The sequence below is a fragment of the Paucihalobacter ruber genome, from assembly GCF_006494535.1.
Lineage (GTDB): Bacteria > Bacteroidota > Bacteroidia > Flavobacteriales > Flavobacteriaceae > Paucihalobacter > Paucihalobacter ruber.
In genome coordinates this window covers 1-461,373 of sequence record NZ_VHIQ01000002.1, presented here as the reverse complement: position 1 = coordinate 461,373, position 461,373 = coordinate 1, and the positions used below count along the sequence as shown (strand labels likewise).

At 36.0% G+C, this 461,373-nt stretch carries 423 protein-coding genes and 4 tRNA genes (1 of these 427 only partly in view); 178 read left to right on the top strand and 249 right to left on the bottom strand.

What is annotated here, in order from left to right; translation table 11 throughout:
- From FJ651_RS05625 to trhO, 5 genes are all read right to left on the bottom strand, one after another.
- Positions 1 to 1,721 carry the 5' portion of a penicillin-binding protein 1A gene (locus FJ651_RS05625; RefSeq protein ID WP_140989483.1) on the bottom strand. It extends 613 nt beyond the left edge of the window, so only the first 1,721 of its 2,334 coding nucleotides appear in the window; the start codon lies at positions 1,719 to 1,721; the stop codon falls past the left edge of the window.
- Position 1,722: 1 nt separating this feature from the next.
- Positions 1,723 to 2,217, bottom strand: coding sequence for a gliding motility lipoprotein GldH (locus FJ651_RS05620; protein WP_140989482.1), 495 nt, complete (start codon positions 2,215 to 2,217; stop codon positions 1,723 to 1,725).
- A complete protein-coding gene (locus FJ651_RS05615; RefSeq protein ID WP_140989481.1) occupies positions 2,201 to 3,370 on the bottom strand; it encodes a PSP1 domain-containing protein in 1,170 nt (389 codons plus the stop codon). Before FJ651_RS05615 ends, FJ651_RS05620 begins: the two co-directional genes overlap by 17 nt.
- Before the next feature lie 154 nt (positions 3,371 to 3,524).
- Positions 3,525 to 4,529: a radical SAM protein gene (locus FJ651_RS05610; protein ID WP_140989480.1), complete on the bottom strand. Its 1,005-nt coding sequence runs from the start codon at positions 4,527 to 4,529 to the stop codon at positions 3,525 to 3,527.
- On the bottom strand, positions 4,516 to 5,601 hold the full coding sequence (gene trhO, locus FJ651_RS05605) for an oxygen-dependent tRNA uridine(34) hydroxylase TrhO (protein ID WP_140989479.1): 1,086 nt from the start codon (positions 5,599 to 5,601) through the stop codon (positions 4,516 to 4,518). The genes FJ651_RS05610 and trhO overlap by 14 nt, the downstream gene beginning before the upstream one ends.
- Before the next feature lie 770 nt (positions 5,602 to 6,371).
- On the opposite strand from trhO, the gene recA reads away from it, so the two are divergent.
- The 4 genes from recA to FJ651_RS05585 all read left to right on the top strand — a co-directional run bounded on the left by recA (position 6,372) and on the right by FJ651_RS05585 (position 9,948).
- A complete protein-coding gene (gene recA, locus FJ651_RS05600; RefSeq protein ID WP_140989478.1) occupies positions 6,372 to 7,373 on the top strand; it encodes a recombinase RecA in 1,002 nt (333 codons plus the stop codon).
- A gap of 89 nt (positions 7,374 to 7,462) precedes the next feature.
- Positions 7,463 to 7,876: a hypothetical protein gene (locus FJ651_RS05595; RefSeq protein WP_140989477.1), complete on the top strand. Its 414-nt coding sequence runs from the start codon at positions 7,463 to 7,465 to the stop codon at positions 7,874 to 7,876.
- A gap of 23 nt (positions 7,877 to 7,899) precedes the next feature.
- Positions 7,900 to 8,442, top strand: a complete 543-nt coding sequence (locus FJ651_RS05590) for an RNA polymerase sigma factor (protein ID WP_140989476.1) — start codon at positions 7,900 to 7,902, stop codon at positions 8,440 to 8,442.
- Positions 8,443 to 9,948 (top strand): hypothetical protein, encoded by a 1,506-nt coding sequence (locus FJ651_RS05585; protein WP_140989475.1) that lies wholly within the window; start codon positions 8,443 to 8,445, stop codon positions 9,946 to 9,948.
- Positions 9,949 to 10,001: 53 nt separating this feature from the next.
- On the opposite strand, the gene FJ651_RS05580 is transcribed toward FJ651_RS05585, so the two are convergent.
- The gene (locus FJ651_RS05580) at positions 10,002 to 10,766 is read right to left on the bottom strand and encodes a lysophospholipid acyltransferase family protein (RefSeq protein ID WP_140989474.1); all 765 of its coding nucleotides are present in this window, start codon (positions 10,764 to 10,766) and stop codon (positions 10,002 to 10,004) included.
- A gap of 68 nt (positions 10,767 to 10,834) precedes the next feature.
- Between FJ651_RS05580 and FJ651_RS05575 the strand changes: the two genes are divergently transcribed.
- Positions 10,835 to 11,077 (top strand): GlsB/YeaQ/YmgE family stress response membrane protein, encoded by a 243-nt coding sequence (locus tag FJ651_RS05575; RefSeq protein WP_140989473.1) that lies wholly within the window; start codon positions 10,835 to 10,837, stop codon positions 11,075 to 11,077.
- Positions 11,078 to 11,200: 123 nt separating this feature from the next.
- On the top strand, positions 11,201 to 12,172 hold the full coding sequence (gene trpS, locus FJ651_RS05570; protein ID WP_140989472.1) for a tryptophan--tRNA ligase: 972 nt from the start codon (positions 11,201 to 11,203) through the stop codon (positions 12,170 to 12,172).
- Here trpS and dprA read toward each other — a convergent pair.
- On the bottom strand, positions 12,169 to 13,272 hold the full coding sequence (gene dprA, locus FJ651_RS05565) for a DNA-processing protein DprA (RefSeq protein ID WP_140989471.1): 1,104 nt from the start codon (positions 13,270 to 13,272) through the stop codon (positions 12,169 to 12,171). The genes trpS and dprA overlap by 4 nt on opposite strands.
- Positions 13,273 to 13,373: 101 nt before the next feature.
- On the opposite strand from dprA, the gene FJ651_RS05560 reads away from it, so the two are divergent.
- Entirely contained in the window at positions 13,374 to 14,312 is a 939-nt protein-coding gene (locus tag FJ651_RS05560) for an HU domain-containing protein (RefSeq protein WP_140989470.1), read from the top strand.
- A 48-nt stretch (positions 14,313 to 14,360) separates the two neighbouring features.
- Entirely contained in the window at positions 14,361 to 14,870 is a 510-nt protein-coding gene (locus FJ651_RS05555) for an acyl-CoA thioesterase (protein WP_140989469.1), read from the top strand.
- On the opposite strand, the gene FJ651_RS05550 is transcribed toward FJ651_RS05555, so the two are convergent.
- The 20 genes from FJ651_RS05550 to FJ651_RS05455 form a co-directional block, all read right to left on the bottom strand.
- The gene (locus tag FJ651_RS05550; protein ID WP_140989468.1) at positions 14,867 to 15,211 is read right to left on the bottom strand and encodes a HepT-like ribonuclease domain-containing protein; all 345 of its coding nucleotides are present in this window, start codon (positions 15,209 to 15,211) and stop codon (positions 14,867 to 14,869) included. The genes FJ651_RS05555 and FJ651_RS05550 overlap by 4 nt on opposite strands.
- Complete coding sequence (locus tag FJ651_RS05545) at positions 15,180 to 15,503, bottom strand: nucleotidyltransferase family protein (RefSeq protein ID WP_140989467.1); 324 nt, start codon at positions 15,501 to 15,503, stop codon at positions 15,180 to 15,182. Before FJ651_RS05545 ends, FJ651_RS05550 begins: the two co-directional genes overlap by 32 nt.
- Before the next feature lie 71 nt (positions 15,504 to 15,574).
- Positions 15,575 to 16,789, bottom strand: coding sequence for a murein hydrolase activator EnvC family protein (locus FJ651_RS05540; RefSeq protein WP_140989466.1), 1,215 nt, complete (start codon positions 16,787 to 16,789; stop codon positions 15,575 to 15,577).
- Complete coding sequence (locus tag FJ651_RS05535; protein ID WP_246085311.1) at positions 16,789 to 17,571, bottom strand: DUF4292 domain-containing protein; 783 nt, start codon at positions 17,569 to 17,571, stop codon at positions 16,789 to 16,791. The genes FJ651_RS05540 and FJ651_RS05535 overlap by 1 nt, the downstream gene beginning before the upstream one ends.
- A 6-nt stretch (positions 17,572 to 17,577) precedes the next feature.
- A complete protein-coding gene (locus FJ651_RS05530; RefSeq protein WP_140989465.1) occupies positions 17,578 to 18,939 on the bottom strand; it encodes a tetratricopeptide repeat protein in 1,362 nt (453 codons plus the stop codon).
- Between the two features lie 35 nt (positions 18,940 to 18,974).
- The gene (locus FJ651_RS05525; RefSeq protein WP_140989464.1) at positions 18,975 to 19,994 is read right to left on the bottom strand and encodes a sugar phosphate nucleotidyltransferase; all 1,020 of its coding nucleotides are present in this window, start codon (positions 19,992 to 19,994) and stop codon (positions 18,975 to 18,977) included.
- A gap of 135 nt (positions 19,995 to 20,129) precedes the next feature.
- Positions 20,130 to 20,564, bottom strand: a complete 435-nt coding sequence (gene dut / locus FJ651_RS05520; protein ID WP_140989463.1) for a dUTP diphosphatase — start codon at positions 20,562 to 20,564, stop codon at positions 20,130 to 20,132.
- Positions 20,565 to 20,576: 12 nt separating this feature from the next.
- Positions 20,577 to 22,037, bottom strand: coding sequence for an oligosaccharide flippase family protein (locus FJ651_RS05515; protein WP_140989462.1), 1,461 nt, complete (start codon positions 22,035 to 22,037; stop codon positions 20,577 to 20,579).
- 160 nt (positions 22,038 to 22,197) lie between these two features.
- Positions 22,198 to 23,058 (bottom strand): ATP synthase F1 subunit gamma, encoded by an 861-nt coding sequence (atpG, locus tag FJ651_RS05510; RefSeq protein ID WP_140989461.1) that lies wholly within the window; start codon positions 23,056 to 23,058, stop codon positions 22,198 to 22,200.
- A 50-nt stretch (positions 23,059 to 23,108) separates the two neighbouring features.
- On the bottom strand, positions 23,109 to 24,689 hold the full coding sequence (gene atpA, locus FJ651_RS05505) for a F0F1 ATP synthase subunit alpha (protein ID WP_140989460.1): 1,581 nt from the start codon (positions 24,687 to 24,689) through the stop codon (positions 23,109 to 23,111).
- A 33-nt stretch (positions 24,690 to 24,722) separates the two neighbouring features.
- Positions 24,723 to 25,259, bottom strand: coding sequence for an ATP synthase F1 subunit delta (gene atpH, locus FJ651_RS05500; protein ID WP_140989459.1), 537 nt, complete (start codon positions 25,257 to 25,259; stop codon positions 24,723 to 24,725).
- A gap of 1 nt (position 25,260) precedes the next feature.
- Complete coding sequence (locus tag FJ651_RS05495; protein ID WP_140989458.1) at positions 25,261 to 25,755, bottom strand: F0F1 ATP synthase subunit B; 495 nt, start codon at positions 25,753 to 25,755, stop codon at positions 25,261 to 25,263.
- A gap of 78 nt (positions 25,756 to 25,833) precedes the next feature.
- Complete coding sequence (gene atpE / locus FJ651_RS05490; RefSeq protein WP_140989457.1) at positions 25,834 to 26,043, bottom strand: ATP synthase F0 subunit C; 210 nt, start codon at positions 26,041 to 26,043, stop codon at positions 25,834 to 25,836.
- A gap of 19 nt (positions 26,044 to 26,062) precedes the next feature.
- Positions 26,063 to 27,163: a F0F1 ATP synthase subunit A gene (gene atpB, locus FJ651_RS05485; protein WP_140989456.1), complete on the bottom strand. Its 1,101-nt coding sequence runs from the start codon at positions 27,161 to 27,163 to the stop codon at positions 26,063 to 26,065.
- 125 nt (positions 27,164 to 27,288) lie between these two features.
- A complete protein-coding gene (locus FJ651_RS05480) occupies positions 27,289 to 27,636 on the bottom strand; it encodes a hypothetical protein (RefSeq protein ID WP_246085310.1) in 348 nt (115 codons plus the stop codon).
- A gap of 71 nt (positions 27,637 to 27,707) precedes the next feature.
- Entirely contained in the window at positions 27,708 to 27,947 is a 240-nt protein-coding gene (locus tag FJ651_RS05475; protein ID WP_140989454.1) for an AtpZ/AtpI family protein, read from the bottom strand.
- Positions 27,898 to 28,323, bottom strand: a complete 426-nt coding sequence (locus tag FJ651_RS05470; protein ID WP_140989453.1) for a bactofilin family protein — start codon at positions 28,321 to 28,323, stop codon at positions 27,898 to 27,900. Before FJ651_RS05470 ends, FJ651_RS05475 begins: the two co-directional genes overlap by 50 nt.
- A 22-nt stretch (positions 28,324 to 28,345) precedes the next feature.
- Positions 28,346 to 30,904, bottom strand: coding sequence for a type IX secretion system periplasmic lipoprotein PorW/SprE (gene porW, locus FJ651_RS05465; protein ID WP_140989452.1), 2,559 nt, complete (start codon positions 30,902 to 30,904; stop codon positions 28,346 to 28,348).
- A 119-nt stretch (positions 30,905 to 31,023) separates the two neighbouring features.
- Positions 31,024 to 31,740: an ABC transporter ATP-binding protein gene (locus FJ651_RS05460; protein WP_140989451.1), complete on the bottom strand. Its 717-nt coding sequence runs from the start codon at positions 31,738 to 31,740 to the stop codon at positions 31,024 to 31,026.
- Between the two features lie 11 nt (positions 31,741 to 31,751).
- On the bottom strand, positions 31,752 to 33,233 hold the full coding sequence (locus FJ651_RS05455) for a DUF5687 family protein (RefSeq protein WP_140989450.1): 1,482 nt from the start codon (positions 33,231 to 33,233) through the stop codon (positions 31,752 to 31,754).
- Between the two features lie 146 nt (positions 33,234 to 33,379).
- On the opposite strand from FJ651_RS05455, the gene FJ651_RS05450 reads away from it, so the two are divergent.
- Positions 33,380 to 34,435 (top strand): ferredoxin--NADP reductase, encoded by a 1,056-nt coding sequence (locus tag FJ651_RS05450; RefSeq protein ID WP_140989449.1) that lies wholly within the window; start codon positions 33,380 to 33,382, stop codon positions 34,433 to 34,435.
- An 8-nt stretch (positions 34,436 to 34,443) separates the two neighbouring features.
- On the opposite strand, the gene FJ651_RS05445 is transcribed toward FJ651_RS05450, so the two are convergent.
- Both FJ651_RS05445 and FJ651_RS05440 read right to left on the bottom strand, forming a co-directional pair.
- Complete coding sequence (locus FJ651_RS05445; protein WP_246085309.1) at positions 34,444 to 35,466, bottom strand: glycosyltransferase family 9 protein; 1,023 nt, start codon at positions 35,464 to 35,466, stop codon at positions 34,444 to 34,446.
- A gap of 37 nt (positions 35,467 to 35,503) precedes the next feature.
- Complete coding sequence (locus FJ651_RS05440) at positions 35,504 to 36,112, bottom strand: DUF4254 domain-containing protein (protein WP_140989448.1); 609 nt, start codon at positions 36,110 to 36,112, stop codon at positions 35,504 to 35,506.
- Between the two features lie 64 nt (positions 36,113 to 36,176).
- On the opposite strand from FJ651_RS05440, the gene upp reads away from it, so the two are divergent.
- Positions 36,177 to 36,836 carry a uracil phosphoribosyltransferase gene (upp, locus tag FJ651_RS05435; RefSeq protein WP_140989447.1) on the top strand — a complete coding sequence of 220 codons (660 nt, stop codon included), beginning with the start codon at positions 36,177 to 36,179 and terminating at the stop codon, positions 36,834 to 36,836.
- Here upp and FJ651_RS05430 read toward each other — a convergent pair.
- On the bottom strand, positions 36,825 to 37,751 hold the full coding sequence (locus FJ651_RS05430) for a DUF6427 family protein (RefSeq protein ID WP_140989446.1): 927 nt from the start codon (positions 37,749 to 37,751) through the stop codon (positions 36,825 to 36,827). The two genes, upp and FJ651_RS05430, sit on opposite strands and share 12 nt — an antisense overlap.
- Positions 37,752 to 37,794: 43 nt before the next feature.
- On the opposite strand from FJ651_RS05430, the gene FJ651_RS05425 reads away from it, so the two are divergent.
- Positions 37,795 to 38,022 (top strand): DUF6341 family protein, encoded by a 228-nt coding sequence (locus FJ651_RS05425; RefSeq protein WP_140989445.1) that lies wholly within the window; start codon positions 37,795 to 37,797, stop codon positions 38,020 to 38,022.
- Here FJ651_RS05425 and purD read toward each other — a convergent pair.
- Positions 38,017 to 39,288 (bottom strand): phosphoribosylamine--glycine ligase, encoded by a 1,272-nt coding sequence (gene purD, locus FJ651_RS05420; protein WP_140989444.1) that lies wholly within the window; start codon positions 39,286 to 39,288, stop codon positions 38,017 to 38,019. The genes FJ651_RS05425 and purD overlap by 6 nt on opposite strands.
- A gap of 86 nt (positions 39,289 to 39,374) precedes the next feature.
- On the opposite strand from purD, the gene FJ651_RS05415 reads away from it, so the two are divergent.
- From FJ651_RS05415 to FJ651_RS05405, 3 genes are read left to right on the top strand one after another with little or no spacing between them, the layout of a single operon-like run.
- On the top strand, positions 39,375 to 40,697 hold the full coding sequence (locus tag FJ651_RS05415; RefSeq protein ID WP_140989443.1) for a phenylacetate--CoA ligase family protein: 1,323 nt from the start codon (positions 39,375 to 39,377) through the stop codon (positions 40,695 to 40,697).
- Complete coding sequence (gene wecB / locus FJ651_RS05410) at positions 40,694 to 41,785, top strand: non-hydrolyzing UDP-N-acetylglucosamine 2-epimerase (RefSeq protein ID WP_140989442.1); 1,092 nt, start codon at positions 40,694 to 40,696, stop codon at positions 41,783 to 41,785. The genes FJ651_RS05415 and wecB overlap by 4 nt, the downstream gene beginning before the upstream one ends.
- Positions 41,786 to 41,788: 3 nt before the next feature.
- Positions 41,789 to 42,952 carry a glycosyltransferase family 4 protein gene (locus FJ651_RS05405; protein WP_140989441.1) on the top strand — a complete coding sequence of 388 codons (1,164 nt, stop codon included), beginning with the start codon at positions 41,789 to 41,791 and terminating at the stop codon, positions 42,950 to 42,952.
- Here FJ651_RS05405 and FJ651_RS05400 read toward each other — a convergent pair.
- From FJ651_RS05400 to FJ651_RS05295, 22 genes are all read right to left on the bottom strand, one after another.
- The gene (locus FJ651_RS05400) at positions 42,949 to 44,307 is read right to left on the bottom strand and encodes an undecaprenyl-phosphate glucose phosphotransferase (protein ID WP_140989440.1); all 1,359 of its coding nucleotides are present in this window, start codon (positions 44,305 to 44,307) and stop codon (positions 42,949 to 42,951) included. The two genes, FJ651_RS05405 and FJ651_RS05400, sit on opposite strands and share 4 nt — an antisense overlap.
- Complete coding sequence (locus FJ651_RS05395; RefSeq protein WP_140989439.1) at positions 44,307 to 45,293, bottom strand: UDP-glucuronic acid decarboxylase family protein; 987 nt, start codon at positions 45,291 to 45,293, stop codon at positions 44,307 to 44,309. The genes FJ651_RS05400 and FJ651_RS05395 overlap by 1 nt, the downstream gene beginning before the upstream one ends.
- A 24-nt stretch (positions 45,294 to 45,317) precedes the next feature.
- Positions 45,318 to 46,724: a UDP-glucose 6-dehydrogenase gene (locus FJ651_RS05390; RefSeq protein WP_140989438.1), complete on the bottom strand. Its 1,407-nt coding sequence runs from the start codon at positions 46,722 to 46,724 to the stop codon at positions 45,318 to 45,320.
- A 162-nt stretch (positions 46,725 to 46,886) separates the two neighbouring features.
- Positions 46,887 to 48,020, bottom strand: coding sequence for a glycosyltransferase (locus FJ651_RS05385; RefSeq protein ID WP_140989437.1), 1,134 nt, complete (start codon positions 48,018 to 48,020; stop codon positions 46,887 to 46,889).
- On the bottom strand, positions 48,013 to 49,098 hold the full coding sequence (locus tag FJ651_RS05380; RefSeq protein ID WP_140989436.1) for an O-antigen ligase family protein: 1,086 nt from the start codon (positions 49,096 to 49,098) through the stop codon (positions 48,013 to 48,015). Before FJ651_RS05380 ends, FJ651_RS05385 begins: the two co-directional genes overlap by 8 nt.
- Positions 49,099 to 49,208: 110 nt before the next feature.
- Positions 49,209 to 50,006 carry a glycosyltransferase gene (locus FJ651_RS05375; protein ID WP_140989435.1) on the bottom strand — a complete coding sequence of 266 codons (798 nt, stop codon included), beginning with the start codon at positions 50,004 to 50,006 and terminating at the stop codon, positions 49,209 to 49,211.
- Positions 49,972 to 51,393, bottom strand: coding sequence for an O-antigen ligase family protein (locus FJ651_RS05370; protein WP_140989434.1), 1,422 nt, complete (start codon positions 51,391 to 51,393; stop codon positions 49,972 to 49,974). Before FJ651_RS05370 ends, FJ651_RS05375 begins: the two co-directional genes overlap by 35 nt.
- Positions 51,387 to 52,571: a glycosyltransferase family 4 protein gene (locus tag FJ651_RS05365; protein ID WP_140989433.1), complete on the bottom strand. Its 1,185-nt coding sequence runs from the start codon at positions 52,569 to 52,571 to the stop codon at positions 51,387 to 51,389. The genes FJ651_RS05370 and FJ651_RS05365 overlap by 7 nt, the downstream gene beginning before the upstream one ends.
- Positions 52,568 to 53,482: a sulfotransferase domain-containing protein gene (locus FJ651_RS05360; RefSeq protein WP_140989432.1), complete on the bottom strand. Its 915-nt coding sequence runs from the start codon at positions 53,480 to 53,482 to the stop codon at positions 52,568 to 52,570. The genes FJ651_RS05365 and FJ651_RS05360 overlap by 4 nt, the downstream gene beginning before the upstream one ends.
- Positions 53,457 to 54,776: an MATE family efflux transporter gene (locus FJ651_RS05355; protein ID WP_140989431.1), complete on the bottom strand. Its 1,320-nt coding sequence runs from the start codon at positions 54,774 to 54,776 to the stop codon at positions 53,457 to 53,459. The genes FJ651_RS05360 and FJ651_RS05355 overlap by 26 nt, the downstream gene beginning before the upstream one ends.
- Before the next feature lie 72 nt (positions 54,777 to 54,848).
- Positions 54,849 to 55,622: a hypothetical protein gene (locus FJ651_RS05350; RefSeq protein ID WP_140989430.1), complete on the bottom strand. Its 774-nt coding sequence runs from the start codon at positions 55,620 to 55,622 to the stop codon at positions 54,849 to 54,851.
- 49 nt (positions 55,623 to 55,671) lie between these two features.
- Positions 55,672 to 56,238, bottom strand: a complete 567-nt coding sequence (locus FJ651_RS05345; protein WP_140989429.1) for a hypothetical protein — start codon at positions 56,236 to 56,238, stop codon at positions 55,672 to 55,674.
- Between the two features lie 276 nt (positions 56,239 to 56,514).
- Entirely contained in the window at positions 56,515 to 57,585 is a 1,071-nt protein-coding gene (locus FJ651_RS05340) for a GDP-L-fucose synthase family protein (protein WP_140989427.1), read from the bottom strand.
- Between the two features lie 9 nt (positions 57,586 to 57,594).
- Entirely contained in the window at positions 57,595 to 58,713 is a 1,119-nt protein-coding gene (gene gmd / locus FJ651_RS05335) for a GDP-mannose 4,6-dehydratase (RefSeq protein WP_140989425.1), read from the bottom strand.
- Between the two features lie 90 nt (positions 58,714 to 58,803).
- A complete protein-coding gene (rfbD, locus tag FJ651_RS05330) occupies positions 58,804 to 59,658 on the bottom strand; it encodes a dTDP-4-dehydrorhamnose reductase (RefSeq protein WP_140989423.1) in 855 nt (284 codons plus the stop codon).
- The gene (gene rfbC / locus FJ651_RS05325; protein WP_140989421.1) at positions 59,655 to 60,206 is read right to left on the bottom strand and encodes a dTDP-4-dehydrorhamnose 3,5-epimerase; all 552 of its coding nucleotides are present in this window, start codon (positions 60,204 to 60,206) and stop codon (positions 59,655 to 59,657) included. Before rfbC ends, rfbD begins: the two co-directional genes overlap by 4 nt.
- Positions 60,207 to 61,064: a glucose-1-phosphate thymidylyltransferase RfbA gene (gene rfbA / locus FJ651_RS05320; protein WP_140989419.1), complete on the bottom strand. Its 858-nt coding sequence runs from the start codon at positions 61,062 to 61,064 to the stop codon at positions 60,207 to 60,209.
- The gene (gene rfbB / locus FJ651_RS05315) at positions 61,061 to 62,080 is read right to left on the bottom strand and encodes a dTDP-glucose 4,6-dehydratase (RefSeq protein WP_140989417.1); all 1,020 of its coding nucleotides are present in this window, start codon (positions 62,078 to 62,080) and stop codon (positions 61,061 to 61,063) included. The genes rfbA and rfbB overlap by 4 nt, the downstream gene beginning before the upstream one ends.
- The gene (locus FJ651_RS05310; RefSeq protein ID WP_140989415.1) at positions 62,070 to 63,149 is read right to left on the bottom strand and encodes a hypothetical protein; all 1,080 of its coding nucleotides are present in this window, start codon (positions 63,147 to 63,149) and stop codon (positions 62,070 to 62,072) included. Before FJ651_RS05310 ends, rfbB begins: the two co-directional genes overlap by 11 nt.
- Before the next feature lie 6 nt (positions 63,150 to 63,155).
- Complete coding sequence (locus FJ651_RS05305) at positions 63,156 to 64,844, bottom strand: DUF6909 family protein (protein ID WP_140989413.1); 1,689 nt, start codon at positions 64,842 to 64,844, stop codon at positions 63,156 to 63,158.
- Positions 64,845 to 64,872: 28 nt separating this feature from the next.
- The gene (locus FJ651_RS05300; protein WP_140989411.1) at positions 64,873 to 66,375 is read right to left on the bottom strand and encodes a GH3 auxin-responsive promoter family protein; all 1,503 of its coding nucleotides are present in this window, start codon (positions 66,373 to 66,375) and stop codon (positions 64,873 to 64,875) included.
- Positions 66,376 to 67,239 (bottom strand): M23 family metallopeptidase, encoded by an 864-nt coding sequence (locus FJ651_RS05295; protein WP_140989409.1) that lies wholly within the window; start codon positions 67,237 to 67,239, stop codon positions 66,376 to 66,378. It abuts the gene before it with no gap.
- 113 nt (positions 67,240 to 67,352) lie between these two features.
- Here FJ651_RS05295 and FJ651_RS05290 point away from each other — a divergent pair, with 113 nt between their 5' ends.
- Entirely contained in the window at positions 67,353 to 67,541 is a 189-nt protein-coding gene (locus FJ651_RS05290) for a Sec-independent protein translocase subunit TatA/TatB (RefSeq protein ID WP_140989407.1), read from the top strand.
- A 53-nt stretch (positions 67,542 to 67,594) separates the two neighbouring features.
- On the opposite strand, the gene FJ651_RS05285 is transcribed toward FJ651_RS05290, so the two are convergent.
- The 3 genes from FJ651_RS05285 to FJ651_RS05275 are packed head-to-tail and all read right to left on the bottom strand — an operon-like array spanning position 67,595 to position 71,388.
- Positions 67,595 to 68,569, bottom strand: a complete 975-nt coding sequence (locus tag FJ651_RS05285) for a DUF4837 family protein (protein ID WP_140989405.1) — start codon at positions 68,567 to 68,569, stop codon at positions 67,595 to 67,597.
- Between the two features lie 20 nt (positions 68,570 to 68,589).
- Positions 68,590 to 70,140, bottom strand: a complete 1,551-nt coding sequence (locus tag FJ651_RS05280; protein WP_140989404.1) for a lytic transglycosylase domain-containing protein — start codon at positions 70,138 to 70,140, stop codon at positions 68,590 to 68,592.
- Positions 70,141 to 70,200: 60 nt separating this feature from the next.
- Positions 70,201 to 71,388, bottom strand: a complete 1,188-nt coding sequence (locus tag FJ651_RS05275; protein WP_140989402.1) for a phosphoglycerate kinase — start codon at positions 71,386 to 71,388, stop codon at positions 70,201 to 70,203.
- A 74-nt stretch (positions 71,389 to 71,462) separates the two neighbouring features.
- Here FJ651_RS05275 and FJ651_RS05270 point away from each other — a divergent pair, with 74 nt between their 5' ends.
- Complete coding sequence (locus FJ651_RS05270; protein ID WP_140989400.1) at positions 71,463 to 72,623, top strand: DNA polymerase III subunit; 1,161 nt, start codon at positions 71,463 to 71,465, stop codon at positions 72,621 to 72,623.
- 26 nt (positions 72,624 to 72,649) lie between these two features.
- Here FJ651_RS05270 and FJ651_RS05265 read toward each other — a convergent pair whose 3' ends face one another.
- The 5 genes from FJ651_RS05265 to FJ651_RS05245 form a co-directional block, all read right to left on the bottom strand.
- Positions 72,650 to 73,165, bottom strand: coding sequence for an OmpH family outer membrane protein (locus tag FJ651_RS05265; protein WP_140989398.1), 516 nt, complete (start codon positions 73,163 to 73,165; stop codon positions 72,650 to 72,652).
- 202 nt (positions 73,166 to 73,367) lie between these two features.
- Positions 73,368 to 74,228, bottom strand: a complete 861-nt coding sequence (locus tag FJ651_RS05260; protein WP_140989396.1) for a class I SAM-dependent methyltransferase — start codon at positions 74,226 to 74,228, stop codon at positions 73,368 to 73,370.
- Between the two features lie 48 nt (positions 74,229 to 74,276).
- A complete protein-coding gene (mnmG, locus tag FJ651_RS05255) occupies positions 74,277 to 76,154 on the bottom strand; it encodes a tRNA uridine-5-carboxymethylaminomethyl(34) synthesis enzyme MnmG (protein WP_140989395.1) in 1,878 nt (625 codons plus the stop codon).
- 55 nt (positions 76,155 to 76,209) lie between these two features.
- On the bottom strand, positions 76,210 to 76,617 hold the full coding sequence (ybeY, locus tag FJ651_RS05250) for an rRNA maturation RNase YbeY (protein WP_140989393.1): 408 nt from the start codon (positions 76,615 to 76,617) through the stop codon (positions 76,210 to 76,212).
- Positions 76,610 to 80,008 (bottom strand): DUF4175 family protein, encoded by a 3,399-nt coding sequence (locus FJ651_RS05245; RefSeq protein ID WP_140989391.1) that lies wholly within the window; start codon positions 80,006 to 80,008, stop codon positions 76,610 to 76,612. The genes ybeY and FJ651_RS05245 overlap by 8 nt, the downstream gene beginning before the upstream one ends.
- Positions 80,009 to 80,141: 133 nt before the next feature.
- Between FJ651_RS05245 and FJ651_RS05240 the strand changes: the two genes are divergently transcribed.
- Positions 80,142 to 81,188, top strand: coding sequence for an alkane 1-monooxygenase (locus FJ651_RS05240; RefSeq protein ID WP_140989389.1), 1,047 nt, complete (start codon positions 80,142 to 80,144; stop codon positions 81,186 to 81,188).
- A 44-nt stretch (positions 81,189 to 81,232) separates the two neighbouring features.
- Here the strand turns inward: FJ651_RS05240 and FJ651_RS05235 are convergent, their stop codons facing one another.
- Positions 81,233 to 82,354: an ATP-binding protein gene (locus tag FJ651_RS05235; protein ID WP_140989387.1), complete on the bottom strand. Its 1,122-nt coding sequence runs from the start codon at positions 82,352 to 82,354 to the stop codon at positions 81,233 to 81,235.
- 193 nt (positions 82,355 to 82,547) lie between these two features.
- Between FJ651_RS05235 and gltX the strand changes: the two genes are divergently transcribed.
- Positions 82,548 to 84,065 carry a glutamate--tRNA ligase gene (gene gltX, locus FJ651_RS05230; RefSeq protein ID WP_140989385.1) on the top strand — a complete coding sequence of 506 codons (1,518 nt, stop codon included), beginning with the start codon at positions 82,548 to 82,550 and terminating at the stop codon, positions 84,063 to 84,065.
- Here the strand turns inward: gltX and FJ651_RS05225 are convergent.
- A complete protein-coding gene (locus FJ651_RS05225) occupies positions 84,062 to 84,745 on the bottom strand; it encodes a porin family protein (RefSeq protein ID WP_140989383.1) in 684 nt (227 codons plus the stop codon). The two genes, gltX and FJ651_RS05225, sit on opposite strands and share 4 nt — an antisense overlap.
- A gap of 72 nt (positions 84,746 to 84,817) precedes the next feature.
- On the opposite strand from FJ651_RS05225, the gene FJ651_RS05220 reads away from it, so the two are divergent.
- Positions 84,818 to 85,756: an SPFH domain-containing protein gene (locus FJ651_RS05220; protein WP_140989382.1), complete on the top strand. Its 939-nt coding sequence runs from the start codon at positions 84,818 to 84,820 to the stop codon at positions 85,754 to 85,756.
- A gap of 38 nt (positions 85,757 to 85,794) precedes the next feature.
- On the opposite strand, the gene FJ651_RS05215 is transcribed toward FJ651_RS05220, so the two are convergent.
- Entirely contained in the window at positions 85,795 to 87,822 is a 2,028-nt protein-coding gene (locus tag FJ651_RS05215) for a glutamine--tRNA ligase/YqeY domain fusion protein (protein ID WP_140989380.1), read from the bottom strand.
- Positions 87,823 to 87,890: 68 nt separating this feature from the next.
- Between FJ651_RS05215 and folB the strand changes: the two genes are divergently transcribed.
- Together folB and FJ651_RS05205 are read left to right on the top strand one after the other, a co-directional pair.
- Positions 87,891 to 88,259, top strand: a complete 369-nt coding sequence (folB, locus tag FJ651_RS05210) for a dihydroneopterin aldolase (protein ID WP_140989378.1) — start codon at positions 87,891 to 87,893, stop codon at positions 88,257 to 88,259.
- 67 nt (positions 88,260 to 88,326) lie between these two features.
- Positions 88,327 to 88,397 (top strand) — tRNA-Cys (locus FJ651_RS05205).
- An 803-nt stretch (positions 88,398 to 89,200) separates the two neighbouring features.
- Here FJ651_RS05205 and FJ651_RS05200 read toward each other — a convergent pair.
- The 8 genes from FJ651_RS05200 to rnr all read right to left on the bottom strand — a co-directional run bounded on the left by FJ651_RS05200 (position 89,201) and on the right by rnr (position 98,808).
- Positions 89,201 to 91,858 carry a carboxypeptidase-like regulatory domain-containing protein gene (locus tag FJ651_RS05200; protein ID WP_246085308.1) on the bottom strand — a complete coding sequence of 886 codons (2,658 nt, stop codon included), beginning with the start codon at positions 91,856 to 91,858 and terminating at the stop codon, positions 89,201 to 89,203.
- A 59-nt stretch (positions 91,859 to 91,917) separates the two neighbouring features.
- Positions 91,918 to 92,646 (bottom strand): GLPGLI family protein, encoded by a 729-nt coding sequence (locus FJ651_RS05195; protein ID WP_140989376.1) that lies wholly within the window; start codon positions 92,644 to 92,646, stop codon positions 91,918 to 91,920.
- Positions 92,647 to 92,699: 53 nt separating this feature from the next.
- The gene (locus FJ651_RS05190; protein ID WP_140989375.1) at positions 92,700 to 92,948 is read right to left on the bottom strand and encodes a hypothetical protein; all 249 of its coding nucleotides are present in this window, start codon (positions 92,946 to 92,948) and stop codon (positions 92,700 to 92,702) included.
- Between the two features lie 637 nt (positions 92,949 to 93,585).
- Entirely contained in the window at positions 93,586 to 94,326 is a 741-nt protein-coding gene (locus tag FJ651_RS05185) for a GLPGLI family protein (RefSeq protein WP_140989373.1), read from the bottom strand.
- 3 nt (positions 94,327 to 94,329) lie between these two features.
- Positions 94,330 to 94,563, bottom strand: a complete 234-nt coding sequence (locus FJ651_RS05180) for a hypothetical protein (RefSeq protein WP_140989372.1) — start codon at positions 94,561 to 94,563, stop codon at positions 94,330 to 94,332.
- A 628-nt stretch (positions 94,564 to 95,191) separates the two neighbouring features.
- Positions 95,192 to 95,872 (bottom strand): LysE family translocator, encoded by a 681-nt coding sequence (locus FJ651_RS05175; RefSeq protein WP_140989370.1) that lies wholly within the window; start codon positions 95,870 to 95,872, stop codon positions 95,192 to 95,194.
- 37 nt (positions 95,873 to 95,909) lie between these two features.
- Positions 95,910 to 96,596 carry a head GIN domain-containing protein gene (locus FJ651_RS05170; protein ID WP_246085307.1) on the bottom strand — a complete coding sequence of 229 codons (687 nt, stop codon included), beginning with the start codon at positions 96,594 to 96,596 and terminating at the stop codon, positions 95,910 to 95,912.
- Positions 96,580 to 98,808, bottom strand: a complete 2,229-nt coding sequence (rnr, locus tag FJ651_RS05165) for a ribonuclease R (RefSeq protein WP_140989369.1) — start codon at positions 98,806 to 98,808, stop codon at positions 96,580 to 96,582. The genes FJ651_RS05170 and rnr overlap by 17 nt, the downstream gene beginning before the upstream one ends.
- 548 nt (positions 98,809 to 99,356) lie before the next feature.
- Between rnr and rpiB the strand changes: the two genes are divergently transcribed.
- From rpiB to FJ651_RS05150, 3 genes are read left to right on the top strand one after another with little or no spacing between them, the layout of a single operon-like run.
- Complete coding sequence (gene rpiB, locus FJ651_RS05160) at positions 99,357 to 99,788, top strand: ribose 5-phosphate isomerase B (RefSeq protein WP_140989367.1); 432 nt, start codon at positions 99,357 to 99,359, stop codon at positions 99,786 to 99,788.
- Positions 99,789 to 99,791: 3 nt separating this feature from the next.
- Positions 99,792 to 100,697 (top strand): cation diffusion facilitator family transporter, encoded by a 906-nt coding sequence (locus tag FJ651_RS05155; protein ID WP_140989365.1) that lies wholly within the window; start codon positions 99,792 to 99,794, stop codon positions 100,695 to 100,697.
- Position 100,698: 1 nt separating this feature from the next.
- Positions 100,699 to 101,145, top strand: a complete 447-nt coding sequence (locus FJ651_RS05150; RefSeq protein WP_140989364.1) for a GNAT family N-acetyltransferase — start codon at positions 100,699 to 100,701, stop codon at positions 101,143 to 101,145.
- On the opposite strand, the gene FJ651_RS05145 is transcribed toward FJ651_RS05150, so the two are convergent.
- The 3 genes from FJ651_RS05145 to rnpA form a co-directional block, all read right to left on the bottom strand.
- Positions 101,142 to 101,921 (bottom strand): OmpA family protein, encoded by a 780-nt coding sequence (locus FJ651_RS05145; RefSeq protein ID WP_246085306.1) that lies wholly within the window; start codon positions 101,919 to 101,921, stop codon positions 101,142 to 101,144. The two genes, FJ651_RS05150 and FJ651_RS05145, sit on opposite strands and share 4 nt — an antisense overlap.
- A gap of 99 nt (positions 101,922 to 102,020) precedes the next feature.
- Entirely contained in the window at positions 102,021 to 103,661 is a 1,641-nt protein-coding gene (locus tag FJ651_RS05140; protein WP_140989360.1) for a S41 family peptidase, read from the bottom strand.
- Between the two features lie 87 nt (positions 103,662 to 103,748).
- Positions 103,749 to 104,129, bottom strand: a complete 381-nt coding sequence (gene rnpA, locus FJ651_RS05135) for a ribonuclease P protein component (RefSeq protein WP_317130878.1) — start codon at positions 104,127 to 104,129, stop codon at positions 103,749 to 103,751.
- 121 nt (positions 104,130 to 104,250) lie between these two features.
- Here rnpA and FJ651_RS05130 point away from each other — a divergent pair, with 121 nt between their 5' ends.
- Both FJ651_RS05130 and FJ651_RS05125 read left to right on the top strand, forming a co-directional pair.
- The gene (locus FJ651_RS05130; RefSeq protein WP_140989359.1) at positions 104,251 to 106,101 is read left to right on the top strand and encodes a CBS domain-containing protein; all 1,851 of its coding nucleotides are present in this window, start codon (positions 104,251 to 104,253) and stop codon (positions 106,099 to 106,101) included.
- 4 nt (positions 106,102 to 106,105) lie between these two features.
- Positions 106,106 to 107,311 carry a succinylglutamate desuccinylase/aspartoacylase family protein gene (locus FJ651_RS05125; protein ID WP_140989358.1) on the top strand — a complete coding sequence of 402 codons (1,206 nt, stop codon included), beginning with the start codon at positions 106,106 to 106,108 and terminating at the stop codon, positions 107,309 to 107,311.
- Positions 107,312 to 107,328: 17 nt separating this feature from the next.
- Here the strand turns inward: FJ651_RS05125 and FJ651_RS05120 are convergent, their stop codons facing one another.
- The 4 genes from FJ651_RS05120 to lepA all read right to left on the bottom strand — a co-directional run bounded on the left by FJ651_RS05120 (position 107,329) and on the right by lepA (position 113,821).
- Complete coding sequence (locus FJ651_RS05120; RefSeq protein WP_140989356.1) at positions 107,329 to 109,179, bottom strand: M1 family metallopeptidase; 1,851 nt, start codon at positions 109,177 to 109,179, stop codon at positions 107,329 to 107,331.
- A 17-nt stretch (positions 109,180 to 109,196) separates the two neighbouring features.
- Positions 109,197 to 110,804, bottom strand: a complete 1,608-nt coding sequence (locus FJ651_RS05115; protein ID WP_140989354.1) for a S8 family peptidase — start codon at positions 110,802 to 110,804, stop codon at positions 109,197 to 109,199.
- Positions 110,805 to 110,830: 26 nt separating this feature from the next.
- Positions 110,831 to 111,688, bottom strand: a complete 858-nt coding sequence (locus FJ651_RS05110; protein WP_140989352.1) for an MBL fold metallo-hydrolase — start codon at positions 111,686 to 111,688, stop codon at positions 110,831 to 110,833.
- Positions 111,689 to 112,024: 336 nt separating this feature from the next.
- Positions 112,025 to 113,821, bottom strand: a complete 1,797-nt coding sequence (gene lepA / locus FJ651_RS05105; protein ID WP_140989350.1) for a translation elongation factor 4 — start codon at positions 113,819 to 113,821, stop codon at positions 112,025 to 112,027.
- A 190-nt stretch (positions 113,822 to 114,011) separates the two neighbouring features.
- On the opposite strand from lepA, the gene FJ651_RS05100 reads away from it, so the two are divergent.
- Positions 114,012 to 116,444 carry a TonB-dependent receptor domain-containing protein gene (locus tag FJ651_RS05100; protein ID WP_140989348.1) on the top strand — a complete coding sequence of 811 codons (2,433 nt, stop codon included), beginning with the start codon at positions 114,012 to 114,014 and terminating at the stop codon, positions 116,442 to 116,444.
- Here the strand turns inward: FJ651_RS05100 and FJ651_RS05095 are convergent.
- Complete coding sequence (locus tag FJ651_RS05095; protein WP_140989346.1) at positions 116,441 to 117,556, bottom strand: TolB family protein; 1,116 nt, start codon at positions 117,554 to 117,556, stop codon at positions 116,441 to 116,443. The genes FJ651_RS05100 and FJ651_RS05095 overlap by 4 nt on opposite strands.
- 64 nt (positions 117,557 to 117,620) lie before the next feature.
- On the opposite strand from FJ651_RS05095, the gene FJ651_RS05090 reads away from it, so the two are divergent.
- The 4 genes from FJ651_RS05090 (at position 117,621) to dusB (ending at position 121,591) form a co-directional block, all read left to right on the top strand.
- Positions 117,621 to 118,853, top strand: coding sequence for a M28 family peptidase (locus FJ651_RS05090; protein WP_140989345.1), 1,233 nt, complete (start codon positions 117,621 to 117,623; stop codon positions 118,851 to 118,853).
- 302 nt (positions 118,854 to 119,155) lie between these two features.
- Complete coding sequence (locus FJ651_RS05085) at positions 119,156 to 120,109, top strand: Fic family protein (RefSeq protein ID WP_140989343.1); 954 nt, start codon at positions 119,156 to 119,158, stop codon at positions 120,107 to 120,109.
- Positions 120,110 to 120,157: 48 nt separating this feature from the next.
- Positions 120,158 to 120,547 (top strand): DUF4345 domain-containing protein, encoded by a 390-nt coding sequence (locus FJ651_RS05080; RefSeq protein ID WP_140989341.1) that lies wholly within the window; start codon positions 120,158 to 120,160, stop codon positions 120,545 to 120,547.
- A gap of 48 nt (positions 120,548 to 120,595) precedes the next feature.
- On the top strand, positions 120,596 to 121,591 hold the full coding sequence (gene dusB / locus FJ651_RS05075) for a tRNA dihydrouridine synthase DusB (RefSeq protein ID WP_140989340.1): 996 nt from the start codon (positions 120,596 to 120,598) through the stop codon (positions 121,589 to 121,591).
- Here dusB and FJ651_RS05070 read toward each other — a convergent pair whose 3' ends face one another.
- Both FJ651_RS05070 and rbfA read right to left on the bottom strand, forming a co-directional pair.
- Positions 121,592 to 122,797: an ABC transporter permease gene (locus FJ651_RS05070; protein WP_216746085.1), complete on the bottom strand. Its 1,206-nt coding sequence runs from the start codon at positions 122,795 to 122,797 to the stop codon at positions 121,592 to 121,594.
- Positions 122,798 to 123,190 (bottom strand): 30S ribosome-binding factor RbfA, encoded by a 393-nt coding sequence (rbfA, locus tag FJ651_RS05065; RefSeq protein ID WP_140989338.1) that lies wholly within the window; start codon positions 123,188 to 123,190, stop codon positions 122,798 to 122,800.
- Positions 123,191 to 123,259: 69 nt separating this feature from the next.
- Here rbfA and mce point away from each other — a divergent pair, with 69 nt between their 5' ends.
- The 3 genes from mce to FJ651_RS05050 all read left to right on the top strand — a co-directional run bounded on the left by mce (position 123,260) and on the right by FJ651_RS05050 (position 125,616).
- Positions 123,260 to 123,664 carry a methylmalonyl-CoA epimerase gene (gene mce, locus FJ651_RS05060; RefSeq protein WP_140989596.1) on the top strand — a complete coding sequence of 135 codons (405 nt, stop codon included), beginning with the start codon at positions 123,260 to 123,262 and terminating at the stop codon, positions 123,662 to 123,664.
- A gap of 67 nt (positions 123,665 to 123,731) precedes the next feature.
- A tRNA-Ile gene (locus FJ651_RS05055) sits at positions 123,732 to 123,805 on the top strand.
- Between the two features lie 773 nt (positions 123,806 to 124,578).
- Complete coding sequence (locus tag FJ651_RS05050) at positions 124,579 to 125,616, top strand: helix-turn-helix domain-containing protein (protein WP_140989336.1); 1,038 nt, start codon at positions 124,579 to 124,581, stop codon at positions 125,614 to 125,616.
- A 32-nt stretch (positions 125,617 to 125,648) separates the two neighbouring features.
- Here the strand turns inward: FJ651_RS05050 and FJ651_RS05045 are convergent, their stop codons facing one another.
- Together FJ651_RS05045 and FJ651_RS05040 are read right to left on the bottom strand one after the other, a co-directional pair.
- Positions 125,649 to 125,849 carry a hypothetical protein gene (locus FJ651_RS05045; protein WP_140989334.1) on the bottom strand — a complete coding sequence of 67 codons (201 nt, stop codon included), beginning with the start codon at positions 125,847 to 125,849 and terminating at the stop codon, positions 125,649 to 125,651.
- A 298-nt stretch (positions 125,850 to 126,147) separates the two neighbouring features.
- Positions 126,148 to 126,483: a YtxH domain-containing protein gene (locus FJ651_RS05040; protein WP_140989333.1), complete on the bottom strand. Its 336-nt coding sequence runs from the start codon at positions 126,481 to 126,483 to the stop codon at positions 126,148 to 126,150.
- Between the two features lie 179 nt (positions 126,484 to 126,662).
- Between FJ651_RS05040 and FJ651_RS05035 the strand changes: the two genes are divergently transcribed.
- The 3 genes from FJ651_RS05035 to FJ651_RS05030 are packed head-to-tail and all read left to right on the top strand — an operon-like array spanning position 126,663 to position 128,674.
- A complete protein-coding gene (locus tag FJ651_RS05035) occupies positions 126,663 to 128,027 on the top strand; it encodes an NAD-dependent succinate-semialdehyde dehydrogenase (RefSeq protein ID WP_140989331.1) in 1,365 nt (454 codons plus the stop codon).
- Positions 128,028 to 128,037: 10 nt separating this feature from the next.
- A complete protein-coding gene (locus FJ651_RS15710) occupies positions 128,038 to 128,184 on the top strand; it encodes a hypothetical protein (protein WP_216746084.1) in 147 nt (48 codons plus the stop codon).
- Between the two features lie 46 nt (positions 128,185 to 128,230).
- A complete protein-coding gene (locus tag FJ651_RS05030; protein WP_140989330.1) occupies positions 128,231 to 128,674 on the top strand; it encodes an arsenate reductase family protein in 444 nt (147 codons plus the stop codon).
- A gap of 70 nt (positions 128,675 to 128,744) precedes the next feature.
- Here the strand turns inward: FJ651_RS05030 and FJ651_RS05025 are convergent, their stop codons facing one another.
- The 6 genes from FJ651_RS05025 to FJ651_RS05000 all read right to left on the bottom strand — a co-directional run bounded on the left by FJ651_RS05025 (position 128,745) and on the right by FJ651_RS05000 (position 132,157).
- Entirely contained in the window at positions 128,745 to 129,080 is a 336-nt protein-coding gene (locus FJ651_RS05025) for a hypothetical protein (RefSeq protein WP_140989328.1), read from the bottom strand.
- A gap of 231 nt (positions 129,081 to 129,311) precedes the next feature.
- Positions 129,312 to 129,611, bottom strand: coding sequence for a ribosome hibernation-promoting factor, HPF/YfiA family (gene hpf / locus FJ651_RS05020; protein ID WP_140989327.1), 300 nt, complete (start codon positions 129,609 to 129,611; stop codon positions 129,312 to 129,314).
- A gap of 25 nt (positions 129,612 to 129,636) precedes the next feature.
- Positions 129,637 to 130,278, bottom strand: a complete 642-nt coding sequence (locus tag FJ651_RS05015; protein WP_140989325.1) for an NADPH-dependent F420 reductase — start codon at positions 130,276 to 130,278, stop codon at positions 129,637 to 129,639.
- Between the two features lie 22 nt (positions 130,279 to 130,300).
- The gene (locus FJ651_RS05010) at positions 130,301 to 130,915 is read right to left on the bottom strand and encodes a nitroreductase family protein (RefSeq protein ID WP_140989595.1); all 615 of its coding nucleotides are present in this window, start codon (positions 130,913 to 130,915) and stop codon (positions 130,301 to 130,303) included.
- Between the two features lie 342 nt (positions 130,916 to 131,257).
- On the bottom strand, positions 131,258 to 131,464 hold the full coding sequence (locus tag FJ651_RS05005) for an AI-2E family transporter (RefSeq protein ID WP_140989323.1): 207 nt from the start codon (positions 131,462 to 131,464) through the stop codon (positions 131,258 to 131,260).
- Positions 131,465 to 131,917: 453 nt separating this feature from the next.
- Positions 131,918 to 132,157: a DUF7218 family protein gene (locus FJ651_RS05000; protein ID WP_140989321.1), complete on the bottom strand. Its 240-nt coding sequence runs from the start codon at positions 132,155 to 132,157 to the stop codon at positions 131,918 to 131,920.
- 257 nt (positions 132,158 to 132,414) lie between these two features.
- Here FJ651_RS05000 and FJ651_RS04995 point away from each other — a divergent pair, with 257 nt between their 5' ends.
- Complete coding sequence (locus FJ651_RS04995; RefSeq protein WP_140989320.1) at positions 132,415 to 132,600, top strand: CsbD family protein; 186 nt, start codon at positions 132,415 to 132,417, stop codon at positions 132,598 to 132,600.
- 371 nt (positions 132,601 to 132,971) lie between these two features.
- On the opposite strand, the gene FJ651_RS04990 is transcribed toward FJ651_RS04995, so the two are convergent.
- Entirely contained in the window at positions 132,972 to 133,409 is a 438-nt protein-coding gene (locus FJ651_RS04990) for a pyridoxamine 5'-phosphate oxidase family protein (RefSeq protein WP_140989318.1), read from the bottom strand.
- Positions 133,410 to 134,319: 910 nt separating this feature from the next.
- On the opposite strand from FJ651_RS04990, the gene FJ651_RS04980 reads away from it, so the two are divergent.
- The 3 genes from FJ651_RS04980 to FJ651_RS04965 all read left to right on the top strand — a co-directional run bounded on the left by FJ651_RS04980 (position 134,320) and on the right by FJ651_RS04965 (position 135,854).
- Entirely contained in the window at positions 134,320 to 135,078 is a 759-nt protein-coding gene (locus FJ651_RS04980) for a PRC-barrel domain-containing protein (RefSeq protein WP_140989315.1), read from the top strand.
- Positions 135,079 to 135,195: 117 nt separating this feature from the next.
- Positions 135,196 to 135,375 (top strand): BON domain-containing protein, encoded by a 180-nt coding sequence (locus FJ651_RS04975; protein WP_140989314.1) that lies wholly within the window; start codon positions 135,196 to 135,198, stop codon positions 135,373 to 135,375.
- Positions 135,376 to 135,668: 293 nt separating this feature from the next.
- Positions 135,669 to 135,854, top strand: coding sequence for a hypothetical protein (locus FJ651_RS04965; protein WP_140989312.1), 186 nt, complete (start codon positions 135,669 to 135,671; stop codon positions 135,852 to 135,854).
- A gap of 100 nt (positions 135,855 to 135,954) precedes the next feature.
- On the opposite strand, the gene FJ651_RS04960 is transcribed toward FJ651_RS04965, so the two are convergent.
- Positions 135,955 to 136,626, bottom strand: coding sequence for an FAD-binding oxidoreductase (locus FJ651_RS04960; protein WP_140989311.1), 672 nt, complete (start codon positions 136,624 to 136,626; stop codon positions 135,955 to 135,957).
- A 668-nt stretch (positions 136,627 to 137,294) separates the two neighbouring features.
- On the opposite strand from FJ651_RS04960, the gene FJ651_RS04955 reads away from it, so the two are divergent.
- A complete protein-coding gene (locus tag FJ651_RS04955) occupies positions 137,295 to 138,743 on the top strand; it encodes an ATP-binding protein (protein ID WP_140989309.1) in 1,449 nt (482 codons plus the stop codon).
- Between the two features lie 749 nt (positions 138,744 to 139,492).
- Here the strand turns inward: FJ651_RS04955 and FJ651_RS04950 are convergent.
- The 5 genes from FJ651_RS04950 to FJ651_RS04930 all read right to left on the bottom strand — a co-directional run bounded on the left by FJ651_RS04950 (position 139,493) and on the right by FJ651_RS04930 (position 144,925).
- Positions 139,493 to 140,119: a hypothetical protein gene (locus FJ651_RS04950; protein WP_140989307.1), complete on the bottom strand. Its 627-nt coding sequence runs from the start codon at positions 140,117 to 140,119 to the stop codon at positions 139,493 to 139,495.
- Positions 140,120 to 140,297: 178 nt separating this feature from the next.
- Positions 140,298 to 141,059, bottom strand: coding sequence for a hypothetical protein (locus tag FJ651_RS04945; protein ID WP_140989306.1), 762 nt, complete (start codon positions 141,057 to 141,059; stop codon positions 140,298 to 140,300).
- Between the two features lie 17 nt (positions 141,060 to 141,076).
- A complete protein-coding gene (locus FJ651_RS04940; RefSeq protein ID WP_140989304.1) occupies positions 141,077 to 142,015 on the bottom strand; it encodes a transporter in 939 nt (312 codons plus the stop codon).
- A 131-nt stretch (positions 142,016 to 142,146) separates the two neighbouring features.
- Positions 142,147 to 143,544, bottom strand: coding sequence for a lipocalin family protein (locus tag FJ651_RS04935; protein WP_140989303.1), 1,398 nt, complete (start codon positions 143,542 to 143,544; stop codon positions 142,147 to 142,149).
- Positions 143,545 to 143,749: 205 nt separating this feature from the next.
- Positions 143,750 to 144,925 (bottom strand): helix-turn-helix domain-containing protein, encoded by a 1,176-nt coding sequence (locus FJ651_RS04930; protein WP_140989302.1) that lies wholly within the window; start codon positions 144,923 to 144,925, stop codon positions 143,750 to 143,752.
- A gap of 285 nt (positions 144,926 to 145,210) precedes the next feature.
- Here FJ651_RS04930 and FJ651_RS15810 point away from each other — a divergent pair, with 285 nt between their 5' ends.
- Positions 145,211 to 145,411 (top strand): hypothetical protein, encoded by a 201-nt coding sequence (locus tag FJ651_RS15810; RefSeq protein WP_246085304.1) that lies wholly within the window; start codon positions 145,211 to 145,213, stop codon positions 145,409 to 145,411.
- A gap of 307 nt (positions 145,412 to 145,718) precedes the next feature.
- Complete coding sequence (locus FJ651_RS04920) at positions 145,719 to 146,258, top strand: DDE-type integrase/transposase/recombinase (RefSeq protein ID WP_216746083.1); 540 nt, start codon at positions 145,719 to 145,721, stop codon at positions 146,256 to 146,258.
- 136 nt (positions 146,259 to 146,394) lie between these two features.
- Here the strand turns inward: FJ651_RS04920 and FJ651_RS04915 are convergent, their stop codons facing one another.
- Both FJ651_RS04915 and FJ651_RS04910 read right to left on the bottom strand, forming a co-directional pair.
- Entirely contained in the window at positions 146,395 to 147,489 is a 1,095-nt protein-coding gene (locus FJ651_RS04915; RefSeq protein WP_140989300.1) for a DUF6515 family protein, read from the bottom strand.
- 26 nt (positions 147,490 to 147,515) lie between these two features.
- Positions 147,516 to 148,244: a DUF2092 domain-containing protein gene (locus FJ651_RS04910; protein WP_140989299.1), complete on the bottom strand. Its 729-nt coding sequence runs from the start codon at positions 148,242 to 148,244 to the stop codon at positions 147,516 to 147,518.
- 784 nt (positions 148,245 to 149,028) lie between these two features.
- Here FJ651_RS04910 and FJ651_RS04905 point away from each other — a divergent pair.
- The 3 genes from FJ651_RS04905 (at position 149,029) to FJ651_RS04895 (ending at position 151,866) form a co-directional block, all read left to right on the top strand.
- Complete coding sequence (locus tag FJ651_RS04905) at positions 149,029 to 150,033, top strand: fasciclin domain-containing protein (RefSeq protein ID WP_216746082.1); 1,005 nt, start codon at positions 149,029 to 149,031, stop codon at positions 150,031 to 150,033.
- Positions 150,034 to 150,382: 349 nt separating this feature from the next.
- Complete coding sequence (locus FJ651_RS04900; RefSeq protein WP_140989297.1) at positions 150,383 to 151,273, top strand: alpha/beta hydrolase; 891 nt, start codon at positions 150,383 to 150,385, stop codon at positions 151,271 to 151,273.
- Positions 151,274 to 151,647: 374 nt separating this feature from the next.
- Positions 151,648 to 151,866 carry a hypothetical protein gene (locus FJ651_RS04895; RefSeq protein WP_140989296.1) on the top strand — a complete coding sequence of 73 codons (219 nt, stop codon included), beginning with the start codon at positions 151,648 to 151,650 and terminating at the stop codon, positions 151,864 to 151,866.
- Between the two features lie 151 nt (positions 151,867 to 152,017).
- On the opposite strand, the gene FJ651_RS04890 is transcribed toward FJ651_RS04895, so the two are convergent.
- Positions 152,018 to 152,605 carry a riboflavin synthase gene (locus FJ651_RS04890; RefSeq protein ID WP_140989295.1) on the bottom strand — a complete coding sequence of 196 codons (588 nt, stop codon included), beginning with the start codon at positions 152,603 to 152,605 and terminating at the stop codon, positions 152,018 to 152,020.
- Positions 152,606 to 152,733: 128 nt separating this feature from the next.
- On the opposite strand from FJ651_RS04890, the gene pdxA reads away from it, so the two are divergent.
- From pdxA to FJ651_RS04800, 18 genes are all read left to right on the top strand, one after another.
- Positions 152,734 to 153,798 (top strand): 4-hydroxythreonine-4-phosphate dehydrogenase PdxA, encoded by a 1,065-nt coding sequence (gene pdxA / locus FJ651_RS04885; RefSeq protein WP_140989294.1) that lies wholly within the window; start codon positions 152,734 to 152,736, stop codon positions 153,796 to 153,798.
- A gap of 217 nt (positions 153,799 to 154,015) precedes the next feature.
- Entirely contained in the window at positions 154,016 to 154,555 is a 540-nt protein-coding gene (locus tag FJ651_RS04880) for a YceD family protein (RefSeq protein WP_140989293.1), read from the top strand.
- Between the two features lie 8 nt (positions 154,556 to 154,563).
- Positions 154,564 to 154,767: a 50S ribosomal protein L32 gene (gene rpmF / locus FJ651_RS04875; protein WP_140989292.1), complete on the top strand. Its 204-nt coding sequence runs from the start codon at positions 154,564 to 154,566 to the stop codon at positions 154,765 to 154,767.
- Between the two features lie 175 nt (positions 154,768 to 154,942).
- Positions 154,943 to 155,947, top strand: a complete 1,005-nt coding sequence (locus FJ651_RS04870; RefSeq protein WP_140989291.1) for a beta-ketoacyl-ACP synthase III — start codon at positions 154,943 to 154,945, stop codon at positions 155,945 to 155,947.
- A 14-nt stretch (positions 155,948 to 155,961) separates the two neighbouring features.
- On the top strand, positions 155,962 to 156,450 hold the full coding sequence (gene accB, locus FJ651_RS04865) for an acetyl-CoA carboxylase biotin carboxyl carrier protein (RefSeq protein ID WP_140989290.1): 489 nt from the start codon (positions 155,962 to 155,964) through the stop codon (positions 156,448 to 156,450).
- A gap of 89 nt (positions 156,451 to 156,539) precedes the next feature.
- Positions 156,540 to 157,892 carry an acetyl-CoA carboxylase biotin carboxylase subunit gene (gene accC, locus FJ651_RS04860; RefSeq protein WP_140989289.1) on the top strand — a complete coding sequence of 451 codons (1,353 nt, stop codon included), beginning with the start codon at positions 156,540 to 156,542 and terminating at the stop codon, positions 157,890 to 157,892.
- A 122-nt stretch (positions 157,893 to 158,014) separates the two neighbouring features.
- A complete protein-coding gene (locus FJ651_RS04855; RefSeq protein ID WP_140989288.1) occupies positions 158,015 to 160,273 on the top strand; it encodes a M12 family metallo-peptidase in 2,259 nt (752 codons plus the stop codon).
- Between the two features lie 28 nt (positions 160,274 to 160,301).
- A complete protein-coding gene (locus FJ651_RS04850; RefSeq protein WP_140989287.1) occupies positions 160,302 to 162,590 on the top strand; it encodes a zinc-dependent metalloprotease in 2,289 nt (762 codons plus the stop codon).
- Positions 162,591 to 162,636: 46 nt separating this feature from the next.
- The gene (locus FJ651_RS04845; protein ID WP_140989286.1) at positions 162,637 to 163,752 is read left to right on the top strand and encodes an NAD(P)/FAD-dependent oxidoreductase; all 1,116 of its coding nucleotides are present in this window, start codon (positions 162,637 to 162,639) and stop codon (positions 163,750 to 163,752) included.
- Between the two features lie 4 nt (positions 163,753 to 163,756).
- On the top strand, positions 163,757 to 164,905 hold the full coding sequence (locus tag FJ651_RS04840; RefSeq protein ID WP_140989285.1) for an NAD(P)/FAD-dependent oxidoreductase: 1,149 nt from the start codon (positions 163,757 to 163,759) through the stop codon (positions 164,903 to 164,905).
- Positions 164,896 to 165,600, top strand: coding sequence for a methyltransferase domain-containing protein (locus FJ651_RS04835; protein WP_140989284.1), 705 nt, complete (start codon positions 164,896 to 164,898; stop codon positions 165,598 to 165,600). Before FJ651_RS04840 ends, FJ651_RS04835 begins: the two co-directional genes overlap by 10 nt.
- A gap of 1 nt (position 165,601) precedes the next feature.
- A complete protein-coding gene (locus FJ651_RS04830) occupies positions 165,602 to 166,654 on the top strand; it encodes a type III polyketide synthase (protein ID WP_140989283.1) in 1,053 nt (350 codons plus the stop codon).
- Positions 166,648 to 167,445 carry an SDR family oxidoreductase gene (locus FJ651_RS04825; RefSeq protein WP_140989282.1) on the top strand — a complete coding sequence of 266 codons (798 nt, stop codon included), beginning with the start codon at positions 166,648 to 166,650 and terminating at the stop codon, positions 167,443 to 167,445. The genes FJ651_RS04830 and FJ651_RS04825 overlap by 7 nt, the downstream gene beginning before the upstream one ends.
- Positions 167,446 to 167,898 carry a 3-hydroxyacyl-ACP dehydratase FabZ family protein gene (locus FJ651_RS04820; RefSeq protein WP_140989281.1) on the top strand — a complete coding sequence of 151 codons (453 nt, stop codon included), beginning with the start codon at positions 167,446 to 167,448 and terminating at the stop codon, positions 167,896 to 167,898.
- Complete coding sequence (locus FJ651_RS04815; RefSeq protein ID WP_140989280.1) at positions 167,888 to 169,162, top strand: beta-ketoacyl-[acyl-carrier-protein] synthase family protein; 1,275 nt, start codon at positions 167,888 to 167,890, stop codon at positions 169,160 to 169,162. The genes FJ651_RS04820 and FJ651_RS04815 overlap by 11 nt, the downstream gene beginning before the upstream one ends.
- A gap of 19 nt (positions 169,163 to 169,181) precedes the next feature.
- Positions 169,182 to 169,436, top strand: a complete 255-nt coding sequence (locus FJ651_RS04810) for an acyl carrier protein (protein ID WP_140989279.1) — start codon at positions 169,182 to 169,184, stop codon at positions 169,434 to 169,436.
- Positions 169,433 to 170,008, top strand: a complete 576-nt coding sequence (locus tag FJ651_RS04805; RefSeq protein ID WP_140989278.1) for a 4'-phosphopantetheinyl transferase family protein — start codon at positions 169,433 to 169,435, stop codon at positions 170,006 to 170,008. The genes FJ651_RS04810 and FJ651_RS04805 overlap by 4 nt, the downstream gene beginning before the upstream one ends.
- An 18-nt stretch (positions 170,009 to 170,026) precedes the next feature.
- A complete protein-coding gene (locus FJ651_RS04800; protein ID WP_140989277.1) occupies positions 170,027 to 172,282 on the top strand; it encodes an efflux RND transporter permease subunit in 2,256 nt (751 codons plus the stop codon).
- A gap of 1 nt (position 172,283) precedes the next feature.
- Here the strand turns inward: FJ651_RS04800 and FJ651_RS04795 are convergent, their stop codons facing one another.
- The 6 genes from FJ651_RS04795 to FJ651_RS04770 all read right to left on the bottom strand — a co-directional run bounded on the left by FJ651_RS04795 (position 172,284) and on the right by FJ651_RS04770 (position 178,875).
- Entirely contained in the window at positions 172,284 to 173,195 is a 912-nt protein-coding gene (locus FJ651_RS04795; RefSeq protein ID WP_140989276.1) for an ABC transporter ATP-binding protein, read from the bottom strand.
- Positions 173,196 to 173,294: 99 nt separating this feature from the next.
- A complete protein-coding gene (locus FJ651_RS04790; protein WP_140989275.1) occupies positions 173,295 to 175,457 on the bottom strand; it encodes a prolyl oligopeptidase family serine peptidase in 2,163 nt (720 codons plus the stop codon).
- A gap of 113 nt (positions 175,458 to 175,570) precedes the next feature.
- Entirely contained in the window at positions 175,571 to 176,560 is a 990-nt protein-coding gene (locus FJ651_RS04785) for an aspartate-semialdehyde dehydrogenase (RefSeq protein WP_140989274.1), read from the bottom strand.
- Positions 176,561 to 176,656: 96 nt separating this feature from the next.
- Positions 176,657 to 177,058, bottom strand: a complete 402-nt coding sequence (gene mscL, locus FJ651_RS04780) for a large-conductance mechanosensitive channel protein MscL (protein WP_140989273.1) — start codon at positions 177,056 to 177,058, stop codon at positions 176,657 to 176,659.
- Between the two features lie 70 nt (positions 177,059 to 177,128).
- Complete coding sequence (gene alr / locus FJ651_RS04775) at positions 177,129 to 178,235, bottom strand: alanine racemase (RefSeq protein ID WP_140989272.1); 1,107 nt, start codon at positions 178,233 to 178,235, stop codon at positions 177,129 to 177,131.
- Positions 178,228 to 178,875, bottom strand: a complete 648-nt coding sequence (locus FJ651_RS04770; RefSeq protein WP_140989271.1) for a thymidine kinase — start codon at positions 178,873 to 178,875, stop codon at positions 178,228 to 178,230. Before FJ651_RS04770 ends, alr begins: the two co-directional genes overlap by 8 nt.
- Before the next feature lie 90 nt (positions 178,876 to 178,965).
- Here FJ651_RS04770 and FJ651_RS04765 point away from each other — a divergent pair, with 90 nt between their 5' ends.
- The gene (locus tag FJ651_RS04765) at positions 178,966 to 179,685 is read left to right on the top strand and encodes a hypothetical protein (RefSeq protein ID WP_140989270.1); all 720 of its coding nucleotides are present in this window, start codon (positions 178,966 to 178,968) and stop codon (positions 179,683 to 179,685) included.
- A gap of 41 nt (positions 179,686 to 179,726) precedes the next feature.
- A complete protein-coding gene (gene rsmI / locus FJ651_RS04760) occupies positions 179,727 to 180,398 on the top strand; it encodes a 16S rRNA (cytidine(1402)-2'-O)-methyltransferase (RefSeq protein ID WP_140989269.1) in 672 nt (223 codons plus the stop codon).
- A gap of 30 nt (positions 180,399 to 180,428) precedes the next feature.
- Here rsmI and FJ651_RS04755 read toward each other — a convergent pair whose 3' ends face one another.
- On the bottom strand, positions 180,429 to 181,019 hold the full coding sequence (locus tag FJ651_RS04755; RefSeq protein ID WP_140989268.1) for a carboxymuconolactone decarboxylase family protein: 591 nt from the start codon (positions 181,017 to 181,019) through the stop codon (positions 180,429 to 180,431).
- 51 nt (positions 181,020 to 181,070) lie between these two features.
- Here FJ651_RS04755 and FJ651_RS04750 point away from each other — a divergent pair, with 51 nt between their 5' ends.
- The 3 genes from FJ651_RS04750 (at position 181,071) to FJ651_RS04740 (ending at position 184,560) form a co-directional block, all read left to right on the top strand.
- Entirely contained in the window at positions 181,071 to 181,484 is a 414-nt protein-coding gene (locus FJ651_RS04750; RefSeq protein WP_140989267.1) for an OsmC family protein, read from the top strand.
- 21 nt (positions 181,485 to 181,505) lie between these two features.
- Positions 181,506 to 183,203 (top strand): single-stranded-DNA-specific exonuclease RecJ, encoded by a 1,698-nt coding sequence (recJ, locus tag FJ651_RS04745; RefSeq protein ID WP_140989266.1) that lies wholly within the window; start codon positions 181,506 to 181,508, stop codon positions 183,201 to 183,203.
- A gap of 85 nt (positions 183,204 to 183,288) precedes the next feature.
- Positions 183,289 to 184,560 carry an MFS transporter gene (locus FJ651_RS04740; RefSeq protein WP_140989265.1) on the top strand — a complete coding sequence of 424 codons (1,272 nt, stop codon included), beginning with the start codon at positions 183,289 to 183,291 and terminating at the stop codon, positions 184,558 to 184,560.
- A 2-nt stretch (positions 184,561 to 184,562) separates the two neighbouring features.
- Here FJ651_RS04740 and FJ651_RS04735 read toward each other — a convergent pair whose 3' ends face one another.
- Both FJ651_RS04735 and FJ651_RS04730 read right to left on the bottom strand, forming a co-directional pair.
- Entirely contained in the window at positions 184,563 to 185,315 is a 753-nt protein-coding gene (locus tag FJ651_RS04735) for a UDP-2,3-diacylglucosamine diphosphatase (protein WP_140989264.1), read from the bottom strand.
- 87 nt (positions 185,316 to 185,402) lie between these two features.
- Positions 185,403 to 185,852: a 6-pyruvoyl trahydropterin synthase family protein gene (locus tag FJ651_RS04730; protein WP_140989263.1), complete on the bottom strand. Its 450-nt coding sequence runs from the start codon at positions 185,850 to 185,852 to the stop codon at positions 185,403 to 185,405.
- A 123-nt stretch (positions 185,853 to 185,975) separates the two neighbouring features.
- On the opposite strand from FJ651_RS04730, the gene FJ651_RS04725 reads away from it, so the two are divergent.
- On the top strand, positions 185,976 to 186,617 hold the full coding sequence (locus FJ651_RS04725) for a 2OG-Fe(II) oxygenase (RefSeq protein WP_140989594.1): 642 nt from the start codon (positions 185,976 to 185,978) through the stop codon (positions 186,615 to 186,617).
- Between the two features lie 121 nt (positions 186,618 to 186,738).
- Here the strand turns inward: FJ651_RS04725 and FJ651_RS15705 are convergent, their stop codons facing one another.
- Both FJ651_RS15705 and FJ651_RS04720 read right to left on the bottom strand, forming a co-directional pair.
- Positions 186,739 to 186,912, bottom strand: coding sequence for a hypothetical protein (locus FJ651_RS15705; protein WP_216746081.1), 174 nt, complete (start codon positions 186,910 to 186,912; stop codon positions 186,739 to 186,741).
- Between the two features lie 18 nt (positions 186,913 to 186,930).
- On the bottom strand, positions 186,931 to 188,265 hold the full coding sequence (locus FJ651_RS04720) for an MATE family efflux transporter (protein WP_140989262.1): 1,335 nt from the start codon (positions 188,263 to 188,265) through the stop codon (positions 186,931 to 186,933).
- Positions 188,266 to 188,403: 138 nt separating this feature from the next.
- Here FJ651_RS04720 and FJ651_RS04715 point away from each other — a divergent pair.
- A tRNA-Ala gene (locus FJ651_RS04715) sits at positions 188,404 to 188,477 on the top strand.
- A 257-nt stretch (positions 188,478 to 188,734) separates the two neighbouring features.
- Here FJ651_RS04715 and FJ651_RS04710 read toward each other — a convergent pair.
- From FJ651_RS04710 to FJ651_RS04690, 5 genes are all read right to left on the bottom strand, one after another.
- Positions 188,735 to 189,574 carry an alpha/beta hydrolase family protein gene (locus tag FJ651_RS04710; protein WP_140989261.1) on the bottom strand — a complete coding sequence of 280 codons (840 nt, stop codon included), beginning with the start codon at positions 189,572 to 189,574 and terminating at the stop codon, positions 188,735 to 188,737.
- Entirely contained in the window at positions 189,574 to 192,339 is a 2,766-nt protein-coding gene (locus FJ651_RS04705; RefSeq protein ID WP_140989260.1) for a PD-(D/E)XK nuclease family protein, read from the bottom strand. Before FJ651_RS04705 ends, FJ651_RS04710 begins: the two co-directional genes overlap by 1 nt.
- 67 nt (positions 192,340 to 192,406) lie before the next feature.
- Positions 192,407 to 193,798, bottom strand: a complete 1,392-nt coding sequence (locus FJ651_RS04700; protein WP_140989259.1) for an OmpA family protein — start codon at positions 193,796 to 193,798, stop codon at positions 192,407 to 192,409.
- Between the two features lie 123 nt (positions 193,799 to 193,921).
- Positions 193,922 to 195,115, bottom strand: a complete 1,194-nt coding sequence (gene kbl / locus FJ651_RS04695; protein ID WP_140989258.1) for a glycine C-acetyltransferase — start codon at positions 195,113 to 195,115, stop codon at positions 193,922 to 193,924.
- A gap of 91 nt (positions 195,116 to 195,206) precedes the next feature.
- Complete coding sequence (locus FJ651_RS04690) at positions 195,207 to 198,335, bottom strand: UvrD-helicase domain-containing protein (RefSeq protein WP_140989257.1); 3,129 nt, start codon at positions 198,333 to 198,335, stop codon at positions 195,207 to 195,209.
- Between the two features lie 119 nt (positions 198,336 to 198,454).
- Between FJ651_RS04690 and FJ651_RS04685 the strand changes: the two genes are divergently transcribed.
- On the top strand, positions 198,455 to 199,063 hold the full coding sequence (locus tag FJ651_RS04685; protein WP_140989256.1) for a superoxide dismutase: 609 nt from the start codon (positions 198,455 to 198,457) through the stop codon (positions 199,061 to 199,063).
- 524 nt (positions 199,064 to 199,587) lie between these two features.
- Here FJ651_RS04685 and FJ651_RS04680 read toward each other — a convergent pair.
- The 4 genes from FJ651_RS04680 to purN form a co-directional block, all read right to left on the bottom strand.
- On the bottom strand, positions 199,588 to 201,486 hold the full coding sequence (locus FJ651_RS04680) for an amidophosphoribosyltransferase (RefSeq protein WP_140989255.1): 1,899 nt from the start codon (positions 201,484 to 201,486) through the stop codon (positions 199,588 to 199,590).
- Positions 201,487 to 201,516: 30 nt separating this feature from the next.
- A complete protein-coding gene (locus tag FJ651_RS04675) occupies positions 201,517 to 202,452 on the bottom strand; it encodes a PfkB family carbohydrate kinase (RefSeq protein WP_140989254.1) in 936 nt (311 codons plus the stop codon).
- A 76-nt stretch (positions 202,453 to 202,528) separates the two neighbouring features.
- Entirely contained in the window at positions 202,529 to 203,170 is a 642-nt protein-coding gene (locus FJ651_RS04670; RefSeq protein ID WP_140989253.1) for a ribonuclease H1 domain-containing protein, read from the bottom strand.
- 15 nt (positions 203,171 to 203,185) lie between these two features.
- Positions 203,186 to 203,782 carry a phosphoribosylglycinamide formyltransferase gene (purN, locus tag FJ651_RS04665; protein ID WP_140989593.1) on the bottom strand — a complete coding sequence of 199 codons (597 nt, stop codon included), beginning with the start codon at positions 203,780 to 203,782 and terminating at the stop codon, positions 203,186 to 203,188.
- Positions 203,783 to 203,963: 181 nt separating this feature from the next.
- Here purN and FJ651_RS04660 point away from each other — a divergent pair, with 181 nt between their 5' ends.
- From FJ651_RS04660 to pyk, 5 genes are all read left to right on the top strand, one after another.
- Entirely contained in the window at positions 203,964 to 204,197 is a 234-nt protein-coding gene (locus FJ651_RS04660; protein ID WP_009778413.1) for an acyl carrier protein, read from the top strand.
- A 10-nt stretch (positions 204,198 to 204,207) separates the two neighbouring features.
- Positions 204,208 to 205,458: a beta-ketoacyl-ACP synthase II gene (gene fabF, locus FJ651_RS04655; protein WP_140989252.1), complete on the top strand. Its 1,251-nt coding sequence runs from the start codon at positions 204,208 to 204,210 to the stop codon at positions 205,456 to 205,458.
- A gap of 8 nt (positions 205,459 to 205,466) precedes the next feature.
- Complete coding sequence (rnc, locus tag FJ651_RS04650) at positions 205,467 to 206,204, top strand: ribonuclease III (protein WP_140989251.1); 738 nt, start codon at positions 205,467 to 205,469, stop codon at positions 206,202 to 206,204.
- Between the two features lie 122 nt (positions 206,205 to 206,326).
- Positions 206,327 to 206,806 carry an IPExxxVDY family protein gene (locus FJ651_RS04645; RefSeq protein ID WP_140989250.1) on the top strand — a complete coding sequence of 160 codons (480 nt, stop codon included), beginning with the start codon at positions 206,327 to 206,329 and terminating at the stop codon, positions 206,804 to 206,806.
- Between the two features lie 3 nt (positions 206,807 to 206,809).
- Positions 206,810 to 208,252 (top strand): pyruvate kinase, encoded by a 1,443-nt coding sequence (pyk, locus tag FJ651_RS04640; protein WP_140989249.1) that lies wholly within the window; start codon positions 206,810 to 206,812, stop codon positions 208,250 to 208,252.
- Here the strand turns inward: pyk and dinB are convergent.
- The gene (gene dinB, locus FJ651_RS04635) at positions 208,249 to 209,340 is read right to left on the bottom strand and encodes a DNA polymerase IV (RefSeq protein WP_140989248.1); all 1,092 of its coding nucleotides are present in this window, start codon (positions 209,338 to 209,340) and stop codon (positions 208,249 to 208,251) included. The two genes, pyk and dinB, sit on opposite strands and share 4 nt — an antisense overlap.
- Positions 209,341 to 209,382: 42 nt before the next feature.
- Here dinB and FJ651_RS04630 point away from each other — a divergent pair, with 42 nt between their 5' ends.
- Positions 209,383 to 210,045: an NAD(P)H-binding protein gene (locus FJ651_RS04630; RefSeq protein ID WP_140989247.1), complete on the top strand. Its 663-nt coding sequence runs from the start codon at positions 209,383 to 209,385 to the stop codon at positions 210,043 to 210,045.
- Positions 210,038 to 210,505: a CYTH domain-containing protein gene (locus tag FJ651_RS04625; RefSeq protein WP_140989246.1), complete on the top strand. Its 468-nt coding sequence runs from the start codon at positions 210,038 to 210,040 to the stop codon at positions 210,503 to 210,505. The genes FJ651_RS04630 and FJ651_RS04625 overlap by 8 nt, the downstream gene beginning before the upstream one ends.
- 57 nt (positions 210,506 to 210,562) lie before the next feature.
- On the opposite strand, the gene FJ651_RS04620 is transcribed toward FJ651_RS04625, so the two are convergent.
- The 3 genes from FJ651_RS04620 to FJ651_RS04610 are packed head-to-tail and all read right to left on the bottom strand — an operon-like array spanning position 210,563 to position 213,884.
- Entirely contained in the window at positions 210,563 to 212,476 is a 1,914-nt protein-coding gene (locus FJ651_RS04620; RefSeq protein WP_140989245.1) for an OmpA family protein, read from the bottom strand.
- Between the two features lie 20 nt (positions 212,477 to 212,496).
- On the bottom strand, positions 212,497 to 213,399 hold the full coding sequence (locus tag FJ651_RS04615; RefSeq protein WP_140989244.1) for a PorP/SprF family type IX secretion system membrane protein: 903 nt from the start codon (positions 213,397 to 213,399) through the stop codon (positions 212,497 to 212,499).
- A 26-nt stretch (positions 213,400 to 213,425) separates the two neighbouring features.
- Positions 213,426 to 213,884, bottom strand: a complete 459-nt coding sequence (locus FJ651_RS04610; RefSeq protein WP_140989243.1) for a T9SS type B sorting domain-containing protein — start codon at positions 213,882 to 213,884, stop codon at positions 213,426 to 213,428.
- Between the two features lie 284 nt (positions 213,885 to 214,168).
- Between FJ651_RS04610 and hflX the strand changes: the two genes are divergently transcribed.
- Entirely contained in the window at positions 214,169 to 215,383 is a 1,215-nt protein-coding gene (hflX, locus tag FJ651_RS04605) for a GTPase HflX (RefSeq protein WP_140989242.1), read from the top strand.
- A 51-nt stretch (positions 215,384 to 215,434) separates the two neighbouring features.
- Here hflX and FJ651_RS04600 read toward each other — a convergent pair whose 3' ends face one another.
- From FJ651_RS04600 to FJ651_RS04540, 13 genes are all read right to left on the bottom strand, one after another.
- On the bottom strand, positions 215,435 to 216,358 hold the full coding sequence (locus FJ651_RS04600) for a DUF3078 domain-containing protein (protein ID WP_140989241.1): 924 nt from the start codon (positions 216,356 to 216,358) through the stop codon (positions 215,435 to 215,437).
- A 63-nt stretch (positions 216,359 to 216,421) separates the two neighbouring features.
- Positions 216,422 to 216,928 carry a DUF2480 family protein gene (locus tag FJ651_RS04595; RefSeq protein WP_140989240.1) on the bottom strand — a complete coding sequence of 169 codons (507 nt, stop codon included), beginning with the start codon at positions 216,926 to 216,928 and terminating at the stop codon, positions 216,422 to 216,424.
- 1 nt (position 216,929) lies between these two features.
- On the bottom strand, positions 216,930 to 217,256 hold the full coding sequence (locus FJ651_RS04590) for a DUF59 domain-containing protein (protein WP_140989239.1): 327 nt from the start codon (positions 217,254 to 217,256) through the stop codon (positions 216,930 to 216,932).
- Positions 217,257 to 217,258: 2 nt separating this feature from the next.
- Entirely contained in the window at positions 217,259 to 217,681 is a 423-nt protein-coding gene (locus FJ651_RS04585) for a SufE family protein (RefSeq protein WP_140989238.1), read from the bottom strand.
- Positions 217,682 to 217,715: 34 nt separating this feature from the next.
- Positions 217,716 to 218,165: a hypothetical protein gene (locus FJ651_RS04580; RefSeq protein WP_140989237.1), complete on the bottom strand. Its 450-nt coding sequence runs from the start codon at positions 218,163 to 218,165 to the stop codon at positions 217,716 to 217,718.
- Positions 218,166 to 218,168: 3 nt separating this feature from the next.
- Entirely contained in the window at positions 218,169 to 218,816 is a 648-nt protein-coding gene (locus tag FJ651_RS15700; RefSeq protein ID WP_216746080.1) for a DUF4377 domain-containing protein, read from the bottom strand.
- 68 nt (positions 218,817 to 218,884) lie between these two features.
- Positions 218,885 to 220,126, bottom strand: coding sequence for an aminotransferase class V-fold PLP-dependent enzyme (locus FJ651_RS04570; protein ID WP_140989236.1), 1,242 nt, complete (start codon positions 220,124 to 220,126; stop codon positions 218,885 to 218,887).
- Positions 220,126 to 221,439, bottom strand: coding sequence for a Fe-S cluster assembly protein SufD (gene sufD / locus FJ651_RS04565; protein WP_140989235.1), 1,314 nt, complete (start codon positions 221,437 to 221,439; stop codon positions 220,126 to 220,128). The genes FJ651_RS04570 and sufD overlap by 1 nt, the downstream gene beginning before the upstream one ends.
- A gap of 30 nt (positions 221,440 to 221,469) precedes the next feature.
- Positions 221,470 to 222,222, bottom strand: coding sequence for a Fe-S cluster assembly ATPase SufC (sufC, locus tag FJ651_RS04560; protein ID WP_140989234.1), 753 nt, complete (start codon positions 222,220 to 222,222; stop codon positions 221,470 to 221,472).
- A gap of 1 nt (position 222,223) precedes the next feature.
- Positions 222,224 to 222,619 (bottom strand): hypothetical protein, encoded by a 396-nt coding sequence (locus FJ651_RS04555; RefSeq protein ID WP_140989233.1) that lies wholly within the window; start codon positions 222,617 to 222,619, stop codon positions 222,224 to 222,226.
- A gap of 3 nt (positions 222,620 to 222,622) precedes the next feature.
- Entirely contained in the window at positions 222,623 to 224,068 is a 1,446-nt protein-coding gene (sufB, locus tag FJ651_RS04550) for a Fe-S cluster assembly protein SufB (RefSeq protein WP_140989232.1), read from the bottom strand.
- A 15-nt stretch (positions 224,069 to 224,083) separates the two neighbouring features.
- Positions 224,084 to 224,413, bottom strand: a complete 330-nt coding sequence (locus tag FJ651_RS04545) for a HesB/IscA family protein (protein WP_140989231.1) — start codon at positions 224,411 to 224,413, stop codon at positions 224,084 to 224,086.
- A 151-nt stretch (positions 224,414 to 224,564) separates the two neighbouring features.
- Positions 224,565 to 224,810 carry a hypothetical protein gene (locus tag FJ651_RS04540; RefSeq protein WP_140989230.1) on the bottom strand — a complete coding sequence of 82 codons (246 nt, stop codon included), beginning with the start codon at positions 224,808 to 224,810 and terminating at the stop codon, positions 224,565 to 224,567.
- 148 nt (positions 224,811 to 224,958) lie between these two features.
- Here FJ651_RS04540 and thiL point away from each other — a divergent pair, with 148 nt between their 5' ends.
- Positions 224,959 to 225,999 (top strand): thiamine-phosphate kinase, encoded by a 1,041-nt coding sequence (gene thiL, locus FJ651_RS04535; protein ID WP_140989229.1) that lies wholly within the window; start codon positions 224,959 to 224,961, stop codon positions 225,997 to 225,999.
- A gap of 8 nt (positions 226,000 to 226,007) precedes the next feature.
- On the opposite strand, the gene FJ651_RS04530 is transcribed toward thiL, so the two are convergent.
- From FJ651_RS04530 to FJ651_RS04515, 4 genes are read right to left on the bottom strand one after another with little or no spacing between them, the layout of a single operon-like run.
- Positions 226,008 to 226,223, bottom strand: a complete 216-nt coding sequence (locus FJ651_RS04530) for a hypothetical protein (protein ID WP_140989228.1) — start codon at positions 226,221 to 226,223, stop codon at positions 226,008 to 226,010.
- A 54-nt stretch (positions 226,224 to 226,277) separates the two neighbouring features.
- Complete coding sequence (locus tag FJ651_RS04525) at positions 226,278 to 226,559, bottom strand: hypothetical protein (protein WP_140989227.1); 282 nt, start codon at positions 226,557 to 226,559, stop codon at positions 226,278 to 226,280.
- Between the two features lie 59 nt (positions 226,560 to 226,618).
- Complete coding sequence (locus FJ651_RS04520) at positions 226,619 to 227,407, bottom strand: alpha/beta hydrolase (protein WP_140989226.1); 789 nt, start codon at positions 227,405 to 227,407, stop codon at positions 226,619 to 226,621.
- Positions 227,408 to 227,418: 11 nt separating this feature from the next.
- Positions 227,419 to 228,711 (bottom strand): aminopeptidase P family protein, encoded by a 1,293-nt coding sequence (locus tag FJ651_RS04515; protein WP_140989225.1) that lies wholly within the window; start codon positions 228,709 to 228,711, stop codon positions 227,419 to 227,421.
- A 185-nt stretch (positions 228,712 to 228,896) separates the two neighbouring features.
- Between FJ651_RS04515 and FJ651_RS04510 the strand changes: the two genes are divergently transcribed.
- From FJ651_RS04510 to FJ651_RS04485, 6 genes are all read left to right on the top strand, one after another.
- Positions 228,897 to 231,728 (top strand): WD40/YVTN/BNR-like repeat-containing protein, encoded by a 2,832-nt coding sequence (locus FJ651_RS04510; protein WP_140989224.1) that lies wholly within the window; start codon positions 228,897 to 228,899, stop codon positions 231,726 to 231,728.
- A gap of 125 nt (positions 231,729 to 231,853) precedes the next feature.
- Positions 231,854 to 232,531, top strand: a complete 678-nt coding sequence (locus tag FJ651_RS04505) for a succinate dehydrogenase cytochrome b subunit (RefSeq protein ID WP_140989223.1) — start codon at positions 231,854 to 231,856, stop codon at positions 232,529 to 232,531.
- Between the two features lie 12 nt (positions 232,532 to 232,543).
- On the top strand, positions 232,544 to 234,544 hold the full coding sequence (locus tag FJ651_RS04500; protein ID WP_140989222.1) for a fumarate reductase/succinate dehydrogenase flavoprotein subunit: 2,001 nt from the start codon (positions 232,544 to 232,546) through the stop codon (positions 234,542 to 234,544).
- Between the two features lie 100 nt (positions 234,545 to 234,644).
- Positions 234,645 to 235,022, top strand: a complete 378-nt coding sequence (locus FJ651_RS04495; protein ID WP_140989221.1) for a four helix bundle protein — start codon at positions 234,645 to 234,647, stop codon at positions 235,020 to 235,022.
- 56 nt (positions 235,023 to 235,078) lie between these two features.
- Positions 235,079 to 235,825 (top strand): succinate dehydrogenase/fumarate reductase iron-sulfur subunit, encoded by a 747-nt coding sequence (locus tag FJ651_RS04490; protein WP_140989220.1) that lies wholly within the window; start codon positions 235,079 to 235,081, stop codon positions 235,823 to 235,825.
- Positions 235,826 to 235,906: 81 nt separating this feature from the next.
- The gene (locus FJ651_RS04485; protein ID WP_140989219.1) at positions 235,907 to 237,679 is read left to right on the top strand and encodes a MutS-related protein; all 1,773 of its coding nucleotides are present in this window, start codon (positions 235,907 to 235,909) and stop codon (positions 237,677 to 237,679) included.
- 259 nt (positions 237,680 to 237,938) lie between these two features.
- Here FJ651_RS04485 and FJ651_RS04480 read toward each other — a convergent pair whose 3' ends face one another.
- The 4 genes from FJ651_RS04480 to FJ651_RS04465 all read right to left on the bottom strand — a co-directional run bounded on the left by FJ651_RS04480 (position 237,939) and on the right by FJ651_RS04465 (position 240,126).
- Entirely contained in the window at positions 237,939 to 238,517 is a 579-nt protein-coding gene (locus FJ651_RS04480; protein WP_140989218.1) for a DUF3332 domain-containing protein, read from the bottom strand.
- A 94-nt stretch (positions 238,518 to 238,611) separates the two neighbouring features.
- Positions 238,612 to 238,872: a 50S ribosomal protein L27 gene (gene rpmA, locus FJ651_RS04475; RefSeq protein ID WP_140989217.1), complete on the bottom strand. Its 261-nt coding sequence runs from the start codon at positions 238,870 to 238,872 to the stop codon at positions 238,612 to 238,614.
- Positions 238,873 to 238,906: 34 nt separating this feature from the next.
- Positions 238,907 to 239,578 carry a 50S ribosomal protein L21 gene (rplU, locus tag FJ651_RS04470; RefSeq protein WP_140989216.1) on the bottom strand — a complete coding sequence of 224 codons (672 nt, stop codon included), beginning with the start codon at positions 239,576 to 239,578 and terminating at the stop codon, positions 238,907 to 238,909.
- Positions 239,579 to 239,670: 92 nt separating this feature from the next.
- The gene (locus FJ651_RS04465; protein WP_140989215.1) at positions 239,671 to 240,126 is read right to left on the bottom strand and encodes a DUF4199 domain-containing protein; all 456 of its coding nucleotides are present in this window, start codon (positions 240,124 to 240,126) and stop codon (positions 239,671 to 239,673) included.
- A gap of 222 nt (positions 240,127 to 240,348) precedes the next feature.
- Here FJ651_RS04465 and FJ651_RS04460 point away from each other — a divergent pair, with 222 nt between their 5' ends.
- The 3 genes from FJ651_RS04460 (at position 240,349) to FJ651_RS04450 (ending at position 244,415) form a co-directional block, all read left to right on the top strand.
- The gene (locus tag FJ651_RS04460; protein WP_140989214.1) at positions 240,349 to 241,668 is read left to right on the top strand and encodes a M16 family metallopeptidase; all 1,320 of its coding nucleotides are present in this window, start codon (positions 240,349 to 240,351) and stop codon (positions 241,666 to 241,668) included.
- A gap of 26 nt (positions 241,669 to 241,694) precedes the next feature.
- Positions 241,695 to 243,761, top strand: coding sequence for an insulinase family protein (locus tag FJ651_RS04455; protein ID WP_140989213.1), 2,067 nt, complete (start codon positions 241,695 to 241,697; stop codon positions 243,759 to 243,761).
- A gap of 159 nt (positions 243,762 to 243,920) precedes the next feature.
- Positions 243,921 to 244,415 carry a cation transporter gene (locus tag FJ651_RS04450; protein ID WP_140989212.1) on the top strand — a complete coding sequence of 165 codons (495 nt, stop codon included), beginning with the start codon at positions 243,921 to 243,923 and terminating at the stop codon, positions 244,413 to 244,415.
- Positions 244,416 to 245,013: 598 nt separating this feature from the next.
- Here FJ651_RS04450 and FJ651_RS04445 read toward each other — a convergent pair.
- Positions 245,014 to 246,447: a DUF5689 domain-containing protein gene (locus FJ651_RS04445; protein ID WP_140989211.1), complete on the bottom strand. Its 1,434-nt coding sequence runs from the start codon at positions 246,445 to 246,447 to the stop codon at positions 245,014 to 245,016.
- A gap of 35 nt (positions 246,448 to 246,482) precedes the next feature.
- The gene (locus tag FJ651_RS04440) at positions 246,483 to 249,347 is read right to left on the bottom strand and encodes a TonB-dependent receptor (RefSeq protein WP_140989210.1); all 2,865 of its coding nucleotides are present in this window, start codon (positions 249,345 to 249,347) and stop codon (positions 246,483 to 246,485) included.
- A gap of 226 nt (positions 249,348 to 249,573) precedes the next feature.
- Here FJ651_RS04440 and FJ651_RS04435 point away from each other — a divergent pair, with 226 nt between their 5' ends.
- Positions 249,574 to 250,629: an endonuclease/exonuclease/phosphatase family protein gene (locus FJ651_RS04435; protein WP_140989209.1), complete on the top strand. Its 1,056-nt coding sequence runs from the start codon at positions 249,574 to 249,576 to the stop codon at positions 250,627 to 250,629.
- 4 nt (positions 250,630 to 250,633) lie between these two features.
- Here FJ651_RS04435 and FJ651_RS04430 read toward each other — a convergent pair whose 3' ends face one another.
- Both FJ651_RS04430 and FJ651_RS04425 read right to left on the bottom strand, forming a co-directional pair.
- Positions 250,634 to 251,074 carry a hypothetical protein gene (locus FJ651_RS04430; protein WP_140989208.1) on the bottom strand — a complete coding sequence of 147 codons (441 nt, stop codon included), beginning with the start codon at positions 251,072 to 251,074 and terminating at the stop codon, positions 250,634 to 250,636.
- Between the two features lie 11 nt (positions 251,075 to 251,085).
- The gene (locus FJ651_RS04425; RefSeq protein ID WP_140989207.1) at positions 251,086 to 252,051 is read right to left on the bottom strand and encodes an NAD-dependent epimerase/dehydratase family protein; all 966 of its coding nucleotides are present in this window, start codon (positions 252,049 to 252,051) and stop codon (positions 251,086 to 251,088) included.
- 248 nt (positions 252,052 to 252,299) lie between these two features.
- Here FJ651_RS04425 and FJ651_RS04420 point away from each other — a divergent pair, with 248 nt between their 5' ends.
- Positions 252,300 to 252,818 carry a hypothetical protein gene (locus FJ651_RS04420; protein WP_140989206.1) on the top strand — a complete coding sequence of 173 codons (519 nt, stop codon included), beginning with the start codon at positions 252,300 to 252,302 and terminating at the stop codon, positions 252,816 to 252,818.
- On the opposite strand, the gene FJ651_RS04415 is transcribed toward FJ651_RS04420, so the two are convergent.
- The 3 genes from FJ651_RS04415 to FJ651_RS04405 all read right to left on the bottom strand — a co-directional run bounded on the left by FJ651_RS04415 (position 252,815) and on the right by FJ651_RS04405 (position 256,686).
- Complete coding sequence (locus FJ651_RS04415) at positions 252,815 to 253,501, bottom strand: hypothetical protein (protein ID WP_140989205.1); 687 nt, start codon at positions 253,499 to 253,501, stop codon at positions 252,815 to 252,817. The genes FJ651_RS04420 and FJ651_RS04415 overlap by 4 nt on opposite strands.
- A gap of 85 nt (positions 253,502 to 253,586) precedes the next feature.
- Positions 253,587 to 254,396 carry an NAD(P)H-binding protein gene (locus tag FJ651_RS04410; RefSeq protein WP_140989204.1) on the bottom strand — a complete coding sequence of 270 codons (810 nt, stop codon included), beginning with the start codon at positions 254,394 to 254,396 and terminating at the stop codon, positions 253,587 to 253,589.
- Positions 254,389 to 256,686 (bottom strand): M28 family peptidase, encoded by a 2,298-nt coding sequence (locus FJ651_RS04405; RefSeq protein ID WP_140989203.1) that lies wholly within the window; start codon positions 256,684 to 256,686, stop codon positions 254,389 to 254,391. Before FJ651_RS04405 ends, FJ651_RS04410 begins: the two co-directional genes overlap by 8 nt.
- A 113-nt stretch (positions 256,687 to 256,799) precedes the next feature.
- On the opposite strand from FJ651_RS04405, the gene FJ651_RS04400 reads away from it, so the two are divergent.
- Positions 256,800 to 257,273, top strand: a complete 474-nt coding sequence (locus FJ651_RS04400; protein WP_140989202.1) for a CBS domain-containing protein — start codon at positions 256,800 to 256,802, stop codon at positions 257,271 to 257,273.
- Between the two features lies 1 nt (position 257,274).
- On the opposite strand, the gene FJ651_RS04395 is transcribed toward FJ651_RS04400, so the two are convergent.
- Together FJ651_RS04395 and FJ651_RS04390 are read right to left on the bottom strand one after the other, a co-directional pair.
- On the bottom strand, positions 257,275 to 257,622 hold the full coding sequence (locus FJ651_RS04395) for a hypothetical protein (protein ID WP_140989201.1): 348 nt from the start codon (positions 257,620 to 257,622) through the stop codon (positions 257,275 to 257,277).
- A gap of 148 nt (positions 257,623 to 257,770) precedes the next feature.
- Entirely contained in the window at positions 257,771 to 258,349 is a 579-nt protein-coding gene (locus FJ651_RS04390) for a cytochrome b/b6 domain-containing protein (RefSeq protein ID WP_140989200.1), read from the bottom strand.
- A gap of 390 nt (positions 258,350 to 258,739) precedes the next feature.
- Between FJ651_RS04390 and katG the strand changes: the two genes are divergently transcribed.
- Positions 258,740 to 260,980 carry a catalase/peroxidase HPI gene (gene katG, locus FJ651_RS04385; RefSeq protein ID WP_140989199.1) on the top strand — a complete coding sequence of 747 codons (2,241 nt, stop codon included), beginning with the start codon at positions 258,740 to 258,742 and terminating at the stop codon, positions 260,978 to 260,980.
- A gap of 234 nt (positions 260,981 to 261,214) precedes the next feature.
- Here katG and FJ651_RS04380 read toward each other — a convergent pair whose 3' ends face one another.
- Positions 261,215 to 263,230, bottom strand: a complete 2,016-nt coding sequence (locus FJ651_RS04380; protein WP_140989198.1) for a T9SS type A sorting domain-containing protein — start codon at positions 263,228 to 263,230, stop codon at positions 261,215 to 261,217.
- A 2-nt stretch (positions 263,231 to 263,232) separates the two neighbouring features.
- Complete coding sequence (locus FJ651_RS04375; RefSeq protein WP_140989197.1) at positions 263,233 to 264,396, bottom strand: right-handed parallel beta-helix repeat-containing protein; 1,164 nt, start codon at positions 264,394 to 264,396, stop codon at positions 263,233 to 263,235.
- 373 nt (positions 264,397 to 264,769) lie between these two features.
- On the opposite strand from FJ651_RS04375, the gene FJ651_RS04370 reads away from it, so the two are divergent.
- Entirely contained in the window at positions 264,770 to 265,510 is a 741-nt protein-coding gene (locus FJ651_RS04370; RefSeq protein ID WP_140989196.1) for a LytR/AlgR family response regulator transcription factor, read from the top strand.
- A complete protein-coding gene (locus tag FJ651_RS04365; protein WP_394348080.1) occupies positions 265,510 to 266,982 on the top strand; it encodes a sensor histidine kinase in 1,473 nt (490 codons plus the stop codon). Before FJ651_RS04370 ends, FJ651_RS04365 begins: the two co-directional genes overlap by 1 nt.
- Before the next feature lie 263 nt (positions 266,983 to 267,245).
- Here FJ651_RS04365 and FJ651_RS04360 read toward each other — a convergent pair whose 3' ends face one another.
- Positions 267,246 to 268,334 (bottom strand): formylglycine-generating enzyme family protein, encoded by a 1,089-nt coding sequence (locus FJ651_RS04360; RefSeq protein ID WP_140989194.1) that lies wholly within the window; start codon positions 268,332 to 268,334, stop codon positions 267,246 to 267,248.
- A 412-nt stretch (positions 268,335 to 268,746) separates the two neighbouring features.
- On the opposite strand from FJ651_RS04360, the gene FJ651_RS04355 reads away from it, so the two are divergent.
- Entirely contained in the window at positions 268,747 to 269,079 is a 333-nt protein-coding gene (locus FJ651_RS04355) for a single-stranded DNA-binding protein (RefSeq protein ID WP_140989193.1), read from the top strand.
- Between the two features lie 336 nt (positions 269,080 to 269,415).
- Here the strand turns inward: FJ651_RS04355 and FJ651_RS04350 are convergent, their stop codons facing one another.
- Genes FJ651_RS04350 through FJ651_RS04340 form a run of 3 tightly spaced genes read right to left on the bottom strand, consistent with a single transcriptional unit; the run spans position 269,416 to position 273,246 of the window.
- Positions 269,416 to 269,937 (bottom strand): ferritin, encoded by a 522-nt coding sequence (locus tag FJ651_RS04350; RefSeq protein WP_140989192.1) that lies wholly within the window; start codon positions 269,935 to 269,937, stop codon positions 269,416 to 269,418.
- A 38-nt stretch (positions 269,938 to 269,975) separates the two neighbouring features.
- On the bottom strand, positions 269,976 to 270,878 hold the full coding sequence (locus FJ651_RS04345) for a histone deacetylase family protein (RefSeq protein ID WP_140989191.1): 903 nt from the start codon (positions 270,876 to 270,878) through the stop codon (positions 269,976 to 269,978).
- A 1-nt stretch (position 270,879) separates the two neighbouring features.
- Positions 270,880 to 273,246 carry a hypothetical protein gene (locus FJ651_RS04340; protein WP_140989190.1) on the bottom strand — a complete coding sequence of 789 codons (2,367 nt, stop codon included), beginning with the start codon at positions 273,244 to 273,246 and terminating at the stop codon, positions 270,880 to 270,882.
- A 253-nt stretch (positions 273,247 to 273,499) separates the two neighbouring features.
- Here FJ651_RS04340 and FJ651_RS04335 point away from each other — a divergent pair, with 253 nt between their 5' ends.
- Complete coding sequence (locus FJ651_RS04335) at positions 273,500 to 276,085, top strand: phosphoenolpyruvate carboxylase (protein WP_140989189.1); 2,586 nt, start codon at positions 273,500 to 273,502, stop codon at positions 276,083 to 276,085.
- A gap of 50 nt (positions 276,086 to 276,135) precedes the next feature.
- Here the strand turns inward: FJ651_RS04335 and FJ651_RS04330 are convergent, their stop codons facing one another.
- Together FJ651_RS04330 and metG are read right to left on the bottom strand one after the other, a co-directional pair.
- Positions 276,136 to 276,942: a copper resistance protein NlpE N-terminal domain-containing protein gene (locus tag FJ651_RS04330; RefSeq protein ID WP_140989188.1), complete on the bottom strand. Its 807-nt coding sequence runs from the start codon at positions 276,940 to 276,942 to the stop codon at positions 276,136 to 276,138.
- Between the two features lie 113 nt (positions 276,943 to 277,055).
- Positions 277,056 to 279,110 carry a methionine--tRNA ligase gene (gene metG / locus FJ651_RS04325; RefSeq protein WP_140989187.1) on the bottom strand — a complete coding sequence of 685 codons (2,055 nt, stop codon included), beginning with the start codon at positions 279,108 to 279,110 and terminating at the stop codon, positions 277,056 to 277,058.
- Positions 279,111 to 279,189: 79 nt separating this feature from the next.
- Between metG and FJ651_RS04320 the strand changes: the two genes are divergently transcribed.
- The gene (locus tag FJ651_RS04320; protein WP_394348079.1) at positions 279,190 to 280,203 is read left to right on the top strand and encodes a S66 peptidase family protein; all 1,014 of its coding nucleotides are present in this window, start codon (positions 279,190 to 279,192) and stop codon (positions 280,201 to 280,203) included.
- Here the strand turns inward: FJ651_RS04320 and FJ651_RS04315 are convergent.
- Together FJ651_RS04315 and FJ651_RS04310 are read right to left on the bottom strand one after the other, a co-directional pair.
- Entirely contained in the window at positions 280,196 to 280,552 is a 357-nt protein-coding gene (locus FJ651_RS04315) for a hypothetical protein (RefSeq protein ID WP_140989185.1), read from the bottom strand. The genes FJ651_RS04320 and FJ651_RS04315 overlap by 8 nt on opposite strands.
- On the bottom strand, positions 280,549 to 280,848 hold the full coding sequence (locus FJ651_RS04310; RefSeq protein WP_140989184.1) for a hypothetical protein: 300 nt from the start codon (positions 280,846 to 280,848) through the stop codon (positions 280,549 to 280,551). The genes FJ651_RS04315 and FJ651_RS04310 overlap by 4 nt, the downstream gene beginning before the upstream one ends.
- An 89-nt stretch (positions 280,849 to 280,937) precedes the next feature.
- Here FJ651_RS04310 and FJ651_RS04305 point away from each other — a divergent pair, with 89 nt between their 5' ends.
- Together FJ651_RS04305 and FJ651_RS04300 are read left to right on the top strand one after the other, a co-directional pair.
- Positions 280,938 to 281,297, top strand: coding sequence for a YraN family protein (locus tag FJ651_RS04305; RefSeq protein ID WP_140989183.1), 360 nt, complete (start codon positions 280,938 to 280,940; stop codon positions 281,295 to 281,297).
- A gap of 264 nt (positions 281,298 to 281,561) precedes the next feature.
- Complete coding sequence (locus FJ651_RS04300; protein WP_140989182.1) at positions 281,562 to 282,197, top strand: hypothetical protein; 636 nt, start codon at positions 281,562 to 281,564, stop codon at positions 282,195 to 282,197.
- Positions 282,198 to 282,199: 2 nt separating this feature from the next.
- Here FJ651_RS04300 and nadD read toward each other — a convergent pair whose 3' ends face one another.
- From nadD to FJ651_RS04285, 3 genes are all read right to left on the bottom strand, one after another.
- A complete protein-coding gene (gene nadD, locus FJ651_RS04295; RefSeq protein ID WP_140989181.1) occupies positions 282,200 to 282,778 on the bottom strand; it encodes a nicotinate (nicotinamide) nucleotide adenylyltransferase in 579 nt (192 codons plus the stop codon).
- A 5-nt stretch (positions 282,779 to 282,783) separates the two neighbouring features.
- Positions 282,784 to 283,353, bottom strand: a complete 570-nt coding sequence (gene gmk, locus FJ651_RS04290) for a guanylate kinase (protein WP_140989180.1) — start codon at positions 283,351 to 283,353, stop codon at positions 282,784 to 282,786.
- Positions 283,354 to 283,437: 84 nt separating this feature from the next.
- Entirely contained in the window at positions 283,438 to 284,295 is an 858-nt protein-coding gene (locus tag FJ651_RS04285; RefSeq protein ID WP_140989179.1) for a YicC/YloC family endoribonuclease, read from the bottom strand.
- Between the two features lie 122 nt (positions 284,296 to 284,417).
- On the opposite strand from FJ651_RS04285, the gene FJ651_RS04280 reads away from it, so the two are divergent.
- A complete protein-coding gene (locus FJ651_RS04280) occupies positions 284,418 to 284,897 on the top strand; it encodes an acyl-CoA thioesterase (RefSeq protein ID WP_140989178.1) in 480 nt (159 codons plus the stop codon).
- On the opposite strand, the gene FJ651_RS04275 is transcribed toward FJ651_RS04280, so the two are convergent.
- The 3 genes from FJ651_RS04275 to FJ651_RS04265 all read right to left on the bottom strand — a co-directional run bounded on the left by FJ651_RS04275 (position 284,886) and on the right by FJ651_RS04265 (position 286,927).
- Positions 284,886 to 285,779, bottom strand: coding sequence for a DMT family transporter (locus tag FJ651_RS04275; RefSeq protein WP_140989177.1), 894 nt, complete (start codon positions 285,777 to 285,779; stop codon positions 284,886 to 284,888). The two genes, FJ651_RS04280 and FJ651_RS04275, sit on opposite strands and share 12 nt — an antisense overlap.
- Positions 285,772 to 286,125: an arsenate reductase family protein gene (locus FJ651_RS04270; RefSeq protein WP_140989176.1), complete on the bottom strand. Its 354-nt coding sequence runs from the start codon at positions 286,123 to 286,125 to the stop codon at positions 285,772 to 285,774. The genes FJ651_RS04275 and FJ651_RS04270 overlap by 8 nt, the downstream gene beginning before the upstream one ends.
- A gap of 61 nt (positions 286,126 to 286,186) precedes the next feature.
- Entirely contained in the window at positions 286,187 to 286,927 is a 741-nt protein-coding gene (locus FJ651_RS04265; RefSeq protein WP_140989175.1) for a DUF3298 and DUF4163 domain-containing protein, read from the bottom strand.
- A 120-nt stretch (positions 286,928 to 287,047) separates the two neighbouring features.
- Between FJ651_RS04265 and FJ651_RS04260 the strand changes: the two genes are divergently transcribed.
- Positions 287,048 to 288,187: a cystathionine gamma-synthase gene (locus FJ651_RS04260; protein ID WP_140989174.1), complete on the top strand. Its 1,140-nt coding sequence runs from the start codon at positions 287,048 to 287,050 to the stop codon at positions 288,185 to 288,187.
- A gap of 5 nt (positions 288,188 to 288,192) precedes the next feature.
- Here the strand turns inward: FJ651_RS04260 and FJ651_RS04255 are convergent, their stop codons facing one another.
- The gene (locus FJ651_RS04255) at positions 288,193 to 288,981 is read right to left on the bottom strand and encodes a THC0290_0291 family protein (protein WP_140989173.1); all 789 of its coding nucleotides are present in this window, start codon (positions 288,979 to 288,981) and stop codon (positions 288,193 to 288,195) included.
- Positions 288,982 to 289,193: 212 nt separating this feature from the next.
- On the opposite strand from FJ651_RS04255, the gene gdhA reads away from it, so the two are divergent.
- The 3 genes from gdhA (at position 289,194) to recO (ending at position 293,766) form a co-directional block, all read left to right on the top strand.
- Positions 289,194 to 290,537: an NADP-specific glutamate dehydrogenase gene (gdhA, locus tag FJ651_RS04250; protein WP_140989172.1), complete on the top strand. Its 1,344-nt coding sequence runs from the start codon at positions 289,194 to 289,196 to the stop codon at positions 290,535 to 290,537.
- 121 nt (positions 290,538 to 290,658) lie between these two features.
- The gene (gene porZ / locus FJ651_RS04245; protein WP_140989171.1) at positions 290,659 to 293,043 is read left to right on the top strand and encodes a type IX secretion system anionic LPS delivery protein PorZ; all 2,385 of its coding nucleotides are present in this window, start codon (positions 290,659 to 290,661) and stop codon (positions 293,041 to 293,043) included.
- 6 nt (positions 293,044 to 293,049) lie between these two features.
- Complete coding sequence (recO, locus tag FJ651_RS04240; protein ID WP_140989170.1) at positions 293,050 to 293,766, top strand: DNA repair protein RecO; 717 nt, start codon at positions 293,050 to 293,052, stop codon at positions 293,764 to 293,766.
- Between the two features lie 857 nt (positions 293,767 to 294,623).
- Here recO and FJ651_RS04235 read toward each other — a convergent pair.
- Positions 294,624 to 299,576 (bottom strand): lamin tail domain-containing protein, encoded by a 4,953-nt coding sequence (locus FJ651_RS04235; protein WP_140989169.1) that lies wholly within the window; start codon positions 299,574 to 299,576, stop codon positions 294,624 to 294,626.
- 107 nt (positions 299,577 to 299,683) lie between these two features.
- Between FJ651_RS04235 and FJ651_RS04230 the strand changes: the two genes are divergently transcribed.
- The 3 genes from FJ651_RS04230 to FJ651_RS04220 all read left to right on the top strand — a co-directional run bounded on the left by FJ651_RS04230 (position 299,684) and on the right by FJ651_RS04220 (position 302,518).
- Positions 299,684 to 300,160, top strand: a complete 477-nt coding sequence (locus tag FJ651_RS04230; protein WP_140989168.1) for a regulatory protein RecX — start codon at positions 299,684 to 299,686, stop codon at positions 300,158 to 300,160.
- 646 nt (positions 300,161 to 300,806) lie between these two features.
- Positions 300,807 to 301,373, top strand: a complete 567-nt coding sequence (locus FJ651_RS04225) for a hypothetical protein (protein WP_140989167.1) — start codon at positions 300,807 to 300,809, stop codon at positions 301,371 to 301,373.
- A 167-nt stretch (positions 301,374 to 301,540) separates the two neighbouring features.
- On the top strand, positions 301,541 to 302,518 hold the full coding sequence (locus FJ651_RS04220) for an alpha/beta hydrolase (RefSeq protein WP_216746078.1): 978 nt from the start codon (positions 301,541 to 301,543) through the stop codon (positions 302,516 to 302,518).
- 212 nt (positions 302,519 to 302,730) lie between these two features.
- Here the strand turns inward: FJ651_RS04220 and FJ651_RS04215 are convergent, their stop codons facing one another.
- The 10 genes from FJ651_RS04215 to FJ651_RS04170 form a co-directional block, all read right to left on the bottom strand.
- Positions 302,731 to 303,222, bottom strand: coding sequence for a DUF6646 family protein (locus tag FJ651_RS04215; RefSeq protein ID WP_140989165.1), 492 nt, complete (start codon positions 303,220 to 303,222; stop codon positions 302,731 to 302,733).
- Between the two features lie 62 nt (positions 303,223 to 303,284).
- Positions 303,285 to 303,689, bottom strand: coding sequence for a monovalent cation/H(+) antiporter subunit G (gene mnhG, locus FJ651_RS04210; protein WP_140989164.1), 405 nt, complete (start codon positions 303,687 to 303,689; stop codon positions 303,285 to 303,287).
- Entirely contained in the window at positions 303,682 to 303,957 is a 276-nt protein-coding gene (locus FJ651_RS04205) for a monovalent cation/H+ antiporter complex subunit F (protein ID WP_140989163.1), read from the bottom strand. Before FJ651_RS04205 ends, mnhG begins: the two co-directional genes overlap by 8 nt.
- Positions 303,954 to 304,430 (bottom strand): Na+/H+ antiporter subunit E, encoded by a 477-nt coding sequence (locus tag FJ651_RS04200; protein ID WP_140989592.1) that lies wholly within the window; start codon positions 304,428 to 304,430, stop codon positions 303,954 to 303,956. The genes FJ651_RS04205 and FJ651_RS04200 overlap by 4 nt, the downstream gene beginning before the upstream one ends.
- A gap of 15 nt (positions 304,431 to 304,445) precedes the next feature.
- Positions 304,446 to 305,954: a proton-conducting transporter transmembrane domain-containing protein gene (locus FJ651_RS04195; protein ID WP_140989162.1), complete on the bottom strand. Its 1,509-nt coding sequence runs from the start codon at positions 305,952 to 305,954 to the stop codon at positions 304,446 to 304,448.
- Positions 305,951 to 306,304, bottom strand: a complete 354-nt coding sequence (locus FJ651_RS04190) for a Na+/H+ antiporter subunit C (protein WP_140989161.1) — start codon at positions 306,302 to 306,304, stop codon at positions 305,951 to 305,953. Before FJ651_RS04190 ends, FJ651_RS04195 begins: the two co-directional genes overlap by 4 nt.
- A gap of 2 nt (positions 306,305 to 306,306) precedes the next feature.
- A complete protein-coding gene (locus FJ651_RS04185; RefSeq protein WP_140989160.1) occupies positions 306,307 to 306,720 on the bottom strand; it encodes a Na+/H+ antiporter subunit B in 414 nt (137 codons plus the stop codon).
- A gap of 3 nt (positions 306,721 to 306,723) precedes the next feature.
- On the bottom strand, positions 306,724 to 309,033 hold the full coding sequence (locus FJ651_RS04180; RefSeq protein WP_140989159.1) for a putative monovalent cation/H+ antiporter subunit A: 2,310 nt from the start codon (positions 309,031 to 309,033) through the stop codon (positions 306,724 to 306,726).
- 90 nt (positions 309,034 to 309,123) lie between these two features.
- Positions 309,124 to 309,987: a cupin-like domain-containing protein gene (locus tag FJ651_RS04175; RefSeq protein ID WP_140989158.1), complete on the bottom strand. Its 864-nt coding sequence runs from the start codon at positions 309,985 to 309,987 to the stop codon at positions 309,124 to 309,126.
- 75 nt (positions 309,988 to 310,062) lie between these two features.
- Positions 310,063 to 311,832: a TonB-dependent receptor plug domain-containing protein gene (locus FJ651_RS04170; protein WP_246085321.1), complete on the bottom strand. Its 1,770-nt coding sequence runs from the start codon at positions 311,830 to 311,832 to the stop codon at positions 310,063 to 310,065.
- Positions 311,833 to 312,027: 195 nt separating this feature from the next.
- On the opposite strand from FJ651_RS04170, the gene FJ651_RS04165 reads away from it, so the two are divergent.
- The 4 genes from FJ651_RS04165 (at position 312,028) to FJ651_RS04150 (ending at position 315,323) form a co-directional block, all read left to right on the top strand.
- Entirely contained in the window at positions 312,028 to 312,474 is a 447-nt protein-coding gene (locus tag FJ651_RS04165; protein ID WP_216746077.1) for a DUF2975 domain-containing protein, read from the top strand.
- A 2-nt stretch (positions 312,475 to 312,476) separates the two neighbouring features.
- Complete coding sequence (locus tag FJ651_RS04160) at positions 312,477 to 312,986, top strand: DUF2975 domain-containing protein (protein ID WP_140989156.1); 510 nt, start codon at positions 312,477 to 312,479, stop codon at positions 312,984 to 312,986.
- A 2-nt stretch (positions 312,987 to 312,988) separates the two neighbouring features.
- Entirely contained in the window at positions 312,989 to 313,207 is a 219-nt protein-coding gene (locus FJ651_RS04155) for a helix-turn-helix domain-containing protein (RefSeq protein WP_140989155.1), read from the top strand.
- Positions 313,208 to 313,301: 94 nt separating this feature from the next.
- Positions 313,302 to 315,323, top strand: coding sequence for a lectin-like domain-containing protein (locus FJ651_RS04150; protein WP_246085303.1), 2,022 nt, complete (start codon positions 313,302 to 313,304; stop codon positions 315,321 to 315,323).
- Between the two features lie 89 nt (positions 315,324 to 315,412).
- On the opposite strand, the gene FJ651_RS04145 is transcribed toward FJ651_RS04150, so the two are convergent.
- The 7 genes from FJ651_RS04145 to FJ651_RS04115 form a co-directional block, all read right to left on the bottom strand.
- Entirely contained in the window at positions 315,413 to 315,688 is a 276-nt protein-coding gene (locus FJ651_RS04145; protein WP_140989154.1) for a F0F1 ATP synthase subunit epsilon, read from the bottom strand.
- A 25-nt stretch (positions 315,689 to 315,713) separates the two neighbouring features.
- Positions 315,714 to 317,222, bottom strand: coding sequence for a F0F1 ATP synthase subunit beta (gene atpD, locus FJ651_RS04140; protein WP_140989153.1), 1,509 nt, complete (start codon positions 317,220 to 317,222; stop codon positions 315,714 to 315,716).
- Between the two features lie 167 nt (positions 317,223 to 317,389).
- On the bottom strand, positions 317,390 to 318,904 hold the full coding sequence (locus tag FJ651_RS04135; protein WP_140989152.1) for an SGNH/GDSL hydrolase family protein: 1,515 nt from the start codon (positions 318,902 to 318,904) through the stop codon (positions 317,390 to 317,392).
- A 14-nt stretch (positions 318,905 to 318,918) separates the two neighbouring features.
- Entirely contained in the window at positions 318,919 to 321,693 is a 2,775-nt protein-coding gene (locus tag FJ651_RS04130) for a TonB-dependent receptor (protein WP_140989151.1), read from the bottom strand.
- Between the two features lie 150 nt (positions 321,694 to 321,843).
- Positions 321,844 to 323,691, bottom strand: a complete 1,848-nt coding sequence (gene glmS, locus FJ651_RS04125) for a glutamine--fructose-6-phosphate transaminase (isomerizing) (RefSeq protein WP_140989150.1) — start codon at positions 323,689 to 323,691, stop codon at positions 321,844 to 321,846.
- 6 nt (positions 323,692 to 323,697) lie between these two features.
- Entirely contained in the window at positions 323,698 to 325,311 is a 1,614-nt protein-coding gene (locus tag FJ651_RS04120; RefSeq protein ID WP_140989149.1) for a DUF4270 domain-containing protein, read from the bottom strand.
- Positions 325,312 to 325,319: 8 nt separating this feature from the next.
- Positions 325,320 to 326,129 (bottom strand): glycogen/starch synthase, encoded by an 810-nt coding sequence (locus FJ651_RS04115; protein WP_140989148.1) that lies wholly within the window; start codon positions 326,127 to 326,129, stop codon positions 325,320 to 325,322.
- 108 nt (positions 326,130 to 326,237) lie between these two features.
- On the opposite strand from FJ651_RS04115, the gene panC reads away from it, so the two are divergent.
- The 9 genes from panC (at position 326,238) to FJ651_RS04070 (ending at position 338,040) form a co-directional block, all read left to right on the top strand.
- Entirely contained in the window at positions 326,238 to 327,089 is an 852-nt protein-coding gene (gene panC, locus FJ651_RS04110; RefSeq protein WP_140989147.1) for a pantoate--beta-alanine ligase, read from the top strand.
- 13 nt (positions 327,090 to 327,102) lie between these two features.
- The gene (panD, locus tag FJ651_RS04105) at positions 327,103 to 327,453 is read left to right on the top strand and encodes an aspartate 1-decarboxylase (RefSeq protein WP_140989146.1); all 351 of its coding nucleotides are present in this window, start codon (positions 327,103 to 327,105) and stop codon (positions 327,451 to 327,453) included.
- 4 nt (positions 327,454 to 327,457) lie between these two features.
- A complete protein-coding gene (locus tag FJ651_RS04100; RefSeq protein WP_140989145.1) occupies positions 327,458 to 328,420 on the top strand; it encodes a lysylphosphatidylglycerol synthase transmembrane domain-containing protein in 963 nt (320 codons plus the stop codon).
- Between the two features lie 63 nt (positions 328,421 to 328,483).
- Complete coding sequence (locus FJ651_RS04095; protein ID WP_140989144.1) at positions 328,484 to 329,632, top strand: alpha/beta hydrolase; 1,149 nt, start codon at positions 328,484 to 328,486, stop codon at positions 329,630 to 329,632.
- A gap of 55 nt (positions 329,633 to 329,687) precedes the next feature.
- Positions 329,688 to 331,046, top strand: a complete 1,359-nt coding sequence (gene radA, locus FJ651_RS04090; RefSeq protein WP_140989143.1) for a DNA repair protein RadA — start codon at positions 329,688 to 329,690, stop codon at positions 331,044 to 331,046.
- Positions 331,047 to 331,558: 512 nt separating this feature from the next.
- Positions 331,559 to 335,023: an isoleucine--tRNA ligase gene (ileS, locus tag FJ651_RS04085; protein WP_140989142.1), complete on the top strand. Its 3,465-nt coding sequence runs from the start codon at positions 331,559 to 331,561 to the stop codon at positions 335,021 to 335,023.
- Between the two features lie 3 nt (positions 335,024 to 335,026).
- Positions 335,027 to 335,410, top strand: coding sequence for a TraR/DksA family transcriptional regulator (locus FJ651_RS04080; protein WP_140989141.1), 384 nt, complete (start codon positions 335,027 to 335,029; stop codon positions 335,408 to 335,410).
- 64 nt (positions 335,411 to 335,474) lie between these two features.
- A complete protein-coding gene (locus FJ651_RS04075; protein WP_140989140.1) occupies positions 335,475 to 336,101 on the top strand; it encodes a lipoprotein signal peptidase in 627 nt (208 codons plus the stop codon).
- Between the two features lie 58 nt (positions 336,102 to 336,159).
- On the top strand, positions 336,160 to 338,040 hold the full coding sequence (locus FJ651_RS04070; RefSeq protein WP_140989139.1) for a hypothetical protein: 1,881 nt from the start codon (positions 336,160 to 336,162) through the stop codon (positions 338,038 to 338,040).
- Here FJ651_RS04070 and FJ651_RS04065 read toward each other — a convergent pair.
- Genes FJ651_RS04065 through FJ651_RS04050 form a run of 4 tightly spaced genes read right to left on the bottom strand, consistent with a single transcriptional unit; the run spans position 338,037 to position 340,871 of the window.
- Positions 338,037 to 338,609, bottom strand: a complete 573-nt coding sequence (locus FJ651_RS04065; protein ID WP_140989138.1) for a 5-formyltetrahydrofolate cyclo-ligase — start codon at positions 338,607 to 338,609, stop codon at positions 338,037 to 338,039. The genes FJ651_RS04070 and FJ651_RS04065 overlap by 4 nt on opposite strands.
- Positions 338,578 to 339,573: a succinylglutamate desuccinylase/aspartoacylase family protein gene (locus FJ651_RS04060; RefSeq protein ID WP_140989137.1), complete on the bottom strand. Its 996-nt coding sequence runs from the start codon at positions 339,571 to 339,573 to the stop codon at positions 338,578 to 338,580. The genes FJ651_RS04065 and FJ651_RS04060 overlap by 32 nt, the downstream gene beginning before the upstream one ends.
- Positions 339,574 to 340,449, bottom strand: coding sequence for a 30S ribosomal protein S6--L-glutamate ligase (gene rimK / locus FJ651_RS04055; RefSeq protein WP_140989136.1), 876 nt, complete (start codon positions 340,447 to 340,449; stop codon positions 339,574 to 339,576).
- A complete protein-coding gene (locus tag FJ651_RS04050; RefSeq protein ID WP_140989135.1) occupies positions 340,446 to 340,871 on the bottom strand; it encodes an ATP-dependent zinc protease family protein in 426 nt (141 codons plus the stop codon). The genes rimK and FJ651_RS04050 overlap by 4 nt, the downstream gene beginning before the upstream one ends.
- A gap of 108 nt (positions 340,872 to 340,979) precedes the next feature.
- On the opposite strand from FJ651_RS04050, the gene uvrC reads away from it, so the two are divergent.
- From uvrC to FJ651_RS04005, 9 genes are all read left to right on the top strand, one after another.
- Entirely contained in the window at positions 340,980 to 342,773 is a 1,794-nt protein-coding gene (gene uvrC / locus FJ651_RS04045; RefSeq protein WP_140989134.1) for an excinuclease ABC subunit UvrC, read from the top strand.
- A complete protein-coding gene (locus FJ651_RS04040) occupies positions 342,770 to 344,995 on the top strand; it encodes a patatin-like phospholipase family protein (protein ID WP_140989133.1) in 2,226 nt (741 codons plus the stop codon). Before uvrC ends, FJ651_RS04040 begins: the two co-directional genes overlap by 4 nt.
- Before the next feature lie 434 nt (positions 344,996 to 345,429).
- Positions 345,430 to 346,584, top strand: coding sequence for a homogentisate 1,2-dioxygenase (locus tag FJ651_RS04035; protein ID WP_140989132.1), 1,155 nt, complete (start codon positions 345,430 to 345,432; stop codon positions 346,582 to 346,584).
- Between the two features lie 167 nt (positions 346,585 to 346,751).
- Entirely contained in the window at positions 346,752 to 347,912 is a 1,161-nt protein-coding gene (gene hppD / locus FJ651_RS04030; protein WP_140989131.1) for a 4-hydroxyphenylpyruvate dioxygenase, read from the top strand.
- A 144-nt stretch (positions 347,913 to 348,056) separates the two neighbouring features.
- On the top strand, positions 348,057 to 348,839 hold the full coding sequence (locus FJ651_RS04025) for a DUF3108 domain-containing protein (protein WP_140989130.1): 783 nt from the start codon (positions 348,057 to 348,059) through the stop codon (positions 348,837 to 348,839).
- 8 nt (positions 348,840 to 348,847) lie between these two features.
- Complete coding sequence (locus FJ651_RS04020) at positions 348,848 to 349,777, top strand: tryptophan 2,3-dioxygenase family protein (protein ID WP_140989129.1); 930 nt, start codon at positions 348,848 to 348,850, stop codon at positions 349,775 to 349,777.
- Between the two features lie 12 nt (positions 349,778 to 349,789).
- Entirely contained in the window at positions 349,790 to 351,085 is a 1,296-nt protein-coding gene (locus FJ651_RS04015) for a M23 family metallopeptidase (RefSeq protein WP_140989128.1), read from the top strand.
- A gap of 4 nt (positions 351,086 to 351,089) precedes the next feature.
- On the top strand, positions 351,090 to 352,733 hold the full coding sequence (gene pgi, locus FJ651_RS04010; protein ID WP_140989127.1) for a glucose-6-phosphate isomerase: 1,644 nt from the start codon (positions 351,090 to 351,092) through the stop codon (positions 352,731 to 352,733).
- Positions 352,734 to 352,871: 138 nt separating this feature from the next.
- Complete coding sequence (locus tag FJ651_RS04005; RefSeq protein ID WP_140989126.1) at positions 352,872 to 356,078, top strand: TonB-dependent receptor; 3,207 nt, start codon at positions 352,872 to 352,874, stop codon at positions 356,076 to 356,078.
- Between the two features lie 68 nt (positions 356,079 to 356,146).
- Here FJ651_RS04005 and gldD read toward each other — a convergent pair whose 3' ends face one another.
- The 4 genes from gldD to mutY all read right to left on the bottom strand — a co-directional run bounded on the left by gldD (position 356,147) and on the right by mutY (position 359,753).
- On the bottom strand, positions 356,147 to 356,719 hold the full coding sequence (gene gldD, locus FJ651_RS04000; RefSeq protein WP_394348078.1) for a gliding motility lipoprotein GldD: 573 nt from the start codon (positions 356,717 to 356,719) through the stop codon (positions 356,147 to 356,149).
- Positions 356,720 to 356,752: 33 nt separating this feature from the next.
- Positions 356,753 to 358,075 (bottom strand): gliding motility-associated protein GldE, encoded by a 1,323-nt coding sequence (gldE, locus tag FJ651_RS03995; RefSeq protein WP_246085301.1) that lies wholly within the window; start codon positions 358,073 to 358,075, stop codon positions 356,753 to 356,755.
- A 22-nt stretch (positions 358,076 to 358,097) separates the two neighbouring features.
- On the bottom strand, positions 358,098 to 358,556 hold the full coding sequence (locus FJ651_RS03990) for a single-stranded DNA-binding protein (protein WP_140989124.1): 459 nt from the start codon (positions 358,554 to 358,556) through the stop codon (positions 358,098 to 358,100).
- A gap of 153 nt (positions 358,557 to 358,709) precedes the next feature.
- On the bottom strand, positions 358,710 to 359,753 hold the full coding sequence (mutY, locus tag FJ651_RS03985; RefSeq protein ID WP_140989123.1) for an A/G-specific adenine glycosylase: 1,044 nt from the start codon (positions 359,751 to 359,753) through the stop codon (positions 358,710 to 358,712).
- 134 nt (positions 359,754 to 359,887) lie between these two features.
- Between mutY and FJ651_RS03980 the strand changes: the two genes are divergently transcribed.
- Positions 359,888 to 360,178 carry an HU family DNA-binding protein gene (locus FJ651_RS03980; RefSeq protein WP_140989122.1) on the top strand — a complete coding sequence of 97 codons (291 nt, stop codon included), beginning with the start codon at positions 359,888 to 359,890 and terminating at the stop codon, positions 360,176 to 360,178.
- 321 nt (positions 360,179 to 360,499) lie between these two features.
- The gene (locus tag FJ651_RS03975; protein ID WP_140989121.1) at positions 360,500 to 362,047 is read left to right on the top strand and encodes an Rne/Rng family ribonuclease; all 1,548 of its coding nucleotides are present in this window, start codon (positions 360,500 to 360,502) and stop codon (positions 362,045 to 362,047) included.
- A 119-nt stretch (positions 362,048 to 362,166) separates the two neighbouring features.
- Here the strand turns inward: FJ651_RS03975 and FJ651_RS03970 are convergent, their stop codons facing one another.
- The 13 genes from FJ651_RS03970 to FJ651_RS03910 all read right to left on the bottom strand — a co-directional run bounded on the left by FJ651_RS03970 (position 362,167) and on the right by FJ651_RS03910 (position 372,659).
- Complete coding sequence (locus FJ651_RS03970) at positions 362,167 to 362,535, bottom strand: hypothetical protein (RefSeq protein WP_216746076.1); 369 nt, start codon at positions 362,533 to 362,535, stop codon at positions 362,167 to 362,169.
- 126 nt (positions 362,536 to 362,661) lie between these two features.
- Complete coding sequence (locus tag FJ651_RS03965; RefSeq protein ID WP_140989119.1) at positions 362,662 to 362,883, bottom strand: hypothetical protein; 222 nt, start codon at positions 362,881 to 362,883, stop codon at positions 362,662 to 362,664.
- A gap of 126 nt (positions 362,884 to 363,009) precedes the next feature.
- Positions 363,010 to 363,192 (bottom strand): hypothetical protein, encoded by a 183-nt coding sequence (locus tag FJ651_RS03960; protein WP_140989118.1) that lies wholly within the window; start codon positions 363,190 to 363,192, stop codon positions 363,010 to 363,012.
- A 44-nt stretch (positions 363,193 to 363,236) separates the two neighbouring features.
- Positions 363,237 to 363,665: a hypothetical protein gene (locus FJ651_RS03955; RefSeq protein WP_140989117.1), complete on the bottom strand. Its 429-nt coding sequence runs from the start codon at positions 363,663 to 363,665 to the stop codon at positions 363,237 to 363,239.
- A gap of 94 nt (positions 363,666 to 363,759) precedes the next feature.
- A complete protein-coding gene (locus FJ651_RS03950) occupies positions 363,760 to 364,401 on the bottom strand; it encodes a hypothetical protein (RefSeq protein ID WP_140989116.1) in 642 nt (213 codons plus the stop codon).
- Between the two features lie 59 nt (positions 364,402 to 364,460).
- Positions 364,461 to 364,904, bottom strand: coding sequence for a hypothetical protein (locus tag FJ651_RS03945; RefSeq protein WP_140989115.1), 444 nt, complete (start codon positions 364,902 to 364,904; stop codon positions 364,461 to 364,463).
- 55 nt (positions 364,905 to 364,959) lie between these two features.
- Positions 364,960 to 365,415 (bottom strand): hypothetical protein, encoded by a 456-nt coding sequence (locus tag FJ651_RS03940; protein ID WP_140989114.1) that lies wholly within the window; start codon positions 365,413 to 365,415, stop codon positions 364,960 to 364,962.
- A gap of 80 nt (positions 365,416 to 365,495) precedes the next feature.
- Positions 365,496 to 366,143, bottom strand: coding sequence for a hypothetical protein (locus tag FJ651_RS03935; RefSeq protein WP_140989113.1), 648 nt, complete (start codon positions 366,141 to 366,143; stop codon positions 365,496 to 365,498).
- On the bottom strand, positions 366,091 to 367,791 hold the full coding sequence (locus FJ651_RS03930) for a hypothetical protein (RefSeq protein WP_140989112.1): 1,701 nt from the start codon (positions 367,789 to 367,791) through the stop codon (positions 366,091 to 366,093). The genes FJ651_RS03935 and FJ651_RS03930 overlap by 53 nt, the downstream gene beginning before the upstream one ends.
- A 278-nt stretch (positions 367,792 to 368,069) precedes the next feature.
- The gene (locus FJ651_RS03925) at positions 368,070 to 369,107 is read right to left on the bottom strand and encodes an aldo/keto reductase (protein ID WP_140989111.1); all 1,038 of its coding nucleotides are present in this window, start codon (positions 369,105 to 369,107) and stop codon (positions 368,070 to 368,072) included.
- A 356-nt stretch (positions 369,108 to 369,463) separates the two neighbouring features.
- Positions 369,464 to 370,423 carry an OmpA family protein gene (locus FJ651_RS03920; protein WP_140989110.1) on the bottom strand — a complete coding sequence of 320 codons (960 nt, stop codon included), beginning with the start codon at positions 370,421 to 370,423 and terminating at the stop codon, positions 369,464 to 369,466.
- A gap of 165 nt (positions 370,424 to 370,588) precedes the next feature.
- Complete coding sequence (locus FJ651_RS03915) at positions 370,589 to 371,353, bottom strand: exodeoxyribonuclease III (protein ID WP_140989109.1); 765 nt, start codon at positions 371,351 to 371,353, stop codon at positions 370,589 to 370,591.
- A gap of 202 nt (positions 371,354 to 371,555) precedes the next feature.
- Positions 371,556 to 372,659 (bottom strand): Fic family protein, encoded by a 1,104-nt coding sequence (locus FJ651_RS03910; RefSeq protein WP_140989108.1) that lies wholly within the window; start codon positions 372,657 to 372,659, stop codon positions 371,556 to 371,558.
- A 200-nt stretch (positions 372,660 to 372,859) separates the two neighbouring features.
- On the opposite strand from FJ651_RS03910, the gene FJ651_RS03905 reads away from it, so the two are divergent.
- Positions 372,860 to 376,270 carry a hypothetical protein gene (locus FJ651_RS03905; RefSeq protein WP_140989107.1) on the top strand — a complete coding sequence of 1,137 codons (3,411 nt, stop codon included), beginning with the start codon at positions 372,860 to 372,862 and terminating at the stop codon, positions 376,268 to 376,270.
- A gap of 227 nt (positions 376,271 to 376,497) precedes the next feature.
- Positions 376,498 to 377,076, top strand: a complete 579-nt coding sequence (locus tag FJ651_RS03900; RefSeq protein WP_140989106.1) for a hypothetical protein — start codon at positions 376,498 to 376,500, stop codon at positions 377,074 to 377,076.
- A 193-nt stretch (positions 377,077 to 377,269) separates the two neighbouring features.
- On the opposite strand, the gene FJ651_RS03895 is transcribed toward FJ651_RS03900, so the two are convergent.
- Both FJ651_RS03895 and FJ651_RS03890 read right to left on the bottom strand, forming a co-directional pair.
- Positions 377,270 to 378,811 carry a glycine--tRNA ligase gene (locus FJ651_RS03895; protein WP_140989105.1) on the bottom strand — a complete coding sequence of 514 codons (1,542 nt, stop codon included), beginning with the start codon at positions 378,809 to 378,811 and terminating at the stop codon, positions 377,270 to 377,272.
- A gap of 63 nt (positions 378,812 to 378,874) precedes the next feature.
- Entirely contained in the window at positions 378,875 to 379,723 is an 849-nt protein-coding gene (locus tag FJ651_RS03890; RefSeq protein ID WP_140989104.1) for a hypothetical protein, read from the bottom strand.
- An 87-nt stretch (positions 379,724 to 379,810) separates the two neighbouring features.
- Between FJ651_RS03890 and FJ651_RS03885 the strand changes: the two genes are divergently transcribed.
- Positions 379,811 to 380,470: a ComF family protein gene (locus tag FJ651_RS03885; RefSeq protein WP_246085300.1), complete on the top strand. Its 660-nt coding sequence runs from the start codon at positions 379,811 to 379,813 to the stop codon at positions 380,468 to 380,470.
- A gap of 41 nt (positions 380,471 to 380,511) precedes the next feature.
- The gene (locus tag FJ651_RS03880; protein ID WP_140989102.1) at positions 380,512 to 382,131 is read left to right on the top strand and encodes an Ig-like domain-containing protein; all 1,620 of its coding nucleotides are present in this window, start codon (positions 380,512 to 380,514) and stop codon (positions 382,129 to 382,131) included.
- 53 nt (positions 382,132 to 382,184) lie between these two features.
- Here the strand turns inward: FJ651_RS03880 and FJ651_RS03875 are convergent, their stop codons facing one another.
- The 11 genes from FJ651_RS03875 to FJ651_RS03825 all read right to left on the bottom strand — a co-directional run bounded on the left by FJ651_RS03875 (position 382,185) and on the right by FJ651_RS03825 (position 394,499).
- Entirely contained in the window at positions 382,185 to 383,768 is a 1,584-nt protein-coding gene (locus FJ651_RS03875; RefSeq protein ID WP_140989101.1) for a hypothetical protein, read from the bottom strand.
- 66 nt (positions 383,769 to 383,834) lie between these two features.
- On the bottom strand, positions 383,835 to 384,050 hold the full coding sequence (locus FJ651_RS03870) for a hypothetical protein (RefSeq protein WP_140989100.1): 216 nt from the start codon (positions 384,048 to 384,050) through the stop codon (positions 383,835 to 383,837).
- A 246-nt stretch (positions 384,051 to 384,296) separates the two neighbouring features.
- Positions 384,297 to 385,148, bottom strand: coding sequence for a TlpA family protein disulfide reductase (locus tag FJ651_RS03865; protein ID WP_140989099.1), 852 nt, complete (start codon positions 385,146 to 385,148; stop codon positions 384,297 to 384,299).
- A 152-nt stretch (positions 385,149 to 385,300) separates the two neighbouring features.
- A complete protein-coding gene (locus FJ651_RS03860) occupies positions 385,301 to 387,940 on the bottom strand; it encodes a carboxypeptidase-like regulatory domain-containing protein (protein WP_140989098.1) in 2,640 nt (879 codons plus the stop codon).
- Positions 387,941 to 387,949: 9 nt separating this feature from the next.
- Positions 387,950 to 388,747, bottom strand: a complete 798-nt coding sequence (locus FJ651_RS03855; protein WP_140989097.1) for a GLPGLI family protein — start codon at positions 388,745 to 388,747, stop codon at positions 387,950 to 387,952.
- 109 nt (positions 388,748 to 388,856) lie between these two features.
- Positions 388,857 to 389,078 (bottom strand): hypothetical protein, encoded by a 222-nt coding sequence (locus FJ651_RS03850; protein ID WP_140989096.1) that lies wholly within the window; start codon positions 389,076 to 389,078, stop codon positions 388,857 to 388,859.
- 278 nt (positions 389,079 to 389,356) lie between these two features.
- Positions 389,357 to 390,412 carry a TlpA family protein disulfide reductase gene (locus FJ651_RS03845; protein ID WP_140989095.1) on the bottom strand — a complete coding sequence of 352 codons (1,056 nt, stop codon included), beginning with the start codon at positions 390,410 to 390,412 and terminating at the stop codon, positions 389,357 to 389,359.
- Positions 390,413 to 390,907: 495 nt separating this feature from the next.
- Entirely contained in the window at positions 390,908 to 391,687 is a 780-nt protein-coding gene (locus tag FJ651_RS03840; protein WP_140989094.1) for an amidohydrolase, read from the bottom strand.
- A gap of 3 nt (positions 391,688 to 391,690) precedes the next feature.
- Positions 391,691 to 392,218, bottom strand: coding sequence for a hypothetical protein (locus FJ651_RS03835; RefSeq protein ID WP_140989093.1), 528 nt, complete (start codon positions 392,216 to 392,218; stop codon positions 391,691 to 391,693).
- An 80-nt stretch (positions 392,219 to 392,298) separates the two neighbouring features.
- Positions 392,299 to 393,459 (bottom strand): methionine aminotransferase, encoded by a 1,161-nt coding sequence (locus FJ651_RS03830; protein ID WP_140989092.1) that lies wholly within the window; start codon positions 393,457 to 393,459, stop codon positions 392,299 to 392,301.
- Positions 393,460 to 394,112: 653 nt separating this feature from the next.
- On the bottom strand, positions 394,113 to 394,499 hold the full coding sequence (locus FJ651_RS03825; RefSeq protein WP_140989091.1) for a GxxExxY protein: 387 nt from the start codon (positions 394,497 to 394,499) through the stop codon (positions 394,113 to 394,115).
- A gap of 454 nt (positions 394,500 to 394,953) precedes the next feature.
- Here FJ651_RS03825 and FJ651_RS03820 point away from each other — a divergent pair, with 454 nt between their 5' ends.
- The 3 genes from FJ651_RS03820 to FJ651_RS03810 all read left to right on the top strand — a co-directional run bounded on the left by FJ651_RS03820 (position 394,954) and on the right by FJ651_RS03810 (position 401,218).
- Positions 394,954 to 397,047: a S46 family peptidase gene (locus tag FJ651_RS03820; protein ID WP_140989090.1), complete on the top strand. Its 2,094-nt coding sequence runs from the start codon at positions 394,954 to 394,956 to the stop codon at positions 397,045 to 397,047.
- 232 nt (positions 397,048 to 397,279) lie between these two features.
- Entirely contained in the window at positions 397,280 to 400,099 is a 2,820-nt protein-coding gene (locus FJ651_RS03815; protein WP_140989089.1) for a TonB-dependent receptor, read from the top strand.
- A gap of 90 nt (positions 400,100 to 400,189) precedes the next feature.
- Positions 400,190 to 401,218 (top strand): phytase, encoded by a 1,029-nt coding sequence (locus tag FJ651_RS03810; RefSeq protein WP_140989088.1) that lies wholly within the window; start codon positions 400,190 to 400,192, stop codon positions 401,216 to 401,218.
- Here FJ651_RS03810 and FJ651_RS03805 read toward each other — a convergent pair.
- From FJ651_RS03805 to ahcY, 3 genes are all read right to left on the bottom strand, one after another.
- Entirely contained in the window at positions 401,185 to 402,018 is an 834-nt protein-coding gene (locus tag FJ651_RS03805) for a hypothetical protein (protein ID WP_140989087.1), read from the bottom strand. The two genes, FJ651_RS03810 and FJ651_RS03805, sit on opposite strands and share 34 nt — an antisense overlap.
- Positions 401,999 to 403,306, bottom strand: coding sequence for a purple acid phosphatase family protein (locus FJ651_RS03800; protein WP_140989086.1), 1,308 nt, complete (start codon positions 403,304 to 403,306; stop codon positions 401,999 to 402,001). Before FJ651_RS03800 ends, FJ651_RS03805 begins: the two co-directional genes overlap by 20 nt.
- A 155-nt stretch (positions 403,307 to 403,461) precedes the next feature.
- Entirely contained in the window at positions 403,462 to 404,778 is a 1,317-nt protein-coding gene (ahcY, locus tag FJ651_RS03795) for an adenosylhomocysteinase (protein ID WP_140989085.1), read from the bottom strand.
- 62 nt (positions 404,779 to 404,840) lie between these two features.
- Between ahcY and FJ651_RS03790 the strand changes: the two genes are divergently transcribed.
- From FJ651_RS03790 to FJ651_RS03765, 6 genes are read left to right on the top strand one after another with little or no spacing between them, the layout of a single operon-like run.
- The gene (locus FJ651_RS03790) at positions 404,841 to 405,467 is read left to right on the top strand and encodes a 4'-phosphopantetheinyl transferase family protein (protein ID WP_140989084.1); all 627 of its coding nucleotides are present in this window, start codon (positions 404,841 to 404,843) and stop codon (positions 405,465 to 405,467) included.
- A 9-nt stretch (positions 405,468 to 405,476) separates the two neighbouring features.
- Positions 405,477 to 406,238: a geranylgeranylglyceryl/heptaprenylglyceryl phosphate synthase gene (locus tag FJ651_RS03785; RefSeq protein WP_140989083.1), complete on the top strand. Its 762-nt coding sequence runs from the start codon at positions 405,477 to 405,479 to the stop codon at positions 406,236 to 406,238.
- Positions 406,239 to 406,248: 10 nt separating this feature from the next.
- Positions 406,249 to 406,509 (top strand): hypothetical protein, encoded by a 261-nt coding sequence (locus tag FJ651_RS03780; protein ID WP_140989082.1) that lies wholly within the window; start codon positions 406,249 to 406,251, stop codon positions 406,507 to 406,509.
- Positions 406,493 to 407,131, top strand: a complete 639-nt coding sequence (gene pnuC / locus FJ651_RS03775) for a nicotinamide riboside transporter PnuC (RefSeq protein WP_140989081.1) — start codon at positions 406,493 to 406,495, stop codon at positions 407,129 to 407,131. Before FJ651_RS03780 ends, pnuC begins: the two co-directional genes overlap by 17 nt.
- A complete protein-coding gene (locus FJ651_RS03770) occupies positions 407,086 to 407,655 on the top strand; it encodes an AAA family ATPase (RefSeq protein ID WP_140989080.1) in 570 nt (189 codons plus the stop codon). The genes pnuC and FJ651_RS03770 overlap by 46 nt, the downstream gene beginning before the upstream one ends.
- Positions 407,652 to 409,217 carry a DUF4301 family protein gene (locus FJ651_RS03765; RefSeq protein ID WP_140989079.1) on the top strand — a complete coding sequence of 522 codons (1,566 nt, stop codon included), beginning with the start codon at positions 407,652 to 407,654 and terminating at the stop codon, positions 409,215 to 409,217. Before FJ651_RS03770 ends, FJ651_RS03765 begins: the two co-directional genes overlap by 4 nt.
- 204 nt (positions 409,218 to 409,421) lie before the next feature.
- Here FJ651_RS03765 and FJ651_RS03760 read toward each other — a convergent pair whose 3' ends face one another.
- Positions 409,422 to 409,799, bottom strand: a complete 378-nt coding sequence (locus FJ651_RS03760) for a GxxExxY protein (protein WP_140989078.1) — start codon at positions 409,797 to 409,799, stop codon at positions 409,422 to 409,424.
- Positions 409,800 to 410,051: 252 nt separating this feature from the next.
- Here FJ651_RS03760 and arfB point away from each other — a divergent pair, with 252 nt between their 5' ends.
- Both arfB and FJ651_RS03750 read left to right on the top strand, forming a co-directional pair.
- On the top strand, positions 410,052 to 410,456 hold the full coding sequence (gene arfB / locus FJ651_RS03755) for an alternative ribosome rescue aminoacyl-tRNA hydrolase ArfB (protein ID WP_140989077.1): 405 nt from the start codon (positions 410,052 to 410,054) through the stop codon (positions 410,454 to 410,456).
- Between the two features lie 355 nt (positions 410,457 to 410,811).
- Positions 410,812 to 413,037 carry a TonB-dependent receptor gene (locus tag FJ651_RS03750; protein WP_140989588.1) on the top strand — a complete coding sequence of 742 codons (2,226 nt, stop codon included), beginning with the start codon at positions 410,812 to 410,814 and terminating at the stop codon, positions 413,035 to 413,037.
- A 26-nt stretch (positions 413,038 to 413,063) separates the two neighbouring features.
- On the opposite strand, the gene FJ651_RS03745 is transcribed toward FJ651_RS03750, so the two are convergent.
- Entirely contained in the window at positions 413,064 to 413,492 is a 429-nt protein-coding gene (locus FJ651_RS03745) for a hypothetical protein (RefSeq protein ID WP_140989076.1), read from the bottom strand.
- A 155-nt stretch (positions 413,493 to 413,647) separates the two neighbouring features.
- On the opposite strand from FJ651_RS03745, the gene greA reads away from it, so the two are divergent.
- Both greA and FJ651_RS03735 read left to right on the top strand, forming a co-directional pair.
- The gene (greA, locus tag FJ651_RS03740) at positions 413,648 to 414,121 is read left to right on the top strand and encodes a transcription elongation factor GreA (protein ID WP_140989075.1); all 474 of its coding nucleotides are present in this window, start codon (positions 413,648 to 413,650) and stop codon (positions 414,119 to 414,121) included.
- A gap of 100 nt (positions 414,122 to 414,221) precedes the next feature.
- Entirely contained in the window at positions 414,222 to 414,611 is a 390-nt protein-coding gene (locus tag FJ651_RS03735) for an HIT family protein (RefSeq protein WP_140989074.1), read from the top strand.
- A 130-nt stretch (positions 414,612 to 414,741) separates the two neighbouring features.
- Here FJ651_RS03735 and FJ651_RS03730 read toward each other — a convergent pair whose 3' ends face one another.
- Entirely contained in the window at positions 414,742 to 415,899 is a 1,158-nt protein-coding gene (locus FJ651_RS03730; protein WP_140989073.1) for a sensor histidine kinase, read from the bottom strand.
- Positions 415,900 to 416,019: 120 nt separating this feature from the next.
- Between FJ651_RS03730 and FJ651_RS03725 the strand changes: the two genes are divergently transcribed.
- The 3 genes from FJ651_RS03725 (at position 416,020) to aat (ending at position 418,160) form a co-directional block, all read left to right on the top strand.
- The gene (locus FJ651_RS03725) at positions 416,020 to 416,901 is read left to right on the top strand and encodes a flavin reductase family protein (protein WP_140989072.1); all 882 of its coding nucleotides are present in this window, start codon (positions 416,020 to 416,022) and stop codon (positions 416,899 to 416,901) included.
- 33 nt (positions 416,902 to 416,934) lie between these two features.
- On the top strand, positions 416,935 to 417,312 hold the full coding sequence (locus FJ651_RS03720; RefSeq protein WP_140989071.1) for a DUF3127 domain-containing protein: 378 nt from the start codon (positions 416,935 to 416,937) through the stop codon (positions 417,310 to 417,312).
- Between the two features lie 218 nt (positions 417,313 to 417,530).
- Positions 417,531 to 418,160, top strand: a complete 630-nt coding sequence (aat, locus tag FJ651_RS03715) for a leucyl/phenylalanyl-tRNA--protein transferase (RefSeq protein WP_140989070.1) — start codon at positions 417,531 to 417,533, stop codon at positions 418,158 to 418,160.
- Here the strand turns inward: aat and FJ651_RS03710 are convergent.
- The gene (locus tag FJ651_RS03710) at positions 418,157 to 418,720 is read right to left on the bottom strand and encodes a DNA-3-methyladenine glycosylase I (RefSeq protein WP_140989069.1); all 564 of its coding nucleotides are present in this window, start codon (positions 418,718 to 418,720) and stop codon (positions 418,157 to 418,159) included. The two genes, aat and FJ651_RS03710, sit on opposite strands and share 4 nt — an antisense overlap.
- Before the next feature lie 128 nt (positions 418,721 to 418,848).
- On the opposite strand from FJ651_RS03710, the gene FJ651_RS03705 reads away from it, so the two are divergent.
- On the top strand, positions 418,849 to 419,469 hold the full coding sequence (locus FJ651_RS03705; RefSeq protein ID WP_140989068.1) for a thioredoxin family protein: 621 nt from the start codon (positions 418,849 to 418,851) through the stop codon (positions 419,467 to 419,469).
- Here the strand turns inward: FJ651_RS03705 and FJ651_RS03700 are convergent.
- The 6 genes from FJ651_RS03700 to FJ651_RS03675 all read right to left on the bottom strand — a co-directional run bounded on the left by FJ651_RS03700 (position 419,466) and on the right by FJ651_RS03675 (position 423,510).
- A complete protein-coding gene (locus FJ651_RS03700; protein ID WP_140989067.1) occupies positions 419,466 to 420,146 on the bottom strand; it encodes a hypothetical protein in 681 nt (226 codons plus the stop codon). The genes FJ651_RS03705 and FJ651_RS03700 overlap by 4 nt on opposite strands.
- A gap of 58 nt (positions 420,147 to 420,204) precedes the next feature.
- Positions 420,205 to 420,753 (bottom strand): hypothetical protein, encoded by a 549-nt coding sequence (locus FJ651_RS03695; RefSeq protein ID WP_140989066.1) that lies wholly within the window; start codon positions 420,751 to 420,753, stop codon positions 420,205 to 420,207.
- Positions 420,754 to 420,783: 30 nt separating this feature from the next.
- Complete coding sequence (gene truB, locus FJ651_RS03690; RefSeq protein ID WP_140989065.1) at positions 420,784 to 421,473, bottom strand: tRNA pseudouridine(55) synthase TruB; 690 nt, start codon at positions 421,471 to 421,473, stop codon at positions 420,784 to 420,786.
- A gap of 3 nt (positions 421,474 to 421,476) precedes the next feature.
- Positions 421,477 to 422,271 (bottom strand): undecaprenyl-diphosphate phosphatase, encoded by a 795-nt coding sequence (locus FJ651_RS03685; protein ID WP_140989064.1) that lies wholly within the window; start codon positions 422,269 to 422,271, stop codon positions 421,477 to 421,479.
- Positions 422,272 to 422,298: 27 nt separating this feature from the next.
- On the bottom strand, positions 422,299 to 422,565 hold the full coding sequence (locus FJ651_RS03680; protein WP_140989063.1) for a DUF3098 domain-containing protein: 267 nt from the start codon (positions 422,563 to 422,565) through the stop codon (positions 422,299 to 422,301).
- 66 nt (positions 422,566 to 422,631) lie between these two features.
- Positions 422,632 to 423,510: a cell division protein FtsX gene (locus tag FJ651_RS03675; protein ID WP_140989062.1), complete on the bottom strand. Its 879-nt coding sequence runs from the start codon at positions 423,508 to 423,510 to the stop codon at positions 422,632 to 422,634.
- Between the two features lie 205 nt (positions 423,511 to 423,715).
- On the opposite strand from FJ651_RS03675, the gene FJ651_RS03670 reads away from it, so the two are divergent.
- The 3 genes from FJ651_RS03670 to FJ651_RS03660 all read left to right on the top strand — a co-directional run bounded on the left by FJ651_RS03670 (position 423,716) and on the right by FJ651_RS03660 (position 428,831).
- Positions 423,716 to 426,721 (top strand): leucine--tRNA ligase, encoded by a 3,006-nt coding sequence (locus tag FJ651_RS03670; protein WP_140989061.1) that lies wholly within the window; start codon positions 423,716 to 423,718, stop codon positions 426,719 to 426,721.
- Between the two features lie 201 nt (positions 426,722 to 426,922).
- Positions 426,923 to 428,017: an alanine dehydrogenase gene (gene ald / locus FJ651_RS03665; protein ID WP_140989060.1), complete on the top strand. Its 1,095-nt coding sequence runs from the start codon at positions 426,923 to 426,925 to the stop codon at positions 428,015 to 428,017.
- A 127-nt stretch (positions 428,018 to 428,144) separates the two neighbouring features.
- A complete protein-coding gene (locus FJ651_RS03660; RefSeq protein ID WP_140989059.1) occupies positions 428,145 to 428,831 on the top strand; it encodes a zinc metallopeptidase in 687 nt (228 codons plus the stop codon).
- Positions 428,832 to 428,882: 51 nt separating this feature from the next.
- Here the strand turns inward: FJ651_RS03660 and FJ651_RS03655 are convergent, their stop codons facing one another.
- Positions 428,883 to 429,353 carry an Lrp/AsnC family transcriptional regulator gene (locus FJ651_RS03655; RefSeq protein WP_140989058.1) on the bottom strand — a complete coding sequence of 157 codons (471 nt, stop codon included), beginning with the start codon at positions 429,351 to 429,353 and terminating at the stop codon, positions 428,883 to 428,885.
- Between the two features lie 189 nt (positions 429,354 to 429,542).
- Positions 429,543 to 430,925: a saccharopine dehydrogenase family protein gene (locus FJ651_RS03650; RefSeq protein WP_262710585.1), complete on the bottom strand. Its 1,383-nt coding sequence runs from the start codon at positions 430,923 to 430,925 to the stop codon at positions 429,543 to 429,545.
- Positions 430,926 to 430,986: 61 nt separating this feature from the next.
- On the opposite strand from FJ651_RS03650, the gene FJ651_RS03645 reads away from it, so the two are divergent.
- Both FJ651_RS03645 and pckA read left to right on the top strand, forming a co-directional pair.
- Entirely contained in the window at positions 430,987 to 431,376 is a 390-nt protein-coding gene (locus FJ651_RS03645; protein WP_140989056.1) for a DUF423 domain-containing protein, read from the top strand.
- Positions 431,377 to 431,443: 67 nt separating this feature from the next.
- The gene (pckA, locus tag FJ651_RS03640) at positions 431,444 to 433,057 is read left to right on the top strand and encodes a phosphoenolpyruvate carboxykinase (ATP) (RefSeq protein WP_140989055.1); all 1,614 of its coding nucleotides are present in this window, start codon (positions 431,444 to 431,446) and stop codon (positions 433,055 to 433,057) included.
- 68 nt (positions 433,058 to 433,125) lie between these two features.
- Here the strand turns inward: pckA and FJ651_RS03635 are convergent, their stop codons facing one another.
- Entirely contained in the window at positions 433,126 to 433,875 is a 750-nt protein-coding gene (locus FJ651_RS03635; RefSeq protein ID WP_140989054.1) for a uroporphyrinogen-III synthase, read from the bottom strand.
- A gap of 15 nt (positions 433,876 to 433,890) precedes the next feature.
- Positions 433,891 to 434,544, bottom strand: a complete 654-nt coding sequence (locus tag FJ651_RS03630) for a DUF4271 domain-containing protein (protein WP_140989053.1) — start codon at positions 434,542 to 434,544, stop codon at positions 433,891 to 433,893.
- Positions 434,545 to 434,657: 113 nt separating this feature from the next.
- On the opposite strand from FJ651_RS03630, the gene FJ651_RS03625 reads away from it, so the two are divergent.
- The 3 genes from FJ651_RS03625 to FJ651_RS03615 are packed head-to-tail and all read left to right on the top strand — an operon-like array spanning position 434,658 to position 437,204.
- A complete protein-coding gene (locus FJ651_RS03625; RefSeq protein WP_140989052.1) occupies positions 434,658 to 435,380 on the top strand; it encodes a polyprenol monophosphomannose synthase in 723 nt (240 codons plus the stop codon).
- Between the two features lie 4 nt (positions 435,381 to 435,384).
- Positions 435,385 to 436,731, top strand: a complete 1,347-nt coding sequence (locus FJ651_RS03620) for a dihydroorotase (RefSeq protein WP_140989051.1) — start codon at positions 435,385 to 435,387, stop codon at positions 436,729 to 436,731.
- A complete protein-coding gene (locus FJ651_RS03615; RefSeq protein WP_140989050.1) occupies positions 436,728 to 437,204 on the top strand; it encodes a DUF4296 domain-containing protein in 477 nt (158 codons plus the stop codon). The genes FJ651_RS03620 and FJ651_RS03615 overlap by 4 nt, the downstream gene beginning before the upstream one ends.
- Here FJ651_RS03615 and FJ651_RS03610 read toward each other — a convergent pair.
- On the bottom strand, positions 437,188 to 438,219 hold the full coding sequence (locus FJ651_RS03610) for an NAD-dependent epimerase/dehydratase family protein (RefSeq protein ID WP_140989049.1): 1,032 nt from the start codon (positions 438,217 to 438,219) through the stop codon (positions 437,188 to 437,190). The genes FJ651_RS03615 and FJ651_RS03610 overlap by 17 nt on opposite strands.
- A gap of 86 nt (positions 438,220 to 438,305) precedes the next feature.
- Here FJ651_RS03610 and tyrS point away from each other — a divergent pair, with 86 nt between their 5' ends.
- Positions 438,306 to 439,610, top strand: a complete 1,305-nt coding sequence (tyrS, locus tag FJ651_RS03605) for a tyrosine--tRNA ligase (RefSeq protein WP_216746075.1) — start codon at positions 438,306 to 438,308, stop codon at positions 439,608 to 439,610.
- Positions 439,611 to 439,707: 97 nt separating this feature from the next.
- Here tyrS and FJ651_RS03600 read toward each other — a convergent pair whose 3' ends face one another.
- Positions 439,708 to 440,688: a LuxE/PaaK family acyltransferase gene (locus FJ651_RS03600; protein WP_140989048.1), complete on the bottom strand. Its 981-nt coding sequence runs from the start codon at positions 440,686 to 440,688 to the stop codon at positions 439,708 to 439,710.
- A 69-nt stretch (positions 440,689 to 440,757) separates the two neighbouring features.
- Positions 440,758 to 442,548 (bottom strand): T9SS type A sorting domain-containing protein, encoded by a 1,791-nt coding sequence (locus FJ651_RS03595; protein WP_140989047.1) that lies wholly within the window; start codon positions 442,546 to 442,548, stop codon positions 440,758 to 440,760.
- A 243-nt stretch (positions 442,549 to 442,791) separates the two neighbouring features.
- On the opposite strand from FJ651_RS03595, the gene FJ651_RS03590 reads away from it, so the two are divergent.
- Together FJ651_RS03590 and FJ651_RS03585 are read left to right on the top strand one after the other, a co-directional pair.
- Complete coding sequence (locus tag FJ651_RS03590; RefSeq protein ID WP_140989046.1) at positions 442,792 to 443,475, top strand: response regulator transcription factor; 684 nt, start codon at positions 442,792 to 442,794, stop codon at positions 443,473 to 443,475.
- Complete coding sequence (locus FJ651_RS03585; RefSeq protein ID WP_140989045.1) at positions 443,475 to 444,515, top strand: sensor histidine kinase; 1,041 nt, start codon at positions 443,475 to 443,477, stop codon at positions 444,513 to 444,515. Before FJ651_RS03590 ends, FJ651_RS03585 begins: the two co-directional genes overlap by 1 nt.
- On the opposite strand, the gene FJ651_RS03580 is transcribed toward FJ651_RS03585, so the two are convergent.
- Positions 444,489 to 445,544 (bottom strand): glycosyltransferase, encoded by a 1,056-nt coding sequence (locus FJ651_RS03580; protein WP_140989044.1) that lies wholly within the window; start codon positions 445,542 to 445,544, stop codon positions 444,489 to 444,491. The genes FJ651_RS03585 and FJ651_RS03580 overlap by 27 nt on opposite strands.
- Positions 445,545 to 445,643: 99 nt before the next feature.
- Here FJ651_RS03580 and trmB point away from each other — a divergent pair, with 99 nt between their 5' ends.
- The 7 genes from trmB (at position 445,644) to FJ651_RS03545 (ending at position 450,294) form a co-directional block, all read left to right on the top strand.
- Positions 445,644 to 446,324, top strand: coding sequence for a tRNA (guanosine(46)-N7)-methyltransferase TrmB (gene trmB / locus FJ651_RS03575; protein ID WP_140989043.1), 681 nt, complete (start codon positions 445,644 to 445,646; stop codon positions 446,322 to 446,324).
- Positions 446,321 to 446,950 carry a LysE family transporter gene (locus FJ651_RS03570; RefSeq protein WP_140989042.1) on the top strand — a complete coding sequence of 210 codons (630 nt, stop codon included), beginning with the start codon at positions 446,321 to 446,323 and terminating at the stop codon, positions 446,948 to 446,950. The genes trmB and FJ651_RS03570 overlap by 4 nt, the downstream gene beginning before the upstream one ends.
- The gene (locus tag FJ651_RS03565; protein WP_140989041.1) at positions 446,944 to 447,282 is read left to right on the top strand and encodes an MGMT family protein; all 339 of its coding nucleotides are present in this window, start codon (positions 446,944 to 446,946) and stop codon (positions 447,280 to 447,282) included. Before FJ651_RS03570 ends, FJ651_RS03565 begins: the two co-directional genes overlap by 7 nt.
- A 151-nt stretch (positions 447,283 to 447,433) precedes the next feature.
- Positions 447,434 to 448,576, top strand: a complete 1,143-nt coding sequence (locus tag FJ651_RS03560; protein ID WP_140989586.1) for an Mrp/NBP35 family ATP-binding protein — start codon at positions 447,434 to 447,436, stop codon at positions 448,574 to 448,576.
- On the top strand, positions 448,573 to 448,812 hold the full coding sequence (locus FJ651_RS03555) for a NifU family protein (RefSeq protein ID WP_140989040.1): 240 nt from the start codon (positions 448,573 to 448,575) through the stop codon (positions 448,810 to 448,812). The genes FJ651_RS03560 and FJ651_RS03555 overlap by 4 nt, the downstream gene beginning before the upstream one ends.
- A 69-nt stretch (positions 448,813 to 448,881) precedes the next feature.
- Positions 448,882 to 449,937 (top strand): NAD(P)/FAD-dependent oxidoreductase, encoded by a 1,056-nt coding sequence (locus tag FJ651_RS03550; protein ID WP_140989039.1) that lies wholly within the window; start codon positions 448,882 to 448,884, stop codon positions 449,935 to 449,937.
- A 27-nt stretch (positions 449,938 to 449,964) separates the two neighbouring features.
- Complete coding sequence (locus FJ651_RS03545; protein WP_140989038.1) at positions 449,965 to 450,294, top strand: 2Fe-2S iron-sulfur cluster-binding protein; 330 nt, start codon at positions 449,965 to 449,967, stop codon at positions 450,292 to 450,294.
- 4 nt (positions 450,295 to 450,298) lie between these two features.
- Here FJ651_RS03545 and FJ651_RS03540 read toward each other — a convergent pair whose 3' ends face one another.
- The 5 genes from FJ651_RS03540 to FJ651_RS03520 form a co-directional block, all read right to left on the bottom strand.
- On the bottom strand, positions 450,299 to 451,027 hold the full coding sequence (locus FJ651_RS03540) for an SGNH/GDSL hydrolase family protein (protein ID WP_140989037.1): 729 nt from the start codon (positions 451,025 to 451,027) through the stop codon (positions 450,299 to 450,301).
- Between the two features lie 34 nt (positions 451,028 to 451,061).
- Positions 451,062 to 452,240, bottom strand: coding sequence for an acyl-CoA dehydrogenase family protein (locus FJ651_RS03535; protein ID WP_140989036.1), 1,179 nt, complete (start codon positions 452,238 to 452,240; stop codon positions 451,062 to 451,064).
- 80 nt (positions 452,241 to 452,320) lie between these two features.
- Positions 452,321 to 453,034 (bottom strand): tRNA1(Val) (adenine(37)-N6)-methyltransferase, encoded by a 714-nt coding sequence (locus tag FJ651_RS03530; RefSeq protein ID WP_140989035.1) that lies wholly within the window; start codon positions 453,032 to 453,034, stop codon positions 452,321 to 452,323.
- Positions 453,035 to 453,075: 41 nt separating this feature from the next.
- On the bottom strand, positions 453,076 to 453,600 hold the full coding sequence (gene rimM / locus FJ651_RS03525) for a ribosome maturation factor RimM (protein ID WP_140989034.1): 525 nt from the start codon (positions 453,598 to 453,600) through the stop codon (positions 453,076 to 453,078).
- 85 nt (positions 453,601 to 453,685) lie between these two features.
- Positions 453,686 to 454,282: a 30S ribosomal protein S16 gene (locus FJ651_RS03520; RefSeq protein WP_140989033.1), complete on the bottom strand. Its 597-nt coding sequence runs from the start codon at positions 454,280 to 454,282 to the stop codon at positions 453,686 to 453,688.
- Between the two features lie 219 nt (positions 454,283 to 454,501).
- Here FJ651_RS03520 and FJ651_RS03515 point away from each other — a divergent pair, with 219 nt between their 5' ends.
- The 5 genes from FJ651_RS03515 (at position 454,502) to FJ651_RS03495 (ending at position 461,166) form a co-directional block, all read left to right on the top strand.
- Entirely contained in the window at positions 454,502 to 454,999 is a 498-nt protein-coding gene (locus FJ651_RS03515; protein ID WP_140989032.1) for a DUF6252 family protein, read from the top strand.
- Between the two features lie 180 nt (positions 455,000 to 455,179).
- Positions 455,180 to 459,562, top strand: a complete 4,383-nt coding sequence (dnaE, locus tag FJ651_RS03510; protein WP_140989031.1) for a DNA polymerase III subunit alpha — start codon at positions 455,180 to 455,182, stop codon at positions 459,560 to 459,562.
- A gap of 122 nt (positions 459,563 to 459,684) precedes the next feature.
- On the top strand, positions 459,685 to 460,002 hold the full coding sequence (trxA, locus tag FJ651_RS03505) for a thioredoxin (RefSeq protein ID WP_140989030.1): 318 nt from the start codon (positions 459,685 to 459,687) through the stop codon (positions 460,000 to 460,002).
- Positions 460,003 to 460,083: 81 nt separating this feature from the next.
- Positions 460,084 to 461,013, top strand: a complete 930-nt coding sequence (locus FJ651_RS03500; protein ID WP_140989029.1) for a DUF58 domain-containing protein — start codon at positions 460,084 to 460,086, stop codon at positions 461,011 to 461,013.
- Between the two features lie 76 nt (positions 461,014 to 461,089).
- Positions 461,090 to 461,166, top strand: a tRNA-Asp gene (locus FJ651_RS03495).
- The last annotated feature ends 207 nt before the right edge of the window (positions 461,167 to 461,373 follow it).

The window sequence follows — 461,373 nt, the reverse complement described above, 5'->3', positions numbered from 1 at the left end:
AAATCTGGCGTACCAAGTGCTATGGCAGGTACCGGATCTATAGTTTGTTCGACCCCTAATTTTTTGGCCATATCTACCACAAGTTGCGGGCCTATTTGATCCATCAACCTGGCAGTAATAGTGTTTGTAGAGTTTGCTAATGCGGCTTTTAGGGTTTGGAATCCGTCGTATTTCCCATCAGAATTTCTGGTAGTCCAGGGCTCTGGATTTCCAAATTTACCAGCTTCTATAGTAATAGGTGTTCTTGGCAGCGAATCGCATGGTGACAAATGTAGTTCGTCCATAGCCGCGGCATAAACAAAAGGCTTAAAAGTTGAACCAACTTGGCGTTTACTTTGTTTAACGTGATCATATTGAAAATGAAAATAATCCATCCCACCAACCCAAGCTTTTACATGGCCTGTTTGCGGCTCCATGGCCATCATACCGGGATGTAAAAACGACTTGTAATACCTCATGGAGTCTATAGGTTTCATAATGGTATCTATTTCGCCCTGCCACGAGAAAATTGTCATTTCGGTTGGCTGGTTGAAGGACGCTATAATTTCATCATCAGATTTTTTTAAATCGTATTTCATCTTTCTCCATCGCTCACTGCGTCTCATACTCTGTGATAGTAGTTTTTCTACATCGTCTTTTGATAAATCTAAAAATGGTTTGTTGGGGTTGATGCTTTTGTTATTTTGATGGTCAAATTCAGCTTGAAGTTTTGGCATATGCTCTCTCACAGCTTCTTCGGCATATTGTTGCATTCTGGAGTCTAAGGTGGTATAAATTTTTAAACCATCGTTGTACAAATTATATTTTGTGCCGTCGAGTTTGGGATTTTCTTTAATCCATTCTTTCATAAAATCAGACAAATAAGCCCTAAAATAGGTTGCCAAGCCTTCTCGGTGAGATTCCGGTGAGTAATTAAGATCTAACTCGGTTATTTTTAAAGAATCTTTTACGCTTTTATCCAAATAGCCGTATTTATACATTTGCTCTAGTACCACATTACGTCTATTTTTAGTGCCAACAGGATTTTTGTGTGATCTTGGGTTGTATAAAGATGAATTTTTAAGCATGCCCACCAACATTGCAGATTCCTTGATGTCTAATTCCATAGGTTCCTTGCCAAAATATATTTTAGAAGCCGATCGAATACCATCCGCATTATTTCCAAAATCATAAATATTAAAATACATGGCAATTATTTCCTCCTTAGTGTATTGGCGCTCTAACCTAGTGGCAATAATCCATTCTCGAATTTTTTGAGATAACTTTTGAAAGATATTAGCTCCTTCACGTTTATTAAATAAATTTTTTGCGAGCTGTTGCGAAATAGTACTTGCACCACCGCGTTTGCCCAAATAAAAGGCGGCTCGCATTGTTCCAACAGCATCTATACCTGCATGTTTATGAAAACGTGCGTCTTCGGTGGCAATAAGTGCATCAACTAAGTGCTGTGGTAATTCGCTATAGTCTACCGGGGTTCTGTTGTCGTTAAAGTAGTATTTACCAAGAGTTTTCCCATCTGACGAAATAATTTCGGTGGCCAGATTGGTTTTGGGGTTTTCTAAAACGGTATAATCAGGCATTTCTCCTAATAAGCCCCAAGATGCAAATAAAAATATTAGCGCTATGACGGCTATTACACCCGCAAAGGCCATCCAAAACCAACGAATGTATTTACTGAAATTACCTGTTTTGTTAGGGGTTTTACGCTTTGCAGTTGCCATATTACTCTGAAATATTTGGTTCTATTCTAAAGCCAACATCGGTGACGCCATCTAATAATTTTACACCATCAACACTACCATTTTGACGCATGGCCTGAAATATTTTTAACTGATAGTTTCCCAATTCATTAAACACAAATGGTTCTTTAAATCCTTTATACCAAAGTTTGTTTTCTTTTAAGCTAAAGGCACCGGTGCCTAAAAATTCGCCAGAAGGTTTTGCCATTTGATATTCCAAAGTATCTACCAATGTTTTTCCGTTTGGATAATTGAGTTCTGCTATTAAAAATAAATTGCTGAACTTATAATTATTGTTATTTCTTAGATTGATGAACAAGTTATATGATTGAGTAGAATCGGGAGCTGTAAAATTAAATTCAATAGGGTTATCTTTATCCCATACATCTCCAATTGACTGATATTTATCAAAAACAACATTTTGGTTACATGAAAACCACAGAACAACAATTAATAAACCACTAATCTTTTTTAGCATTATTTCGGCGTTTTCTGTTTCTATTATTAGACTTTTTATTAATACGTTTTCTTTTTGGATCTAGACTATCAAAACGTGTTAAACTATCTTGACCAACTACATTTTCAAAATTCACCTTAACTTCTTCCTGATCTATTGCGTAAGCTTCCAGGCTTGGTACTTTAATGTTCTTTTTGTTCTGATCAATGATTTCATTGGCTTGTGGTGCAGTAATTTTATGCCAGTTCATCCATTCACCGTCATAAGCATACCAAAGAATACCTCTAAAAATATCTATTTTTTGGCAAACACCTACACCTTTTTCGGTTTGTAATTTAACGTCGATTTTGGGGAAATCTTTTAAAGCATCTAAGTAGGCATCTAATTCATAATTCAAACAACATTTTAATTTGCCACACTGTCCGGCAAGTTTTAAAGGATTTAGCGACAACTGCTGATATCTGGCAGCCGAGGTACTCACCGATCTGAAATCTGTTAGCCATGTTGAACAGCACAGTTCTCTTCCGCAGGAACCAATACCTCCTAGTCTGGCAGCTTCTTGTCTAAAACCTACCTGTTTCATTTCAATTCTTATCTTGAATTCGCGTGCAAATACCTTAATAAGTTCTCTAAAATCAACACGATCTTCGGCCGTATAATAAAAGGTAGCTTTACTTCCGTCTCCTTGAAATTCAATGTCTGATATTTTCATTTGAAGGTTAAGATCTATGGCAAATTGCCTTGCTCTAACCTTCATGGGCTCTTCCTTATCTCTGGACTGCTGCCAAATATCAATATCCCGCTGCGAAGCTTTTCTGTAAATTTTTAGAACGTTTTCGGGATCATTAAGCTCTACACCTTTTCTTTTCATTTGAATTCTTACTAATTCTCCTGTAAGTGTAACCATACCTATATCATGGCCAGATTTGGCCTGTGTAGCTACAATATCTCCAATACTTAAGGTGAGATTTTCGGTGTTATTAAAAAAGTGTTTTCTGCCGTTTTTGAAGCGTACTTCAATTCCGGGAAATTTAGTTTCACCTTCTGGAAGTGACATATTTGCCAGCCAATCAAATACAGTAAGTTTATTGCAGCTGTCTGTACCGCAAGTTCCGTTATTTCTGCATCCTTTTGGCTGTCCATCCGCACCGGTTGAACAACTGTTACAACTCATAAAAAAGTATATTTTTTTTCTGAAATATTGCTGATCATACCTCAGAAATGGGGTTCGTAATTAATTAGTAGCTAAGATAAAATTAAATATTAAGATTAAAGAGTAATTCTTAAAAGTTTAAAGATATCGTACCTAAATGAAATTGCTTTAGTATTTAGCTAAAACTAATTTCATAGTTTAATCTGTTGGATAAAGACTTCAAAGTTTTTTTAGATCTAAAAATATTTTTAAATAATTGTTCCCCCCAGCCGATACGGCTAGAGTAAGTATTAAAGCTTTCTGTTTTCCAATTAAAATCTGGCTTCCAGAAATTATTTGGCGAAATATAACAAAAGGTGTAGTTAAATATTAAACTTGAGTCGTTTGATTCACCTTTCGTTGGTAATTCTTTTGCGGCTAAAAGTGTAATTTTATAATTTTTGCATTTCTCTTTTATATCCTTAATAATATATTTATAATCATCCCTTAATGGCTCTAAATCAAAATCGTTGTATTCTGTATCACCAATTTTTTGAATGGGTCGTATCTGTAAATAATCAAAACTATTACCGTCAAAGACATTAAAAAATTCTGATAATTCGTAAAAATTATCTTTGTTGAAAGTATAATTAATTCTTACTGCAAAATTATATTTAGTCTTTAGCTTGGTAAATATTTGAAATACTTCTAGAAATTTTTCGTGACTAGCGTTCTTCATGAAATCTTCATAAGAACTTTTCGTAACACCGTGCAGAGAAATTGTAAACTCATCTAGACCTGCAATTAATAGTTCTTCGATTTTATTTTCATTGAGAAGATTGGCATTAGTTGTTAATGATATGTAAGGAACTTTGTAAGTCTTACCTAAACTAACCAGTAATGGTAAATTTTTATACAAAGTTGGCTCAGTTCCGCATCCAATTTGTAGTTTTAAAGCTCTGTTAAAAATAGTTTTCGCAACCTGTTTTATCTCTTCCTCTTTAAATTGCCCTTTTAAGGTTTTAACATAGTTTGCATCGGTAAAATAACACATTTTACACCTTAAATTACAGGCCATAACAGGATCTAAATTAACTGCTAAATAACGCTTGTTAAATTTATGCAACAGAAAAAGTGCAAAAAATTTAATTCTGTGATTATTAATGTTTCTATTTAATTTTAATAACTTATAAATATTCACTTATACCTGATTTAGAGAATTTTTCAAAAATATTCCTCAAATCCTTTTTGTAAGGTAAATGGTCTGCTCTGCCTTTTTTAAAGATATCGTTGCTGTTACCCTGGCCTTTTCTCAAAGCTTTTTGTTGTTCATAGGGCAATCGGTTAATTTCCATACAATAACTGGAACAGCAATTTTCCATTTTTTCTTTACATTCATCGCATTGTATAAACAATAAATGGCAAGCTTCGTTAGCACAGTTAACGTGGGTATCGCAGGGTTTTCCACACTGGTGACAATTGGCAATAACATCATCGGTAATTCTTTCGGCACGACGTTCATCAAACACAAAGTTTTTGCCTATAAATTTGTTTTCAAGTCCTTTTTCCTTCACCTGATTGAAGTAATTAATGATACCCCCTTCAAGCTGGAAGACATTTGTAAATCCGCGGTGTTTGTAGTACGCACTTGCTTTTTCGCATCGAATACCTCCTGTGCAATACATTACCAATTTTTTACCTTCTTTATAATCTTTTAAGTCTTCTTCAATTATTGGTAATGACTCTCTAAACGTATCTACATCGGGTGTTACAGCATTTTTAAAATGCCCTATTTCGCTTTCGTAGTGGTTACGCATATCAACCAAAACCGTATTAGGGTCTTCAATTAGATTATTAAATTCTTCGGCATTAACATGTAAACCTTTGTTAGTGACATCAAAAGTTTTATCATTTAAGCCATCGGCCAAAATTTTAGGACGTACTTTCACTTTCAACTTCAGAAACGAAAAGTTATCATGCTCTACAGCAATGTTGAGTCTTACGTTTTCTAAAAAAGTGATGCTGTCTAAATGATTTTTAAAAGGTTCAAATTTTTCGGCCGGCACCGAAAGTTGTGCATTGATGCCTTCGTGAGCAATATGTATTCTGCCCAACATATCCAATTCATCCCATGCCAGAAACATATGATTTCTAAAAATTTGCGGATTGCCAATTTTGGCATATTTGTAAAAAGAGATGGTAAGCCTGTCTTTCCCGGCTTTTTCAATAAGTTCTGCTCTCTCTTTACTGCTTAATTTATTGTACAGTTGCATGCTATACTAATTTTAAGGTTAGAGATAATTTTTAGCAAAAGTAAACTTTTAAAGTTATTTAATAAAAAATTGCTTGAAACTAACTATCCTTTAGGTAGGCCATACAGGTTTTCCCGATTTCCTTTTGGTCTTGAGTCCAAAAGCCGCAATTTTATATTTTACCTCACCCGGAACTGCCTTTTGCAGTTCCGACCTCTCCACCCGCCTGCCGGACGGGCAGGAAGGAGAGGTAAAGCGGAAACCCTGAGGCAGAGCCTTCGGGGAGATATTTAAATTAAAAAGGCGCCTTGAAACCAATCAAAGCGCCTTTTATAAGACTAACTCGTTTATATTAATTTTAAAACATTATACTTTTAAAATTTTAAACGAGCTAACCACCATCGGTTTTACAGCAACTGTTTATCAAAAAGGTTGCAGTATCACCTAAATTAATTAAGATTAACTTTCTTAAAAATTTCATTGTTCATCATTGCATTTAGAACCTGGTGAAATTATTGACCACAAACATTAAAGTCCGTTTCTAAAACTTTTAAAACTAATCACCACAAAAAATTTTAAATCGTTTTAGTCGACCTAAAGAAAAAAATTATCGCTTTTTAAATAATACCCAAAACTCATGGCCATTACGGATATTGTTTTGGGTATTCACAGCAATTTTTCCCTCTTTTATGATGTAGATGCAAAAACAAGAAAAAGGTTGCGTGATAAAATTGTAATATGCTAAAAGTTGTAGTATTTTAGCAGTCATTTTGAACTAAAAAAGACCGAGTATGAGCAACGAAAAAGAAGCCAAATTAAAAGCCTTAAAATTAACCTTAGACAAACTAGATAAAGCCTATGGCAAAGGCACCGTCATGAGAATGAGTGATACCGCAGTGACCGATGTTGAAGTCATTCCGTCGGGCTCATTAGGGCTTGATATTGCCTTAGGTGTTGGCGGTTATCCCAGAGGAAGAGTTATAGAGATTTACGGGCCTGAATCTTCGGGTAAAACCACACTTGCCTTACACGCCATCGCCGAAGCGCAAAAATCCGGAGGCATTGCAGCATTTATAGATGCTGAACACGCTTTTGACCGTTTTTATGCTGAAAAATTAGGTGTGGATTTAGAAAATTTAATCATCTCTCAACCCGACCATGGTGAACAAGCTTTAGAAATAGCCGAAAATTTGGTTCGCTCGGGAGCTATAGACATTGTAGTAATAGACTCTGTGGCCGCCTTAACACCTAAAAGCGAAATTGAAGGTGAAATGGGCGACTCAAAAATGGGCTTACACGCCAGATTAATGTCTCAAGCCTTACGAAAACTTACCGGAACCATTAGCAAAACGCACTGTACCATGATTTTTATTAACCAGTTGCGTGAAAAAATAGGTGTGATGTTTGGCAACCCTGAAACAACTACGGGTGGAAATGCGCTAAAATTTTATGCTTCTATAAGATTAGATATTAGACGCTCTACCCAAATTAAAGACAACAACTCTGATGTAACCGGAAATAAAACCAAGGTAAAAGTGGTTAAAAATAAAGTAGCCCCGCCGTTTAAAACAGCCGAGTTTGACATCATGTACGGGGAAGGGATTTCTAAAGTTGGCGAGATTTTAGATTTGGCAGTAGAATTAGATATTGTAAAGAAAAGCGGCTCATGGTTTAGTTATGAAGACACCAAACTAGGACAAGGTCGAGATGCTGTAAAAGACCTCATCAAAGACAATCCGGAACTCATGGACGAGCTGGAAGCTAAGGTCAAAGAAACCATCAAAAAGAAATAACAACTTAAAAAATCCTGAAAAATCAGGATTTTTTAAGTTTCGAACGCAACCATTTTATGAAATATGTATCTATTCAAAAAACACGATCAATGAAAAAAATATTTTTACTCGTATTATCTCTGTTTGTTTTAAATGGATGTCTCCCTGATGACGATGATATAAGAGACATTAGCATTGAGTTTTTACCAATTGATAGCTATGAAATTCCCGAAGAATTTCATAGTGGGGAAACTTATGAAATTACAGTTGGTTATACCAAACCTAACGATTGTTATCAATTTCGTGATATATTCTTTGCTGCTAACGGAAATGAGCGAATTGTTGCTGTTACCAACACCATAGATAACGCGTTAAACTGCGATTTTAGTCCCGTTCAAGACGAGGCCACATTTAACTTTTTGGTAAATGGCTTTTTTGACCATTATGTTTTTAAGCTATGGCAAGGCAGAGATAATAACGGCAATGATTTGTATACGATTGTTGAAGTACCGGTAGTAGAATAATTACATAAGCTAACAGAAAACATGTGAGTTTAGATCAACTCATACAGCAATGTAAAAAAAACGATGCAACAGCGCAGAGTCAGATATATAAGCTTTATGCAAGCAAATTATTTTCGCTCTGTCTGAAGTATTCCAATAGTTATGTTGATGCAGAAGATACACTGCAAGATGCCTTCTTAACTATTTTTAAAAAAATTGAACAATACAGGCATCAAGGTTCTTTTGAAGGTTGGATGAAACGCATTACCATTAACACAGCGCTTCAGAAATACAGAAAAGAAGGTGTGTTCGATTTGGTAAATGAAAATCAAATAGAAGATGTTAGCGTTGAAATTGATGACGATGACATTGCTATTGATTTTCTGTTGAAAATTATACAGGAACTTCCAGACAGGTATCGCCTGGTTTTTAACCTGTATGCTTTAGACGGCTACTCGCACAATGACATTGCAGAAATGCTCAATATCAATGTAGGTACCTCAAAATCCAATCTGGCCAGAGCCCGGATGATATTGAAAGAGAAAATTGAAAATTACCATGTGAACCAACGTTCACAACACAGTTAAATGAAAGAGAAAAAGAACATAGACAGATTGTTTCAGGAAAAGCTCAAAGATTTTGAGGTGCATCCGCAACCTCATGTTTGGGATCATATTGAAGCAAATCTTAACCAAAAAGAAAAAGATCGAAAAGTAGTCCCATTTTGGTGGCGACTTGGAGGTATCGCTGCTGCTTTGGTGGTAATGTTGGGGATTGGTTTCAATATTTGGAACCGACAAAATAATACATCAGGCAACACCATTGTTGATCAAGAAACTGAAACATTGGTTAAAGATGCCTTGAATTCTCCCGGTAAAAAATCAACTGATGATAGCGTTGCTTTTGAAGAGGTTTCAAAAAATGAAACTCTACAAAATGAATCAGCAACAACAACTTCTGGTTCACCGAACTCATCAGAAAATATCATGAACGGTAGTTCTAAATTAGTTTCAAACAGCAACCGAAATCGTCAAAGTGAAGTTAAAACCAATGAGTCATCTTCTGTAAATCAAACAAATTCTCAATTGGAAAAAAGTAAGGTTGCCCATGCCGAAATATCTTCCGAAGAAAACAAAACAATCATTAATCAAACTGGTATTGCCCAAAACAATAATGACTTGAACAAGGATGAAAGTAGTAAGGGTTTGAATAATATCAAGCAACTATCTACAGCTACTTCAATAGTTGAAAATCAAATAAATAAAGATTTAGAAAAAGATATTGTGTCAGAAAAGATTAAAGAAGAAAAAAGCATAGAAGAAGCCATAGCCGAATTAGAAGAAATTACAAATGAAAAAGAAGAAGAAGTATTAAACAGGTGGCGCATTTCGCCCAATGTGGCGCCTGTTTATTTTAATTCTTTAGGTGAGGGCTCCAGCATACACAGTCAGTTTAATGAAAACGGAAAAAGCACCAATATTAACATGAGTTATGGTATTGCCGCCAGTTATGCCATTAATAAAAAACTTAAAATTAGAACCGGCGTTAGTAATGTTAATTTTGATTACCGCACCAACGATGTAATGACAACCAATGGCCTTGCAAGAAGTGCCGCTAACAGTCAGAGTAGTATTCCAAACATTAAACTCAACCAAAATGCGGGTACATCTAATTTTATGAGTGGAAAGGCTGTTTCGTTAACAAGTGCTCCTGAAATTGTGAAGTCGTCTAATATGGTGTCCTTAGAGCAACAATTTGGGTTTATAGAAGTACCTCTCGAATTAGAATATAGTTTGGTTGATAAAAAATTAGGATTGAATGTGATAGGTGGCTTTAGTACCTTTTTCCTCAACAATAATAACTTGTTTTTAGTTGAACAAGGCGGCAGCAGCTTAATTGGCGAATCTGCCAATCTCAACGACATAAGTTACAGTGCCAATTTTGGATTAGGTATGTTTTATAATTTCTCCAAAGCGTTTCAGTTTAATCTGGAACCTATGTTTAAATATCAAATAAATACATTTAATAATACTTCCGGAGATTTTCAGCCATTTTTTATGGGTGTTTACACCGGATTAAGCTTTAAGTTTTAGGTTTTTTAGTTGGTTAGATTAGTTATTGCTCTAAAGCAATGATGACGAAAAAGCTACTTTGTGTCAAGGTAGCTTTTTTTATTTGTTTTGTCTTCTAATAAAGTGGATAATATAACGGTTCTCGCTTGTTCATTAATTTGTTTGGCAAAATGAAGTGTTAAACCTGTTGTATCAATAAATTGATGTACCACTGCTCTTAACCTTCCGGGACCACCACTAAAGAATGTATATGAAAAACGCTTTTTACAATCTAAAAAGGTCATTGGTACAATAGGAATTTGATGGTTGATAGCCAATCTAAAAGCACCATCCTTAAACGTATCTAAATCTATGTGCTCTTCAGGAACACCACCTTCGGGAAAGATACAAATACTCAATCCTTGTTTTAAACGGCGCTGCGCTCTTAAAAAAACCGCCTGTCTGCTTTTGGCACTGTTGCGGTCTACTAAAATACAAGTGCGCTTGTAAAAAAAACCGAATAACGGAATTTTAGCCAATTCCTTTTTACCCACAAACACAAACGGATTTTTTATAGTTTTTAACATTAACATAATATCAATCATCGAAGTATGGTTAGCAATAAACAAATAACTTCTACCTAATTCAGGTTTTTCATGATATTTAATTTTTGTTTGAAATCCCATTCCTATGAGAATAAACTTGGCCCAAATACGCGCTAATTTAAAAAAATAAGGATACCAAGATTCTTTTAAAATGGAAATAACCAATAACGGAAACAACACAATAATTGGTAGGGCTACCAAAAAGTAGAACCAAATGCGATATAACAACCAAAACGGATATTTAAATAACTTCATTACGGTGTAAAAATAGCATTTAATAAATATTTATTAAATTTAGAGTACAATTTTAAACTTAAACAATCATGGGACTATTGTATTCATTACTTATTGGAGCACTTGCCGGCTGGATAGCAGGTAGTTTAATGAGAGGTGGCGGATTTGGACTGCTGTTAAACATTATTTTAGGCATTATTGGCGGTTTGGTAGGTAATTGGGTGTTTGGCCTATTGGGCATTTCGGTGTCTGACGGGTTTATTGGAGACCTTATTACCGGTGCTATTGGCGCCATTGTTCTGCTTTTTATTGCAGGATTATTTAAAAAATAAGCCGAAAAAGTCTGAAAAAGCTTAAAAGTGATTCAGCATTGAGTCACTTTTTTTTGTTGCTAAGTATGGTTACATTTGTGGCTTGTTTAACATAATAGATTCCCGCTTTCGCGGGAAGTGGACATGGCAAGAATACTTACAGGCATACAAAGTACCGGTACACCGCATTTAGGCAATATTTTAGGGGCGATTATCCCGGCTATTAAACTTTCTGAAAATAAAGACAATGAGTCTTTTTTATTTATAGCCGATTTACACTCGCTTACCCAGATAAAAGAGGCGCAAACACTCAAGCAAAATACCTTTTCTACGGCAGCTGCGTGGTTGGCATTTGGCTTAAATCCAGAAAGAACGGTATTTTACAGACAAAGCGATGTGCCACAGGTTACTGAACTGTCTTGGTATTTAAGTTGCTTCTTTCCTTACCAAAGATTAACGCTGGCACACAGTTTTAAAGATAAAGCAGATAGGTTGGAAGACGTTAATGCGGGTTTATTCACTTACCCAATGCTCATGGCAGCCGATATTTTATTATACGATGCTGAAATTGTTCCCGTTGGAAAAGACCAGCAACAACATCTTGAAATGACCCGCGACGTGGCTTCGCGCTTACATGCCAAAATGAATGCAGAGGTATTTGTATTACCCGAAGCCGATATACAAGAAGACACCATGCTTATTCCCGGTACCGATGGCGAAAAGATGAGTAAAAGTAAAGGTAACATCATTGACATTTTCTTGCCCGAAAAACAATTGCGCAAACAAATTATGAGCATTCAAACCGATAGCACACCTTTAGAAGCGCCAAAAAACTGGAAGACCTGTAATTGTTTTGCCATTTACAGTTTGTTAGCCACACCAGAAGCTGTAGCAAACATGAAATCCAATTACGAAAAAGGTGGTTACGGTTACGGTCACGCCAAACAAGCTTTGTTTGAATTAATTTTGGACAAGTTTGCCAAGCCGCGAGACACTTACAATTACTACATAAATAATACCGCTGCTATTGATGCTGTATTAACCTCCGGGGCGGAAAAAGCTTCTAAGGTTGCCAATGAGGTTTTAGGGAGAGTGAGAGGTGTTTTGGGTTATTAAACCACCTCAAACAGTTTACCCGGCAGCGGCCTTATCACACCTTTTAATTCCATATTGAGTAATATGCCGGCAATTTTAAAAGTTGGCATGTCGCATTTTAAGGCAATCACATCTAACAATTCTTTACCGTTATCTTTTAGAAAATTATAGATGATTTTTTGTTCAGTATCTAATTCTACGAACAATTGTTTTTGAATAATGGGTTGTTTCTCTTCTTCCAGTTTCCAATTCAACATTAAGGGAATATCTAAAGGCGTAGACAACAAATGCGCCTTTTGAAACTTGATTAAATTGTTACAACCAATGCTCATGCTGTCGGTAACTCTTCCGGGAACGGCAAACACATCTCTATTGTAACTATTGGCAATATCTGCTGTTACCAAACTACCACCTTTTTCGGCCGATTCAATTACTATGGTGGCTTCGCTTAAACCGGCAATAATACGATTGCGTTTTAAAAAATTGTTGCGATCAAACACATCACTACTCCAAAAATCGGTTAAAAAGCCGCCGTTGGCTTCAATGTCTTTCATGTATTTTTTATGAACCTTGGGGTAAATCTGGTTTAAGCCATGTGCCAAACAGCCTACAGTTTGCAAATTGTGTTTTACCGCAGCTTTCTGGGCCGTAATATCGGTACCATAGGCAAATCCTGAAACGATTACAGGGTTAAACGGCGCCAATTCTTCTACCAGTTTTTCGCAAAAGGCAATCCCATTAACCGTAATTTTTCTGGTGCCAACAATACTTATCAAACGTTGTTTTTTGAGATTGATATTACCTGCTTGAAATAATAATATCGGACTATCGATACAATGTTTTAATTTTTCGGGGTAGTTGGCATCTGTAAAATAGTGGTAAATAATTTGATGGTCTTCAATAAACTTAAGCTCATCTTCGGCTTCTTTTAAATGGTTAGTATCCTTTAGTGCTGATAACATGGTAGTGCCAATACCGTCTATTTTTTGAAGTTGATGCTTTTTTTCCTTCCAAACAGCTTCGGCACTACCACAGTGATTTATTAATTTTTTGGCAGTAATAGCGCCAATATTGGGCACGTGCTGTAAGGCGAGTGTATAAAGTAATTGTTCTTTAGTCATTTAAAAAAGCTAATCTAACTGCAATTAAATAAATTTCCCGATGTTAATAACTATGAAGCTTTAAATTTAATTCATTTTCAAAAATTTTTAACTTTGTTTTTATGCGATTAGATACTTACATAAGCGATTTACTTTATAGATACGACTGCGTTACAGTGCCCGATTTAGGTGCCTTTGTAACCAGCAGAGTTTCGGCAAAGGTGCACAGCGGCACCGATACGTTTTATCCGCCTAAAAAAATCATCACTTTTAACGAGCAAATTAAAACCAACGATGGTTTATTGGTAAATTATTTTTCTGAAGTTGAAAAAATACCCTTTGAAGTTGGTGCCCAAAAAATTGAGAAACAGGTTAAAGTCATCAAGTCCTTTTTAGCGCAAGGCGAAGTAATTAATTTACAAGACATCGGCGAGTTAAAACTCAATGCTGAAGGCCGTATGTTGTTTGAACCGTCGCAGCATATTAATTACCTTACCGATGCTTTTGGTTTGAGTCATTTTATTTCTAACAGTATTTCACGAGAAGTTTACAAAGAAGAAGCTGAAGCTTTAGAAAAAGTAATACCTATTGCCATAACACCTGAAAAACGCAACAACAAATCTTACTTAAAATACGCAGCCATTGCTGTATTAGGTCTTGCTATTGCCGGTACCGTTTATACCAATCAATACTTTAACAAAGTTGAGCAACACAATGTAGCAGCCCAAGAAGAGGCGTATGAACAAGTCGATAAAAAAGTACAGGAAGCTACCTTTGTAATATCTAATCCGTTACCGGTAGCTACGTTAAAACTCAACAAACAAACCGGACCGTATCATATTGTAGCCGGTGCTTTTAGAGTTGAAGAAAACTCCGTTAAAAAAGTACAACAACTCATTGATGCCGGTTATAAAGCCAGAAAAATTGGGGTCAACAAATACGGACTTCACGAAGTAGTTTACGACAGTTACTCAGACCGTGTGGAAGCTTTAAATGCTTTACGGAATATTAGAAACACGCATAACAAAGAAGCCTGGTTGTTGGTGAAGAATTTGGATTAAGCCTGCTATTTTAAATGTATCTTTGCAAGCGTAAATTGATTATATCTCATGCAACCCAAAACAGCCGAAGCTTCTAAAACTATTATGACCGATTTGGTTTTACCCAGTGAAACCAACCCCATTAACAATCTTTTTGGTGGCGAATTGTTAGCCCGTATGGATCGTGCAGCCAGTATTGCGGCACGCCGGCATTCGCGCCGCATTGTGGTAACGGCCTCGGTTAATCATGTGGCCTTTAATCGCGCTATTCCACTAGGTAGTGTGGTAACTGTGGAAGCTAAGGTATCGCGCGCTTTTACAACTTCTATGGAAGTGTTTTTAGATGTTTGGATTGAAGATCGGGAATCGGGTAATAGAGACAAAGCCAATGAGGCCATTTATACTTTTGTAGCAGTCGACGAAACCGGCAAACCGGTAACCGTACCTGAATTAATCCCCGAAACAGATTTAGAAAAAGAACGCTTTAACGCTGCGCTACGCCGAAAACAACTAGCGCTTGTATTGGCCGGTAAGATGAAACCACACGATGCTACGGAATTGAAGGCTTTGTTTGTTTAAAAACCTTCATTTAGAAGATTATTTACATTTTCTTTTAATTTTGGTAGGCTGTTCAGGACGATGCTCCAGACTAAATCGTCTGAAACGCTATCATAACCATGTATAATTCTATTGCGTGTTGCCACAATTTTATCGGCATTCTCTAAATTGATTTGGCTGTCGCTTTTCCTTATTCTATTTACGGCTTCTCCTATAATTTCCAAATTGCGCTCAATGGCACGTTTTGTTTTAATATCATTTTGGTAAGCTTCATATAACTTGGGTTTATCAAGATAATAGCTGTCTATTTCGTTAATAGACTGTAGTATATCAAATAACCAAGTTTTTATCTCGTTGTTCATAAACCAACTGTTTTGAAAGTTCAATAGATTGTTTTAAAAACGGATTTTTTAATGCCTGCTCTTCTAATAAATCTACTTCTCTTTTTAAAAGCTGTTCCAGTGCATTTTTTAAATTAAAATAATTATCTGCATAATCGTAAAGGTCAATATGCTCAAATTGAACCAAAAAATCCACATCACTAAATTTGTTAAAGCGTTCTGTTATTACAGACCCAAAAACAAAAAGTGTCTTTACATGAAATTTTTCACATAAATCCTTTATGGAGTCGGCATGTTTATCGATTAAATTCACTTTATAAAGTTAACAACTTTTAACCACATTTAACAGAATTTATGCCATTTACGCAAACCTTTAATAAATAGCTATTTAGCCAACCACAATTCAGGGTTTTCGGTTTGGTCTTCTTTGAAAATGGAAAAACGCAGTAAACTTTCGCCACCTGCATCTGTAAAAACTTCGCCTATGGTTTGTCCGGTACTAACTTTATCGCCCTTTTTCACGAAGATTTTTGACAAATTGGTATACACCGAAATGTAATTACCGTGCTTCACATATACCGAAGGATTACTGTATTTTGACAATTGAACTGCAAATACCTCACCATCAAAAACAGATTTTACAGCAGCGTTTGGCTCTGTGGCTATTCTAACACCATTACTTTTTATAGTCACATTCTTATCTATTAAAGATCTCTGGTTGCCGTAGCGCATTTTAATAACACCGCGCTCCACTGGCCAAGGTAATTTACCTTTATTAGCCACAAAACCGGCTGCCAATGCTTTTCCGGCAGGCGTTAATACAAATTTGCCTGTGTTGGTAGTATTGCCCGATGCTTTGTTAGAACTGGCAATGGCTTCTCTAATTAACTTTTTAATTTCGGCATCAATTCGATCAATTTCCTGCTGTTTGGCTTTAACCTGCTCTGAAAACTTCTTCAAATCATTTTTAATACTCGCCATTAAACTGGTTTGGGCCTTGAGGTCTTTTTCAATTTCGGCCTTGGCTTTACGGTTATCCTCAATTAATTTTTGTTTGTCTTCTTTCTGTTGCAAGAGCGTAACGTTTAAGGCTTGTAAAGTTTGGGTTTTTTCTTTAATGGCTTCGCCTTGTTGCTTTTGATAGTCGGCATATTGCTGCATGTATTGCAACCTCTTGTAAGCTTGCTTAAAGTTGTTAGACGACAATAAAAACATGACCCTGCTTTGTTGAGATTTGCTCTTATACGACTTAACTATCATGGCAGCATAATCGTCTTTTAATTGCTGTAATTGATTTCGTAGGTTTGAAATCTGATTTTGATTATTGTTAATTTCTCGTGTTAGAAGATTGGCTTGCTCATTGGTAATTTCAATTAAATTTTGCCTTACGCTTATTTTGTAATTGAGATCTTCAACCATGTTTAAAACCGATTTTTCTTTTTTCCTATTCGAAAATAACAGGTTGTTGATTTTTGTGAGGTCTTTTTGCAATTGCTGACGCTTAGCTTCCAGTTGCTTTTGCTTATCGGTTTGTGCCAGCAATGCTGTGTTAAAACACATGACCAACAGTAATATCGCTATTTTAAATACTCTTATCATTATTGCAGTACAATTTCCTTAAACCCATTTGGTATTCTAAATGGAAAACGCAAGTCTTCGTTTAAGCTTATGGATTTCATTTCCAGTTTAATTACAACCTCTTCATTATCTTGGTTGGCTAAAATTTCAATTTCTTCAGGGAACAATTGATTTTTTACAATTTGATATTTTTTATACTGCGCATTTAGCTGCCTGTTTTCTAATGGTTGAGAAATCATAAATCCATCCATTTTAAAGTGCGAAGGATTAAACAGCAGCATTAAATTGTAAAGTGCTTTTTGTTTTTTTGGAGATAAACTATACGAATTATTTGTGCTGGAAAGCATGTAAGTGTCTTTGCTTAAATTTAAAATAGACTCGCCTAAAAGTAAACTTTGTACCTGAAAAAAGTCTAATTCTGTGCCTAAAATTTCACTTAATATTTTATAGTCGCCATCAAAAAACTGATTGTTGAGTTTATCGTAAAACTGAACTTTATCAGGAGTAATTAAGGCTCTTGCCAGACCTAAGGTGGCACTGATCCAAATTGCTTTATCTTTTTCTATGCGAAGGGTAAGATTAAAACTCTGAGACTTTTTACCTTCGGTATATTCTAAATCTAATTTAGACTGAAGGGTTTTAAAATTGGCTTCTTGTTTTTGGGTTGATTTAATAAGCTGCTTAACAGACAAATCGCTGTCTATTTCTCCTGATGACAACACCGTTTTAGCCGTCTTGCAAGAACTTAAAACAGTCAAAAAAAGTACGACCATAAGTTTTAAGAAAAATGAAGCCTTTGTCATAAGTGATTATTGTGCTTTGTTAATGGCTGCTGCCTTTTCAGCAAACGCTTTACTTTGTTCAATATTATTAAGCTGCTTGTATGCTTCACTAAGCTGTGAATAAATATCGGCTTGCATTTTGGGGTTATCTATTAAAAATTCGAGCCCCATTTCTAAACTGTCAATAGCCTTTTGTGATTGTTTTAGTTGGTTATTGGCTACTCCATTAATGAGATACAGCAACGATTGCGCCGGAAACAAAGCCAAAGCCTCTTCTGATGAATCTGCCGCAGACTCAAACTGCTGTAGGTCTAATTTGAGCAATAAACTGTTTTTTAACAAATTGTAGTCAGTTGGATTTTGTTGCAAGGCTTGCTGATAAGTTTCTAAGGCTTTTTGTTTATTGCCTAATTTTAAATAATATGCTGCCAACTCAGTTAAAGATTCGGGTGTTTTTTCAGAATCAATTAAAGCGGTTAGCTGCACCAGCCTACTTTCGTATTGTGGATTATTGGCTACGAACTGTAATAAATTTTGAAGAATGGTGGTTTTGTCGTTATTATTAACCTGAGTACTTATTAAAGCTTTTTCAGCCGAAATGAATGCTTGTTCGGCTTGGTTGTTTTCAAGATAAAATTTGTACAAGGCTACGTGCACCAATTCTGAATCGGGCATTTCTTTTAGTAATTGCTGAGCGGTTTGAAAAGCGTTTTCGCGTTGGTTGTTTTGCTCATAGCTATAGATTAAGGCCAGATAATTGGCTTCGTTTAGGGGATTACTTTTGATGCGCTGTTGCAACTGTGAAATCTGCTCGTCTTCGCCGGCTGTTTGTTTAAAAATTTCGCTGCGCATATTTGTTCTTACGGGCGAATAGCCAAAGTTATTATCTAATTCATCTAATAACCTCAAAGCGTCATTAAACCTTTTTTCTCTTATAAACAATGAGGCTAAATCCTGTTTGTAATCGGGATGTTTGTCTTCTAACTGAAGTAATATGTCTATGGCTTTTGCATTGTTATTTTGTTGCACGTAAACTTCATAAAGCGGATCGAGCAACCAAAGTTCATTGGGTTTAAGCTTTAAGCCACTTAAAAAAGCAGCTTCGGCTTTTTCGTAATCTTTTAAACGTGTGTAATTTTTACCTAATTCCAGGTAAACTGCGGGTTCCTGATCGTTTAGTCGCTCGCATCTTAGTAAAAATTCTACAGCTCTTTCGTAGTTTTCAATACCGCTTTGTTTGAGTGCTTCAAAAAAGAATTCCTGGAAGTTATCTTCAACATTACCCAGATCGTCATCGGGTCTTTGATTAAAATCTATTTGGGCATAATTTATCCATGGCATTAAGAAAATACCTATGATGACAATGGGGATATAAATTGATAGCCTCAATCTAATGTTGTTTTAATTTTAATTGGTAGCAATAACTATTCCAAGGTGCTGTAATCTCCTATGCTAATCTGTTTAAACTCGCCATTAAAAAATACGTTATTGCCAATCATGGCTTGATTTAATTTAGCATTTTTAATGGTGCTGTTGTTTTGAATTAAACTATTGCTAAGTGTTGCATTTTCAATCACACAATTAGCTCCTATAGATACATATGGTCCAACGGTGCTGTTGACCAATTTCACATTATCACCGATAAAACATGGCTCAATAATCGTCGCGTTTTGTTTTGTTACGTTAGGAGATATTAGTTGCTCTTCGCCATCTTGGGAAATAAAGTCTAACATTTTGCCATTGGTTTCGAGCGTAACGTTTTTGTTGCCGCAATCCATCCATTCGTCAACCGTTCCGGTTTTAAAAATACGGCCTTCGGCCATCATACGCTTAATTCCGTCGTTGATTTGATACTCACCTCCATTGGTGATGTTTTCATCTAAAACTTCCTGTAATTTATGCTTCAAAACAGACACATCTTTAAAGTAATAGATACCTATCACAGCCTGATTTGAGACAAAGGTTGTTGGTTTTTCAACCAATTCAACAATGTCTCCCTTTTCGTTTAATTTTACAACGCCAAATGCTTCGGGGTTGTCAACTTCTTTGGTCCAGATGACCGCATCGGCTTCAGAATCTAAATTAAAAGTTGCGCGGATTAAAGTATCGGCGTAAGCAATAACAGCCGGACCGGAAAGTGATGGTTCAGCACACATAATGGCATGACCTGTTCCTAGTGGCTGATCTTGGCGATAAATACTGGCTTTGGCTCCAAGCGATTGGGCCAGTTTTGTTAAACTTTCAACTACCTCATCACCAAAAAACGCCGGATCACCCAACACGAAGGCTATTTCTTCTATGGGTTGCTTTAAAACTTTTACTATATCTTTTACCAATCGGTGTACGATTGGTTGACCTGCCACGGGAATTAGTGGTTTTGGTACTGTTAATGTATGTGGTCTTAATCTGGAGCCGCGACCGGCCATGGGTACTATTATTTTCATCGAAAAACTTGTTTTTCGTTTCCACGGAACTGGAAATCTATTTGTTATATAAATTTATTTGTGATTCAGTACTTAAAAAACACCCCTAAAGCGCCTCAAGGGGACCATTCAAAATCATCAATCATAATTCTTTTATCATTTAAAACCAGTACTCCCAAAACCACCTTCACCACGCTCAGTCTCTGTTAGCACTTCTACTTCAACCCACTCTGCGCGTTCGTGTTTGGCAATGACCAATTGGGCTATGCGCTCGCCATTCTCAATTATAAACGGTTCATTAGACAAATTTATAAGAATTACACCAACTTCACCACGATAATCGGCATCAATAGTGCCAGGTGCATTTAAAACGGTAATTCCTTTTTTGGCAGCAAGGCCACTACGCGGTCTTACCTGTGCTTCGTAACCTATTGGTAACTCAATAAACAAACCCGTTTTGATGATGGCTCGTTCTAATGGTTGTAAGGTAATTGGTGTTTCAATAGATGCGCGTAAATCCATGCCTGCTGAGGCTTCTGTTTCGTAATTTGGACTGGGATGCTTGGATTTATTAATAAGTTTTATTTTCATTATACAAAGTGTTTATCTTTTTATAAATTGACGAATTAAGTTTTTCTCGAAATGAATCACAACACCCAAAAATACGAACAACATGGCAATTCCTACAAAGTAATTGGTTCGATATAAGTAAAAGGAAATGAATGACAAGGTTGTTGATAAAACCAAGTATAATCCTATTTTATTTAAGTTATAGGGAATAGGATAGTATTTTCTTCCGAAGAAATAAGACAACAGCATCATTAAAGCATAAGCCGAAAGTGTTGCAATGGCAGAGCCGCGATAGCTCATGATTGGGATGAGCCAGAAGTTTAAAATCAAGGTAACAATAGCTCCAACCACCGAAATATAAGCGCCAAATTTGGTGCGGTCGGTTATTTTATACCAAACCGACAGATTGTGATAAATGCCTAAACAAAAATTGGCTAATAAAATGAATGGCACAACCCACATGGCTTCCCAATAGGCTTCACTTCTAATAATAAACGGCTTAATAATATCGGCAAACACCACTACCGATAGTAAAATAACAGATCCAAAAGCAACGAACAATTCCAAAATTTTGGCATAATTTTTCTGCGGATTTTGAGTGTTGGCGTGGCTAAAGAAAAAGGGTTCAATGCCCAATCTGTAAGCCGTTGCAAAAAGTGTCATAAACAAGGCCAATTTATAACAGGCCGAATACATGCCGATTTCGGTTTTGGCAATGTCTGGCGGTAACAAATAATCCAACAAAATTCTGTCGAAGGTTTCATTTATTGAAAAAGCAACGCCGGCAATCAGCACCGGAATAGCGTACTTCAACATTTGCTTCCACAATCTGGTATTAAAACTAAACTTAAGCTTAACATAAAATGGCGACATTAATAATAAGGTCACTAAACTTGCTATAAGATTGGCTATAAAAATATAATTGACTTCAAAATTGGGTTTATAAATAGCTTGAAAAAAGCCGGAATTAGCGGCTAAATCTTCCAACGCTAGCAAGAAAAATAAGTTTAAGCCTATATTGATAGCCACGTTTAAAATTTTAATAACCGCATATTTCATAGGTTGCTGCGTAGCGCGTAACCAGGCAAAAGGGACGATTACCAAAGCATCTAACATTAATATCCAAATAACCAAATTGATATAACTCACATTTAGATTGATGGCGTTAGCAATTTGATTTTGAAATAACAGCGCTATCATCACAAAAGCCAATGTTGAAAGCATTAACGAAATGCTGCTAGTACTAATTACTGTTGCTTTGTTAGATTCTTTGTTATAAAATCTAAAAAAAGCCGTTTCCATTCCGTATGCCAAAACCACATTAAATAAGACAAAATAGGAAAAAATAATAGTGACTTTGCCATACTCAGCCACCGAAGATAAAACACCTTGTGTTGTGTATAGCGGCACGAGCAAAAAACTCAGCATCCTTGGTAAAACCGTTGCCAAGCCGTAGATGGCTGTTTGTTTAAAAAGAGATTTGAGTGCGCTCAAGCTTTAGTTTATTGATTGCTAAAAGTAGGTATTCTAACAGTTTTTAGCAAAGCATTTTATATATTGTTATGTTCAGTATAACTGTTGTGTGTTGTGTTATATAAAATGAAAAACCCAACTTGTTTAAGTTGGGTTCATCTAAATTTTTTATCACCTAGACCTAGTTATTCAGCGCTTCTGCACCACCAACAATTTCAAGAATCTCATTGGTAATAGCAGCTTGGCGTGCTTTATTGTAAGTAAGTTTTAACTGATCTCTCAATTCGGTTGCATTATCTGTTGCTTTATGCATGGCCGTCATACGTGCACCGTGCTCAGCCGCGAAAGAGTCTCTTATGGCCTTATAAATTTGTGTTTTTAAAGACTTCGGAATTAAGGCTTCCACTATTTCAAGTTTTGAAGGCTCGAAAATGTAATCTAAATTTACATTGGCATCGGCTTGTGGTGGAACTATTGGCAAAAATTGCTCAGTCATCACAATTTGCGTAGCTGCGTTTTTAAATTGGTTGTAAACCAACTCAATTTTGTCTGCTTTGTGATTGACAAAAAGATCCATTAAAGATTGCGCAATATCTGCTGCGTTATTAAAGGTTAAATCGTCAAAAATATCACTTTTATTAGCCAATAATTTACCTGATTTCTTAAAGGCGTCATTCGCTTTTTTACCAATGGCTACGATTTGAACTTCAGCATTACTGTAATCGTTATTAATTAAGTGGTTGGCCGCTTTTATAATATTTGAATTAAAAGCACCACATAAACCTCTGTTTGAAGTAATAACAACCAATAACACCTTTTTTACTTCACGTTGTTCTGAGTAAACACTACCTGAATCTACATCTAAGGTAGCACTTAAGCTTTGTAACAACTCTGTGAGCTTATTGGCATAAGGTCTCATTGCCGTGATAGCATCCTGAGCTTTCTTCAATTTTGCAGCCGACACCATTTTCATGGCACTGGTGATTTGCATGGTTGAAGAAACTGAGGTGATTCTGTTTCGTATTTCTTTAAGGTTCGCCATAATCCTATCCTAAATCCTTTCCGGAGAAAAGGAATTTCTGGTTTTTAAAATTAATTTTTGTACTTCTCCGACAACTCTCCAGCTACTTTAGTTAAAGTATCTGTAATTTCATCGGTTAATTTTCCGGCTTTTAAATCGGCAAGAACATCACTATGTTTTGCTCTTAAGAACTCTAAATAATTTGTTTCAAACTCTTTAACTTTATCAACCGGTACATTTCTCAATAAGTTTTTAGTACCCGCGTAAATAATAGCGATTTGATCTTCAACAGTAAACGGATTACTTTCGGCTTGTTTTAAGATTTCAACGTTGCGTCTACCTTTTTCTATTACGTTAAGTGTAACAGCATCCAAATCTGAACCAAATTTTGCGAAAGCCTCTAATTCGCGGAACTGTGCCTGATCTAACTTTAAAGTACCTGCAACTTTTTTCATGGATTTAATTTGCGCATTACCACCAACACGCGATACCGAAATACCTACGTTAATAGCAGGACGTACACCGGAGTTGAACAAATCACCATCCAAGAAAATCTGACCATCTGTAATAGAGATTACGTTTGTTGGGATATAAGCGGAAACGTCTCCGGCTTGTGTTTCGATAATTGGTAATGCAGTAAGTGATCCGCCTCCTTTTACCATTGGTTTTAGAACGTCGGGTAAATCGTTCATGTTTTTGGCAATTTCATCGTTGTTGATGATTTTAGCCGAACGCTCTAACAAACGAGAGTGAAGATAAAATACGTCACCCGGATAGGCTTCACGACCCGGTGGACGACGTAATAACAACGATACCTCACGGTATGCAACAGCTTGTTTAGATAAATCGTCGTAAATAATTAATGCCGGACGACCAGTATCTCTAAAGTACTCACCAATTGCAGCACCTGCCATTGGAGCGTACACCTGCATTGGCGCAGGATCTGAAGCATTGGCAGCAACAATAGTAGTATAAGCCAAGGCGCCTTTGTCTTCAAGCGTTTTAGCAATGTTAGCAACAGTTGAGGCTTTTTGCCCAATTGCTACATATATACAATAAACCGGATTACCGGCATCGTAAAATTCTTTTTGATTTAAAATGGTGTCGATACAAACCGTAGTTTTTCCGGTTTGACGGTCGCCAATTACCAACTCACGTTGACCACGGCCAACGGGAATCATAGCATCGATTGATTTAATACCGGTTTGTAATGGCTCGGTTACAGGCTCGCGATAAATTACACCGGGCGCTTTACGCTCCAAAGGCATTTCGTAAGTTTTACCTTCTATGGGACCTTTACCATCAATAGGGCTTCCTAAAGTATCTACAACTCTGCCAACAATACCTTCACCAACATTTATCGAAGCAATTCTGTTAGTTCTTTTTACTGTTGAGCCTTCTTTAATTACTTTTGAATGACCTAATAATACAATACCAACATTGTCTTCTTCTAAGTTAAGAACAATACCTTCCAAACCACCTTCAAACTCAACTAACTCGCCGTATTGCGCATTTGATAGTCCGTAGGCTCTAACAATACCGTCACCAACGGTAAGTACGGTTCCAACTTCATCTAACGAAGCGTTTGATTCAAAACCTGATAATTGTTTTTTTAATATTGCTGAAATTTCAGCGGGTTTTACTTCTGCCATCTTGTTTTATATTAGATAGATAACTTCTATTTTTTAATTTAATGTCAATTGTCTTTTTAGTTTGTTGAGCTGGTTTGATACGCTGGCGTTATACTCAACATCGCCAACGCGCAAGACAAATCCGCCAATGACCGATTCATCAATCACATTTTCAATAACCACCTGTTTCGGCGTTAATTCTTTAACCTTTTTAAGCACTTTAGCTTGTAATTCGGGTGTTAAAGCTACTGCTGTGGTAACCGTAACTTTTTCAACACCTATATGTTCATCATACAAATTGGAATAAGCACCGGCTATATTCCCTAAAATTTGGATTCGATTATTAATTTGTAATACATTGAATAACTGTATGGTAAGACTATCGGCATTTTTAAAAACCTGCTCAAGAATTGCTTTTTTATCCTGAGTATTCACAACAGGACTCAATACCACATTCTGCAAATCAGGGTTGCTTCTTAAAGTATCGGCAATGTGAAGCATATCTGTGTTGACTTCGCCGGCCTTTTTATTATCTAAGGCTAGCGATAACAGTGCTTTTGCGTATCTTATTGCTGCTCTGGTTCCTGCCATTTTAGTTTAATTTTGCGTCGCCTAACATACTTTCAACCAAAGTCATTTGCTTGTCTTTGTTAGAAAGTTCTGCTCTAACTACTTTTTCAGCTATTTCAACTGAAAGGTTTGCCACTTGTTTTTTAAGCTCAGCCATGGCTGATTTCTTTTCACTTTCAATGGCTGCTTGCGCTTGAGCAATCATATTGTTTGCCTGAACTTGCGCTTCTTCTCTTGCGTCGGCGATCATTTTATTCTTCATGTCGCGGGCTTCTTTAAGCATAGCTTCGCGCTCTGCACGGGCTTCTTTTAAAATACGCTCGTTATCGGCTTGTAGGTTTTCCATCTCTTTACGCGCATTTTCAGCAGATGCCAAAGCGTTTTTAATGCCTTCTTCTCTTTCGCTTACGGCACCAAGAATTGGATTCCATGCAAATTTTCTAAGGATAAAAAGCAATACTAAAAAAGTAATTACCGACCAAAAAACGAGTCCTAAACCAGGAGTTACTAAATCCATTTTATAAGTTTTTAATCAATTAAATTTTAATAAAACACAGAAGCAACCAACCGTTACTTCTGTGTTTAATTTAGATAATTATCCTTGTAATAAGGCCACAACCACACCAAACAGAGCAACCGCCTCAACGAAAGCTGCAAGAATAAGTGCAGAAGTTTGAATCTTACCTTGGATTTCGGGCTGACGAGCCATGGCATCCATTGCTGAACCACCAATACGTCCAATACCCATACCAGCTCCAATAGCTGCTAAACCAGCTCCAATAGCCGCAATTCCAGTAATAGTCATAATATAAAATTTAAATTAATTAATGATGTTCTTCTTCTGTTGCCATTCCAAAATAAAGGGCAGACAATATTGTAAATATATAAGCTTGAATTGCGGTAACCACAATCTCAATAACTGTTATAAATAATGAAAATAAAACCGACACAGGCGATACCCAAACGGTTTCGAAAATGAAAATAAGCGACATTAAAGCTAAAACAATAATGTGACCTGCAGTAATATTTGCGAACAAACGAATCATTAGAGACACGGGTTTAACAAACATTCCAACAATCTCAATTGGCATTAAGAATATCTTCATTGGCACCGGCACGCCCGGCATCCAAAAAATATGTTTCCAATAATTCTTGTTACCGCTAAAGGTGGTAATCACGAAAGTGAACAAAGCCATTGTCATAGTAAATGCAATGTTGCCACTTAAGTTTGCGCCATTTAAAATTGGAATTAAGCCAAAGATGTTATTAATCCATATAAAGAAAAATATGGTCAACAAGTAAGGCATAAAGCGTTTGTACTTATGCTCGCCAATCATTGGTTTGGCAATTTCGTCTCTAACAAATAAAACTAGTGGCTCTACAAATCCGGCAATTCCTTTCGGGATTTTACTGTCGTTGTTTTTGTATTTTCTTGCAGCCGTAATAAATATAAGTAAAAGTACAATTACCGAAACCCACATCATAAACACGTTTCTGGTAACTGAAAAATCCAATGGTTTTTCGGCGTTTAGCGGATGGTGTTCTTCGTCAAATTTCAAGGCAGTTGCACCGTCGTTTAACTGGTAAATTTTTTCGTGAAAATTAACAAACTTTTTGCCGTTTTTTTCTACTACAACTTTTCCGTCGTAATCGTGATGAAATTCTGAAGAAGAAAAGATGGTAAGACCATTATCTGTCCATAAAATAACCGGTAATGGAATGGTGATGTGCTTTTCGTTTTCTTTACCTTCGTTTAAAGTTAAAATGTGCATGCCGTAAGCATCTTTTACGTGATGCATGATCATTTCTTTGGGATCGAATCTTTCTCCTTCGTTTGCTTCTTTATTGTTTATTGCAGAAACTGTTAAAGAATACGCAGAAAATAATACAAGTAAAAAGAAATGTTTTAAGGGGTTAAACGCCATTATTTTTTTATTAAAAATACCTTTCGTTAAATTCGGTGCAAATGTACATACATAAAATGAATTGGCAAACAATAATTTTTGCATTGTTTTTAATCAAAATTAAGCGCCTATTTAGCTCTGAAAATTTACTTTTTCTGAAGGAATTTTGTCACGAAAAACACTTCTAAAAACAAATATATAAAATAGGGAATGAAGAAGTTAAAAACATCCGGTTGTTTTTTTTCAAAATCCGAAAGCAGTAATGGCAATAAAAAAACAATTGCCAAAATCATTTTGACCAAAGTAATACCCATAAACAAGGTAAAAATTTCAGTTTTACCGTTGGAATATCTATAATTAATAACGGTATAAATTACCACAGCTACCAAAATGTGGAACACATAAATATGCCAAAGCGGAAAGAAAAAGTTAACTGATGCAGCAAAATAATGCAGAATGTATTGATGAACACCAAAAAGAACCAGTGAGATCAAACATATTTGAAGCAAAAAACTTATCTGTCGGTTTTTAAAATCAGCATTCATTTCGGTGACATCAATTTGTATTATTTTGAAAGTGCAATAATACGTTTTACCACATAAAAAACTGACAAAACCACAGATAATAATGACAGAACCACGGTAAAAAGCTGATGCTTATTGGGATAATTTTCGTCTAATTTGAAACCCACAAAAACACCAATGCCAATAATTGCCATCATTTGAAATATTAAACCGGAATAAATGGCGTAGTTACTAAGCTGTTTTTCCTGCTTCTGAATTGGTGTTTTGTTTGCCTTGCTCATGGTTTAATGCTTTTACGGCGCCTTTCATACTGCAAGTAGCATTAAATGTTGCTCCGGGATCTACAGCGAGCTTGCTAACAATTACTTCGCCTTCAATATGTGCGGTAGATTTTAGTGTAAGCGTACCGGTAAGCAATAATTTACCGGAAAACTTTCCTTCAAAATCGGCATTATCGCCTTCTAATGTACCTTTTATAATTCCTGATTTACCAACGACAACCTTTTCTTGAGTTTTTAGGTTACCGTCTAAAGTGCCATCGATTCTAAATGGCCCTTCGCTTACAATGTCTCCTGTAATAACAGTTCCTGCAGCAATAATGTTTTGTTGAGATGTTGTTTCCATGGTGATTGGTGTTTTATTTTTAGAAGTAAACATTTTATGGGGTTTTATGTTTGACCTATTGTAAATCGAGGTATGCGTTTAAATTTTTATGGCGTTGAACTATGGCGTAATTTTCTGAACAAATTGAAAAATAAGGTCTTGTTATTTTAGTTTTATTTTTTTTGTCTTCGTTTAAAATTTGAGCAAAGCCTTTGGCGCCATTGATGCTTTTTAAACCGTGAACAACCACAAAGGTAGTATTTCTATCGTAAACATCTTTAGAAACAGTAAGGTCGAAATAATTAACATTTTTTACCTTTTGCTCCATTAATTCTGCAAACTTCTTTATGTTTTCTTCGGTTTCATTTTCAAATTGATATACAATATAAAAGTTTTCTGAGTCTTCTTCGTTATACCAATCTTTTTTTGCCATGATAGGAATAGCAGTATTTAATAGTTCTGAAGCTCGTTTGCCTTCCTCGCTATTTGGATAGGTTAAAGCCACATAATTTACGGCCTCTTTATAAGCTTCAAATCCTTCTAGTCTGCCTTTAGCAGCGGCTTTTAGTATTTCAAATTTAGGCACCATATCATCTCCGTCGTAATCTAGCACAGCTTTTTCGCATTGTGTTAGCACCTGCTCATAATTTTGATTTTCGAAAGCTTCAAATAGTTTTTTGTATAAATTTTCGGCACTATTAGCTTCCTGGTCTAAGGCTGCTCTCGGATTTCTGATTAATTCCGCATAACGAGAATCTGGATAATTTGAAAGAATGTCCTGCTTGGCAATATTAGCTTGGTCTGTTTGACCTAATAGCTCGTAAATTTTGTACAAGTTATATTTTGCCGGCAAAACCAATCGCTCCTCAGGGTTATTACCTAAAAGAATTTGTAGCTTATCTTTTGCCAGATTGAGCTCATTAAACTTTTCCTTGTAAATTAGGCCCAATTGGTAGTAAGCATAATTTCGGTCTTTGGCAATGCTGTCTATTTCTTTGGGTTCTGACGGAATTTTAGACAGATAGAAGTTAATATCATAACGCTCTTCATCGGTTGCCGTTGCCAATAATTCGTCTTCGGCCGAAATACTTTGTTCTACACTACGCCCCTTTGTAGACCAACGCCAATTGTCTTCAAGTGGCCTGTCTCCCCAAATTTTTAAGAATTCGTTTTTACCAAAAGCGACCGATGTTGGATTGTAAAAATAGAAACTGCTTTCCTTTTTACCGGTATCTCCAACTTCTCTAACCAGTGGCGCCATGTTTTGTCCGGCCTGGGTCAACCCGGAATTATCGCGTTTAGCAGCATCTTCCAGCTTTTCTCGCTCTTCGTCCCTTTTCTTGATTTTTTCAACAATATCAGTAAATACCAAAGCACGTTCTTCATCGCTCATTGAAACCAATTTCAAAATACTGTCGTTGCGCTGGGCTACACCTTCATAAAAAATAACATCTTGCAAGTTGTCTCTTTTGCGTTTGTACAATCGATACATTTTACTACGTTCTTCGTGATTGGTCATGGTACTATCGTAATAAGCACCGGCAGTTCTATAAACAGACCTATCAAAATACATGTCGCCCAAAATACTGTAATTGATGGCCTTTAGTTTTTGCTCTGTAGTTTGAGAGCGCAGCGATTTGTTATAGTAAACTTCGGCTACAGAATCTGATTCAATATTTTGGTAATACTGTGCTATTTGGTAGTAAATTTTGCCTAAAAATGGTCTGTTTTCTCGGTCTTCTTCGAGCTTTGTGAGGTATTCTTCATATTCCAGCTTATTGTAATTATTTAAATCCTGAAGTCTAATTTTAGAAAGATGTGCGTTGATATAATACGGTCTTGGTATTTTACGATGCATTTCAATTATTTCAGAATAATAGGCTTTGGCGCTATCTATTTCTTCAAATTCTTCATGTAATTGTGCAATAATGTATTTGTATCGTGCTCTATAGCTGTTTGATTTGGTGTTTTCTAAAGCAATTTTTATTTGTTCAAGGGCCAAATCTTTAGCATTCATGTTCACGTAGGCTTGCGCTAAAATAGCGGTGGCATCTGCCATGTCTTGCTGACTTAATTGCTCGGTTTCTATTAACTCATTGAGGTTTTTGATGGCCAACTCATTATTATCTAAGCGAATATTGGTTTTCTCACGCCATACTTTTGTTGTGTTTATTTTATCGCTGGTTGGATATTTAAATAAGATGTAGTTAAAAGCTTCCAGAGCTTGAATAAACCGCTGATCGTAATATCTTGCCTGGCCAAGCAACAGGTAGGCTTCGTCTATTTGCGGATTTTTTTCTTTGCCTTTAATCACCATATCATGAGTTTGTACGGCCTTAATGGCTTTTTCTTCGGCGCGTTGGAAGTCGGCATTTTGAGACTGTCCGGGTTTTATCACGTCTTTATCTACCTGCATGCGTTCTACAGGTAATAACTCCCAAAAATTTTCGGAATAGGCATCGTTAATGGCATCTAAGCCAGACTGAAGTGCCAGATTACCATTATACAACACATTGTACTTGGTGCCCATGGCGTGGAAATTTCGGTTAAGCCATTTGTCCTTCTTTCTGGAGCAACTTTGTACTACCAGTAATAAAACAAGGCAAAGACCAAATATTTTTACGACTGCTTTCAAAAATGTGTTTAAATTGGTGTTGTTATAACTAAAATATTAACATTTTAGTATGTTTTGGGGTAAATTTAAACATCTTTTTGATTAGTGAAAGTGATTAACACAACGAATAAAGTAATTTTTTAAAATAATGAAACTTCGTGTGTGCCGGCAAAATGAGCTTCCAATTCTTTTAAGGTAGCTTGATTGGTTGCTAGATCTTTAACTAATTTACCTTTTTCGAGCACTACAATGCGTTCGCACACGTCTGTAACGTGAAGTAAATCGTGGCTTGACACCAGTACCGTAACACCTTGCTTTTGAGCCAAGTCTTTGATAATACCTTTGAGTCTTATTTGGGTGGTTGGGTCGAGATTTGCAAAGGGTTCATCTAAAATAATCACTTCAGGGTTGCCTATAAGCGCTGCTACTATACCTGCCTTTTTTTGGTTACCTTTACTTAAATCTCTTAAATACTTTTTCTGATTTAGAATTTCGCCATGAAAAAAGTCTTCAAACTTGGCAATAGTAGCATCAACATCGGCTTTATTTTGACCTCTTAGCTCACCAATGAAGTAAAAATATTCTTCGGGAGTAAGATACCCTATTAAAAAACTTTCGTCTATAAAAGCCGAAGTAAAGGGTTTCCAGTCTTCGCTTTCAGAAACAACAATTCCGTTTGATGCAATACTGCCTGTGGTAGGTTTAATTAAATCTAACAACAACGAAAAATAGGTTGTTTTTCCGGCACCATTATTGCCAACAAGTCCGAAACTTTGGCCTTTTGGAATTTGTAATTCTTCAATGTTTAAAACGGTAACACCGTTATATTTTTTTGATAAATTATTGGTTGTAATCATAGCTGTATTTTTTAACTGTCCTGACTAAAGGCGTTTATCATAATATGTTTAGAATGTAAATATTTTGCAGTAATGTGGTTCATTAATTTTTTGTGTAAGGCTAATCCCGTAATACCCATAATAATCAAAACTGCTAATCCAACTTCAAAGCTAACCAGCCAGTTTAGTATGGAGAAAATAATAACCGGAACAATCATAAGTGGAATACCAATAATCCACTGTACAGCACCGGTGCCTTGATAATTAAATGCCGCTCGTTGGTTTAGGTCTATTTTTTTTCGGTTGAATGACCCGCCGTAAAGCATCACATGTGAGTTAACACCAATATTATAGATGGCTGCGGCAAAATGTGCGGCGAGAATTTTCCATCCAAAATACACATATGGAATACTCAGTACAAAAATAATCACCACGCTTAATGACATTAAAACAAATTTAGAACGCAGGTATTGTTCGTATTTTATGTTCTGACTCATTAGCAATTTATAATAACCACTATCCCAAGCCGGAATGAACTGCCCAAAACTTATTAAGAAAATTCCCGTTACAAATATTCCTATAAATGGAAACAACCAAACCATATCTCTATACATAGGTTGCGGGTAAAAAAACAAGCCGTACAAAAGACCAATAATCATTAAAAAAGCCATTGATTTTGTGCGTTTATTGCGCCAAATAAGTCTTAAATCTAACTGCATAAATGGTGCAATATCTCCAAAGCGCTCGGTCCATGCCAAATTGGCTGCATTGACCTCTTGCACTTTAGATTTTAAAGAGCTGTCTAAAAACAGTTTTTGTTTTAGTATTTTAAAATTGTAAGTGTAAACCAAAACTAAAATAAGAACCAGAACCAACAGATACAATGCATTGTTAGAAATGGCCAAAATGGCACTACCCAAAAGGCTGGTGAATGAAATAATGTTGAAATAATTTAGGCCATACAACGCTCCAACTATCAAAATTGGAGGCAAAAATGAAAAGTCTGTCTCGGCCGAAGCGCTTTCAATGATAAAGTTTAGAAAATTAATAATGAAAGATATCAATACCAAAGCCACAATCCATGTTAAAATCAAAGATGTTGCATAACCATCTCTAATTAACATCACACCACAAGGAATGGTGGCAAACAAGGGCAGAATATTAAAAAACGATGTGGCCGATTTCCCTAAAACGTAATGAACAACCTTTGATCGCTTAACATTTAATGTGAGTAAAGGCTTAACGCTCATTACGGGTAGCTTTTGAAAGAAAAATCTAAAAAATAAATCGGCTAAAACCCAGTAGAAAATGTAGTTGTTGATGACTTTAAATACGTCTTCTCCCGGCATAGTGTCTTTTAAAATAGGAACGATGGCTATTCCCATAATTAAAAAAACTACCATAAAATAAATGGCAAAGAATATAAGCAAAATATTAAGCGCAATACTTTTTTGCCAGTGAGATGAGCGAAAAAATTGTTTCCACTCCAGTTTTAGAAATTGTTTAATGGTCATAATTTGGTTAGTTTGACTTTAAAAACACCAATATGTAACGATTTGAAGTGAAATGTTACAGCTAAATATTTAAAAATAATTCTTTTTAATTCAATTTTAGCATTCTTACAATCAGAGCTTCTTTATTTTTGCAAAAAAAAATTGACATGTCCAGATACCATACGCTAAAGATAAGTGCCATTGACAGACTTACCGATGCCGCCATAAAAATCACTTTTGAAGTCCCTGGAAATTTAAAAGAAACATTTTTATTTAAAGCCGGACAATACCTAAGTTTAAAAACCAACATTGACGGAAACGAAATTAGGAGAGATTACTCCATTTGTTCATCGGTTAACAGTGGTGATTTAAGCATTGCCGTAAAAGCTGTTAAAGACGGTACTTTTTCAAATTATGCCAACCAAAAACTAAGTGTTGGTAGTGCCATTGAAGTGATGCCTCCGCAGGGCCGATTTATTTTTGAGCACCACCCAGATAAAACCAGAACGATTGCTGCATTTGCCGCAGGAAGCGGAATTACGCCAATTTTAAGTATTGGTAAAACCTTGTTGGAAGAAGAACCATTCAGCAATTTTATTCTGGTTTACGGCAACAAAAGTGCTAAAGACACCATGTTTTTAAATGAGCTTATAAAGCTGAAAGATACTTACGGTAACAGATTTCATTTACATCAAATTTACAGCCAAGAACGCGAGCCCGATTGTTTGTTTGGTCGAATAGAAAAAAGCACCGTCAATTTAATTGTGAAAAACAAATACCAAGGCGTTAACATTGAAGGTTTCTACCTGTGCGGGCCAGAAGCCATGATCAATACTGTTAAAGATGTTCTGGTTGAAAATGGTGTGAGAAACCAACAAATCAAATTTGAATTGTTTACGGCTTCAACCCCAATAGACAACGTAACCCAAGCAGCTTCTTCCGAAGAAACTACCATCAAAGTTATTGTAGATGAAGAAGAAACTGAGTTTGTGATGCAAAAATCTCAAACTATTTTAGAGGCAGCTCTTAAAAAAGATATCGACGCACCATACTCTTGCCAAGGCGGTATTTGCAGTAGTTGTGTTGGCCGAATTACCGAAGGTAGCGCCACCATGAAACAAAACAATATTTTAACCGATAGTGAGGTAGCCGAAGGCTTGGTGTTAACCTGTCAAGCTTGCCCAACCAGCGACTATATTGTGGTGGATTATGATGATGTGTAATGGCTTTATTATCGATTTAAAACTGAATAAACTTTATCGATAATAGATTTAGGTAGAATTGAACCTGCAACATCCTTATAACCTTCAGGGTATTTATTACCATAAACCGAAGTTGGAATTAAGGGATATTTATTTTTATCAGGAAGTATTTGATGTGGTTCAGGCTGATTAAACGGCGCAAATCCCGAGTAAGGATGTGTTACGCCCCAAATAGTCATAACTTTTATTCCCAACATGGCAGCCATATGCCCGTTACCGGAATCCATGGCAAGCATGAGTTTACAATTAGATATCACATCTATTTCTTCGGAAAGTGAGAGTTTACCTGCCAAATTAATAACATTTTCGAATTTTAAAGCTGCTGTTTCTAATAAATCTGCTTCTTTTTTTCCTCCGCCAAAAAGCAAAATATAATAGTTTTTAGACAGTGTTTCAATCACCTGAAGCATTTGCTCCCAGGGATACATTTTACCTTCATGTGCTGCAAAGGGTGCAATGGCAATACAAGGTTTAACATTGGTTTTGATGATGTCATTAATCTTTTGATTGAGCGCAGCGGGTTGAGGAAATTGAACTTTTGAAAAATCTATAGGGTAACCTAGTTTTTCAAACACATCTGCATAGCGTTGGTGTGTTGTTTTTAGTTGCTTAAATATGTTACCGGTAGTTAAGGCCTTTTTTTCAGCACGTCCTTTATCTAATTGAACGCAATGGATTCCACCTAAAAAAAACTTCAATAGTTTACTTCTAAGTACGTTGTGACAATCAGCTACCGCATCAATTTGTAAATTTTTTAAACTTTTGGCCAATTTATAAACTCCTAAAATCCCTTTATGCTCGGCTTTTAGATTGGCATAAAAAACTTCTACTGTTGGTAAATGTTTAAAAAATGGCGCAAAAAATTCTCTGGTGAGTACTGTAATTTTAACGCCTGGATATTGGCCGGTAAATGCTGAAAGCACCGGTACCAACATAGCTACATCTCCCATGGCAGATAGCCTGATAACCAATATGTGTTTGGGTTTGGACATTGCATCTTAGTTGATGAGATCCATGCTTTCGCAGGGATTATTTTTGAGATCGCAGCACCGGATTCAAATCAACGTCGTTGTACATTTTCATTTGCTTGTACACTTTCATGTATTTGTCACCGTTTTTAATATCGTTTAACAAGGTGTCGATTGCTGTCGATAAATCTACGCGCTGTTCTAGTAAAATATTCAGCTTTTGCTTGCAAGCATCGCGGTGCTGTGTTGAGGCGTCGAGCCTATTAGCCTCTTCATTCATGTGATAAATTTTTAGTGCTAAAATAGAAAGCCTGTCTATACCCCAAGCCGGACTTTCGGTGTTGATAGTAGCGTTTTCTTTTGGTGTGACGTCTTTGTAAAGTTCCAGAAAATAGCTATCGATATATTCAACCATATCGGTTCTGTCCTGGTTTGAAGCATCAATCTGACGTTTTAATTTTAAAGCAGCTACCGGATCGATATTAGGATCTCTAATAATGTCTTCATAATGCCATTGTACCGTGTCAATCCAACATTTTCTGTAAAGTAAATGTTCAATTAAATGAGTTTTTCCTTCGTAAATGTTACTGAATGGCTGATTAACATCATCTTTAACATGGTAAGTTTTTATTACTTCTTGAAAAATGGCGTTGGCTTTATCTGAAAACATAGTGTAGTATTTAAAATGCAAATATACTTGTAATTACTTAAATTTACATTTCAATAACTAGTCTATGCATATTCATCATTTATCTGAACAGAATTCCATTCTCAATACTTTTGTAAAAGAAATCAGGTCTGTAGATATCCAAAAAGACCGCATGCGATTTAGAACCAATATTGAACGCATTGGTCAGATTTTAGGTTATGAGATGAGTAAATCATTTCAATATCAGTCTGAAAAAGTAATAACGCCCTTGGGCGAAAGTCATATCAACTTAGCAACAAACAATCTTGTATTGTGTTCTATTTTAAGAGCCGGCGTACCACTCCACAACGGATTACTGAGTTACTTTGACCATGCCGACAACGCATTTATATCGGCTTACAGGCATCATGCAAAAAATCCTGAAACCTTCGAGATTATGGTAGAATATTTAGCTTGCCCAAATTTAGAAGGTAAAACACTGGTTTTAGCAGACCCTATGTTGGCTACCGGTCAGTCATTAGTAGCTACTTTTGAAGCGCTTAAACCATTTGGAAAGCCCAAAGCCCTTCATTTAGCCTGCGTTATTGCTGCTCAAGAAGGTATTGATTATATTTCTAAACACTTTAACAGCGATACACATTTGTGGGTTGCCACTGTTGACAAACAACTTAACCATAAAGGTTATATTGTTCCCGGTTTAGGTGATGCCGGCGATTTGGCATTTGGCGAAAAGTTACAATACTAAGCCTAGAAAAGGTAATAATAAAAAGGCGATGATTAAAGATTCTTTAAACCAAACTTCTGTTATATCCTGAATGTAATTGGCCATGATAATTGAAAACGGCATGAAAAAGAACAGCCATTCTGCACCTGATTTATCGGGCACAATCAAGGTTAATAAAATGCTTAAGACCGCCACTATAAACATTAGATAATATGGTGCTTTAAGATTTCTTGAAATAGCTCTAATCTTTCCGAAATAAAACACAGAAGCCCATAAAAAATAGGCCAGCATTAATGCCAAGGAAATAATAGTTCTCTGATTGGCCCATCCCGAAAAATCAAAACTAAACAGTGGTTTTTCACTGTAAAAAGTAATCACGTCAATTTTATAGATGATGGCATAACAAGCATATAAAATAGCAACAGTTAAAACAGCCGTTATTGGGATGATCCAATATTTAATATTACCAATTTTAAACAGTAATAAAGCTATAGGAATTAACAGTAAGAACAATAGTGACCAAAGGTAAAAAAGACTTGCTATGCAAATCCAAAACGTGGCATCGAATAACTTTTTTATGATTTCTTTTTGTGAACGCAAGCTAACTAATCTTCTTACAGCGAATAGTATAAAAATATTAGCCACTATAACATCAATATTTAAAACTATTGCAGGTATGGCTACTATTGACAGTGCGAAAAACAGCAAACTGAAACTGTTTTTAGAGGTAAGTTTATTTCTTGCTATGATAAAATCGACTACAAAAACAGTGAACATAAGCACTAAAAAAATAAAAACCTGCTGAAAATACCAATCAAATTGGTGATTCTTGGTCTTAAATAATGAGAACTCAACCAATGCAAAAACAATTGTTATCAAGCCGCACACCAAAGCAACATGTATGGGTTTAGATTTATTAAAAAAACTTGAAAACATAGTTATTGTTTGTATATTTGCCTAACAAAATTAGTGATTAAAGATGAAGGATTTCTTTTACGCCATTGAAGATTTATTTGTTAATGTATTATTTGCACCACTTGATGCTCTTAGAAGTTTAGAGCTTGAAAGCTGGTGGGCTGCAAATGCTGCCTCTTGGGTTTTTATTATTATTGGTTTTTCGTTTTTTATGTTTTGGATGAGACAACTTAAAATTTTCAACAAAACTGAGGCTGAAGATAAGAGTATTTCAGCTCATTCTTATTTATAAGTCGAAACCTATATCTGTTCTATAATACATCTTATCAAACTTGATATTGTCAATGCTTTGATAAGATTTTTTTATGGCCTCTTGATACGTGTTACCATAGCTGGTAATGGCCATAACGCGGCCACCGGAAGTTAAAATTTTTCCGTCCACAAGATTGGCCCCTGCGTGAAAAACAATAGATTCGTTTACTGAGTCAACACCTGTGATTTCTTTACCTTTTTCATAAGCTTCGGGATAACCACCAGACACCAACATAACTGTGGTAGCGGCACGATGGTCAATTTCAATCTCTACATTATGAAGTGTCTGGCTGTGTATAGCATTGAATATTTCAACCAAATCAGTTTTAAGTCTTGGTAATACCACTTCGGTTTCGGGGTCGCCCATTCGCACGTTGTATTCTATAACCTTTGGCTCATTTCCAACCTTAATCAATCCAATAAAAATAAATCCTTTATAAGGCAAATTATCTTTTTTTAAACCTTCAACCGTTGGTTTTACAATGCGCTCTTCAATCTTAGATTTAAAAACTTCATCAGCAAATGGCACGGGAGATACGGCGCCCATTCCGCCTGTGTTTAAACCGGTATCGCCTTCGCCAATGCGCTTGTAATCTTTGGCCATTGGCAAAATTTTATAATGTTCCCCATCAGTTAAAACAAAACAACTTAATTCAATACCATCTAAAAATTCTTCTATTACCACCGTTGTACTCGCTTTTCCAAATTTCTTATCAAGCAGCATGTATTTAAGTTCGGTTTTGGCTTGTTCTAAGTCGTTCAAAATTAAAACACCTTTTCCGGCTGCCAGACCATCGGCTTTTAGAACATAAGGCGCGTTTAAGGTTTCTAAAAATTGATATCCGTCTTCAATAGTATTGGCATTAAAACTGCTGTAAGCAGCCGTTGGAATACTGTGACGCATCATAAACTGCTTAGCAAATTCCTTACTGCCTTCTAATTGCGCAGCCGCTTTTTGTGGACCAATAACAGCTATGTGTTTTAGTTGCTCATCCTCAAGAAAAAAATCGTGAATACCTTCAACCAAAGGATCTTCAGGACCTACCACTACCATATCAATGTTGTGATACAATACCAGCGCTTTTACAGCAGGGAAATTAGTTGGGCTAACCGAAAGATTTTCAGCGATATTAGCCGTTCCTGAATTTCCAGGTGCCACAAAAAGTTTAGTACAGATTTTACTTTGATTGATTTTCCAAGCAAAAGCGTGTTCTCTTCCACCCGAGCCCAATATTAAAATATGCATAGTGTTAGGTTGTTTTTAGCAAAAATAATTGCTTTTAGACTCAAAAAATAATTAATTTACCAAAACATCTGTAAAAGCAACATCTCGTGAATATTTTTGATTTAACACTGCAACTAAAAGGTTATCCGCTTCAAAAAGCGCGATTAACACTGCAGCGTTTAAGCAAACTTGATGAAGCCGCTTTTTCTGCTTATGCAGAAGAGCAAAGAACAACTATTCTAAATTATCACCTTAACAACAACAATTTTTATAAAGAATTCACCAATAATTCAAGCGGTTTTGAAAATTGGGCCGATGTACCTGTAATGACCAAAAAAGATTTACAGCAACCATTAAATAATAGGCTAAGTAAAGGTTTTAGCCCCGAAAACTGTTATGTTAACAAAACCTCAGGTTCATCTGGCGACCCATTTATTTTTGCCAAAGACAAATTTACACATGCCCTAACTTGGGCCATCATTCAACAGCGGTTTGGCTGGTATGGCATTGATTTTAACAGCTCTTTACAAGCGAGATTTTATGGTATCCTTTTGGATTTTTGGGGCTATTCAACCGAAAAAATAAAAGATTATTTGAGCATGAGAATGCGGTTTTCGGTTTTTGACTTAAGTGACAAGGCCTTTGAAAGCCTTCACAAAAAATTTGCAACCGAAGCTTTTGAATACATCAACGGCTATACCAGCGCTGTAGTGCAATTCGCTAAATATTTAAAACAACATAAACTTCATTTAAAAACAATTTGTCCTACTCTTAAAGTTTGTGTGGTGACTTCTGAAATGCTTTTTGACACCGATAAAGAACTTATGGAAAGCGTTTTTGGTGTTCCTGTTGTTAATGAATATGGCGCATCAGAGTTAGATTTAATAGCCTTTGAAACCCCGGCAGGGGAATGGAAAATCAACACTGAAAGTCTTTATGTAGAAGTTTTAGATAGTAATAATAAGGTATTACCATTTGGAGAAGAAGGCAGAATTGTAATTACTTCTCTTTATAATAAAGCACACCCGTTTATAAGATATGATATTGGAGATACAGGTATCATCTCTGAAAGCAGTACTGCAGTAGATTTAATTCTTGAAAAGTTAACCGGAAGAACCAACGATATTGCGATGCTTCCCAGTGGAAAAACCGCTGCCGGTCTTACCTTTTACTACATTACCAAAAGTATTATAGAAGACGACGGCAATGTAAAAGAATTTATTATAGAACAGCTCAACCCGAGCACCTTTAAAATAACTTACACCTGCGAACAACCTCTTGAAGCCTCTCAAAAAGCTAAAATTAAAACCGAAATGGAACGTTATTTAGAACCCGGATTGGTAATTTTGTTTGAACAAACCAAATGCTTAGACCGAAGCAAACGCGGAAAATTAAAGCAGTTTTCATCACAAGTTAAATCCATCTCATGACAGTTACCATAGTTGCCGGTGCCAGACCAAATTTTATGAAGATTGCGCCCATAATTCATGCCATTCAGAAAAAACAGAATGAAGGTAAAAACATCAATTTCAGATTGGTACATACAGGACAACACTACGATAAAAATTTAAGCGATCAGTTTTTTGAGGAGTTAAATATTCCCCAGCCACACGTAAATTTCGAGGTTAAAAGCGGTACACAGGCAGAACAAACGGCTTCCATAATGATTGCTTTTGAAAAAGATCTTGAACAAAATCCAACCAACCTTGTTTTGGTAGTAGGCGATGTTACCTCAACCATGGCTTGTGCCATCGTTGCTAAAAAAGCAAGTGTTGATGTGGCCCATGTTGAAGCCGGTATCAGATCGGGAGATTTAAAAATGCCCGAAGAAATTAACCGAATGGTGACAGATAGCATCACCGATTGGTTTTTTACCACTTCTACGCACGCCAACAATCATCTCAAGAAATCAGGAATATCAGATGACAGGATTTTTTACGTTGGAAATACCATGATAGACACACTATTAAAAAATTTAAACAACCTGAAACAACCGCATATGTGGGATGATTTAAATTTAAAGCCCAAACAATATTTTGTACTCACCCTACACAGGCCGAGCAACGTAGACGAAACCATTCAACTAAAACAACTTATTTCTCTTATATGCGATTTGAATAACGGTTTACCCATTATTTTTCCGGTGCACCCCAGAACGAAAAAGATGTTGGACAATGCCAATATAAGTCATTCAAATTTGCATTTAATTGAACCTTTGGGGTATTTAGAATTTAATTTTTTAGTGAAAAACGCTTTTGCAGTTTTAACAGATTCCGGAGGAATTACCGAAGAAGCTACCATCATGAACGTGCCGTGTATCACCTTTAGAGACAATACCGAAAGACCTGAAACTTGCGAAATTGGCACCAACGAACTTGTAGGTTCAAATACCGAAAAAATAAAGAACGCGTTTAGAACTTTATTTGCAGGCAAATGGAAACAAGGACAAACACCAGATCTTTGGGATGGCAAAACATCTGAAAGAATTGTAAATATTTTATTAGAATTATACGATTAAAATATGAGTTCCATTTTAATCATTACGCAATACTTCCCACCCGAAACCGGAGCAGCTTCAAACAGAATCTCTCAACTTGCCAACGGACTTCAGAGCACCGGTTTTAATACAACCGTTTTAACACCACTACCCAATTACCCAACAGGAAGAATATTTGAAGACTACAAGCACCACAAACAACCTGAAATTAATGAAAAAGGTGCTAAGATTTATAGATTATGGATATACCCAAGCAATTCCAAAAATAAATTATTAAGGTTATTTTCAATGTTGTCGTATAGCTTGAGTTTAATTTGGTTTTTTATAAGTCATAAAATTCCCAATAAAGTTATTATACAATCGCCACCGTTAATTGTGGCTTTTACTGCAGTGTTATTTCTAAGAAAGAAAAAGCGAAAAATTATTTTAAATGTGAGTGATTTGTGGCCTTTAGCAGGATTGGAATTAGATGCTTTAAAGCGAAATTTCTCGTATAAAATTTTAGAGCAAATAGAGCGTTTTAATTATCGGAACTCAGATTTAATTCTTGGTCAAAGTGAAGAGATTATAGCGCATATAAAATCTATTTCACCACAAACACCCGGTATTCTATACCGTAATTTCCCTGATTTTGAAGCACCTAAACTTCATGATCAACCAGAAAAACACCATAAAATTAAATTAGTATACGCCGGGCTGTTAGGCGTTGCACAAGGCATATTAGAGTTGTGCAGACATATTGATACTACAAATATTGAGTTTCATATTTACGGCTCTGGTCAAGAGGCAGAAGCCATAGAGTCTTACATTCAACAGCAAAAAAACTCGGCCATTTTTTACCATGGTCATTTATCCAGAAATGATTTACATAAGGTTCTTATTCAATATGATTTAACCATCGTGCCATTACTTACCCGAATTTACGGTAGTGTACCTTCAAAAATATTTGAGTTTGCCAAACTTGGTTTACCTGTTTTATATTTTGGTGGCGGTGAAGGCGAGGATTTGGTAAAAAAACATGAATTAGGATGGGTCGCGGCGCCGGGAGATTACAAAGGCTTGAATGCTATTATTAACTCATTTGATAAAAACCTTATAAGTAAAGAGAGAAAGGAAAAATTAAGAATAGTAAGTGAAATACATTTTGATTTTAAGAAGCAACTTCAACAGCTTGTTAATGTGATTTAATAGGCTTTATCTTCGCCTTTTACAGCGTTTAAAAATGTTTTAAAAATAATTTTAAGGTCTAATAGTAGTGACCAGTTTTCGATGTAAAAGATATCGTATTTAACACGTCCAATAATATCTATATCAGATTCAACTTCGCCGCGATAACCACTTATTTGAGCCAAACCGGTAATACCGGGTTTAACAAAATGTCTTACCATAAATTTGTCAATTCGTTTCGCATACATGGTTGTATGGCTTACCATATGTGGTCTGGGGCCCACTACCGACATATCACCAAAAAGCACATTAAAAAATTGGGGCAGCTCGTCAACACTGGTTTTACGCATAAATTTACCAACTTTTGTAACACGATTGTCACCTCTTGTGGCCTGATATAAATGTGCATCTTTATTTGGTGTCATTGATCGGAATTTATAACAGTCAAATTCTTTATAATTAAAGCCGTTTCTAGCCTGTTTAAAAAAAACCGGGCCGCGGGATTCTAATTTTATTAAGATAGCTAAAATTGGTGTTAGCCATGAGAGTATAAAAATTATTACAAAGCTTGAAAAAACAATGTCGAAGCCACGTTTAATAAATTGATTAATAGGTTCTTCTAACGGAATGCTTCTTAGTGTTAAAATTGGGATATAATCATAATACTCATACTTCAACTTTTTACTGTAAATTTCTTTATTATCGGGCAAAAACTTTAAAATTTTTAGGTTGTTATCTGCAAAATCGACTACGTTGTTTATCTGGTTGTTGTTTAATTCTGATATCGAGCAGTATATTTCATCTATACCGTTATCTAATATGAACTCAAAACAAGAATTTAAATCAAAATCATTGGTTTTTTTTACGTCAAAAGTCCTTCTGTGAGAATAACCATATTCTTGCTTGTTTTTAAAGAAATTTTCTAATGCCAGTGTTTTTTTGTTATATCCAAGAATAACCACTTTTCTAACATTACCTCCAAATTCTGAACGGTACTTTTGAAGTAAGTAGTATATAGAAAACTTAAAAACAGCTATTAACGCAAAAGAAGAGATACAATAATTAATTATGGTCCCCGGATTTAAATCATATTCATTAAAAACCCCGGAAAACGCATATACAAGCAAAAGAAATAATACCAATTGCTTAAAAATTAAGGAAAGAATATACACTTCTCTTGTATACCTGTAAACTTCGTAAAATTTTGATCCCAGTGAAAGAATTACCCAAGTAATAGAGATATAGGAAATAAACACAAAAGGGTTTACTTCATTTAAAAAATATCTGGTAGCAAGCAAATTAATAATTAACAAGTCTATTCCATAGGAAATAGGTCTTAAAAATCCAGAGTATCTGCCATGTTTAAATAAGCTCACTACCGTTTAATATGATTTGTAAAGTCTTTATGTTCGCTCCTGTATAGTTCTTCTTCAGAAAGATTTTTAAAGTAATCAAAAGTAATCTTCATTCCTATTGACCTGTCTACTTTTGGCGACCAGTCTAATAATTTTTTAGCTAATGTTATATCAGGTTGTCTTTGCATGGGGTCGTCTGCAGGAAGATCTTTATAAATAACTTTTTGGTTAGTGCCTGTTAATTTAATAATTTCCTCGGCAAAATCTCTAATACTAATTTCATGAGGGTTGCCAATATTTACGGGATATGAATAATCGCTAAACAGCAATCTAAAAATACCTTCAACCTGATCGTCGACATAACAAAAAGATCTTGTTTGTGAACCATCTCCAAAAATAGTTAAATCTTCGCCTCTTAAGGCCTGACCCATAAATGCCGGAATTACTCTACCGTCGTTTAATCTCATTCTTGGTCCGTAGGTGTTAAAAATTCTAACTATTCTAGTCTCCAAACCGTGAAACCTGTGGTAAGCCATGGTAATGGATTCCTGAAAGCGTTTGGCTTCGTCATAAACCCCGCGCGGGCCAATGGTATTAACGTTGCCATAATAGTCTTCGCTTTGCGGATGCACCAAAGGATCGCCGTAAACCTCAGAAGTGGATGCGATTAATATTCTGGCATTTTTCACCTTGGCTAAACCCAATAAATTGTGGGTGCCTAATGATCCTACCTTTAAAGTTTGAATAGGAATTTTTAAATAATCGATAGGGCTAGCCGGAGAGGCAAAGTGTAAAATGTAATCTAGCTTTCCGGGCACATGAACAAATTTAGACACATCATGATGGTAGAACTCAAAATGTTCTAAAGGAAAAAGGTGCTCTATATTTTTAAGGTCTCCGGTGATAAGATTATCCATTCCTATCACTTTAAACCCTTCTTTTATAAATCTGTCACATAAATGCGACCCTAAAAACCCGGCGGCACCTGTTATTAAAACTGTTTTCATTTTTTTTCTGTAAGAGTTGGTAATTTATTGGCTGGCGTTTCCGGTGCCAATTTCGTAACATTCAAAACCAATAGATTTTAGCATTTCATGGTCTAATAACCTTCGGCCATCAAAAATAAATGCCGGTTTCAACATATGATCGTATATTTTTTGCCAGTTGTATGCTTTAAACTCATCCCATTCTGTTAAAATTGCAATGGCATGGGCATCTTTCATAGCTAAATAAGGATCTTTTTCTACTTTCAATAGCGCTCTATTCTGTTTGGGATCTCTTGAATTTAAATACTCTAAATCTGAGAAGATTTGCTCTTCGCTAACTTTTGGATCATAAACCGTTATTTTGGCGTGTTCATTTAACAAATTATCAGCTACAGTAATTGCCGCAGATTCTCTGGTGTCGTTGGTGTCTTTTTTAAAAGCCCAACCCAAGAAAGTAATCTTTTTTCCTGAAACTGTATTGTAGAGCGTATTGATAATATTATCTGAAAATCTGTTTTTTTGATGGTTGTTCATTAAAACTACCTGTTCCCAGTAATTTGCTACCTCATCAAGGCCGTAAGACTTGGCGATATATACCAAATTAAGGATGTCTTTTTGAAAGCACGAACCACCAAAACCAACAGAGGAACTGAGAAATTTTGGGCCAATTCGGCTATCCATACCAATGGCTTTGGAAACTTCAGCAACGTTGGCGCCGGTTTTTTCGCAAATTTCAGACATGGCGTTGATTGATGACACCCGTTGCGCTAAAAACGCATTTGCTGTTAGTTTAGACAATTCTGACGACCACACATTGGTTGTTAAAATATGATCTCTATTTACCCAACTGGCGTATAAATCAACCAATGCTTGCATGGCCTTTTCACCTTCAGCTGTCATTTCACCACCAATCAACACACGATCGGGTTTTAATAAATCTTCAATCGCCGTTCCTTCTGCTAAAAACTCGGGGTTTGACAGTATTTGAAATTGCACACCATTACCTGTGTTATCTAAAATACTTTTAATGGCAGAGGCAGTTCTAACGGGTAAAGTAGATTTTTCAACCACTATTTTATCTTCTTTGGCAACACGTGCAATTTGTCGGGCGCAAAGTTCAATGTATTTTAAGTCGGCAGCCATGCCTTTACCTTTACCATAGGTTTTAGTAGGGGTATTCACCGAAATGAAAATGGTGTCTGCCTCATCAATGGCAGCATCTACATTAGTTGAAAAGAAAAGGTTTCGGCCTCTGGCGTCTTTAACGATGGCATCTAAACCCGGTTCGTATACCGGAAGTTTACTTAAATCTTCATTATTCCAGGCAGCAATCCTGGCTTCGTTAATATCTACCACGGTTACCTTAACATTAGGGCATTTTTGGGCAATAACTGCCATGGTTGGGCCGCCGACATATCCGGCGCCTATACAGCATATTGATTTTATTTTCATTTAGTTAAATTTTTAAAAAGGTAAAAGTAGTGTAAATCTTGGTGTTTGCAAATAGATTGTTTAGAAATGCAAAACGATAATCCAATTTGAGATTATTTTTATGTTAAAGAATCTTCCAAAATGATGATATATTAAAAAAGTATCCGTTGTCCATGTATTAATTCATAAGTATCTCGCAGTTTTTTTATAAATGTTTTCTAATTGATTAATATTATTTAAAATATTAAAGTTCTCATTAAATAATTTTAATGAGTTGAGTGAATATTTTTGCTTTAAATCCTCAGAGTTTATTATCTCCATAACAGATTTTGATAATGCACTAACATTTTCATTACGTATTAATCTTCCGTTATAATTATCGATTACTAGGTCTCGATTCCCATCGACATTAGTTGCCACAATTGGCTTTGCAAGTGCTAAACTCTCTATTATTGAATAAGGTAGACCTTCATATCTAGCTGTAGATAGATAGAGTTGCGAATTTTTTATAATATTAAAAATATCCTCTCTAGACGTCCATTCTAATAAGGTTATATTGCTTTCTAAATTTAATCGTCTTATTTTATTCTTAACAATTCTCAGATTGGGAGAATGAAAACCAACCCCCATCAAAACTAGGTGAATATTATTCTTTTTATTTTTAAGATTGACAAGAACATCCAGCATCAACTCAATATTCTTTTGATAAGATGGTCTTCCAACAGAGCATATGTACTCATCTGGCCAAGTTTTATTAATACTTAAGGATTGAATTTTAACTATCGGTCGTATCGAATTATTAAATAACAGCACTCTGTTTTCAGGATAACCAACCTCAAATAAGGCTCTGTTTTTTTCTGAATTAGATGAGGCTAGTATTTTGTTTCCTCTAAATGAAATCATTTTTTCAATCAATAGATAAACACTCTTCTTGAGTTTATTAGAGGCTGATAAATAAGAATATGCCTGTGGTGTATGTAATACTGGAATTTTTAAATTATATCCAACCAATTTAGCGATTATCCCGCCTTTTGCACTATGTCCATGAATTATATCCGGTCTATGCCTTTTTAATATTTTAATTGTGTGGATTAAACATTTACAATCCCTGATTATACTAATATTTCTTTGAAGTGGGAGTTTAAATTCTGAAATTGATTTGCCATTTTTATCTATGAATGCTGACTTTGCATCGCCTGTGCCATGAATTACTATACTTTCAAAATTACAAGGATCAATACTTTCTAGAATAAGCCTTAAAGAAACATCTACCCCTCCAACAGAATGTACTATGTGAGCGATTTTTACTTTATTCATTTAAATTTAAAGCAATTTTTTTGTTAATAATGAACATAATAATAAGTGAAAACAAATATACCCCGATTTGGCGGTGAAAAAAATTTTCTACAAATCCAAAAAACAGCAAGAGGAACAAAAGGGATATTAGCCTAAAATTATTTTTTGCTTGATAAAAGAGGGCTGATAAAAACGCAAGGAAGATAAAAAGCGCTAAAAGGCCGTAATTCAATGTTAAATCTATAAATTGGTTATGTGTATTATATTGTTTTTCTAAAAAAAACTTTTTCCTATCTTCTTTCTCTATAGTATAAGAATAACATTTTACAAGATTATTTTTGGTGTAATAAAGGCCTTGCCCAAGAAAAGGATTGTCCATGTTATTAAATATTTTGTAGCCGCATTCCCAAATCACAATTCTGGGTTCCCATTCCTTTAATTTAAAAAAATAATTTTCATGAATGTCGTTGCTGTAAAAAACCCTATTTCTTAAATTATGATTAAACTGAAATACAACAATAATAGAAGTAACAAGTAAAATTGTTGCAAAAATGGCTTTTCTTATACTAAAAAGGCTATAAAAGTAGTATAAACTTATAAATACAATTGATATAAGCCCTATCCTCGCTGAAATAATGACCAAGAACGAAAAACATATAATAATATTAAATACTAATAAGCTTTTTAAGTTTTGACTGGATTCTTTATATAATACAAAGGATAATGCAAAACTAATACAGCATAAAAACCCAAGATAGAGTCTTTCTACGATTAAAACATCATTAATAATATCGCCGTTTGTGAAATTAAAGCTTTTTGATTCTGAGATATATACTATCAGATTGAAAAAAGATATTAGGACACAAAAAAACACGCTAAAAATAAAAGCTTTTATTATTGGCGATTTATCTTTCACAGGAAGAAAAACAATTGGCAATATGAGTGCTAATAAAATTTTTTTGATAAAATTGATATCGTCAGCATTCTCAGCAACAAAACATGAACGAATTCCAATATAAGCAATTAGGACCAAAAGCATGATATAAGCCTTGCTTTTTAAGACTTTAAAGTCGCTTTTCTCTATATTAAAAGGAAACAAAATGCATAAAGTGATGAGTAATAAATTTGGTACTATCCTTATGTGATTTTCAAATGGTATGGAGGCACATAATAGACATAAGATTACAATATAAATTTTATTTACAATCTTCACTTCTTAAAAAAATTCTTCTTTATTAAAATTAATAAACTATGTGGCATATACAACAGTATACTGTTTCTTAGAATCCCATAAATCGGGCAAAACCCAATGTAAAAATTATCTTTGATGATTTTAATTTTACTTTTTATTTGGGTTTTTCTACTTTTAAACGAAATACCATTTTCATCAAAGATAACATCTACAAGAACCTCATTGAGATTTTCAACTTTATATTTCTTAAGGATCTTAAAAAAGAATGCATAATCCTCGGCGGCCTTATATTCTGTCGGGTAGAATCCGGTTGTGTTAAGAATTTGAGTCCTAAATACCACTGTTGGATGGATTATAACACAATTTACATAGAACTCCTTTTTAATTTTTTGGTAGGTAGTTGGTAAGTTTGATTTGTATAAGATTTTTTTATTTTCTGAACCTATAAAATTCACTTGGGTCCCCAACAGCATAATGTCTTGATTTTGGGACAAATAGTTAAGTTGTATTAAAAATTTATTTTTGTGACACAAATCTCCGCAGTCAAGCCTTCCGATGTACTTATAGTTTAAGTCTACTATTTTTTTTAAACCATAGTTTAAAACCGACTCTATACCTTGATTAACGGGTAAGGCCTCGAAAATGATTTCACCCTGATTGTAATTTTTCTTTAAATCGATAATGGAAGGTTTTATCTTGCTGCCATCATCAACAACCATTAGATCAATTTTAAAAGATTCCTCAATAGACCTTATTGAGCTATATAAACCTTCTATGTTATTATAATGAGGTATTAGAATTATTAATTCTTTCATTATGCTTTTTTTCTTCTTTAAGATAAACCCATAATATAGCTAAGGTAATCCAAAAACCATAGATCCTAGGTGTATCAATTTGCATCCAGTTAATTGCAAAGCCAACAAAAATCGTAAAAAATAACAAATAGTGAATGTCTTTCGTAAAAGAATATCTTTTAAAACAAAAGAAAATCAAATAGAAAATAAAAAGGGAAAACAATAAGAAGCCTACTATTCCCGTTTCTGAAAGCAGCCTCACATAAAAGTTAAAACCGGGTGGATAGTTTGGTTCATCTTCATTAAGGTATCTTTCTATCTCCCAGTTGCCCTCAACAGCCCATACTGGGTATTTATCGATTAAATAATATCCTTGCTGACCATAACCTACTCCAGCAATTGGATGCTCAATAAAAGTTTCTAATCCTGCAATTATCGTCCCAAGTCTTGTTTTATTTGAATTGTTGTCCTCTAGGTTTTTTACTATTTTAAAAGAATCTATTCTGTCTCCTATATCTTTAAAAATCGCATCTCCCTTCCACAAAAACAAAAAAGGTGTGATGAGTAAAAAGAGCATTGTTGTAAGTATGAATTTTTGGAGAAAAGATTTTTTACTTAGAACTAATATGACCGTGAACAAAAGTATTTCTATTAAACAGAATAATTGCGCCGCTCTTGATTTAGAAATCAGGGCCAATATTAAAATCATGATTAAAAACAATGTGTACTTCCATTTTTTTGAATTGGTTACCAGCCCCTTCAAAATCCATGGAGTAACAAATATAAGATACATACCCAGAAAAGGAGGTTCATGTGATATTGAAGATACTCGTTTAAGATATATATCTTCACTAATAAATACAAGAGGAAAATTTCTGTTTATCCAAACAATAATGCCATGAGCCGCATTGCTGTTTAAAACTATAGATGCAAATTCAATCATTGCGAAGCAAAAGACTACAATTAAACTTGCTTCTATTACCTTTTCAATTTTTTTAAAAATAGTTTTTGTTTCATAATTGTTAAAAATATTATACAAGACCACGGGGGTTAATATTATTGAAAATATCGCGGAAAAATATTGCCTTAAGAACCTGGCTATACCGTTTATTCCTTTAAAATCATTGGTTGCAATACTTGGAAATGAAATAATAAATGTAGCCAAAAACCATAGAGACAGCAAAATTAAGATTTGAAAAAAAATGGATTTTAAGGGTAAGTTGATTACGCCTTTTAACAACAAATAAAATCCAAAGCATATAAACCCAAGTAACAATGGATATATATATGTTTCATTTCTAAACTCCCCTAAATTCAAAAACAACCTTTTATCTGAGATTGTCAGGGGAATTAAAAAAATGGATAGTAATATTAACTTAAATATCGTGTTACTAACGGCTTTTAACATTCTGTGCTTTTATATAAATCAAGATGTTTTTGTACAACCCTACTTATGTTGAAAGTGTTTTCAATTAGTTTTCTTCCCTCTATTTGAAGTTTCAGCCTTAAATCCTCATCATTTAGCACCTTTAGTATTTTCTCGGCTATTTGCCCTTCGTCATACGGGTTAACTAACAAGACGGCATTTTCATTTACTTGCAATTCTATTCCTGAGGTTGCAGTGCTATAGATTGTTGCGCACCCTGCCATCATGGACTCCATAGGCCCCAGAGCAAAGGCTTCGGCAAATGAAGGAAATACGGCCAACTTTGCAGAAGTATATTCATTTATTAAGTCTTCTTTGTTTATGTGACCTAAAAATTTTACCCTATTCATATTCTTAGGGTCAATGTGTTTTGTAAAGCGATGCTTTACACCTTTACCATAAAGTTTTAAAACCGCAGAGTCGTTTTGCTTACAAACGATATTCCAAGCCTTCAAAAGCGGAACTATTCCCTTTTTTGGCACTAAAGAACCAGAAAAAATAACGGTATTCTCTTTTATAGCTTCACCCTTATTTATAATCTCAAGTCCATTATGAATAATTTTAATGTCCTTTTTTAAATCATAATATAACATCATTTTTCGCCTTGTATAATCACTAACAGAAACCAGTTGATCTGCATATTCATACAGCGACGTTTCATATTTCAATACCTTTTGATCAATTTTTAGGTTAGCTTCCAAATTAAAATAATTAATGCTTCCGTGAAATTTAACGATTTTAAATATGTCAATATTTGGCCAGACATTGTTTTTAAGGGTGAGGTGTTCGAAAGCAAAGCGATAATCGGGGAACTCAATAACGTCTATATTATACTCGCTGACAAGGTTTTCGATTAATCTATTTTGCTTTTTCCAAACCGAATTAATATTTAAAAAATCAATTTGAAAAATTTTGTTTAATAATTTATAAAGTAGTGTGTTTCTTGATAAAAAAGGCAGTAATATCCCATGATCAAGTCTCCATATCTTAACTCCATTTACTTCTTCGTATTTTTCACCTTTGTAGGATTTTGGTAAAATACCCACGATAAAAACATTGTGATTTTGCCTAACTAGTTCTTCGGCAATAGACTTTGTTACGGTTCCAATTCCGCCGTGTGATACAGGTGGATATTCGTCACAAATAAAGCATAAATTCATGACCAATTTTTTAGCTTAATTTCAAGGAGTTGCTCTAGTTTTTTTTTATCGTCCTTATAATAGTCTATTAGCATCTGTTTAGTGTGTTTTTCCATCACTTGATTGTAATTAGAGATATTAAACCCTTCTAATTTTTCTCTCATAAAAGATCTTGTTTTCTCGTTAAACGTTTTTTTTAAAACCTTTCTCAGCCAAATATTGGGGCTTCCTTTTAATAGTTTTTGCAGTGCTTTGCTTTTAGGTTTACCGGTAACATTGTATTTCTTCTTTAACAGCGGTGTAAATTCTGAATCAACCCCCAAAAATGAATATAATTCTTTTAATGTGTTTTGGGTATTGTTAATAAATTCTTCAAAGATTATTACTTTGACATTTGGGAAAGCTTCTATGTAATCTTTTACATTTTCATAATACAACCCTGCCTTTTTATAATGCCAAATAAATTCATAATTGGATTTAATTCTATGGTCTTCTAACTTTAATCCTTCTTCGAAGGTTTCATTTTCTCTAACATCTCTAATTAAATGCTTGTAGGCTGAAAAGGCCCTTATGGTTGGGTCTCTCAGAACAATAATGATTTTAGGCAGGCCAATATTCTCTTTAATTAGTGGTATAACATCTCTACTGTAATATAAATAGTCAACACTAGCCTCACCACATATTTGAGTTGAAGATTTGCTGCTAAATAGCCTAAAATAATCTGTCTGGCTTTTTATCATTAGCTCATGAGTCAAATCATCACCCTTTCCGTTTTGCGGTAGATTCAAGATTTTACTCATAAAATATTTTGGCTCCTTAATCTTAGGCAAAAAGATTTCCGGATGCTCCTCTAAATAGTAAAATAACGAAGTTGTGCCTGCTTTTGCAGCGCCAACTATTAAAAAATCAGGTAGTGTTTTTTCCTTTGTCATAAATTCTGAAAGACGTAACAACTTTGTCTTTGTAATATATAAAGATTAAACCCAATATATTCCAAAAAGCTAAACTAATACAGCTTGATATTGCTGCACCATTAATGCCATATTTAGGAACTAAAATAACATTAAAAATTATATTGAGTATTAATGCTAATAAAAGTAAAAGCAATAATTCATTTTGTTTGCCGGTCATGTTTAAATACAATCCAACCGAACCACAAAATGAGTTTACAATTTGGCCAACGCAAAGAATAATGAGGGCAATTTTTGCATTGGTGTAATTATCACCAAAAAACCCTAAGATTGTATTTGGAAAAAGCAATAAGCACAATAATAATGGAATGGACAAAAGAAAGTTTAATTTACTAGCTTTAAATATAATTTCTCTTAGTTTTTTGAAATCCTTTTTAAAGAAATTTTCTGAAATTTCAGGGGCAATGATGGTATTTATTGATGTTAATACAATGGATACTAATGTAGTAATCCTAATAGCGGTGCTATAATAAGCTAGTTCTTTAAATGAATTATATTTTATTATGAAGAATGAATCAATGCTCTGCATTAAAAGTATAAAAAGGGCACTTATTGACATTGGCAAGGAGACTTTAATGATTTTCTTATAATTGATTGAAAGATCTAGCTCATTTTTCGAATTCTGGTTTAATAATTTTAAGACCGAATAAGTAGTTACTATTGAAGTTAATAAAAAAGAGGTTAAAAATGCTTCAACTAAATACGATTGATAATCTAAAAAATAAATAATCAAAACACCAATAAAAAATATCACCAACCTAAAAATACTTCGATAAATTTCCGAGGCTTTAATTTTATTTAAAATCCTAAACATTTCAAAATTTAGAGAGGCCAGAAAATACACAAAGGCAAAAGAAACTGTTTTTGTTATTAATGGATATATGTTTTCCTTTCCTAAAATCTTTTGGTATAAACTTTCTGGAATAACAAAGGTTAAAGTCAAAATAAAAAGATAAATACAAAACGATATCAGCATGTATTTTATGTATAACTTTTTTAAATTAGCTGTATTACCATCTACGAGTATTTTTGATCCCAGTTGATAAATTGATTGATTTGCCCCAAATAAGCAAATTGTGCCGAAAATCAGGAGTATATTATTAGCAAAATTGTATTCGCCAACTAATTCTTCAGGGAAAAAATTAGTGATAAAAAGAATAAGTATATAAGTAATTAATATTCCTAAACCTTTAATAAAAATAACTTGAAAACTATTAAAATTGAATTGATCTAAATTGGATAATTTAAATTTCATTAAATGCAAAAGGTTTAATTATTTACAGGTTATTAAAAATTAATTGAACCATTATATAGACGGTTTCAAAATTCACTTCTTTTTGATTACACAAACTTTTTCTGAATCCTTTTTATAATAATATTTTTTACCAATTGGGTGAAAAATGCTTTTTCCTAACTTGTATTTAATAGACTTTTCTGGTGCATGAAACCGAATCCATTCAATATTCGATGCAAGGTAGGCCTCATCAGATAACATATTTGGAGTCGAAAATTTACCTGTTAAATAAAATTGTTTTAGAACATTTCTAGTATTGACTACTTTATTACTCGACATTCTTCCGGATTTATTATCGCCAATACCATTGTCTAATAAATCCTCAATAATATACAACCCTCCTTTTTTTAGTTTTTTAAAAAAATAACTGAGAGATGTTTGCTGGTGGTCTGGAATATGGCTCCCATCATCAATAATTATATCAAATTCATCGATTCCTGATTTCTCCATAAAGTAGTCCAGTTGCTTTATAGTTCCCTGATCAATAACAAAAGTTTTAATTCTATCATTGTCCAGGTATGAACATTCATTAATATCAATTCCAAATATTTTAGCATTACTGAAGTATTCATACCACATTTTAATTGAAGCGCCTCCTGAATTTTTGCCATGTACTATATCGGCTCTCCAATTCTTTCCGGTAACTCCCAAACCAATTTCTAAAAAGTTAATATGAGATTCCCTAAAATTATCCAAATATGGTTCATAAATATCTGTATAATTATGAGGATTCCATTTTTGACTTGGGCCTTCGGTTCCTTTATCAGTTCCGAAATGATTGGCTATTTCTGTTAGAGATTTTTTCATTTTATATGTTTTTGCAATCGGGTAAATTTATTTGATAATAAAAAGAATTTCAATAATTGGTCAAATTCTCCAATTTCCGATTTAACCAGACTCTCCCAATTATATAAGGATCATATTTGCCTTCAGCATCAGCTTTTAGTCTAATAATTTTAGTGTATTCTTCTGGCTCAACATTAATATTTGGTTCAAAATATTTTGAAAATATAGAATCTGAAATTATTAAATTCTTGTCTTCAAATATAAATTTGATTGCAATTAATTCGATGTTTTTTTGTTCAGAATTATTACCAAAATCTATTCTAAGCCTAGTCGGGATTGTATCCTTAGGAAGTTCAATTCTAATGTTTTGAATTGTTTCGCTCCCTTTTACTGACACTCCAATAGCTTGCTCTCCAATAAAATATTTCTCAAATGAATCAGTTAAGTAAAAAACACTGAAAACATCGTCTTTTGATACTTTTACCTCTAATTCAACATTAAAGTTATCTGAAAAATCACTAGTATAAAATTGTTCGTTTATTGGCTTTTCAACCTGAGGAGGTTGATTTTTTGTGTTGTTTCTGCAACTAAACGAAATAGAACATGTCAAAAGAATATAAATTATTAGGTTTTTCATTTTGTCGATATTATAACACCATTTTTGCTGCACCTGTTTTGTAAGAAACAGGATCAAAAAGAGTTAAGTTGTTTGTAAAATAATTGACGCAATAAATATCTGTCATTGATGGTTATGGTTACTTTAATTTATTGCTTTTGAGTGATCAGATTGATAATTTATTTGTTTTATTCTACGTAATTTGTCGATGTTTGTTGGTTTTAATTTTAGATTCTATTTCATATATTTAAAATTCAAATAATAATATGTGTAATCTCAGCTTAAATTGGAGATTTTTTATTTATTAATATACCAATTATATATATTCTCAATTCCATCCGCTAATGAAAGTTTATGCTTCCATCCCAAACTATTTAACTTTGAAACATCTGTTAACTTTCGCATCGTCCCATCGGGTCTATCGATATTAAAAACTAAATTTCCTTTAAAACCAACGATGTCTTTAATAATTTCTGCTAAATTTTTAATGGAAATATCTTCACCGGTTCCAATATTAATATGCGTATTTCTAATCTCATACCCACTGCCTTCGGCATCTTCCCTAGGGGAAGAGTTTATTATGTCTTTAAAATCTCCTTTTTCCATTAAAAACACGCATGCATCGGCCATGTCTTCAGACCATAAAAATTCTCTTCTAGGTTTACCACTCCCCCAAACCTCTACACTGTGCGCCGTTACTCCAAACTTCGAGAGGTAATCTGTAGCTTCTTCCAGATTTTTTAAGCCTAAATCTTTTAAAACTTCTTCTGTTTTATTTTCGCTTAGCAATTTAGCAAGGTGAATTTTTCTGAGAAGTGCCGGTAATACGTGCGATTTCTCTAAATCAAAATTATCGTTAGGGCCATAAAGATTGGTTGGCATTACCGATATGAAGTTGGTACCGTATTGTAGATTATAACTTTCGCACATTTTAATGCCGGCTATTTTAGCAATGGCATAAGGTTCGTTAGTGTACTCAAGTGTATTAGTTAATAGATACTCTTCTTTCATGGGTTGGGGACAATCCTTAGGATAGATACAAGTACTCCCTAAGAAAAGTAGCTTTTTAACACCGTTTAAGTAGCTTTGATGAATAACATTATTTTGAATCATCAAATTTTCATAGATAAAATCTGCCCTGTAAATGTTGTTAGCAACGATTCCTCCTACTTTGGCTGCGGCTAAAAAAACGTATTCTGGTTTTTCGGATGAGAAGAATTTCTGAACGGCCACTTGATTGCTTAAATCCAATTCAGAGCTAGTTCTACCAATGACATTAGTGTAACCTTTACTTTGAAGCGTTTTTAAAATAGCGCTTCCTACCAATCCGCGGTGACCGGCCACATAAATTTTTGAATCTTTGTTCATCACAAATGTTTATTCGAAGTAATTTTTAATCTTGTACCCGCCTTCTTTTAAGTACTGCTGCTTTTCCATTAATTTTAAATCACTGGTCATCATGTCTTCAACAAGATTTTCTAGGTTGTATTGTGGTACCCAGCCTAATTTTTCTTTTGCTTTTGTGGCGTCTCCTATTAGCAAATCTACCTCTGTTGGTCTAAAATATTTTGGATCTACTGCTACCACTTCTTTTCCTATTTCTAATTGATATAAAGGGTTATTACAGGACTTAACATATCCCCTTTCATTTTCGTTTTTACCTTCAAAAGTTAATTCAACACCAATATGTGCAAAGCTCATTTTAACAAAGTCGCGCACTGAGGTTGTTTTTCCTGTGGCAATTACCCAATCTTCGGGTTGGTCTGCTTGTAAAATCATCCACATCATCCTTACATAATCTTTAGCATGACCCCAATCTCGTTTGGCATCTAAATTCCCTAAATAGAATTTATCTTGCAAGCCTAGCGCTATTTTCGACGTGGCTCTGGTGATTTTTCTGGTAACAAAAGTTTCACCTCTTATTGGAGATTCATGATTGAAAAGTATGCCATTACATGCGTAAATACCATAGGCTTCCCTGTAATTAACGGTAATCCAGTAAGCGTACATTTTAGCTACAGCATAAGGACTTCTTGGATAAAATGGCGTGGTTTCGGTTTGTGGAATTTCTTGAACCTTGCCGTAAAGCTCAGAAGTTGAGGCTTGATAGATTCTTGTTTTCTTCTCCATGCCCAACAACCGAATGGCTTCCAAAATTCGCAATGTCCCCAAAGCATCGCAATTTGCGGTATATTCTGGCATTTCGAAAGAAACCTGAACATGACTCATGGCCGCCAAATTGTAAATCTCGTCTGGCTGTACTTCTTGTATGATTCTTGTTAGATTGGTACTATCTGTTAGGTCTCCGTAGTGTAAAAAGAAATTCTGATTTTCTACATGCGGGTCTTGGTATAGGTGATCTATTCTATCGGTATTAAACATTGAAGATCTTCTTTTAATACCGTGGACTACATATCCTTTTTTCAACAAAAATTCACTTAAATAAGCGCCATCTTGTCCGGTTACTCCCGTAATAAGTGCTGTTTTTTTATTCATAGTATACCTTAAAACTATAATTTAACGTCGTGATTTGCAAATGTATTGTTTTTGTTAGTTTAATCAAGCCCTAAGTTTCATTAAAACTTCCTAAGAAAGGCCTTCTTTATACTTAATGACAACGTCATCTACAGCGATTTGCCAATTTCTTATGTTCGCACCTATTGCCTTGACCTTTGAATTATCTAGAACACTATATTGGGGCCTTCTGGCCTGAGTTTTAAAAGACCCTACTGGTTGAATCAAATCACTTTTATAATGACTCGCAATGTATGAAGCAAAGCCAAACCAAGAGGTTTCGCCGTTTGGTGCAAAGTGATAAAGTCCGTAATCTCGACTTTGCGAATAGATTAAAAAGAATATGAATCTAGCCAAATCTTCGCAACTTGTAGGAGTGCCAAGCTGAGAGTTGACAACACTCATGGTCTCATTATTATTTATCTTTTTGACTACTGTTTTAAAAAAATTATGTCCGAAAACCGAATAAAGCCATGACGCCCTGATGATAAAATATTGTTCTAAATTGGCCATAATGTGGCGTTCACCTTCTAATTTAGAACTGCCATAAACGTTAATGGGGTTAGTTGGGTCTGTTTCTTTGTAGGGTTTGCAACTTTCGCCGTCAAAAACATAATCGGTTGAGATGTGGATGAGAACAATACCTTGTTTCTTACAGGCTAAGGCTAAATTTTTAACAGCATCTGAATTGATGGTAAAGGCTTCTTCTTTTTTTGTTTCTGCCAGTTCTACATTAGTAAATGCTGCACAGTTGATGCAATAATCTAGTGTATTGTTGTCGAAAAACTCATGAATATTGCCACTACTAGTTATATCTAATTCGGTTTTAGATTTAAAAATAAAATTGATTCCTTTCTTGTTTTCGTCAAACAACGCTTTTATGGTTAAAGCTAACTGTCCGTTACTTCCTGTTACCAGTACATTCATCTCTGCTTCTGATATTTTTGTAGGCTTGGTAAGACCTTATCTTTATCTGAAATTAATAGTTGTGAATTCTCGAATCGCCAATCAATTGCCAAATCAGGATCATTGTATATAATACCTCTTTCTGATTCTTTATGATAATAATTGTCGCATTTATAACTAAAAATGGTGTTGTCTTCCAACACTAAAAAACCATGTGCAAAACCTCTGGGTATAAATAATTGTTTCTTATTTTCTTCTGAAAGTATCAGCGTAAAGTGCTTTAAATAAGTTTCTGAATTTTCTCTTAAATCCACACAAACATCTAAAACACTACCTTTAATGACTCTTACCAGTTTTGCCTGCTCATAATCTCCAACTTGGAAATGTAATCCTCTTAATACACCTTTTGAAGATTGCGATTGGTTATCTTGAACAAAATCTATGTCTAATCCTGTTTTTTTTTTAAAGCCTTGTTTATTATAACTTTCATAGAAATAGCCTCTGTCGTCCTCAAAAACTCTGGGGTGAATGATAAAACAGTCTTTTAAATTGGAGTTCTCTACTGTCATCTATTTTAACGTTAATAGGTAATTACCATAACCACTTTTCAACAATGGCTCAGCTAAATGGTGAAGTTGTTTTTTATCAATAAAACCCATGCTATAAGCAGCTTCCTCAATAGAGCCTATTTTTAGGCCTTGACGTTCTTCAATTACCTGAACAAAATTGGTGGCCTGTACCAAAGAATTAAATGTTCCTGTATCAAGCCAGGCTGTCCCTCTATCGAGTATACTAACACTTAATTTGCCTTGTTTTAAATAAGCCTTATTAACATCTGTAATTTCTAATTCACCTCTGTGGCTTGGTTTAATTTCATTGGCAATTCTAACCACATCATTGTCGTAAAAATAAATACCGGGAACTGCATAATTTGATTTGGGGTTTTTTGGTTTTTCTTCAATAGATATGGCTTTACCTTCATTATCAAAGTCTACAACACCATAACGTTCTGGGTCTTGCACATGATACGCGTAAATAATACCACCATCGGGATTGTTATTGCTCTGCAATAAATTGGATAAACCAGAGCCATAAAAAATATTATCTCCTAAAATCAAGGCTACTTTATCATTTTCAATGAAACCTTCGCCAATTAAAAAAGCTTCTGCTAAGCCATTGGGGTGTTCTTGTGAGGCATAATGAAATTCACAACCCAATTGAGAACCATCACCCAACAATTTTTGAAATAATGGTAAATCCTGAGGTGTTGAAATGATTAAAATTTCCCGAATTCCAGACCAAATCAAGGTTGAAATGGGATAATAAATCATGGGCTTATCGTAAACAGGCATTAACTGTTTACTTACGGCTATTGTCAATGGATGTAATCTGGTTCCGGAACCTCCGGCTAATACGATTCCCTTCATGATTTATTGTATTTTTTTAAGTACCAGCTTACGGTTTTTTGAATACCCGATTCAAAGTTTTCGTCGGCCTTCCATCCTAATTCGATTTCAATTTTTGTGGCATCAATAGCATATCTAAAATCATGGCCCGGTCTGTCTTTCACATAAGTTATTTGATTTCTATAAGACTCATTTTGGGGAACCAACTCATCTAAAATATCACAAATTTTAGAGGCAATATACAAATTGTTGCGTTCGTTTCTACCTCCAATATTATAGGTTTCACCTGAGGCTCCTTTAAAAAAGGCTAATTGGATACCCTCACAATGATCATTCACAAAAAGCCAGTCGCGCACATTCTTTCCGTCTCCATAAATTGGAATGGATTCATTGTTAATTGCTTTTCTAATGATGGTTGGAATTAATTTCTCGTCGTGTTGTCTAGGACCGTAATTGTTAGAGCAGTTGGTGGTGACTACGTTCATTCCGTAAGTGTGAAAATAGCTTCGAACAATAAAATCTGATGAAGCTTTAGATGCGCTATACGGACTGTTGGGTGCGTAAGGTGTTTCTTCTGTAAACAAACCGGTTTCCCCTAAGGTGCCATATACTTCATCGGTACTGATATGAAGAAAACGCTTGTGCTCACAATTTTTATTAAATTGAAACGGTGCTGACATCCAGTGATTTTTAGCTATGTTTAATAAATTAAACGTGCCAAAAACATTGGTTTGAATAAACGCGTCAGGATTTTCGATAGAATTATCAACGTGAGACTCTGCTGCAAAGTGGATGACACCATCGAATTCAAACTCTTTAAATAAATCTTCAATTAAGGATCTGTCACAAATATCTCCTTGAATAAACCGGTAATTATCAAAATTCTTAATCTCATCTAAATTAGAAAGCTCACCCGCGTAAGTGAGCTTGTCTAAATTAATAATTTGTGTACTTTGATGTTTTTTAAGAAAGTCTATAATAAAATTTGACCCAATAAATCCCGCGCCACCTGTTATAAGCAATGATTTATGCTTCATAGTTTTTGATAAAAATAAAAATATTGTAGGATAAAAATGATAAGATCATTAGTCCTAAAGCAATCAAGGGTAACATCACTATTCTGTTTTTTAACAGCCCTGTGTCTAGGCTTCCTTCTTCTTCAAAACCGGCGATTATGTCATAGAAAACACTTTCTTTAATTAATTCTTCATCTAAAGCTCTAATGGCTCGTCTAACTTTTAGTTCTTCCTGAAATAAATCGTACTCTTTGGTTTCAGTTCTTTCTAACTGCATTGGAAAAGCACCATTACTACCCAATTTAAAGGCACCACTTTCAGCCTCATTTTTCTTTAACTCCAAATAGATGCGCTGCAGTGTATCCAATCTTTCAAGTTCTTTACTAAATGACTCTTTCTTTATTTGAATTGTAGAATCTCTAACTTTTTTTAATTTTTTAGAGTAAGGATTTTCAAAGGTTTTAGCAAAACCTTTTTCTAGTCTTGGAAAAATATTATTGTCTTTTGATCTTGCTTTTACAACAAAAATGACTCCTGACAAGATATCTCTGTTCTTAGCATAATCCTCAAAGCTCACAACAGATGTAAGAGAGGTATCAATGGTTTTTATATAATCATTATATTCTAGCAGAATAGTATTTGAGGTTTCAGGCCCCGCAGTTAACTCAAAGTTGATTAACGAAGCTGCTTGAGCAGAATCAATCTCAAATATTTTTGATAATTCATTAATCTTTTGAGATTTTATAAGACCATTAAAATAATTAATGTTATTTGATAGCTTATACTTGGACTCAAAATGAGGCTGCACCAGCATTTCAGAGTAATAAACAGGTGTCTGGGCTCTTTCTAAAAAATAACCAATAATCGCTGATATTAGAATGACAGCTGATATTAATTTAATATTTTCAACAAAAGGTTTTAAAACTAAAATTATAAGTTTGAAAATCCCTTTGAAGATACTTGCAATGAAATTAAAAAACTTCTCAAACAATCTACCTATGGCATTAAACAATTGACCCAAATCTATCTCTTCATTGTTAGAAGACTGTATCGGCTTGTTATTCGATTCAACAGGTAATTTATGGCTCATATTAAGTTAGTTAAGTATTTGTTCTATTATTTTTCTCGTGATGACGTAAGTTGGTTTTACGCCGGTAGTTCCTAATCCGCCGGAGGCTAAAGTACTGCCGGTTTCTAATGGGTTGTCACTAGCGTAATAGGCGTACCTTACTTTAACATTTTCGTTGATGCTAGACCTTATTTTAGAAGCCGCCTGAATGGCCTTTTGGTAGTGTACACCTTCCATTTCAAGACCTATTACATTCCATGTAGAGTCTTTAAAGAATTTTAAAATATCTTTATTTTGAAGTGATGTACCCAATACTGTTACCATGGTGCCTTCAAAAATATCAACATCACAGGCTTGCAAATCGTTTTTGGAAAGTTCGTTTTTAAACGGGTAATTATCGGCTGTACCTTCAAAAATGTGTGCCGAAGGTATCATCACATCTCCTTTTTTTCCATCTAAAATACCGGCTTTCCCCATAATTGAAATAGACTCTATATTTAAATGGGTTTTTACACCATTGTTTTTTACGGGCTTTAGAAGCTCGTCAATAGTCTCATAGGCTTGTTCTCCAAAAGCGTAGTCCATTACAATGATAACTGGTTGGTTTTTTGAAACTACTTTTTCGCTCACCGGCAAATCTAAATCACTTATCTTCAATTTTGAAGTGTCAAAAATTTGCACGTCTATATTAGTCCCTGATTGATCCGGGATAAACGTCATTCCATTCTGCAACGCTACTTTTTTTACTTTATTGCGAAGCGCTTCATTTTCTTCTAAACTCAAGGCTTCATACATTTTAAAGTTGCTTTGGTTTTTTAAAACAGCTTTCAATGCTTCAGGGGCAAAAAATGCATTCATCACACTATGCATATTAGCGCTAATAATGTGTACTGGCCTGTCTAACAAATTAAGTTTTTTAAGCTCACTTTTAATGTTGTCGGCCCATATTTCTCCATGGATATGATGCCCTAAACGTTCTCTTAAAACCGGACTAAATGTAATGGTTCGTTTTTTATTCTCTATTACTTCTTCAATGGCTAGTTTTCCTAACCAATATATAATTTGCAATAGCCTTTCTGGTTTGTCTTTAGTGGCAAATTGCGCATGACTTACTTTTAATTCATGAAAAGTTCGGCCTAAAATATTACCTGTGTGTGTTAAGGCAACTTCGCGCTCTTGCAAAGTGAGTTTGTTGCCTGAGGCAACCGCCTGCTCCAACTTTATCCAATCTCTGGTGGTGGCACCATCTTCTGAAATAATTACTTTTTTAGCAATTTTATGCGATTCAATAAACAAGAATGTGAGATGCGTTAGTATGTCGTAAATTTCAGATCTGCCTCGGGTGATTTCAATATTCATTTGCTCATCGTCTATGCGATAGCAATTTCTTCTTCTTTTAGGTGGAATAATGGCTTTAAAATGCGATTCTGAGTAGCCCTCATCACTGGTGAGATTGATAAACCGGCACTCTTCTATACCTTCCGGAAGTCTATCTATTACATAAAGTAACCCGTCTAACTCTGTTTTTTCTTCTGCTATGGTACCATAAATTTCAGGTCTAAGCAGCAACAAGGCTTCTCTTAATGTTTCCCCAGAAATACCCATGGGTTTGTAAAACCCGCGATTAAACAAGTGTCTCATAGTAATGTACATACGCTCTATGGCGCTGGTACTTTCCTGTGCTCTTGTTCGTCCGTTAATTTTTTGTTTAATCATTGTAGATTTTTAACCCGCAAATATACATTTATTTGATTAATTGTAAACGATGTAAAGCATCGGCAATCTGTCGATCATTGGATAATCTTGGCAATTTGTTTTGCCCTCCTAATTTTCCAACCGATTTCATATAAGTTTGAAAACCGTCGCGTTTCACAGAAGTAATTTGAAGGGGTTTCAACACTTTCCCCTCTATCAAATCTTTATAATAACTATTTTGAAGTTGAATTGATTGATCTAAAATTTGAACTAATTGATGAACATCCTCGGGTGTTTTCTCAAATTCAATCAACCACTCGTGATAAGGCAGGCCAGATTCCGGATTAATTTGCGGTGCCACCGTAAACTCGCTAATTTGAAAATCGATTTGCTGTAACGCTTCATTCATGGCCTGCTCAACTTCTTTGCCTATAACGTGTTCACCAAAGGCCGAAATAAAGTGTTTTATTCTTCCTGTTACAATCACACGGTAAGGTTTTAATGATGTAAACTGAACTGTATCACCTAAATTATAGGCCCATAAACCGGCATTGGTAGAAATAATTATGACATAATTGGTGTCGACCTCAACCTCTGAAATAGTTAAACGCTGTGGCTTTTCAGTATAAAATTCATCTGCCTTGATAAACTCGAAAAAAATTCCCGAATTCAGCAATAACAACATACCTTTTACATTTTGCTTATCTTGATAGGCAAAAAAACCTTCGCTTGCGGGAAATAACTCTATACTATCTACTTTTCTGCCAATCAAAGCCTCAAATTTAGCTCTGTATGGTTCGTAATTTACGCCGCCATAAATAAACAAATTGAAATTTTTAAACAGTTCTCCAACGGGTTTTTTACTGCGTTCAATTAGTTTTTCAAAGTACATTTGTACCCATGACGGAATACCTGAAATCACCATCATGTTTTCTTTAATAGTTTCGTCTACAATGGCATCTACCTTAGTTTCCCAGTCTTCAATGCAATTTGTATTCCATGATGGCAATCGGTTTTTTTGTAAATACTGCGGAACGTAATGCGCAACAATACCAGAAAGTCTTCCCAACTGCACTCCATTTTTCTCTTCTAATACGGGACTGCCCTGAAGAAAAATCATTTTGCCGTCAACAAAATTTGTGTTTCCCGTTTCGTTGATGTAATGAAGAATGGCGTTACGAGCGGCCTCAACATGAAAGGGCATGCTTTCTTTGGTGATTGGAATGTATTTTGCTCCCGATGTAGTGCCCGAAGTTTTTGCAAAATAAATAGGCTTCCCTTTCCAAAGAACATCTGCTTCTCCCGAAACAACTCGATCTATATAAGGCTTTAAATCTTCATAATCTCTAACAGGAACTAAGGTAGCAAAGTCTTTAAAGGTTTTAATTTTTTCAAACTGGTGATCATTTCCAAAAGCAGTATTACGAGCATTATCAATTAGGTTTTTAAAAACGCGTTCTTGAGATTTTGCCGGTTGATTGACCCATTTTTTGGTTTTATAAACAATGTATTTGGCAAATGGTTTTGCAAGTAATGCTTTAAGACTGCTCATTTATTCAAAATCAATAAAATTGGTTGGGTTTACCGGGTAGCCCTTGCTCCACAACTCAAAATGCAGGTGCGTACCGGTTGAATATTCGCCTGTACTCCCGGCAGTGGCAATAACCTCGCCGGCCTTTACCAAATCTCCTTGAGATTTATTGAGCGATTGGTTGTGCTTATACACCGAAATAAGTGCCTGACTGTGTTCTAAAATTAACACATAGCCTGTATCAGCTGTCCATTCTGCAAAAATAACGGTACCGTCGGCCACTGCCTTAACCGGCGTGTCTTTTGGCACAGAAATATCTACTGCAAAGTGTTTTTCTTCTATATTATACGGTGCAGAAATAGTGCCATTTACGGGTGGAAAAAGTACAAAATTTGAAGCAATGCCTTCGGTTTCAAAAACATTAAATTTATCTTCTTTACTCACCTTTTCTCTCAATAATGAATCTTCTTTACTGCGCAAAACCTGCTCTATGAGTTCTTCATTTCTTGCAGCTTCTAAAACAGAATCTTTGTTGAATTCTACCATGGCTACATCGCCTGTAAGAACTTTTTTAATAGATGCGTAATATTGCTCATTCATACTCAAAACACGCTGCAGAGAATCTGTTTTGTAACTGAGTTCTAATGCTTGTTTTTTTAGTGTGGTTGATGAATATCCCGGTATATATTCTCTTAGATTGGTAAAGGCAATGAGTAAGGTTGTAAGTACGATTAAAATAATGGCCGACAAAGATATCAACACAAAAACATTGAGCCTGGTTAGTTTTATGGCAAAGCGCTCTTCAAAAGTATCTTCGTTCAAAATAACCAAGCGGTATTTTGAAAACAGCTTTTTTAATATTTTTCGTCTTTTTTTTCCTGCCATAGATTTACAAAATTAGCCAAAATAACCATTTATTATTGCGAAAGCTAAAGTTTAGTTGAAAACGCATAGATTCAACTATAATTGTTAACTTTGCATCATTAATTTAATTGAAGATGATAGCATCAAACATTTTTTTAGCGTTGGGCCCATGGCAGGTAGTTTTAATAATTGTTGCCGTATTACTTTTGTTTGGAGGAAAGAAAATTCCTGAATTAATGCGAGGCTTAGGCAGCGGTATCAAGGAATTTAAAGATGCCAGCAAAGAAGACAAAGACACATCAAACAGCGATGTGAAGAAATAATTTTTCTTTAACGGAATTTAATAAACGTCAACTTGCTTCAAGTTGACGTTTTTTTATTTGAATTTTATTGATGTTAAAATGGCTTCTATTTCATGCACATAGTCTCGCTTTTTAACAGATGGCGCATAAACATAGCCTTCGGCAATGATATAGCGGTTGTTTGCCTTGTCTTCTATAGCGTAGTTTACAAATGGCCCGCCCATAAAATCGTTCTTCATGCGCCAAACACCTCTGGTTTCAATAGTTGGTTTGCCATCTATATTAGTTTGAAAGATGTAAGGTGAATAAGCCATTTCTGTACTCATATAAGCCTCAGGTTTATCACCTTCAATATATTTTTCACCGTAAAAATCTCTGATTTTTATAATATCTATCACCGTACTATCACCGGGTCTAATACTGTCTAAAGGCACTTGATAAAGTATAAAATCTAAGGTTCCTGTGGTTAGGGTTTTTCTTATCCAAAAGAAATTATCTTCATTTTTGGCATATCTGTAAACCGATGGGAAATTAAGTGTAATGCCCAGTTGCTCTTCTATCTGAGTTGTTTCTTTTAACGAAATGCCGATGCGGCCTTGCTTCTCAACCAATTCTTGTTTTTTAAGCGCCTCCAAAATGATTGTGCCGTTTGTGGATAATTGCTCTAAGATTTCTCCTTCATCTTTACCACCAACCACAACAACAGTTTGAGGTTTTGCAAATAAATTGAGTTTAACAACCGTCTGTGGCTCTTTATTAGTTTCAATTTTTAGAACAATTCGGTTTTTTGCGGCAAAACCGCTAAATACTTCGGGTGGCATTTGATTGATAGAAAACATAGGTTCGTCTTGTGGCAAACCAACGTAAGGTGCCGCTAATAAATCTCTTATGGCCTCGCCAACAGCACCTTCCCATAGATCATTGTCGGCAATGACATTTAAATTATTAATGTTTCCTGATGAGGCCGTAATGGTGCGCTGTTTAGGATCTTTTTCTTCACAAGAAAACAACAGCAATAGGATTAAAAACGAATAAGCTAGCTTAGACATATATGATGGATTTATTAATTTTACTCAGACACCGCAAGAACCATACCTACTTTTAAGTTATTCCCTGAAAGATTGTTCCATTTTTTTAAGTTATCTACCGACACTCCCGGAAACTTTTGCGAAATACTCCAAAGTGAATCGCCTTGTTTTACGGTGTATGTACTTTTAGAGGTTGTGTTGGCTTTAGTAGTACTATTAGCGTTTGGGGTCGTAACTTTTTTAGCCGTGCTGGCAGGTGGTGCGGAACCACGTGGATAAATAGTTAATCGTTGGCCAACTCTTAAATCGTTATTGCGCAAACCATTCCACTGTTTAATTTGGTTTATCCCTACGCTATATTGTCTGGCTATTTTCCCTAAAAACTCACCACTTCGAACTACATGGGTAATTTTAGTATCATTATTAAATAATTGTGGTAGTGGTTTTTCTCGTCTATTAAATTGCTCTTCGGCATAGGCATAAATAGCTTCTTCGTTACTAACAAATAACCCAACAGCCTCAAGGGGCAATTCTAGCACATAAGGCTGGCGTTCAGTTTTTGGTATGATATCGAGCTTGTAAGACGGGTTTAAAAATTGAATGGTTTCTATGTCAATACCGGTAATTTCGGCAATATGATCAAATGAGATCATTTGTTTCACATGAACAGTGTCTGTTTCAAAATGCCTGAATTGAGGTTTATGTGGCACAAATCCGTGATCTTCAGCATATTCATAAATATACATGGTTGCTAAAAAAGCAGGCAAATAACCTGCGGTTTCACGTGGTAAATTATTTCTAATATTCCAATAGTTTTCATATCCACCAGAGCGTCTAATGGCTTTGGTTACATTTCCCGGGCCCGAGTTGTAAGCCGCCAGAGCCAAATCCCAATCACCAAATATTTCATACAATTTAGCAAGGTATTTTGCTGCTGCGTTGGTTGATTTAATCGGGTCACTACGCTCATCAACATAACTACTTACATTTAAATCGTACAGTTTACCAGTTTGAAACATAAATTGCCATAGGCCCGTAGCGCCAACTCTTGATTTGGCTCTTGGGTTTAATGCAGACTCTACAATGGCTAAATATTTTATTTCCAATGGCAAATCATGTTTGTCTAAAACTTCTTCAAATAATGGGAAATAATATTCGCTCAAACCCATTTGTCGTTGAAGTGAGTTGCGTCTGGTTTTTAAAAACCTCTTAATAACGGCTTCCAGCGACGGGTTATACTCTACATTAAAAGGTGTTTTTGCGTTAAGACGCTCTAAACGAGCTTTCAAGGTGTCTGTTGAAAGTTCCGGGTATTCTATAACTTCGTCATCCAGATTTGTAACAGCACTATAAATAGAGTCAAATGAAGATGTACTGTATAATTCCTTAAACCATCGGTTATCAAAATCCAGAGATAAGGAATCGTCAGCAAACAATTTGATATTTATACTGTCTTTAATTGGAGGTATTTGTTTTTCGGTAACAGACTTACCATCTAAAATGGTATCCTTTTTGGTCGCAGTTTTATCGGTTTGGGCAAAAGACCAGCAACCAAAAAGGACAACAATTATAAAAATTTGGGGTTTAATCATGATATATGCTTTCCATAACAACGTATTTTACGTGTTATATTGTTTTTCGAATATAAGAAATTATTCCATGATTGCGGCTATACCCGGTAAAGTGATACCTTCTAAACTTTCGAGCATAGCGCCACCGCCTGTACTTACATAACTTACTTTATGTTCAAAACCAAATTGTTTTACTGCAGCCACAGAATCACCGCCACCAACAAGAGAGAATGCGCCATTTTTAGTGGCGTTGGCAATAGAGTTTCCTAAGGCAATGGTACCTTTTGCAAAATTTGACATTTCAAAAACACCAAGTGGTCCATTCCATAAAATAGTTTTACACTGGTTAACAACTTTATCAAAAATTTCGAGTGTTCTTGGACCGGCATCTAAACCTTGCCAGCCATCTGGAATTTTGTCAACGTCTACTACTCGAGTATTGGCGTCGTTTGAAAAACTATCAGCGGCTACAACATCAACCGGAATGTGCACCTGAACGTTATGGGCTTTGGCTTTTTCAAGAATTTCTAAGGCCAAATCTGTTTTGTCTGTTTCACAAATAGAATCGCCAACATTGCCACCTTGTGCTTTAATGAAAGTATAAGTCATACCGCCGCCAATAATTAAATGGTCTACCTTACTTAAAATATTTTCAATAACGGTAATTTTTGATGAAACTTTTGCGCCTCCTAATACGGCTAATACCGGTTTTTCGCTGTTGTTTAAAACTTTGTCTATACTCACAATTTCCTGAGCTAATAAATAACCAAAACATTTAGTGTTTGGGAAAAATTTAGCCACAATAGTAGTTGAGGCATGGGCTCTATGAGCTGTTCCGAAGGCATCGTTTACATAGATATCGCCTAATTTAGATAGCTTTTCGGCAAAAGCTTCATCGCCCTTTTCTTCTTCTTTATAAAACCTTAAATTCTCCAGGAGAATAACGCCACCGGGCTTAAGATTAGCTACTGCTGCTTCAGCTTCAGCACCAACGCAATCATTTACAAATTGCACCTGTACGCCAATTTTGTGCTCAAGTTCCTTTACAATATGTTTAAGTGAAAACTCTTCCTGAACTCCTTTTGGCCTCCCTAAATGCGACATTAACACACAGCTACCGCCATCTTCTAGAATTTTTACAATTGTTGGCTTGGCTGCGGTTATTCTGGTAGCATCGGTTACTTCAAATGCTTCGTTTAAGGGCACATTAAAATCTACTCTAATTAATGCTTTTTTATTCTTAAAATTAAAATCGTCTATTGTTGTCATTTGGTATGAGTTTAAAACACAAAGATAAAGTTTTCCGTTTTATTAAACTTGGTCATTTCTATTATCTTTGTGCTATGTTGTTTTCAGAAATTTTAGGCCAAACCCACATCAAAAATCACCTTACTAATAGTGCTGATCATGGCAGAATTCCACATGCGCAGTTATTCGTAGGAAAAGAAGGTGTTGGCACTTTACCAATGGCTATTGCTTATGCGCAATATGTTATTTGTAACAATACTTCTGAAAACAATTCCGGCAACGAAAGTTGCAACCTAAAGTTTAAAAATTTTGGGCATCCCGATTTGCATTTTGCCTTTCCGGTTACTACCACAAACAGCGTGAAAAACCATCCGGTATCAAATAATTTTATGGAAGAGTGGCGCAAGCTTTTAAATGAACAACCTTATGGAAATTTATTTGACTGGTACAAAATTTTAGGCGTTGATAACAAACAAGGGCAAATTGGCGTGGACGAAGCACAGGATATTGTTAAAAAATTATCTCTAAAATCATATGAAGGCGGATACAAATTCATGATTATCTGGATGGCAGAAAAAATGAATATCGCTTGTGCCAACAAATTATTGAAACTTATTGAAGAGCCGCCAGACAAAACAGTTTTTATTTTAATTGCTGAAGACGAGTCACAAATTATTAACACTATTAGGTCTCGCTGTCAGGTGCTGCATTTTCCGCCGTTATCGCAACAAGTGATAGAAGATGGTTTGGTTAATCAGTTTAATATTGAAAAATCGGTTGCTGCTAAGATTGCCAATCAGGCCAATGGCAATTATAACAAGGCCTGTGATTTGGTATATCAAGACAGCGAAGATTTACAATTTGAAAATTGGTTTGTGTTTTGGGTTAGAGCGGCCTTTAGGGCGAAAGGCAATAAACAAGCCATACATGACTTGATAGGTTGGAGCGAAGATATTTCAAAGACAGGGAGAGAAACACAAAAACAATTTCTAAACTTCTGCATTGAGCTCTTTAGACAAGCCATGCTTCTCAACTACAACGCCAAACCGCTTGTTTATATGGAATCGAAAACTGAAGGATTTAAGCTTTCTAATTTTGCGCCATTTGTTAATCAAAATAACATTTTGGAAATCATACAATCTTTAGAAGAGGCCATTTATCATATAGAACGCAACGCCAATTCAAAAATCGTACTCACTGATTTATCAATAAAATTAACGCGCTTACTGCATAAAAAAAGTCAGGCAACTACCTGACTTTAAATTATATATTTTAATTTTGATTATTTTTTAGATTCGTATTTGGTATTTAGCGCTTCCAAAATAACTTTTGTTATGTTTGAAGATTCTTCTCCATAAATCACGCTACCGGCTTCGTTACTTCCTAATATATATTTGTATTTATTGTCTTTGCCGTATTGCTTTACAAAATCTTTTACTTGAGAAATAACGGTATCGATTTCGGTTTGAAAGGCCTTTTCAAGTTCTTGTTGCTCAACTTGATACTGCTGTTGTAATTGCTGTTGTTTTTGTCCTAACATTTGATAGATCTCTTCCAATTCCTTTTGAGACATACTTTGTTGTTTTGATTGAAACTGCATTACCTCTTTTTGAAACTCCTGACTTAAACTATCCATTCTCTTAGTGAAACTTTGATTGATGCCTTCGTATTTAGCTTCAATATCAATTTTCATTTGATAGCCATTAATCAATTCGCCGTTATCTACAAAACCGACTTTACTCTCTTGCTGGCAAGAAAACGATAAAGCCAAGGCAAGTACTATTAATATTTTTTTCATTTGGTTAAAATTTTTGCAAATGTATAAAAGTTAACAGTCAAAACAACTAAAAGTTTTATATTGACATGTTTTATGGTTTCAGAAACTATCATTAACAAAACTTATTAAAATCGGCTTGCATAGTTTTTAATTACGGGCGTTTTTAAAATTTTTCAGGTCATTGTTCATCTAGAAGCCAAAATAGCGCTTAAAACGCCTTATTTTAAATTTTGTTCTTTTTTACAACATAAATGAGTGAAGAATACTCGCCGGTTTTTAAAGCCGACATGTTTGAGCGCAATCCTATAAAAAAAGACTTGATATAATTATGCTTTCCGGTTTTGTAATACTCAGATAGTAAACTCACATAAAATGCATCAAAATACATAGGCTTGGTTTTATATACTCTCATATGCAATTCTTCGAACAATTTTGAAATTGAAAACTGAGAAAAATGCCAAAGATGTCTGGGTACGTCCCATGCCGCCCAAAAAGATTGATAGTATTTTGCGTCGAAACTTTCAAAATTTGGAACCGCAATTATCAAAACGCCTTGGGGCTTTAAAAGCTTTTTTAATATTTCCAAATCCTGTTTATAGTTTGGTAAATGTTCTAAAACATGCCAAAGGGTAATTACATCAAAGCTATTGTTTTTTAATTGGCTTAACTGAGCAACATCAAATACTTTATTTTTTAATTTTTGATTGGAAATATCTCTGGCCTTTTGATTAGGTTCAATTCCCGTAACTTCCCAACCGTTCTTTTGGCACACTTTTAAAAAATCTCCAGTACCGCAACCAAAATCTAATAAGGCTTTAGCTTCGGTTTGAAAATTATTGATGAGCTTTAATTTCTTCTTTAAAGCAAATTGCTTAACGGTGTGATATAGTTTTTCCTTTAAATCTCTCTTATAATCTGTATGAGAAATATAATCATCACTCTTATAATATTCGGGTAATTTTAAATAATCTGGTTGTGGGGTGGTTTTATAAAGACAGTAATTTGCATCGAAAACCAATAAAAAGTCTTCACCTGAAACAGCGTGATCTTTAACTTTGATATGGTTTTGCTTTGTTTTCGACACCGCTTTAAAGGGTAATTTTAACCACTTGTTCCACGTGGAACTTATAAATTATCTTCCCATGTACACCAATAATACCGAAACATCATTAGGTGAAACACCACTTATTCTAGATGCCTGAGATACGGTAATCGGACGAATTTTACTAAGTTTTTCACGAGCTTCATAACTCATGGATTTTATTTTTGAGTAATCGAAATTCTTTGGGATTTTTATATCTTCGAGCCTATTCAACTTATCGGCATTATTCTTTTCTTTTTCTATATAACCCGAATATTTTACCTGAATTTCGGTTTGTTCAATGACCTCATCGTCTAATTGATGCGCTACCACATAATCCTTAACCGATGGTATTTTAACCATATCGTCAAATGAAATATTAGGTCTGGAAAATATTTTAAACATTTTATCAGATTGGTTCATTGTTGACGAATCCTTTTCTTCTAAAATTGGGTTGATCTCTTCAGGTTTAACGCTGGTATCTTTAAAGAACTGTACAAACGCTTCAGAATTGGCTAGCTTTTTTTCCATGCGTCTTAAACGCTTTTCTGAAGCCAATCCTAACTCATACCCTTTGGGCGTTAATCTAAAATCGGCATTATCTTGTCTCAACAAGGTTCTATATTCCGCACGTGAAGTAAACATCCTATATGGTTCCTCGGTTCCTTTGGTGATTAAATCATCTATTAAAACACCTATATAAGCTTCATTTCGTTTTAAAATAAACGGCTCCCTTTCTTTAACTTTTAAAGCAGCATTAATCCCTGCCATTAAACCTTGTGATGCGGCTTCTTCATAACCTGTAGTGCCATTAATTTGACCTGCAAAATACAATCCTGAAATTAACTTGGTTTCTAATGTATGCATCAACTGTGTTGGCGGAAAATAATCGTATTCTATGGCATATCCTGCCCTAAAAAACTTCACCCGTTCAAAACCCTTTACGCTTCTTAAGGCTTTAAACTGCACGTCTTCGGGAAGAGATGTTGAAAAACCGTTGACATACACTTCAATGGTATTCCAACCTTCAGGTTCTACAAAAATTTGATGGCGTTCCTTATCAGCAAAGCGATTAATTTTATCCTCTATTGAAGGGCAATATCGCGGACCTAAACTCTGTATTCTTCCATTAAACATAGGCGAACGGTCAAAACCTTCGCGCAACAAATCGTGCACCTCCGGACTTGTGTAGGTCATATGGCAAGAGCGTTGATGTGTTAGTGGCTTAGTGATATCTAAAAATGAAAACTTAGCCGGATGCTCATCACCGGGTTGTTCTTCCATTTTGGAATAATCTAAAGAGCGTCCGTCAACCCTTGGTGGTGTTCCTGTCTTCATTCTGCCCGAATCAAAACCAAAATCTACCAGTTGCTCGGTAATACCCGTTGCCGCTTTCTCGCCTGCTCTACCACCACCAAAATTCTTATCCCCTATATGGATCAATCCGTTTAAAAAAGTGCCATTGGTAAGAACAACACTCTTTGCTTTTATTTCAATTCCAAGGGAAGTTCTAACACCAACTACTTTATCCTTATCAACCAGTAAGGCCGACACCATTTCCTGATAAAAATCAAGATTTGGTGTTTTCTCCAATAACAACCTCCAGTCTTCTGCAAACCGCATTCGGTCGCTTTGAACTCGCGGACTCCACATAGCCGGACCTTTACTTTTGTTCAGCATTTTAAACTGTATTGCCGAAGTATCACTAACAATGCCGCTATAACCACCCAATGCGTCTATCTCGCGAACAATTTGCCCTTTCGCAATGCCTCCCATAGCGGGATTACACGACATTTGGGCAATGTTTTGCAAATTCATTGTAATTAACAGAGTTGAACAGCCCATGTTGGCAGCAGCCGCAGCGGCTTCACTACCGGCATGACCAGCGCCAACTACAATTACATCGTATGTGTCTTGAAATAAACTCATTTTTGTTTCACGTGGAACATTAAATTTGGCTGCAAATATACGCCAATTAAATTATTTATAATCTTTCCAAATAATGATTTTCGCGGGCTCGCATAACCGCCACCTCATCATCTGTTTTATCTCCATAGCCAGCTAAATGAAGTACGCCGTGTATCATTACCCTGTGCAGTTCTTCTTGAAAACTCACCTTAAAATCCGTTGCATTATCCTGAACTCTTTCGGTTGAAATATAAATATCGGCATGTAATATATTTCCTACTGAATTGTCAAAGGTAATAATGTCGGTTAATGTATCATGATTGAGAAACTTTTCGTTTAAGTCTAATAAATAATCGTCGTTAACGAAAATGAAATTAATCTCGCCTTCAATCTTATTTTCAGCGGTAATGGCGTTATTGATCCAAGCTGAAATTTTATCCTCGCCCTTCAATTGGAATTCGGTTTCAGCAAAAAAATTAATCATTTCTTTTAAAATAATCCTGTACGCGTTTTTTATAAAACTCGCGCAAAGGTAAGGCTTGTCTGTTTAAAATTTCAGTGGTATTGAAATATTCTCTAGCGGTTGGAATTTGATTAGTCGCGCTATTATTAAAAGTATTTCTATTGGTTTGAGACTCTCTCTTATCGTCTTCACCTTGTTGAAAAGTGGCGTTTTCAAGCTTTAGTAATTCGTATTTTAGAGCCATCATTTTTTGTAAAGTTTGATTGGTAAATCCTTTGTTGATTAAGTCTAATTCAACCTCTTCCATTTTTTCGATGAGCTCGCTAATTTTACCGCTATTACCGTCTTTTCCTATTTTATCTTCAAGTGCCTTTCTAAGCTTTTGTTGCTGCTGATATATTTCAAACAGTTTACCGTTAAGTTCTTCGTTACCGTTAATATCATCTCCTTCTCCCTGTCCGTTTTGTTGTCCTTCGCCTTGCTCTCCTTCTTTACCTTCACTGCCTTCTTTGGATTCACCTTCTTTACCTTCTTCACCGTTTTCCCCTTGATCGGGTTTGCCCTTTTCGCTTTCTTTTAAGCCTTCTTCCATCATTTTGTTAAGCTCTTCCTGACTCATAATAATATCTGGTAAGGGCTCACCCTGATCTTGTCCCTGACCACTCCCCGAAGCATTCATTTGAGACTCCATGTTATCTAAAACATCACTTAAAAAATTTGCCAAATTATTTGTGGCTGTAACGGCATATTGCTGCGATGCTATTCCTTGGTATAGCTGATTTTCGCTCAAGGCATCCAAAGACTTGTCTATATTAAAGTAAACATCAGTGATTTGTTTGTTTATTTCTTCTGAAAGCGCTGGTTGTCTGAGAGATAGCGCAAACAAACTATCGTCTACATGTTCAAAATGTTCGCGTAAATTCTTTTGATTGACAACAAATTTTCCGTAATTGTTATGGTTGGTTTCAATGCCCCTGAATCTCTCCATTAAATCTTCCTGTCTAAACGAAAACAACACCACATTGTCTAATATTTGTCTTAACACCCTGATGTCTTCAGACATCTGTTCGCCGCCGGCCATTTGCATGGATTGCATCATTTGCTCGGCCATTTGCTTCATTTTTTTGGCTGCCTTCTTTTGCTGTTGCTTTGCCTTTTCTCTGCTTTGTTCAGCACCTTGCTGATCATCTTTTTCCTTCTGTTCTTGTTGTTGCTCCAGGTTTTTTTGGGCTTCTTTTTGATCTTGCTTAATACTTTCCTCCTCGGGCTTGTTCTGCTCTATTGGCATTGGTTTTTTGAGTTCTTGATTTTCTTTGATCAACTCCTCCATTTGCTTTTGAAATTCTTCAAAAGACTTATTTAATTCCTCTTGCTTTTCCGCGTTATTTTCCTTGTCAGGCTTGTCGGCTAATGATTCTTGCTCTTTGGCCAATTTCTCAAGATCTTTGGCCAATTTTTCCTGTTTTTTAGAAACATAAAAGCGCTTGGTCAGTTCTAATAATTGCTGAAGACTTCGTTTTTTGTTTTGATTTTGCTTAGCCAGCTCTTCGAGTTTCTGATTAAACTCTTCTTTATTGATTTTATCTTTTAGCTCCTCAAGTTCTTTGAGTAGCTTTTCGTCTTGTTTGAGTTTATTTTCGTTTTCTTTGAGGCGTTCCTTCAACGATTCTTTAAAAAGATCCTTTTCCTGATTGTCTTGTTGAAATTCTTCGAGGTTTTTCTGCAGCTTTTCGTTAAAATTTTGCATCATCTGTTCTTGCTGTGCCTGACGCTCTAAAAACTCTTCCAGCTTCTTTTTGTCGTTAAAATTTAGCTGGTCTTTTTCAATTTGGGTTTTGGTAATTTCCTGAAGCTTTTTGTCTTGTTCCTGAAGCTTTTCAAAAGATTGATTTAATCCTTTTATGGTTTCATTCTGTTGCTGCAATTGCTTGTCTTCTTCTTCATCTTGGGTGCGTTTTCTATAAGTAAAAGTGCTGCTTTTTGCACTTTTAAAATTATTAACTGCATCGTTATCAAACACCTCGAAATATAGCTCGTAACTAATACCGGGTTCTATTTGAAGCTGATTGGGAAAAGCACTTACAAACTCACTAAAATTGGAAGTACCGACGGCGATAGTCTCAATTTTCTTAATGTTTTCTTCACCTGAAGGATAGTATACCAATTGTAGTTTTCTAAGGCCATAATCATCACTTACCTGGCCATAGAAATACAAACTTTGTCCGTCTAAACTATCAATTTCGTGCTTCAGGTTAATTTCGGGATAGGCATCTCTTACTACTTTTAAGTTAAAGGCTAGACTCTCGTAATTTTTTAAGTTGTTATTACTTATACTAATGTTATAATCGTAATTTTTAAATACACGCCTCTCGGCAGTGAAGGTATTGTTACCTTCTCGGTTAAAATTCAAAGTGTCTGTACTATAAATACTAATAGCGTCTGTGGCTTTTGTTTTCATCTGCCAAGTGACTTTGGTGCCTTCGGGGATAACGGCATTTCCAGTACTTTTGAGTGTTTCTGAAGGTTTATTAGTGTGATTGGGATAATTTAAAACCATTTCGAACCCGGTTAAAGCGGGTACGTTTAAAACCGACAGATTGTAGCTTTTAGATTGCACATCGTTTGCCGAAAAATAAAATTCGGTACCAACCTTGGGTTGAGTCATTGTGAACTCGAATTCCCCGGGAGACAGTTGTTTTAAAAAATAGGCGTTTCCGTTAAAGTGAATTTGCGGATTTTCAGGTACTACATCGCCTACCGTATTCACTTTAATGGTAAATGGTTTAGATTCTAAAGCCTGAAGCGATTCGTTTAAAACAAAAAACTGAAATGGCGCAGGCGGTTCATAGGCCGTTTTATAATTTACAACACGCTCATAACTGTCGCTAAACCAGTTAAACTTACCCGTAGCATACGACAGTAAAACAATCATTACCGGAATGATGGCATACTTTAAATACCTAGTATTGTTTTTAAAATTAACTGCGAAATGAAACGGTACCGGACTTAACTCTGCCGATTTCTGATTGATACTTGCCAAAAGTAATTCACTTTCTTTAGGTTGACTTTTTAGCTGGAGAACATTAAGCAGTTTGTCGTTAACCTCAGGAAAATGACTGCCAATAATTTTAGAGGCTTGCTCGTAATCAATGCCTTTTTGAAGTTTGAAAAGCTTGAGCAAAGGCCAAACTATAAACTTTGCCAACAGCGCGATCTCTACTACTACAAATAACCAAAACAGCAAGGTTCGCAAACCCGTATTCAACCATAAAAAATACTCGATGAGCAGCGTTAAAATAAAATACATCAATCCGGCGGCAAAAAACAAAATAGCACCTTTGATAAGTTCATTAACGTAATACCGTTTTATAAACTGCTCTAATTTTGACTGTATGATTTTAAAATTGTTCAATTTGGGTCTTAAGTGGTTTTATACAAACTACTAAACTACAATTTTATTTTAAGCCTAAATTACTTAAATTTGGTAAGATTCTGTTAATTTCGAGTAAACGAACTACTTTTAAGACCATTGTAATTGTTTATTTATGCGCGACTTAAAATATTTAGCGGCTTTCTCTATTCCAATAATTTGTTTTTTGGGAATAAGTCTCAAGGGTTTATGGACCTATGCAACTCCTGTTTATGCTTTTGTGTTGATCCCTTTTTTAGAGGTATTACTTCCGTTAGACCACGAGAATTTATCTCGAGAATCTGCCGAAAGTAAGTCAAAACAACGCGTTTTTGATTGGCTGCTGTATCTCAATGTACCTATTGTATTCGCGCTGTTATTTTACAGTTTTAACGCAGTTGCTAGCCATCATTTAATGACTTACGAATTGGTAGGATTGGTGTTTTCGGTTGGAATTGTTTTGGGCGTTAACGGCATTAATGTAGCTCATGAACTTGGCCATCGGCAACAAACAAATGAACGGTTTTTAGGTAAGCTATTATTATTGCCTTCGCATTATATGCATTTTTATATAGAGCACAACTTTGGACATCATTTACATGCCGCAACACCTGAAGATCCGGCAACCGCCAGATACAATCAAAGTGTTTACAGTTTTTGGTTAACTTCAAGCATTAGACAGTATTTTAGCGCCTGGAACCTTCAGTTAAAGTTGCTAAAAACCCAAAACCGCTCATTCTTCTCAGTATATAATGATATGTTGTGGTATGCCATTTTTCAAATTGCGTATTTACTGACTGTGCTGTTTGTTTTTGGACCAAAAGTGCTATTGTTTGCGTTTGCAGCCGGAATTGGCGGATTTATTCTTTTGGAAACTGTTAATTATATAGAACATTACGGTCTTATCAGGCTTAAAAAATCCTCAGGCCGATATGAGCGCGTTAGCGAAATTCACTCCTGGAACTCCAATCACGTAGTTGGCAGAATTGTGCTTTACGAACTCACACGTCACAGCGATCATCATTACAAATCTTCAAAAAAGTATCAAGTTTTAGATTGCCACGAGGAAAGTCCGCAAATGCCTTTTGGTTATCCAACCTCGATGGTATTGGCTTTAGTGCCGCCGCTTTGGTTTAAAGTCATGAATAAACGAATTCCCAGAGAAATGGTTCTTAAAAACTAGATTGGGGAATTACCCTTTCATGTTTCTGCAGAAGCTACTTCATATCAAAGCACAAATTCATCAAAATTTGTTTTGTTCACAACTTTAAAAGTACTGTTAGGATAACTTTTTTGGAAAGCAATAGGTAATTTTGCCTTTCGTTTGTCATTCCATTTAAACTCATAGGCATGATAATTTCCGTTTTGGTCTTCCACATAATCTACTTCTTGACCATAATAATTTCGCCAAAAATATTGCGATACGTATAAAGGCTGATAAGCAATTTTTTTAATACGCTCAGCCATTAAAAAATTTTCCCAAAGTGCTCCGGTATCATTTCGAAGGTTTAAAGGATTAAAATTATTTATAATAGCATTTCTTACTCCGTTGTCGAAAAAGTAAATTTTTCTTGAATTTTTAATTTCATTGCGTTGGTTTTTATTAAGTGCTTGGAGTTTAAAAATCACAAAGGACTTTTCTAACAAATCAATGTATTTTTCTACTGTGGCTCTATCTACCTGAAGTAATTGCGCTAATTCATTAAAAGAAACTTCGTTGCCCAATTGAAGTGCTAATGCTTTTAATAAATCGTTTAGTAACTTAGTGTTTCTAATACCGTCATATTGGAGTAGATCCTTGAACAAATAGCTTCCGGTTAGTTCCATTAATATAGCAATTTTATCAGCCTCGTTCGATACAACATCTGGATACATACCAAACAACATCCTGTTTTCTAAATCGCCATAGGCTTCCAAAAAGTTATTGTGATTAATCCACTCTTCCCATGATATAGGATACATAGAAAACTCCCATTTCCTTCCAGTTAATGGCTCTTTAATTTTTGAATTGATGTCTATCGCTGAAGAACCTGAAACAATCACTTTTACACCCGGTAATTCGTCATAAATAATCTTTACCCCTAATCCAATATTCTCAATGCGTTGAGCTTCGTCTATAAAAACCGTTTTATTTTGTCCTAACAAATTTTGCCACTTTGTCTTAGAAAAGTCCTTTAAATAATTTTGTACTGTGGCATCATCACCATTCAAAAAAAGAAAGTCTCCTTTATCTTTACAAATTTTCTTTAATAAAGTGGTTTTACCAACCTGTCTGGGACCTGTTACAATAATGATTTTATTGTCGTTCCACCTATCCAAGATTTGTTTTTGTAAGGTTCTATAAATCATCTTTCCAAAATTTAAAAGCTCTCATATTCTACAAATTTAGCCAAATTTGTCGATTTAAATCGCATTATTTAGCTAAATATGTAGAATTTAATAAAAAATAAGGGGTTATTAGATATTTTGCAAGTAGTAAAAAACTAAAAAACCGGATTAACTATCGCTTACTTATTATCTTTGCCACCAAAATCTAATAAGCATGACAAAAGCTGTAAGAGTGCGCTTTGCGCCAAGCCCAACCGGACCATTACATATTGGCGGATTGAGAACGGCCTTATTTAATTATCTATTTGCGAAAAAAAACAACGGTACTTTTATATTACGAATTGAAGATACCGACCAAAACAGATTTGTACCGGGTGCAGAACAATATATCGTTGAAGCACTTGAATGGTGCGGTATCACTATAGATGAAGGACCCAACAAAAATGGCGAATTTAGTCCATACAAGCAAAGTGAGCGCAAACACATTTACAGTCGGTATGCCGAGCAACTAGTTAAAGAAGGTAAAGCCTATTATGCTTTTGATACTGCCGACGCGCTTGACGAGCACCGAAAAAATCATGAGGCACAAGGCAAAACCTTTATCTATAACTGGCACAATCGCGCAAAAGGCAAGCTGGTGAACTCTTTGATTTTGGAAAAAGAAGTGGTTGAAGCCAAAATTAATTCGGGTGAAGACTATGTGATTAGATTTAAATCGCCCGAAAACCAAAAATTGCATTTGCAAGATATCATTAGAGGCGATATTGAAATCGATACTAACATATTAGACGACAAAGTTTTGTTTAAAAGCGATGGTATGCCCACCTATCATTTAGCCAATATTGTAGACGACCATTTAATGGAAATTACCCACGTAATTCGCGGTGAAGAATGGTTGCCATCTTTGGCCTTACATTATCAGTTATACGATGCTTTTGGCTGGACACCACCACAATTTGCACACCTGTCACTTATTTTAAAACCAACAGGAAAAGGTAAACTTAGCAAACGCGATGGCGATAAAATGGGCTTTCCGGTGTTTCCTTTAGAATGGAAAGACCCGCAAACAGGCGAAGTCTCTTCCGGTTATAGAGAAAGTGGCTTTTTTCCTGAAGCCGTTGTTAATTTTTTGGCGTTATTGGGTTGGAATCCCGGTACGGAGCAGGAAATTTTTAGTATGGATGAATTAATCGCAAGTTTTGATTTGGAGCGTGTTCATAAATCCGGTGCCAGATTTGATCCCGATAAAACCAAGTGGTTCAATCATCATTATATGCAAACACAAAATAATGAAATACTTGCCGAACAATTTAAGCAATCACAAGCCGAATTAAGTACGGTCGACAACGCTTATATTACCATGGTTGTGGGATTAATTAAAGAGCGTGCCAACTTCACTTCAGATTTTTGGGAATTGAGTCACTATTTCTTTCAGGCACCATCAAATTACGATGACAGTGCCGTTAAAAAAGCTGTGAAAGATGACACTAAATCGCTGTTAACAGAAGTGATGTCAATCATTAAAAATGTAGAATCAGATACCGCCGAAGCCTATCAATCTGAAGTTAAAAACTGGATTACCCAACAAAATATTAGTTTCGGAAAGGTGATGATGCCTTTGCGAATCAGTTTGGTTGGTGCCTTGCAAGGACCCGATGTGTTTCAAATTATTTTTATGATTGGAAAGCACGAAACCTCAAAGAGAATTCAAGCGTTTATCGAAACTATTTAAAACAGAAAGAAGGCACCAAAAACCAGCATAGATTGGTTGCCCTTGAACTTGTCGGTACTGTTTCCGCTTACATCTAAACCATCTTTATTAAGGTTGTTGAGCATGTTGGTAAAACCGTAAATATAATGCGCCCGAAGTCTAAAATTGTCGAATCCCGCCGTTAATCCAACCACACCGTTAGCATTAAATTTATTGATGTTTGAAATATCTTTAGCCGTTAAATTGGTGTAACCGGTGAGCACGTAATTTTCCTGACTTTTATCTTTTAGTTCCAGCTCGCCACTGTATTGCAGCATGGGGCCAACATCAACTGTTAAATAACGGTTTGCCAGCTTAATATGCATAAGTAAACCTATTTGTGCGGCTGTCATTTTGTACTCCACTTCTTCAGTCGTCAAGTTACCTTGTGGTGACGCGCTGATATTTACATTATTTTCAGACAGTTGAATAACATAACTCACATTATACCATTTATGCGGAATATCAACATTGGCCGATAAACCACCAATCCATCCTGAGCTGGCTTTTGTTTGAAAATTATCGGTAATGATATCAAATTGTGTAAGCCCTCCAAAAATTCCAATACCATTTTGAATAGCATAGCGTTTGTGTTGTGCATTGGTATTTGTAACAAAAAGTATACATCCTACTACTAATATAAAACGAAAGATATTTGCCATTTAATCCTGTTTAATTGGATAAATATAACGTAAATTAGTCATCTGTTCATAAAACACTAAAATTTATAAGTTATGAGTATTATTATTTATGTGGTTCTATTTCTATCCGTTGTTATTTTACTGTCGTCTCTCTTTGTTGTAAGACAGCAAACTGCCGCCATTATTGAACGCTTTGGTAGATTTCACAGTATTAGACAGTCTGGCTTAAATATAAAAATTCCTTTGGTAGACCGAGTTGCCGGTAGATTGAGTTTAAAAATTCAGCAATTAGATGTGCTTGTTGAAACTAAAACACTTGATGATGTGTTTGTAAAACTGAAAGTCTCTGTACAATACATGGTAATTAGAGAAAAGGTTTACGATGCCTTTTATCGCTTGGACTATCCTCACGAGCAAATCACCAGTTTTGTATTTGACGTGATCAGAGCCGAAGTACCTAAAATGAAATTAGATGACGTATTTGTTAGAAAGGATGACATCGCCAATGCGGTTAAGGCTGAACTGAACGATTACATGACCGATTACGGCTTTGATATCATCAAAACGCTAGTAACCGATATTGATCCCGATGCGCAGGTAAAAGCTGCCATGAACCGAATTAATGCTTCTGAGCGCGAAAAAATTGCGGCTCAATACGAAGGTGATGCGCAACGCATTCTAATCGTCGAAAAAGCCAAAGCCGAAGCCGAAAGCAAACGATTACAAGGCCAAGGTATTGCCGACCAGCGTCGTGAAATTGCACGTGGTTTAGAAGAATCGGTTGAGGTTTTAAATCGGGTTGGTATCAACTCACAAGAAGCTTCCGCATTAATTGTGGTTACTCAACATTACGATACCTTGCAATCTTTAGGTGAAGAAACCAATAGTAATTTAATTCTACTACCAAATTCGCCACAAGCCGGTAGCGATATGCTCAACCAAATGGTGGCCAGTTTTACGGCCAGTAACCAAATTGGTGAAATTATTAAACGCCAGGAACGAGAGCAGGGATTAAAAAATAAAAAACAATAAAAATCGTACTGGCAGGTCGCGACCTGCCAGTACGGAAATTAAAAAATATTATTCAGCATCGAATTTTCGTCGGCCTTACACGATGCAATAAAGGCCTCTATGTCATCATTTTTGACTAAATTTTGTTGTAACATTACACTTAAGGTAAGTGCTGCCGCAATACGCGTTCCCGTTTTTTTTGCGGCCGTATTAAACAGTGGTTGCACATCTTCGTAAATGACGGATTTAGCAAGTTCCAAAATTTCAGCCTTGGCTTTTTCCTGCTTTTCTTCAGGCAAATTGGTGTACTTTTTACCTAGTTGTTTAATAATCTCAATAGCCGGTCTTTCTGGTTGTTTTGAAACATTATTTTCAGATTTCTGTGGCTGCTCTTGCGCTTGTTCCTGTTTGGCCCAGGTATCGCGCAAGCCTACTGTTTTGTTGAATACTAAATTTTCGGGTGAGCTATCGTCATCAACATTAAAATAACCCAAACGCTGAAACTGAAATCTATCACCTACTTCAGCCTCTTCTAAACTAGGCTCAACAAAGGCTTCAATAATATTTAACGAATTAGGATTGATAAACTCTAAAAAGTCCTTATCGGCATGTGCGTCTGGTGCCTCATCCATAAACAATCTATCGTACTCACGCACTTCGGCTTTTACGGCATGTGCTACAGACACCCAATGTAAGGTGCCTTTTACTTTACGTAAACTGGCTTCGGTACCACTGCCGCTTAAACTGTCAGGATCGTAAGAACAATGTATTTCGGTAATGTTACCTTGGTTATCTTTTACTACGCTTTCGCCTTTAATAATATAAGCGTTTTTTAACCTTACTTCCTTGCCTAAACTCAATCTGAAATATTTACTATTGGCTTGTTCTTTAAAGTCTTCTCTTTCAATATAAAGGGTTTTTGAAAAGGGAACTTTTCTAAAGCCGGCACTTTCGTCTTCTTGACTGTTCTCTGCCTCTAGCCATTCAACTTTGTCTTCAGGATAATTGTCAATTATTAGCTTTACGGGGTCTAAAACTGCCATCACCCTTGGCGCGGTTTTATTTAAGTCTTCGCGAATACAAAATTCTAATAACGACACGTCTATCACATTTTCGCGCTTGGCAACACCCACGCGATCAATAAATTCTCTTATTGCTGCCGGTGTATAACCGCGACGTCTTAATCCAGAAATGGTTGGCATTCGCGGATCGTCCCAGCCATTCACATAATTTTCTTCAACCAATTTAAGCAGCTTACGCTTGCTCATAATGGTGTAGCTTAAATTCAAACGCGCAAATTCCCTTTGTTTTGGCAACATGGGTAATGCATCTTTTGAATATTCAAACACCTGTTCTTTAAACCAATCATATAACTCTCTGTGAGGTTTAAACTCTAACGAACATAAAGAATGCGAGATTTGCTCAATATAATCGCTTTCGCCATGTGTCCAATCGTACATGGGGTAGATACACCAATCGTTTCCGGTGCGGTGGTGATGCTTTTTCAAAATGCGATACATAATAGGATCGCGCATGAGCATATTGGGATGCTTCATGTCTATTTTAGCTCGTAATACGTGCGTGCCTTCGTCGAACTCACCGTTTTTCATGCGTTCAAACAAATCGATGTTTTCAGCTACACTTCTATTTCTGAAAGGTCCGTCAACACCGGGTTCAGTTGGTGTACCTTTTTGCTCGGCCATGGCTTCGCTGCTTTGCGAATCTACATAAGCCTTGTTTTCTTTTATCATTAAAACCGCCCAATCGTATAGCTGCTTGAAGTAATCTGATGAATACAACTCATTTTCCCACTGATATCCTAACCAGGCCACATCGCGTTTGATGGCATCTACATATTCTTGCTCTTCTTTAGCCGGATTGGTATCGTCAAATCTTAAATTAACAGGTGCATTGTATTTTAAACCTAATCCAAAGCTAATTCCAATGGCTTTGGTATGCCCGATGTGTAAGTAACCATTAGGTTCGGGTGGAAATCTAAATCTGAGTTTAGACTGCGGTAAGCCGTTTTTAAGATCTTCCTCTATAATTTGCTCTAAAAAATTGAGCGATTTGTACTCCTCTGACATAAACAATAGCTTTAAATAGCACGAATGCGAGTGCAAAATTAGGTAATTTTGTATTCTAATTTTATGATATGGGAATAATTAAAGTTGAAAACATCCGCATCTACGCACACCACGGTTGCTTGCCGGAAGAAACCATTATTGGCAGCGATTACAGGGTTGATTTAAAAGTAAATGCCGATTTACAACCATCGGCCAAAAGTGATGCTTTAGAAGATACGGTTGATTACGTGTTGTTAAATGCCATAGTTAAAGAAGAAATGGCCAAACCATCTAAACTATTGGAAACCGTAGCTAAGCGAATTTTAACTCAAATATTTATTAAAGACCAGCGCGTTACAAAAGCAACGGTAAAAATTAGTAAAATAAATCCGCCTATTGGTGGTGATGTTGAGATGGTAACGATTAAATTAACCGAAGGACGAAAAATTACTCAGTAAATAGTGTTAACTACTTATTTTTTTTAATTTTGCAGTCGAAATAGATACCCGCGTACGCGGGTAGTTTGGCATCATGGCCGAGTGGCTAGGCTCAGCTCTGCAAAAGCTGCTACAGCGGTTCGAATCCGCTTGATGCCTCTGGAACCTTCAAGGAAACTTGGAGGTTTTTTTATTTCAAATTTTTAAGAAAAATTAATTAAAGATATACTCTGCAAAAGCTGCTACAGCGGCGATTAGTCCCGACTTTGGTTGGGATTATCCCGACCTGAAAGGTTGGGACGCTTGATGCCTCTTAAATTAACCCGTTAACTCGGGGTTTTTTATTTCTAATTTTTATGAAAATTAATTAAAGATATACTCTGCAAAAGCTGCTACAGCGGCGATTAGTCATGTCTTTAGTTGGGATTTGAATAAGCTTGATGCCTCTGGAACCTTCAAGGAAACTTGGAGGTTTTTTGTTCTAATTTTTATGAAAAATTGATTAAATATTAAGTCTAAAAAAAACGATTCCACCAAAATATTGATATGGTTTTACCGCAAAGACGCAAAGGGCGCAGAGAATTTGTTTTGCGTTTTTAGCGTCTTAGCCGTGATTTTAAAGAACGAATGCCTATCAGTAAAAGTGATTTGACACCACTGGGGTTTATCCCGCGGATTTCGCAGATTTTCGCAGAAACAATTAAGGTAAAAAAATCATGCTGTAACTATCTGCAAAACCTAATTCAGCCGCTATATTAATACAGTTTTAACTAAAGGGCGCAGAGAATTTGTTTTGCGTTTTTAGCCTCTTAGCGGTGGGTTTTATTAACCACAGAGATCACAAAGTATTGCAACAAGAACACAGAGTTGTGTTTTGCCTTAAGATGATTGTTTTATGCTTTGTGAACTTTGCGCCTTCTTTGTGCACTTTGCGGTAAAAAAAATCAAGCAAAAAATACTATTTACAACTTATAAGCCACCTTAAACATAATAATTCGCGGCATAATAAACGTACGACTGTCTGAAATTAAAAAATCTGTAAAGCTATTGTTTTGCCTAAACTTAATATCGAATAGGTTGGTGGCGTTGATCTCAAATCCCCACGGACTGTCTTCTACCTGGTAGAATAGAGAAGCATTTGCGGTGTCGAAAGTATTGGTGATATTGTTGGTTTTATTGTTGTAATTATCGTAGCTATAATCGGCTTTAAAGATGAAGTGCTTTAAAAAATCGTATTCCAAATTCACAAAAAACCGATCGTTTTCAAATTGGTTATCATTACCGAAGGATTTGTAATTATTGAAATCTTTGGTGTAACCTATTTCTAAATTTGGGAAGTTTTTAAATAGGGTTTCTACGCTGCTAGTTCCTGAAATGGAGTTTGAAGTATTCTGACTAGTGAGCTGGTTTACTATTTGGTAAAAGTCTGAATAATTGTAATTACCACTTAAATTATAGCGTATTCTATTGATTTTTTTAGAAATTCTTCCGCTGATATTAAAATTATGCTCCGGTAAATCGAGTAGTATTTGGGTTCTAAACTGATCGATACCATCTAACTCGGTAACTGCTTTAAAATTTTTAAGCCGTTTGTTAAACGATGCGTTGATGTTGTAGTTTAAGTTTCTAAACAAACTAAATTTATAATAACTCAACCTAGCCGTATGATACAAGGTGTTTTCAAGAGTCTCATTGCCTTTAAACACCGAGTTAAAATTGGTGAGCACAAAATTATTCGCCAACCTGTCAACACTTGCAAAACGCGCGTTAAGACGATAGTCGAAGTTTAGTTTTTGACTGTTATTAAATTCAACTTTTATATTAAGCTGTGGCAACCACAAGTTTTTTTGTTGATTGTTTACCTCGTCTTCTTGCTGGGTGCGCCATACATAGGTGTTGTAAAATAAGCCAGGTTTAAAAATGGTTTTACCAAATTGAAACTTGTATTCCATACCAATGTAGGTATTTACAAAACTGTACTTAAAATCGTTTCCAAATCCTGCGGTATTAAAATTATTAATGTCGCCATTGGAGAGTTCTTGTACATCTTCTGTAAAAAAGTTTGAAAAGGCGGTATTGACGCCTGCGCTCGTGTAAATATGGTTGAAGTTATTGAGTACCCAATAGTCTTTTACAATGGCATTAAAACTATGAGAATTAACACGTTTGCGTTGCATAATATTGAACACCTCATCGTCTTCTAAGGGAATTAAGCCTTGTAATATTTGCTGATTGGTAAGCCAATTGGCAAGTGGTTCATCGTTTTTAAAATTATAGGTGGCTTCTAAGGTAGCTGTATGTGCTTTAGAAAATTTCCGGCTGTAATTAAGGTTTTGTTTCAGGTCAATGCCTCTTACATCGGTGTTGGTGGCGATGGTATTAGACTGCGTGGGATTGATGGTGCTAATCACGCCGGTGGCATCGTTATTGGTGGCTTTTATAAAGGTGTTGTATTCTAAATCTTCTGAAAAATCGGGTTTGTAATTCACCGTTAATTTGCCAAGGGTAAAAAAGCTATTGGCCAAGTTGCTATTGCTGCGTTCTTCTGTAAACGGATTGCCAAAATTAAGGTAATTGTTAAGCGTTTCTTGTTGGGTTTGGGTTTTGCTGTTTGAGCTAATCACGTAACCGCTTATATCGGTTGATTTACTAACAGATTGCCTAATGTTTAATGCGCCAAACTGGTTGGTATTAGCGTTAAAATTATTGTTGTTAAGGTATTGCGAAAAATCGCTGTTATACAAGCTAAAATAGCCACTTGCGTCGCTTAGAAGTTTACCAAAACCGCCTTCAAACTCTAAATAATCTCTAAAAGTGAAACTTTTTATGCCTGTATTATTAAGGTCGCCAATAAAATTGATGTTGGTTTTTGGGCTGTAGTAAAATAGGTTAGGATGTATAACATAACGCTCTTTGTAGCCCGCGCCCACTTCTACATCGCCAAAGGCAAACTTTTTCTTATCTTCTTTAAGTTTGATGTTCATGGCCAGGTCTTCGTTATCCTGAAGGCCTTTAAGCATGGGCACATCGTTGTAGTTGTCTAAAATCTCTACCTCGTTAACGGCATCTGCCGGGATGTTGTTTACGGCCAACTTGCTATCGCCGGTAAAAAAGGTTTTATTTTCAACCAATACTTTGGTGATTCTGCGGCCTTGCGAGGTTACGTTACCGGCTTTATCTACCTCAATACCGGGTAGTTTTTTAAGAGCGTCGCGCAGTTTGCGTTCTTCGCCGGTGGTAAAGGCATCTAACCTGTAAGTAAGCGTGTCTTTTTTAACGGTAATAGGCGGCGTGTAATTAAGGGTAATCTCGGTAAGCTGGTCTGTGCTTTCTTTTAAGATGAAGTTTTTAATAAGGTTGTCTGTACCGGTGGTAAGTGTAAGTTTTTGGCTTATATAGCCTAAAAAACTAATGGTAAGCTCGTAGGTTTGGTTTTTTGCCAAGCCTAATTGGTAGCTACCGTTATCTGTGGTAATAGCAAAACGCACCTCTTGGTCGTCTGCCTCGGGCATGGCTAAAATATTGGCGTAGCCCAATGGGTTTTGAAGGCTATCGGTAACTTTGCCTGTGACTTGGATTTGTTGGGCGTGTGTCTTACTTAGAAAAAGACATAGTATCAATAAAAAGAATAAACGAATGAAATATATAAAATTCAAATTTTAATATATGAGAAAGTTATTTATTGTCTCTTTTCAAAACCATACTCATAAATTTTCTCCATGACAAGATTGTGGTATTCTGGCAGTGTTAGTTTAATGCCTTTTGTTGGCGCATTGATTTTAACTTCGTCTTTATTCTTGAAAGTTATTTTATTTGCTACAAAATCGATATCATCTACTTGTAACTCGAGTATTAAGCCTGGTAATCCAGCAAATCCTCGTGGTCCATGCGAAACAGGTATTTTATTAGTGAACCATGCTGTCACTTGTCTGTCTTTTGTGTGCATTTTATCAGCTTTAAGAATTACTTCAGCCTTAAAACATTCATAACCGTTTATTTCTTTTGAGTTGTTAACGATCTTCCAATCAATTTCAAGGTTGTCACTCACCAAAAAAACATCACTGAATAATTTTTTAATGATTAATCTTTTGCTTTCTGCCAAATTTAAATAGGTTGTTTCACCTTCTACTATTGAAATTGCTTGACTTACAAATGCTTTCTCAGCGCTATTATCACTTTTCAATATGGTATTAAGTTCAAAAATTGACTCATTAGCATTAAATTCAAGCCTAAAACTAAGTTTCTCAAATTGGTTTGTAATATTTTCAAATATTGCAGCTGTCCTTTGGTTTGAAATGGTGTCGGTTGTTATTTGGCTTATCACTTTGTATTCAACGATGCCACTTAAGTTTTGTGAAAAACTCAGTTGTGATAAAATAATGATAAACCACTGAAAAATTCTCTCCATATAAAAAGTATTAAGAAATAGCCACGATTAAAAATCGTAGCTATTTAAATTTTTTAACATCCACAAGGTTCAGGTATGAGTGCTTCAGCTTCCCATTCCAGACAATCCTCATAATAATCGGACCCTGCTTGCAATGCAACCTCTCTACTTCTTCCATGAGCAAGATATAAATTATATAATTCCATGGCATTTTCAAAACAATCAGAAGATATGTCTTCAAAACTATCAACATGATTATTAGCACTATTTAGACTACCTAATAAAAATACCGACATAAATACACTAAAAATTGTACGTTTCATAATTTTTAAAATTTAAACCGCCATAAGACGGCATGATTAATACTTAATTTGTTTTACAAGATTTAAAAATTACAAGGATACAAGGCTTTACAAGGATACAAGGCTTTACAAGGAGATTTTTAAATAAACCGGTACCGGATATTTAGATTAATCTATTTGTTCAATGCCATAATAAAAAACCTTGTTATTTTCTCACTATTAGCAAAGAACCTCACAAAGCAAAAAAAAAAAACGATTAAAACAAACCTTTTTTTAAATATTTTTTATCTAACTTATTAAATGTTAAATTTTTACGTCTCGCACACCGCGTTATTACTAAATAGTACGGAAAAACCGTAATGGTTTGGGGTTTTATGGTTTAAATTTTAACGTTTTATTAAGAGTTTGTTTGGTATTTAGTTGTTTGTTAAAGGGTTGTGTTTTATGTTTGGCTTGATCTCCCACGGTTAAAACCGTGGGTTGGTAAACGTCTCTATCACTTACTCTGGCATGGCTAAAATGTTGGCATAGCCCAGTGGGTTTTGAAGGCTATCGGCGACTTTGCCTGTGACTTGGATTTGTTGGGCCGAGGCAAAAAAAAAGAAAATCCTGTATTCAAAACAGGATTTTCAAAATAATGATCAAAATGACTTTATTATTAATTTCCAATATGCTCTTTAAAATTATCTGTTGTTATTGTTGGTTTTAGGTTAAAAAAATCTTCCTTAAAAATTACTTTACCTTTCACGGGTTTGTTAATTGAAACATCATCTAAGTTAAAATTTAAAGCCTTTACATAATAGGTTAATTTGCCTTCCTTTAGTTCCATAATTAACCCCGGTAAACCGCCATATCCTTTTGGCCCAAGTTTTATAGGGATCTCCGGACAAAACCACGCCGTTAACATTTTTGTATGCAGTCCTTTTGTTAAACTATGACTTTTAATACTACCTTCTGCTTTTATACATTTATAATTTCCAATGACTTTGGTTTCGTTAGTGATCTTCCAAGAAATTTCAGAAGCTTTTGAGGTGACTAAATAAATTTTGTCTGAATTAACAACCTCTATAAGGGTGTCTGTATTATCGTTACGGTAAAAGACGTTAAAAGAATTAATAATACCTTTATAACCTTTTAAATTTGATAATCCCAGATTAGTCTTGGTGTCAACATAAAATATTGATGCATTGTCTTTAAAATCTAGATTCAGTTGAATGCTGTCTCTTATAACACTCATATTGTTCATTAACAACACGAAAGTTTTTCTAGATTCAGATTCAGAATTATTTTGTGTTAATTTTTCTGAATTTACTCTATATACCACTCTTCCATATTTCTGTGAAAAAGATGAAAGTTGAAAAAATAAACAAACATAAAGGATAAAAGTTGATTTTTTCATTGATCACAGGTCAAAACATATTTCCGCCTCTTCAATTGTAACAGGCCATCCTTGACATGCAGCTAACACAAAATTACCCATACATGAAGCAGCTAAATCCGAATAACCCAAATCATCCATTTCATCCATTGCGTCAAAAGTTTCTTCAATACAATCCGTTGAAGTTGTTAATTTATTCGAACCGATAACAATACAAAAGCATATTAAACAAAGTACACTAAAAACTTTACGTTTCATAATTTTTAAAATTTAAATTGCCATAAGACGGCATGATTAATACTTAATTTGTTGTTACAAGATTTAAAAATTACAAGTGATACAAGTTAAAATAAAAAACCAACGTTGGTTTAGGTTAAAGGCCTTTAGTTTTGTTGTTGCCTGTAATTAAACTACTTGTAAAATTTAATTGCGCTTAACAACATTACAAATCTTAAAAAAAAAATTTTACTCTACCTAATAAAATTTTAAAAATTTTTTAGTTAACTTATTAAATGTTAAATTTTTACGTCTCTCACACCGCGTTATTACTAGATAGTACGGAAAAACCGTTACGGTTTGGGGTTTTATGGTTTAAATTTTTACGGTTTATTAATAGTTGGTTTGTTATTTAGTTGTTTGTTAAAGGGTTGCAATATTTCTTTTTTACCGCAAAGGCTCAAAGGGCGCAGGGAATTTGTTTTGCATTTTTAGCGTCTTAGCGGTGGGTTTTATTAACCACAACGATCACGAAGTATTACAACAAGAACACAGAGTTGTGTTTTGCTTTGTGCACTTTGCGCCTTCTCAGTGCGCTTTGTGGTTAAACAAAAAATGCGCTGTTTTAGTTTACTAATAAAAGTTGCTAAATTTTAAATAAAAACAGATGTTAATCGATTGGTTTAATAGTTTCAATGCGCTGTTTGTTTTTCTCATAAGCTTTTGGAAACAAACCTTGTACTAATAACAACACTCCAAAACCTAAAATAACCAAGGCGATAATTTTTTTTGTTTTAAAAATAAGTCTGGGTGTGAGTTTATTTTTAAGACGTTTAGCGGCTGCCATCTTAAATAAATCTACCACAAAATAGGTCACCAACATGGTGATGACGAATACCATGACGCCGTCTTCGCTGGTGGTAATTGAATTGGCTACCACAATAAAACCCAACCAACCTAACAACACGCCTATATTGATAAAATTGAGTAAAAATCCTTTAATGAATAGTTTGGCATAGTCTTTTTGAATGGTGACTTTACGGTATTCTCTAACAATCATTTTAAACGAATTAGAGGTTTTTATAAAGGAAATGATTCCGTAAACTACTAATAACACACCCCCAAACACCAAAAAATTTGGGTCGTCTTTTACTTTTTCGATAAGGTTGTTGGTACTGTAAAAGGCAATAGCAATAAACACAATATCTGCGAGCATCACGCCTATATCAAATACCAAAGCGCTTTTAAAACCTTTGGTGGCGCTGGTTTCGAGCAATACAAAAAATACCGGACCAATAGTAAAGGCAAGAATAATCCCAAATGGAATGGCCGCTAAAATATCGTCAATCATTAAAAAGCCGGTTTTTTACAAATTTAGCAAAGTATCGCTAATTCACGCGTTTTAAGCTGCCACCCAAGGCAATATTCTCTGAAATTGTTTTTGGATTGCCATAAACATAGACGTCGCCTCCTGCCCTGATTTTAGCATCTACACTTTGGTTTGCGTTTACGTGCGCTTCTCCGGCTGCGTTGATTCTAACAGTTGTGGTTTGCGTTATTAAATTTTCGGCATTGTAGATGCCTCCTGTATAAATACTGATATCTTGATTCGTGGCTGTGCCTTTTACATCAACAATTCCACCGGTGACGGCACGAATTTTTAAGTCTTCAAGCTCCAGATTGGCATCAACTTTGGCGCCTTCCTGAGTTCTTATTTCAAGACTGTTTTGTTTGATGAGATTATTGGCTGTAATGATACAACCTTCGTTAGCGTCTATTATATTTAGATTGGTGTAATACACATTCACTTCAACATCGGTACCTTTAAACAACTTTTTAAGTTGCATTCTAATTTTTAAGGTACTGCCGTTTTGTACTACTTCAACCTCTTCAGTATTACTTCCGGTAATCACAACTTTGTTTTCGGTTGAAGGAATCAAGTTGAGCTCAATTAAATCGTACACCTTTATGGTTGAGAATTCTTTAATTGATGTTTCACGCGTATTTTGTGCTGTCACACTTCCGAAGAAAGCACACAAAATAACAATAGCTATCATTTTAATTTTCAGGTTCATGTTTTCCAAGTAATTCAAAATCTAAATGTTTTTTAACTAAATCGGCATTTTTAACCTTTACCACAACTTCGTCACCAAGTTGATACATATTTTTGGTTTTTCGGCCAATAACGGCGTATTCTTGTTGATCAAAGATATAGTGATCGTCTTTTAAATCTTGCAAACGCACCATGCCTTCGCATTTGTTTTCAATAATTTCAACATAAATACCCCAATCGGTGACACCGGATATAACGCCAACAAAAGGTTGATCCTGGTGATCTTGCATAAAGCGTATTTGCATGTATTTAATGGAATCGCGTTCGGCTTTGGTGGCTAAATATTCCATATTGCTGCAGTGCTGACATTTTTCTTCGTAAACCTCGTTACTAGGCGCTTTTCCGCCATCTAAATAATGCTGAAGCAATCTGTGTGTCATTACATCGGGATAGCGTCTGATAGGCGATGTAAAATGACTGTAATAATCGAAAGCGAGTCCGTAGTGACCTATATTTTGGGTTGAATATTCTGCCTTACTCATACTTCGAATGGTAAGCGTATCAACCAAGTTTTGTTCTTTAGTGCCAACAACGGCCGTTAATAATTTATTAAGTGAAGCTGCCGTGGTTTTTTTATCCTGAAAATTAAGTTTGTGGCCAAATCTGCCCACAATATTTTGAAGCGCAGCTAATTTGCTGTCGTCAGGTTCGTCGTGAATACGATAAACGAAGGTTTTTTCGGGTTTTTGTTTTCCTATAAATTCGGCTACTTTTTTGTTGGCCAGCAGCATAAATTCTTCAATTAATTTATTGGAATCTTTACTGGTTTTAGCATAAATACCAACCGGATTATTGGCTTCGTCTAAATTAAACTTCACTTCAACTTTATCAAATGAAATAGCTCCGGAAGCCATGCGTTTACTGCGCATTTTTTTTGCCAGGTTATCTAAAATTAAAACAGCCCGGGCAATCTCGGGTTTGGTTTGATATTCAATACCTGTTAACGATACTTCTTTAGGAATGGTCGTTTTAATTCCGCCTAAATTTAAAACATCGCTGTTAGGATTGTTTTCTATGATAGCCTGAGCTTCTTCGTAAGCAAAACGCGCATCGCTATAAGTTACCGTTCTACCAAACCATTGTTGTTTAACTTCGGCTTTTTGATTGAGTTCAAAAATGGCCGAAAAGGTAAATTTTTCTTCGTTAGGTCTCAGCGAACAGGCGTTGTTGGATAGAATTTCAGGTAACATTGGTACGACTCTATCTACCAAATAAATAGAAGTAGCACGCTCGTAGGCTTCTTCATCGAGAATGGTATTGGGTTGCAAATAGTGCGAAACATCAGCAATATGAATACCAATTTCGTAATCGCCATTGTCGAGAATTTTAAACGATAAGGCATCGTCAAAATCTTTGGCATCTTTAGGATCTATCGTAAATGTTAAGGTATCTCTTAAATCTTTTCGCTTAGCAATTTCCTCTTTATTGATAGAAGTATCAATTTGATTGGCGAATTCTTCAACTTCAGGTGGAAACTCGGCCGGTAAACCGTAATCTGCTAAAATAGCGTGAATTTCGGTGCTGTGTTCACCGGGTTTACCCAATACTTTTATCACCTTTCCGTAGGGTGAATCAGCTTTTTCAGGCCAATCTTCCAACTGCACCAGTACTTTATCGCCGTCTTCAGCATTTAAAGTTTTGTTGATAGGTACAAAAATGTCTTTGTGCATTTTATTACTGTCGGCTATTACAAAGGCAAAGTTTTTTTGCAATTGAATCACTCCAACATAGTCGTTTTTAGAACGCTTAACAATGTTTACAATTTCACCTTCTAACCGACCGTTTTTTCGTCTTTTATACAGATAAAATTCTACTTGATCGCCGTCTAAAGCTTTATTGAGATTATTGGAAGCTACAAAAATATCGTCATCAAATTCTTCTGAAATAATATAGCCACTGCCTCTGCCCGATAAATCTAATATTCCTGTATAGTATTGTGTGTTAATCACGGCTTTAAATTTACCGCGTTCCACTTCTTCAATTTCTTTTTTAGCCAGCAATTTATGAAGTGTTTTAATAATTTGATTTCTGCTACTGGCATCATCAACATTAAGTATTGCGGCAATTTGTTTGTAATTAAAACTTTTGTTTTTTTCCTTTTTTAAAATTGCTAATATACTGGAAGTAAGATTATTTATTTTGTTAGAAGATTTTTTCTTTTTATTTCTACTCATTAAATTTTATTTCATTAATAACAAAGCTACGGTTTAAAAAAATAACCTGCATGGCTAAAACTAAACTTTATGAACATTTAATATAATAATCATTATTTCTTTTTGAAATTTTAAATAAAAAATGGTGTTTATGATGGTTTGTTAATAGTGCGTATAACTTTTTATGTGATTGTTATGATAGTATTAATTTTACATTCTATTAATATTTAGTTAACATAACTTAATTGAATTAAACTATTTAATTACAGCTAATTTATATATTCTATTAACAACTGTTTATAACCTAAAATAGTTCGAGTTTTATAATAACTTTTATTAAAAATAGTGTTGATTTAAATACATTTTAGTCTGATAAATTACTCAAATTTTCACGCTAACTTTTTTGGTTATTAATAAATAGTTTTGGTTTGTAAATTTGATTGATATATCAAAATTTTTCTATCAGATTTTAGCGAACAGTTATTAACAAGCTATTAAAAACTTATAAGCACTACCTTATTATTTTTACAATGTATTACCTTTGTTTAACTTCAAAAAAACATAACATTATGACTATTGCTATTGGTAACGATCACGCCGGAACAGACTACAAAAACGCTATTGTTAATCATTTAAAAAACAAAGGTATTACAGTTATTAATCATGGTACTGATACCAACGACAGTGTTGACTATCCAGATTTTGTTCATCCTGTAGCAAAAGATGTAGAAATTAATAAAGCCGAATTTGGTATTATTATTTGCGGTAGTGGTAATGGTGCTAACATGACGGCCAATAAACATCGGGACATACGTTCAGCTTTATGTTGGAATAAAGAAATAGTAGCTTTAGCCAGACAACACAACAACGCTAATATTTTGAGTATTCCGGCGAGATATACAGCACAACAACAAGCTATTGAAATGGTGGATGTATTTTTATCAACTGCTTTTGAAGGTGGACGCCATGCCAATCGCATTTCAAAAATTCCGGTTTGTTAACAAATGTCTCACTCCCATCAGCATCATACCGGTAAGGTCAACGAAAATAAATTGTTGCTCGCCATTGTATTAAACATTGGTATTACTGTTGCTCAGGTTATTGGTGGTTTTATATCAGGAAGTTTGGCATTGCTAAGCGATGCACTTCATAATTTTAGTGACGTTATTTCGTTGTTAGTAAGCTATTTTGCTTCTAAATTATCAAGAAAACAGGCCTCTACCAACAAAACTTTTGGCTATAAACGAGCCGAAATTTTAGCCGCTTTTATCAATGCTTCAACCTTAATAATTATTGCTGTATTATTGATTATTGAATCTGTAAAGCGATTTAACAATCCCGAAGAAATTAATTCAAATTTGGTTATCTGGTTATCAGCTTTGGCTATTGCATTTAATGGCTTTAGTGTGTTGTTGTTAAAAAGTTCGGCTGAAAAAAACATTAATATGAAATCTGCTTATTTACACTTACTAACAGATATGTTAGCAAGTGTTGCAGTTTTAATAGGTGGTTTGTTAATGAAGTTTTATGAAATTTATTGGGTAGATAGTATTTTAACGCTTGCCATTGCTTTATACTTAATTTGGGTAGGTTATGATTTACTTAAGACCAGCACAAAAATGCTCATGTTGTTTACCCCAGATCATATTAAAGTTGAAGACATTGTAAACAGAGTCAACAGTTTGGAAAGGGTTAAGAAACTGCACCATGTTCATGTTTGGTCACTTAACGATGATGAATTACATTTGGAAGCTCATGTAGATTTAAATGAAAATATTTCGGTAGAAGAATTTGATGGTGTTTTAAAATCAATTGAAAAGTTATTAAGCGAAGAGTTTTATATCAATCACATCACCCTGCAACCCGAATACAACAAACAAGATCCAAAAGATATTATAGTACAAGATTAATATGTTAACTTACAGTATTAAAGAATTTAATCAACTTAGTTTAAAGCAACTTTACGATGTTTTACAGTTGCGCAGTGAAGTTTTTGTGGTAGAGCAAAATTGCGTTTATCAAGATTTAGACGGAAAAGACAGCAAAGCATTACATGTATTTGGGTATGATGAAGATGAGCTTGTAGCCTACACAAGGTTATTTAAGCCAGGCCATTATTTCACCGAAGCCAGTATAGGTAGAGTTGTTGTAAAGGCCAATTACCGAAAGTTTGGTTATGGTTACGATGTTATGAACACTTCAATAGACGCCGTAAAACACTACTACAAAACAAATGATATAAGAATTTCTGCTCAGTGTTATTTAAAACAGTTTTATTCTAACTTAAATTTTAAAATTGAAGGTGAAGAATATTTAGAAGATGGCATTCCACATGTTAACATGTTATATAGAGGTTAATCAACAGGAACAATTCTGTTAATTACAATTTCCACACGTCTGTCGTATTTGGCTTCACCGCCAAGCGGAAATTTTCTTCTCATTCCCATGTAACGCATTCTACGAGGATTAACACCTTTTCTGGCTAAATAATCATAAACATATTTGGCCCTCGCCACCGAAAGATTTGGTTTGTTGGTTTTACGATCTAGAGCATCGCGCGTACCTTGCGTACAACATACATGACCTTCTATGGTAAAATACAATTCTTTGCGCTCTACAAGAACTTCGGCGATTTCGTCTAAAACCTTTTTAGATTCGGGTAGTAAATAACTATAGCCTGTTTTAAAAAGGAGATTTTCAATCAGAATTTTATCACCTTCTTTAACATCTCCTTTTAAGATATCTTTGGTTGAAGGCTTTTTGTTTTCAGTTTTTACAACTTCGGGTTCTTTAATTTTTGGAGTAACTATAATTTCAACTTTTCTGTTTAAACCACGAATTTTTTGAACATCCGATTCTTTGATAATTCTCAAAAGTATTTTACCTTTTCCATCTACGTTAGTAATGAGAGATTCTTCAAATTCGTTTTCAGCAATTACTGCTTTGATGGCATCAGCTCTTTGTTGCGAAAGTCTTTCGTTATAAGCATCACTACCGCGGTCATCAGTAAAACCGTAGATTGAAATTTTTTCGATGTCTAGTTCTTCTAATTGGTTTAAGAAGAGTAATAATCTATTGAGCTCGGTTGATAAAATATCGTATTTATCAGTTTCAAAATAGACTTCATGCTTCAAATTTTGTTGTGAAAATGAGACACTTAAAACAAAGAATAATATATAAGCTATCCTGCGCAAACTGTTGATTTTAGTTTAAAAGTAAAAAATATTTTTTATCTAAGGTATTAAATATTTACTGTAAACACTGCTATTACTAACAATCGCCTTAGCTTTAGCAACTTCGGGATTTTTTACAGTGTAATATTTATAAAGGCCTTCTTTATAAAAATAGCGCGTAATAATTTCGTCTGTTAACAGCGACATTAATTGCGATTTATTGGCTTCTATAGCTATGTTTTTATAGGCTTCAATGTCTTTTTTAAGCTGATTGTAACTGTTTAATACTACTGCATCCATTTCCTCTTCTTTTGCTTTTTTTAGGGCTTTTAAAAAAGCCTCTTCTGTTTGGGTTTCAAACTCAAAATTGTTCGATGCCAAATATTGTTTAAAGTCGTTAAAGTCGGCATCGCTCAATTTAAAGTCGTTTAAAACGGTTACCTTGTTTTTATAATAGTATTGGGTTGCGTAATTAAATATAAAGTCGTTTTCTAAAATGGTTTTGGAAATAGGTGTAAGAGCCGATTCTTTTAATTTTTCGTCAGGATCAACACCACCACCGTCGTAAACTGTTCGACCGTTTTTGGTGTTATATGCTGTAAATTGTGATTCGCTTAATCTGGTAGCCTTACCTTGTTCGTCTTTATTCCAATAATCTAATGCCTGGATACATCTTCCTGAAGGCGTGTAATATCTGGAAATAGTAATTTTCATTTGAGTACCGTAGTTGAGCGGTTTTGGTCTTTGTACCAAGCCTTTACCAAAACTTCTGGAGCCAACTATTACACCGCGGTCTAAGTCTTGTAGCGCGCCGGAAACAATTTCGCTGGCCGAAGCACTTCGGTCGTCAATAATGACCACCACAGGGATTTCAGTATCAAAAGCTTCACGTTGTGTGAAATAGGTTTGGTTATACTTTTTAATTTTAGATTTTGTGGTAACGACCAAGGTGTTTTGCGGTACAAAAATGTTTACGATGTTCACAGCTTCCCGCAACAGACCACCCGGATTTCCACGTAAATCAAGAATTAACTTATCTGCACCTTGATTTTTTAAATCTCGCAATGCATTAATGGTTTCGGCTGAGGCCTTTTCGTTAAATTTTCTCAAAACAATATAGCCAACGTTGCCGTCTATTAAGCTGTAATGCGTTACAGCTTTATCTGCGCTTCCAGATCTGGTAATGGTTACATTTTCAGTTTTTCCTTGTCTTAAGTAGGTTAAATTTACGGTACTACCTGCGGCGCCTTCCAGTAAATTTCCGGCATCGTCGTTAAAGTCGGCAACGGTGATGTTATCAACTTTAATTATTTCATCTCCGGCTTTTAGTCCGGCTTTATCTGCCGGCATATCTCTGAAAGGTTCAACAATGATAAGTCTGTCTTTTTTGGTTTTTACCGTGGCACCTATACCTGTAAAATCATTGGTTTGATTGAGCCTTGCTGTTTGTACGTCTTGTTCGTTATAGAATTGTGTATATGGATCCAGTTCATTCAACATGTTTTTAATGGCTGTATCCATCAATTCTGCCGGATTGGTTTCGTCAACATAATTCATGTTGATTTCCTTGTAAAGGGTGGTGAAAATTTCTATTTGTTTGGCTACTTCAAAAAGATTGTTTCTAAACGCAGTTCCGGTGAAGAACACCACAACAAGAAGAACCGGCATCAAGAACTTAGTTTTTAAAATGTATTTTTTCATCTGTTTGGTTTCTTTTATATGACTTTGCTTCAAATGTCTGATCCATTTTAGCTAATGTGATTTTTAGTCAAAAATCACACCATAAATTTAAACAACCTTTTCTTTAAATTTCTTAAACAGTAATTTCATTTTTGAATCTAGAAATTTAAGATTGGGCATTTCTTTGTCTATATACAAAATCATAAACGCATAATGTTTTGAAGTATTGCTAAAATAATGAGCCTTATTAAGTCTGTAAGCCTCGCGCATGAGTCGTTTAATACGGTTTCTGTCTACCGCTTTTTTAAAGTTTCTCTTGCTTACATTCACACCGGTTTTTAACAAAGCATTGTCCTCAAATTGCGTTTCTAAATACACTAATTTTAAAGGATATATAGTAACTGTTTTACCCTTTTCAAAAAGCTGCGTTATAAGTTTTTTGCTTTTGAGTTTTTCGATTTGGCTATAAGATGTATCTATAGGCTTCATGGATGTAAAAGTAGGAAAATGTAGCTATATAACCCTTTAATCTATCACATGACCCAAATCATAGTTTAAACTCAGCTTTTTATATAATTTAACCCTTTACTAATTAATAAATTAAAATATCATGGGAAGTTTAGACGTATCTGTGCTTAATAAAAAGAAAGACAAAGCCCATTATATTCATCAGCTTTTAAAAGATATAGAAGCATTAGATATGATGATTGATCAAAACTTAATTGAGAAGACACCCATAAGAATTGGGGCAGAACAGGAATTTTGTTTGGTAGATCATGAATTCATGCCTCAAAAAAATTCACTTCAGGTACTTGAAACCATAAATGACGAACATTTTACAACAGAAATAGGACAGTACAATTTAGAAATCAATTCAGACCCTATTTTATTTGATAAAGATTGTTTTTCAAAACTTCATAAACAATTAAAAGAGTTGTTAGAAAAGGCAAAAACTGCAGCGGCCGAGCACGATACCAGAATTTGTTTAACAGGTGTGTTACCTACGCTCAGAATTCCGCATGTTTCTGAAGATTATATGACCAAAATTAAGCGCTACGCGGTATTAAACGAAGCCATAAAGGATTCGAGAGGGCAGGATTTCTACATTCACATTAAAGGGGTTGATGAACTGAATTTTTTAAGTGACTCGGTGATGCTTGAGGCTTGTAACACTAGTTTTCAAACACATTTACAAGTTAATCCGGATAATTTTATAGATACCTATAATTGGGCTCAGGCAATTTCGGGTCCGGTTTTAAGTGTTTGTACCAATTCGCCCCTATTATTCGGTAAAGAGTTATGGGCAGAAACGCGAATTGCTTTATTTAACCAAAGTGTTGATACCCGAGCCAACTCATTTGTTTTAAACGAAAAACAATCTAGGGTTAGTTTCGGAACACATTGGGAAAAGGGAACGGTTTCCAGTATTTTTAAAGACAACATTTCAAAGTTTAGAAGCCTCTTGACTTCGGAATTTGAAGGCAATAGTGTTGATGTTTTAAAAAGCGGGACCATTCCCAAACTGAAAGCTTTAAACCTTCATAACGGCACGGTATACCGATGGAATCGCGTTTGTTATGGTGTTGGAGATGGAAAACCTCATCTTAGAATAGAGTGTCGTTATTTACCATCCGGCCCAACTTTAACAGACGAAATAGCTAATATGATGTTTTGGGTTGGCCTTGTTGTTGGTCAATCTAAAGAGTATGAGAAAATTCAGGACAAAATGGATTTTAGAGATGTGCGTTCTAATTTTTACAAAGCGTGTCGCTATGGTGTAGAATCTATTTTGACCTGGAATGGCAAAAAAATAGCAGCGAAGGATTTGATTTTAGATGAACTGTTACCAATGGCTTATCGCGGATTGTACAAAGCGGGGATTTCACCCAAAGATGTAGAACATTATCTCACCATCATTGAAAACAGATTAAAATCATGGACAGGTTCTGAATGGATGGTAAAAAGCTATAGAAACCTTCAAAAGTCAAAAAAATCTTTCGAAGCCTTACAGGTGCTAACTTCTTATATGTATGAAAAACAAGAACACGATTACCCGGTAGATAGTTGGACCTTGTTAGAAGAAGGCATGATGTCTCACTTCAACATCAAACGTATTGTAAAGCATAATATGAACGCCAAAATATTTTCTGTAGGAGAAAAAGACAGTCTTGAATTAGTACTTCATATTATGCAATGGAATAACATTCATCATATACCGGTAATCAATAATCAAAAAGAAATTATTGGTATTTTAAGCTGGAAAGACATTCAAGGTGTAGAAAACGATGAATTGCTTGTTAAGCAAACCGTAAAAGATTTAATGAAAACAACAATCATCACTGTAAGACCAGATCAAACCATTAAAGAAGCCAAAGATCTTATGAAGCTAAATAATATCAGCTGTTTACCGGTTATTTACAAAGGTAAATTGGTAGGTATTATAACTAGCAATGATATTTAGATATATGACCCAAATCACAGAAATTGACATACCAATAAATACGACGATTGACAGAATCTTACATAAAATTGAAGGTGATCAATCAGGACCGGTTATTGTGCTTTTTGGAGGCATTCACGGTAATGAAAAAGCAGGTGTAAAGGCTATCAAAAGCGTATTACCTCAACTAAATTCTTCAAAAATTAAAGGCACAGTTTACGGTATTGCCGGTAACATAGCTGCGCTAAAAGAAAATAAACGTTTTATTATAAAAGACCTGAATAGGCAATGGACCCGAGAGAAATTAAAATCTTTAGAAAAACAAATAGATTATAAAAATGAAGATGCCGAACAAAAAGCACTTTACAGGCTGCTATTGGAGATTCTGAATAATCATACCGGACCATTTTATTTCATTGATTTACACACCACTTCAAGTAAAACAATCCCGTTTATAACCATCAACGATGCGCTCATTAACCGAAGGTTTTCTAATCTGTTTCCGGTGCCAAAAGTGTTGGGAATTGAAGAATATCTTGAAGGTCCTTTATTGAGCTATATCAACCAACTAGGATACGTTTCGTTGGGTTTTGAATCAGGTCAGCACGACGACGAACTTGCTGTTACCAATAGTATTGCTTTTATTAATTTAGCATTGGTTCATACCGAAATTTTAGAAGCTGAAGTCGCAGAAAATGTATCAGTTTACAAAGAATTATTAAGCCAATCAGCAGAAAATAACACAAAAACTTACGAAGTTACCTACCGACACAAGATAGAGCCCAACGAAGATTTTAGAATGTGCGAAGGTTATAAAAGTTTTCAAGATGTGGATGAAGGTATTGTAATTGCTGTAAGCGACGGCGTGTCTATTGCTTTAAAAGAAACCGCAACTTTATTTATGCCACTGTATCAAAAAGCAGGAGAAGACGGTTACTATCTTATTAGGCCTATACCTAAGTTAGCACTAAAACTTTCTGCTATTTTAAGGAAAATAAAATTTGATAATATGCTGGTTTTATTTCCCGGAGTTAGTTGGTACGACAAAACCAAAGAAATTTTGTTGGTCAATACCAGAACCGCGAAATATATGGCCAAACAATTATTTCATTTATTGGGCTACAGAAGTTATCAGTTAGATAAAAACAATATCAAGTTTTATAATCGTGAGCGCATGAGCAAAAAGGCCATGTATAAACATTTGAACTGGTACAAGAGCAGCAGTTTTTAATTTAATCATCTAATAATTTAAAGACTCTTTTTGTTATTATTTTTATCCACATCAGCCATGTGATTTTTTGGATCAATTTCTACGCTTTTCACTTTTTTGGTGGTTTCAAAAGTGTAAGTTGGATAGGCCCATGCCCAATTTTCAATAACAGTTGCGATCGTTGGTTTGTGTCCTCTTGCCATTCTAAGCGGAATGTGAAACGCTTCAGAGCTGTTATCATCGTAAGTAACCATAACATCTAGCGGCATTGGCATCAAACCAATGCGTTCAAGCGTAACTTTGTTACCGTCAATATTGTTTACGGCATAATCTATAGTGTTGGTAGTTTGACCAAAATCTATTAAATACCAGCCCAAATGCATCCCCGAAACTTTTTCGGCAGTTCTAATAAAATCGTTGGGTGTTGGATGTTTAAATGCAAAGTCTTTGAAATATTTTTTAATGGTTTTTTTCAGAGCTTCTTCGCCCATAATATAACCCAACTGTGCCATAAAAACGGCACCTTTACTATAGGCAGATGTACCATAAGCCCCATTGTATTGATATCTGTCTGCATGTGTTGTTAAAGGCTGTTCTACTCCAGAGGTTGCCAATCTTATATATCCGTTATAAGATCCTGCAATTGGATTTTCACGGTTTTGATTCATTACTTCATTCATAGCCATTGAGCTGATGTAAGAAGTAAAACCTTCGTCCATCCATTCGTGTTTAGATTCATTAGTAGCAAGCAAAAACTGAAACCAGGTATGTGCCAATTCATGTGCAGTAACACTAACTAATCCTCCAAAACTTCCTTCTCCAGTGATAAGCGTACACATGGCGTACTCCATACCGCCGTCACCACCTTGAATAACAGAATATTGTTTGTAAGGGTATTCACCAATATGTTTACTGAAATACTCCATGAGTGCCAATGTTTTTGGTTGAAGATTTTTCCAATTCTCTAAATATTGGTCTTCCATGGTTTTCTTGTAAAAGAAATGCAAAACAGGACCATTGGGTACCTGCAATAGATCATGTTTAAAATCTGGATCTGCTGCCCAAGTAAAATCGTGAACATCGGGTGCTATAAAATGCCAAGTCAATTTATTTCCTGATGGTTTTTTAACATTGGTAGTTTCGTAACCGTGTCCAATCTCGTTGGGATTTTGTAAATAACCGGTACCGCCAAGAACGTAGTTTTTATCTATGGTGATTTTAACGTCAAAATTTCCCCAAACACCATGAAACTCTCTGGCAATGTAAGGATCGGCATGCCACCCTTCAAAATCGTATTCGGCTAATTTAGGATACCACTGCGTCATGGAAAGTGCTACACCTTCGGCATTATTTCGGCCGGAGCGTCTAATTTGAACAGGAACTTGACCTTTAAAATCCATATGAAAGGTGGTACTTTCTCCTGGCGCTATCGGTTTGGCCAAGTCAACTTCTAATATGGTACCAACAGTTTTATGAACAATAGAATTACCATCTTGTTCAAGTTTTATAACATTGAGATAACCAATTTCACTAGGTTTTAATTTTGAAATTCTATCACCAACGCGGCTATCAGGATCGGCAATAGTTCTTGAGCGCACATCCATCTCGCTTCCCGGTTGAAAAGCATTAAAAAATAAATGGTAAAAAACACGCCTTAAGGTATCGGGAGAATTGTTGGTGTAAACTAACTCTTGTTTTCCAGTGTATTGATAAGACTTTACATCTACATCAATCTCCATTTTATAATCTGCATGTTGCTGCCAATAACAGTCCTTATTTATGTTTTTTAAATAATGATGCAATTCTTTGTTACTTGTAGCTGTAGTTACAGAACTACCACAAGAAAAGATAGTTAAAAAGAGAAATAAAACGGAGATTCTAAAAGTCATGATTATCAAGTTTTGTTTTACTTAGCCATTTGAGCTGCTAAAATAAGTGCGTTGTAGGCATTGGCAATTCGACCGGTTTTTGATAACTCTTCAAACGCACGAACATCGTTGGCATCGCCACCCACAATAACCTTAAGGTTTAATTTAAGTCCAGATTGTAAAATGACGTCTTTAACCTGGGCGGCAGTTAAGTTCGGATAATAAGAACGAACAAGTGCAGCAATACCTGCAACACCTGGTGCAGCCATTGAAGTACCGCCTTGATGTTTGTATTCATTTTCGGGCATTGTTGAGTAAACAGCGCTTCCCGGCGCAAAAATATCAACGTTTATTTTTCCGTAGTTTGAAAAGTCAGACACCATATTTGATCCGTATTTAGAGGTTAATGACCCAACAGTAATAACGGTATTGGTTATTTCGGGGCCATTATTAATGGCATCGTTAGGGTAGTTGTAGTTGCTGTCTAAATCTTTTCCATCGTTGCCTGCCGCATGCACAAAAACCACATCATTATCACCAGCGTATTTTAGCGCGTCCATTACCCATTGGCTATGAGGAGAGTACGACTTACCAAAGCTGGCATTAATTACTTTTGCACCGTTATCAACGGCATATCTAATAGCCAGAGCAATGTCTTTATCGTATTCGTCGCCGTTAGGAACTGCACGAATGGCCATGATTTCTAAATTGTTGGTAACACCTTGTATACCTAAACCATTGTTTCGGTTGGCCGCAATAATTCCAGCAACGTGTGTGCCGTGACTTTCGTCTTTAACCGATGGTTTTACATTGCCGTTACCGTAGCCGGTATCGTTGATGTTGTTTATATCGTCTCCGGTAGTTCGGCCTCTGAAATCTTTGTTGAGGTTGTAATTTAAGCGGTCGTTAATTTGAGTAAGACCGTCGTTTAGTTCTTTAATAAATGCCGTCATTGATTCCATTTCAAGACTATAAACATATTTAGCTAAACCAACAGCTTGCATTAAATTTTGGTCTTCTGTTTTAACCGCGTTTACATCTTCTTTTGTATAATCTTCTTTTTTGAAATGGGCTGTTAAAGTTTCGTGAGCGCTGTTGACCTGAGTTGCAATTTGATCGTATTGAGCTTTGTAACCCATGTATTTTTGACGCTCTTCTTCATATTCTTTTTGAGCATCGGCGAAGCGTGGATTTGAAGTGTCATTACCTGCTAAAATTCTAACAAATTCTAATTGTTCGTTGTAGGCATCACCCAGAAAATTCCAGCCGTGAATATCATCTACATAACCGTTTCCATCATCGTCAATACCATTATTGGGTATTTCTTTTTTGTTTGTCCAAATTAATCCGCTAAGGTCCTCGTGGTCAATATCAATCCCTGAATCAATTACAGCAACAATCACTTTCGTTCCCTTTTTGTTTTTTATCAGTTCTTCATAAACCGTGTTAACACTCATTCCTGGAATGGTGTCTTTTACAAGGTCTTTATGTTGCCAGTTATTTTTTTCGGCTTCAGTAAGTTCTGATACTTTAAGTGGTGAAGTATCTATGTTTTCAAGTGGCGTTGAAATAATGTTTCCGGCACCGCAGCCAAATAGTAATCCTGTAACGACCAGGCTTAATAAAAATTGATTCAGTTTTGTCATGAGTTGTTATTCAAATTTTGATAATGTTATAAAATATCTTCGCAATTAAATACTTGGTTGAGTCTTACACCTTTTTCTGTGTGTTTAACGGTAATAATTTGGTTGTGAGCGTCATGCTCTAAAAACAGATAGTAGTTGTTATCAGCCGCAATGTTTAAAAACAGTTCTTTTTCGTTTAAAGTTAGCAACGGCCTTGTATCATAGCCCATAACAAAGGGCAATGGAATGTGACCTGCTGTTGGCAATAAATCGGCCATAAAACAAACGGTGTTGCCTTTGTATTTAATGATAGGAATCATTTGTTTATCGGTATGACCGTTGGCAAAGAAAATATCGAATCCTAATTCTGAATTTTCAAGAAAATGGCTATCGGGTAGTGAGGTAAATTTTAATTGACCACTTTCCTCCATCGGTAAAATGTTTTCCTTTAAAAACGACGCCACCTCGCGTCGGTTAGGTTTGGTGGCCCAGTTCCAATGGTCTTGATTACTCCAGAAATGTGCGTTTTTAAATGCGGGTTCTAATATGGTTTTATCTTTGTTCCATTGAACGCTTCCACCGCAGTGGTCAAAATGAAGATGTGTCATAAATACATCGGTAATATCATCGCGGTTAAAGCCGTATTTAGCCAAGGATTTATCAATAGAATCGTCGCCCCATTGATAGTAATAACCAAAGAATTTATCAGATTGCTTATTACCCATACCGGTGTCAACTAAAATTAGTTTGTTGCCGTCTTCAATTAACAAGCATCTGGCGGCAATATCAATCATGTTGTTACTATCGGCCGGATTGGTTTTTTGCCAAAGCATTTTAGGAACAACACCAAACATGGCGCCGCCATCTAATTTAAAATTTCCGGCTTCTATAGGGTATAACTTCATATTGATAATTCAGGCTTCCAAAATACTAAAACTCGCTTAACTTTAAGAGAAAACCGTGTAATTATTAAAATGCTTTTAACATTTTTTACTTCTCAAAAGAACGCGCAGCGAATCGATTAGGAATGTTGCTGTAAAACTATAATGTTATGACTTAATTATATGGAATGTCTTTTTTGTTTATTTAATTTTAAGTGATTTACCCATTTATAGTTTTATCCCGATTCACACTGAAAGGGTTGTTTCCTAAAAAAAATTATTCCCTCTGGCAGAAAAGCAAAATCTTTTGAAATACCTTTTAATTTCCAATCTGAGATTCCCTTTTGCAAAGGCATTGGGCTAATCATTCAACTTTAAAACCGCCATAAATGCTTGTTGTGGAATTTCTACATTTCCAACCTGACGCATGCGTTTTTTACCTTTTTTCTGCTTTTCTAAAAGTTTACGCTTACGCGAAATATCACCGCCATAACACTTGGCTGTTACATCTTTTCTAAGTGCTTTTATAGTTTCTCTAGAAATTATTTTAGCACCAATAGCGGCTTGAATAGGGATATCAAATTGTTGCCTTGGAATTAATTCTTTTAACTTTTCACACATTTTTTTACCAATGTGATAGGCATTATCTGCATGAATTAAAGCCGAAAGCGCATCAACTGTTTGAGCATTCAACAAAATATCAACACGCACCAGTTTTGAGGCACGCATACCAATAGGTGAGTAGTCAAACGAGGCATAACCTTTTGACACTGTTTTTAAACGGTCGTAAAAATCAAAAACTATTTCGGCCAGCGGCATATCGAAGTTAAGTTCTACGCGTTCGGGCGTTAAATAGGTTTGATTGGTGATTTGACCTCTTTTATCGATGCACAAACTCATGACATTACCAACAAAATCGGCTTTGGTAATGATAGACGCTTTTATGTAGGGCTCTTCAACACGGTTTAAGGATGAAGGCTCGGGTAAATCTGTTGGATTGTTAACAATAATGGCTTGATCAGGATTTTTAGTCGTGTAAGCGTGATAAGACACGTTCGGTACCGTGGTGATCACCGTCATATCGAACTCGCGTTCTAATCGCTCCTGAATGATTTCCATATGAAGCATTCCCAAAAAGCCGCATCTAAAACCAAACCCCAAAGCAGCTGAGCTTTCGGGGACAAATACCAACGAGGCATCGTTGAGCTGAAGTTTTTCCATAGAGCTTCTAAGCTCTTCGTAATCTTCTGTATCTACAGGATAAATTCCTGCAAACACCATTGGTTTTACATCTTCAAAACCGGCAATGGCATTTTGTGTAGGATTTTTAGCGTCTGTAATAGTGTCACCAACTTTTACTTCCTTGGCTTCTTTTATTCCGGTTATGAGATAGCCAACATCACCTGCTTTTATCTCGGTTCTTGGAAATTGCTTAAGACGTAAAGTACCAACTTCATCAGCATTATAAGTGTTACCTGTGGCAATAAATTTAATCAACTGATTTTTTTTAATACTGCCATTTAATACTCTAAAATAGGTTTCAACACCGCGAAACGGATTGTAAACCGAATCAAAAATCAATGCTTGTAAAGGTTCGTCAACATTTCCTGTTGGTGGCGGAATACGTTCAATAATAGCCGCTAAAATCTCATCAATTCCCAGTCCGGTTTTTGCACTGGCCGGAATCACATCTTCCGGTTTGCAACCTAATAAATCAACTATATCGTCTGTAACTTCTTCCGGATTGGCACTGGGTAAATCTACTTTATTGAGCACAGGGATGATTTCTAAATCATTCTCTAAAGCCAAATACAAGTTAGAAATGGTTTGTGCCTGAATGCTTTGTGCGGCATCAACAATTAACAGCGCACCTTCGCATGCGGCAATAGACCTCGAAACTTCATAACTAAAATCTACGTGACCCGGAGTATCTATCAGGTTAAGTACATATTGTTCGCCTTTGTATTCGTAGTCCATTTGGATGGCGTGCGATTTGATGGTGATACCGCGTTCGCGCTCCAAATCCATATTATCAAGTAGCTGCTCTTGTTTTTCTCTGTCGGTAACTGAGCCGGTTGCGTCTAAAAGTCTGTCGGCCAAAGTACTCTTCCCGTGGTCTATATGTGCAATTATGCAAAAGTTTCTTATATGCTTCATGTGTTTTTTAAGATGGCAACACCAATATTTCTTGGCAATTTTTTGAATGCAAAGATACGCAAAGCCAATCAATTATTAAGAGAGATTTCATCAGACTAAAATGAACCTTAATTCATTTATTTTGTGCATTTTATCGAATGTGCGGAAAAACCGTAACTCAAAGTAAAAAAGTATTTTTACTTTAGCCGAAATGAAAATGCACACCAATTTGCTGATTCGTCTTATATATTTTAGTTTAATTTTCTCCTTTAACTGGGTTTTTGCACAAGAATACTCACTTTCAGGAAATGTTTTTGATGTTGATAATCAGCCTGTTTCGTTTGCCAACGTTGTGTTATTAAAGCAGAGCGATGCATCGTTTGTTGCAGGAACAATTACAGATCATAAGGGCTTATTCGAATTTAAAAACATTACAAAAGACAAATACATACTCAATATAAGTTTTATTGGATTTAAATCTGAAGTGATTGAAATTGATATTACAGAAGATTTAGTTATTGAAGCGTTGACGCTCCAAGAAGACGCCGAATCACTTTCCGAAGTTAATTTAATTTACAAAAGGCCAACGGTGCAAAAACTCCCAGACCGACTTACCTTCAATATTGCTAACACACCTTTGGTAGAAGGCAACATTTTACAAGTTTTAAAAAGTACGCCCGGCGTTTTGGTGATGGATGGCAACATTATGATAAAAAGTAGTAGTCCTACGGTGTACATCAACAACCGCAAAGTGCAACTCACCAACAGAGAATTGGCGCAATTGCTTGAAAACTCCTCGGCTAACAGTGTTAAGTCAATTGAAGTGATTACTAATCCTTCGGCAAGATACGATGCCGATAGTGGTGTTGTACTCAACATTGTCATGGCCAAAAATTTAGTAACAGGTTACAGAGGTGATGTTTTCAACAACTTCACGCAAGGCGTTTTTCCACGCTACAATTTTGGAACCGGACATTTTTTCAAAAGCGACAAAATCAACCTCAATTTAAACTACAGTTATACCGGCAATAAAATTGATAGAAGAAACGACGATTTTGTTAATTTCTTAGATGCCAATAACAATGTAGAAGAACAATGGCGGTCGTTAATAGATAGAACTACCTGGTCTGAAAATCATAACATCAATTTAAATTTCGATTATTACCTAACCGAAAAATCCACTCTAAGCCTAACATCCACAGCGTCCGTAATGCCTTATTTTAAATATAAAATTAACAATAACACGAGCATAAGAGATAACACCAATAATTTTTTAGGTGGCTTTACCGCCAACAATCTTTCGCGAGACGACAGATTTAACATTGGCACCGATGTAGATTTAAAACACAATTTTGAAAACGATGCGCAATTAACCCTAAATGCTCATTATACCAATTATGATTACAGCCGAAATCAAAATGTGTTTTCAGAGTTTTTTGATGCTAATAATGACTTTGATCGCGCCTCTGAATTTAGAACCTTAGCCAACCAAAACACTGAAATTATTAGCAGTCAGGTAGATTATGAATTGCCATTAAGCGAAACAGCTAGTTTTGAAACAGGTGTTAAGTTTTCAAATGTTCAAACTAATAGTGGCTTGGCACAATTTGACCGTGACTTATCAACGGGAGACGAAACTTTAAATACCCAAAATTCAGACGATTTTGATTATGACGAAAAAGTCTATGCAGCTTACGCCAATTATAGCAAAAGCTGGGAAAAGTGGAGTTTAAATTTAGGATTGAGAGTAGAACAAACCAATATTGAAGGTATTTCTGATTTTGGAAATACCACCAATACTCAAAACTATTTTGAGTGGTTTCCAAATTACAGCATTCAATATGATGCCTCAGACAATTTTAGTATTTACACAAATTATAAGCGCAGTTTACAAAGACCCAGTTATACCAACCTCAATCCGTTTAGGTTTTTCTTAAACGAGAATTATGAAGTCACCGGAAACCCTAATCTGTTACCAGCTTTTAAAAATCATTTTGTGATTGGTACTACCTTGTTTGGCTTATTTACAGTTGAAGCCTATTATATTAGGTATGATGGTAACATTGTTGAATTACCACGACAGGATAACGCTACTAATATCATTTCGTTTGTACCGGTTAATCTTGATGAAACCGTAGACTTTGGGTTCGATTTTTTAACGTATTTTAATGTTACAGACCGTTGGAGTATTTACTTTGTTAACTCCATATTCAATATGAGAGAATCTACCAATTTTGGTGACGGATTTGTAGATATTAATCAATGGACCAATTATACAGTGTTGAGTAATGATTTTACCTTTTTAAAAGACGATAGTCTATCGGTTAATTTTGCGGTGTCTTTAATCACAACCGATTTACAAGGCTTGAGATTAGTAGAAGAAAGACTTTTTTCTTCCCTTAGTTTTTCGAAAACTCTATTTAAGAAGAAAGCTATTTTGAGTTTAACTTTTGAAGATTTATTTAATTATCAAAACCAATTTACAACTACGCAGTATCTAAATCAGTTTAATCAAGACAACACGCTCTTAGACAGCCGCACCGTCACCCTTGGATTTAGATATAAATTTGGAAACACAGGCTTACAAACCAATGAACGCGGCATGAGCAAAGACGAACGAGATAGAATTAAAGATTTTAACTAATCTTGCCATTCGGCAATAAATAAGTTGGTATCTCTTGTGCCACCGTTATTGCGATTTGAAGAAAACACCAAATATTTACCATCGTTTGAAAATACCGGGAAGGCTTCAAAAGTTTTACCGTAGGTAACGCGTTTTAAATTTTTACCGTCAATATCAATCATGTATAAATTAAAAGGAAATCCCATTGGTGCTTCAAAGTTTGAAGAAAACAGGATTTTCTCCCCGGATGGGTGAAAAAACGGACTCCAATTGGCATTGCCCAAAAAGGTAAGTTGCCTTAAATCGCTGCCGTCGGCGTTGCAAATGTACAGCTCCATATCGGTGGGCTCTACCAAACCTTTGGCTAATAAGTCTTTATATTTTTTAACTTCGGGTTCAGTTTTTGGTCTTGACGATCTAAATATGAGCTTGCTACCATCGGGCGAAAAGAAAGCACCGCCATCGTAACCTAACTCATTTGTTATTTGTTTGACATCGCTACCGTCAATATTCATGGTATACAACTCCAAATCGCCACTGCGCATTGAGGTAAACACAATTTTATCACCTTTAGGAGACACCGTTGCTTCGGCATCATAACCAGGTTCATTTGTGAGTTGCTTAACTATATTGCCTTGTAAATCGGCCACAAAAATGTCGTAGGTGTCGTAAATTGGCCAAACATAGTTACCGTTTTCTCTCAATGGTACTTCAGGGCATGATCCTCCTCCTAAATGCGTTGAGGCATAAACAATATGTTGGTTATCAGGCAAAAAATAGGCACAGGTGGTTCTACCTAATCCGGTGCTAACCATTGGCGGTTGGCTGTTTTCAAAGGTGTCGTCAACATTCATAACAAACATTTGGTCGCATGCAACACCCCATTTGTCGTAGTTAGATTGAAACACCAGATGCTTATCGTCAAAACTCCAATAAGCCTCGGCATTATCGCCACCAAAAGTTACTTGTCTTAAAGACTTAAAATTTGTTTCACCGGGAAAAATAAGCGAGGCTTGGCTACTTACAACTTCTAATTCTTCAGGGTTTGAAGAAGTTTGTTGTTCATTTAAATTGTCTTTACAGGCATTCATTGAAATTAATAATGCAATAACCAGTAATTGTGTTTTCTTCATTATGAATGGTCTAAAAAAAATGGTAATTATTCTCTAATTTTGCACAAAAATAAATATTAAACCTATGAGACTTATACTCCTTGTTATTTTTTTCGTTTCACTTTTTTCTTGTAAGCAAAATCCAACCTATAAAAACCTTCTTGAAACCGATGTTGTTTTTTTAGCCGATGACCAATTGGAAGGCAGACAAACCGGTACCGAAGGCGAAATAGCAGCCTCCAACTATATCGTTAAACGATTTAAAGAAATAGGTCTTCAACCCAAAGGAACTGAAGGTTTTTTGCAGCCTTTTTCATTCAAACCAAAAACAGATCCGCATAAAGAAGTAGAGTTTACAACCAACGAAGACGGCACCATTACAGGCCGAAATGTTTTAGGATATTTAGATAACGGAGCCGAAAATACTGTGATAATTGGTGCGCATTATGACCATTTGGGTTACGGTGGCGAAGGGTCTCTTTTTAGAGGCGAGGAGAAAGCCATTCACAACGGTGCCGATGATAATGCCAGTGGCGTAGCAGTGATGCTGGACCTGGCATCAAAAATTGTATTAGACCCCATCAATTTTAAAAATAACAACTACCTCTTTATGGCCTTTTCGGGAGAAGAAATGGGGTTGTTAGGTTCTAACTACTTTGTTAAAAATGCGACCGTAGATACCAAAACGGTTAATTATATGATTAATATGGATATGGTGGGCAGACTAAAGGCAGACAGTACTTTGGCTATTTATGGTACGGGTACATCACCTATTTTTAAACAAGTAATTAATGCGCATAACAAAGGATTTAAAATAGTTGAAAACGAAAGTGGCGTTGGTCCATCAGACCACACGTCTTTTTACTTAACCGATATTCCGGTATTGCATTTTTTTACCGGTCAACATGAAGATTATCACAAGCCAAGCGACGATTCTGATAAATTGAATTATGAAGGGATGAACATGATTTCAGAATATATTTTTGACATTATTAAAGACCTTGACGACGACGAAAAGTTAGCCTTTAGAACCACCAAAAACGAAAGTGAAGAAACCCCAAGATTTAAAGTTGGGTTAGGCGTTGTTCCCGATTATTTGTATGATGGCGAAGGCATGCGTATTGATGGCACCAGAGAAGACACTCCCGCATTTGCAGCAGGTTTACAAAAGGGTGACGTGGTTACCAAATTAGGCGACAGCGCCGTGACTGATATGATGAGCTACATGCGCGCACTTTCAGTTTTTGATAAAGGTGATGAAACGACCATCACAGTTACCAGAGGAAACGAAATTATTGAAGCTGTGGTGAAGTTTTAAATTGTTGATTAATTATTTTAAGACTAAAATTTTTATATCCGATCTTCTTTAGACCTCACAGGTTTTGAAAACCTGTGAGGTCTTTATTAGACAATGTTTATCCCTAAAAAACAGAATTTTATAAAATTATTTTTATCAGGAAACAAAAGTTTCTATTCATAAATTATTCAAGTGCTCGCAACCCTTTCAGGGTTTCAAACCCTGAAAGGGTTTAATAACAATAAAACACAGGGTTCAAAATCATTGCAAGTTGTTTTTTACAATTAATCGTATATTTGATACTATCAAATGATACTATCAAAATGAAACCACCATACGAGATATCCACGAAAATATTATATCTTATCACTACTATTTCAGAAAAGATAGGAGAAATAAATGCTCATTATTTAAACAAACCCTCACCAACTTTAAGAAAACAAAACAGAATAAAAACAATTCATGCATCGCTAAAAATTGAAGGCAATACTTTAACCGAATCACAAATTACAGCCATACTTGATGGCAAAAGAGTTATTGGCCCTAAACAGGATATTATTGAAGTTTTAAATGCCAATAGCATTTACGAAAATTTAAAAAATTACAGTCCATATAGCGAACAATCTTTTTTAAAGGCGCATCAAGATTTAATGAAAAATCTTATTGAGTTCCCCGGCGCGTATCGTAAGCAGACGATTGGAATTTTAACAGGCTCAAAAGTTGAACACGTAGCACCACCGTTTGAAAATGTGCCCTTTTTAATGAAAGAACTTTTTAAATATCTGAAGCAATCAAACGATATAGAACTTATAAAAAGCTGTGTGTTTCATTACGAACTGGAGTTTATTCACCCGTTTTTAGATGGTAATGGCAGAATGGGCAGACTGTGGCAAACACTTGTATTAATGAACAAATATCCAATATTCGAATTTTTACCCTTTGAGACCATTATTAGCCAAACCCAAAAAGACTATTATCGCGCATTAGCACAAAGCGATAAAGCGGGAAATTCAACTGCTTTTATCGAGTATATGTTAGGCGTGATTAACAATGCTATGGTTCAACTTTTAAATTTCAACAACCGAACTCTTACTGAAAATGACCGTTTAGAATACTTCATTTCTCTAAACATAAATGAATTCTCCAGGAAGGATTATATGAATATTTTTAAAGATATTTCATCGGCTACCGCAAGCCGAGATTTGAAAAAAGGAGTTCAGTTAGGCTTGTTCAAGAAAACAGGTGCTGTGAATAAAACAATATACTATATAATTTAGCTTTACAACGAACAATGAAAAATAAGTCTTAAAAAAGTCCTCACAAATATGATAAAAACACCTAATGGCTTGATTACCAAAATTCACCTGATTATTTCAATAGTTATTGTCATTCCTGTTGCCTTAATTTATGGTTTTAACCCCGAATTATTGTTTGATGTTTCAGTTAAAACCAACGACGAACATAGCGTATTCAAGGCCATTTCAGGAATATATTTAGGGTTTTCATTATTGTGGATCTTAGGTGTTTTTAATTCGTCTTACTTAAAAACAGCATTAATTTCTAACGTTATTTTTATGTTGGGTCTGGGTTTTGGAAGGTGTTTCAGTATAGTAATTGATGGCTTTCCGGGCACATTCTTTTTATATGGAACTATTGGTGAAATGATTCTTGGCATTTATGGCCTTTGGGTATTGAATACGATTTATTCTGAATAAAAGTCAGTTATCTAAAAATGTTTTAGCTTTGCACCAAAAGTTATTGACTTGGTTAAAATAGGCAACATAGAATTACCCGATTTTCCATTGCTTTTGGCACCAATGGAAGATGTGTCTGATCCGCCATTTCGTGCCTTGTGCAAAGAGCAAGGCGCAGATGTGGTCTACACAGAATTTGTCTCAAGCGAAGGCCTGATTAGAAATGCTGCTAAAAGCGTGATGAAGCTGGATATCTACGACAAGGAACGCCCTGTTGGAATTCAGATATTCGGTGCTAACCTCGACAGTATGTTGCAAACCATTGATATTGTTGAAGCCACAAAACCAGATATTATTGATATTAATTTTGGTTGTCCGGTAAAAAAAGTGGTGAGTAAAGGCGCCGGTGCCGGTATTTTAAAAGATGTCTGCCTGATGGAAAGCCTAACGGCCGAAATGGTAAAACGCACTAATATTCCGGTAACTGTAAAAACCAGATTGGGCTGGGATCACGATTCTATTAGAATTGTTGAAGTAGCCGAACGTCTTCAGGATGCCGGTATCAAAGCCATTTCAATTCACGGTAGAACCAGAGCGCAAATGTACAAAGGTGAAGCCGATTGGCGACCCATTGCAGAAGTTAAAAACAACCCGCGAATGCACATTCCTGTATTTGGTAACGGAGATGTTAACACCCCCGAACGCGCAGTAGAAATGCGTGATATTTACGGTTTAGATGGCGCTATGATTGGTCGTGCCAGTATTGGTAACCCTTGGTTTTTTAAGCAGGTGAAGCACTTTTTTAAAACCGGAACACATTTGCCACCCATAAGTTTAGAAGATAGGGTTGAAGCTGCCCGCAGACATTTACAAATGTCTATTGACTGGAAAGGCGAAACCTTAGGCGTTTTTGAAACCAGACGCCATTATACCAATTACTTTAAAGGCATTCCCGATTTTAAAGAATATCGCACTAAAATGGTAACCAGTGATAAAGCCGAAGATGTTTTTGCTGCCTTTGATGAGGTACTAGAAGTATTTGCAGGCTATCAGTTTGCTGAATAATTACAGACTTTGCAATAATTTTTTATTAATTCTGGCCGAAGCAATTTTTGCGGCAATTAGCCCAAGAATAGTAATGGTTAATAAAACAATTACCAAATTCCAGACTTTAATCTCAACCGGATAGGGTAGAGAAGGTGTGATCATAACGAGTTCAAGCGTATGTTGTAACCACACTATGATTAAACCTAAAACCAGTCCGATAATACCACTAATTAGCGTCATTAAACTCCCTTGAATAAAAAAGATGCGTTTGATGGTGGACGCATTAGCACCCAGATTAAAGAGCGTATTAAGCGATTTTTTCTTGTCTAAAATCATCATAATAATGGCGCCAATAACGTTAAACAGTGCAATAATAATTACCAAGGTAAAAATGAGATATACTGCTAAATTTTCGGTGTTGAGCATTTTGTATAAAGCGTCGTTGAGTTGAACCCTATTTTTAATAACCACTTCGTCTTTAATAATGTTTGTAAGCGCACTTCTTATAGAAGTTTCTTTGGCATTGGGTTGGAATTTTACTTCAAGAGCGCTAATGATATCTTCAGAATAGTTTAATAGAATTTTGGCCGTATTAATATCGGCAAAAATATATTTTTGGTTCATTTCTTCATTAATATCAAACAAACCAACATTCACTACATTAATGGAGTTAAAAGCACCTTTAACCGAAGTAATTTGGCCGCTTCCGGGTTTAGGTACGTAAATTTCTAAACTTCGGCTAAAATCCAGCACCCCAAACGATAGTTCGTTTGAAATGCCCCAACCCGAAACTACCTGTAAGCTGTTGTTTTCAAGCCAACTACCCTGAGCTACCATTTGTTTAATTCCCGTAACTTTATGGTAATTAGAATCGACCCCTTTTAGAGTGGCCAAAACATTTTTGTTGTCTACCGAAATAACCACGCGCTCCTCCACAATTTTAGAGATGTTGGCCACGCCATCAAGGGCTTCAATTTTATTTAAGGTGGCCTTATCTAAGCTGAAGGTTTTGCCCTGTGCTGGCATTACTTTTAAATCCGGATCCACAAACGAGCTAAAACTTAAGCTAAACGTTTTTAATCCGGCAAAGCCTGAAAGCACAATGAAAAGTGCTGCCGAAGCAATCACAATTCCTGCCGACGCAATAAGCGTCATGATGTTAATAGCATTGGTGCTGCTTTTAGAACGCAGATAACGTTTGGCTATATAAAATGAAACACTCAATTAAGACTTTTTTCGTTTGTCGAGTAAATTGGGATTTTTAATAGGGTTGTCCTCGCCCTTAAGCGAACGGTCAATGCGGTCCATATATTCTAAGCTGTCGTCAATAAAAAACTCCAGTTGTGGCATGCGTCGCAATTGATGTCTGGTGCGTTGCGCCAGTTCGTGCTTAATAAGTGGGGTTTTGGTGCGAATCTCTTCAATTAAACCTTTAGCTTTATCATTTGGGAAAATACTGAGATAGGCCTTGGCAATAGACAAATCGGAGGTGACTTTAATTTTACTTACCGAAATGATAATACCTTTTACACCACCGGCGTTGAGTTCAGCCTGAAGCACCTCGGCCAGATCTTGTTGTAAAATACCCGCTATTTTCTTTTGTCTGTTACTTTCCATGCTGCAAAATTAAGGCATTTGTGCAATTTCTGTGCTATCTTTGTAAAGCTAAGTTAAAATTACCGTATGATGTTAAAAATTGAACATATCGGCATTGCCGTAAAAGATATAGAAAGCTCTAACGCGTTGTTTGCTAAATTATTTGGCGAACCCCACTATAAAACCGAAGCGGTTGAAAGCGAAGGTGTAAAAACTTCCTTTTTTAAAGTTGGCCCCAATAAAATTGAATTGCTTGAAGGCACTAATGAAAACAGTCCCATTACTAAGTTCATCGAGAAAAAAGGCGAAGGCATTCATCACATTGCCTTTGATGTGGCCGACATTAACGCCGAAATTAATCGTTTAAAAAACGAAGGATTTGTAGTATTAAACGAGATACCTAAGAAAGGAGCCGACAATAAACTGGTAGTATTTTTGCATCCCAAAGGAACCAATGGTGTATTGGTAGAATTGTGCCAAGAGATAAAAGATTAAAAAAGTTTGCTGTATTAGCAACTTAATTATAAATTTGCCAACGCTTCTAAAACTAACGTCAAGAAGAGGTCCTATAGCTCAGTTGGTTAGAGCACCTGACTCATAATCAGGTGGTCCCTGGTTCGAGCCCAGGTGGGACCACAGATAAAATCCATAACGCACTGTAAATATATGTGTTTTATGGATTTTTGCTTTTATTATTTGTACCGTTTATGTACGATATTGTAAATGTTTATGCTAATTTAAAGTTGTATATGGTGCCTTTTATAAGAAAATAACGGTGATTTTTTAGTCCCTTTAAAAGCAATAATTTAATGGTTTAATTCTTCTTTCTCCGCAAAAATCCTTGTAATAAATTGAAATAAAGCATTTTATTTTTTAGGTGTAAGTTTTTATATATTTAGATATAAAAACCGTCCTTTAACAAATTATAAAAATAATGTAAAATATTGAAAAACAATAGTAAACATATGAAGTAAGTTATGTTTACTTAAAAAAATGTTTGGCGACCTATTTCTCATTCAATAAAAACATTAACTATTGTTTATCAATTGGTTATAATTCTTTATTTTATAAATATCCCCACAATATCCTTACTTTTGTTAAAAAAATTAGAAAACAAAATGTATTTTAGTCAAGTATTGTTGAATGAACAGAAAAAATGTCAATTCTTTTAATATTAGAATTAGAATAATTTGATTTAATTTTATAAAGCTTCACGATTAGGTTTAGATATTAACATTAATCAATTTTAAAGGTCATAGTCAAATTTTAAAAGCATAATTTTATTAATTTATTATGTTTATTATATTGATGGGTGTAATAGAAACAAACATTTTATCAATAAAATTTAAAAGCAAACTCTTAGGCATTTTTTAGCTATTTTTATAATGAATTAATAATTAATCTTATTAATGAAAGAAATCAACCTTACTGATTCTAATATTCTAGAAAATGTCAAGCAAATGCAAAGGCATATTGGGGGTAGCATCAGCCAAAAATGGGGCGAATATGTTTTAGAAGTGGACAATAGACTAGCAAAAGGATGCATAAAATATATAACTTTTGATTGGGGAGTAAGCTTGGTAGATTTTAACATTATCTTTTTTGAAGATATGGTTTTAACTACTGGACCTTTAAATTATAATCCTATTCATTTTATTTATTCTACAAAAGGTTTTTTTGAACATAAATTTAGTGACGAAGAAAATTATAAAAAAATTGAGCAATTCCATTCAGTTATAACTGCCGGTAGTTCAAAATGTGTTCATCAATTCTCTTTCCAAAAAGACGTTCACATTCAACTTAATATTATTAGTATTATTAGAAAGCAATTTTTAAAAAAAAGATTGAACATTTCACATATGCTAAATGATAAGCTTCATAACGTATTTGTAGATACTCAACACAATAAACAATTTTTATATTATGGCCCAATAAGCCTTAAAATGGCTGATCATATAGATGAATTACAAAATATAGAGTCTGGAGGAATAATAAGAACTTTACAAATAGAAGGTGAAGTTTATCAATTGTTATCTATGCATATAAAAATGCACAATACCTATGAGAACTCTAAACCCTTAAAAATATCCCTTTTAAAATCTGAATTGAAAAAAATTAGACAGTTGGCAAAAAAAATAACACAGGATTCTTCTAAAAACTATTCTTTAAATGAAATTTCAAGAAATTCTGGCTTATCACAGGCCAAATTGCAAGAGGGGTTTAAATTTTTGTATGCCAGAACTGTAAATGATTACATAAGACATGCTAGATTACAGGAAGCTAGAGATTTAATGTATAATTCCAACCTTAATATTTCACAAATAGTGTATTCAATTGGCTTTACGAGCAGAAGTTATTTCTCAAAAATTTTTAAAGAAAAATATGGAATACCTCCAAATGAATTTAAAAAACAAATAATTGTTAGCTTGGATGACGATTTAAAATAGAATAAAGATTGGTAAAACTCACCAATCTTTTTTTATCTAATAATTTTCTTTAATAATTTAAACATTCCAACTTTTCCAATTACTTTAAGTACAGCTACAATCAAATTGATAGGTTGTAAATCTTTTTCAACTTTTCCTTGAACAAGCTTTAACTCTTCCCGGGCAATTTTGCGTTCAAGATCGAAACGTTTTAAATCTGTATCAACATCATCAAATGTGTTATATACTTTCATTTTTTTAATCAAAAAATTTAATTCAAATGGCTTTAATAACTATCCGCTCAATAGCTTTTCTCATATAGTAAATCAAAAACACCAATAAAATCAAAATTATGGCCACCATTAAACAGCCCATGGTTAAACTCTCAAGCGCATTACCTATTGCTATAGCTGCTGTAAACACAAGAAACACAAAAGCCAAAAACACAAAACTACCAATATTAAAAAATTTTATGACTAAACTTTATGACAATGTTAATTGCTGAAATATTTCTAGCTTTAGTTGAAGAGTTATCTAAAGATTTAAATAGACTCATTTATTATGATATTTTTTATTTTTCTCTTTCAAATCTTTCAGTTTCTTTTCTAGTGTTTCAATAACATCTTCAGCCTTATAACTTGCGTCAGATATCAAAGTTTCTACTTTTTCATCTAAAGTTTGTTTTTGTGTACTAGCTGCATTTACAACTCTTTCTTTTAAATCAATTGTGGTGTCAGCTATTTTGTCTTTCGCAGCAATAGCCTCATCGGCAATTCTTTGCCTAGTATTAATGCCTTTATCTGGAGCAAATAAAACACCTAGTGTCGCTCCAATTGCTGTTCCTACCAGTATTCCAATCAATGTATTATTATTATTGCTTTTACTCATAATTTTTTTATTTGTATTAAACGTTATGAAGTCAATATGCAATTAAATTTGAGATTCTATTAATTCTTTTGCCTTAATTATTATCGCTAATAATAAATTTTGATTACGTTAATAATTATATCTATATAGTTAATTTATAAGCTTTAATTGCTGTTAATTTATATAATAAAAATTGTAAAATGACTAAAAAAGTATCATCTATAAACCCATACAATGAAAAAGTAATTAACGTTTATAATTTGGATACACCATCAAAAATTAAATCTAAACTTGAATTAGCAGATGAGGTATTTATTAAATGGAAAGAAAAAGAAATTATTGAACGAACAACTTTATTATCTAAAGTTAGTAATTTATTAGAAAAGCGTATTGATTATTTAAGTGAGCTTATTACGCTTGAGATGGGTAAGCCCATTAATGAAAGTATAGCCGAAATAAACAAATGTATATTCCTATGTAATTTTTACGCAGTGAATGCCGAAACATTTTTAGCTGATGACATTATAGAAACTGATGCCAATGAAAGTTTTATTAGTTATGATCCTTTAGGGGTTATTTTAGCTATAATGCCTTGGAATTATCCTTTTTGGCAAGTTTTCAGGTTTGCAGTTCCCACGTTAACATCTGGAAATACAGTACTATTAAAACATGCTTCTAATGTAAGTGGTTGCGCAATAGCCATTCAGGAAATATTTGAAGATGCTGGCTATCCAAAAGGTTGTTTTCAAATACTTCTAACCGATCATAAAGTTATAGGAAATCTTTTAAAAGATGATATCATAAAAGCAGTGTCATTAACCGGTAGTGAAAAAGCCGGAAGACATATTGCAAAAATAGCTGGTGAAAACCTTAAAAAATCCGTACTTGAACTTGGCGGAAATAACGCCTGTATTGTGCTAGACGATGCTAACTTGGATGCTTATTTAGATATTATGGTTAAATCCAGAATGCAAAATACAGGTCAAAGTTGTATCGCGGCAAAACGCTTTATAGTAACTAAAGGTATATATGATGAATTCATTGGAAAATTCACAAAAAAAGTAAAAAATCTAAAATTTGGAAATCCAATAGAAAAGCATACTGAAATCGCAACTATGGCTCGTGAAGATCTTGCTTTGAAATTAGAAAAACAAGTTAATGATGCCATTGCAAAAGGAGCTAAAGTTATTATGGGCAACAAAAGAGACAAAGCATATTTTGCTCCAACCATTTTAACTAAAGTAACTGAAGATATGACTGTATTTAACGAAGAAACGTTTGGGCCTGTAGCACCCATTTTTAAAGTTAATAATTTAGAAGAAGGACTAAAACTTGCCACAAATTCAAAATTTGGATTGGGAACCATGCTATTTACAGAAAATATTGAAGATGCTAGGCGAGTAATTTCCAAAATTCCAGATGGCGCTTTTTTTATAAATGAGATGGTAAAGTCTGACCCAAGATTACCTTTTGGAGGCACAAATGCATCTGGTTTTGGTAGAGAATTATCATTAGAAGGTATCCGCGAATTTGTAAATATAAAAACTGTTTATATAAATAATTAAAAATAAAAGTATGAGTTTAATTAAAGATGAAGATGAAAAAAGAAAAGATTACCTATTTAAGAAAGATCGAATCACTAGAAATGGAGCAAAAATTATAGTGATTGTCCTTGTGGTTTGTGTCATAGCAGTTATAGTATCGGGTATAATTTTAAAATGATTCTATTTAAACAAAAAACACTTTAACACATTAACTTAATAAAAAAATGTCAATATTAGCACGCAACAAAAGGCAACTTACTTACATTTATAGTTCATTATCTCATTTGGGGAAACAGGTTTTGGGATATGTTCAGGGAACAAAGAAAAAAATAGAGGTTATAGATATTGCCAAAGAAAAAATAAGCGATACCATTTGGGTAGAGTTAGCAGAGGAACTTAATTTACCTTTCAAAAAAATCTTTGAAACTCAACAAATACACAATAAAAATGAAGATAGCTTCAGTGCTGACGATTGGCTTAAAATGATTGAAAAAAATCCAGCACTCCTACAAAAACCAATAGCCATAAATGGTGATAAAATTATATTGATTTCAAATCGATCTGAAATATTAAAATTTTTTGGTGTTGATTCTGCTGGACTTGAAAAAGGATTTAATCATGAGCCACCCACAACCTTTTCAACAACAGAAGGCGAAAATTTCGTATAAATAAATTTGTACTGCCATAACTTAAAAGTAGACATTTTAACACCGATTATTATCAAACCAATTTTGAATCTTACTTATTTATATTTTCTTTATTAGAAATATTTTTTTCGGGTATCTTTTTGAAGAATTCAGCTGTATCAAAGTCTGCTGTCGGTCCATAATCCATTAAAAATGTGCCTTTTTCATTCTTGTTTGTTTCTATAACATATAATATAGACATATCAGACGGATTACTCATACCCTCATATCTGTTTTCTGCTACTATGTATACATCTTCTGGGTTATATTGCTTTTTTGTTCTGTTATTGACAAGTTTGCCTTTTTCAAAATGAAAGTTAGAAACATAACCCTTTTCTTGATAGACTCTTATATAGTCTTTTTCGTTCTTTGCAAATTTGTTATCCATTGTTTTTTATATTTAGAATTAGACAGGATTTTTTATACTAATCAAGAACAAACAAATTAATGATTGTCCTTTCATTAAACTAGTCTTAAAAATTTGGGTAAAAAACAGCATTTAGGTTGACACTATAAATAAGCATCTTAGCACTAACGGATTGATATCAAACAAAATCAGATTATAAAAGAGTATAGACTAAATTAACCCCATTATTTTCCAATCCAAATCTCTGTTTTTTTAATAGTGTTTCATTTTCTGTTTACGCTTTTCTAATTGATCTTCAAGATCCTTAATTGTTTCTGCTAAAGCAGCTTGAAAAGTGTCGGCATTTGTAGAGGCAAAAATACGCGGCCCTGGCATGCTTAACCTTATATCACATATCATTTCCTTATCATTAGTGCGGTTCTCTGTTTTTAGAAAAACATCGGCACGGTGCACAAAATCGTATTTTTTCTCTAAGGTTTCTAATTTTTCTTTTACCAAATTCTCTAAACCTTGGCTTGCCATTACATCATCGTACTCATATATTATCTGCATGTTTTATAATTTTATTTAACTTAATTTAATAAGATTTTGTAGCGTCTACCAACTCTTTAAGTTCGTTACACTTTAAGGACTTACCATAAATGACTTGATCAGGATCCATTATTTGTGTATCACTAAGATTGCCAATATAAAGAGAATCAAAACCTATATCTTCTATAAGTTGTTTTACTACAGCCTTACTTTCTTTGTCTTGAGCTGCATAAGGAATTGTCAATTTGTTTACATTACGAAATGCTCTGTCTCGTAAATGTTCTGCATGGATGGTATTAAACGCTTTTGCAGTTTTTGCTGTTACAAATTTCATGGCTGTGTATTCTGAAGCATTGTAGTTAGCGTTCCTAACTTTTAGGGCCATTTCACCATCTCGTTCTGGGTAAGGATTAGTTGCATCTATTATGACCTTGTTACCATACTCACCTGCATAGAGTTCTGATATTTTATCGATAGCCTTAAAAGGTACTGCCAATAAATATGCATCGGCATTTGCCTCAAATGTATCATTCACACTTAATGCTTCTGCATTTTTACCTGCTTCTTTAACTAAACCTTTAAGTTCTTCGGGATGTCTTGAACTGAACAGTACGTTATGACCTGTTTTGGTCCAATGTTTTCCTAAATTCCCTCCCATGTTTCCACTTCCTATGATTCCTATTTTCACAATAATATTATTTTAAATATGTTTATTTTTTATTGTTGCTCCATGCTTCTTTAAAAGCAAATTGTTTGTAAGGCATTCTTTCACGTTTTGAAGTTTCTTGTTTCTGTAAATCTTCAGGTAGTTTATCTAGTTTGCCACCATAATACCCTGCTGCTACTGCGGTCGTGATATGAAATCCATTTGGAACATCAAAAACATCTTGTGCCTTTTTCCAATTAACGCCAGCCATGTGGTGGAGGCCAATACCCATATATTGAGCCTGAACTGTCATACTGCCCATGCATAAACCCAAATCATGTAAAGCATGAAAATTTTCATCTCCGTTGTCCTTCTTTTCCTTATAAGCTGTTAACATCAATAGAGGAGCATTATCTGCCCATGTTTGATTAAAATCACTAAGGCAATTAAAAATTAATTGGTAAGCTTCTGTGTCTTTTTCTGCATAAATAATTCGCCACGGTTGCAAATTATTTGAACTTGCCGACCACCTAACAGCCTCAAAAAGTTGTAACAAATGCCTTTTCTTTATCTTTTCATTTTTAAAAGTTCTTGGACTATATCTTTGTTTTAAAAGCGCAAATATTTCATGGTCAGTATCTGCAATATTATCTAGCTTTACTTGTTCTTCCAAATTCATCATTTTACAATTCTTTTAAATTTAAATTTCCATAAACTATCTGTTTTTTTGCAAAATTGTTAACGTTAATACAAAAAATTTTAATTCAATAAAAAAACAGTATGAAACAAATCACTAATTTGCCGATTGCACCAATAACAAAGCTTTAAGATTAAATGAATACCCGCTTATGAAGGGTTCCAAAGAAAATTAGGATTAATAAGAATAGATTTAATACCAAAACATAAAAAAACATGTTTTTAGTTTATTTACAATGTTTGCTTCTCCTTTGTTCCGGATTCTTTTTTATAAACACGAATTATTACTATGACCGCCAAAAAAAAGAGTTTTCAATTCCAAAAATCAAGAAGCTATTAGGGCAACAAAGCCTTGTGCTATGGTAACTAAAGGAATTCCTAAAGCATTAGCTCGCACCATTTCATGTATTTCTTTACCCAAAATTTTGAAATTTTCTTTGTTTATTGGCAAATACTCAAATAAATACTCACGAACCTGATTTCGATTAGCCAACATGTAAAACAATAAAAAACACATTATACTAATAGCCATAACAAAAGTTAGTGTAATTCCTGCAAATTTTGTAATTTGTTAGTTAGCCAAACTGAAATTGTCGAAACATCAATTTGAGAAGTTAAATCATAGTTAAAACGGTCTCTAAATTACCCATTTGCGTCTTAAAAGCATTTATTACCCTTTCAGAATTTTTTGCTGTTTTTCCTATTCTATTGCCAAACATAAGTATTGCACCAGTTACAGGAATTAAAATGGCAAAAACGAAATGAACATCAAAAAACCAGCAGCTAAATTAGGATGCCAACCTTTTTCTAAAAGTTTTCTCATCGGCTTTTTTAATAATTCATAAATAGTGATAGCTCTCAGAATAACAGATAAGTATGGGGCCATTTCAATAAAAATAAGACCTCCAATTAAAATAATTAATAATAGAATAAAAAATTGGCGAATAATTAGGGATTATCATATTATTTTATAAAAGGTATTTATTTAACCATTCCTTAAAGCATGAATTAGCGACTCTTTATCCATTTTAGAACGCCCTTTTATATCAACCCGTTTTGCCTGTTCATATAATTCATCTTTAGTCCACTGTTCATATGGCTTAGCTTTACCACCTTTTTTTCCTGAATCAGGCGTATTGGCTATTCTTGCCGATTTTTCTTTGCTATATCCTTTTTCACGAAGCGCTTCATACTGATCTTCATTTTTTATACTTGGTATGTCCATGAGTTTAAATTTTATTAATTATTTAAAGCTTATATCTTCTTATAAGCTTACTTAATGTTTATAAAATATTTTTCCCTGTTTAACACAAAAATTTATAAACAAAATAAAACCCCTTAACCAGATTACTAAAATTATTAACGCTAAAGAGTTTAATACAAATGCTGTTTTTATTGAGTCAATAAATTATTTTTTTGAGGTATTTAGACCCACAATTTTTTAATAATTTAAGTTCATTGTATAACTATAAATTTAAAATTATGAATAAAGATCAATTAGAAGGTAAGTGGAAACAGATTAAAGGAAAATTTAAACAAAAATATGGAAACGTTACTGACGATGATATCTCTTTTGCCGAAGGTAAATTTGATGAAATGTTAGGTAAGATACAAGTAAAAACAGGAAAGAAAAAAGAAGAAATTCTTGAAGAAATTGAAAATTGGTAATCAGTTTTTCTTAATCAAAAAGACCCTTGAAATAATCAAGGGTTTTTTTATAATTAAAAATAAAAACTCATACATTCTTTTCTATTCGCTTTTTGAATTTGATTGAATGCCTAAGCCATATCTTTTAGAAAAAACCCAAGTAAACTCTGCACAAAAAATAAATTGAATCATTAAATAAATGGACCCTTTCAAAATTTGCAATAACCAAATCTTAATTGGATTGTTTGTTAAACCATATATTGTTAAATTGGGTTAAACTTATTCCATTAAAAACAAGACATGCACGCAATGTGTTCGCAGTTAGAAAGATAAACACAAATTTTTCTTAAATCAGAGATGCAATTAAAAATAGAATCATAATTCATTTTATTTTAAAAAAAGGAGACTAGTTTTTTTTCCTCAGTATCCCAATAATAAGTGTTTTTAATATTTATGTTTAGCAATACCAAATCAGGATCGTCTTTACCCTCAAACCAGTTAGTTAACAAGGGGTCCCATAACTCATCTCTTTTTTGGTCGTCCACAATATGAGAGGCATTGCCATAAATGGACAAGTATTTTTGTTTTTCCTCATCGGAATAGATAATTTGCACCCTGTTGTCGTGCTCAATATCAGCAAAGTGACTACTTTCTTTTGAAGAAAAAAACCAAAGGTCTCCTTGCTTATCGATTTCCTGAAGCATCATAGGGCAAACTGAAAAAGGGATTTTGTCTAATCGAGTTGCCATCATCACCACTTTTGCTTCATCTATAAGACTTTTTATTTTCTCTAACTTTCTTTCGTCTTTTGTATTATTTTTATTGCTCATTTTTATAGTATTTATAAATTAATATTCTTTATTTTCCCTATTCCTTATGTTTAAGCCATTCTTGCAAATAACTCTTCGGTTAATTGTACATATTTCACATAATCACTTTTACTTTGTTTCCCTCCATATGCATTAATGCTTAACAATCAATCAAAGATTGTTCACAGACTATTACTTTCACATTTCTTAATATTGTTTCAGAAAAATAAAAGAAAAACTTCATATGCTTTTGCTCTTAAGATAAAATTTTTAACCCTATTGAAAAAGTTACCTAAAAAGTAAAGAAATATGTTATAATGTCTCAATGATGCTATTCAAAAACTAAGTGAAAATAAATTGAACAAGAAAACATATGTGTTTAAATTTATTCTTCTAACTGTTATGAAAACAATCAGGCCTATACAATTAAAAAAATTTAGTTCCGTTTTTTGATATAGTTGCTTTGATTTGTTGCATGGCTTTTATAAGAAACACTTAAACAAGGCATGAACAGCACATTTTAATTCTTATCCTTCTTCTGCTTCTTCCAAAGGATGTAAAGAATAATAACTTCTACGAGCAGAATGATATATACAATGACATTAAAGGGCTTTGTAAAATCGACAGGGTTATTGTCATCTGGGTTTCGTATTCCTATCGGCAGTTGTATTAGAAAAGGGTATAGTTCGTTTAGCATTGCTTTATTTTTGCATGGCTATTATGCAATTTACAAAATTAAACAGAGGCCTCTTTAGGTATCATTGCTTTTACTCTACTGTAAATGAGTTTGCGTACCTTTCTTTTTCTAGCTGGTTTACTTTAAAATTAGCCTTCATCATATTTATTGAGTTAATAAACAATCCTATTGAGGTAATTTATTCATCAATCTTTAAATACTTTCCTGTTAATATTAATTAATAAATATAAAATTATGAAACATGCACTAAATGATCTGATAGGTTATAGTATAGAAACAAATGATGGGATAAAAGGAACTGTTAAAGATTTTTTATTTGATGAAGAAAGATGGATAGTTCGCTATTTAGTAGCAGATTTAGGATTAATTCTTCCAGGAAAGAAAGCAGTGATTCCTAAAGCACTGTTGGAACAACCAGATTGGACAACCAAAAACTTTCTTGTTAATTTATCAAAAAAAGATTTAGAAAACAGCCCTCCTTTAAAATCAGCACCTACTATATCTAGAGAATACGAAGAATCATTAAATAGGTATTATAGAGTAGAAAACTTTTGGGCATACCCTCAGACTTATGCTACACCAATAGGTGGAAACCCTGTTATATTCCCAAAAAGACCACTAAAAACACCTAAAAAAGTAGGTGTTGAAAAAAACACTAAAACTAAAGTAAGAAGTTTTAATGAAGTAAGAGGCTATCGTATTCAAGCTACAGACGGAAAAATTGGACATGTAGACGACTTGCTGGTAGATGATTTAGATTGGCAAATTGTGTATGCCTTAATGGATACCAAAAACTGGGTTCCTTGGAGTAAAAAAGTCCTTGTAGGTACTCACTGGATGCAAGAAATAAACTATGAAAAAGAAGAAATAAAAATAAACCTGGATAAAGAAACTATACAATCGGCACCAGAGTTTGATTTTTCAGAACCAATAACCGATAAGTATGAAAAAGAGTTGTTCAATTACTATGAAAGTTCAACCGTTGAACACTAATCAAATTATTAACCTAAAAAAACGATTTATATTATGAAAACTAAAATATTAACCGTATTGTAACTTTTTCTATGCGCAAATTTTAATTATGCACAAGAAAAGACAGAATTAAACTTTATGGAAATAGTTGATGCTATTGAAAATCAGTTTAGATTTGACAATGCTATAGACGTAAACAAAATAAACGTAATCGTAAACGAAGGCATTGCAGAACTTACAGGAACTGTGAATAATATAAAAGCCAAAGAACGAGCAACTAAACTTACCGAGGATATAAAAAATCTTAAAAAAATATAATTAATGCCTTACGAACTACTCTCCGATTTACCCAAAATTGTGAGAAGTGTTATACAAAACATGCACAAGAAATATATCAGGCTGCATATAACGACGCTTGGGATGAATATAAAAAAGCTGAAGACGCTCTAGGTTAACTAGCTATATTACTATTATTAGTAAAGCAAGTGATGGTTGTGGAAGAAAAAGCTTAATTATAGTAAGTTTAATTTGCCAGATTCCGATTTTGTTTTTAGAAGGTATAGTTATACAACCTTGACAAATGATTGCTGCGCGTGCCTTACACTTTATAATTGTCGCTATGGTTTTTTGCACTGGCGCTTACTTTAGATGGTGATTTAACTGACTCAAACCAAACAGGATCCCAAATTGTAGTGGTGACCATGGCTTTTGGATTAGGCCTTTCTTCAGGATCCTCCCTTACGGGTTATGCGGTCAGATTTGGTTTTGTTGTAGATTTTAGTGTGGCGCCACATTAGGAGCTATAGGTATTATAATTGTAACCACTCAAGTTCCTAAAAAAGAAACCAGTTCAACTTAAGTAATCCTTAATTTTAGCCATTGTTCACCTCAATAGGTTTATTGTAAATCCTCGGTAACAAGAACAGATTTAGGCATACCCATTTCATATAAATCAGTCTGTAAAGCTTCCATCATAGCTGGTGGACCACACAAGTAAACGGGCTCTGAAACTTCAACTTTATTTCTTTCAAGAAAAGCTTTATCAATAAAACCTTTATGATAATCCTCGTGCTGTTCCTCAGACAAGGCTATATGCAATGCGTCACCTAACCAAGCTTCTAAACGGTTTTTATAGATAATATCTTTCTCCTTTTGATTCCCAAAAAATAAGCTATTGCCTTCCAATGCATCTTTCTGTAATAAATCTTTGAATATTGCTATAAAAGGTGTTATTCCTGCTCCACCGGCGATAAAGGTTCCCGGACCTATGTAATTGATAGCACCCCAAGCGTCGCCAATTAATAGATGATCACCAACTTGAAGTTGTTCTAATTGTTCAGTAACACCATGGTGAGAAGGATACACTTTAATAGTAAATTCCAAGTCCTTATGTTCAGGTAAGCTAGTGAACGTAAAGGGCCGCTTTTTACCCGACCAGTTTTCTTTGTCTATTGATACCTCTGTGGCTTGACCAGGCTTAAAAATGTAACCTTTTGGTTTATCAGTTACCAAATGCAATACATTATGATTAATATGCTCTATTTTTTTTATTTTAATTCTATGTTCCATCGATTATAATTTTAATTAAAGGTTTTAATACTTCTGATTACGGTTAATATTAGAGCTTCCAAAAGAGTTTTATTATTTATTGAAGTTCAGGAACTTTACTATCCACCTTGTCTAAATATAGCTTATACAGTATAATTTCATTGATTTGAAAAGAAAAAATATTAACTCAATGCCTAAAACTAGTTTTGAATACTATGAAAATTTGATACTCAAAAGACACCCACGAAAGCGACATGCTTGGGTTATTACAGATTCCAAAAAGATTTCATACTATTTGAAAAACCTCATGCTTTTTTCAGTTAAAGTTATTTTTTTAGGATTAAAAATAACGCCGTCCATTCCATACCTTTTATAACAATTACAATTTAAAAAAAAAGAATATGAAAATTTATGAAGCTATTATAGAAGATCATAACGCTCAAAAAGACTTATGTGAAAAAATAAGGAAAACAGGGGAGACCACGAACAATTGTAAAGCCTTTCAATAAAATGAAAGGCTTTGTTTTTTTAAAAATGTTTCGTCTTGGCTGGGATTGTATCAGTGGGACAGGTCTTGACCTGTCCCACAAATACAAAACGAATTAGCCATCGCTTAAAACAACATTTACGTAAAAATAAGTAAATATATAAATACTTATTTGTACATTTGAGTCATAATAAGCAATATTATGAGTTTTGATACCGTTATTCCAACAGCTAAAAGAATTGAGCGCCTACAATATGAAAACCCTTGGTGGACCACCGGTAACGTCCAGCAAGTTTATCGAGATATGTCCAAACGCTTGTATTTTAATTCGTTTTATCCATTCGTAAAAGAAACAGATATTAAACGCGCGGTGGTGCTTATGGGGCCACGTAGGGTAGGTAAAACGGTCATGATGTTTCACAGCATTCAAGAGCTCATAAAAGAACACATCTCACCACAAAAAATCTTTTTTATAGGCATAGACAATCCTATTTACATGCACTTAAGTCTAGAAGATATTTTGTTATTGGCAAAAGAAGCTGTGCAAGTAGATAGTCTAGAGGGTTGTTTTGTTTTTTTTGACGAAATCCAGTATCTAAAAGATTGGGAACGCCAACTTAAAGTATTGGTAGACAGGCATCCAAAAACAAAGTTTGTGGTATCTGGGTCTGCTGCTGCTGCTTTGCGATTACAAAGTACAGAAAGTGGTGCAGGCAGATTTACCGATTTTATGTTGCCACCGCTCACCTTTCATGAATACATACATTTAAAAGGCTTGGGGCATTTGGTGCAGGCCAAAACCATAGTTTACAACGGAAAACAAATTCCTTTTTTTACAACCCACGATAACAAAGCATTCAACAAAGAGTTTTTTCACTATCTCAACTTTGGTGGCTACCCAGAAGTGGTATTATCCGAAAAAATACAAAGCGATATGGGTCGCTATGTCAAAAGCGATATTGTTGATAAAGTATTGCTGAGAGACTTACCCAGTTTATACGGTATAAAAGACGTGCAAGAACTAAACAGCTTTTTCACCTATGTGGCATACAACACAGCCAATGAATTTTCATTCGAAAAATTATCTAAAGACAGTGGCATTGCAAAAGAAATCATTAAAAAATACTTAGAATATCTTGAAGCGGCATTTTTAATTAAAGTCATTCATAAGGTAAATGATACGGCCAAAAAATTTAAAAGAATAACGAGTTTTAAAGTCTATTTAACCAATCCTTCTTTACGAACCGCTTTATTTTCGCCCATTACAGAAACCGATCACGAAATGAGCAATATGGTGGGAACAGCCATTTTTTCGCAATGGATGCATCGAGAGCAGCTCGATTTAAAATATGCCCGTTGGAAAATGGGACGCTCAGAAGGTGAGGTTGATATTGTACTGCTAGACAATAAACTATTTAAACCCCAATGGTGCGTAGAAATAAAATGGACTAACCGTTATTTTGAAAAACCACAAGAATTAAAAAGCTTACTACATTTTTGCAAACAAAATAAGTTTAGCGCGAGTCTTGTTACAACCATTGATGTTTTAGGCAATAAAACCATTGAAGAAATCAATCTAACCTATGTTCCTGCTGCGGTTTATGCTTACAACATAGGGGTGAACACACTCGAGTTAAAATCCAATTGGTGAATAGATTCAACCGAAATGTCACAGAAATTACTTTAATGCATCAAATGGTAAAACTGCCCGGAAAAACCCAGTGATGTAAAAATTTAACGGTTTTACGGAATCCCGTAAAACCATTAACAAAAAATCATTTATATTTATCTAATAAGTTGAGCCATAACAATTTTGCTGGGTGGTTTTTAAAAATATTACTAAGCACATTTCAATTTAGAGGGTGAAATCTGCGCTGTTGTTCCTCAGGTCTGGGATTTGTTTGCTAAATTAGTTGCTCAAAGTGCGTAACATCATATGGGAAAGAAATTTTAGCCGTTGATGCCTAATCACGTTTGTTAAACTCTTTTCCTATTAAAGTGCAGCTATTAATTATAACGCTTTAACGAATCTTAAATGCCGAATATTACCGAAATAGTAGAGCCTTCTGTGTCCACATAAGACGTTCTAATACAACAAAAATAAACTTCAGCTTAAACACAAATAGTGCTTTAAAGCGCATTTTAAAGCACTTATTATCTAGTGATACGCACCAAATTTACCGAAGTATGTTTTCCTACAGTGCGCTCATAACTAAGCGTGTAAAACCCATTAATAATATCTGTAACATAAAAATTGATTTGATTTTTTTCTACCTTGGAAAAAATTTCATCTTGACTAAAAGTGAGCTAAGAAAAGAAAAAGTCAAAGTAAAAATGAATAAGTTTTTCATTGTAACAAGGTTTTTTTGAAATTCATTACCTTACAAACACATAAAATGCTTAATTTTTATCTATTCTGAATACTAACCCACCGCTAAAACCGCCAAGTATAACAGTAGATCCGGTACTAATACTTGCACCACCTGGACCTACATATACGCCAGCCCAGTTTACAGGAAAGAATAAATCACCTTGTAATTTAAAACCAACTACTTCAGAAACCATTATATTAACACCGGCTTTAAAGTTAAACGCAAATTTGGTAGTACTACTTAAACCATTTGATAGGATTTCTAAATTTTCATTTTTGGGAGAAACCACCACAAGTCCCAATCCAGCTCCTGCGAAGGGTTTAACTTTACCTTCTTTAAAATAGCGCGTTGCCCCTATGAGAAACCAATCTATATTTAGATCAGCGAGTCTACTTTCAAAAGGCGCGAACACAAAATCTTTAATCCTTAGCTCTGAACTCATGTTAATGTATGTGAACTCTGCCATCAAACCTGAATAAGTTTCCACTCCGAGAGTAATTCCAAATTGACCGCTATCTTGAATTTTTAAATAATTTGGGCCATAGCCTAATTTAGCGCCAAATTGATATCCGTATGTGGGGGTAAGTTCAATTACCTGGCTATTTGCATTAAAGAATAAGATAGACATTAAAAAAATTAGTGAAAGTTTTTTCATATTAGTAAGATTTATTAATTTTCATGCTAATCTATGAGCATAGCCCAGCCCCGAATAGAGTAACCTTAATCGTAAAGGTTTTCTAAGGGAATAATATCATTGGCTAGCTCCATTTTGGAGATCCAGCGCATATAATATTCGAAGTCCAGCAAAAACCCTTTTTATTTTAAATTGGATTTTATAAATAAAGTGTATAACCTGCATTGATTGTTGTTTGACTGCGTGTAAATTCTTGTCTTAAAAAAACTTGCACTTTACTGGTAACCGTGGGCATATATGACATTTTAAACTCAGTAGTAAAACTATCCCCACCTCGGCTTAAATCGTTGATGGCATATATAGGAGTAACCTGCAGAAAGGTTTTTTTACTGAACGAATAGTTGGCAATGGTCTGGAAGGTCATACCGTGTTTATCATACCTCAATTCCTCGGGGACTAAGTTGCTTCCCGGTTTGCTTATATGTTGATAAGATATAATTGGAAATACTTGCGTCCTTTCGCTTAAAAACCAACCCCACACCAGCCCCGGGGAAATTACCAGACTGCTGGTGCCGATACCTTTTTCGAAACTTCCAGTTGGCAACACTACATCCACTGTAGGAGCTATGGCGGCTATTTTAGGAAACGTTTTACTGTAATCCTTTTTAATAACACCAAAATACCGCAGCCTGATATCACCCAAACCTCCTGCATCGCGGTTTAGGTTGTACAAAATGGGGACTTCAAATAATACCAGATTATTAGGGTTGAAGGAATATTGTCCATTGATACGGGTACCTATTAATTCATCTGATTTGCCAAAACTGTATTCAGCTGCCACATTTACCTGTGTATAAAAATTGGTGGGCTTTGATGGATCAATTTCTTCAGATTCTTGTGCTTGAATACCGCAAATCGACAAAAAAAAGATGATTACACTACCTATTTTGTAAAGATTCATTTTGTTTAAGATTAAAATTATTTAATGGGGTCTTTTTTATAAGATTTTACGTTTTTGTATTGTATAAAGTGTATGTATTGTAAGGTAAATGTTTGAACATCGGCAGAGTTTGACGGCGCAAAAATTGTTCGATTATAACCTACATAACAGGTGCCTCCCGGCCACGCCGGGAACGAAGCCTGTAAGACATACCTGAGCGAATTTTGCGCCTGTATGGTAGGAGTAGTATCCCATTCCTGTCTGCCACCAATTCCATAAATCAATCCTCCACCTATCCATGTTCTATTGGCAATGCCATGGGTGTAGTGCCCTTCAAAACCCAATAATGGTTTTTGACTTAGGATTTGACCGGGCTGTTGACCGAAAAAGTTATTGTTCTTGCCAAAGAACCTTATGCTGGTATAGAGGTCAATCCAGTTTTTTCCGGACTTTAGCGGCACTCCATAATTCAATAATATTTTAGCGGTAAATCGATTGCTGCCGAGGTTAGTTTGTTTACCTGGGTCATATTCACCCAAGGGTAAACTCCAAGTAGTATGAATACCAAAATAATCTTCTGCAGGAGTTTCTTTGAATACTTCAGGTAACATTGATGCCGCTCCAAAAATATTCATGTCAAAAATAATCGAGGGATCAGCCATACCCGAAGCGGAGTTGAACACCTGCCTGGCGGCGATATTATAACTCAAAATATTACCCATAGGCAAGTTGAGACCAAGCCCAACCGTTCTGTCCAAAATACGCAGTACATGCGTATAATTAAAGTTTATATTGTTGATTCGGGATTGAAAAAGATCGTTAGATATGGCTTCATCCCATGAGGTATTGCTGCCGGTATTAGAATAAGTAGCCGCCAATGCTCCTGAGCCTCTCGGAGCATTGATGTAAATGCGACCAAACTGTGCATTTACAACCAATGATAATAGTAAGAAGCCTCCATTTATTATTTTATTCATTTCTTATATGGCTACCAGACAATTTTAATCTTGGAAATATCTAATACAAAAAGGTTAAATACATCATCGGCGCTAAGTGCGCCGATGATGAATATAAGTGCAGTGTAGTAACCCTCCCTCTACCTCTACAATTAATTTTTATTCATTGGTTTCCATGGACCTTTAGGATCTTCAGGTAAACTGCGAGAGATTGGTGGGCCCATTGATGGGTCGGAGCCGTCTTCAAATGGCTCTGTGAGCATAATCATTTCGGTGAAACCAGTGGCCACAATCGGTCCATCCGGAGCACCCTCCCGTAACTGGATAACGCCTTCAATGTATGCGCCTGCGAGTGCATACCCTTCCTGCTCCGGAAAAGTTGGCTCGTAGTAATAGGTACCATGCGGAGTTTCGATCCGCCCATACCATGGGTACTCCTTGCCAGACTTGGGCGATTTCCACATTTTCGATGGAATAACCTTGATATTCTCTCCAAAGGCATAAGACCTTTTATGGGTATCACCATCCATAAACAGGTAACGGTTCACTTCATAATTTGGATCCATGAAACCTGCCTCTTTGTAATATTGCCTGAATGTCATCATATCGCCGTTGTTGAAACGGAACCATGCCCAGAAATATCGGTATTGATAAGTATTGCGGAAATTCCCCCATTGGTGTTCGAACCAGCCATTTGCTTCAAATTGAATGGTGCGGCCACCTAATTCAACATTGCCCTTCACGGCCATCTGTGGTGCAGTGTAATAGTAAGTTAGTCCGTACATTGACTCGGGATTTTGTCGATCCTGCGGATCTACTCCAATGCTTTCCAAACCCCAATAAGCCATAGGAACATAACCGGGCGCAGCCAAGGTTGCCGTCATATCCAGTTTAAATGGTTGATTCCATTTGTCATTTTTGGTGTTGTAACCGGAAAATCTCCATGTTTCAGTCGGGTAATCATATTCAGTGGTGAACCCGTTCTTGCTATCGTCGATAGAATATTTGAACGAAAAATCTTTTGCATCAGCCGCTGAACCTTCTGTAGTTAGCGGTCCCGTAATATAGCATAACGAGCTACTAAACTCACCGGTATCAAGATTATGATAGGCGAATAGAACGTTGTGCAACGGACGACCCTCATCTGCCATCCAGCCCTGGGCAAGAGGTACCCAAAAAATGGATATCCGGTCGCCCGATTTAACATCCTTGCCTAATGCGGTAATATAATGCCACTCGTTGTAGTCGTTGCTTTGATAAAAGGCGCCACCATGCCAGGCATGGTCACGCGGTAAGTCGTAAATTGCCTGTCCTGTTACAGTCTCAATACCAGGACCTGTAACTTGTGAATGTCCAGACTGGAACATGCTGATAAAGAAAAATAAGACCAAGGCTAGACGAGACGTTTGAGAAAAGAGATTCAAATTGGTCTGTTTAGATTGTTTTGAATCCTGTTTTGTTAGGCTTGAAAAAAATGACCTATTGCTGATTAAAAAAGCGTTAAAACTCTTTAATCCAATTCTTTTTTTGTAACTACTAATTTGATTCATTGATAATGAGATTTTAAAAAATTACACGTAAAGCCAAACGGCCAATAAAAATTCAGGTGAGACAGAAATTTACCTAACTTCATATCTGGAGCAAATATATTTGTTAGGTGCAATTCAAACTAAAAGCAGATGGCTCTAATTTGATCTGATTTATAAAGTAGGACAACATTGTTTGAAGAAAAGACCAAGATTAAAGGGTTCTTGGTCAGAGTTGAGATGCTTTATTCAAGAATTCAGAAGGTGTCATACCGGTTTGTTTCTTAAAAACTTCTAGAAAAGTAGATCTAGATTTGAAGCCTGCTTCTATGCCAATACCTTCTATTGAGAGATTCGTCCATGCCTTACTGTTAATGTTTTTCTCTATGTAGTTGATTCTGTATTCATTGATCAGGCTACTGAAGTTCTGCTTAAAAGTGGTATTAATCACGGCTGACAGATGATGCCGCGGAATGCCCGTATCCTCTACCATATTTTGCATTCTAAAATCACAATTTAAATAAGGCTTTTTTGATTCTAGGTATTCCTCGATATTGTGTTGGTAATCCTTAATTTGATTTATTGACAGAGAAAGGCTAGGTTTATTGGCTACTTTAGAAAAAATATCCTCAGCTAAATTCTCCGATTCCGAAAAATCAGATAAACCGTAAAGGATTTGTGGCTGGAAAAACAGAAAGCCTAAAATGATGAGAAGGGCTATTCCTATTAATACCGTAAGGAAATGTTGGACAGTATTATTTTCATCATTTATGAGTAATCCAATAAATAGTAAAGTATAAGAAACGGTTAGAATCAATGTAAACCACATTAACCAATTAACGACTTTTGCTTCATAAGAATCCAAGGGGGTATATTTGCGTTTATACTTACCGATAATGTAGAATTGAGACAGAAAATAAACCAATCCAATCCCAGTTTTGAGAAAGGCATGTACATTAGTGGGGAGTAAACCTTCGTACATAGCAAGTGAATAATCAGGGTCTATAAAGATACTCTGAAGAATACCTATTTTTATTTCAGCAGATTGAAAGAAGAACGGTGCCATTTCTAAAAAATGTAAAAGTGCTGGCAAAAAATGAATTATGTCTATTAATTTGAACTTTTCTTCTTCCTCTAATATGGCTCTGACATAAAGAAAAGCTGCTGGCGCAATTAGATAAATAACGGGACTTGCCGTACGAAAGAAGTGAGGAACTTCAATAATTAGCCCACTCCATATTAAACCACTAACAAACATTAAATATGTAAAGCTAAAGATGCATAATGAAAGGAGAAAGTTGTAATAAGGGCGCTTACTATTGGCAAGAATGAGAATTAGTAAAATAACCACCCCAAGTAAAAATCCCGAGAAACAAATAAATGAGGCAATGTCAGCACTAATCAAAATAATAAACGAATTTAAAAGTCTTAAAAGTGATTTTTACTACAAGTGTACGTCCCTGATATAGGTTCACCACTTAAAGTCAATTTATATGAAAGCAAATGTAAAATTAATTAGTAAACAAAGTAAGTATTCAGAAGAATTTAAAAGTCTATTGTTAATGATTTTGAAAGTGGTAAAGTTAGTCTACTCGAATTAGAGTGATTACATAAAATTAAAGGTCAGGTTATTTATAGATGGATTTATAAATATTCTTGTTCAAACGAACGAGGTCAACGTATAGTAGAGATGAAAGACAGTACCACACAAAAACTAAAAGCCCTTGAGCAAAAGATTAAGGAGTTAGAGCGTACTGTGGGTCAAAAACAGATACAGATTGATTATTTAGAAAAGATGATTGATATCGCTAAGGATGAGCTAGATATCGACATTAAAAAAAACTCCAACACCCAACAATCGAGTGGTTCAGCAAGAACCAAAAGAAAATAAATTTCTCCACCAATCACTTATATCAAACCATAGGCATTAGTAAGCAGGCTGTTTATCAGTATGCCAGACGCCAAGCAATCTTTAACAAAAAGATTGAAAATTTGATTATAGAAGCTAATCATCTAAGAGAGGAGCATCCCGGTTGTGGGGTTGAGAAAATGTACTATACATTGCGTCCCGATTTTATAGGTAGAGAGACTACTTTGTAGAGACTTTTATGGAATTAGGGTGTCGTTTAAAGCGCAAGAAGAACTTTAGAAGGACTACCTACTCATCAGATATATATTATCCTAACCTGATTAAGGGCATGAAGTTAAATGCACCCTCAGTAATCTGGCAGTCTGATATTACTTACATACGTGTTGGTGAGAAGTTTTATTATGCAGTATTTATAATAGATGTTTATACCAAAAAAATAGTAGGTTATCAGGTGTCAGATCATATGAGAGCAATAGCCAATGTAAAAGTGCTTCGAATGGCTTTAAAAAGTAAAAAAGCTCCTGAGATCCATCACTTAGACAGAGGAAGCCAGTATATTTACAATGAGTACATTAATCTTTTAAAGGACAAAAGTTTTAAAATGAGTATGGCCAAAACAGCCCAGGACAATGCTTATGCTGAGCGTATAAATAGAACCATAAAGAACGATTATATTGAACATTGGAAGCCTAAAAGCTTTGAGCAGTTAAAGCAAATGGTAAAAAAGGCACTTAATCAATATAATACAGTAAGATCATATAATAATATAGGAAAGATAAGTCCAATGCAATTTGAAAATAGATTTTGGATGAAAAGTGCTTTTCATCCAAAATCTATTACTATTTTTAATAATGAAATTAATGTTTAAAAACGGTCAACTCTATTCAGGGAAGTTCAAAACTGGAAAAACAAAATAAGTAAATGGAAGTTGTTTTTTAATAAAAACATTTAAAATGACATCTGTTTTAAGATTATAAAAACTAATATTTTTATTCAGTACAAATTTATTCTTCTTTAATTTCTACAATTTCATACATGTCCTTACCATCAATGCTAATAGGTTGGTAATAGGTTTCTCCGAACTGCACATAAGTTTGATCTCCAATCTTAACCTCTTCTCCCCCTTCTGGTAAACCGGGCACTATGGTACCAGCTGAAGCTGGCACTACAATATAGCCTTCGGCATTTTTTTCATAAAAAGCACCACCATAGTAATAATTTTTGGTCTCATTAACTATTACAGTTTCGGCTTCTTTTGGTATTGAGGGAACTTGGGCGCCAGTTGGCGCTTGAACTGACACAAAACCGTCCTCTGTTTTTAAATAATACGTCCCGTTTTCATAATGATATTCTTCTTTAGTTTCATTCGAGTCATTATTTTCACTTACTATTGCTACAATTATGGCTGTCGTAGCCAATGATGTTATAAAATGTCCCCATGGACGATAATAAGACCCCCAGTAATAAGGCCTGTAAGGGTGGTAATAGTAAGGCCTATGACAATAATAACCGCGGCCTCCGTAACGGTATGGTGGCCTAGAGTAAGGTCTAGTGCTCGTTCTTACTCTTGTGTTTCTAATGTTGGTATACCTACGATTATCAACATTAATATTAATATTATTGTTTCCTAAGCGGTTGCTATTACCTGCCCGGTTATTACTAACACGATTTGTGTTATTTTGTCGTGTTTTAGTCTTGTTCTGGACTCTATTCGTATTATTATTATTATTATACTTAATTTTAGAAGTCTCACGTGTCTTTATGTTGTTAGAAATAGGTCGGTTATTAGGGGCCGTTTTGTTTCTTGCTATATTAGGGGTTGTTGATGCTCTATTTGCGGGTGTTTTAGGCCGTGTTGTAGGTCTATTTGTAGCTGTTGTGGGTTTTGAAAAATTCCGGTTTGGCATAGCTTTATGACCTCCATTTATTGTTCTTCCTGGTGTTGCGCGAGAGGCACTAGGTCTAGACATTGTGCGACCTCCGCCTCTTGACGCGCCGTGACTTATTCTTTGCGCTAATACTTCTGTAGGAAGAATTAAGGCTAAAAAAACAAATAAAATACCTAGTTTATACTTTATATCGATTATATATTTTGTCATGATATATTATAGCTTTATGGTTAAGACTAAGACTTTTTTAGAATGCTTATTAATTTTGACCCTGGTGGTGGTAAAAAATTGAATGCAGAATCTGGAATAACAGGATTTAATGACCAATTACTAAATGTAGATTCGTATTGAAGATTTGATTTGGATGTATTAATGATTACAAAATGTTTTGGAAGTAAATAGGTCTTATCTGAAATCCATAATTGCACGTTTAAATCTTTGTTGATTGCCATTATATGGTAACATTCTTCTCCGTCTATACTTTTCTTACCTAAAAACTTAATACTCGTAAATTGTTCTATCAGATCGTCTGTAAACGACGGGTAGAAGAAATCTGCAGCAGGGAATTGAAAGTCATAATCAAGATGCATTTGATCAATCATTTCTAAAGTTGATTCTGGAGCTTCAAGGGTAATATGATTATTTTCATCATAGTTGTAATAAGACAAATAAAAACCATCATAATAAAAACTGCTTTTACCTCTCGTTCCTTCAGTACGAATTTGTAGCTTATTAGCCCCAGAGAGCAAGATTTTATTAGTAGAATAGTGTTTGATAATATTTTTTTGCGCATCTAATTTATCTATGGAATTACTTAAATTGAAGCTTACAGCTTCTAAATCTCCAATAACATCTGCCATTTTATCTAGTATAAATAGCGCCGTTGAATCGATGTCTTTAATGTCTTGCGAAAACCCCAAAAAAGAAGTAAATACAAATGAAAGTGTTAAGAAGGTTTTTTTCATGCTTTTAAAATCACTATTTAAAGTTAAAATTAGGCTTTATAATTTTTACGGATACTTTACCTTTAAATTAAGCTCTGGCTCTTAGTTGATGTTGCTTGATAACGGCTTTATCAAATAGTCATAACATGTAATACAGAAAAATTTGCTTAAAATGCTTACAGGCTAATAAGGGTTAATGTGCGGCCGATATTTGCCATTACAATATCTTGTTCAAATGTATGAGTTATATGCAATCTAAATTAAAAGCAGAAGGTTCTAATTTGATCAGATTTATAAAGTAGGACCACATTATTAAATGAAAAGTCTAAAATTGGACAATTCTTGGTCAGAGTTGAGACGTTTTATTCAAGAATTCGGAAGGTGCCATAGCCATAGCAATTTGTTTCTTAAAAAAGACCTTAATTATTTAATGCGGATAAAGACAAGTTTTGGATGTCTGTTTAAGGGTTTAAAAAGCAGCAAAGAAAATCACTGAAGATAGCAATCTGTCCTAAGAACAAGGTAAAACTTGAAAATAAGGTATACTAGATGGAGCTAAAGCTATAATTTATTTATGAGAGGGAACAATGTGCCGGCCTTATTTAATTAGTGCCAATTATATTTTATTTTGTATAGTTATGTTTATTTTTTACAAATAATATAGAAATATCAGAGGTTTAATTGGAATTAATATTTCTGTGTTTTTTAGAAATCTTTAACAAAACACGTTAAATGTTTAATAAAAAGTTATAAATAGTTAAACAAAACAGGTAAATTTGAGATGTTTAATTTAAAACCAGAAGCAATGAAATTAGCTATTAATTTACCAAAACCCCAAGTTTATTATTTAAAATTACCTGCGCTTCTTTTATTTGTGTTAACGCTAATTACTTCATGTAATACAGAAGACACATACCTTGATGAAAATGCTGATTTACAGCGCACAATTGTAGAAGTTTTAGACAGTTATGGCTCAGAATCAGAAGGTTCAGATAATGAATCTACTCAATCTAGAATGAACAGACCAACATTTAGAACCTTAAATGTTGCACTTGCTCGAACCGGTTTAGCGGGTACAGTTTCTTCAAACCGTCTTACTGTTTTTGCGCCAACCGATGCTGCTTTTGAAAAATATGGATTGAATCAAAGAAATATTGTTTCTACCTTAGGAGTAGAAACCTTAAGGTCTATTTTATTGTACCATGCTGTCGCCGGTACGGTTTTTAGTGGAGATTTACCAAGCAATGGATTTGTGGCTACTTTAAACGGTGCCAGCGTTGAAGTAAATGTTGGTTCTAGTGTAACTATAAATGATGCTACGGTAGTTATTGCCGATATAGAAGCTCGAAATGGGGTAATACACGCTATTGATGATGTCTTATTTCCACCTACACAAAATTTAGTTGAATTAGCAAGTAGTTTTGATCCGGAATTTTCTGTTTTATTGGCAGCAGCCATCAAAGCAGAGTTAGCTGCTACTTTGGCAAATGACGGACCTTTTACTGTTTTTGCTCCAACAAATCAAGCATTTATGAACCTTTTAGGGGTAAATACAGTTCAGGAAGCTATTGATGCTGTAAACGGACTTGCCCCTGAAGATTTAGCACCAATCTTATTATATCACGTTGTGCCCGGTCGTGTGTTTTCAACCGATTTGTCAAGTGGCCCGGTTGAAACGCTTAACGGAAGTTTCGATTTGGATCTTGAAACGTTAACTATAGACGGTAATGCAATGTTAGTACCAAGTTTGTTAAATGTTCAAGCAACAAATGGTGTGATTCATGTAATTAACAGCGTATTAATACCATAATTGATTTCTTAAAAAAGTTAATTTAAAATTTATAAAGCAGGATTGTTATTTATTTAGCAATCCTGTTTTTTTATGCAATCCAGCTTTTTATCAAAAATAGAGGGAACTGTTAGACTAGAATTAATTACGTAGTTTAACAACGAGTAAAATAATGCGTTAAGCCCTCAAACAAAATCACACAATTTTATATAAGAGGCCCTTTATAAGTTGAAATAGACATTAATTGCCAGATTTTTTTTATGTTATATTGCATTAACAAAAGCCATTAAATAAAAAAGAAATTTAACTATTAAGTTAATAAATAACATAAACCTTATTTCTGCTCGTTTAAGTGTAAAAACATCTAATAATGAAAAAACAACTTCTCTTATTCATCGCGTTTTATATGTCTATTTTTCTTGTTACTTCCTGTAGCACTAATGACGATACCGCGGATGAAAACCCAAATCAAATACTGGAGGCAGAAACGCTGCTTAATGTATCATACGGCACTAATTCTAAACAGGTCTATGATCTATACCTTCCGCAAGGACGTACACAAGAAAACACTAAAGTTATTATCCTCGTTCATGGTGGTGGATGGACCTCAGGAGATAAAAGCGACATGAGTCAATTTGTAAATCTCCTAAGAGAAAACCATTCGGATTATGCCATTGCCAACATCAATTATGTGCTGGCTGGGTTTGGCGTTCCGGCCTTTCCAAATCAATTTTTAGATTTAGGCCGGGTTATTAGTCAATTAACCGCGCAGCAAAACGAGTTACAGATTCAACCACAATTTGGACTCATAGGCACCAGCGCAGGTGCGCATATTTCGCTTATGTATGATTATGTGTACGATACGAGTAATCAGGTAAAGTTTGTTGCAAACATTGTTGGTCCAACTGATTTTACCGATCCATTTTATGCCGACGACCCTAACTTTCCACTGGCATTACAATTCTTGGTCGATGCAAGTGCTTATCCTCAAAATGCCAATTTAGCAGAGACCGTGAGTCCGGCACTTCAAGTCTCGGCATTGAGTTCTCCTACAATTCTGTTTTACGGAGATCAAGACCCAATTGTGCCACTAAGTAACGGCCAAACCTTAGCTGCTTCATTAAACACACAAGGCACCGCAAACGAATTTACGGTCTACCAAGGAGGTCACGGCGATGACTGGAGCCAAGCAGATTATCTGGATTTACAACTTAAATTAGAAGATTTTATCCAAATACATTTACCATTAGAAATAAATTAATAGCAGTGTAACATTTTAATCACCACTTGTCTAAATCTATGTCAAAACATTGGTTTTTAGCGATTTTTAAGTTTGTATATTTGAGCTTAACTTAGATTTTTTACAACTCTGCCACTTTGATTTAAGGTGTTTTATGATAATTTGCGCTTCTCATCGTTATTAACCATTAATTAAACTATATAATGCTTTAACATTTCCTTAAAAAGTATATATTTGCGCCTAACTAGCTATTTTCAAACAATTTATTTAAGTAATCCCTCACGAGTTTGAATATGCAATGCGTCTTAACGATAAAAATGACATTTTAAGGACAAAACAATTAAAATTAATTTTTTAAGTATGTCTTTTTTAATACATTTACGTGCCCAAGTACGATGAGATTACTAAAAATAAAAAAAACCTTTATGTTGTTGCTGTGTTTTACGCAGTCTCTTACCGCATTTTCGCAAGCCATGCCACCTCCGCCTGTACCACCACCACCACCCGGTTTACCTATTGATGATTATTTACCGTTTATGATATTACTGGCTTTGGCAATAGGGGTGTTTTATTTTTTGAAAATTAAAAACGCCGCAAAATCTTCTAATAATTAATAACTTAATTATTAAATGATGTTTTCATTTTAGCCCCGATTGCAGCGACATCCTTTTGTGAGGCACGAGCAAAAGACCTGCCTACCGGCAAGGCAGGTTTAGCAGAAAGCGGGAAGCAGCTTCTACTAATAATTTGAAAGGATATCGAGAACTAGTATAATTGCTGCAATTTTTGAATATACTTACCAATCATATCAAACTCTAAATTAACTACCGTACCTTCTTTAAAAGTCTTAAAATTGGTATGCTCATAAGTGTACGGAATAATAGCAACACTAAAATTATTCACACCAGAATCAACAACAGTGAGGCTCACACCATTAACGGTTATTGAACCTTTTTCGATGGTGATGTTTCTTGGAGTTTTATCATAGGTAAAAGTGTATTTCCAACTGCCATTTAAGTCTTCAGCTTTGGTGCAAATCGCCGTTTGGTCAACATGACCCTGAACAATATGACCATCTAAACGCTGACCTAATATCATCGCTCTTTCTAAATTTATAAGGTCACCAATTTGCAATAAACCCAAATTACTTTTATCTAAAGTCTCCTTGATGGCTGTCACAGTATAGGTGTCTTCCGTAGTTTTTACCACAGTAAGGCAAACACCATTATGAGCCAAACTTTGGTCTATTTTTAACTGAGGCGCTAAATCGCTTTTAACCGTGATGTGTAAATTATTGCTGTCCACTTCAAGGTTAGATACCATACCAATTTGTTCGATAATTCCTGTAAACATTATTTTTAGATTTTTCTTTTTCTTAATAATAAATTACATCAAGCTGCTTTCTTGTTAGAATTGACTTTCAATGAAAAAATTCACGTAATTTTGTTATTGCAAAAATACGCACTACAAATAGCATTTTAATGAGAAAGGAACATAAAATACGCGTTGGCATTTCAATAGGCGACTTAAACGGAATTGGACCTGAAATAGTTATTAAAGCTCTTGAAGATAAAAGAATGCTCGACTTTTTCACGCCTGTTATTTTTGCTTCGATTAAAACCATGTCTTTTTTTAAAAATCACATGAATAGTGATATTAGTTTTCACGGTATAGACAAGTTTAATCAACTAATAGATAGTAGAATAAACGTTTTAAATGTTTGGAAAGAGCCCGTAGAAATAAATTTTGGAGAAGAGAATAAAACCATTGGCACATATGCCGTAAAATCTCTTGAAGGTGCTGTTGAAGCATTAAAAAGTAACGACATAGATGTTCTGGTAACTGCCCCAATAAATAAGCAAAACATACAATCAGATACATTTAACTTTCCAGGTCACACCAACTATATTGCAAAACAACTTAATGGTAAAAGCCTGATGTTTATGGTAACCGACCATTTAAAAGTAGGCCTACTTACAGATCATGTACCGGTTGAGGTGGTAGGAAAATCAATCACTCCGGACTTAATTAAAGAAAAAATTGATTTGATGTATCAATCGCTTATCATGGATTTTCAGATTAGAAGACCCAAAATAGCAGTATTAGGAATTAATCCGCATGCAGGCGATGGTGGTGTTATTGGCAATGAAGACGACGATGTTTTAAAGCCAACATTGTCTCAACTTAGAGACGACGGTAAGCTGGTATATGGCCCTTATGCAGCCGACACTTTTTTCGGCACCGGAAATTATAGAAATTTTGACGCCGTTTTGGCAGCTTATCACGACCAAGGCTTGGTGCCTTTTAAAACCATTTCGTTTGGCGAGGGTGTAAATTACACCGCCGGTCTTAGTAAAATTAGAACCTCTCCAGACCATGGAACAGGTTACGATATTGCCGGTAAAAATATGGCAGATGCCAGTTCATTTAAGCAAGCAATTTTTACTGCTCTTAAAATTTACAACAATCGAAATTCGTATCAAAAACTAACGCAAAACCCATTAAAATTATCTCAAAAGTCGTCTCAAAAGTCTTTTGATGCTTAATTTTTATTACGATGAATAAACAAGATTGTAAAATATTTAAATATTAGATTAAAATTAAGGAATAATTTAGCTTCAAATTATGTCAATAATTAATTAATAATCAATATTATATTTATCTTAAAGCTCAATAATAAATAAATATTAACTTATTAGCGGCATTTTTATGCTACACTACTTATAAATTTTATATATTTGCAGGCTCAAAATGAGTGTGCAAATGAAGGCTTTAAAAGATTATAACATACAATTTGTAGGTTTAAAACTTGGAAAGCATCAGTTTGAGTACAACATAACAAAAGCGTTCTTTGATTGTTTTGAATACGACGAGTTTAACGAAGTAAATGTTAAAACCAATCTAACATTTGACAAGAAAACAACTTTAATGGAGTTGAATTTTCAAATAGAAGGTTGGGTTAATGTTAATTGCGATTTAACCAATGAACCCTATAACCAGGAGGTTCAAGGAAGTTTTGATCTGGTTGTGAAATTTGGTCAGGAATACAACGATGAAAATGATGCGATTTTGATTATTCCTCATGCTGAATATGAAATGAACGTTGCGCAATACATTTACGAGTTAATTATCTTATCTGTGCCATTAAAAAGAATCCATCCGGGAGTCAAAGATGGTACCTTAAAAAGTGAGGCACTCGAAAAACTCGAAGAACTAAGTCCAAAACAACAAGACGAAAAAAATAATACCGATGAGGTTGACCCTCGTTGGGATAAATTAAAAAAATTAATAACGGATAAATAACATATAAAATGGCACATCCAAAGAGAAAAACCTCTAAAACCAGAAGAGACAAAAGAAGAACCCATTATAAAGCTTCTATGCCTCAAATCGCTACCTGCCCAACAACGGGAGAGCCTCACTTATTCCACAGAGCTCACTGGCACGAAGGTAAGCTTTACTACAGAGGTCAAGTATTGATTGACAATTCTGAAAAAGAAGAAAACGCAGCATAAGTATTATGCACGCATACAATAAGACGCTCGATATCGAGCGTTTTTTTTATGATTTATTTTTAAGTCTTCTAAAAACAACTTAATTTGCAGAGAAATTAGGCCAAAATGATAAAAAACAATAAAAAATTTATCAAAAATGGCCTGTTTTTGCTTAAAGTCAATCTAAATATTTACAATGAGTAAAATCACTGCCGCTATAACTGCTGTAGGTTCTTATGTTCCTGATTTTGTACTTTCAAATAAGGTTTTAGAAACTATGGTAGATACCAATGACGAGTGGATTACAACCCGCACAGGTATTAAAGAGCGAAGAATATTAAATGTTCCCGGACAGGGTACTTCTTACTTAGCCATACAAGCCGCTAACCAACTTATCACAAAACACAATATTAATCCAAAAGAAATAGACTGCGTAATAGTAGCTACCGCTACGCCCGATATGCCTGTGGCCGCTACTGCTGTTTACACGGCTACACAAATTGGAGCAGTTAACGCTTTTGCCTATGATTTACAAGCAGCCTGTTCCAGTTTTCTGTACGGCATGTCAAATGCTGCCGCATACATAGAATCCGGTCGATATAAAAAAGTATTGTTAATTGGTGCCGATAAAATGTCTTCTATCATCGACTATACAGATAGAACCACCTGTATTATTTTTGGGGATGGTGCCGGAGCAGTTTTATTTGAACCCAATAACGAAGGCTTAGGGTTGCAAGACGAATATTTAAGAAGCGATGGCATAGGAAGAGCTCATTTAAAAATAGATGCCGGCGGATCTATATTACCAGCAAGCATAGAAACAGTAACAAATAAGCAGCATTTTGTTTTTCAGGATGGTAAAACAGTATTTAAATTTGCTGTATCTAATATGGCAGACGTCTGCGAAAAAATATTAGATCGAAATAATTTGTCAAAACGAGATATTGATTGGTTGGTACCTCATCAAGCTAACATGAGAATTATTGATGCAACCGCCAACCGATTAGATTTGGAAGAATCAAAAGTTCTTAAAAACATTGAAAAATACGGAAATACTACTTCAGCAACCTTACCATTGTTGTTGGCAGAGTTCGAATCCCGTTTTAAAAAAGGAGATAATCTTATTTTCGCTGCCTTTGGAGGTGGTTTTACATGGGGTTCGGTGTATTTAAAATGGGCATATAATACTAAAACTAACTAAAATAACTATAACAAATGGATTTAAAAGACATTCAAAATCTAATAAAATTTGTAGCTAAATCAGGAGCTAACGAGGTGAGATTAGAAATGGACGACGTAAAAATCACTATTAAAACCGGAGGTGAAGTCAAAGGTGAGTCTACTACAATTGTTCAGCAAGCGCCTGTTGGTCAGCCAATAACACAGGTTCCCGTGGCTACACAATTGCAGTCGGCGCCTCAAGAAGCACCACAAGCAGCTTCGATTGCCTCAGAAGATGGTAAGTATATCACAATTAAGTCTCCAATTATAGGAACCTTTTATAGAAAGCCTTCGCCCGACAAACCTGTTTTTGTTGAGGTTGGAAAAGAAATCAAAGAAGGAGATGTGCTTTGTGTGATTGAAGCCATGAAATTATTCAACGAAATTGAATCTGAAATTTCAGGTAAAATTGTAAAAATTCTTGTAGATGATTCATCACCTGTAGAATTTGACCAACCGCTATTTTTAGTAGACCCATCATAACCAATTGACAATTGCCAAAAAGTAAATTCCAAAATTCCAGTATTTTGGAATTGGGCACTTGGAATTTGAAAAATTTAATTTTAGAAGTTATGTTTAAAAAAATATTAGTAGCCAACAGAGGTGAAATTGCGCTTCGTGTCATTAGAACATGTAAAGAAATGGGCATTAAAACAGTAGCGGTTTATTCTACTGCCGATGCAGAAAGTTTGCATGTTAAATTTGCCGATGAAGCCGTTTGTATTGGCCCGCCTTCAAGCGCAGAGTCTTACCTTAAAATGTCAAATATTATAGCCGCAGCCGAAATTACCAATGCAGACGCTATCCATCCCGGCTATGGTTTTTTATCAGAAAACGCTAAGTTTTCAAAAATATGCGCCGAGCACGGTATTAAATTCATTGGCGCCTCAGAAGAAATGATTGCGAAGATGGGAGATAAAGCAACAGCCAAAGCAACCATGAGAGCGGCAGGCGTTCCATGTGTTCCAGGTAGTGAAGGTATTATTCCCGATTTTGAAACTTGCGAAAAATTAGCAAAAGAAATAGGTTATCCTGTAATGCTTAAAGCCACGGCAGGCGGCGGCGGAAAAGGTATGCGGGCCGTTTGGAAACCCGAAAACCTGAAAGCGGCATGGGATTCGGCCAGGCAAGAATCTAAAGCTGCTTTTGGTAATGATGGTATGTATATGGAGAAACTTATAGAAGAACCGCGACATATCGAGATTCAAATTGTAGGAGATTCAACAGGAAGAGCTTGTCACCTTTCCGAAAGAGATTGTTCCATACAGCGACGTCATCAAAAATTAACTGAAGAAGTCCCTTCACCATTTATGACCGATGAGCTTCGCGATAAAATGGGGATGGCGGCAGTTAAAGCAGCAGAATTTATTAAATATGAAGGTGCCGGCACGGTTGAGTTTTTGGTTGACAAGCACCGTAATTTCTACTTTATGGAGATGAATACCCGAATTCAGGTTGAACATCCAATTACAGAGCAGGTCATAGATTTTGATTTAATAAGAGAACAAATTTTGGTCGCTGCCGGAGTGCCAATTTCAGGTAAAAATTATACACCAAACTTGCACTCTATCGAGTGCAGAATCAATGCCGAAGACCCGTTTAACGATTTCAGGCCTTCACCGGGAAGAATTACAACCCTTCATGCACCCGGTGGTCATGGAGTACGATTAGACACTCATGTGTATGCCGGATATTCTATTCCGCCTAATTATGACTCAATGATTGCCAAACTCATAACAACCGCTCAAACCAGGGGAGAAGCCATCAATAAAATGAAGCGCGCATTAGATGAATTTGTAATTGAAGGGATTAAAACCACGATTCCATTTCACAGACAGTTAATGGAACATCCAGATTATTTGGCAGGTAATTACACCACTAAATTTATGGAAGGATTTAAAATGCAGCCAATTGAAGAAGATTAAAAAGAGCTCCGACAAACAGTCGGAGTTTTTTTTGATTATGTCAAATTTTTAAATTCTTAGAATTTTTTTAAGCTTATTGTAATTTTAATGGTTTGGCCGTAACTTTAGCAAAAAAAAATTATATGAATAAAAAAGTTACCCAAGCCTTGGCATCTTTTACTTTTATTGTTTTTTGTGTTTTTACAATATCAGCGCAAAATATATGGCAAGCAGTCGATACTAACACTTTAGACGCTAAAATTCTGCAAAATCGCCCAGATTTACCAATAAAAGAACAGTTTTATAAGTTAAATTTAAATAGGTTAAAGACCCTATTGGCTGATGCACCAAGCCGTTCCTCAAATGCCAGAAGTCATGTTGAAATAGGATTCCCTAATGCATTTGGTAAAATAGAAAAATTTCAAATATTTAATGCACCTGTAATAGACGAGTCCCTACAAGAAGTCTATCCTGAATTGGGTTCTTATATTGGTAAAAGTTTAGAAAATCCTTCTAAAATAATTCGATTTAGTATTTCAGAAAATAGTTTTAAAGCCATAAGCTTAAATGATGAAACCGGTACAGAATATATTGAACCGGCTATTAAAGAGCAGTTGGTTTTTTCGGTTTTCAATAGAAAAAATCTACCCGAAGGAACAGATTATTTTGAGTGTGGTTTTGATGACGACGGACTTGATTTTAACAGAAACTTCGGTAGCTCCTTTGAGAGAAACGCTAATGACGGCCAAATGCGAGAATATAAGTTGGCCATGGGTTGCACTGAAGAATACGCCGCCTTTCATGTAAACCAAGCTGGCTTAAATGACGCTACCGATGCGCAAAAGAAAGCTGCTGTATTAGTAGTAATGAATGATTTAATGACAAGGGTAAATGCTGTATACGAAAATGAAGTTTCACTAACCATGATACTTGTGCCTACCAATGAAAATGTTATTTTTCTTTCTTCACCTTTTTTAAGTAATAATAATCTAACTAATCTTATTAGTGAAAGTCAGCAATTTATCGATGCATTCATAGGAACAGTTTATGACATAGGTCATATGCTTTGCACAGGACCGGGTGGTTTGGCACAGTTAAATTCACCTTGTACTTCAAATAAGGCAAGAGGTGTGTCAGGGTCGGGTGTACCAGCCGGAATCGGATTTGAAGGAGTATTAAAACATGAAATAGGGCATCAATTTGGCAGCAGACATACCTTTAATGGAAATACTAATGCTTGTGGTAACCCCAACCAAAGAGATCCAAATTCGGCTTATGAGCCAGGCAGTGGGTCAACTATTATGGCTTATCCCGGTATTTGTGGTGTACAGAATGTACAAAACAATCGTGATTTGTATTTTCACCAACGTAGTTTAGAAGCTATATGGGCCAACATATCTGCCGGTACTGGTTCTGCCTGTCCAAACTTAGTTTCTTCAGGAAATTCAAGTCCAATTGCAAATGCAGGCCCTAATTACAACATTCCAATAGGAACGCCTTATAAACTTACCGGTTCTTCAGCAGATCCCGACGGTACTGAAACACATACTTACTCTTGGGAGCAATATGACTTGGGTCCTTCGGGCGTGCCTTCAGCAACTACTGCAGAAGGACCATTAGTTCGATCCTTTTTACCAAGTGCTAGCCCTGTTAGATACGTGCCAAGATTATCGAATATAATAACAAGTGGCGCCTCTAATGTTCAATGGGAACAGCTACCAGTTTTAGCAAGAGTCATTAATTATAGATTTACGGTTAGAGATAATGACACTCGAGGTGGAAATAACGCATTTGACGAAATGACAATTAATACAGTTGCTTCGGGCTTTTTCAGAGTTACTTCCCAAAATACCTTAAACTTAGTTTACGAGGGCGGCTCTGATCAAACAGTCTCATGGGATGTAGCTGGTACAACCGGCTCGGGCATTAATACTTCAAATGTTAATATATTATTATCTATTGATGGGGGTCAAAACTTCAATATTGTTTTAGCCTCTAATACACCAAATGATGGCACTGAGGTTGTTACCATGCCAAATGTTGTCGCCACACAATGCCGCATTATGGTTGAGGCAGTTGGTAATATTTTCTTTAACGTTAATAACAGGACATTTCAAATTCAAGAACAGCTTAGTATTAACGATGATACATTAGCGGCTAATTTTAGAATTTATCCTAATCCGAGTGATGGCAATTTTGAAATACAACTACTTAACACGTCAGGAGAAACAATAAATTTACAACTTTTTGATTTAAAAGGTAGAGTTGTTTACACTGATATAGTTAAAGAGTCAGGAGAAATAAGCAGGTCTATTTCTGTCAATAACCTAAGCACCGGGGTTTACTTGTTAAAAGTTTCTGAAGGAAATAAACAAGTAACCAAAAAGGTAGTAATACAGTAATAAGATGCTCTAAAAACAAACAGTCGATATGAGAAATAATTACTTAATAATATTGAAATTGACTTTAGCTATTTTGATATTTACATCAACAGTAATTGCTCAAAAGAGTAATAATTACTGGAAACCTATAAGTGCCGAGAAAGTTGAATCTTCAGAGCGAGAGTTCAGAAAGACCATACCCAATCAGTCTTATTATTATCAGTTAGACGTTAGAGCAATCAAAGAAGTTTTACAGAATGCTCCGCAACGTGTGAGTGGTAATGTAAATTCTAATATTGTAATAAATTTGCCAAATTCCAGTGGTGGGTTTGATAACTTTAAAGTTATGGAAGCAAGTGTACTGCATGAAGAGTTACAATTAAAGTATCCATCAATAAAATCTTATGTGGGACAAGGTGTAGATCATCCTTCGCTTTTTGTTCGACTTAGTATTTCAGATTTTGGACTACACACTATGACATTAGGAGGAAATGCAGGGGCACAATATATTGATCCTTATTCGAAGCATGGCGATATTTATATTGTATACGCCAAGCGTAATTTGAGTGAGTTAGACAACCCTCATGTTTGTGAAGTAGAAGACGAATTACAAGGATTTAACAGATCAGAAATTGTAAATCTTGAGCAAGCCAGAAATGCTAACGACGGGAGACTTAGAGAATACAGACTTGCCTTGGCATGTACCGAAGAATATGCGGCTTTTCACGTAAACCGAGCAGGATTGAGCGCAGCAACCGATATTGAAAAAAAGGCTGCTGTTTTAGCCGCAATGAATGTTACGATGACTAGAGTTAATGGAATTTACGAAAGAGACCTATCTTTAACAATGACCATTATTCCCAATAACGATATCATAATATTTCTTTCCAACGACCCTTTCGATAATAACAACGCTGGTGTTCTAATAAACCAGAGTCAGGCGGTAATTGACAGCAACATTGGCAATACAAATTATGACATAGGCCACACCCTTAGTACTGGAGGAGGAGGTTTAGCATCTTTGAATGTGCCTTGTGTGAACGGTCAAAAAGCTAGAGGGATAACCGGTTTGCCACAGCCGGTGGGAGACCCTTTCGACATAGACTTTGTGGCACACGAAATGGGGCATCAGTTTGGCTCAACACATACATTTAATGGTAATGAAGGCTTTTGTGGAAGCGTAGGACAAAGAACTGCTAATTCTGCCTACGAACCCGGAAGTGGAACTACCATAATGGCTTACGCTGGTATTTGTGGAAGTCAAAATATACAGCCACTGAGTGATGCGTATTTTCATCAAAGAAGTTTAGAACTTATTTGGGCGAATATATCTGCAGGAAATAGTAGTACTTGCCCTGTTCAAACTTTATCAGGTAATAGCGTTCCATCTGCCAATGCAGGAGCAAATTATACAATACCAGTTGGCACTCCTTATAAACTAAACGGATTATCTTCAGATCCGGATGGTACAGCCACTCACACCTACACCTGGGAGCAATACGACCTCGGTCCTGCTGCAGGAATGCCGTCTGAAACAGCAACTGAAGGGCCGCTAGTTCGATCTTTTGAAGGCTCAAATAGCCCCACTAGATTTGTACCAAGATTATCAGATGTATTACAAAATGGTGGAACTTCAACAAATTGGGAAAAACTAACATTAGTCAGTAGACAGATTAATTATAGACTTACTGTGAGAGACAATGACTTAAGAGGCGGACAAATAGCAGTAGATAACATGATTATTACAACTAATACTGGCGCGGCATTTTTTAAGGTGACTTCTCAAAATACAACAGGGTTAATTTTAGAAGGAGGTACTTCCCAAACGGTAACATGGGACGTTGCAGGTACGGCTGGATCAGGAATTAATGTTTCTAATGTAAATATTCTATTATCTTCAAATGGCGGACTAAGTTTTGATACGGTTCTAGTTTCCAATACTCCAAATGATGGTTCTCAAACTGTTATGTTACCACAAATAGACGCAACTAATTGTAGAATTATGGTGGAAGCAGTTGGCAATATATTTTATAATGTTAATACTCGAGATTTTGAAATACAAGCACAATTAAGTGTAAATGAGAATCAATTTTCTAATCTCAAAATATATCCAAATCCCACAATTGACAAAGTTAATATTAGTTTTGAGCCTAAATCAAATGAAAAAATCGTATTGGAAGTCTATGATATTCGTGGCAGAGCCATTTTAAGTAAAACATACCAATCCAACGGTAGATTTGAAGAAACCCTCACATTAGACAATGCGCAGTCTGGAATGTACTTATTGAGCATCACCAACGGCAATCAAAAAGTAACTAAAAAAATAATAGTAGATTAACCAAAATCACTTAAATTAAAGCTCCCAAAAAACGGGAGCTTTTTTTATGAATTTATCTTATTGGGAAATAAAATCTTGGCTTCAAAACATCGATTTTACTGTTATTGGCAGTGGTATTGTTGGATTAAACTGTGCCATTCACCTTAAAGAGAGATTTCCTGCCGCTAAAGTCTTAGTTCTCGAAAAAGGCATCTTGCCACAAGGTGCCAGTACCAAGAACGCCGGTTTTGCATGCTTTGGAAGTTTAAGTGAGATGATAGCCGATCTTAATCATCACTCAGAACAAGAACTTTCAAATCTTGTGAAAAACAGAATAGAAGGCTTACAATTATTAAGACAAACCCTCGGAGATAAAGCTATTGATTATAAAAAACACGGAGGTTATGAGTTGTTTTTAAACGGCCAAAAGGAACTGTTCGAGAAATGTCAAGCCAATACTTCCAAAATTAATAGGTTGCTTAAACCCATATTTGGTGCTGACGTGTTTTCGTGGGTAGATAATAATCAAGGTTTTGAAAAGGTGATTCCTCAACTTAGTTTCAATCCGTTTGAAGGTCAAATCGACACTGGAAAAATGATGGAAGCCTTATTAAACCTAGCTTATAAAAAAGAGATCAAAATTTTAAATAATATTACTGTTGAAGATATTGAAGATAGCCTAAATGGTGTAAACATTAAAACCAATCACTTTGAATTTAAAACTAGTCAAGTATTTGTTTCAACCAACGGTTTTGCCGCCAAATTAATGGAAGTTAATGTAAAACCCGCACGCGCTCAGGTATTAATTACCAAACCTATAGATGCTTTAAAAATTAAAGGTACTTTTCATTTAGACGAAGGTTACTACTATTTTAGAAGTATCAACAATAGAATTTTGTTTGGTGGCGGCAGAAATTTAGACTTTAAAACCGAAGAAACAACAGAATTTGGCCTAACAGAAATAGTTCAAAATCAGCTTGAAAACTATTTAAAGGAAATTATTTTGCCTGACACACCATTTGATATTGATCACCGCTGGAGTGGCATCATGGGAGTTGGCTCAGAAAAATCCCCAATTGTAAAACAGTACTCCAACAATATTTATTGCGGTGTAAGATTAGGTGGCATGGGCGTAGCTATAGGAAGTTTGGTTGGGAAAGAATTGGCCAATTTACTACCTTAGACCAATGAATAATTCCCCAAATTTCTACCCTGTAATTATCATTGGCGGTGGCTTGGCCGGATTGGTGAGCGCTATTCATTTAAGCAAGTTTAATATCCAGGTTTTACTCATTGAAAAAAATAGTTACCCCAAGCACAAAGTTTGTGGCGAATACATTTCCACCGAAGTATTACCATACCTCAAAAGTTTAGGATTTAATCCTTTTGATTTTGGAGCAAAAGCCATTTATAATTTTGAACTCACTACCAATAGCAACAAAAAAATCAGCTCTAAATTACCTTTGGGTGGCTTTGGAATTAGTCGATACAAAATGGATTACGAGCTCTCTAAACTTGCTCTTCAAAACGGGGTGCAAATTCTTCAGGATTCAGTAACCAATGTTATTTTTTTGAACAATCAATTTACTATTTCCACAAAAAATAACGGGGAATTTTCAAGTGCAATTACCATTGGTGCCTTTGGTAAACGCGCTAATTTAGACGTTAAGCTCAACAGAAGTTTCATCAAACAACAATCGCCATACCTAGCTGTAAAAACGCATGCAAAAATCGCTTTCAAAGAAGATTTGGTTGCTTTACATAACTTTAAAGGGGGCTATTGCGGCGTTAGTATGGTAGAAGAAGACCGTGTTAACCTCTGTTACATTACCAATTTTAAAAGCTTTAAAAAACATAAAGACATAGATGCCTTTCAGCAACAAGTGGTATTCAAAAACAAGTCTTTAAACTATATTTTTCAAAATGCCGAGATGTGTTTTGAACAGCCATTAACTATCAGTCAAATTTCGTTTCAAACTAAAAAGACCATCGAAAACCACATGATCATGTGTGGTGACACAGCCGGAATGATTCATCCTTTATGCGGTAACGGCATGGCCATGGCAATAAGAAGCGCACAAATGGCTTCTTTGGTGATAATTGATTATCTTCATAAAAAAATTAGCAGTAGAAGTGAAATGGAAAAGCAATATTCCAAAATGTGGGATACAGCATTTAAAGCACGACTTAAAACAGGTCATATATTGGCTTACTTATTCCGTCAGGAATGGTTAGCCCCAATGTTGTTAGGATTAATTAGTTATTTTCCGATACTACTTCCGTTAATTATTAAACGCACACATGGTAAACCAATGACAGCTGTTGAATGCTTATAGATACCACATATAGAAGTGATGAGATAGAACTTATGGACGACTTCAAACTTGAAGGCGAAACACTAAGAGACACGCTTAATAAGTTAGGCAACATTAATAAATGGTTGGGAGGTAATTGCATTACAGTAAATGGCGTTGCAAACCTGCTTATAGACAAGCCGAAAGATCAGATATATCACATTATTGACCTTGGTTGTGGGCATGGAGATATGCTGAGATTAATTGCAAAATGGGCCAAAAAAAACGGATATCGGTTAGAATTACTTGGGGTTGATGCTAATTTAGATGCTGTTAATTATGCAAATGAATTATCTATTAATCACCCCAATATTTCATTTTTATGCGAAGATGTTTTTTCGGAAGCATTTAAAAACATGAATTGCGACATTATGTTAGCAACATTGTTTTTACATCATTTTAAAGACGAAGAAATCATTAAATTACTTGAAATATTTCAGCAAAATACTACCATAGGAATTGTGATTAACGATTTACAAAGAAGTAAATTAGCCTATTTACTCTTTCAAGGTTTAGGGCTTTTCATCTCAAATAAAATGGTGAAAGAAGACGGTCTTACTTCGATAAAAAGAGCTTTTAAAAAAGATGAACTGGTGAGGTTTTCAAACCGGCTTCAATTAAAATCACAAATTAAATGGCGATGGGCATTTCGTTACCAATGGATTATTAAATTATAATATGGCAGTAAAAATAACAACAGTAGCCAAGGCGCTTCCAAAATATACCAGACATACCAAAGATATCTTGCCTTATGTAGAACAATGGCTTGATGGTCAGGACGAGCGTTTTAAGCGGAAGGTTCTTAAAATATTTGAAAATGCCGCCGTTGACAAACGTTATGCCATTATGGATGCAGATGAGGTGTTTTTAAAAACCTCTTTCGAAGAAAAAAATAATATTTACATAAAAGAATGCACCAATTTGGCTCAAACCGCTACATCGCGGGCACTAGAAAAAGCTCAATTAAAACCCACCGAAATTGACTTTATAATTACAGTGAGCTGCACAGGAATTATGATTCCGTCGCTTGATGCCTATCTCATCAATCACTTTAAGATGAATCAGGACATTGTGCGTTTACCTGTTACCGAAATGGGATGCGCGGCGGGTGTTTCGGCTATGATTTATGCCTATCATTTTTTAAAATCTATACCCAACAAACGGGCACTGATTATTGCCGTTGAATCGCCAACGGCTACCTTTCAGCACGACGATTTTTCTATGGTAAATATTGTAAGTGCTGCCATATTTGGCGATGGTTGTGCTGCCGCCATTTTATCGTCTTATCCTGAAGAAACCGGTCCTGAAATTTTAGACCAGGCCATGTATCATTTTTTCGACGCCACCCATATGATGGGATTTAATTTAACCAACTCAGGTTTGCAAATGGTCTTAGACCAGTCGGTTCCCGAAACGATTGCCAATCATTTTCCCGACATCATTTATCCGTTTTTAGAGCGGAATGGTATTGATATCAATGCCGTAAATCATTTGATTTTTCATCCCGGCGGGAAAAAAATTGTGCAAACCGTTGAAGAATTGTTTGGCGCTATTGGAAAAAACATAGACGATACCAAATCGGTTTTAAAAGAATACGGCAATATGAGCAGTGCAACTGTACTCTATGTTTTAGAACGATTTATAGACAGAAAACTACCCGAAGGCGACTTGGGCTTGATGCTAAGTTTTGGCCCCGGTTTTTCGGCGCAACGTATTTTATTACAATGGTAAAAGAATTTGAACATAAAAATTATTGGGCACTCATTTTGGGTGGTGGCAGTGGTTTGGGTTTAGCATCGGCGAAAAAACTGGCACAACACGGCATGAATATTTGCGTGCTTTACAGAGCACCCAGAAATATGGAACATGCTATTCAAAAAGAATTTGAATCTATTAAAAAGATAGGTGTTGACTTTTTATCTTTTAATGCCGATGCCTTAAATCCCAAAAATAGAGTTGAGATAATTCATCAATTAAAAGCAAAAATGGCCAATAACGGCAGTGTAAAAACCTTGGTCCATAGTATTGCCAAAGGAAATTTAAAGCCCATGACCCACACCGAAAACCCAACTTTAAAAACCGACGATTTTTTGCTCACCATCAATGCCATGGCCATTAGTTTATACGATTGGACGAAGGCTGTTTTGGACTCCAAATTATTTCATAATGATGCTCGGATTATTAGCTTTACAAGTGAAGGTAATATCAAGGCATGGCATGGTTATGCAGCGGTTTCTGCTGCAAAAACCAGTTTAGAAGCCATCACAAGAAGCATGGCATTAGAATTGGCACCGTTTGGCATAAAAGCCAATTGTATTCAGGCCGGCACTACTAATACACCTTCTTTTAGAGCCATTCCCGGTAGCGAAGCATTGGAAAAAATGGCCGTACAACGAAACCCGTTCAATAAACTTACCACGCCGGAAGATGTTGCCAATGTGGTGTATTTATTGTCTAAGGATGAAGCAGCGTGGATTAATGGAAGTATCATTACCGTTGATGGCGGAGAACATTTGAGATAGATGACAGATAAAGAAATCATTGCAAAATTACCGTATCAAGCACCGTTTTTGTTTGTTGATGCTATTGAAGCGCTCTCAGAAAATGGCCTAACCGGAAGCTATACTTTTAAATCTGACGAATATTTTTATAAAGGACATTTTAAAAACCATCCCGTAACGCCGGGCGTTATTTTAACCGAATGTATGGCGCAAATAGGTTTGGTAAGTTTGGGAATTTATTTATTAAGAAACGAACATGTATTAAACAGCAACATTCAGGTGGCCTTAACGTCTCATCAAATAGATTTTTATTTACCGGTATTTCCAAACGAAAAGGTAACGGTTATTTCAGAGAAGGAATATTTTAGATTCAATAAGTTAAAATGCAAGGTGAAGATGTTTAATCGAAATGACGAATTGGTTTGCCGTGGTGTCATTTCAGGAATGCTAAAGGTTTTGCAAGATGAAGAATAGAGTAGTGGTTACCGGTTTGGGAGTAGTGGCACCAAATGGTGTAGGCATTACTAATTTTTCTGAAGCTTTAAAAAAAGGAACTTCCGGTATTGAATTCTATCAGGAATTAAAAGATCTTAATTTTTCTTGTCAGATAGGCGGAATTCCAAAAATTTCCGAAGCCTTAAAGAAACAATATTTTACCGATTTACAACTGCGAGGTTTTAATAGCTCCGGTATTCTATATGGTTGCATCGCAGGAATAGACGCTTGGAAAGATGCCGGTTTACCAACGGATAATTTTGAGCATTACGATCCTGAAACCGGACTTATTTTTGGTACAGGAACTTCAGGTGTCGAGAAATTCAGAGAAGCCATTTACCAGTTAGATGATAAACAGGTTCGACGCTTGGGCAGTACCGTTGTGGTACAAACCATGGCTAGCGGTGTGAGTGCATATTTAAGCGGAATGTTGGGATTAGGCAACCAAGTCACAACTAATTCTTCGGCCTGTAGTACCGGCACCGAAGCCATTATTATGGGTTATGAACGCATTAAAGCCGGAAAAGCCAAACGCATGTTAGTGGGTAGTTGTAGCGATCACGGACCCTATGTTTGGGGTGGTTTTGATGCCATGCGTGTATGTACTTATAAGCATAATGATTCACCTGAACAAGGGTCAAGACCAATGAGTAACAGCGCTTCAGGATTTGTACCCGGTAGCGGCGCAGGTGCTTTGTTGCTTGAAGATTTAGAAAGTGCTTTACAACGAAATGCTATCATCTATGCCGAAGTTTTAGGCGGCGATGTCAATAGTGGTGGTCAGCGAAATGGCGGCACCTTAACGGCTCCAAACCCTGAAGCCGTGCAACGTTGCATTAAAAATGCTATTGTTAACTCTGGAATTAAATCTCATATGGTCGACGCAATTAACGGTCATCTAACGGCTACTTCAAAAGACGGCCTAGAAATAGAAAATTGGAGCAGGGCTTTGGGTCGAAGGGGTAAAGATTTTCCTTATGTTAGCGCCACCAAATCTACTATTGGTCACTGTCTGGCGGCGGCTGGGGCTATTGAAAGCGTCGCTGCAATTCTTCAGTTAAAGGAACAATTTTTAGCGCCAAATATTAATTGCGAAGATTTGCATCCCGAAATCCTGATGCTTGTAGACTCCGAAAAAATTCCGAAGTCATTTCAACCGCAAGGCCTTGACATTATTGCTAAAGCCAGTTTTGGATTTGGAGATGTCAATGCTTGTGTTTTATTTAAGCGATTTATAGCTTAACTTTAGGCAAAAATTAAATATGGAAAAGACTGTGTTAATTGAAAAATTAAAGGTCATTATTGAACCCTACATTCAAGATGAAGACGCTTTTAAAAACCTCACTGAAACCACCGATTTTGTAAAAGATTTGAAAATAAATTCGGCTAATTTGGTTGATATCATCCTCGATATCGAAGACGCATTTGATATTAGATTGGAAAACGAAGACATGGAGCAAATGCTGAATGTTAAAGCCGCCATTGAAATAGTTCAATCCAAACAAAACAGCAAATGATTGGTAATGACATTGTTTGTCTTTCAACTGCCAATCGCTCTAAGCACATTGGTTCGAAGCGCTTCTTGGACAAGATTTTTACAGTTGAAGAACAAGTAATGATAGTTAATTCGGAAGATCCAAATTTAATCATCTGGAAATTATGGGCAGTTAAAGAAAGTGCATATAAATTGTTTGTACAGCAAGGTTTTCAACCTGAATTTGCTCCTAAAAAAATTATTTGTAAAAAGGCAAATGAGCACTTTCAAGTTTCTATGGACAATTTTAAAACAAGTGTTGATTGTATTGCGAACACAAAATTCGTTTATGCTCAAACCATTTTAGAAAAGTCAAAAGTTATAAGTAGTTGTTTTGAGTTAGACAGCAATATCTATTATAATCAATCGCAACAAGTATCATTGGCTTTAAAGAAAAATGCTTCATTATTTTTTCAAATTGATGTCAGGCTTATTCAGCTTAATAAAGCCAAGAACAATATTCCTAAACTGTCCTATAAAAACACCTTTTTACCAGTAAATGTATCACTAACACATCACGGGAGTTTCGGTGCGTTTGCAGTGGTTTTGGCTTAGTAACATATATAGAAAGTTGTGAAAATCTTTCAAAACATTGTAGAAACTTTACTTATAACCAAATGGCTCATAATTGGCTTACTGCTGCTGCTATTGGGCTTTTCAAATTACAGTACATTAAAGAACCTAAAAGTTGATAATAGTCTGGCTATATGGTTTTTAGAAGATAATCCGAAGTATAATGCCTATATAGCCTATCAGGAAAAATTTGGTTCAGACGAAGTTTTTATTGCAATGCTTCCGGTTTCTAATGCCTTAGATAGTATTGAGGTCAAAAAGTTAGAACGTTTACATCAAAAGATTGATAGTCTTTGGTATGTAAACACTTCGTTTAGTTTATCCAAAGCCGAATATCCTGTTTATAACAACGGAGTTTTCGTTTTTTCGCCTCTTTACAACCCGCAAAGAAGTGAAAACGCTATTAAAAGTTTGATGTCTAAAATTCCAAGCATTAGCCATCAACTAGTTACAGCCGATTTCAAAAACCTCTTTTTTTACATTCAGTTAAAGCCAACACCGTTAATTGAATCGCAACGTGAAATTATTTTACCTGAAATAGAACAGTATTTTAATGAAATAATAGGAAATGATTATCACCTATCCGGCGCACCTGTTCTCAATGAAGCCTATAGCAGAGGTATCTATAAAGAAAGTTTAATTTTCGCCGTTTTAACCATTGCGGTAATTGGCTTAATGTTGTTGTTTTTATTGCCTGACAGGCGTTATTTAATTATTGCTTTATGCGCTGTAATTGTACCGGTTTCGCTTTTGTTTGGTATTATTACAGCCTTTGGATTTGCGCTTAATATGATATCTATGCTGATACCAACCATTTTGCTGGTGTACAGTGTGAGCGATGCGGTGCACATCATTAATATTTATCATAAAGAAGGTATTATTAACTCCAATCTTAATAAACTAAACCTCATGGCATTGGCGTTTAGAAAAAGTCTAACGCCATGTTTTTACACTACACTAACCACCATTGTTGGATATTTTGCCTTGTATTTATCACCGCTTCCGGCATTTAAAAACATGGGTGTTTTAACCTGTATTGGTTTGTTGCTTTGCTTTGTTTTAGTTTATGTAATTGTGATAATTGGATTGAGTTTTTACAATATAGATTTTAAAAATTCAAAGCCTGTTTTAAGTCTTTCAAATATTAATTATCAATTATTAATTCAAAGGTTAAATGAATTTACTTCTGAAAGAAAAAGCGGCATAATTTTAGTTTCAACTATTTTAATGATGGCCGGTATTTATTCGGTTTTTAATCTTAAAATAGACACCGATTCTCTAAATCTTTTAGCTGAAGGGAAAGCTAAACAAGATCTTCGGGTGATTGAATCACATTTAGATGCCAGTTCGCGATTACAGATTAATATAACAACGACCTCTGAAGATAATATGTTTTTAGATGATGGCGTTGCATCTCTCGAAAGGTTTCAAAAGCAATTAGATGAACATCCATTATTGTCAAATCCGGTTTCTGTAATAACTATTAAAGATTTTTTAGAGGAGCGAACACCGGTATTATTTCAATCTAATATTAATAAAACTAAACTTCAATCGGCTTTGACTTCGTACAACGAACATAGCAATTCATTTTACACCTTTTTTTCAAAAGATTTGAAAACTTTGGGGATTACCGTTGGGGTTAAAGAATTAAAAACTTCAGAGTTAGAAACTATTATGAATGATATTGAAACTGCTTTCGAATCGAGTTTCAATACGGAGAAATTCAGTCTTGATATTCAAGGCTTTTCCGTGGTGTTTTCTCAGCTTAACAAGTTTATCTTGCAAACACAGTTCAGGTCGTTTTTTGCAGCTTTTATAGTTGGTTTTTTGGCCCTATTGTTTTTTATTAAAAATGTAAAGACTACAATTTTGGTGCTTATCCCTAATATTTTACCCTTATTAGTTTTGGCATTGGCCATGTGGATTTTAGAAATCCCGCTAGATGTTACTACCGTTATGATCACTCCTATAATGTTAGGAATTGCTATGGACGATACCATTCATCTAATTTATAAATATAAACGCACAAAAGCGATAAAGGGTAATGCACAGCAGCGGATTGATAAATCTATGGTTTACACCGGTAGCGCACTGTTCTCAACTACCATTGCTTTGGTAGCCGGATTTTTAATTATTAGCACCAGCGCGGTACCATCGGTAAGCGAATTCGGAATATTATGCGCATTAACTATTGCAATTGCCTTTATAAGCGATGTGGTTTTTTTACCGGCGCTTTTAAAACGGTTTGATAAGTAGATTATTTTTTTTCAAATGAAATGTAAACGCCAGTGTTCAGTTTATTTTCATTTTCTATAAAAATTGATTCTGATTGATAAACAGCTTCAATCAAATAGTTTTTCCCATTGAAATAACAATCTTTTACTTGAGCTTCATACTTTGAATTTTCTACTATTTTTAATTGATGTGCGTAGACAAAACCGAATGGTTCTATGTAATTATATTCACCAAAGAATGCGGCTATTAACTTGTTTTTTGGGTTGTTGTATAAATCTTCAATATTTTTATCAGCTATAATTTTGTGGTTGTCCAGAACCAAAACCCGATCGGCAAAACCTAGAACATCATCTTTGTCGTGCGTAGCCACCAAACAACCGATGTTTTGTTCTTTTAAGAATTTAAATACTTTTCTACGGAGCGACTGTTTTTTAAAATTGTCGATGTTGCTAAAAGGTTCATCGAGCAGTAAAATTTCGGGTTGTTTTGCTAATGCCTGCGCCAGAGCCACACGCTGTTTTTGTCCACCACTTAAAAATTTTACTTTGATGTCTGCAAATTCTTCCAATTCAACCACCTTAATAAGTTCTTTGGTACGCTGTTGTTTTTCTTCAGGATAAAAATTGGATAAGTATTTCCCGATATTTTCCCTTACGGTGGTAAATGGCATTAAATCAAACTCCTGGGCTACATATTTCATAAACTCATATCCAACTACAAGATTAAATTTTGGCCCCAGAATTTGTTGTTCTTTCCAGTAAATTTCGCCATTTGATAAATCGTATTGACCGTAAATTAATTTAATTAAAGTGCTTTTACCTGAACCGCTTTCACCGATAAGTGCGACATTTTCTCCCGGTTTTATTTCGAAACGAACTTTTGAAATTACAGGAGTTTTATTGTAGGAGAAGCTTATGTTTTTAACTTTTAGCATTCGACAAAAATAACGCAAAAAAACTTCTTAACTGAAATAGCCCAGGGTTTAGAACCTGGGCTAAATCGGAAATTGGAAAATCCAAATTTTCTTAAAAATTTAATCCTTTACTTTTTCACCAACTTCATTAGGCAATACCTCAAACCCCATATTGTATAGTGTAAAGGCAAAAATATCGGCAGTTTCTTCAATTGTTTTGCTTATTGGGGTTCCTGCGCCGTGTCCTGCATCGGTTTCAATTCTAATAAGGGTTGGGTTGGTACCGGCTTGTTTTGATTGTAACTCGGCTGCAAATTTAAAACTGTGTGCCGGTACCACGCGATCGTCATGATCTCCTGTGGTTATAAGTGTTGCAGGATATTTTACGCCTTCTTTAACATTGTGAACTGGCGAATAGCCTTTTAAGTATTCAAACATTTCTTTACTGTCTTCGGCTGTACCGTAATCATAAGCCCATCCTGCGCCAGCTGTAAATGTATGATACCTCAGCATATCTAAAACACCTACTGCCGGTAACGCTACCTTCATTAAATCGGGACGTTGGGTCATAGTGGCACCAACCAATAGGCCGCCGTTTGATCCACCGCGAATGGCTAAATATTCGGAAGAGGTGTAGTTATTTTCAATTAAATACTCGGCCGCTGCTATAAAGTCGTCAAAAACGTTTTGCTTTTTCATTTTAGTGCCGGCATCGTGCCATGCTTTTCCGTATTCACCGCCACCGCGTAAATTGGGAATGGCATAAATTCCGCCTTGCTCCAACCAAATGGTATTTGCAGTACTGAATGATGGCGTTAAACTGATATTGAAACCACCGTAGCCGTATAAAATAGTTGGGTTTTTTCCTGTTAATTCTAAACCTTTTTTGTGTGTAATAATCATGGGTACTTTAGCGCCATCTTTTGAGGTGTAGAAAATCTGTTTGCTTTCGTAAGCATCAGAATCAAAGTCAATTTTAGACTTTTGATAAAGTTCAGAAGTACCGGTTTCTATATTGTATTTATAGATGCTACCCGGCGTTACATAATTGGTGAAGTTGTAGTAGAGTTCTTTTTCTTCCTTTTTTGCCCCAAAACCACCTACAGTGCCAATGCCGGGCAATTCAACTTCTCTTATTAGATTTCCTTGATAATCGTATTGCAACACTTTAGAAATGGCATCTACCATGTAAGAGGCAAAAATATAATTACCTCCGGTTGAAACGTTTAAAACATGATTGGTTTCAGGAATTAGGTCTTTCCAATTTTCTGGCGCAGGATTAGAAATGTCTACGGTTACCACACGTTTGTTAGGAGCATTTAAGTTGGTTTCTAAAATAAGTGTAGTTCCTATATTGTCTATAACATTAGTATCACTATCGGTGTGACCAAGTATTTCAATAAAATCTGAATTTGGGTTGTTCAAATCTTTCACATACAATTTATTACCTGATGTTGAAACCCTTGGAGTAATTACCAAAAAGCGGTCGTCGTCTGTTACGCCGCCATAAATATAGCGGTGTTTTTCTACAGGAGTACCACCAAAAACCAATTGGTCTTGAGACTGTTCAGTACCAAGTTTATGATAGTAAACTTTATGCTGATCTGTTTTAGCTGAAAGCTCACTGCCTTTAGGCTTCTCATAACTAGAATAGTAAAAACCTTCATTTTTATACCAAGACATACCGCTAAATTTGATGTCTACCAAGGTGTCTTCTTTTATTTCTTTGGTTTCGGCATCCATAACGATGATTTTTCGCCAGTCGCTGCCACCTTCAGAAATTGAATAAGCCATCAATTCCCCATTTTTAGAAAAGCTTAAACCACCCAACGATATGGTGCCATCTTCTTTAAAGGTATTGGGATCTAAAAATACTTCAGCCGTTTCTTTAGCTTCTCCGGTTCTAAACCTGTAAATAACCGATTGGTTTTGGAGTCCGTCATTTCTGTAAAAATAAGTGTAATTACCTTCAACAAATGGTGCGCCGCTGCGTTCATAATTCCAAATTTCGGAAAGACGTTCTTTTAATTGCTTTCTGTAGGGTATTTGATTCAGATAACCAAAGGTTACCTCGTTTTGAGATTTAACCCAAGTTTCAGTTTCGGAGCTTCGGTCGTCTTCAAGCCACCTGTAAGGGTCTTTAACTTCTACACCAAAATAGGTGTCTACGGTATCAACTGTGTTAGTTTTTGGATAATTCACGGCTGTTTCGGCTGTTTTAGAGTTTTGCTGACAACTTAGGGTTATAGCTAAAACTGTTAATAGAATAGAGAGATGTTTCATTTGTTATCCTTAGTTTTAAGTGTTTTTACTGTATTATTTGAAATAGCACATAAAGATAAAAAAAAAGCCTTCACTACTAATGCGAAGGCTTTGTTAATCTATACAGTTAATTATTAAACTAAATTATTTTTTACTAAATATTCGGCGATTTGCACAGCATTGGTAGCTGCACCTTTTCTTAAATTATCGGCAACAATCCATAGATTTAGCCCGTTTTTAACGCTCGTGTCCTTTCTTATTCTTCCCACAAAAACCTCATCTTTGTCATGCGCAAATGCCGGCATTGGATAGGTGTTGGTGTCGGTGTTGTCCTGTAAAACAACTCCTTCGGTATTACTTAAGATGTTTCTTATTTCTGAAAGGTCAAATTCTTTTTCAAACTCTAGGTTAACAGATTCGCTGTGACCGCCCGAGGTTGGAATTCTAACCGCCGTTGCTGTTACAGCTATTGATGGGTCTTGTAATATTTTTTGGGTCTCATTTACTAATTTCATTTCTTCTTTGGTATAACCATTTTCAAGAAACACATCGCAATGCGGAATGGCATTACGGTGAATAGGATAAAAATAGGCCATGTCTCCTTTAACGCCATTCATTTCGTTTTCTAATTGTTGAACTGCTTTAAGACCAGTTCCTGAAACCGATTGATACGTCGAGACTACTATTCTTTTAATTTTAAAAGCTTTATGTAAAGGCGCTAATACCAAGACCATTTGAATGGTGGAACAATTGGGATTAGCGATAATCTTGTCTTCTTTGGTTAGCAAATGAGCGTTGATTTCTGGTACGATAAGTTTTTTACCTTCAACCATTCGCCATGCCGACGAATTATCAATTACGGTAGTACCAACTGCTTCAAATTTTGGAGCCCATTCTAAAGAGGTATCTCCACCTGCCGAAAATAAGGCAATATCGGGACGCTTTTCAACAGCTTCACTTAAACTATGAACGGTGTATAATTTGTCTTTAAAACTTATTTGTTTACCAACGCTTTTTTCTGATGCTACAGGTATTAATTCGTCAATTTTAAAATTGCGCTCTGCAAGCACTTTCAACATAACTTCGCCAACCATTCCGGTGGCGCCTACAACGGCTACTTTCATATCAAAAAATTTGTGCAAAAGTAGCCAATAATTTATTTGATAAAACAAAAAAAGACCACTTAAAAAGCGGTCTTTAACTTAATATTATCAATTGTTTTATTTTTTGAGTAAATCTCTTATTTCTGCTAAAAGCTCTTCTTGAGACGGACCTTTTGGTGCTTCCGGTGCCGGTTCTTCTTTTTTCTTCATTCGGTTAATACCTTTTATAATCATAAACATTACAAATGCAACGATGACAAAATCAATAATATTGGTAATAAAATCACCGTAAAGTACTGAGACTTCTCCAACAATTTCGCCCGCATCGTTAGCTACGCCTTCTTTAATAGTGTATTTTAAATCCTTGAAATCGGCATTAAAAATTAATCCTACTAAGGGAGAAACAATTCCACCGGTAAAAGAAGTAACCACTTTGTTAAAAGCGGCACCCATTACAAAAGCAACGGCTATATCAACCAAGTTGCCTTTCATTGCAAATTCTTTGAATTCTTTAAGCATAATAGTGTTATTTAAGTTAGTATTTGTAATTGCAAATTAAGTAAATTTTGTTAACATTACAATTGGCAATTTATTTGATATAGCATCTTTTCACACGATTAGAAATTGCTGTTAGAATTTCATAGGAAATAGTCCCTGTTGATGCAGCTAAATCATTTGCTGTATGATTATTGTCAAATACAATCACCTCATCACCTTCGTCACAGTTGATATGTGTAATATCTACCATAATCATGTCCATGCAAACGTTTCCTGCTATGGGTGCTTTTTGGTCATTGATAAAAACAAACCCCTTTCCTTTGCCGTAAATTCTGCTAAGACCATCGGCGTGGCCAATAGGAATTGTTGCAGTTTTCATGTCATTTTCGGCAACGAGTGCTCGGTTGTATCCAATACTTTCTCCTTTTTTTATTAAATGAATTTGAGATATCACCGATTTTAAAGAAGCTATTGGTTTAAGATATTGATCATATTTGGGGTTATTTCCAAAACCATAAAGGCTTATGCCGCACCTTACCATATCAAGATGAGCTTCGGGATAGTTTAACACGCCTGATGTATTACAAATATGCAACCATGGTTGATATCCCAATAACTCTGAGAAATTTTTAGCAATTAATTTAAACTGACTGATTTGGTTTAAAGTAAACTCAGATTCGTTTAAATCTTCGCTGGCCGCTAAGTGTGAAAAAACAGATTTTATTTTTATGCTTTCATTGGTTTTTGCTTTATCTGAAACAGCTTCAATGTCGTCTGCCGTAAATCCCAATCTGTTTAATCCGGTGTTTATTTTAATGTGAACAGGATAATTACTTTGATTTAAGTTTTTAGAAATTTCTATAAATTCGTTTAAAACTTTAAAACTGTATAAGCTCGGTTCGAGACATCTATCTATGAGGGTTTTGAAATTTACAGGTTGTGGATGCAATACTAAAATAGGCAGAGTAACGCCGGCATCTCTTAATGCAACACCTTCTTTTACATAGGCTACGGCCAGATAATCTGCCCCTAAATGCTGCAAATGTTTAGCGACTTCTACAGCATCGCTACCATAAGCAAATGCTTTAACTACACCTAAAAATTTTGTTGTTGGCCGGAGCTTAGATTTTAAATAATTGAAATTATGAGTTAAAGCTTTTAAATCAATTTCAAGAGTTGTTTCAAGTACTTTAGACATCGGTTTTACCGGGTTTTGAAATCACTTCTTCGGGATCTGTTACTTTCAGATTCCTAATTTTATCGCGTTGCATAGCCTTGTAAAAAGCGCCTCTGCTTAATGGCTCATACTCATCTACTTCGCCCAACATTACCAAATCGTTGTTGTTGGTTTTTCTATAGCTGTATTGTGCCAAATTACCTGTGCGGGTGCATATGGCGTGCACTTTCGTTACATATTCGGCTGTGGCCATGAGGTAGGGCATTGGACCAAACGGATTGCCTTTAAAATCCATATCCAACCCCGCAACAATTACCCTTACACCTTTGTTGGCAAGGTCGTTGCATACACGTATAATTTCGTCATCAAAAAACTGGGCTTCATCTATGCCAACCACATCGCAGCCATCGGCCAAAATAGGAATATTAGCGGCCGCTGGTACCGGTGTAGATCTAATTTCGTTATCATCATGAGACACTACTTTTTGCTCGTCGTAACGCACATCTATTGCCGGTTTAAAAATTTCAACTTTTTGCCGAGCAAACTGCGCACGCTTTAACCTGCGTATCAATTCTTCGGTTTTTCCGGAGAACATTGAGCCGCATATCACCTCAATCCAACCAAATTGTTCTTTATGATTAACAGTATTTTCGAGAAACATTTTGTACTTTTAACACTAAATTCGTGGCGTTTTTCGTTTGCCTAAAGGTGGCATAAAAATAGTAAAAAACAAAAGTTTAAATTGGAAAAGATGAAAAAGAAATTAGAATCAGAATTGATAAGTATTGCACATCGGATTCTAAAACTAAAAGGAAAAGAAGATGTTGTAAAAATGCACAGCGAAGTAGCACAGTTGTATGAAAAACTTACAGTTTTAAAGTTTGCTGAACAAAACTTTGAAGGCGACTTGCCAACGATTGGAAGCGATTCATCCTTTTTTGGGATGTTAGATTCGGCTTTTAATAATCAGGTAAGTGATAATATTGAGGTTGAAGACAAAACGTATATTAATGTAGATGAAGTTGAAGATGATGGCATTATGGAGCCCGTAATGGAAAAAATAAAAGATCTGGTGTCGCAAATGCCACACGAAACCCAGCAAGTAGATACCTTGTTTGGTTTCTCGGAAACCAGAATTAAAAACGATTTTGAAGAAATCACAGCCGGATTTGATCAAATACCCGAATTTGAACCTGTTAGCGAAAAAAATCAAAATAAAAAATCCCTTAACGACCAGTTAAAACCAAAAATTATAAAAGTTGGACTTAATGATAAAATAGCGTTCATTAATAAACTTTTTGAAGGCAAAGCCGAAGATTTTGAAAGAGTTTTATCACAACTAAACACCTCAACTTCCAAAGAAGAAGCCATTAATTTTATACATAATATTGTAAAACCCGATTACAATTGGACCGGGAAAGAAGAATTTGAAGAGCGATTGATGCAACTCATTGAAAATAAATTTAATTAAGAAGTTATTTCTTTGCAATGATCTCTTTACTATTTTAACTCATGAGCAAGCTATACCTGGTACCAACACCCATAGGAAATCTTAAAGATATTACCTTAAGAGCGCTTGAAGTTTTAAAAAGTGTAGATTTAATTCTTGCCGAAGACACCCGTACTTCAGGAAAACTATTAAAGCACTACGAAATTGGTACACCAATGCAATCGCACCATATGCATAACGAGCATAAAACGGTCGACACTTTAATTTCAAAATTAAAAAGCGGAAATACCATTGCCTTAATTAGTGATGCCGGTACACCTGCCATTTCAGACCCCGGATTTTTATTAACCAGAGCTTGTGTTGAGCAACAAATTGATGTTGAATGTTTACCCGGAGCAACCGCATTTGTCCCGGCTTTAGTTAATAGCGGATTACCGTGCGATAAATTTGTTTTTGAAGGGTTTTTACCTGTAAAAAAAGGTCGTCAAACCCGACTTCAACTACTGGCGGAAGAAACCAGAACGATGGTTTTTTATGAAAGCCCGCATAAACTCATTAAAACCCTTGCCAACTTTTGCGAATATTTTGGTGAAGAACGCCAATTGTCGGTATCAAGAGAACTTACCAAACTATACGAAGAAACGGTCCGAGGTACAGCTAAACAAGTTTTAGACTATTACACCAACAAACCACCTAAAGGTGAAATTGTGATTATAGTAGCTGGAAGGACATAATATTCTTTTGTATTGATGTCAATTAAAATTTTATAGGTGTTTCCCTTTGTTCCATCCATGTTTACCAAGATATTTATCGCCACTTTCAATAGCATCGTCTTCGAGCGTTGTTCCCATGCTATCGTTCCAGCGATTTAAAAACCCAAAAAGCGAAATAACACCTAACATTTCTACAATTTCGCCTTCATCCCAATATTTATAGAGTTCGGTTTTTATTTGTTCATTCACCGCATTCGGAATTTGACTAGCCGCAAGACTAAAATCAAGTGCCGCTCTTTCGGCTTCAGAAAAAGCAGGATGTGTTCTGTATTCCCAAACATGGTCTAACTGTTCTTGTTCGGCGCCATAGCGCTCGGCGGCTCTAATGGCATGTGCTTGGCAATATCTGCAGCCGGTTGCATTGCTACTTACCCAGGCTATCATCCTTTTTAAGGCAGAAGTCACACCACCATCGTTTTGCATGACCGCTTTATTCAAGTTGATAAATGCTTTTGAAATGGCTGGCCTATGTTGCATGGTTAAAACCGAGTTGGGACAAAATCCGAGGGTTTCGTTAAAAAATTCAGCTAACTTTTTGGTTTCTAAATCGTGTTGAGCAGATAACGGATTTACTAATGGCATGGTAATAAATTTTGTATTTTTGAAGTTACAAGAAACAAAAAATAAATGGATATGTCTCATATAGTTACAACAGTTTGGGAAGGCGGCGTTCAGTTTGAATCTGATAACCCGAGCGGAAAAACCGTTAAAATAGATACCGATGTTGAAGGGCAGGAGCGCCAAGGTCTTTCGCCTAAGGCTATGATGTTAACTTCGCTTGCCGGTTGCTCCGGTTTAGATGTGGTTTCAATCTTGGAAAAAATGAAAGCCCAACCTGAAAAATTCAAAATAGTTACCAAAGGTCATCTCACCGATGAACATCCAAAATATTACCACACGGTTGAGGTTGAATATCACTTTTACGGCAATAATTTAGAGCCCGCTAAAATTGATAAGGCCGTTAATCTTTCAATTGAAAAATACTGTGGAGTTATGGAGATGTTCAGACGCTTTGCTACAATTAAAACGTCTATTCACTTTCATTAATAAGTTTGAATTTTTTAAATAATGCGCTGGACTCTAAAACCAAAACTGCCGATAGACAAAGTTGAAGCTCTCAAAGAAGCGCTACAAGTAGACGATTTTGTGGCAACTTTATTGATACAGCGCGGTATTGAAACTTATGAGGACGCCAGAAAATTTTTTAGACCAAGCCTAAAAGATTTACATAATCCATATTTGATGAAAGATATGGACAAGGCAGTACAACGCATTGAACAAGCTTTAAATAACAACGAAAACATTTTGGTGTATGGCGATTATGATGTAGACGGTACCACCGCTGTGGCCTTAATGGCAAGCTACCTCAAAACCCGAACTACCCAAGTTGCCACCTACATTCCCGATAGATATGCCGAAGGATACGGTGTTTCTTACGCAGGTATTGATTTTGCACACGATAATAATTTCTCTTTAATAATTGCCTTGGATTGTGGTATTAAGGCCATCGATAAAGTAGCATATGCCAATGAAAAAGACATTGATTTTATTATTTGCGATCACCACCGGCCGGGCGACGAAATTCCTAATGCCGTTGCTGTTTTAGATCCTAAAAGACCCGATTGCGATTATCCTTATAAGGAACTATGCGGTTGTGGTGTTGGTTTTAAGTTGGTACAGGCCTTAGCAGAAAATCAAGGACAAACACCCGAAGATTTAACCGAATATCTCGATTTATTAGCTACGGCCATAGGTGCCGATATTGTTCCGGTTACCGGCGAGAACAGAGCGTTGGCTTATTTTGGTCTGCAAGTCATCAACAGCAATCCTCGCCCAGGATTTAAGGCCATTATTCAACAAATTAAAAAAGAAGAACTCAATATTACCGATGTAGTTTTTATCATCGCGCCCCGAATTAATGCAGCAGGAAGAATGAAACACGGCAACCATGCAGTCACCTTGCTCATGGAACAGGATTATAACGAAGCGATTAAGTTTGCCATAGATATCGAAACTTTTAATGCCGATAGAAAAGAAGCCGATCAATTAATTACCCAAGAAGCTTTGATCCAAATTGAGGTAGATGGCGAGCAAGAACGTTTAACAACCGTTGTTTATAACGAAAGCTGGCACAAAGGCGTAATAGGTATTGTAGCCTCAAGACTTACCGAAACCTATTACAGGCCTACCATTGTTTTTACTAAAAGTGGAGATAAATTAGCGGCATCGGCGCGTTCTGTTTCCGGGTTTGATGTGTATAATGCCATTGATGCTTGTTCTGAATTTATAGAACAATTTGGAGGTCATAAATACGCTGCAGGATTAACGATTAAAGAGGAAAATTACGAGGCTTTTAAACAGGCCTTTGAAGATACCGTATCTAAAACCATAGACCGAAACTTACTCACACCAGAAATTAAAATTGACGCGCAAATTCATCTGGCAGATATTACGCCAAAATTCTATAGAATATTGAAACAATTTGCTCCTTTTGGCCCTGGAAATATGATTCCGGTGTTTATGACAACACATTTAAGAGATACCGGTTATGGCAAGTGTGTAGGTGAAGATGACAAGCATTTGCGCGTTACTGTTAGGCAACCCAATGCGCCAAATATTGTTGGAATAGGATTTAGTTTAGGTGATAAATTCGATTTAATTAATGACAAAAAATTATTTAACGCCGTTTACAGTATCGATGAAAATCATTGGAATGGTAATGTAAGCTTACAGTTGAAATTGAGGGATATTAAAGAATCGTTTTAAAATGACACTAAATTTGAAAGTTACTAACCAATCTTCCATAAATTTGTGCCTATTAATAAGCTTGGCTAATCCTTTATTAAACTAAATGTCTGCACCCAAAAACGATCCTTACGCAGCGCTACGCATTAAGGAATTCAACATTTTTTTATTAGTTAGATTTGCACTGGTGTTCGGCTGGAGTATGCAGTTTATTGTGATTGAGTGGCAGGTGTATTCTCTTACAAAAGATCCGCTATCATTGGGATTAATTGGCTTGATGGAAATAATTCCGGCATTATCTATGGCGCTGTTTGCAGGCCATATTGTAGACCAGCGCGAAAAACGAAATTTACTGGCCTTGTGTATTGCGCTTTTTTCGTTAATAAGTTTTGGTTTATTCTGGATTACTTCGCCAGAAGTTACCGAAAGTTGGTCTACCCAACATATATTATACGCCATTTACGGATTGGTTTTTTTTGGCGGATTTTTACGGTCGTTTTTCGGGCCAACCATTTTTTCGCTGGTAGCCTTAATTGTTCCGAAGAGAATTTATCCCAATGCCGCTACCTGGAGTAGTTCAACCTGGCAAATGGCATCAGTTTTAGGTCCGGCAACTGCCGGATTGTTTATTAACTGGTTTGGTGTGCATCATACGCTCATGGTGGTATTTGGCTTGGTGAGTTTATCTTTTTTAATTCTTCAGAAGATTAAACGCAAACCAATTCTAAATCCAAAAATTGGCGAACCGGTTTTTCAAAGTTTAAAGGAAGGTCTCAATTTTGTTTTTAAAACTAAGGCCATTTTAGGCGCTATTACCTTAGATATGGTAGCCGTGTTGTTTGGTGGTGCTGTTGCCTTATTACCAATTTATGCTCAAGATATTTTAAAAGTTGGTCCCGAAGGTTTTGGTGTTTTAAGAGCAGCCCCGGCTGTTGGTGCCTTTTTAACAATGTTGGCAACAGCTTACTTATCTATAAGTAAAAAAGCAGGAATTAAATTATTAGCCGCGGTATTTGGTTTTGGGGTTTGTATTATTGTCTTTGGAGTTTCAACCATATTTTGGGTCTCTGTAGTAGCCTTGTTTTTTAGCGGTGTAACCGATGGCGTTTCAATGGTCATTAGGCAAACCATATTACAAATTAAAACACCCGATCATATGCGCGGTCGCGTGTCGTCAGTAAACTCTATGTTTGTTGGTTCTTCAAACGAGTTGGGGGCTTTTGAAAGTGGCATTACTGCCAAATGGATGGGAACGGTAACAGCAGTTGTTTTTGGTGGAACGATGACGCTACTTACGGTAATAACTACGGGCATTGTGTCTCCGGCGTTTAGAAAATTAGATTTAACCAAAGACCTCGAAGACCACCAAAAAGACTAGAACTAATACTTTTTTAGCTGAAGATTTTCACCATCAAAAACGGCATAGGTGTAGTGCTGTATCCAGTCGCCTAAATTGATGTAAGTAGATTTTTCATTTAGTTGAATCTCTAAAGGTAAATGACGATGCCCAAAAACAAAATAATCAAAGTGTTTGGTTTCAAGTTTACGCTTACAGTACTGAACTAGCCATTCGTTGTCTTCGCCTAAAAACTTGGCATCTTCATCACCCGAAATCAGCTTGTTCTTTACAGAAAAATAGTGGCCCAGGCGCATGCCAATATCGGGATGTAGCCATCTAAATAACCATTTTGAGACGGGATTGGTAAACAATTTCTTCATGCGTTTGTAACCTTTGTCTCCAGGGCCCAAACCGTCGCCATGACCTATAAAAAATTGTTTGTCATTAAAAGTAAACACCTGTGGTTCGTGATAGACAGGAATATTTAATTCGGTTTTGAAATAATCTTTCATCCACAAGTCGTGGTTGCCAACAAAGAAATAAAGGGGTATTCCGGCATCCGATATTTCGGCAAGTTTACCTAAAACACGTGTAAAACCCTTTGGTACAACCGTTTTGTATTCAAACCAAAAATCGAATAAATCACCGAGTAAAAAAATGGCCGCTGCGTCTGATTTCACCGCGTCTAACCAAGCCACAAACTTTTGCTCTCTGGGCAATGATGCCTGAGGTGTTGGTGCGCCCAAATGATTATCGGATGCGAAATAGATGTATTTACCCTTTGGTACATTCACATGGTAAATATAATGAAGTTTGTGATAAGGTCTTAGTTTAGATTTACCGCATTGAGCCGAAAAATAAATCCAATAAATTTATACAATTTAATTATCGGCTGCGTGCCACTCAGCAAAACTGGTTTCAGTTTCTTGAAGTTTTAAAGAATGAAGCTGTATATGTTGTGGTAATAATCGCTGAATTTTTTGAGCAAAATCAATTACCATCATTTCACTGGTTGGTTGATAATCAACTAATAGTACATTATGGCCTCTGGTTTTTAATTCCATAGCTAACTCAAAGTGCGGTGTATTTTTATTAAAAACTGTGGCATGATCAAAAACATCTACAATTTCTTCTTTTACAATTTTTTTTAGGTCGCCAAAATCTATTACCATGCCGTATTTAACATTTCCCGAATCTGATATTGGTTCGCCAATAACCGTTACATATAACTTGTAGCTATGTCCGTGAATGTTTTTGCACTTGCCATCGTAGCCATAAAGTGCGTGTCCGGTTTCAAATGAAAATGATTTGGTAAGTCTTATGTTACTCATGCCGCTAATTTACGCTGCAAAAATACAGTAATTTTTCAATAGCCTGTTAAGCCAATCTTATTTACTTCTGCGTGTAAAACCGATGCGTTTGTGGCGTATATTTGCGCACTTTTTTCTGAATTAATGTCTGAAATATTTGAACAACTCGATTTTGTTGAAAATCCGCTTTACGAGCGTATTATCAATGATTTACTAGAACATAAGCACAGTGTTGTTGAAGATTTCTTTTCAGCTGAATTAGTCCAGGGTTTAAGAAATTCGTTGTTGTTAAAATACGAAGAAGACGAATTTAAAAAGGCAGCCATTGGCAACAAACTCAATGAAACTATTGAGAAAAGTATAAGAGGCGATTTTATTTTATGGCTCAATGAAAAGGAAGCCAATTCGGCAGAACAAGAGTTTTTTAAAAACATCAATGATTTAGTTTCTTACTTAAATAAAACTTGTTTTTTGGGAATTCTCCAAAAGGAATTTCATTATGCGCTGTATCCCCAAGGCACTTTTTATAAACGCCACTTGGATACCTTTCAAAACGACGACAGGAGGAAACTTTCAATGGTATGTTATTTAAATGAGGAAGATTGGCAGGTAGATTATGGAGGCGAATTGGTGCTGTATTTCAATGAAAATGGTATTGAAACCGAGAAGCGTATTTATCCGTTTCCCGGCAGAATGGTCATTTTTGAAAGTCAGTTTTTAGAACATGAGGTGAAACCCGTAGTTCAACGCAGATTAAGTATTACCGGCTGGTTAAAAACCAGGTAGATTATTTCCGTTTGCCTTTACCTTTTCCTTTGTTTTTATTAATGAGGTATACAACAACCAACACTACTGCTAATAAAAGAAAAAGTCCATTACCACTAAGAAAGCTTAATAGATCCATATCTTATTGATTTTGGTTTCGTTTTTTATTGTAATAATAAATGAGATAGGCCAATAGTGCTAAAATCAAAAAGGGAAGCATAGAGCCTATAAACACACCAATGCCATAAGCACTATCTGGCGCATGTTCCATTTTTTCTTCAATATTAACCTGACTAATAAGAAACATTCTAAACATTTTTTTAAAAAATTAAATTTAGGGGTTTTTGCTTAACGGTATAAAAATAGCTCTAAATTTTATAATGAGGGGCAGACCTCTGGCGATGATCCATAAATAAAATGCTGAGAAAACCGCATATAATTTTAAATTGTAAAAGTCCATTATGAAGATTGTTGGCACAAACACCAGTAATGTTGAAAATAACAATACGTTTCTTAAAAACTTCATTCGGCCTAAACCTTTAAACATGCCGTCAAAAATAAAAGCAACTGCACAAAATGGTTGCATGGCCAACACAATCCAAAACACCTTATAAAATTCTTCTAATACCATGGGTTCTTTGGTAAATACACTTCCTATAAATTCGTAAAACAAAAATCCAATTGCAGTCAAACCCAATCCTACTAAAATACCATAAACTATTAATTGGTTACTCAATTTAATAAGCTCGTTATAGCGTTTGGCACCGTACAGCTTTCCTGCTAAAATATTTCCGGCGCTGGCATAACCATCGATAAAAAAGGCGCCAAAAAACCATAAATTAATTGCAATGGTATAAGCAGCAATGTAATTTTTACCAAAGCTTGTTGAGAACGCGCTGGCAAAATACAAGGCTAAATTAAGGGCTAAAGTTCTAACAAACAAATTGGCAATCATGAGTAAAAAGCGTTTAATTTCATGATTAAAAGGTAAAGTAAACCTAAGTGGAATAACGGTTTTCCTGAGCAACAATACAGCCGAAAGCAAGGCCATGACAAATTGAGCTATGATACTGGCGTAAGCGGCACCTTTTATGTGCTTAGCAGGTATAACATTATCTATACCGTAAACAAAAATAAAATCTAATACAATGTTCAACGAAGCCCCAATAATGGCAATAATCATAGGATAGAAAGTGTTTTGCAATCCTCTGAACGCTCCAAAAACAGCAATGGTAAATAAGGTAAAAGGAAATCCGAATACACGTATTTGGTAATATTCAACGCTAAGGTCTAAAATTAAGTTTGACGCATTATACAATCTAAAAATGTGCCTGGCAAACGGGAAAGTACACAAAATAATAACCAGACTTAAAGAAGTAATAATGAAAATAGCCTGTGCCGGTAAATTTTTAACTTGCTCTAAGTTATTGGCTCCTAAATATTGAGAAACAATAGACGAGATGGCACTGCGGGTTTGCCCCAAAACCCAAACAAGCATTGAAATAAAAGCCCCAACAATACCAACAGCCGCCAATGATTCGGTGGCATTTTCGCTCATATTTCCGATAATAGCGGTATCTGTGATAGATAAAATTGGCTCGGCCACACCCGCAATAAGTGCCGGTATTGCTAATTTGTTAATGGCTTTAAAGGTTAAGTCTGTTCCCAATTACTTAATAATATTGATAGTTTAAAATAACAAGTCTAGCAGTTTGTAATGCTTTATAGAATGTATTAATTTTGATATAATTTGGCGTGAAAATAGAAAATTTGTACTATTTTCGCAGCCTAAATAGATTTTCTTTTTGGGGATGTAGCTCAGTTGGCTAGAGCGCTTGACTGGCAGTCAAGAGGTCGTCGGTTCGAGCCCGATCTTCTCCACAGTAATTAGCAAGACCTTCGATATTATTGGAGGTCTTTTTTTATTTTATCTAATAATCGGGTGAGAAGTTTATCCTGAGCGGAGCCGAAGGTAGCCCGATCTTCTCCACGCTAAGCAGGAAGACCTTCAATGTTTTTGAGGGTCTTTTTCGTTCAATAAAATATCCGTTTCAGAATTTTATCTTTGTTGGAACTGAGAAGGTTGGGTCTTATCCACAATTAATAAAGAATACATGCAATCTTTTTGAGGATCTTCTCTAAAATATGAATTTAGTGGTTATATCAACCACTTGTTTCATTGATTCAGAAAGTTCTATCGATTCCCAAGGATGATGAGTGTTAAAAACATGATCAGCACTTTTTAATCGGATAAAGTTGCTGTCTTTATTCCATTTAGATAAATTTTCTGCTTCAGAAATTTGAACAGTGCTGTCAGCTTCCCCATGAATAATTAGATGAGGAATTTTTAAATTTTTTAGTGCGCTCTTTATATTGAGTCTGGTCTCATTTTTTAAATAGTCTTCATAAAATTGATAATAATGAGGCATTTTTTGTTTTGTTCTACCGTTTTCAACGAATTTAACACCGTTAGCCTTCCATAGACTGATTTCATCTTCAGAACCGAACCTTGACTTAAAATCGCTAACGCCGGCAAGTGTTATTAACTTTTTGATACGTTGGTCTTCCTTAGCTTTTATGGCGGCAATACCGCCGCCACGACTGTGCCCCATTAAAACGGTATTATTAACATTAATGTTTGGGTTGTTTTTTAAGTTTTGATGACACCATGTTATTACATGTTCTAAATCTTCCAACTCCTTACTATAGTTATTATTACCAAAAGCCTCCAAATCCGGAAAGTCTATTGGTTGATCAATAGTTCCACCATTATGTGAAAAATTAAATTTCACAAAACAAATACCGGCCATGGCAAACTTTTTGGCCATTATATTCCAGGCTCCCCAGTCTTTAAAACCTTTATAACCATGGCAAAATATAGCTACGGGTTGATTAGACGTATGACTATCATAAAAAACATCTAATAAAATCGCCTTATTTTCGGCACCACTGATAATGTTGTTTTTTAGTAACTGCATTATTCTATAATCTTTTCAGTAAAATCAATTTCAGGATTAAAAATTTCTAAAATTAGATTTTTTAAGACTTCAAAGTAAGCATCGAGTGTTTCAGTAGTAATCTTTGGATCTTTGACCGCACCATTTCCGGCTTTATTCTTTTTAGAAAAATTAAGCACAAAGTTGTCTTGTAAATTTTTAAACGAAATAATTCCGGCGTTTACAGGTAGCTGTATGACGTTTGTTTGGTGTAACATATAAGCGTAAGTTAACAGCTGGAATGATTTACTGTACTTTTTATAGTCTGATGTAAGATCTTCCCAGTTCACAATTTCAACCTCTGATTGGTTTACTTTGCCACTTTTATAATCTATAATTCTCCAATCATTATCAACGGTATCAATTCTGTCAATTACACCTTTGAGGTGAATAGGAAAACCTAATTCAGGGATATCTAACGTAACTTGTATGGGCTTTTCTAATTCTTTAATTACAATAATTCTACCGGCTTTTATTTGTTCTAATTCTCGCTGTAAGAAATTATAAATATACCTTTTAGCGACTTCAAAACTAATTAGGTTTTTACCCGAGGTAAAATTGCCGTCATAAAAATAAGTCTTAAAGTGTTTTGCAACGATACCATCAATGCTTTTAAACATTGTTTTGATGTGCTTTTCTTCAAGAATTTCTCCCACATAAGGCTTGTACATTTCTTCCAGAGTTTTGTGCAAAACATTACCCAAAGTGTTGGCAGCGATGGTTTCTTCTACTTCGTCGTATTCGTTAATATTGAGCACCTTAGAATAGTAAAAATCAATTGGATTTCTAACATAGCTACTAAGAGAAGAAGGCGAAAAACCTTTTATTGCCAGATCCTTTAAGTCGTCTAGAAGTGTGGCTGTCTTTGAAACAGATTTTAACTCTACAGCTTTTATTTGTGCATTCGGAATCGATAACGAATGCGTTAAATGATGTATGCCGTCAATTTCGAGTTGTTTAATAAATCTACTGGGTTCACCTCCTGATAAAACATCTGGATCGGTATTGTAAATAATGTAGATGTTTTTTGCCCGTTGGAGTAATCTGTAAAAATGATAGGTGTAGATAGCGTCTTTTTCTTTAAAAGTTGGCAAGAGGTTTTCAAGTTTAACATCGAAAGGGATAAAGGAGTTGTGTTGTTTTCCGGCGGGCAGTACACCTTCGTTAACCCCAGAAATAATGACGGTCTCAAAATCTAGCAGCCTCGATTCCAAAACACCCATTATTTGAAGACCTTTTAAGGGTTCTCCTTTAAAATCAACACTTTCTATGTTTAAAAGTTCTTTGTAAAGTCCGAATAATATTTGAATACTATTAATAAAACTAAACTGCTCTTGTAAACCAATAAGTTTATTAAATATTGTGTAAAACTTATATAAAAAGGATAATTCTACCAGATGAGCACTAGAGTTTTTGTTGAGAACTGTCTGAATTTCAAGCACCATATTTCTACAATTTTTTAACGCCAGCACCGGATTGTTTTCCCATGAACAAAACAAGGCATCTATAATTTTTGCCGCTGTGGCAATATGTTTACTAATTACATCATAATCGAAATAACTAAGATTATTTTTAGAAATATATTGAATGAAGTTTTCAATTTCAACCGCCTGAATTTTCGAGTAAATAGGTTTAAGGCTTGAATGATTTAAAATGGCAATAACATCTTTGTAATAATATTTTTCGTTATTGCTTTTGTGAAGGTTAAACAGTAGTTCAAAAAACGAACTCAGCGGTACCGATTTTAACGGTAAGCCCATTGTGATGTTGATGTGTTCTATTTCTGTGGGTAACGAGTTAAGTAAAGGTAAGAGTTGTTGCTCATCTCCTAAAACTACAGCAGTATTTTCTAGATTGGTTGCATTATTAGTATACAAATCCTTTAAAAGAGCTCCTATTTGTTTAACCTGACCAACTGTTTTTATGGCGCCAATTACTTGAATGTTTTTATTATTTCTGAAGTTATTTGAAACAATTTCAAAAAGGTGAGTTCTAAAGTAGGGCCATTTTTCTTTATATTTTCTTACGAAAAATCCAGCATCATGGTGATTATTATCTAAGAAATGAATGTCGATATCCCAAAACACTTTTGCTAAGTTTTGAGATAATAATTCTTGTATGATAATCTCTTCAGCTTTGTTTAAAGCATTGAAACCGATAAAAAAATGTTGTTTATTATTGTTTTCAATATAATTCTCAATGTTATTAACTGCTTCACGATATTGTAATCCTTGATGACCAACTCCTTCTGAAGTCAATTTATGATTAAAATGGGTGTAATAAGTTTTTAGATGATTCCAAAACTGAAGGTAATTTTTAACATGTTCTGTTTTGTTTGGTTCAACAGACCAGTGGTCTATTTCTTTTATGGCACTTAAATAATCAAAAATTTTATTGGGGTCTATTAAATAACGGTCTAATTCTATAAAATCATTAATCAGAATTTGTGCCCAAGATGAGAATTGGTCAAAAGATTCTGTTTGTTCCGATGAAGTGATTTCACAATAAGTTTCATAAAACTTAAACAGTACATCAATATTGTTTAATTCTTTAAGTTCTGATAAATTAGTTACAAACTCTTGTGAAGATATTATTTCTGGAGAAAATAGAGTTTGTTTTAGTTGTTTTGAAAGTGCTTGTTTTAAAAATAGCCCTGCACGCTTATTGGGCAGAATGAAAACTGAATTTTGAAAGTCAATACCTTCGCTAATAAGTTTTTCTATAATTTCATGAAGAAATGATTTCATATTATAAAAATAAAAAACGCCCCGTTTATCGGGGCGTTTTTAAGCTTTTATTTTATTATTAATTCGCTTAGTTAGCTAAATTAATTTCAACACGTCTGTTTACTGATCTACCAGCAGCGGTTTTATTAGAGGCAATTGGTTTATCTTGACCAAATCCTTCTGAACTTAATCTGCTTGAACCAACACCATTTTGAATAAGGTATTGCATAACAGATGCTGCTCTTTCTTTAGATAATTTTAAATTATTAGCAGCACTACCAACACTATCAGTGTGTCCTTCTACGCTAAATTTAGCAGTAGGGTACTCGTTAATAATAGCAATTATATCTTTAAGAACTTTTTCAGACTCTGTTTTGATAGATGATTTACCGGTATCAAATAAGATAGTTTTAGCGTAGTCATTAAGAGTTTTCTTAACCTCTTCAGTTACTTCTGGACATCCTTGGTTAGAAGCAGGACCAGCTAAATCAGGACACTGATCGTCTTTGTCTAACACACCGTCTCCGTCTCTATCTGGCCAAGGACAACCATTGTTTTCTTTTGGACCGGCTTCGTTTGGACACTTGTCGTCACCATCGGCAATACCATCACCATCAGAATCCGGACAACCGTCAAGTGCTTTAAGACCGGCTACAGTAGGACATTTATCGTCTTTATCTGGAACACCGTCACCATCGGTATCAGGACAACCGTTAAATTCGGCTAAACCTGCTTCGTAAGGACAAGCATCCTCAGCATCTGGAATACCATCGCCATCAGAATCTGGGCAACCATCAAATTGAGCTAAGCCGGGAACGTCTGGACATTTATCATCTTTGTCGTAAATACCGTCACCGTCAGAATCTTTACCACCGAATTTTAACATAATACCGGCACTGTGCTGAAAATGATTAGGCAAATAATCTTCAAATGCGTGTTTGTATACAGTTTGAACATTAAAACCAAAGTTATCGTTAAACCAGTATTTTATTCCGGCACTACCATTTAAAGTTCCGGCACCGATGTCATCTACCCAAGTGTAACCACCACCAACACCAAGATAAGGATCTACTTTACCCCAGCTTAAGGCTTCACCAATGCTGTAGGAAATTAAACCATCAACAGCAAAGTAAGTTAAATCGGCTACTCTATTTGTTGTTTCTTCGCCCGTAATTGGATTTGTATTAGAGCCAAATTTACTAATAGTATTTAATGACCCTGTAGCTGTAAAAGAAAAGCCATCACCAATGTAACGACCAACACCAAGCACTGTTGGAGCAGGTAAAATATTCCAATGATCGTTGGCATTGAAAAATTCATCAAAAAATGGGCCTTGTGGAGCCGGTTGACCAACAGGGTATACGTCTACGGCGTTTGTACCAATAAATACAGCCCATGGGTTGTTTTTATCCTGAGCATTAGCTGCGCTAAAACTCAATAAAAATAACATAGCGAACAAAAATCTGCTAAGATGTTTCATATTCAAAAAATTTAATTTTTAAGTGTTAATTGTTAGCAAAAGTAAGTTGTTAAGAAATATTAACAAAGACAAATATATAAAAATATTGAATAATGCCTAATAAATAAGGTAATTATAGTGAATTTAGACTATTTCTAAAGCTTTACCCACCTTAATAAAGGCCTCAATTGCCTTATCTAAATGTTCTTTGGTATGGGCAGCTGACAACTGCACTCTAATTCTTGCTTTATCTTTTGGTACTACGGGATAGAAAAATCCAATCACATAAATCCCTTCGTTAAGCAACAAGTTAGCCATAGTTTGTGATAACTTGGCATCGTAAAGCATTACCGGGACAATGGCCGAGTCTCCATCAATAATATCAAACCCTGCTTTTTTTAATCCAGACTTAAAGTAATTGGTATTCCACTCGAGCGTATCTCTAAGCGTTGTGTCGTTTGAAAGCATCTCAAAAACCTTTATTGAAGCGCCTACAATAGCCGGAGCTAATGAGTTTGAAAACAAATAGGGTCTTGAGCGCTGTCTGAGTATTTCAATGATTTCTTTTTTGCCGGTTGTATAGCCACCCATGGCGCCACCTAAGGCTTTGCCAAGTGTTCCGGTTATAATATCAATTTTCCCCATAACCCCTTTTTCCTCCAGCGTACCACGACCGGTTTCGCCGATAAAACCTGTGGCATGGCACTCGTCTATCATAACGAGTGCATCGTATTTCTCAGCGAGCGCACAAATTTTATCAAGCGGGGCTACCAGGCCATCCATTGAAAAGACGCCATCGGTTACAATAATTTTGAATCTTGCACCGTTGCTATTGGCAGCTTTTAATTGAATTTCTAAATCTCCCATATCGTTATTTTTATAACGATAGCGCGCAGCTTTACACAATCTAACACCATCTATAATTGAAGCGTGATTTAAACTGTCTGATATAATGGCGTCTTCAGGCCCGAATAGTGGCTCAAAAACTCCGCCGTTGGCATCAAAGGCTGCTGCATATAATATGGTGTCTTCGGTGCCGTAGAATTCTGCTATTTTTTCCTCAAGAGTTTTATGAATGTCTTGAGTACCGCAAATAAACCGTACAGACGACATTCCAAATCCATGAGAATCTAAGGTGTCTTTGGCGGCTTTTACCACATCAGGATGTGACGATAAGCCCAGATAATTATTGGCACAAAAATTTAAAACAGTGCTGCCATCTTCTAAAGTAATTTCGGCACCTTGGGGTGATGTGATGATGCGTTCTGTTTTGTATAATCCGTCATTTTTAATCGATTCAAGTTCTTTTGCTAAATGTTGTTGAATAGCACCGTACATATTTATAGTTTTAAAATTGAATGTATTTTATTGCAAAGATAATTATACTAGCTCAAAACACCGTGGTAAATACCAAGTATAAAATATTCTATCAGGCTGAAATTTGAACAATTTTAATGTCGTCATTCACATATACCAAATACAAGTTTTCAACATAAAAACCTAATTCATTGACTGCTTTTGAATAGGACTGAATTTGTAATTTGTGATAGTCTTTTTCAGACCCGGTTTTATAATCTATAATTACTGCCTTATTATCGGTAGTTATAACGAGTCGGTCAGGACGTATGAGCTCTCCATTTTTAGTAATTATTTCCTTTTCGTTGTATATGGTACAGCTAGAATCGAAGAATTTTGCAAGTTTATTGTGGGTTACAATATTCAATAGGGTTTCTTTTAAGGGAGATAATTGACCAATTTCCAACTTACCTTCATCAAGAAAAAGTTGTAAGGCAGTTTCTATATCAGATTTAGATGTTATTTCTTTTAAAATATCGTGAATTAAATTTCCTTTTTCAATAGCATTTTTAATGGTTGTATTCCATAGTAAGGCAGCATTATTTACAACAGAAATATTTAATTCAGATTTTAAATTTCCAATAAATGCTGGTTGAATAGTTTGAGCTCTTTCCGATTTTGTAATGGAAGTTCGTTCAGGAAAGTCGCCAAATTTATATATCATTTTACCATCTTGCCAAAGTTCCGAATCTTTTAAATAGTTGATGAAAAATCTAGCATAACCTTCATCGCCCTTAGCACTGGTTAAAATATACAGCTGATTGACTGCTCGCGTTAGAGCTACATATAAAACATTTACAGCGTCTAGTTCTTTTTGAGAGTTATGATCGGTGTGTAAACTACTACCTGTTTCTCCAAAATTAGAGATGTCTTTGTTGAAATTGAGGTAAGCAAACTCAAAACCGTCATACTCTGTTGGATTTAAAGGAAACCAGATTTTGTCGTTCATCGTCTTGTAAACAGAACTATCGGCAAAAGGATAAATAACGGTATCAAACTCTAAACCTTTAGATTTGTGAATGGTCATTATTTTAATGGCCTCTTGTCCCTCTGGCATGCTTATGGAAACATCGCCAACTTTAACTTCGAAGTATTCAAGAAAACTGCTTAGACTTGCGTTTTTTTTGTTTGAAAAGCTCAATACTTCATCTAAAAAACATTGTAAATAGGCGTTAGAGTGTTGAATTAGGTGAAACGTTTTGATTAAGTTTTCAATGAGCTCATAAATCGGGAGTGAACTAAGGCCGTAATAATCTATATGATAACCCATATTTGAAATGGCCTTAAAAAATGACATTTCATCTAATTTCATCAAGGACTTGTTAAACCAATGGGAGTCGACTATTTCTTGCTGAGATGCCAAAAACTCGATGACCAAAATTTTTGCCTCCTCATTATTTGGAGTAGTTATATATTTCAGGAAATTAATAATAAATTGAACTTCAGATGAATTTTTTAACAGCAAAGATTCTGAAGAAACTACCGGAATACCTTCAGAAATTAAATGATTGGAAATGGCTACCGCTTCCTTGTTTTTTCTTACTAAAACACAAATACCGGATAGAGGCTGCTTATTGGCAATGCAATTTTGAATAATCTCAAAAGTTGATGCTATATAAGCTGCACTGCGTTCTTCTTGGTTATCACCTTCAACAAAATGTATTTCAACCAGACCGGTATTGTTGTTATTGAAATGCTGCTTACTATCTTTATATAGTTTGCCGTAGTCGGGATTTGAAAACACAGAATTTGAAACATATTCAAAAAACGAATTGTTAAACGAAACAATCGTTTGACAGCTTCTGTAATTGGTATCTAAGTTTAATGATGTACAATTAGTTTGAAACGGATTTTGTGCACCGCTATACAAATCGATAAATTGCTCTGGTTTTCCGCCGCGCCAACGATAGATAGCTTGTTTAGCATCACCAACCAATAGCAAAGATCCTAAACTGCCCTCTTTTTCCTGAGAGATGGCATTATCTATTAACGGAATCATATTTTGCCATTGTAAAACTGAAGTGTCTTGAAATTCGTCTAAGCAATAATGTCTAAATTTTTCTCCCAAACGTTCGTATATATAAGGCGTTGGCTGATTTTTGATTTCGTCGTTGATTAAGGTGTTAAATTCTGAAATCAATAATTTATTTTGATCTTGTTTAAGTTTGGTCAATTCCGCTGAAATAGCATTTAAAACCGATATAGGAGTGATGTTTTTATATAAAGCAAACAAAAATTTTATTCTAAATACTAAGTTTTTAGAAGTTTGAAAAAGAAAGGCCAGTTCTGGTTGAATGCGGTCTAAAACTTCTTTAGTGCCATTATTTAATGATTTTGCATATAAGGGCTCTGATTCTAAATTTGATTGCCAGGCAGCATCAAAACTTACGGAGAAATCTTTTCTTTTTAGTTTGTCGAAATATTTAGGGAAATAACCACCTTTAAAATTTCCGGCTTCAATATGCTCTTGATGAAGCAAATTAAAAAACGAATTACATACATTGTCCAGGTTTTTCTCGGCATCTATTTGTTGAGTAATGAGCTCTAATTTAAATTGGTTAAATTCATCGAGCGTTTTTTCTGAAATGTTATCAATGTAAGGTTTGTCATTTTCGTTGGTGATAAGTTTGGCAATTTCATACAAATCTCGTGACACATCAAAACTTTTGTCGTCATCGGCTTTTTCAAGTGCAAAGTTTATGATAACTTCAGTGAGTTTCTCGTCGGTTCCGGCCTTTGTTATTAGGCTGTCAACAGCCTCAACCAACATAGAATTTTGGTCAATTTCAACCTCAAAATTTACCGGTAGCCTTAGATCGTGCGCAAAAGTGCGAATGATTCTGTGGTTAAATTTATCGATGGTAGAAATTTCAAATGCTGCGTAATTATGCACCAACTCTTCTAAAAGATCCTTTGATTTTGATTGAAGCAATAATGGCTGCCACCCTAATTCTTCGCAAAGTGATATAAACATGGCGTCATTGGCGTTTAATATTTCGGGTTTTGAAAATTCTGAAAGATGCTTCAAAATACGCTCTTTCATTTCGCCAACAGCCTTATTGGTGAAAGTTAGTGCCAGAATATGTCGGAAAGGAAGCACATTCCCTGAAATAAACAATATTTTTAAATAATGTTTTACCAAGGTGAAGGTTTTACCACTTCCCGCTGATGCGTTGTAAATTAAAAAACTAGACGACAGCATTGTTTTTTTGCATACAATATAAAAACTATCAATGACTTAATTGGTAATAATTATTTTTTATTGCCATTAGTATTCAGTAACTTTGAAATAAATAAAATTAACATTAAAAACTTAAAATTATGGCATTTGAATTACCGAAATTAAAATATGCATACGATGCGCTTGAACCTTATATTGATGCGCGCACCATGGAAATACACCATTCTAAACACCACGCCGGTTATACTAACAATTTAAATAACGCTATTGCTGGCACCAATTTAGAAGGGAAAAGTATAGAAGATATTCTTGCTAATCTGGATATGTCTAATGCTGCTGTAAGAAATAATGGTGGCGGATTTTACAATCACTCATTGTTTTGGGATGTGATGAATCCTGAAGGCAAAGGCAGATTATCCGGTGAACTTAAGGCGGCTATAGAAGCAGCTTATGGCAATTTTGACGAATTTAAAACAGTTTTTTCTAAAGCTGCTGCGACTCAATTTGGCTCAGGTTGGGCGTGGTTATGTGTTCATAAGGGTGGTAAAGTTGAAGTTTGCTCTACACCCAATCAAGATAATCCTTTAATGCCCGGTGTTTCTTGTGGCGGAACTCCAATACTTGGTTTAGATGTATGGGAACACGCTTATTACTTAAACTATCAAAACAGACGTCCGGATTACATTGAAGCATTTTTTAATGTTATTAATTGGAACGAAGTTGAAAGACGCTACGCCGAGGCAAAGTAGTTTATAAATATTTTGAAATGAAAAGAGCGAACTGAGAGGTTCGCTTTTTTATTGCAAAGATTTCTACGAAAGTGGGAGTCACAAGACGGGATACCTGCTTTCGCAGGTATAAAAATGAAAAGAGGCGAACGAATGTTCACCTCTTTTGCCCCAAATCTACCATAAACTTAACCTACTTATGTTATGGTGGGTCAAATATAAAGGGATGAATTTTCTCTAGTCCAATTTTTTGGACAAACGGCTTAGAAATTAGTCTAACAGAGAAAAGCGTAAAAAATATCGGTTAAATGGCTTCGGAATAATTAATTATAATATAGACTTATAGAGAGCTTATTTAAATAAAAAAGGGTGAACAGTTGTTCACCCTTTTTTGCCCCAAATCTACCATGAACTTAACCTACTTATGTTATGGTGAAACTAAATTAGATTTATTTTATCAAGTAAAATTAAATATTAGATGAAATGCATATTTTTAAGATGAAAAACAAATATTTCGGATAAAATGCTGATTTTAAACAGTTGGTCTAGTAAGCACGTTCGTTGTTACCTTCGTAAAAGTTAATAAAAGCTCTGTTAACAACTTTGTTGCCGCCAACAGTGGGATAATTACCCGTAAAATACCAATCACCTAAATTATGTGGACAAGCCTCATGTAAGTTTTCTACTGTTTGAAATATGGTTTTTACTTCGGCCTTTATGTCGTCATCGCATATTAATTCAGAAATTTTATTTGATATTTCTTCTGTTGTGAATTGATTGTATAAATCACTTACAAAATTTTTAACCTCTGAATCTGGTAAATTAGTTTGTGCCTTACATTTTTTATAAACCTCTTCAATTAGATGATATTGATTATTTTCTTTTAGGAGTTCCAGCATGGCTCTAAAGGCGATCAAATCTTCGAGTTTGGCCATATCAATTCCGTAACAATCTGGGTATCTAATTTGCGGAGCTGATGAGACTACAACGATTTGCTTTGGGTTTAACCTATCAAGCATTTTAATGATGCTCTTTTTTAAGGTGGTACCTCTCACGATACTATCGTCTATAATTACCAGGTTATCAGTTGGTTTGACCACGCCATAGGTAACATCGTAAACGTGGGCTACCAAATCATCTCTGCTGCTGTCTTCTGTAATAAAGGTTCTTAGTTTGGCATCTTTTATGGCTATTTTTTCAATTCTAGGTCTTTCACTTAAAATTGAAGTTACTTTTTCTTCAGAAAGCGTCCTCTTTCCTTCTAAAATGGATTTGGTTTTCTGTGCGTTTAAAAAATCTTCAACGGCTTCAATCATTCCATAAAAAGAAGTTTCGGCGGTATTTGGAATATAGGAGAATACAGTATTTTTAGTGTCCTTTTTGATGGCCTCCAGTACCTTTGGCATTAATAAGCTGCCTAGTTTTTTTCTTTCGGTATAGATTTCGGCGTCACTTCCACGAGAAAAATATATGCGCTCAAAGGAGCAGGCTTTGCGTTCTAGTACAGGAAGAATTTTTTGAATTTTTGTTTTGCCTGACTTTTTAGTAATAATGGCGTGCCCCGGTGGCAATTCTTTTACTTCCTTAAAAGGTACATTAAATACAGTTTGTATCACAGGTCTTTCAGAGGCAACCACTACAATCTCTTCATCTTTGTAATAATAGGCAGGTCTAATTCCTGCAGGGTCACGTAAAACAAAAGAGTCGCCATGACCAATGAGTCCGGCCATGGCGTAACCGCCATCCCAATTTTTGGAAGCTCTTTTTAAGATTTTGGCCAAATTTAATCGTTCGGCGATTAATGGCGAGCATTCCATTTTACTATAGCCTTCTTTTTTGAGATCCTTATATATTTTAGCAACAGCATCGTCCAGAAAATGACCAATTTTTTCCATGATAGTAATGGTGTCGGCTTTCTCTTTCGGATGCTGGCCAATTTCAACCAAGTTGTTAAACAATTCGGATACGTTGGTCATATTAAAGTTGCCCGCTACAATAAGGTTGCGATGCATCCAATTGTTTTGTCTAAGAAAGGGATGCACATTTTCTACGCTGTTTTTACCAAAAGTACCATATCTCACATGACCTAAAAACAATTCACCTATATAAGGGATGTGTTTTTTTTGAAGTGCTACGTTATTTTGGTATTCTGGATTTTGTTTGATCTCCTCTGAAATTCTTGAGTTTATTTGACTAAAAATATCTTGAATAGGTTGTTGTGCTATAGATCTAACTCGGCTAATGTAACGCTCACCGGGATTGGTGTTGAGTTTAATACTGGCAAATCCGGCACCATCTTGACCACGATTGTGCTGTTTTTCCATCATTAAATACATTTTATTGACCCCGTAAAATGCGCTGCCGTATTTCTCTTTGTAGTACTCAAGTGGTTTTAATAGCCTGATCATGGCTATACCGCATTCGTGTTTTATTGCGTCACTCATGGTTGTTTTTTAAATAAAAACGCACTCAAATTAGAGCGCGTTGGTAAGTGATATATCAAACTGTGTAAGATTTTTAAATTGTTTTAAGCGTTTTAACACTTCTTGCTGTGTAAGATCTTGCATGCGTTCGGTTCCAAATTTTTCAACACAAAAAGAAGCCAGAGTTGAGCCGTATATAATGGCGTTTTTCATGTTTTCAAATGAGGTGTCTCCAGTGCCTGCTAAATAGCCTATAAAACCGCCTGCAAAGGTATCGCCCGCGCCGGTTGGGTCAAATACTTCTTCTAATGGCAAAGCAGGAGCAAAAAACACATGCTCATGATGAAATAACAGGGCGCCGTGCTCTCCTTTTTTAATAACAACATACCGTGGGCCCATTTCATGAATTTTTCTTGCAGCTACTACCAAAGAGTATTCACCGGTAAGTTGCCTGGCCTCGGCATCGTTGATGGTGATCACATCAACTTTTTTTATGACTTCGTGTAATTCTTCTAAGGCATTATCCATCCAAAAGTTCATAGTATCTAAAACTACTAATTTTGGGTTTTTATCCATTTGTTCTAAAACACTTAACTGTACAATTGGGTGCAAATTACCCAACATAACATAGTCGGCATTTCTAAAGGCCTTAGGAACTACAGGATTAAAATTGGCCAATACATTGAGCTCGGTAGCCAAGGTATCGCGCGAGTTCATATCATTATGGTATTTACCACTCCAGAAAAAGGTTTTCCCGTTTTCTACAATTTCAATACCGTTGATATCTATATTTTTATCTGAAAGTAATTTTAGATAGGCTTCCGGAAAATCGCCTCCAACAACAGATACAGCTGCCGTATTAACACCAAAATGAGATGCCGCCAATCCAATGAAGGTCGCAGCACCACCCAAAATTTTATCAGTTTTACCAAAGGGTGTTTCAATGGCATCAAAGGCAACTGTGCCAACAATTACAAGTTTATTCAAAGCTTAAAAAATTTTGATGCAAAACTACACAAATTTTACGCCTTAAAAAAGTGTTGATTTTAATAGGATGATAAGTTTATTTCCTCCCAAAATCAGCGGGAATTTCTCCCCATGCCTTTGTTTCCCATTTGACTATTGGAGTAGTATAACTATTTGTTTTGAGCCAATTTACCGCGCGATCAACCAATTCAAACAATTTTTGGTTTTTAGCATTGCGCTCTAATTTGGTGTTACACATTTTCTTTTTTACCCAACTAATGGCAGTTTTAGAATCGGTGTAAATAATTTTTTGACTATTTTGTTTTTTAAGAAGCGCCAAAGCATGTACAATGGCTAAAAATTCACCTATATTGTTGGTGCCTTCTTCAAAAGGGCCTTGATGAAAAATTAGTTTTTTGGTTTGTGTATCTACTCCTTGGTACTCCATTTTGCCGGGATTGCCGCTAGAAGCCGCATCAACCGCGATGGAATTTAAATTGGGCTGTCCAATTTTTTCTATTTGTGTCTGGGAGAGCTCACTTTTAAAAGCGCCCTTTTTTGAAATATAATCAAAATAATTGCCTTTGAGCGCTTGTTTGGCGGCTTCAAAAGTTTCGAAGGACTTGTATTGAGCGCCTTCAAAATTTTTGATTTGTGCTTTACAGTCGTCCCAATTTTCAAAAATGCCGGGATGATGGCCTTTCCAAACAGTATAATATTTTTTCTTCTTTTTTGACAAGGATTCCGATGAGATTTATGTGTTGAGGTTTTTTGAATGGTTTTTTTGAGATTTTAATATCCCTGAAACGACCTTCGGAAAGTGTTCCATTTCCAAATCATGTATTTTAGTTGCTACATCATCAGCGGAGTCAGCGCTGTCTATTGGGCAGGATGCCTGAAAAATAACGGCACCTTCGTCGTAATTTTCATTCACATAATGTATGGTGATGCCACTTTCCTTCTCCCTATTATTAACTACCGCACGATGTACATTCATACCATACATGCCTTTTCCGCCGTATTTAGGCAATAAGGCCGGATGAATGTTAATGACTTTTTCCGGAAATAGCGTTAAAAGTTTTTCAGGGAATTTCCATAAAAATCCGGCTAACACAATTAAATCGGGTTGAATGCTTAGTAATAATTGTTCAACGTGGTTTTCTTCATAAAGGCTAAAGCGGTTAAATGACATTGCGCTTGTGTTTAGGAGTTTACAGCGCTCTAATACCTTTGCAGACGCATTGTTTGTAAGTACCAATTCAACCTTAGCGAGATTGCCTTGATTAAAATAATTAATAAGATTTTCGGCGTTGGTTCCCGAACCCGATGCAAAAACAACAATGCGCTTCATCATTTTAAATATAGGTGGTTTCAAAGAACAAAAAAAAGAATTTATTAACAATTAAACACTAAATAATAAATACTTAAAATGAAATTGATTAAATTACACGTACATTTTAACGGCAAGAGTGTTAATTACAAATAAGTTTTTTATTTTTGCCTCCTAATAAATCCTTAAAAAAATTAAAGTTATGTCAGACATTGCATCAAGAGTAAAAGCGATTATCGTAGACAAATTAGGCGTTGACGAAAATGAAGTTGTAGCAGAAGCAAGCTTCACCAACGACTTAGGTGCTGATTCATTAGACACTGTAGAATTAATCATGGAGTTCGAAAAAGAATTCGACATTCAAATTCCTGATGATCAGGCCGAAAATATCGCAACAGTAGGTCAGGCTATTTCCTATATAGAAGAAGCAAAATAATTTTTAATTCATGGAGTTAAAGCGAGTTGTAGTAACCGGTTTAGGTGCACTAACACCCATTGGCAACAATATTTCTGAATATTGGGATGCGCTTGTTAGTGGCAAAAGTGGTGCGGCACCTATTACTTATTTTGATACTGAAAAGTTCAAGACCAAATTCGCTTGTGAGATTAAAAATTTTGATCCAACAAATTTTATAGATCGAAAAGATGCTCGTAAAATGGACAAGTTTACTCAGTACGCAATGGTAGCGTCTGATGAAGCCATTGCCGATGCTAAATTAAATCTCGATACTATAAACAAGCTGAGAGTTGGTGTAATTTGGGGGGCCGGAATTGGTGGTTTGGAAACTTTTCAGGATGAAGTATTAAACTTTGCTGCCGGCGACGGTACACCAAGGTTTAATCCGTTTTTTATTCCAAAAATGATTGCAGACATCGCTCCGGGCAACATATCCATAAAGCACGGTTTTATGGGACCAAATTACACCACTGTTTCAGCATGTGCATCATCAGCCAACGCTATGATTGACGCCTTAAATTACATTAGGTTAGGTCATTGTGATGTAATTGTAACCGGCGGAAGCGAAGCTGCCGTAACCATTGCCGGTATGGGTGGTTTTAATGCCATGCACGCACTTTCTACCAGAAACGATAGTCCTGAAACTGCCTCTCGGCCTTTCGATGCTACAAGAGATGGCTTTGTTTTAGGTGAAGGCGCGGGCGCTATTATTTTAGAAGACTATGAACACGCAAAAGCCAGAGGCGCCAAAATTTATGCTGAAGTATTAGGTGGTGGTATGTCGTCTGATGCCTATCATATGACCGCACCGCACCCTGAAGGCATAGGCGTTATAGCAGTAATGAAAAACTGTTTGGAAAATGCTAATTTAAGTGCCGAGGAGGTAGACCATATTAATACCCACGGTACATCAACACCACTTGGCGACGTAGCCGAATTAAAAGCAATCAAACAAGTTTTTGGTGACCACGCAAAAAATATCAACATCAATTCAACAAAGTCCATGACAGGCCATTTACTTGGTGCAGCCGGAGCTGTTGAAGCTATTGCCTCTATTCTTAGCATTGAGCACGGCATAGTGCCACCAACTATTAATCATTCAGTAGTAGACGAAAATATTGACCCTGAACTTAATTTAACACTCAATAAAGCTCAAAAAAGAGACGTAAAAGTAGCAATGAGTAATACGTTTGGGTTTGGAGGTCACAATGCTTGCGTACTTTTCAAAAAACTAGATTAAAATATTGAATGAATTTCATTCGAAACATATTTAATTCCCGTGCCAATGGCGACGGGAATTTTTTTTTGGAAATGGAAAAGATCACAGGCTTTAAAATTAAGGATAAGTCATTGTATGTTAAGGCATTTACCCACAGGTCAATGAACATAAAAGACGATGAAGGTAATGCACTTAATTACGAAAGACTCGAGTTTGTAGGTGATGCAATGCTCGGAGCCGTTATTGCCTATTTTTTATTTAATGAAGCACCTCAAGGAGATGAAGGTTATTTAACCAAAATGCGCTCTAAAATTGTGAGCAGAGAGCATCTTAATGAATTGGGCAAAGAATTAAATCTTATCAATTTTGTTGAGTCTAAAATCCCAAAATCCAATTTTGGCAATAATATTCACGGTAATTTATTTGAAGCCTTAGTAGGTGCAATTTTTCTTGACAGAGGTTATAAAGATTGTGAAAAGTTTGTTTATGATAAAGTTATTATTCCGCATGTTGATATTGAAAAATTAGAAGGCAGAGTCATAAGCTACAAGAGTTTGTTGATAGAATGGTGCCAAAAAGAGAAAAAAAGTTTTGAATACCATATTTACGATGATACCGGAAACGATAACCTCAAACACTTTGCGGTGAAATTATCTATTGATGGAAAAGTAATTACAAAGGCTAGAGCAACTTCAAAGAAAAAAGCTGAAGAGAAAGCCTCAAAAAGAGCCTATTTTGTTTTTCAAAATCATATGAATCGCAACTGAAATATTCTTTGGGGAAACCCCGCAACTATAACGTTTTCGTAGAAAAACCTTGCTAACAAACGGAAAAATTTAACTTATTCTATTGCTATTATACTATCTTTACCTTGTGTAAATAATTGTATATGGCTTTGCATAGACTGGAATTGGACGAATTCTATGATGATTCATTTACCCTTATTGCTATCCATAGTCAAATAGAAGATTACAGGTTGGCCTATTTATTAAATAAAAATCTGAATCTAAAACTTAATCGTTGCGAAAAAGACTTAGATTTTAAGTATTTTATGGCATCGTATCCTTATTTTGAGTTCAACGAAACCTTACAATGCAGAACCTGGTATTTAATTGCAAATAGTTGTGTTACAGAGACTGAAAGTATACAAAGTTCTGGTTCATTATTTGATTTTTCGCAAAAAGCCTATAAAACCCATTTTTTAGTGCCTGAATATAAGTCGGTTAATTATTTTCTGAAAGTCGAAGAAGAGGCCACACATTTTGACGAATTAAGTACAATAAAAAAAATAATTGATATACCAAAAATAGTTACATCCTATAAAGTTGATGCTAATCAACTTAAATCAAAAAACCATCTAATATTTTAGTTCATGTTACAACTTAAAAAAACAAAAATAGTGGCCACTTTAGGTCCGGCAACCAGCACAAAGGAAGTGCTAAAGGCAATGATAGAGGCAGGAGCCAATGTTTTTAGAATCAACTTTTCTCATGCCGATTATTCGGGAGTAGAACAACGCATTAAAATGATTAGAGAACTCAACGAAGAGTTTGGATTTAAAACCGGTATTTTAGCCGATTTACAAGGCCCAAAACTAAGAGTGGGTGTTATGAAAGAAGACGTCGTTGTAAACGTTGGCGACGAAATTATTTTTTCAACCGGAGCGCCATTTGAAGGAACTAAAGAGCGTGTGTACATGACCTACGAAACTTTTCCACAAGATGCCAAACCGGGAGAACGAATATTATTGGATGATGGTAAGTTAATATTTGAAGTTGTTTCAACCGATAAAAAGTCGGAAGTTGTGGCCAAGGTGGTTCAGGGCGGACCATTAAAATCTAAAAAAGGAGTTAATCTGCCGAACACAAAAATATCTTTACCGGCACTTACCGAAAAAGACATTGAAGACGCCATTTTTGCAATTAAACAACAAGTAGACTGGATAGCTTTATCTTTTGTTAGAAATGCTGAAGATTTAATTGAATTGGAAGAATTGATTAAAGAATACAGCGACCATAAAATCCCTATTATTGCCAAAATTGAAAAGCCTGAAGCTGTCGAAAACATTGATAAAATTGTTGCTTACTGCGACGGTTTAATGGTAGCCCGCGGTGATTTAGGAGTTGAGGTTCCGGCAGAAGAAGTACCTCTTATTCAAAAGCAATTAGTTTTAAGAGCAAAACGCGCCAGAATCCCGGTCATCATCGCAACACAAATGATGGAGACCATGATTACAAGTTTAACACCAACGCGAGCAGAGGTTAATGACGTTGCCAACTCGGTTATGGATGGTGCCGACGCTGTGATGCTTAGTGGTGAAACTTCGGTAGGTAGTTATCCCGTTCAGGTGATTCAGCAAATGACTAAAATTATAAGAAGTGTAGAAGATTCACCTCTTATTAAGGTGCCACAATCACCACCACATATTCGTACTAAGCGCTACATAACAAAGTCGATTTGTTTTCACGCTGCAAATATGGCCAACGAAATTAAAGCAAAGGCCATATCAACATTAACTAATAGCGGCTATACGGCGTTTCAAATATCGGCCTGGAGACCTTCTTCTTATATATTGGTATTTACGTCTAACAAACGCATCCTAACCCAACTTAGTTTGCTTTGGGGTGTACAAGCTTTTTACTATGATAAATTTGTAAGTACAGACGAAACCATTGAAGATGTTAATACCATGGCTTGTAAAGAAGGTTTTTTAGAAGTAGGAGATATGCTTGTTAGTTTAGCGGCAATGCCAATACAAGATAAAGGTATGGTGAATACATTGCGAATTACCGAAATAACAAGTTGTAGTTTCTAAAACTTAAAACTCAATTGCGAACTCACATTGTCGTTTTTTGGAGTGGTAGTGTTATTTAAATTTGAAATAGAGATACCTAAAAGCCGTACAGAATTATTGAGTTCATTAGATAGTAGAAGCGTTTTTACGGTTTGATATATTACATCGTAATTAAGTGTGTAATCATCCAATGTTTTGCTGCGAGTTTGAATGTTAAAGTCGCTATATTTAATTTTTAGCGTAATGGTTTTGCCGGCTGTATTTTGGTTTTTTAACCTTTTAGAAACTTCTGTTGTGATGCCTTTAAGTTGTTCTAGCATATAAATTTCTGAAGCTAAGTTGTTTTCGAAGGTGTGTTCTGCAGCTAAAGATTTTCTTATTCTGTCGGGTATAACCGGATTATGATCAATGCCTCGTGAGAGTTCGTAGAACCTTACTCCCGATTTTCCAAAATGGTCTTCGAGTGTGGCTAATGATTGATTTTTTAAGTCTACACCTGTAAAAATTCCCATTTGATACATTTTTTCGGCAGTGACTTTTCCAATTCCATGAAATTTTCTAACATCTAAACTTGCAACAAAACTTTCAACTTCTTCAGGAGCTACCGTTTTTTGTCCGTTAGGTTTGTTGAAATCACTGGCTATTTTGGCCACAAATTTATTGATGGATATACCTGCTGAAGCTTTTAAATTTAATTCATTAAAAATTTGCGCTCTTATTTCTTGTGCTATTAATGTGGCGCTTGGGTTTCCTTTTTTGTTAAGGGTTACATCAAGGTATGCTTCGTCAAGTGATAATGGCTCTACTAAATCGGTATATTGGTTGAATATGGCTCTAATTTTTTTTGAAACTTCTTTATACCTGTCAAACCTTGGTTTTACAAATATTAAATCAGGGCATAATTTTTTCGCCTGCATACCACTCATAGCACTTCTTACACCAAATTTACGGGCTTCATAACTGGCCGCTGCAACCACGCCGCGCTTTTCACTTCCTCCAACGGCTAATGGCTGGTTTTTTAGTTCAGGATGATCTAACTGCTCAACCGAAGCATAAAAGGCATCCATGTCTATATGAATGATTTTTCTAATTTGAGATTGAGACGTCATATTGCAAATTTATGATATCTTTAGTGTTGAATTTATTGCTAAATGGAAAGAACTGCAATTGTTTTAGGTGCAACTGGTTTAACGGGGAGTTTGTTATTAGATAGCCTCTTGTGCAATGACCATTATTCCAAGATTATTGTTTTTGTACGTTCTCAATTCCATTTATCTCATCCCAAGCTTATAATTGAGCAAATAAATTTGCTAAAGCTACTTGATTATAAAGAACATTTTGTTGGCGATGTGCTTTTTTGCTGCATAGGTACCACCAAAGCAAAAACTCCCGATAAAAATTTATACAGACAAATAGACTATGGCATACCAACAAATGCTGCAAAAATTTGTGAAATGAATGGCATTCCTAATTTTATTGTAATGTCCTCTATGGGAGCCAATGTTAAGAGCTCGGTTTTTTACAGTAAGTTAAAAGGCGAGATGGAGCAAGCCGTTTTAAACACAGGCATTAAAAATATTTACATTTTAAGACCATCACTTATCGCAGGAAAAAGAAGTGAATTTAGATTGTTTGAGATGATTGCGAAAATGGCCATGAAAGTGTTGAATGTGTTTTTAGTTGGAAGTTTTAAGAAGTATCGATCCATTAACGCCAAAACTATTGCTAACGCTATGATAGCTTTGGATTTAAAAGGTAGCGCTGTCAAAATTATTGAAAGTGAAGACATACAGAAAATTGCCGACAATGCTTGAAATCGAACGTAAGTATCTGGTAAAATCTTTGGATTTTATTCAGGAAGCCAAAAGTATTAAAAGAATAACACAGGGCTTTTTAAACACCAACCCCGAAAGAACGGTACGTGTAAGAATATCTGGTAAAGAAGCCTTTATTACTGTGAAGGGTATCTCAAATAAATCAGGAACCACCCGAATGGAATGGGAGCAAAAAATACTTTTAAAAGACGCGCAAAAACTTCTTGAAATTTGTGAACCCGGGATCATTGATAAAACCAGATATGAAGTCTTATTTCGTAATTATTTGTTTGAAGTTGACGTATTTCATGGCGAAAATGAAGGGTTAATCATAGCTGAGATTGAATTAAGTCGCGAAGATGAATCTTTTGAAAAACCTCCATGGCTAGGTAAGGAAGTTACCGGCGAAAATAGATATTACAATTCGCAATTAAGTAAAATATCTTTTAATAAGTGGTAAAAAATAGCCGTCTCAACAATTGAGTTGAAACGGCTATTTATATAAGTGTGAAATTATTTATTCTTTTGGGTTTCCGCTGGTAATTATAAATTCAGAACGTCTGTTTTCCTGATTTTGTTCTTTGGTACAATTGGTGCCACATTTAATCTTTAATTCGCTCTTACCTTTACCAATTCCCAATATTCTGTCTTCATTGATACCTTTAGAAATAACGTATTGAACGGTTGATTTGGCTCTTCGGTCTGAAAGCTTATTGTTATAGGCATCTGAGCCTTTGTTGTCGGTATGGCTTTCAACTCTTATCGTCATTTGAGGATATTTGTTCATCAAAGCAACTAACTTATCTAACTCGAACGCTGCTTTTTCGGTGATGTTAGACTTATCAAAGTCGAAATAAATAGGGTCTAATTTAATTTTGCTTAATTCAATTAAATCGTCGAGAGGTAGTAGGTTGATGTTCATGCTGATTTCCTCTTTTCGGGTTGAAGGAATCTGGAGTCGCTTACCCGAGTAACCTTCCGCTACCGCATCGACAGCATTATTGGTATCGCATTCAACAAGAAACTCTGTTAATCCTTGTTCATTAGTTTGTTTCGATAATACTTTATTACCTGCGGCATCAAATAAAGACACGGTTGCATTTGAAATTGGTTTACCGGTTTCATCGTCTTTTACGGTTACTTGAACCAATACATCACAAAGCGGCTGAATTTTTTTGATGGCGTAGATATCGTCGCTGCCTTTTCCGCCTGCACGATTTGACGACACATAGCCAATTTCGGCCTCCTCATCAATAATGAAAGCAAAATCATCTGAATTACTATTTACGGGGACACCTACATTTCTTACATCGGCCATTTCCCCATCAATTTCTATGGTGTAAAACACATCCAAGCCACCTAGGCCTAAATGGCCGTTAGATGAGAAATATAATGTGCCATTACTGCTTATGAAAGGAAACATTTCTTGAACCACAGTATTTACTTTAGGACCCATATTAACAGGAGTGCCAATGCTACCATCATCGTTTATTGCAGCCTTATAAATATCAAAGCTACCGTAACCACCTGGCATGTCTGATGCAAAATATAAAGTTTTTCCATCTGCACTTACACTTGGGTTTTTAACAGAATAGTTTTCACTGTTTATATTGAGGGCTTCAATTCTATCCCAATCTGCTCCAAGTTTGGTAGCTCTAAATAAATGAATGACGCCGGCTTTATCTCTTGTAGTGGAATCTCTCATAAAAACTTGTTCGTAAAAGCTTTCTCTACCAAAATACATAGCTTTGCCGTCCGGGCTGAAAGATACCAGACCTTCATGATGGCGGGTATTTATTTTATCGTTCATTTTAACAGGCGTTTGAAAACTACCGTCGCTATTTTGTGTAGCTGCATAGATATCTAAAAAAGATTCCTGATTCCAACCATATTTACGTCTGTCTTGATTACGGGCTGTTGTAAAATAGAACACACCTTCATGTATAATTCCTCCAAAATCTGAAGATTCTGAATTAATATCTAAATTCTTAATATTAAACTTTTTACCTCTTTCAAGAATTTTTGGCAGGTAATTGGGATTTTCTAGAAAAGCTATTGCTCTTACATCGTTAGGGCGTTTTTCGGCAAATCGTTGCATCCATTCATTAGATTGCTTGTATTTTCCGTTAGATTTTAACATTTGAGAATACTTAAACATCATTTCGGGATCATCACTTCCGGCAAGTGCTTTCGCATACCAGCGTTCTGCTTCAACAGTGTTAAATATGTTGTAATAACATTCTGCTAATTGGCTGTAAACATAATTATCCCCCTTGCCCTTTTCAATAAGTTTGTTGTACTGTTTGGCTGCTTCTACAAACTCTAACCGTGAAAAGTGCTGATCGGCCTTGCTGGTGGCTTCATTTTGAGCTATTAAATTTAAAAAGCTAAATAATGCAACAAATAAAATAATATTATTAATTTTTTTCATAATTGTTTTGGCTTAACTAGTTAGAAAAATCTTGGAGAACGCGAAACTTTTTTCGTGAAATTTAAGTCAAATAACAGCATAAATTCATGAGAAGCCGGTGCAAATGTTCTAATATCCGAGTTTACCGCATCGTAAGCATATCCAATTCTTATAGATGGTGATAGGGCAAAATTAATGAGTCCTGAAAAAGAATCGTCTAACCTGTAAGAAGCACCTAGTTCTAGTTTTTCAAAAAATAAGAAGTTGGCGTTAACATCAAATGAAGTTGGCGCATCAAATGCGGATTTAACTAAAAAAGAGGGTTTGAATTTTGTGTTTTCTGAAAGGTCAAATACATAACCCCCCGATAAGAAATAATGTGCCACTTCAGTTCCGAACTCGGTGCCATTGGCATCCAATTTGACACCACTTAAGATATTTGGCACAGAAAAAGACAAGTAATATTTATCGGTATAATAGAATACACCTGAGCCTATATTTGGCGTAACACCTGTTAGATTTTGAAAGAAAGGGTCTCCAGGATCTATCAAGTCTAGGCTTCCCAATCCGCGATCGTGAAAAGTAGCACCAGCCTTAATACCAAATGCTAATTTATGAACGCCACCTAAATTCAATGTATATGAGAAATCCGCATAAGCATTGGTTTCGTTAATAGGGCCAATTTGGTCTGCAATGACAGACAGTCCTAAACCTATTTTTTCACCAACCGGTGTGTGCCCAAAAAAGGTACCTGTTTTAGGTGCTCCATCTATACCCGACCATTGTGTTCTATATAGCACACCAAATGATAATGCGTCATTAGAGCCGGCGTAGGCTGGATTAATCACGCTCATATTGTACATGTACTGAGTATATTGAGGATCTTGTTGACCGAAAGATTCTACGGCTACCAGCAGTATAAAGGCTACAATTAATTTTTTCATTCTTTTAGTTTGTATTGGTTAGTGAATTAACGGCTAATGTATACCCAGCCACTGTGTTTCTTTACAACTCCTTCTTCTTCGTAAATCATAGTGTAGAAATAAGTGCCTACCGGTAAATTATCTCCTTTATTAGTTTGACCAAACCATTCATCTGTATAGTTCTCTTTGGAATAAAGTAAGGTGCCGTTACGGTTGAATATTTCTAGTTTCGTAACATTAAAACAGCTCAAATCAAATTTGTCATTTAAGCCGTCATTATTTGGTGAAATGCCTTGAGGGATAATACAATCTTCAAGTTCAGCTATTTCTAAGAAATATTTATTTACAATTTCAATCTTGAAATGATTTGAAAATGTAATCTCAGGGTTAGTGATTTTTATTTTTTTTTCAAGATTTTCTGAATTAGGAGATGTAGAAATACGTGCCTCTCCATTGTACCATAAACCAAAAAATAACAGTGCAAATAAATAAGTAATTCTATTCATGTTAAATTAGTTAAATTAGTTAGATAACAGCTTAGCGTGAACTAAGTCATAATTTCTTTACAACCAACATTTTTTTAATCTATTGTAGGTGTATAAATAAGCTCCGAAGATAAAAAAAATGAGCATTATCAGTATGTTAACATTGCTATAATAGATTAAAAGCACGTATCATCGATAAAAAGTTTTAAACCGTTGAACTTTATTTATTTCAGTAAGTTAAATGAGTAATTAATCAATTCATCAATAATTAAACTATTGCTTACCTTTGGGTATTATTTTGATTTATGATAGAAAAGAAAGATATTTCGCTAGAAAGAGTTGTTTTAGTAGGAATTATAAATAAACAACAAGACGAAGAAAAGTCTAAAGAGTATTTAGATGAACTGGAGTTTTTGACCTACACTGCCGGAGGCGAGGTCATTAAGCGTTTTGTTCAAAAAATGGATATGCCCAATCCCAAAACCTTTATTGGAACAGGTAAAATGGATGAGGTAAAGCAATTTGTGGACGATAATGACATAGGCACGGTTATTTTTGATGATGAATTGTCTCCCGCTCAAGAGCGTAACATCAGCAAAATACTTAATTGTAAAATTTTAGACAGAACCAATTTAATTCTCGACATTTTTGCACAAAGAGCGCAAACTAGTTACGCTCGTACCCAGGTAGAATTAGCACAATGCGAATATTTACTGCCAAGATTAAAAGGTATGTGGACACACCTTGAGCGTCAAAAGGGTGGCATTGGTATGCGTGGTCCCGGTGAAACCGAAATTGAAACAGACCGCCGAATAGTTCGAGATAAAATCGCGCTTTTAAAAGAAAAAATAAAAATTATCGATAAACAAATGGCCGTGCAACGGGGAAATCGCGGGCAGTTGGTAAGGGTTGCCTTGGTTGGTTATACCAACGTGGGAAAGTCAACCTTGATGAATGTAATTAGTAAGAGTGAAGTGTTTGCCGAAAACAAGTTATTTGCAACACTAGATACCACCGTAAGAAAAGTAGTGATTGGTAATTTGCCATTTTTAATTAGTGATACTGTAGGGTTTATTAGAAAATTACCAACCCAATTAATCGAATCTTTTAAAAGCACGCTCGATGAGGTAAGAGAGGCTGATTTATTATTACACGTTGTAGATATTTCGCATTCTAACTTTGAAGAACACATAGAGTCTGTCAATAAAATTCTAGATGAAATTCAAAGTAAAGATAAGCCAACCATCATGGTTTTTAATAAGATTGATGCCTACAAACCGGAATACTACAATCCAACCGACTTAGATATTGAACGCACAACGTTGCACTACAGCCTTGATGAATGGAAGCGAACCTGGATGAGTAAAACACAAAACAATGCCCTGTTTATTTCGGCGTTGAATAAAGAAAACCTCGACGAATTCAGAAAAAGAGTCTATAAAGAAGTTAGAGAAATTCATGTACAAAGGTTTCCTTATAACAATTTTTTATATCCAGACGTTGAAGATATTGAATTATAAAAAAAGCCTCCAAATTAAAGGAGGCTTTGTTTTTATAAATGCATATGCTTTTTAAAACTTATAACTTAAACCAAGTGTCCAGAAAGTTTGTAAATCGTTATCGATGTTATCAAATGTTGCATTTGGGTCGCCAAGCGTGTTAACTGCATAATTTAGTGCTTCTTGTCTGCTGTCTCTTAAACCAAAATCAAACCCAACACCTATGGCTTTCCATAATGAGTATGAAAATGAATTAGTCCAGGTCCAGTTAGAAAGGTTTGAACTCTTGTAACTTTGAAACATAGAAAGGTTAGACTTAAAATTAACAGCACCAATAGATCTGGTATAATCGGCCATAATTTTAGCACCAAGTGAAGACTCAAAAATATCACCACCACTGCTAAACACAAAATTGTAGTTGAGCGGGTGTACAACTACCAGTAGGTTTTCAACCGGTGTCCATGTAAAACCTACTCCAAGATCTAGATATCCGGGATCATTAAAATTATTTAAAATAGTAGTTCTATATTCCATCAAAGCCGAAGCAGCTATTTTTTTAGTAATGTTTCTTCCATATAATGAGGATATATTAAAAACATCGGTAGTTGGTTCAAAACTATCGTTGTCATTAGGGTTGTCTTTATTGTCTAATTTAACCCAGTTTAAATTTGTAGTCAGGGCATTTCTCCAGAAAAACTTCTCTTCAATTAAGTTAGCGTAGGCATTAAAGGTAAAACCAATGTTACCTGATGCATTATTTGGTACACCTTGAGCATACCAATTGCTAAATTGTGATAGGCTTCCTCCAATGGTTCCGAAAGCACCAATTCTCCAACCTGGAAAGGCATCTATTTGAGATTGGAGCCCATCTACGCGCGACTGAATGGCGGCGATAGAGTCTTTCTTTTCCTGTTGAAGTGCTTTAAGCTCATCTAAAGTTTGGGCATTAACAAAACCGAAGCTTAAAAGTGTAATTAGAATACCAAGTTTTTTCATTTTATACCAATTTTATTGTCAAATATTTGGCAAAAATAAAATAACTTTTAAAAAATCCTATTTTTATTTTCTTTTGTACAAAGGTACTGATGAACAGGCCTCACCAAACATAATTGATTTCGCAACCGTTTGCAGTTTTTGGGTGAGTTGAACGTAAGCGTTTAAAGGAATAGGTTTGTGAGAACACCCTTTTACAATTACAGGGCAGTTCTCGTATACAGAGACGTCTAATTCTGAAATTAAATCCTGAAAAATAAGTGTTTCAAGAGTTTTCAGATTCCCTTCCACAATTTTTTTGGCGTAAGGTTGAAGATGTACGGTAACCAGCATGAATGCCCAATCGGGAATAATGGCATCATTAGAGCAATTTACAGCAACGAAGCAATTTTGGTATTGAGTCCAATTGTGGTTGGCTAAGTTTGTTCTAAAATCTTTCTCTTTTAACACAATGCCTTCAAACAACCAGTCTTTTAAATCTATAATTAAGCGAAGATTTTTGGGGTAAATTTCCTCTAAATCTATTACCTTAAGTTTGCTTTGGGCAACTCTATTAATAATTTCTTCGGCCATGTTATAACATTCCTAATTCTAATTTTGCCTCTTCACTCATTAAATCTTGAGACCAAGGCGGATCGAAGGTAATCTCTACTTCTGAGGATTTAACCTCGTTGATAGACTTTATTTTTTCTTCAACCTCTAAAGGTAAGGTCTCTGCTACCGGGCAATTGGGTGAGGTTAGGGTCATGAGAATTTTAACGTCGTAATCTTCGTTTACGAAAACGTCGTAAATTAAACCTAATTCGTAAATATCAACCGGTATTTCAGGGTCGTAAATGGTTTTTAAAACCTTCACAATTTTTTCTCCAAGTACTTCAGTATTTATAGTAGTATCGCTCATAATTAGTTAAGTTGTGTTTGGTACGCTATGGCGTATAATTTCAATTGCTTAATCATACTCACCAAACCGTTGGCTCTGGTTGGTGATAAGTGTTCTTTTAATCCAATTTCGTCAATAAATTGGGTGTCGGCGTCAATTATTTCTGCAGGTGTATGATTAGAAAATGCTCTAATTAAAATAGCAATAATGCCTTTTGTGATAATGGCGTCGCTATCGGCTGAGAATACAAGTTTATCGTCTTTCATCTCGGCATGTACCCAGACTTTGCTTTGGCAACCTTTAATGATGTTGTCTTCTGTTTTGTACTTGTCTTCAATTAAAGGCAATGATTTTCCTAACTCTATCATGTATTCGTAACGTTGCATCCAATCGTCAAACATTGAAAACTCGTCTACAATTTCGTGTTGAATTTCCTTAATGGTCATGTTGTAATCTTTTGTTACAAAGTTATAACATATCTTAAGGTTGTAAATACTTTTCGCTAATTGTTAACATCTTATTTACCAACGCGTCTATTTCGGCGGGTGGATGACCTTCATCAAAACTTGAAGAAACGTATGATTTGCCATCTATAACAACACTCACGGTTGTGTGGGCAGCGCCGTCGTATAAGCGTTTTTCGGTTGGGGCTACAAGGCTTTCTAAACCATCTAAATTTAATTGAGCCACCAGTTGCAAAACATCACTCCATTCTTTTTTGTTAAGTTTGAAAGTGTTTATCGCTTTTACATTTGGGTCTTCTGAATACATCATTTGAGCATCTTCAAAAGATATTTCCTTAAAAAAGCCTCTAGAAATAACTTGGTAACTTACTTTCAAATTATTGATATTTTGAGGTTTTCCAGTTTTTGTTTGTGTGCATTCATCTGAAATGATAAAAACCGAAAATAAAGCAATAAGTAATTTCATTGATTATTCTTTACGTTCAATATTCGTGGCTTTTATTAGGGTGTTATTTTGATTGTTAAGCAACATTAAAACACCGTCTTGTATTTGATAGGCGGAAACAGTTTCTAAAGCTTCAAGAAAAGCTTGTTCTAATCCATCGTCATCACAAGCCATTCTTGTGGTGCCTATATTTTCTAATCTCAAATTATTATTTTCTTTGAATATTTTTCCAAAAAGCCTGTTACAACCGGTATTTCCGGTAACCTGATTTTGTTTGGGTGAAAAAGTTAAAACCGGTTCTCTATTAAACGGCTGTTCAAAACTCACAATACCCAAAACCAGCCAGGAGCCATCTTCTAAGTCGATTGGCGTGGGTTGCTCTTCTAGGATTTCAACCAAAATGTATTTAAAAGAAGCAGCATCGGCAGGTGGATTTTTAATGTCTTCACGCTTCACTTTTAAGGTAAAGTCTGTACCTTCTTTATGGGTAAAACCATCGATGCTGTTGTAGAAGTACATCCAATCATCATCTTGATTAAATTTAATTTGAAGGCATTTTTGCGGTGCAACGCCGGTGCAGTCTGCCAACCTTCCGCTAACAAATATGGTTTCGGTTTTATCACTCGAACATGATACAACAATAAAAACCAAACAAATAATAAGTAACCTCATTTGATTAAATTTTTTCTAAAAGTATAATTTTTTAAGAAATGAATGAAGTGATTTAGAATTGAGTTTATTTAACTCAGCATCATCACAGCTTTTTTCAGAGCAGTTACAAACAAGTCTACTTCTTCTTTGGTGTTGTAAAATGAAAACGATGCTCTTACTGTTCCCGGGATGTTGTAAAAATCCATAATAGGTTGTGTGCAATGATGCCCTGTTCTTACGGCAATGCCTAATTTATCCAGAATGGTACCGATATCGTAAGGGTGTATGTTATCCACATTAAACGAAATTACCGAAGTTTTTTCAGCGGCTGTACCGTAAATTTTTAAACCATCTATTTGCAGTAGTTGCTCGGTGGCATAATGAAGTAAGGTAGCTTCGTATTGGGCAATATTTTCAAAACCAATGCTGTTCATATAATCTAGGGCTACACCAAAAGCAATGCCTCCTGAAATATTTGGGGTTCCGGCTTCAAATTTATGAGGTAATCCGGCATAAGTAGTTTTCTCAAAAGTTACTTCTGCAATCATTTCACCACCACCTTGATATGGCGGTAATTTGTTAAGCCATGCTTCTTTTCCGTAAAGCATACCAATACCTGTTGGGCCACAAATTTTATGGGCGCCGCAAACGTAGAAATCTACGTCTAAATCCTGAACATCGGGTTTGATGTGCGGACAAGCCTGCGCGCCATCAATAAGAACGGCCGCGCCGTTTTTATGGCTTTCGGAAATGATATATTTTATAGGGATAATGCTTCCCAAAGCATTGGAAATATGTGTTACAGCAACTATTTTGGGTTGTTTGGAAACCAGCTTATCAAATTCGCTTAAGATTAATTCACCTTTAGTATTCATGGGAATTACCTCGAGCGTAGCATCGGTTTTTTCGCATAGCATTTGCCACGGTACAATATTACTATGATGTTCTAAGGCCGAAATTAAAACAATATCGCCTTTGCCAATTTGGGACTCAAAAGCACTGGCTACTAAATTAATACCATGTGTTGTCCCCGAAGTAAAAATGATTTCGTGCGGATGCTTGGCATTAAAATGTTGTTGAATTTTTTTTCTGGATGCTTCGTAAGCTTCGGTGGCTTCTTGGCTTAGAGTATGAACGCCGCGATGGATGTTGGCATTGTAGTTTTGATAATAGTCAACGATACAATCAATTACCACCTGTGGTGTTTGTGAGGTAGCGGCATTATCGAGATACACCAGCGGCTTGCCGTTGACTTCTCTCGACAAGATTGGGAAATCTTTTCTGATGCGTTCTACGTTTAATTGATGATATGTTGAAGTTTCTACAGCCATTAAAGATCAAATCCTAATTTAACATTCAGTTTTTCTGCGATGAGTTTGGTGATGCGTTGTTTTACCTCCGGAATTTTAACCGAGCTTAATATGTCATTGCTAAAAGCAAACATTAACAGCGCTCGCGCCTCTTTCTCCGGAATACCGCGAGAACGCAAGTAAAACATGGCGCTTTCGTCTAACTGGCCAATGGTGCAACCATGAGAACACTTGACATCATCAGCAAAAATTTCCAGCTGTGGTTTGGTGTTCATGGTGGCTTTATCGCTCACAATTAAATTGTTGTTAGCTTGAAAAGCATTGGTTTTTTGAGCAATTTTATCTACAATTATTTTACCGTTAAATACTCCTGTAGCACTATCACCAACAATACTTTTGTAGTCCTGATGACTTTCGCAATTGGGTTGTTGGTGGTGTACCAAGGTGTTGTGATCTACGTGTTGTTTATCACCAATAATCGTAACTCCTTTTAATGTTGAATTGATGCGCTCTCCGTTTTGGTAAAAGTTGAGATTGTTTCTGGTGAGTTTACCACCAAAAGCAAAGGTGTGAACAGACACGTGGCTCTCTCGTTTTTGACTTATATACGTATTGTCAATAAGCGAAGCCGATTGACGGTCGTTTTGTACTTTGTAATAGTCTACAATGGCGCGTTTATTGGCGAAAATTTCAGTAACGCTATTGGTTAACACCGGATTTTCAGTGAGACTTTGATGTCTTTCAATTACCTCAAGGTGTGAATTTTCGTCAACAATAATCAAGTTTCGCGGTTGTAGCATCAAACCTGTTTCGGTGCCTGTAGCCAGATGTAAAATTTGGATAGGTTTATCAACTAATTTATTCTTTGGAATATGAATGTAAGCACCTTCGTAAGAAAAAGCAGTATTTAATGCCGAAAGCCCTTCGTTTTTTGCCGCTTTGTTGAAATAATTTTCAATAATAATGCGGTATTTTGGTTTGGTAAGGGCAGAAGACATTAGGCAAACATCAATACCATCGTGTGTTGTTTGTGATAGATACGACGAGTATTTTCCATCGACAAATACAATTTTATAAGTGTCAATATCATGCAGAAAATACTGTTTGATATCGCCGTACTGAAGTTTGGGTTCTGTTTTGGGAAATACGCTGTAATCAAATTTTAAAACAGGATTTAGCGAAGTGTATTTCCAGGCTTCTAATTTCTTGGTAGGAAATCCTTCAACTTCAAACTTTTTTATAGCTTCTGTTCTAATATCATGAACCGGCGCATCTACATCTACCTGGTCTTCAAAAGCCATAAACGATGCCACCAATTTTTCTTTTAATTCCATAATTGCTCTTTTTGCAAATAGCGGTTAATATTATGCCGTTACTTCTTCTTTAATCCAGTCGTAACCTTTAGATTCTAACTCATGAGCCAATTCTTTAGTGCCGGATTTTACAATTTTACCGTTGTGAAGTACATGCACAAAATCAGGGACTATATATTCTAGCAATCTTTGGTAATGCGTAATAACAATCACCGCATTGTCTTTAGATTTTAGTTTGTTAACACCATTGGCCACTACGCGTAAGGCGTCGATATCCAATCCGGAGTCTGTTTCGTCTAAAATAGCCAGTTTAGGTTCAAGCATGGCCATTTGAAAAATTTCGTTCCGCTTTTTTTCACCACCTGAAAAACCTTCGTTAAGAGAACGCGACAAAAACTTGCGATTAATTTCAAGAAAATCAGATTTTTCTCTAATTTTCTTTAGCATTTCGTTAGCCGGCATTTCTTCCAAACCTTGTGCTTTACGGGTTTCGTTAATGGCTGTTTTAATGAAATTAGTAACCGTTACTCCAGGAATTTCAATAGGATACTGAAACGATAAAAAGATACCCTTATGAGCGCGCTCTTCAGGATCTAATTCTTGTATATCTTCGTTTTCAAACAAAATACTGCCTTTGGTAACTTCAAACTCATCTTTGCCTGCAATCACCGATGCCAAGGTGCTTTTACCTGAGCCGTTTGGCCCCATAATAGCGTGAACTTCGCCCGGTTTAACTTCTAAATTAATGCCCTTTAAAATGGCTTTATCGTCAATTGAAGCGTGTAAATTTTTTATTTTTAACATGTTATTCTCCTAATTTAATTACGTCTATACTATTTGAATCAGGTTCTTCAACCTTTAAAACTTCTTTAATCTCTACTCTGTATGGCCAGCCTTCTTCATCGGCTGGTTTTTCAAACTTTCGCACTCTTACAGTTACAGGAACCATATCGGTTGCATTGGCTTGAAAGGGTTTTACGGCCTTGTGCAGTTCTTTCATTTGATCGTCAACAACAACACCGTAAATATCTCTGCTGGTTTGAAGAACAGCAGCATTGTCGATATAAATAAAATCGCCTTTCATGGTAATTAAGCCGTCTTCTTTACTGTAAGAAGATGAAGACGAGTCTGTTTTAACATCTTGTTTGCAACCTAATAAAGTTGCAGCTAATACCAATATGGCTACAAATCGTAAAATCATTTTTTATCCTACAGAGCCTTCTAAACTTATTTCTAATAATTTCTGTGCCTCAACCGCAAATTCCATGGGTAATTTATTGAGCACTTCTTTACTAAAACCATTTACAATAAGTGCAATAGCTTTTTCGGTATCGATACCGCGCTGATTACAATAAAATATTTGGTCTTCGCCAATTTTACTGGTGGTTGCTTCGTGTTCTACCTTGGCACTTTTGTTTTTAACTTCTATGTACGGGAAGGTATGCGCCCCACATTCGTTACCCATCAACAAACTATCACACTGCGAAAAGTTTCTGGCATTATCGGCTCGTGCGCTAATTTGCACCAAACCACGGTAGCTGTTTTGTGATCTTCCCGCAGAAATACCTTTTGAAATGATGGTTGATTTGGTGTTTTTACCAAGGTGAATCATTTTAGTACCTGTATCGGCTTGTTGATACTGATTGGTAACCGCAATAGAATAAAATTCGCCTACTGAGTTGTCACCTTTTAAGATGCATGATGGATATTTCCATGTAATGGCACTTCCGGTTTCAACCTGAGTCCATGAAATTTTAGCATTGGTTTCGCACAAACCGCGTTTGGTCACAAAGTTGAAAACACCACCCTCGCCTTTTTCGTTTCCTGGATACCAGTTTTGAACGGTTGAGTATTTTATTTCGGCATTGTCTAAAGCAATTAATTCTACAACCGCGGCGTGTAATTGGTTTTCGTCACGGCTTGGCGCAGTGCAACCTTCGAGATAGCTAACATAACTACCTTCATCGGCAATGACCAGGGTTCTTTCAAACTGTCCGGTACCTGCTTGATTGATCCTAAAGTAAGTAGACAATTCCATTGGACATCTAACGCCTTTTGGAATGTAACAGAAACTACCATCACTAAAAACAGCGCTGTTTAATGCCGCATAAAAATTGTCTTTTGGCGGTACAACACTGCCAATATATTTTTTAACAAGCTCAGGATGTTCTTTGATAGCCTCACTGATTGAACAGAAGATTATACCTTTTTCTGCCAAAGTTTTCTTGAACGTTGTAGCAACTGAAACCGAGTCTATTACCACATCCATGGCCACTCCTGCTAATTTTTTTTGTTCATCAAGAGAGATACCAAGCTTTTTAAATGTGGCTAACAACTCCGGGTCAACCTCGTCAATGCTATTGTACTTAGGTTTTTTATTAGGCGCTGAATAATAGGAAATGCCTTGAAAATCTGGTTTTTTATAACGAACGTTGGCCCACTCGGGTTCAATCATTTCAAGCCAACCTCTAAAGGCTTGCAAGCGCCATTGTGTCATCCATTCGGGTTCTTCTTTTCTTAGAGAAATAGCTCTTACAATGTCTTCATTTAAACCCACGGGAAATGTGTCAGATTCTATATCTGTATAAAAACCGTATTCGTATTCTTTGGTTTTTAATTCTTCTCTTAAATCTTCTTCTGTGTACTTCATAACAAGTTATAAGTTTTATAATGAAAACGATTCGCCACAACCACAAGTGCGATTGGCATTTGGGTTGTTAAACACAAAACCTGAACCGTTCAGCCCACCCGAATATTCTAAAGTCGTTCCAATGAGATATAAAAAGCTTTTTTTATCAACAATAATTTTTACACCGTTATCTTCAAAAACTTTATCTTCTTCTTGGGTTTGGTTGTCAAACTTTAAATCGTATGACAAGCCGGAGCAACCGCCGCTTTTTACACCAACGCGAATAAAATCGGTTTGAGGATTAAAGCCGTCTTCTTCCATTAATTGAACGACTTTTTTCTTTGCTTTTTCAGAAACTTTAATCATAAAATTTAAATAGATTATTTCTAAATAGTATGCAAAGATACAATTTAGCTTGCTAATTTTAACATGGTATAACATTAAATTAGCATATCAGGAAATAACAAAAACTTATTATTAAGATTCTTAAAGAATGACAGTTAATTAAATTTTGTTATCAAATATGTTTAAGAGAAAATCTTTGTGGTTTAAACTTTCTTTGTAAGCTAAATAATCTTCGCATTAAGAGTTGAAAATCGTCGTTTTTAGTAGATTGACTTTCAGAGATAATTAGTTGTTCTTCGGTTGTAGTGTGTCCGCAGCAACGACATTCAATATCATTTGGAAAATTTAACTGATTTGGCTTAAAATAATTATGACCAAATACAGCACAAGGCATGCTGTGTGGTAGGTTAGCTTTCATGGTTATTTTAGATTAGGGACGTGTAAATTATTAATTTGATTTCAAATTACAGACGAAAAACATATATTTTCGATGAAATGCATCCGGATAGTTTTTTGTTTGTTCAATAATTCGTCTGTTAAATTATTTATTCGCTTAATTTTGCAGTATGATAGAAGATAAAAGCTCACAAAGAACACCTTTAAGCCAATTAGGCGAATTTGCCTTGATTGACCATTTAACTAAAGATTTCACATTAAATCAAAATTCATCTGTTTTAGGAGTTGGAGACGATGCGGCTGTAATAAAATGTATCGATGAGAATTTGGTTGTTTCAACTGATATGCTAGTTGAAGGTGTCCATTTTAATTTGGCATATACACCGTTAAAACATTTGGGTTATAAAGCAGTTGTCGTGAACCTGTCTGATATTGCCGCGATGAATGCCACACCTACACAAATCACGGTATCGGTGGCGGTTTCTAACAGGTTTCCGGTTGAAGCACTAGAAGAATTGTATGCCGGTATTCAAACAGCCTGCAATTATTATAAAGTTGATTTGGTTGGTGGCGATACTACCAGCTCTACTTCAGGTTTGATCATTTCTGTAACCGTAATAGGGTTTTCTAATTCTGAAAACTTAGTTTACCGAAGCGGCGCTAAACCCAACGATTTGTTGGTAGTTACCGGAGATATTGGTGGCGCTTACATGGGTTTACAAGTGTTAGAGCGAGAAAACGAAGTTTTTAAAGTAAACCCCAACAATCAACCCGACTTATCAATGTACACTTACATTGTTGAAAGGCAATTGAAGCCCGAAGCCAGGACAGATATTGTTGAACTACTTAAAAAATTGGAGGTGAAACCAACTGCTATGATTGATATTAGTGACGGATTATCTTCAGAAATTATTCATCTTTGTAAGCGAAGCAAAACCGGGGTTGACTTATTTGAAAATAAAATTCCTTTAGATCCGCAGGTAATTTCAACTTGCGAAGAGTTTAATTTAGATAGTACAACAATCGCCTTAAGTGGAGGTGAAGATTATGAATTGTTAATGACCATTGATCAAAAAGATTACGATAAAATTAAAGGCAACCCAAATTTAACAGTTATTGGTTACATGACAGAGCCATCAAAAGGGATGCATTTGGTAACCAGAGGCGATACTAAAGTAGAGTTGATTGCTAAAGGATGGCAATCGTTTTAAACCAAATTTTAAAAAGCTAGTTTTCTTTCCTTTTTTACGCGATACATGCGTTGTAAAGTGTTGTTAATTTCTTTGCGCTTGTCATTAAGAATTGTCAATTGGCCGTTGCTGGATGTAGTAACTTGGTGTTGACAGTGTTTGCAGGTGTATTCTTTAACATGTTCTGTGACATCCTTAGACAGAACATAGTCATGACCATAAATGGTGCAGTGAACTGATTTCATAATTTTAAAGTTAGCTATTAGTTTAGAGGACTCTAAAATTAGAAATTATTATGTTCACGCAATATTCCTTAAAGGATAATTCGACGAAGTGAACGATTTGTTCTTTAAACGCATCATTCTGTTGCGGTATATGCGCTCAAGGTCTTTATTGATTTCCTGAAATTTTGGTGTTAGCTCTGTTAAATTGCCTTTGCTATCGGTGGTTAATTGATGATTACAGCAACTGCAAGTATACACTTTTACATGGGAAGTTACCTTTTGAGTCACTTTGTATTTATGACCTAAAAGGTCGCATACAAACTTAAGTGCGTTTTGTTTTGAAGTAGCGTTTTTCATAATGGGGTAATTTAGAATGCTTAAATCTACTTAAAATCACTGATTAAGACGTCTAAAAGCTATAACTTTTCGACATAATGTTTAATAATGTAAGATAATTCTTCATTATTTTCTAAATAACTCATATGGCCGCCTTTAAGTTCATAACATGACAACAGTTTGTTTTCGCAAATTTTATTTAAATGTTTGTGGTCAATTACATTATCAAACTTGCCTTTTACCAACAAATTATGAGTTGCATTACTTAAAAAAACCTCAGTTAAATCGGGCCTTATTTTCATGCCTTCTAAAGCGGCAATAATTCCTTGAACGCTTGTTTTGTGTGCTTCATGAATAGTTTGAGCAATCACATTTTTTAGCTTTAAGTGATTGTCTTCCCAAAATAATTGTTTAATCGAAGCAGAAATAAAACTTTTTTTATGCTGTTTAACCGCTACTATTGCTCTTTCTCTGTTTCGTTTCTTTTCATCAGAATCGGCTGCCGGGGTTGAATTAATAAGTCCGATGCCGATAACATTCTGCCGATATTTTTCGGCAAAAAATAAAGCCACATAACCACCCATAGAGTGACCAAAAACTACATATCTTCTTAATTTAAGATTGTTGAGAATAGCTTTTACGGTATCGGCCATATCGCTCATGGTGTGGAGATAAGACAGACACGGTGTTTTACCATGACCGGGCAAATCCACACAAACAACCCGATATTTTTTAATCAAATCAACCTTGATACAATTCCACATTTGGAGATTTTCTAGAAAACCGTGTAAAAACACTAAAGTGCGACCTTTACCTTCATCTGTGTAATGAAGTTGAATGCCTTTATATTCCAAATATTTAGACTCCAAAAGGCGACGTTTTAAGCATTCATGATTTCCTCAATTTCATCAGCTTCAATAGGAATGTTTCGCATTAAATTAAAAGGTTCACCGCTGGCTCTAACCACCACATCATCTTCAAGCCTTATTCCAAACCCTTCTTCTGGAATATAAATACCGGGTTCTACCGTAAATACCATGTTGGGTTCAATAGGCTCATAAAGTAAACCGTAATCGTGGGTATCTAAACCAATATGGTGGCTTGTGCCGTGCATAAAGTATTTTTTGTAGGCAGGCCAGTCAGGGTTTTCGTTTTGAACATCGGCTTTGTCAATTAATCCAAGTCCCAACAATTCCGAAGTCATTAATTTACCAACTTCAACGTGATAAGATTCCCAAAATGCGCCGGGAACCAACATTTTGGTGGCTTCATTTTTAACCCGGTTTACTGCATTGTAAACTTCTTTTTGTCGCTTTGTGAATTTTCCGGAAACAGGAATAGTTCTGGTCATATCAGAGCTGTAATTGGCATACTCTGCAGCAACATCCAATAGTAATAAATCGCCCGTTTTACATTGCTGATTGTTTTGAATGTAATGCAAAACATTAGCGTTATTTCCTGAAGCAATTATGGGCGTATAGGCAAATCCTTTTGAGCGGTTTCTTAAAAACTCGTGGATAAATTCAGCTTCAATTTCATATTCCCAAACACCCGGTTTTACAAAGTTGAGAATACGTCTAAAGCCTTTTTCGGTGATATTGCAGGCGTGTTGCATCAAATCAATTTCAACCTGTTTTTTAACAGACCGTAATTTTTGTAAAATGGGATTGCTTTTAGCAACCTGATGTGCTGGATATTTATTTTTGAGCCATTTAGTAAAGCGGTCTTCACGTGTTTCGGTTTCAACTTTAGCTCTGTAATGTTCGTTGGTGTTGATGTAAACTGTGCTGCATTGGGTCATTAATTCAAACATGACCTTCTCAAGGTCTTGCAGCCAGTAAATAGTTTTGATGCCCGAAGTTTCGAAGGCCATTTCTTTGGTTAGTTTTTCACCTTCCCAAACCGCAATATGGTCGTTGGTTTCTTTTAAAAAGAGAATTTCTTTGTGTTTTTCTTTGGGTGCATCAGGAAAAATCACCAAAATACTTTCCTCTTGATCAACGCCACTCAGATAAAAAATATCGCGATGTTGTTGAAAAGGCATGGTGCTATCTGCGCTTATGGGATAAATATCGTTTGAGTTGAAAACAGCCAAACTATTGGGTTGCATTTGAGTAGCAAATTGTTGACGGTTTTCTATAAAAAGTGAGTTTTTGATGGGAGCGTATTTCATGATAAATAGTTTAATTGATATACAAATGTAAGGATGTTAAAAGGATTACTTATTTGGAAGAGAAAAAAATTCCACTTCACTTTGTTTACTAAGCTCTTTTCTGTTTAATTAAAAAAATTAACAAAATAATAAGTTTAGAAAAAATTCTTAAATTGTAAATTCAGCAACCTAAATAATTAACCAACATGAAACGTTTATCATTTTTTTCTTCTGTTTTTTTCTTGTTTGTTTTCAGTGTTTTTTCACAGCCAAAAGCAACACCCGCTCAGGATATTGAAAAGTCGCTAATTGAACTCGAAAAAGCAGCTTCAACATCTATTGTAAAGCAACTTCCTTTTGAAAACATTGGCCCTTCTGTTATGAGTGGCCGTGTGGTTGACCTGGCCGTGAATCCTGATAATCCAACAGAATTTTATGTGGGTTACGCTTCAGGTGGCGTTTGGCATACTACCAATAATGGCACCACCTTTACCCCAATTATGGATAACAGTCCTACTCAAAATGTGGGTGTTTTGGCCGTTCACTGGCCTACCAGAACTATATGGGTTGGTACCGGTGAGAATAATTCGTCTAGATCCTCTTATGCCGGTATTGGATTGCTAAAATCCTCTGATAACGGTAAAACCTGGCAAAACATGGGTCTGCCCGATTCTCATCACATAGGCAAAATAGCCATTAATTCGGCTAATCCAAATGAAGTGGTCGTTGGCGTCACAGGTCATTTATATTCACCAAACAAAGAACGCGGTATTTATAAAACTTCCGACGGCGGAAATACCTGGCAACAAACTTTATTTATCGACGAAACCACTGGAATAATTGATTTACAATTCAACCCTAAAAATTTCAACGTTATGTACGCAGCGGCTTGGACCAAAGACCGAAAAGCCTGGAATTTTGACGGTAGTGGTAATAATTCCGCAATTTATAAAAGTACTGATGCCGGTGCCACATGGACTAAAATTTCTGTTGAAAAAAGCGGTTTCCCAACGGGAGATGGCGTGGGTAGAATTGGCTTGGCTGTTTATAATGATGATATTTTGTATGCCATTCACGACAATCAATTCAGACGACCAAAATCTTCGGAAAAATCAAAATCTACCGGTTTGCAAAAAGACGATTTTAAAAACATGTCTAAAGACGCTTTTTTAAAGTTGGATGATAAAGAGCTCAATAATTTTTTAAAAGCCAACGGTTTTCAGGAAAAATACCGAGCTGAAAATGTAAAAAATCTCGTGCGAAACGACAACGTAAAACCGGCCGATTTAGCAACTTATCTTGAAGATGCCAATTCTCTTTTGTTCGATACAGAAGTGATAGGAACAGAGATTTACAAAAGTACCGATGGCGGACAAACATGGGCAAAAACGCATAAAGACTATTTAGATGGTGTGTATTACAGTTACGGCTATTATTTTGGACATATTTATGTGTCTCCGGCTAATCAAGATCATATTTATTTTTATGGGGTTCCCATTTTAAAATCTAAAGACGGCGGAAAAACCTTTAAAAGCATGGATGCCGAAAATGTACACGTAGATCATCATTCACTTTGGATTAATCCCCAAAACCCTAATCACTTGATTAATGGCAATGATGGCGGTGTAAATATTACTTATGATGACGGAAACAATTGGATTAAAAATAATTCGACCTCTGTGGGGCAATATTATTACATTAATGTCGATAACCAAGAGCCTTATAATGTTTACGGAGGTTTGCAAGACAATGGCGTTTGGGTTGGCCCACATAATGCCAGGAATGATTTTAGATGGCATCAATCCGGAGATTATCCTTGGAAATCTATCATGGGTGGCGACGGCATGCAAGTACAAATAGACAATCGAAATCCCAACATCGTATACACCGGATTTCAGTTCGGAAATTATTTTAGAATAGACCGCGAGAAAGGCAGTCAAACTTATATACAGCCTAAGCACGAGCTTGGCGAAAGTCCGTATCGATTTAACTGGCAAACACCCATTTTACTGTCTGCGCACAATCAGGATATTTTGTATTACGGCGGCAATAAATTAATGCGCTCAATGGATCAGGGTAACAACTGGCAAGCCATAAGTCCAGATTTAACCAAAGGCGGCAAAAAAGGTAATGTGGCTTATGGAACCTTAACCACCATAAGCGAAAGTCCGTTCGAATTTGGATTAATCTACACAGGTAGTGATGATGGGTTAATTTATATCACCAAAAATTCGGGAGCGAGTTGGGACAATATTTCTAAAAATTTACCCCAAGATTTGTGGGTGAGTCGCGTTGTGGCTTCCCAACATAAAAAGGAGCGTGTGTATGCTGCCCTAAATGGTTACCGATGGGATAATTTTGAAGTTTATATTTACGTGAGTGAGGATTACGGAAATACCTGGAAGTCTATCACCAATGGTATTGCACTATCGCCAGTAAACGTCATTAAAGAAGATCCCGAAAACGAAAACATTTTGTATGCCGGCACTGATAATGCTGCTTATGTTTCTTTTGACAAAGGTGAGAATTGGCATATGTTTTCAGAAGGATTGCCAAAAGTTGCCATCCATGACTTGGTAATTCAGCCTAAGGCCAAACACTTATTACTTGGAACACACGGGCGCAGTATTTACAAAGCAGACATTAGCAATTTGCAAAGCTTTAAAGCAGATATGCTTACTACTTCTACTACAGTGTTTAATTTGGATGAAGTAAGATTTTCACCACGCTGGGGTTCGCAACGCAGTTCATGGTCTGATGCCTTTGAGCCTAATATTCAAGTGTCGTTTTTTAGCAATTCAGAAGAAACCAAAACTATTACCATTTTAAATGAACAGAATGAGGTTTTATTTACGCAGAAGTTTGATTCTCAAAAAGGTTATAACGTTTGGAATTACAATTTAAAGGTAGATAACGAAGCGGTTAAAAAATTAAAAGATAATAATGTTCACACAGGTGCTAATGGTGGCCTATATCTTAATAAAGGAACTTATATAGTAAAAATTGGAGATTCTAGAACTACGATAACTATCAAATAATGCTAAATACAAAACTACATCAGTGCATTGTTTTTATCAATTATAAATAAATAAGAAAAATAGCCATGTGTTGTAAACAAATAGTTTGCAATGTATCTTTGTGCTATAAATTTAAAAAATTAGAAATGAGCGGAATTTTAAATTCTTCGGTTGGTAGAAAGTTTGCTATGGCACTTTCGGCTTTCTTCCTTATGATATTCTTACTTCAACACTTCGCTATCAACATTACTTCAACCTTTAGCGCAGAGAAATTTAATGAAATTTCTCATTTTATGGGAACCAATCCGTTGGTTCAATTTGTGCTGCAGCCGGTATTAATTTTTGGCGTCATATTTCACTTTGTGATGGGTTTTGTGTTGGAATACAAAAACAACAAAGCCAGACCGGTTAAGTATGCTGTTAATAGCGGCAATGATAATTCAACTTGGTTTTCAAGAAATATGTTGTTAAGCGGTGTCGTGATCTTAGCGTTTATGGTTTTACACTTTATAGATTTCTGGATTCCGGAAATCAACACCAAATATATTCAAGGTGATATGAGCGGCGTTTTAGCCGAAGGTGAAGGCTATCGCTACTACGAAGAATTGGTTCATAAATTTGAAAGTCCGGTAAGAACTGCGGCCTACAGCCTTGCATTTATCCTGCTATCAATGCATTTATTGCATGGATTTAATTCGGCCTTCCAATCGGTTGGGGCTAATAATAAATATACTAGAAGCTTAAAGGGTTTTGGTAAGGTTTATGCCATTGGTATACCGCTGGGTTTTGTTTTTATAGCCTTATTTCACCATTTTAATCATTAAAAAATTGTTGCTATGTCTATATTAGATTCTAAAATACCTGAAGGTCCGTTAGCCGAAAAATGGACCAATCATAAAAGCCATATTAATTTAGTAAGTCCGGCCAATAAGCGAAACATAGATATTATTGTAGTGGGTACCGGATTAGCCGGAGGTTCGGCTTCTGCAACACTTGCAGAATTGGGATATAACGTTAAGGCGTTTTGTTTTCAGGATTCTGCCAGACGCGCACACTCAATTGCAGCGCAAGGCGGTATTAATGCTGCTAAAAACTATCAGGGCGATGGCGATTCAACTTACCGCTTGTTTTACGATACCGTAAAAGGTGGTGATTACCGCTCGCGCGAGGCCAACGTGCATCGCTTGGCTGAGGTATCTACCAATATTATCGACCAATGTGTGGCTCAAGGTGTTCCTTTTGCCAGAGAATACGGCGGATTGTTAGACAACCGTTCGTTTGGTGGTGTGTTGGTATCAAGAACTTTTTACGCCAAAGGCCAAACCGGTCAGCAGTTGTTGTTAGGAGCTTATTCAGCAATGAACCGTCAAATAGGTCGCGGTAAAATAAAGATGTATGCCCGTCACGAAATGTTAGACGTGGTCATTGTAGATGGTAAAGCACGAGGTATTATTGCCAGAAATTTAGTTACCGGAGAGATCGAACGTCATTCTGCCCACGCGGTTGTTTTAGGAAGTGGCGGCTACGGAAACTTATTTTATTTATCTACTTATGCCATGGGTAGTAATGTCACAGCAGCATGGAAAGCACACAAACGCGGTGCGTTTTTTGCAAATCCTTGTTTTACTCAAATTCACCCAACATGTATACCGGTTTCAGGCGATCATCAGTCTAAGTTAACTTTAATGTCGGAATCTCTTAGAAACGATGGTCGTATTTGGGTTCCTAAAAATATGGAAGACGCCAAGGCTATTAGAGAAGGCAAATTAAAACCGGTAGACTTACCGGAAGAAAAAAGAGATTACTATTTAGAAAGAAGATATCCCGCGTTTGGTAACCTGGTGCCAAGAGACGTCGCTTCACGAGCAGCCAAGGAGCGCTGCGATGCCGGTTACGGAGTTAATAAAACAGGCGAAGCGGTATTTTTAGATTTCTCAGCAGCCATTGTACGCTACGGTAAAGAACAGGCCCACGTTAAAGGTTTAGATGAAAATGATATGGCGCTGGTTAAAAAATTAGGTAAGGAAATAGTTGCCAATAAATATGGTAACCTGTTCCAGATGTACGAGAAAATCGTAGACCAAAACCCATACGAAACACCAATGATGATTTATCCGGCTGTACACTATGCCATGGGCGGATTGTGGGTAGATTATAACCTTATGACAACCGTGCCCGGCTTATATGCTATTGGTGAAGCCAATTTCTCAGATCACGGTGCCAACCGTTTAGGGGCTTCAGCATTGATGCAAGGTTTGGCCGACGGTTATTTTGTGTTGCCTTATACTATTGGAGATTATTTGTCTGACGATATTAGAACCGGTAAAATCTCAACCGATTTACCCGAATTTGATGCTGCCGAAAAGCAAGTTAAAGACGACATCAGTAAGCTAATTAATAACAAAGGCTCTAAATCTGTAGACTACTTCCACAAAAAATTAGGTAAAATTATGTGGAACAAATGCGGAATGGCCAGAAACAGAAAAGAACTCGCCGAAGCCATTGAAGAAATCAAAGTGTTACGCGAAGAATTCTGGAAAGATGTCTTTATACCGGGTGCTGAAAATGAATACAACGAAGAACTAGCCAAGGCAGGCAGAGTAGCCGATTTCCTTGAACTGGGAGAATTGTTTGCTAAAGATGCACTTGAACGCGAAGAATCCTGTGGTGGTCACTTTAGAGAAGAACACCAAACAGAAAACGGTGAAGCTTTAAGAAGACCGGAGTTTCAGTATGTATCGGCATGGGAATACAAAGGACAGCCAAGAGAGGCTGTGCATCATAAAGAACCGTTGGTTTACGAGAATATTGAAGTAAAAGAAAGAAGTTATAAGTAATTGTTGGGTTATTGAGTTATTAGGTTATTAGGTTATTGGGTTATTGAGTTATAAGGTTATTGAGTTATTTGTAGATAACATAATTAAAAAACAAATATAGATGGCAGGTTTTAAATCATTTGAAGATTTGCAGTGTTGGAAAAAAGCACGTAAACTCAGAGTATTTGTAAGCAAACAACTTATAGCAAAATTTCCTGACAACGAAAAGTATAACTTAACAAGTCAAATTAGAAACTCTTCGCGTTCTGTTGGCAACAATATTGCCGAAGGATTTGGGAGATTTCATTATCAAGAAAATATTCAGTTTTGTAGAATTGGCAGAGGTTCCTTGTTTGAAACATTAGACCATGGTATTACCGCTTCAGATGAAGGATATATCAACGACGATATTCTTATTGAATTAAGAATTCATCACGATAAAACACTTTTAGTTTTAAATGGTTATATTAAATATTTAAATGAACAGAAAAACACGTAGTTACGGATCTTGGTAATAACCAATAATCAATAACTTAGTGATCAAAAAAGAAAGCTATGAATTTAACATTAAAAATCTGGCGCCAAAAAAACGCTAGCGAAAAAGGAAAAATGGTAACGTATGATATAAAAGAGGTATCGCCAGATATGTCTTTTTTAGAAATGTTAGACGTACTTAACCAAGAATTAATTGAAAAAGGACAAGAACCAGTGGCATTCGACCACGATTGTCGCGAAGGTATTTGCGGTAGCTGCTCTATGTTTGTAAATGGCAGAGCTCACGGTCCTGATACCAGAATTACCGTTTGTCAATTGCATATGCGAAGCTTTAAAGATGGCGACACCATTCATATAGAACCATGGAGAGCTTCGGCTTTTCCGGTGATTAAAGATTTAATTGTAGACCGTTCAGCATTTGATCGCATTCAGCAAGCCGGCGGATTTATTTCAGTAAATACATCTGGCAATACCATAGATGCCAACGCTATTCCTATTGAAAAACACGATGCCGATCGCGCTTTCGATGCGGCTACCTGTATAGGTTGTGGTGCCTGTGTGGCCAGTTGTAAAAACTCTAGCGCCATGTTGTTTGTTTCGGCTAAAGTATCGCAATACGCTTTATTGCCTCAAGGGAAAGTAGAAGCTACAGAGCGTGTGATGAATATGGTAAAACAAATGGATGCCGAAGGTTTTGGTAACTGCACCAATACCGGCGCTTGCGAAGTAGAATGCCCAAAAGGTATTTCACTTGAAAATATCGCCAGAATGAACAGAGAATACCTTGCTGCCAGCTTTAAAGGATAATTCGCTGTTTTAAGCATATTATTGAATAAAAATCCCATGATTTCAATGGGATTTTTTATTTTAAGCACCTAAAATCAACTTGTGAGAACACCCATTTCAACATACCGACAACTTTTAAAAAGTCACAGTGCCTCGTATCAAAATATAAAAAGGCAGATTAATTTGCTGAGTGCCGTCAGACTGGTTTGGTTTTTGGCAGTTGTTGTTTCGCTTTATTTAACCTTTAATCAAACTTATGTTTTTTCGACCATTGGGGTCTTAGGTCTGATAGTATTTTTATGGTTGTTGTCTAAACACAGCAATTTAAAACACCGTAAGGATTATTTAAGCGCTTTAATTACCATTAATCAAAATGAAATTGAAATAGCTAATGGCAATTATCACCATCAGCCCAATGGACTTGCATTTCAAGAAGAACAGCATGCCTTTAGTTTAGATATCGATTTATTCGGAAGAGCATCTTTCTTTCAGTATATTAACAGAACAACTACTCAAGACGGACAAGAATTCTTGGCCAATTTGTTACTGTCTAACAACATTGAAGATATTCCCAAAAAACAAGAAGGCATTAAAGAATTATCGGAGATGACCTATTGGCGACAAGATTACAGCGCTAATGCCAAAATTATTGAATCTGAAAGCCATTCGGATGAGATTCTAAAGTGGTTATCTCATCACGGAAGTACGTTTAGCAAAACCCATCGAACTTTGGCCGTAATTTTTAGCATGGCATCTTTAGCGATTTTTAGTTTAGTGATTTTTAAAGCGCTCTCGTTAATATATCTAGGCTACTGGTTGTTATTTGGGTTATTTGTTTCAGGGATTTTTATTAAAAAAGTGAATGTACTGTCTTATCAAAGTTCAAAGGCTAAACAGCTCTTTAAATCTTATGCAGTTTTGTTGGGCACTATTGAAAGTACCAACTTTAAATCTGAATGGCTGCTTGAGCATCAAAAACATATTCAAAATCAAAACCAAAAAGCTTCGGGTTTGGTGAAGCAGTTTTCACAATTAATCGATAGGTTAGACAACCGCAATAATTTAATCTGGGCCATTGTGGCTAATGGATTTTTCCTAGTTGATATCTGGCAATCCTTTCTTATTGAACAATGGATAGTAAAACACAAAGCCAATATATCGCAGTGGTTCACAACGGTGGCGTTTTTTGACGCTTACAATAGCTTTGGTACTTATGCATTTAATCACCCTGAGTTTGTTTTCCCAGATATAAATAGTAACGACAACAATATAAAAGCTATGGAGCTAGGGCATCCATTAATCAAAGCCGATAAGCGGGTTTGCAGCGATGTAACCATTCAATCGCAGCAGTTTTTTATAGTAACCGGTGCCAACATGGCAGGTAAAAGTACCTTTTTAAGAACCGTTGGCTTATGCATTGTTTCGGCTAATTTGGGTTTACCGGTTTGCGCAAAAAATGCAGGCTACAAACCCATAAAACTCATCACCAGTATGCGCACCACGGATTCTTTAACAGATGATAGCTCGTATTTTTTCTCTGAGTTAAAACGACTACAATACATAGTGAACCAGTTACAAAATGAGCCATATTTCGTCATCTTAGACGAAATATTAAAAGGCACCAACAGCACCGACAAAGCCATTGGTTCAAAAAAATTTATTGAACGATTGGTAAAATCTAAGGCCACAGGCATTATTGCCACCCACGATTTAAGTTTATGCGACATTGAAGCCACCCAAACCGCAGTAAAAAACTATTTTTTTGACGCCGAAATTAAAAACAACGAGCTGTATTTTGACTACAAATTAAAGCAAGGCATTTGCGAAAACATGAACGCCAGTTTTTTGTTAAAGAAAATGGGGATTGTGGAGTAGGTTAGTTTTATTATAGTTAAAAAGACAACTATCTTTTTCTGATTTTTAACACAAAGCCCACAAAGGAGGCACAAAGTTCACAAAGGATAAAATCAACACCTTATAAAAAAGCTTGGTGTCCTTAGTGTAAAACTTAGTGCCCTTTGTGGTTAAATAGAGATGATTTTCTCCTAAAAAAACCGTTGACAAATTACCAAGCCTAAAAAAAAATCCCCTTTCAATATTGAAAGAGGATTTTATAATTCTTGTTATTTCAAAATTATGGCATGGCCAATAAACATTCTCTGTAGGTTATTACGTTTTGGTTCATAATGGCTAAACCTTCTTCTCTTGGTGTATCCATATCCATTTTTACTTCATCACCATTTGGCATATGCATTACAACTAAACCATCTTGTAAAGAGGCTAACTTAATAATTTCGCCATTTTGTTTTACGGCATTCCAGGATTTGTCGTGAGGCTTGTAGATAAGATCCATTTTTTGACCTTTGTCTTTACCATCAACGACGGTTACCTGAATACGGTTTTTAGTGGCAATCATTTCAAAGATGTTACCATCTTTTTCAATCATTTGTTTCTCCATATCGCCTTCTTCCATGGCAATTGGATTAGTCCCCGACCAAAATTCAATAACATTAAAAATAATAGCATCACCTATAAAAAATAAGCCGTAAACCGGTACAATGTTGAGTGCCCAAAATATCACATTGTCTAAAAATTTACTATCGGTTAAACCGTCGTTCCAATCTCTTAAATTGTTAAAAGCACTAAATGAGCCCAGGCAGTTGTTAAATAAAATGGTGCTCGATAAACACACGTACATAATGAATCTTTTCATGATATAATGTTTTAAAGTTGAACTTCTAAGTTAAAAAAAAATCCGCTTCCAAACATTTTGGAAGCGGATAATATTCAATTTTTTTCTACTAAGGTTAAGCGCTAAAAGGCTCTACAGACACAAATGATTTGTTATCTTTCTTTTTAGAAAATTTTACAACGCCATCAACTTGAGCGTGTAAAGTGTGATCTTTACCTTGGTAAACATTATCACCCGGGTGGTGCGTGTTACCTCTTTGTCTTACAATGATATTTCCGGCAACAGCAGCTTGTCCACCAAAAATCTTAACGCCTAATCGTTTCGATTCTGATTCTCTGCCGTTTTTAGAACTACCAACTCCTTTTTTATGAGCCATTGTTTTAAGATTTTATTGTTATACTTTGGTGTTGTTATTTTTCAACGCCACCGTCTAATTTGTCTTGTAATTCTTTTAATTCATCCCATTTGCCTTCAGCAGCTAGTGCGGCTTGCTTTGGCCAGGTTTCAGTTACAATATGAGACAATCTTGAACTGGCTTCAGTCAAAACAGTACTCAATTGCTCTGGTGTAGCTTCTGCTATTTTAGCAAAAGTGTCAAGTCCGGCGTTTACTAGTGCTTCAGCAGCTTTTGGACCGGCACCTTCAATTTTTGTTAAATCGTCAGCTTTAGCAGCAGATTTTTTAGCAGCTTTTGGTGCTTCAGTTTTTTCAACTTTAGGAGCAGCTTCTTTCTTTGGAGCAGCTTTTTCAGCTTTAGCTTTCGTAGCACCTGAAGCTACAATGCTTTCAATTAAGATTTCGGTTAAGGCTTGTCTGTGACCATTTTTAACACGGTATCCTTTACGTCTTTTCTTTTTAAATACTATCACCTTATTTCCTTGAAGGTGTTTTAAGACTTTAGCTCCTATTTGAGCGCCGTCTATAGCCGGGGCGCCAACAGTTACTTCGCTACCGTTACCAATTAAAAGAACATTATCAAAAGATACTGAGGTTCCTTCTTCTGTGGCCAAACGATGAACAAAAACTTTTTGGTCTTTTGCAACTTTAAATTGCTGCCCTGCTATCTCTACAACTGCGTACATAGCGTAACGTTTTTATTAATTAATTTGTTTTTGTGCTTTGGTTTATCCTAAAGCGGGTGCAAATATACTGCTAATTGTGTAATTTACAAATCTTATTTTTGGTTCTTGGGAAGATTCCAGCTATTTTTAAAGTATTGCATACAAGTTAGTGTAATAACAAGAGTTGTAGCCAAGCCCATGATAGCCACAACAACTACTACCAAGCCCACATGAATGGTTTTACCACCACTCATAAAGTCTACCAGTTGCGCAACAAATTCTTTATTAATTTCGGTGGTATACAACAGGAAGAAGATTGTAAATATTATTGTGCTTACACTTCCGGTTATAACACCGGTTGTAAAACCTTTGCTATAAGTGAAATTTTCACCCTGTTCATATTTGTAAAACCTTATGGCCTCAAAAATGCCAAAACCTACTATAATGGCATTAAAGATACTAAATGCAGGTTTGATATGTAAATTAAATAGACTTAGGAATAAAAAATATCCGATTAAAGAACCACTTATGGCAATTCCGAATCTAAAGGGAAGAATAATGTTTTTCATGGTTTTGGTTTATAATTTAAAAGATTAAGGATGTTCTGGCAAGGACTGATAAATTTTTTCAAAAGTTACTAAATATTAATGGTTTATTAAAAATTTTAATATTGTTTTCACATTATTAAATATTACTTTTCATTCTAAAAGATTTATCTTTACGCTGTAACAAATTCTTTAATTGTTATACTAACACATTGTTAAACAAAAAATAACTAAAACCCACTCAATATGAGAAAATATGTATTAATCGTAAGCTGTTTTATGCTAGCGAGTTTATTTACTTATGCACAAAAAGTAGATTTTGAATTGTATACCTTAGAGAATGGTATGGACGTAATTTTGCATCAGGATAATACTGCTCCTGTTGTAATTACAGCTGTAATGTACCATGTTGGTGCTAAAGATGAACAACCGGACCGTACCGGAATGGCTCACTTTTTTGAGCATTTACTGTTTGAAGGAACTCAAAATATTGAGCGTGGCGAATGGTTTAAAATTGTGTCGGCTAGTGGCGGCTCAAACAATGCCAATACTACAGACGACAGAACTTATTACTACGAGATTTTTCCTTCAAACAATGTTGAATTAGGTTTATGGATGGAATCTGAAAGATTGTTACATCCCGTGATTAACCAAATAGGAGTAGATACTCAAAACGAAGTTGTTAAAGAAGAAAAAAGATTACGTGTAGACAATCAGCCTTACGGCAATTTATTAGCCGAAGTAAAAAAGCTCATGTTTTACAAGCACCCTTACAAAGGTACTACCATTGGCGAAATGGAGCACTTAGATGCCGCAACACTTGAAGAGTTTCAGGCTTTCAATAAAAAATTCTACGTTCCTAATAACGCAACTTTGGTAGTAGCCGGTGATATCAATCCGTCTGAGGTTAGAAAAATGATAGATAAGTATTTCGGCCCTATTCCTCGTGGTGAAGACATTGTACGCAAAAAAATTGAAGAAGATCCTATCACCGAAGTTAGAAAAGGTACTGCTTACGATTCTAATATTCAAATACCGGCTATCATAGCAGCTTACAGAACTCCAAGCCAGAAAGAGAGAGATTCATATGTGTTAAACATGATTTCTACCTATTTAAGTGAAGGTAAAAGTTCTGTGCTTTACAAAAAATTAGTTGATGAGAAAAAAATGGCACTTGCCGTTCAGGCAGTCAACATTAGTCAAGAAGATTATGGTACTTACGCTTTGTTTGCTTTACCATTGGGTGAAGTAGAACTATCCACTTTATTAGCTGAAATAGATACAGAAATTGAAAAAATTCAAACCGATTTAATTTCAGAGCGCGACTTTCAAAAAATTCAAAACCAGTTCGAAAACAACTTCGTAAACTCAAATTCAAGCATTGCAGGTATTGCAGGCTCACTTGCAACTTATCATGTGTTGTATGGCGACATCAATTTAATCAATAACGAAATTGATATTTACAGATCTATCACTCGCGAAGAAATTAGAGAGGTTGCTAAAAAGTATCTCAATAAAAACGCACGCGTAGAATTGGAGTATTTACCTAAGAAAGACGAACAATAAAATTAAAAACACATAAAATAAGAAACATGAAAACTAAAATATTTAGTCTAATTACATTGTTTTTGATGTCGGTTGGAGCAAGCGCCCAAGTAGACAGATCACAACAACCTAAACCGGGACCGGCACCAAAAATAACCATTGAAAAACCTGCCGAGTTTAAATTGAATAACGGTTTAAACGTATTAGTGGTTGAAAATAACAAATTACCAAGAGTGTCTTACTCTTTAACACTTGATAACGGTCCAATTAAGGAAGGTAATAAAGCCGGAATTTCCAGCTTGTTAAGCGAAATGTTAGGTAACGGTACCACAAGTATTCCTAAAGATGATTTTAATGACGAAATAGATTTTTTAGGTGCTACTTTATTCTTTGGTTCAACCAGTGGTTACGCCAGCTCATTGTCTAAATATTCAGATAGAATTATCGAACTTATGGCCGATGCTGTTATCAATCCCCTGTTTACCGAAGAGGAATTTGAAAAGGCAAAAGAAAGACTCCTAGAAGGTATAAAAGCCGATGCGAAAAGTGTAGATGCTATTTCCGGTAGAGTTGGTAGTGCCTTATCTTACGGTAAAGATCATCCTTATGGTGAGTTTGAAACAGAAGAGACTATAAAAAACGTCACGTTTCAGGATGTTGTAAATTTTCATAAAACCTATTTTGTTCCAAATAAAGCTTATATGGTAGTGGTTGGTGATGTCACAGTCGATAAGGTAAAAGAACAAATCGAGAAAAATTTTACACCTTGGGCGAGATCTCTGGATTTTGAAAGTTTTGTTACTACACCGTCCTCTAACGTTGCTTTTCAACAAATTAATTTTATTGATATGCCAAGTGCGGTGCAGTCCAACATTTCGGTAACTAATAACGTTAATCTGCAAATGGGTGATGAAGATTACCATGCAGTGTTAATGGCCAATACAATTTTAGGTGGTGGTTTTGAGAGTTACTTAAACATGAATTTACGCGAAGAACACGGCTACACTTACGGAGCCAGATCTAATATTGGTACTTCTCGTTATGGAGCAGCCAGATTTACAGCCGGCGCTTCTGTTAGAAATGCCGTTACAGATAGCTCTGTAGTTGAAACTTTAAAAGAAATTAAACGCATAAAAACAGAATTAGTTGATAATGAAGCTATAAAAATAGCTAAGGCGAAATACACAGGAAACTTTGTTATGGCACTTGAAAGACCTCAAACCATTGCCGATTATGCTTTAAACATCAAATTAAATAATTTGCCTAATGATTTCTATGAAACCTATCTGGCAAAAATTAACGCTGTAACTGCAGCCGATATCAAAAGAGTTGCCAACAAGTACATTAAAGATGAAAATGCCAGAATTATTGTTGTTGGCAACGGTAATGATGTACTTGAAAATCTTGAAAAAACAGGTATTCCAATCAGATATTTTGATACCTACGCCAATCCCACCGAAAAACCTAAAAAGGCCGAAGTTGCCGAAGGTGTTACAGCAACATCAGTATTAAACAAATATCTACAAGCTATTGGTGGCGAAGAGAAATTGAGTAAAATCAGTTCATTAATTGTTAAGTACGAAGCGAGCGCTATGGGTGCCACAATTTTAAATGAAGAAAAAAGAATGAAGGGAAAAGTAGCTCAAAACATTTTGATGAATGGTGCACCAATGATGAGTGCGGTTGTAACTCAAGAAGGCAGTTTTGTAAAACAAGGTGGTGCTAAGCAACCATTTCCCGGTTCTATGGGCGAAGATATGAAAAACACAACCGGTTTATTTGTAGAGCAAACCATTCTTGAAAATGGTACAGCTAAACTGTCAGGCACCGAGAGTGTTGATGGTAAAGACGCTTACGTTGTTGAAGTACCGGGCGAATCTGTGTCATTGAAATTGTACTACGATATAGAAACCGGCCTTAAAGTTAAAGAAGCACAAATCATTACTATGGGTGGCCAATCGCAAGTGCAGGAAGCCTTACTAAAAGATTATCAGACTTACGAAGGTATTATGTTCCCAACTGTTAAAGAAGCAGACCAAATGGGTATGACCATTGTCTCGAAACTTATTGAAGTTGTTTTCAATAAAGACGTAAGTGATGCAGATTTTGAATAAATAGAGAAAATGAATGTCATTAAAAAACCGAGGTGAAAGCTTCGGTTTTTTAATTTAACGGTTATTTCAAAGTTATGTTGACAATGTAAAATATTAACTTAGTTTTACTAACTTTGTTAATCAATTTTTAAATGAGATAATCAGTAAAATTTAAGCATAATGAAAAAATTAAATGTTATTCTAACTGTATTTGCTCTGGCTGTAATGATGTCGGCTTGCAAGAATGAAACTGCTCCTGAGGTTAAAACTCTTGAAACAGCTACTACCGAAACAGCTCAGGTAGATGTAAATGCCAAGTTTGCAAAAGTAGAGTTTGGTATAGATGGGATGAGTTGTGCCATGGGCTGCGCTAAAACCATTGAAAAGCAAATGGCTAAAATGGATGGCGTAAAATCTGCCGTAGTTGATTTCGAAAAAGAATTGGCAATGGTAGAGTACGATGAAGCAAAAGTAACGCCACAGTCTTTAGAAGAAGCCGTAGCCAGAGTTGGTGATGTTTACAAGGTAAGAGATTTTAAAGTTTTAGGAGACGAATCTGCTAAAACACCTTGCAAAGAAGATTGCGATAAGGCCTGCTGTAAAGACATGACAAAAGAAGAAAAAATGGCTTGCGCCGAAAACTGCAACAAACCTTGTTGCGCTGAAAAAGCGTAAAGACAATAGACAATAAATAAATTATTAAAAAATGCCAATCAAACCGATTGGCATTTTTTATTAGATTAGTTTTAACCAAAACATTACACACAAAAAAATCAAAGCCACAGGTATTAACCAAAGTACAATTATAGAGTGCTCTGAGTTCTTTTTTAATTTAGTTTTGAGCACATTTCGTTTTCTTCCGGTGTAGGTCATCCAGTTTTTAAAATAAATGACCACGCTTCCAAAAATCATTAAAAAAAGAATTTTCGACCCCGATAAAACAGAGAGAGAGAGATTCATTTGTTTACTAAACACTATAAAGAATTCCATTATCAATATAAAAAGAGCTATTTGAATCAACGAGATATAGAATACGGCCAGGTCACCCGCTTTTTGCTTTATACGTGGTTTATAATAATTAAATAGGTTGAGATAGAGATTATCGAACATAGTTACAAATAACGGTTTAATTTATTGTCTTTTATTAATTATACACAAACTTCGATGTGTAAAATATTTATGAAGGAATATGAATAAGGATGATTTATCATGTCTGCTTCATTAAAAAAACCGCCTTTTCGGGCGGTTTTTTAATTATTTAAAGGTCTAATAATTAGTTACCGGTAACTCTTACGTTAGTGATATGATATCTTGTCGTGGCATCGGGGTCTGATCCTTGGTAGAAGAAACCAACGTGCATGGTGCCATCAACGCAAGACACATTTATTGGTCCAACAGTTGTAAACGACGAAGCAAATCCACCTGATGGCCCGGTTGGAATATTGGCATCTAACAGATTCCAGGTGGCTGTTGTTGGATTGCCGGTAAAGTCGGTGGAGACATAAGCTGTTAGAATAGTACCATTATCAAAATTAGCTTGTACATCAAAGCGTAATTCTTCTCCTGTTGTGTTATCCATGTTGATAGGTGGCGATACCAACCAAACATTGATTTCGCTGGTGCCTGCATTAAATCCAGACACTTGAGCGTATTTAACACCCGAAAAACTACCAATTGTAAATCGGGTAGAGCCGCCACTAACATTCACATTGGTCCATCCTGCTGCTTCTGCTGCTGCTATATTAGCATAAGGCTGAAAATCGTCTTGGTAAAATACAGCACCACCACCTGAGGGCGTAGTACATTCAAAGAAATCTGGGTCGCAACGTTCTTCGATGTTGAAGTTTATCGTTTCTGGGGTGCTAACCACTAAATTAAAAGCATCGCCAAAGAAGTTTTTGGTTAACACGGCATTAATACTTCCGCGATTAGCTGGTAGTCTTAGCGCTTTAAAGTCGGCAAATGTGCTTGTTTTTAATATAACGGAAGCACCAGAAGCACAGCTCTCAATTGGACGCTCACCGTCAAACTGATCACCACTTTCAGAAGCGAAGGTTTTAACCGGAGTAGTCAAAACATCAGCCCTATTAAATTGAGCATCTTCCAATTGTATAAACAGGTTAGTCTTAGAATTAGAAAATTGGTTTATTTCCATTACCAAAGGCACTATTGTTTGTACTTCTGCCGAACGGATGATTGTTTTTTCTTCGAAAGAAGCAGCAATTCTGCCTACTCTATTGCCGTCTAAGCTACCCAGTGCCAAAACACCATTTCTAATACCAACAGTTAAACCGTTGAGTTTAACATAAACCTTTCGTCCAACTTCATAGCGTACAAAGGTTGGATTAACATCTATTAAAATCTTTAAACCTACCGTTGGATTTTCAAAATTATCCTGAATCACCATTTCTTTAAAGAAGTTACCACCTTCATCAGAAGAAATCACAAAACCTTCCATATACTGATTTTGACCTTCTATATTAAATGTGAAAATGGTGTTTTCATTGGTGTAATCTAACGGAGATGTTCCGCCTTGAGCCTGCGCAAGTGCTCCTGCAACTGAGTTTATTGATACAATAGGGCCGTCTAAAGTTGGCTCGGTAATACTTAAATTAGGGGTGTTGAAATCGTCATCTTCTACACAGCCGTTTAAAACTACCAATCCGAAGATTAAGAGTAGTATGTTTTTAAATTTGATTGTTTTCATGGTTAAAAATTATATGTTGTTCAGCAATTGTTTTTTTAGAATCTTATATAGGTATTTAGGTAGTAGGTAGTGCCATTTCCAAAGAAATATCTTGGGCCAAAAAGTGGTCCGTATTCTCTTGACTGGTCTTCTAAAACGCGGTTATAATTGGCATTTCTGCTTTGTTCAAAACCACCGGTTTTAAATTGGGTGTTAAACACGTTGTTAATAGTGGCAAAAAAGCCGATAAAATAATCGCCTACTTTCCAGGATTTACCACCAATAACATTGAACAGGGTGTAATCATCAAAACGCTCTTGTCTTAATAATTGTCTGGCAATTTCAGGATCGTATTGGTTATTGGGGTTACCGTCAAAATCTAAGCTAAAGTTAGCAGATCTTGCCAGGTTACTAATATTAATGTAGGCGTGTGAAAAATAGTTTGCGGTAACTCCAAAATTCCAAAAATCAGGATCACGATATTCAAAACCTAATTGAAAAGCACGTTCCGGTCCACCAGATACATGGAAGTTTTTAAGTTGCGTAGTGCCATCGCCAAAGGTCAACGCACCATCAAAATCTACACTAGTTAAATACAAGTTGGGGTCGTTAGTAAAAACGTATTGACTAAAAGAACCGGCAGCTTTCAATTTAATGGTAGGTGTAACTTGTGCATCTAAACCAAATTCAACACCAATATTTCTACGGTCTACATTTGTGGTGATTTCTTGTACAAATGCATCGGCGTTATTTAAACCTAAGCCGGCTAAACCCTGGGTAAAGTAAAATCCAATATTTGTGCCGTTTTGAAAGCCTGCATAGTAAGCACTAATTCTACCATTTACTAACGGACTTCTATAAATGTATCCAAAGTCTACAGAAGAAATAGTTTCGCTATCAAGTCCAATTACAGTGGCGTTGGTTTGGCGAGCGTTGCTAAAAGAAGATCTAATTCCGGGAGCTTTTGTATAATGGCTACCATTAAATTGTAATAAATGTCTACCTGTAATTTTATAAATACCACCGCCTTTTACGCCGTAATTCGTAAAGCTTAATTTGTCACTTTTTCCAAAAGAGCCATCATTTCCTTCGCCAGGGAAAAATCCGTTTTCATACAAACCAATTCTTTGGTAGGTGGTGTTAGACACATTGGCACCAATATAAAAATCTATTTTATTGTAGTTAAACTGCGCTTGTACAAATGAGCTCACAACATCAGAATTGATTTCGTAATTATATTTATAACGTTCACCTTCACGCACAATTCGGTTTCTGTTTCTTAGATCTGATTGCGCAAGGTTTGCTGCGATTTCATCACTAATATTATTGTCATTTTCGTCGGCAAAGAAATCAACATCTAAATACCCTGTTCCGCCTAACAAATCGTTTAGTCTTGCAAAGTTTTCGCTTCTTAAACTGCGATAATTTAGGTTGGCATTAAGCCTGATGTTTTGATTAATTTCATGATCTAGGATGGTGTTAATAGTAAATTGTTTATCGGCTATTACATCTTCTAAAATGGCATATAAAGAATTTCCACCTTGATTTGCCAATAGTTGATTAGCGCCATAAAGCCTGTTCCAATCTAATTGTCCGTTTTGTCTAAATTCTTGTTCAGACAAATAGGCTAACTGGAAATTTAAAGGTGTAGGATTTGGAAATCTAAGTTGGTAGCTGGGTAGGTTTTGGTACCATGCAGGATCTGGGTTTCTGGCACCTCCAATGAATACCTCTTGGTCATTAAACTCTACTAATCTCGTACCACCATTGTCTATTCTGGAGTTGGCTATTTCACCAAACTGATAAGAGACATTAGTATTTAAACGTGTTTTGCTAGAAATATCCCAATAGTGGTTAAGCATTAAAACGGGTTCGTTTATTTCGCGCATTCTTGAGTTTCTAATTTCGCCGTTCAATTCACCCCAAAAAGGGTTGTATTCTCTACCTTTAAGTCTAAAGACTTCATCGGTGATTGCTGTAGATCTACCGCGACGGTTCTGCGCGTAAATTCCTGTAAAGTTGATACTGTGTTTGTCGTTTATTTTTTTCTCAACAGCAGCAAAAGCCGAGTTGGCATCGTACATAGTACCTTCAACAAATCCTTCGTCTCCAAATCTTCTGGATATTAAAAGCGAGTAAGACCACCCATTGTTCAACAAACCGGAACTATAGCTGCCCATAATACGGCCGGTATAACTTCGGTTAGCTGAAGCATAAGAAATTCTACCACCTTTTCTGTAACTTGAAGCGCGCATTAAAATATTATTAGTACCTGCTAAATCACCAAAACTGTAGTCGTTAGCTGTCATGCCTTGAGTAAATTCTTGATTTCTTTGAACATCATTTAAACCGCCCCAGTTACCCCATTGAGGTCTGCCATCAAATTGCTTGTTCATCTCAATACCGTTAATTAAAACTTTACCGTTGGCATTGTCCAAGCCTCTTGGTCTAAAAAATGTAGCACTAAAATCAAAGGCTGCAGCATTTAAAAAGACGTCTCTTGAAGACTGAAGTAGACCAGAAATATTGTCTACCAAACCATTGTCGTCTCCTAATAAATTATCGTCTGAAATGGCGATAATAAACATGTCTTTTTTGTCGCTGGGGTCGTAATCTAAAGTGATGGTATCAAGATCTATTAAACCGCCTTCGTTGATAACAATTGGAAACCTTTTAGTACCATAGTCAATCATTTCAACTTTTAAAATTTGCTCGCCCAACGGAAGGTTTTCAGTAAAAATAAATTCCCCAACGGCATTGGTTTTGGTTGTTAGCAAAGTTGATTCAATAGTAATGGTTGCGTCTGGGATAGGCTCACCTGTTGTTGCATCCCTCACAGTTCCTTTAACGGTGGTTAACTGTGCAAAGGCAGATGCAGTTAAGCTAATTCCAAACAGAAATAATAAAAACTTTTTTTTCATCTGTTCAAATTTATTGTTTTTTTACGGTCAGATGTAATGAGCAATTAAAATATCGGTTGTTAACAGCATAATTGTATTGGCTCATTTCATGCTTAATTTTAAGTTAAATGTTGGTGTAGTTTAAATAATTATTATTTAAGCGGTCAAATTTACATTATTTATTATAAATCCATACTTTTGGTTCGCTATTTGTATAGTGCATAACAATAACATAATATTAACAATAATGAAATTAGTTAAAATTGCTGTTTTAATACTGTTTGGCTTATCATATCTTAACAGCGTTGCTCAGGAAAAAAAGTTCACCATACATACTGTTGCTTTTTACAATTTAGAAAACTTATTTGATACCATTAATGATCCTACCATAAACGATGAGGCGTCTCCTATTATGGAAGCAAGCGAATCGCTTAGAGCCGAGATTTATATTAAAAAACTAAATAATATGGCCAAAGTGGTTGCTGATATTGGTAGCGATCTTTCTAACAATAGTCCGGCAGTTCTTGGTGTGGCCGAAGTTGAAAACAGACAAGTTTTATACGATTTGGTTAATCATCCTGCATTATTAGACAAGGATTATGGTATTGTACATTATGATTCACCAGATCGCCGAGGTATTGATGTAGCATTACTATACCAAAAGCGTTTATTTAGGCCTATTAATACCAGTAATCATGAGCTGGTGCTTTTTGATAACATTAGCAGACAAAGAAGGTACACTAGAGATCAATTATTAGTAAGTGGCGAATTAGATGGCGATTTAATTCATGTTATTGTCAATCACTGGCCATCCCGTGGCGGTGGTGAAGCCCGCAGCAGACCGGGTCGTATAGCCGCCGCACAATTAAACAAACGCATTGCAGATTCTTTATTTGCGTTAGACCCATATGCAAAGATCATCACTATGGGAGATTTTAACGATAACCCAACCGATTACTCTTTTAAAAAAGTTTTAAAAACAGAGGCAGATAGAGATAAGGTTGAGCTAAAAGGGCTTTATAATCCTTTTGAAAACATGTATAAATCTGGACTTGGTTCTAATGCCTATCGCGATACATGGAGTTTATTTGATCAAGTTATCATTAGCCAATCTTTAACCAAGAGAGATTATTCATCTTTTAGATTTTATCAAGCTGGGATTTTTAACAAACCTTACTTAACTAATAAACGCGGCAGATGGAAAGGGTATCCTTTTAGAAGTTTTGCTGATGGTGGTTTTACCGGTGGATACTCAGATCACTTTCCTTCTTATATTTATTTGATTAAAGAAATAACAGATTAATTGCTTAGGCTAACCAAGTTTGCCATGGAATTTTTGCAATTATTAAAACCAAAGCAAGCGTATAAAAAATAGCCAACATCTTAAACTTAGGTTTAGATGTTAGCTTCTTCTTGTGTTTAGAATAGCCAATGGTAATAAGCGCTATAGCAATGATCATGGTGGTTGGATGCTCAATTATTTTATCTCTAAGCGAAGCATTTTTCATAACTTCACCCATGCCGGTTTCTTTAATGATTCCTAAATAATCGCCCGCAAAAAACAACACTACTCCAATTAATAATTGTAAGTGAGAAACAATTAAGGTAAAAAGCGAAATTCTAAAGTCGAAAGCTGAAAATTCTTTTCCGCCAAATAATTTAAAAAGTGCATTAATAGTGGCAATCACCAAAATAATAAAAACTAAATAGGCCCAGTAAGAATGTAATGCTTGTAATGTTGCGTTCATGATGATTATATTTATAAGGGTTGTTGGTTTTGAAAAGTCGCTTTCAATCCGTTAATCATTTCTTTTGTAATGCTATCCAAATTATAACGGTATTGCCAATTCCAGTCGTTTCTGGCAAACGAATCGTCTATAGAATTTGGCCAGCTGTTGGCAATGTCTTGTCTAAAGTCTGGCTTATATTGAATTTCAAATTCAGGGATGTATTTCTTTATGCTATTGGCCAATTCTTCAGGATTAAAACTAATAGCCGCCAAATTATATGATGAGCGCAAGGAGACTGCATCTTTGTTAGTTTGCATCAATTTGATGGTGGCATCAATGGCATCATCCATATACATCATTGGCAAGGTGCTTTCGGCATTTAAAAAACATTCAAACTTCTGTTCTGAAATGGCTTTGTGGAAAATATCGATAGCGTAATCTGTAGTGCCGCCACCCGGCAAAGTTTTATAACTTATAATACCCGGATAACGAAGGCTTCTTACATCAACTCCAAATTTTTGGTAATAATATTCGCACCAGCGCTCCCCGGTGAGTTTACTAATACCGTAAACTGTGGTTGGCTCCATTATGGTTTGCTGAGGTGTATTCACTTTAGGAGTTGAAGGCCCAAAAACAGCAATACTACTTGGCCAAAATACTTTATTGATAAAACCGTCTTTTGCTAAATTTAAAACATGAAATAATGACCCCATATTCAACTCCCATGCACTCATCGGGTTTTTTTCGGCCGAAGCGCTCAACATAGCGGCCATCAAATAAACCGTGTTAATATTGTGACCGGTAATGCAGTTTTTTAACTCATCGTAATTTTTAGCGTCAATAATCTGAAAAGGTCCGCTTTTAACCAAACTTTCATTATTAGAATTGATATCGCTTGCAATGACATTGTATGTGCCGTAAATGCTTCTGAGCTTTTCAGTTAATTCAGAGCCTATTTGCCCTGCAGCACCAACAATTAGTATTTTTTCAGACATAAAATAAGCCAAATGCGTTAAAGCATCAAAAATAAGAAGATTTTTAGAGCGTTAGATTTAAATTCTTATTAATATTTTAGTGGTGAATTTTAATGGCTTCACACACTTTATTGTAACAGTGATAATCGGGCTCTGCTTAAATTAATATCTTTACTGCGTTTTAGATGTTAAAATAAAATAACCCCTTTGCCAATAATATTATTATATGAACAGGCGAAAGCCAGATCTTACTTTTTAAAAATTAATCGATGAAATCTAAATTGCTTTACATAATTGTTATTTCTTTAATTGTGTTTACATGCGAAAAGAAAACAGACAATACAGAAAGCCAAGCACCAAAAAATGTTGCTGATTTAACCAGTAGTGACATTAAAAATTTGAAATACACAGATTATATTTTAGGTAACGACGGCTCTAAATTATTTATTAATTGGAAAAAGTTTCAGGAACTCAATATTCAAATGGGATATTTAAAACAAGGTGACCTAAGCTTTTTTAAAAACGAAAAAGCCGAAGTTAAAGCGTTATTCGATTCGTTAAAAACAACTGTACCAGATACTATTAATACCAAACCAATAGTTTCGAGATTTGCTGTTCTGGAAACAAAATCGTTAAAGTTGCAAGACAACTTAAATATGGATAATATAGAAAAGGCAACAAAGCTAACTTCTGTTAAAGAGGTGCTTGTTGCCTTTGGAAATCTTAACCTTCAGATTAATAAAAAACTAGAGTTTGATGCCAACGAATATTTTAAACCTGTAGACTAGTTCTTAACTCTGCGAGCCTCAAGAGCTTCTCTACTAATTTTTGCTAAATTAAAATTTGGATCAATATCTAAGGCCTCATTCATTAATTTTAATGAAGCACCTAAATTTTCATCTTGATTTTCGTTAAAAACAATCAATCCTTTTAAATATAAAAATGCCGCCTTTAGCGAGGTTTGATAAGGTTGTTGTCTTTCGTAAAAGGCACGCTTCATATCGTCTTTAACGTTGGCCAAGCCGTATTCTACATCTTTTTTTGCGCCGGCTATATCGTTTAGTTGCACTTTTAAATCTGCTAATTCGTAAGCTAAATAGGCGTTGGGCTCTCTTTTAAACAGTTCATTAAAAAACGGCAATGCTTTTTCTCCTTGATTAATAGATTTTAAAGCAATGGCCTTTACTTCAACATTGATATCAGAATCTGACGTATTTAAATCAATACCAATAGTATTTAATGCTTCCATGTGTCTTCCTTCAGAGACGTAAACATAAGCTAAAGTGTCTCTTCTGGACTGAGATGGCTCAAGGGCTTCTAAATGTGTCATGGCACTAATAATACCCTGAATATCGCCATGTGCTTTCATTAAAGCATAATATTTTTCAAAGTGTTTTTTAAGATCTGAATTGGTTTGTGCATTAATTGTGTAACCAAATAGCACAAATGCGATGACGATTAATTTTTTCATTTACGATGTTTTTGTTTTAAACTTCTGTTTCAGGCGCCAAAACTAAAAAATTTAAATGTATTAAACTCTAAGTTCTTATTAAATTCTAGATAGGCTGCTTGAAGGTGTAGTTCAATTTGCGTACCAAAAACCAGGAATTGATGATTTTCCCCTTGCTTTTTTCTAAAAAACTAAAGGTTGGTGGTTCCAAATTTAAGGCTTTGCATTTGTTTGTATAGTAGTTAAATTTTGTGGGATGTTGGTTAAAAGCCGCATTAAAAGTCAACCCGAAAACGTCGTTTTTAATAATCAAACCACTAATGTTGACACAATCATTTAGGTGAATTAAATTAACGGGAGCGTTGGGATTAGCCACATCAATTTTTCCCGAAAGATGGTAACAAGGGTGTCGGTTGTCTCCTATAAGTCCGGCAAATCTCAATATAGTAGTTTTAAAACATTTGCTATTTCTGAAAAGTGATTCTACAGCTATTAATTGTTGAGCTGATTTGCTTTGTGCATTGGGCAAGGTATCACAAGAAATTTCAGGAATTACTGTTGTGTCTTCATAAACCGATGTAGAACTTATAAGCAACACATTTTTAACTTTAGATAATTCTACTGCTTTTAAGAGGTGTTTCATTTCGGTGACAAAGTCCTTCTTGGGATCTTTTTTAAAACCGGGAGGAATATTGATGACCACAGTATCGCTGTTCTTTAGAAAATTTGTGATGTCACCGATAATGCCTTCTCGAGATAAATTAATTAGAAAAGGGTCGATTTCTTCTGAAGAAAGTACAGCCAATTTATCGTAGCTTGTGGTGCTGCCCTTTATGTTAAAACCTTCTTTCTTAAGATATTTCGCTAAGGGTAAGCCAAACCAGCCGCAGCCAATAATAGAAATTTGCTTATTCAACTTTTAATGTTTTTTTAATCATAATGGCATCGTTCAACACAAATGGTTTTGGAATCATCCAATCTTTTCTGGGCTCCAGTTTAAATAGTTTACTTGTGAGTAAATCAAACGACGACTCGTAAATATCGATACTTGTTTCTTGATTAGCCGGGATGGTAAACTCTAAATCTAAAAATTTGTCTTCGCTTACAAAATAGGTCAATAATCTGTTGATTTTTCTGTTTTTAAAATAAGGGTTTTCAGAAGCATTTAACTCTGTGCCATTTATTTTAAAACTCGTAAAGGTTACGTTGGTATTGGCAAAAAGTTCGTACCTGTTAACTTCGGTTTGAGGTGACAAAAAGTATTTAAGATATCTTAAATCTCCAATAACAGTATCGGTTATTTTATTGATTACGGGTGGTAGTATTTCAGACTTTACCTTGGTTGGATTGAAATAAGTAAAACCGGTTTTGTATTTGCTGTTAAAAATGCTGTTATTGGCATCAACAGGCGTTGGATTTATAGTGAGATATTTTTCAGTCCATTCATCTGTAACACGGTCGTAAGTGAGCCATTGGGCCTCATTAGCATCGGCATTGTAATAATATATTAAGCTATTTGGTTTAGGGTTTTCAACTGTAAAGTTTGAATTATTATGAGCTTTGGCAAAAAAGAACAGCCCTATAATCAGCGACAGTGCGCTCCATCTTTTTTTGTGCTTTACAAAGCCAAATATACCAATGAACAATGTAAATAACATACTTACAATAATAGCAGAAGCTACCAGCATTTTTAAGCCCAGTCCAACCGGAAGCATTTGCACCAAAGGCGCTGTAATAAAAATTGCCGGAAACGATAGAAGACTCAGCAATATTAAATTGGGTTGTCTCTGTCTTGTAAAAATGGCTAAAGTACCAAGTGCAAATATCACCGGGATGATAAAGTACGAAGCACCTTTTAATTTAAAAGCTGCTGCTGCCGCAATTAATAGCCATAATAAAATTGGCGCAACCATTAAACTTCCCGCGTTCTCGGGTTTGTAAAACCAGCTGTAAGTCAATAACGAAATGGCCAAACTTAAAAACGTAAAAGCCCAAATATAATCGTGACCGTTATAGGTAAAACCGTGCAAAATTTCGTTGTATTGCGGATATATTTTCCCAATTAATTGCCATCCAATAAATGCAAATAAGGCGCTTATTGCAATACTCATAATAGCAGGGATAAAGCCCAATCCAATTTCTTTGTTACTAAGGTGATGTTTCTTAATGCCAATGTAAACCAATAATAAAAATAACAGAATTGTAAGTACTAATATCGGAATAATCCAGCTAAAAGGATAATAGACCAAATTAAATAATGGCATGCTAAAATAAACGTGGTCTTTATAGGAGGTAAATTCGTTTAAATTGGCATTTGAAAAATATGCCAGCAATGGCATTAAGTAAGTGCCTTGATGCTCAAGACTATTTTTGTCAAGCCGGTCATAATTGTCTAAAACGGTGTGATAGTCGTAGTGGTCGTCAATAAAGGCAAAATTAAAACCGTCTATATTACCGTCTTCTCTAAATCTTGTTAGGTCGGTATCGTTTGGAAGCATTTTGTAAATGCTATATGCCAAAGAATTTCCTGTTGGAAATTTCACACCGGCATGGTCAAGAGCTTCAATTAATTTTTTATTTCCGTTATTGGTTTCAATTAAAAAATAACTTGGTCCACCACTGCCACGAGCTTCAAAATTAAGTACCAGTCCAACCTGATTAGACCATGCGTGTTTATTAACAAATAAATTGGCGCCATGTAAACCAGTTTCTTCGGCATCGGTAATAAGTACAATTACATCGTTTGTGGGTAAATTGCCTGATTTTAGATAGGCTCTCAATCCTTCAAGTATGGTGACGACACCTGCACCTGCATCGCTGGCGCCTAATGATGAGTGCGGATTACTATCGTAATGCGTAGCCAAAACAAGAGCTTTATCACCCGAAGTACCTTGTAGCTTGGCAACAATATTTTTAACCTGAGTTAAATTGCTGCCTTTTTTGCTGTAACTGTAGCCCTCCTGGATGTGTACACTTAACCCCAAATTTTTTAATTCTGAAATAATATAATCTCGTACCGTGTTGTGCGCTTCGGTTCCCGGATAGTGAGGCTCGGCGCTTATCACTTTGAGATGTTTTAAGGCGCGTTCGGTTGAAAATTCTGTTTCAGGCGTGTTTAAGTTGGAGATTGTTGAAGGGATTAAAGACCTATAACTCCAGAAAACAGCAACTACCAGTAGCAGTACTGGAGCGAGTTTTTTAATCATAATGAATAGTGTTGGTTGTGAAATAAAAATACAAAAAAGAATCTGTAATTGTTAATATTTAGTATTTATGGACATTTTTTCTTAAATTTAAAAACACTTAAATCGTCAGTATTATGGGAATCAAGAGTTTTCAAGGCGCCAGAAGACAGCAGGAGTCTGTGTCGGTAGCGCTAACAGTAAAAGACTATATGTCTAAAGATTTGATAGTTTTTAAGCCCGAGCAAAGCATTGAAGAAGCTATTCAAATACTTATAAAGTTTAAAATTTCGGGGGGACCTGTTGTGAATGATAAGTATGAGTTAGTGGGAATTATTTCTGAAGGTGATTGTTTAAAACAGGTAAGCGAAAGCCGTTATTACAATATGCCAATGAAAGAAAATAAAGTTGAAAAACGCATGGCCACCGAAGTAGAAACAATTGATGGCAATATGAACATTTTTGATGCGGCTAATAAATTTTTAAATGCCAAACGTCGCAGATTTCCCATTGTTGAGAATGGTAAGTTGGTCGGACAAATAAGTCAGAAAGACGTTTTAAAAGCAGCCTTAAAATTGCAACATGAACGTTGGAATAGCGTTACCAAATAGTTTACTCCCTTTTCACCAAGGCATAATAATCACCATCTAAGGGTAAATAACCCTGGTCATAAACAAAGTAATAAACATTGCCGGTTTTGGTGGTGTAGATACTTGTGAAATAATTAAAATCAAACCCCTTTTCAATAAGTTTAGATCTGCTTACTTTGGTTTTTTGTTCGGGGTTGAGTTGCTCTAAAATTCTGTAATTTTTTCGCAGCCAATTATTCGTGTTTCTAATAAGGTTTTTCGTGTCTTTATTGTTTCTGTTGTTATAACTGTTACGACAGGCATCATCGCAGAATTTTTTGTCAACTCTACCTAAAAGTTTGGCACTGCATTCTAAACACAATCGTTCCATTAGTTGGTTTTCATATACCGATAAACCTCAGTTATTTGTTAATGAGATAAATATACAAAAAATTGATTAATTTTCAATTTTATGGTCATTTATGTTTTGTTGAATCACAAGCTATTATTATACGCCAACTAAAGGCTGTAAATAGATTCTAGTTTTTATTACTACCGCTAATTATACGCGATACCAAACCCTTTTCCTTTGTCAACTCAGCTATTAAAATGCTTGTTAAATGTATCACCATATAAGCCACCAAATAGTAAATAGAGAGTTTATGCCAATCTTCTACCTGCTTGCGCAGAGTTTTTGGGCCTAATTCTATAATTAATCCGGTGATTAATGACGCGGTAACGCACACATAAAAAACAATATAAACCCAAAATTGAAATTTCTCTTTGACAGAAAGCAATTTGTTAAACGGATTCTGAAACTTCATTTCACCAAATATAGGTAACATAAATCTGATGGCGAATAGGCCAACAAGCACATAACCTATATAGGTATGCCACTGCCACATGGGGTGCCTTATTTTTTTAGCTAAAACAATTAAGTCGTCTTGTGGTAATGAGGTGCCGGCGTCGGTTAGATAAACTCCAATAATATCGGCCATGTGGTTTTTATTCATCCAGGTAAGCCTCAATAATATGGTTACTAATAAAAGCGTAAATGATACAGCTATGGCCCAATGCATAATTCTATAAGTTTTTGAATAAGATTTTATGGCGCTCATGTTCTTGAAGACAGACTAAGTGTTAAACATAAAAACAAATGTAAAACGTTTTTTTACGATTTCTACATGATTTTCGATGTTTAGTTTGTCTGCGTTCTTTGCGCCTTTGCGTGATAAAAATTACTGTAAAGACACGGATTACAGGGATTAGCACTAATCCTTTTTTTATAAAAATTAACACACAAAACTTCAGCGGAGGTATAAGATTTCGGTGGGATAAAGGATTTTTAATTGTTTAGAATAAATAAATTGAAGCGCTGTTTTTTATTTTGAAACACATCGGATTAATTTTTTAAGCTATAGTTTTTATCTATTGAAAATTTAATTTTATACGAATTCTTTTATGTAAATTTGTGAGAATCTGAAATCAATATTAAAACACTATAAATTATGAGTGATCACACAACCAACGCCCACGGCGACAAAGTTTACAACATTAACGGTCAGGGTAAATGCCCTGTGATGCATGGGTCTAACACCAAAATGGGAAGTGGCGGAACCATGAATAAAGATTGGTGGCCAAACCAACTTAACTTAAATATTCTTCATCAACATTCACCAAAATCAAATCCGTTAGGGGAAGATTTTAATTACGCTGAAGCTTTTAAATCGCTAGACTTACCGGCGGTTAAAAAAGATTTAGTTGAGGTGTTAACAACCTCACAAGACTGGTGGCCTGCCGATTACGGTCATTATGGTCCGTTCATGGTGCGTATGGCTTGGCATGCTGCAGGTACGTATAGAACAGGCGATGGACGCGGTGGTGCCGGAACCGGCAATCAGCGTTTTGCACCTCTAAACAGTTGGCCTGATAACGGAAATTTAGATAAAGCCAGGAGATTACTTTGGCCAATTAAACAAAAATATGGTAACAAGATTTCATGGGCAGACTTATTTGTTCTTGCCGGAAATGTAGCCATGGAATCTATGGGCTTTGAAACCTTCGGTTTCTCAGGAGGTCGCGAAGACATTTTCCAACCCGAAGAAGATATTTATTGGGGTGCAGAAGATACCTGGTTAGGCAACAGCCGTTATACCGGAGAACGCAATCTTGAAAATCCGTTAGCCGCCGTGCAAATGGGGTTGATTTATGTAAACCCTGAAGGACCAGACGGAAAACCAGACCCACTGGCATCAGCAAAAGATATTAGAGAGACTTTTGCACGTATGGCCATGAACGATTATGAAACTGTGGCTTTAACAGCCGGTGGTCACACCTTTGGTAAAGCTCATGGTGCGGGAGATGCGGCTTTATTGGGTGTAGAGCCCGAAGGTGCACCTATTGAAGACATGGGCTTTGGCTGGAAAAGTAGTTATAAAAGTGGCAAAGGTAGAGATACCATTACCAGTGGAATAGAAGGCGCGTGGACGGCAAACCCAACCCAATGGGATATGGGTTATTTTGATGTGTTATTTGGATATGATTGGGAACTAACTAAAAGTCCGGCCGGTGCTTACCAATGGGCAGCCAAAAACTTAGCTGAAGGCGATCACGCTCCAGATGCTGAAGATGCCAACATCAAAGTTGGTTTAATGATGACTACTGCCGATATGGCCATGAAAATGGACCCAGAGTACAGAAAAATCTCCGAACACTTCCACAAAAACCCTGAAGAATTTGCCGATGCTTATGCTCGTGCCTGGTTTAAATTAACGCACCGAGATATGGGTCCGAAATCAAGATATATTGGCCCAGAGGTTCCTGCTGAAGATTTGATATGGCAAGATCCAATTCCGGCGGTTGATCATGAATTGGTAAATAGTGGAGATATAACAAATCTCAAAGCTGTTATTTTAAATTCAGGGATATCAGTTTCAGAATTGGTTTATACTGCCTGGTCTTCGGCTTCAACTTTTAGAGGCAGCGATTATAAAGGTGGTGCCAATGGTGCCAGAATTAGATTAGCACCACAAAATAATTGGGAAGTGAATCAGCCTGATCAATTGGCTAAAGTGCTTGATGCATTAGAAGGAATTCAAGCGTCCTTCAACAAAGCACAATCAGGAAACACAAAAGTTTCAATGGCCGATTTAATTGTTTTAGGTGGATGTGCAGCTATTGAAAAGGCAGCTAAAGATGCCGGTTTCAACATAGAAGTGCCATTTACACCAGGCAGAACCGATGCCACTGCCGAACAAACCGATGCCGAATCGTTTGATTGGTTAAAACCAGAGGCTGATGGTTTCCGTAATTATCGACGCGCTAAGTTTACAGTATCCGATGAGGAAATGTTAATTGACAAAGCGCAGTTACTTACCTTAAGCGCACCCGAAATGACTGTATTAGTGGGTGGATTAAGAGTATTGGGCGCTAACTATAACGGTTCAAAACACGGTGTATTCACCAAACGTCCCGGAACATTAACCAACGATTTCTTTGTAAATCTGGTTGATATGGGCGTGGCTTGGGCACCATCTCATAAAGAAGTTGATGTATTTGATGCACACGACCGCAAAACAGGCGAAGTAAGATGGACCGGAACCAGAGTAGATTTAATCTTCGGTTCTAATTCTCAACTACGTGCCATTGCTGAGGTTTACGCACAAGACGATGCCAAAGAAAAATTTGTAAAAGATTTTGTAAAAGCATGGAATAAGGTGATGAATCTTGATAGATTTGATTTGAAATAATTTAATTAAGAAACAATGAAAAAAAGCAATCTGGAAACAGATTGCTTTTTTTTTTGAGCCAATTTTGTTTACCGTTAAAGCGACTATTTTAAATAATCTTTGCTTTGATAACTGAGTATTTCATAATAACACCAAGGTATCAAAATAAAAAATCCCCATTTCTGGGGATTTTTGAGGATAGTCTAGTAAACAAATCTCCTCTAATTAATAGCATAGAAGACTATCCTAAACTAACTAATTTTTCACAAAACGCTTGAGAATTGATTGTCCGCTATCGGTTATAAAACGAATAAAATATACACCATGAGATAACTGCTCTACACCAATTTGGTTTTGTGGATTTGGTTGATTTATGACCAACTTTCCTGTAACGTCGATAATGCTAAAACTCGCGATAGAGATTTTAGTTTCAAAATACAAGACATTTGTTGCCGGGTTTGGATGAATTTTAATACTGTTATTTTCAATGTTATTGTCATCTACACTCAAAGCACTATCAGTAACGGTTACGGTAACTGTTACAGAGGCTAAGTTACCTACGGCATCTTCTACCGAAAGCACAACTGGAAATTCACCTTCTTCTGTAAAAGTATCTACGTCTATACTTAAGTTAATACTTCCGCAGTTGTCTGAAGAGCCATTATTCACATCTTCAGCTGTAATGGTCACCGATGGGTTCCCTGCCAGGTCAACTGTAATATCTTGACCAATAGCTATGGGGTTTAAATTATCTTCGACGGTAACAATGGCTGTTGTGCTATTGGTATTGCCACCGGCATCTTCAACGATAAAAGTAACGGTATTAGCTCCCAGATTATCGCAACTAAAACTTGAAACGTTCACACTTTTATTGACAATACTGCAATTGTCGGTTGAACCATTGTCGAGGTCATCTCCTGTAATTGTAGCTATACCATTTTCATTTAATGCTACTGTAATGTTTTGAGCGATGGCTACAGGATTGATGTTATCAACAACCGTAACTACAACCTCTTGTGTACTTACCTTGGCTTCAGCATCTGTTGCAGTGATGGTTACGGTATTACTCCCTAAATTATCGCAGGTGTAATTAAACACAGCTTGGTTGAGTTCTACAGATACCAACTCGCAATCGTCAAAAGTGCCATTATCAACATCGGCAAGGGTTAAGCTACCGGTTCCACTGGCATCCAATTCAACAGTGATATCTGGAAAGACAACTATTGTAGGGGCTTCATTGTCAAACACATCAACATCAATGAGAATATTGTAAATAGAATATCTACCGGCTTCGTTTTTAACGCTTACCCAAATGTCGTGAATATCGCAGCTTACCAAATCGGTTGGTATTTCTACTAAATATTCGTCTGGATTTCCGGTAGCTATTATAGGCGCGGTTTGTCCGGTACCATAACCCAACTCTTCATCGAATAAAAACTCCATTTCAGAAAGAGGCGACACTTCAAAGTCTTCATTGTCAAAAATGTAAAACAACTTTTTGTCGTAAAGACTCCAAGTACCATCAGTGTTTTGAGTTCGAATTCCTAATTTATGAAATCCGGGTTCTAAACTACCTAAGGGTATTACAAAACTTTCGGTTACTTCACTTGGCGACCCAGAAATAGTGAGTGCTGTACCATTACCAAAGCCGGGATCTGTATCAAACCAGTATTCTGCGCCGGTAATATTAGAAAATGAGTTGCTGCCGTCTATTTCTTCGGTTATGTAGAACACATTATTATCGTAAAGACTCCATACGCCATCTGTATTTTGAGTGCGTATTGCAAGGGTATGAAAACCCTCGGCCAAATTACCTAAAGGTATTACAAAACTTTCGGTTACCTCACTTGGGGTATCAGAAATACTAAGTGCGGTTCCGTCGCCAAATCCGGGATCGGTATCAAACCAGTACTCTGCGGTAGCAATATTGGCAATCGATTCTGCTTCACCGTCTGTTTCAGTAACATAAAAAAGTACTTTTTGATACAATCCCCAAGTTCCTTGGTCATCTAAAGCTCTTATGTTAAGCTGTTGAAATCCTTCATTTAAACCTGTGGCAGGTAAGGTAAATGACTGAGAGACCTCGCCAGTATTAGCTGTTACACTTAAGGATGTAGCATTACCAAATCCGGGATCGGTGCCAAAAAAGTATTCTAATTCAGTAATACTTTGAGACCATATAACTGTGCTTATAAAACTTAAAAAAGTAAAAATAAAGAATTGTTTTTTAAGAAATAACAAGCACAATTTGTCTTGTTGTAAAGCGTTCATAATTAATGAGCTTTAGCTTTGATGATAACGTTGATATTGCCGTTTTTAGGCACAGAAGGATCATAACTTAACACGTCTAAGGTTGGAATACCCCTTGGCACGCCCAGTGGTTTATAAACAAATCCATTAGCAAAAAGTCCAATTTCAGAACCACCGGTACCACCAGTAAGCGCTGGAGATCCCGCTTGTAAACTCAGGTCATCGGCTAATCTAAAACCTGGATTGTAGCTGCTTGAACCCGCAAAGCTTTGAGTTGAAAGTCTGTCTACATTGGTAAATTGCGGGTTGGTATTGGCTAAAGTGTTATTTTGGGTTATGTTCCCATTGCCCGCAATGCTTACATTACCACCACCAAATTCATAAGAAAGATTATTATTCAACGTATAGCTGCCGCTATTTAAGTTAACACTAGCGCTACCTGCCGTTGCAAAAGTGAAAATAAACATGTTGTTAGACAGTATAACCGGATTAACAGCATCAAAATTATTGAACGTTATTGGGCTACTTTGAAATCTAAAAACATTGTTACCAATAATTGTTGATAGTGCGTTGTAGATGTTTAGAGGAGAACTTCCTGCGAAGATGTTGTTAGTAATTATAACATTTTTAGCATCGTTAAAAATGGAAATATTACCAAATATTGCATTGCCCCTCAGTATGATATTGTTGGCTGTTGTTACAGCTACTCCGGCTTGTATACCAAAGCTCGCCGATGAAAGAATTGCACAATCAAAAATACTAAGGTCAACAAATGGAATAGGGTTTGGCCCACTGGTGTTATGAGAAATGGAAAAGATGTTTAAACCTTTTAAAGTAACATCAGAAGATCTTACGCTAACACTACCAATAATTGATAGTTTAGATGGTTCGCTATGAGAACGCCCCGTTAGAGTAATAGCCTTGTTTATGATGATATTGCCATAGCTAATAGCAGATGGTTGTACGTAAATAATATCGCCGGGGGAGGCGCCATCAAGTGCAGCTTGTAAACCTGTGAAGGTTGCAGTAGATCCCGGGTTGTTGTCAACCGTAATAATGTTCTGTGCCATGGCTTTGCTTGCTAAAAGCAACAGTGTACAAATCATTAAAGATTTGACTGTGTTTAATGTTCTACCCACGTTATTTTTGTTTAAAAAGTGGTCGTGGAAATTGTTGTTGTTTTTCATGTTTATAAAATTTATGGATTAATAGTTAATGTTGTTCCAAACGTTCAGCGCGTTGCAGTAATAAACGGCCTTGCTCTTGTAACTGAATGATGGTGTTTTTTTGATTAATGTTTTAAACATCACTTAGAGTTTGTGAGTTAAAATTATATTTTTCAATGACTTGAAATTTTTGATTTTGAAGATTAGCGGTTAAAAATGTTTTTTAGGTATCTTTTTCACGAAAAACAGTTAATTATGTTTTTTTGCGTCAAAAAACATTAATTCGTCAATTATCCTTAAAAACCTACTTTTTGTTGTCAAAAAATCGCCATTGATGTAAAAATTATATATGCGAAACTATTATTTGCTATATTTATACTACTTAATAATCAGGATGATTACGGCTTTACTTATAGATGACGAACCTAAAGCTTTGCAAAGCTTACAATGGGAGTTAGAACAATACTGCCCGGAAGTTAAGATTATAGGGTCCTTTACTAACCCTTTGGAAGCACTTCTTTTTTTAAAAAAACAACCTATAGATTGTATTTTTTTGGATATTGAAATGCCGGAAATGGACGGTTTTCAGTTTTTAAAAAATTTTCCAAACCACAAATTTCATGTCATTATTACTACTGCTTTTGATCACTATGCTATCAAAGCTTTGAAGGAAAAGGCATTTGATTATTTGCTCAAGCCGGTAGAATCAGAAGATTTGACAGAAGTTATAGCCAAAGTTTCTCAACAAATAGAACAGGATAACCAAAAATCAACTTTAGAAATTGCATTAGATCAACTTGGAAGACAACTTCCATTAAATTCTCAAAAAATTTCGTTTTCTGCTGATGGCAAAATATTTTTTTTGCATCCAGATGAATTGGTTTATTGTGAAAGTGATGGTAATTATTGCACGCTTTTTTTGATCACAGGTAAGAAAATACTACTGACCCATAATCTTAAATTAGTTGAGGAAAAATTATCACAGAACTCATTTTTACGGGTACATAATTCTTATGTTGTCAATCTTCATAAAATAAGGGAATACCATAAAGCAGATGATTTACTCGTGCTTGAAGGTGGTATCAAAATTCCGGTGTCACGCCAAAAGAAATCCATCTTTTTCGACAAAATATAGTGTTAGACCATTATTTATCGTATAAGTTACTGTGGTGTTTTGTGACATCAGGATTGATTATTTACTTTTTATTAAACACCTTGATTTTTTCACAAACCCGGAAGAATACATTTCTGTATTACGGCTTGTATAATTTCTTTTTATTAACCTATCTAATTACCAAGTCGCCTTTTTGGACGGAGGTAACCTATAGCTATCTCACCACAACTCGATTCGCTTCTTTTAATTGGTATATTCAGATTGTTTACAACTCTGTGCTGTTTCTTTTCTACAGTGAGTTTCTAGATTTAAAATTGCACCATCCTCGTTTTCATCGTTTTATTAAAAACTACCTTTCGATACAATTGGTAATTGGCACCTTGTTTTGGGTCTATTGTATCGTCACCAATAACAATTTACTTTACCACTCCTTTTTCAACTTTATTTTTTTACCGGTTTCTTTTGCAGTGTTACTTTATGGTCTTTATATCGCTCTATCCATTCCAAAAAAATTAGGGTATTTCATTATCGTTGGTATAGTATTGTACTACGGTTTTGCCATGTTGGCTTATTTGCGGTCTAATCCAAATAGCATAGCGGAATTTCCCATTAAATACTTTTATATAGGTATCATCTTAGAATCCTTTGTGTTTTTATTAGGACTAGGATACAAAATTAAAATGGTCTATTTAGAAAAACTTGAAGTCCAACAAGCTATCATTAAAGAACAAAGAAGTTTACAAATTTTGCGTGAAAACACTCAAAAAGAATTAAAACAAAAACTGAATGAGCAAGAAATTGAGTTGCGTGAAGCCCTATATGAAGCAGAAGACGAAAAGCTGAAATCTTTACAACTGCACTACGAAAACGAGATCTCAAAACTCAAATTGGAATCATTGAGAAACCAAATGAATCCCCATTTTATTTTCAATGCTTTGAATTCTATTAAGGCATTTTTGGTGACTAATGATAAGGTACAGGCATCTCATTATTTGGGTAAATTTTCAAAGCTCATTCGAAAAATACTCGAATCCTCCCGAAATGAGGTTATTAGTTTAGAGGATGAAATTGAAATTTTAGATTTATATGTAAACATTGAAAATATTAGATTGGAGCCTCAAATTGCTTTTGAAATTATCAATAAAGATTCAAGATCGCATAGAGGTATCAAGCTTCCTGCTTTGATTTTACAGCCCTTTATTGAAAATGCTATTTGGCACGGACTTATGTTAGTTAAAATGGATAGAAGATTAACTATAGAGCTATCTCATGTTTTGAAAGTACCATGTCTTATAATTACAGACAATGGCATTGGGAGAAGAAAAGCTGCAGAATATCAAAAAAACAAACTAGTGAAGAAATCTTCTTTGGGTCTAGTGTTTGTTCAAGAGCGTTTAGATTATTTTAATCAAAAACACCAAACACACTATCGCTTCGAAATTCAAGATGTTGAAGAATCGCGTGGAACTAAAGTCGTTTTTTACTTTGAATGAAAAAATGTCACTCTTAGCAAATATTAAGATAATTAGAAAGTATTTTACGTTCTGATGTTGTTATTTAAATAGGGTTTATAAACAAAACGATTCTAAAGAAAAATTTGTAAAAGATTTTGTGAAGGCATGGGATAAAGTCATGAACCTTGATAGATTTGATATCAAGTAAAAAGAAAAATTCTTTTTAGTAATTAAAAAGCGGCTCATTTACTGGGGTCGCTTTTTTATTATGAGGTCATAAATAAAATATATTTCAAGGTAGTTTAGTCTCTCACCAATCTAAATCCTACGTGATTCATTCCGGTATCAAAAGAAGCACCTTGTCTGCCACTGGGCTTGTAATTGCTGCAGTACTGTTCACTACAAATAAATGAGCCACCTTTAATGACATTTTTAATAGCAAGTGGGTCGTTTGGGTCTATGGTTTGGTTTGGTCCTTTTGGATTGCTTTGAACAGGCAGTGTTTTACAAATTGTTGGATCAAAATTAATGACGCCATAAAAATCGCTGCAAAGTTCCCAAACATTCCCAACCATATCATATAATCCAAAACCATTTGGCGGAAACGATTTTACCGGCGCAGTAGCGGTAAAACCATCGTTTGCGGTATTATTATAAGGAAAATCACCTTGATAAAAGTTGGCCAAATATTCGCCGTTAGGCGTTAATTCTTCACCCCAGGCAAATTCTTTTTCGGTTAAACCACCGCGTGCGGCTAGTTCCCATTCAGCTTCTGTGGGTAATCTTTTGCCGGCCCATTCGGCAAAGGCTTTGGCGTCTTCAAGTGCAATGTGTACAACCGGATGATTATCGAGTGCTTCGATGGAACTTTCCGGGCCGTTGGGATGTTTCCAATTAGCACCATTCACCCATGACCACCATTGTGAGTAATCGTTTAACGCTACAGGGTGATTAGGCGGTGTAAATACCATAGAGCCAGGCTGTAAGCTTTCGGCAGGTGGTTTTGGGGTGCCTTCGGGCAGCAATTTTTTGAGTTCTTCCCAGTCAACAGGTCTTTCGGCCATGGTAATATAACCCGTGGCATCGGTAAATTTTTTAAAATCGGCATTGGTTACTTCGTGTTCGTCTATCCAAAAACCGTCCACTTTTACCCTTTGCGCGGGTAGCGCATCGCGGGTGTTGCTTTGCTCGCAAGTGCCCATGGTAAACTCGGCACTTTCAATATAGATCATTTTGGTGGTGAGCTCTGCCTTGGTCGAAACAACCTGGTTGATGGGTTCCTCTTTTTGTTTTACTTGTTGGTCTTGATTGCAACTAACAAATAAACCCGTCCCGGTTATTAAAAGATAGAACGAGAATGGTATTATTTTTCGAGGTGAATTAACGAACATATTTATTGTATTGATATTTATAAAGTGATTTTCATCATTATTAAGCAATCAAATTTACAATAATGCCGTGCATAAATAGACATCATTTTATAGTTTCTAAGGTAAAATTAATAGTCGCTCTTAGAGGTGTTTGCTCATTGTTGTTTTAAAATGAAATAAATCCTTGAAGAAATATCATGTCTGTATATTCAATTAAAATATTGTAAATAAACAGCATAAAAGTTTACAAACGGTTACAATCAATTACAAATGCAAGTAAACGCGTAGTAACCGAATAAATTTTGACAGTTGTTAAATCTTTGCATCGTTGAATGAAACCAATTGGTAGAAACAACAACCTGCCCGCCACATTTTTTGAAATTGTTAAGGCAGGCGGGAATGTATTAACTGTTTAATTTAAATTTTTATTATTATGAACGCACTTAGAAACAAAGTACAGTTGATTGGAAGATTAGGTCAAGATCCTGAAATTATCAACTTTGCCGACGGCAACAAAATGGCTAAATTTAGTTTGGCCACAGACGACAGCTACAAAGACAAGAACGGCGCTAAGGTAGAGCGCACAGACTGGCACAATGTGGTGGTGAAAGGCGGTTTGGTAAACATCGTAGAAAACTATGTCAACAAAGGTAAAGAAGTTGCCATCGAAGGCAAGCTAACTACCAGAAGCTACGAAACCAAAGAAGGCGAAAAGCGCTACGTCACCGAAGTAATTTGTAACGAATTACTGTTACTAAGCAAGTAACCATAAACTGTATAATTAAAAATCCCGGCACTTGACGTGGCCGGGATTTTGTTTTTTAGTCTGTTTATATAAAAGCAAGGTAGTACTTTGGTTTGTAATATTTAGGCAACCTTTTTAATTAAATCAAAGCAAGGGCATTTTTTACAACGCTTGGTTTCGCACTTTTTAAATTTTTTGCAACAATTAGACTTTACTTTGCCCAAATGGTCTGTGCCTAATTCTACTAGTTTGTTAAGACGTTTTTCTTTTAGTTTTTTAGCCTTTTTGTCGCCCATAGCTATGAAAATAATGGGACAAATATAGCTATTTTTAATTATTCTAAATAAAGTTTAACATCTATTTTTGCGGTGGCTCTCCGGCAGAGCTTATCACTGTTAGTTGTTTAATGTCTCTGTCAAACAGGTATAATCCGCCTTTATCGTCGCCTATTAAATTAATTTTATCTAAGATGGTTCTGGCTACCGCTTCTTCTTCTATTTGTTCGGCCACGTACCACTGTAAAAAGTTATGGGTGGTGTAATCTTTTTCCTGAAGTGTGATATGCACCAGCTCGTTGATACTATTCGACACAAATTGTTCGTGTTCAAATAGTTTCTCAAACATTTCTTTAAATGAACTAAAGGTTACATTAGGTGCATTTAATTCTGAAATAAATGCTTGTCCGCCACGCTCGTTGATAAACTTAACCAGTTTAAGCATATGTTCGCGTTCTTCGTCTGATTGTGCGTACATAAAATTGGCCACCCCTTCTAGGCCTTTAACTTCGGCCCAAACGGCCATTGCCAGATAAATTTGAGACGATTCGGCCTCTATTCTAATTTGCTTGTTTAAAGCGGTTTCAATAGTTTTATTTAACATGGTTGTAATTTTTTATCAAAGATACAATTGCTTCAGATTTAAAAAAAGATTTCTTGTGCAATTCTAAAGGTGTTGGCATGGGCTTCAACAATGGTTTTTATTTCAGGAGAATAGCCACCGCCCATTGAGCACATCACTGGAATATTTAGGTCTTTACAAGTTTGTAGTACATATCTGTCGCGCTCGGCACAACCTTTGAGGCTACAAGCTAATTTGCCTAATTTATCAGATTCTAAGATATCAACGCCGCATAGGTAAAAAATAAAATCGGGCTGCACGTCATCAATTAACCTTGGTATGGTGTTTTTTAAAGTGCTTAAATACTTCGTGTCATTAGTGCCATTTGGTAATGCGATATCTAAATCTGATTGTTCTTTATGAAATGGGTAATTTGATGCACCATGCATAGAAAAAGTAAAAACCGAGGGGTCATTTTGAAAAATCTGTGCGGTACCATTACCCTGATGTACATCTAAATCTACAATTAAGATTTTATTAATCTGTCGATGCCGTTGTAAATATCGTGCTGCAATGGCTTGATCGTTATACAAACAAAAGGCCTCACCGCGATTGGTATAGGCGTGATGTGTACCACCGGCAACATTCATGGCCACGCCAAATTGTAAGGCAAAATCGCTGGCTTTGATGCTGCCATCAGTAATGATTTCTTCTCGGTTCACCAATTCTTTAGAAAGCGGGAACCCGATTTTTCTAATGGCTTTTTTGTCTAATGTTAGTTGTTTAAGGGAACTGATATATGCGGTGGTATGAACAGCAGCAATATGAGCTTCCTCAGCATTTTCAGGTTCAAAAAAATTAGCTTGATTGCAAGTGCCTTCATACAGCAATTGTTCGGGCAATAGCTCATATTTTAACATCGGGAATCTGTGACCTTCAGGTAAAGGATGCGTATAAATGTTGCGGTGAGCAATTTTGAGCATTTTAGTTCAGCGACATACTTTTCGCTGAGGATATCAGTTGTTGACCATTAACAACACCCTCGATAAAGAGTTTAATTTCAGAAGTATTGGTATTAGGAAATTTTAATTCCACTCGGCCGTTGTCATCAGGAATCACCTTATCAAACCAGCCAATTACGCCTAATTCTTCAAAGAAAGTGGTATTGTAATATTTGTAAACCGGAGTATAGAACTTCTGATCCTTGGCGAAAGTCAGTGGGAAAGTTTGTTTTAATAAATTAGCCGAGGTTTTTGAGTTCAACATGACTGCAGGATCAGTAAAAATTTTAATATAGCCCGCATTACCTCTTATGCCGCCGCCACTGCCATATAAGTCATATTCGATGATATCTATTACCTCTAAATTCATATTCGATAATATAGTGTAATCGGTTAAAAGCGCATCATCTAAAAATACTAAAGGGGTATCAGGACCCCAATTAACTCTTGGGTTGCTGATAGTGAAATTTCCTGATCGTTCTTCTGCAAACCAACCAAGTCTGTTTAAATAAACAGAGAGCCTTATATTGGTCATTCTGTCCCTGTCGCTTACCACATCAACTCTACTATTAACAGCTTTTTTATTTAGTCTTTCGGCACGGGTAAATTGTCTGCTACCTGTTAAAACTATTTCATCAAGCTCAACGGCATTGTTCCATGATTGTGTGGCAATGTCTATATTATTTGAATTTAGTTGATTTTGCAGGTTGGCTGATAAAATTTGTGTTTGTTTTGTAAACATAGGGATATTGGACGGATGGAACCTTACATACAATCCGGGTGAACCTGTTTTACCTTTGTTTTTCATTAAACTGGCTTTAAAGCTTTCGCCTTCAATAGGAACCAGATTTTCTTGAGAGAATTTAGCTTGATTTGACTTTAATTCAAAAATTTCGGTGTTATTATTTTTAAGCGGATACACCATGTAGGTGCCACCTTTATTGTTGTTATTAACAGTCGCCACCACATCAATACCACGCTCAAAGGCATGGTTTAGAAGTGGCTCACCCTTAAAAATGTTATTCCAGTTATAGCTACTCCAACCCTGAGACATTAATAATAAATCTAAATTATATCTGGTTTTTTGATCCCTGTTTTTGAAATAGGTTGCTCCGTTTTCAATAGCGCCGTTAATATAGGGTTGAATATAAAGTGATGAAAAGATATTATTATGTTGATTATAAGATTTTGTTTTTCCGGGGAGTACGGACACGCTGATGTTGTTAAATGTTTCTTTTTTAAAGTCTTTAATATTTAATACAACTGTTATTGAATCGGATTTTTTGATAACATTTTCCGGGGTTACATCACCGGTCAACACACCGTTGTAATTAAAGTATAATCGCTCTAAGATAGGGTTGTTGTTTTCGTCGAATAGTGTAAAAATATTAACGCCCGTAAACAGGTTGGTGCTTTCAAAAGCAATAGCCGCTTCGTGTTGATTATTTAAGCTAAAAGGAACGGTATTTATTTCGCCGCCATTATGGATGGCCAGATTAAAATTGCGGTTTCCGAAGGTTTTTAATCCATTTTCGTTAGTGCTTATTTTGAAAATAACTTTATCCTGCACTTCGGTTAATGACAGTGCAAGCCCGGTTGGTTTAATATCAGAAATATTTATTTGGTGGATATGCTCGTTGGTGACTAATTTTAACTTATAGCTCTCACCCATCATAGGTTTAAAAATGGTTTTACCTATACCAAATTCGTTTAGTTTAAATTCTGAAATCAATTCATCATTAAGGTTTACTATAGAAACAGAAGCATTAGGAATCCCTTCACCCTTTTCATTTTTTGCTATAACGGCCACATTATTAAAAACATCTGTGATTAGATGACCGCCTTCGGGTAACAATTGTAAATCAATTTTAGCGCTGTTAGAGCTTAACTTTATTTCTTCTTCTTTATCGGCGTAAATCACTTTAAATTTCTGTTCAAAATGATTTTGCTCGTCAAAGTTCAGCATGTAGTTGGTAAAGGCCTTAAAGGTGTATTCATCTTTTGTAAAGGTACTGTCTATATTAAACACATTACTTGCAATGCCGTTTTGCATCAGCACCAGTTTTTCTTTTATGACCTTACCATCATTATCGGTAATGGTACAATAAAGGTTAGAGGTCATCATGGAGCGTTCTTTGGTAATTTTATCGAACACATAGGCCTGAAACCCTAGCATTTCACCTTCAACATAAACCGACTTATTCAGGTGCGCGTAGGCAACTTCACGAGGAGCATCCACATAATCGACATATTTATCGATTAATTGGTCAACGGTGTTTTGAGAGAATGCTTGATGTGTTAAAAAAACGAGAATAATTGTTGATGATAAGGCTAGTTTTTTTGCTATCATTTTAGAGGATTTTAGATGAAACATATAGATCTATGAAATTGTATCGTTTTTAAGACTATTATTCCCGATGTTGGTTTAATTTGCTCATATATAAAAAATTAAAAACAAAAATAGTGCCAAAATATTGATTTTAAGTTTGTTTTGATTATATAATTTTTAATCCTATTACCTAAACATTGAATTATTCATAAAACTACAGCTCTTTCTTCTTATTGTGAAACAGCTTTAGTAATTTTAAACCAAACTTTAACCTATGTCTATACAACCAAAATTAGTTAGATTTAATCAAAACGTACTGTCTAAATACCGCATTTACAACAGCATATTTATGACACTGCCTTTTGATGCGGTAACAAAAACGGGAGTTTTATTACCGTTATTTCACGAAACTTGTGTTAAAGGTTTTCAAGCCGGAGACGATCCTACTACCATTGTTGAAACTTTTTTCAAAAAATATCAGGCCAGACGTAATGAGCAAAGTCAGATTAATTTGTTTTTTAGACTTATACAATATATTGAAAGACAAGTAGTTTTGTTTGATGCTATAGAAGATGCCTCATTTTCTATTGTTAATAATATGGAAGGTATTGGTACCTTGAGAAGTATTAAAGAGAAAGCTGCAGCGCAAGACAAGTTTAAGGAATTGCGCAGTTATTTAGAAGCAATTAAGGTACGTATTGTACTTACAGCGCATCCTACCCAATTTTATCCCGGTTCTGTTTTGGGGATCATCACAGATCTCTCTGAGGCACTGAAAACAGATAATTTAACCGAAATAAATAATCTGCTCGCGCAATTAGGTAAAACCCCATTTTTTATGGACCAAAAGCCAACGCCTTATGATGAAGCGGTAAATTTGATTTGGTACCTTCAAAATGTGTTTTATTTTTCTTTTGGCTCAATTTTCGACTACATTCAACAAAATATTTTTGACGACCAAGACATTGAAAACAACATTATAAATATTGGTTTTTGGCCGGGTGGCGATAGAGACGGCAATCCGTTTGTAACTCCTGAAATCACACTTAAAGTGGCTCAGCGACTGAAAAATGCCATTTTAAAAAACTACATAGCCGATTTAAAAATACTGAGACGAAAACTCACTTTCACTGGTGTGAGACTAAGACTTAAAGAGCTTAATAACCTAGTGTACAACACCTTTTTACAAAAGGAAAACGAGCCTCAAATAACCTTGCAACATTTTAGAGACGAACTAATTGCTTTGAGGAAAATTGTTAAAGAAGAGCATCAATCGTTGTATTACAACGAAATAACAAGTCTTATCAACAAAGTGCACTTGTTTGGGTTTCATTTTGCGAGTTTAGACATACGTCAGGATAGCAGAGTTCACGATAGCATGTTTAGAGCGTTGGTCGAAGAATGTATTGCCTCAGGAAGCGATGTATTTCCGGCAGATTTTTTAAACCGAAGTCTCAAAGATCAACAAAACTATCTGGCAAAAATTACCGGTACTGTTGAAGGTATTACATTTAAAGATGAGCAGGTTGTAAATATTGTAGAAACTATAAAAGCCATTAAAACCATTCAAACCAACAATGGTGAAGTGGCCTGTAACCGATACATTATTAGTAACAATCAAACTACGATGAATGTGTTGCAGCTATTCGCCATGCTAAAAATAATAGCATTTAATGACGAACTTACCGTAGATATTGTACCGCTATTTGAAACTGTTGACGATTTAGAAGTTTCAGATAAAGTTATGGAGCAATTGTATACCAACCCAAATTACAAGGCTCATCTCGCCAATCGAAACAACAAGCAAACCATTATGCTGGGCTTTAGTGATGGCACCAAAGATGGTGGCTATCTCATGGCCAACTGGGCTATTTTTAAGGCTAAAGAACGCCTTACCAAGATTTCAAGAAAGTATAAAATTGATGTGATATTTTTTGATGGTCGCGGTGGACCGCCGGCACGTGGTGGTGGAAAAACCCATCAGTTTTACGCGTCTTTGGGTCCAACAATCGAGGATAAGGAAATTCAGTTAACCATACAGGGGCAGACCATCAGCTCCAATTTTGGAACCACAGAATCTTCACAATACAACATGGAGCAACTTATAAGTTCGGGTGTTCTCAACAGAATAAACGACACTAATTTAAAGATGTCCCGCGAGAATAAAGCCGTCATGGATAAGCTGGCCGATATTAGTTATAAGTCTTATGTTGATTTTAAAAATCACCCGAAGTTCTTGCCGTACCTAGAACGCATGAGTACCTTAAAATACTATGCCAAAACCAATATAGGCAGTAGACCATCAAAGCGTGGAAAATCATCTGAGCTCGTGTTTTCAGATTTAAGAGCCATTCCGTTCGTAGGCAGTTGGAGTCAATTAAAGCAAAATGTTCCCGGTTTTTACGGTGTTGGTACCGCCTTAAAATGGTATGACGACAAAGGACAATTTAGAAAGGTAAAGCAGTTATATAAAGATTCCAGCTTTTTTAGAACATTGATTGAAAACAGCATGATGTCGCTTTCAAAATCCTTTTTTGATTTAACCAAATACATGGCAGAAGATGAAGAATTTGGTGAATTCTGGAACATTATTTATCAAGAATATCTTACAAGCAAGAGACTTATTTTAAAATTAACCGGTTACAAAGAGCTAATGGAGAATGAACCCACAGGAAAGGCCTCTATCCAAATAAGAGAATCTATTGTTTTGCCCTTGCTAACCATACAGCAATATGCACTAAGAAAAATTCAGGAGTTACAAAAAGATCCCAATCCCGACACCGAAAAGATTGCTGTTTTCGAAAAAATAGTCACCAGGTCTCTGTTTGGGAATATCAACGCCAGCAGAAATTCGGCATAAAAAAAGCGGCTTAGAAATTCCGAAGCCGCTTTTTTTATTTTAAAATCTTTCTAGTACAAATAAACCACTTCAAATCTGGCTAAAGGTGCCATTCTTGCTTTGTTCAAAACCAAAGTGGTTTCGGTGAGGTTATAATTGTCGGCTGTTTCGAGTACATTCATGAAATTTCGTTCGGTTTCCATATCTTGGCAGGCCATTAATGTAGAGGCCATTTTAGAAAATTTAATCCTGTTACCTTCCATTAACTCGTAGTTACCGTTAAACATATTACAGCTGCCGTTACCGTGTGCACGGTTGTTTTCTGATTTTAAAATTAGATAGGCTTCTCTGTTACCTTTTCCCGTAGTAACAGGCTGACCGTTGAGTTCTACTAATTTCCAGTATTTCTCGGTAATTTCAACCTGGTCTTTTTTCAGGATGTATTTTTCGGCTAAATCACCCGTAATTCGGTTACCTTCCTGATCTAACATAAACAGCTGATTTTCGCCAACCTTGAATTGTTTGACGGTACCGTCGGTATCGGTTAGAGCGATGTCAGAACCTTTGTCATTCCATTTAAAACTTCCGGTACTTACAAAAATGCTGTCGCTTTTTCCCAGATATTTAGATTGGTGTTTAAAGGTTAGGTCGTTGTTAAGTGTTAATGCTGTGGCTATGCCTTCGCAATCTGCGCATGGCAATGTGCCTTGATAAGTGCCGTTCCAATCTAAAGAATTTTTGCTGGTGGCAGCGTCAGGCACTGGTGCGGCTTCCATTGCAGGTTCGGCAGGTTGGTTTTCCTGTTTTGCCTTGTCGTTGCAACTCATTACAAGCAACAAGCCAATTAAACTGAAGTTTAAAATTTTTCTTGTATTCATTGTTATTAGTGATTAATTCGTATTAAAGATACAATAAAAATTGAATCTAAAAAAACTCAATCTGTTGCTTTACATACGTTTAAAAATAACAAAAGGATGTTTTGCGATAAAATTTAACTAATGCTTAGGCCGTTGGGAACATTGGTATCATCCGGGTTAACAAAAACCAGTTTGCCGTCGGCATCCTCGGTCATTAAAATCATACCTTCGCTATCGATACCTCTAAGTTTTCGAGGCGCTAAATTAACCAATACAGTTACGCGTTTACCTATTATTTCTTCGGGTGAAAAGCTTTCGGCTATGCCCGAAACAATGGTTCTAATATCAATACCCGTGTCAACTTTTAAAACCAGTAATTTATTAGCCTTTGGCATTTTTTCGGCTTCTAAAATGGTACCGGTTCTTATATCGAGTTTGCTAAAATCATCAAAAGTAATCGTTGGCTTTTGAGGTTCGGCCTTTTTACCGGCAGCCTCATTAGCTTTTTTGCTTTGAAGTAATTTGTCTAGTTGTTGTTGAATGGCATCGTCTTCAATTTTTGAAAATAGCAACTCAGCTTCATTGATTTGATGGCCATTTTCAATCAAAACATCTTTTTCAGAAACATCATTCCAAAGTATCGCATTCAGATTTAAAATATGTTTTAATTTTTTGGCTGTAAAGGGTAAAAACGGTTCACTTAACACGGCCAATGCTGCTGCAATTTGAAGTGCTACAAACATAACAGTCTGGGTGCGGGCTTCATCGGTTTTAATCAACTTCCAGGGTTCTTCGTCGGCCAAGTATTTATTACCCAGTCTGGCTAAATTGATTAATTCCTGACTTGCTTCTCTGAAGCGATAACGCCCTATGGCGCTGCTGAGAACTGCCGGATAGGCTTTAACGGCTTGTAAGGTTTCGTTGTCTATTTCGCTGAAGTTGGTTGCCTGTGGTATAATACCGTTGTAATATTTGTGCGTTAGCACGACCACACGATTGATGAAATTCCCAAAAATAGCCACCAATTCACTATTGTTTCTGGTTTGAAAATCTTTCCAGGTGAAGTCGTTATCCTTAGTTTCTGGTGCATTGGCTGTAAGTGCGTAACGCAATACATCCTGCTGATTTGGAAATTCTTCCAGATAATCAGGTAGCCAGACAGCCCAGTTTTTTGAGGTAGATAATTTGTTGCCTTCCAAATTTAAAAATTCGTTGGCCGGTACGTTGTCCGGTAAAATGTAGCTGCCTTCTGCCTTTAGCATTGAAGGAAAGATAATGCAGTGAAACACAATATTGTCTTTGCCGATAAAGTGTACCAGCTTGGTGTTTTTGTCTTTCCAGTACAGTTCCCAGTTTTTGCCTTCGCGTGCTGCCCATTCTTTAGTTGAAGAGATGTAGCCAATTGGCGCATCAAACCACACGTAAAGCACTTTTCCCTCGGCACCGTCTACTGGTACGGGAATGCCCCAATCTAAATCACGGGTTACGGCGCGCGGTCTTAAACCATCGTCAATCCAGGATTTAACCTGACCGTACACATTAGGTTTCCAATCTTTTTGATGGCCCTTCAAAATCCATTCGGTTAAAAAATCTTCATATTGGTCTAATGGCAAATACCAGTGTTTGGTTTGTTTTAAAGTAGGCACATTACCTGTGATGGCCGATTTCGGATTAATTAAATCAGTGGCATTTAAACTGCTCCCGCATTTTTCGCATTGATCGCCATAAGCTTCAGGATTGCCGCATTTTGGGCAAGTACCGGTGACAAATCTATCGGCTAAAAACTGATTGGCCGCTTCGTCGTAAAGTTGTTCAGAAGTTTCTTCAACAAATTTGCCTTTATCATACAGAGTTTTGAAAAATTCTGAAGCCGTTTCGTGGTGAACCTTTGCGGTGGTTCGGGAATAATTATCAAAGGAAATACCAAAATCTTCAAACGATTTTTTAATAATGGCATGATATTTATCTACGATATCTTGGGGTGATACGCCTTCGTTTTTAGCCTTGATGGTAATAGGTACACCATGCTCATCGCTACCGCAAATAAAAGCCACATCATTGCCTGTGAGTCTTAAATATCGGACATAAATATCGGCAGGCACGTAAACTCCCGCCAAATGCCCAATGTGAATAGGACCGTTGGTATATGGCAAAGCTGCAGTAATAGTGTAGCGTTCAGGCGTATTCATAATAAAATAAGTACTTAAAATTTAAGGCACAAAAGTAATCAATTAAAGCCCATTTAGAAAAAAAATGTACTTTTACGCTATGCAGAAGATCCAATTAACAACGGGCATTATTTTGGGGTTGATGTTGATATCAATTCAAATTCTTTTTGCCCAAAACAACGCCCATACCAATACTATGAAACTCAAACAACCACCCTATTTAAAGGCAGGTGACACCGTTGCTATTGTAGCACCTTCAGGAATTCTTAACGGGCGCAGTGGAGAGATTGAGCGAGCCAAAGCGTTATTGAAAAGCTGGAACCTTCATGTGGTGATTGGAAAACACGTATTTAAACAAAACAATCATTTTGCCGGTACCGACGATGAACGCTGCGAAGATTTTCAAAATGCATTAGACGACCCAAAAATTAAAGCCATTTGGTGCGCGCGCGGTGGTTATGGTACCGTGCGAATTTTGGAAAAATTAGATTACACAAAATTTAGAGAAAAGCCAAAATGGATAATTGGATACAGCGATATTACAGCTTTGCACAATCAATTTCACAACGAAGGATTTGAAAGTATACACGCCATCATGTGTACCAGTTTAATCGATAAGCCCGAAGAATTAGAGCAAAGCATAGAAACCATGAAACAGGCAGTTTTTGGAGAAAAGTTGCAATACAAGTTAAAAGGGTCCAATTATAATAGATCGGGTAAAGTGAGCGCCCCAATTGTTGGCGGTAATTTAACCATGCTACACACCATGCTGGGTTCTAATACCAGCATTGATACCTCAGGCAAAATTTTGTTTATTGAAGAAATAGGTGAGTATAAATACCATATTGATCGCATGTTACAAAGCTTAAAGCGAGCCGGTTATTTCGATAAATGTGCGGGTTTGATTGTGGGTGATATGTCTAAAATGAGAAAAAACACAACGCCTTGGGGTAGCAGTATTGAACAACTCATTATCGATGCTTTGGCCGAATATAACTTCCCGATAGCCTTTAATATGCCGGCCGGCCATGAAAACGACAATAGAGCTCTTATTTTAGGCAGAACCATTGATTTAGAAGTTACCAAAGAAGGCAGTATCATTAACTTTAAATAAGTTTTTTCTTCTGAAGCAGATAGAAAGCTGATGCACCTATGGCATACATGAGTACATCTAACCAATCGGCTGTGTAGCGTTGACTAATTTTTGGCAGTAGCCACTCAAAAAATAAGGCGTAATAAATGGTAAGCGAAACAATGGCCGAAATTGGAATTATAAAATGTTGGTTGCTATAAAAGTATCGTAATAGTGCCAAAATTACAATTAAAACTATGGGCATGCACAGTAAATCGGCTGCGTAAAAATGTACCCAATTGGGCAGGTTGAGCTGAAATAGTTTTGCCAAATACAATAATAATCCGAAGACTAAAATACTTATTGTTATGGGATTTGAGAAGGTTTTCATGCGGCTGTCATTGCAAAAAGCCAGGCAATAAAAGCACCAATAGCCATAACGGCCGACCAGACATAGTAAATCAAATATCCAAAAACGCGCACGACAAAAAAACGATGATTTTTGTATTTATCCACCACCGAAAAACTGGTTTTTTCGTCGTGGTCGTGGTATTCTTGACGGCGTTTTTCAGATTTTTTATGCTCTAAATCTCTTCTTATTTTAAAGTTGATAAGCGTACCGCAATTGGTGCAATAGTCTTGATTGACATTATAAGTACCGCATTTTGGGCATTTAATTTTTCTCAAAGCTTATCTTGTCTTGATTGATTTACAAAGTTAGGGTATAATTTTAAAAGCCTGTGAAGTGTAAAAGCCTATTTTTTGTAATTTTAAGCATGGCAGAACATAATAAATTGGGCGACTTGGGCGAGGAGCTTGCTGTGGCGCATCTGGTTAAAAACGGTTACGATATCTTAGAACGCAATTACGCCTACCAAAAAGCCGAAGTTGACATAATTGCTCAAACAGGTCAAACCCTTGTAGTGGTTGAAGTAAAAACCCGGTCAACTGCCGATTTTGGAAACCCCCAGGATTTTCTAAAACCAAAACAAATTAAACGCTTAGTAATGGCCGTTGATGCCTATATTATTAACAACGATTTAGACGTTGAGGTTAGATTTGATATCATTGCCATTGTAATGGATGGCAATAAAATTAACCTGGAACATATCGAGGATGCCTTTTATCATTTCTAATTCCCACGAAAGTGGGAATCTTATACACGAAAGTGGGAATCTCATCATTATAAATGGCAATTCTTCCTACAAGTAAGTGTCAATATCAAGTGGAGATATTATAAACAGAAGTATTTCAACTCTCTGAAATCTTGATGTAGTTCATCGAAAACTGTAAGAAAAAACAACAAAAATGAATTAATTTTTGTTGTTCAACGATTATATTTTGAATTAAGCCGACATTCTTTATACTTTTCGAGTATTAAACCCCAAAATACTAAAATTATGAAAAATGCACACCTACTGCTAGCTTCATTTATTTTTTGCATACTCGCATGTACGCAAGAACCAATAACTGAAGATCAACAAATGTTTGAAAGAAAGGTTAAAGACGTCACATTACCATCAGAGGCTCCGTTAGAAGCTACAACTGAAACTTCTTCAGAAACCAATTTAGACGGTCATTGTTTCTCTACAAATCTTATTGCAGGACAGCACTATGTTGCCGGATCTGTTACCATTGACATAGACGGCGATAATTTAATTATTACTTACGCAACCAACGAGGACTGGACTATTGGAATAACACATTTACATATTGGAAATTGCGAGGAAGACTGGGTGCCACTTACCGGCTCCGGTAATCCGCGTATCGGGCATTTTGAATATACCGAACCGTATTCTTCAAGTGCTACAGAAGTTGTTTATGTGATTAGTTTAGAGGGCATCGGTGACACATTTTGTTTCGCTGCGCATGCCGAAGTTAAAGGTCCTACAGGAGGAGAAACCGCCTGGGCTGAAGGTATTCAGTTTTCGGGTAAAAGCTGGGCCATGTATGCTGAGGTTGATTTATCAGACTGCACAGCACAAGATGATGATGAAGATGATGAAGAGGAAGATGATCCTTTTACAGCATTTTAAAATTACTTGTAAAAATTCATCTCATCAAGATACTTCCAAACATTTTCGGGCAACATTGGTCTAACATTGTTGCCCGATTTTATTTGTGACCTTATTAGGGTTGAAGACAATTCAATCACCGGTGCTGTAATGTGATGTATGTTTGGATGGCTGTCAAATTGGGTTTCTATCTTACCATTAGAAATTCTGGGATAACAATAAATCTCATATTCCTCTAAAATGACCTCGTAATTTTTCCACTTGTGAAAACTTTTCAGGTTATCCTCACCCATAATCAGAGCAAATTGGTGCTCAGGAAATTTTTCTTTTAAATAGACCAAGGTGTTAACGGTGTAATTGGGTTGTGGTAAGTTAAATTCAATATCGCTTGGCTTGATATTGGCGTAATCTTTAGTGGCTAAATGTACCATTTCCAGCCGTTGGTAATTGTCGAGCATAGATTGTTTCACCTTAAATGGGCTTAATGGCGTAATCACCATCCATATTTGGTCTAAGTCGCTGTTTTCGGCCAAGTGATTGGCAATGATCAAATGACCCACATGAATGGGGTTAAAAGTGCCAAAAAACAATCCAATTTTCATCTTTACTAAGGAACAAAGTTTGAGACCAAACCGTAGGCTTCTTCTAAAGCGTGTTCTAAGGTGTCGTTGATGATGACGTGATCAAACAACGGTGCTGTTGCCAATTCTGCCGATGCTTTGGCAATGCGCATGTTGATTTTATCGGTGCTTTCAGTTTGACGATTTTTAAGTCTTATTTTAAGCTCGTCAATGCTGGGTGGTTTTACAAATATGGCGAGTGTTTGTTCAGGAAATTTTCGCTTAATACGCAATCCGCCCGATACGTCAATGTCAAAGATTACATTCTTACCTTCTGCCCACAGGCGTTCAACTTCGCTTTTAAGCGTCCCGTAAAAGTTATCCCGGTAAACTTCTTCCCATTCTAAAAACTCGTCGTTTTTAATTTTCTTTTTAAAATCTTCAAAACTTAAAAAATAGTAGTCTTTGCCGTTTTCTTCTGCACCTCTTTTTTCTCTCGATGTGGCCGAAATAGAAAATGCCAGATTTAATTCAGGTTGGGCCAGTAAGTGCCGCACAATGGTAGTTTTACCTGAGCCTGATGGTGCTGAGAATACAATGAGTTTGCCTTTTGTCATTATAATTGATTAATCTTCAAATCTAGTATTTTGGAATTTGGTATTTGATACTTGGAATTTGGAACTTGTATTTTAGTTTTAACCCTACAACACATTCAGCAATTGTTCTTTAATTTTCTCAAGCTCGTCTTTCATTTGCACTACCAGTTTTTGCATGGGTGCATGGTTTGATTTTGAGCCTATGGTATTAATTTCTCTACCTATTTCCTGAGCGATAAATCCTAACTTTTTACCGTTGGAATCGTCTGATACCAGTGCTTTTAAAAAATATTTCAGGTGGTTATCGAGCCTCACTTTCTCCTCAGTGATATCGTATTTTTCAAGGTAGTATATAAGCTCTTGCTCAAAACGGTTTTCGTCTACTTTTTCTTTTAAATCGGCCACGGCTTTTTCAAGGCGTTGTCTTACTGCTGCCATCCTATCGGGATCCATTGCCATGACCTGTTCTAAAATATCGGCAATGGTGTTGATACGGTTTTCAAAATCTTTTAAAAGCACCATTCCTTCATCATTACGGTATTGAATAATATACTGAAGGGCTTGTTCTATACCGGCTTGTATGTCATGCCATTCGTCTTCGTCTATATCTTCTCTTTCGGTGGTAACCACATCCGGTAAACGCATAGCAATAGTTAACAACTCGGCTTCAGTACCAATGGCCACTTCCCTGAGTTGTTTTATGTAAGCTTTTACTACTGCCTGGTTAATTCGTGTAGCTGTTTCTTCGCCGGTTAGCTCCATGTACAAGGAAAAATCTACTTTGCCTCTTTCCAATTGGTTGGCAATGCGTTTTCGAATGTCGAGCTCTTTTTCTCTGTACAATGACGGAATTCGGGTATTTAAATCTAAGCTTTTGCTGTTAAGCGATTTAATTTCAATAGAAATTTTTTTATTAGGAAGCTGAAGCACGGTTTTTCCGTAACCGGTCATGGATTGAAGCATACCAAAAGTATTTATAATGAAGTGCAAAGGTAATTAATTAACCTGAAGGATGAAGGGCTTTTTTACCTTTGAGATATTATGCGCGCATAAGAAAATATGTATCTTTGCATCAAACCAATATTATGTATAAAAAGGAGTTTGAAATTAGATGGAGCGATGTTGATGCCAATGCGCATTTGGCCAATTCTGCCTACACCAATTTTATGAGTCATGCCCGAATGTCGTTTTTTAACGATAACGGATTTACCATGCCCGAAATTGCCAAACATCAAATTGGCCCTGTAGTTTTTTACGAACACATGTACTACTTTAAGGAATCGTTTTTAGGTACGCCCATAACGGTGACCATTGAAATGGATGGTTTGAGTGAAGATGGCATGTTTTTTAAATTTCACCACGATTTTTATAATCACAAAGGAGAACATTTGGCGCATTGCGAGATGTTGGGCGGTTGGATTCACCTAAAAGAAAGAAGGTTAACTGCCTTACCAAAAGTATTATTAGATTTGGCACATCAATTCCCCAAATCTGATACCTATAAAACGCTCACTAAGGAAGATACCAGAAAACACGGTAAGAAACCGCAAAATTTAGTCTTGTAATTTAGGTTTTTTAGTTACCAGATATACCCCTGAAAAAATAAGTACCGCCGAAATAATTTTGATGAGATCAATGCTATCGGCACCCATGGTTATGGCAAAAATAGTGGCAATTACCGGCTGCAGGTAAATAAAAATACCCACAGTTGAAGCTCTTAAGTGTCTTAATGCTAGTGGGTTTAATAAAAAAGTTCCAAAAGTAGCCCCAACTACTACAAATAATAAGGAGGCATAGGCAGCCGGTGTAAAAATGGTCCAATCTATTTGCTTCACATCTCCAAAACTAAAAGGTAACATCATGATGGTACCAAATAAAAATAACCATTTTATAAAGGTAAACGGATGGTATTTTACGGTAAGTTTCTTTATCATAATGATATAGATACTGTAAGAAATGACATTAACCAAAATGAGTAAATTTCCTAATAGTACATTGTCACCAATTCTAATAGATTTGCCGTAAATACTCAGGATAAAAGCACCGGCAAAGGCCAATATAACCCCAGCAATTTTCAGTTTGGTGATAGCTTCCTTTAGGTAAAAGGAAGATAAAATAATGATGATAATAGGAGTAATCGATATGATTGCCGCGGCATTAATAGGTGTTGTAAGCTCCAATCCTTTTAAGAAAAACAACATGTTAATCACCACACCAAAAAACGCCGCAAACACAAAGGTGATAAAATCTTTAGGGGCTATTTTTTCTTTGGGAAAGAACGCTGTTACCACCCAAAATAAGGTTGTAGCACCGGCAATTCTTAAAAGTACCAATGCCGTAGACGATACAAAATTGTCGTTAATGAGATTTTTGGCAAAGGTAAAATTGATACCATACAATAACTGAACAGTAAAAAGTGCCAGTAAAGCGAAGGTGCGGTTAGACATGAAGTGCTTGTTTGGCGGCTTCCACTACCTTAGGGCTGTTACCAATAAAAATTTGTTGTTCTAACACCAACACGGGTCTTTTTAAAAATGTGTAATGCTCGAGAATGTAATGCTTAAAGTCGGCCTCTTTTAACGGGTTATCTTTTAACCCCATTTCTTTATAAAGTTTAGCACGTTTGCTGAAAAGTGTTTCATAGCTTCCGGCTAAGTTTTTAAGATTCTCCAGTTGTTCAACGGTTATAGGTTGTTCTTTAATATCCTGTAACTTTACATCTACCGGTAATTGTAAAGATTTTAAAATTCGTAAGCAGGTATCGCAGGTTTTAAGATAGAAAAAGTGCTTCATAACAGGTTAACAACTCAAAATTTTGACGCAAAAGTAACATCACTATTTTAATCAACCTAATTTACCGCACTTTTAAAAACTTTTCCAGTTCGTTAAATTCAATTAAAAACTCGGTATAGCCTTGGGCATAGGAGGCAATTTCGTATTTATTGTAGACAAAAATCAAACCCTGGTCGTTTAGCCCCATGTTTTCGGGCAGCTTAAAATCATCACCAAAAAAGTAGTCGTTTACGTTGCCTTCGTTTTTTATGACTTCAGCCTCAAATTTATTTTTAGCGAGTGTCATAAATTCTGCATTGAGGTCTAGAACATCGTCCACCTTTAAAATTTCACCTGTTTCAGTATTAAAATTAAAAAGCTTAATGTAATCGTTGCCATGGGCGCCACCTGTAAAAAGATAGGAATTGATAGCAATAGTGGTGATTAGTGGGGAGTTGTATAGCAATTCGCCCTCAATATAAGCTTCCCACGGAACGATATCTTCAGGAAAATCGGCTTTAAACTTTTGAAATTCTAAATTAAAATCTGAGATGGCCTTATTAACGTCGGTTTCCGGTGAGGGCTTTTCCGCAAAACTTATAGCGTTGACTATATAATTATTCACGGTTTGGTTAATTCGTTCGGCGGCAATATTATTATTGATAATAATAGGATAATCTACTTCAACCTTAACGCCATCTTCTAAGGCAAAGTGGGTGGTTTTAAAATCTAAACCTGTTTCGGTTCCGCAGGAAACGGTTAATATAGTGGCTACAAGAATGAGAACAAGTTTCTTCAACGGTTTATCGAGTTTGTTAAACATAGCTTAAAGATATTACATACATTTGACATCATCTAAGATACACGTAAATTTGTTTATGTTTTTTGATTTTTATCAGTTTTCAAAAACAGAACATTTTTAACTTAATTTATAAATAATATCATGAAATTTAACACCAAAACCATTCACGGTGGTCAACATCACGATCCTGCTTACGGTGCCGTGATGCAACCCATATACCAAACTTCTACTTATGCGCAATCAACGCCAGGCGGCCATAAGGGTTACGAGTACTCACGCACTCACAACCCTACGCGTAATGCCCTCGAGAGTGCCTTTGCCAGTATTGAAAACGGTAAACACGGATTGGCTTTTGGCTCTGGATTAGCGGCCATTGATGCTGTTTTAAAATTGTTACAACCGGGTGATGAGGTGATTTCTACCAACGATTTATACGGTGGTACCTATAGATTGTTTACTAAAATTTACGAAAACTTTGGTATAAAATTCCATTTTATAGGAATGGAAAACACCAAGAAAATTGAAGATTATATCACACCAAACACCAGATTGATTTGGGTTGAAACGCCTACCAACCCAATGATGAATGTGATTGATATTCGTGCTATTTCGACTATTGCCAAAAATAACAAACTGTTATTAGCGGTAGACAATACCTTTGCTACCCCTTATTTGCAACAGCCTTTAGAATTAGGAGCCGATATTGTGATGCATTCGGTTACAAAATATCTGGGAGGTCATAGCGATGTGGTGATGGGTGCTTTAATTGTAAAAGATGATGCGCTTGCCGAAAAACTATACTTTATACAAAACGCCAGTGGTGCTGTTTGCGGTCCGCAAGACAGCTTCTTGGTATTGCGTGGCTTAAAAACTTTGCATGTAAGAATGCAGCGTCATTGTGAAAACGGTCGTGCCATTGCCCAATTTTTAAACAATCATCCCAAAATAGAAAAGGTCTATTGGCCCGGTTTACCCGAGCATCCAAATCACGATATTGCAAAGGCCCAAATGAAAGATTTTGGCGGCATGGTATCTTTTGTCACCAAAGGAAACAATTACGCTGAGGCCATTAGAATTGTTGAAAATCTAAAAATCTTTACCTTGGCCGAGTCATTGGGTGGTGTGGAGTCGCTTGCGGGACATCCGGCCAGTATGACGCATGCCAGTATTCCAAAAGAAGAACGCGAAAAAACTGGTGTTGTAGATTCTTTAATTAGATTGAGTGTAGGTATTGAGGATATTGATGATTTAATAGCCGATTTAACTCAGGCCATAGGATAAATCTACTAATCTAAATAATAAATATACCCAAAGTTTAACCAAACCAACCAGTCGTTGGCCCTGTTAGAATCTAATTGGTGGTTGAGGCCGTCTACCCAGTTACTGCCGTAATATTGCCATCTTAAGTCGAGCATTAAATCGGATAGCACGGTGAGTTTGTAGCGTACGCCAACACTCCAAACAACAGACCAAACGGTTCCGTTTTCGTCGCTTATGGAACCTGGTCTCCAAAAAGAGTAAAAATTACTGGGATTGTTAATGTTATTATCTCCAAAAGTGGTAAATGCTTTAGGATTGTACCAAGTATGGTGCACACCTAAACTAACAAATGGCGCAAAAGAGTTAACTCTCGCGGCAAAAGCCCTAATACTATTTGGAAAATATTCCAGCTGCATACCCACATCAAAATTGTTGGCCTCTCCCGAGTGGGCCCTTAACCTATCGGCATTAACACTGGTTCTTGATTCGTCTACCCATTTTCCAAAATGGTTAAGTTCTGTTTTATTCCATGAAACTTCACTGCGTAATTTAAAGTGGTCGTTGAAATAAGTGTCAGTTGAATAACAGTTACAATCTGCTCTGTATGAAAAGTTAATATAGTGAATGATACCAATACCAATACCGGTATTTCCGGCGTTGGTTTCTAAATCATTTCTTACACCAAAATCAGATTGAAAGGCAACCGGACCAGCAATAACGCCAATTTCATGAGAAAAACCAAATTGGGCAAAAAGGTTATTTAAACCCAAAATAATGGCTAAACATGTAAATAACCTCTTCAAATTTAATATCATATGGTTTATTAGTTGAGGCAATAAAAAACAAATATATGAAAACGCAGTGAACCTCAAAATATTATTAATACAATCGCATATTTTGTTTACTTTATGCAGGCTTTAAAGTATTTTTATTATTTTAAAGAAATTTTGAGAATTTCAAAAAAAATGCATGCCGAAATTAAAGATACCTTATCTTTGCGCCGTGAAATTCATAATCATTAAATTTAATGGAAGATAAAATTAAATCCTTTCTTGATCTCGTGGCCGAAAGAAACGGTCATGAGCCGGAATTTATGCAAGCTGTACAAGAAGTTGCCGAAACGGTTATTCCTTACATAGCTCAGCATGACATTTACAATGGGAAAAATATATTACTAAGAATGGTTGAGCCCGAGCGCGTTATAACTTTTCGAGTTTGCTGGGTTGACGACCAAGGCGAAATACAGGTGAACCGAGGTTATAGAATTCAAATGAATTCTGCCATTGGTCCGTATAAAGGCGGTTTACGTTTTCACCCAACTGTTAATATGAGTATTCTAAAGTTTTTAGCTTTTGAACAAGTGTTTAAAAACAGTTTAACCACCTTGCCTATGGGCGGTGGAAAAGGTGGCGCCGATTTTGATCCTAAAGGAAAGAGCGACGGTGAAATTATGCGTTTTTGTCATGCCTTTATGAGTGAATTATTTAGACATATTGGTAATGATACCGATGTACCTGCAGGTGATATTGGTGTAGGTGCTCGTGAAGTGGGTTTCATGTTTGGGATGTATAAAAAACTAAGAAATGAGTTTACAGGTGTTTTAACCGGTAAAGGTTTATCATGGGGTGGATCTTTAATCAGACCCGAAGCAACAGGTTACGGAAACGTATATTTTGCACAAAGTATGCTCAATACCAGAGGCAATAGTTTTGAAGGAAAAACAGTTGTTATTTCAGGTTCTGGTAATGTAGCACAATACGCTGCCGAAAAGGCCATACAACTCGGTGCTAAAGTAATTACGCTTTCAGACTCTTCTGGTTATATCGTAGATTCAGAAGGAATTGATGCCGAAAAACTGGCCTATGTGATGGAGCTTAAAAATGTTAAACGCGGCAGAATTAGCGAGTATACAAAAAAATATTCGTCGGCTAAGTTTGTAGAGGGAAAAACACCATGGGGCGAAAAATGCGATATTGCACTTCCGTGTGCTACGCAAAACGAGTTGAACCATGAAGATGCTCGTACTTTAATTGCCAACGGCTGTATTTGTGTAAGCGAAGGTGCTAACATGCCGTCTACAAATGAGGCGATCAAAGAGTTTCATAAAGCCAAAATTTTATTTGCCCCCGGAAAGGCGTCCAACGCCGGCGGTGTGGCTACTTCAGGTTTAGAAATGACTCAAAACTCCATGCGTTACAGCTGGACCAGAGAAGAAGTAGATAGTAAATTGCAAGATATTATGAGCGATATTCATAAATCTTGTATTAAATACGGTACAGACGATGACGGTTACGTAGACTATGTAAAAGGTGCTAATATAGCCGGCTTTGTAAAAGTGGCCGATGCCATGTTAGCTCAGGGTGTGGTGTAACATTTTCAAACAACAATAATCCAAAGCTTCTGCATCCTGTGCAGAAGCTTTTTTTATAAATACATATCAATACAGCTTATATTTACGTTAGTTATAAATATCTTTGAAGTTTAATTTTAAAATGAAAAAGGCATTCTTTCTCGGTTGTTTTGTGGCGCTTTGCTTCAGTGCATTTGGGCAAAATTTCTCTAATCTTTGGGAAGCGCATTTTTCATATAATAAAATTGTTGGTGTTAGAGCAGGAGACAGTAAAATTTACGCAGCTTCAGAAAACGTGTTGTTTGTTTACGACACACAAACCAACGAGACCTTTAACATCACTACGGTCGATGGACTTTCGGGCGAGTTTATTTCGGCCATTGAATATAGCGAAGAATTTAGACTATTAATCATTGGTTATACCAATGGCTTGATAGAAATATATTCTGAGGCAAACGGTACCATCTTGCCGGTAGTTGATATTTTGGAAAGAGAAACCATAAGCCCAGGCCTAAAAACCATTAATCATTTTAACGAGCACGAAGGCCTCATGTATATTGCCACAGGATTTGGTATTGTGGTTTATAATTTAGAGAGCCTTGAGTTTGGAGATACTTACTTTATTGGTTTGGGTGCTTCTCAAGTCGCAGTTGAACAGACCGCTGTACTTAATGGGTTTATTTACGCCGCCTGCCGTGATAACGCTGCCATTAAATTTGCAGATTTATCCAATCCTAATTTGATAGATTTTGCCCAATGGCAAACCATATCGTCAGGTAACTTTATTACCATGGATGTGGTGAACAACCGTCTTTATACAACCAGATCCAATAATACTTTTAATGAGATTGTAAACAATACCTTACAATTGCGGTTTAGTTTTCCTTCGGTACCACGTGATACTAAGGCAGCTGGTGAGATACTTGTTGTAACTATTAATAACACAATTCTCCTTCTTGATGGTAATGGTGTAGTAACTTCGAGTTTTGGAGTCAACCCCGATTTCCAAACCACCTATAACAGTGCGGTGGTGTTCAGCGAATTTTTATACATCGGTACAGAAAACTTAGGACTTTTGAAAATTCAACTTTCCGATTTTAATAATATTCAAGCCATTTTACCCAATGGTCCATTAAGAAATGATCCTTTTAAAATCAATGCTTTTAGCGGTCAGGTTTGGGTAACTTATGGAGACCACACTGCTTTTTACAATCCATTTCCATTAAGATCACGCGGTTTAAATTATAGGATAGATGACACCTGGAATTCTATTCCTTTTGAAGGTTTACAAAACGCCAGAAACCTAACTTATATAGCTGCTAATCCTTTTAACAATAGGCAAGTGTTTATAAGTGCCTTTCAAGATGGGCTGTTGGAGCTCAACAATTTTGAGTCAACAGTATTATTCAACCAGACTAATAGTGGTTTAGAATCGCTCATCGACCCTAATGCGCCTAATTTCGTTAGCATAAGAGTTAATGGACTTTCTTTTGACAGAACCGGGAAATTATGGTCTATTACCAGTTTGGTGGAAAGACCTTTAAAGAGTTACGATCCTGCCACAGGTAACTGGCAAAGTTATAGCTTCGCTCAGTTGATTGAGAACCCCATTACAGGTGAAAACGGTTTTGGCGACTTGGTAGTAGACAACAACGGCACCAAATGGATTGGTTCTAAGAGAAACGGACTAATTGCCTATAACGAAAACGTAAGCGGTACTCCAATATTAAAAATTGACTCGCAATCTCAAAACATGCCAAACATTAGTGTTGAAGCCATTGCTTTAGATAACCGCAACCAGTTGTGGATTGGCACTGTAAATGGATTAAGGGTACTGTTTAACACGGCTAATATTTTTAATACACCCAACCCCAGTGTCAACAGTATCATCATCGACGAACGCGGTGTGCCAAGAGAGTTGTTGTTAGATGAGTTAATTACTGATATTAAAGTAGATGGTTCTAACAACAAATGGGTTGGTACATTATCTTCTGGAGTATTTTATTTTTCTCAAGACGGTCAACAAACCATTTTTCATTTTACCAGAGACAATTCGCCGTTGCCTTCAAATCAAATTAATGATATTGCAGTAGACGATGTCAATGGGGTGGTTTATTTTGCAACCAGCAGAGGTTTGGTAGCCTTTACATCAGGAAGTTCGGCACCGGAGGAAACTCTGGGTGAAGCCTTTGTGTACCCAAATCCGGTGAGGCCCGAATACGACATCCTGGGCGATAACAACTTAAACGATATTAATCGCGGTGTTAAAATTAAAGGACTCACAGAAAATGTCAATATTAAAATAACCGATGTAGAAGGCAATCTTGTTGCCGAAGCCCAATCGCGCCGAAATTTGCGCAACTCTCGAGCAGGATTTAATATGGCTATTGACGGGGGTATTGCTATCTGGAATGGCCGAAATCTGGCCAACAACATCGTAGCCTCGGGCGTGTATTTAATTTTAATAACCGATTTAGACAGTTTTGAAACCAAGGTGTTAAAACTGCTTATTATTAGAGGAAAATAGCCCGCTATGTTATCTAAAAATAAAGCCATTGTTCTTTCAAAAGTAAAATACAACGACAACGATTTAATATTAAAATGTTACACTGCCGAGCGCGGCTTGATAAGTTATCTGGTGCGCGGCGCCTATAGCAGTAAAAGCAAATCGGGTAAAATGGGTTATTTTCAGGTGCTGTCTCAGCTTCAAATAGAAGAAGATTTTAAACCCAACCGAAGTTTACAATACATCAGAGAAATTAAATCGCTCTTTATTTACAACAGCCTTCAAACTAATTTACACAAAAGCAGTTTGGCCATGTTTTTAGCCGAAGTACTCACCTCTGCTTTAAAAGAAGAATCTAAAAACGAAGACTTATTTAACTACATTAGTGGTAGCTTAGATTATTTAGACCATGAAACTGAGGTGGCTAATTTTCATTTGATGTTTTTGCTTCAGCTTACCAAATATCTGGGCTTTTATCCCGAATTACCACAAGAAACCACCACGTATTTTGATTTAGAAAGCGGACTCTTCACCAATCAGGCTGCGCTGTACACCATTGAAGGGTTGCAGGTTGAATTACTACAGCAGTTACTAAAAATGCCCTTTGAAGCCTATCCGCAAATAAAGCTCAATGCGCAAGGCAGAGTGGCTTTTTTAAATGTATTGCTCTTGTATTTTGAATTGCAACTGGGATATTTTAAAAAACCAAAATCGGTGGAGGTTTTAAATCAGGTTTGGCATTAAACCAAATCGCAAATAAGTATTAAAGTTTGGACTAAGCAAACAGAAGAATTGATTTTCCTCGTTCTTTCGCCCCAACCCTGAAGGGAGCGCTCGAGGAAAATCAATCCCTAATATTAGAGTAAATTAATTGTAATACGGTTAAATGACCTCTATAAAATGTAAGTTGTATTTCAAGCTTTGTGAAAATCTCAGTGGTTTATTTTTTCACCACCGAGGCACTAAGGGCACAGAGGCTTTTCTCTGTCTACCCTGTGTCTCCTCCATAGGCGGACACGTCTGTGTTATATTTTTTTACCACGAAGAGTAGCAAAGTCTCAGAACGAAGGAGTTTTTATATTTGAACACATAAATATATCTTCACTTTTTTTTTGCGTCTTAGCGTCTTGGCGAGCAACAACTAAATAGTCGGCGCATAGTCTTGTTGGTGTTAGGTTGTAGGCTGTAGGAGGTAGGTAGGTTTTTGAGTTTATGAGTTTGTGAGTTTATGAGTATTCACCACTCACCACTCACCTCGTTTTAGGTGGTAGGTAGGTTTGTGAGTTTATGAGTTTATGAGTTCATGAGTTTGTTAGTATTCACCACTCACGACTCACGACACAGAGTCGCAAAGTCTCAGAACGAAGGAGTTTTTATATTTGAACACATGAATATATCTTCACATTTTTTTGCGTCTTAGCGTCTTGGCGAGAAACAACTAAATATACCGCGCAAAGTCTTGTAGGTGGTAGTTGGTCGGTATTAGGTTGTAGGCACTAAGTAGCCACAAAATACACGAAAGTTTTAGTTTTCAATATAAAGTTACAGTTAGCTTATATCAAGCTCAGCCCGAATTTTTTAAACATTGGAAGAATAACTAATTAAAACCGCTTAATCGCTTTTTTGTGTAATGTTTGTCCGTTAGCCAAAGTTACTTTAGCGATGTAAGCTGCTTTGCTTAATTGCGATAAATTGTAAGTTTCGGTGTGGTGATTACCTTTAAGCTGATACACCACACGTCCCATTAAATCTACAATAGTAACTTCTTTAATTTGGTGTTGTTGCGACACCATAAATTGTACGTCGCCATTAGGAAGTTCAATGATAGATAGCCCCTGAGGAGTTAAACTCTCATCACCAATGTTCAAGCTTTCGCGGTTAAATACAATTTCAAAACGCTGATTAAATTCGCCTACTTCGGCAGTAAAATTGTAATTAGATTGGGTTAAATCGTGAGTTAAGTTTAATAAGTTATCCTTTAAAAAAATAGTGTTTGTACTCATAAATTCACCTTGTAACTGCGCAATGCTTATGGTAAAAACCGTTGGCACGGTAATGCTGTTGGTAAAACCTAAGGCAATCACTTCGTCCGGTCTTAAACTGTTGGGGTCTTTACCTTGGATGGCAAAAGGTTTATTGCTGTTCTCTATGGTTGAGTATAAACTGGCAAAAGTACCGGTTGATAGATTTCTTGGGGCGTCGTAGTACATGCCATCGTCAGCATTGGTAGCGCCATCTACATAAGCCACTAACATCTGGTTAAACACACCGTTGTCTGAGGTAAGATTGAGCCAGAGTTTGTCGTGTTGAATAATGTTTGATGCTCTAAAAAACTGGGTGTTGTTGCCGGTTTCTCTCATACTGTTGTTAAAGGTAACCGTTCCGTTGCCGGTGGCATTAACAAAAAAGCCCTGTCCGGATCCAATATAATTAGACGGTGGACCTCCTGAAGCACCGCCCGCTATATTTCCCGAACCAACGTTAATAATAGCATAATCATTTTGACTGAAATTTAAACCTTCATTACCGGGATTACTTGCCAAGGGTGGCGAAGCTTGAGACCATAAATAGGCTGCACCTGCAATGGTGCTAGAATTTTCATTGTATAATTCAATAAAATCAATTGCCGATGGATATGGGTTACCAATGAAGTTCCAATTTCTTCCGCTTTCATTTGCAGGATTACTAAATACATTTGCCACAATGTCGCCAGTATTAAAAGCGCCATTAAAAACTACTTGATCTTCTCTAGGAAATGATGGTGCATTAAATGAAGTGGCCGCATAACCAACCCCAGGTATTAAAATACCGGATGCTAATTGCCAAACATTGCCATCGTCATCAATGTCGTTATTTTCTGTATCCACGTAGTTTTGTGCTTCAAAATGAAATCTGCGATTGGCTGGGGTTAATCCAAAGGCATTCTCTGCCGTTTCATTAACTACGGGCGATGACCAATATGTATAATCATACCAGAAGTTTTTTACAGCGGTAAATTTTATAACAGATGAGCTTCCGCCATTAAGCGAAAAGCTTCCTGTATTATTTCGTTGTACAAAAGCACCACGAGTTTGAACAATTACATTACCACCAGTATTTATTACTGCATCATTAAAAACTTCAACGTAATAATTGTCTGTAATATCTAATTCGGCATTGACAATTAGGTTACAGGCAGAGAAACTTGGTGTTGGTGCGGCTGTAGCGTAATTAGCGTTTAAGACAGCTACCATACCTGAATCTGGCACTCCATTACTCCAGGTAAAGCCATTCCATATAGTTTGCTCAATTTCTATCCTAACAGCATCACTGGCCTGGGAGCAGGTTGAGGTGTTCTCACGAACTTCGCAGTAGTATTGGTAATTGTTGAGGTTAAAGGTGTTATTGATGATTAATTCATTGGTAGCAACACCAGAATATACAGCGTCATTTGATAATGGGGACCAAGATGTATCACCTGGAGCTAATCTAAACCATTGATAAGTTATAGAATTACCTGCTAAAAAACCTTCGGTGGCGGTTACTGATATGATAGCTTCTAAGCAATTGGTGTTTGTTAAAATGGGTGCTGTAACGCTTGGTGGTGTGCCTAATGAGAAATCGTAGTTGCCAATATCAGAATAATCTAAATCAGCACATGTAAAGCCCCAGTTTTGTATAACCCAGTCATCATTACTGTAGACGATATTAGGTTTAGTTGAATCTGTAGAACGAATAAAATTGGCGCCTCTGCCGTTTAAATTTAATGATGTTGCCCAACTCTCATTTTCATATTCACCCCAACTATCAATATGAGTTGAAATGTTATATAATCTGATATGATCATGACCAATATTGAAATTTCCATCATTACTAAAATTGATACTCACGCCAATTGCATTGTATATTTGATTTGCTCGGTTCGTGATATCATGTTCATCAGGACAATCCATGTTATTTGTACCCGTTGCGATAACATATGTTTGTTGATCTAACAAATCAAAGTTGCTTAAATTTATAATATAATTACTGTTCACAGGGGTTGAGCGTCCGTTGTTATAAAGTCGAACTGAATAATCACTCAAATTAACTGTGCTTCCAGTACCGTTGTAAATTTCTATAAATGTTAAGGAATCATCGCCGGAATCTGTTACTTGGCTTATAAAAAGTTCAGACGGTAAGGTTCCAGCCGAACCTTCGCAACTCGAAATATTATTATCAAGAAGAATAAAGGAAGTACTAAAACTACAACCGTCATTTAATTGAACAATTATAGAACCGCTGGTAGTAAGTGTCGTTGGAATTTGAACAACCAAATCCGTAGTTGACGATGACTCGACATCTAAAGATATACCATTAATTGAAGCCGTAGCGCCTGTTAAATTGCTTGGAGAGTTAATTGTAACATAAGTTCCTCTTGGTCCCACATTAGGAGTAATGGTTCCGGTTAACACTGGACATCCCGCAGTACCTTGCACATTAAATATATATGGATTATTACTTATGTCATTACTGTTGATGGTTATAGAACCAGTTCTAATTTGCGGTACTGTAGAGGTAGGTGAGAATTCAATTTCAAAAGAAATAAACTCTCCTGGTAAAAGCGTTAATGGAAATGAAGGGATGTCAACAAAACTAAATTCTGAAGGATTAGATGATATAATCGAGTTTAACTGAAGATTTGCAGTTCCAGTATTTCGCACAAAGTAAACTTTAGGATCAGATGTGTTTCCTAAATCTGTAATTCCAAATATAGTATTAAAGCCATTATTTGGAGCAGCACCGTTTGGTATTAATGCATTTGTATTTCTTTCAACTCTAATGTTTGGCACAGGCGTAAAACCTTCACCCGTAAGTTGCACATTGCAAGAGCCTTCATCTGCATCGTTATTGTTGATGGTTAAGGACCCGGTTCTTGTACCGTTAACGCCTGGAATAAATCTTAAGGTAATGGTTTGCGAACCGCTTGGCGTAATTGTAAATGGCGTTGCAGGTGGCGTAACCAATGTAAAATCTCCTGTGATGACTAAATTATTAATATCTAAATCTAAGCTACCGATATTTTGAATTTCAAATGAAATATCTGTGTTGGAAGCTAATGGTTGATTTCCGAAGTCTATAGTGTAACCACAATTTTGGTTGTTGCTATCTGCATCAACCAATTGTATTTCCGGTGTTGGACCTTGACAGTCGCTTGTATGCGAACCAAGATTAGTTACTGTGTCAATTGGGAACGCTTCCCATTCAGAAAGAGTAAATGAAGTTATAGGAGAACTTACATTTGCTCTGCGTCTTAAAGTAGTATTTTCCGCAAAATTTGCGTTACTACCAATTGTGCCGAAAACGTCGATATTAGTTCCTGAATTTGTTTGTAAAGCAACAACATCATTGCCATTAAAGTTTGTAACGGCGTTGTTAGTTACATTCGCTCCGCCGTAAATAGTTGCTTCAGTATTTGCTATAACGTAAGTTCCAAAAGAACCAAGAGTTCCCATGAGATTGTAAGATGCAGTAACAGTTGCACTGCCGTTTGAATATAGGGCAATTCTATAATTTGTTAAATCAATATTGTTTGTCGATGGGTTATAAATCTCAATATATTTATTATTACTGCTGCCTTCAACATATTCCGAAATAAAAAGTTCGGTACAATCGCCAGAATTACAACTTCCAGGATCAGCAACCACTATATCCAAAGTACAAGTGTTATCGGTAGCATCTGTGATGGTAACCGTCACATCACCATTACCTGCTGAACCATTTTGTAAGGTAAATGAACTTGTAGAACCATAGCTCGCAGTTGTTGGATTGATTGTGCCGCTACTTACACTTACAGTATAGCTTGTACCCAAGTCTGAACCGCTTGGATTTAAATCGAAAGTGATAAAATCGTCCGAAGCATCTGTATTGGTGCCGTTATCATTGCAGGCAATATTTGATAAATTGGCATTGGTGATGTTGCAGCCAGGGGTGCTCGGAATTAAAACTCCTCCTATTGCTAAACCATAATTTCCTGTTGTATTTGAGAAGAATCCCCAGCCTCCAGTAGTTGTTTGACCACTAGCGTAATATCTAAATGTGACTGTTGTTGTTTCATCAATGTTTTGTAAATCGACAATAGTACTTAAATTAATTTGAGGCAGCACTCGATTAGTTCCAATGGTAACCTGCGGACTGCCAATTAAAGTAAAGTTGACTCCATCCAAACTATAGGCAAATTGAGATGAAACACCAGGAGTTTCCACAAAAGTAGCTGTACCCGTTAATCTTGCGTCAATAGTTGATAATGATAATAAATAACCGGCTTCTGGTCTTAATTGAAATTGAAAATAATCAGTATTTGCTGTAGAAATTCCGTTGTTTTGAAACCCTTGAGTTCTAAACGAATTGGCTCCAGCACTTGCAGGAGCACCTTCACCTCTTGTTAATGTTGGAGACAGGTTTAGATTCGAGTCGAATATTTCGGCAGTTGAAGTAACAACACTACTTTCTCCAGTAAAATCCCAAGCAGCTATCTGCCCAAACCCCAAACCACAGGTCAACAGCCATACTAACAACAGTAATTTTAATCTCATGAGGGAACACGCTATTAATTAATTAAAAAAACAAGTTCACAAATATAGTAGAAATATCTAATAGTCAGATAAGTAAGTTATTAACAAAATGTTATTATTTTTGCCCTATGCAAGGCCCAAGAACCTATACAGTTGATGAAGCGCACAAAGCGCTGGAGCACTACTGTGCTTACCAGGAACGGTGTCATCTGGAGGTGCAAAAAAAGTTACAAAGTATGGGGATGATTCCCATAGCCATCGATACCATTATCAACAGACTTATTGAGGATAATTACCTTAACGAAACCCGTTTTGCCATGGCTTTTGCAAGGGGTAAGTTTAAGATTAAAAAATGGGGCAGGCAGCGAATCACCAGAGAATTAAAAATGCGGGATATTTCGGCGTATAATATTAAAGTGGCGTTACAAGAGATTTCAGAGGATGATTATCAAAAAACCCTTTATGCATTAGCCGAAAAACGTTGCGCCGCCATTAAAGAAACCAATTCTTTTAAAAAGAAAAAGAAACTGGTCGATTATTTGTTGTATCGCGGTTGGGAATCGCATTTGGTGTATGAGGTGGTGAGTGAGTTGGTGGATGGGTAAGGAGTTGTAGTTATTGAGGGGTGGAGGTTCCTTCGGTCGTACCTCCCTCGGAATGACTGCAATTTAAAGTTTGTTATGCCATGCCTTTATTCATTCGGTGGGCGAACGGCTGTAAAATTTGAACAGGCTCAATATTATATGTACACTGCAATAACTCTAACGAAACTATTCCCCTCTTGGGAGGGGTTAGGGGTGGGTATTGGTGTATGAGGTGGTGAATGAGTTGGTTGATGGGTAAGAAGTTGTAGTTATTAAGGGGTGGAGGTTCCTTCGGTCGTACCTCCCTCGGAATGACTTCAATTTAAAGGTTGTTATGCCCTGCCTTTATTCATTGGGTGGGCGAACAGCTGTAAAATTTGTACAGGCTCAATATTATATGTACACTGCAATAACCCTAACGAAACTATTCCCCTCTTGGGAGGGGTTAGGGGTGGGTTTTGGTGTATGAGGTGGTGCGGGAGTTGGTGGATGGGTAGTACTTTATTATTTAAACCGTAAATAAGTTTTAAAAATTTGTGTTGCCAATAAACGGCTAACAATAACAATAATCTGACAGTAAGAGCAATACATATAAACAACGCGTATTTAACTTTTAAAGGTATTTACCATTAAAAAATTATGCTATCTTGTTACAAATAACGCTACAATGAAAACATTAACATTTTATAGCATTCTGTTAATTTGTCTTACAACACAATCTCAAGATAATTTACCATCACAACAATTTTGGTCTCAGTTACAAAGTCTTTGCGGACAATCGTTTGAAGGCAAATTGATGACTCCCGAAAACGATGCACAGTTTGCCGGTAAAACTTTGGTAATGCATGTGCGCAGTTGTAGTGATACGGTGATTAAAATTCCTTTTTTTGTAGGTGATGATAAATCGCGTACATGGGTGTTAACCTATACTAACGGACTCATAGAATTAAAGCACGATCATAGACATGAAGATGGCACAAGCGATGCTGTTACCATGTACGGCGGTTTGGCCAGTAATACCGGTAAAGCCGGTTTACAAATGTTCCCGGCCGATCCATATACGGCATCACTTATTCCTGCGGCCGCTACTAATGTATGGTGGATAGGTTTGAAAGACAATGAATTTACTTATAATTTGAAGCGCGTGGATACGCCCCGACAATTTACGGTAGCATTTGATTTAACAACGGCGGTAGAAAATCCCGGTCCGCCATGGGGTTGGACAGAGGATTGAGTATTTTCAACCATTTCCCGCGATATAAACTACCCTGAGATAACGGCGAAGCACAGTCTATATTAATTAGTATAGCCATTATTTGATCATACCAGTTTCCTATTTTTAATGAATTAGTTATCTTTAGCTATTGTTATTGAATTCATTATTATTAGCTTATGAAAAACATGATAACAAAGACGCTTATTGTTTTAAGTGTTTTGGTGTTAACATTGGCAGCTTTTTTCTATGTGTCGCCATATCCGGGCGTATGGGTGATTAGATATTCATTTAATAAAATGGCTGTTGAAACCAATGAGAAACTCGAAGCATTTGTTCCTGCTCATATTAATTCTAAATTAGATATTTCGTACGATGATAATGATAGCGATGCCTTATTAGATGTTTATTATCCGGCTGATGTTTCTAATGACCAACTGCCGGTGATAGTTTGGACACACGGTGGTGGATTAATTTCAGGTAAAAAAAGCGATTTGGCAAATTACTGCAAGATACTTGCCTCTAAAGGATACACCGTTGTATCTATTGATTACACCATTGCACCGGAAGCTAAGTATCCTACACCTATCAGGCAACTCAACAAAGCACTGAAGTTTATTTCGGCCAACCCGGGCAAGTTTAAAGCAGATGTGTCTAAAATAATTTTAGCAGGCGACTCGGGTGGCAGTATGATTGCGGCTTCGGCAGCTGCTGTTATTACCAATAAGAGGTATTCAGAAGCAACTAAAGTGAAACCCGGAATACATGCCCGGCAACTAAAAGGGTTGCTATTGTATTGTGGTATTTATGATGTGAATGATTTAAATATGGAAGGTGATTTTGGCAAATTTCTAAGAACTGTTATGTGGGCTTATTTTGGGGAAAAGGATATCACCAACGATGCTTATGCAAAAACTGCTGCTGTTATTGATTATGTTGACAGCAATTTTCCTCCGGTGTTTATTTCGGCAGGTAATAAAGACCCGTTGTTGGAACAATCCCTACAATTCTCAAATGCACTAAAATCAAATAATGTACGTGTAGATACTTTGTTTTTTACTGATGAACAACTTAATCTCGGGCACGAGTATCAGTTTACCATGGACGCATACGGAGAACTCGCTCTCGAAAAATCGTTATTGTTTTTAGAAAGCATAACCAAATAGAGTGTTTGTGGTTTCTTCGGTTTAATTAGGAATGTTGTTTCGGCTTATACAACTTGAAGGTCTTTTGAAATTAAATTCAAATTATTCTACATCGTTAAAACTTATTTTGCTAAAAACAAGTGATAGATTTGACCTTAAATCATTTCCACTTCAAAAAAATGTGACTTGGAATATGAGTTAGAATATAAATAAAACCACCTTATAATAAACGTCTACAGATTAAAAACAGCGCCAAAATTAAAATAGAACTGGTTGTGAATTTTTTCGGCCGGGGTCAAGGTTCCGGTGTCGTATCGGGCAATGGGAGTACCAATTTCAGAATAAATTCCAAAGCCATTACTAAAAAAGTATCTGGCCCCAATATGGCCGCCAAAGTTTTTTAAACCAAAACTAAGTCCGGGATAAAAATCAAAATTAGGGTCTATATCCAGAACATTACCTATGTTGGCATTAAAACGCGCGCGTACATCTATTCTATCTCCAAAATCGGCATCAATGCTTTCGTTTACACCAAGGGCATAAGTACCTACAAAACCAAAGGAGATATTGTCGCCAACACCAAAATCGTAGGCGGCATTAATACCGGTGGCGTTGTCTTGAAGGTTTAAACCTATTTGAAATTTATTGTCACCTTTTCCGGTAAATGCCTGCGAGTACACTAAGGAGGCAGAAGCCAGCATGGCTATAAAAAGCAAGTTTTTCATAATGTGTATTGTTAAGGGGTTAAAATTATCTAACTGTTTCAATAAAACAAAGATAATATATTTTAGTCTTTTGAGCTATTTTCGTTTTGAGGCTCCTTATGGGTGTCATTTTCATCGTCGCTCATAAGCTCGTGTGTTACCTTTTTGTATTTGCCTTCCAGCTCGTCTATCACCGACTTATGCCACATTTTAACGCCAATAAAATAAGAGGCTCGTCCTATTAAGTGAGCGCCTACAGGTGCCGTTAAAATAATAAATAAAATAATGGCCATAACGCGCGTGGTTACCGAGGCTTCTTTAAAATAGAATGCCGCCGATATTAAAATAAGGCCTATACCTAAAGTAGCTGCCTTTGTAGTAACCGAAATACGCAAATAGGTATCTGGCATACGCACCAAACCAATGGATGCCAGCAGCACAAAAACGGCGCCTAAAGTTGCAAAAACTGCTATAAAGAAATCACTCATTTTTATTACGTTTTTCTAAATAATATGAAAATGCCACTGTGCCTAAAAATGCGATAAGTGCCAAAATCATGGCGATATCTAAAAATGTAGGCTGGTTGGTAATAATGCTATAAATACTAATGATACCAATACCTGTGGTAATTAATAAGTCTAAGGCAATCACGCGGTCTGCAATACTGGGACCAAGTAAAAACCTTACAAAGAGTAAGACCATGGCTACAGAAAGCACCGGTAGTAAAATATAATATAGATAATCGTATAAACTCATCTTAAAATTTCCAGCAGGCGTTTTTCAAAACCTTGTTTGATATCTTTTATAAATTTTTCTTTGTTAGAAAGGTACATGGCATGCACATACAGTACTTTTTTATCGCTTGAAACGTCCAGACTCAGCGTTCCCGGTGTAAGCGAAATAAGGTTGGCAAGCAGTGTAATTTCTATATCGGTTTTAGCATCGAGCGGTACTTTTACAATGCCGGGTTTCATGTAAAATTTGGGTGTTACCACATCAAATGCCACCTGAATATTGGCTTTGATTAACTCGTATGAAAAAAAGAAAAAGAAAAATACAATCTTGGGTAAAATTTTAAAGTACTTTGAATCGTTGCTGCTCAGAGAAGTTACCCAAAGAATAATAAAACTCAATATAAAGCCAAATAAGAAGTTAAGAAACACAAAACTACCTGTAAGGGCTACCCAAACAAAGGTGAGGAGTATATTGCTTAAAAAACGCTGGCTCATCATAACATTTAAATTCTAAGGTTTTAAAACCGCATTAATATAGGCCTGATTGTCTAACAATTCCTGCGCAATTCTTATCGACAAACGTTGAATATGTTCTGCGCCAAAACCAATATAAAGCGATATAAAAGCCAAAAATACTATGGGTACAATCATTTGTCTTTTTTGATGTTTGCTAAGAAGGCTGAAATATCTAAAATTGGCAATTCGTTTTAATTTTGGGCCTTCTTTCCAGAAAACTTCAGTCCAAAGTCTTGCTATTACAAATAATGTAATAAAGGTAGCAAATAAAACAGCACCAATAAGCCAGTAATTATTGGCATTAAAACTTTCGGTAATTAAGGCCAACTTGGGCCAAAATCCTGATAATGGCGGAATACCAACCAAAGACATTAACGGAATAATCATTATGAGCGACAGGAGTGGATTATTGTTATAGAGTCCGCCCAAATCCCGCATACTAAAAGTGCCTTTAATTCTATATATTAAACCACTCATCATAAAGAGGTTGGTTTTTACTACAATATCGTGAATTAAGTAGAAAATGGCTCCGGCAATAGCTGCCTCGGTATACAGACCAAGTCCGAGAATCATATAACCAATATGGCAAATGATGAGGTATGAAAATACTTTTACAATATTATTGTGTACCAATGCGCCAATTCCTCCCGATACCAGGGTTAAACCTGCCACAGATAAGATTATGAGTTCCAGAAAATCTTCGCCGACAAAAATAACCGTAAAAACTCTTATAAGAGCATACACACCAACTTTGGTGAGTAAGCCGCCAAAAATGGCCATGACAGCCGGCGGCGGTGTGTGGTACGATGCCGGTAGCCAGAAGTATAACGGGAACAATCCAGCTTTAATACCAAAACCAATAAAAAATAAAATGGCAGTGATTTCAACCAGACCTCGGTTTTCGATTTCGGCGACTTTAATAGCCAAATCGGCCATATTTAAAGTGCCTGCCAAACCATACAGAACTGCAATGGCTGTTAAGAAAATCATTGACGCCAAAATATTAAGGGTAAAGTACTTGATGGCGCCTTCCAGCTGTTTCTTTTCGCCGCCTATAGTAATCAATACAAACGAACTAATAATAATAATTTCGAACCAGACGTAAAGGTTAAAAATATCACCTGTTAAAAATGCGCCGTTTAAACCCAGTAACAAAAAGTGCAATATGGGTAAAAAACCAAATTTTAAACGGGCTCTTAAAATAGTCCCAACCGAGAAAATGGACACGGCAAATCCTGAAATAGCGGTCAGTAATACAAGTGTTGCAGCAAAGGTATCGGCTACAAAAGTAATTCCAAAAGGTGCTTCCCAATTGCCGGTCTGTATGGTTAAAGTACCCTCTTGCCAAATGGTAATAAAGAGCCAAACAGATACAATTAAAGCAACAATATTGCCAAAAATGCTAATACTTTTTTGAGCTTTTACACTGTTCCAGAAAAAGAGCAGGACAATAGCAAAAAACAGTTGTACAAGTATGGGATATAAAACAATATGCTGAATCATGAATATGGGTCAATTGAGTTCATTTGATCTAAATCGTCTGTTCTAACTACTTTAAACGCGCGCTTAATTAAAACAATGGCAAAAGATTGCAGACCGAAACTAATTACAATAGCAGTTAAAATTAGTGCTTGCGGAACCGGGTCGGCATAGGCCTCTATAAATACTTTAGACTCTTCAGGGATAATTGGTGGCAAGCCTTTGGTGATGCGGCCCAACAAAAATATAAGGATGTTGGCGCCATTGCCAATAAGTATCAAACCTATAATAAGTTTTACCAAACTTCGGCGCAGCATCATGTACAATCCTGCCGCATAAAGTAAACCCGTAACCACTGCCAGTAGAAATTCCATAATTAAGCCGATTCAGTTATGGTGAAAATGATAGTTAGCGACACACCAACCACAACAATATAAACGCCGGTATCAAAAAACAAAGCCGAACCTACCATTCCAATTACGGGTAAAGGGTCTGCAAACCATTCGCCGGTCATAAAAGGCAAATTAGAAATAAAAATAGGGGAAATGGCAGCAATAAACGCAATGATAAGTCCTACAGGCATTAAATAACCGGGATGAATGCGTAACAAATGTTTGGTCTCTTCAAGGCCGTTGGCAAAGGCATGCAACACAAACGCAATAGAAGCGATGAGTCCGCCTACAAAACCACCGCCCGGTAAATAGTGACCACGCAGTAAAATAAATACCGAAAACAATAGCAGCAGAGGCAGTAAATAATCAGAAGCGGTTTTTAATATTATGGTTTTCATCTATTATTTATTTCTGAATCGTTTAGCCAATCGTAATTTAATAAGTGAAAATACGCCAATAGCGGCAATTGTTAATACCGAAATTTCCATAAAGGTATCAATTCCTCTAAAATCTACTAAAATTACATTCACTACATTTTTTCCCTTGGCCAGCTTATAGGCGTTTTCTGCGTAAAAGCTACTAATTTCTGTGTTTTGTGGCTGACTTAAAACTTCTAATGCCAATACAGTAATCAATAATCCAAAGGTCAGCGATAATACTCCATCTTTAATTCTAACTACATTATTAGAGATGTTAAGGTATTTGGGAAGTTTATAAAGAATTAATACAAACAAAATTACCGTTAGTGTATCAATAGAAAATTGTGTCATAGCCAAATCAGGCGCACTGTAATACACAAATATCAAGCTAATTGCCAAGCCTACTACGCCCATCGACGCAACGGCACCAAGGCGCGACCTGCTAAAAACGGTGTAAATGGTGCCAACCATTAATAATAGTACTGTAAGAATTTCGTAAACGGTTAATCTTTCGAATGAATCGTAGTCAATTTCAAAACTAGTATGGTTGATGAGCGTATAACCCACCAAAACTATCAAGAATACTATGATGGTAGTAATGTAATGTCTCAAGTAGCCATTTTGGACGATCTTAGACCAGTAAATCGAAAAGTAACCAAAAGCATAAGCAACGGATTCTATAATATTTTGGGGTGAGATAAATTCAAAACGTTGCGCTAGTTTTTCAAGTTTTTCCGAAGGTTTCAGCAAAAAGTACAATAACAAGCCAATGGCAATAGTTGTGCCGCTTAAAGCCAGAATGGTATTAAAGCCATGCCATAGCTTTAAATGAACTTCACTACTATTGGCACCAAGAGCAGTAACAGCAGGTTTAATAAGTGCGCCTTCTATAATAATTGGGAATAACCCAATTAATATACCACCAACTGCTAAAATTAAAGGTGGTACATACAGTAAGTAACTTGGTGTATGAACCTTTTCAAATTGCTGTGGCAAACTACCCGTAAAGGGTTTTACACCTGCAACAAATCCGGCATATAACAATAAAATATTGGTAATAACAGCAATGGCTGTTAGAACCATGGCCCAGCTGCCAAAATGTAAAGTAGATTCGTAAATAAGGTCTTTACCTAAAAAGCCAAAACTAGGCGGAATCCCGGCATTAGATATAGCAGCCAGAATACCTGCAATGGCAACCGGCAGCATTACTTTGCGTAAGCCACTTAAAACAGCAGTATTTCTGGTGCCGGTTTCGTGGTCTATAATTCCGGTAACCAGGAATAAGCAGCCTTTATATAAAGAATGTACCAGAATAAAAACACATGCAGCCAATAAGGCGTCGGGTGTTCCAAGTCCAATCAAAAAAACCAAAATACCCAAAGCGGCTATGGTAGAATATGCTAAAATGCCTTTTAAGTCGGTTCTAAATAAGGTGTGAATGGCAGCGTATAACATCGTCACCGCACCAACAATGATAAGACTGGTTTGCCACAGCGGCGTGTCGCCTAAAACAGGTGTAAAACGTAATAATAAATAAATTCCGGCTTTTACCATGGTAGCCGAATGCAGATAGGTTGATACAGGTGTGGGTGCTTTCATGGCACCGGGTAACCAAAAATGAAATGGGAACTGGGCCGATTTGGTAAATGCTGCGCCAAAGATAAGCAGCACAATAATGATGTAATGCGGACTATTGGCAATGATGTCTCTAGAGCTCAACATTTCTGCAATACTGTAGGTGCCACTTACATTTGCAAGAATTAGTGCACCGGTTAGCAGTAACAAACCGCCAAGACCCGTAATGGCGAGCGCCACCATAGCCGACTGTCTTGAAGATTGTTTATTGTTGTTAAACCCAATCAGAAAAAATGAGCTAATAGAGGTTAATTCCCAGAATATGAATAATGACAAAACATTATCAGACAACACCAAGCCCAGCATGGCTGCCATAAAAATACTGAGGTAGCCGTAAAATCGATCTAAAAATACATGCCCTTTTAGGTATGCAGCTGTATAGGCATACACTAAAAAGCCAATACCTGTAATCATTAATGAAAATATCAACGAAACGCCATCCAGGGTAAAACCCAAATTAACATTGAGTGAAGGAATCCAGTTGTATTGTGTGCTTATAATTTCGCCATTGCCTATTCTGCCAACAAATTGAAGAAAGTAAACAAACAAACCCAGCGGTAATAAGGCCGACCAGAGCGCATACTTTTTTTTAAAGTACTTGCCGGTAAAAACCAATACCAACGCAAAAATAAAACCTGACAGTACTGCTATAAGCATATGCAAAATTATAGCAACAAATATAAAAGAATTATAAATGTTTTACCGAAGAGATGCCTACAATTGTGTTATAACAGCTTAATTAATGCGTTATGAATTAATCAAATTTTTGTTGGTGTTAATAATGGCGCGGTTGTTTTTCCAGTCAATCCAATGCTGACCTTTAAGCCTTCTCATTAGGTTATCAACATTTCGCATTACAAAAATGTTATAAATGGCTTTGGAAAGATTTTTAGGATTTCTGGCGATGGCTCTTAAACTCATTGAAAATCCCGGAGTGATATACCGCATGTAATGCCAATAGCCTTCGGGCATGTAGAGTACCTCGCCGTGATTTAACTCGCAAATCCAACCTTGAGCCTTTTTAAGTGCCGGCCATTTGCTGTAATCGGGATTGGCAAAATCTATGTCTTCTCTGGTTATTAATGAATGTGGCACTTTGTACAGATGCTTATTTTGTTTTTGGTCAAACAACAGACACTGCTTTTTACCTTCAAAGTGAAAATGGAAAATATTGGCCAAATCAATATCGTAGTGCATAAAAGTGTAGGAGTCTTTGCCGCCAAAAAACAGCATGGGTAAACCTTTCATTAGTTTAAGCCCGAAATCGGGAAACGAAAAATCTTTTTGAAGTTGCGGGACTTCTTTTAAAATGTTCCAGAGAAAAATACGATATTTGGTTGGCTCGGCTTTAAGTAAGTCAACGTAATCGGCCATTTTCATTTTGGCGTGGGGTTCGTTAAAACCATCTTTGTAATCTACAGGTCTGTCGTCGTAAAGCGGAACGGTTATTTCACCGGCCACTTCTTTCATATAATCTAAATTCCATTTAGAGTAGGCAGGCCAATCTTCAATAAAGCGCTCAATTACCACCGGTTTTTGTGGCTTAAAATATTGCTTTATAAACGCCTCTTTACTAAGCGTTTTAACGCGAGGAATTTCTTGTAGATTCAACTTTTAAAAAATTAAAGTTAAGCAAACAAAGTTAAGAAAAGGTTACCAAATTGTATAAAATTGTGTCTTATAAATTTACTTAAAATTATATCGTAACCCGAAAAGTACATTACTGGGAGGCATGGGCACAAAGCCGGTTTCAATGTAGTCGGCATCAAAAATATTGCTGGCGGTAATGCTTAACTCTACATTTTTTAACTGAAAAAACACAGAAGCATCCCAAACATTATAAGTTTGTCCTGTGGTACGTTCGGCGTATTTATAAACAATGTTTTGGCGCACATTTTTAGATAATTGTGAGCTAAATCTTGTGGTATATTGGTGTCTGAGTGTGTTAAGTGAGTATCTGGATAAATCTTCATTTTGATCCAGAATATTATCGTCTAAATAGGCATAACCAAAATTGATACTTTGTGTAAAACCTTTTAATTTAAAATTGTAGGCCGCATCAAATTCGAAACCTTTGGTATTGACCTCGGTGATGTTGGTGGCCGTAAAAACAGCGTCGTCTACATTAGGTCTAATATAATCGATGAGATTAGTAGCATCGCGGTTAAAAACAGCTAACGACACCGAAAATATAGGAGTTACATATTTAATTCCAATTTCCTGCGCAAAAGCTTCTTCGGGTTCAAGATCAGGATTGCCCTGCGTTGCGGGATCGCTGTAAAACAAATCGGTGTAGGTTGGGATGCGATAGGTATAACCAAGGTTTCCGTAGGTTCTTAAGTCTTTGGTAATTTGAAATCCGACGTCGATACCAGGAAATGCATGAAAGTTGAAATCCGAAAAATAGGTTAAAGCCACTCCCGGCGTGATGTCAAGTTTGTCGTTGGCCAATTTGAACAGATGTTCTACAAAAATATTAGCCATAAACCTCTTGCGTTCACCTAAATTGTTACTGCTAATTGATATGTGCGATAGATCTACCCCAAAACCTGTAACACCTGCTGTTGAAGTATAAGAAGCATTGGCTTCGGCACCAACTTTATGGGTGATGTGAAAGTTTCTAAAAAATGTGGGGTCGTCACGTCTTAACAAGAACATATCTTGGTTTCGTTTCCAGTAAACTCTGGGTTGAATTTTTAGTTTTTCTGACTGGAACTTGGTGGTGAAAGCAACAAGACTATTCTGGGTTTCTTCGTATTCAAAAAAAGTGGGATTGGTGGTGTAGAAGTTCTGAGCTCCAAATTTCCGATCAAAAAAGGTGGCAATCATTTCAATGGGCTGATTGTTTTTGTTGAATACACTTTTTAAGAAATAATTTGAATTATCATAATCTGAATTGATACGATAACCATCCGAAGTGACTTTACCGGCATGTACCAAATGCGATGTATTGTTAAGCTCACTACCCACAGTAACCGAAGCATTCAACTGACCGAAAGATCCGGTTTCAATATTGGTTGAAACTGTGTTAGACAACTGGTTTTTGGTAACGATATTAATGGCTCCGGTAAAGGCATTTTGCCCAAAAATACGAGCGGCAGGACCTTTAATTATTTCGATGCGTTCAATCACCTCTATTGGCAAGGCAGCATTCATGGTATGATGACCGGTTTGCGAATCGTCCATTTTAATGCCGTCAATCAACAGCAAGGTTTGATCAAAACCGCCACCTCTAATGTGCAGATCGGCCTGGCTGCCACCGGTACCTCTTCTTCTAATGTCGACACCGGCAAATTGTTGTAATAGATCGGCGACGTTAACGGCCGCACTGTTTTTAATATCGGCCGCGGTAATGACAGTGATGGTTCTGGAGTTTTCTTTAAAAGGTATATCGATACGGGTTGAGGTAATGGTGACAGAATCTAAACTTTGTGAAGGTAGATTTTGGGCCTGTATTTTTAAGACAGAAAAATTAAAGATAAGCGCTGTACCAAGTAAGATTAGTGATCTCAAGTGTTGTTGTTTTTTTGGCAAAGATAGAATTAATCTAAACAAGCAAAAATGTATTGGTTTGAAATTAAATTGTATAAAAATTATTGTTTTACGATAATTTTATTACATTTGTTATCGTTAAACGATAATTTTAGTATTATGAAAATAAAAATGTTTGGAAAAAAATCTGTTTCTGCGGTATTGTTTTGGTTGGTTATCTTGTGTTTGTTTGGGGTGTTAATGTTAACTATTAATTATTTTCCAAGACTTTTACAAAAGGAATCTTCCCTTTTATTGTTAAGTCTTCAACCCTTAATTAACTATTTTGCCTTACTTATTCCGTTGGCATTGCTCTTTTACTCATTTCAAAGAAAGACTTTGTTTACGCGACAAAGTATGAGGTATTTATATTTATTCGCTTGGTGTAGTCTATTTGCAGCCGTTTATAATTTTTACGTTGCATTATCTTTTTTTGAAGTGGGATTCTTGGAAGCATTTTTTCTTCATTCATTTTCAAATTTAGTGTTGATGGTTTTTGCATTGTTTGTGGCTGCTATTTTTCAACAAGGTTTTCAAATTCAAACCGAAAACGATTTAACCGTATAGACATGAAAACTTTTAGAATTATTATTTCAGTACTTTTTTCATTATTGGTTTTAGCCATTATAAGTAATTTACTCATATCAACATTAGGATTGTTTTTTAATATTGATGTGTTATTTACAGGAAATTATTTTAACCAGAGTCCTTCATTAAATATTAAGCTAATTTTTGTTTTTAAAGCTATCGCCTTATTAGCTTTTGTTTTTGGAGTATTCGTTCTTATTAGTAAAATCAATATTGTAGTAAAGAGAGATTTTTTTAATGATAAATTAATAAGTTGCTTTGAAACATCCGGAAAATTATTTTTAGGGGCAGGAATTTTAGGAATAATTACCTCAATAACCGAAATTGTTAATCGGGTTCTTTTAAATGATCTTAGTCACCAAGTTTATTTGAATATTGATTCTAAAGGTTTATATATAATGCTCATGATTTTGGGTTTGTTTTTTATACTTTTTTCCAAAGTTCTGGATAAAGGAAGAAAGATTCAAACCGAAAACGATTTAACCATATAAGTATGCCGATTGTAGTAAATCTAGACCTAATGCTCGCCAAACGAGACATGAAAAGTAATGAATTGGCTGAAATAGTTGGTATTACAACCGCAAATCTCTCCATTTTAAAAACCGGAAAAGCCAAGGCCATGAGGTTTTCTACGCTTGAGGCCATTTGCAAGGCATTAGATTGTCAGCCAGGAGATATTTTGGAATTTGTTGAAGAAGACCCTATCAAATAAACCAATGCTGTAAAACAGAGGCTGAACTTAATTTTTTGCTCATAATAAAGGCATTTGCGGGATTTGTTATATTTTTAAGCAAAAAGAATAAAAATTGCAATTTAAAATTTACAATCTTGTTGTAGCGGTATTGCTTATATCAAACACTGCTATGGCGCAATTAAACGCCACACTTATTGGAGATGCCATAGATCAAGGCAATAATTGTTACACGATTACTCAAAATTTACCAGACCAAACAGGTGGTGTTTGGTATGATAATCCTATTGATTTTGATTCGGATTTTACCATTAGATATCAAAATAACTTCGGATTTTTAGATGCCAATGGTGCGGACGGTATGGCTTTAGTTTTTAAAAGAAATTCTAATCCGCAACTCGGTTTTTCTGGTGGAGGATTGGCATATGCAGGAATATCACCATCTTTGATTATAGAATTTGACACTTACCAGAATACCGATTTAGGAGATCCTGCCTGGGACCACATTTCTATCATGAAAAACGGAGATCCAAATCACAATAATAGTGTGAATAATTTATCTGGACCTATTCAAGCGAGTGCTACAAGTTTAAATATTGAAGATGGAAACTTTCATGAAATAAAGATAGAGTGGCTAGCCGCTAGCAATACTTTAATGGTTTATTTTGATTGTGTTTTGCGTTTAACTTTGAACCAAGACGTAAAATCAACTATTTTTTCTGGTGACGATACCGTGTTTTTTGGCTTTGTAGGTTCTACAGGCGGATTAACTAATGTTCATGAGGTTTGCTTTAACAGTATTTCGTTTGTAGATAATCTGCAACTTCAAGACGATTTTATTTGTTTGGGATCTTCAAAAGTAATTGATGCCACGATTCCGAGTGGTGATTCTTACTCATGGACTCCAACAACGGGAATTAGTAATCCCAACATTGCAAATCCTGAATTTTCTCCAACCACCACCACCACGTACACAGTAACCATAAGTGATATTTGTGGAGACACCACCGTTGAAGAATTTACGTTATCTGTATTTCCGGTTGAAGACCCTGTTTTTAATCCTGTGTCACCTATTTGCGAAGGCGCTGCTATAGCGGCACTGCCTGTTACTTCGTTAAATGGTATTTCGGGTAGCTGGTCGCCCCAATTAAATAATACCCAAACTACTACTTATACATTTACGCCAAATGCCGATGAGTGTGCTGTTGAGGTTGAATTAACCATTGTAGTTATTCCTAGCATTGCTCCGGTTTTTGATTCTGTTGCTACCATTTGCCCCGGAGAATTTTTAGAGGCGCTTCCTACCATTTCAAATAATGGTATATCAGGGACCTGGTCGCCCGAGTTAAACAACACTGCTACCACTATTTATACCTTTACACCAAATCCAAATCAGGGTTGTACAACTACGGCTACCTTAGAAATTACTGTATCAGATCCTATTATTCCAGTCTTTAATGAGGTTGATGATATTTGCCAAGGACAATCATCAAACGGTCTTTTACCTATAGTTTCTAATAATGGCATTAGCGGTTCTTGGTTTCCTGATTTTAATAATACAGAAACGACGACTTATACATTTGCACCAGATGCCAACCAGTGTTCGATTGAAACAACGCTTACCATTGAGGTTTTACCCATTGCTGAACTATTTGTAGAAGTCGAAGTTATTTCGGCACCGTTTGATGATAATCAAAGCGTTAGAGTTGTGGTTAGTGGTGGTACAGGAAATTATGAATACAAATTAGATAACGAAACATGGGTACAAGAACCGGTTTTCACGCGAATTTCAGGTTGTGAGGATCATTTTATTGCAGTTAGGGAAACTTCAGGCTGTAGTAATACCGCCATAACAACTTTCCTTATTTTAGTATACCCAAAATTTTTTACGCCTAACGGTGATGGGTTTAATGATGTTTGGAACATTGCCTGTTTGAGAGACCAACCCAATGCAACCATTAGTATTTTTGATCGATATGGTAAAATTCTAAAAGTTGTTAACCCGGCGCTTTCCGGTTGGGATGGCATGTATAATGGCGAGTTAATGCCAACTAACGACTACTGGTTTGAAGTTAGGTATTTTGGTGAAGATGACTTGCCAAGGTTATTTAGATCTCACTTTACTCTAAAACGCTAATATATTCAATTTTATGGCTGAACATGAACAGTTTAAATAAAAAATGCGAAGTATTTACTTCGCATTTTTTATTTATGATACCTAAGTTTTTATTCTGCCAGAACAATGACTTTGTTATTTTTCATTTCTATTGTTCCGGAATTGATTTCGAGCCAGTAGCATTTATCTTTTTTAATAAATTTTCCTTGATTTACTTGATCAAGCTGAATGTCACCTTTTATTTTAACGTATCCGCTTTTTAAAATTGACACCACCGGTGCGTGATTATTAAGCATCTCAAATTCGCCGTTTAATCCGGGTACTGCAACCGAGGTTACTTCTCCGTTAAACAAGGTGGCTTCTGGTGAAACGATTTCTAAATTCATAAGCTTAATTTAACAACTGCTAATTTTAGTTTTCAGCCAACATTTTTTCGCCGGCTTCGATGGCTTCTTCAATAGTTCCTTTTAAGTTAAAGGCTGCTTCCGGCAGGTGATCTAACTCACCATCCATAATCATGTTAAAACCTTTGATGGTTTCTTTAATGTCAACCAATACTCCTGGAATACCGGTAAATTGTTCTGCTACGTGGAATGGCTGCGATAAGAAACGCTGCACTCTACGTGCTCTTGATACGGCCAGTTTATCTTCTTCAGATAATTCTTCCATCCCCAAAATGGCAATGATATCTTGTAATTGCTTGTAGCGTTGTAATAATTCTTTTACGCGTTGTGCGCAGTTATAATGTTCGGCACCTAAAATATCGGCCGTTAAAATTCTCGATGTAGAATCCAATGGATCTACGGCCGGATAAATACCTAACTCGGCAATTTTACGAGATAATACGGTTGTAGCATCTAAGTGGGCAAATGTTGTAGCAGGAGCTGGGTCTGTTAAGTCATCTGCAGGTACATACACCGCTTGTACAGATGTAATAGAACCGCGTTTTGTTGAGGTAATACGCTCTTGCATGGCACCCATTTCGGTTGCTAAAGTTGGTTGATAACCCACCGCAGAAGGCATACGTCCAAGAAGTGCAGATACTTCAGATCCTGCCTGAGTAAATCTAAAGATATTATCTACGAAAAACAGTACGTCTTTTCCCTGACCTTCACCGGCACCATCACGGAAATATTCGGCAATTGTTAAACCTGACAAGGCTACACGCGCACGTGCTCCTGGAGGTTCGTTCATCTGTCCGAATACGAAAGTTGCCTTAGATTCTTTCATTAATTCCTTATCTACTTTGGTCAAATCCCATCCACCTTCTTCCATAGAGTGCATGAATTCTTCACCGTATTTTATAATGCCTGATTCTAACATCTCGCGCATTAAATCGTTTCCTTCACGAGTACGTTCACCTACACCGGCAAAAACCGATAAGCCACCGTGACCTTTGGCGATGTTGTTGATTAATTCCTGAATCAATACTGTTTTACCTACGCCGGCACCACCAAATAAACCAATTTTACCACCTTTTGCGTATGGCTCAATTAAGTCGATTACTTTAATACCTGTAAACAACACTTCGGTAGAAGTTGATAAATCCTCAAATTTTGGTGCTTCTCTGTGAATTGGTAAACCGTTTTCACCTGCTTTGGGTAAATTTCCAAGGCCATCAATAGCGTCTCCAATTACATTGAATAATCTTCCGTACACTTCTTGACCAATAGGCATTTGAATAGGAGCACCGGTGGCAATCACTTCTGTACCTCTGCTTAAACCGTCAGACGAATCCATGGCAATGGTTCTAACAGTATCTTCACCAATGTGAGATTGTACTTCCAAAACCAATAAAGAGCCATCGGCTTTTTTTATTTCTAAAGAATCGTAAATTTTTGGAAGATCAGTACCGGAAGCAAATTCAACATCAATTACCGGACCTACAATTTGGGCAACTTTACCTGTAAGTTTAGACATTACTTATTTGTTTATTATTATGCTAATTAATTAAACAAAACCCGTCTGGATTTCGCGCTGCAAAGATAGCAGTTTTTAGTTTATAATAAAGTGTTTTTTATTTTTTTGAAACATAAAAAAACACCTCTGGAATAGAGGTGTTTTATACTTGTATTTTACACTGAGTTTTATTGTAACAATGGCGAATAGTTTGTAGGGAAATCTCCTACATTAACTAAATTACCCGATGCTTCAAAATTTGAACCGTAGGCCAGGTCAATGGCTTTCATAAACTCGTTAGCTATTAAGGCGTAACCTCTGGAGTTTGGGTGAACACCATCTAAAGAAAAAGCACCACCGGTAACCAAACTGGCATTAAGTATAAAATTACCTGAAGCAATGCCGCCTTGCGAAAGTTGTGTAAGCAGTGCATTGGCATCTACAAGCGCCAAATTGTTTTGCTGAGCAATATTACTAATGGTGGTATTAAAATTTTGAGTAGCAGTTGCCACTAATTGTTGCTCATTAGGAGTTAAGACCCATCGATCTGCCAGTGGAACGGCCACTCCGTTAACAGATAGAGGGTTGTTAGGGTCTGCTAAAGTGCCAATAAAACTTGCCGCCGGAAGCACTACCAAATCATTTGCTGTTGCTTGTCTGAAGTTTGGTAGACCAAGACCACCTAAGTTTGTGAGATCTTCATCTACAATTACTACTGCATTACGGCTAGAGGCTGTAAAATTGATGGTTCTCGCTGCTCTTTCATCTGCACTTATTAATCCGAATTGTTCGGCTTGTAATAAGCCACCGTTATATGGTGCATAAGCATTATTAACTGCCGCGGCGGTATTGGCATCCAAAGGTATTGGGTTATGTGGTACTGTTGTAAAATAGGGAATGGTAGTAACATCAGGAATGTTAGCTACTACACCTTTGGCGCCATTGGCCGTTAAAGCAGCGATGTATTGGGAGTAAACACTTGCAAAAACATTACTATCGGTGATATCGTTACCGCCGTAAGTTGCCGGATTTAAATTTCCTTGCTGACTTACGCCAGAACCACCTGAGGTGGCAAATCCAAGCACATCATTATTACCTATCCAAAGACTGAAAAATGTTGGATTTTGGCCAACTGCATCGGCGATTACTGTGCTATTTGGGCTGGAAGCCATTCTAACGAAATAAGGATTAGCGGCTCCCATAGCAACACCGGCAATATTACCGTAGCCAGGAGCAGCCAAATGAAAACTTTTTGCTCCCGGAACTCCCATATTATTGAAAGGTCCGGTTGGGTTATTCACGGCTAAATCGGTAGTAACGGTTACTGGACCAATAATAGATTCTAATGGTACCGGGCCGGCACCGCCAAAAACTAATCTGGGTTGCAAAATTCGCTGCCCGCCAATAGCTATACCACCAAAGTTGTCGTTCATAAGTGGTTGTCTAAAGTTGCCACCACCAACAAGCGCAAATTTTTCGGCTAGCGTATTTGGAAATGAGTTATTTTGACTCGCTATAAAGAGTGCGTTATCTTGAAATCCTGCAGTAAGAGAATTTCCAAGCGTTACAAAGTTTGAGAAATTTGCTTCTCCCGCGGTTAAATCGGGCAAGGTTACTATTGGTTCACCTGAGTCGTCGTCATTACTACATGCTGTTAAACCTATAAAAATGAGTAACAGCCAGATATATTTTACTTTAAACATGATATTCAATTTTTTTATAAGTTGTTAATGGTTAATGAAACATAGTATTGAGAACCTATAAAACCGGTACCAAAAGCGGTGAAGTACTCATCTTGTAACAGGTTAGTGGCACCAACCTTTATAGTCGATTTTAGCGAAGGAATTCTGTAATTTACCTGCGCATCTATTACATGGAACGCAGGGACATCGCCATCACCAAATGACGCTTCCCAGAAGAAAGCATCACTCCATCTCCAGGCCACATTAAATCCGAAGTTTTTAAACAAATCTGTATTGCCAAAACTAGCTTTTACTCTATGCTCTGGTGTGTTAAAACTTGTACGGAAGTCCGGATTATTTTCTCTATCGAAATCTAATTTGGCGTAGGTATAATTAACACCTAAATCGTAGTTTTTGAAGATTTTTGTACTAACACCAACAGCGGCTCCGTATGATTTAACCTCAGCGTCAGAATTGGTATAGGTTTGAAAAGCTTGAAAATCTCTGTTTGCTATTGCAGCTATGGCCAAAGGTGTACCATTAGGTAATGTTTGCGTTAAAGCAACGTCGCCATAGAATGGTGCAATTACTGTTTCATTTGCTAAGAAGTCCTGATACTGGTTGTAGTAAGCAGAAGCGTCAACGATTATATTATCTAACTTACCACGATAACCAACTTCAAACGAAGTTACTTGTTCCGGTTTCACAAAATTTGAATTGGCAACTTCTAAGTCGGCCGGATTTGTCGAAGCTCCAAAGGCTTGTACAGAAGAGAGAAAAAATGAATTGGTATAAGCGCCTAATCCACTAAAAGCAATATTAGACTGACCTGTAATGGCGGTACCTGCCGGACTTAAATCGTAGTTTCTAATATCTCTTTCAGGATTGTTACTAGCACCACCCACAAGAATGGCTCGACCTACATCCAACCCAATAAATAAATCCTGGGTTGTTGGGTTTCTGAAACCTGTTTGGAAAGACGCTCTAATGTTATGGTTGTCGTTGATGGTGAAACCAGCCGAAAGTCGAGGAGAGAAGAAGCCATCAAATAGCTCTGATTTGTCATAACGAATAGAACCGGTAAGTTTTAGCGCAACATTATCACTTAGGTCTAATCGCTTTTGAATTTGCGTATACACCCCCAATTCTGAATAGTCAATTGGTCCATCATTGTCGGTATATATGGTTCCAAATGAGTTAAGCACGTATTCTCTAAATGATCCACCAACTTGAATTTCGGCAAAGTCAATCAGGTGGCTAAAATTGTAATTATAGTCTACGTGATAAAACTTAGAATTGTCTTGAAATTTAGACCCGGTTAATAAATCAGGATCGTTAGTAACCTGATTAAAAGCAGCCTGGAACTCCGGAGTACCAGGTATTAATCTGCCTGTATCGGCTTGTGCTCTTGCCGCTGCATGTGCCTGAGTTTCGGTAGCACCGCCAAAGGTAGCTGCTGCAAAGGTTTGAATGTATTCGCCAAACCATTGTTGGTCTGGTTTCCACTGGCGGTTAATGTTGATACCGGTAAATACCATATCGTATGAATCTCCTGCTTTGTCCTCGTTTAGATAAGCGCGAACAAAGAAGTTGTTATTTTTAACTTCAATCTTGTGTTGTTGAAGGAAGAAACCGGCTATGTTATAGCGGTTGGCACCCTGGTAAATGGTATTACCAGAACCTACTTTACCTACGTATTGAATTTCGAAATCATTAGCCCAAGGTCTAAAATACAAACCCCAGTCTGCCTTAATACTCTCGGCATTATAGTTGGTTAGATCTTGTTCAGCGTATCCAGTTCTGCTAACCTCTACATCGGGAATAACACCAAGTCCACCAGAAGCCGCTCTTATGTTTACACCAAAGTCATCACCGTAAATATTTATACCGTCATAATTAGGGTCAGACCTAGTTAAACCTCGGTTCAATTTATCTTCTTCACTGGTGGCATGCCAATCGGTTCCTTTAAGCCATCCAAAGTTAACTTTGGCGGCAAAATGCTCGCTAAATTTGTGCGCCATTCTAATACCAAAGTCGGTATAAGAGTTATCTCCGGCTGCTTCTTGCGAGGTTATACCCTGTTTGATGTAGGCGCTGATACCGCCAAAATCAAAGGGGTTTTTACTTTGCATAAACAAAATACCGTTAAATGCGTTAGCACCGTACAGCGCAGAAGCTGCACCAGGCAGTATTTCTACACTTTGTACATCGGTTTCTGTCATACCCAACAAGTTCCCTAGCGGAAAGTTAAGTGCCGGAGCAGCGTTGTCCATACCATCTACCAATTGCATAAATCTGGTGTTGGCAAAGGTGGCGAAACCTCTTGTATTGATGGATTTAAAAGTTAAACTGTTGGTGTTAATGTCAACGCCTTTTAAATTTTCAAGACCATCATAGAAGTCGGATGAAGCGGTGTTCTTGATTTCTTTGATACCAAATCTTTCAACAGTTACCGGAGATTCAAAAATTCTTTCAGGTGTTCTGGAGGCAGAAATTACAACTTCATCTAACTCGGTTCCTTCTACTAAAATAAAATTTAAGATTTGGTTTTTTTGAGTCACTTCTTGCCTGGCAGGTTGAAATCCTACACTGGTTACCTCTACCAAAAAAGGAGGATCTTGAGCGTAATTCAAAATGAAGTTTCCATCAAAATCTGAAATGGCACCGGTTGTTGTGCCTGCTACTACTATGTTAGCGCCTGGTATGGGTTGCCCGCTATTATCGGTAACAGTACCTTTTACAGTGGTTTGACCATACGAAACGGTAGCAACAAGTAATGCAAAAAGCTTTACAATTGTTTTCGTGTTCATAAATTAGGGAATGTTAATTAAACGTTAGCAATATAATAATAATCTATTAACACATTGTTAAAAGTATAAAAATTATATACTAAAATTAAGAAATCGCCATTTTGAGATTCAAAATTTTAGAATCTAACAATAAAATTCAATAAAATAATATCATTCTACGGTAACGGCCTTTGCCAAATTTCGGGGTTGATCAACATTTTTCCCAAGCATAACCGCAATGTGATAGGACAATAGTTGAAGCGGAATTGTAGTTAACATGGGGGTTAGTGCTTCCATAGTTTCGGGAACTTCAATTACATGGTCAGCAATATTTCTAACATCCACATCACCTTTGGTAACTACAGCTATGATTTTACCGTTTCTTGATTTAATTTCTTGGATGTTACTAACTATTTTATCGTAGTGACCTTTATTTGTAGCAATAACAACTACCGGCATAAATTCATCAATCAGCGCAATAGGGCCGTGTTTCATTTCGGCGGCAGGATAGCCTTCTGCATGAATGTAAGAGATTTCTTTTAGTTTTAACGCACCTTCTAAAGCTACAGGAAAATTGTAACCACGACCTAAATAAAGGAAATTTTTAGAGTCTTTATACGAAGCGGCAATTTCTTTGATATACTCGTTAGATTCTAATACTTCTCTAACTTTATCAGGAATAAGTTCCAATTCTATTAGATGATGTCTAAATTCTGAACTGGTGATGGTTCCTTTGGCTCTGGCCAGTCTTAACGCCATTAATGTTAACACGGTAATTTGTGTGGTAAATGCTTTTGTTGACGCCACACCAATCTCGGGTCCGGCATGTGTATAGGCACCGGTGTGAGTTTCTCTGGCTATCGATGATCCCACAACATTGCAAACACCAAACACGAATGCACCTTTACTTTTGGCCAGTTTTATGGCTGCCAGTGTATCGGCTGTTTCACCAGACTGCGATATTGCAATTACAATATCTTTATCTGTAATAACCGGGTTGCGGTATCTAAACTCAGAGGCGTATTCAACCTCAACAGGAATTCTGGCTAAATCTTCAAAAATATATTCTGAAACCAATCCTGCATGCCAGGAAGTTCCGCATGCTACAACAATGATTCTGTCGGCATTGAGAAATCGTTTCATATTGTCTTCAACACCGGCCATTTTTATGATGGCTTCGTCTGCTTTTAGTCTTCCTCTAAAAGTGTCGAGAATGGCTTCGGGTTGCTCATAAATTTCCTTTAGCATAAAGTGCTCAAAGCCACCTTTTTCAATTTGCTCTAGATTGAGTTGAAGTTCTTGAATGTAAGGATCTATCAAGGAATCGTCTACTATTTTTCTAACCTTGATACCTTTTTCGCGTCTAATGATGGCCATTTCCTCGTCTTCAAGATAAATGGCATTTTTGGTGTATTCTATAAACGGAGAGGCATCACTGGCTATAAAAAATTCATTTTCTCCAACACCAATGGCCAGAGGGCTTCCCAATTTGGCAACTACAATTTCATTGGGTTTGGTTTTGTCAAAAACAGCTATAGCATAAGCGCCAACCACCTGGTTAAGTGCTATTTGAACAGCTTTGCCAAGTTTATGTTTTTCTTTGATTTGTATATCTTCAATAAGGTTAACTAAAACTTCGGTGTCTGTATCTGATTTGAAAGTATAACCTCTTTTGATTAATTCTTTTTTTAACGACTGGTAGTTTTCAATAATACCATTATGAATCATTATTAAATTACCTGAATTTGAATAATGTGGATGAGAGTTTACATCGTTTGGTACACCATGAGTTGCCCAACGTGTATGGCCCAAACCCATGGTGCCGTTATTTTTGATTTCAATATTGGCGCGTGCCTCTAGGTCTGAAACTTTTCCTTTTGTTTTAGAAAGTTGAATATCAGTTCCGTCAAATATTGCAACGCCGGCGCTGTCATAGCCTCGGTATTCTAATCTTTTTAATCCTTTTATTAAAACCGGATACGCATCACGAAATCCAAGATAACCTACAATTCCACACATAAATATTTAGTTTTCAGGTTCAGTATAAAATATTTCCAAATATAAACGTTTTTCTGATACTGGCGATTGGCTACCATGGAGTACCGTACTTCTGGGCGTAATTATGGTACTCACCGGAGCATTTTTCACTGTTACGTCATTTGTTAATACAGCGTATTGATTACCTGTTTCCAGATTTACATTACCCGAAACGGCTAAACCTAATCGCACATTTGTTGAATCATTAAACAATATATTATTGATATGTTGTGTAATTTTAAACTTGTATTTACCTCCATTTGACGCATTAGGATCTTTTTCAAGTGGTCCTAAGTGATTTAGAATAGAAACTTCAGGAAAAGTATTATTATTAGTATCTAAAAAATAATCTAAAAGTGTTCTCTTATTATTTAAATCGTATAGGTATAACCTTTGCGGCTGAGCTAAACTGGAACTACCGATAGCATCAACATGAACTACTAAATTAGCTTCGTTTATTAATCGTTTTCTTTCACCACTAACTTGATCTTTAAAGGTTTCTCGCAGCTGGTCCAAAAGCTGGGAGTTGCCGTTTTCGTCACGTTCAAATAGCTCGAGTATTGCTATAGAACCTTGCGTACCTTGTAAAAATAGCCGCTGGTCGCCGGTACTTGGATTACCATCGGGAATTGGGAACAAAGGTGTGCTTTCGATTAAATTAACTCTATTGCCATTAAAATTTAAACTAAAAGTAGCGTTATCACGGTCATTACCTTCAATAAAAGGTTCTCTGTTATAAAACAGTGTGACATTCGCATTTACCTGGTTTAAATTCAATAAGGCATAATTTCCTGAGTTGCTTATGGGTTCGGCCTTAAAATAGAGGCCCCTAAAATAATTTACAAAATTGCTGCGGTTACTGAGTTCTGTTTGACCTTCTTTATCAAAAATTTTAGTTTTCCAAAAATTAAGTTCATCTTCAGCGGTCATTACTATTCTAATGGCGGGTGTAAGAGTTTCGCGTACTTCGCCTTCTTCATCAGTTAACACTATTAAATTTCGGTCAGGGACAATGGTGTCAATAACTTTTAGTAAATTGTATTCAAGGTCAGATTGACTAATGTTTTCAGACAATGAAGTGCTGCCATTTGAAAAATAGTTTTGTCTCGCATTGAGTCCTTCGTTGGGGTCAAAATCTCTTAGGAAGAAGTTGCTTTCGAAAATACTTAGTTTAAATGGGTTGCTGCCAAAAACCGAATCTAATTCGTACTCAACAGCATTATTTTGAGTAATTCCAATACTTCTGCTAAAATACGGAATGGTAATAACAACCGAATCTAAAACAGGATCTGTCCCAAAACTGGGGTTAACCGCAACCGAAGATATTAATTGAGTTAAAATACTTGAAGTGGTTTTTCCGTAAACTGGGTCATTATAAACTCCCAACGCATAAATTGGCAGATTACTGGTTTGAACGGGGTCTAATTTTTTGGTATAGGCTTTAACATTAAAACGCTGACTATTGTTGTTGAAATTGGTGGCTACATTATTATTAACCACATCAGAGTCTAAACTAATAAACTCTTTTTCACAACCTAAAGCCATTAATAAGATAACGGATAATACAAATAAATGTATTGAAAAATTTTTATTGAACTTCATTGGGGAGATTAAGCTAGTACTTTTGTTTTGTAAAATTCGGTTAAGGGCTCGCTAAATTCTTCTAAAGAATAATAATCCATTAAGGGTTTTTTTGAGGCTTTCATGTAATTTAATAATTCTTGAGGTAGTTCTTCTGAACCTTGAATAATTGCATCTGAATGATCTACAGCCAATTTCATAATATTCACAAAATTTGGCTCAGCCAGCACAGCAACAGTATCTTGCGGGATATTGTCAAATTTAACTTTATCAATCATAGACTTATTTAACGTTCCTTCAAAGTTTTGATTGTATACAGAGGTAACAATTTTACTTTCGTTAAATAAAGGCTCATCTTTAAAATAAAACTTTAGATAAAGCGGCAATAGGGCCGAAAGCCATCCGTTTACATGAATAATATCGGGTGCCCAGTTTAATTTCTTTACAGTTTCAATAACACCCTTTGCAAAAAATATGGCGCGTTCGTCGTTGTCGGGAAACAAAGATCCATCTTCATCGGTAAGGGTTGCTTTTCTTTTAAAATAGTCTTCGTTATCTATAAAATATACCTGTATTCTTTCTTTTGGGATAGAAGCAACTTTAATAATAAGCGGCATGTCTAAATCATTTATCACTAAGTTGATCCCCGACAATCTAATTACTTCATGCAGCTGATGCCTTCTTTCATTAATGTTACCAAATCTTGGCATAAAAATACGTATCTGTCCGTTTTGCTTATTTACCATTTTTGGAGCTTCAAATGACATTGATGAAATTTCGGTCTCCGGTAAGTAAGGTACCACTTCAGAAGATACATATAATATCCTCTTATCCTTCATATGGGTTTTGTATTTACAAATTCAAATCAAAAAACATGCAAAAGTACAAAATTTTATGCAGTGTGGCATTAAAATATTAGATTTGCAGCCCTTTAAACTATTTGGGTTTTGAAAGTTTTTGAATTAAAAAAGAATCTGGAAGCTTATTTATTAGATTTCAGAAAGTCAGCTAAAACAATAGGTTTGGTGCCCACTATGGGTGCACTTCACAGTGGTCATTTGGCTTTAGTTAAGCAGGCATTGTTAGACAACCATGTAGTAGTTGTCACCATCTTTGTTAATCCAACACAATTTAATAATAGCGAAGATTTAATCAAATATCCCAGAACTTTAGAATCTGACTTAAAAGCGCTGAACACCTTAACACCTGATAACATTGTTGTTTATGCGCCGCCGGTTAAAGACGTATATCCTCAGGGGATCGTTTCAAAACAGTATAATTTAGGATATATTGAGCATGAAATGGAAGGTAAATTTAGACCCGGACATTTTCAGGGTGTAGCCACTATTGTTGAAAATTTATTCGATATTGTAAAACCTAATAAGGCCTATTTTGGTGAAAAAGACTATCAGCAACTGCAAATCATCAAAAAGTTGGTTGAAATTACCGGTCAGCCAATAGAAATTATTCCGTGCTCAATTTTAAGAGAAAGCGACGGTTTGGCTATGAGTTCAAGAAACCAAAGATTAACACCTGCACACAGGGAAGCAGCCCCGTTTATTTATAAAACACTCAAAGCTGCTAAAAAAAAGTTTGGCACAAAAAGTGCAAGTGAAGTGACCAATTGGGTTGTCAACGAATTTAAGAAAAATAAATTTTTAGAGTTAGAATACTTTGCTATTGCAGATCAATCAACTTTAAAACCCGTAATGAGAAAACAAAAATTTAAAAAGTATAGAGCCTTTGTCGCGGCTTTTGCCGGAGACATTAGGTTAATTGATAACATAGCACTAAATTAATTATCTTTGCAACATGCTAGTTCAAGTAGTAAAATCTAAAATACACAGAATAAAAGTTACAGGTGCAGACCTTAACTACATAGGTAGTATTACCATTGACGAAGACTTAATGGATGCTGCCAATATTATTCAAGGTGAAAAAATACAGGTTGTTAATAACGACAATGGCGAAAGACTTGAAACCTATGTTATTCCCGGAAACAGAGGCAGTGGCGAAATCACCTTAAATGGGGCCGCAGCCAGAAAGGTAGCTGTTGGGGACACGCTGATTTTAATCACCTACGCCTTTATGGATATTGAAGAAGCTAAAACCTTTAAACCGGCTTTGGTATTTCCTGACGAAGCAACTAACTTATTAAGATAAACATTTGAATATTTCAATAAGAAAAATATTAAAAATAGCACTCCCAATTTTATTGGGAGTTTTTTTAATAGCTTATTCTTTCTCTAAAATGTCGCTGACCACTTTGTGGGATTACGCTCAAAATGCTGATGTTAAGTGGATTTTTATAGGCTTGTTATGCGGTTTATTAAGTCATTTTTCGCGCGCTTACCGGTGGCTATACATGGCAGAACCTTTGGGGTTTAAACCAAAATTAGCCAATAGCTTCATGGCGGTATATTCGGCTTATCTTATCAATTACACCATACCCAGAGCCGGTGAAATAGCCAGAGCCACTATTTTATCAAATTACGAAAATGTACCCTTCGATAAGGGTTTTGGAACCATTGTTTCAGAGCGCATTGCAGACATGATGATGTTGTTTATTATCATTGGTGTTGCCATGGTTTTGCAATTTGAATTTATAGCAAATTTTTTCCTAGATAAGTTTAGCTTACAAAGCTTGGCGATTGGTTTAATTCTGGTTTTAGCATTTGTGGCATTTCTAATATTCATTGGAAAATATAAATCAAACTTCACCATAAGAATTAAAAATTTTTTAAAGGGAATTTTAGAAGGCGCCTTGAGTATTTTTAAAATGAAAAACAAATGGCTTTTTCTGGCACACACCATTTTTATATGGGTGATGTATGTTACCATGTTTTACGTTACAACACTGGCCATACCAGGGCTGGAACACATTCCGTTTGCCGCATTGTTGGTAGGATTTATTCTGGCCAGTTTTAGTATAGCCGCCACCAATGCGGGTATTGGTTCTTTCCCTGAAGCCGTAGTTATAGGGTTTACACTTTTTAATCTACCCGAAGATCCCAGCAGAGCATTTGGATGGATCATGTGGGCATCGCAAACTGTTATGATTATTGTTATTGGAGGCATGTCGCTTTTACTGCTACCTGTGTATAATCAAAAAAAGCATCAAAATAAATAATTTCTTAATTCTTAAACTACCTTTTATTTTATAACTTGCTGACCGTTATAAAATTTCCGGGCTATGAAATGTTTTTTATCAGTTTTTGCCATATTCATGAGCTTAAATCTTTGTTTAGCTCAAGTAATTGTTGAAGATTTTTATTCTGAAAAATTAAAACAAGACCGAAAATTAAAGATTTTATTGCCCAAAGGCTATTCTGATAACGATAAAAAAACATACCCAATTGTATTGGTTTTAGATGCTGATTATTTATTTGAATTGGTTGCGGGTAATACAGATTATTACTCGTACTGGGATGAAATTCCGGAAGTAATTGTTGTTGGAATCAATCAGTCTGATACAAGATATCAGGATATTACGTTTGGGGCACAAAATTCTTTACCAATTGATGAAGGTGCCAATTTTTACGAATTTATCGGCATGGAAGTTATCCCATATATTCAAAGTAAATATAAAACCGAGATATTTGGAGTTGCAATAGGACATGGCGAAACAGCTAATTTCATCAATTATTTCCTTCTGAAGAAATTCCCGCTTTTTAATGCTTACATCAATATAAGTCCTGATTTTGCACCAGATATGGTTAATTATTTATCTGAAAGACTTCAGTCAACAAAATCCAAGATTTTTTATTACATGGCAACCTCTGCTTACGATGTTCCACGCATTAAAAAACAAACTGAAGAACTCAATTCGAAATTGACGCAACTAGAAAACCCTAATTTAATCTATAAATTCGATAATTTTCAAGATCATAGTCACTTTACCATGCCTTCTCAGGCTGTTCCCAGAGGATTAGAAAACGTGTTTTCTATTTATCAGCCAATTAGTAAAAAAGAATATGAGGAAATTATCTTGAAATTGGAAGATTCCCCGGTAGATTACCTCGTTGAAAAATATAAAACCATCAATGATTTATTTGGAATAAAAAAACAAATTAGGCTTAATGATTTTACGGCCATTGAAAGTGCCATTGAAAAAACAAAGAAATACGAATATTTTGAACCACTAAGCAAGATAGCCAAGAAAGAACATCCGGAAACTATGTTAGGGCATTATTATCAAGCCAGATTTTATGAGCAAACCGGTGAACCTAAAAAAGCTATGCGTACCTATCAAGCGGGCTATGGTTTAGACGAAATAGGTAGTCTTACCAAAGATTTAATGTTAGAAAAGGCAGATGCCATAAAAACTGATTTTAGATATTAATATGAATCAAAAAACAGAACTAATTCCTCTCCTTTTGAGAGGTTAGGAGAGGATAATGGCAAAGGTAAAAACTACTTTTTTTTGTCAGAGCTGCGGCTCACAATACGCCAAATGGCAAGGCCAGTGCAATGCTTGCAAGCAATGGAATACCATTGTAGAAGAAATTATTCAAAAACCTGAAACCTCCGGTTGGAAATCAGAAAAAGGCGAATCCAAACGCGTTTCAAAGCCTTTAAAAATAAAAGATATTGACACCTCTCAGGAAATTAGAATTAATACTCTTGATGCCGAATTTAACCGGGTGCTTGGTGGCGGGATTGTGCAAGGCTCATTAACGCTGTTAGGTGGCGAACCCGGCATAGGTAAAAGTACCTTACTGCTACAAATTGCGTTAAAATTGCCGTATAAAACTTTATATGTTTCGGGAGAGGAAAGTCAGAAACAAATTAAAATGCGCGCTGAGCGTATCAATCCCAATAGCGAACATTGTTATATACTCACCGAAACCAAAACCCAAAATATTTTTAAACAAATAGAAGCAATAGAGCCAGATATTGTGGTGATAGATTCTATTCAAACCCTTCACAGCGACTACATAGAATCTGCTGCCGGAAGTATTTCACAAATAAAAGAATGTACGGCCGAACTTATCAAATTTGCCAAAGAAACCAACACACCGGTGGTGTTAATTGGTCATATCACTAAAGATGGTAATATTGCCGGACCCAAAATTTTGGAGCATATGGTTGATACGGTTTTACAATTTGAAGGCGATCGCAACTATGTTTTTAGAATTTTAAGGGCCCACAAAAACCGTTTTGGCTCCACCCACGAATTGGGTATATACGAGATGCATGGGGCAGGATTGCGGGAAGTGTCTAACCCCAGCGACATTTTAATCTCAAAAAAAGACGAAGAACTTTCAGGCAATGCCATTGCAGCCACGCTCGAAGGTATGAGGCCATTAATGATAGAAGTTCAGGCGTTGGTAAGCACCGCAGTTTACGGCACACCACAGCGCAGTGCTACAGGGTTTAATGCCAAGCGCCTTAATATGTTACTGGCTGTTTTAGAAAAACGCGCCGGTTTTAAATTAGGTGCCAAGGATGTGTTTTTAAATATAACCGGTGGTATTACGGTAGATGATCCGGCTATAGATTTGGCGGTAGTTGCCGCTATTTTGTCGTCTAATGAAGATGTGGCCTTACCAAAAGATTATTGTTTTGCGGCCGAAGTTGGACTCTCGGGCGAAATAAGACCCGTTCAACGTGTTGAACAGCGAATACTAGAAGCCGAAAAACTTGGCTTTTCTACAATTTTTGTTTCTAAATACAACAAAATAACCCTTAAAAATCCAATAATTAAAATACAATTAGTTGCTAAGATTGAGGATTTGGTAGGTGTTTTGGTATAGTTTTTTACTAGATAACAAGGGTTATTAAAATTCATTCAAAAACTGACAGATTCAATTTCACTTAGAGTTGATTGTACTATTTTCGGGAAATCCAAAAAAGAGGCACGATGTAGTTAATGTATTGAATCCATATTATTTTGTAAATCTAAATTGCGTAAAGTTAGGCCAATAACAATGTCGCTAATAACAAAATCAACAACGAAATAATTAACTTTTTCATGATGATATGTTTTATAAAATCGGTTTCGGAAGCGTCCATTAAAGGTGAAATAAAAAAAGATTTTTATCTATGATAATCATCATTGTACGGTATTTTGATGACCTGAATTTTTAAAATATTTTGATTTAAATTTTTAACTCATCATCAATCAAAAGGATAGTAAAACAAGAAAACCACTTTCGGGTTGTTATTTTAACATTCTACTGAAGATATTTCAGAATAAACCAAGATTTTAGCGTCTTAAATTTATCAAAATTCCTTAATTTCGCGGTCTTAAATGAAAAATGACAGCATGAGTGTTAAGTTTACTGAATACAAAGGTCTTGACCTGCCCAACGTCACCGAAGAAATTCTTCAGTACTGGAAGCAGCACAATATCTTTGAAAAAAGTGTAACCTCCAGAGAAGGTCATCAACCTTTTGTGTTTTTTGAAGGTCCGCCTTCGGCCAATGGTTTGCCGGGAGTTCACCATGTGTTAGCGCGTGCTATTAAAGATATTTTCCCCCGTTACAAAACCATGAAAGGTTTTCAGGTAAAACGCAAAGCCGGTTGGGACACCCATGGTTTACCGATAGAGTTGGGAGTTGAAAAGGAATTGGGCATCACAAAAGAAGATATAGGTAATCCCGATAGTCCTCGTGGTATCTCGGTAGAAGATTACAACGCTGCTTGCCGCAAAGCCGTCATGCGATATACCGATGTTTGGAACGACCTCACAGAAAAAATGGGTTACTGGGTAGATATGGATGATCCGTATATTACCTACGAGCCTAAATATATGGAGAGTGTTTGGTGGTTGCTTAAGCAGATTTACAATAAAAATTTGCTCTATAAAGGCTATACCATTCAGCCATACTCGCCAAAAGCAGGAACCGGTTTAAGTTCTCATGAACTCAATCAACCTGGAACCTATCAAGATGTGACCGACACTACCGTTGTGGCACAGTTTAAAATGCATCCTGCCAAACAACAAGTAGTTAAAGTTCTTCCCTTTGGGAAGGATTTAGAATGGGATACAGATATTTATTTTTTAGCTTGGACAACCACACCTTGGACCTTACCAAGTAACACCGCATTGACCGTTGGCCCTAAAATAGAATATGTACTTGTAGAAACTTATAACCAATACACTTTTAAACCGGTAAAGGTAATTCTTGCCAAGGCCTTGGTAAACTATCAGTTTGCAGGCAAATATGTACAAGTAGAAAATGCATCTGAATTAAACAATTATAAAGCTGAAGACAACCAGCCTGACGGCAAGGCAGGGAAAATACCCTACAGAATTATTGCCTCTTGTTTAGGTAAAGATTTAGAAGGCATTACCTACGAACAACTACTACCATACGCTTTACCATATCACCATCCTGCAAACGCTTTTCGCGTTATTTTAGGCGATTTTGTCACTACCGAAGATGGTACCGGAATTGTTCATACCGCGCCAACCTTTGGTGCTGATGACGCCGTGGTTGCCAAACAGGCTGTGCCCGAAGTGCCACCCATGTTGGTGAAAGATGAAAACGATAATCTGGTGCCTTTGGTAGACCTACAAGGTAAGTTCAGGCCCGAAGTTGGCGATTTTGCAGGTAAATACGTCAAAAACGAATATTACAACGATGGCGAAGCACCCGAGCGTTCTGTTGATGTAGAGATTGCCATAAAATTAAAAGAAGAAAATAAAGCCTTTAAGGTAGAAAAATACAAACATAGCTATCCAAACTGCTGGCGTACCGATAAACCAATTTTATATTATCCGTTAGATTCCTGGTTTATCAAAATTCCAGAAGTGAGAGAGAAAATGGTACAGCTTAACGATACCATTAACTGGAAACCAAAATCAACCGGCACCGGTCGTTTTGGCAACTGGTTGGCCAATGCTAACGACTGGAATTTATCGCGTTCGAGATACTGGGGAATTCCCTTGCCAATTTGGAGAACCGAAGATGGTAAAGAAGAAATTTGTATCGGTTCGGTTGAAGAACTGAAAACCGAAATGCAAAAAGCTGTTGCCGCCGGTGTGATGGCGCAGCCTATTTTTGAAGACTTTGAAATTGGCAATAATTCCGAGGTCAACTACAGCAAAATAGACCTTCATAAAAACATCGTTGATCAAATAGTTTTGGTATCGCCCAATGGTAAACCCATGAAGCGCGAAGCCGATTTAATTGATGTTTGGTTCGATTCAGGTTCTATGCCATATGCGCAATGGCATTATCCTTTTGAGAATAAAGATTTAGTAGATCAACATAAAGCTTTCCCTGCCGATTTCATCGCAGAAGGTGTAGACCAAACCAGAGGGTGGTTTTATACCTTACATGCCATTGCCACTATGGTTTTTGATAGTGTTGCCTATAAAAATGTGGTGTCTAATGGGTTGGTGCTTGATAAAAACGGTCAAAAAATGTCCAAACGATTGGGCAATGCCGTAGATCCGTTCGACACCCTTAAAACTTATGGCGCCGACGCCACACGTTGGTACATGATTTCTAATGCCAATCCGTGGGATAACCTCAAGTTTGATGTAGATGGTATTGAAGAAGTGAAGCGCAAATTCTTCGGAACCCTTTACAATACCTATTCATTCTTCACTTTATATACCAATTTAGATGGTTTTAAATATGAAGAAGCCGAAATGCCAATCAACGAGAGACCCGAGCTTGACCGCTGGATTCTTTCAGAATTAAATACTTTAATTAAAAAAGTTGATGAATATTACGCCGATTACGAGCCTACTAAAGCGGCGCGTGCCATTTCAGATTTTACCCAAGATTACCTCAGCAACTGGTATGTGAGATTAAGCAGAAGACGTTTCTGGAAAGGCGATTATCAGCAAGACAAAATTTCGGCTTACCAAACGCTCTATACTTGTTTATTAACCATTGCTAAACTTGGAGCGCCAATTGCACCATTTTACATGGATAGGCTGTACTTGGATTTGATTAGGGCGACTAAAACCGAAGAATTTGAAAGCGTTCATTTAGCCCAGTTCCCGGAATATAATAGTGATTTGGTTGATAAATTGCTTGAAAGAAAAATGGAAGCCGCTCAAACCATTTCATCTTTGGTATTGTCTTTGAGAGCAAAAGAAAAAATTAAGGTGAGACAACCACTTCAAAAAATATTAATTCCTGTCGACTCTCAGGCTCAAAAAAGTGAGCTGTTACAGGTGGTAGATTTAATTGCTTCTGAAGTAAATGTAAAAGAAGTAGAGTTACTTGAAGACGCTTCAGATATTTTGGTGAAACAAATCAAACCTAATTTTAAAACGTTGGGTCCGAGGTTTGGTAAAAACATGAAGGCTGTTGCTCAGATAATTAATGGTTTTAATGCTCAGGATATCAAATATATTGAACAAAATAACGAAATTGATATTGTAATTAATGGAGAAAGGATTACCTTAGAACGTTCAGATGTAGACATAAGCTCTCAGGATATTGAAGGTTGGTTGGTAGCATCTAACGATGGTTACACTGTAGCATTAGATATTAGTATTAATGAGTTGCTTAAAAATGAAGGGATTGCAAGAGAACTCATCAACCGAATTCAAAATTTAAGAAAAGACTCCGGATTTGAGTTAACCGATAGAATTGAAGTACAAATGCTTAAAGACCATCAGTTAATAAATGCAGTAAAAGAAAATAGTGATTATATAAAAACAGAAACTTTAACCGATAAATTAGAAATAGTAAATGACTTAGACGGTGGTGTTGGTATTGAATTTGATGATATTTACACCAAGTTGTCAATTAAAAAAGTATAGATTATGGCAGTAGAAACCAATAACAGATACTCAGATAAAGAACTCGAGGAGTTTAGAGTATTAATTAGAGAAAAGATTGATAAAGCAGAGCGTGATTTACAATTAATAAAGAGTGCTTATATGAACGATCATAACAATGGTACCGACGATACTTCACCAACATTCAAAGCTTTTGAGGAAGGCAGTGAAACCATGAGTAAAGAAGCCAACTCGGCTTTAGCCATTCGTCAGGAAAAGTTTATTCGCGATCTTAAAAACGCAATGATTAGAATTGAGAATAAAACTTATGGTATCTGCAGAGTAACCGGTAAACTTATTGGTAAAGAGCGTTTAAAATTAGTACCTCATGCTACTTTGAGTATTGAGGCCAAAAACATGCAAAAGTAAATGTTCTAATTCAAAATACATTAAAAGCCTTGCATTTAGCAGGGCTTTTTGTTTTTAATCACCAATGAATTTAAAACAGACATCAATACTGATTGCGGTTATTCTGCTGGCGGACCAAATCAGTAAATTTTATATCAAAACCCATTTTTTACTGAACGAAGAAGTAGAAATTTTATCGTGGTTTAAAATTACATTTGTTGAAAATGATGGGATGGCTTGGGGTGCAAAAATTAGTGACCTCATTACCTTTATGTCTGAGCGTACAGCCAAGTTGATTCTTACTTTATTTAGAATTGTTGCACTCGCCGGAATAGGGTATTGGCTATGGATGAGTATCAAAAATAAGGCTAAAAGATTATTAATTATATCGGTTGCCGTGATTTTTGCCGGCGCTTTGGGCAATATTTTAGATTCTGTGTTTTATGGAATCTTATTTAACGATAGTTTTAATGAGGTTGCCACATTTTTGCCTGAGCAAGGTGGCTACGACAGCTTGTTTCACGGGAAAGTAGTGGATATGATTCACCTGCCTATTTATAGTGGAATATTACCAAGCTGGGTGCCTTTTTTAGGAGGTCAACATTTTAGCTTTTTCGATCCGGTTTTCAATATTGCAGATATAGCCATTAGCACCGGTTTTTGTTTGATTATTTTTTTCAATAAAAGGATATTTGATAGAAAAAGTGCTTAGAGTTTATAAATCAATCTAAAAACTGTTAACTTTAGAGTTCAAAATCAATCTGTTCATAATGAAATTTCACTTCTGTATTTTAATGGGTTTAATGGGTTTGTTTGCTTTTGAAATTAGCTTGGCTCAAAACCAATTCAACATTAATTTAGGCAATAATCAGCAATTGTGTGCCGCTTTCAATCAGGCCTTCCAAAACAGGCCTAATGAAAGCAGCTTTTCCGTTAAACGAGAAGGCAACAATTTGTATTTTGAAACCAACGACGAGCGGTGGTTTAATAGCTTGTTTAGAAGTGCTGAAGATGGTATAGCTATTGATATCGTTGACAAAGAACGATATAGCTGTGAAGAAGTTTCAATTATTAAACAACAAATAAGAGGGCAGCTACAAAAACCTGTATATACCAAACAATTAAAATCCACATTAAAAAAGATTGATGACAATAGGTTTAGAGCTCTTGTTGGTCGTGTGCCTGAGAAATGGCAAGATCGAGAATTAGAGTTTAATATTTTGTTTTTAAGTGATAACAGTTTATGTCAGTACTTTGTTATTTACGACTTAAAAGCCTACGCATGGGATTTACTGGACATGGGCATCTATTTGGATACGCTCACCTACAGCAACAAACAAATTAGCACTAATGATGATGGTTATGTGTTAAAAAACAAAACTTTAAAATTTTCAATACCTTTTAAGAAAAATAAAACAGCGTATTCTTCTGAAGACATTAAACCACTATACGACTCGTTAAGGCTTACCGATTTTAATATAAAAACCATCAATATTAAGGCTTATGCATCGGTTGAAGGACGTGAAGACCGAAATATTGAATTACAAGAACAACGAGCTAAGAATATTGCGGTGGCCTTACAATCTTTTCAAGCCCCATCTATCGAAACTTCCATTTCATCTTCTGAAAATTGGGTTGAATTTTTAAACGATATTCAAGGCACCAAATATGAAAAATTTGCAGCCCTTAGTAAAAGAGAAGTTAAATCAAAGATAGTGGGTGCCTTGGCTGATGAAATGGAACCCATTTTAAAAAGACACCGAAAGGCGGTTGTTGAGTTAGAACTGGAAAAAATTGATGCTTATAATAATATTTCACCTCAAGAATTATTGGGTAAATTTAATGCTGCCTTGGCCGTTGCCGATATAGATGAAGCCTCGAAAATTCAAAACACCATTTTTGAACGACTTAATGGCAAAGAAATTTCGCCTGATTTTTTGATGAAAATGGAAATACCGCAACAAGACTTATTTGTTCAATTAATCAATAAACAAACCTCATTTAATTACTATTTAGATGAAAGACAGGTGCTTATTACCCATAATCAACTTAAAGAGCTGGAAAAACTGGCGCCTAAAGATCCAAGAATTAAATACAATCTAGTTGCCACTAAAATTAAATTGTGGCGTTATAAAGCAATTGAAGTCGATGCTAATAAATTTAAAACTGACATATCAAATTTAAAAAATTATGGTATTGATGCTGTTTTAATCAATCGCATGATGATTAATTATCACATTATTTTAGCCGAAAATTATATGCGCGCCCGCGACTTTAAAAATAAAGATAAAAGTGTTACTTATATTAATAATAATTACAACAGCGTTAACCTTTCTAACTTTGATTATTTAAGTTTGGCCCAATTTTTTAGTTATTACGGCAATACGGAAATGTCTAGAGAACTATTAACTCCTAAGGCTAAAAGTATTGATATTGACGAAGATTTATTGTTTTACTATATAAATCTTACCGTAGTAGACAGATCACTTACAAAAACACCAGACTACCGTACAATCATGCTTAATGCCTACAATTTAAATCCTGATAGATTTTGTGGTTTATTTAATCCATACGGGCAAGGTGGTGTGACTTTTCAGTTGTTAGAGGACGATTTTTTAAGAACTACCTACTGCGAGAATTGCAGAAATTAGATGTAATTAAACTTGTAAATTTTTTCCGGAGTCACACAGAAATTGAGAAGGACATCATTACTGTTAATATCTTCAATTTCAGCTTCTGCATTAAAAAAGCTAAGGCCAATTTTTAAACAATCGGGCCTGCAACCGGATAAAAATCGGTCGTAAAACCCTTTGCCATAGCCAACTCGGTTGCCTTTTTCGTCAAAAGCTAAAAGCGGTACAAAAACTACGTCTATTTGTTGTTCATTTATCAAAATACCATTTACCGGCTCAGGAATTCCATAGCTGTTAACTGCTAGTCTGGTGTTATCATCCAATAAATAATGCTGCAAATTTAAAGTTGAAAAATCGGTTTTAGGGATTACAACAGTTTTGTCTTTACCCTGTAAAATGTTGAGTAAATAGGTGGTGTTAATTTCCTTATGTCGTTCAATACTAAGGTGAATGTGATAACAGTTAAAATCCCAAATATCGAGATTTAAACACCTGTTGGCAATGGCCATGCTTAAACTGTCAACCTCGTCATCTGAAAGTCTGGCGCGTTTGTCTTTATATAGTTTCCGGAGTTGTGTTTTGATCATTGGCCAGTTGGGTTGAAATATGAAACAGCGCATCGCCTTGATATACAATTGGTGAATGGTTAACGTTAAGTACATAACCACTATGAGAAGCGCGTACAAAGGAATTAAATTTACCATAAGGATCGGTGATGTTGCCTATCACCTCTTCGGCATTGATAAAATCGCCAATGTCTATCGAAGCCTTAAACAATCCTGAATATTTAGCACGTATCCAGCTGCTTTGTGCAATAACAACTGTTTTCTTTTTTGGGTCAGACGCTTTAAAATTTTTCTTCAGCATACCCAAATGTGCCAAAAGGCGTTTGGTGCCGTTAACGCCGTGATTGGTAATATTTTTATCAATAAAAAATGACTTGCCACCTTCAAAAAGCAAGATGGGCAAATTGAGTTTGAAACAAGCGTTTCTAAAAGACTTATTCAGGTTTTTAGAATACAAAATAAAAGGCGCGCCAAAAACACCGGCCAGTTCAAGCAATTGCGGATGGTCTTCTACAATGCGTATTTGTGGTGCGTTAAAGCGCCTGGAACCTCCGGTATGAAAATCTATTACCAAATCGGCATGAGGCACAATTTCGGTCATTAGTTGGTGTGCCACTCTACTGGCTAAAGAACCGAATGCACTTCCCGGAAAAACTCTGTTTAGATCACGGCCATCGGGAAATTCTCTGTTCATTTGTATAAACCCAAAAACATTGATGAGCGGCATGCATATAATGGTTCCTTTTTTGGGTATATTAATACCCTTGGCAATAATTTGTCGAACAATTTCTACGCCATTAACTTCATCACCATGTATGCCAGCTGTAATTAAAATGGTTGGCCCCGGTTTTTTAGAGCGGTTGATAATTACAGGAATATCAATAGAATTTTGAGTGTGAAGTTTTGCAACATTAAAACTTACTTCTTTTCGCTCACCGGGCTTTATTACCTGGCCAAGAATGGTTAACGGTGCAACTTTTCCCATTTATTTTCTGTTTCGTTCTATATAGGTAATGATGGCTCGGGCAATATTTTTTTGAGTAGCTGCTTCAATACCTTCCAATCCGGGTGATGAATTTACCTCTAAGATTAATGGGCCACGTTTAGACTGTAACATATCAACACCGCAAACAGGTAACTTAAGGGCTTTTGCAGCTCTGATAGCAAGTTGAATTTCAGGAACGGTTAATTTGATGAGATTGGCACTGCCGCCCCGGTGTAAATTTGAGCGAAATTCGCCTTCTTTGCCCTGACGTTTCATAGCACCAACTACTTGATGGTCTACAATAAACACGCGTAAATCGGCGCCTTTAGATTCTGCTATATATTCCTGTACCAATGCTCGGGCCTGTAACCCATTAAAAGCTTCTAAAACCGATTCTGCGGCATTTTTTGTTTCGGCCAACACCACTCCCAAACCTTGCGTACCTTCTAATAATTTAATCACCACTGGTGTACCTCCCACATGCGAAATCACCTCTTCAACATCTCGCGAGTAGTTGGTGAAAACGGTCTTAGGCATACCAATATCGGCTTTTGACAGTCTTTGAAAACAGCGCAACTTATCTCTTGATCTTAAAATAGAATCTGAAGTTACGGTAGTAAAAGCACCCATCATTTCAAATTGTCTTACCACGGCACAACCAAAAAAAGTAATCGAGGCACCAATGCGTGGAATAATGGCATCAACGTAATCCAGATACCTGTCTTTGTAATAAATGGTTGGCTTTTCACTTTCTATAATGATATCGCATTTTAACGGGTCGATGACTTCTATTTCGTGACCTCTAATTAAACCTTCTTCTACCAAACGCTTGGTTGAGTACAAATGTGGATTTCGCGATAGAATAACTATATTCATTGATGTTTTTGATTAAGGGAAACATTTTGCAAATCCACATCCACAACAAACTTGCGCTTTAGAAATTGCCTGCCAATTAACACGGGAAATCGCATATCGTCCCGAGTGCTTAAAGTTAAGTTAATCTTATAAATTTTACCAAAAATAATAACAGTCGATTTTATTTTAAATCGGTTTTCCTTAAACCCATTGCTGCTTTTTACACCTGTGGTGCTGTAAGTGTCAAAAATTATCGGTTTTTCGGCGTATTCGGGATGAGATTCGTCGTAAAATACGCAATGCAACCTGCCATCTATTTCTTCAATTTTAGAACAGTGAACGGCCGACGTATATGCGCCCGTATCTATTTTAACTTCAATATTATAAAGCCCTAATCCCGGGAAGTCAACAACATCGGTTCTGCCTATAATTTGTTTGTTCATTATTACTTATAAAATTGTGCGAATGTAATCTAAAGTTAAATACGCATGGCAACCGTTAATATTTTTTTTAGATAGAATGATTACTCTAATTATTCTTAATTTTACCTTATGCAACCTACATCAGTACAATTACAATTGCAAACTTTGCCAGACGCGCCCGGTGTTTATCAGTTTTACGATAAACAAGGTAAGATTTTATACGTAGGAAAGGCAAAAAACCTCAAAAAACGCGTAAGCTCTTATTTTACCAAAACCCATGAATATGGCAAAACAAGGGTTATGGTTAAGAAAATTACCGAAATCAAACACATTGTTGTAGAGACAGAAACCGATGCATTACTGCTTGAAAACAATCTCATAAAAAAACATCAGCCGCGCTACAATGTAATGCTGAAAGACGACAAATCATATCCCTGGATTTGTATCAAAAACGAACGGTTTCCCAGAGTCTTTTCAACCAGGCGCGTTATTAAAGACGGATCGGAGTATTTTGGTCCGTATACTAGTATGAAAACGGTTAAGACTTTACTCGATTTAATTAAAGGTCTTTATCACATCAGAACTTGTAAATACGATTTATCGGCAGCCAAGGTAGAAGCCGGCAAATACAAGGTTTGTTTAGAATTTCATTTAGGCAATTGTAATGGTCCGTGCGAAGGATTGGAAACAGAGCAGTCTTATCATTCAAATATTGATGCCATCAGAGATATTTTAAAAGGAAATTTTAAAAATTCGCTTCAAAACTTCAAGCAACAAATGCAGAAATATGCCGAAAACATGCGCTTTGAAGAGGCTCAAAAGGTTAAAGAAAAACTCGATATTCTACTCAATTACCAGGCAAAATCTACGGTGGTAAACCCTAAAATAAGCAATGTCGATGTATTTTCAATTGTAAGTGATGAAAGCTATGCCTACATTAACTTTTTGCAATTGTCTTACGGTTCAATTATTCGTTCGCATACTTTAGAACTGAAGAAAAAACTCGACGAAACCGATGAAGATTTACTGCAATTGGGCATTACCGAAATTAGACAGCGATTTCATTCAAAATCAAGAGAGTTGTATGTGCCTTTTCCGGTAGAATTGGGCGAAGATGTGAAGATTACCATTCCAAAATTGGGCGATAAAAAACACATTTTAGACCTGTCTAAGCGCAACGCCATGTATTACAGAATGGAACAGTTAAAGCAGGTAAAAATTGTTGATCCGGATAGGCATATCAACCGAATAATGGCGCAAATGAAAGCCGATTTACGTTTAAGCACAGAGCCCAGACATATAGAGTGTTTTGACAACTCTAATATACAGGGAACCAATCCTGTTGCGGCTTGTGTAGTGTTTAAAAACGGTAAACCCAGTAAAAAAGATTACAGACATTTTAATATTAAAACAGTAGAAGGTCCCGATGATTTTGCCTCTATGGAAGAAGTAGTGTACCGCAGGTACAAGCGATTGTTAGACGAAAATCAATCATTACCACAACTTATAGTAATAGATGGCGGTAAAGGTCAATTATCTTCTGCGGTTAAAAGCTTGGATGCTCTTAATTTAAGAGGAAAAATTGCCATCATCGGAATTGCGAAACGTTTAGAAGAAATATTTTATCCAAACGATTCAATTCCCTTATATTTAGACAAGAAAAGCGAAAGTTTAAAAATCATTCAGCAATTGCGAAACGAGGCTCACAGATTTGGCATAGAGCATCACCGAAATAAAAGAAGTAAAACAGCTTTAAATTCTCAATTGCAAGAAATTAACGGCATAGGCGACCAAACCATTGTAGAACTTATGAAAAAATTTAAGTCGGTTAAGAGAATTTCAGAAGCGTCTGAAGAAGATTTAGCAGCTGTGGTTGGTGCGTCGAGAGCGTCTAAAATAAAAGAATTTTATTCTAATAAATGAGGTACATAGTTATCATATTAAGCCTGTTTTTGTTCTTTCCTGCACTACATGCGCAAGAAGATCAAGAGCCAAAAATTGGCTTGGTATTAAGTGGTGGCGGTGCCAAAGGCTTTGCTCATATTGGTGTATTGAAGGTTATTGACAGTTTAGGCATTAAGGTTGATTATGTTGCCGGTACCAGTATGGGGGCCATTATTGGGTCTTTGTATGCTTCGGGTTATTCGGGTAAACAATTGGATTCTATTTTTAATAGTACAGATTTTGATGTACTTATCAATGATAGGTTTCCACGTGCTTCAGCTTCTTTAACCGAAAGAGATAATTTAGAGAAATATGCCGTAACCTTACCATTTGAAAACTTTAAAATCAACTTACCAAGAGCGCTTTCAAGAGGGCAGAATGTTTATAATTTACTATATCATTTAACATTACATGTAAGCGATGTTAGAGATTTTAAGGATTTGCCCATTCCTTTTTTTTGTATGACTACCAATATTGAAACCGGACAGTCGGTACTGATGGAATCGGGTAATCTGGTGGAGGCCGTTATGGCCAGTGGTGCCTTACCGTCTTTATTTCAGCCGGTAAATATAAATGACGAACTCTTTATTGACGGTGGCGTGATTAACAATTTTCCCATTGAAGAACTTAAAGCCAAAGGTGTTGATGTGATCATTGGCGTTGATGTACAAGACGATTTAAAAGACAGAGAGCAATTGACCGCCGCGCAGGATATTTTGCTTCAAATTAATAATTTTAGAACAATTCAGGCTATGAAAAACAAAGCCATTTTGGCCGATGTATACATAAAGCCGGATATCGCCTCGTTTTCGGTGATTTCTTTTTCCGATGGATTTGAAATTATTGAAAGCGGTCAACTTGCAGCACTTGAACAGCTCGATGCATTGAAATCACTTGTGAAAACCAAGTCGCCTGTAAACAAACCTAACATAGTTATACAAGACAGTATTACTATAAAAGAAAAGTACTATTACGGAAACAAGCGTTACACCAGAGCCTATCTCAACGGAAAATTAAAGTTAAGACAGCCCGAAAGAATAAGCTATCAAAGATTTTTAGATGGTGTTACCAATTTAGTGGCAACCAATAATTTTGACTGGTTTAGGTATACCTTAGAGGCCGAAGATGCCCATAATGATATTTATGAGCTTAAAGCTAACATACAAGAATCGGCAGAAACTACGTTTTTAAGGTTTGGATTGCATTACGACAATTTATACAAAAGTGCGGCTTTAATCAATTTTACTAAAAAGCGTTTTTTAACCAATAACGATGTGTTGTCTTTAGACGTCATTCTGGGTGATAATAGCAGGTATAACTTTGATTATTTTATCGATCAGGGGTTTTATGTGAGTTTTGGAATAAATTCCAGATATAATGAGTTTGATAGAAATGTAAGTGCAGATTTAATTCTGGATGAAAACGACCCATTGCGCGCCAGTCTTAATAAAATTGATGCCGAATTGCACGATTTTACCAATCAGATTTATATTCAAACTTTACTGGCTCAAGACTTTGCACTTACCGGTGGATTTGAACATAAAAATCTGAGAATAGAGTCTGAAACCTTATTAGATGCAAATCAAAACGATGAATTTGTTTTTGAAGACACCAACTACTACAGTATTTTTGGGACTTTAAAGTTAGACACCTACGATAACCGATATTTCCCTAAAAAAGGTGTTTATTTTAATGGCGATTTTCATTGGTATATTGGTGCTACCGGCTTAAACGACGATTTTTCAAACTTTTCAATAGCTAAAGCCGACATTGGTTATGCCTTCAGTTTTTCAAAACGATTTGCGATGTTGCTGGAGTCTTCGGGCGGATTTCAAATTGGGAGTAAGCCCACCAATTTTCTCGATTTTGCCATTGGTGGTTATGCCAATAACTTTATCAATAACTTTTCTACATTTTACGGATATGATTATATCTCCTTAACAGGAAATAGCTTTGTAAAGGGCACCATTACCCTAAATTACGAAGTCTTTAAAAAAAGCTATTTGATTTTTGCCGCCAACTATGCCAATATAGACGATAATATTTTTACCACCGGCGCATGGATTGAGTCGCCAACTTACAGTGGCTACACTTTGGGCTGTGCCACCGAAACGTTTTTAGGCCCAATAGAAATAAGATATGCACGTTCGCCGCAGCTAAGTCAGGGGTTTTGGTATTTTAATGTGGGCTTTTGGTTCTAACAATTTCCTGCGAACGCAGGAATCTCAGGGAGGTAACTCCAAGATTTCCTTTTACTCACAAAAATGTCTTGGAGGAATCTGTTAGCATTTTTCCAATATAAATAAATTCCCGATATTTGTAACACTATGAAACCATTCTGGCAAGACATATTACTTTATTTGCACTTTCTCATCAAGAGAAACCCGGAATAAATTCCTGCGAACGCAGGAATCTCGTGCAGGTAAACTCCAAAAATTTTCTTGTATTCAGATAACCATCAGAAAGGAATCCAATTCAAGTAATCTCTTTTTTCCTGCCATATCCCGCAGTCAACACTAAGGAATCTTTAAATTCCGTATCTTTATAAAACGAGTTTAGACGCTCATAATAAAGTTCATTTTTTATAACAGTGCATATATCGTAAATCATATATCGTAAATCTAATATTAAAACTATGCCTTTTTATCATAAATTAGGAAACATTCCACCAAAGCGTCACACACAGTTTCGTAAGCCTGACGGCAGTTTGTATAGCGAACAACTCTTCGGTACCATTGGTTTTGATGGTATGTACACCAACAGTTACCACGAACAAAGACCCACGCAGGTAAAGGAAATTAGAAAGCAATACAGCGTGGCACCAAAAATTGCCAAAGCAAATTCCATTCAGTCGTATCGCTTACGCGGATTTCAAATCAAACCCGAAAACGATTATCTGGAAAGCAGAAAAACCGTACTTACCAACAGCGATTGCAGCATTATTCTGGCAGCGCCAAAGCAGTCTACCAAAGATTATTTTTATAAAAACACCGATGCTGATGAGCTTATTTTTATACACAAAGGCACAGGCAAATTAAGAACACATCTTGGTAATCTCGATTTTAAATATGGGGATTATTTACTGGTGCCGCGCGGTATCATTTATAAAATAGATTTTGACACCGAAGACAACCGATTGTTTATTGTAGAATCACGCCGTCCTATTTATACGCCTAAGCGCTATAGAAACTGGTTTGGACAATTGTTAGAGCATTCACCATTTTGTGAGCGCGATCTTCGCAGACCACAAGAATTGGAAACATACAACGAGAATGGCGATTTCTTAATCAAAGTCAAAAAACAAAACGATATGTTTGAAATGGTGTACGCCTCACATCCGTTTGATGTGGTTGGTTATGACGGATTTAATTATCCTTATGCCTTTTCAATTCACGATTTTGAGCCGATTACAGGACGCATTCATCAACCGCCACCGGTACATCAAACTTTTGAAACCGATGCCTTTGTGGTGTGCAGTTTTGTGCCGCGACTGTATGATTACCATCCGCAATCCATTCCTGCGCCATACAATCACAGCAATATAGATAGTGATGAGGTGTTGTATTATGTTGACGGCGACTTTATGAGCCGAAATGATGTGGCTGCAGGTCATATTTCGTTGCATCCCGCAGGCATTCCGCACGGGCCGCATCCCGGTGCCGTAGAACGCAGTATCGGCAAAGTAAAAACAGACGAGTTGGCAGTAATGGTAGATACCTTTAAACCGCTACAAATTACAGAAGACGCGCTTAAAATAGCCGATGAAGACTATTTTAAATCGTGGTTATAAATGCCCACCTCAATCCTCCCAAAGGGAGGAAGCTAAAAAAGCCAAATGCTAGTTGTGGCATTTAAAAGAAGAAAACGTTCATTAAATTAAAATTAAAACTAAAACAAAAAATTCAAAGTTTCCCGCTTTGAGTTTCTCCCCTTTGGGGAGATTAAGAGGGGCTTATTATGAGCAAACAAGTAACATCAGTAAATTACGGATTAGAAAAAATATTTGAGGGCGCACAAGACTTTTTGCCCTTGTTAGGCACCGATTATGTAGAATTTTATGTGGGTAATGCCAAGCAATCTGCCCATTATTACAAAACAGCTTTTGGCTTTCAGTCTTATGCCTACAAAGGATTGGAAACAGGTTCGCGAGATCACGTGAGTTATGTGCTAAAGCAAGACAAAATAAAACTGGTTTTAACAACACCACTTAACAGCCAATCACCTATTAATCAGCATCTAGAAAAACACGGCGATGGTGTTAAAGTGATTGCACTCTGGGTTGAAGATGCCACAGCTGCCTTTAACGAAACAACGCAACGCGGTGCCAAACCTTTTATGGAACCTACGGTCGAAAAAGACCAATTTGGCGAGGTAGTCCGTTCAGGTATTTATACCTATGGCGAAACTGTTCATGTTTTTGTAGAGCGAAAAAACTACAAGGGCTTGTTTTTACCGGGTTTTGAAGCGTGGACATCAGATTACAATCCGGAGCCAGTCGGTTTAAAATACATCGACCATATGGTAGGTAATGTAGGTTGGGGTGAAATGGATACTTGGGTAAAATGGTACGAAGAGGTGATGGGCTTTGTTAATTTCCTGTCGTTTGACGATAAACAAATTCACACCGAATATTCAGCTTTGATGAGTAAAGTGATGAGTAACGGCAATGGCAGAATCAAATTTCCCATTAATGAGCCGGCCGAAGCTGCCAAACGTTCTCAAATTGAAGAATATTTAGACTTTTACGAAGGTCCCGGCGTTCAGCATTTAGCGGTTGCCACCGACGATATTATCCAGACTGTGGCGCAATTAAAGGCCAGAGGCGTTGAATTTTTACCACCACCGCCACAAGCTTATTATGACGATATACCCAGAAGATTAGGAACGCACATGGACATGATGAAAGAAGATATTTCAAAACTTCAAGAATTATCAATTCTGGTTGATGCAGACGAAGAAGGTTATTTGCTTCAAATTTTCACCAAACCGGTTGAAGACAGACCAACCTTATTCTTTGAAATCATCCAGCGTATGGGCGCTAAAGGTTTTGGAGCCGGTAATTTTAAAGCATTGTTTGAGTCCATTGAGCGAGAGCAGGCAAAACGAGGAACGCTTTAATTGATAAATATTTAACGTAAAAAACTCTGTAACCAACGTTGCGGAGTTTTTTAATTTGATATTTTTGGAACGGTAATTGTAATTTCTGCTTGAAATGTATGTTTTATCATATAATCAGTTTTTCAAATTACAATACTTAAGGTGATGAATAAAACCATTAAAATATTACTATTACTTTTCTTGCTCCAAACGGCAATGGTTGCTCAAACCAAATCTGCTTTTCAGGATGGTGAGTGGTTTAAGTTTAAAATGAGCTATAGCGGTTGGCTTAAGGCAGGTAACGCCACGTTAGAGTTAAAAACTACGCAGTTAAATAATAAAGAGGTTTACCATGTAATTGGTAAGGGCTGGACCACAGGTGCCATTAAATGGTTTTTTAAAGTGAAAGACAGATATGAGTCTTATTTTGATAAAACAACAGGCTTGCCTTATAAATTTATAAGAGATATAGACGAAGGCGGCCACACCAAAAACATTGAAATTACCTTTGACCAGAAAAGCCGATTGGCGCATGTTCACAATAAAAAACACAATACCAAAGGGTCGTATGCTACCGAAAAAGACGTTCAGGATATGGTATCGGCATTTTACTACCTAAGAAATAATTACGACACCAAAAGTATTAAGCCCGGCGATGAGGTTAAACTCAACATGTTTTTTGACGAAGAAAATTACGAGTTTAAACTTAAATTCCTTGGAAGAGAAACAATTAAAACCGAATTTGGTAAAATCAATACCCTTATTTTTAGACCTTACGTTATGGCCGGTAGAGTATTTAAGGAGCAAGAAAGTTTAACATTATGGGTAAGCGAAGACGAAAATAAAATACCTTTGCGAATCAAGGCAGATTTGGCGGTTGGTTCGTTGCGAGCAGACCTCGAAGCTTTTAAAGGCCTAAAATACGCCATGCCGATAATTTTTGATTAATTCAATTAATGAACGACCAAACTTATCATCACATCATCAAATCACTGGAGCACAAGTACGGTGAGATCAATCAAAAAACAGACGACCATTTAATGGGTTTGCTATACAGCAAGCCAATTACTTACTGGGATTATATTCAAACCGATGCTTTGCTATCGCTTCAAATTCAGCGTACCACCTTACCGGACGAAATGGTGTTTATTGCCTATCACCAAATTAACGAACTCATCTTTAAAATGATTTTATGGGAAATTGAACAGGTTGCCAACAAAGACGACCTAACTGTTCAGTTTTTTGAAGATAAATTAATGCGAGTTAGTCGTTATTTTGATATGTTGACCACATCTTTCAACATTATGCGCGAAGGCATGGAAGTAGAGCAATACATGAAATTCAGATATACCCTAACACCCGCCAGTGGTTTTCAAAGTGCACAATACAGACTCATTGAATTTGCCTCAACAGAGCTCATCAACCTGATAGATTACAGATTTAGGCATAACATAGACCGCAACACGCCTTACACGCATGCTTTTGAGCATTTATACTGGCAGGCGGCAGGTAAAGACCACAAAACAGGTAAAAAGTCAACTTTACTTGTTAATTTTGAAAACCGTTACAAAAGCGAGTTTTTAAATTTCATGGAAACCTATAACAGTAAAAATTTATACACCCGTTTTAAAGAATTGCCCAAAGCAGACCAAAATAACCCAAAACTAGTAGCGGCCATGCGCCATTACGATTATACGGTTAATGTAACTTGGGTAATGGCTCATTACAATACTGCTAAACATTATATAGACAGTGGTATAGGCGATGGTGAAGCCACCGGCGGCAGCGACTGGAAAAAATACATGCATCCAAAATATCAAAAACGCATTTTTTTTCCTGAACTTTGGACTCAGGAAGAACTTGATAATTGGGGCAACGACCAATAAAAATTTAATTTAATGCAACAACAATTGAGATTAATAGCACTAATTCTAATTACTTTAAGCCTTTCATGCGGCAACAAAAATCCCGAAAAAGAACACGATCAACTCGAAGCCATTGCTGAGCCCGAACCTAATATGCGGTTTGGGTTTGATTTCAATAAATACATCGTAAAAAATGATACTGTAAAAAATGGTGAAAGCTTCGGGTTAATTCTACAAAGAAACAATATTGGTTATCCCGATATTTACAACATTGTTGAAAAGTCTAAAGACACCTTCGATATCAGAAAATTGCAAGCCGGGAGACCATACACCTTGCTTTGCTCAAACGACTCAATTCAAAAACCGGTGTGTTTTATTTATCAACCCAATCTTACAGAATATGTAGTAATTAGGTTTGAAGATTCTATACATGCTTATAGAGAAATCAAACCAATTACTTACAAAAGAAGCATTGCAACCGGTGCTATCTCTGATGAATACAGTAGCATTCTTGGCGCATTGTACGCTCAAAATGTTCAAAACACTGCCAATTTGGTATTTGAAATGAGCGATGTGTATGCCTGGACCATTAACTTTTTTAAACTGCCGGCCGGCGATGAATTTAAGGTGATTTATCAAGAACGTTTTATTGATGATACAGTAAGCGTGGGTATTGATAAAATTGAAGCAGCCTATTTTAAACACCGAGACAAAGAGTTTTACGCCTTCAATTATACGATTGACAGCGCCAAAAATATTGCTGATTATTTTGATGAACAAGCCAATAGTTTACGAAAAACCTTTTTAACGGCCCCTGTTCAATTTAGACGCATATCATCACGTTATAACTTAAACAGAAGAATTGCACTTTATGGCAATAAAGTTCGTCCGCATTTAGGAACAGACTTTGCCGCACCAATCAACACACCAATTGTTGCTACTGCTAATGGTGTGGTGATTGAATCTACCCAAAGAGGCGGCAATGGAAAATATGTAAAAATAAAACACAGCGACACTTATAGCACTCAATATTTACATATGAGCAGGCAGGCTGTAAGAAAAGGACAGTATGTAAAACAAGGCGATGTGATTGGTTATGTAGGGATGACAGGTAATACCAGTGGTCCGCATGTATGTTACAGATTTTGGAAAAACGGTAAACAGGTAGACCCTTTTAAGGAGAAATTACCGGAGGCCGAAAAAATTCCTGACAATTTAAAAGAGGATTATCTAAAATTCATTCAACCTCTAAAAGTGGAATTAGATAATATTCCAATCTACAAAACCGAAGTTAAATCTTTAGACGAAAACAAAAATTTTATCAGTTAAATTAATGGCTTTACCTTCAATTAACCCAACCCAAACCAAGGCGTGGACTGCGCTTCAGCAACATTTTAATCACATTCAACAGCAGCATTTAAAAGATTTATTTAAGGAAAACCCAAATAGAGCAGAAGATTTCACCATTAAGTGGGAAGATTTTTATGTAGATTTTTCAAAAAACAGAATTGATGCCACTACCAAACAGCTTTTATTGCAATTAGCTGAAGAGGTAAAGCTGAAAGAAGCCATGCAGCATTATTTTGAAGGTGAGCGCATCAACCAAACCGAAAACAGAGCCGTATCGCACACAGCCTTGCGCATGCCAGAAACGGCTAAAGTTTTAGTTGACGGTAAAAACGTTATCCCCGAAGTTTACCAAGTAAAAGAAAAAATAAAAACCTTTTGCGATGAGGTCATTTCGGGAAAACGAACTGGCTATACCGGTAAAACTTTCACCAATGTTGTTAATATTGGCATTGGTGGTTCAGATTTGGGTCCGGCCATGGTGGTAGAATCTTTGACTTTCTATAAAAATCATCTGAACACACATTTTGTGAGCAATGTCGACGGCGATCATTTTAAAGAAGTTATTAAAAACTTAAATCCTGAAACCACTTTATTTGTAATTGTTTCAAAAACATTCACCACTCAAGAAACTTTATCTAATGCCAACTCTATTAGAGATTGGTTTTTACAATCGGCACCTAAAGATGCAGTTGCCAAGCATTTTATTGCTGTTTCAACCAATATTGAAAATGTTCAGGATTTTGGAATTCACCCCGATAATATTTTCCCAATGTGGGATTGGGTTGGCGGTCGTTTTTCTCTGTGGAGTGCTGTTGGTTTAACCATAGCGTTGGCTGTGGGCTTTGAACATTTTGACGATTTACTGAAAGGTGCTCACAAAATGGATAAGCATTTTAAACATACCTCTTTCGATGAAAATATACCGGTATTAGCTGCTTTATTGACCATTTGGTATAACAACTTCTTCAATGTACAAACCGAAGCGGTTATTCCTTATACGCAATATCTCAATCAGTTTGCTACCTATTTGCAACAAGGTATCATGGAGAGTAATGGTAAAGGCGTCGATAGAAACGGTAATAAAGTAAACTACCAAACCGGAACAATTATTTGGGGTGAACCCGGTACCAATGCACAGCATGCATTTTTTCAATTAATCCATCAAGGAACCAAATTAATTCCGGCCGATTTTATTGGTTTTGCCAAACCGCTTCACGGTAATAAAGATCATCAGGATAAATTAATGTCTAACTTTTTCGCCCAAACCGAAGCTTTAATGAATGGTAAAACCGAAGCTGAAATTAGAAAAGAATTAGAGCAAAAAGGGGTGTCTAAAAATGAAATTGAAAAACTTGCGCCATTTAAAGTTTTTGAAGGTAATAAACCAACCACCACATTCTTCATAAACCAATTAACCCCTGAAAGTTTAGGTAAGTTAATTGCTCACTACGAACACAAAATATTTGTTCAAGGTATTATATGGAATATTTTTAGTTACGATCAATTTGGCGTTGAACTGGGTAAAGAGCTGGCTAATAATATCTTAAAAGAATTCTATAACGATGGTGCGGCCAATCACGATAGCTCAACAAACCAACTTATAAGTATTTATAAATCAAAAAGATAACAATCTTTAAACTTTATTTTATTTAGAACGGGTCCAGATTGAGCTCAAATTTGTAATTTCTTAACATTAGCTTAATGTTTTAGGATTTACAAAGTGTAAATTTGCGCCATAATTTAAAACCAAAATTAATTAATAACAATGAGAAAAATTACTCAAGTTTTAACTGTTGTGGCTGTAATGTTATTTACGGCTGCCGGTTTTGCTCAGGGTGTTACAACTGCCAATTTAGGTGGTAAAGTAACCGATGCCCAAGGCGAGCCGTTACCTGGTGCTAATGTAGTGGCCGTGCACACACCTTCCGGTACTACTTATGGTGCTGCGACCGATTTTGACGGATTTTACCGTATCTCGAATATGAGAGTTGGTGGACCTTACAAGGTAACCATTTCTTATGTGGGATATCAAGATTTTGTAGATCAAAATCTTTACCTTCAATTAGGGGACTCGAAAAAAATTAATGTGGCACTTTCTGAAGATGCCAATGTACTTGATGAGGTGGTTTTAACCGCTGTTACAGATGGTATTTTTGGAGCCGGTAGAACCGGTGCAGAAACAAACGTTTCGAGAAGACAAGTACAAGGTTTACCTACCATCTCTCGTAACATTGCTGACTTCGCGAGATTAACGCCTCAGGCTAAAATCTCTGGTGATGATGTAATTTCTGTTGCAGGTCAAAACAACCGTTACAACGCTATCTATATTGATGGTGCTGTTAATAACGACGTTTTTGGTCTTGCTGCCAGTGGTACTAACGGTGGTCAAACAGGAGTAAGTCCTATTTCGTTAGACGCTATCGAATCTTTTAGAATTAACGTAGCACCTTTTGACGTTAGACAGTCTGGTTTTTCTGGAGCAAGTATCAACGCTATTACCAAATCAGGTACTAACACCTGGGAAGGTTCTGCATATACGTTTTATAGAAATCAAGATTTTGCAGGCAAAACACCTGTAGATTTAGCCGGTGATGATGGTCGTCAAAAATTAGACGATTTTACATCTCAAATTTATGGTGTGAGACTTGGCGGACCAATTATTAAAGATAAATTGTTCTTCTTTGTAAACTACGAAAGACAAGATGAAGAAACGCCACAGCCTTTTGATATTTCTACCTACCGTGGAGATTCTGGAGCATCTGATATAACACAGTTAACTAACTTTTTATCAAATAACTTCGGATACAATGCCGGAAGTTTTGCCAGCAACACCGGTTCTTTGGTGAGTGATAAATTAATTGCTAAACTTGACTGGAATATTGACGAAAACAATGTGCTTTCGGCTAAGCATTCGTATGTAAAGGCCTTACAATTAAATGCACCGTCATCTAATACCGGTACTATCAACTTCTTTAACGGAGGTATCAATTTTGAATCTATTACCAATTCTACTTCTATAGAGTTAAACTCTAAAATTGGTAACAAATTTTCTAACAACTTCGTTTTTGGTTACACAGCAGTAAGAGATAACAGAGACCCGATAGGTCAAAATTTCCCAAGAGTTGAAATCCAAGATGGTGCTGGGAGCATTTTCTTTGGATCTGAACCTTTTTCGACTGCTAACCTTTTAGAGCAAGATATCATTACTTTAACTAACAACTTTAATATTTATTCCGGTAGACACACCATTACTGTTGGTGGTAACGTAGAATTGTCGAGTTCTTTAAACGTTTTCTTTAGACAAAACTTTGGTGATTATCGTTTTTCTAATCTAGCCGACTTTTTAAACGGTAACAGACCTAACAGATACCGTCATGGTTACTCATTAATAGGTGGTTTTGGAGATGAATCGCAAGGTGCTGCCGAATTTGATTTCGCTCAAGTTGGTTTCTACGTTCAGGACGAAGTTAACGTTACAGATAATTTCCGTGTAACCTTTGGATTGAGATTTGATATTCCTTACTGGGAAGATGGTCTTGTTAACGAAGACTTTAACAACAGAAGTATTCCATTGTTTGAAGCTGCCGGTAAAGATTTACAAGGTGCTTCAACAGGACCCGGTATCGATCCAAATGTGAACATATCTCCGAGATTAGGTTTTAACTGGGATGTTAAAGGTGATAGCAAAACCCAAATTAGAGGTGGTTTAGGTATCTTTACTTCTAGAATGCCGTTGGTATGGCCGGGTGGTGTTTACAACAATAATGGTTTAACCAATGGTTTTGTTCAGTTAACAGGCAACAATGCGCCGTTCTTTAATCCTGATCCTTTTGGTCAATTCCAGAATCCAGCTGCCGGTAGTGGTGCTGTGGGTGGCGAAATCAACTTGTTTGCTAAAGACTTTAGCCTACCACAAGTATTCAAAACTAATATAGCTATCGATCAAAAATTACCCGGTAATTTAACGTTCTCTGCTGATTTTATTTGGAATGATAATATTAATGCCATTACTTACGAAAATATTAACCTTGAAGGACCACAATTTGAAACTACAGGTGCCGGATCTAGACCTAACTACGGTTTTAGACGTATTGATAATACTTACGACGCCGTTTACTTAGCTTCAAATACTAGTTTAGGTAGCTCTTTCAACGTAAGTGGTACATTATCTCATGCCCTTATCACGGATAAAGTTGATATTAGAACGGCAGCCACTTATTCGTATGGTGAATCTACAGTATTACTTGATGCAACTAGTTCACAAAATAGTTCTCAATGGAGAAACCTAGAAACAGTTAATGGTTCTAACAGACCAGATTTATCTGTTTCTGATTTTGATCCCGGTCACCGAATTATTACCAACTCAACAATTGAATTTAAGTGGACAGATAAGATCAAAACCAGATTAGGCTTATTTTACGAGGGAGCTGAAGGTGCGCCATTTAGTTATGTCGTACAAGGTTCAGGTTTGTTAAGTGATACAGGTTCAAACTCTGCATTGGCTTACATACCAGCAAATCAATCTGAAATTGTTCTTGTTGACAGAGGTGGTTTAACGGCATCTCAGCAATGGGTTGCTCTTAATGAAGTGATTGAAAACAATGATTATTTAAGAAACAGAAGAGGTCAGTTTGCAGAAAGAAATGCCGACAGATCTAATTGGTCTCATATTGTTGACCTTAAGTTTGCTCAGGAATTTGGTGTTAACTTCGGCGGAGAAAAAATTCACAGATTTGAATTTACTTTTGATATCTTCAACTTTACTAACTTAATTAATAAAGATTGGGGAGTAAGAACCTTTGCAGGATTTAACCAAGTAAGTTTATTAGACTTTAGAGGATTTGCTCCAGATGGAACAACTCCAACCTTCTCATTTAACCCGGGTGTTGAAGAAAACGCTAACTTAATTGATGATTCAGGTTTGAACTCTTCAAGATGGCAAGCACAAGTTGGTTTAAGATATACTTTCTAAAATCAATTATATATAAAACTAAAAGGCTGCTAAATTTTAGCAGCCTTTTTTATTTTAACAGGAATAAGTTAATCTTTCCATTCCAAGGTTTCCATAATGCGTTTGATATCTTTTTTTAAGTATTCAGAAGCAGGGAAAATAGAATCGTAATTGGGTTTAGCGTAAAAGTATAGCGAGCCGCTTAAAAAGTGTTTGGTGCTGTCTGTTACATAAAATTGTGATTGAGATGCGGCGTTTCCGCCAATTTCATAAAACATTCCATAAACATTGTTATTTGGGTTTTCAAAAACAACCTCGGCTATTTCGTCTGCTTTTACTGTGTGTTTCTGAGTAAGGTTTTGAGCGTCTTTAATTAGGTCAAATAAATTATTGTTAACAGCTTTGTAGGTTAGATAGATCGTTCCTTTAAGTTGTGGATATTCTATATTGAGACCAATACTCTTACCATCACTTTCAACAACTATGGTCTCGATGTCTTTAGACGCTAAATTTTTTTCAAAATTAAAAGGTAAATCAAGGCTTGAAGGTTTGTAAACGGGCTTAGGGTACTCTAACCTTAGCATGGCATTGGGTTTTGGTTTGTATTCTTCGGCACAACCTAATATGGCTACGGCACTAATGGTAATTAATAGATTTTTCAAAATTATAACTATTGATAGATTATAAACTACTTCTTAAACGGGTGGTGTTATTTGAAGTTTAACTTGCTTAATGCGTTTTTTATCTAAGGCTTCAACCGTAAAAATGTAATTTTTAAATTTTATGTTACTGCCAATTCTGGGAAAGGCTTTGGAAATTTCAAGTATGAAGCCCGCTATGGTTTCGGCTTCTCCTTTGTAGGTTTCAAAAATGGTATCGTCTTCTAACGAAATTATTTTATAAAAGTCTTTAAGATTTGTTTTGCCTTCAAAAATATAATTGTAGTCGTCTATTTTAGTGAAAACTAAATCATCATCGTCATATTCATCACTTATATCGCCAACTATTTCTTCAATGATATCCTCTAGCGACAATAAACCCGACGTACCGCCATATTCATCTACCACTACTGCTAAATGTACTTTTTTAGATTTGAATTCAATCATTAAATCGTCTAATTTTTTATTTTCAGGAACAAAAAAAGCAGGCCTGATGATGTCTTGCCAATTAAAAGTAGTTTTGTTGATATGTGGCAACAAATCTTTGGTGTAAAGTATGCCTTTAATATTGTCTAAAGTGTCTTCATAAACAGGAATTCTAGAATAACCGTGCTCCACAATGTCTTTAATAACCTCTTCAAATGAGCTTTCAATTTCAATCGCAAAAATATCTACTCGAGGCCTCATCACCTGCCTGGTTTCGGTGTTACCAAAAGTTACAATGCCTTCTAAAATTCTTTGGTCTTCAAGTTTTGTGTTGTTTTCGCTGGTTAATTCCAAGGCCTGAGATAACTTTTCTACCCCAATATTAGATTTTTGTCTTCCCAATTTATTTTGAAGTATAATGGTAACATACCTCATAGGCATACTAATGGGCGTAATTAAGGTGTCTAAAAAATTAAGCGGCACTGCCATTTTACGCGCAAACAGTTCCTTTTTTCTACTGGCGTAAATTTTTGGGATTATTTCCCCGAACAATAAAATGAGAAATGTTGCTAAAACAACTTCAAGAATAAATTTTACGACGTAAGATTCAATATTTACGAACAAAGTTTCGCCTAGACCCGCAAATAACAGCACAATGGCAATGTTGATAAAGTTGTTGGCCACCAGAATGGTTGCCAGTAGCTTTTTAGGCCTGTCCAGTAATTTTTCGATGATTTTAAATGCGCCGGGATATTTTTCAAGACCTTGTTCTATGTTGGCTTTTGTTAAAGAAAATAAGGCTACTTCAGATCCGGAAATGAGACCTGAAAAAAACAGTAATATCACCATTAACACCGTACCCACAATGAACGGTGTATCTACCATTAACAAGTATTGTGATATCAGCTGTAAACTTGGAGGTTCTGTGTCCAATGTAAAATGAAATTATATAAATTTAAAAGGGTAAATCGTCGTCGCTTTCGGAATTGATGTTTGGCGGATTATTGATTGGCTCGGCATGGTAAACCTCATTGGGTTCTGATGCATTGTTGGAAGTATTACCGGAATCGCCTTGATTTTTATCACTCAAAAAAGTAAAATCGGTGCACTGAATTTCGGTACTGTAGCGTTCCATTCCTTTATCATCGGTCCATTTTCTGGTTTTAATTCTACCTTCAATATAAACTTTATCGCCTTTTTTGAGGTATTTTTCACAAATTTCGGCGGCTTTGTTTCTCACAACTATATTATGCCATTCTGTATTTGAAATACGTTCGTTGGTACTTTTGTTCACGTAAGTTTCATTGGTAGCAATAGGAAATCTGCCTATACAGCCGCCACCTTCAAAATAGTGCATTTTAACATCGTCGCCCAAATGGCCAATTAACATTACTTTATTTAAAGTCCCAGACATAACATTTCAATTTTAGAATACAAAACTACATCAATTTTTTTCAGGACTATTCATTCAGACTAATAATATGGGTGTTGCTAAATAATGGTTTCAATCCTTTTCATCAAACTGTAATTCAGTTTAAAAATAACAAAAAAAGCTGAGTTTTAAAAGTTATTTTAGATTGAAGCTGTCTAGAAAATTACTAATGAGCTGTGGCGTTGGATATTTCAGGATATCCTCTAACGATACCGCGTTTTTGCTTAGTTGGTTAGTTTCTATGATCCAAAAGTGCGTGTGCAGATGTCTATGCGTTAATTTATGAATAATTGGTTTCTCGTTATATAAGGAGATTTCAAATGCATTATTTTGAACATGTGTTGCAAAGACCTCATGCTTGGTAATGTCTTTTTCATTTAACACATGAAGCGATTCAATCAACGGAAACTGATACAGATTTTGCCAAATGCCATTTCCGGTGCGCTTTTCAAATACACTTTGACGATTACTTGAAATAAACACCAAATAATTAAAATGCCTTATTTGAATTTTTGTTTTTTTAAGTTTTACCGGCAGTTCTTTTACCTGATTATTTTTAAGTGCCGCACAGGCGCTATTTAACGGGCAAACTGAACAATCTGGGTTTTGAGGTTTACACTGCAAGGCACCAAATTCCATAAGGGCTTGGTTGTAAATTCCCGGGTGATCGTTATTGATTAAAGATTGGGCCAATAATTTAAAGGTTTTAAGGCCTTCGGTTGAGTTGATGGGCGTATCAATTCCAAAAAACCTGGATAATACTCTGTAAACATTGCCGTCAACAACTGCTTTGGGCTCATTAAAACAAATAGAGGCAATGGCGCTTGCTGTGTACTCGCCAACACCTTTTAGAGTTAGAAGTGATTTGTAATCTAAAGGAAATATACCGTTTAAGTCATTCCAGACAAATTTTGCAGTTTTATGCATATTTCTGGCTCGTGAATAGTATCCCAAACCTTGCCAAAGTTTTAAAACTTCCTCTTCTTTGGCCAAAGCAAGGTGTTTTACAGTTGGAAATTTCTTAACAAAAACTTCATAATATGGTAACCCTTGCTTAATCTGAGTTTGTTGCAAAATAATTTCAGACAACCAAATATTGTATGGCTTATTGGTTTTTCTCCAAGGTAAATCGCGCTTATTTTTTGTATACCAATCTGTTATAATACCAGTGAAATTCATGCTTTATTAGAGTAGGTTGCAAAAATAATGCTTTACAAGGTTAAATTTTAATTAATTACGCTTGAAAGTTTGAAATTAATTTACCTATATTTGCAGTCCTTATAATTAATAATTAACCCTAAAAAACAAAAACAATGACAAAAGCTGATTTAGTAGCTAAGATTTCCGACAAGTTAGGATTGGAAAAAGGCGACGTACAGGCCACTGTAGAATCATTAATGGAAGAAGTTAAAAACTCACTTGAAAGCGGTAACAACGTGTATTTAAGAGGTTTTGGAAGTTTTATCATCAAGAAAAGAGCTGAGAAAACCGGAAGAAATATCTCTAAAAACACCACTATCAAAATTCCTGCACACAACATCCCGGCATTTAAACCTGCTAAAGTGTTTGTAGAAGGTGTGAAAAAGAAGGTTAGCGTCAAATAATTAAAACGTATTATTAAAACACTAAAAATTTAATTATGCCAAGTGGTAAAAAAAGAAAAAGACACAAGGTAGCGACGCATAAGCGTAAAAAACGTGCACGTGCAAATCGTCACAAGAAAAAGAAATAAAAATGAGAAAGTAGTTTTCGGACTACTTTTTCTTTTTTTTCAAACGTTCTTTGATATAGAATCTGTTATTAATCTGAGTATTAATAATTATGATTTGTTGGATTTCTTATAATTACTAAATAGAAATCCTGTGTCAATTAATTAACAGTAACGCCATCTGTTTTATTGATTAAAACAGATATAAATTAACATCATGGAAAAAGAACTGATTATTAGATCATCTTCCGATATTGTTGATTTTGCCTTACTAAAAGATGGAAAATTAATTGAACTTCACAAAGAAGAAGAAAGCAACAAGTTTGCGGTAGGCGATATTTTTATTGCCAAAGTCCGCAAAACGGTTCCCGGATTAAACGCAGCCTTCGTCAACGTTGGCTACGAAAAAGATGCATTTTTGCATTATCACGATATGGGTCCGCAATGCGCTTCTTTACTGAAGTTTGTTAAGAACGTAAGCACAGGTAAAATGAGAGATTACTCTCTAAAAAACTTTCCCTTTGAAAAAGATATTGACAAAAACGGCAAAATTGCCGATGTGTTAAAATCTAATCAATCTATTTTAGTACAAGTAGTAAAAGAACCAATCTCTACCAAAGGGCCAAGAATAAGCTCAGAGCTTTCAATAGCCGGTAGATACACAGTTTTAGTGCCTTTTTCCAATAGAATATCAATTTCTCAAAAAATTGAATCTGCCGAAGAAAAAGAACGCCTAAAACGATTGGTAAAAAGCATTACACCTAAAGGTTTTGGTGTGATTGTTAGAACCGTTGCCGATGGTAAAAAAGTAGCCGATTTGGATAAGGATCTTCAAAATTCCTTAGAAAAATGGAACAATATGTGTAAAAAGCTTTATAAGGCACACCACCCAACCAAGGTGATGAGCGAAATGAACAAAGCTTCTTCTATTTTAAGAGATATTTTTAATGACAACTTTACCAGCATTGTTGTAGATGATGACGTGCTGTGTGTTTCAATTAAAGACTATCTGCACGAAATAGCGCCACACAAAGAAAATATTGTAAAATATTTTAAAAACGGCATTCCCATTTTTGAAAAATATGGAATTGAGCGACAAATAAAAACCTCTTTTGGTCGCACCGTTTCAATGGCTAGAGGTGCTTATTTAATTATTGAGCATACCGAAGCCTTGCACGTTATAGACGTTAACAGCGGAAACAGGTCTAACAAAGAAAAAAACCAGGAAGATACGGCATTAGAAGTTAATTTAATCTCTGCCACAGAAATAGCACGACAGTTGAGGCTGCGCGATATGGGTGGTATTATAGTGATAGATTTTATTGACATGAATCGGGCCGAAAACCGAAAAAAATTGTATAATCACTTGCGTGACGAAATGCAAGATGACAAAGCAAAACACAAAATATTGCCTCCAAGTAAGTTTGGTTTGGTTCAAATTACCAGACAACGCGTGCGGCCTGAGCGCAATATTAAAACCCAAGAAGAAAATCCGGATGCTGTTTTAAACGGCGAAGAAATTGAAGCACCAATAAAAATTATTCAAAAAATTGGTATGGATTTAGAACGGATTTTCAAAAAAGACTATAAAAAGATAACGCTTAATGCGCATCCGTTTATAGCCGCATTTTTAACAAAGGGATTTCCATCCATTCGTACTAAGTGGTTTATGGAATATAAAAAGTGGGTAAAAATTATACCCAGAGATGCTTACACCTATCTTGAATATCATTTTTTTGATAAAAATGGTAAGGAAATTAAATAATATCCAGTAAAAACCCCTTTTCAAATTATGGAAAGGGGTTTTTTGTTGACTTGCTTTAGTCTTATCTTTCTATTAATCTAAAAGTTTAATACTTGAGATTTTTTGTTTAATCGCAAATATTAATGAGTTTTAACGGTTTCCCAACCTCTTTGAGTACTTAAATAGATCAGCCTGTATTTTACTAAATCATCATTATTTTGTGTTACCACAAATATATTTTGTGTGTCCGCCAAAAGAAAAAATATCTCACAGTCTGATAATACTGTTAAATCTTCTAGACTTTTTAATTTCATTTTTTCATATTCCGGTTTTGAAACGAAATCATTTATATGATCAAATTTTTCATTTTCAAAATCACTATTCAGGTTATCGATTAGAAAATTATAGGTTGTTAATCTTGAATTTGGGGCTTTATTATTACTCTTAATAGCGAAGCTTAATTTAATCTGATTATAACCTAAAACATCTAAAGATTCTTCTATTTTCATATTCTTGTCTAACTTTAAGTAAAGTGTGTCTCCAGTTGTTTGCGCGTTTATTCCTAATGAATAAAGGAGAAGGATATATAAAAAGTTTTTCATAATCAAGCAGTAATGTAATTTCTATTGATACAATTAATATTCAATCAGACTAAATGTAATTTCGCTAATGTTTTGATTATGTCTTAATAGAGCCTTAATCATGTATTGCTCTTTATTCCAAATGATGTATAACGGGTTTTCTTCAAAAGTTCCTTCTCTCAGTTCTAATTCACTTTTTCTCAGATATTGTTTAAAACCATACATTTCATCTTCTCCACTATTTTCACTTAAAACAGTTCTTTTTTCGACTACCAATATACTTATAGGTTTACCATAGATTTGATTAAAGTCCTCATAAATTTTACGATTTATTAGTTTATGAGCATAAATCGTAATAGACTGTACTTTGTCATTTTTGTCTGTTTGAATGAAAAGAAATTTCTAAGGTATGCCGTATAAATTTCTAACTTCAAAAAGACTGTCATCTAGCTTAGATTTAATACTATAGTGCCTGTTTTCAGAATTATGGAATTTAACATCCGTTTCTTCAAAATCAAATCCCGTGATTTTTTCAGTAAAGGATATATGTTTTCCTAATAAATCTTCAAAATTAATACAAGTCATACCATAGAAATTTAAATGGAACAATAAAAACATGTCACTCTATTCTAATGAAGTGAAGGTATTAAAAAGGTTTGAGTCTGATTTTTGAATTGCTTATCTTGAAATTCAATTACAATTTTAATCTTTTCATAATTTGATACTTCTTCAACCTCTAATATAGAAGGCGCTATTAAACCTTTAATAAAATAAAGGTTTGAATACGCAAATTCACCAGTATTTCTAATTGAAATTATTAAGTTAGAAATTACACCGCCGTATCCTTCAAATAAACCTTCAGGAGTATTTAGTGGATCAGATTGTTCTAAAATCGTAACCCTAGAACCGCTAAGTTCTTTAGTAAAGATTTTATCCCACCAGATATTACCTAAAATATAATTAAAATCTTCATTTGGATAATCTTCATCCAATTTAAGAGTTTGACCGAAAGCCATATTGCTCAATATAAACAAAACTGTCAAGAATATCGTTTTCATTTGTTTATAATTTAGGTTGTTAAGGGTAATATCAATACTTATCGGTTTTTTGTTTATGACCGCAATAAACTTTAAATCCGCTCAATGTTTTAAGTTAATCATTTAACTTTTTTAATTTCCAAGCTTTTAAAATACTATCGGCTTGTTTTTTGTTTAATTGCTCTGTTTTTCTTTTCCAATAACCGTTTTTGTTTTTTTCAGATCTGTTCGATGTAACATTTGTTATTTCAATTGGATATTCATAAATATACTCCCAACCTTTAGATACAGTAAGACTATCTTTGGTCTTAAAATCATAATAGTTGTAATCTTCGAAAACATATCTAAATTTTAACGTTTCAAAAATATCCGTTTCTTCAATATAGCCATATTTATAAAAGCCACTTCTATATATGTCTTGCTCATATTGAGGTTTCCCTTTATCTCTATTTAGTTTTGTATGTTTTTCCCAATATAATGACTGTGTTTTAGGTTTTCTATCTCTATCTTTAGTTTTCATATACGAGTCACAATAGAGGTCATTCACCTTATCGAACGTACTAACACTTTCAAAACCGTAAGGGCCTTTGTAAAATGTAGAATCAATAATTCTTAACCCAATTTCTTTTCGTAACGGGTTCAATTCTATTTTATATGGGTAAGGTGCTTGCTCTTTTTTTGGTAAACAGCTATTTAATATAAATAGTATTCCTAAAACAGCAATTGGTAACACTTTTAATCTACTATTTCTGTCCATATCCAAGTCTGATTTATAGTTCCTCCTAAATTAATTGTGGTCGGGTCATTTCTTGGGTTTCAAAAATCAACTTGTAAAATAAAGGATTTAGTTGTTCTTTTTTTGAAAGGACCGCTCTCTAAAGTGATTTCAAAATTGGGGTATTGCTGTTCTTTAATGGCTATTAACTTCGGTGCTTCAAGTCCTTCAATTTTGAAAAGTTTGCTCTTTGTATAGTAATCTCCATCAGGAGTTATAGTTATCAGTACACTTTGAAGCACGCTATCATAACCTTCAAAATAGTTGTTCGGTGTAGCTTTTGAGTCATGAACCGTAAAAATATTGATAAATATGGCATCTGAGAATAAGCTATAACTATTGGCATTTATTTCTGCGATATTCGACAAATAATAATTTAAGTCTTCATTAGAAGTCAACTCTATTACGTTGCCTTGGGCTTTGCAGCAGAAAATATTGGTTAAAGTAAATGCTATAAGTACTATTGATAAAAGAATACGTTTCATATCGTATATTTTAAGTTATCTTACAGAAAAATGAATGAGGCATTGATATAAACGATTAGTTTTTTTTCTCTTTGACTTGTTCATATAAAAAATCAACATATTTTAATCTTCCTTGAATTAGATAATCACTTTCGTTTAAAAGTTGCCAGCGATTTTCAACTTTTTTAAAGTTAAAATTGTAGATAGTATTTAATTTATGATTTGTAATTATAACTCGCGTTATTGAGTTTTCAAAAGCAATAAATTCAACATCGAGATAATCATCTATCAAATTTGAATATAGGTCATTAGCCGTGAAAAATTTCACTTTATTGTTATGAAATTTGGTTAGGCAACTAGAACTAATACTTTTTCTAAAAGCTAAGGAATCTTTGTGTTTTAGTAGTTTTTCATATATAACATTACTAATAATCTGCTTATCACTTTGGTCAAGGTTTTCGCACCACTGCCCAAAACTTGAAAATGCACATAGATATATTAATAATAGAACTGGTTTTATTTTATGATTCAATTGCACTAAATTTTATTGTTGATTTATCATGATGTTAATAAAACACTTTTTTATCCCTTAATAAACGTATATAGCTATCATTACCAACCAACATCTTCTATTTTTTCTATAAGAAGCCAATCATCCTCCTTCTTTTGGAAGATATATAAATCAACATATCTTCTATTATTATCAATATGGCTCGACCAAACATAGGCATGAGTTTTGGTATAATTATAATAAGCTTTTGAAATGGAATTTTTACAGTAAAAACCGGTACACCACTTTACAAGATAATTATTTTTATTAAAAATGAGATGAGAAGTGTCCCATTTCTTTTCAGGTTCATTATCATTTAGCGCAAGTTTAATATCATTCTCACTAAACAAACTATCTAAATATTTGTATTTGTCTTTCCAACGCACCATGTCTTTTTTTAATTGGATACTATCAAATTGAATGCTATCAGAAGCATTATCTACAGCGAAATATTTAAAAAAGGGTTTGCCTTGGGTTCTAAATTCATAATATTTTTTTAAAATATGTTTGTTTACTACAACGCTCTGGTTTAACTCATACTCCATATCATTGGGCTGAGAAGTAAGATTCATGATTTGCCCAGCATAAACATATGCATCACTATTAACCTGAGCAACTGAACTGCTTAGAACAAACAGTGAAACTAAAAAGACTATTTTAATCACAAGTTTTTGTGCCTTTTGCATTAGAGGTGTTATTGGTGTTTTCATGAGCTAATAATGTTTGCGCCTCATTTTGCTGTTGTGGCGTTAAGTTTTCAAAAAATATATCGTTACCATTAAGACCACCCCAAACTAATTTTTTAGCAAACGCTAAATCTACTCCATTAATGTTGTTTGAATCCGCATAGGAAACTATGCTTTCAGCAATTTGATCTATGAAATCTGTAAAAATATTATGCATTTCTTGATTATAAGAATTAGCATATGACGGATTAGTACTGTTATTAAAAAAGTCTGTTATCGCGGTATTTAGATTTGTATAATTAGGATATTCTATTAGTAATTGACCACTGTGAAATAAACTAAGTATGTATGCATGTACTAATTCATGATAAAAAGTATTAACAATGCCAAGTGTAGTTGCAGTATCTAGGTGGTCATTATTAAATTGCATAATTATGGTGCCATCTGAACTAGGTTCTGGTAGTACTCTGCCTCCAACATTAGCGGTCATACCTGGCTCGTTGTCTACAGATTCTCCATTTGCTAAATCTTGTAAATTTAAATTGTTTTGATTGGACGATAAGAAATGGTTTTTAATTTTGTTTGTGAACGTTGAATTTATTCTGTAAACAGATTTAAATAGCTCCATTGCTTGGCAATCTTTATCCATTCCATTTATAAGCTTAATCATTACAATAATTTCTAATTTAGCCTCCTCACTAATCGCATACCCAGTACTGGCAGTTGGGCTGTCTGCAGGCTCAAAACCATCAAAGCCATCTAAAACCGGGTATTCGTCTCTAATTTTAAATCTATGGTCGTTTAAAAAATTGGCTATTTGTTGCAATTGGTCTGTAGTGGCTTCTGTCATCAGCCATTGTGCTATAGGTGTAAGTGGGTGAATTTCTAACCACAGAGAGATATTGAATCCATTGGCGGTTACGCTTTGCGTATACCAATATGGTACACTTAAACCTGCTGGATTGTTTGAGTTTGTCTCTAACGCTGGGATGTTAATTGAAGTAACTATTGCAGAATCTAAAGGGCTGCCACCACCAGTAGAATCACCGGCATCGATTGAGGTGTTAGAGCCATAAACTACTACAGTATCCAAACAGCCATGCCAGTTGCTTAAACTCCCACCACCGTCTAAGAGCATTATCAACATATCAAAAATGGTTTCGTTGTCACAGTTAGTTCTGCTCATGCCTTCACTGGTGTTGTCTTGTGGGTTAACAATACTACCATTTTGATATTTACGTGCTTCTAGAAGTGCCCCGTTTAAATCAAAACGTAAAATGTAACCTGAAAAGGTGGTGGTGTTTTCTAAATCTGTATAAATTAAACAAAATATATTGGATTTAATTTCACCATTATATTCTACAGATCCAACAAACATTTTGGCATCTGCATCGTTGTTGATGTAGATAGGTGTATAGAGAATATCAACCTGCTGCTCAGGTTCGTCTTTGTATTCTTTTATGCCTGATAATTCCCAGTCAACAGTAAGACTACCTTCCAAATCTCTGCTTTGTAAGAAATTGTTAGGGTCTTTTAAATTTAAGGTGGTATGCTGCTCTACATGTTGTTTGGCTTGGGTAATACTTGGCGCATTAAATTTTGCCTTGGTTGAGATATCAATTTCTTCATCCCTTTCGCAACCATACGGCAGTATTAAAAAAGCCACAAGCATTATTAATCCAAATTTAAATTTTAGAAAGTTGTCAATAAAGATAGATGACAGAAGCCAGATGCCAGATGCTGTGCGTTGTGCGTTGTGCGTTGTGCGTTGTTTTCATATTATTTTAGATTTAATGGATTTAAAGGCTACAAATTAGCATTAAAAACAAAACGGCGCAATACGTATTTATACGTATTTTTTGGTAACAGCAATCCAACGGCGTGTCAGAGGGTGTTTTTCTATATTTCTTTAAATATGCAATAATTTTTAGTTCACGTGGCTTCCAGTTTTTAAGGCGCAGGATTAGGTATCTCAGCATGAACGGCATTGATACTTTTAAGTAAGTCTTCAGAAAGTTCTACATCAATACTCTTAATGTTTTCTTCTAACTGTTCTAAATTGGTAGCACCAATAATATTGGCGGTGACGAATGGTCGTTGGTTAACAAAAGCCAAAGCCATTTGCGCTAGGGTTAATCCGTTAGCCTCTGCCAATTCTAAATACCTTTTGGCCGCTTCGGTAGATTGAGTGCTACTATAACGTGCAAATCTTGGGAACAGTTTTAAACGAGCATTATCTGCGGCCGTACCTTTGATGTACTTGCCTGATAGCACACCAAATGCCATTGGAGAATACGCTAACAGCCCAATATTTTCACGATGTGACACTTCTGCTAAATCGCCTTCAAAAGTGCGGTTTAATAAAGAATAGGAATTTTGAATGGTAATCATTTTAGCTAACTGGTGCTGTTTGGCCAGTTCTAAATAACGCATGGTGCCCCAGGCTTTTTCGTTAGACAATCCTATATGCCGCACTTTGCCGGATTTGATAATCTCATCTAAGGTTTGTAAGACTTCAAGAAAGTTTTCCTGCCAAGGATCGGTCGTGTCGTATTGATAATCTCTAATACCAAAGGTGTTGGTTTTGCGCTCGGGCCAGTGCAATTGATACAAATCTATATAATCTGTTTGAAGGCGTTTAAGACTATTGTCAACCGCTTCGTGCAAGGCTTCTTTACTAAAACCTGAGGTACGAATGTGCGCCGTGTAATCTCCCGGGCCAACAATTTTTGTAGCGAGAACCACCTTATCTCTGTTGCCTGTTTTTGCAAACCAATTGCCTATAATGCGTTCGGTCTCTGCATAGGTTTTGGCTTCGGCAGGTACCGGATACAATTCGGCACAGTCAAAAAAATTAACGCCATAATCTAGGGCCAAATCCATTTGAGCAAAGCCTTCTTCCTGGGTGTTTTGGTTGCCCCAGGTCATGGTGCCGAGACATATCTTACTTACTTCAATGTTAGTATTTGGTAATTTGGTATAACGCATGGTTGGGTTTGAAAGTTAAATGATAAGTCAAATTTAACATGTCGTTAATTGTTAAGACTACTTTTTGCAATATTTATATTTCATTTAACAGTGCTAATTCCTGCGCAGGCAGGAATCTCATGGTTAAATAATCCTCATATCAGTTTATTTAGATTCAATTTTTAACCGCTGGGTAACATTTATAAATTAATCTGTCATTATTATTGCACGCAAAGGCGCAAAGTTCGCAAAGGTTTTGTTCTCACAGATTTCACAGATAGTACAGATGTAATGCCGAACCAAATTCTGTGAAATCCGTGAAATCTGTGTGAGAGAAAAAAGCCCTATTTTTTTAAATACTTCGTTGCTTGCTCTCCCTAAATCTCATTCAACAACTTAGAAATCTCATCCAATTTTGGTGTCAATATCACTTCTATTCTTCGGTTTTTGGCCCGACCTTCGGGTGTGGTATTGGTGGCTATAGGTGCATATTCGCCACGACCGGCAGCAGTTAAATTTTCGGGATTGATGGCTGCGTTTTCTCTTAAAATGTTGACAATGGCGGTAGCGCGCTTGGTTGATAAATCCCAGTTGCCACTTAAAACTGCATTACCTTTATAGGGCACATCGTCTGTATGACCTTCAATTAAAATGGCAATTTCGGGGTTTTCGGCTAAAACGGCCCCTAATTGCTGAACCGCTTTTCGGCCTTCACTGCCAACTGCCCAACTGCCCGATTCAAACAACAATTTGTTTTCCATAGAAACGTACACCTTGCCATCGCGTTGTTCAACGGTTAAGCCTTTGCCTTCAAAATTAGTAAGTGCTTTTGAGATGGCGTCTTTTAGCCTAGTCATGGCCGCATCTTTGCTGGCTATTAAATTTTCAAGTTCTGCCACGCGTTGCGATCTGCTTTCTAATTCTGATTTGAGTTTGTTGAGTCGGTCGTTTTCTGCGGCTAATGCTTGTTCTTTAGCTTCTAATTGTGCCAGTAATTCGCGATTTTTCGCAGCGTTGTCTGCAATGGCGCTGGCGCTGTTTTTTTCTAAGGCGTCGTATGAGTTTTTAAGATTGTTTAGATTACTCAATGTGGCGTTGTAATCTTGTTGCAGTCTGTCGCGTTGCGCTACAGCTGCATCGTAATCTTGCTGTAATTTTTCTAACTGATTTTGAAGTTGGTTTTTGGCTTGCTCTAATGTGGCGTTTTCATCGGCCAGGGCACGACTTTCTTTTTTAAGTTGGGCGTATTTGTCTTCCAACTCTGTGTAGATTTTTTTGGATACGCAAGAACTTGCGGTAACCATCACTATGGCGATAAATATCAATTTTTTAATCATGGCTATGTGTTTTCTAAAGTTAATTTTTAAGTTCTGTTGTTTCTTTTGCGTTAGGGATTGCAGTGTAAATCCTTTTTTGAGGCCTTAAAGCCTTAAAAAAGATTGTAACGTAAAGCCCGACCCCCAAGTGCGCTTGGGGGTAACGCCCAACCAATACATTTTATTTTATACATCGAGTTCTAATAAAATTGGGCAGTGATCGCTGTGCACCGCTTCTGTGAGTATAACGGCGCGCTTGATATTTTGTTGTAAGGGTTTTGCCACCATAGCATAATCTAAGCGCCAGCCTTTATTGTTGTTGCGGGAATTGGCACGGTAACTCCACCAGCTATAAGTTTGGTTTTCGGGGTTGAGGAAGCGAAACGAATCTACAAAACCGCTGTCTATAAAGTTTCCAAGCCACAAGCGCTCAACGGGTAAGAAGCCTGAAACATTACTAAGACCTTTGGGATTGTGAATGTCTATTTCGTTATGACAGATGTTGTAATCGCCGCAAATAATTAGATTTGGAATGTCTGTTTTTAGCTGATTGATATACTCCTGAAACATATCCATATAATCAAATTTGTGCTGCAAACGGGCGTCGTTAGTGCCGGATGGCAAATACAGACTCATTACAGATACCTGATCAAAATCTGCTCTGAGGTTTCTTCCTTCGTCATCCATCGAGGCAATTCCGGTGCCGTATTCAACGTGGTTAGGTTGGGTTTTGCTTAAAATGGCGACGCCGCTGTATCCTTTTTTTTGTGCGCTAAACCAGTAATGGTAAGGATAACCGGCTTTTTCGAACAATTCTAAGTCTAATTGATCTTTGTTGGCTTTTATTTCCTGAAGGCAAATTACATCAGGATTGGCGGCTTTAAGCCAGTCTAAAAAACCTTTGTTGAGCGCAGCGCGAATGCCGTTAACGTTATACGAAGCTATTTTCATTGGGATGCATCTTTGTTAAGCCACGAAAATAATTATATTGGTACATTTACACCCTATATTTTAGGTTGTTTTAACTGTAATATAAGATAAAATGTGTTTTATATGAGGAAATAAGCTGCGTCATAATTCTCACAAAAATACAGGTGCTTATCATATTTTATCATTAAGGATAAGTTGATTACAATCTGAATGTTAATGATAACTAATCCGCTCGATAAGTCAATTCATAATTAGTACTTCTGCCTTTTTCAGCAGTTTCCTGCAAGATACCCTTTTCTACTAAATCCTTGATATCACGCAGTGCTGTGTCAGTTGATACTTTCGTAATCTTTGCCCATTTAGATGTTTTTAGTTTTCCTTCAAATCCGTCAAGAAGTTTATTGAGCATCAAACGTTGTCTTTCGTTGATGGGTGTTTGTTCATTTAATTTCCAAAATTGGGCCTTGTGCAGGATGTTTTGCGTGGTATGTTCGGTGGCCATGATGGCATTTTTAAGGCAGTGTAAAAACCACTCGAGCCATTCGGTGATATTGCCTGTGCTGTGTTGTACTTTTTGCAAGATGTTGTAATAACCTTGTCGCTCAATTAAAATTTGACTAGACATACTGTAAAAACGCTCACTACTATGTTCGGCGCGTGCTAAAAGCATATCGGTGATGGCGCGGGCAATTCGACCATTTCCGTCGTCGAAAGGGTGAATGATTATAAACCAAAAATGAGCAATAGCAGCCTTTAAAACAGGGTCAAGACTATGATTGTTGTTAAACCAAGTCAAAAAGTCATCCATTTGCACTTTAACCAATTTAGGTTCGATGGCTTCGTAATGGACTTTTTCTTTACCCATACCACCTGAAACTATTTGCATTCTGCCCGTACGGTATTTACCTACTTCTATCTTGTAAGGTCCGCTATAACCTGTAGGGAAAAGGGCTGCATGCCAACCAAACAATCGTTCTTCGGTGAGTGGTAACTCATGTCTCTGCGTGGCGTCAAGCATCATTTCAACAACACCTTCAATATATCGGTTACTCGGGATCAGACCTGCCGTATTAATACCTAAACGTCTGGCAATTGACGATCTTACTTGTTGGTAATTAAGCAATTCACCTTCAATTTCAGAAGATTTAACTACATCTAATGTTAAGGTGTTTAATGTAGCTTCTTCTTTTGCCGAAAAGCCCAAGGCGTTCATTTCTCCAATGATTTTACCTTGCATTAATTTTACCTCACCAAACAGGGCATTAACGACTCTGTCATCCCAGATAAAATTGGGCCATATCTTATATTCGTAAATGTATTTTGCCACTGATCAAATAAATTATGCGGTAAATATACATATTAATTACCGTAAAAATGCGGCGAATATATTATTTTTCACTGCAAAAGGAGTTGTTAGGCTCATCCTGATGCTTTCAGTTGCAACCAAATATATTGGTACATTTACACCCTATATTTTAGGTTGTTTTAACGGTAAAATATTTAAAGGCTTTTGTAGTTTTATAATCCATGAGGTTATTGTTGTGTTTAGGTTTGTTTTTTGGTGTCAACCTGCTTGGCGCTCAAGATGTACCTTCTAACTACCGAACTAAAAAAATGGCTGTTACCGATTCAGTTCAAATTGATAGTACCAGTATTAATCCGGCTGTTTTTGAAGTTAAAACCAAAACTAACATATTGCTGGATTCTAGTTATTACAGTGTAGATTTTGTTAGAGCCATTCTCACATTTAAAAAACCTGTTGAAACCGATTCTATTATCATTAACTACTTAAAGTACCCTAATTTTTTCACCAAAAAATATCAACAGCTCAGTAAGGATTTAATTGTGGCCAATCAGTCAAATCTCAATAAGTTTTATCAAATTAATCAGCAAGGTGACGCCCGAAATTTTGTTCCGTTTGAAGGGTTAAATACATCGGGTAGTATTTCGCGCGGTGTGACTATTGGTAACAATCAAAATTCGGTGTTAAACAGCGAGCTCGATTTACAGATTTCAGGAAAACTGAGCGATAAAGTAACGCTAAGAGCTTCCATTCAAGATGCCAATATTCCCTTGCAACAAAGCGGTTACTCACAACGTTTGGACGAATTTGATCAGGTCTTTATTGAGATTTTTAGCGATACCTGGAACATCAGAGCCGGCGATATCGATTTGGTAAATGCCAACAGTCATTTTGCCAATTTTACCAAGCGTGTTCAGGGATTGGCGGTGAATTTTAAACTCGATCACGATGAATCTCACACCAACGTCTTTGCATCGGGTGCTTTGGTACGTGGGCAATTTACCACTAGCCGGTTCACGGCTCAAGAAGGTAATCAGGGTCCGTACAAATTGCGTGGGCAAAACGATCAACTTTTCGTACTAATTGTTTCGGGTAGCGAAACTGTGTACGTCAATGGTGTGCCTTTAAGGAGAGGTGAAAATGAAGATTACATCATCGATTACAACGCAGGAGAGATTATTTTTAATTCTACCTTTCCCATCACCTCCGAAATGCGAATTACGGTAGATTATCAGTTTAGCGAGCGCAATTATTCGCGATTTATAGTTTATGGCGGTTCTAATTACGAAAGCGAAAAACTCAAGTTAAATGCCACCTTTTATTCTGAAAGTGATGCTAAAAATCAACCCTTACAGCAAAATTTATCGACAGAGCAAATAGAGATTTTAGCCAATGCGGGTAACGACACTTCGCAAATGGTAGCGCCATCGGCCATAGCTCAGGATTTTTCTGAAAACCGCATTTTATATCGAAAAGAAATTATTGACGGCGAAGAAATATTTGTGTTTTCAAACAACCCAAACGACGAGCTTTTTAGCGTTCGTTTCACTTTGGTTGGCGAAAATCAAGGTAATTATGTGTTAAGTAATATTCAGGCCATCAGTAATATTTTTGAATATGTACCACCGGTAAACGGTGTTCCTCAAGGTAATTATGAACCTGTTGTACAGCTAATCGCACCAACTCGATTACAAGTGGCTGTGGTTAACGGATTGTACACGCCATCTGAAAAAACCAATGTATTTTTTGAGCTGGCAGGCAGTAAAAACGATCGGAATTTGTTTTCAGACATCGATAATGACGATAACGACGGTTTTGCGGCCAAGCTAAAACTACAACAACAATTGGTTAAGAACGACAGTCTTTGGAATCTCGCCGCCATTGCCGATGCCGACTTTATTCAAAAGAATTTTAGAACTATCGAGCGCTTGTATCAAGCCGAATTTATACGAGATTGGAATCTAGACAATCCGATTGGAAATCAGCTGTTGTTTACCAGTGGTTTGCAATTATCGCACGCTAAAAAAGGCAATGCCTTTTATAATTTTCAGCATTTAAATTACTCGGGAAGTTTTAACGGTAACAAACACAGCTTATTTGCCGATTTACGGTTGGGGAAGTTTAATATTTTCAGCAACAGCAGTTATTTAAATAATACAGGTGTTATCAACAGTTCTACCTTTTTTAGAACTTTTAACCGATTGGTTTACAATATGAAAAACCAATATATAGGAACTAAAATTGCAGCCGAAGATAATGTGCAAACTCAAAACGCTACACAGCTGCTAACCAATTTGAGTCAGCGTTTTACTTCTGGTGAAGTGTTTACGGGCATAGGCGATAGCACCGGAGTTTTTGTGGAAGTTGGTGCCATTTTAAGAGCCAACGACAGTTTGCGGGACAATAATTTAAAGCGCGTGAATACTTCCGAAACCTACTATTTAAAATCTAGGATGATTCAAAATACCAAAGCCACCTTACAGTTGTTCGTTAACTACCGAAGTTTAAAGGCTCGAGACGAACTGGCTCAAAATGAGCAATCGTTGAATTCGAGATTAACCTACAATCAAAAGTTGGCCGATAACATTATTCTTTTAAACACCATTTTCGAAACCAACGCCGGAACTTTGCCACAGCAGGATTTTACCTATGTTGAAGTAGAACCCGGACAAGGCACCTATACCTGGATTGATTATAACGGTAATGGTATTCAAGAATTAGACGAATTTGAAATTGCCCAGTTTCAGGATCAGGCGAGTTTTATCAGGGTATTGTTACCTAATCAGGTTTTTGTAAGAACGCATCAAAACAGGTTTAGCCAGTCGGTTACTATTAATCCGCAGCAATGGAATGTATCAGAGTCTAAATCCAAACAATTTTGGTCGCATTTTTACAATCAAACCTCTTTTTTAATAGACCGAAAAACCAATCGCGAAGGCAATGTGCTTAATTTAAATCCGTTTAGTGGCGACGAGTCGGATTTGTTAGCCCTCAATCAGAGTATCAGAAATGTGATTTTTTACAATCGTGGACAACAAAAATACACCACGTCTTACACGTTTTTGAGTAACGCCAGCAGAAGTTTGCTATCGGTTGGCATTATTGAAAACACGGTTAAAAGTCACCAAATCAATTTTAACCATAAATTTGCTAACAGTTGGCTGGTAACCTTACAATCTACTTTCGACAATAATGAAAGCTCTAACGAAAACTTTGCGGCACGCGATTTTAAATTGGAAGAATTGAGGTTGCAACCCCAATTGTCGTATATTTTTGATGAGAACGCCCAGTTTAATGTATTTTATAATCACGTTACCAAAGACAATACCATTGGTAATTTAGAAACCTTAGTTCAAAACAATTACGGCGCTTCATTCACCTTTAATAAAGCCGATAAAATAGCACTTACGGGCGAGTTTAATTATTTTAAAAATGCCTTTAACGGCAATTCCAATTCTCCTGTTGCGTACCAGATGCTAGAAGGTTTACAACCGGGTAATAATTTTACTTGGAGTTTATTGGCGCAACGCAAGCTTACCAAATTTTTAGATTTAAATTTAAATTACTTCGGAAGAAAAAGCGAAAGTTCAAGAACCATTCACACCGGAACCGTCCAATTGCGCGCTTACTTCTAAATTCCTGCGAAAGCAGGAATCTCCAAATTGAAGAGACAAAATGCTTCATTATTATTAATTTCTAAAACGCGATACATATCACAATAATTCTTAAAAATTATTTCAACCAATGGATTCAATGAGGTATAAAAATAAATTTTAAGTATTTTCTTACGCAACTTTTCGATACTTTTCGCATCTTTGACAAAAACTAAGAATTTACAATATAATTACTTAACTTAAATTTTATGAAAAAAACTCTTGTATTATTATTGGCTCTTATGTCGTTTGTTTCTTTTAGTCAGGAAAATTTAGAAGAACAAATAAAGCGTAACGAAATTTCATCAAACCTTTTTGATTTGGTTGTTGCCGGTTCTTTTAATATCACTTACGAACGATTATTTGAAGGCAACCAATCGTTACTGGTTTCCGCTACCTTTTTTGATACCTTCGCCTATTATGATGTTGGTTATATAGAAGATAACAGTGCCTTTAGTTTTAAAGCGGCGTATTTAATTTACTTTTCAAAGTCTAAAGACCATGCCGGTTTTTTCTTTTATCCGCAGTTAAAAATTAGATCAGGAGAGATCACCACTGACGAAGGTTGGTTTTTTGATGGTAATGGAAATTTTACACCATATGAATTTAGTTATGACATTGATGGCTTCTCTGCCGGTTTTGGTTTAGGTCATAAATGGATATTCAACAATAAATTTTCTCTAATGATATTTGGAGAAATCGCCAGAGATTTAGGCGGGAATAATAATGATGAGTATATCGATAATGTTGAACCTAGATTTGGGGTAAATTTAGGGATACGATTCTAGTAATTTTCTAAAGCGAAATGAAAAAACCCAAGTTTGCGCTTGGGTTTTTTATTCAGAATTATTTGGGATGAATGTTGTTGTAGCTGGACGAAGACTTGGTTTCTTTGCCATGCTTTTCTCACGGCAGCAAAAATTGGAATACAAGGAAAATCCGTCTTTTGAATCATGAGATGCCTGCTTTCGCAGGCATTGGTTACATCTTCATTAACCAGTGTTTCATATCAACCTCTTGCTTAATTAAATCGCGCAGTTCGTCAATTTTTACACGTTTTTGTTCCATGGTATCACGGTGTCTAATGGTCACGGTTTGGTCTTCTAAAGTCTCGTGGTCTACCGTGATGCAAAATGGTGTACCGTTGGCATCTTGTCTTCTGTAACGTCTTCCTACAGCATCCTTTTCGTCGTAATCTACGTTAAAATCCCACTTCAACTGGTTCACGATGTCTTTGGCAATTTCGGGTAAACCGTCTTTTTTAACCAACGGCAACACGGCCGCTTTAAACGGCGCCAAAACAGCGGGTAGTTTTAAAACGGTTCTAGTAGTATTGTTGTCCAGTTCTTCTTCAACCAACGAGTTTGAAAACACAGCCAAAAACATACGGTCTAAACCAATCGAGGTTTCTAATACATATGGCACGTAACTTTTGTTTTCTTCCGGATCGAAATACTGTAATTTTTTACCCGAATATTTTTCATGCTGACTCAAATCGAAGTCGGTGCGCGAGTGAATACCTTCCAATTCTTTAAATCCGAATGGGAATTTAAACTCAATATCGCAGGCCGCATCGGCGTAATGGGCTAATTTTTCGTGATTGTGAAAGCGGTAATTCTCGTCACCCAAACCAAGCGACTGGTGCCATTTAAGGCGCGTTTCTTTCCAGTAATCGTACCATTCTTGCTGGGTTCCAGGTTTGATAAAGAACTGCATTTCCATCTGTTCAAACTCGCGCATTCTAAAGATAAATTGTCTGGCAACGATTTCGTTTCTAAAGGCTTTTCCGGTTTGAGCAATACCAAATGGTATTTTCATACGGCCGGTTTTTTGTACGTTTAAAAAGTTAACAAAAATACCTTGCGCGGTTTCCGGACGTAAATAAAGGTCGGTACTATGCTCGGCCGAAGCACCTATTTTGGTACCAAACATCAGGTTGAACTGTTTCACTTCGGTCCAGTTGCGGCTACCTGTTAATGGGTCGGCGATTTCAAGTTCTTCAATCAATGCTTTTACATCGGCTAAATCTTCGTTTTCTAAGGATTTGCCCAAACGCGATAAAATGCTTTCAATTTTTGCTTGATAATCTACCACACGTTGATTGGTAGTTATAAATTCCTGTTTGTTAAACGCATCGCCAAAGCGTTTGGCAGCTTTTTCGACTTCTTTGTCAATTTTAGCTTCAATTTTAGCGCAGTAATCTTCTACCAATACATCGGCACGATAGCGTTTTTTAGAATCTTTATTATCTATTAACGGGTCGTTAAAGGCATCGACATGGCCCGAAGCTTTCCACGTGGTAGGATGCATAAAAATGGCTGCATCTATGCCAACTATATTATCGTGCATTTGCACCATGGCTTTCCACCAGTAGTCGCGAATGTTCTTTTTGAGTTCTACACCGTTTTGCGCGTAATCGTAGACGGCACTCAGGCCATCGTAAATTTCACTGCTGGGGAACACATAGCCGTACTCCTTGGCGTGAGAGATTACCTTTTTAAATTGATCGTCGTTGTTTACCATGCTGCAAAAATAAAAAACCGCTCCAATTAGTGGAACGGTTTTGAAAAATAATTACTTAGCTAGTTACTCTAAATGTAATTCTGTACTACCAATTAAGGTAAAATCGTTGAAAATGTTTATTTTATAGTTGCCTTTTTGAAGCGGTTTATCGTCTCTGTCGGCTTCAACAGCCACACAAACTTTGGTGTTTTGGTTGTAATATTCTACATTGGTTTTAAAGCTGTAAACCAACGAATACTTATTATTTTTAACCACGCCCTTATCGGCCAGAACATTATTATCAGGATTGATAATTTGTACATACACAGTCTTATTGCCCGGTGTAATTTGTTCGTTACCTGCTAAGTTAAAGCATACTTCCAAATTATTAATACGTTTGGCCTTGTAAGTGGCATAGCGCGCGGCCGAGTTGGTTTCAAACCCCTGAACCGAAATAAAACTGGTAGCAAGTACAGCATTAGATGCCATTACTGTAGGTTCTGATACAGTTTCAATAACTGTTTCTTTAGCCTGCAGTTCTTTTTGTAATGCTAATACCTGATTAGAAGTTTGCGCTAATACATTATCGGCTTGCGCCAATTGTTGCTTTAATCTGTAATTTTCGGCTTTAACACCTTGTAACACCGATAAATTTGAAGTTAATTCAGCAATTGAATCCTGCGCATTTTGTAACACCGCGTTGGCCTGTTCCAAGTTTTCTAAAATAACCGACTTTTCATTTGAAAGCCGATCATTTTGCCTTAGAACTTCAGCAAGCTCGTGTTCAATTAATTTGTTTTCCTGTTCTGTGAATACATTTTGTGCTTCAATGGATTGATATTTTAAGTATCCAAGAACGCCGAAAACCGCTAAAACAATTACTAAAGTACTTTTAATTAATCTGTAGTTAAATAATTGAGGGTTAACTATCATTATTAATCGTAAATTTAGGTGCGAAAGTAAATATTATCTTATTGTTAAATTATTTTTATCGATAAAGTGGTGATTAATTTGTTAAACTTGTTTTTTCCGAAGGTTTGCTTGTCTTGTACCGGACATTTAAGCGATAACGAGTTACATGTTTGTACCGATTGCCGTCATCAGTTACCGGTTACCAATTTCCATTTTAAAGATGACGATCGGGTTAAAAAGGTGTTCTTCGGAAGGGTGAAAGTTGAGAACGCCACCGCACTCTTACATTTTTCAAAAAAGGGAATGGTGCAACAACTCATGCATAATTTAAAGTATCGTGGCCACGAAGATGTTGGCTTGTTTTTAGGTGAATGGTTGGGTGCTGAACTGGCACAAATAGAAGCCTATAAAACCGTGGATGTGGTGATTCCGGTACCATTGCACAAGGCCAAACAACGCAAACGAGGTTACAATCAGGTTTCTAAATTTGGAAAGGCCATTGCAACCGCATTGGCAACAGAATACAGAGAAGATTTACTGTTGAAGGTAAGCAACACCCAAACGCAGGTGTTTAAAAACAGATTGACAAGATGGAGCGACGCCAATGCCATTTTTGATATAAATAATCCGGAAGAATTAAACAACAAACACATTTTACTGGTAGACGACATTATCACCACCGGTGCCACCATAGAAAAATGCGCCGAAGTTTTGAATAAAGCCAAAAATATCAAACTAAGTGTGGCAACCATGGCAATTACGGATTAAATTTGCCGTTTATTTTCATAAAAATTGTTTCTTTGCTTCGCATGAAAATCACATATTTTTATACCGGTATCAAATATCTTTTGGCATTACTTTTTATAGTAGCCATTGCTTCTTGTGCCAATCGCGGTATGCCTGATGGCGGACTTAAAGACGAAGACCCACCGGTAATTACCAGATCGGTTCCAGAAAATTTCAGCATCAATTTTAAAAGCAAAGAGGTTAAAATTTATTTCGATGAATACGTCAAACTAAAAGACCTGAGAAAACAGTTAATTGTGTCGCCGCCAATGGATCCCGAACCCATTATAACACCTATGGGTGCCGCCAGTAAATACATCACCATAGAACTGCCCGATACCTTGTTGGCCAATACCACTTACGCCATTAATTTTGGCAATAGTATTGTAGATAATAATGAAGAAAATCCGTATCCGTATTACCGTTACGTGTTTTCAACAGGCAGTTATATCGATTCTTTAACGGTAACCGGCAGCGTGATGGATTCCGAAAAACGCATCACCGATAAGTTTATTTCGGTGATGTTGTACGAAGTTGATTCAACCTACACCGATTCTGTTATCTACAAGCAAAAACCCAGATACATTACCAATACCTTAGACAGCGTCACCACCTTTAAAATTGAAAATATCAAAGCCGGCACCTATAAAATGGTGGCGCTAAAAGAACAAACCAGCAATTTTACCTTTCAGCCTAAAACCGATAAAATTGGCTTTGTAGAAGGTGTCGTCACCGTGCCTAAAGACACGAGCTACATCTTAAAAATGTTTAATGAAATTATTGATTTTAAAGTGTTACGGCCAAAACAAGTGGCTGAGCAGCGCATTCAATTTCCTTTTGAAGGCGATTACAAAGGCTCGCAAATAACACTTTTAGACACCTTGCCAAGCGACTTCGATTTTAAAATATCTAAAGACAGCAAAGCCGATACACTTTACTATTGGTATAAGCCGAAGTTAGAATTGGATTCCACCTTGTTTTTAGTGAGAAAAGGTACTTATGCCGACACACTAAAACACAAATTTTTTAAGGCAGATACAGACAGTTTAACCGTTACGGGCAATCCGTCGGGGACATTGGATTTTGGCAAGCAATTTTCGCTTGAAGGTTCTATACCGCTGGTGAGTTTAGATGAAAGTTTGATAAGTATTATGAATCGCGACTCGGTTGATGTGCAGTTCACCACACAATTAGACACCTTATGGCACAAATTTGTATTCGATTTTGAAACCGAAGAACGGCAGCAATACAAAATTAGAATCCTGCCCGAAGCCATTAAAGATTTTTACGGTAACACCACCGACACCTTAAATTTTAGTTTGAACACCAAGCAAAAATCTGATTACGGCAATATTAGGGTGAATTTGGTAAACGCCAAACTACCGTTGATTGTGCAGTTGGTAGACGATAAAGATGAGGTGAAGTACGAGCGTTATGCCGACACCAACAATTTTGTTGATTTTTTTGATGTAGCACCCAGAAACTATTATTTAAGAGCCATTTTTGACACCAACCAAAACGGCAGATACGACACCGGCAGTTTTTTAAATAATTTTCAACCGGAGCGCATTAGTTATCATCCAGCTGAAATTGAGGTGCGCGCTAATTTTGATTATGTTGAGACTTTTACTTTGTTAGATTAAAGTGTGACAATTCATTGATGAAACTAAGAATTGCCATTCTTAAAATTAACTTTTTACTCTTCAAAGTTGAGTTCGTATAAATTCTTTAATGAATTTTTAAATACTAAACTATCAAAAGGGCGAGGAATATTATTCATTAATAGGTTGAAGTTATTGTCCACTGCCAAATATCTCGGTATCTCTATGGTTTGATTAATTCTAACTTTAAAAAACGATAGTATCTTAGACTTCATATTGTCATCTAATATTTTATAATGATGATCTTTATTTATTAAATGCGAAATAGATTTCAAGCCATTTTTCCAATTGTCAGAATTATTTTCCACAGAAATATATTTAAAATCAATATTGTAATTTAATTCAAACTTATTCAATCTTTGTATTCCAAAAATACAAGGGTCGCATCTAGATTCATAACCCCAAAAACTTATCAATAGTTTATTTTTTGAACTTTCAATAAGATTCTTAAGTGTAATTGTATCACCATTATAGGTTAAAAGTTTCTCTTCGAGTATTTCGTTAGGAATTTTTGAACTCAATATTGTTAATTCTTCTTTGACTTTTTCAACTTCAGATTTATAATCATCCGGGAGATTATCATTTTCTAAAAATGTGTCTATTTGACTTTTTAAATAGTTCTTATTTTTAACATCTAATCCAAAACCTTTATCAAAAAAGTCGGTTATTAATCTTCCTTTTGCATAATTGGCAATGTTGTTGTCTAGATTTTCATTAATAAATAGCAACTCTCTTTCAAAATTTTCTCTTGTGTAATCAATAAATTCTTGTTGAGTAAAGTAATGTCTTATATACATTACTAAGCTTCTCTTATAATAGTCGTTTGCAATATGTTGATTCTGTTTAAAATATTCTAGCTCTATGCCATCAAAGTATTTTTCCAAATTGATTAATTCTTTTTCATTTGCCAGAAAAGAATCCCCAAGCAAATTTCCCAATCCATTTTCATCATTTAGGTTATATGCGCCATCCGCAGATTTTTTTGATCTTGGTGCTACCAAATTATATAAATATTCAAATTTAATTTCGGATTTTATTTGAGAGTTAAACTCTTCTGTAGTGTTATTTTTTTTTATAAAATCTTCGTAGAAATTGATTTTTTCATTATAAAGTTCTACACTTTGTTGTTTATAATGGTTTAAGCCTTTATTAGCGACTAATGATGACCAATTATTAGTTAAACTATCCAAAGATTTAAAAAAACCATGGTGCTTGTTTTTACCAACAAAACTCATTTCCCCGCCTATTAGTTCAATATTTAAAGTGTCATTGGGTGATATAAATACTCTAGTTTGATATATCTCCTGCGCGTCAAAGATTACCATCTCGATTATTTTAGATTTTGTAAAGGAATTGAGCACAATCTTTAAATGGGTAGAATCAATTCTATCCTTATCAATAGAAGGTTGATTGCCATAGAAAGTTTCATAATCAACAATATTGATATAATCCAAAAGTTCCTTTCGGTCTGATTTGAAATTTATAACAACTTGTGCGTGTTTAACTAATGTATCTGTAGTGGGCTCAGTTTGTAGTTGATTTATGTTTTTACTTTTTTCTACGCAAGAGATTAAAATTATATACAGTATAATAAATAGTTTAGTGATTGTATTTTTCATCTGTTTTTATTTATTTTTTGGAAAAGTGGATGTTTAATTAAAACATCCACTTTAATTCAAAATGATTTAATCACAATTAACTGAACAGATATATTCACCCGAATAACCACCCTGATTTTGACAAGCAAACGAAGTAGTTTCTGGCTCGGCATTTGGAGCATGATGAATCCAAACCCCGCTATTGCATTTTATCGAATAATTACCTGCACCGCCATTAATACTTTTTTGTTGTTCTCTACTAAGTTGAACAACACCTTTCAAATTTAAAATGTTTTTTAACATGATTAAATAGTTTTAATTATAACCTACTCTCTAAGCTTTTCGGTGTCTGCTTATTTTGAAATGTAAGTTACTGAATTTTATTTAGATATAAGATGTGTAAAAGCATCCAATAAGTAAGCAAAAGCGGAAAGTTTCACAGGTTAGTATTTTAATCATTTTATCAAAGTAGCTTGTTGAACTATTCGTAAATAATATTTAACCAATTACTTACGTGTTAACAAATCTCTAAACTGATAAAAAAACCGCTCAACCAACCTTAAATCTTCTGTGATAATCTCTGCCCGGCATAGACTCATTTTTATTATTTATATCTCCCAAATTATCAGATTCAATAAGATTTTTTAGTCCAATTTTTAATTCCTTAACATTATTTACAACTTTAACAACTATGCCGTTTTTATCAATAATAAAGTGCGTAGGAAAGCTAGAAACTTTTAGAGACTCTTTAATAAAAGATGTTTGTAAACCTACTGTTTCGTAGTTGAAGGTATTATTTTGTAGAAACGTGCGCAAAGCATCGTTTTGGTCTAAAGCTAGGCTAACAAAAATAATATCTTTTTCGTACTTATACACATCTACTAATTCATTTAGTTCTGGGAATTCGGCTATACAAGGTTTGCAATTAATAAACCAACACTTTACAATTAAGAAATGCCCTTTAACGTTTTCGTTGGTATAATTGGTTCCGTCAAGTGTTGTAAAATGAAAATCAGGAAATTTTTTACCTTCAAACTTAAAATGGGCATAAGCTATGGAGCTATATATTTTTATGGATTTTTTAATAGTCTCATCTGAGGCCTCGTTTAGTTTGAAAAGCTTGTACGTTATCTCCGAATCATATTGTTCTAACTTTAAGGTAATATACTCACCGGATCGTAGTAATTTTAAAAAAGCTTCTTTACTTATTTTGTCGTTACTATCATCTATAGCTTTAAAGTTGGTAGATAAAATAATATTTTGGTAATGGTAAGAATGCCATTTTTTAAAGTCAACATGTAATATTTCAAAATCTTGCGTTAATTTATCTTTTACTGGTAATTCATCACAGCTCAAAATTGAACAAAATATTATTGAAAATGATATAAAATATTGTCTCATAAGATTAAATAGATTTGACTGTCATGTTTTGAAATTTAAAGAGGGAATTATTGTTTAATCTCATAAATATAAGCATATTATTTTAAATCCGAAACTTAGTGCTTTAGGATACAAGAACATAGTTTTCAAATTAAATTTGAACAACCATAATATTAAAGCGAAAACTGAACACTCAATAATAGCTGACTCGGTCTTAAAACAAACACATTGGCATTTGTTGAAAATTGATTATTAAATAAACTTATATAGTCGTTAGTGTTTAAAATGTTAGTCCAAGATATTTTAGTGTCTAACTTTGGCTTATTAATGGTCAACTGATAGCTTAAGTTTAAGAAGGTGTTGTTGTTTGTATTATCTCCAATTTTATTGAAATAGTTTTCAAATTCGAAATTGAGATACTGACGATTGCTAAAGTAGAAAAACACATTTAAGGTATTCTCCCAATTTTTAATGCTACTGAAACTAGTAGTTTCTGAGCGTATTTTAGACAGGTTAATTAAACTTTCGGCACTTAAACTTATTATTTTATTGATGTTAGATTCTATATTGAGTTTATAAGATTGACTAGGTATTGTGAAGGTTACTAAATCGCCGTTTACAATTTGGGGTAACTTATTTAAAGAATATCGACCTGTTGCATTAACAGTTGTTTTAATATTGTTAAAGTATTTGCTGGCAACTAATTCAATTCTGTTAAAGCTACTCTTATTATTTTGCTCAAAAGTTTCAACAATTAAAGAACCATCATCTGCAATGAAATTATTGAATAATAAATTATTTTGATTTTCACCCAGAGCAATCGATAATTTTGTAAATATGGCATTTAAGGCATCTCTATAACCAATATTAAACCTTGTACTATAAGCTCTTTGTTCGCTTAATATTGAATTATACCTTAGTAACGTTAGGTAATTTTTAAGTATAAAACCGTCATAAACACTATTTAAACCACCAAAATTATTTTTAATTCCAGCATTGATACCAACTTCCCAATAGGGTAATAGTTTTTTGGTTGCTGTTAAACTAGGTTCATAATTGAATCTCGTTAAATTTTGATCGTTGTTTGAAATTTGGTTGTTGATATTAAAATAGCGCAATAAAAATGGTGAATCTAAAACAACGAGCCATTTATTATTTTTGAATTGAATTCGCTTTTTAATGAATATATTAGAGTTGAGCATAGATAAGTCATTCTGGAACTCGATATCTTGAGATGTCAGTGCTTGGTCTTCAAGCTTAAATAGACTAGAACTCAAATTTTCATTTTTTAGATCGAATCCCATTTCTGGAGAAATGGTAAATGACTTCACTTTTTTGGTTAGTCCAATAGTGTTTTGCGTGTAAAATGTTGCAGTTGCAACATTTTGCCGGTTTTGTTCAAAACTCTCTGAATTGTTTAGTATCTGGTTAAATTGCCCCGGTTTAACCATTAAACTTTCATCTGTTTTTAAATAGGCTGCTACAGAATTAAAATTTACTAGTTGTTTTCCAAAAGGTTTAATAATTTCAAGCTGATTACTAACAGAAATTAAAGGATTTTTAACGCGTTGATTGATATTTGTGCTATTATTATTTACGACACCTCGCTCGGTATTCCACAATGAGGAGATATTAAAAACATTTTTTATAAAATTTTTGTCAGAATTTTTTTCTACAATCAATTTTGTGTTAAGAGTGCTTCTATAAATCTTATTGCTGATATCTTCTCGAAAACTTATAGTATCATTGGCCGTGAAATAGGCCGTATTTCTTGCTCCATTTTCTGTTCTGTCGCCATTAAAATAGGCTACGTTAAGTTTTAACTCTGTTTTGTTTTTTAAGCGGTACAAATGATTAATAGAGAAGAAGTGGTCTTTGTTGTCTAACCATAGTTGGCTCTTTAAGGGCGGTTGCGATAAAGGTCTAATCGCTAATAAATTTTGTGAAGATACAATATCATTTAATTGACTATTTAAAACAGAAAAATCATTGTTATTTCTCAACAAATCGTTTCCGGTATTATTGTATTGATAGCTAAGTAGTGATTGACTGTTTTTTTTAAATAGCAAGGGTGTAATATTTGTTTCGAACAATAGCGGTGAAAATCCTGCACCCATCTTTGCAGTGCCAGTAACGGTAGTGTTATTTTTTAATTTAATATTTAAAGACGTTCGCTCGCTTGAAATTAGGCTATCTAAAACACGTATGGGTTGATGGTTTTCTAAAATTTCAACTTTACTTACATCATCAGCCGAAATGTTGTCATTGGCGAGATTATATCTGCCTTCGAGCATATCCAAACCTTCAATATAATATTTTTCTATTGGATTACCCATATAATAAATTTGACCATTTGGCAAAATTTCAATGCCTGGCATTTTTTTCATCACATCAGCTATTGTTCTGTCTTTTAAATCTTTAAATTGAGATACAGAATAACTCAAAGTGTCGCTTCTTTTTTCTATGTTGAAGGCTTTTATAATGACTTCTCGCAAGGATTCTTCAGATTCTAACAGAATGAAATTAATAGTTTGATTTGTGTTTGTAATTATTTTACTTTCAGTCTCAAAGCCTAAAAAAGACACATCTATTTGTAATTCTTGTTCGGTTGATTTAAGTATGAGTTTAAAATATCCGTTTGCATCTGAAACGGTGTAGTTTATTATATGAGTTGTGTCTAATTTTTTTAAACTAACCAAAGCGCCTGATAACGGTGTGTTATTAATATCTTTTACATATCCTTCAACACTATTTTGGCCAAAAGCGTATGAAACAATCCAAAATAGTAGTATTGGTACGTAATTGCATTGCATTTAAAATGGTTAATTCTTTTCTATTCGGTTATTTTCCTTTGCTAGTAAAGCAGTAAAAGATTCAATGTATTTTTGATGTATTTCAGGAGTTATTTTTACATTTGGGTTGTTTACATAAGTAAAAGGATCTCTCCTGTAACGGTACCAAACTTCAAACATTTTTTCTTTGCTTGTAACTATGTACTGACCTAAATTAATTTTAAACGGGACTTCGGGTTTAAGTTTCTCAAAATTAATAAGAGTAAAATGGTAGTGTTTTAAGGTGTCGTAGATCTCTAATATTAAGCCAGGTAAGCCATTAAATTTAAATGGGCCATCGGCAATTGGTATGTCTGTTGTGAACCATGCAATATAGTCTCTACCTGCATAAGATGTACTTGCTTTTTGTACTTTATAGCCGTGAATTTCTTTGGTGTCTTCATGCAACTGCCAGTTAGAGATCGTCATATCTTGTTCGTAGTAGAAGAAATCGTCTACAATTTGAAGTGTATACAACAATTGTTTCTTTTTAAAATTCTTAATAATTACAGAAGGAAAATCTGTTATACTCTGTTTTGAGGTATGAGCAGAATTTCCTTTAACAACGATTTCATTTTTAAACAATTTGGCTTTGCTAGAATATACCGATAGGTCATTGCCTATAAAGAGTACCACATCTTCTGTTTTTTTAGTTTCAAGATTGGTAGAGTCTAGGTGATAATTGAGTTCATAAGATACTCGGTAATTAAAATTGGTGGTTAATTTTTTTTGTGCTAATGCGTTATTCCCAAAGAATAGTAATATCAATACAAGCAATTGTTTGAACATGTTTATCATAAAACGCATATATAAAGGTAGTTAAATTTTTTATACCAATGATAAATTTTTAGCGAAATACAAAAGGCTGTTCAAAAAAAACAGCCTTTTGTATTAAAAGTTAATGAAAACCAACGCCTTCGCAGGTGGCACCAAGTCCACCGCAATTCATCGAGTTTAAGGCATCTCCAACACTATCGGCCTCTACAAGTACTTTAAAGTCTTCCCACTCTCCGCCAACAAAACCACAAAAGCAACTGTAAGTGCCACCGCCATTAATACTTTTCTGTTGTTCTCTATTTAGTTGAACAACACCTTTCAAATTTAAAATGTTTTTTAACATGATTAAATTGTTTTAATTATAACCTACTCTTTAAGCTTTTCGGTGTCCGCTTATTTTGATGTATAAGTTATTAAAATTTAATAAGATGTATGGTGTGCAAAAGCATAAAATAAGTAAGCGAAAGCGGAAAAGTTTGTTTAATAATTAGCAGTTGTGAAACCCGTTTTAAATATAAAATATGCTGATGTGCTGACCAAAAATAAAATTAGGTCTTAAAATTTCTTAAAATTTAGATATAAACAATTATTCGCATTTAAACGTGAGTTTATAAATCTATTTTAAAGTGAGTTCGCCAAAAAAATCTCTAAATCTTTAGGGGTTATATTTACTTTTATGATCACACCATTTTGATCTAATAAAAAATTTGACGGAAAACTACTAATATTCATTTCTTTCGCAACAGCAGAATTTTCATCTAAATAATTTTGCCACTCAAACTGATACTTATCTAATGTTTTTTGCCATAATGGAATTTCGTCGGTTACATCTGTTGAGATGCCAATTATGTTGAAACCTTTGGACTTATATTTTTCTTGCATAGGAATTAATACTTCAAATGCTTTATGACAAGGTTTACACCTCGAGAACCATAACTCAACTAGGGTGTATTCAGCATCCAGAGATGAAAAATCAAGTGTTTCTTCTTTTAATGCATCATTCTTTAGCTTTAATTTTGGTAACACATTACCAACAGCGTATTTTTCAAGTCTTGATAAATCGGCTTCAAGAAGTTTCCAAATTTTAGATTGTTTAAGCTCATTAGAAAAATTATATAAGGCTGTTTTTCTTATGTCTAAATAGCCTCGAAAGCTCACTCTTTCTATTAAATGCCAAAGTGCAACATAAGAATCTGGATTTTCAAGAATGTAATTATTTAAATTTACATCGTCTTCCGAACGGTTAAAATAAACATTTTCTATCACATTGCTGCAGTTTTCAAAACTATTTTTATAGTGATAAGGGATGAATTTATCTTTATATTCTTGATTAGAATCTGAGTAAACAATATCAGTACAAGCGTTAAACAACGTATCAATAATAATTGACTTAGTAGATGTATCAATAAAATAATACCCTTTTCTAAATGGGTAAACGCCTTTATCTTTTTCTAACAAATATCTGTATGCATGAGGGTAAGTAACGATTGTTTCAATAGTGCCCTTCATATTGACGACTTCTGATTCAAATTGGTTTATTTCGAAATATTTTTCATCAATGTGCCCAATTAGGTATGTGATTTTTGTTTTTTCTTTTGGATAAAATCGTATTATTAAGAAAAAAGTTATAAAAATAAAAAGTAAAATGCTCAGGCTTGATTTTTTGTTAAAGTTCATTTTGATGGGTTTTAATTTTTTAAAAATACAAAACCGCTTAGAAGTATAAAAAAATAAATTTGGTTATAATTATTTATAAATTAATTAACTAAACGGTTTTAATAAAACTATGGCAGGATACAGCAATAGTTACAAACCCACGTTCCGTTTTGCGTATCGAACTGTGAACATGGTTTTTGGCTGTCACCATAACCACAACTCGCTGATTTACACTCGCCCATAGGATCTTCCTCAAAACTTGTAGAAGCCGAATAAATTATTCCTGCTCGATTTACAGCTTTTCGGTTCCGTATTTATGTTGCTGTGATCGTGCAAAAGATTAAACAGATAAAAAATCACGACATTAAAATGACGAATAAGCATAACTATTGGTCATTACGATATTTTGTTTTATGCCAATGAGAGGCCGAATTAGGCGCCAAATGTGATTATGTGCTGGAGTTTGTTTTTTTGGATTGACATTGTTTTGATTTAAAACAGAAATAAGATCAAAACCTAATTATCAATCGTGAACTTATCCCTATCATCTAAAAACCGCAGCTTTTCTCTTGTAGATTGTACGTGTTCTTTTTCTAAAGTTACCAGTGCCGCATTTTCTGCTTCAAGTTTGAGCGTATCTATTTTATGACCTAGCACATCGTAAACTCCTGAGTGACCAACATAGTTGTGGTTGTTGCCGTCTTTTCCAACGCGGTTCACGCCAATGCAGTAACTCATATTCTCGATGGCGCGGGCTTTTAGCAAAGCATCCCAGGCATTCACTCGTGGTTCGGGCCAGTTGGCAACGTACAACAATACATCGTAGTAATCTGCATTTCTGGACCATACCGGAAAGCGCAGATCGTAGCAAATCATGGGGCAAATCTTCCAGCCTTGGTAATTAATAATGATCTTTTCTTTTCCGGCATTGTAATGCAGATGTTCTTTGGCTAAGGTAAAAGTGTGGCGTTTATCATATTGGTCGATGTCGCCGTTGGGATGCACAAAAATCAATCGGTTGAAATAGGCGCCGTTTTCTAAAATAACCAAACTGCCGGTAATGGCAGTCTGGTATTGTTTTGCAAGTTTTTGCATCCATGTAATGGTGTCGCCTTTCATGGTTTCGGCCACCAACTGCGGATTCATGGTGAAACCACTGGTGAACATTTCGGGTAGCACTACCAAATCGGCTTCGGCTGCCTTATCGGCTATGAGTGCTTCTAAATGCTGCCTGTTTGATTCGGGTTGTTCCCAAATTAAATCTGTTTGTACCAGTAGAACTTTTAAGTTTTCCAAATTTTAAAGTGTATTAAATTTTTCTTCAGCTTCTGCTTTTTCAGCTTTTAACTTTTCTAATTTCTCTTCCCACTTTTCTATATCGTTAGGAGACAATTTTCCTTTTTCTAAAAGTCGGTCGTATTTTCTCTGTTCTTTTTTAAGCTTATTACTGGCTTTCACCATGGCTTTTCGGGCATCGTCCTTTTCTTTTTGGGCTTTTTCAATGGCTTCTTGCCTTTTTTCTAGCTCTTTCTGCTGTTTTTCGGCTTGTTTTTGAATTTTTTCTTGTTCTTTCTGTTGTTTCTCCAGCTCTTTTTGTTTGGCTTCAAATTCGGCATCTTGCTTCAGTCGCTCGCTAAGTGTTTCTTTAATGTTGCTGCGCTTTTCTTCAGAAAGTGACTCAGTAACGTCAACGCCTGCCTGGTAAAACTCATTGCCTTTTACTTCGTAAACTTTTCCGTCGTGAATCACATTGTGACTGCTTCCACAGTTATATAAAAACACCGATAATACAAATACTACTAATAATTTTAAGATTCTTGTTGTCATTTTTTCTATTGTTTTGTAACCTATAATATACAAAATATAAAACTGTAAAACAAATTTATAATTAAAAGATTTTCAAAACTTTACTTGATGATTTTTTCTGATATTTTGCAAAGTATATCGGTGGCTCGTTTTAAAGTGTCATCGGTTTTAGCAAAACAAAATCTCAACACCCGGTCATCTTGTTGATTTGAATAAAAAACCGACAGCGGTATTGATGCCAATTTGTAATCTACAGTTAAGCGTTTGGCAAATTCTACGTCGGCTTCATTGGTGAGCGCGCTGTAATTCAACACCTGAAAATAGCTGCCTTGCGCAGGTTTAAATGTGAATTTGGTGTTGGCAATTAAGCTTAAAAACAAGTCTCTTTTATGCTGAAAAAATTCACCTAATTTTAAATAGGTGTCGGCGTCTTGCATGTAATCGGCCAAACCTTTTTGCGTCGGGTGGTTCACCGAAAACACATTAAACTGGTGTACTTTTCTAAATTCGGTCATCAAATCTTTAGGAGCGCAGCAATAGCCAATCTTCCAGCCGGTGTTGTGAAAGGTTTTACCAAACGATGCCGTAATAAAACTGCGCGCTTTTAAATTTGAAAATTTGCAAATGCTTTGGTGGTTGGCGCCGTCAAAAATAATGTGCTCGTACACTTCATCGCTCAGCACGATAATATTGGTGTTATTGGTCAGTTTTTCAAGCTGAAACATATCGGCTTCGGTTAAAATAGTGCCACTCGGATTGTGCGGTGTATTGATGATGATGAGCTTGGTTTGACTTGAAATTTTTTTGGCAACCAAATTCCAATCAATGCGGTAATCTGGAGCGTGTAACGGAATTTCAATAGTAATACCGCCGTTGAGTTCTACAGCAGGTTGATAGCAATCGTATGCCGGTGTGAAAATAATCACCTCGTCCTTGGGTCTTACAAATGCCGAAACAATGGTGAAAATGGCCTGTGTGGCACCGGCGGTTACCGTAATTTCGTGCTCAGGATGGTAATTGCTGTTATATAATAATTGGTATTTATGCGAAATGGCCAGTCTAAGGTCTAAACTTCCAGGCATTGGCGCGTACTGATTGTATCCCGAATTCATCGCTTGGCTCACCAAATCGATAAGTTTGGGGTCGCTTTCAAAATTGGGGAAACCTTGCGATAAGTTAATAGCTTGATGCTGCGTCGCCAAAGCACTCATAACAGAAAATATAGTAGTTCCAACATTGGGTAATTTTGATTTGTGATGCATGGTTTTTGTATGTGTTCTAATATAATATTTTTGTTTGATTAAATTAAAATGAAAAGTGGTTTTGCGAATTTATTGTATTGATTTTTTAACCACAAAGGCCACCAAGTTTTGAGCAAAGGTCACTGAGTTGCGTTGTTACAAGTTTTTACTTTGAGTGCTTTGTGCCTTCCTTGAGAACTTTGTGGTAACCCTTTTCTAACCACAAAGACCACTAAGTTTTGCACAAAGGTCACTGAGTTGCGTTGTTATAATTTTTACTTTGAGTGCTTTGTGCCTTCCTTGAATACTTTGTGGTAACCCTTTTCTAACCACAAAGACCACTAAGTTTTGCACAAAGGTCACTGAGTTGGGTTGTTACAAGTTTTTACTTTGAGTGCTTTGTGCCTTCCATGAGAACTTTGTGGTAACCCTTTTCTAACCACAAAGACCACCAAGTTTTGCACAAAGGTCACTGAGTTGGGTTGTTACAAATTTTTACTTTGAGTGCTTTGTGCCTTCCTTGAGAACTTTGTGGTTACCCTTTTCTAACCACAAAGACCACCATGTTTTGCACAAAGGTCACTGAGCTGCGTTGTTATAACTTTTTACTTTGAGTGCTTCGTGCCTTCTTAGTGAGCTTCGTGGTTAAATTTTAAACCGCTGCAAGTATGTTACTAATGCTTTAAATCGCCATTTATTACTCTTTTAATACCCTGTTTTAACAACGCAACATTAAAGTTGATAAGCAACCCTAATTTATAACCACCCAATTTCATGTATGTTAAAGTTTGCGCCAAATGAACATCTGTTAAGCTCTCAACACTTTTTAACTCAATAACCACTTTGTTTTCCACTAACAGATCGATTCTATAGCCACATTCTAATTTTATATCCTCAAAAACTAATGGCATAGGTTTTTCCTTCTCTACAAATAAACTTTCTTGCTGTAATTTATAGAATAAACATTCTTTATAAGCACTTTCTAATAGTCCCGGTCCTAATTGCTTATGAACTACTAAAGCACATCCGATAATAATCTTTGATATTTCATTTTCAGACATATACCAAAAATATAAAAAGATTTGATAGAAAGATAACTATTAGAAGAATCTAAATAGGAAAGTTTGGATTGGTGTCGCATGGTTTATGTTTGATTTCTAACATAACATTTTGACTGATTAAAATCGCATAAAAAGTGGTTTTGAGAACATAATGCTTAAGCTTTTTTAACCACAAAGGCCGCCAAGTTTTGCACAAAGGTCACTGAGCTGCGTTATTATATCTTTTTACTTTGAGTGCTTTGTGCCTTCTTTGGGAACTTTGTGGTATAAAAATTTGAATGTTGTTAAGTTTTAAAAATGGTAAAATGCTGTGCACGGTTTAAATCACTCTTTTAAAATCACTAATAAAAAATAAATCAAACTACGCTTACAAAATCCGCAGATTGTTGTTTAAATTTTGAACAGTTGGATTTGGGTCATATTGTTTAACTTTACTGCAATAAAAACTTCAAAAATGAAATTACTTAAGATTTTCTTCCTTTTTATTCTTTTTCAATTACAAGCCCAGCAAGGCGGTATGTGGATTCCTTCGCTTTTAGAAGGCATGAATGAGTCTGAAATACAATCGCTTGGCGGTAAATTGACCGCGGCTGATATTTACGACATTAACAACTCCAGCCTAAAAGATGCCATTGCTCATTTTAACAATGGTTGCACCAGCGAAGTCATTTCACCCAAAGGATTGTTACTTACCAATCACCATTGTGGCTACGGACAAATACAGTCGCATTCATCTCTTGAGAACGATTATCTTAAAAACGGATTTTGGGCCATGTCATTGGAAGAAGAAATCCCAAACGACGGTTTGTTTGTAGAGTTTATTGTTAGAATTGAAGATGTTACCGAGCGTGTGTTGAACGGTGTAACACCCGATATGGATGACAAAACCCGCCAATCAAAAATAGACAGCAATAGCTATTACGTAAGAACAGAAGCTGAAAAGGAAGCACAGCAATTAGTTAGAATAAAATCTTTTTATGAAGGAAACCAATACTTTTTATTCATCATTGAGCGCTACGAAGATATCAGATTGGTTGGTGCGCCACCGACCAGTATAGGCAAGTTTGGCAGCGATACCGATAACTGGGTATGGCCAAGACACACCGGCGATTTTGCCATTTTTAGAATTTATGCCGATACCAACAACAAACCCGCTAAATACAGTCCGGACAACGTACCATTCACCCCTAAACATTACTTACCAATTTCTCTCGATGGTGTAGCCGAAGATGATTTTACGCTTGTTATGGGTTTTCCCGGCAGAACCAACGAATATTTGCCGGCTGTGGCAGTAGATCAGATTGTGAACAAGATTAACCCTACAAACATAGCCATTAGAGATGCTGCTTTAAAAGTGATTGATGCCAATATGAAGGCCAGCGACAAGGTACGCATTCAGTATGCATCTAAGCAAGCGCGTATTGCCAATGCCTGGAAAAAATGGATAGGCGAAAATCAAGGCATTCATAAAAGTGGCGCCATTGAAGTGAAACGTCAATTAGAAGCTCAATTTACTGATCAATTAAAAGCTAAAAACCTGGAGTCGCAATACGGCGATATTTTACCTCAGTTGGAACAATTATATCAAAACTTTGAAGCGGTCAACGTCAAACGAAATGCCTTTTCTGAGGTGTTTTTACGAACTAATGAACTAATGCAAATCACCATGCAGTTGTATCAGTTAGAGAATGCCGCAAAAGCAGATGAGGATACCTTTAACAAGGCCTTAGAATCGGTTAAAAGCCGTTTGCAATCCATTTACAGAAATTACGACGCCAATGTTGACAAGGCGGTTTTTGAATCCGTGATGCCGCTTTATGTACCATATGCTAAGTCGTCAATTTATGAAAAAACGGCATTTACCAATTCTAAAACTGCCTTAAAATTACTCGAAGGCAACAAAGAGAAAATAGTAGAAAACTTAAATAAAGATGCCGCCTACCAATTTGCAAAACCATTTATACAAGAGTTTTATAGCGATATTGAGCCGCAATGGCAGACGATGAATACACAAATTAACGGTTTGCAAATGCAATACATGAAAGCTTTGATGGAGGTATTACCCGAGCAGCGCTATTTCCCCGATGCCAATGGTACTTTAAGAGTTACCTACGGAAAAGTAAAAGGCTACGCGCCAAGAGATGCGGTGTATTACGAGCCTGTTACTTATTTAGACGGTGTGATAGAAAAATATGTTCCCGGCGATTACGAGTTTGATGTGCCACAAAAGTTAATCGATTTACACAAGTCTAAAGACTACGGCAACTATGCCGATGCCAATGGTAAACTACCGGTTGCGTTTATTGGCACCAATCACACTACCGGTGGCAATAGTGGTAGTCCGGCGGTAGATGCGAACGGCAATTTGATAGGTTTAAATTTCGATCGCGTTTGGGAAGGCACCATGAGCGATATTTATTACGACCCTGACATCTGTAGAAACATCATGGTCGATATTCGTTATGTACTATTTATTATTGATAAGTATGCCGGTGCAACGCATTTGATTGAGGAGATGACGTTGGTGAGACCTAAATCCGGCAATTAACTTTTTGATAAAATAAAACTCTCGACGGATTGTTAAAAATTAAACATCATATTATCAAATTGTTGTGCGTTATTTTAGACTTAATTGTTATTTCAAAATCAACCAAAAGTAAAATTTGCGTTAAGCCTTGTTTAAAACCTTATCAAATTAAGTGTTTATTAACCTAAGTTTTAAATTTACGTAAATAGCACGGTTTAGTATTCATGTAATTTTGGCAAAAAATTAACCAAACATGAAAACTAAACTAACACTATTTTTATTTTTTGCTGCTATTGTTAGCACTTTCTCGCAAACCGGTAATATCCGAGGCGTTGTAACAGACGATTTTGGTTTGTATTTTCCGGGAGCAAACGTTTTAATTCAATCATTAAATAAAGGTGCCATTACCGATGAAAACGGTGCGTATACTATATTTAATATTCCTGAAGGTACTTATGAAGTAACCGTAAAATACTTGGGCTACAAAGACGTGACGGTTTCGGCTACAGTAGTTGCCGGTACTACTATTGTTTTAAGTTTTAAGCTGTCTGAAAGTGCCGAAGAATTATCTGCGGTTCAAATTAACGGCTTTTCGTTAAACAGTCAGGCGAGAGCATTAAATACCCAAAGAAACAAGGCAAATATTACCAACATTGTATCAACAGATCAGATTGGAAAATTTCCTGATGCCAACATTGGTGACGCCATGCGAAGAATCCCGGGTATTACCATGCAGGTGGATCAGGGTGAATCCAGAAATATTATCGTGCGAGGTTTGGCACCCCAATTAAACAGTGTTACATTAAACGGGAGCCGTATTCCTTCTGCTGAAGGCGATAACCGTAATGTACAAATGGATTTGATTCCGTCTGATATGATTCAAACCATCGAGGTGAACAAAGCCGTAACACCCGATATGGATGGCGATGCTTTGGGTGGATCGGTTAATTTAATAACCAGGTCATCACCACAAAGCTTCAGATTTTCTGCCACTACCGGATCTGGGGTAAACTTTTTAACCAATAAACGCATTTTAACGGGATCTTTTATATTAGGAGACAGATCAAAAGACACCAAATTTGGATGGATGATTTCAGCCTCTATCAACGATAACGACTTTGGTTCAGATAACGTTGAAGCAGTTTGGGCTAACGAAGCTGAAAGTCCGTTAACAGGTGAAGATATCACAGTAAATCCTTATCTTGAAGAAAGTGATATTCGCGTTTATTTGGTACAGCGTGTTAGAAGAAGTCTTTCTGCCAATTTTGATTATGCCTTTAATGAAAACAACAAAATCATCTTTAAGGGTATGTACAACTGGCGAGATGACAGAGAGAACAGATTTAGGTTGCGCTATGACAGAATTAATCCTGTTTTTCAAGACGGCACCGAAAATATTGTAAGTTATACCGGTAGATTACGTCGCCAAACTAAAGGTGGAACACCGGGAGGCAGAATACAAAATACGCGTTTAGAAGACCAAAGAATGTATAATTTTACATTGGCAGGAGAGCATCTTCTTGGAAATCTTCAGGTAGATTGGATGACATCACTCGCCAAAGCATCTGAAGAGCGTCCTGAAGAACGATATGCCCAATACCAAACAGGCAGTAGCGTGGCCTTGGCCGGTGATTTTTCAGATCCAAAGTTTCCGTCATTTAGACCCACCAATAATGATCAGGTTACTTTGGATAGGTTTAGATTGAACGCTATTTCAGAACAATATGGATTAACAGAGGAAGAGGATGTTAATGCATTTGTGAATTTCACATTGCCACAAGATTGGTTTGGTCAGGGTGATGGTATATTTAAATTTGGAGCCAGAGTGCGATTAAAAGATAAATTTAGAGACAACAACTTTTTTGAATATGATCCAACCGGCGATAATCCGCAAGACCTTGGCACGTTAGCAGCTGTTCCTACAAGAGATTATACAGATTCTGATTATGAGGCCGGAAGTCAGTATGCGGCTGGCTCTTTCATGACACCTGAGTTTTTAGGTAGTTTAGATTTAAACAATGCTACTTTGTTTGAAAGACAAGACATTCCCGATGAATATTTAAGAGCTAATTACGATGTATCAGAAGATGTGTTTGCAGGCTACGTGATGGCCAACCAAAAAGTGTCTGACAAGTTGAGCATTCTCGCAGGTGTGCGTTTAGAAACAACTAAAATACGTGCAACCGGTAATCAAATTATCGATGAAGAAGAACTTATTGGTGAAATTACCGATGAAAGTTCATATACTAACATTTTACCGGGTGTTCATTTTAAATATGACCTAAGCAATAAAACAGTATTTAGATTCGCCTGGACCAACACATTGGCCAGACCAAATTATGTGGATTTGGTGCCGTCTGTAGACATTCTATTTGAAGATGCCGAAATAGTTCTTGGTAATTCTGAACTTGATCCAACCACTTCAATGAACTTTGACTTAATGGCCGAGCATTATTTTGATAATGTGGGTATTCTTTCGGGAGGTGTGTTTTACAAGCGTATTAACGACTTTATTTATACCCAAATTGGCGAAGTTCCTGCTGGTCAGCCTAATGCCGGATTTAGAACCTTTCAGCCTCAAAACGGTGATGATGCCTATGTAACAGGTGCCGAGTTTGCATTCCAGCGTCAGTTGGATTTCCTTCCGGGATTTGCAAGAAACTTTGGTATTTACTTAAACTATACGTATTTGAATTCTAAAGCCAACGGTATTAGAAATGAGGATGGAGATGAAAGAGGTAATTTAGAATTGCCCGGTGCAACACCTAACATGTTTAATGCATCTTTAAGCTATGGCGATGACAAATTTACTGCAAGATTGTCTGGTAATTTCTCTGACGCTTATTTGGATGAATTAGGAGGAAACGATTTTGAAGACCGATATTATGATCAGCAGTTTTTTATGGATTTTAATATTACTTATGCCATTACCAAAAACTTGAGAATATTTGCCGATTTAACCAATATTACCAATCAGCCATTGAGATATTTCCAAGGAGTTAGAAGCCGTACACAACAAGTGGAATTCTATAACCGTCGCTTAACCTTTGGCTTGAAATACGATCTTTTTTAAGTTTTGATTTGATTATTAAAAGGGGTGATTTATTAAGTTAAATTGCCCTTTTTTTATAAATTTATTTAGTACTGTAAAACCTCACCAAATATGACCTTCAATAATTTGAAATTGCCATTCATTTTCATTTGCTTCAGTATCGTAGTATCATGCAAAAGAGATCAACTTCCCGAAATATTACCCGATATCATCACAGAAAAATCACTTCATGATACCGATGATCCGGCCATTTGGATAAATTACCAAAATCCCGAGCAAAGTATCGTTTTTGGCACCGATAAGGATACCGATGGGGCGATTTATGCCTATGACCTCAATGGGAAAATTATTGAAAGCAAAACCATAAGAGGTTTAAAAAGACCTAATAATGTTGATATTCGTCAAGGGTTTAAAATCAACGATTCTGTAAGTATAGATATCATGGCTTTTACCGAAAGAGAACGTCAGCAAATACGTATTTTTTCGGTGCCTGATATGCGTGCTCTCGACAACGGTGGCATTCCGGTTTTTGAAGATGATACCAATCCCGAATTTAGATTGCCTATGGGAATAAGCTTATACAAATCGCCAAAAGATGACTCGCTTTACGCCATTGTTGGTAGAAAAGATGGTCCTTCGGAAGGTTATTTATATCAATATAAAATTGAATATATCGAAGATAAGGTCAATGTAACCTTGGTAAGAAAATTTGGTAAATACAGCGGTAAAAAAGAAATTGAAGCCATTGCGGTAGATGATGCGCTTGGGGTTGTTTATTATTCAGACGAAACCTTCGGAATAAGAAAGTATCATGCCGAGCCTGAAATGGGGAATGAGGAAATTAGTGTTTTTGGCGGTGAAACCTTCAAGCGTGATAACGAAGGGATTGCTATTGTGGCTTTAGAAGGAACTGAAGGTTATATTATTGTTTCAAACCAACAAGCCGAAACCTTTAATGTGTTTTCAAGAAACACCAATGAGTTCATCAAAGAAATCAATCTTACCACAAAGCAAACCGATGGTTGCGATGTGGTAACATTTCCATTGAATAATACTTTTAAAAGTGGCTTGTTCGTTGCGATGAACGATGAACAGAACTTCTATTTTTACGATTTAGACAAACTCGGGCTGGAAGAATAATCTTTGGCCTTTATTTTTTCATTCCAAATGATGAGCATCGCAATTGGTAATCCAAAATGTGGGGCTCTTATTAAAAATTCGGTATAGTTAAAAATACCGGCATCAACAATTCTTAGTAAAGAGGTAAGAAATCCCCAAAAAATAAGCCAGTAAAGCAAGCTTTTAGACGGTTTTAAAAGTACTAAAACAGCTACTATAACATCTATAATGCCAATTATATTGAGTAATTGTTCAGCCTGATACTGTTTAATAGAAAACGGTGTGTAGTCACCAACAAATCCTATGATATAATCTATATACAGAGCATTTTTAAGAAAGCAACCAATACCGTGAGACATAAAAATTAAAAAAATCGATAATTGAATGCCAAACAAGAACCCTCTGTTAAGGCTGTCTTTGTGATCATAATAAGCATTAATGGCAATTGATGTTAAAAGTGGCAGCCACCATTTAGAAACAGCCGAAATTAAAGACAATTCTAAAAATGCCTTACCGCCGTTAAAATAACTGAGAAGTGCATAACCAACAATAAATGCAGTAATTATCCATATGCTCAGTTTATAAGTAACTTTAAAAAATATACCAATCAAACTCAGAAGCAGTACAATGGCAACACCCTTTTCAATCCAGAATGCCGATAATTCGCTGTAACCATTTTCAACTACCAAAACCGAACTAATTACCGCACCTTTTTTAAGCTTTAGGCAAAATGCCAATACGTAAAGAACAAGTATAAATTTTAGAACCTGAGCTAAACCGGTAATACTTTTTAGGCTTAAATTAATTGGCAGTACTTTCAACTAAAAATGGTTTAGGTGTCAAACTAAACGTGTGTAACGTGTCTTGTTCAATACCAAATGCGGTAACATTGGCTAAAGAATCGGTTACGGTAATTTTCCAGAGGTGATGTTTGCTATCAACTATGCTTTCTTTACCAAAAAACCATCTGTCGGGGAATGGTTTTCTTTGAGGAACACCCAATCCGCCTTCGCCAATATAAATGATACCATCCGGATCAACTTTTCCGTTTAAAATGGGCATGGTTTTTTTAAGGGCATGTCCGTCAGATTCTAAGGCCAAACTTATTTTGTATTTTTCGAATAATGGTACCCAATATTTACGTACGTGATAAAAATCTTCACGGTCAAAATCTTTAACCGCCGGATAGGCCGGCTTGTGGTATTGTACAAACATCCAGTTATTTTTAACGCGGTGTTTTTCTAAGGTTTCTTCAAGAAATTCCAATTGATCGCCTGCCATACTAGTTTCTGTATTAAGAGTTATTAATGCTGAACTCGGTGTGATTTGGGTCATGAAGAAATAGCCATCGCTATACTCATTGGTAATGTCTCCCAGCCAAAAATTTTCAAGAAAGCCAATTTCATGTTCGTGGTTGCCTCTTGTGATAATGAGTGGTAAAATACGGTTGTCTTTGGTAATGGTTAATGTGTGGTCTTCGAACCAATAATATAAATGACGCCAATCGGCGGTAGTACAATAATCGCCACCATGTGCAAATGCAATAATTGAAGGGTCTTCTTCGGTTAGTTTGGCAATCATACGGTTCATTTGCTGTCTTTCGATTGAGGGCGTTCTTCCGGCAAATCTTGGTTTTTCGCCACCCAATCTAGAATCACCACCCGAGATAATTGCGTAGGGTTGGTCTTTATCCGGCGCAGTGATAAAATTATAAGTTTCTGAACAACTATTGTCCGTACAAAACTTAAAATAATAGGTGGTTGCGGGCATTAGGTCATTCAGCTCGGTGTGGTGATAGAAGGCTTCGGGAATGCCTTCGGCATAATCCATATTCCGAATAAATATTTTACCATCTTTAGAGCTGTTTGCTTTTAAATGTGTGTTACCGGTTAAGTTTGGAATCGTATCAAATAGCACGTAATTGCCTTCGCCTAAATGGGTACTGGTCCAAGATATGATGGCATGTTCTTGAGGTTTTTCTGTCCAAATCACCCGAGGATGCATTACTTGAATATCTTTATTAATACTTTGGGCTGGTTGTTCTTTTTTACACGCGCTTAGGATAAGTAAACAAGAAATAGCAATTAAAAAGTTAGTCCGAATTTTCATAAATGGCAAATTTGTAAGAATTGTATTGAATCCTTCAAATATCGAAGATTTTTAAACCATTTTAAACGAAAGCATATTTATCAAATTGTTAAATATAAAAAATCCCAAATTCATTAGAACTTGGGATTTGGAATTTGGTATTTGAAAGTTGTTTTTTAGTACCTGTAATATTCCGGCTTAAACGGACCTTCCTGTGCAACACCAATATAATCGGCTTGCTCTTTACGCAATTCGGTTAATTCTACGCCAATTTTAGCAAGATGTAATTGTGCTACTTTTTCGTCTAAGTGTTTTGGTAGCATATACACTTTGTTTTCATAGGCATCGATATTGGTCCACAATTCAATTTGTGCCAAGGTTTGGTTGGTAAACGAGTTACTCATTACAAAACTCGGGTGACCAGTGGCGCAACCTAAATTTACCAGTCTGCCTTCGGCTAAAACAATAATGTCTTTACCTTCAACCGTATATTTATCAACCTGTGGTTTAATTTCGTCTTTGGTATGGCCGTAATTTTTGTTCAACCAAGCCATGTCAATTTCATTGTCGAAATGACCAATGTTACAAACAATAGTTTTGTCTTTCATGGATCTAAAGTGTTGTTCTTCAACAATATCTTTGTTCCCTGTAGCAGTACAAACAATATCGGCAGTTCCAATAACAGTTTCTAGTCTTTTTACTTCAAAACCATCCATAGCAGCCTGAAGTGCGCAAATTGGGTCAATTTCGGTAACGGTAACGATACTTCCGGCACCTCTAAATGATGCGGCAGTTCCTTTACCAACATCTCCATAACCGCAAACAATAACGCGTTTTCCGGCTAACATGATATCGGTAGCACGACGTACGGCGTCAACAGCGCTTTCCTTACAACCGTATTTATTATCGAATTTGCTTTTGGTAACAGAATCGTTAACATTAATAGCCGGCATTGGCAAAGTGCCGTTAGTCATACGTTCGTATAATCTGTGAACACCTGTGGTGGTTTCTTCAGATAAACCTTTAATTCCCGGAATTAGTTCAGGATATCTATCAAATACCATATTGGTAAGATCGCCACCATCATCTAAAATCATATTTAACGGTTGTCTGTCTTCACCAAAAAATAAGGTTTGCTCAATACACCAGTCAAATTCTTCTTCGTTCATACCTTTCCATGCGTAAACTGGAATACCCGCAGCAGCAATAGCAGCCGCAGCCTGGTCTTGTGTTGAAAAAATGTTACAAGAACTCCAAGTAACATCGGCACCAAGAGCCTTTAAAGTTTCAATAAGAACGGCAGTTTGAATGGTCATATGCAAACATCCGGCAATGCGCGCGCCTTTTAAAGGTTGAGCATCTTTGTATTCTTCTCTTAGTGCCATTAGGCCCGGCATTTCGGCTTCGGCTAATTCAATTTCTTTTCTACCCCATTTGGCAAGAGACATATCTTTTACCTTGTAAGGCACATAAGCAATGGTTTTTGTATTCATAATTGTATATTTGTTGTTAGCAACTTTTTTGCAAATCTACATAATAACATCGAGAATACTAAATGCCACTGTATAAAACCATTCAGCCTGATTCACAAACTGTTGTTAAAATCTGGAAAATCACCGAATCCTACGAGTATTTAATGTCGCCATTAGACCTTAAAGTCACCAGCGAGGAGCGCGTTTTGGGTATGAAAAGTAATATTCACCAACGCGGATTTCTAAGTGTAAGGCATTTGTTGCGCAGTTGTGGTTATACCGATCAGGACTTATATTACGATAGCAACGGTAAACCACACCTTAAAGATGGTAAACATATTTCTATCACCCATTCCTTTGAGTTTTCAGGAATTATCATAAGCACCCGTGAAGTTGGAATTGACATTGAAAAGCAACGCAATAAAATCACGATTATAGCTCATAAGTTTGTGGATTATGAGTTTCATTACCTCGATAAATCAGCCGAAGATTACGTGAGAAAACTCACCGTTATTTGGGGAGTTAAAGAGTCGCTTTACAAATTATTTGCAACGCCAGGTATGTTATTTCGTGAGCATTTTTTGGTGATACCATTTATGTTAGACGATTTAGAAACCACTGCCTGGATAGATTACAACAACCTTAAGCACAAATATCATTCGCATTTTTTAGAATTTGAAGGTTATACCTGTGCTTTTGTAACCGTTTAAATTTTACAAATGTTGGTTTTAAAATCACTACTTAAGCAAATCATTTCGGGCCAAAAGCTTTTAACGGTACTCATCGATCCCGATAAAATGGAAGTTGAGCAATTGCCAACATTTTTACATCATGTGCATCAATCTGTCGCTACTCATATTTTTCTCGGCGGAAGCACCGACGAAGCCTCAAAAACCGATAGTTTAGCCAAAGCCATTAAGGCACAATCACATTTGCCTTTGGTACTCTTTCCGGGAGATGTTTCGCAACTCACCAGTCATGCCGATGCCTTGTTGTTTCTATCGCTTATTTCGGGCGATAATGCCGAATATCTCATAAAAAAACAGGTAGCAGCAGTTTCAAAATTAAGAGATTCACAGCTTGAAGTTATACCAACCGGATACCTGTTAATTGAAAACGGGAAAATAACTACGGTTGAAAGGGTTACCGGCACCAAACCTATGAGCCGAAAAAATATTCAGTTAATTGTTGATACGGCTAAGGCAGGCGAATTATTGGGTATGAAATTAATTTATCTTGAAGCCGGTAGTGGTGCCGCGCATCCAATTTCGGCTGAAATTATAAAAGCAGTAAAAAGCGAATTAAAGGTTCCACTTATTATTGGTGGCGGCATTAAAAGTAAAGCCCAATTAGATGCGGCGTACAGTGTAGGTGCCGATATAGTGGTGATTGGTACTGCCTTTGAGGAAAACCTCAAGTTTTTTAACGAAATTAAAAAAGTTACATCGTCATCAATAACTCACGAGATTATTAATCCATAAAAACCCAATCATGAACATATCAGTAGAACTTACCTTAACACCATTACAAGATGACTTTGAGCCAGCCATCATTCATTTTATCAAAAAATTGAGAGTATCAGATTTAACAGTGATTGAAAATCCGCTCAGCACACAAGTTTACGGAGATTATGATGCGATGATGAGCGTTCTAAACACCGAAATAAAAGAAGCATTCTCCCTCATCGAGAACGGATTGCTATACATGAAAATTGTAAAAACCGACAGGCACGACTATGAACCACATTTTTGATTTTTTTATCGATGCCTATCGAGACAGTTCCTGGTTAATTATTACGCTTGAAGCCATTGCTTTTGTCTTTGGGATTTTAAGTGTTTGGTTTGCTAAAAAAGTAAATATTTGGGTGTATCCAACGGGTATTATCTGTACCGTCATCACCGTTTATTTGTTGTATATCAACGATTATCTAGGCGATATGATGATGAATTTTTACTATTCCATCATGAGTATTTACGGCTGGTGGAACTGGGCCAGAAAAAAACAAAATAAACCCGTTGTGCCTATTTCAAGAACTACTTCAAAAGAAAAAATAATTGGAGTAGTGCTATTTGTATTGACAATGATTGTGACTTATACTGTTTATAAAACTTTCGATTACACTTTAGAAATACCCAATTACATAGATATTGTAACCTCAGGAATTTTCTTCACAGCCATGTGGTATATGGCCAACAAAAAAATTGAAAACTGGACACTTTGGATCATTGCCGATATCATTACCGTGCCACTTTATGCGTATAGAGGCTTAGGAATGTTATCTTTGCAATACGTTATATTCACCATTTTAGCAATTCAAGGTTACAAAGAATGGAACACCTACTTAAACAAGAACAAGCCAACTGCATCAAAATAGTTTTATTTGGACCTGAATCTACAGGAAAAACCACCTTATCGCAACATTTGGCACGTTATTACAATTCGGTTTGGGTACCGGAATACGCTCGTGAATACCTTCAGAATAAATGGAATAACGAGCGTAAAACTTGTGAGGCTCATGACCTGCTGCCTATAGCCATTGGTCAAATGAACCTAGAAAATAAACTGGCTCAAAAAACGGATACCGTTTTAATTTGCGACACCGATTTACTGGAAACTAAAGTGTACAGCGAAACTTATTACGGTGGTATTTGCGACCCAATTCTTGAAAAATATGCCCTTCAAAATCAGTATGATTTGTATTTTTTAACTTATATTGATACACCGTGGGAAGCAGACGATTTACGTGATAAACCTTCTGAACGCGAAAAGATGTTTAAGGCTTTTGAGAGTGCTCTTAAAATCCACGAAAGACCATATGTATTGCTTAAAGGCGACAAAAAGGAAAGGTTAAATACAGCAGTGTCGTATATAGATAAATTACTAAATAACAGACAATGAATTTTACGGAAAAAGACATACAACAAATAGAAAATCAAGACTTAACCCTAAACGATGTCAAATCGCAAATCACCTTATTTAAAAATGGCATGAACTATGTAGATTTGGTATCGGCTGCAGGTGTAGACAATGCTATTTGGCGTTTGAACGAGGATGAAGTTGAACATTTTAGTGAGTTCTACTCGGCCAATTCAAAAAACCTAGAAGTTATAAAATTTGTTCCTGCCAGTGGTGCTGCCACCCGTATGTTTAAGTTTTTATACAAGTTTTTAAGCGATTATAATCCCGAAGAACAATCGGTTAATTCGTTCATTAATAAACATAAGCAGAAAGATCTGTCGGTATTTTTAGTGGGGCTCGAAAAATTTCCATTCTACCATATTGTTAAACATAAATTAGCTGAAGACAGTGTGGATTTTGAGAGTTTAGACGATAATGAACAAGCTGTTTTATTCGTAAAAATGATGTTAGATGAAGACCAGCTCGATTATGGTAACTATCCAAAAGGCTTGTTGCCATTTCACCTTTATAAAAACCTAACCGAAGCCACTGCTTTTGAAGAGCACTTATTTGAAACGGTTCTATATGCCCCAACAGATAAAGAGGTGCACATTCATTTTACCATTTCGGAAGCACACGAACACAAATTTAAAAACGAATTTAATCGGATTAAAGAAAAAGTTGAAACCACTACCAATGCGAAATTTAAAATTACATTTTCGTACCAAAAATCGTCCACTAATACCATCGCAGTCAATCTAAAGAATGAACCGTTTAGAAATACAGATGGTAGTTTGCTGTTCAGACCCGGCGGGCATGGCGCTTTAATTGATAATTTAAACGATTTAGATGCCGATGTTATTTTTATTAAAAACATCGATAATGTGGTAACCTACAAATACAAACATCAAGTGGCCTTGTACAAAAAAGTACTTGCCGGTATTTTATTGGAATTACAAGGTCAAATTTTTGACTATCAAAGATTGTTAGAGCAGCCTCATTTAAATGAAAACCAACTCAACGCCATTGCCGAGTTTCTTCAAAATAAATTGAACGTGCATATTTCTTCAGAATTTGAGAAGTATTCAGAAAATTATAAAATTGAATATTTACAGCAACAAATTAACAAACCCATTCGCATTTGTGGCATGGTTAAAAACGAAGGCGAACCCGGTGGCGGACCGTTTTGGGTGAAGGACGACAACGGTAAAATATCGCTTCAAATTGTAGAATCGGCTCAAATGGATAAAGATAATAAACAGCAGCAAGCCATTGCAGATCAAGCGTCGCATTTTAATCCGGTTGATTTGGTTTGCGGGGTTAAAAATTACAAAGGCGAGAAATACGATCTAAAAAAATTTATAGACCACAATGCCGCTTTTATCACCAAAAAAACGCAAGAAGGACAGGAATTAAAAGCTTTGGAAAAACCCGGATTATGGAATGGTGGTATGGCCTTTTGGAACACCGTTTTTGTTGAAGTGCCGCTTATTACCTTTAATCCGGTAAAAACCGTTAACGACTTGCTTAAACCAGCGCATCAGGTTAGAAAAATGGATTGATGAAACATAACTCAATATCCTAAGCGCCAATGTGGTTAAAAGCTAAAGGGCTAAAGCGGGTATGATATAACCGCCAAGGCGCAAAGTTCGCAAAGCGTTTTTAGGATATGATTTGCTCTGCGTCCTTCGCGCCTTCGCGGTTAAAAGCTAAAGAACTAAAGCGGATATTATATAATCGCCAAAGCGCAAAGGTCGAGAAATATTTTATAGATTATTGACTACTCTTCTTATACCAGTTTTTAATAATACTGAATTAAAGTTTAGAAGAAGCCCCAGCTTGAGTTCTTTTAATTTTAAATAAGTTAGTAATTGTGCTATATGGATATCAGCAAGAGCGTCTACACTTTTTATTTCAACAATTATTAAATTTTCAACAAGCAAATCAATTCTGTATCCGGCATTTAATTTTACATTTTTATATACAATTGGAAGTGCTTGTTGTTGGCTAACTATTAAACCTTTTTGCTTCAATTCAAATGCTAAACACGCTTCATACGTGCTTTCTAGAAGTCCGGGGCCTAAGTGCTTGTGAACTTCCAAAGCACATCCGATTATTATATTTGAAATTTCATTCTCAGACATATATCAAAAATAGTAAAGTTTAAAAATTATTTTGACCTTAATATGATAAAGTTATAAGGGATTTATTTTGCTAAGGATGTATAGGGTTTATTATTACCTTAGCGTTCTCAGCGTATTTGCGGTAAAAAAAGAAAAACAGTGTTAAATAAGGAATAATTTACCGCGAAGTCACAAAGTTCGCTAAGAATTTTAGACTTAAATTTGAATTCGATTTTTAATTGTTATCGAAGCACCATCATTTAAGTTTAAATTATGAACGCAGAGCAACTCATATCAGAACTCACATTCAAAGCTGTTAGAAGCTCCGGTGCCGGCGGACAAAACGTTAATAAAGTAGCTTCTAAAGTTGAATTGTATTTTGATGTGCCAGCTAGTTTGGCATTACGCGAAGACCAAAAACAAATCATACTTCAAAAACTGCAAAACCGTCTCACCAAAGAAGGCGTTTTAATTCTCCAATGCGACGAATCGCGCTCACAACACAAAAATAAAAGTCTGGTGATAGACCGTTTTATGGCATTGATTGAAACCAGTCTCAAGCAACCAAAAAAACGTAAACCCACTAAAATACCCAAATCGGTTATAAAAAAACGACTCAAGTCAAAACGAGATTTATCCAGCAAAAAAGCCCTTCGCAAACCGCCTTCTCTTGATTAAATTTCACAAATCGTACTTCTTACTTTGTAAATCGTAAATTTTTTCCTTTACCTTTGCACCGTTCTCAATAAAGGGGTGCTGAAACCTGTTCTTGAAGTTTAAAAACACCAATCAAGAACAGTGAAAGCTGAGATCATACCCGTTGAACCTAGAACAGGTAATGCTGTTTAGGAAATTACATGCCAATGAACGCGTTTGGTGTGGGGAAATACAATTATTAATCACAGAATAATTGCCTCTTTTTATTCGCTAAATTAATTTTTATCGAATGAAATGCTTATTAACAATTACCAATCAAACCTTAGTGTTTAGTAAAGGATTGCATCTGACCCAAATATCAAATAGATACTATCAGATGAAATCTTATTTAAATTATTTATCAAAAAGTCTGTCAAAAAATAAAAGACAGCAAATTACATGTATTATTTTATTTATGAGTTGTTATGTGTCCTTTGCACAAGAAAAACAACAAGATTCCATTAAAAGAGATGTCTTAGATGAAGTGCTTGTAAAGGCTGTTCGGGTAACGGCAGAGTCGCCCATTGCCCACAGCAACTTCACAAAAAAAGACATAGCCAAGCGAAATTTGGGGCAAGACATCCCCATTTTGCTTAACTTTTTACCTTCGGTGGTTTCAACCTCCGATGCCGGTGCCGGGGTTGGATATACCGGCATAAGAGTGCGCGGTATTAGTGCGCAATCTACCAATGTTACCATTAATGGTATTCCGTATAACGATGCGGAATCTTTGGGTACTTTTTGGGTGAATTTGGGCGATTTTGCATCGTCGGTAGAGAGTTTACAATTACAGCGCGGTGTTGGTACTTCTACCAACGGTTCGGGTGCGTTTGGAGCCAGTATCAATATTTTAACCGATGCTGTACAATATGAACGCAATGCCGAAATCTCTAATTCCTTCGGAAGTTTTAACACCCGAAAACACACCGTAAAATTTAGTACAGGCCTGTTAAACGACCGGTTCGAAATTGCCGGACGTTTGTCTAACATCGCATCAGATGGTTATATCGATCGCGCTTCAACCGATCTAAAATCGTATTTCCTGCAAGGTTCTTACGTAGGTGAAAAAACGCTTATCAAAGCCATTATGTTTGGCGGCAACGAGGTCACCTATCAATCCTGGTTTGGTATCGATGCCGAAACTTTGGCCACCAACCGAACCTTTAATCCGGCCGGCATGTTTACCGACGAAAACGGCAATATGCAATTTTACGACAACGAAGTTGATAACTACAGTCAAGATCATTATCAACTGCACATCAACCACCGTTTTAATCAAAACTGGTCGGCTAACGTGGGCTTAAATTATACTTACGGACGTGGCTATTTTGAACAATTCAGAGAAGACGACGATTTTGAAACCTACGGATTAGAACCTTTAAATGTTAATGGGCAAGAAGTCAATACTACGGATTTAATCCGCCGTCGTTGGTTAGATAATGATTTCTACGTCATCAATGCATCGGCCAATTATAAAAACGACGACATAGACTTAATTTTTGGTGGCTCTTTCAGTCATTACGATGGCGACCATTTTGGAGAAGTGATTTGGGCGCGTTTTGCATCCCAATCTAATATTCGCGATCGTTATTACGAAGGTAATGCCTTAAAAAATGATATTTCGGTGTTTTCAAAAGCCAACTATCAGCTCAATGAAAAAATGAGTTTGTATGGCGATTTACAAGTGCGTAATGTGAACTATCAAACTTCGGGCATCAACTCTAATTTAACCGATTTTCTGGTAGATGAAAACTATACATTTTTCAACCCAAAGGCTGGACTTTCTTATAATGTAAACACCAATAATAATTTGTATTTTTCTTATGCACGAGCCAATCGTGAGCCCAGCAGAGACGATTTTGAAAACAACGAAAATATCAGTCCCGAGCAGCTCAACGACTTTGAATTGGGTTGGCGTCATAGCGGTAAAAAATTCACATTTAATGCCAACGCCTATTATATGCTGTATAACGAGCAATTGGTATTTACGGGAGATATCGATAATGTGGGTAACCCCATTAGAACCAATAGCGGTGAAAGTTATAGGTTAGGTTTAGAATTGGAAGCTGTAATTAGCCTTACTAAGCAACTCACCTTACAACCAAACGTTACTTTCAGTTCCAACAAAAACAGAGAAACCGTCACCGAATTTGATGGTGAGTTGGTAAACCTAGGCAAAACAGATTTAGCCTTTTCGCCTAATGTGGTAGCGGCTAATGCAATTGTTTATCAACCTATAAGCAATTTACAATTATCGTTGCTAAGTAAGTTTGTGGGCGAACAATTTATGAGCAACACCGAAGCCGCGGTGTCTCAGCTAGACAGTTTTTTTGTAAACGATTTAAATGTGACTTACACCATTACACCAAAATCTGTATTTAAAGAAATTGTGCTAACCGGTTTGGTAAACAACATTTTTAACAGAAAATATGTTTCTAACGGTTACTACTTTACGTTTGATGACGATTTTAGCAGTCCGGGTGTGATTAGTACCGTTGAAGGTGTTGGGTTTTATCCGCAAGCAACCACTAATTTTTTGGTGGGAGCTACTTTGAGGTTTTAAGAAAGGGCAGCTAAATGGCTGCCTTTTTAATTGGTAATCAAAAAAGAGTTATTTCCTGCTTGAGAAACGCGGTATTCTTTTAAACCGCATTGTAAATCGGTAGCGCCTAAAGGCTGACCTGTAAATAAGCTATAGCGGTTGGCTTCCGGGCAGCTGCTTACCGCTTCGGAACCGTCAATTTGCAACACCGAGCATTGGCTTGGTGGCACATTAGGGTCTGATGCATCCCAAGCCCGCAATCCGGTACCAACGTTAATTACTATAAGTCCGCCATTACCCTGATTAGGAATATAAACCGAGTTGCTAATAAACTGTAACGGACTAAATTGTGGCAGGTTGAGATTGATGGTCACATTCACACCAATATTGAGTAATAAATTGCAATTGTTAATACGGTCGTTATTGCTACAACCTAACAGAAAGATGCTAAAAATCAGTACTAAAAACCGTTTCATTTGCTAAAATTTTACCGCTGCAATTTACAATAAAATACAGCATACCATAATATTTTGTATATTTGCAAAGATAATCTCGTGCAAGCGGGATTTTTTGCATTAACCACTTTGCTTTTTAAAGTTAAGTGGCTTTATATTTTTAAAACGATGACATTATGAGTAAAGTATCTTATTATACTGAAGAAGGATTAAAAAAATTGCGCGATGAGCTCAATTATTTAAAAGATGTAGAGCGTCCAAAAGCCTCTCAGGCCATTGCCGATGCGCGCGATAAAGGCGATTTAAGCGAAAATGCCGAATACGATGCCGCCAAAGAAGCACAAGGCATGCTGGAGATGAAAATCTCAAAATTAGAAGAAGTGGTTGCCAATGCCAGAATTATAGACGAGTCGCAATTAGATACCTCGAAAGCTTTGGTGCTATCTAAAGTGAAAATTAAAAACCAAACCAATGGTATGGAAATGACCTACACCTTAGTTGCCGAAAGCGAAGCCAATTTAGCTACCGGGAAAATATCGGTAAGCTCGCCCATTGGTAAAGGTTTGTTGGGTAAAAAGGTGGGAGATATTGCCGAAATTCAAGTGCCTAACGGTACCTTAAAATTTGAAATATTAGAGATTAGCCGATAATTTTTATTGAAATATATCGCATTTATTGAAATATATCTCAAAAGATTCTTCTGATTGGGCGAATCTTTTTTTATTTTTGGTAAAACCATCTGTATCAATCATGGCATCCATATTTTCAAAAATTATTTCAGGTGAAATTCCAGCTTATAAAGTAGCCGAAACCGATCAATTTCTGGCGTTTTTAGATATCAATCCCAATGCCCCGGGACACACGCTTTGTATTCCTAAAGTTGAAGTTGATAAAATTTTCGATTTAGACGAAGACTTATATCTAAAACTCATGGCATTTTCAAGAAAAGTAGCCATTGCTTTAGAAAAGGCTGTTCCTTGTAAGCGTGTGGGCATGACGGTGATTGGTTTAGAAGTACCGCATGTACATGTGCATTTAATTCCGCTACGTAGCATGGACGATGCAAAATTTACTCATAAAACATTATTAGAATCTGAGGATTTTGATAGGATTGCCAAGGATATTGCGGGATTTATTTAGTTTTGAATTTTATTGAAATAAAGGGTTGCAACTAAACTTTAAAGAAGTCCCGGAACGACTAAATAACTAACAACTAATTACTTTAGCCAACACTCACTAACTCACTAACTCACCAACTCAACTACCTTTCTCAAACCACCCGCAAAGAAATCTGCATCGTTGTACCTTTTCCAATTTCAGAGTGTTTTACCTTTATTTTTCCTTGGTGGTAGTCTTCAATGATTCGTTTAGACAGTGATAATCCCAATCCCCAGCCGCGTTTTTTGCTGGTGTATCCTGGTTCAAAAATGGTTTTAAACAGATTTTTTGAAATGCCTTTGCCCGTATCGCTAATTAAAATATGCACAAATTTCTGGTCGTTTTCAATATGGATGGTTAAGGTGCCTTTGCCTTTCATGGCATCAATGGCATTTTTTACCAGGTTTTCAATCGTCCAACTATAAAGTGGTTCGTTGAGTTTTACAAAAATAGTTTCATTTGGTACCGATATTTCAAATTTGATAAGCTTTGAAGAACGCGACTTTAAATACTGATAAGATTCCTTGGTGGCAGCTACAATATCCTGTTCGTCTAAATTAGGAATCGATCCAATTTTACTAAAGCGCTCAGTAATAGTTTGCAGGCGGTTGATGTCTTTTTCAATTTCTACCAAATACTCGGGATTTACCTGTTCGGCTTTTAAAATTTCGCTCCAGCCAACTAAAGAAGACAACGGTGTACCAATTTGATGGGCAGTTTCTTTCGCCATCCCTGTCCAAAGTTTATTTTGATCGGCTGTTTTGGTACTTCGGTAGAAAAAATAGGCCACCGCAGCAAACAATACTATAATCAAAACCAAAGCCATTGGGTAGTATTTTAGTTTATTAAGCAAAGGCGAGTTACCATAGTAAATGGTCGATAGCACTTCACCATCGTACCTAATTTCAATAGGTTTGTTTTCTTTTTTGAATTTTTCTATTAAGGCCTTAACGTAAGTGGTGTCTCGGGCTTTTTCTTCGTCTATGTTGTTAAAATTATATTCACCGCGTTTACTTACGGTAATCATGGGCGTGGTTTGATTGCTCGATATAATTTGAAGCGGTAATTCGCCAATATCCTGATTGCTGTCAGACTCTAAGTTCTTGGCGATATCAATTTGTGCAAAAGACCAGTTTTCCATTTTTACGCGCTCTTCGGCCTTGAATTTTTGAAAAAACACATAGGTGTTCCACGAAATTAACGAAACAATAATCAATGATATCAGCACAAAGGCACTGCGAATAAAATTCCTGTTTACGTGTATCGCCATTCAGTTGGTTTTTGGATAAATATAACAGAATTATGTTAATAATATTATGCGTTTCTGTTTCTAAATTTCTTTTAAAGCAGACTTACATTGTTTACTTTTGTTGAAAATCGAACCAAAAAGATGATTTCATTAAATCCGGCAGATTTATCTACAGCCAGACTACACGCTTACTTGCTGAGTGCCGTGGCGCCAAGACCCATTGCATTTGCAAGTACTATCAATGCGCAAGGCAGGCCAAACTTATCACCTTTTAGCTATTTTAATGTGTTTAGTTCTAATCCGCCTATTTTAGTGTTTTCGCCGGCTCGCCGCGTGAGAGACAATACCAATAAACACACGCTGGAAAATGTGCAGGAGGTGAAAGAAGTGGTGATTAACGTAGTGAATTACGATTTGGTTCATCAAATGTCGTTAAGCAGTACCGAGTATGATAAAGGTATAAATGAATTTGAAAAGGCCGGACTTACCATGTTACCGTCTGATGAGGTAAAACCATTTAGAGTTGCCGAAGCTCCGGTGCAATTTGAATGTAAGGTGAATGATATTATTAGTTTGGGAACCGAAGGCGGTGCCGGGAATATGATTATTTGCGAAGTGGTGAAATTTCATGTGGCCGATGAGGTTTTAAACGAAGACCTTACTATCAATCAAGAAGCGCTGGATTTGGTTGCTCGTGCAGGTGGTAACTACTACAGTCGTGCAAAAAACGGGTTTTTTGAAATACCAAAACCCATCAGAAATTTGGGAATTGGCGTCGATAACATGCCAGATCACATCAAAAATAGCATGATTTTAACCGGAAACGATCTGGGAATGTTAGGTAATATAAGCGAGTTACCAACTAAACAAGCCATCGAAGAATTTGTAAAAGATGTGAGTACCAGATATCCCGACATTAGCACCATGTCTCATCGCGAACGTCAAACCATGGCCAGAAATTATCTCAGTTTTGGCGACGTTGAAAGTGCCTGGAAGTTATTGCTTTCAGATAATATTGAATAAATAAATTTTTAAATATTAGATTAGTTAAATAGTATGGAAATACAAGGAAAAGTAAAAAAGATAGGAGAAACCCAAACATTTGGAACCGGTGGGTTTAGAAAGAGAGAAATTGTGGTAACTACCGAAGAACAGTATCCGCAAGACCTGATGGTAGAATTTGTTCAAGATAAAACAGATTTACTCAATAATTATCAGGTTGGCCAAAACGTTAAAATTAGTATTAATTTACGCGGCAGAGAATGGACCAGTCCCCAAGGAGAAGTTAAGTATTTTAACTCTATACAAGGCTGGAGAATTGAGGCTTTACAAAGCGATGCATCTTCATCCGAAATGCCACCAATGCCGCCAAACGATGCTTTTGAGCCGGTTTCTAATTTAAACGATGAAGATCCCGACGATTTACCGTTTTAAAAAGGACTAGAAAATAAAAAAGTCCCGCAAGCTATTACGGGACTTTAATGTTGTGGTTTTAGGTTTTGACCTTTACAAACAAACTCAAAAAAGCAATGATGAACAAAATTTATTAAACAAAGGTCAGTTCAAATATCAATATTTTCTTTGAATAAACAAAAGAATTTAGTTTTTTTAACGCCCTAAACCCAACTTCATCGTTATAATTAATTTTAATTATGAAGTTTTTAGGAAAACCCATACAATTTCCCGCTCATCACGAAGCCACAAGAGATGGTTTATTGGCCATTGGTGGCGATCTATCCCTTGAGCGACTTATTCATGCTTATGCCACAGGTATTTTTCCGTGGTTTAATGACGAAGACCCCATTTTATGGTGGTCGCCAGACCCGCGATTTGTGTTATTTCCCAAGGATTTGAAAGTGAGTAAAAGCATGAAGCAATTTATGCGAAAAACCACTTATCAAATCACCGAAAACAAAGCTTTTGAGCAGGTTATTGAGCATTGCTCCGTCATTAAAAGAGATGGTCAGCGAGGCACCTGGATTGGAAAAAGTATGATCGATGCCTACATTAATTTACATCGCGCCGGATTTGCCAAATCGGTTGAGGTTTGGGATCAAAACGAGCTGGTTGGTGGTTTGTACGGTGTTGATTTGGGTAACAAGGTGTTTTGTGGCGAAAGTATGTTTAGCCTAAAAAGCAACAGTAGTAAAATGGCTTTTATTTGGTTGGCTCAAAGTAACAAATACCGGTTAATAGATTGCCAGTTACACACCAAGCATTTGGAGAGTTTAGGGGCAAAACATATTAGCAGGCAAGAGTTTTTAAAGTATTTGTTGCATTAAACTTCTTGATATCTAAAGCAATCTATCTCATGGTCGTTGACCATACCAGTAGCTTGCATATGGGCGTATACCACTGTGGAGCCCACAAATTTAAAGCCCCGTTTTTTTAAATCTTTACTAATAGTATCACTTAATGCAGTTGTAGGCGGTGCAGTTTTATGGTTTTCAACCGTGTTTTTAATAGGCTGTCCGTCCACAAATTTCCAGATATAGTTACTAAAACTACCAAATTCATTTTGAACTTTTATAAACGCTTGGGCATTGGTCACCGCCGAGGCTATTTTTAGTTTGTTTCTTATAATTCCGGGGTTTTGCATTAATAATTCTAACTTAGGTTGTTTGTACAGAGCAATTTTTTCGTAATTAAAATCGTCGAAAGCTTGTCGGAAATTTTCTCGTTTTTTTAAGATGGTAATCCAGCTCAATCCGGCCTGAAAAGTTTCTAATAATAAAAACTCAAATAGCGTTTGGTCGTCGTAAACCGGCACGCCCCATTCGGTGTCGTGATAGTGTTCGTAAAGCGCGTTGCCCACGCACCATCCACAGCGTTTTTTGGTCATGATAATAGCATTTAACTTCAACTAAAAGATAAAAGTATGTAAGGAATCAAAAAAAATGATACTAATGTGACTAAAGTCACTAATATTTCACAACAAAGCAAATAAATTTGCATTCAAAATTTGAAAATATGGATGTAGTAGTCGCATATAGTTTAGATCATATTATTAAAGCCAGTTTAAAAACAGCCTTGACCTATAAGGAATATTCAGAACTCATTAGCGATTTGGTGGCTATTGAAGCCAGCAGTGGCGTAGATGCCTCACCGGCTTTGGTTGAATATACCAAACTCAATCAAAAACGCATGGCACGATGGGATAAAACCATCACCATTTCTGATGGGGTTAAAAGCAGAATTCAAAGCTTTGATAAACATGTCACCTGGTTGGTACTCACCGAAACCTGGTGTGGCGATGCGGCGCATGTTATTCCAATTATTAATAAAGTGGCAGAGCTTAATCCCAATATCAGTTTAAAATTGGTTTTTAGAGATGAACACCCTGAATTGATGGACAGGTTTTTAACCAATGGCGGTAAGTCAATTCCCAAGTTAATTATGATCGATAATGACACCAACGAAGTGGTAAACACATTTGGACCAAGGCCATCTGAAGCCACAGCAATGGTAGAAGATTTTAAATCAACCCATGGCAGCCTAACCGACGAATTTAAAGGCCAACTTCAGGCCTGGTACAATAAAAATAAAGGTCAAAATATTATTGAGGATTTACTTGTAATGCTTGGGGTTTAGTTTTTCCCTTGAAAAGAATACGTTATTGAACCAATTTGAGACGCTTTATTGGCAGCACTAAATTTGGTGTTGGCTGCATACTCTAATGCGTGGTCTATTAGACATTGATTTTTTGAAGTAGACGTACTGTTTATGTAAGTATCAGTAACCATACCTTGGGCATTTACAGTGATATTAACTACTATAATACCGCTGTCTTCGCACAAATACCGCGGTGTTTTATAACTTAAAATCTGCCTGTCCTTTAATGAATAAGTCATACTGCTGTTGGCATTGACTTGTTTTTTGCTGTTGGTTTTTAGGTTTTTGACTACCTCGCTTAATGCGGCAAATTGTTGTTTGTCGTTGTCTGATAGTTTGGCTATTTCAGGAGATTCGATAAGGGTTTCTTCGAAATTTTGATTGTCGTTGAGATCTTCTAATTCTTTTTCGGTTTCCGGAGTTTCGGTGTTGACGGTTTTAAAGTTTTGCATGATATCTTTAAAATCCTGGTCTTCGTTAAAGGCGCTGTTGGTAGAAGGAAGCGTAGTGCTTAATTTAGGTAAGGATTGTTCTTCCTCTTCGGTTAATGCATTAAAATCGAATACAGTTTCGGCTAAGGGTTCTTCCTTTAATTTTATTTCAAATAAAAACAAAGTCAATACTATGTTTGCTGTACAGAAAACAGTAATTAACATTGCCAGATGTTTATTTGAAACTTGCATACACTATATACGTTTGCAACGGAAAAATAGTTTAAAACAACATGAATTCCAAAAAAATAGATACACTGCTGAGTTTTTCGGTTTGTCTGAAACCAAATCGCTTACGCGTAAAATCTAATCCGAAGTGCCATGAATTCTTAAAATTAGCATCGAACAATTGATAACCGGCGCCAACCCGATAAAAAGTACCGGTTTCAAAATCTTTACTGATACCAACCAAACGACCGTAACTACCGCGGAGAAAAAAATTATCGTCGAATTGCAAAACGTTGTACTGAAAGCTTAAATGGATTGGCAAAAAATGCAATCTGTTGTTGCCGTGGTAATTGTATTCAACGTTAAGACCTAACATTGAGCGTGTATCAAACTGATAGCCAATTGTATTGTTAACAAAAATAGAATTGGGAACGAAAAAAGTACCACTATCTTCATCAAAAATCTCGTAGTTTTCATTCACCGAAATGGTGGTAGCTAACGAAGCTTTATAAAAGATCCCCGAAGTTTTTTCGGTTTCCTGACTATGTAATTTTGATTGAATAACAATTGAAATAATTGCAACATAAATTATTGGCTTCGGCATAATTAGTCATTTGTGTTTCCATAACAAAAATTATTCCAAGCCTGCTAAAAAGCCCTCAAGAGTATGGGCATTTTCAATTTTAAAATTACCAATTCTGGTGCGTCTTAATGAAGATAAATGCGCTCCGCAATTAAGTGCCTTGCCAAAATCGTTGGCTAAAGATCTAATGTAGGTGCCTTTGCTACAAACCACTCTAAAATGCACTGTAAGCGACTCTATTTTGGTGATTTCGAATTCTGAAATAGATACCTGTCGCGGTTTTAATTCTACAGTCTCTCCGGCGCGGGCAAATTCGTACAGTCTTTTACCGTCTTTCTTAACAGCCGAAAATACCGGTGGCAATTGTGTGATATCTCCAATAAATTGCAGAGTGGCGTTTTTAATCATATCAGAAGTGAGATGCGAGGTATCAAAAGTTTGATCAATTTCGGTTTCTAAATCAAACGACGGCGTGGTGCTACCTAACTCAAATGTTCCGGTATATTCCTTTTCTTGGGCTTGATACTGGTCTATTTGTTTGGTTTGCTTTCCGGTACAAATAATAAGTAAGCCGGTAGCCAAGGGGTCTAAGGTGCCGGCATGACCTACTTTTATCTTTTTAATTTTAAATTTTTGTTTGATTTCCCAACGTACTTTATTAACCAACTGAAAAGACGTCCAGTGCAATGGTTTGTCTAGCAGTAATACGCGTCCGTTTATAAATGCTTCTGCTTCATTCATAGATTAAAAAAATAAGGCAAAACCTATGGCGATTAATCCAACAATACTGCAATAAACAGCAAAGTAGGTTAGTTTGCTTTGTCTAACAAGTTTAATCATCCATTTACAAGCAAACCAACCCGCAACAAAGGCTGCCAAAAATCCGGCACTTAGCGGCACAAATGTTGAACTTTCGTAGGTAAGGTCACCACTTAAAATATCTTTTGCTATTTTTCCAAAAATAAGCGGTACAACCATTAAAAACGAAAATCTGGCCGCTTTGGTTTTATCATTTCCTAACAAAACCGATGTTGAAATGGTGGCGCCACTGCGCGATACACCGGGCAAAATAGCGAATGCTTGCGAGAGTCCTATTACAAAAGCGTTACTAAAACTCACCTTTTTTTCAGTGTTTTTGGCACGGTCTGCCAATAAAAGCAATACAGCAGTTATAAGTAGCATGCATCCAACCAGTAAAATATTGCCATCAAAGAGTTTCTCTAATTGTTTTTCGAATAGCAGACCAATAATTACGGCAGGAATCATTGAAATTACAATTTTTGAAAGAAACTGCATATCCTCATTCCATTCAAATTTTAAAATACCTTTTATGATATCCAGAATATCTTTTCTAAATACCACCATGGTACTAAGGGCAGTTGCAAAGTGAACGACTACGGTGAATAACAAACTTTCCTCAGGCACCGAATTATCGCCTAAAATAGCCTTACCCAATTCTAAATGTCCGCTGGATGATACCGGAAGAAATTCAGTTAAACCCTGAACGATACCTAAAATAATAGCGTCTAATAATTCCATGAACAAGCCTGATAAATTATCAGATGATTATTTTTGAGATTGGTCTTTATCTGGGTTCAGTAAAATGGCATAAACCTGTAGGCCAAGACCAATTAAAACCAAAGTTGGCGCCAGTCTAATGCGTCTCCAGCTAAAAATGGCTTCATTAAAAACATTGGGATCTTTACTGCCGCCGCCGGCCATTAATATAAAGCCTAAAGCTATAAAGCCGAGACCAATAAACATCCATTTAAAGTTTTTTTTACCAAAAATCATGTTGTTTTTATTGGCTTCTTTTCGTTTTTTTTCTCCCATGATATAATTTGAAATGATTGAAAATTACTAAGTAAACTTCAGTTTGGCAAAGTAACAGTTTTTAAACTAGTAATACAATTGGTCTGTTTTTAAATTTAAAAAGCGCTGGGTGGCTATAAAAGTACTTAACCAGGTAATAACTATACCAATTATAAAGATACCTGCAAATAAACCGACGATTAACAAAGGTTCTTTTACCAATTGCAATTCAGGAAAGGTTTGGTTGAGGTAATAAAGTACCACGCCCATAGCTGCTAAAGCTATAATAGCACCAATCACTCCCAGTTGAACACTTTTATAAACAAAGGGCTTTCTAATAAACGATTTAGTAGCGCCTACCATTTGCATGGTTTTAATAATAAAACGCTTTGAATATACGGCCAGTCTTATGGAACTATTAATTAACAAGACCGCGATAAGTGTAAATAAAGCGCTAATCACCAATACCCAAAAGGTTATTTTTTTAACATTGTTATTCATTAAGAACACAAGGTCTTTGTCGTAGCGTAAATCGGCTATAAAATCTTTTTCAGATAATTCTTCGGTGATATCGTCTATAATATCGTTGGTTACAAAATCGGCTTTTAGATGCACGTCAATGGAATTTTGTAACGGATTGTAACCTAAATACTCCATAAAATCTTCACCGTTTTCTTCTTTCATGATTTCGGCGGCGTCTTCTTTTGAGACGTATTCAATGTTTTTAGTGTAATCGGCCAGCAACAAACGTTTTTTTAGTTGATCTACTTCAACTTCTTTTGCGCTGTCATTCAAATAAATAGTTAAAACAACCTGTTCTTTAAAATGGTCGGCTACTTTCTTGGCGTTAAAAACAAACAAACCCAAACAACCCAGTAAAAACAACACCAAGGCAATACTTATTACAACCGATATATAGGATGAAACTAATTTTCGTTTTTGAAATTTATCAAATGAAGATGCCATAAAAGAGTTTTGTGCGTGTAAAAATAAAAAACAAATTGCTTTACCTGTCTATAACGGCCTTTAAACTTTTAATAGTGTTATATTAAACTTAAATTTGCGCCTTAAATTGTACAGAGCGATGAAATGCCAATTGATGAAGTTAATATCTAATTTATTAAGTTTTATTGGCATTGCATGTGACTTATAAAAAAATAAATATAAACACATGAAATATCATTTCAACGAGATTGAAAAAAAGTGGCAAAAATACTGGGCAGACAACCAAACTTTTAAAGCCGAAAATAATTCCGACAAACCAAAATATTATGTGTTAGATATGTTTCCGTATCCAAGTGGTGCAGGATTACACGTTGGTCATCCGTTGGGTTATATCGCATCAGATATTTACGCGCGCTATAAACGCCATAAAGGTTTTAATGTGTTGCACCCTCAAGGTTACGATAGCTTTGGTTTGCCGGCCGAGCAGTATGCCATTCAAACCGGACAGCATCCGGCATTAACAACCGAGGAGAACATTAAAACCTATCGCCGCCAGCTCGATCAAATTGGTTTTTCGTTTGACTGGAGCAGAGAAGTTCGCACTTCAAATCCGGAATATTACAAATGGACACAGTGGATTTTTATAGAGTTGTTTAACTCTTGGTATAATATTAATTTAGATAAAGCTGAGCACATTGATACTTTAATTGAAAAATTTACTTCGGAAGGAAATACAAATGTGAATGCTGCCTGCGATGATGATATTGATATTTTTTCGGCAGAAGATTGGAATGGTTTATCTTCAGAACAACAACAAGCCATCCTACTAAAATACCGTTTAACTTATTTGGCCGAAACCGAAGTTAACTGGTGCCCGGCCTTAGGAACTGTTCTTGCCAATGATGAAATAGTGAATGGTGTTTCAGAACGCGGCGGACATCCTGTAGTCAGGAAAAAAATGACCCAGTGGAGCATGCGTATTTCTGCCTACGCTGAAAGATTGCTACAAGGTCTCAACGACATTGACTGGACTGATGCGTTAAAAGAAAGTCAGCGCAACTGGATTGGGAAATCGGTCGGAGCTACCGTTTCATTCAACGTCATTGCGAGCGAAGCTAAGCAATCTCCTACTTCAGAAAAACATGTTATTGACGTTTTCACCACCCGACCAGACACCATCTTCGGTGTGTCGTTCATGACATTGGCACCCGAACACGAATTGGTTGAAAAAATAACAACACCTGAGCAAAAAGAAGCCGTTGAAGCCTACATTGAAGCCACTGCCAAACGCAGCGAACGCGATAGAATGGCCGATGTGAAGACTATTTCGGGGGTGTTTACAGGTGCATATGCAGAACATCCGTTTTCAAAGGAACCCATACCTATCTGGATTGGCGATTACGTATTGGCCGGTTATGGTACCGGTGCTGTAATGGCAGTACCTTGTGGTGATGAGCGCGATTATGCTTTTGCCAAGCATTTTAATATTCCTATTCCCAACATTTTTAAAGATGTTGATATTTCGGAACAGGCATTTAGCTCAAAAGACAACGTAGTGATTGATAATAGCGACTTTCTAAACGGTTTAAGTTACAAAGAAGCGACCAAAAAAGCCATTGAAGCTTTAGAAAGCATAGGTCAAGGCAAAGGTAAAACCAACTACCGTTTGCGCGATGCGGTGTTTTCTCGTCAGCGCTATTGGGGCGAACCATTTCCTGTGTATTATGTGAACGGCATGCCGCAGATGATAGATGTAAAACACTTACCGTTAACCTTACCGGAAGTTGAAAAATATTTACCCACCGAAACCGGAGAGCCACCATTGGGTCGTGCCGATGTTTGGGCTTGGGATACCAAAACCAATACGGTTGTAGATAACGCTTTAATAGACCACAAAACCGTATTTCCCTTAGAGTTGAATACCATGCCGGGTTGGGCAGGCAGCTCGTGGTACTTTTTCCGTTATATGGAAGAAAAAGCCAATCGAAACCGAACTTTTGCAACAGAAGACGCATTAAATTACTGGGGAAATGTTGATTTATACATTGGCGGTAGCGAACACGCTACCGGGCATTTGTTGTATGCGCGCTTTTGGACCAAGTTTTTAAAAGACCGAAGATTCGTTAAGGTAGAAGAACCTTTTAAAAAGTTGATTAACCAAGGTATGATTTTGGGTACGAGTGCGTTTATTTCTGTTTTAGGGATTCAGATACTAATAAATGGTAAGGAGAACAAAAATTTTCTTGAAATTGAAGTTCCTACAAAATACCTTATTCCAATTTCAGAAATTGTTGTTGAGGCTCACAACTCAAATAGCAATAATGTAATTAATGATTTTATTGATGAAAAGTTGAATGAAATAAAATCTAAGATTCCAGATGTCAATATTGTCGTGGCATCTCAAATAAATAAATTGCATGTTGATGTGTCATTTGTTAATGCTTCAGACGAATTAGATATTGAAGCTTTTAAAAACTGGAGAGAAGATTTTAAAGAGGCATTCTTTATAACTGAAAAAGACGGGACGTTTAAGGTAAAACGCGAAGTCGAAAAAATGTCCAAATCCAAATACAACGTGGTCAATCCCGACCAGATTTGCGAACAGTACGGTGCCGATAGTTTACGACTTTACGAGATGTTTCTGGGTCCGTTAGAACAATACAAACCATGGAATACCGCCGGAATTAGCGGTGTACACAGCTTCCTTAAAAAACTCTGGAAATTGTATTTTGACGATCAAGATTTAAGAGTAAACAACGCTGAGCCAAACAAAGACAGCTTAAAGACTTTACATAAAACTATTAAAAAGGTTGAGGAAGACATTGAGAATTTCTCTTTCAATACCTCGGTGTCTACTTTTATGATTGCCGTTAACGAATTCACCGCTCAAAAATGCACAAGTAAAGCTGTTTTAGAGCCCTTGTTAGTTTTAATTTCACCTTACGCGCCTCACATTGCCGAAGAATTATGGCAGGCTTTGGGACATCAAGAATCTATCTCTACAGCGCCATTCCCCGAATTTGACGAGCAATATCTGGTTGAAAGCAGTAAGGAGTATCCAATTTCATTTAACGGTAAAACCCGCTTTACCATGGAGTTGCCCTTAGATATGAGTATAGAAGAGATAGAAAAAGCGGTGTTGGCCAATGCAAAAACTCAAGAGCAATTACAAGGCCGAGCACCAAAAAAAGTCATCGTGGTACAAGGGAAGATTGTGAATATTGTTGGATAGATTGCGCTTTACGTATTAATAAATAATTACGCTAACCCCTAAATTTTTAGGGGTTATATTTTTTAAAATGACAATCGAATTATATTAACCCTTAAAATTAACGGGTGTTAGTGGCTTTTAAACATATTTTTTAGCTGATGGACTAATTTTAGTTGAGCGTAAACTTTTTTTACCGACTTTTGATTTCTAATCTATTAAATCATGAAAATAGGAATCCCAAAAGAAATTAAGAACAACGAAAGCAGGGTTGGAATGACGCCTGCCGGTGTTTTTGAGCTAACCAAAAACAAACACACCGTTTATATAGAAACCAATGCCGGATTTGGAAGTGGTTTTTTTGATCAGGACTATAAAGATGCCGGTGCGGTTATTCTCAATACACCAAGTGAGGTTTATGCGGCTGCCAATATGATTGTGAAAGTAAAAGAACCCATTCAGGCTGAGTACAATTTAATTAAACCACATCATGTGGTATTTACCTATTTTCACTTTGCCTCCAGTTCTGAACTCACCAATGCTATGATTAAAACGGGTGCCGTTTGCATAGCTTACGAAACGGTAGAAAGTGAAGATGGCTCCTTGCCGCTATTAACCCCAATGAGTGAAGTTGCGGGCAGAATGGCCATTCAACAAGGCGCTAAATATCTTGAAAAACCCATAAAAGGGCGAGGAGTTTTATTAGGCGGCGTGCCTGGTGTGCCGCCCGGACGTGTCTTGGTTTTAGGTGCCGGTGTTGTAGGTATTCAGGCGGCTAAAATGGCAGCCGGATTGGGTGCACACGTCACCATTATGGATATCAACATGAAACAATTGCGCTATGTTAACGACATTATGCCCAACCATGTGGTAACAGAATTTTCAAGCGAATACAACATTAGAAAACGCATTACCAATCACGATTTAATCGTAGGTGGCGTTTTAATTAAAGGAGCCAAAGCGCCAAAATTAATTACTCGCGATATGCTTAAAGATATGCGTCCGGGAACAGTAATTGTTGACGTGGCAGTAGATCAAGGTGGCTGTGTTGAAACCTCTAAACCAACTACCCACGAACATCCTACATTTATCATCGATGACGTAGTACATTATTGTGTGGCCAACATGCCGGGAGCGGTGCCGTATACATCCACTTTGGCTTTAACCAATGTAACGCTGCCATATGTGATGAAGTTGGCAAATTTAGGATGGGAAAAAGCTTGCGAAAAAGATCAAACCTTGGCAAAAGGTTTAAATATTGTGAATGGTAAGATTGTTTACAAAGAAATTGAAGATGCCTTTAATGTGGTTTTGAATTAGATTGAATGGTTTTGTAGTTTGATAATCAACAATTAAAAAATTTTTACTGCCAAATTTTCTTAACGAGAATTTGGCTTGTTTTTTGATAATTATTGTTAGATTTGAAATATTATAAAAATTTAAAAATATGATAGGATATTATGTTTTAATTGGTGGGATTGCTCTTGTTAGCTGGCTGGTGAGTAGCAAGTTAAAAAGTAAATTTGAGCATTATTCAAAAGTGCAATTGCGCAATGGCATGTCGGGCAAAGAAGTAGCCGAAAAAATGTTGTCTGATAATGGTATTTATGATGTTGAGGTCATTTCAACACCCGGTAGATTAACTGATCATTACAACCCTAAAAATAAAACAGTCAATTTAAGTGAAGCAGTTTATAATCAACGAAACGCTGCGGCCGCTGCCGTTGCCGCACACGAATGTGGTCATGCGGTACAACACGCCCAGGCCTACAGTTGGTTACAAATGCGTTCGCAACTAGTACCGATTGTTAGCGTTTCGTCAGGAATGTCTCAGTGGTTGGTAATTGGTGGTTTGGTATTGGGAGCCGCTAATAGTTTAGGGTTTTATGTGGCTGTTCTAGGTTTGGTGTTAATGGCATTAGCAACCGCTTTTAGTTTTGTAACCTTACCGGTTGAATACGATGCAAGTAACAGGGCATTAGCCTGGTTAAAAGCCAAAAATATTGTAACGCCTGAAGAATATAAAGGCTCTGAAGACGCTTTAAAATGGGCAGCCAGAACTTATCTGGTAGCGGCTATTGGCGCTTTAGCCTCTTTATTGTATTGGGCTTTGCAAGTATTGGGGAGAAGATAATTTTTTAAACCTAATAAAATTTAAACAGCACTTTTTATGGGTGCTGTTTTTTTATATCTGAATTTGTCGGTTGATTTGTTGATCTAATGAGATAAAGGTTTCGGTGCGGGAAACACCCGAAATAGATTGAATATCTTTATTAAGCACCTCCATTAAATGGGCATTATCTTTACAAAGCAATTTTAAAAAAATACTCCAATGGCCGGTTGTGTAGTGGCATTCGAGCACTTCGGGAATTTTCTCCAGTTGTTTAACAGCCTGGGGATTGTTCATGGCTTTGTCTAAATAAACGCCTACATAAGCCATGGTGGTGTAGCCTAAAACTTTTGGATTGATAATAAATTTTGAACCTACCAACAAACCCGACTTTTCAAGTTTTCGCAAACGTTGATGAATTGCTGCTCCCGAAATACCGACCATTCGTGCAATTTCTAAGACAGATGTTCGAGCATCTTGCATTAAGGCGCGTAATATTTTTTTATCGATACCGTCTATGACGATGTTTTGGTCTTTAATTTTCATAGATACCTTATGTTAACGAATGTGTCGTTGCGTTAGGGATTGCAGCAATTGTTTGAGCTCCCCCCAAGTATGCTTGGGGGAGCGAGTGCGGAAAGCCCGTAAACGCCCAAAAAACAAAAATCATTTAATTAAAACTAAATGTTTGTAATTTGAAAGTTCTAAAATACTTAAAGTTTTAATACTTTTTGTTTAATTATTTAACGGATTGTAACCTAAATAGGGCAAATCTTTTTCGGTAAATTGGATGTCGTGGTTTTTGAGTTCAGACAGGATAGGGGTGTACACTTCTCTGGCTATTGGCATTTGAACACCGGGTGTAGTGATTTTTTCATTTAAAATAGCCAGTGTAGCAATGGCCACGGGTAAACCAACGGTTTTGGCCATGGCCGTGTAAGTTTGATTTTCGCCAATAACTACCATGCTGGCATCTATTTGATGTTTTTTGCCGTCTTTCTCGTAACCAAATTTATGGTACATCACAATCATATCTTTGTCGATTGGACTCAAAGTCCAGCTGTCCATCAATATTTTTTGAAGAATCTGCGCCGGCGTTGCGCGTTTCAGATGAACCATTTTAGTGCTGCTGAAAATATCTAATTCCTCCAGTTTATCCCAGATAATATCATCTTGGTCAATTTTTAAATTATGACGGAATTTCAGCTCAACCGAATCGGTATGGCTATAAGGTAAAAAGGCGTTGACAAAATCGCGGTAGCTCATATTTTCGCTGTCTTCAATAATGTAACTATCATCGGTCATGCCCAATAAAACAAATAAATTCCAGGCTTTGCTAAAGCCTACGCGTCTCATGGTACCTCTGTAGAGTGTTTTTATATTATCTAACCCATAGGCGCTTTGGTATTTAAGCGAATCGCGATTGGCATACACTTCAAAACGACCATAATTTTCAATTTCCAAAAATTCTGTCCGTCTAAACAGTCGGTGATATGGAATGTATTTAAACTTGCCTTCCTGTAGAAATTTTGCCGCGCCACCTTGTCCGGCAAGCACCACATTTCTTGGGTTCCAGGTAAATTTATAGTTCCACAGATTGTTATCGCTTTCAGGAGCTACCAAACCACCGGTAAACGACTCAAAAAGTATCATTTTACCACCATTGTCTCTTATGCGGTCAATTACTTGCATGGCGCTCATATGGTCTATTCCCGGATCCACACCAATTTCGTTCATAAACACCAAATTGTTATCAACTGCCTCATCGTGCAAATCTTTCATGGCATCGCTAATGTAAGATGCCGTTACCATGTGTTTTTTTAATCTCACACAATCTTTTGCTACCTCAATATGCATATGCGCCGGGAGCATTGAGATAACAATATCTGCCATTTCAATAGCTAAAGCTCTATCTTCGGCATTAAAAACATCCAGTTTTTTTACAGAAGCGTTCGGGTGATTATGAATGAGTTTGGAAGCTTGTTCAGGATTAATATCTCCAATAATAATCTGGAGTTGCTCGTTTTGTGAATGGTCTAATAAATATTTAATAAGGTAAGACGAAGATTTACCTGCGCCGATGATTAATATGTGTCTCATAAAAAAGTTAGGTTGTATCTTTGTTGGCACGAATGTATTAAAATCTGTTTAACTGGCTAAGGCCATCTACATTTTTATTATGAACAAAACCATATTAATTACAGCAGCAGTTTTAGGTGTTACCAGTGTCATATTAGGAGCATTTGCCGCTCACGGTTTAAAGAAATTAGTAACTCCCGATGCTATTGCCAGTTTTGAAACCGGTGTAAAATATCAGATGTATCATGCATTGTTTTTGTTGTTTGTTGGAACTTCAACTTACATTAGTAGCGGTTATAAAAATGCTATTTTTTATTTGGTTTTGGTTGGAGTTATATTTTTTTCAGGTTCTATTTATCTGTTAGCCACTAATGTTTTAACGTCATTCGATTTTAAGAAAATTGCTTTTATAACGCCTGTTGGCGGACTTTTACTCATTATATCTTGGGTAGTTTTACTGGTTAATTTCGTTAAATTTCAGCCAGATTAGTTGTTAAAAATTTTAGGGCTCCTAAAAAATATGTTTAGCTTTGCAGTCTAAAACAAAACAACTTTTTATGGGAGCATACACGCCAGCTACGAAAACGATTTCGTTAAATGATCTAGGTATTAAAAATGCCAACATCAGATATCAATCATCGCCTGACGAACTTCATGACATTACTATTGAAAAGGGGCAAGGTACTGAGGCCTCATCCGGAGCACTTGCCGTAAATACGGGAGAATTTACAGGAAGATCTCCCAAAGACCGATTTATTGTTAAAGACAACATTACCAAAGATCGTGTTTGGTGGAGTAACATCAACGTGCCTTTTGAACCCGATGCCTTTGATAAACTTTATAATAAAGTGGTTGATTATTTATCGGGCAAAGAAATTTTTGTGAGAGATTGCTATGCCTGTGCCGATCACGATTATAATTTAAACATTAGAGTTGTAAACGAATATCCCTGGAGTAACCTATTTGTTTACAATATGTTTTTAAGACCAAATGAAGAAGAATTGGCGAATTTTTCACCGGAATGGACGGTCATCAATGCCCCGGGATTTCATGCCAATCCTGAAGTTGACGGTACCAGACAACACAACTTTGCAATCTTAAACTTTACCAGAAAAATTGCCCTCGTAGGCGGTACAGGTTATACAGGCGAAATTAAAAAAGGTATTTTTTCGGCTTTGAATTTTATTTTACCTGTATTTAAAAACACGCTGCCTATGCATTGCAGTGCCAATGTTGGCGAAGATGGAGATACTGCTATATTTTTCGGACTTTCGGGCACCGGAAAAACAACATTATCGGCCGATCCCAACCGAAGATTAATAGGCGACGATGAGCACGGTTGGACCAACGAAAATACGGTTTTTAATTTTGAAGGCGGCTGCTATGCCAAGGCCATTAACCTGAGCAGAGAAAGTGAGCCAGAAATTTTTGACGCTATCAAACGCGGCGCTATTTTAGAAAACGTGATAATGGACGATAAAGGTGAAGTAGATTTTACCGATACAACCATTACACAAAATACCCGGGTGAGCTACCCTGTTTATCATATTGAAAACATTCAGGTACCATCAATAGGTTATAACCCGAAAAATATTTTCTTTTTAACGGCCGATGCTTTTGGTGTGTTGCCTCCAATTTCTAAACTAACACCAGGCCAGGCGGCGTATCATTTTATAAGTGGTTATACAGCAAAAGTTGCCGGTACTGAAGAAGGTGTAAATGAACCACAACCTAGTTTTTCAGCCTGTTTTGGAGCGCCTTTTATGCCGTTACATCCAACTGTTTATGCCGAAATGCTTAGCAAAAAAATGCAGGAAGCCGGTGTGAATGTTTGGTTGGTAAATACCGGCTGGACCGGCGGTCCTTATGGAGTTGGGCACAGAATGCAATTGAAATATACCCGCGCCATGATTACGGCCGCCATGAACGGAAGTCTCGAAGCTGCCAATAAGGATAACTATCATATACATTCAGTGTTTGGTGTGCAACAACCGCGTGTTTGTCCAAATGTACCAACCGAAGTATTGAGCCCGAGAAAAACATGGAATAACGATGAGGCTTATTACAAAACGGCCTATAAATTGGCAACATCGTTTGCTGATAATTTTGAGAAATTTAAAGACAATGCCAGCGAAGCCATATTAAGCGCGGCGCCAAAAACAGCAAAGTAAGAAATCAAATACTTTTAAATAAAAAATGCGACCTGGATTTGGTCGCATTTTTTATTTTTAAGATAGAGTTATTTTGTTTTATTAACCTGTTCAATATATTTTTCAAGAGCCATGGTCATTGAAGGTGTTTCGGGAGTTGGCGCTTTGATGTCAACTCTAAGGCCTTTTTCTTCAACTGCCTTGATAGTAGTGTTACCAAAAACTGCTATTCTGGTTTCTTTTTGTTCAAAATTTGGGAAATTGTGGAATAAAGACTCTATTCCCGAAGGACTAAAGAACACCAAAATATCGTAATACACATCGGCCAAATCTGATAAATCACTAATAACAGTTTTATAAAATGTAGCTTGTTTGTAAGAAATACCTAACTTATTTAAAGTATCAGGAACGTCTGGTTTTACTTTATCGGTGGTTGGTAATAAAAACTTTTCGTCTTTGTATTTTTTTATCATCGGCGATAAGTCTTCAAAATTTCTTTTACCCACATAGATTTTTCGTTTTCTGTAAACCACGTATTTTTGAAGGTAAAAAGCTACGGCCTCAGACTGACAAAAATATTTCAAATTATCAGGTACTTTGTAACGCATTTCATCGGCAACTCTAAAAAAATGATCAACAGAATTACGACTGGTTAGTATGATAGCCGTGTAATTATTGAGATCAACTTTTTGCTGACGAATGTCTTTTGCGGCAACCCCTTCAACATGAATAAAGGGTCTGAAATCTATTTTTACTTTTTGTTTTTCCTGTAAATCAAAATAAGGCGAATTCTCGATTTTAGGCTCTGGTTGCGATACTAAAATTGTTTTTACCTTCATAAGAAGTGCTTCTATTTATAGTTCATAACTTTTAATCAGATGGTATAAGATGATATACGGCCCGATTTCAAGTGCGCAAAGATACAAAATAAAATAGAAAAAATTAGAAATCAGTAACTTTTGAAAAGTCTTAAATGAAGTGATGAATCCTGCAATATTAATACCAATAATGGCTATAATTACTATTAAAATCGCAACTTTTGACGGCTCAAAAACATAAATAAAAAATAGATTTAAAGGTATTAAAAGTAGGCCTGTTAGATGCTTATAAGCCGTTTTTTGAAATAAGTAATGATCAATTAACTGGTCTATCTCAAATAAACTCCCAATTAACCTTTCAATAAGTACCTTTATTAAAACAAATGCAGCAATTGCAAATATCAATTTGACTAAAATTACGGGATCTACAATATTTGATTGTGTAAGGGCATTAAAACTTATATAAACAAAAATACCGGTCATTAATATATAGACCGTAAAAAGTAGGCTGTCAAAACTGTCAATAAATTTTTGATCTCGGGTGTATATTTTAAGGTATTTAGAATTGACTAAAACCGGTAAAAAATCTTCAAATCTTCTGGTATACAATAATTTAACTATGGAAACCGCGATTAAAGCAATTACAAGTCCTATTGTAAACCAGTCGTTTGAAACAATTTCTCTAAGCATGAAGCGAATTTAAAAATAATCCTTCTACAATTTATATTTTCAACTGTTATTTCAAACCTTTCATTTAGTATCATATTTATGAAATAGTTTATTTTTGCCTAAAATTGAAGGTTTTGTCTAACGCCATTGTTATCATTCCAACTTATAACGAAATTGAGAACATAGAGGCCATTATTAGGGCTGTTTGTTCTCAACCTGTTGAATTCCACATTTTGGTGGTTGAAGATAATTCACCCGATCTAACGGCCAATCAAGTAAAATTACTTCAAAAAGAGTTTGGTAACAGACTGTTTTTAATGGAGCGCAACAATAAACAAGGACTTGGCACTGCCTACATTGATGGTTTTAAATGGTGTTTAAATAAAAATTACGAGTATATTTTTGAAATGGATGCCGATTTTTCGCATGATCCCAATGATTTGGTTAAGCTCTTCAATGCTTGTTATATTGATGGATTTGATATGTCTATTGGCTCCAGATATATCAAAGGTGTTAATGTGGTTAATTGGCCAATGAGTCGTGTATTGTTATCATATTGCGCTTCCATTTACGTTAGAGTAATTACCGGAATGCCAATACGCGACACCACGGCAGGTTTTGTTTGTTACAAGCGAAAGGTTTTGGAAACCCTAAATTTAGATGGCATTAAATTTGTTGGTTATGCTTTTCAAATTGAAATGAAATTTAAAGCCTATCTTAAAAAATTTAAAATTGTTGAAATTCCGGTAATATTTACAGACAGAACCAAAGGCAAAAGTAAAATGACGGGCTCCATTATTTACGAAGCTGTTTTTGGTGTATTTAAAATGAAGTTGAACAGTTTATTTAAAAAATAAAACAATGCCAGAAGGTATTACACTTATTAAAAACGCAAAAATCATCAACGAAGGTCGTATTACAGAGGGCGACATTCTCATAAAAGGCGCCTACATCGATGAGGTTTCTAGTTCTATCAGTGCCAAATCGGCACAGGTTAAAATTATTGATGCCGAAGGAAATTACGTAATGCCCGGTGCTATAGACGATCAGGTTCATTTTAGAGAACCGGGTTTAACTCATAAAGCCACCATTGAAACCGAGTCGAAGGCTGCGGTTGCGGGAGGTATCACCTCGTTTATCGAGATGCCCAATACCAACCCGCAAACAACCACGGTTGAAAAGCTCAATGAAAAATTTGATATTGCAGCCAATTCCAGTTACGCCAACTACTCCTTTATGTTTGGTGGCACTAATGACAACCTGGATGAAATTTTAAAAGTCAATCCAAAAGAGGTTGCCGGATTAAAAATATTTTTGGGTTCATCAACAGGAAATATGTTGGTGGATGATCCAAAGGTGCTAGAAAAAATATTTTCGTCTACTGATATGGTAATTTCGGTACATTGCGAAGATGAAGCTACTATTAGACGCAATACCGAAGCTTATTTAAAAAAGTATGGCGAAGACATTCCTATGGAAGCGCACCCATTGATTAGAAGTGAAGAAGCATGTTACTTAAGTTCAAGTCAAGCCATAGAACTGGCCAAAAAAACGGGTGCCAGATTACATGTGTTTCACCTTTCTACAGCTAAGGAAATGGAGCTTTTTACCAATAAAATTCCTTTAAAAGACAAGAAAATCACAGCCGAAGTTTGTATACATCACCTGTGGTTTAGCGATGAGGATTATAGAACTAAAGGCAGTTTGATTAAATGGAATCCGGCCGTAAAAACTGCCAAAGATCGCGATGCATTGTGGAAGGCACTTTTAGATGATAGAATTGATGTGATAGCAACAGATCATGCACCGCATACCTTAGAAGAAAAACAGCAAAATTACACCAAAGCACCCAGCGGCGGACCATTGGTACAACATGCAGTAGTAGCTATGTTTGAAGCCTATCATAAAGGTAAAATTAACCTGGAAACCATCGTACAGAAGATGTGTCATAATCCGGCCATTTTATTTCAAGTTGAAAAAAGGGGATTTATACGCGAAGGTTATTTTGCCGATTTGGTAATTGTAAATGCCAATCAGCCGTGGAATGTTAAAAAAGACAATATTTTATATAAGTGCGGTTGGTCGCCTTTTGAAGGGACCACTTTTAAATCGAGAATTTCACACACCTTCGTTAACGGTAAATTGGCTTATCAAAATTTCAAGGTTAATCAGCAACGCTTCGGGCAGTGTTTAACATTTGAAAGATGAATTTAATAAGTAAATATACAGTATTACTTTTCGTTTGTATATGGGTTGTTTTTTCCTGCGGAAAGGAGATTAAGCCCGAAAAACCCAAGAACTTAATACCCGAAAAGGAGTTTACTGAGATTCTGCTCGACATGTTTGTTATTAATTCTGCTAAAGGTGTTAACAAAAAGGTCTTGGAAGAAAACGGTCTCAAACCCGAGGCCTATATTTACGAAAAGTATCAAATAGACAGCCTTCAATTTGTAAAAAGTAATGAATACTATGCTTTCGACTCAAAAAAATACGCTGAAATCCTCAATAATGTGAAACAAAATGTTGAAAATCAAAAGAAGATTTTTGAAAAACAACTGGAAGAAGAAGAGGCCGAAAACAAACGAAGATTAGATTCTATCAGAGCTTTAAACATAAAAATAAGAGATTCGATTAAAGGTAACATTAATAGAGAATTTCAGGAAATTAAAGAAATAGACTAGATTTTTTATCCTCTAAAAATAATACTGACACTTCTTTAATAACGATGTTTACGGCAGTAAATGTGTATTTTAAGGTGTCTCGGATTTTATCACTGCTAAATTTTGAAACACTAACGGCAGACCTAGCCATGTGTTTTGATAACCGTCTTCTTTTGCCGGTAAGTTTAAACTGAAGCCAATCTAAACGCCACGCTATGGCTAACATTAAGGCTGTTGCCTGCTTTGCAGGAGGTTTAACATTGAGTGCAATCGACGTATTGTAAAAAAACGTTTTAAAACTTAAATTTTCTGAAACCAGAATAAATTGTTCATTTTTAATATCGCTTTCCATAAGCAAAAGCATAGGCAACACCACATCCCAGATACCAACAAACCCTGTTGTGCCGTTTGTGTAATATTTTAAGCCTTTGTAAACTTGTTTAAACAGACCGCTACTGCCACCTCCGTGCCAAAATCCGGGTCCTAAAATAACTCCGGGATTAACTATGACGGCATCAAGACCTTCGTTGATGGCTCTCCAAACTTCCATCTCGGCTCCATATTTGGTAATGGCGTAAACACTGTGGTCTAATTCTTTGTTCCATGGCGTCGTTTCATCTACAACATCTCCCGGAATTAATGGCTTTCCTAAAGCTGCAACAGAACTTACATAACACAGTTTTTTAACTTTGAAGTCTAAACACAAGTTCACTACATTCGCGGTTCCTTCGATATTGATTTTCTTTAAAGTCTCAAATTTATCGGGCTCGAAAGATACCATCGCCGCGCAGTGATAAACGTAGTCTATATTTTTAAAGGCAAGCTCCATGGCAGGAATGTCATTTATATCGGCCTTAACCCATTCTATGGCGTTAAATAAATCGTCGGCGTTATTACCGTAATAAGAAAATACGTGTTTGACGTTGTCCAGCTTTTGTTGTCTTCGGTAAATAGCTCTAACCTTATTGCCTTCAACAATAAGCTTATAAAGCAGGTGAGAGCCCACTAATCCTGTTGCACCGGTAACTAAAATCATAATTTAAAGGTAAAGAATTAATCCTGAAAGCCGCATATTAAGCCTGTATTTTTATCTTTGCGCAAATCTATAAAACAGGCATTGCAATGATAAAGAATTTAATTGAAGAATTGCGCTGGCGCGGAATGGTGCACGACATCATGCCCGGAACGGAAGAGCAACTTAATAACGAAGTGACCACTGCTTATATTGGCTTTGATCCAACTTCAAATTCTTTACACATTGGCAGTTTGGTTCCCATTATTTTATTGGTGCATTTGCAACGTGCCGGACACAAGCCTGTTGCCCTGGTTGGCGGTGCCACGGGTATGATAGGTGATCCTTCGGGAAAGAGCGATGAACGCAATTTGCTCGATGAAGCCACATTAAATAGCAATGTTGAAGGTATTAAAAATGTGCTTTCGAGATTTTTAGATTTTAATTCTAAAGATAATAATGCCCCTATTTTGGTGAATAATTACGACTGGATGAAAGACTTCAGTTTTATCGATTTTGCGCGTGATGTTGGTAAACGCATCACCGTTAATTACATGATGTCTAAAGATTCGGTAAAGAAGCGTTTGTTTGGCGAAGATACCGTTGGTATGTCTTTTACCGAATTTACATACCAGCTTATTCAAGGTTACGATTTTTACTATTTGCATAAACATTTCAATTGTGTTTTGCAAATGGGTGGCAGCGACCAATGGGGCAACATCACAACCGGAACCGAGTTGATAAGACGAATGAATGTTGGTGTTGACACCAAAGCTTTTGCAATGACTTGTCCGCTTATTACCAAAGCCGATGGCTCAAAATTTGGTAAAAGTGAAGGCGGAAACGTTTGGTTGGATGCCGATAAAACCTCGGTGTATAAATTTTATCAGTTTTGGTTGAATACTTCAGATGAAGATGCTGAAAAGTATATTAAAATTTTCACCTTTTTGGATAAAACTACTATCGATAAATTAATTGCAGAGCATAAATCCGCACCACATTTAAGAATACTTCAAAAAACATTAGCCGAAGAAGTGACTACGTTTGTGCATTCAAAATCTGATTTTGAAAATGCCGAACGCGCGTCTTCAATATTATTCAGCAAATCCTTTAAAGAAGATATTCAAACTTTAGACGAAGGTACTTTTCTGGAAGTGTTTGAAGGCGTACCACAATTTGAATTATCATCAACCGAATTTTCTGAAGGCTTTGATATGGTGGCAGCACTTTCGGCTAAAACCAATTTTTTAAGTTCTAACGGCGAAGCCAGACGTGCATTAAAAGAAAATGCGGTGATGGTAAATAAGGAAAAGGTTAGTGAGGATTATATATTAACCACTTCAGATTTAATCAACAACCGTTACATCATTTTAAATCGCGGTAAAAAGCAAACTTTTATTTTAAAAGTAATGTAAAAGCGGCTACCGGAAACCCGATAACCGCTTTCAACTAACCAACCAATATAAAACTTAATTTATCCTTGTTGGTTAAGTCGGTATAAGTTTAAAAAACTTACATCACCATTAAATTACAACCGCGAACATCAGAATGGTCAAAACGACCAATCACTTCAAAGTGGCCGTTGGCGTGTAATTTTCCTAAGTCTTGAGTGGCGATAAATGCACAAGAATTGAGATTGGCTAAGTCTATAATATTAATGCCGCCATTTTTATTTTCGGGCAAAATGGTTAAAGCGTCTTCGGTATCTCTAATTAAAATTTTCATCCATGGCGGACATTCAAAAATACCATTACCTTTTGAATAGGCCTGACTTAATAGTTCGGTCATTCCGTATTCGCTGTGAATCCTGTTAACGCCAAACCCGTTGCAAAGTTCCTCGTGTAATTCGGTTCTTACCATTTCTTTTCTTCTGCCTTTCATACCGCCGGTTTCCATTACAATGGTATGTTTGAGTTGCATTTGGTATTGTTCTACAAAATCTAAAAGCGCAAAAGAAACCCCAATGAGAAGCGTTTTTTTACCCTGAGCTTCTAAGGATTGAAGCGTTTTATAAAGTTCATCTAAATTGTTGAGGTAAAAATTGCTTTCGGGATGAGGTGAGTTTTTTATGAAGTGATTCACCATATAGATTAGAGACGATCCGCTGCGTTCTAAATACGAAGGCAGCAGTCCCAGAATGACGTAATCAGAGATCTTGCCGTATTGCAACTCAAAAGCTTTGGTAAAGCTTTCTTCGTATAAAGTTAGATCTTGAACGTAATGCTTGCTGGTAACACTTCCGGTGGTACCCGAACTGCTAAAAATAATTTCAGTTTGTTTATCACCACAAATTACATGATGTGTTTTAAAAAACTGAATGGGTAAAAAAGGAATGGATTCAAGGGTTTTAATATCAGATGGGTGCATAAATAACAAATCACAATAAGATCTGTAAACAGGATTATTTTCAAACTGGTATTTAAAAACTTTTAAAGCAACTGTTTCAAATTGCTTTGCGTTTAAAATATTAAAAATATCATCCTTTAAAACCATAGCGCAAAGTTATTGAAAATAAAAAAGCGCCACCCGAAGATAGCGCTTTAAAAACAAACTTAATTGCTGTTATTTAATCACCAGTTTTTTAGTAACTGAGTTTTGATTTTGGGTAATTTTTATAATGTACAATCCGGTATTAAGATTGCTAACGTCAAGCGTATTGTTACTTAAAATGTCGTTTTTAACCACTTTTCCTAACACGTCGTAAACCTGTACTTGCATAGCGTCGGCACTATTTGAGCTAATGGTAACGCTACCGTTGGTTGCGGGATTGGGATATAAATTGAAACCATCAGCTAAACTATCACCAACAGACAGACTTGAAGGTGTTACATCAGCCCATGATGTACCAATACGCAGTTCATCAAGCAACATAAAAGGAGTTTCACTTGTTGAATCTTGACGAATTATAAATTGATTAATAGTGCTTGGAGAGGCACTTAAAACACTAGATATTGTAGGATCGGGTGCGCTGCTAGATTCTAATTGGGCTTGACTTGGGTTAATCCATGCATTCATATTTCCTGTAGAAGTATCATAACTCATAACAACCATTATCGTTTCACCTACCGTATATAACGTGCTGCCAAAATCGGGATTACTTCCAGAGTTACTTAATCCAATATCAAAAGTATTTTCTGAAGTACTTGGATTAGCTCTAACCCATAGACGAGCTCTAAATTGACCATTGGTACCAAGAATAGCAAAATATCCACCATCTGTTAAATCTGAAGCTAAAGTTTGGTCAGTTACCGCGAATAAAAATGATGTGTAAACTAAACCGGTTGTAATTGGTTCAAAAGTAATTGCTGGATCACTACCTATTCCATCAAAGGAGACATGATTTCCTTGAGAATCCACTAGCCCCGTGTAGGATAAACCACCTGGACCACCAACTAAAACTTCGTCGCTCGAATCACTAATATTCTCCCAATTAGGAGCATCGATTAATTCAGAACCAATGGTGTAATCAAATGGCTCATAAATAGGTACTGCAAGGGCAGGTACACAGGAAGGCGAGGTAATGCTTGATTCTAGGTCGCACAAAGCACCATCTACAACAAAAATAGTTACGTCTGTTCCTTCAGAAGCACCTGTTACTGTTATAGTTCCTGAGGCATCTATTGACGGATTTCCAGCAGATAAATCAACTGTACCGCTTGATGCAGTTACTGTGTATGACGATGTACCGCCACCGGTAAAATCTATAGTTGCAGTATAAGTGTCTACTCCTTGAGTCACTGTATCGCATGTTGCATTTGCACCTGTTAAAACAAGTTCACACACCGCAGAATCATTTTCAGCTCTAAATGTGGGTAATTTAGTTTCATAAGTACCATCATTTTTTCGTTGTATAGATTCGGTAGCAGAATTACCATTCTCGCTTTCGTCGTATTGTACCGTCTCACCTAATCCTGTCAATAAACCGGTAGCATCAGGGTCTGCTGTTCCATATACTAAGGCACTTAATAAATTTGTAGTGGTAGGTGCAGTTCCGTTCGGGAAATCTTCAGCATTGCCTGTATACAATGCCACAGCATCCGCACCATTTTGAATAATATTCGATGCGCCTATATCAAAATCATTAGTACCAGCAATTGCTGTATTGGCTAAAATAAAAAATCCATTTTCATCGGTTGAAAATCCATCAAGATCAAATGCATTATAGCTGATGTCTCCATTACCATTAAATAAAACAACCACCAAGCCATCTAAAGCAGTATTTGGAGTCCATTTGATTTCAATAAATTCTTCGGTATCAGTACCCGGTGTATCAGAGTCTATTTCATTAATAACTTGGCCAGAAATGAAACCAGATATTAATAAAGAAACCATCAAAAAGTAAATTTTCTTCATAAGATATATTTTTAAGTTAGAACTCAAAGTTACAAATAATTGGTAAGCTATAAAAAGATATGTCCACAATATCAAAGACTTTACAATTTTTTAATCTTAATGTGTTTTATCAACTGATATTTTGAACAATTCATAAAAAGTTATATGTTAGGTTTATGTTACCTAAAAGTTATTTATATTTAACATAAGGCACATTTGTACGATTAGTTTTATATTTATACCGTTAATGTTATTCATTAAGAAATGAAAAAGAAGGATATTAAAATTTTGTTAGTTGATGACGAGCCGGATATTCTGGAGATTGTTAGTTACAATTTAACTGCTGAAGGTTATAATGTGATTACTGCCGAAAATGGCGCTGAAGCCGTTAAAAAAGCAAAAAAGCACCAGCCACATCTTATTATTCTGGACGTGATGATGCCCGAAATGGATGGTATTGAAGCTTGCGAACAAATTAGGTCTATTCCCGAACTCAATAACACACTTATTACCTTTCTTACAGCCAGAGGTGAAGATTATTCGCAGATGGCAGGCTTTGATGCAGGAGCAGACGACTACATTACTAAACCCATCAAGCCAAAGGTTTTGGTAAGCAAAATCAAAGGACTATTAAGAAGATTTAAAGAAGAGGAGAACGTAGAATCTATTGTTAAAGTCGGTAACATTACCATTAATCGAGAAGAATATAAAATTATTAGCAAAGGCAAAGAAATTATTTTACCCAGAAAAGAATTTGAATTACTATCTTTATTGGCAACAAAACCCGGAAAGGTTTTTAAAAGAGAAGAAATTCTAGATAAAGTTTGGGGTAACGAAGTGGTAGTTGGTGGTAGAACTATAGACGTACACATCAGAAAACTTCGTGAAAAAATAGGCGATAAATCTTTTAAAACCGTGAAAGGCGTTGGCTATAAGTTTATAGATTGATGCAAAAAAAACTTAAGAAAACATATAAATTCGCGTTTAAAACGTCGGCTTATATCACACTTTTTTTAACGCTCTTTATGAGTGTTTTTTTGTATTATACCAATAACTTAAACTGGTTGTTAATACCGGTAGTTCTCCTTACTTATACCATTTGTTTTATCATTATTCAATACCGGGTTGAACGCTTTATTTACAGACGCGTAAAACGTATTTACGACGATTTAACGCTGTTAGAATCCACTTCACTCAGAAATCAACCCATCACCACAGACATGGGTACCCTTACCCGGGAAATAGATAAATATGCCCGCGATAAAAAACTCGAAATCGAAACCTTAAAAATTAGAGAAGAATACCGAAAGGAATACCTTGGCAATGTTTCGCACGAATTAAAAACGCCACTTTTCACTGTACAAGGTTACGTTTTAACCTTGCTTGATGGCGCCATGAACGACGAGAAACTTCGAAAAAAATATCTCACTCGTGCAGAAAAAGGTGTAGAACGATTGATCTACATTGTGAAAGATTTGGATATGATTACCAAATTGGAAACCGGCGATTTAAGCTTAACCACCGAAACCTTCGATATTGTTGAACTGGTTGAAAATGTGTTTGAATTACTGGAGATGAAAGCTTCCAAAAAGAAAATCACCCTCAGTTTTGACATGGAATACAAGCAACCAATCATGGTGGTGGCCGATAAAGAACGAATTCAACAGGTACTTACCAATTTGGTTGTTAACTCTATCAAATATGGAAGAGAAAAGGGCACCACCGAAGTAAGTATAGAAAATCTCATCAAAAACAAGGTCATTGTTAGGGTTACCGATAATGGCGAAGGTATTGAAAAAGAACATCTGCCAAGATTATTCGAAAGGTTTTACCGTGTTGATAAAAGTGGCTCCAGAAAAGAAGGTGGCTCAGGCCTCGGGTTGTCTATTGTAAAACATATTATAGAAGCGCACAACGAAAAAATTTATGTAGAAAGCGAAATTGATGTGGGCAGCGAATTTTCATTCACCCTTGAAAAGGCTAAATAAAGATTTGAAATTTATTTCAAAGTCAAAGCTTGATAGACCTTTAAATTCATCAACGACCCTTAGTTTTTCAACATTAAATTCGTCTTGTTTGCAGTAAGGCACCAAACCATCTTCCTGAAGTTTTTTTGCAAGATATTCCTGTTCAAACTGTCCGGGAGTAGGAATAAAAAATGCCTTTTTCCCTAATTTGGCTAAATCCATTACAGTAGTATAACCAGAACGTGAAACAATTAATCGACTTTTATTGAAGGTGTCTTGCAATTGTTGGCTTGTCATAAAATTGTAAACGTTCATGTTGCCAATTTGCTTAACGCTTTGCTCGTTTTCGACCAGGCCGCAAACCATGACAATTGTTTTATTCAAATGTTGTAATTCAGAAATTAGCTTCTCTTGAAGTAAAGTGCGCTGAGGTTCGGGCCCGGAAATCAGAGCTAAAATGTCGATGGTTTGTTGGGTTTCAACTTTTTCGAATCTGCTAAGTGGTCCGATATATTTTATCGATGGATTAAAATGATTTAAATGGCCCAAAATACCACTTAAACTGGGTTCGTTGTGTTGATCTGGCACCCAACACTGCGTAAATTTTTTAATGATTTGCTGATGTAGTTTGCTACTTATTTTTGTGGTATTCCCACTTAGTACATTAATTTGATGTGTTATAAAAACCGAAGGCACATGTTTGCTGTAAACGCCCAAACGGTTATCAGAAATGATGCCATCGATATTATAATCTTCAATAAGTTGTTTGGTAAATTTTTTTTCGGCCTTGATGGCTTTAAGCATTTTTGGGGTGCTTTTTAAAATAGCCCACTTAAAATTTTTAGCCTTTTTTGCGTAACTAATGTTGTATGAAGGAAATTCGATAAAAGTTAATTCAGGAAATTCATGTTTAAGTAAATTAAGCGCAACGCCGTCGCTACCAATTATTGGGGTAAAACCGTTGTCTTGCAATGCTCTTATAATTGGAATGCACCGCGTAGCATGCCCCAAGCCCCAGTTCAACGGCGCAACTAAGATTATTTTTTTCACGCTTGTAAATTATTTAATTTTCTTATTTTCATTGCCGGTAAATAAAGACAAAGGTAAACCTAAAATGTTTCCTTAATTTTACCGCCATATTAAGAAACTGTGGGAAGTAAAAATAAATTAAAACGTTTTAAAGAAAACTTAACTTTTGGCAATGTTATTCAGCCAACAAGAGATGAATTAATTAGTGCGCAATTTAATTTAAAAGGAAATTGGGGCAAGAATTATTTTAAAAACCAAAACCCTATTGTGTTAGAGTTGGGATGCGGTAAAGGCGAATATACCATTGCATTGGCCAAACGCTATCCCGATAAAAATTTTATTGGTGTTGATATAAAAGGTGCCCGATTTTGGCGCGGTGCAAAAACAGCTGTTGAAGAACAAATAAATAACGCTGCTTTTTTGCGCGTTCAAATTGAATTAATTGAATACGCCTTTGCTCAAAACGAAGTTGACGAAATCTGGATTACCTTTCCCGATCCTCAAATTAAATACAAGCGCACCAAACACCGTATGACCAATGCCGCTTTTTTGGATCGTTACCAAAAAATTTTAAAACCAAACGGTGTTATCAACTTAAAAACTGATAGCGAATTTATGCATGGTTACACCTTGGGATTATTGCACGGTTTGGGTCATGAAGTACTGTATGCCAATCACGACGTTTACAATAATTCCGGCAGCCCGGATGTGGTTACCCAAGTACAAACTTTTTATGAAAGTCAGTATTTAGAGAAGAATAAGGCCATTACCTATATCAAATTTAAACTGCGCAACAATTGAATATTACAACGGTCTATTTATTAGGTTTTGTAACTGCACTTATAGGCGTGGTACCTCCGGGATTATTGAATATGTCTGCGGCTAAAATAAGCATCAAGGAAGGTCATGTAAGAGGTGTCATATTTTCGTTAGGGGTTTGTTTTACCGTAATTTTACAAACTTATATGGCGGCCATTTTTGCCAGATATATTAACAATCATCCTGAAGTAGTTAAAATACTGCAACGTGTTGCGTTTGTAATATTTGTATTGCTTTCGGTTTATTTTTTAGTGGTAGCCAAAAAAACACCCAAGCCCAGTATTGAATCTCACATAAAAAGTAAACACAGCAGATTTTTTCACGGAGTTTTTCTGTCTGCTTTAAATGTGTTACCTATTCCTTATCAGGCCTATATGACGCTTACTTTGGCATCGTTCGGGTGGTTGACTTTCGAAACAATCAATATTATGTCGTACGTGGCTGGCGCTGCCATGGGTACTTTCGTGATGCTCTATGTTTACATTTTCTTTTTTGATAAAATTAAATCGAGAAGGATGACTTCACACAAAGGTATGAATGGCATTATTGGTGTGATTACTGCTGTTGTTGCGCTCATCACGCTCATCAATATTATCAAAGAATGGTAGATAAAGCCGACCAATCAGGATTCTTTAATCAGGTTTATGAGGTAGTAAAGTTAATTCCGTATGGTCGGGTTACAAGTTATGGTGCTGTAGCCAAATATTTAGGTGCGGCAAAAAGTGCCAGAATTGTGGGGTATGCAATGAACGCTTCCCATAATCTTCCTGATGTGCCTGCCCACAGAGTTGTTAACAGAAACGGACTCTTAACAGGAAAGCATCATTTTCCGGGTTCTAATTTAATGCAGCAATTACTGGAAAATGAAGGGGTAAAAGTGGTAGAAAATCAAATCCAAGATTTCGATAAACATTTCTGGGATCCGGCACAAGAGTTCTGATACTTTACACGTTGATTTATAAAAGCTTATAATTAATTACGGGCATTATAACATTTCCACATTTAAGTATAAGGCATTTCAATTAAACCACTTCAAAATCTTAACAATTCACCGTATATTTGCATTTTAGAATAAATCTAAATTAATAATGATTAAACTCAACAAACAAGATATTTTAGAGGCCTTAAAAACCATCTCTGCACCCGGCGAAGGCGAAAATATGGTCGATAGTGGTGCGGTAACCAATGTGGTTGTTTTTGGAGATGAAGTTGTGGTAGATGTCACCATAAAAAATCCAACATTGCAAGCCAGAAAGAAAACAGAGGTAGAGATATTAAAAACCATTCACGACAAAGTTCACGAAAAGGCAAAAATAAAAATCAACCTCAAAGTAGATGCACCTGCCACAACTCCAAAGAACGAAATAAAAGGCAAACCAATACCCGGCATTACCAATATCATTGCAGTAGCTTCAGGTAAAGGAGGCGTTGGTAAATCTACGGTAACAGCTAATTTGGCTGTGTCGTTGGCCAAAATGGGTTTTAAGGTAGGTGTTTTAGATGCGGATATTTACGGGCCATCAGTGCCTATCATGTTTGATGTTGAGAATGAACGACCCTTAGCTATCAATGTAGATGGTAAGTCTAAAATGAAACCTGTAGAAAGTTATGGCATTAAAATTTTGTCTATTGGCTTTTTCACAAAACCGGACCAAGCGGTTATTTGGCGAGGTCCAATGGCTTCAAAGGCTTTAAATCAAATGATTTTTGATGCCGCTTGGGGCGAATTAGATATGTTGCTAATCGATTTACCACCTGGAACCGGTGATATTCACTTAAGCATCATGCAGGCATTGCCAATTACAGGAGCTGTTGTGGTAAGTACACCTCAAAATGTAGCCTTAGCCGATGCCAGAAAAGGCGTTGCCATGTTTCAACAAGACAGTATTAACGTCCCGGTTTTGGGAGTAGTTGAAAATATGGCTTACTTTACACCGGCAGAGCTTCCTGAAAATAAATATTATATCTTTGGACAATCGGGGGCAAGAAATTTAGCCGAAGATTTAAACGTTCCGTTTTTGGGTGAAATACCATTGATTCAAAGTATAAGAGAAGCCGGCGATGTTGGAAGACCGGCGGCTTTACAAGATGGAACACCGGTTGAAAGAGCTTATATCGAACTAACAAAAGCCGTGGTAACCCAATTAGTAGAAAGAAATGATAACCTTCCGGAAACGGAAGCTATAAAAATCACAACCATGGCGGGTTGTTCAGCAATTAGAAAAAAATCATGACAGCAGAAGAAATTAAAATTAACGTAGAGAAGGCATTAGACGAAATAAGACCTTTTTTACAAAGTGATGGTGGTGATATTAAATTGATTGAAATTGAAAATAATACCATCGTTAAAGTTCAATTAGAAGGTGCCTGTAATTCTTGTAGTGTTAATCAAATGACCCTCAAAAGCGGCGTTGAAATGACCATCAAAAAATACGTTCCACAAATTGAACAAGTTATTAATGTAAAATAATGCATGATGATGGTCATGTATTGAGCTGAAAATTCATTTTAATTTTGCCAGCAAAATTTTCTACTTCAAATGATTAAAACAGATATATTAATTATTGGCGCCGGACCAACCGGATTGTTTGCTGTCTTTGAGGCCGGACTTTTAAAGCTTAAGTGTCATTTAATTGATGCTTTACCTCAGCCCGGCGGACAATGTTCAGAAATTTATCCTAAAAAACCCATTTACGATATTCCTGCCTACCCCGAAATTTTAGCAGGCGATCTTACCGATAAATTATTGGAGCAATGCAAGCAGTTTCAACCCGGATTCACCTTGGGCGAACGCGCCGAAACTATTGAAAAACAAGAAGACGGTAGTTTTATAGTGACTACAAATAAAGGGACCAAACATCAGGCTCCGGTAGTGGCAATTGCCGGTGGTTTAGGAAGTTTTGAACCGCGTAAACCATTGCTTAATAACATCGATCAGTTTGAAGACAAAGGGATTGAATACATGATTAAAGAACCCGAAATGTACCGCGGAAAACATGTAGTGATAGCTGGTGGTGGCGATTCGGCTTTAGATTGGTCTATTTTCTTAACAAGCGTTGCCGAAAGTGTAACGTTGGTTCATAGACGCAATGAGTTTAGAGGTCATTTAGATTCTGTTGAAAAAGTTCAGGAGCTTAAAAATCTTGGAAAAATCAATCTAATTACACCAGCAGAAATAACTGCTATCAATGGCGATTCGAAATTGCGAAGTGTTGAAATCACCAAAGAAGGCGAAGCACCATTTATCTTAGAAACAGATCATTTTATTCCGCTTTTTGGTTTGTCTCCAAAATTAGGTCCGATAGCAGATTGGGGTTTGGAGATTGAGAAAAATGCTATAAAAGTCAACAATGCGTTAGATTATCAAACTAATATACCAGGAATTTTTGCCATTGGCGATGTCAATACCTATCCCGGAAAACTCAAACTTATTTTATGTGGTTTTCATGAAGCTACTCTGATGTGTCAGGCAGCTTATCAAATCATCAACCCGGGAAAGAAATATGTATTGAAATATACAACCGTTAGTGGTGTTGACGGTTTTGATGGTACCAGAAAAGAAGCACCTAAGGCTGTTGTTAAAGCTTTTGATTAATTACAGATTTTAGCCTCAATATTCTCCATGCTAGACATTATCATAAAAGTAACTGACAGAGAAGGCGTTCAACATGAAGTAGCCGCTCCTGTTGATATGCCTTTAAATTTAATGGAAGTTATCAGAATGCACGAACTTGCACCCGAAGGTACCATAGGTATTTGTGGTGGCATGGCTATGTGTGCCTCTTGTCAGTGTTATGTTGTAAGTAACCACATACTTCCTGAAATGCAAGATGAAGAAGAAGCCATGTTAAGCGAAGCTTTTTACGTAAGAGATAACAGTCGCTTAAGTTGTCAAATCCCAATTTCTGTCGATTTAGACGGATTAGAAGTTAAACTTGCTCCCGAAAGTTAATTGATTACTGCTGAAGTATTTGTAATGCTTTAGGTAAAATACGCTCTACAAATTTACTGTATGCCAATTCTGAAGGATGCAATCCGTCAGATGCTACCAAGTTTGGATTTTCAAGGCCTTGTTGTGTAATATCAGTAATATAGACGTAACTTATATTATTGGCTTCGCAGTAGTTTTGTGCATAGGCGTTGTAATTGTCTAGTTCTGCTGTAATGGTAGTTTGATTATTTTGACCAAAAGGAGTAAAGCCATAATCCGGGATGGATACTACTATGATCCGGCTTTTATCGCCTTTGGCATAGGTTATCGCTTTGTTAACTAAAATTACAAATTCTGTTTCGTACAGTTCAAAGGGTTTCCCCTGAAATTGATTATTAACACCAATTAAAAGGGTTACCAAATCATGATCGTTGGTTGGTGTATTTGAATTTAATGCGCTAATCAAATTAGTGGTGGTCCACCCCGATGTCGCTACTATTTGAAGACTGAAGTTATTAGATTCATCAAACCTGTTTCTTAAACTATCTTTTAATTGCTCCGGAAATCTGCAAGTTTCACAAACACTGGCTCCAATGGTATAGCTATCACCTAAAGATAATAACTTGAAATTATTGGGCTGAACTTCTTCTTCAACTTCTTCCTGAATCGGATCTACATAGGTTTCGGCATTGTTGGCACAGTTTAGAACGAAAAATAAGGACAGTAAAAGGCCCAATAATTGTTTGAAATTCATGGTGTTTTGAACTCGTTGCGGGTTAAAATTCGGCTTATTTAAATGCATTTAATCCCGTAATGTCTAATCCAGTGATAAGTAAATGTATGTCGTGTGTGCCTTCGTAAGTGATAACACTCTCTAAATTCATAGAATGACGCATAATACTGTACTCGCCAGTAATACCCATACCGCCTAACATTTGTCTGGCTTCGCGTGCTATGTTTATTGCCATATCCACATTGTTGCGTTTGGCCATTGAAATTTGTGCAGTAGTAGCGCGATCGTCATTTTTGAGTTGACCCAATCGCAGTGCCAGTAATTGTGCTTTGGTGATTTCGGTAATCATTTCGGCTAATTTTTTCTGTTGTAACTGAAATCCACCAATTGGTTTGCCAAACTGCATACGTTCTTTACTATATCGCAAAGCGGTATCATAACAATCCATGGCAGCACCAATGGCACCCCATGCTATGCCATAACGCGCAGAATCTAAACAACCAAGCGGTGCACCCAAACCAGATTTGTTGGGTAATAAGTTTTCCTTCGGAACTTTAACATTATCAAAAATCAATTCGCCTGTAGCTGAAGCTCTTAACGACCACTTGTTATGTGTTTCGGGTGTTGAAAAACCTTCCATACCGCGTTCAACAATTAACCCATGAATTCTACCGCTTTCATCTTTAGCCCAAACCACTGCCACATTGCAAAACGGGGCGTTAGAAATCCACATTTTGGCACCGTTTAAAAGATAGTGGTCACCCATATCTTTAAAATTGGTGGTCATTCCACCGGGATTACTGCCATGGTCAGGTTCGGTTAAACCAAAAGAACCCATCCATTCGCCTGTGGCTAGTTTAGGTAGGTATTTTTGTCGCTGTGCTTCATTTCCGTATTTCCAGATGGGATACATCACCAAAGATGATTGCACCGAGGCAGTACTACGCACACCGCTATCACCACGCTCAATTTCCTGCATGATCAAGCCATAAGAAATTTGATCTAATCCGGCACCGCCGTATTCCGCAGGAATGTATGGTCCGAAAGCACCAATTTCGGCAAGACCATTAATGATTTGTTTTGGGAATTCGGCCTTCTGAGCGTATTCTTCAATGATGGGCGACACATCGCGTTTGACCCATTCTCGGGCGGCACTGCGTACCAATTTATGTTCTTCAGAAAGTAAATCGTCTATATTGTAATAATCGGGTGCTTCAAATAAATCTGGTTTCATTTTTAACTGCTAAAAAGTTATGATGCAAAATTAACGAAAACGTTTGCAAGGCACAATGATATCTTTTAATTTAAATGGTTTCACATTTTCAAATAAAAATCTTTAGTAAGATTGATGTACTTATTGGTGTATTGATGTCTGACGGTTTCAATAATCAATTCATCAGAATTTGATGGGATATTTTCAAATCCAAAATACATTAAGCTTCTAACGATTTGAGAAGTTGTGTTACCTCTAACCCTTAAAATTTGATGTGCATGTAAACCAAATGACTGAGCTAATTCAGAAAAACAGGTTTCTTCTTTAAAAGGAATCACCACAGCAAATCGCCCGTTATTAGATAATAATTTTGAAACGCTTTCCAATAGATGTTCAAAAGGCATAGCGTCTTGAAAACGCGCAAGGGCTCTCTGTTTGTCATCAGTTTTGTAATGATCTAAGTAAAAAGGAGGATTACAAATAATTAAATCATATGTCTCTTCTATTTCTTCAGTAAACTCCTCAAGCGAGGCGTGATAGCAGAATAATCGGTCGCTCCATGGTGAATTTTCGAAATTCTCAACACATTGCTCATAGGCATTGTCGTCAATTTCAATGGCATCAATAGTCATGGCATCGCATCGTTGTGCCAGCATTAAACTCAACACGCCGGTTCCTGCCCCAATATCTAAAATTGAAAGCGGGTTTTGATCTATGGGCGTCCAAGCGCCTAACAAAACCGAATCGGTGCCAATTTTCATGGCACATTGGTCTTGGTTAATTGTGAATTGTTTAAACTTAAAAATGTGCTTCATTGTTTAAAAGTCCTTCCCTTTGGGAAGGATTTAGGAAGGGCTTAAAGATATAACTCAATCAACCCATCAGGCGCTTTAACAGTGATAGTTCTTTGCTCTCGATCTACTTTGGTGATGATTTCATCGTTGATAGGAATCAATATTTCCTTGCCATTTTGTTTTATTTCGAAAAGTGCCTGCGCTGTGGTATCGTTGATGGAGACAATGGTTCCAACCGGACCAAAAATTTCATCTATGATTTGATAACCAATTACTTCGTGAAAATAAAATTTATTACCGCTTAGTTTAGGTAAGACCGTAAGCGGCAAATACAATTCTGCTTTAATTAAGGCATCGGCATCGGCTTCGGTATCGACATCTTCAAATTTTAATCGAAGTAAATCAGATTTGTGAAGCTGCGACGATTCGATAAAAAAAGGCACCATGGTACCGCGAAGGTCAACAAATACAGCGTCTAAATCATCATATAATTCAGGTTCGTCGGTGTCTAATTTAGCCAGCAATTCGCCTTTAAAACTAAATTTCTTAACTATGGTTCCCAGGTAAAAACAATCTTTTTTTTGCATGTTAAGTGCTTTGGATATGAGATATAAAAATAAAAAAACTCCGAAAGCAACAGCCTTCGGAGTTTCAAGATATCAAAATAATAATTTATTCGTCTTCTTTTTTAGCTTCTTCAGCGGCAGGAGCTTCTTCTGTTTCTGCAACAGTTTCTTCGGCTACAGCTTCAGTGGCTTCTGTTACTTCGGCAGTTGGTTCTTCTGAAGTTTCCTCTACTACTTCTTCTACTACTTCCTCAACAGGTGCGGCAGCAGCAATTCTTGCTTCATTTACAACTTTTTCAGCTTCTAAAGCTTTTGCTCTTGCTTCAGCTTGAGCTTGAGATAAGCCATCAGCTTTAGCTTGAATTTTTGCAGCTTTTTCTTCCAACCAAGCAGTAAATTTTGCTTCGGCTTGTTCTTCGGTTAAAGCACCTTTTTTAACACCGCCTTTTAAGTGATGTTTGTAAAGGACACCTTTGTAAGACAGAATAGCTCTGGCAGTATCGGTTGGTTGTGCACCATTTTCTAACCATTTTACGGAACCATCAATGTCTAATTTGATAGTTGCAGGATTGGTGTTTGGATTATAAGTTCCTAGTTTAGCTAAGAATTTACCATCTCTTTTGGCGCGCGCATCGGCTGCTACTACCCAGTAAAAAGGTTTTCCTTTTTTACCGTGTCTTTGTAATCTAATTTTTACAGGCATAATGATTAATTATTTGAGGTTCACGACCTCGGTTATTAATAAGGGCGCAAAGATACTATATTTTTCAATATCAAAAATAAAATATTTTGTTTTTGTTGTATTGCGAGCCGCCTTATTGAGTTATTTAATGTAGATTTAGGTAGTTCGTCAAATTTATATAGCTTCTCGTTGTAACTTTTTATATAATAATTATATTTGAACATAATTAAAAGTTTCATTATGCGCCAATTTTTAATAATTGCTCTTATTTTCTCTTTATTTACAAGTTGTGGAGATGAAATTGAATTCAACTCACCGGCTGTTCAAGGCAATAAAGATGGTGATTTATGGCGCGCCGAATTTTACGCGGCCGATATTGACTTTGGCGGCTTTTTGGTTGAAGGCGGTATTGGCTTAGAACGTGTGCAATTGGTTACGCGTGTAGACAGACGAGGCACTTTTGAGCTTGGCGGTGCCGGTCCAAACCGGGCTTTGTTTAAAGATGCACAAGGTGTGGTATATTCTACTGCCAATGCACCGGATGAAAGTTTATCGCTTTATCCGCCTACCGGTGTAATCGTGGTTGAAGATATTGAGCAAACCGAACCAAAAACCATTTCGGGAACCTTCTGGTTTTATGCCTATACTGCCGATGGTTTAAATACTGTAAATTTTAGTCGAGGTGTGTTCTACAAAATTCCACTCGTTGGTGGTTTGGTTGAATTTGAATCTAATTAATTTTTAATCAGATTTTCTAAAATCAAACTATTTTTTCACAACCTCGGACAGTATTGTATATTTGGTTTCACTTCATTTTTTAAATACAAATTGTTTATAACTAATATAAAATTTCAAGTTAATTCTGTGTAATTTTATAGGCTCACACAGATTGAATTCACTTAAATTTTCTGTTAAGTTATGTACTTAATTTTTGATACCGAAACCACCGGATTACCAAAGCGATGGGATGCACCAATTACCGACACCGATAATTGGCCAAGATGTATTCAAATAGCCTGGCAACTGCACGACCAGTTAGGTAATTGCATTGAGCACAAGGATTTTTTGGTCAATCCCGAAGGTTTCGATATTCCTTACGATGCTGAGAAAGTGCACGGCATTTCTACGCAATTGGCTGAAGAAAAAGGAAAACCATTACAGTTTGTTCTCGAGGAGTTTAATGAAGTACTTGAAAAAACCAAATTTGTAGTTGGTCAAAATGTTGGTTTTGACATCAATATTGTAGGTACGGAATTCTTCCGTCTAAACATAGAAAACAAACTTCAGGAATTGCCGGTTTTAGACACCTGTACTGAACATACTGCTAATTTGTGTAAAATTCCGGGTGGTAGATATGGAAAATTTAAGCTCCCTACTTTAACTGAATTACACGAATTTTTATTCAACCAACCATTTGCCGAAGCACACAACGCTACTGCCGATGTGGAAGCTACTGCGCGCTGCTTTTTTGAATTAATAAGGAATGAAGAATTTTCGGCAGCCGATCTAAAAGCTTCGCCCGATTACTTCACAGAGTATAAAGCCGCTAACCCCAAAACCATCCAAGTTATTGGGTTAAAGCATATCAATTTAAAAGAAGAAAGTGCCAAAATTAAAGCACAACTTCAGCCCGAAACAGATACACAGCCAACAAAGAAAGAGCTCGAATCTAACATCAAAGAGCTTCAGGATGTGCCATTTGTGCACCTGCATAACCATTCGCAGTTTTCTATTTTACAATCTACCATTGCTATTAAGGATTTGGTGAATGCAGCAGCTAAGTACCAAATGCCTGCCGTAGCACTTACAGATCACGGTAATATGATGGGCGCATTTCACTTTGTCAAGGAAGTTTCTAATTATAACAAAACTTTAAAAACGAAGTTAGAAACAGATGAAGACAACGCAAAAGATTCTCCCCCTTTTATAAAAGCCATTGTTGGTTGCGAGTTTAATGTTTGTGAAAACCGTCTTGATAAAAACCGAAAGGACAACGGTTACCAAATGGTCTTTTTGGCCAAAAGCAAAAAAGGCTATCACAATTTGGCCAAACTTGCATCATTAGCTTACACTGAAGGCTTTTATTACCTGCCGAGAATAGATAAACAACTAATTGAACAATACAAGGAAGATATTATAGTACTTACCGGAAATCTCTATGGCGAAGTACCTTCGAAGATATTGAACGTTGGAGAAAATCAAGCTGAAGAAGCTCTTATTTGGTGGAAAAATACTTTTGGCGACGACCTTTATATTGAAATGATGCGTCACCAACAAGAAGATGAAAACCGAGTTAATCAAGTGCTTATAAACTTTGCTGAGAAGCATCAAGTAAAAATTGTTGCCACCAATAATACTTATTATATAGATAAGGAAGATGCCAATGCACACGATATTTTGCTGTGCGTAAAAGATGGCGAAAAGCAAGCAACCCCAATTGGCAGAGGTCGTGGTTATCGCTATGGCTTACCAAATCAAAATTATTATTTTAAGTCTCAGGACGAGATGAAATTGCTATTTAAAGATTTACCTGAAGCCATTGAAAATATTCAGGAAATTATCGATAAAATTGAAGCCTTTGAACTCGCCAGAGAAGTCTTACTGCCAAAGTTTGATATTCCGGCCGAATTCAGGGATGAAGCCGACGAGCAAGATGTTGGTAAAAGAGGAGAAAACGCCTATTTACGCCATCTTACCTATCAGGGTGCTGAAAAGCGTTATGGTAATATTACAGATGATATCAAAGAACGTATCGATTTTGAATTAGATGTAATTGAAAAAACCGGTTATCCGGGTTACTTTTTAATTGTTGAAGATTTTATTCGTGCCGCCAGAGCAATGGATGTATCGGTTGGACCCGGTCGAGGTTCAGCTGCCGGTTCTGTGGTAGCATATTGTTTGTGGATTACCAACATCGATCCCATCAAATACGATTTACTTTTTGAGAGGTTCCTCAATCCCGATCGCGTAAGTATGCCCGATATTGATATCGATTTTGATGATGAGGGTCGTGGCCGGGTGATGGATTATGTTATTAAAAAATATGGCGCCAATCAGGTAGCCCAGATAATTACTTATGGCACCATGGCTGCAAAATCTTCTATTAGAGATACAGCACGTGTGCTCGATTTACCTTTGGGTGATGCCGACAGAATGGCAAAACTGATTCCCAACATGTCTAAGCTTGCAAAGATTTTTAAGTTAGATGAAAAGGAAATCAACAAGCAATACCGTCAGGAAGATGTTGAAAAAATCAATCAGCTACTCAATATCGCCGAAGGTGAAGGTATTGAATCTGAAACCCTTAATCAAGCAAGAATTTTAGAAGGTTCGGTAAGAAACACAGGTATTCATGCTTGCGGTGTGATTATTACGCCTGGTGATATCACCGACTATGTCCCGGTGGCTACGGCCAAAGATTCAGATTTGTATGTTACACAGTTTGACAATGCTGTGGTAGAATCGGCCGGTTTGCTCAAAATGGATTTTTTGGGATTAAAAACGCTTACTTTAATAAAAGATACCGTTAAAATTGTAAAGGCAAAGCACAACATTCAGTTAGATCCTGACAATTTTCCTTTAGACGACGAAAAAACCTATCAGCTCTTTCAGCGCGGTGAAACTGTGGGGATTTTTCAGTATGAATCTCCCGGAATGCAAAAACATATGAAGGATTTAAAACCTACTGTTTTTGACGACTTAATTGCCATGAATGCGCTATATCGTCCGGGACCAATGGAATACATTCCTAATTTCATCGCCAGAAAACACGGTAGAGAAGATATCAATTACGACTTGCCCGAAATGGAAGAATACCTCAAAGATACTTACGGTATTACCGTATATCAAGAGCAGGTGATGTTGTTGTCTCAAAAATTGGCTAATTTTTCGAAAGGTCAGGCAGATTTACTGAGGAAGGCCATGGGTAAAAAATTAATCGACTTACTGGCCAAACTAAAGCCTCAGTTTTTAGATGGTGGCGAATCAAATGGTCACCCAAGAGAAGTGCTCGAAAAAATTTGGAAAGACTGGGAGGCCTTTGCAAGTTACGCATTTAATAAGTCGCATTCTACTTGTTACGCCTGGATTGCTTATCAAACAGCCTATTTAAAAGCACACTATCCTGCAGAATATATGGCTGCTGTACTTTCAAATAATATGAATGATATCAAACAGGTGTCATTTTTTATGGAAGAATGTAAACGCATGAAACTTAAGGTGCTTGGACCTGATGTTAATGAGAGTTATTTTAAATTTTCGGTCAATAAAGATTATGCTGTAAGATTTGGAATGGGTGCGGTTAAAGGCGTTGGACAAGGTGCCGTTGAAACTATTGTTGAGAATAGAAAAAAAGATGGACCTTATAAATCTATATTCGATTTAACCAAGCGTGTTGATTTGAGAGCAGCCAATAAAAGAGCGCTTGAAAGTTTGGCGTTTGCAGGTGGTTTTGATTGTTTTACCGATACACATCGTGCCCAGTATTTTGGTCATGATGGCGATGGTATTAACTTCTTAGAAAAAGCCATTAAATATGGTAGTAAGCATCAGGAAAATGAAAACTCTGCCCAGGTGAGTTTGTTTGGTGATGCCAGCGATATTCAGATACCTGAACCTAAAGTTCCACCTTGTGAAGAATGGGGAACCATGGAAAAATTAAAGCGTGAAAGGGAAGTGGTTGGCATTTACATTTCTGGTCACCCTTTAGACGATTTTAAGGTTGAAATGAATACATTTTGCAACGCGAGACTAAGTATGCTTAACCATTTAGATAAGTTTATCAATCGGGAACTCACTTTTGGCGGCGTGGTAAGTGATATACAACACCGAATTACAAAAACAGGAAAGGGATGGGCTACATTCACTTTAGAAGATTACACCGATAGTTTTGAATTCAGAATATACGGGGAAGAATATTTAAAATACAGGCATTTTTTGGTTATAAATTCGTTTATTCATGTGAGAATAATGGTGCGCGAAGGTTGGGCAAATAAAGAAACCGGTGCAAAGGGAGAACCCAGAATCCAGTTTGTAAACTTTTTACTCTTACATGATGTTATGGAGCAATTTGCAAAAAAACTCACCTTACAGTTAGAGCTTAATGAGATTTCCAAACATCGTATCGAGGTATTAGAGTCTATTTTTAAAAGTCATAAAGGGAAAAACACCTTAAATTTTGTTGTTTATGACAACGATGAAAAAATTAAACTCAACCTTCCGAGTCAAAAAGTTAAAGTAAACATCACCCAAGAGTTAATAAATGTTTTGGAAGAACAATCTTTAGTTTATAAACTTAATTAGAGGGCAATTCAATAAGACAGCCTAATTCAGTTATAAACAAAACATATAACAAGCTGTAAGGTTTCGGTAAATTTTTGACTAACTTTGCAAAATAAAATTAGATAAAATTAAACTTTAATATTATGGCATTAGAAATAACAGATGCAACGTTTGAAGAAACCGTTTTAAAAAGTGATAAGCCCGTAATGGTAGACTTTTGGGCAGCTTGGTGTGGTCCATGTAGAATGGTGGGTCCAATCATTGACGAAATAAGTAAAGAATTTGATGGTAAAGCAATAGTTGGTAAGGTTGATGTAGATGCTAATCAGGAATTTGCAGCAAAATATGGCGTGCGTAATATTCCAACTGTATTAGTTTTCCAAAACGGAGAAGTAGTAGGCAGACAAGTTGGAGTAGCGCCAAAAGATGCTTACGCCGATGCATTAAATCAGTTGTTATAAGCATTTATAACTAAAGAAATGATAAAAGGTTTGCTTCAACGGCAAACCTTTTTTAGTTTAGACAAATAATAAATTTGCCGTATGAACCTTCAGCAGGAAATTAATAAAACCACTGGTTTTAAAAACCTCGAGCTTTTAGCCAAACAAGTTGTTGAAGGCTTTATTAGCGGAATGCATAAGAGTCCGTTTCACGGATTTTCTGCCGAATTTGCCGAACATAAAATTTACAATCAAGGCGAAAGTACCAGACATATAGACTGGAAGCTCTTCGCTAAAACCGATAAGTTGTTTACCAAGCGCTATGATGATGAAACCAATCTGCGGTGTCATATTATTATAGACAATAGCAGTTCAATGCACTATCCTGAGGTGAAGAGTTTTGGTATAGAATCGCTTAACAAAATAGGGTTTTCTGTTTTAGCCGCCGCAGCCTTAATGAATTTATTAAAAAAACAACGAGATGCAGTTGGAATAAGCGTTTATAGCAATACCTACGAATATTACGCACCCGAAAAAGGCAGTGAGCGTCATCACCAAATGCTACTGACAAAATTGGAAGAACTGGTTTTAGATCAACCCGAAACAAATCAAACGGATACATTTACCTTTTTACATCAAATTGCCGAAAAAATTCACAGACGTTCCATGGTGTTTTTGTTTACCGATATGTTTCAAACCATGCATGAAGATTCAAAGCTTTTTGAAGCACTTCGTCATTTAAAACACAATAAGCACGAGGTTATTTTATTCCATGTGTTGGATAAGAAAAAAGAATTGGAATTTGATTTTTCAAATAGCCCCAAAAGATTTATCGATGTAGAAACGGGAGAACATATTAACTTATATGCCGATAATGTAAGAGACGTATATAAAACTGTGGTGACCGACTATATAAAAAACATTAAGCTGAAATGTTTACAATACAAAATTAAGTATGTTGAAGTCGACGTAAACAAAGGGTTTGCCGATATTTTAACCGCCTATTTAATAGAGAGACAGCGATTTGTTTAAGGGGGTTTACATTTTTATAAAAAATGTTTGCGATATCAAAAAAGCCATGTATATTTGCATCCGCATTTAGTGCAACGGTCTGGTAGTTCAGTTGGTTAGAATGTCGCCCTGTCACGGCGAAGGTCGCGGGTTCGAGTCCCGTCCAGACCGCCAAAATGCCTGCGAAAGCAGGTATCTCTATTAGAACAGAGAATAACAAAGTTGTGTTGTCCGCGAAAGCGGCAGGTCTGTAGTAGGGCCAATCCTGCAAAGTGCAGGCAGTGAGAAGCTTTTCCGCCTTTGTCGGAGGGCTTTTTTTGTTTAAAGAATTTTGTGGTATGAAGCATTATGTTTATATCATTTATAGCGAAACGAAAGGTC

Bases quoted from the DNA above. Each gene is read 5' to 3' on its own strand.
- FJ651_RS05620 (WP_140989482.1), bottom strand. From the start codon at position 2,217: ATGCTAAAAAAGATTAGTGGTTTATTAATTGTTGTTCTGTGGTTTTCA.
- FJ651_RS05615 (WP_140989481.1), bottom strand. From the start codon at position 3,370: ATGAGTTGTAACAGTTGTTCAACCGGTGCGGATGGACAGCCAAAAGGA.
- trhO (WP_140989479.1), bottom strand. From the start codon at position 5,601: ATGCAACTGTACAATAAATTAAGCAGTAAAGAGAGAGCAGAACTTATT.
- recA (WP_140989478.1), top strand. From the start codon at position 6,372: ATGAGCAACGAAAAAGAAGCCAAATTAAAAGCCTTAAAATTAACCTTA.
- FJ651_RS05595 (WP_140989477.1), top strand. From the start codon at position 7,463: ATGAAAAAAATATTTTTACTCGTATTATCTCTGTTTGTTTTAAATGGA.
- FJ651_RS05585 (WP_140989475.1), top strand. From the start codon at position 8,443: ATGAAAGAGAAAAAGAACATAGACAGATTGTTTCAGGAAAAGCTCAAA.
- FJ651_RS05580 (WP_140989474.1), bottom strand. From the start codon at position 10,766: ATGAAGTTATTTAAATATCCGTTTTGGTTGTTATATCGCATTTGGTTC.
- FJ651_RS05575 (WP_140989473.1), top strand. From the start codon at position 10,835: ATGGGACTATTGTATTCATTACTTATTGGAGCACTTGCCGGCTGGATA.
- trpS (WP_140989472.1), top strand. From the start codon at position 11,201: ATGGCAAGAATACTTACAGGCATACAAAGTACCGGTACACCGCATTTA.
- dprA (WP_140989471.1), bottom strand. From the start codon at position 13,272: ATGACTAAAGAACAATTACTTTATACACTCGCCTTACAGCACGTGCCC.
- FJ651_RS05560 (WP_140989470.1), top strand. From the start codon at position 13,374: ATGCGATTAGATACTTACATAAGCGATTTACTTTATAGATACGACTGC.
- FJ651_RS05555 (WP_140989469.1), top strand. From the start codon at position 14,361: ATGCAACCCAAAACAGCCGAAGCTTCTAAAACTATTATGACCGATTTG.
- FJ651_RS05550 (WP_140989468.1), bottom strand. From the start codon at position 15,211: ATGAACAACGAGATAAAAACTTGGTTATTTGATATACTACAGTCTATT.
- FJ651_RS05540 (WP_140989466.1), bottom strand. From the start codon at position 16,789: ATGATAAGAGTATTTAAAATAGCGATATTACTGTTGGTCATGTGTTTT.
- FJ651_RS05535 (WP_246085311.1), bottom strand. From the start codon at position 17,571: ATGACAAAGGCTTCATTTTTCTTAAAACTTATGGTCGTACTTTTTTTG.
- FJ651_RS05525 (WP_140989464.1), bottom strand. From the start codon at position 19,994: ATGAAAATAATAGTACCCATGGCCGGTCGCGGCTCCAGATTAAGACCA.
- dut (WP_140989463.1), bottom strand. From the start codon at position 20,564: ATGAAAATAAAACTTATTAATAAATCCAAGCATCCCAGTCCAAATTAC.
- atpG (WP_140989461.1), bottom strand. From the start codon at position 23,058: ATGGCGAACCTTAAAGAAATACGAAACAGAATCACCTCAGTTTCTTCA.
- atpA (WP_140989460.1), bottom strand. From the start codon at position 24,689: ATGGCAGAAGTAAAACCCGCTGAAATTTCAGCAATATTAAAAAAACAA.
- atpH (WP_140989459.1), bottom strand. From the start codon at position 25,259: ATGGCAGGAACCAGAGCAGCAATAAGATACGCAAAAGCACTGTTATCG.
- FJ651_RS05495 (WP_140989458.1), bottom strand. From the start codon at position 25,755: ATGGATTTAGTAACTCCTGGTTTAGGACTCGTTTTTTGGTCGGTAATT.
- atpE (WP_140989457.1), bottom strand. From the start codon at position 26,043: ATGACTATTACTGGAATTGCGGCTATTGGAGCTGGTTTAGCAGCTATT.
- atpB (WP_140989456.1), bottom strand. From the start codon at position 27,163: ATGGCGTTTAACCCCTTAAAACATTTCTTTTTACTTGTATTATTTTCT.
- FJ651_RS05475 (WP_140989454.1), bottom strand. From the start codon at position 27,947: ATGAGCAAGGCAAACAAAACACCAATTCAGAAGCAGGAAAAACAGCTT.
- FJ651_RS05470 (WP_140989453.1), bottom strand. From the start codon at position 28,323: ATGTTTACTTCTAAAAATAAAACACCAATCACCATGGAAACAACATCT.
- FJ651_RS05460 (WP_140989451.1), bottom strand. From the start codon at position 31,740: ATGATTACAACCAATAATTTATCAAAAAAATATAACGGTGTTACCGTT.
- FJ651_RS05455 (WP_140989450.1), bottom strand. From the start codon at position 33,233: ATGACCATTAAACAATTTCTAAAACTGGAGTGGAAACAATTTTTTCGC.
- FJ651_RS05450 (WP_140989449.1), top strand. From the start codon at position 33,380: ATGTCCAGATACCATACGCTAAAGATAAGTGCCATTGACAGACTTACC.
- FJ651_RS05445 (WP_246085309.1), bottom strand. From the start codon at position 35,466: ATGTCCAAACCCAAACACATATTGGTTATCAGGCTATCTGCCATGGGA.
- FJ651_RS05440 (WP_140989448.1), bottom strand. From the start codon at position 36,112: ATGTTTTCAGATAAAGCCAACGCCATTTTTCAAGAAGTAATAAAAACT.
- upp (WP_140989447.1), top strand. From the start codon at position 36,177: ATGCATATTCATCATTTATCTGAACAGAATTCCATTCTCAATACTTTT.
- FJ651_RS05430 (WP_140989446.1), bottom strand. From the start codon at position 37,751: ATGTTTTCAAGTTTTTTTAATAAATCTAAACCCATACATGTTGCTTTG.
- FJ651_RS05425 (WP_140989445.1), top strand. From the start codon at position 37,795: ATGAAGGATTTCTTTTACGCCATTGAAGATTTATTTGTTAATGTATTA.
- purD (WP_140989444.1), bottom strand. From the start codon at position 39,288: ATGCATATTTTAATATTGGGCTCGGGTGGAAGAGAACACGCTTTTGCT.
- wecB (WP_140989442.1), top strand. From the start codon at position 40,694: ATGACAGTTACCATAGTTGCCGGTGCCAGACCAAATTTTATGAAGATT.
- FJ651_RS05405 (WP_140989441.1), top strand. From the start codon at position 41,789: ATGAGTTCCATTTTAATCATTACGCAATACTTCCCACCCGAAACCGGA.
- FJ651_RS05395 (WP_140989439.1), bottom strand. From the start codon at position 45,293: ATGAAAACAGTTTTAATAACAGGTGCCGCCGGGTTTTTAGGGTCGCAT.
- FJ651_RS05390 (WP_140989438.1), bottom strand. From the start codon at position 46,724: ATGAAAATAAAATCAATATGCTGTATAGGCGCCGGATATGTCGGCGGC.
- FJ651_RS05385 (WP_140989437.1), bottom strand. From the start codon at position 48,020: ATGAATAAAGTAAAAATCGCTCACATAGTACATTCTGTTGGAGGGGTA.
- FJ651_RS05375 (WP_140989435.1), bottom strand. From the start codon at position 50,006: ATGAAAGAATTAATAATTCTAATACCTCATTATAATAACATAGAAGGT.
- FJ651_RS05370 (WP_140989434.1), bottom strand. From the start codon at position 51,393: ATGTTAAAAGCCGTTAGTAACACGATATTTAAGTTAATATTACTATCC.
- FJ651_RS05365 (WP_140989433.1), bottom strand. From the start codon at position 52,571: ATGAATTTATGCTTTATTTGTGACGAATATCCACCTGTATCACACGGC.
- FJ651_RS05360 (WP_140989432.1), bottom strand. From the start codon at position 53,482: ATGACAAAGGAAAAAACACTACCTGATTTTTTAATAGTTGGCGCTGCA.
- FJ651_RS05355 (WP_140989431.1), bottom strand. From the start codon at position 54,776: ATGAAATTTAAATTATCCAATTTAGATCAATTCAATTTTAATAGTTTT.
- FJ651_RS05350 (WP_140989430.1), bottom strand. From the start codon at position 55,622: ATGAAAAAATCTCTAACAGAAATAGCCAATCATTTCGGAACTGATAAA.
- FJ651_RS05345 (WP_140989429.1), bottom strand. From the start codon at position 56,238: ATGAAAAACCTAATAATTTATATTCTTTTGACATGTTCTATTTCGTTT.
- FJ651_RS05340 (WP_140989427.1), bottom strand. From the start codon at position 57,585: ATGAACAAAGATTCAAAAATTTATGTGGCCGGTCACCGCGGATTGGTA.
- gmd (WP_140989425.1), bottom strand. From the start codon at position 58,713: ATGAATAAAAAAACAGCACTTATTACGGGAGTAACCGGACAAGATGGC.
- rfbD (WP_140989423.1), bottom strand. From the start codon at position 59,658: ATGAATGTACTGGTAACAGGAAGTAACGGACAGTTAGCTTTAACCATA.
- rfbC (WP_140989421.1), bottom strand. From the start codon at position 60,206: ATGACAGTAGAGAACTCCAATTTAAAAGACTGTTTTATCATTCACCCC.
- rfbA (WP_140989419.1), bottom strand. From the start codon at position 61,064: ATGAAGGGAATCGTATTAGCCGGAGGTTCCGGAACCAGATTACATCCA.
- rfbB (WP_140989417.1), bottom strand. From the start codon at position 62,080: ATGAAGCATAAATCATTGCTTATAACAGGTGGCGCGGGATTTATTGGG.
- FJ651_RS05310 (WP_140989415.1), bottom strand. From the start codon at position 63,149: ATGAGCCATAAATTACCTGTTGAATCGAATAACAAGCCGATACAGTCT.
- FJ651_RS05305 (WP_140989413.1), bottom strand. From the start codon at position 64,844: ATGATTAAACAAAAAATTAACGGACGAACAAGAGCACAGGAAAGTACC.
- FJ651_RS05300 (WP_140989411.1), bottom strand. From the start codon at position 66,375: ATGAGCAGTCTTAAAGCATTACTTGCAAAACCATTTGCCAAATACATT.
- FJ651_RS05295 (WP_140989409.1), bottom strand. From the start codon at position 67,239: ATGGCAGGAAAAAAAAGACGAAAAATATTAAAAAAGCTGTTTTCAAAA.
- FJ651_RS05290 (WP_140989407.1), top strand. From the start codon at position 67,353: ATGATAGCATCAAACATTTTTTTAGCGTTGGGCCCATGGCAGGTAGTT.
- FJ651_RS05285 (WP_140989405.1), bottom strand. From the start codon at position 68,569: ATGTCTAAGCTAGCTTATTCGTTTTTAATCCTATTGCTGTTGTTTTCT.
- FJ651_RS05280 (WP_140989404.1), bottom strand. From the start codon at position 70,140: ATGATTAAACCCCAAATTTTTATAATTGTTGTCCTTTTTGGTTGCTGG.
- FJ651_RS05275 (WP_140989402.1), bottom strand. From the start codon at position 71,388: ATGACAACAATAGACGATTTTAATTTTAAGAATAAAAAAGCATTAATT.
- FJ651_RS05270 (WP_140989400.1), top strand. From the start codon at position 71,463: ATGTTGTTTTCAGAAATTTTAGGCCAAACCCACATCAAAAATCACCTT.
- FJ651_RS05265 (WP_140989398.1), bottom strand. From the start codon at position 73,165: ATGAAAAAAATATTAATAGTACTTGCCTTGGCTTTATCGTTTTCTTGC.
- mnmG (WP_140989395.1), bottom strand. From the start codon at position 76,154: ATGAGTTTATTTCAAGACACATACGATGTAATTGTAGTTGGCGCTGGT.
- ybeY (WP_140989393.1), bottom strand. From the start codon at position 76,617: ATGATTAATTTTTTTGCTGAAACCGAATTCCAATTGAAGGGCGAGGAT.
- FJ651_RS05240 (WP_140989389.1), top strand. From the start codon at position 80,142: ATGCGCGACTTAAAATATTTAGCGGCTTTCTCTATTCCAATAATTTGT.
- FJ651_RS05235 (WP_140989387.1), bottom strand. From the start codon at position 82,354: ATGATTTATAGAACCTTACAAAAACAAATCTTGGATAGGTGGAACGAC.
- gltX (WP_140989385.1), top strand. From the start codon at position 82,548: ATGACAAAAGCTGTAAGAGTGCGCTTTGCGCCAAGCCCAACCGGACCA.
- FJ651_RS05225 (WP_140989383.1), bottom strand. From the start codon at position 84,745: ATGGCAAATATCTTTCGTTTTATATTAGTAGTAGGATGTATACTTTTT.
- FJ651_RS05220 (WP_140989382.1), top strand. From the start codon at position 84,818: ATGAGTATTATTATTTATGTGGTTCTATTTCTATCCGTTGTTATTTTA.
- FJ651_RS05215 (WP_140989380.1), bottom strand. From the start codon at position 87,822: ATGTCAGAGGAGTACAAATCGCTCAATTTTTTAGAGCAAATTATAGAG.
- folB (WP_140989378.1), top strand. From the start codon at position 87,891: ATGGGAATAATTAAAGTTGAAAACATCCGCATCTACGCACACCACGGT.
- FJ651_RS05195 (WP_140989376.1), bottom strand. From the start codon at position 92,646: ATGGAGAGAATTTTTCAGTGGTTTATCATTATTTTATCACAACTGAGT.
- FJ651_RS05190 (WP_140989375.1), bottom strand. From the start codon at position 92,948: ATGAAACGTACAATTTTTAGTGTATTTATGTCGGTATTTTTATTAGGT.
- FJ651_RS05185 (WP_140989373.1), bottom strand. From the start codon at position 94,326: ATGAAAAAATCAACTTTTATCCTTTATGTTTGTTTATTTTTTCAACTT.
- FJ651_RS05180 (WP_140989372.1), bottom strand. From the start codon at position 94,563: ATGAAACGTAAAGTTTTTAGTGTACTTTGTTTAATATGCTTTTGTATT.
- FJ651_RS05175 (WP_140989370.1), bottom strand. From the start codon at position 95,872: ATGATTGACGATATTTTAGCGGCCATTCCATTTGGGATTATTCTTGCC.
- FJ651_RS05170 (WP_246085307.1), bottom strand. From the start codon at position 96,596: ATGAACCTGAAAATTAAAATGATAGCTATTGTTATTTTGTGTGCTTTC.
- rnr (WP_140989369.1), bottom strand. From the start codon at position 98,808: ATGAGTAGAAATAAAAAGAAAAAATCTTCTAACAAAATAAATAATCTT.
- rpiB (WP_140989367.1), top strand. From the start codon at position 99,357: ATGACTATTGCTATTGGTAACGATCACGCCGGAACAGACTACAAAAAC.
- FJ651_RS05155 (WP_140989365.1), top strand. From the start codon at position 99,792: ATGTCTCACTCCCATCAGCATCATACCGGTAAGGTCAACGAAAATAAA.
- FJ651_RS05150 (WP_140989364.1), top strand. From the start codon at position 100,699: ATGTTAACTTACAGTATTAAAGAATTTAATCAACTTAGTTTAAAGCAA.
- FJ651_RS05140 (WP_140989360.1), bottom strand. From the start codon at position 103,661: ATGAAAAAATACATTTTAAAAACTAAGTTCTTGATGCCGGTTCTTCTT.
- rnpA (WP_317130878.1), bottom strand. From the start codon at position 104,129: ATGAAGCCTATAGATACATCTTATAGCCAAATCGAAAAACTCAAAAGC.
- FJ651_RS05130 (WP_140989359.1), top strand. From the start codon at position 104,251: ATGGGAAGTTTAGACGTATCTGTGCTTAATAAAAAGAAAGACAAAGCC.
- FJ651_RS05125 (WP_140989358.1), top strand. From the start codon at position 106,106: ATGACCCAAATCACAGAAATTGACATACCAATAAATACGACGATTGAC.
- FJ651_RS05120 (WP_140989356.1), bottom strand. From the start codon at position 109,179: ATGACTTTTAGAATCTCCGTTTTATTTCTCTTTTTAACTATCTTTTCT.
- FJ651_RS05115 (WP_140989354.1), bottom strand. From the start codon at position 110,804: ATGACAAAACTGAATCAATTTTTATTAAGCCTGGTCGTTACAGGATTA.
- FJ651_RS05110 (WP_140989352.1), bottom strand. From the start codon at position 111,688: ATGAAGTTATACCCTATAGAAGCCGGAAATTTTAAATTAGATGGCGGC.
- lepA (WP_140989350.1), bottom strand. From the start codon at position 113,821: ATGAAGCATATAAGAAACTTTTGCATAATTGCACATATAGACCACGGG.
- FJ651_RS05100 (WP_140989348.1), top strand. From the start codon at position 114,012: ATGAAAATGCACACCAATTTGCTGATTCGTCTTATATATTTTAGTTTA.
- FJ651_RS05095 (WP_140989346.1), bottom strand. From the start codon at position 117,556: ATGAAGAAAACACAATTACTGGTTATTGCATTATTAATTTCAATGAAT.
- FJ651_RS05090 (WP_140989345.1), top strand. From the start codon at position 117,621: ATGAGACTTATACTCCTTGTTATTTTTTTCGTTTCACTTTTTTCTTGT.
- FJ651_RS05085 (WP_140989343.1), top strand. From the start codon at position 119,156: ATGAAACCACCATACGAGATATCCACGAAAATATTATATCTTATCACT.
- FJ651_RS05080 (WP_140989341.1), top strand. From the start codon at position 120,158: ATGATAAAAACACCTAATGGCTTGATTACCAAAATTCACCTGATTATT.
- rbfA (WP_140989338.1), bottom strand. From the start codon at position 123,190: ATGGAAAGTAACAGACAAAAGAAAATAGCGGGTATTTTACAACAAGAT.
- mce (WP_140989596.1), top strand. From the start codon at position 123,260: ATGTTAAAAATTGAACATATCGGCATTGCCGTAAAAGATATAGAAAGC.
- FJ651_RS05050 (WP_140989336.1), top strand. From the start codon at position 124,579: ATGAAAGAAATCAACCTTACTGATTCTAATATTCTAGAAAATGTCAAG.
- FJ651_RS05045 (WP_140989334.1), bottom strand. From the start codon at position 125,849: ATGAAAGTATATAACACATTTGATGATGTTGATACAGATTTAAAACGT.
- FJ651_RS05040 (WP_140989333.1), bottom strand. From the start codon at position 126,483: ATGAGTAAAAGCAATAATAATAATACATTGATTGGAATACTGGTAGGA.
- FJ651_RS05035 (WP_140989331.1), top strand. From the start codon at position 126,663: ATGACTAAAAAAGTATCATCTATAAACCCATACAATGAAAAAGTAATT.
- FJ651_RS15710 (WP_216746084.1), top strand. From the start codon at position 128,038: ATGAGTTTAATTAAAGATGAAGATGAAAAAAGAAAAGATTACCTATTT.
- FJ651_RS05030 (WP_140989330.1), top strand. From the start codon at position 128,231: ATGTCAATATTAGCACGCAACAAAAGGCAACTTACTTACATTTATAGT.
- FJ651_RS05025 (WP_140989328.1), bottom strand. From the start codon at position 129,080: ATGGATAACAAATTTGCAAAGAACGAAAAAGACTATATAAGAGTCTAT.
- hpf (WP_140989327.1), bottom strand. From the start codon at position 129,611: ATGCAGATAATATATGAGTACGATGATGTAATGGCAAGCCAAGGTTTA.
- FJ651_RS05010 (WP_140989595.1), bottom strand. From the start codon at position 130,915: ATGAATTTGGAAGAACAAGTAAAGCTAGATAATATTGCAGATACTGAC.
- FJ651_RS05005 (WP_140989323.1), bottom strand. From the start codon at position 131,464: ATGGCTATTAGTATAATGTGTTTTTTATTGTTTTACATGTTGGCTAAT.
- FJ651_RS05000 (WP_140989321.1), bottom strand. From the start codon at position 132,157: ATGGACATACCAAGTATAAAAAATGAAGATCAGTATGAAGCGCTTCGT.
- FJ651_RS04995 (WP_140989320.1), top strand. From the start codon at position 132,415: ATGAATAAAGATCAATTAGAAGGTAAGTGGAAACAGATTAAAGGAAAA.
- FJ651_RS04990 (WP_140989318.1), bottom strand. From the start codon at position 133,409: ATGAGCAATAAAAATAATACAAAAGACGAAAGAAAGTTAGAGAAAATA.
- FJ651_RS04980 (WP_140989315.1), top strand. From the start codon at position 134,320: ATGAAACATGCACTAAATGATCTGATAGGTTATAGTATAGAAACAAAT.
- FJ651_RS04975 (WP_140989314.1), top strand. From the start codon at position 135,196: ATGGAAATAGTTGATGCTATTGAAAATCAGTTTAGATTTGACAATGCT.
- FJ651_RS04960 (WP_140989311.1), bottom strand. From the start codon at position 136,626: ATGGAACATAGAATTAAAATAAAAAAAATAGAGCATATTAATCATAAT.
- FJ651_RS04955 (WP_140989309.1), top strand. From the start codon at position 137,295: ATGAGTTTTGATACCGTTATTCCAACAGCTAAAAGAATTGAGCGCCTA.
- FJ651_RS04950 (WP_140989307.1), bottom strand. From the start codon at position 140,119: ATGAAAAAACTTTCACTAATTTTTTTAATGTCTATCTTATTCTTTAAT.
- FJ651_RS04945 (WP_140989306.1), bottom strand. From the start codon at position 141,059: ATGAATCTTTACAAAATAGGTAGTGTAATCATCTTTTTTTTGTCGATT.
- FJ651_RS04940 (WP_140989304.1), bottom strand. From the start codon at position 142,015: ATGAATAAAATAATAAATGGAGGCTTCTTACTATTATCATTGGTTGTA.
- FJ651_RS04935 (WP_140989303.1), bottom strand. From the start codon at position 143,544: ATGAATCAAATTAGTAGTTACAAAAAAAGAATTGGATTAAAGAGTTTT.
- FJ651_RS15810 (WP_246085304.1), top strand. From the start codon at position 145,211: ATGAAAGACAGTACCACACAAAAACTAAAAGCCCTTGAGCAAAAGATT.
- FJ651_RS04920 (WP_216746083.1), top strand. From the start codon at position 145,719: ATGAAGTTAAATGCACCCTCAGTAATCTGGCAGTCTGATATTACTTAC.
- FJ651_RS04915 (WP_140989300.1), bottom strand. From the start codon at position 147,489: ATGACAAAATATATAATCGATATAAAGTATAAACTAGGTATTTTATTT.
- FJ651_RS04910 (WP_140989299.1), bottom strand. From the start codon at position 148,244: ATGAAAAAAACCTTCTTAACACTTTCATTTGTATTTACTTCTTTTTTG.
- FJ651_RS04905 (WP_216746082.1), top strand. From the start codon at position 149,029: ATGAAATTAGCTATTAATTTACCAAAACCCCAAGTTTATTATTTAAAA.
- FJ651_RS04900 (WP_140989297.1), top strand. From the start codon at position 150,383: ATGAAAAAACAACTTCTCTTATTCATCGCGTTTTATATGTCTATTTTT.
- FJ651_RS04895 (WP_140989296.1), top strand. From the start codon at position 151,648: ATGAGATTACTAAAAATAAAAAAAACCTTTATGTTGTTGCTGTGTTTT.
- FJ651_RS04890 (WP_140989295.1), bottom strand. From the start codon at position 152,605: ATGTTTACAGGAATTATCGAACAAATTGGTATGGTATCTAACCTTGAA.
- pdxA (WP_140989294.1), top strand. From the start codon at position 152,734: ATGAGAAAGGAACATAAAATACGCGTTGGCATTTCAATAGGCGACTTA.
- FJ651_RS04880 (WP_140989293.1), top strand. From the start codon at position 154,016: ATGAAGGCTTTAAAAGATTATAACATACAATTTGTAGGTTTAAAACTT.
- rpmF (WP_140989292.1), top strand. From the start codon at position 154,564: ATGGCACATCCAAAGAGAAAAACCTCTAAAACCAGAAGAGACAAAAGA.
- FJ651_RS04870 (WP_140989291.1), top strand. From the start codon at position 154,943: ATGAGTAAAATCACTGCCGCTATAACTGCTGTAGGTTCTTATGTTCCT.
- accB (WP_140989290.1), top strand. From the start codon at position 155,962: ATGGATTTAAAAGACATTCAAAATCTAATAAAATTTGTAGCTAAATCA.
- accC (WP_140989289.1), top strand. From the start codon at position 156,540: ATGTTTAAAAAAATATTAGTAGCCAACAGAGGTGAAATTGCGCTTCGT.
- FJ651_RS04855 (WP_140989288.1), top strand. From the start codon at position 158,015: ATGAATAAAAAAGTTACCCAAGCCTTGGCATCTTTTACTTTTATTGTT.
- FJ651_RS04850 (WP_140989287.1), top strand. From the start codon at position 160,302: ATGAGAAATAATTACTTAATAATATTGAAATTGACTTTAGCTATTTTG.
- FJ651_RS04845 (WP_140989286.1), top strand. From the start codon at position 162,637: ATGAATTTATCTTATTGGGAAATAAAATCTTGGCTTCAAAACATCGAT.
- FJ651_RS04840 (WP_140989285.1), top strand. From the start codon at position 163,757: ATGAATAATTCCCCAAATTTCTACCCTGTAATTATCATTGGCGGTGGC.
- FJ651_RS04835 (WP_140989284.1), top strand. From the start codon at position 164,896: ATGCTTATAGATACCACATATAGAAGTGATGAGATAGAACTTATGGAC.
- FJ651_RS04830 (WP_140989283.1), top strand. From the start codon at position 165,602: ATGGCAGTAAAAATAACAACAGTAGCCAAGGCGCTTCCAAAATATACC.
- FJ651_RS04825 (WP_140989282.1), top strand. From the start codon at position 166,648: ATGGTAAAAGAATTTGAACATAAAAATTATTGGGCACTCATTTTGGGT.
- FJ651_RS04820 (WP_140989281.1), top strand. From the start codon at position 167,446: ATGACAGATAAAGAAATCATTGCAAAATTACCGTATCAAGCACCGTTT.
- FJ651_RS04815 (WP_140989280.1), top strand. From the start codon at position 167,888: ATGAAGAATAGAGTAGTGGTTACCGGTTTGGGAGTAGTGGCACCAAAT.
- FJ651_RS04810 (WP_140989279.1), top strand. From the start codon at position 169,182: ATGGAAAAGACTGTGTTAATTGAAAAATTAAAGGTCATTATTGAACCC.
- FJ651_RS04805 (WP_140989278.1), top strand. From the start codon at position 169,433: ATGATTGGTAATGACATTGTTTGTCTTTCAACTGCCAATCGCTCTAAG.
- FJ651_RS04795 (WP_140989276.1), bottom strand. From the start codon at position 173,195: ATGCTAAAAGTTAAAAACATAAGCTTCTCCTACAATAAAACTCCTGTA.
- FJ651_RS04790 (WP_140989275.1), bottom strand. From the start codon at position 175,457: ATGAAACATCTCTCTATTCTATTAACAGTTTTAGCTATAACCCTAAGT.
- FJ651_RS04785 (WP_140989274.1), bottom strand. From the start codon at position 176,560: ATGAAAGTAGCCGTTGTAGGCGCCACCGGAATGGTTGGCGAAGTTATG.
- mscL (WP_140989273.1), bottom strand. From the start codon at position 177,058: ATGCTTAAAGAATTCAAAGAATTTGCAATGAAAGGCAACTTGGTTGAT.
- alr (WP_140989272.1), bottom strand. From the start codon at position 178,235: ATGTCTAAAGTACTTGAAACAACTCTTGAAATTGATTTAAAAGCTTTA.
- FJ651_RS04770 (WP_140989271.1), bottom strand. From the start codon at position 178,875: ATGTTTCTCGAAAATACTGTTAATCATAAAGAACAATTTGGTTGGATT.
- FJ651_RS04765 (WP_140989270.1), top strand. From the start codon at position 178,966: ATGAAAAAGAAATTAGAATCAGAATTGATAAGTATTGCACATCGGATT.
- rsmI (WP_140989269.1), top strand. From the start codon at position 179,727: ATGAGCAAGCTATACCTGGTACCAACACCCATAGGAAATCTTAAAGAT.
- FJ651_RS04755 (WP_140989268.1), bottom strand. From the start codon at position 181,019: ATGCCATTAGTAAATCCGTTATCTGCTCAACACGATTTAGAAACCAAA.
- FJ651_RS04750 (WP_140989267.1), top strand. From the start codon at position 181,071: ATGTCTCATATAGTTACAACAGTTTGGGAAGGCGGCGTTCAGTTTGAA.
- recJ (WP_140989266.1), top strand. From the start codon at position 181,506: ATGCGCTGGACTCTAAAACCAAAACTGCCGATAGACAAAGTTGAAGCT.
- FJ651_RS04740 (WP_140989265.1), top strand. From the start codon at position 183,289: ATGTCTGCACCCAAAAACGATCCTTACGCAGCGCTACGCATTAAGGAA.
- FJ651_RS04730 (WP_140989263.1), bottom strand. From the start codon at position 185,852: ATGAGTAACATAAGACTTACCAAATCATTTTCATTTGAAACCGGACAC.
- FJ651_RS04725 (WP_140989594.1), top strand. From the start codon at position 185,976: ATGTCTGAAATATTTGAACAACTCGATTTTGTTGAAAATCCGCTTTAC.
- FJ651_RS15705 (WP_216746081.1), bottom strand. From the start codon at position 186,912: ATGTTTAGAATGTTTCTTATTAGTCAGGTTAATATTGAAGAAAAAATG.
- FJ651_RS04710 (WP_140989261.1), bottom strand. From the start codon at position 189,574: ATGCAGTTACTAAAAAACAACATTATCAGTGGTGCCGAAAATAAGGCG.
- FJ651_RS04705 (WP_140989260.1), bottom strand. From the start codon at position 192,339: ATGAAATCATTTCTTCATGAAATTATAGAAAAACTTATTAGCGAAGGT.
- FJ651_RS04700 (WP_140989259.1), bottom strand. From the start codon at position 193,798: ATGAAACATCTTAGCAGATTTTTGTTCGCTATGTTATTTTTATTGAGT.
- kbl (WP_140989258.1), bottom strand. From the start codon at position 195,115: ATGTACGGTGCTATTCAACAACATTTAGCAAAAGAACTTGAATCGATT.
- FJ651_RS04690 (WP_140989257.1), bottom strand. From the start codon at position 198,335: ATGCTGTCGTCTAGTTTTTTAATTTACAACGCATCAGCGGGAAGTGGT.
- FJ651_RS04685 (WP_140989256.1), top strand. From the start codon at position 198,455: ATGGCATTTGAATTACCGAAATTAAAATATGCATACGATGCGCTTGAA.
- FJ651_RS04680 (WP_140989255.1), bottom strand. From the start codon at position 201,486: ATGAGTGACGCAATAAAACACGAATGCGGTATAGCCATGATCAGGCTA.
- purN (WP_140989593.1), bottom strand. From the start codon at position 203,782: ATGAAGCGCATTGTTGTTTTTGCATCGGGTTCGGGAACCAACGCCGAA.
- FJ651_RS04660 (WP_009778413.1), top strand. From the start codon at position 203,964: ATGTCAGACATTGCATCAAGAGTAAAAGCGATTATCGTAGACAAATTA.
- fabF (WP_140989252.1), top strand. From the start codon at position 204,208: ATGGAGTTAAAGCGAGTTGTAGTAACCGGTTTAGGTGCACTAACACCC.
- rnc (WP_140989251.1), top strand. From the start codon at position 205,467: ATGAATTTCATTCGAAACATATTTAATTCCCGTGCCAATGGCGACGGG.
- FJ651_RS04645 (WP_140989250.1), top strand. From the start codon at position 206,327: ATGGCTTTGCATAGACTGGAATTGGACGAATTCTATGATGATTCATTT.
- pyk (WP_140989249.1), top strand. From the start codon at position 206,810: ATGTTACAACTTAAAAAAACAAAAATAGTGGCCACTTTAGGTCCGGCA.
- dinB (WP_140989248.1), bottom strand. From the start codon at position 209,340: ATGACGTCTCAATCTCAAATTAGAAAAATCATTCATATAGACATGGAT.
- FJ651_RS04630 (WP_140989247.1), top strand. From the start codon at position 209,383: ATGGAAAGAACTGCAATTGTTTTAGGTGCAACTGGTTTAACGGGGAGT.
- FJ651_RS04625 (WP_140989246.1), top strand. From the start codon at position 210,038: ATGCTTGAAATCGAACGTAAGTATCTGGTAAAATCTTTGGATTTTATT.
- FJ651_RS04620 (WP_140989245.1), bottom strand. From the start codon at position 212,476: ATGAAAAAAATTAATAATATTATTTTATTTGTTGCATTATTTAGCTTT.
- FJ651_RS04615 (WP_140989244.1), bottom strand. From the start codon at position 213,399: ATGAAAAAATTAATTGTAGCCTTTATACTGCTGGTAGCCGTAGAATCT.
- FJ651_RS04610 (WP_140989243.1), bottom strand. From the start codon at position 213,884: ATGAATAGAATTACTTATTTATTTGCACTGTTATTTTTTGGTTTATGG.
- hflX (WP_140989242.1), top strand. From the start codon at position 214,169: ATGATAGAAAAGAAAGATATTTCGCTAGAAAGAGTTGTTTTAGTAGGA.
- FJ651_RS04600 (WP_140989241.1), bottom strand. From the start codon at position 216,358: ATGAAAAAACTTGGTATTCTAATTACACTTTTAAGCTTCGGTTTTGTT.
- FJ651_RS04595 (WP_140989240.1), bottom strand. From the start codon at position 216,928: ATGGCCGAAGAAATTATTAATAGAGTTGCCCAAAGCAAACTTAAGGTA.
- FJ651_RS04590 (WP_140989239.1), bottom strand. From the start codon at position 217,256: ATGAGCGATACTACTATAAATACTGAAGTACTTGGAGAAAAAATTGTG.
- FJ651_RS04585 (WP_140989238.1), bottom strand. From the start codon at position 217,681: ATGACCATTAAGGAAATTCAACACGAAATTGTAGACGAGTTTTCAATG.
- FJ651_RS04580 (WP_140989237.1), bottom strand. From the start codon at position 218,165: ATGAAATTACTTATTGCTTTATTTTCGGTTTTTATCATTTCAGATGAA.
- FJ651_RS15700 (WP_216746080.1), bottom strand. From the start codon at position 218,816: ATGAGGTTACTTATTATTTGTTTGGTTTTTATTGTTGTATCATGTTCG.
- FJ651_RS04570 (WP_140989236.1), bottom strand. From the start codon at position 220,126: ATGGCTGTAGAAACTTCAACATATCATCAATTAAACGTAGAACGCATC.
- sufD (WP_140989235.1), bottom strand. From the start codon at position 221,439: ATGGAATTAAAAGAAAAATTGGTGGCATCGTTTATGGCTTTTGAAGAC.
- sufC (WP_140989234.1), bottom strand. From the start codon at position 222,222: ATGTTAAAAATAAAAAATTTACACGCTTCAATTGACGATAAAGCCATT.
- FJ651_RS04555 (WP_140989233.1), bottom strand. From the start codon at position 222,619: ATGATTTTACGATTTGTAGCCATATTGGTATTAGCTGCAACTTTATTA.
- sufB (WP_140989232.1), bottom strand. From the start codon at position 224,068: ATGAAGTACACAGAAGAAGATTTAAGAGAAGAATTAAAAACCAAAGAA.
- FJ651_RS04545 (WP_140989231.1), bottom strand. From the start codon at position 224,413: ATGATTAAAGTTTCTGAAAAAGCAAAGAAAAAAGTCGTTCAATTAATG.
- FJ651_RS04540 (WP_140989230.1), bottom strand. From the start codon at position 224,810: ATGAAAGCTAACCTACCACACAGCATGCCTTGTGCTGTATTTGGTCAT.
- thiL (WP_140989229.1), top strand. From the start codon at position 224,959: ATGATAGAAGATAAAAGCTCACAAAGAACACCTTTAAGCCAATTAGGC.
- FJ651_RS04530 (WP_140989228.1), bottom strand. From the start codon at position 226,223: ATGAAATCAGTTCACTGCACCATTTATGGTCATGACTATGTTCTGTCT.
- FJ651_RS04525 (WP_140989227.1), bottom strand. From the start codon at position 226,559: ATGAAAAACGCTACTTCAAAACAAAACGCACTTAAGTTTGTATGCGAC.
- FJ651_RS04515 (WP_140989225.1), bottom strand. From the start codon at position 228,711: ATGAAATACGCTCCCATCAAAAACTCACTTTTTATAGAAAACCGTCAA.
- FJ651_RS04510 (WP_140989224.1), top strand. From the start codon at position 228,897: ATGAAACGTTTATCATTTTTTTCTTCTGTTTTTTTCTTGTTTGTTTTC.
- FJ651_RS04505 (WP_140989223.1), top strand. From the start codon at position 231,854: ATGAGCGGAATTTTAAATTCTTCGGTTGGTAGAAAGTTTGCTATGGCA.
- FJ651_RS04500 (WP_140989222.1), top strand. From the start codon at position 232,544: ATGTCTATATTAGATTCTAAAATACCTGAAGGTCCGTTAGCCGAAAAA.
- FJ651_RS04495 (WP_140989221.1), top strand. From the start codon at position 234,645: ATGGCAGGTTTTAAATCATTTGAAGATTTGCAGTGTTGGAAAAAAGCA.
- FJ651_RS04490 (WP_140989220.1), top strand. From the start codon at position 235,079: ATGAATTTAACATTAAAAATCTGGCGCCAAAAAAACGCTAGCGAAAAA.
- FJ651_RS04480 (WP_140989218.1), bottom strand. From the start codon at position 238,517: ATGAAAAGATTCATTATGTACGTGTGTTTATCGAGCACCATTTTATTT.
- rpmA (WP_140989217.1), bottom strand. From the start codon at position 238,872: ATGGCTCATAAAAAAGGAGTTGGTAGTTCTAAAAACGGCAGAGAATCA.
- rplU (WP_140989216.1), bottom strand. From the start codon at position 239,578: ATGTACGCAGTTGTAGAGATAGCAGGGCAGCAATTTAAAGTTGCAAAA.
- FJ651_RS04465 (WP_140989215.1), bottom strand. From the start codon at position 240,126: ATGAAAAACATTATTCTTCCCTTTAGATTCGGAATTGCCATAAGTGGT.
- FJ651_RS04460 (WP_140989214.1), top strand. From the start codon at position 240,349: ATGAGAAAATATGTATTAATCGTAAGCTGTTTTATGCTAGCGAGTTTA.
- FJ651_RS04455 (WP_140989213.1), top strand. From the start codon at position 241,695: ATGAAAACTAAAATATTTAGTCTAATTACATTGTTTTTGATGTCGGTT.
- FJ651_RS04450 (WP_140989212.1), top strand. From the start codon at position 243,921: ATGAAAAAATTAAATGTTATTCTAACTGTATTTGCTCTGGCTGTAATG.
- FJ651_RS04445 (WP_140989211.1), bottom strand. From the start codon at position 246,447: ATGAAAACAATCAAATTTAAAAACATACTACTCTTAATCTTCGGATTG.
- FJ651_RS04440 (WP_140989210.1), bottom strand. From the start codon at position 249,347: ATGAAAAAAAAGTTTTTATTATTTCTGTTTGGAATTAGCTTAACTGCA.
- FJ651_RS04435 (WP_140989209.1), top strand. From the start codon at position 249,574: ATGAAATTAGTTAAAATTGCTGTTTTAATACTGTTTGGCTTATCATAT.
- FJ651_RS04430 (WP_140989208.1), bottom strand. From the start codon at position 251,074: ATGAACGCAACATTACAAGCATTACATTCTTACTGGGCCTATTTAGTT.
- FJ651_RS04425 (WP_140989207.1), bottom strand. From the start codon at position 252,051: ATGTCTGAAAAAATACTAATTGTTGGTGCTGCAGGGCAAATAGGCTCT.
- FJ651_RS04420 (WP_140989206.1), top strand. From the start codon at position 252,300: ATGAAATCTAAATTGCTTTACATAATTGTTATTTCTTTAATTGTGTTT.
- FJ651_RS04415 (WP_140989205.1), bottom strand. From the start codon at position 253,501: ATGAAAAAATTAATCGTCATCGCATTTGTGCTATTTGGTTACACAATT.
- FJ651_RS04405 (WP_140989203.1), bottom strand. From the start codon at position 256,686: ATGATTAAAAAACTCGCTCCAGTACTGCTACTGGTAGTTGCTGTTTTC.
- FJ651_RS04400 (WP_140989202.1), top strand. From the start codon at position 256,800: ATGGGAATCAAGAGTTTTCAAGGCGCCAGAAGACAGCAGGAGTCTGTG.
- FJ651_RS04395 (WP_140989201.1), bottom strand. From the start codon at position 257,622: ATGGAACGATTGTGTTTAGAATGCAGTGCCAAACTTTTAGGTAGAGTT.
- FJ651_RS04390 (WP_140989200.1), bottom strand. From the start codon at position 258,349: ATGAGCGCCATAAAATCTTATTCAAAAACTTATAGAATTATGCATTGG.
- katG (WP_140989199.1), top strand. From the start codon at position 258,740: ATGAGTGATCACACAACCAACGCCCACGGCGACAAAGTTTACAACATT.
- FJ651_RS04380 (WP_140989198.1), bottom strand. From the start codon at position 263,230: ATGAACGCTTTACAACAAGACAAATTGTGCTTGTTATTTCTTAAAAAA.
- FJ651_RS04375 (WP_140989197.1), bottom strand. From the start codon at position 264,396: ATGAAAAACAACAACAATTTCCACGACCACTTTTTAAACAAAAATAAC.
- FJ651_RS04370 (WP_140989196.1), top strand. From the start codon at position 264,770: ATGATTACGGCTTTACTTATAGATGACGAACCTAAAGCTTTGCAAAGC.
- FJ651_RS04360 (WP_140989194.1), bottom strand. From the start codon at position 268,334: ATGTTCGTTAATTCACCTCGAAAAATAATACCATTCTCGTTCTATCTT.
- FJ651_RS04355 (WP_140989193.1), top strand. From the start codon at position 268,747: ATGAACGCACTTAGAAACAAAGTACAGTTGATTGGAAGATTAGGTCAA.
- FJ651_RS04350 (WP_140989192.1), bottom strand. From the start codon at position 269,937: ATGTTAAATAAAACTATTGAAACCGCTTTAAACAAGCAAATTAGAATA.
- FJ651_RS04345 (WP_140989191.1), bottom strand. From the start codon at position 270,878: ATGCTCAAAATTGCTCACCGCAACATTTATACGCATCCTTTACCTGAA.
- FJ651_RS04340 (WP_140989190.1), bottom strand. From the start codon at position 273,246: ATGATAGCAAAAAAACTAGCCTTATCATCAACAATTATTCTCGTTTTT.
- FJ651_RS04335 (WP_140989189.1), top strand. From the start codon at position 273,500: ATGTCTATACAACCAAAATTAGTTAGATTTAATCAAAACGTACTGTCT.
- FJ651_RS04330 (WP_140989188.1), bottom strand. From the start codon at position 276,942: ATGAATACAAGAAAAATTTTAAACTTCAGTTTAATTGGCTTGTTGCTT.
- metG (WP_140989187.1), bottom strand. From the start codon at position 279,110: ATGAATACGCCTGAACGCTACACTATTACTGCAGCTTTGCCATATACC.
- FJ651_RS04320 (WP_394348079.1), top strand. From the start codon at position 279,190: ATGCAGAAGATCCAATTAACAACGGGCATTATTTTGGGGTTGATGTTG.
- FJ651_RS04315 (WP_140989185.1), bottom strand. From the start codon at position 280,552: ATGAAAACCTTCTCAAATCCCATAACAATAAGTATTTTAGTCTTCGGA.
- FJ651_RS04305 (WP_140989183.1), top strand. From the start codon at position 280,938: ATGGCAGAACATAATAAATTGGGCGACTTGGGCGAGGAGCTTGCTGTG.
- FJ651_RS04300 (WP_140989182.1), top strand. From the start codon at position 281,562: ATGAAAAATGCACACCTACTGCTAGCTTCATTTATTTTTTGCATACTC.
- nadD (WP_140989181.1), bottom strand. From the start codon at position 282,778: ATGAAAATTGGATTGTTTTTTGGCACTTTTAACCCCATTCATGTGGGT.
- gmk (WP_140989180.1), bottom strand. From the start codon at position 283,353: ATGACAAAAGGCAAACTCATTGTATTCTCAGCACCATCAGGCTCAGGT.
- FJ651_RS04285 (WP_140989179.1), bottom strand. From the start codon at position 284,295: ATGCTTCAATCCATGACCGGTTACGGAAAAACCGTGCTTCAGCTTCCT.
- FJ651_RS04280 (WP_140989178.1), top strand. From the start codon at position 284,418: ATGTATAAAAAGGAGTTTGAAATTAGATGGAGCGATGTTGATGCCAAT.
- FJ651_RS04275 (WP_140989177.1), bottom strand. From the start codon at position 285,779: ATGTCTAACCGCACCTTCGCTTTACTGGCACTTTTTACTGTTCAGTTA.
- FJ651_RS04270 (WP_140989176.1), bottom strand. From the start codon at position 286,125: ATGAAGCACTTTTTCTATCTTAAAACCTGCGATACCTGCTTACGAATT.
- FJ651_RS04265 (WP_140989175.1), bottom strand. From the start codon at position 286,927: ATGTTTAACAAACTCGATAAACCGTTGAAGAAACTTGTTCTCATTCTT.
- FJ651_RS04260 (WP_140989174.1), top strand. From the start codon at position 287,048: ATGAAATTTAACACCAAAACCATTCACGGTGGTCAACATCACGATCCT.
- FJ651_RS04255 (WP_140989173.1), bottom strand. From the start codon at position 288,981: ATGATATTAAATTTGAAGAGGTTATTTACATGTTTAGCCATTATTTTG.
- gdhA (WP_140989172.1), top strand. From the start codon at position 289,194: ATGGAAGATAAAATTAAATCCTTTCTTGATCTCGTGGCCGAAAGAAAC.
- porZ (WP_140989171.1), top strand. From the start codon at position 290,659: ATGAAAAAGGCATTCTTTCTCGGTTGTTTTGTGGCGCTTTGCTTCAGT.
- recO (WP_140989170.1), top strand. From the start codon at position 293,050: ATGTTATCTAAAAATAAAGCCATTGTTCTTTCAAAAGTAAAATACAAC.
- FJ651_RS04235 (WP_140989169.1), bottom strand. From the start codon at position 299,576: ATGAGATTAAAATTACTGTTGTTAGTATGGCTGTTGACCTGTGGTTTG.
- FJ651_RS04230 (WP_140989168.1), top strand. From the start codon at position 299,684: ATGCAAGGCCCAAGAACCTATACAGTTGATGAAGCGCACAAAGCGCTG.
- FJ651_RS04225 (WP_140989167.1), top strand. From the start codon at position 300,807: ATGAAAACATTAACATTTTATAGCATTCTGTTAATTTGTCTTACAACA.
- FJ651_RS04220 (WP_216746078.1), top strand. From the start codon at position 301,541: ATGATAACAAAGACGCTTATTGTTTTAAGTGTTTTGGTGTTAACATTG.
- FJ651_RS04215 (WP_140989165.1), bottom strand. From the start codon at position 303,222: ATGAAAAACTTGCTTTTTATAGCCATGCTGGCTTCTGCCTCCTTAGTG.
- mnhG (WP_140989164.1), bottom strand. From the start codon at position 303,689: ATGAGTGATTTCTTTATAGCAGTTTTTGCAACTTTAGGCGCCGTTTTT.
- FJ651_RS04205 (WP_140989163.1), bottom strand. From the start codon at position 303,957: ATGAGTTTATACGATTATCTATATTATATTTTACTACCGGTGCTTTCT.
- FJ651_RS04200 (WP_140989592.1), bottom strand. From the start codon at position 304,430: ATGAGCCAGCGTTTTTTAAGCAATATACTCCTCACCTTTGTTTGGGTA.
- FJ651_RS04195 (WP_140989162.1), bottom strand. From the start codon at position 305,954: ATGATTCAGCATATTGTTTTATATCCCATACTTGTACAACTGTTTTTT.
- FJ651_RS04190 (WP_140989161.1), bottom strand. From the start codon at position 306,304: ATGGAATTTCTACTGGCAGTGGTTACGGGTTTACTTTATGCGGCAGGA.
- FJ651_RS04185 (WP_140989160.1), bottom strand. From the start codon at position 306,720: ATGAAAACCATAATATTAAAAACCGCTTCTGATTATTTACTGCCTCTG.
- FJ651_RS04180 (WP_140989159.1), bottom strand. From the start codon at position 309,033: ATGCTTATAGCAGTACTGTCAGGTTTTATTTTTGCGTTGGTATTGGTT.
- FJ651_RS04165 (WP_216746077.1), top strand. From the start codon at position 312,028: ATGAAAATAAAAATGTTTGGAAAAAAATCTGTTTCTGCGGTATTGTTT.
- FJ651_RS04160 (WP_140989156.1), top strand. From the start codon at position 312,477: ATGAAAACTTTTAGAATTATTATTTCAGTACTTTTTTCATTATTGGTT.
- FJ651_RS04155 (WP_140989155.1), top strand. From the start codon at position 312,989: ATGCCGATTGTAGTAAATCTAGACCTAATGCTCGCCAAACGAGACATG.
- FJ651_RS04145 (WP_140989154.1), bottom strand. From the start codon at position 315,688: ATGAATTTAGAAATCGTTTCACCAGAAGCCACCTTGTTTAACGGAGAA.
- atpD (WP_140989153.1), bottom strand. From the start codon at position 317,222: ATGTCTAAACTTACAGGTAAAGTTGCCCAAATTGTAGGTCCGGTAATT.
- FJ651_RS04135 (WP_140989152.1), bottom strand. From the start codon at position 318,904: ATGTTTAAAGTAAAATATATCTGGCTGTTACTCATTTTTATAGGTTTA.
- FJ651_RS04130 (WP_140989151.1), bottom strand. From the start codon at position 321,693: ATGAACACGAAAACAATTGTAAAGCTTTTTGCATTACTTGTTGCTACC.
- glmS (WP_140989150.1), bottom strand. From the start codon at position 323,691: ATGTGTGGAATTGTAGGTTATCTTGGATTTCGTGATGCGTATCCGGTT.
- FJ651_RS04120 (WP_140989149.1), bottom strand. From the start codon at position 325,311: ATGAAGTTCAATAAAAATTTTTCAATACATTTATTTGTATTATCCGTT.
- FJ651_RS04115 (WP_140989148.1), bottom strand. From the start codon at position 326,129: ATGAAGGATAAGAGGATATTATATGTATCTTCTGAAGTGGTACCTTAC.
- panD (WP_140989146.1), top strand. From the start codon at position 327,103: ATGCTAGTTCAAGTAGTAAAATCTAAAATACACAGAATAAAAGTTACA.
- FJ651_RS04095 (WP_140989144.1), top strand. From the start codon at position 328,484: ATGAAATGTTTTTTATCAGTTTTTGCCATATTCATGAGCTTAAATCTT.
- radA (WP_140989143.1), top strand. From the start codon at position 329,688: ATGGCAAAGGTAAAAACTACTTTTTTTTGTCAGAGCTGCGGCTCACAA.
- ileS (WP_140989142.1), top strand. From the start codon at position 331,559: ATGAGTGTTAAGTTTACTGAATACAAAGGTCTTGACCTGCCCAACGTC.
- FJ651_RS04080 (WP_140989141.1), top strand. From the start codon at position 335,027: ATGGCAGTAGAAACCAATAACAGATACTCAGATAAAGAACTCGAGGAG.
- FJ651_RS04075 (WP_140989140.1), top strand. From the start codon at position 335,475: ATGAATTTAAAACAGACATCAATACTGATTGCGGTTATTCTGCTGGCG.
- FJ651_RS04070 (WP_140989139.1), top strand. From the start codon at position 336,160: ATGAAATTTCACTTCTGTATTTTAATGGGTTTAATGGGTTTGTTTGCT.
- FJ651_RS04065 (WP_140989138.1), bottom strand. From the start codon at position 338,609: ATGATCAAAACACAACTCCGGAAACTATATAAAGACAAACGCGCCAGA.
- FJ651_RS04060 (WP_140989137.1), bottom strand. From the start codon at position 339,573: ATGGGAAAAGTTGCACCGTTAACCATTCTTGGCCAGGTAATAAAGCCC.
- rimK (WP_140989136.1), bottom strand. From the start codon at position 340,449: ATGAATATAGTTATTCTATCGCGAAATCCACATTTGTACTCAACCAAG.
- FJ651_RS04050 (WP_140989135.1), bottom strand. From the start codon at position 340,871: ATGAACAAACAAATTATAGGCAGAACCGATGTTGTTGACTTCCCGGGA.
- uvrC (WP_140989134.1), top strand. From the start codon at position 340,980: ATGCAACCTACATCAGTACAATTACAATTGCAAACTTTGCCAGACGCG.
- FJ651_RS04040 (WP_140989133.1), top strand. From the start codon at position 342,770: ATGAGGTACATAGTTATCATATTAAGCCTGTTTTTGTTCTTTCCTGCA.
- FJ651_RS04035 (WP_140989132.1), top strand. From the start codon at position 345,430: ATGCCTTTTTATCATAAATTAGGAAACATTCCACCAAAGCGTCACACA.
- hppD (WP_140989131.1), top strand. From the start codon at position 346,752: ATGAGCAAACAAGTAACATCAGTAAATTACGGATTAGAAAAAATATTT.
- FJ651_RS04025 (WP_140989130.1), top strand. From the start codon at position 348,057: ATGAATAAAACCATTAAAATATTACTATTACTTTTCTTGCTCCAAACG.
- FJ651_RS04020 (WP_140989129.1), top strand. From the start codon at position 348,848: ATGAACGACCAAACTTATCATCACATCATCAAATCACTGGAGCACAAG.
- FJ651_RS04015 (WP_140989128.1), top strand. From the start codon at position 349,790: ATGCAACAACAATTGAGATTAATAGCACTAATTCTAATTACTTTAAGC.
- pgi (WP_140989127.1), top strand. From the start codon at position 351,090: ATGGCTTTACCTTCAATTAACCCAACCCAAACCAAGGCGTGGACTGCG.
- FJ651_RS04005 (WP_140989126.1), top strand. From the start codon at position 352,872: ATGAGAAAAATTACTCAAGTTTTAACTGTTGTGGCTGTAATGTTATTT.
- FJ651_RS03990 (WP_140989124.1), bottom strand. From the start codon at position 358,556: ATGTCTGGGACTTTAAATAAAGTAATGTTAATTGGCCATTTGGGCGAC.
- mutY (WP_140989123.1), bottom strand. From the start codon at position 359,753: ATGAATTTCACTGGTATTATAACAGATTGGTATACAAAAAATAAGCGC.
- FJ651_RS03980 (WP_140989122.1), top strand. From the start codon at position 359,888: ATGACAAAAGCTGATTTAGTAGCTAAGATTTCCGACAAGTTAGGATTG.
- FJ651_RS03975 (WP_140989121.1), top strand. From the start codon at position 360,500: ATGGAAAAAGAACTGATTATTAGATCATCTTCCGATATTGTTGATTTT.
- FJ651_RS03970 (WP_216746076.1), bottom strand. From the start codon at position 362,535: ATGAAAATAGAAGAATCTTTAGATGTTTTAGGTTATAATCAGATTAAA.
- FJ651_RS03960 (WP_140989118.1), bottom strand. From the start codon at position 363,192: ATGACTTGTATTAATTTTGAAGATTTATTAGGAAAACATATATCCTTT.
- FJ651_RS03955 (WP_140989117.1), bottom strand. From the start codon at position 363,665: ATGAAAACGATATTCTTGACAGTTTTGTTTATATTGAGCAATATGGCT.
- FJ651_RS03950 (WP_140989116.1), bottom strand. From the start codon at position 364,401: ATGGACAGAAATAGTAGATTAAAAGTGTTACCAATTGCTGTTTTAGGA.
- FJ651_RS03945 (WP_140989115.1), bottom strand. From the start codon at position 364,904: ATGAAACGTATTCTTTTATCAATAGTACTTATAGCATTTACTTTAACC.
- FJ651_RS03935 (WP_140989113.1), bottom strand. From the start codon at position 366,143: ATGAAAACACCAATAACACCTCTAATGCAAAAGGCACAAAAACTTGTG.
- FJ651_RS03930 (WP_140989112.1), bottom strand. From the start codon at position 367,791: ATGCTTGTGGCTTTTTTAATACTGCCGTATGGTTGCGAAAGGGATGAA.
- FJ651_RS03925 (WP_140989111.1), bottom strand. From the start codon at position 369,107: ATGCGTTATACCAAATTACCAAATACTAACATTGAAGTAAGTAAGATA.
- FJ651_RS03920 (WP_140989110.1), bottom strand. From the start codon at position 370,423: ATGATTAAAAAATTGATATTTATCGCCATAGTGATGGTTACCGCAAGT.
- FJ651_RS03915 (WP_140989109.1), bottom strand. From the start codon at position 371,353: ATGAAAATAGCTTCGTATAACGTTAACGGCATTCGCGCTGCGCTCAAC.
- FJ651_RS03905 (WP_140989107.1), top strand. From the start codon at position 372,860: ATGAGGTTATTGTTGTGTTTAGGTTTGTTTTTTGGTGTCAACCTGCTT.
- FJ651_RS03900 (WP_140989106.1), top strand. From the start codon at position 376,498: ATGAAAAAAACTCTTGTATTATTATTGGCTCTTATGTCGTTTGTTTCT.
- FJ651_RS03895 (WP_140989105.1), bottom strand. From the start codon at position 378,811: ATGGTAAACAACGACGATCAATTTAAAAAGGTAATCTCTCACGCCAAG.
- FJ651_RS03890 (WP_140989104.1), bottom strand. From the start codon at position 379,723: ATGATAGTTAACCCTCAATTATTTAACTACAGATTAATTAAAAGTACT.
- FJ651_RS03880 (WP_140989102.1), top strand. From the start codon at position 380,512: ATGAAAATCACATATTTTTATACCGGTATCAAATATCTTTTGGCATTA.
- FJ651_RS03875 (WP_140989101.1), bottom strand. From the start codon at position 383,768: ATGAAAAATACAATCACTAAACTATTTATTATACTGTATATAATTTTA.
- FJ651_RS03870 (WP_140989100.1), bottom strand. From the start codon at position 384,050: ATGTTAAAAAACATTTTAAATTTGAAAGGTGTTGTTCAACTTAGTAGA.
- FJ651_RS03865 (WP_140989099.1), bottom strand. From the start codon at position 385,148: ATGAGACAATATTTTATATCATTTTCAATAATATTTTGTTCAATTTTG.
- FJ651_RS03860 (WP_140989098.1), bottom strand. From the start codon at position 387,940: ATGCAATGCAATTACGTACCAATACTACTATTTTGGATTGTTTCATAC.
- FJ651_RS03855 (WP_140989097.1), bottom strand. From the start codon at position 388,747: ATGTTCAAACAATTGCTTGTATTGATATTACTATTCTTTGGGAATAAC.
- FJ651_RS03850 (WP_140989096.1), bottom strand. From the start codon at position 389,078: ATGTTAAAAAACATTTTAAATTTGAAAGGTGTTGTTCAACTAAATAGA.
- FJ651_RS03845 (WP_140989095.1), bottom strand. From the start codon at position 390,412: ATGAACTTTAACAAAAAATCAAGCCTGAGCATTTTACTTTTTATTTTT.
- FJ651_RS03835 (WP_140989093.1), bottom strand. From the start codon at position 392,218: ATGACAACAAGAATCTTAAAATTATTAGTAGTATTTGTATTATCGGTG.
- FJ651_RS03830 (WP_140989092.1), bottom strand. From the start codon at position 393,459: ATGCATCACAAATCAAAATTACCCAATGTTGGAACTACTATATTTTCT.
- FJ651_RS03825 (WP_140989091.1), bottom strand. From the start codon at position 394,499: ATGTCTGAAAATGAAATATCAAAGATTATTATCGGATGTGCTTTAGTA.
- FJ651_RS03820 (WP_140989090.1), top strand. From the start codon at position 394,954: ATGAAATTACTTAAGATTTTCTTCCTTTTTATTCTTTTTCAATTACAA.
- FJ651_RS03815 (WP_140989089.1), top strand. From the start codon at position 397,280: ATGAAAACTAAACTAACACTATTTTTATTTTTTGCTGCTATTGTTAGC.
- FJ651_RS03810 (WP_140989088.1), top strand. From the start codon at position 400,190: ATGACCTTCAATAATTTGAAATTGCCATTCATTTTCATTTGCTTCAGT.
- FJ651_RS03800 (WP_140989086.1), bottom strand. From the start codon at position 403,306: ATGAAAATTCGGACTAACTTTTTAATTGCTATTTCTTGTTTACTTATC.
- ahcY (WP_140989085.1), bottom strand. From the start codon at position 404,778: ATGAATACAAAAACCATTGCTTATGTGCCTTACAAGGTAAAAGATATG.
- FJ651_RS03790 (WP_140989084.1), top strand. From the start codon at position 404,841: ATGCCACTGTATAAAACCATTCAGCCTGATTCACAAACTGTTGTTAAA.
- FJ651_RS03785 (WP_140989083.1), top strand. From the start codon at position 405,477: ATGTTGGTTTTAAAATCACTACTTAAGCAAATCATTTCGGGCCAAAAG.
- FJ651_RS03780 (WP_140989082.1), top strand. From the start codon at position 406,249: ATGAACATATCAGTAGAACTTACCTTAACACCATTACAAGATGACTTT.
- pnuC (WP_140989081.1), top strand. From the start codon at position 406,493: ATGAACCACATTTTTGATTTTTTTATCGATGCCTATCGAGACAGTTCC.
- FJ651_RS03770 (WP_140989080.1), top strand. From the start codon at position 407,086: ATGGAACACCTACTTAAACAAGAACAAGCCAACTGCATCAAAATAGTT.
- FJ651_RS03765 (WP_140989079.1), top strand. From the start codon at position 407,652: ATGAATTTTACGGAAAAAGACATACAACAAATAGAAAATCAAGACTTA.
- FJ651_RS03760 (WP_140989078.1), bottom strand. From the start codon at position 409,799: ATGTCTGAGAATGAAATTTCAAATATAATAATCGGATGTGCTTTGGAA.
- arfB (WP_140989077.1), top strand. From the start codon at position 410,052: ATGAACGCAGAGCAACTCATATCAGAACTCACATTCAAAGCTGTTAGA.
- FJ651_RS03750 (WP_140989588.1), top strand. From the start codon at position 410,812: ATGAAATCTTATTTAAATTATTTATCAAAAAGTCTGTCAAAAAATAAA.
- FJ651_RS03745 (WP_140989076.1), bottom strand. From the start codon at position 413,492: ATGAAACGGTTTTTAGTACTGATTTTTAGCATCTTTCTGTTAGGTTGT.
- greA (WP_140989075.1), top strand. From the start codon at position 413,648: ATGAGTAAAGTATCTTATTATACTGAAGAAGGATTAAAAAAATTGCGC.
- FJ651_RS03735 (WP_140989074.1), top strand. From the start codon at position 414,222: ATGGCATCCATATTTTCAAAAATTATTTCAGGTGAAATTCCAGCTTAT.
- FJ651_RS03730 (WP_140989073.1), bottom strand. From the start codon at position 415,899: ATGGCGATACACGTAAACAGGAATTTTATTCGCAGTGCCTTTGTGCTG.
- FJ651_RS03725 (WP_140989072.1), top strand. From the start codon at position 416,020: ATGATTTCATTAAATCCGGCAGATTTATCTACAGCCAGACTACACGCT.
- FJ651_RS03720 (WP_140989071.1), top strand. From the start codon at position 416,935: ATGGAAATACAAGGAAAAGTAAAAAAGATAGGAGAAACCCAAACATTT.
- aat (WP_140989070.1), top strand. From the start codon at position 417,531: ATGAAGTTTTTAGGAAAACCCATACAATTTCCCGCTCATCACGAAGCC.
- FJ651_RS03710 (WP_140989069.1), bottom strand. From the start codon at position 418,720: ATGACCAAAAAACGCTGTGGATGGTGCGTGGGCAACGCGCTTTACGAA.
- FJ651_RS03705 (WP_140989068.1), top strand. From the start codon at position 418,849: ATGGATGTAGTAGTCGCATATAGTTTAGATCATATTATTAAAGCCAGT.
- FJ651_RS03700 (WP_140989067.1), bottom strand. From the start codon at position 420,146: ATGTTAATTACTGTTTTCTGTACAGCAAACATAGTATTGACTTTGTTT.
- FJ651_RS03695 (WP_140989066.1), bottom strand. From the start codon at position 420,753: ATGCCGAAGCCAATAATTTATGTTGCAATTATTTCAATTGTTATTCAA.
- truB (WP_140989065.1), bottom strand. From the start codon at position 421,473: ATGAATGAAGCAGAAGCATTTATAAACGGACGCGTATTACTGCTAGAC.
- FJ651_RS03685 (WP_140989064.1), bottom strand. From the start codon at position 422,271: ATGGAATTATTAGACGCTATTATTTTAGGTATCGTTCAGGGTTTAACT.
- FJ651_RS03680 (WP_140989063.1), bottom strand. From the start codon at position 422,565: ATGGGAGAAAAAAAACGAAAAGAAGCCAATAAAAACAACATGATTTTT.
- FJ651_RS03675 (WP_140989062.1), bottom strand. From the start codon at position 423,510: ATGGCATCTTCATTTGATAAATTTCAAAAACGAAAATTAGTTTCATCC.
- FJ651_RS03670 (WP_140989061.1), top strand. From the start codon at position 423,716: ATGAAATATCATTTCAACGAGATTGAAAAAAAGTGGCAAAAATACTGG.
- ald (WP_140989060.1), top strand. From the start codon at position 426,923: ATGAAAATAGGAATCCCAAAAGAAATTAAGAACAACGAAAGCAGGGTT.
- FJ651_RS03660 (WP_140989059.1), top strand. From the start codon at position 428,145: ATGATAGGATATTATGTTTTAATTGGTGGGATTGCTCTTGTTAGCTGG.
- FJ651_RS03655 (WP_140989058.1), bottom strand. From the start codon at position 429,353: ATGAAAATTAAAGACCAAAACATCGTCATAGACGGTATCGATAAAAAA.
- FJ651_RS03645 (WP_140989056.1), top strand. From the start codon at position 430,987: ATGAACAAAACCATATTAATTACAGCAGCAGTTTTAGGTGTTACCAGT.
- pckA (WP_140989055.1), top strand. From the start codon at position 431,444: ATGGGAGCATACACGCCAGCTACGAAAACGATTTCGTTAAATGATCTA.
- FJ651_RS03635 (WP_140989054.1), bottom strand. From the start codon at position 433,875: ATGAAGGTAAAAACAATTTTAGTATCGCAACCAGAGCCTAAAATCGAG.
- FJ651_RS03630 (WP_140989053.1), bottom strand. From the start codon at position 434,544: ATGCTTAGAGAAATTGTTTCAAACGACTGGTTTACAATAGGACTTGTA.
- FJ651_RS03620 (WP_140989051.1), top strand. From the start codon at position 435,385: ATGCCAGAAGGTATTACACTTATTAAAAACGCAAAAATCATCAACGAA.
- FJ651_RS03615 (WP_140989050.1), top strand. From the start codon at position 436,728: ATGAATTTAATAAGTAAATATACAGTATTACTTTTCGTTTGTATATGG.
- FJ651_RS03610 (WP_140989049.1), bottom strand. From the start codon at position 438,219: ATGATTTTAGTTACCGGTGCAACAGGATTAGTGGGCTCTCACCTGCTT.
- tyrS (WP_216746075.1), top strand. From the start codon at position 438,306: ATGATAAAGAATTTAATTGAAGAATTGCGCTGGCGCGGAATGGTGCAC.
- FJ651_RS03600 (WP_140989048.1), bottom strand. From the start codon at position 440,688: ATGGTTTTAAAGGATGATATTTTTAATATTTTAAACGCAAAGCAATTT.
- FJ651_RS03595 (WP_140989047.1), bottom strand. From the start codon at position 442,548: ATGAAGAAAATTTACTTTTTGATGGTTTCTTTATTAATATCTGGTTTC.
- FJ651_RS03590 (WP_140989046.1), top strand. From the start codon at position 442,792: ATGAAAAAGAAGGATATTAAAATTTTGTTAGTTGATGACGAGCCGGAT.
- FJ651_RS03585 (WP_140989045.1), top strand. From the start codon at position 443,475: ATGCAAAAAAAACTTAAGAAAACATATAAATTCGCGTTTAAAACGTCG.
- FJ651_RS03565 (WP_140989041.1), top strand. From the start codon at position 446,944: ATGGTAGATAAAGCCGACCAATCAGGATTCTTTAATCAGGTTTATGAG.
- FJ651_RS03555 (WP_140989040.1), top strand. From the start codon at position 448,573: ATGACAGCAGAAGAAATTAAAATTAACGTAGAGAAGGCATTAGACGAA.
- FJ651_RS03550 (WP_140989039.1), top strand. From the start codon at position 448,882: ATGATTAAAACAGATATATTAATTATTGGCGCCGGACCAACCGGATTG.
- FJ651_RS03545 (WP_140989038.1), top strand. From the start codon at position 449,965: ATGCTAGACATTATCATAAAAGTAACTGACAGAGAAGGCGTTCAACAT.
- FJ651_RS03540 (WP_140989037.1), bottom strand. From the start codon at position 451,027: ATGAATTTCAAACAATTATTGGGCCTTTTACTGTCCTTATTTTTCGTT.
- FJ651_RS03535 (WP_140989036.1), bottom strand. From the start codon at position 452,240: ATGAAACCAGATTTATTTGAAGCACCCGATTATTACAATATAGACGAT.
- FJ651_RS03530 (WP_140989035.1), bottom strand. From the start codon at position 453,034: ATGAAGCACATTTTTAAGTTTAAACAATTCACAATTAACCAAGACCAA.
- rimM (WP_140989034.1), bottom strand. From the start codon at position 453,600: ATGCAAAAAAAAGATTGTTTTTACCTGGGAACCATAGTTAAGAAATTT.
- FJ651_RS03520 (WP_140989033.1), bottom strand. From the start codon at position 454,282: ATGCCTGTAAAAATTAGATTACAAAGACACGGTAAAAAAGGAAAACCT.
- FJ651_RS03515 (WP_140989032.1), top strand. From the start codon at position 454,502: ATGCGCCAATTTTTAATAATTGCTCTTATTTTCTCTTTATTTACAAGT.
- dnaE (WP_140989031.1), top strand. From the start codon at position 455,180: ATGTACTTAATTTTTGATACCGAAACCACCGGATTACCAAAGCGATGG.
- trxA (WP_140989030.1), top strand. From the start codon at position 459,685: ATGGCATTAGAAATAACAGATGCAACGTTTGAAGAAACCGTTTTAAAA.
- FJ651_RS03500 (WP_140989029.1), top strand. From the start codon at position 460,084: ATGAACCTTCAGCAGGAAATTAATAAAACCACTGGTTTTAAAAACCTC.